This window comes from Sphingobium tyrosinilyticum (assembly GCF_042654265.1).
Lineage (GTDB): Bacteria > Pseudomonadota > Alphaproteobacteria > Sphingomonadales > Sphingomonadaceae > Sphingobium > Sphingobium tyrosinilyticum.
Genome location: NZ_JBHSFZ010000064.1, coordinates 1 through 453,170, shown reverse-complemented (window position 1 = coordinate 453,170; position 453,170 = coordinate 1). Strand labels below are relative to the sequence as shown.

The 453,170-nt window shown below is 62.1% G+C and carries 421 protein-coding genes, 9 tRNA genes, 1 other RNA gene and 1 pseudogene (1 of these 432 running past the window's edge); 233 read left to right on the top strand and 199 right to left on the bottom strand.

The window, feature by feature from the left end:
- From nuoI to ACFO3E_RS19635, 10 genes are all read left to right on the top strand, one after another.
- Window positions 1–298, top strand: partial view of an NADH-quinone oxidoreductase subunit NuoI gene (gene nuoI / locus ACFO3E_RS19680; protein WP_004211738.1) — the 3' portion only. 188 nt of this gene lie to the left of the window's left edge; only the last 298 of its 486 coding nucleotides appear in the window; its start codon lies off the left edge, out of view; its stop codon occupies window positions 296–298.
- Window positions 299–485: 187 nt separating this feature from the next.
- Complete coding sequence (locus ACFO3E_RS19675) at window positions 486–1,097, top strand: NADH-quinone oxidoreductase subunit J (protein ID WP_066527777.1); 612 nt, start codon at window positions 486–488, stop codon at window positions 1,095–1,097.
- Window positions 1,094–1,399 carry an NADH-quinone oxidoreductase subunit NuoK gene (nuoK, locus tag ACFO3E_RS19670; RefSeq protein WP_037463269.1) on the top strand — a complete coding sequence of 102 codons (306 nt, stop codon included), beginning with the start codon at window positions 1,094–1,096 and terminating at the stop codon, window positions 1,397–1,399. Before ACFO3E_RS19675 ends, nuoK begins: the two co-directional genes overlap by 4 nt.
- A gap of 7 nt (window positions 1,400–1,406) precedes the next feature.
- Complete coding sequence (gene nuoL / locus ACFO3E_RS19665; protein WP_066527779.1) at window positions 1,407–3,452, top strand: NADH-quinone oxidoreductase subunit L; 2,046 nt, start codon at window positions 1,407–1,409, stop codon at window positions 3,450–3,452.
- Window positions 3,452–5,008 (top strand): NADH-quinone oxidoreductase subunit M, encoded by a 1,557-nt coding sequence (locus ACFO3E_RS19660; protein ID WP_066527782.1) that lies wholly within the window; start codon window positions 3,452–3,454, stop codon window positions 5,006–5,008. Before nuoL ends, ACFO3E_RS19660 begins: the two co-directional genes overlap by 1 nt.
- Window positions 5,008–6,444: an NADH-quinone oxidoreductase subunit NuoN gene (gene nuoN / locus ACFO3E_RS19655; RefSeq protein WP_066527784.1), complete on the top strand. Its 1,437-nt coding sequence runs from the start codon at window positions 5,008–5,010 to the stop codon at window positions 6,442–6,444. Before ACFO3E_RS19660 ends, nuoN begins: the two co-directional genes overlap by 1 nt.
- Window positions 6,445–6,449: 5 nt before the next feature.
- Window positions 6,450–7,148 carry a biotin--[acetyl-CoA-carboxylase] ligase gene (locus ACFO3E_RS19650; RefSeq protein WP_225870602.1) on the top strand — a complete coding sequence of 233 codons (699 nt, stop codon included), beginning with the start codon at window positions 6,450–6,452 and terminating at the stop codon, window positions 7,146–7,148.
- 17 nt (window positions 7,149–7,165) lie between these two features.
- Entirely contained in the window at window positions 7,166–7,945 is a 780-nt protein-coding gene (locus ACFO3E_RS19645; protein ID WP_066527786.1) for a type III pantothenate kinase, read from the top strand.
- The gene (locus tag ACFO3E_RS19640; protein ID WP_066527788.1) at window positions 7,945–9,582 is read left to right on the top strand and encodes a ribonuclease J; all 1,638 of its coding nucleotides are present in this window, start codon (window positions 7,945–7,947) and stop codon (window positions 9,580–9,582) included. Before ACFO3E_RS19645 ends, ACFO3E_RS19640 begins: the two co-directional genes overlap by 1 nt.
- Window positions 9,583–9,593: 11 nt before the next feature.
- Entirely contained in the window at window positions 9,594–9,854 is a 261-nt protein-coding gene (locus ACFO3E_RS19635) for a DUF1467 family protein (protein WP_066527790.1), read from the top strand.
- A gap of 82 nt (window positions 9,855–9,936) precedes the next feature.
- Here ACFO3E_RS19635 and ACFO3E_RS19630 read toward each other — a convergent pair whose 3' ends face one another.
- On the bottom strand, window positions 9,937–10,590 hold the full coding sequence (locus ACFO3E_RS19630) for a response regulator (protein ID WP_380807197.1): 654 nt from the start codon (window positions 10,588–10,590) through the stop codon (window positions 9,937–9,939).
- Entirely contained in the window at window positions 10,590–12,299 is a 1,710-nt protein-coding gene (locus ACFO3E_RS19625) for a histidine kinase (protein WP_066527794.1), read from the bottom strand. Before ACFO3E_RS19625 ends, ACFO3E_RS19630 begins: the two co-directional genes overlap by 1 nt.
- Before the next feature lie 131 nt (window positions 12,300–12,430).
- Here ACFO3E_RS19625 and recO point away from each other — a divergent pair, with 131 nt between their 5' ends.
- The 12 genes from recO (at window position 12,431) to ACFO3E_RS19565 (ending at window position 33,274) form a co-directional block, all read left to right on the top strand.
- Entirely contained in the window at window positions 12,431–13,165 is a 735-nt protein-coding gene (gene recO / locus ACFO3E_RS19620) for a DNA repair protein RecO (protein ID WP_066527797.1), read from the top strand.
- Window positions 13,166–13,215: 50 nt separating this feature from the next.
- Window positions 13,216–14,262, top strand: a complete 1,047-nt coding sequence (gene leuB, locus ACFO3E_RS19615) for a 3-isopropylmalate dehydrogenase (RefSeq protein WP_066527803.1) — start codon at window positions 13,216–13,218, stop codon at window positions 14,260–14,262.
- A gap of 10 nt (window positions 14,263–14,272) precedes the next feature.
- Window positions 14,273–15,481 carry an O-succinylhomoserine sulfhydrylase gene (gene metZ / locus ACFO3E_RS19610; RefSeq protein ID WP_066527806.1) on the top strand — a complete coding sequence of 403 codons (1,209 nt, stop codon included), beginning with the start codon at window positions 14,273–14,275 and terminating at the stop codon, window positions 15,479–15,481.
- Between the two features lie 32 nt (window positions 15,482–15,513).
- Window positions 15,514–15,912 carry a Co2+/Mg2+ efflux protein ApaG gene (gene apaG, locus ACFO3E_RS19605; protein WP_066529336.1) on the top strand — a complete coding sequence of 133 codons (399 nt, stop codon included), beginning with the start codon at window positions 15,514–15,516 and terminating at the stop codon, window positions 15,910–15,912.
- Window positions 15,909–16,700 carry a LysR family transcriptional regulator gene (locus tag ACFO3E_RS19600; protein WP_066527808.1) on the top strand — a complete coding sequence of 264 codons (792 nt, stop codon included), beginning with the start codon at window positions 15,909–15,911 and terminating at the stop codon, window positions 16,698–16,700. The genes apaG and ACFO3E_RS19600 overlap by 4 nt, the downstream gene beginning before the upstream one ends.
- Window positions 16,701–16,737: 37 nt before the next feature.
- Window positions 16,738–17,301 carry a tetratricopeptide repeat protein gene (locus ACFO3E_RS19595; protein ID WP_082919624.1) on the top strand — a complete coding sequence of 188 codons (564 nt, stop codon included), beginning with the start codon at window positions 16,738–16,740 and terminating at the stop codon, window positions 17,299–17,301.
- A 679-nt stretch (window positions 17,302–17,980) separates the two neighbouring features.
- Window positions 17,981–26,635, top strand: coding sequence for a beta strand repeat-containing protein (locus ACFO3E_RS19590; RefSeq protein ID WP_082919674.1), 8,655 nt, complete (start codon window positions 17,981–17,983; stop codon window positions 26,633–26,635).
- 55 nt (window positions 26,636–26,690) lie between these two features.
- Entirely contained in the window at window positions 26,691–27,398 is a 708-nt protein-coding gene (locus ACFO3E_RS19585; RefSeq protein WP_082919625.1) for an OmpA family protein, read from the top strand.
- Between the two features lie 14 nt (window positions 27,399–27,412).
- Entirely contained in the window at window positions 27,413–28,807 is a 1,395-nt protein-coding gene (locus ACFO3E_RS19580; RefSeq protein ID WP_380807065.1) for a TolC family protein, read from the top strand.
- 53 nt (window positions 28,808–28,860) lie between these two features.
- Entirely contained in the window at window positions 28,861–31,020 is a 2,160-nt protein-coding gene (locus ACFO3E_RS19575) for a type I secretion system permease/ATPase (RefSeq protein WP_066527815.1), read from the top strand.
- Window positions 31,017–32,003 carry a cell wall hydrolase gene (locus tag ACFO3E_RS19570; protein ID WP_380807063.1) on the top strand — a complete coding sequence of 329 codons (987 nt, stop codon included), beginning with the start codon at window positions 31,017–31,019 and terminating at the stop codon, window positions 32,001–32,003. Before ACFO3E_RS19575 ends, ACFO3E_RS19570 begins: the two co-directional genes overlap by 4 nt.
- Window positions 32,000–33,274, top strand: a complete 1,275-nt coding sequence (locus tag ACFO3E_RS19565; RefSeq protein ID WP_066527817.1) for an HlyD family type I secretion periplasmic adaptor subunit — start codon at window positions 32,000–32,002, stop codon at window positions 33,272–33,274. Before ACFO3E_RS19570 ends, ACFO3E_RS19565 begins: the two co-directional genes overlap by 4 nt.
- Window positions 33,275–33,337: 63 nt before the next feature.
- Here the strand turns inward: ACFO3E_RS19565 and ACFO3E_RS19560 are convergent, their stop codons facing one another.
- The 3 genes from ACFO3E_RS19560 to ACFO3E_RS19550 all read right to left on the bottom strand — a co-directional run bounded on the left by ACFO3E_RS19560 (window position 33,338) and on the right by ACFO3E_RS19550 (window position 37,232).
- Window positions 33,338–34,381 carry a transglutaminase-like cysteine peptidase gene (locus ACFO3E_RS19560; RefSeq protein WP_066527818.1) on the bottom strand — a complete coding sequence of 348 codons (1,044 nt, stop codon included), beginning with the start codon at window positions 34,379–34,381 and terminating at the stop codon, window positions 33,338–33,340.
- A gap of 79 nt (window positions 34,382–34,460) precedes the next feature.
- On the bottom strand, window positions 34,461–36,434 hold the full coding sequence (gene parE / locus ACFO3E_RS19555; protein ID WP_380807059.1) for a DNA topoisomerase IV subunit B: 1,974 nt from the start codon (window positions 36,432–36,434) through the stop codon (window positions 34,461–34,463).
- Window positions 36,435–36,551: 117 nt separating this feature from the next.
- A complete protein-coding gene (locus tag ACFO3E_RS19550) occupies window positions 36,552–37,232 on the bottom strand; it encodes a GcrA family cell cycle regulator (protein WP_066527822.1) in 681 nt (226 codons plus the stop codon).
- 116 nt (window positions 37,233–37,348) lie between these two features.
- Here ACFO3E_RS19550 and ACFO3E_RS19545 point away from each other — a divergent pair, with 116 nt between their 5' ends.
- Window positions 37,349–38,197, top strand: coding sequence for an ABC transporter permease (locus tag ACFO3E_RS19545; RefSeq protein ID WP_380807056.1), 849 nt, complete (start codon window positions 37,349–37,351; stop codon window positions 38,195–38,197).
- Window positions 38,198–38,235: 38 nt separating this feature from the next.
- Here the strand turns inward: ACFO3E_RS19545 and ACFO3E_RS19540 are convergent, their stop codons facing one another.
- Window positions 38,236–38,361, bottom strand: a complete 126-nt coding sequence (locus tag ACFO3E_RS19540; RefSeq protein ID WP_257784357.1) for a hypothetical protein — start codon at window positions 38,359–38,361, stop codon at window positions 38,236–38,238.
- A complete protein-coding gene (locus ACFO3E_RS19535; RefSeq protein ID WP_066527824.1) occupies window positions 38,361–39,677 on the bottom strand; it encodes a UDP-glucose dehydrogenase family protein in 1,317 nt (438 codons plus the stop codon). Before ACFO3E_RS19535 ends, ACFO3E_RS19540 begins: the two co-directional genes overlap by 1 nt.
- 161 nt (window positions 39,678–39,838) lie before the next feature.
- Here ACFO3E_RS19535 and wecB point away from each other — a divergent pair, with 161 nt between their 5' ends.
- From wecB to ACFO3E_RS19515, 4 genes are all read left to right on the top strand, one after another.
- A complete protein-coding gene (wecB, locus tag ACFO3E_RS19530) occupies window positions 39,839–40,984 on the top strand; it encodes a non-hydrolyzing UDP-N-acetylglucosamine 2-epimerase (protein WP_066527826.1) in 1,146 nt (381 codons plus the stop codon).
- Between the two features lie 152 nt (window positions 40,985–41,136).
- Window positions 41,137–42,432, top strand: a complete 1,296-nt coding sequence (gene wecC, locus ACFO3E_RS19525; RefSeq protein ID WP_066527828.1) for a UDP-N-acetyl-D-mannosamine dehydrogenase — start codon at window positions 41,137–41,139, stop codon at window positions 42,430–42,432.
- A 125-nt stretch (window positions 42,433–42,557) separates the two neighbouring features.
- Window positions 42,558–43,268, top strand: a complete 711-nt coding sequence (locus ACFO3E_RS19520) for a polysaccharide biosynthesis/export family protein (RefSeq protein ID WP_066527830.1) — start codon at window positions 42,558–42,560, stop codon at window positions 43,266–43,268.
- A gap of 77 nt (window positions 43,269–43,345) precedes the next feature.
- A complete protein-coding gene (locus ACFO3E_RS19515; protein ID WP_156518559.1) occupies window positions 43,346–45,382 on the top strand; it encodes a GumC family protein in 2,037 nt (678 codons plus the stop codon).
- Window positions 45,383–45,765: 383 nt separating this feature from the next.
- On the opposite strand, the gene ACFO3E_RS19510 is transcribed toward ACFO3E_RS19515, so the two are convergent.
- Window positions 45,766–48,438: a coiled-coil domain-containing protein gene (locus tag ACFO3E_RS19510; protein WP_066527839.1), complete on the bottom strand. Its 2,673-nt coding sequence runs from the start codon at window positions 48,436–48,438 to the stop codon at window positions 45,766–45,768.
- A gap of 79 nt (window positions 48,439–48,517) precedes the next feature.
- Here ACFO3E_RS19510 and ACFO3E_RS19505 point away from each other — a divergent pair, with 79 nt between their 5' ends.
- The 4 genes from ACFO3E_RS19505 to ACFO3E_RS19490 all read left to right on the top strand — a co-directional run bounded on the left by ACFO3E_RS19505 (window position 48,518) and on the right by ACFO3E_RS19490 (window position 52,588).
- Window positions 48,518–48,820 carry an Hpt domain-containing protein gene (locus tag ACFO3E_RS19505; protein ID WP_066527841.1) on the top strand — a complete coding sequence of 101 codons (303 nt, stop codon included), beginning with the start codon at window positions 48,518–48,520 and terminating at the stop codon, window positions 48,818–48,820.
- Between the two features lie 78 nt (window positions 48,821–48,898).
- Window positions 48,899–50,065, top strand: coding sequence for a hypothetical protein (locus ACFO3E_RS19500; RefSeq protein ID WP_066527842.1), 1,167 nt, complete (start codon window positions 48,899–48,901; stop codon window positions 50,063–50,065).
- 46 nt (window positions 50,066–50,111) lie between these two features.
- Window positions 50,112–51,206, top strand: coding sequence for a DUF2336 domain-containing protein (locus ACFO3E_RS19495; RefSeq protein WP_197486275.1), 1,095 nt, complete (start codon window positions 50,112–50,114; stop codon window positions 51,204–51,206).
- Window positions 51,206–52,588 (top strand): sensor histidine kinase, encoded by a 1,383-nt coding sequence (locus ACFO3E_RS19490; protein ID WP_066527844.1) that lies wholly within the window; start codon window positions 51,206–51,208, stop codon window positions 52,586–52,588. The genes ACFO3E_RS19495 and ACFO3E_RS19490 overlap by 1 nt, the downstream gene beginning before the upstream one ends.
- Before the next feature lie 64 nt (window positions 52,589–52,652).
- On the opposite strand, the gene ACFO3E_RS19485 is transcribed toward ACFO3E_RS19490, so the two are convergent.
- Both ACFO3E_RS19485 and gltX read right to left on the bottom strand, forming a co-directional pair.
- Window positions 52,653–53,939, bottom strand: coding sequence for a citrate synthase (locus ACFO3E_RS19485; RefSeq protein WP_066529348.1), 1,287 nt, complete (start codon window positions 53,937–53,939; stop codon window positions 52,653–52,655).
- 10 nt (window positions 53,940–53,949) lie between these two features.
- Complete coding sequence (gltX, locus tag ACFO3E_RS19480) at window positions 53,950–55,413, bottom strand: glutamate--tRNA ligase (RefSeq protein ID WP_197486276.1); 1,464 nt, start codon at window positions 55,411–55,413, stop codon at window positions 53,950–53,952.
- 36 nt (window positions 55,414–55,449) lie between these two features.
- Here gltX and ACFO3E_RS19475 point away from each other — a divergent pair, with 36 nt between their 5' ends.
- Window positions 55,450–57,594 carry a ComEC/Rec2 family competence protein gene (locus tag ACFO3E_RS19475; protein ID WP_380807049.1) on the top strand — a complete coding sequence of 715 codons (2,145 nt, stop codon included), beginning with the start codon at window positions 55,450–55,452 and terminating at the stop codon, window positions 57,592–57,594.
- Here the strand turns inward: ACFO3E_RS19475 and lexA are convergent.
- Entirely contained in the window at window positions 57,585–58,256 is a 672-nt protein-coding gene (gene lexA / locus ACFO3E_RS19470; RefSeq protein WP_066527846.1) for a transcriptional repressor LexA, read from the bottom strand. The genes ACFO3E_RS19475 and lexA overlap by 10 nt on opposite strands.
- A 152-nt stretch (window positions 58,257–58,408) precedes the next feature.
- Between lexA and ACFO3E_RS19465 the strand changes: the two genes are divergently transcribed.
- The gene (locus tag ACFO3E_RS19465; protein ID WP_197486277.1) at window positions 58,409–58,564 is read left to right on the top strand and encodes a hypothetical protein; all 156 of its coding nucleotides are present in this window, start codon (window positions 58,409–58,411) and stop codon (window positions 58,562–58,564) included.
- A gap of 49 nt (window positions 58,565–58,613) precedes the next feature.
- On the opposite strand, the gene ACFO3E_RS19460 is transcribed toward ACFO3E_RS19465, so the two are convergent.
- From ACFO3E_RS19460 to ACFO3E_RS19440, 5 genes are all read right to left on the bottom strand, one after another.
- Window positions 58,614–59,798 (bottom strand): molybdopterin molybdotransferase MoeA, encoded by a 1,185-nt coding sequence (locus ACFO3E_RS19460; RefSeq protein WP_066527849.1) that lies wholly within the window; start codon window positions 59,796–59,798, stop codon window positions 58,614–58,616.
- Entirely contained in the window at window positions 59,795–60,265 is a 471-nt protein-coding gene (gene moaC / locus ACFO3E_RS19455; RefSeq protein WP_066527850.1) for a cyclic pyranopterin monophosphate synthase MoaC, read from the bottom strand. The genes ACFO3E_RS19460 and moaC overlap by 4 nt, the downstream gene beginning before the upstream one ends.
- Window positions 60,262–61,053 (bottom strand): indole-3-glycerol phosphate synthase TrpC, encoded by a 792-nt coding sequence (trpC, locus tag ACFO3E_RS19450; RefSeq protein ID WP_066527851.1) that lies wholly within the window; start codon window positions 61,051–61,053, stop codon window positions 60,262–60,264. The genes moaC and trpC overlap by 4 nt, the downstream gene beginning before the upstream one ends.
- A complete protein-coding gene (gene trpD, locus ACFO3E_RS19445) occupies window positions 61,050–62,042 on the bottom strand; it encodes an anthranilate phosphoribosyltransferase (protein ID WP_066529354.1) in 993 nt (330 codons plus the stop codon). Before trpD ends, trpC begins: the two co-directional genes overlap by 4 nt.
- 96 nt (window positions 62,043–62,138) lie before the next feature.
- On the bottom strand, window positions 62,139–62,729 hold the full coding sequence (locus ACFO3E_RS19440; protein WP_066527853.1) for an anthranilate synthase component II: 591 nt from the start codon (window positions 62,727–62,729) through the stop codon (window positions 62,139–62,141).
- Between the two features lie 116 nt (window positions 62,730–62,845).
- On the opposite strand from ACFO3E_RS19440, the gene ACFO3E_RS19435 reads away from it, so the two are divergent.
- The 4 genes from ACFO3E_RS19435 (at window position 62,846) to ACFO3E_RS19420 (ending at window position 66,222) form a co-directional block, all read left to right on the top strand.
- The gene (locus ACFO3E_RS19435) at window positions 62,846–63,247 is read left to right on the top strand and encodes a DUF6766 family protein (RefSeq protein ID WP_066527855.1); all 402 of its coding nucleotides are present in this window, start codon (window positions 62,846–62,848) and stop codon (window positions 63,245–63,247) included.
- 68 nt (window positions 63,248–63,315) lie between these two features.
- On the top strand, window positions 63,316–63,828 hold the full coding sequence (locus tag ACFO3E_RS19430; RefSeq protein ID WP_066527859.1) for a hemerythrin domain-containing protein: 513 nt from the start codon (window positions 63,316–63,318) through the stop codon (window positions 63,826–63,828).
- Window positions 63,829–63,833: 5 nt separating this feature from the next.
- Window positions 63,834–64,178: a transfer-messenger RNA gene (gene ssrA, locus ACFO3E_RS19425) on the top strand.
- 487 nt (window positions 64,179–64,665) lie between these two features.
- Entirely contained in the window at window positions 64,666–66,222 is a 1,557-nt protein-coding gene (locus ACFO3E_RS19420; protein ID WP_380807042.1) for a CYTH and CHAD domain-containing protein, read from the top strand.
- 3 nt (window positions 66,223–66,225) lie between these two features.
- On the opposite strand, the gene ACFO3E_RS19415 is transcribed toward ACFO3E_RS19420, so the two are convergent.
- On the bottom strand, window positions 66,226–66,873 hold the full coding sequence (locus ACFO3E_RS19415; RefSeq protein ID WP_380807039.1) for a prolyl hydroxylase family protein: 648 nt from the start codon (window positions 66,871–66,873) through the stop codon (window positions 66,226–66,228).
- Between the two features lie 166 nt (window positions 66,874–67,039).
- Here ACFO3E_RS19415 and ACFO3E_RS19410 point away from each other — a divergent pair, with 166 nt between their 5' ends.
- From ACFO3E_RS19410 to ACFO3E_RS19350, 13 genes are all read left to right on the top strand, one after another.
- A complete protein-coding gene (locus ACFO3E_RS19410) occupies window positions 67,040–67,864 on the top strand; it encodes a type II secretion system protein N (protein WP_066527864.1) in 825 nt (274 codons plus the stop codon).
- Complete coding sequence (gene gspD / locus ACFO3E_RS19405; protein ID WP_066527867.1) at window positions 67,861–70,038, top strand: type II secretion system secretin GspD; 2,178 nt, start codon at window positions 67,861–67,863, stop codon at window positions 70,036–70,038. The genes ACFO3E_RS19410 and gspD overlap by 4 nt, the downstream gene beginning before the upstream one ends.
- A gap of 69 nt (window positions 70,039–70,107) precedes the next feature.
- Window positions 70,108–71,652, top strand: coding sequence for a type II secretion system ATPase GspE (gene gspE / locus ACFO3E_RS19400; RefSeq protein WP_269465830.1), 1,545 nt, complete (start codon window positions 70,108–70,110; stop codon window positions 71,650–71,652).
- Entirely contained in the window at window positions 71,645–72,862 is a 1,218-nt protein-coding gene (gene gspF, locus ACFO3E_RS19395) for a type II secretion system inner membrane protein GspF (RefSeq protein WP_066527873.1), read from the top strand. The genes gspE and gspF overlap by 8 nt, the downstream gene beginning before the upstream one ends.
- A gap of 9 nt (window positions 72,863–72,871) precedes the next feature.
- Entirely contained in the window at window positions 72,872–73,450 is a 579-nt protein-coding gene (gene gspG, locus ACFO3E_RS19390; RefSeq protein ID WP_335675690.1) for a type II secretion system major pseudopilin GspG, read from the top strand.
- A gap of 25 nt (window positions 73,451–73,475) precedes the next feature.
- A complete protein-coding gene (locus tag ACFO3E_RS19385) occupies window positions 73,476–73,931 on the top strand; it encodes a GspH/FimT family pseudopilin (protein WP_257784375.1) in 456 nt (151 codons plus the stop codon).
- Complete coding sequence (gspI, locus tag ACFO3E_RS19380) at window positions 73,924–74,313, top strand: type II secretion system minor pseudopilin GspI (protein WP_156518489.1); 390 nt, start codon at window positions 73,924–73,926, stop codon at window positions 74,311–74,313. The genes ACFO3E_RS19385 and gspI overlap by 8 nt, the downstream gene beginning before the upstream one ends.
- Before the next feature lie 68 nt (window positions 74,314–74,381).
- Window positions 74,382–75,053, top strand: a complete 672-nt coding sequence (gspJ, locus tag ACFO3E_RS19375; RefSeq protein ID WP_066529364.1) for a type II secretion system minor pseudopilin GspJ — start codon at window positions 74,382–74,384, stop codon at window positions 75,051–75,053.
- A complete protein-coding gene (gene gspK, locus ACFO3E_RS19370) occupies window positions 75,046–76,035 on the top strand; it encodes a type II secretion system minor pseudopilin GspK (RefSeq protein ID WP_066527879.1) in 990 nt (329 codons plus the stop codon). The genes gspJ and gspK overlap by 8 nt, the downstream gene beginning before the upstream one ends.
- On the top strand, window positions 76,032–77,141 hold the full coding sequence (gene gspL / locus ACFO3E_RS19365; protein WP_066527881.1) for a type II secretion system protein GspL: 1,110 nt from the start codon (window positions 76,032–76,034) through the stop codon (window positions 77,139–77,141). Before gspK ends, gspL begins: the two co-directional genes overlap by 4 nt.
- The gene (gene gspM, locus ACFO3E_RS19360) at window positions 77,141–77,626 is read left to right on the top strand and encodes a type II secretion system protein GspM (protein ID WP_380807033.1); all 486 of its coding nucleotides are present in this window, start codon (window positions 77,141–77,143) and stop codon (window positions 77,624–77,626) included. The genes gspL and gspM overlap by 1 nt, the downstream gene beginning before the upstream one ends.
- The gene (gspN, locus tag ACFO3E_RS19355) at window positions 77,623–78,345 is read left to right on the top strand and encodes a type II secretion system protein N (RefSeq protein WP_066527899.1); all 723 of its coding nucleotides are present in this window, start codon (window positions 77,623–77,625) and stop codon (window positions 78,343–78,345) included. Before gspM ends, gspN begins: the two co-directional genes overlap by 4 nt.
- Complete coding sequence (locus ACFO3E_RS19350) at window positions 78,342–79,091, top strand: prepilin peptidase (protein WP_066527900.1); 750 nt, start codon at window positions 78,342–78,344, stop codon at window positions 79,089–79,091. Before gspN ends, ACFO3E_RS19350 begins: the two co-directional genes overlap by 4 nt.
- Window positions 79,092–79,112: 21 nt before the next feature.
- Here ACFO3E_RS19350 and ACFO3E_RS19345 read toward each other — a convergent pair.
- The 3 genes from ACFO3E_RS19345 to ACFO3E_RS19335 form a co-directional block, all read right to left on the bottom strand.
- Window positions 79,113–79,187, bottom strand: a tRNA-Glu gene (locus ACFO3E_RS19345).
- A gap of 286 nt (window positions 79,188–79,473) precedes the next feature.
- On the bottom strand, window positions 79,474–80,262 hold the full coding sequence (locus ACFO3E_RS19340) for a SapC family protein (RefSeq protein WP_066529366.1): 789 nt from the start codon (window positions 80,260–80,262) through the stop codon (window positions 79,474–79,476).
- A gap of 132 nt (window positions 80,263–80,394) precedes the next feature.
- Complete coding sequence (locus ACFO3E_RS19335; protein WP_380807028.1) at window positions 80,395–81,834, bottom strand: FAD-binding oxidoreductase; 1,440 nt, start codon at window positions 81,832–81,834, stop codon at window positions 80,395–80,397.
- A 77-nt stretch (window positions 81,835–81,911) separates the two neighbouring features.
- On the opposite strand from ACFO3E_RS19335, the gene ACFO3E_RS19330 reads away from it, so the two are divergent.
- The gene (locus ACFO3E_RS19330; RefSeq protein ID WP_066529367.1) at window positions 81,912–82,346 is read left to right on the top strand and encodes a hypothetical protein; all 435 of its coding nucleotides are present in this window, start codon (window positions 81,912–81,914) and stop codon (window positions 82,344–82,346) included.
- Between the two features lie 124 nt (window positions 82,347–82,470).
- On the top strand, window positions 82,471–83,817 hold the full coding sequence (locus tag ACFO3E_RS19325; RefSeq protein WP_066527906.1) for a DEAD/DEAH box helicase: 1,347 nt from the start codon (window positions 82,471–82,473) through the stop codon (window positions 83,815–83,817).
- 48 nt (window positions 83,818–83,865) lie between these two features.
- On the opposite strand, the gene radC is transcribed toward ACFO3E_RS19325, so the two are convergent.
- A complete protein-coding gene (gene radC / locus ACFO3E_RS19320; RefSeq protein WP_066527909.1) occupies window positions 83,866–84,561 on the bottom strand; it encodes a RadC family protein in 696 nt (231 codons plus the stop codon).
- 131 nt (window positions 84,562–84,692) lie between these two features.
- Between radC and ACFO3E_RS19315 the strand changes: the two genes are divergently transcribed.
- The 26 genes from ACFO3E_RS19315 (at window position 84,693) to ACFO3E_RS19190 (ending at window position 109,853) form a co-directional block, all read left to right on the top strand.
- Window positions 84,693–87,914: an intermembrane phospholipid transport protein YdbH family protein gene (locus ACFO3E_RS19315; RefSeq protein ID WP_380807025.1), complete on the top strand. Its 3,222-nt coding sequence runs from the start codon at window positions 84,693–84,695 to the stop codon at window positions 87,912–87,914.
- Window positions 87,911–88,099: a YnbE family lipoprotein gene (locus ACFO3E_RS19310; protein ID WP_066527914.1), complete on the top strand. Its 189-nt coding sequence runs from the start codon at window positions 87,911–87,913 to the stop codon at window positions 88,097–88,099. The genes ACFO3E_RS19315 and ACFO3E_RS19310 overlap by 4 nt, the downstream gene beginning before the upstream one ends.
- A complete protein-coding gene (locus tag ACFO3E_RS19305; RefSeq protein ID WP_066527918.1) occupies window positions 88,096–88,497 on the top strand; it encodes a YdbL family probable chaperone protein in 402 nt (133 codons plus the stop codon). The genes ACFO3E_RS19310 and ACFO3E_RS19305 overlap by 4 nt, the downstream gene beginning before the upstream one ends.
- Before the next feature lie 175 nt (window positions 88,498–88,672).
- On the top strand, window positions 88,673–88,996 hold the full coding sequence (locus ACFO3E_RS19300) for an AtpZ/AtpI family protein (RefSeq protein WP_066529369.1): 324 nt from the start codon (window positions 88,673–88,675) through the stop codon (window positions 88,994–88,996).
- Between the two features lie 46 nt (window positions 88,997–89,042).
- Window positions 89,043–89,828, top strand: coding sequence for a F0F1 ATP synthase subunit A (locus ACFO3E_RS19295; protein WP_066527920.1), 786 nt, complete (start codon window positions 89,043–89,045; stop codon window positions 89,826–89,828).
- Window positions 89,829–89,880: 52 nt separating this feature from the next.
- Complete coding sequence (locus tag ACFO3E_RS19290; protein ID WP_021240110.1) at window positions 89,881–90,108, top strand: F0F1 ATP synthase subunit C; 228 nt, start codon at window positions 89,881–89,883, stop codon at window positions 90,106–90,108.
- Between the two features lie 85 nt (window positions 90,109–90,193).
- Window positions 90,194–90,688 (top strand): F0F1 ATP synthase subunit B family protein, encoded by a 495-nt coding sequence (locus tag ACFO3E_RS19285; protein ID WP_066527921.1) that lies wholly within the window; start codon window positions 90,194–90,196, stop codon window positions 90,686–90,688.
- Entirely contained in the window at window positions 90,681–91,295 is a 615-nt protein-coding gene (locus tag ACFO3E_RS19280) for a F0F1 ATP synthase subunit B family protein (protein WP_066527922.1), read from the top strand. The genes ACFO3E_RS19285 and ACFO3E_RS19280 overlap by 8 nt, the downstream gene beginning before the upstream one ends.
- 187 nt (window positions 91,296–91,482) lie before the next feature.
- Entirely contained in the window at window positions 91,483–93,399 is a 1,917-nt protein-coding gene (gene uvrC, locus ACFO3E_RS19275; protein ID WP_066527927.1) for an excinuclease ABC subunit UvrC, read from the top strand.
- 387 nt (window positions 93,400–93,786) lie between these two features.
- A complete protein-coding gene (locus ACFO3E_RS19270; protein WP_380807020.1) occupies window positions 93,787–95,466 on the top strand; it encodes a sensor histidine kinase in 1,680 nt (559 codons plus the stop codon).
- 251 nt (window positions 95,467–95,717) lie between these two features.
- Window positions 95,718–96,500, top strand: a complete 783-nt coding sequence (locus ACFO3E_RS19265; protein ID WP_066527929.1) for a DUF2569 domain-containing protein — start codon at window positions 95,718–95,720, stop codon at window positions 96,498–96,500.
- A gap of 665 nt (window positions 96,501–97,165) precedes the next feature.
- Complete coding sequence (locus tag ACFO3E_RS19260; RefSeq protein ID WP_066527930.1) at window positions 97,166–97,363, top strand: Flp family type IVb pilin; 198 nt, start codon at window positions 97,166–97,168, stop codon at window positions 97,361–97,363.
- Window positions 97,364–97,384: 21 nt separating this feature from the next.
- Window positions 97,385–97,582 (top strand): Flp family type IVb pilin, encoded by a 198-nt coding sequence (locus tag ACFO3E_RS19255; protein WP_066527933.1) that lies wholly within the window; start codon window positions 97,385–97,387, stop codon window positions 97,580–97,582.
- Between the two features lie 63 nt (window positions 97,583–97,645).
- Window positions 97,646–98,569 carry a Flp pilus assembly protein CpaB gene (gene cpaB, locus ACFO3E_RS19250; protein ID WP_082919630.1) on the top strand — a complete coding sequence of 308 codons (924 nt, stop codon included), beginning with the start codon at window positions 97,646–97,648 and terminating at the stop codon, window positions 98,567–98,569.
- The gene (locus ACFO3E_RS19245) at window positions 98,556–100,049 is read left to right on the top strand and encodes a type II and III secretion system protein family protein (RefSeq protein WP_066527936.1); all 1,494 of its coding nucleotides are present in this window, start codon (window positions 98,556–98,558) and stop codon (window positions 100,047–100,049) included. The genes cpaB and ACFO3E_RS19245 overlap by 14 nt, the downstream gene beginning before the upstream one ends.
- 14 nt (window positions 100,050–100,063) lie before the next feature.
- Complete coding sequence (locus ACFO3E_RS19240) at window positions 100,064–100,339, top strand: hypothetical protein (RefSeq protein ID WP_066527938.1); 276 nt, start codon at window positions 100,064–100,066, stop codon at window positions 100,337–100,339.
- 19 nt (window positions 100,340–100,358) lie between these two features.
- On the top strand, window positions 100,359–101,915 hold the full coding sequence (locus tag ACFO3E_RS19235; protein ID WP_380807195.1) for a pilus assembly protein TadG-related protein: 1,557 nt from the start codon (window positions 100,359–100,361) through the stop codon (window positions 101,913–101,915).
- Entirely contained in the window at window positions 101,915–102,430 is a 516-nt protein-coding gene (locus ACFO3E_RS19230) for a TadE family protein (protein WP_225870551.1), read from the top strand. The genes ACFO3E_RS19235 and ACFO3E_RS19230 overlap by 1 nt, the downstream gene beginning before the upstream one ends.
- Window positions 102,427–103,062, top strand: coding sequence for a TadE/TadG family type IV pilus assembly protein (locus tag ACFO3E_RS19225; RefSeq protein WP_066527942.1), 636 nt, complete (start codon window positions 102,427–102,429; stop codon window positions 103,060–103,062). Before ACFO3E_RS19230 ends, ACFO3E_RS19225 begins: the two co-directional genes overlap by 4 nt.
- A complete protein-coding gene (locus ACFO3E_RS19220) occupies window positions 103,059–104,294 on the top strand; it encodes a CpaE/TadZ family protein (protein ID WP_066527943.1) in 1,236 nt (411 codons plus the stop codon). The genes ACFO3E_RS19225 and ACFO3E_RS19220 overlap by 4 nt, the downstream gene beginning before the upstream one ends.
- Entirely contained in the window at window positions 104,294–105,655 is a 1,362-nt protein-coding gene (locus ACFO3E_RS19215; protein WP_066529382.1) for a CpaF family protein, read from the top strand. The genes ACFO3E_RS19220 and ACFO3E_RS19215 overlap by 1 nt, the downstream gene beginning before the upstream one ends.
- On the top strand, window positions 105,652–106,656 hold the full coding sequence (locus ACFO3E_RS19210; RefSeq protein ID WP_225870552.1) for a type II secretion system F family protein: 1,005 nt from the start codon (window positions 105,652–105,654) through the stop codon (window positions 106,654–106,656). The genes ACFO3E_RS19215 and ACFO3E_RS19210 overlap by 4 nt, the downstream gene beginning before the upstream one ends.
- Window positions 106,657–106,660: 4 nt before the next feature.
- The gene (locus ACFO3E_RS19205) at window positions 106,661–107,632 is read left to right on the top strand and encodes a type II secretion system F family protein (RefSeq protein WP_066527944.1); all 972 of its coding nucleotides are present in this window, start codon (window positions 106,661–106,663) and stop codon (window positions 107,630–107,632) included.
- A gap of 21 nt (window positions 107,633–107,653) precedes the next feature.
- A complete protein-coding gene (locus tag ACFO3E_RS19200; protein WP_156518491.1) occupies window positions 107,654–108,511 on the top strand; it encodes a tetratricopeptide repeat protein in 858 nt (285 codons plus the stop codon).
- The gene (locus ACFO3E_RS19195; protein WP_066527949.1) at window positions 108,508–109,335 is read left to right on the top strand and encodes a tetratricopeptide repeat protein; all 828 of its coding nucleotides are present in this window, start codon (window positions 108,508–108,510) and stop codon (window positions 109,333–109,335) included. The genes ACFO3E_RS19200 and ACFO3E_RS19195 overlap by 4 nt, the downstream gene beginning before the upstream one ends.
- Window positions 109,332–109,853, top strand: coding sequence for an A24 family peptidase (locus tag ACFO3E_RS19190; RefSeq protein ID WP_066527952.1), 522 nt, complete (start codon window positions 109,332–109,334; stop codon window positions 109,851–109,853). The genes ACFO3E_RS19195 and ACFO3E_RS19190 overlap by 4 nt, the downstream gene beginning before the upstream one ends.
- 62 nt (window positions 109,854–109,915) lie before the next feature.
- Here ACFO3E_RS19190 and ACFO3E_RS19185 read toward each other — a convergent pair whose 3' ends face one another.
- The 4 genes from ACFO3E_RS19185 to purS all read right to left on the bottom strand — a co-directional run bounded on the left by ACFO3E_RS19185 (window position 109,916) and on the right by purS (window position 113,400).
- Window positions 109,916–111,067, bottom strand: coding sequence for a TonB-dependent receptor (locus ACFO3E_RS19185; RefSeq protein WP_380807194.1), 1,152 nt, complete (start codon window positions 111,065–111,067; stop codon window positions 109,916–109,918).
- A 93-nt stretch (window positions 111,068–111,160) separates the two neighbouring features.
- The gene (locus ACFO3E_RS19180) at window positions 111,161–112,267 is read right to left on the bottom strand and encodes a TonB-dependent receptor (protein ID WP_225870553.1); all 1,107 of its coding nucleotides are present in this window, start codon (window positions 112,265–112,267) and stop codon (window positions 111,161–111,163) included.
- Between the two features lie 221 nt (window positions 112,268–112,488).
- Window positions 112,489–113,163 carry a phosphoribosylformylglycinamidine synthase subunit PurQ gene (gene purQ, locus ACFO3E_RS19175; protein ID WP_066527956.1) on the bottom strand — a complete coding sequence of 225 codons (675 nt, stop codon included), beginning with the start codon at window positions 113,161–113,163 and terminating at the stop codon, window positions 112,489–112,491.
- Window positions 113,164–113,166: 3 nt separating this feature from the next.
- On the bottom strand, window positions 113,167–113,400 hold the full coding sequence (gene purS, locus ACFO3E_RS19170) for a phosphoribosylformylglycinamidine synthase subunit PurS (RefSeq protein ID WP_022683267.1): 234 nt from the start codon (window positions 113,398–113,400) through the stop codon (window positions 113,167–113,169).
- Between the two features lie 127 nt (window positions 113,401–113,527).
- On the opposite strand from purS, the gene ACFO3E_RS19165 reads away from it, so the two are divergent.
- Together ACFO3E_RS19165 and ACFO3E_RS19160 are read left to right on the top strand one after the other, a co-directional pair.
- Window positions 113,528–113,677, top strand: coding sequence for a hypothetical protein (locus tag ACFO3E_RS19165; protein ID WP_197486278.1), 150 nt, complete (start codon window positions 113,528–113,530; stop codon window positions 113,675–113,677).
- Window positions 113,678–113,728: 51 nt separating this feature from the next.
- Window positions 113,729–114,481: a sulfite exporter TauE/SafE family protein gene (locus ACFO3E_RS19160; RefSeq protein WP_066527957.1), complete on the top strand. Its 753-nt coding sequence runs from the start codon at window positions 113,729–113,731 to the stop codon at window positions 114,479–114,481.
- Window positions 114,482–114,547: 66 nt separating this feature from the next.
- On the opposite strand, the gene purC is transcribed toward ACFO3E_RS19160, so the two are convergent.
- The 5 genes from purC to otsB all read right to left on the bottom strand — a co-directional run bounded on the left by purC (window position 114,548) and on the right by otsB (window position 119,694).
- Window positions 114,548–115,330: a phosphoribosylaminoimidazolesuccinocarboxamide synthase gene (gene purC, locus ACFO3E_RS19155; RefSeq protein ID WP_066527959.1), complete on the bottom strand. Its 783-nt coding sequence runs from the start codon at window positions 115,328–115,330 to the stop codon at window positions 114,548–114,550.
- A 137-nt stretch (window positions 115,331–115,467) separates the two neighbouring features.
- Window positions 115,468–115,608 (bottom strand): hypothetical protein, encoded by a 141-nt coding sequence (locus ACFO3E_RS19150; RefSeq protein ID WP_197486279.1) that lies wholly within the window; start codon window positions 115,606–115,608, stop codon window positions 115,468–115,470.
- A gap of 37 nt (window positions 115,609–115,645) precedes the next feature.
- Window positions 115,646–117,055 (bottom strand): alpha,alpha-trehalose-phosphate synthase (UDP-forming), encoded by a 1,410-nt coding sequence (gene otsA, locus ACFO3E_RS19145; RefSeq protein ID WP_380807009.1) that lies wholly within the window; start codon window positions 117,053–117,055, stop codon window positions 115,646–115,648.
- Window positions 117,052–118,902, bottom strand: coding sequence for a glycoside hydrolase family 15 protein (locus ACFO3E_RS19140; RefSeq protein WP_225870554.1), 1,851 nt, complete (start codon window positions 118,900–118,902; stop codon window positions 117,052–117,054). The genes otsA and ACFO3E_RS19140 overlap by 4 nt, the downstream gene beginning before the upstream one ends.
- A gap of 27 nt (window positions 118,903–118,929) precedes the next feature.
- The gene (gene otsB / locus ACFO3E_RS19135; RefSeq protein ID WP_066527961.1) at window positions 118,930–119,694 is read right to left on the bottom strand and encodes a trehalose-phosphatase; all 765 of its coding nucleotides are present in this window, start codon (window positions 119,692–119,694) and stop codon (window positions 118,930–118,932) included.
- Between the two features lie 127 nt (window positions 119,695–119,821).
- Here otsB and parC point away from each other — a divergent pair, with 127 nt between their 5' ends.
- Entirely contained in the window at window positions 119,822–122,110 is a 2,289-nt protein-coding gene (parC, locus tag ACFO3E_RS19130) for a DNA topoisomerase IV subunit A (RefSeq protein ID WP_066527963.1), read from the top strand.
- 180 nt (window positions 122,111–122,290) lie between these two features.
- Complete coding sequence (locus ACFO3E_RS19125; RefSeq protein ID WP_380807192.1) at window positions 122,291–123,946, top strand: putative bifunctional diguanylate cyclase/phosphodiesterase; 1,656 nt, start codon at window positions 122,291–122,293, stop codon at window positions 123,944–123,946.
- Here the strand turns inward: ACFO3E_RS19125 and ACFO3E_RS19120 are convergent.
- From ACFO3E_RS19120 to ACFO3E_RS19105, 4 genes are read right to left on the bottom strand one after another with little or no spacing between them, the layout of a single operon-like run.
- On the bottom strand, window positions 123,910–125,121 hold the full coding sequence (locus ACFO3E_RS19120) for a CCA tRNA nucleotidyltransferase (protein ID WP_066527970.1): 1,212 nt from the start codon (window positions 125,119–125,121) through the stop codon (window positions 123,910–123,912). The two genes, ACFO3E_RS19125 and ACFO3E_RS19120, sit on opposite strands and share 37 nt — an antisense overlap.
- Window positions 125,102–125,713, bottom strand: coding sequence for a CoA pyrophosphatase (locus ACFO3E_RS19115; RefSeq protein WP_066527972.1), 612 nt, complete (start codon window positions 125,711–125,713; stop codon window positions 125,102–125,104). The genes ACFO3E_RS19120 and ACFO3E_RS19115 overlap by 20 nt, the downstream gene beginning before the upstream one ends.
- Window positions 125,710–126,276 (bottom strand): DUF1285 domain-containing protein, encoded by a 567-nt coding sequence (locus ACFO3E_RS19110; protein ID WP_066527974.1) that lies wholly within the window; start codon window positions 126,274–126,276, stop codon window positions 125,710–125,712. Before ACFO3E_RS19110 ends, ACFO3E_RS19115 begins: the two co-directional genes overlap by 4 nt.
- A gap of 43 nt (window positions 126,277–126,319) precedes the next feature.
- Window positions 126,320–126,838 carry a GNAT family N-acetyltransferase gene (locus tag ACFO3E_RS19105; RefSeq protein WP_066527977.1) on the bottom strand — a complete coding sequence of 173 codons (519 nt, stop codon included), beginning with the start codon at window positions 126,836–126,838 and terminating at the stop codon, window positions 126,320–126,322.
- A 111-nt stretch (window positions 126,839–126,949) separates the two neighbouring features.
- Between ACFO3E_RS19105 and ACFO3E_RS19100 the strand changes: the two genes are divergently transcribed.
- On the top strand, window positions 126,950–127,333 hold the full coding sequence (locus ACFO3E_RS19100) for a dihydroneopterin aldolase (RefSeq protein ID WP_066527982.1): 384 nt from the start codon (window positions 126,950–126,952) through the stop codon (window positions 127,331–127,333).
- Window positions 127,334–127,343: 10 nt separating this feature from the next.
- Here the strand turns inward: ACFO3E_RS19100 and ACFO3E_RS19095 are convergent, their stop codons facing one another.
- Window positions 127,344–128,327 (bottom strand): isopenicillin N synthase family dioxygenase, encoded by a 984-nt coding sequence (locus tag ACFO3E_RS19095; RefSeq protein WP_197486281.1) that lies wholly within the window; start codon window positions 128,325–128,327, stop codon window positions 127,344–127,346.
- A 38-nt stretch (window positions 128,328–128,365) separates the two neighbouring features.
- On the opposite strand from ACFO3E_RS19095, the gene ACFO3E_RS19090 reads away from it, so the two are divergent.
- Together ACFO3E_RS19090 and ACFO3E_RS19085 are read left to right on the top strand one after the other, a co-directional pair.
- Window positions 128,366–128,773, top strand: a complete 408-nt coding sequence (locus ACFO3E_RS19090; protein WP_066527988.1) for an EVE domain-containing protein — start codon at window positions 128,366–128,368, stop codon at window positions 128,771–128,773.
- Window positions 128,774–128,909: 136 nt separating this feature from the next.
- Window positions 128,910–129,194, top strand: a complete 285-nt coding sequence (locus tag ACFO3E_RS19085) for a hypothetical protein (RefSeq protein ID WP_380807001.1) — start codon at window positions 128,910–128,912, stop codon at window positions 129,192–129,194.
- A 63-nt stretch (window positions 129,195–129,257) separates the two neighbouring features.
- Here the strand turns inward: ACFO3E_RS19085 and ACFO3E_RS19080 are convergent, their stop codons facing one another.
- The gene (locus ACFO3E_RS19080; RefSeq protein WP_066527998.1) at window positions 129,258–129,560 is read right to left on the bottom strand and encodes a glycine zipper 2TM domain-containing protein; all 303 of its coding nucleotides are present in this window, start codon (window positions 129,558–129,560) and stop codon (window positions 129,258–129,260) included.
- Window positions 129,561–129,680: 120 nt separating this feature from the next.
- Here ACFO3E_RS19080 and ACFO3E_RS19075 point away from each other — a divergent pair, with 120 nt between their 5' ends.
- The 4 genes from ACFO3E_RS19075 to ACFO3E_RS19060 all read left to right on the top strand — a co-directional run bounded on the left by ACFO3E_RS19075 (window position 129,681) and on the right by ACFO3E_RS19060 (window position 132,636).
- The gene (locus ACFO3E_RS19075; RefSeq protein ID WP_066528004.1) at window positions 129,681–130,142 is read left to right on the top strand and encodes a cupin domain-containing protein; all 462 of its coding nucleotides are present in this window, start codon (window positions 129,681–129,683) and stop codon (window positions 130,140–130,142) included.
- Between the two features lie 98 nt (window positions 130,143–130,240).
- Window positions 130,241–130,870, top strand: a complete 630-nt coding sequence (locus tag ACFO3E_RS19070) for a class I SAM-dependent methyltransferase (protein WP_066528006.1) — start codon at window positions 130,241–130,243, stop codon at window positions 130,868–130,870.
- Between the two features lie 63 nt (window positions 130,871–130,933).
- Window positions 130,934–131,866: an ABC transporter ATP-binding protein gene (locus ACFO3E_RS19065; protein ID WP_066528007.1), complete on the top strand. Its 933-nt coding sequence runs from the start codon at window positions 130,934–130,936 to the stop codon at window positions 131,864–131,866.
- A complete protein-coding gene (locus ACFO3E_RS19060; protein WP_066528018.1) occupies window positions 131,863–132,636 on the top strand; it encodes an ABC transporter permease in 774 nt (257 codons plus the stop codon). The genes ACFO3E_RS19065 and ACFO3E_RS19060 overlap by 4 nt, the downstream gene beginning before the upstream one ends.
- A 36-nt stretch (window positions 132,637–132,672) precedes the next feature.
- Here the strand turns inward: ACFO3E_RS19060 and ACFO3E_RS19055 are convergent, their stop codons facing one another.
- From ACFO3E_RS19055 to ACFO3E_RS19035, 5 genes are all read right to left on the bottom strand, one after another.
- Window positions 132,673–132,993, bottom strand: a complete 321-nt coding sequence (locus tag ACFO3E_RS19055) for a hypothetical protein (RefSeq protein ID WP_066528019.1) — start codon at window positions 132,991–132,993, stop codon at window positions 132,673–132,675.
- An 85-nt stretch (window positions 132,994–133,078) separates the two neighbouring features.
- Window positions 133,079–134,455, bottom strand: coding sequence for an MATE family efflux transporter (locus ACFO3E_RS19050; protein ID WP_066528021.1), 1,377 nt, complete (start codon window positions 134,453–134,455; stop codon window positions 133,079–133,081).
- Between the two features lie 62 nt (window positions 134,456–134,517).
- On the bottom strand, window positions 134,518–135,447 hold the full coding sequence (locus tag ACFO3E_RS19045; protein ID WP_066528022.1) for a DUF808 domain-containing protein: 930 nt from the start codon (window positions 135,445–135,447) through the stop codon (window positions 134,518–134,520).
- Window positions 135,448–135,549: 102 nt separating this feature from the next.
- Entirely contained in the window at window positions 135,550–135,795 is a 246-nt protein-coding gene (locus tag ACFO3E_RS19040; RefSeq protein WP_066528026.1) for a hypothetical protein, read from the bottom strand.
- Window positions 135,792–136,124 (bottom strand): hypothetical protein, encoded by a 333-nt coding sequence (locus ACFO3E_RS19035; protein WP_066528027.1) that lies wholly within the window; start codon window positions 136,122–136,124, stop codon window positions 135,792–135,794. Before ACFO3E_RS19035 ends, ACFO3E_RS19040 begins: the two co-directional genes overlap by 4 nt.
- Window positions 136,125–136,247: 123 nt before the next feature.
- Here ACFO3E_RS19035 and ACFO3E_RS19030 point away from each other — a divergent pair, with 123 nt between their 5' ends.
- Entirely contained in the window at window positions 136,248–136,553 is a 306-nt protein-coding gene (locus ACFO3E_RS19030; protein WP_066528028.1) for a plasmid stabilization protein, read from the top strand.
- A 5-nt stretch (window positions 136,554–136,558) separates the two neighbouring features.
- On the opposite strand, the gene ACFO3E_RS19025 is transcribed toward ACFO3E_RS19030, so the two are convergent.
- Together ACFO3E_RS19025 and ygfZ are read right to left on the bottom strand one after the other, a co-directional pair.
- The gene (locus tag ACFO3E_RS19025) at window positions 136,559–137,317 is read right to left on the bottom strand and encodes a glutaminyl-peptide cyclotransferase (RefSeq protein WP_066529388.1); all 759 of its coding nucleotides are present in this window, start codon (window positions 137,315–137,317) and stop codon (window positions 136,559–136,561) included.
- Between the two features lie 95 nt (window positions 137,318–137,412).
- Entirely contained in the window at window positions 137,413–138,150 is a 738-nt protein-coding gene (ygfZ, locus tag ACFO3E_RS19020) for a CAF17-like 4Fe-4S cluster assembly/insertion protein YgfZ (protein ID WP_066528031.1), read from the bottom strand.
- Window positions 138,151–138,285: 135 nt separating this feature from the next.
- On the opposite strand from ygfZ, the gene ACFO3E_RS19015 reads away from it, so the two are divergent.
- Window positions 138,286–139,617 carry a dihydroorotase gene (locus ACFO3E_RS19015; RefSeq protein ID WP_380806994.1) on the top strand — a complete coding sequence of 444 codons (1,332 nt, stop codon included), beginning with the start codon at window positions 138,286–138,288 and terminating at the stop codon, window positions 139,615–139,617.
- An 88-nt stretch (window positions 139,618–139,705) separates the two neighbouring features.
- Here ACFO3E_RS19015 and rarD read toward each other — a convergent pair whose 3' ends face one another.
- Complete coding sequence (gene rarD / locus ACFO3E_RS19010) at window positions 139,706–140,587, bottom strand: EamA family transporter RarD (RefSeq protein WP_380807190.1); 882 nt, start codon at window positions 140,585–140,587, stop codon at window positions 139,706–139,708.
- A 17-nt stretch (window positions 140,588–140,604) separates the two neighbouring features.
- Window positions 140,605–140,826, bottom strand: coding sequence for a hypothetical protein (locus ACFO3E_RS19005; RefSeq protein ID WP_066529389.1), 222 nt, complete (start codon window positions 140,824–140,826; stop codon window positions 140,605–140,607).
- A 155-nt stretch (window positions 140,827–140,981) separates the two neighbouring features.
- Between ACFO3E_RS19005 and ACFO3E_RS19000 the strand changes: the two genes are divergently transcribed.
- The 6 genes from ACFO3E_RS19000 to ACFO3E_RS18975 all read left to right on the top strand — a co-directional run bounded on the left by ACFO3E_RS19000 (window position 140,982) and on the right by ACFO3E_RS18975 (window position 145,079).
- A complete protein-coding gene (locus ACFO3E_RS19000; protein ID WP_066528034.1) occupies window positions 140,982–141,710 on the top strand; it encodes a hypothetical protein in 729 nt (242 codons plus the stop codon).
- A gap of 61 nt (window positions 141,711–141,771) precedes the next feature.
- A complete protein-coding gene (crcB, locus tag ACFO3E_RS18995) occupies window positions 141,772–142,155 on the top strand; it encodes a fluoride efflux transporter CrcB (RefSeq protein WP_066528037.1) in 384 nt (127 codons plus the stop codon).
- Window positions 142,152–143,480 (top strand): RluA family pseudouridine synthase, encoded by a 1,329-nt coding sequence (locus tag ACFO3E_RS18990; protein WP_066528040.1) that lies wholly within the window; start codon window positions 142,152–142,154, stop codon window positions 143,478–143,480. The genes crcB and ACFO3E_RS18990 overlap by 4 nt, the downstream gene beginning before the upstream one ends.
- The gene (locus ACFO3E_RS18985) at window positions 143,477–144,136 is read left to right on the top strand and encodes an HAD-IA family hydrolase (protein WP_066528041.1); all 660 of its coding nucleotides are present in this window, start codon (window positions 143,477–143,479) and stop codon (window positions 144,134–144,136) included. Before ACFO3E_RS18990 ends, ACFO3E_RS18985 begins: the two co-directional genes overlap by 4 nt.
- Window positions 144,133–144,387 (top strand): hypothetical protein, encoded by a 255-nt coding sequence (locus ACFO3E_RS18980; protein WP_066528043.1) that lies wholly within the window; start codon window positions 144,133–144,135, stop codon window positions 144,385–144,387. Before ACFO3E_RS18985 ends, ACFO3E_RS18980 begins: the two co-directional genes overlap by 4 nt.
- Window positions 144,384–145,079: an ATP12 family chaperone protein gene (locus ACFO3E_RS18975; protein ID WP_066528047.1), complete on the top strand. Its 696-nt coding sequence runs from the start codon at window positions 144,384–144,386 to the stop codon at window positions 145,077–145,079. The genes ACFO3E_RS18980 and ACFO3E_RS18975 overlap by 4 nt, the downstream gene beginning before the upstream one ends.
- A gap of 37 nt (window positions 145,080–145,116) precedes the next feature.
- On the opposite strand, the gene ACFO3E_RS18970 is transcribed toward ACFO3E_RS18975, so the two are convergent.
- From ACFO3E_RS18970 to ACFO3E_RS18960, 3 genes are all read right to left on the bottom strand, one after another.
- Window positions 145,117–145,797, bottom strand: coding sequence for a murein L,D-transpeptidase catalytic domain family protein (locus ACFO3E_RS18970; protein ID WP_066528054.1), 681 nt, complete (start codon window positions 145,795–145,797; stop codon window positions 145,117–145,119).
- A 90-nt stretch (window positions 145,798–145,887) separates the two neighbouring features.
- Entirely contained in the window at window positions 145,888–146,181 is a 294-nt protein-coding gene (locus tag ACFO3E_RS18965) for a hypothetical protein (protein ID WP_066528056.1), read from the bottom strand.
- Between the two features lie 7 nt (window positions 146,182–146,188).
- Window positions 146,189–147,643: a L,D-transpeptidase family protein gene (locus ACFO3E_RS18960; protein WP_380806988.1), complete on the bottom strand. Its 1,455-nt coding sequence runs from the start codon at window positions 147,641–147,643 to the stop codon at window positions 146,189–146,191.
- A 57-nt stretch (window positions 147,644–147,700) separates the two neighbouring features.
- Here ACFO3E_RS18960 and ACFO3E_RS18955 point away from each other — a divergent pair, with 57 nt between their 5' ends.
- Window positions 147,701–148,606, top strand: coding sequence for a histone deacetylase family protein (locus ACFO3E_RS18955; protein WP_066529395.1), 906 nt, complete (start codon window positions 147,701–147,703; stop codon window positions 148,604–148,606).
- On the opposite strand, the gene ACFO3E_RS18950 is transcribed toward ACFO3E_RS18955, so the two are convergent.
- The 6 genes from ACFO3E_RS18950 to hisB form a co-directional block, all read right to left on the bottom strand.
- Window positions 148,603–149,175 carry a hypothetical protein gene (locus tag ACFO3E_RS18950; RefSeq protein ID WP_066528060.1) on the bottom strand — a complete coding sequence of 191 codons (573 nt, stop codon included), beginning with the start codon at window positions 149,173–149,175 and terminating at the stop codon, window positions 148,603–148,605. The two genes, ACFO3E_RS18955 and ACFO3E_RS18950, sit on opposite strands and share 4 nt — an antisense overlap.
- Window positions 149,176–149,242: 67 nt before the next feature.
- Window positions 149,243–149,563: a phosphoribosyl-ATP diphosphatase gene (locus tag ACFO3E_RS18945; RefSeq protein ID WP_066529399.1), complete on the bottom strand. Its 321-nt coding sequence runs from the start codon at window positions 149,561–149,563 to the stop codon at window positions 149,243–149,245.
- A 35-nt stretch (window positions 149,564–149,598) separates the two neighbouring features.
- Window positions 149,599–150,363, bottom strand: a complete 765-nt coding sequence (hisF, locus tag ACFO3E_RS18940) for an imidazole glycerol phosphate synthase subunit HisF (protein ID WP_066528062.1) — start codon at window positions 150,361–150,363, stop codon at window positions 149,599–149,601.
- A 103-nt stretch (window positions 150,364–150,466) separates the two neighbouring features.
- On the bottom strand, window positions 150,467–151,204 hold the full coding sequence (gene hisA, locus ACFO3E_RS18935; RefSeq protein WP_066528064.1) for a 1-(5-phosphoribosyl)-5-[(5-phosphoribosylamino)methylideneamino]imidazole-4-carboxamide isomerase: 738 nt from the start codon (window positions 151,202–151,204) through the stop codon (window positions 150,467–150,469).
- A gap of 25 nt (window positions 151,205–151,229) precedes the next feature.
- Window positions 151,230–151,847, bottom strand: coding sequence for an imidazole glycerol phosphate synthase subunit HisH (hisH, locus tag ACFO3E_RS18930; protein ID WP_066528067.1), 618 nt, complete (start codon window positions 151,845–151,847; stop codon window positions 151,230–151,232).
- On the bottom strand, window positions 151,844–152,431 hold the full coding sequence (gene hisB, locus ACFO3E_RS18925; RefSeq protein ID WP_066528070.1) for an imidazoleglycerol-phosphate dehydratase HisB: 588 nt from the start codon (window positions 152,429–152,431) through the stop codon (window positions 151,844–151,846). The genes hisH and hisB overlap by 4 nt, the downstream gene beginning before the upstream one ends.
- A gap of 97 nt (window positions 152,432–152,528) precedes the next feature.
- On the opposite strand from hisB, the gene ACFO3E_RS18920 reads away from it, so the two are divergent.
- From ACFO3E_RS18920 to ACFO3E_RS18910, 3 genes are all read left to right on the top strand, one after another.
- Window positions 152,529–153,005: an SspB family protein gene (locus tag ACFO3E_RS18920; RefSeq protein WP_066529401.1), complete on the top strand. Its 477-nt coding sequence runs from the start codon at window positions 152,529–152,531 to the stop codon at window positions 153,003–153,005.
- Between the two features lie 66 nt (window positions 153,006–153,071).
- Window positions 153,072–154,454: a class II fumarate hydratase gene (gene fumC / locus ACFO3E_RS18915; RefSeq protein ID WP_066528072.1), complete on the top strand. Its 1,383-nt coding sequence runs from the start codon at window positions 153,072–153,074 to the stop codon at window positions 154,452–154,454.
- A 40-nt stretch (window positions 154,455–154,494) separates the two neighbouring features.
- Window positions 154,495–154,842, top strand: a complete 348-nt coding sequence (locus tag ACFO3E_RS18910) for a hypothetical protein (RefSeq protein ID WP_066528073.1) — start codon at window positions 154,495–154,497, stop codon at window positions 154,840–154,842.
- Here ACFO3E_RS18910 and ACFO3E_RS18905 read toward each other — a convergent pair.
- Window positions 154,839–155,393, bottom strand: a complete 555-nt coding sequence (locus ACFO3E_RS18905; protein WP_380807188.1) for a DUF2585 domain-containing protein — start codon at window positions 155,391–155,393, stop codon at window positions 154,839–154,841. The genes ACFO3E_RS18910 and ACFO3E_RS18905 overlap by 4 nt on opposite strands.
- A 73-nt stretch (window positions 155,394–155,466) precedes the next feature.
- On the opposite strand from ACFO3E_RS18905, the gene gmk reads away from it, so the two are divergent.
- On the top strand, window positions 155,467–156,132 hold the full coding sequence (gene gmk, locus ACFO3E_RS18900) for a guanylate kinase (protein ID WP_066528077.1): 666 nt from the start codon (window positions 155,467–155,469) through the stop codon (window positions 156,130–156,132).
- Window positions 156,133–156,310: 178 nt separating this feature from the next.
- Here the strand turns inward: gmk and ACFO3E_RS18895 are convergent, their stop codons facing one another.
- Window positions 156,311–157,375 (bottom strand): class I SAM-dependent methyltransferase, encoded by a 1,065-nt coding sequence (locus ACFO3E_RS18895; RefSeq protein WP_066528079.1) that lies wholly within the window; start codon window positions 157,373–157,375, stop codon window positions 156,311–156,313.
- Window positions 157,365–158,267: a prolipoprotein diacylglyceryl transferase gene (lgt, locus tag ACFO3E_RS18890; protein WP_380806980.1), complete on the bottom strand. Its 903-nt coding sequence runs from the start codon at window positions 158,265–158,267 to the stop codon at window positions 157,365–157,367. Before lgt ends, ACFO3E_RS18895 begins: the two co-directional genes overlap by 11 nt.
- Before the next feature lie 167 nt (window positions 158,268–158,434).
- On the opposite strand from lgt, the gene ACFO3E_RS18885 reads away from it, so the two are divergent.
- Window positions 158,435–159,145, top strand: a complete 711-nt coding sequence (locus ACFO3E_RS18885; RefSeq protein ID WP_066528080.1) for a helix-turn-helix domain-containing protein — start codon at window positions 158,435–158,437, stop codon at window positions 159,143–159,145.
- A gap of 346 nt (window positions 159,146–159,491) precedes the next feature.
- Here ACFO3E_RS18885 and rplI read toward each other — a convergent pair whose 3' ends face one another.
- The 9 genes from rplI to ACFO3E_RS18840 all read right to left on the bottom strand — a co-directional run bounded on the left by rplI (window position 159,492) and on the right by ACFO3E_RS18840 (window position 166,887).
- Window positions 159,492–160,088: a 50S ribosomal protein L9 gene (gene rplI, locus ACFO3E_RS18880; protein WP_066528082.1), complete on the bottom strand. Its 597-nt coding sequence runs from the start codon at window positions 160,086–160,088 to the stop codon at window positions 159,492–159,494.
- 13 nt (window positions 160,089–160,101) lie between these two features.
- Window positions 160,102–160,326, bottom strand: a complete 225-nt coding sequence (gene rpsR, locus ACFO3E_RS18875) for a 30S ribosomal protein S18 (RefSeq protein ID WP_004212076.1) — start codon at window positions 160,324–160,326, stop codon at window positions 160,102–160,104.
- Window positions 160,327–160,339: 13 nt separating this feature from the next.
- A complete protein-coding gene (rpsF, locus tag ACFO3E_RS18870) occupies window positions 160,340–160,771 on the bottom strand; it encodes a 30S ribosomal protein S6 (RefSeq protein WP_066528084.1) in 432 nt (143 codons plus the stop codon).
- 176 nt (window positions 160,772–160,947) lie between these two features.
- On the bottom strand, window positions 160,948–161,349 hold the full coding sequence (locus tag ACFO3E_RS18865) for a BLUF domain-containing protein (RefSeq protein ID WP_225870555.1): 402 nt from the start codon (window positions 161,347–161,349) through the stop codon (window positions 160,948–160,950).
- Window positions 161,350–161,487: 138 nt separating this feature from the next.
- Window positions 161,488–161,850: an RcnB family protein gene (locus ACFO3E_RS18860; RefSeq protein ID WP_066528087.1), complete on the bottom strand. Its 363-nt coding sequence runs from the start codon at window positions 161,848–161,850 to the stop codon at window positions 161,488–161,490.
- A 123-nt stretch (window positions 161,851–161,973) separates the two neighbouring features.
- On the bottom strand, window positions 161,974–163,179 hold the full coding sequence (locus ACFO3E_RS18855; protein WP_066528092.1) for an ABC transporter permease: 1,206 nt from the start codon (window positions 163,177–163,179) through the stop codon (window positions 161,974–161,976).
- Window positions 163,180–163,291: 112 nt separating this feature from the next.
- On the bottom strand, window positions 163,292–163,990 hold the full coding sequence (locus ACFO3E_RS18850) for an ABC transporter ATP-binding protein (protein ID WP_066529410.1): 699 nt from the start codon (window positions 163,988–163,990) through the stop codon (window positions 163,292–163,294).
- Window positions 163,991–163,994: 4 nt separating this feature from the next.
- Complete coding sequence (locus tag ACFO3E_RS18845) at window positions 163,995–165,425, bottom strand: efflux RND transporter periplasmic adaptor subunit (RefSeq protein WP_066528094.1); 1,431 nt, start codon at window positions 165,423–165,425, stop codon at window positions 163,995–163,997.
- Entirely contained in the window at window positions 165,415–166,887 is a 1,473-nt protein-coding gene (locus tag ACFO3E_RS18840; protein WP_197486282.1) for an efflux transporter outer membrane subunit, read from the bottom strand. The genes ACFO3E_RS18845 and ACFO3E_RS18840 overlap by 11 nt, the downstream gene beginning before the upstream one ends.
- A gap of 147 nt (window positions 166,888–167,034) precedes the next feature.
- On the opposite strand from ACFO3E_RS18840, the gene fabD reads away from it, so the two are divergent.
- From fabD to mltG, 5 genes are all read left to right on the top strand, one after another.
- Complete coding sequence (gene fabD / locus ACFO3E_RS18835) at window positions 167,035–167,970, top strand: ACP S-malonyltransferase (protein WP_380807187.1); 936 nt, start codon at window positions 167,035–167,037, stop codon at window positions 167,968–167,970.
- 20 nt (window positions 167,971–167,990) lie between these two features.
- Window positions 167,991–168,731, top strand: a complete 741-nt coding sequence (gene fabG, locus ACFO3E_RS18830) for a 3-oxoacyl-[acyl-carrier-protein] reductase (protein WP_066528097.1) — start codon at window positions 167,991–167,993, stop codon at window positions 168,729–168,731.
- Window positions 168,732–168,928: 197 nt separating this feature from the next.
- Window positions 168,929–169,162, top strand: a complete 234-nt coding sequence (locus tag ACFO3E_RS18825; RefSeq protein WP_007689016.1) for an acyl carrier protein — start codon at window positions 168,929–168,931, stop codon at window positions 169,160–169,162.
- A gap of 179 nt (window positions 169,163–169,341) precedes the next feature.
- Window positions 169,342–170,601, top strand: coding sequence for a beta-ketoacyl-ACP synthase II (fabF, locus tag ACFO3E_RS18820; RefSeq protein WP_066528099.1), 1,260 nt, complete (start codon window positions 169,342–169,344; stop codon window positions 170,599–170,601).
- A gap of 11 nt (window positions 170,602–170,612) precedes the next feature.
- Window positions 170,613–171,584, top strand: coding sequence for an endolytic transglycosylase MltG (gene mltG / locus ACFO3E_RS18815; protein WP_066528101.1), 972 nt, complete (start codon window positions 170,613–170,615; stop codon window positions 171,582–171,584).
- A 311-nt stretch (window positions 171,585–171,895) separates the two neighbouring features.
- Here mltG and ACFO3E_RS18810 read toward each other — a convergent pair whose 3' ends face one another.
- Entirely contained in the window at window positions 171,896–172,315 is a 420-nt protein-coding gene (locus tag ACFO3E_RS18810) for a sugar transporter (protein WP_066528103.1), read from the bottom strand.
- A 102-nt stretch (window positions 172,316–172,417) separates the two neighbouring features.
- Between ACFO3E_RS18810 and ACFO3E_RS18805 the strand changes: the two genes are divergently transcribed.
- Both ACFO3E_RS18805 and ACFO3E_RS18800 read left to right on the top strand, forming a co-directional pair.
- Window positions 172,418–172,957, top strand: a complete 540-nt coding sequence (locus ACFO3E_RS18805; protein ID WP_380806971.1) for a peroxiredoxin — start codon at window positions 172,418–172,420, stop codon at window positions 172,955–172,957.
- A 40-nt stretch (window positions 172,958–172,997) separates the two neighbouring features.
- Window positions 172,998–173,489 carry a 2'-5' RNA ligase family protein gene (locus ACFO3E_RS18800; RefSeq protein WP_380806969.1) on the top strand — a complete coding sequence of 164 codons (492 nt, stop codon included), beginning with the start codon at window positions 172,998–173,000 and terminating at the stop codon, window positions 173,487–173,489.
- Here ACFO3E_RS18800 and gloA2 read toward each other — a convergent pair.
- Window positions 173,469–173,852 (bottom strand): SMU1112c/YaeR family gloxylase I-like metalloprotein, encoded by a 384-nt coding sequence (gloA2, locus tag ACFO3E_RS18795; RefSeq protein ID WP_066528106.1) that lies wholly within the window; start codon window positions 173,850–173,852, stop codon window positions 173,469–173,471. The genes ACFO3E_RS18800 and gloA2 overlap by 21 nt on opposite strands.
- A 74-nt stretch (window positions 173,853–173,926) precedes the next feature.
- On the opposite strand from gloA2, the gene hemB reads away from it, so the two are divergent.
- Together hemB and ACFO3E_RS18785 are read left to right on the top strand one after the other, a co-directional pair.
- Window positions 173,927–174,922 carry a porphobilinogen synthase gene (gene hemB / locus ACFO3E_RS18790; RefSeq protein WP_066528108.1) on the top strand — a complete coding sequence of 332 codons (996 nt, stop codon included), beginning with the start codon at window positions 173,927–173,929 and terminating at the stop codon, window positions 174,920–174,922.
- 4 nt (window positions 174,923–174,926) lie between these two features.
- Window positions 174,927–175,514 carry a gamma carbonic anhydrase family protein gene (locus ACFO3E_RS18785; protein ID WP_066528114.1) on the top strand — a complete coding sequence of 196 codons (588 nt, stop codon included), beginning with the start codon at window positions 174,927–174,929 and terminating at the stop codon, window positions 175,512–175,514.
- 97 nt (window positions 175,515–175,611) lie between these two features.
- Here the strand turns inward: ACFO3E_RS18785 and ACFO3E_RS18780 are convergent, their stop codons facing one another.
- The 5 genes from ACFO3E_RS18780 to zwf all read right to left on the bottom strand — a co-directional run bounded on the left by ACFO3E_RS18780 (window position 175,612) and on the right by zwf (window position 181,132).
- Window positions 175,612–176,124 carry a hypothetical protein gene (locus tag ACFO3E_RS18780; RefSeq protein WP_066528116.1) on the bottom strand — a complete coding sequence of 171 codons (513 nt, stop codon included), beginning with the start codon at window positions 176,122–176,124 and terminating at the stop codon, window positions 175,612–175,614.
- Between the two features lie 40 nt (window positions 176,125–176,164).
- The gene (eda, locus tag ACFO3E_RS18775) at window positions 176,165–176,782 is read right to left on the bottom strand and encodes a bifunctional 4-hydroxy-2-oxoglutarate aldolase/2-dehydro-3-deoxy-phosphogluconate aldolase (protein WP_066528118.1); all 618 of its coding nucleotides are present in this window, start codon (window positions 176,780–176,782) and stop codon (window positions 176,165–176,167) included.
- Window positions 176,782–177,747: a glucokinase gene (gene glk, locus ACFO3E_RS18770; protein WP_066528120.1), complete on the bottom strand. Its 966-nt coding sequence runs from the start codon at window positions 177,745–177,747 to the stop codon at window positions 176,782–176,784. The genes eda and glk overlap by 1 nt, the downstream gene beginning before the upstream one ends.
- Window positions 177,748–177,858: 111 nt before the next feature.
- Window positions 177,859–179,685 carry a phosphogluconate dehydratase gene (edd, locus tag ACFO3E_RS18765; RefSeq protein ID WP_066528123.1) on the bottom strand — a complete coding sequence of 609 codons (1,827 nt, stop codon included), beginning with the start codon at window positions 179,683–179,685 and terminating at the stop codon, window positions 177,859–177,861.
- On the bottom strand, window positions 179,678–181,132 hold the full coding sequence (gene zwf, locus ACFO3E_RS18760) for a glucose-6-phosphate dehydrogenase (protein ID WP_066528127.1): 1,455 nt from the start codon (window positions 181,130–181,132) through the stop codon (window positions 179,678–179,680). The genes edd and zwf overlap by 8 nt, the downstream gene beginning before the upstream one ends.
- A 194-nt stretch (window positions 181,133–181,326) precedes the next feature.
- Here zwf and ACFO3E_RS18755 point away from each other — a divergent pair.
- Window positions 181,327–181,411, top strand: a tRNA-Leu gene (locus ACFO3E_RS18755).
- 235 nt (window positions 181,412–181,646) lie between these two features.
- Here the strand turns inward: ACFO3E_RS18755 and ACFO3E_RS18750 are convergent.
- Window positions 181,647–182,789 carry an aminotransferase class I/II-fold pyridoxal phosphate-dependent enzyme gene (locus ACFO3E_RS18750; RefSeq protein ID WP_066528130.1) on the bottom strand — a complete coding sequence of 381 codons (1,143 nt, stop codon included), beginning with the start codon at window positions 182,787–182,789 and terminating at the stop codon, window positions 181,647–181,649.
- Between the two features lie 56 nt (window positions 182,790–182,845).
- On the opposite strand from ACFO3E_RS18750, the gene ACFO3E_RS18745 reads away from it, so the two are divergent.
- Entirely contained in the window at window positions 182,846–183,109 is a 264-nt protein-coding gene (locus ACFO3E_RS18745; protein WP_066529424.1) for a hypothetical protein, read from the top strand.
- Between the two features lie 6 nt (window positions 183,110–183,115).
- Here ACFO3E_RS18745 and pgl read toward each other — a convergent pair whose 3' ends face one another.
- The 5 genes from pgl to ACFO3E_RS18720 form a co-directional block, all read right to left on the bottom strand.
- Window positions 183,116–183,805, bottom strand: a complete 690-nt coding sequence (pgl, locus tag ACFO3E_RS18740; RefSeq protein ID WP_066528137.1) for a 6-phosphogluconolactonase — start codon at window positions 183,803–183,805, stop codon at window positions 183,116–183,118.
- Window positions 183,806–183,810: 5 nt separating this feature from the next.
- On the bottom strand, window positions 183,811–184,284 hold the full coding sequence (locus tag ACFO3E_RS18735) for a YbaK/EbsC family protein (protein ID WP_066528143.1): 474 nt from the start codon (window positions 184,282–184,284) through the stop codon (window positions 183,811–183,813).
- Complete coding sequence (gene galE / locus ACFO3E_RS18730; RefSeq protein WP_066528146.1) at window positions 184,281–185,285, bottom strand: UDP-glucose 4-epimerase GalE; 1,005 nt, start codon at window positions 185,283–185,285, stop codon at window positions 184,281–184,283. Before galE ends, ACFO3E_RS18735 begins: the two co-directional genes overlap by 4 nt.
- 341 nt (window positions 185,286–185,626) lie before the next feature.
- Entirely contained in the window at window positions 185,627–187,804 is a 2,178-nt protein-coding gene (locus ACFO3E_RS18725) for a 3-hydroxyacyl-CoA dehydrogenase NAD-binding domain-containing protein (RefSeq protein WP_066528150.1), read from the bottom strand.
- Between the two features lie 139 nt (window positions 187,805–187,943).
- Window positions 187,944–189,152: an acetyl-CoA C-acetyltransferase gene (locus ACFO3E_RS18720; protein ID WP_066528153.1), complete on the bottom strand. Its 1,209-nt coding sequence runs from the start codon at window positions 189,150–189,152 to the stop codon at window positions 187,944–187,946.
- Between the two features lie 174 nt (window positions 189,153–189,326).
- Here ACFO3E_RS18720 and ACFO3E_RS18715 point away from each other — a divergent pair, with 174 nt between their 5' ends.
- Window positions 189,327–190,988, top strand: a complete 1,662-nt coding sequence (locus tag ACFO3E_RS18715; RefSeq protein ID WP_066528156.1) for an MFS transporter — start codon at window positions 189,327–189,329, stop codon at window positions 190,986–190,988.
- 4 nt (window positions 190,989–190,992) lie between these two features.
- Here the strand turns inward: ACFO3E_RS18715 and ACFO3E_RS18710 are convergent, their stop codons facing one another.
- Window positions 190,993–191,574, bottom strand: coding sequence for a nucleotidyltransferase family protein (locus ACFO3E_RS18710; RefSeq protein ID WP_066528158.1), 582 nt, complete (start codon window positions 191,572–191,574; stop codon window positions 190,993–190,995).
- Window positions 191,575–191,767: 193 nt separating this feature from the next.
- Here ACFO3E_RS18710 and folE point away from each other — a divergent pair, with 193 nt between their 5' ends.
- The 3 genes from folE to ACFO3E_RS18695 all read left to right on the top strand — a co-directional run bounded on the left by folE (window position 191,768) and on the right by ACFO3E_RS18695 (window position 194,047).
- Entirely contained in the window at window positions 191,768–192,376 is a 609-nt protein-coding gene (folE, locus tag ACFO3E_RS18705; protein WP_066529427.1) for a GTP cyclohydrolase I FolE, read from the top strand.
- Window positions 192,373–193,209: an SDR family oxidoreductase gene (locus ACFO3E_RS18700; protein ID WP_380806959.1), complete on the top strand. Its 837-nt coding sequence runs from the start codon at window positions 192,373–192,375 to the stop codon at window positions 193,207–193,209. The genes folE and ACFO3E_RS18700 overlap by 4 nt, the downstream gene beginning before the upstream one ends.
- 61 nt (window positions 193,210–193,270) lie before the next feature.
- Entirely contained in the window at window positions 193,271–194,047 is a 777-nt protein-coding gene (locus ACFO3E_RS18695) for an enoyl-CoA hydratase-related protein (protein WP_066528172.1), read from the top strand.
- Between the two features lie 496 nt (window positions 194,048–194,543).
- Here the strand turns inward: ACFO3E_RS18695 and ACFO3E_RS18690 are convergent, their stop codons facing one another.
- The 5 genes from ACFO3E_RS18690 to ACFO3E_RS18670 form a co-directional block, all read right to left on the bottom strand.
- Window positions 194,544–194,921 carry a YkvA family protein gene (locus tag ACFO3E_RS18690; RefSeq protein ID WP_380807186.1) on the bottom strand — a complete coding sequence of 126 codons (378 nt, stop codon included), beginning with the start codon at window positions 194,919–194,921 and terminating at the stop codon, window positions 194,544–194,546.
- A 45-nt stretch (window positions 194,922–194,966) separates the two neighbouring features.
- A tRNA-Thr gene (locus tag ACFO3E_RS18685) sits at window positions 194,967–195,041 on the bottom strand.
- 31 nt (window positions 195,042–195,072) lie between these two features.
- On the bottom strand, window positions 195,073–195,933 hold the full coding sequence (locus ACFO3E_RS18680) for a hypothetical protein (protein WP_380806956.1): 861 nt from the start codon (window positions 195,931–195,933) through the stop codon (window positions 195,073–195,075).
- Window positions 195,934–195,951: 18 nt separating this feature from the next.
- Window positions 195,952–197,268 carry a replication-associated recombination protein A gene (locus ACFO3E_RS18675; RefSeq protein WP_380806954.1) on the bottom strand — a complete coding sequence of 439 codons (1,317 nt, stop codon included), beginning with the start codon at window positions 197,266–197,268 and terminating at the stop codon, window positions 195,952–195,954.
- Window positions 197,269–197,295: 27 nt separating this feature from the next.
- A complete protein-coding gene (locus ACFO3E_RS18670; protein ID WP_380806953.1) occupies window positions 197,296–198,474 on the bottom strand; it encodes a glycosyltransferase family 4 protein in 1,179 nt (392 codons plus the stop codon).
- Window positions 198,475–198,592: 118 nt separating this feature from the next.
- Here ACFO3E_RS18670 and ACFO3E_RS18665 point away from each other — a divergent pair, with 118 nt between their 5' ends.
- The 3 genes from ACFO3E_RS18665 (at window position 198,593) to rnr (ending at window position 201,913) form a co-directional block, all read left to right on the top strand.
- Window positions 198,593–198,811 carry a hypervirulence associated TUDOR domain-containing protein gene (locus ACFO3E_RS18665; RefSeq protein WP_380806950.1) on the top strand — a complete coding sequence of 73 codons (219 nt, stop codon included), beginning with the start codon at window positions 198,593–198,595 and terminating at the stop codon, window positions 198,809–198,811.
- A 44-nt stretch (window positions 198,812–198,855) separates the two neighbouring features.
- Window positions 198,856–199,506: an MOSC domain-containing protein gene (locus ACFO3E_RS18660; protein ID WP_066528187.1), complete on the top strand. Its 651-nt coding sequence runs from the start codon at window positions 198,856–198,858 to the stop codon at window positions 199,504–199,506.
- Window positions 199,507–199,573: 67 nt separating this feature from the next.
- The gene (gene rnr / locus ACFO3E_RS18655; protein ID WP_380806947.1) at window positions 199,574–201,913 is read left to right on the top strand and encodes a ribonuclease R; all 2,340 of its coding nucleotides are present in this window, start codon (window positions 199,574–199,576) and stop codon (window positions 201,911–201,913) included.
- 75 nt (window positions 201,914–201,988) lie between these two features.
- On the opposite strand, the gene ACFO3E_RS18650 is transcribed toward rnr, so the two are convergent.
- Window positions 201,989–202,444: a universal stress protein gene (locus ACFO3E_RS18650; protein ID WP_066528202.1), complete on the bottom strand. Its 456-nt coding sequence runs from the start codon at window positions 202,442–202,444 to the stop codon at window positions 201,989–201,991.
- Window positions 202,445–202,651: 207 nt separating this feature from the next.
- On the opposite strand from ACFO3E_RS18650, the gene ACFO3E_RS18645 reads away from it, so the two are divergent.
- Genes ACFO3E_RS18645 through ACFO3E_RS18630 form a run of 4 tightly spaced genes read left to right on the top strand, consistent with a single transcriptional unit; the run spans window position 202,652 to window position 206,370 of the window.
- Entirely contained in the window at window positions 202,652–203,932 is a 1,281-nt protein-coding gene (locus ACFO3E_RS18645) for a pyruvate dehydrogenase complex dihydrolipoamide acetyltransferase (protein WP_066528204.1), read from the top strand.
- Window positions 203,932–204,348 (top strand): acyl-CoA thioesterase, encoded by a 417-nt coding sequence (locus ACFO3E_RS18640; RefSeq protein WP_066528205.1) that lies wholly within the window; start codon window positions 203,932–203,934, stop codon window positions 204,346–204,348. Before ACFO3E_RS18645 ends, ACFO3E_RS18640 begins: the two co-directional genes overlap by 1 nt.
- Window positions 204,349–204,350: 2 nt before the next feature.
- Window positions 204,351–205,748, top strand: a complete 1,398-nt coding sequence (gene lpdA, locus ACFO3E_RS18635) for a dihydrolipoyl dehydrogenase (protein WP_066528211.1) — start codon at window positions 204,351–204,353, stop codon at window positions 205,746–205,748.
- Window positions 205,726–206,370 (top strand): phosphatase PAP2 family protein, encoded by a 645-nt coding sequence (locus tag ACFO3E_RS18630; RefSeq protein WP_066528213.1) that lies wholly within the window; start codon window positions 205,726–205,728, stop codon window positions 206,368–206,370. The genes lpdA and ACFO3E_RS18630 overlap by 23 nt, the downstream gene beginning before the upstream one ends.
- Here the strand turns inward: ACFO3E_RS18630 and ACFO3E_RS18625 are convergent.
- Window positions 206,332–207,819: a DUF2142 domain-containing protein gene (locus ACFO3E_RS18625; protein ID WP_066528221.1), complete on the bottom strand. Its 1,488-nt coding sequence runs from the start codon at window positions 207,817–207,819 to the stop codon at window positions 206,332–206,334. The genes ACFO3E_RS18630 and ACFO3E_RS18625 overlap by 39 nt on opposite strands.
- A gap of 169 nt (window positions 207,820–207,988) precedes the next feature.
- On the opposite strand from ACFO3E_RS18625, the gene ACFO3E_RS18620 reads away from it, so the two are divergent.
- Window positions 207,989–208,528, top strand: a complete 540-nt coding sequence (locus ACFO3E_RS18620) for a hypothetical protein (RefSeq protein ID WP_066528222.1) — start codon at window positions 207,989–207,991, stop codon at window positions 208,526–208,528.
- Between the two features lie 237 nt (window positions 208,529–208,765).
- On the opposite strand, the gene ACFO3E_RS18615 is transcribed toward ACFO3E_RS18620, so the two are convergent.
- From ACFO3E_RS18615 to ACFO3E_RS18570, 10 genes are all read right to left on the bottom strand, one after another.
- Window positions 208,766–209,713: a hemolysin family protein gene (locus tag ACFO3E_RS18615; RefSeq protein ID WP_066528225.1), complete on the bottom strand. Its 948-nt coding sequence runs from the start codon at window positions 209,711–209,713 to the stop codon at window positions 208,766–208,768.
- 8 nt (window positions 209,714–209,721) lie between these two features.
- Window positions 209,722–210,234, bottom strand: a complete 513-nt coding sequence (ybeY, locus tag ACFO3E_RS18610) for an rRNA maturation RNase YbeY (protein ID WP_066528228.1) — start codon at window positions 210,232–210,234, stop codon at window positions 209,722–209,724.
- Between the two features lie 14 nt (window positions 210,235–210,248).
- Window positions 210,249–211,253 (bottom strand): PhoH family protein, encoded by a 1,005-nt coding sequence (locus tag ACFO3E_RS18605; RefSeq protein ID WP_066528230.1) that lies wholly within the window; start codon window positions 211,251–211,253, stop codon window positions 210,249–210,251.
- Window positions 211,254–211,375: 122 nt separating this feature from the next.
- Window positions 211,376–212,725: a tRNA (N6-isopentenyl adenosine(37)-C2)-methylthiotransferase MiaB gene (gene miaB / locus ACFO3E_RS18600; protein ID WP_380806939.1), complete on the bottom strand. Its 1,350-nt coding sequence runs from the start codon at window positions 212,723–212,725 to the stop codon at window positions 211,376–211,378.
- A gap of 9 nt (window positions 212,726–212,734) precedes the next feature.
- The gene (locus ACFO3E_RS18595; RefSeq protein ID WP_066528239.1) at window positions 212,735–213,493 is read right to left on the bottom strand and encodes a lysophospholipid acyltransferase family protein; all 759 of its coding nucleotides are present in this window, start codon (window positions 213,491–213,493) and stop codon (window positions 212,735–212,737) included.
- Window positions 213,494–213,497: 4 nt separating this feature from the next.
- Window positions 213,498–213,920, bottom strand: coding sequence for a Fur family transcriptional regulator (locus tag ACFO3E_RS18590; protein ID WP_066529439.1), 423 nt, complete (start codon window positions 213,918–213,920; stop codon window positions 213,498–213,500).
- A 120-nt stretch (window positions 213,921–214,040) separates the two neighbouring features.
- Complete coding sequence (locus ACFO3E_RS18585) at window positions 214,041–214,463, bottom strand: Ros/MucR family transcriptional regulator (protein ID WP_066528242.1); 423 nt, start codon at window positions 214,461–214,463, stop codon at window positions 214,041–214,043.
- 112 nt (window positions 214,464–214,575) lie between these two features.
- Window positions 214,576–215,055 (bottom strand): ribosomal protein S18-alanine N-acetyltransferase, encoded by a 480-nt coding sequence (rimI, locus tag ACFO3E_RS18580; RefSeq protein ID WP_066528243.1) that lies wholly within the window; start codon window positions 215,053–215,055, stop codon window positions 214,576–214,578.
- Window positions 215,052–215,672, bottom strand: coding sequence for a tRNA (adenosine(37)-N6)-threonylcarbamoyltransferase complex dimerization subunit type 1 TsaB (tsaB, locus tag ACFO3E_RS18575; RefSeq protein ID WP_066528244.1), 621 nt, complete (start codon window positions 215,670–215,672; stop codon window positions 215,052–215,054). The genes rimI and tsaB overlap by 4 nt, the downstream gene beginning before the upstream one ends.
- 90 nt (window positions 215,673–215,762) lie before the next feature.
- A complete protein-coding gene (locus ACFO3E_RS18570) occupies window positions 215,763–216,335 on the bottom strand; it encodes a NifU family protein (protein WP_066528251.1) in 573 nt (190 codons plus the stop codon).
- Window positions 216,336–216,447: 112 nt separating this feature from the next.
- Here ACFO3E_RS18570 and ACFO3E_RS18565 point away from each other — a divergent pair, with 112 nt between their 5' ends.
- The 4 genes and pseudogenes from ACFO3E_RS18565 to ACFO3E_RS18550 all read left to right on the top strand — a co-directional run.
- A complete protein-coding gene (locus ACFO3E_RS18565; protein ID WP_066528253.1) occupies window positions 216,448–216,918 on the top strand; it encodes a pyridoxamine 5'-phosphate oxidase family protein in 471 nt (156 codons plus the stop codon).
- Window positions 216,919–217,193: 275 nt separating this feature from the next.
- Entirely contained in the window at window positions 217,194–218,570 is a 1,377-nt protein-coding gene (locus ACFO3E_RS18560) for a DEAD/DEAH box helicase (RefSeq protein WP_066528255.1), read from the top strand.
- A 178-nt stretch (window positions 218,571–218,748) separates the two neighbouring features.
- Window positions 218,749–221,646, top strand: a complete 2,898-nt coding sequence (locus ACFO3E_RS18555) for a M16 family metallopeptidase (RefSeq protein ID WP_066528257.1) — start codon at window positions 218,749–218,751, stop codon at window positions 221,644–221,646.
- Window positions 221,647–221,735: 89 nt separating this feature from the next.
- A pseudogene (locus tag ACFO3E_RS18550) lies at window positions 221,736–222,209 on the top strand (methylated-DNA--[protein]-cysteine S-methyltransferase); the annotation flags it as partial.
- Window positions 222,210–222,233: 24 nt separating this feature from the next.
- On the opposite strand, the gene ACFO3E_RS18545 reads toward ACFO3E_RS18550, so the two are convergent.
- From ACFO3E_RS18545 to dapB, 4 genes are all read right to left on the bottom strand, one after another.
- Window positions 222,234–222,310 (bottom strand) — tRNA-Arg (locus ACFO3E_RS18545).
- Between the two features lie 74 nt (window positions 222,311–222,384).
- Entirely contained in the window at window positions 222,385–222,771 is a 387-nt protein-coding gene (locus tag ACFO3E_RS18540) for a hypothetical protein (protein ID WP_066523529.1), read from the bottom strand.
- 105 nt (window positions 222,772–222,876) lie between these two features.
- On the bottom strand, window positions 222,877–223,536 hold the full coding sequence (gene nth, locus ACFO3E_RS18535; protein WP_066523530.1) for an endonuclease III: 660 nt from the start codon (window positions 223,534–223,536) through the stop codon (window positions 222,877–222,879).
- Window positions 223,537–223,543: 7 nt separating this feature from the next.
- The gene (gene dapB / locus ACFO3E_RS18530) at window positions 223,544–224,308 is read right to left on the bottom strand and encodes a 4-hydroxy-tetrahydrodipicolinate reductase (RefSeq protein ID WP_066528375.1); all 765 of its coding nucleotides are present in this window, start codon (window positions 224,306–224,308) and stop codon (window positions 223,544–223,546) included.
- 120 nt (window positions 224,309–224,428) lie between these two features.
- Here dapB and ACFO3E_RS18525 point away from each other — a divergent pair, with 120 nt between their 5' ends.
- Window positions 224,429–225,127 carry an NAD-dependent deacylase gene (locus ACFO3E_RS18525; RefSeq protein ID WP_066523531.1) on the top strand — a complete coding sequence of 233 codons (699 nt, stop codon included), beginning with the start codon at window positions 224,429–224,431 and terminating at the stop codon, window positions 225,125–225,127.
- On the opposite strand, the gene ACFO3E_RS18520 is transcribed toward ACFO3E_RS18525, so the two are convergent.
- The 3 genes from ACFO3E_RS18520 to ACFO3E_RS18510 form a co-directional block, all read right to left on the bottom strand.
- A complete protein-coding gene (locus ACFO3E_RS18520) occupies window positions 225,124–226,137 on the bottom strand; it encodes a FecR family protein (protein WP_066523538.1) in 1,014 nt (337 codons plus the stop codon). The genes ACFO3E_RS18525 and ACFO3E_RS18520 overlap by 4 nt on opposite strands.
- Window positions 226,061–226,660, bottom strand: a complete 600-nt coding sequence (locus tag ACFO3E_RS18515) for an RNA polymerase sigma factor (protein WP_066523540.1) — start codon at window positions 226,658–226,660, stop codon at window positions 226,061–226,063. Before ACFO3E_RS18515 ends, ACFO3E_RS18520 begins: the two co-directional genes overlap by 77 nt.
- A 156-nt stretch (window positions 226,661–226,816) precedes the next feature.
- Complete coding sequence (locus tag ACFO3E_RS18510) at window positions 226,817–227,008, bottom strand: hypothetical protein (protein ID WP_082919509.1); 192 nt, start codon at window positions 227,006–227,008, stop codon at window positions 226,817–226,819.
- 118 nt (window positions 227,009–227,126) lie between these two features.
- Here ACFO3E_RS18510 and ACFO3E_RS18505 point away from each other — a divergent pair.
- The 5 genes from ACFO3E_RS18505 (at window position 227,127) to clpX (ending at window position 232,123) form a co-directional block, all read left to right on the top strand.
- Window positions 227,127–227,211: transfer RNA gene (locus ACFO3E_RS18505), tRNA-Leu, on the top strand.
- A 67-nt stretch (window positions 227,212–227,278) separates the two neighbouring features.
- A complete protein-coding gene (gene tig, locus ACFO3E_RS18500; protein WP_066523542.1) occupies window positions 227,279–228,886 on the top strand; it encodes a trigger factor in 1,608 nt (535 codons plus the stop codon).
- 133 nt (window positions 228,887–229,019) lie between these two features.
- Window positions 229,020–229,997 (top strand): glycosyltransferase family 2 protein, encoded by a 978-nt coding sequence (locus ACFO3E_RS18495; RefSeq protein WP_066523544.1) that lies wholly within the window; start codon window positions 229,020–229,022, stop codon window positions 229,995–229,997.
- Window positions 229,998–230,086: 89 nt separating this feature from the next.
- A complete protein-coding gene (clpP, locus tag ACFO3E_RS18490) occupies window positions 230,087–230,722 on the top strand; it encodes an ATP-dependent Clp endopeptidase proteolytic subunit ClpP (RefSeq protein WP_066523546.1) in 636 nt (211 codons plus the stop codon).
- Between the two features lie 132 nt (window positions 230,723–230,854).
- Window positions 230,855–232,123: an ATP-dependent Clp protease ATP-binding subunit ClpX gene (gene clpX, locus ACFO3E_RS18485; RefSeq protein ID WP_066523548.1), complete on the top strand. Its 1,269-nt coding sequence runs from the start codon at window positions 230,855–230,857 to the stop codon at window positions 232,121–232,123.
- A 116-nt stretch (window positions 232,124–232,239) separates the two neighbouring features.
- Here clpX and mtgA read toward each other — a convergent pair whose 3' ends face one another.
- Window positions 232,240–232,935: a monofunctional biosynthetic peptidoglycan transglycosylase gene (mtgA, locus tag ACFO3E_RS18480; RefSeq protein WP_066523550.1), complete on the bottom strand. Its 696-nt coding sequence runs from the start codon at window positions 232,933–232,935 to the stop codon at window positions 232,240–232,242.
- A gap of 155 nt (window positions 232,936–233,090) precedes the next feature.
- Here mtgA and ACFO3E_RS18475 point away from each other — a divergent pair, with 155 nt between their 5' ends.
- Window positions 233,091–234,116: a methyltransferase gene (locus tag ACFO3E_RS18475; RefSeq protein WP_066523552.1), complete on the top strand. Its 1,026-nt coding sequence runs from the start codon at window positions 233,091–233,093 to the stop codon at window positions 234,114–234,116.
- 57 nt (window positions 234,117–234,173) lie between these two features.
- Here ACFO3E_RS18475 and rpoH read toward each other — a convergent pair whose 3' ends face one another.
- The gene (gene rpoH, locus ACFO3E_RS18470; RefSeq protein ID WP_066523553.1) at window positions 234,174–235,085 is read right to left on the bottom strand and encodes an RNA polymerase sigma factor RpoH; all 912 of its coding nucleotides are present in this window, start codon (window positions 235,083–235,085) and stop codon (window positions 234,174–234,176) included.
- Window positions 235,086–235,161: 76 nt separating this feature from the next.
- Window positions 235,162–236,112, bottom strand: a complete 951-nt coding sequence (locus tag ACFO3E_RS18465) for an RluA family pseudouridine synthase (RefSeq protein ID WP_066523554.1) — start codon at window positions 236,110–236,112, stop codon at window positions 235,162–235,164.
- Between the two features lie 17 nt (window positions 236,113–236,129).
- Here ACFO3E_RS18465 and ACFO3E_RS18460 point away from each other — a divergent pair, with 17 nt between their 5' ends.
- Both ACFO3E_RS18460 and ACFO3E_RS18455 read left to right on the top strand, forming a co-directional pair.
- Window positions 236,130–236,531 (top strand): M67 family metallopeptidase, encoded by a 402-nt coding sequence (locus ACFO3E_RS18460; protein ID WP_066523555.1) that lies wholly within the window; start codon window positions 236,130–236,132, stop codon window positions 236,529–236,531.
- Between the two features lie 91 nt (window positions 236,532–236,622).
- A complete protein-coding gene (locus tag ACFO3E_RS18455; protein WP_066523556.1) occupies window positions 236,623–237,276 on the top strand; it encodes a histidine phosphotransferase family protein in 654 nt (217 codons plus the stop codon).
- Here the strand turns inward: ACFO3E_RS18455 and ACFO3E_RS18450 are convergent.
- The 4 genes from ACFO3E_RS18450 to map form a co-directional block, all read right to left on the bottom strand.
- Window positions 237,273–238,325: an NAD(P)H-dependent flavin oxidoreductase gene (locus tag ACFO3E_RS18450; protein ID WP_066523557.1), complete on the bottom strand. Its 1,053-nt coding sequence runs from the start codon at window positions 238,323–238,325 to the stop codon at window positions 237,273–237,275. The genes ACFO3E_RS18455 and ACFO3E_RS18450 overlap by 4 nt on opposite strands.
- A 554-nt stretch (window positions 238,326–238,879) precedes the next feature.
- The gene (glnA, locus tag ACFO3E_RS18445) at window positions 238,880–240,292 is read right to left on the bottom strand and encodes a type I glutamate--ammonia ligase (protein ID WP_066523559.1); all 1,413 of its coding nucleotides are present in this window, start codon (window positions 240,290–240,292) and stop codon (window positions 238,880–238,882) included.
- A 101-nt stretch (window positions 240,293–240,393) separates the two neighbouring features.
- Window positions 240,394–240,732 (bottom strand): P-II family nitrogen regulator, encoded by a 339-nt coding sequence (locus ACFO3E_RS18440; RefSeq protein ID WP_037466688.1) that lies wholly within the window; start codon window positions 240,730–240,732, stop codon window positions 240,394–240,396.
- A 241-nt stretch (window positions 240,733–240,973) separates the two neighbouring features.
- The gene (gene map / locus ACFO3E_RS18435) at window positions 240,974–241,798 is read right to left on the bottom strand and encodes a type I methionyl aminopeptidase (protein WP_066523561.1); all 825 of its coding nucleotides are present in this window, start codon (window positions 241,796–241,798) and stop codon (window positions 240,974–240,976) included.
- A 91-nt stretch (window positions 241,799–241,889) separates the two neighbouring features.
- Between map and ACFO3E_RS18430 the strand changes: the two genes are divergently transcribed.
- Window positions 241,890–242,651 (top strand): competence/damage-inducible protein A, encoded by a 762-nt coding sequence (locus tag ACFO3E_RS18430; RefSeq protein ID WP_066528377.1) that lies wholly within the window; start codon window positions 241,890–241,892, stop codon window positions 242,649–242,651.
- Window positions 242,652–242,755: 104 nt separating this feature from the next.
- Here ACFO3E_RS18430 and ACFO3E_RS18425 read toward each other — a convergent pair whose 3' ends face one another.
- From ACFO3E_RS18425 to ACFO3E_RS18380, 10 genes are all read right to left on the bottom strand, one after another.
- The gene (locus ACFO3E_RS18425) at window positions 242,756–244,438 is read right to left on the bottom strand and encodes an acyl-CoA dehydrogenase family protein (protein WP_066523569.1); all 1,683 of its coding nucleotides are present in this window, start codon (window positions 244,436–244,438) and stop codon (window positions 242,756–242,758) included.
- Window positions 244,435–245,301, bottom strand: a complete 867-nt coding sequence (locus ACFO3E_RS18420) for an enoyl-CoA hydratase (protein WP_066523571.1) — start codon at window positions 245,299–245,301, stop codon at window positions 244,435–244,437. The genes ACFO3E_RS18425 and ACFO3E_RS18420 overlap by 4 nt, the downstream gene beginning before the upstream one ends.
- Before the next feature lie 11 nt (window positions 245,302–245,312).
- Complete coding sequence (locus tag ACFO3E_RS18415; protein ID WP_066523573.1) at window positions 245,313–246,095, bottom strand: SDR family NAD(P)-dependent oxidoreductase; 783 nt, start codon at window positions 246,093–246,095, stop codon at window positions 245,313–245,315.
- Window positions 246,092–247,345, bottom strand: a complete 1,254-nt coding sequence (locus ACFO3E_RS18410; protein WP_066523574.1) for a CaiB/BaiF CoA transferase family protein — start codon at window positions 247,343–247,345, stop codon at window positions 246,092–246,094. The genes ACFO3E_RS18415 and ACFO3E_RS18410 overlap by 4 nt, the downstream gene beginning before the upstream one ends.
- Window positions 247,346–247,485: 140 nt before the next feature.
- Window positions 247,486–247,860, bottom strand: coding sequence for a c-type cytochrome (locus ACFO3E_RS18405; protein WP_066523575.1), 375 nt, complete (start codon window positions 247,858–247,860; stop codon window positions 247,486–247,488).
- Window positions 247,861–247,954: 94 nt separating this feature from the next.
- On the bottom strand, window positions 247,955–249,151 hold the full coding sequence (locus ACFO3E_RS18400; RefSeq protein WP_066523577.1) for an acetyl-CoA C-acetyltransferase: 1,197 nt from the start codon (window positions 249,149–249,151) through the stop codon (window positions 247,955–247,957).
- A 119-nt stretch (window positions 249,152–249,270) separates the two neighbouring features.
- Entirely contained in the window at window positions 249,271–250,422 is a 1,152-nt protein-coding gene (locus tag ACFO3E_RS18395; protein WP_066523580.1) for an acyl-CoA dehydrogenase family protein, read from the bottom strand.
- Between the two features lie 32 nt (window positions 250,423–250,454).
- Window positions 250,455–251,468, bottom strand: coding sequence for an NADP-dependent oxidoreductase (locus tag ACFO3E_RS18390; protein ID WP_066528380.1), 1,014 nt, complete (start codon window positions 251,466–251,468; stop codon window positions 250,455–250,457).
- Between the two features lie 11 nt (window positions 251,469–251,479).
- Window positions 251,480–252,607, bottom strand: a complete 1,128-nt coding sequence (locus ACFO3E_RS18385; protein ID WP_066523581.1) for an acyl-CoA dehydrogenase family protein — start codon at window positions 252,605–252,607, stop codon at window positions 251,480–251,482.
- A gap of 26 nt (window positions 252,608–252,633) precedes the next feature.
- A complete protein-coding gene (locus ACFO3E_RS18380) occupies window positions 252,634–253,818 on the bottom strand; it encodes an acyl-CoA dehydrogenase family protein (RefSeq protein ID WP_066523582.1) in 1,185 nt (394 codons plus the stop codon).
- A gap of 182 nt (window positions 253,819–254,000) precedes the next feature.
- On the opposite strand from ACFO3E_RS18380, the gene ACFO3E_RS18375 reads away from it, so the two are divergent.
- The 3 genes from ACFO3E_RS18375 to ACFO3E_RS18365 are packed head-to-tail and all read left to right on the top strand — an operon-like array spanning window position 254,001 to window position 256,822.
- Complete coding sequence (locus ACFO3E_RS18375; protein WP_066523583.1) at window positions 254,001–255,227, top strand: cytochrome P450; 1,227 nt, start codon at window positions 254,001–254,003, stop codon at window positions 255,225–255,227.
- A gap of 12 nt (window positions 255,228–255,239) precedes the next feature.
- On the top strand, window positions 255,240–255,431 hold the full coding sequence (locus ACFO3E_RS18370; protein ID WP_066523586.1) for a ferredoxin: 192 nt from the start codon (window positions 255,240–255,242) through the stop codon (window positions 255,429–255,431).
- Window positions 255,428–256,822 (top strand): M20/M25/M40 family metallo-hydrolase, encoded by a 1,395-nt coding sequence (locus ACFO3E_RS18365; protein ID WP_066523588.1) that lies wholly within the window; start codon window positions 255,428–255,430, stop codon window positions 256,820–256,822. The genes ACFO3E_RS18370 and ACFO3E_RS18365 overlap by 4 nt, the downstream gene beginning before the upstream one ends.
- Before the next feature lie 9 nt (window positions 256,823–256,831).
- On the opposite strand, the gene ACFO3E_RS18360 is transcribed toward ACFO3E_RS18365, so the two are convergent.
- Window positions 256,832–258,307 (bottom strand): aldehyde dehydrogenase family protein, encoded by a 1,476-nt coding sequence (locus ACFO3E_RS18360; protein WP_066523589.1) that lies wholly within the window; start codon window positions 258,305–258,307, stop codon window positions 256,832–256,834.
- Between the two features lie 12 nt (window positions 258,308–258,319).
- Window positions 258,320–259,594, bottom strand: coding sequence for an MFS transporter (locus ACFO3E_RS18355; protein WP_066523590.1), 1,275 nt, complete (start codon window positions 259,592–259,594; stop codon window positions 258,320–258,322).
- 43 nt (window positions 259,595–259,637) lie between these two features.
- Between ACFO3E_RS18355 and ACFO3E_RS18350 the strand changes: the two genes are divergently transcribed.
- The 4 genes from ACFO3E_RS18350 (at window position 259,638) to ACFO3E_RS18335 (ending at window position 266,214) form a co-directional block, all read left to right on the top strand.
- Entirely contained in the window at window positions 259,638–259,856 is a 219-nt protein-coding gene (locus ACFO3E_RS18350) for a hypothetical protein (protein ID WP_156518334.1), read from the top strand.
- Between the two features lie 189 nt (window positions 259,857–260,045).
- A complete protein-coding gene (locus ACFO3E_RS18345; RefSeq protein WP_066523591.1) occupies window positions 260,046–263,051 on the top strand; it encodes a TonB-dependent receptor domain-containing protein in 3,006 nt (1,001 codons plus the stop codon).
- A gap of 310 nt (window positions 263,052–263,361) precedes the next feature.
- Window positions 263,362–264,705 (top strand): UDP-glucose dehydrogenase family protein, encoded by a 1,344-nt coding sequence (locus ACFO3E_RS18340; protein ID WP_066523592.1) that lies wholly within the window; start codon window positions 263,362–263,364, stop codon window positions 264,703–264,705.
- A gap of 117 nt (window positions 264,706–264,822) precedes the next feature.
- Entirely contained in the window at window positions 264,823–266,214 is a 1,392-nt protein-coding gene (locus ACFO3E_RS18335) for a glycoside hydrolase family 16 protein (RefSeq protein WP_197486288.1), read from the top strand.
- Here ACFO3E_RS18335 and ACFO3E_RS18330 read toward each other — a convergent pair.
- The 17 genes from ACFO3E_RS18330 to ACFO3E_RS18250 all read right to left on the bottom strand — a co-directional run bounded on the left by ACFO3E_RS18330 (window position 266,199) and on the right by ACFO3E_RS18250 (window position 283,893).
- Window positions 266,199–267,128 (bottom strand): glycosyltransferase family 2 protein, encoded by a 930-nt coding sequence (locus tag ACFO3E_RS18330; RefSeq protein ID WP_380806913.1) that lies wholly within the window; start codon window positions 267,126–267,128, stop codon window positions 266,199–266,201. The genes ACFO3E_RS18335 and ACFO3E_RS18330 overlap by 16 nt on opposite strands.
- Window positions 267,125–268,210 (bottom strand): acyltransferase family protein, encoded by a 1,086-nt coding sequence (locus ACFO3E_RS18325; protein ID WP_380806910.1) that lies wholly within the window; start codon window positions 268,208–268,210, stop codon window positions 267,125–267,127. The genes ACFO3E_RS18330 and ACFO3E_RS18325 overlap by 4 nt, the downstream gene beginning before the upstream one ends.
- The gene (locus tag ACFO3E_RS18320) at window positions 268,207–269,334 is read right to left on the bottom strand and encodes an endo-1,4-beta-xylanase (RefSeq protein WP_066523597.1); all 1,128 of its coding nucleotides are present in this window, start codon (window positions 269,332–269,334) and stop codon (window positions 268,207–268,209) included. Before ACFO3E_RS18320 ends, ACFO3E_RS18325 begins: the two co-directional genes overlap by 4 nt.
- Window positions 269,331–270,299 (bottom strand): glycosyltransferase family 2 protein, encoded by a 969-nt coding sequence (locus ACFO3E_RS18315; RefSeq protein WP_066523599.1) that lies wholly within the window; start codon window positions 270,297–270,299, stop codon window positions 269,331–269,333. Before ACFO3E_RS18315 ends, ACFO3E_RS18320 begins: the two co-directional genes overlap by 4 nt.
- Window positions 270,299–271,243, bottom strand: a complete 945-nt coding sequence (locus tag ACFO3E_RS18310; RefSeq protein ID WP_066523601.1) for a glycosyltransferase family 2 protein — start codon at window positions 271,241–271,243, stop codon at window positions 270,299–270,301. Before ACFO3E_RS18310 ends, ACFO3E_RS18315 begins: the two co-directional genes overlap by 1 nt.
- Entirely contained in the window at window positions 271,240–272,169 is a 930-nt protein-coding gene (locus ACFO3E_RS18305; protein ID WP_066523603.1) for a glycosyltransferase family 2 protein, read from the bottom strand. Before ACFO3E_RS18305 ends, ACFO3E_RS18310 begins: the two co-directional genes overlap by 4 nt.
- Entirely contained in the window at window positions 272,162–273,574 is a 1,413-nt protein-coding gene (locus tag ACFO3E_RS18300; protein ID WP_380807184.1) for an O-antigen ligase family protein, read from the bottom strand. The genes ACFO3E_RS18305 and ACFO3E_RS18300 overlap by 8 nt, the downstream gene beginning before the upstream one ends.
- Window positions 273,526–274,803 (bottom strand): polysaccharide biosynthesis protein, encoded by a 1,278-nt coding sequence (locus ACFO3E_RS18295; protein ID WP_066523611.1) that lies wholly within the window; start codon window positions 274,801–274,803, stop codon window positions 273,526–273,528. The genes ACFO3E_RS18300 and ACFO3E_RS18295 overlap by 49 nt, the downstream gene beginning before the upstream one ends.
- Window positions 274,796–275,596 carry a WecB/TagA/CpsF family glycosyltransferase gene (locus ACFO3E_RS18290; protein WP_066523612.1) on the bottom strand — a complete coding sequence of 267 codons (801 nt, stop codon included), beginning with the start codon at window positions 275,594–275,596 and terminating at the stop codon, window positions 274,796–274,798. Before ACFO3E_RS18290 ends, ACFO3E_RS18295 begins: the two co-directional genes overlap by 8 nt.
- The gene (locus tag ACFO3E_RS18285) at window positions 275,593–276,504 is read right to left on the bottom strand and encodes a P-loop NTPase (protein ID WP_066523613.1); all 912 of its coding nucleotides are present in this window, start codon (window positions 276,502–276,504) and stop codon (window positions 275,593–275,595) included. Before ACFO3E_RS18285 ends, ACFO3E_RS18290 begins: the two co-directional genes overlap by 4 nt.
- Window positions 276,501–277,859 (bottom strand): GNVR domain-containing protein, encoded by a 1,359-nt coding sequence (locus ACFO3E_RS18280; RefSeq protein WP_066523615.1) that lies wholly within the window; start codon window positions 277,857–277,859, stop codon window positions 276,501–276,503. Before ACFO3E_RS18280 ends, ACFO3E_RS18285 begins: the two co-directional genes overlap by 4 nt.
- On the bottom strand, window positions 277,856–279,274 hold the full coding sequence (locus ACFO3E_RS18275) for an ATP-binding protein (RefSeq protein ID WP_066528386.1): 1,419 nt from the start codon (window positions 279,272–279,274) through the stop codon (window positions 277,856–277,858). The genes ACFO3E_RS18280 and ACFO3E_RS18275 overlap by 4 nt, the downstream gene beginning before the upstream one ends.
- A 5-nt stretch (window positions 279,275–279,279) precedes the next feature.
- The gene (locus ACFO3E_RS18270; RefSeq protein WP_066523617.1) at window positions 279,280–280,101 is read right to left on the bottom strand and encodes a polysaccharide biosynthesis/export family protein; all 822 of its coding nucleotides are present in this window, start codon (window positions 280,099–280,101) and stop codon (window positions 279,280–279,282) included.
- A 26-nt stretch (window positions 280,102–280,127) separates the two neighbouring features.
- On the bottom strand, window positions 280,128–281,201 hold the full coding sequence (locus ACFO3E_RS18265) for a porin (protein WP_156518336.1): 1,074 nt from the start codon (window positions 281,199–281,201) through the stop codon (window positions 280,128–280,130).
- Between the two features lie 416 nt (window positions 281,202–281,617).
- Entirely contained in the window at window positions 281,618–281,821 is a 204-nt protein-coding gene (locus ACFO3E_RS18260; RefSeq protein ID WP_380806904.1) for a hypothetical protein, read from the bottom strand.
- 152 nt (window positions 281,822–281,973) lie between these two features.
- Window positions 281,974–283,365 carry an exopolysaccharide biosynthesis polyprenyl glycosylphosphotransferase gene (locus ACFO3E_RS18255; RefSeq protein ID WP_066523624.1) on the bottom strand — a complete coding sequence of 464 codons (1,392 nt, stop codon included), beginning with the start codon at window positions 283,363–283,365 and terminating at the stop codon, window positions 281,974–281,976.
- 294 nt (window positions 283,366–283,659) lie between these two features.
- On the bottom strand, window positions 283,660–283,893 hold the full coding sequence (locus ACFO3E_RS18250) for a hypothetical protein (RefSeq protein WP_380806902.1): 234 nt from the start codon (window positions 283,891–283,893) through the stop codon (window positions 283,660–283,662).
- Window positions 283,894–284,317: 424 nt separating this feature from the next.
- Between ACFO3E_RS18250 and ACFO3E_RS18245 the strand changes: the two genes are divergently transcribed.
- The 7 genes from ACFO3E_RS18245 (at window position 284,318) to ACFO3E_RS18215 (ending at window position 291,367) form a co-directional block, all read left to right on the top strand.
- Window positions 284,318–284,692, top strand: a complete 375-nt coding sequence (locus ACFO3E_RS18245) for a response regulator transcription factor (RefSeq protein WP_066523628.1) — start codon at window positions 284,318–284,320, stop codon at window positions 284,690–284,692.
- Window positions 284,689–285,813: a YaiO family outer membrane beta-barrel protein gene (locus ACFO3E_RS18240; protein WP_066523630.1), complete on the top strand. Its 1,125-nt coding sequence runs from the start codon at window positions 284,689–284,691 to the stop codon at window positions 285,811–285,813. Before ACFO3E_RS18245 ends, ACFO3E_RS18240 begins: the two co-directional genes overlap by 4 nt.
- 2 nt (window positions 285,814–285,815) lie before the next feature.
- The gene (locus ACFO3E_RS18235; RefSeq protein WP_380806899.1) at window positions 285,816–286,709 is read left to right on the top strand and encodes a HEAT repeat domain-containing protein; all 894 of its coding nucleotides are present in this window, start codon (window positions 285,816–285,818) and stop codon (window positions 286,707–286,709) included.
- 76 nt (window positions 286,710–286,785) lie between these two features.
- The gene (locus tag ACFO3E_RS18230; protein WP_380806896.1) at window positions 286,786–288,225 is read left to right on the top strand and encodes a glycosyltransferase family 2 protein; all 1,440 of its coding nucleotides are present in this window, start codon (window positions 286,786–286,788) and stop codon (window positions 288,223–288,225) included.
- A 47-nt stretch (window positions 288,226–288,272) separates the two neighbouring features.
- Window positions 288,273–289,703 carry a hypothetical protein gene (locus ACFO3E_RS18225; RefSeq protein WP_380806894.1) on the top strand — a complete coding sequence of 477 codons (1,431 nt, stop codon included), beginning with the start codon at window positions 288,273–288,275 and terminating at the stop codon, window positions 289,701–289,703.
- A 376-nt stretch (window positions 289,704–290,079) separates the two neighbouring features.
- Complete coding sequence (locus ACFO3E_RS18220; protein WP_066523645.1) at window positions 290,080–291,117, top strand: rod shape-determining protein; 1,038 nt, start codon at window positions 290,080–290,082, stop codon at window positions 291,115–291,117.
- Between the two features lie 31 nt (window positions 291,118–291,148).
- Window positions 291,149–291,367, top strand: a complete 219-nt coding sequence (locus ACFO3E_RS18215) for an NAD-dependent epimerase/dehydratase family protein (RefSeq protein ID WP_066523647.1) — start codon at window positions 291,149–291,151, stop codon at window positions 291,365–291,367.
- Window positions 291,368–291,652: 285 nt separating this feature from the next.
- On the opposite strand, the gene ACFO3E_RS18210 is transcribed toward ACFO3E_RS18215, so the two are convergent.
- The 6 genes from ACFO3E_RS18210 to ACFO3E_RS18185 all read right to left on the bottom strand — a co-directional run bounded on the left by ACFO3E_RS18210 (window position 291,653) and on the right by ACFO3E_RS18185 (window position 297,532).
- Window positions 291,653–291,728, bottom strand: a tRNA-Lys gene (locus ACFO3E_RS18210).
- 123 nt (window positions 291,729–291,851) lie between these two features.
- Window positions 291,852–292,967: a rod shape-determining protein RodA gene (gene rodA, locus ACFO3E_RS18205; RefSeq protein WP_066523649.1), complete on the bottom strand. Its 1,116-nt coding sequence runs from the start codon at window positions 292,965–292,967 to the stop codon at window positions 291,852–291,854.
- Window positions 292,964–295,033 (bottom strand): penicillin-binding protein 2, encoded by a 2,070-nt coding sequence (gene mrdA, locus ACFO3E_RS18200; RefSeq protein ID WP_066528392.1) that lies wholly within the window; start codon window positions 295,031–295,033, stop codon window positions 292,964–292,966. Before mrdA ends, rodA begins: the two co-directional genes overlap by 4 nt.
- Window positions 295,030–295,557, bottom strand: coding sequence for a rod shape-determining protein MreD (gene mreD, locus ACFO3E_RS18195; RefSeq protein ID WP_066523651.1), 528 nt, complete (start codon window positions 295,555–295,557; stop codon window positions 295,030–295,032). Before mreD ends, mrdA begins: the two co-directional genes overlap by 4 nt.
- Window positions 295,554–296,468 (bottom strand): rod shape-determining protein MreC, encoded by a 915-nt coding sequence (gene mreC, locus ACFO3E_RS18190; protein ID WP_066523653.1) that lies wholly within the window; start codon window positions 296,466–296,468, stop codon window positions 295,554–295,556. Before mreC ends, mreD begins: the two co-directional genes overlap by 4 nt.
- A 17-nt stretch (window positions 296,469–296,485) precedes the next feature.
- Window positions 296,486–297,532 carry a rod shape-determining protein gene (locus ACFO3E_RS18185; RefSeq protein WP_007685698.1) on the bottom strand — a complete coding sequence of 349 codons (1,047 nt, stop codon included), beginning with the start codon at window positions 297,530–297,532 and terminating at the stop codon, window positions 296,486–296,488.
- A gap of 160 nt (window positions 297,533–297,692) precedes the next feature.
- Between ACFO3E_RS18185 and mutL the strand changes: the two genes are divergently transcribed.
- Together mutL and ACFO3E_RS18175 are read left to right on the top strand one after the other, a co-directional pair.
- Entirely contained in the window at window positions 297,693–299,477 is a 1,785-nt protein-coding gene (gene mutL / locus ACFO3E_RS18180; protein WP_066523655.1) for a DNA mismatch repair endonuclease MutL, read from the top strand.
- 2 nt (window positions 299,478–299,479) lie between these two features.
- Window positions 299,480–300,022, top strand: coding sequence for a hypothetical protein (locus tag ACFO3E_RS18175; RefSeq protein ID WP_066523657.1), 543 nt, complete (start codon window positions 299,480–299,482; stop codon window positions 300,020–300,022).
- 3 nt (window positions 300,023–300,025) lie between these two features.
- Here the strand turns inward: ACFO3E_RS18175 and ACFO3E_RS18170 are convergent, their stop codons facing one another.
- The 9 genes from ACFO3E_RS18170 to ACFO3E_RS18130 all read right to left on the bottom strand — a co-directional run bounded on the left by ACFO3E_RS18170 (window position 300,026) and on the right by ACFO3E_RS18130 (window position 308,222).
- A complete protein-coding gene (locus tag ACFO3E_RS18170) occupies window positions 300,026–300,490 on the bottom strand; it encodes a MaoC family dehydratase (protein ID WP_066528395.1) in 465 nt (154 codons plus the stop codon).
- A gap of 47 nt (window positions 300,491–300,537) precedes the next feature.
- Complete coding sequence (locus tag ACFO3E_RS18165; protein ID WP_380806889.1) at window positions 300,538–301,068, bottom strand: DNA-deoxyinosine glycosylase; 531 nt, start codon at window positions 301,066–301,068, stop codon at window positions 300,538–300,540.
- 3 nt (window positions 301,069–301,071) lie between these two features.
- Entirely contained in the window at window positions 301,072–302,172 is a 1,101-nt protein-coding gene (gene ychF, locus ACFO3E_RS18160) for a redox-regulated ATPase YchF (RefSeq protein ID WP_066523661.1), read from the bottom strand.
- Window positions 302,173–302,241: 69 nt separating this feature from the next.
- The gene (locus tag ACFO3E_RS18155; RefSeq protein ID WP_066523663.1) at window positions 302,242–302,898 is read right to left on the bottom strand and encodes a DUF2490 domain-containing protein; all 657 of its coding nucleotides are present in this window, start codon (window positions 302,896–302,898) and stop codon (window positions 302,242–302,244) included.
- Between the two features lie 110 nt (window positions 302,899–303,008).
- The gene (locus ACFO3E_RS18150; protein ID WP_380806885.1) at window positions 303,009–304,637 is read right to left on the bottom strand and encodes an alpha-D-glucose phosphate-specific phosphoglucomutase; all 1,629 of its coding nucleotides are present in this window, start codon (window positions 304,635–304,637) and stop codon (window positions 303,009–303,011) included.
- Between the two features lie 263 nt (window positions 304,638–304,900).
- The gene (pth, locus tag ACFO3E_RS18145) at window positions 304,901–305,470 is read right to left on the bottom strand and encodes an aminoacyl-tRNA hydrolase (protein WP_066523668.1); all 570 of its coding nucleotides are present in this window, start codon (window positions 305,468–305,470) and stop codon (window positions 304,901–304,903) included.
- A gap of 171 nt (window positions 305,471–305,641) precedes the next feature.
- Window positions 305,642–306,256 carry a 50S ribosomal protein L25/general stress protein Ctc gene (locus tag ACFO3E_RS18140; protein ID WP_066523669.1) on the bottom strand — a complete coding sequence of 205 codons (615 nt, stop codon included), beginning with the start codon at window positions 306,254–306,256 and terminating at the stop codon, window positions 305,642–305,644.
- A gap of 176 nt (window positions 306,257–306,432) precedes the next feature.
- The gene (locus ACFO3E_RS18135; protein WP_380806882.1) at window positions 306,433–307,311 is read right to left on the bottom strand and encodes a TraB/GumN family protein; all 879 of its coding nucleotides are present in this window, start codon (window positions 307,309–307,311) and stop codon (window positions 306,433–306,435) included.
- On the bottom strand, window positions 307,308–308,222 hold the full coding sequence (locus ACFO3E_RS18130) for a TraB/GumN family protein (RefSeq protein WP_156518345.1): 915 nt from the start codon (window positions 308,220–308,222) through the stop codon (window positions 307,308–307,310). The genes ACFO3E_RS18135 and ACFO3E_RS18130 overlap by 4 nt, the downstream gene beginning before the upstream one ends.
- 162 nt (window positions 308,223–308,384) lie before the next feature.
- Between ACFO3E_RS18130 and ACFO3E_RS18125 the strand changes: the two genes are divergently transcribed.
- From ACFO3E_RS18125 to ppdK, 3 genes are all read left to right on the top strand, one after another.
- Window positions 308,385–309,257, top strand: coding sequence for a glycine--tRNA ligase subunit alpha (locus ACFO3E_RS18125; protein ID WP_066523671.1), 873 nt, complete (start codon window positions 308,385–308,387; stop codon window positions 309,255–309,257).
- On the top strand, window positions 309,257–311,455 hold the full coding sequence (gene glyS, locus ACFO3E_RS18120; RefSeq protein WP_380807182.1) for a glycine--tRNA ligase subunit beta: 2,199 nt from the start codon (window positions 309,257–309,259) through the stop codon (window positions 311,453–311,455). Before ACFO3E_RS18125 ends, glyS begins: the two co-directional genes overlap by 1 nt.
- Before the next feature lie 145 nt (window positions 311,456–311,600).
- Window positions 311,601–314,300: a pyruvate, phosphate dikinase gene (gene ppdK / locus ACFO3E_RS18115; protein WP_066523673.1), complete on the top strand. Its 2,700-nt coding sequence runs from the start codon at window positions 311,601–311,603 to the stop codon at window positions 314,298–314,300.
- 56 nt (window positions 314,301–314,356) lie between these two features.
- On the opposite strand, the gene ACFO3E_RS18110 is transcribed toward ppdK, so the two are convergent.
- Window positions 314,357–314,797, bottom strand: coding sequence for a hypothetical protein (locus tag ACFO3E_RS18110; protein WP_066523675.1), 441 nt, complete (start codon window positions 314,795–314,797; stop codon window positions 314,357–314,359).
- Between the two features lie 140 nt (window positions 314,798–314,937).
- On the opposite strand from ACFO3E_RS18110, the gene ACFO3E_RS18105 reads away from it, so the two are divergent.
- A tRNA-Arg gene (locus ACFO3E_RS18105) sits at window positions 314,938–315,014 on the top strand.
- A 53-nt stretch (window positions 315,015–315,067) separates the two neighbouring features.
- Here the strand turns inward: ACFO3E_RS18105 and ACFO3E_RS18100 are convergent.
- Window positions 315,068–315,994: an endo alpha-1,4 polygalactosaminidase gene (locus ACFO3E_RS18100; protein ID WP_225870557.1), complete on the bottom strand. Its 927-nt coding sequence runs from the start codon at window positions 315,992–315,994 to the stop codon at window positions 315,068–315,070.
- A gap of 603 nt (window positions 315,995–316,597) precedes the next feature.
- Here ACFO3E_RS18100 and ACFO3E_RS18095 point away from each other — a divergent pair.
- From ACFO3E_RS18095 to pelF, 8 genes are all read left to right on the top strand, one after another.
- The gene (locus ACFO3E_RS18095; protein WP_380806878.1) at window positions 316,598–320,551 is read left to right on the top strand and encodes a cadherin domain-containing protein; all 3,954 of its coding nucleotides are present in this window, start codon (window positions 316,598–316,600) and stop codon (window positions 320,549–320,551) included.
- Between the two features lie 19 nt (window positions 320,552–320,570).
- Window positions 320,571–321,968, top strand: coding sequence for an exopolysaccharide Pel transporter PelG (pelG, locus tag ACFO3E_RS18090; RefSeq protein WP_380806876.1), 1,398 nt, complete (start codon window positions 320,571–320,573; stop codon window positions 321,966–321,968).
- A 44-nt stretch (window positions 321,969–322,012) separates the two neighbouring features.
- Window positions 322,013–322,813, top strand: coding sequence for a glycoside hydrolase family 191 protein (locus tag ACFO3E_RS18085; protein ID WP_380806874.1), 801 nt, complete (start codon window positions 322,013–322,015; stop codon window positions 322,811–322,813).
- The gene (locus ACFO3E_RS18080; protein WP_066523693.1) at window positions 322,810–324,552 is read left to right on the top strand and encodes a tetratricopeptide repeat protein; all 1,743 of its coding nucleotides are present in this window, start codon (window positions 322,810–322,812) and stop codon (window positions 324,550–324,552) included. Before ACFO3E_RS18085 ends, ACFO3E_RS18080 begins: the two co-directional genes overlap by 4 nt.
- The gene (locus tag ACFO3E_RS18075) at window positions 324,549–326,087 is read left to right on the top strand and encodes a hypothetical protein (protein WP_380806871.1); all 1,539 of its coding nucleotides are present in this window, start codon (window positions 324,549–324,551) and stop codon (window positions 326,085–326,087) included. Before ACFO3E_RS18080 ends, ACFO3E_RS18075 begins: the two co-directional genes overlap by 4 nt.
- Entirely contained in the window at window positions 326,087–327,037 is a 951-nt protein-coding gene (locus ACFO3E_RS18070; RefSeq protein ID WP_066523697.1) for a hypothetical protein, read from the top strand. The genes ACFO3E_RS18075 and ACFO3E_RS18070 overlap by 1 nt, the downstream gene beginning before the upstream one ends.
- A gap of 203 nt (window positions 327,038–327,240) precedes the next feature.
- On the top strand, window positions 327,241–327,897 hold the full coding sequence (locus ACFO3E_RS18065) for a hypothetical protein (RefSeq protein WP_380806869.1): 657 nt from the start codon (window positions 327,241–327,243) through the stop codon (window positions 327,895–327,897).
- On the top strand, window positions 327,894–329,387 hold the full coding sequence (pelF, locus tag ACFO3E_RS18060) for a GT4 family glycosyltransferase PelF (protein ID WP_066523699.1): 1,494 nt from the start codon (window positions 327,894–327,896) through the stop codon (window positions 329,385–329,387). The genes ACFO3E_RS18065 and pelF overlap by 4 nt, the downstream gene beginning before the upstream one ends.
- Window positions 329,388–329,399: 12 nt before the next feature.
- Here pelF and ACFO3E_RS18055 read toward each other — a convergent pair whose 3' ends face one another.
- The 8 genes from ACFO3E_RS18055 to ACFO3E_RS18020 all read right to left on the bottom strand — a co-directional run bounded on the left by ACFO3E_RS18055 (window position 329,400) and on the right by ACFO3E_RS18020 (window position 338,448).
- Window positions 329,400–330,716 (bottom strand): HlyD family type I secretion periplasmic adaptor subunit, encoded by a 1,317-nt coding sequence (locus ACFO3E_RS18055; protein ID WP_066523700.1) that lies wholly within the window; start codon window positions 330,714–330,716, stop codon window positions 329,400–329,402.
- A gap of 76 nt (window positions 330,717–330,792) precedes the next feature.
- Window positions 330,793–332,538, bottom strand: a complete 1,746-nt coding sequence (locus ACFO3E_RS18050; RefSeq protein ID WP_082919512.1) for a type I secretion system permease/ATPase — start codon at window positions 332,536–332,538, stop codon at window positions 330,793–330,795.
- Between the two features lie 112 nt (window positions 332,539–332,650).
- Window positions 332,651–334,105 carry a cobyric acid synthase gene (locus ACFO3E_RS18045; RefSeq protein ID WP_066528415.1) on the bottom strand — a complete coding sequence of 485 codons (1,455 nt, stop codon included), beginning with the start codon at window positions 334,103–334,105 and terminating at the stop codon, window positions 332,651–332,653.
- A gap of 62 nt (window positions 334,106–334,167) precedes the next feature.
- On the bottom strand, window positions 334,168–334,389 hold the full coding sequence (locus tag ACFO3E_RS18040) for a hypothetical protein (protein WP_066523702.1): 222 nt from the start codon (window positions 334,387–334,389) through the stop codon (window positions 334,168–334,170).
- Window positions 334,390–334,415: 26 nt separating this feature from the next.
- On the bottom strand, window positions 334,416–335,675 hold the full coding sequence (locus ACFO3E_RS18035; protein WP_066523704.1) for an N-succinylarginine dihydrolase: 1,260 nt from the start codon (window positions 335,673–335,675) through the stop codon (window positions 334,416–334,418).
- Complete coding sequence (locus ACFO3E_RS18030; protein ID WP_066523706.1) at window positions 335,672–336,691, bottom strand: arginine N-succinyltransferase; 1,020 nt, start codon at window positions 336,689–336,691, stop codon at window positions 335,672–335,674. The genes ACFO3E_RS18035 and ACFO3E_RS18030 overlap by 4 nt, the downstream gene beginning before the upstream one ends.
- 13 nt (window positions 336,692–336,704) lie before the next feature.
- Entirely contained in the window at window positions 336,705–337,910 is a 1,206-nt protein-coding gene (locus ACFO3E_RS18025) for a hydrolase (RefSeq protein ID WP_066528416.1), read from the bottom strand.
- 52 nt (window positions 337,911–337,962) lie between these two features.
- Complete coding sequence (locus ACFO3E_RS18020) at window positions 337,963–338,448, bottom strand: RNA pyrophosphohydrolase (RefSeq protein WP_066523708.1); 486 nt, start codon at window positions 338,446–338,448, stop codon at window positions 337,963–337,965.
- Between the two features lie 183 nt (window positions 338,449–338,631).
- Here ACFO3E_RS18020 and ACFO3E_RS18015 point away from each other — a divergent pair, with 183 nt between their 5' ends.
- Together ACFO3E_RS18015 and ACFO3E_RS18010 are read left to right on the top strand one after the other, a co-directional pair.
- The gene (locus tag ACFO3E_RS18015) at window positions 338,632–340,008 is read left to right on the top strand and encodes a cryptochrome/photolyase family protein (RefSeq protein ID WP_066523710.1); all 1,377 of its coding nucleotides are present in this window, start codon (window positions 338,632–338,634) and stop codon (window positions 340,006–340,008) included.
- Between the two features lie 33 nt (window positions 340,009–340,041).
- Window positions 340,042–341,307, top strand: coding sequence for an SAM-dependent methyltransferase (locus ACFO3E_RS18010; RefSeq protein ID WP_066523712.1), 1,266 nt, complete (start codon window positions 340,042–340,044; stop codon window positions 341,305–341,307).
- Window positions 341,308–341,310: 3 nt separating this feature from the next.
- Here the strand turns inward: ACFO3E_RS18010 and ACFO3E_RS18005 are convergent, their stop codons facing one another.
- Window positions 341,311–342,021 carry an SDR family NAD(P)-dependent oxidoreductase gene (locus ACFO3E_RS18005; RefSeq protein WP_066523714.1) on the bottom strand — a complete coding sequence of 237 codons (711 nt, stop codon included), beginning with the start codon at window positions 342,019–342,021 and terminating at the stop codon, window positions 341,311–341,313.
- 98 nt (window positions 342,022–342,119) lie between these two features.
- Window positions 342,120–343,598 (bottom strand): amidophosphoribosyltransferase, encoded by a 1,479-nt coding sequence (gene purF / locus ACFO3E_RS18000; RefSeq protein ID WP_066523716.1) that lies wholly within the window; start codon window positions 343,596–343,598, stop codon window positions 342,120–342,122.
- A gap of 183 nt (window positions 343,599–343,781) precedes the next feature.
- On the opposite strand from purF, the gene ccmC reads away from it, so the two are divergent.
- The 8 genes from ccmC (at window position 343,782) to ACFO3E_RS17960 (ending at window position 350,694) form a co-directional block, all read left to right on the top strand.
- The gene (ccmC, locus tag ACFO3E_RS17995; protein WP_066523718.1) at window positions 343,782–344,504 is read left to right on the top strand and encodes a heme ABC transporter permease CcmC; all 723 of its coding nucleotides are present in this window, start codon (window positions 343,782–343,784) and stop codon (window positions 344,502–344,504) included.
- Window positions 344,505–344,508: 4 nt separating this feature from the next.
- Complete coding sequence (locus ACFO3E_RS17990) at window positions 344,509–344,640, top strand: hypothetical protein (RefSeq protein WP_257784360.1); 132 nt, start codon at window positions 344,509–344,511, stop codon at window positions 344,638–344,640.
- Window positions 344,637–345,083, top strand: coding sequence for a cytochrome c maturation protein CcmE (gene ccmE / locus ACFO3E_RS17985; protein ID WP_066523720.1), 447 nt, complete (start codon window positions 344,637–344,639; stop codon window positions 345,081–345,083). Before ACFO3E_RS17990 ends, ccmE begins: the two co-directional genes overlap by 4 nt.
- Window positions 345,084–345,129: 46 nt before the next feature.
- The gene (locus tag ACFO3E_RS17980; protein WP_066523722.1) at window positions 345,130–347,061 is read left to right on the top strand and encodes a heme lyase CcmF/NrfE family subunit; all 1,932 of its coding nucleotides are present in this window, start codon (window positions 345,130–345,132) and stop codon (window positions 347,059–347,061) included.
- Window positions 347,058–347,585: a redoxin family protein gene (locus ACFO3E_RS17975; protein ID WP_066528417.1), complete on the top strand. Its 528-nt coding sequence runs from the start codon at window positions 347,058–347,060 to the stop codon at window positions 347,583–347,585. The genes ACFO3E_RS17980 and ACFO3E_RS17975 overlap by 4 nt, the downstream gene beginning before the upstream one ends.
- Entirely contained in the window at window positions 347,582–347,992 is a 411-nt protein-coding gene (locus ACFO3E_RS17970) for a cytochrome c-type biogenesis protein (protein ID WP_066523723.1), read from the top strand. The genes ACFO3E_RS17975 and ACFO3E_RS17970 overlap by 4 nt, the downstream gene beginning before the upstream one ends.
- Window positions 347,989–348,624, top strand: a complete 636-nt coding sequence (locus ACFO3E_RS17965; RefSeq protein ID WP_066523726.1) for a tetratricopeptide repeat protein — start codon at window positions 347,989–347,991, stop codon at window positions 348,622–348,624. The genes ACFO3E_RS17970 and ACFO3E_RS17965 overlap by 4 nt, the downstream gene beginning before the upstream one ends.
- Before the next feature lie 141 nt (window positions 348,625–348,765).
- On the top strand, window positions 348,766–350,694 hold the full coding sequence (locus tag ACFO3E_RS17960) for a potassium transporter Kup (protein ID WP_066523728.1): 1,929 nt from the start codon (window positions 348,766–348,768) through the stop codon (window positions 350,692–350,694).
- A 61-nt stretch (window positions 350,695–350,755) separates the two neighbouring features.
- On the opposite strand, the gene ACFO3E_RS17955 is transcribed toward ACFO3E_RS17960, so the two are convergent.
- Entirely contained in the window at window positions 350,756–351,220 is a 465-nt protein-coding gene (locus ACFO3E_RS17955; protein ID WP_066528420.1) for an Hsp20 family protein, read from the bottom strand.
- A 455-nt stretch (window positions 351,221–351,675) separates the two neighbouring features.
- Between ACFO3E_RS17955 and ACFO3E_RS17950 the strand changes: the two genes are divergently transcribed.
- Both ACFO3E_RS17950 and ACFO3E_RS17945 read left to right on the top strand, forming a co-directional pair.
- A complete protein-coding gene (locus ACFO3E_RS17950; RefSeq protein ID WP_066523733.1) occupies window positions 351,676–352,926 on the top strand; it encodes a lipoprotein-releasing ABC transporter permease subunit in 1,251 nt (416 codons plus the stop codon).
- Complete coding sequence (locus tag ACFO3E_RS17945) at window positions 352,919–353,608, top strand: ABC transporter ATP-binding protein (protein WP_066523735.1); 690 nt, start codon at window positions 352,919–352,921, stop codon at window positions 353,606–353,608. The genes ACFO3E_RS17950 and ACFO3E_RS17945 overlap by 8 nt, the downstream gene beginning before the upstream one ends.
- On the opposite strand, the gene ACFO3E_RS17940 is transcribed toward ACFO3E_RS17945, so the two are convergent.
- Complete coding sequence (locus ACFO3E_RS17940; RefSeq protein ID WP_066523736.1) at window positions 353,594–355,402, bottom strand: diguanylate cyclase; 1,809 nt, start codon at window positions 355,400–355,402, stop codon at window positions 353,594–353,596. The genes ACFO3E_RS17945 and ACFO3E_RS17940 overlap by 15 nt on opposite strands.
- 190 nt (window positions 355,403–355,592) lie before the next feature.
- On the opposite strand from ACFO3E_RS17940, the gene dnaE reads away from it, so the two are divergent.
- Window positions 355,593–359,135: a DNA polymerase III subunit alpha gene (gene dnaE / locus ACFO3E_RS17935; RefSeq protein WP_066523737.1), complete on the top strand. Its 3,543-nt coding sequence runs from the start codon at window positions 355,593–355,595 to the stop codon at window positions 359,133–359,135.
- A gap of 1 nt (window position 359,136) precedes the next feature.
- Here dnaE and ACFO3E_RS17930 read toward each other — a convergent pair whose 3' ends face one another.
- The 4 genes from ACFO3E_RS17930 to ACFO3E_RS17915 are packed head-to-tail and all read right to left on the bottom strand — an operon-like array spanning window position 359,137 to window position 363,282.
- Window positions 359,137–360,204: a PA0069 family radical SAM protein gene (locus ACFO3E_RS17930; RefSeq protein ID WP_066523739.1), complete on the bottom strand. Its 1,068-nt coding sequence runs from the start codon at window positions 360,202–360,204 to the stop codon at window positions 359,137–359,139.
- Window positions 360,205–360,248: 44 nt separating this feature from the next.
- A complete protein-coding gene (gene moaB, locus ACFO3E_RS17925) occupies window positions 360,249–360,776 on the bottom strand; it encodes a molybdenum cofactor biosynthesis protein B (protein ID WP_066523741.1) in 528 nt (175 codons plus the stop codon).
- Window positions 360,776–362,563 carry a lytic transglycosylase domain-containing protein gene (locus ACFO3E_RS17920; RefSeq protein WP_066523743.1) on the bottom strand — a complete coding sequence of 596 codons (1,788 nt, stop codon included), beginning with the start codon at window positions 362,561–362,563 and terminating at the stop codon, window positions 360,776–360,778. Before ACFO3E_RS17920 ends, moaB begins: the two co-directional genes overlap by 1 nt.
- Window positions 362,560–363,282: a uracil-DNA glycosylase family protein gene (locus tag ACFO3E_RS17915; RefSeq protein WP_380806856.1), complete on the bottom strand. Its 723-nt coding sequence runs from the start codon at window positions 363,280–363,282 to the stop codon at window positions 362,560–362,562. Before ACFO3E_RS17915 ends, ACFO3E_RS17920 begins: the two co-directional genes overlap by 4 nt.
- A gap of 129 nt (window positions 363,283–363,411) precedes the next feature.
- Between ACFO3E_RS17915 and ACFO3E_RS17910 the strand changes: the two genes are divergently transcribed.
- Genes ACFO3E_RS17910 through ACFO3E_RS17875 form a run of 8 tightly spaced genes read left to right on the top strand, consistent with a single transcriptional unit; the run spans window position 363,412 to window position 372,997 of the window.
- Window positions 363,412–365,064: an electron transfer flavoprotein-ubiquinone oxidoreductase gene (locus ACFO3E_RS17910; RefSeq protein WP_066523747.1), complete on the top strand. Its 1,653-nt coding sequence runs from the start codon at window positions 363,412–363,414 to the stop codon at window positions 365,062–365,064.
- A gap of 16 nt (window positions 365,065–365,080) precedes the next feature.
- Window positions 365,081–366,712, top strand: coding sequence for a tetratricopeptide repeat protein (locus ACFO3E_RS17905; RefSeq protein WP_225870559.1), 1,632 nt, complete (start codon window positions 365,081–365,083; stop codon window positions 366,710–366,712).
- Window positions 366,699–367,568, top strand: a complete 870-nt coding sequence (locus ACFO3E_RS17900) for a 4-(cytidine 5'-diphospho)-2-C-methyl-D-erythritol kinase (RefSeq protein WP_066523749.1) — start codon at window positions 366,699–366,701, stop codon at window positions 367,566–367,568. Before ACFO3E_RS17905 ends, ACFO3E_RS17900 begins: the two co-directional genes overlap by 14 nt.
- Complete coding sequence (locus ACFO3E_RS17895; RefSeq protein WP_066523751.1) at window positions 367,565–368,281, top strand: N-formylglutamate amidohydrolase; 717 nt, start codon at window positions 367,565–367,567, stop codon at window positions 368,279–368,281. Before ACFO3E_RS17900 ends, ACFO3E_RS17895 begins: the two co-directional genes overlap by 4 nt.
- A gap of 46 nt (window positions 368,282–368,327) precedes the next feature.
- Window positions 368,328–370,049 (top strand): dihydroxy-acid dehydratase, encoded by a 1,722-nt coding sequence (gene ilvD / locus ACFO3E_RS17890; RefSeq protein ID WP_066523753.1) that lies wholly within the window; start codon window positions 368,328–368,330, stop codon window positions 370,047–370,049.
- Window positions 370,030–370,404, top strand: a complete 375-nt coding sequence (locus ACFO3E_RS17885; RefSeq protein WP_066523755.1) for a hypothetical protein — start codon at window positions 370,030–370,032, stop codon at window positions 370,402–370,404. Before ilvD ends, ACFO3E_RS17885 begins: the two co-directional genes overlap by 20 nt.
- Window positions 370,401–371,792 (top strand): NAD(P)H-hydrate dehydratase, encoded by a 1,392-nt coding sequence (locus ACFO3E_RS17880; RefSeq protein ID WP_082919514.1) that lies wholly within the window; start codon window positions 370,401–370,403, stop codon window positions 371,790–371,792. Before ACFO3E_RS17885 ends, ACFO3E_RS17880 begins: the two co-directional genes overlap by 4 nt.
- Window positions 371,789–372,997, top strand: coding sequence for a class I SAM-dependent RNA methyltransferase (locus ACFO3E_RS17875; protein WP_066523761.1), 1,209 nt, complete (start codon window positions 371,789–371,791; stop codon window positions 372,995–372,997). Before ACFO3E_RS17880 ends, ACFO3E_RS17875 begins: the two co-directional genes overlap by 4 nt.
- A 68-nt stretch (window positions 372,998–373,065) precedes the next feature.
- Here ACFO3E_RS17875 and ACFO3E_RS17870 read toward each other — a convergent pair whose 3' ends face one another.
- From ACFO3E_RS17870 to ACFO3E_RS17860, 3 genes are all read right to left on the bottom strand, one after another.
- Complete coding sequence (locus ACFO3E_RS17870) at window positions 373,066–374,256, bottom strand: type III PLP-dependent enzyme (protein ID WP_066523763.1); 1,191 nt, start codon at window positions 374,254–374,256, stop codon at window positions 373,066–373,068.
- Window positions 374,257–374,404: 148 nt separating this feature from the next.
- A complete protein-coding gene (locus ACFO3E_RS17865; protein WP_066523765.1) occupies window positions 374,405–375,577 on the bottom strand; it encodes a carboxynorspermidine decarboxylase in 1,173 nt (390 codons plus the stop codon).
- 130 nt (window positions 375,578–375,707) lie between these two features.
- Window positions 375,708–376,913: a saccharopine dehydrogenase family protein gene (locus ACFO3E_RS17860; RefSeq protein ID WP_066523767.1), complete on the bottom strand. Its 1,206-nt coding sequence runs from the start codon at window positions 376,911–376,913 to the stop codon at window positions 375,708–375,710.
- Between the two features lie 277 nt (window positions 376,914–377,190).
- Between ACFO3E_RS17860 and ACFO3E_RS17855 the strand changes: the two genes are divergently transcribed.
- Window positions 377,191–377,976, top strand: coding sequence for a hypothetical protein (locus ACFO3E_RS17855; RefSeq protein WP_082919515.1), 786 nt, complete (start codon window positions 377,191–377,193; stop codon window positions 377,974–377,976).
- A gap of 38 nt (window positions 377,977–378,014) precedes the next feature.
- Here the strand turns inward: ACFO3E_RS17855 and ACFO3E_RS17850 are convergent, their stop codons facing one another.
- Window positions 378,015–378,365, bottom strand: coding sequence for a GFA family protein (locus tag ACFO3E_RS17850; protein WP_066523770.1), 351 nt, complete (start codon window positions 378,363–378,365; stop codon window positions 378,015–378,017).
- An 81-nt stretch (window positions 378,366–378,446) separates the two neighbouring features.
- On the opposite strand from ACFO3E_RS17850, the gene ACFO3E_RS17845 reads away from it, so the two are divergent.
- Together ACFO3E_RS17845 and ACFO3E_RS17840 are read left to right on the top strand one after the other, a co-directional pair.
- Window positions 378,447–378,662, top strand: a complete 216-nt coding sequence (locus ACFO3E_RS17845; protein WP_066523771.1) for a hypothetical protein — start codon at window positions 378,447–378,449, stop codon at window positions 378,660–378,662.
- Window positions 378,663–378,677: 15 nt separating this feature from the next.
- Window positions 378,678–379,124, top strand: coding sequence for a hypothetical protein (locus tag ACFO3E_RS17840; RefSeq protein WP_156518350.1), 447 nt, complete (start codon window positions 378,678–378,680; stop codon window positions 379,122–379,124).
- A gap of 3 nt (window positions 379,125–379,127) precedes the next feature.
- On the opposite strand, the gene ACFO3E_RS17835 is transcribed toward ACFO3E_RS17840, so the two are convergent.
- The 4 genes from ACFO3E_RS17835 to murI form a co-directional block, all read right to left on the bottom strand.
- Window positions 379,128–380,711: a cisplatin damage response ATP-dependent DNA ligase gene (locus ACFO3E_RS17835; RefSeq protein ID WP_380806847.1), complete on the bottom strand. Its 1,584-nt coding sequence runs from the start codon at window positions 380,709–380,711 to the stop codon at window positions 379,128–379,130.
- A gap of 103 nt (window positions 380,712–380,814) precedes the next feature.
- Complete coding sequence (locus ACFO3E_RS17830) at window positions 380,815–381,807, bottom strand: ligase-associated DNA damage response exonuclease (RefSeq protein ID WP_066523775.1); 993 nt, start codon at window positions 381,805–381,807, stop codon at window positions 380,815–380,817.
- Between the two features lie 320 nt (window positions 381,808–382,127).
- Window positions 382,128–383,348, bottom strand: coding sequence for a 5-aminolevulinate synthase (gene hemA, locus ACFO3E_RS17825; protein WP_066523777.1), 1,221 nt, complete (start codon window positions 383,346–383,348; stop codon window positions 382,128–382,130).
- Between the two features lie 152 nt (window positions 383,349–383,500).
- The gene (gene murI / locus ACFO3E_RS17820) at window positions 383,501–384,304 is read right to left on the bottom strand and encodes a glutamate racemase (protein WP_066523779.1); all 804 of its coding nucleotides are present in this window, start codon (window positions 384,302–384,304) and stop codon (window positions 383,501–383,503) included.
- A 300-nt stretch (window positions 384,305–384,604) separates the two neighbouring features.
- Between murI and ACFO3E_RS17815 the strand changes: the two genes are divergently transcribed.
- The 4 genes from ACFO3E_RS17815 to topA all read left to right on the top strand — a co-directional run bounded on the left by ACFO3E_RS17815 (window position 384,605) and on the right by topA (window position 389,236).
- A complete protein-coding gene (locus ACFO3E_RS17815; protein ID WP_225870611.1) occupies window positions 384,605–384,766 on the top strand; it encodes a hypothetical protein in 162 nt (53 codons plus the stop codon).
- A gap of 167 nt (window positions 384,767–384,933) precedes the next feature.
- Window positions 384,934–385,533 (top strand): glycerol-3-phosphate 1-O-acyltransferase PlsY, encoded by a 600-nt coding sequence (gene plsY / locus ACFO3E_RS17810; protein ID WP_066523781.1) that lies wholly within the window; start codon window positions 384,934–384,936, stop codon window positions 385,531–385,533.
- Window positions 385,530–386,612: a DNA-processing protein DprA gene (gene dprA / locus ACFO3E_RS17805; RefSeq protein WP_380806842.1), complete on the top strand. Its 1,083-nt coding sequence runs from the start codon at window positions 385,530–385,532 to the stop codon at window positions 386,610–386,612. The genes plsY and dprA overlap by 4 nt, the downstream gene beginning before the upstream one ends.
- A 74-nt stretch (window positions 386,613–386,686) precedes the next feature.
- Window positions 386,687–389,236, top strand: a complete 2,550-nt coding sequence (gene topA / locus ACFO3E_RS17800; protein WP_380806840.1) for a type I DNA topoisomerase — start codon at window positions 386,687–386,689, stop codon at window positions 389,234–389,236.
- A gap of 143 nt (window positions 389,237–389,379) precedes the next feature.
- On the opposite strand, the gene era is transcribed toward topA, so the two are convergent.
- The 3 genes from era to lepB form a co-directional block, all read right to left on the bottom strand.
- Window positions 389,380–390,288 carry a GTPase Era gene (era, locus tag ACFO3E_RS17795; protein WP_066523787.1) on the bottom strand — a complete coding sequence of 303 codons (909 nt, stop codon included), beginning with the start codon at window positions 390,286–390,288 and terminating at the stop codon, window positions 389,380–389,382.
- Between the two features lie 73 nt (window positions 390,289–390,361).
- Window positions 390,362–391,033, bottom strand: a complete 672-nt coding sequence (gene rnc, locus ACFO3E_RS17790) for a ribonuclease III (RefSeq protein ID WP_082919517.1) — start codon at window positions 391,031–391,033, stop codon at window positions 390,362–390,364.
- Window positions 391,030–391,854, bottom strand: coding sequence for a signal peptidase I (lepB, locus tag ACFO3E_RS17785; protein ID WP_066523789.1), 825 nt, complete (start codon window positions 391,852–391,854; stop codon window positions 391,030–391,032). Before lepB ends, rnc begins: the two co-directional genes overlap by 4 nt.
- 179 nt (window positions 391,855–392,033) lie before the next feature.
- Here lepB and pgi point away from each other — a divergent pair, with 179 nt between their 5' ends.
- Both pgi and gor read left to right on the top strand, forming a co-directional pair.
- On the top strand, window positions 392,034–393,539 hold the full coding sequence (pgi, locus tag ACFO3E_RS17780; RefSeq protein ID WP_066523790.1) for a glucose-6-phosphate isomerase: 1,506 nt from the start codon (window positions 392,034–392,036) through the stop codon (window positions 393,537–393,539).
- A gap of 94 nt (window positions 393,540–393,633) precedes the next feature.
- Window positions 393,634–394,980 carry a glutathione-disulfide reductase gene (gene gor / locus ACFO3E_RS17775; protein WP_380806837.1) on the top strand — a complete coding sequence of 449 codons (1,347 nt, stop codon included), beginning with the start codon at window positions 393,634–393,636 and terminating at the stop codon, window positions 394,978–394,980.
- Window positions 394,981–395,017: 37 nt separating this feature from the next.
- On the opposite strand, the gene ACFO3E_RS17770 is transcribed toward gor, so the two are convergent.
- Both ACFO3E_RS17770 and ACFO3E_RS17765 read right to left on the bottom strand, forming a co-directional pair.
- Entirely contained in the window at window positions 395,018–395,734 is a 717-nt protein-coding gene (locus ACFO3E_RS17770; protein ID WP_066523792.1) for a 2OG-Fe dioxygenase family protein, read from the bottom strand.
- A 73-nt stretch (window positions 395,735–395,807) separates the two neighbouring features.
- Window positions 395,808–397,223 carry a helix-turn-helix domain-containing protein gene (locus ACFO3E_RS17765; protein WP_066528432.1) on the bottom strand — a complete coding sequence of 472 codons (1,416 nt, stop codon included), beginning with the start codon at window positions 397,221–397,223 and terminating at the stop codon, window positions 395,808–395,810.
- 123 nt (window positions 397,224–397,346) lie between these two features.
- Between ACFO3E_RS17765 and ACFO3E_RS17760 the strand changes: the two genes are divergently transcribed.
- The 5 genes from ACFO3E_RS17760 to ACFO3E_RS17740 all read left to right on the top strand — a co-directional run bounded on the left by ACFO3E_RS17760 (window position 397,347) and on the right by ACFO3E_RS17740 (window position 404,831).
- A complete protein-coding gene (locus ACFO3E_RS17760) occupies window positions 397,347–398,879 on the top strand; it encodes an acyl-CoA carboxylase subunit beta (protein ID WP_066523793.1) in 1,533 nt (510 codons plus the stop codon).
- A 61-nt stretch (window positions 398,880–398,940) separates the two neighbouring features.
- A complete protein-coding gene (gene mce, locus ACFO3E_RS17755; protein ID WP_066523794.1) occupies window positions 398,941–399,378 on the top strand; it encodes a methylmalonyl-CoA epimerase in 438 nt (145 codons plus the stop codon).
- A gap of 165 nt (window positions 399,379–399,543) precedes the next feature.
- Window positions 399,544–401,697 carry a methylmalonyl-CoA mutase gene (gene scpA, locus ACFO3E_RS17750; RefSeq protein WP_066523795.1) on the top strand — a complete coding sequence of 718 codons (2,154 nt, stop codon included), beginning with the start codon at window positions 399,544–399,546 and terminating at the stop codon, window positions 401,695–401,697.
- Window positions 401,694–402,695, top strand: a complete 1,002-nt coding sequence (bioB, locus tag ACFO3E_RS17745; protein ID WP_066523796.1) for a biotin synthase BioB — start codon at window positions 401,694–401,696, stop codon at window positions 402,693–402,695. Before scpA ends, bioB begins: the two co-directional genes overlap by 4 nt.
- A 150-nt stretch (window positions 402,696–402,845) precedes the next feature.
- Window positions 402,846–404,831, top strand: coding sequence for an acetyl-CoA carboxylase biotin carboxylase subunit (locus ACFO3E_RS17740; protein ID WP_380806833.1), 1,986 nt, complete (start codon window positions 402,846–402,848; stop codon window positions 404,829–404,831).
- Between the two features lie 108 nt (window positions 404,832–404,939).
- Here the strand turns inward: ACFO3E_RS17740 and ACFO3E_RS17735 are convergent, their stop codons facing one another.
- Complete coding sequence (locus ACFO3E_RS17735; RefSeq protein WP_082919518.1) at window positions 404,940–406,025, bottom strand: alpha/beta hydrolase; 1,086 nt, start codon at window positions 406,023–406,025, stop codon at window positions 404,940–404,942.
- Between the two features lie 138 nt (window positions 406,026–406,163).
- Here ACFO3E_RS17735 and ACFO3E_RS17730 point away from each other — a divergent pair, with 138 nt between their 5' ends.
- Both ACFO3E_RS17730 and alr read left to right on the top strand, forming a co-directional pair.
- Complete coding sequence (locus tag ACFO3E_RS17730) at window positions 406,164–407,756, top strand: MFS transporter (protein WP_380806830.1); 1,593 nt, start codon at window positions 406,164–406,166, stop codon at window positions 407,754–407,756.
- Window positions 407,757–407,796: 40 nt separating this feature from the next.
- Window positions 407,797–408,843, top strand: a complete 1,047-nt coding sequence (gene alr, locus ACFO3E_RS17725) for an alanine racemase (protein WP_066523799.1) — start codon at window positions 407,797–407,799, stop codon at window positions 408,841–408,843.
- Between the two features lie 60 nt (window positions 408,844–408,903).
- Here the strand turns inward: alr and ACFO3E_RS17720 are convergent, their stop codons facing one another.
- Together ACFO3E_RS17720 and ACFO3E_RS17715 are read right to left on the bottom strand one after the other, a co-directional pair.
- Window positions 408,904–410,076 (bottom strand): acetyl-CoA C-acetyltransferase, encoded by a 1,173-nt coding sequence (locus ACFO3E_RS17720; protein WP_066523800.1) that lies wholly within the window; start codon window positions 410,074–410,076, stop codon window positions 408,904–408,906.
- A gap of 45 nt (window positions 410,077–410,121) precedes the next feature.
- Entirely contained in the window at window positions 410,122–411,210 is a 1,089-nt protein-coding gene (locus ACFO3E_RS17715; RefSeq protein WP_082919519.1) for an alpha/beta fold hydrolase, read from the bottom strand.
- Here ACFO3E_RS17715 and phaR point away from each other — a divergent pair.
- Together phaR and proS are read left to right on the top strand one after the other, a co-directional pair.
- Complete coding sequence (phaR, locus tag ACFO3E_RS17710; protein ID WP_066523801.1) at window positions 411,209–411,811, top strand: polyhydroxyalkanoate synthesis repressor PhaR; 603 nt, start codon at window positions 411,209–411,211, stop codon at window positions 411,809–411,811. The genes ACFO3E_RS17715 and phaR overlap by 2 nt on opposite strands.
- Window positions 411,812–411,892: 81 nt before the next feature.
- Window positions 411,893–413,419: a proline--tRNA ligase gene (gene proS / locus ACFO3E_RS17705; protein WP_066523802.1), complete on the top strand. Its 1,527-nt coding sequence runs from the start codon at window positions 411,893–411,895 to the stop codon at window positions 413,417–413,419.
- A gap of 93 nt (window positions 413,420–413,512) precedes the next feature.
- Here the strand turns inward: proS and hslU are convergent, their stop codons facing one another.
- Window positions 413,513–414,814 carry an ATP-dependent protease ATPase subunit HslU gene (gene hslU, locus ACFO3E_RS17700; RefSeq protein ID WP_066523803.1) on the bottom strand — a complete coding sequence of 434 codons (1,302 nt, stop codon included), beginning with the start codon at window positions 414,812–414,814 and terminating at the stop codon, window positions 413,513–413,515.
- A gap of 94 nt (window positions 414,815–414,908) precedes the next feature.
- A complete protein-coding gene (gene hslV / locus ACFO3E_RS17695) occupies window positions 414,909–415,475 on the bottom strand; it encodes an ATP-dependent protease subunit HslV (RefSeq protein ID WP_066523804.1) in 567 nt (188 codons plus the stop codon).
- 172 nt (window positions 415,476–415,647) lie between these two features.
- On the opposite strand from hslV, the gene ACFO3E_RS17690 reads away from it, so the two are divergent.
- Entirely contained in the window at window positions 415,648–415,836 is a 189-nt protein-coding gene (locus ACFO3E_RS17690) for a hypothetical protein (RefSeq protein ID WP_066523805.1), read from the top strand.
- Between the two features lie 21 nt (window positions 415,837–415,857).
- Here the strand turns inward: ACFO3E_RS17690 and ACFO3E_RS17685 are convergent, their stop codons facing one another.
- On the bottom strand, window positions 415,858–415,983 hold the full coding sequence (locus ACFO3E_RS17685; protein WP_066523806.1) for an entericidin A/B family lipoprotein: 126 nt from the start codon (window positions 415,981–415,983) through the stop codon (window positions 415,858–415,860).
- Between the two features lie 135 nt (window positions 415,984–416,118).
- Here ACFO3E_RS17685 and ACFO3E_RS17680 point away from each other — a divergent pair.
- The 5 genes from ACFO3E_RS17680 to ACFO3E_RS17660 all read left to right on the top strand — a co-directional run bounded on the left by ACFO3E_RS17680 (window position 416,119) and on the right by ACFO3E_RS17660 (window position 421,090).
- Window positions 416,119–416,193 (top strand) — tRNA-Val (locus ACFO3E_RS17680).
- Window positions 416,194–416,270: 77 nt separating this feature from the next.
- Window positions 416,271–418,505, top strand: coding sequence for a S9 family peptidase (locus ACFO3E_RS17675; RefSeq protein WP_197486291.1), 2,235 nt, complete (start codon window positions 416,271–416,273; stop codon window positions 418,503–418,505).
- Window positions 418,506–418,604: 99 nt separating this feature from the next.
- Window positions 418,605–419,630: an aspartate-semialdehyde dehydrogenase gene (locus ACFO3E_RS17670; protein WP_066523807.1), complete on the top strand. Its 1,026-nt coding sequence runs from the start codon at window positions 418,605–418,607 to the stop codon at window positions 419,628–419,630.
- Window positions 419,631–419,639: 9 nt separating this feature from the next.
- The gene (locus tag ACFO3E_RS17665; protein WP_066523808.1) at window positions 419,640–420,332 is read left to right on the top strand and encodes a DUF2238 domain-containing protein; all 693 of its coding nucleotides are present in this window, start codon (window positions 419,640–419,642) and stop codon (window positions 420,330–420,332) included.
- Window positions 420,329–421,090: an alpha/beta fold hydrolase gene (locus tag ACFO3E_RS17660; RefSeq protein WP_066523809.1), complete on the top strand. Its 762-nt coding sequence runs from the start codon at window positions 420,329–420,331 to the stop codon at window positions 421,088–421,090. The genes ACFO3E_RS17665 and ACFO3E_RS17660 overlap by 4 nt, the downstream gene beginning before the upstream one ends.
- 38 nt (window positions 421,091–421,128) lie before the next feature.
- Here the strand turns inward: ACFO3E_RS17660 and ACFO3E_RS17655 are convergent, their stop codons facing one another.
- Together ACFO3E_RS17655 and ACFO3E_RS17650 are read right to left on the bottom strand one after the other, a co-directional pair.
- Window positions 421,129–422,583 (bottom strand): AMP nucleosidase, encoded by a 1,455-nt coding sequence (locus tag ACFO3E_RS17655; RefSeq protein ID WP_066523810.1) that lies wholly within the window; start codon window positions 422,581–422,583, stop codon window positions 421,129–421,131.
- Window positions 422,584–422,663: 80 nt separating this feature from the next.
- Window positions 422,664–423,146 (bottom strand): peroxiredoxin, encoded by a 483-nt coding sequence (locus ACFO3E_RS17650; RefSeq protein ID WP_066528444.1) that lies wholly within the window; start codon window positions 423,144–423,146, stop codon window positions 422,664–422,666.
- Window positions 423,147–423,281: 135 nt separating this feature from the next.
- On the opposite strand from ACFO3E_RS17650, the gene ACFO3E_RS17645 reads away from it, so the two are divergent.
- The 10 genes from ACFO3E_RS17645 (at window position 423,282) to trxA (ending at window position 437,511) form a co-directional block, all read left to right on the top strand.
- Window positions 423,282–423,842: a YqgE/AlgH family protein gene (locus tag ACFO3E_RS17645; RefSeq protein WP_066523811.1), complete on the top strand. Its 561-nt coding sequence runs from the start codon at window positions 423,282–423,284 to the stop codon at window positions 423,840–423,842.
- A gap of 184 nt (window positions 423,843–424,026) precedes the next feature.
- Window positions 424,027–424,563 (top strand): hypothetical protein, encoded by a 537-nt coding sequence (locus ACFO3E_RS17640; protein WP_066523812.1) that lies wholly within the window; start codon window positions 424,027–424,029, stop codon window positions 424,561–424,563.
- 120 nt (window positions 424,564–424,683) lie between these two features.
- Window positions 424,684–426,093 carry an adenosylhomocysteinase gene (gene ahcY, locus ACFO3E_RS17635; protein ID WP_066523813.1) on the top strand — a complete coding sequence of 470 codons (1,410 nt, stop codon included), beginning with the start codon at window positions 424,684–424,686 and terminating at the stop codon, window positions 426,091–426,093.
- A gap of 188 nt (window positions 426,094–426,281) precedes the next feature.
- The gene (locus tag ACFO3E_RS17630; RefSeq protein WP_066523814.1) at window positions 426,282–428,630 is read left to right on the top strand and encodes a sensor histidine kinase; all 2,349 of its coding nucleotides are present in this window, start codon (window positions 426,282–426,284) and stop codon (window positions 428,628–428,630) included.
- Window positions 428,623–429,081 (top strand): tRNA (adenosine(37)-N6)-threonylcarbamoyltransferase complex ATPase subunit type 1 TsaE, encoded by a 459-nt coding sequence (gene tsaE / locus ACFO3E_RS17625; protein ID WP_066523815.1) that lies wholly within the window; start codon window positions 428,623–428,625, stop codon window positions 429,079–429,081. The genes ACFO3E_RS17630 and tsaE overlap by 8 nt, the downstream gene beginning before the upstream one ends.
- A complete protein-coding gene (locus ACFO3E_RS17620) occupies window positions 429,078–430,064 on the top strand; it encodes an aminoglycoside phosphotransferase family protein (protein WP_066528447.1) in 987 nt (328 codons plus the stop codon). The genes tsaE and ACFO3E_RS17620 overlap by 4 nt, the downstream gene beginning before the upstream one ends.
- Entirely contained in the window at window positions 430,061–430,771 is a 711-nt protein-coding gene (locus ACFO3E_RS17615) for a nucleotidyltransferase family protein (protein WP_066523816.1), read from the top strand. Before ACFO3E_RS17620 ends, ACFO3E_RS17615 begins: the two co-directional genes overlap by 4 nt.
- On the top strand, window positions 430,764–433,739 hold the full coding sequence (gene addB, locus ACFO3E_RS17610; RefSeq protein WP_380806823.1) for a double-strand break repair protein AddB: 2,976 nt from the start codon (window positions 430,764–430,766) through the stop codon (window positions 433,737–433,739). Before ACFO3E_RS17615 ends, addB begins: the two co-directional genes overlap by 8 nt.
- Window positions 433,720–437,160 carry a double-strand break repair helicase AddA gene (addA, locus tag ACFO3E_RS17605; protein ID WP_380806821.1) on the top strand — a complete coding sequence of 1,147 codons (3,441 nt, stop codon included), beginning with the start codon at window positions 433,720–433,722 and terminating at the stop codon, window positions 437,158–437,160. The genes addB and addA overlap by 20 nt, the downstream gene beginning before the upstream one ends.
- 30 nt (window positions 437,161–437,190) lie before the next feature.
- Window positions 437,191–437,511, top strand: coding sequence for a thioredoxin TrxA (trxA, locus tag ACFO3E_RS17600; RefSeq protein WP_066523819.1), 321 nt, complete (start codon window positions 437,191–437,193; stop codon window positions 437,509–437,511).
- Between the two features lie 78 nt (window positions 437,512–437,589).
- Here trxA and ACFO3E_RS17595 read toward each other — a convergent pair whose 3' ends face one another.
- Complete coding sequence (locus ACFO3E_RS17595; protein WP_066523820.1) at window positions 437,590–438,402, bottom strand: inositol monophosphatase family protein; 813 nt, start codon at window positions 438,400–438,402, stop codon at window positions 437,590–437,592.
- Window positions 438,402–439,628 carry a bifunctional glutamate N-acetyltransferase/amino-acid acetyltransferase ArgJ gene (argJ, locus tag ACFO3E_RS17590; protein WP_066523821.1) on the bottom strand — a complete coding sequence of 409 codons (1,227 nt, stop codon included), beginning with the start codon at window positions 439,626–439,628 and terminating at the stop codon, window positions 438,402–438,404. The genes ACFO3E_RS17595 and argJ overlap by 1 nt, the downstream gene beginning before the upstream one ends.
- A 153-nt stretch (window positions 439,629–439,781) precedes the next feature.
- On the opposite strand from argJ, the gene secA reads away from it, so the two are divergent.
- Window positions 439,782–442,514: a preprotein translocase subunit SecA gene (gene secA / locus ACFO3E_RS17585; protein WP_066523822.1), complete on the top strand. Its 2,733-nt coding sequence runs from the start codon at window positions 439,782–439,784 to the stop codon at window positions 442,512–442,514.
- A 132-nt stretch (window positions 442,515–442,646) separates the two neighbouring features.
- Here the strand turns inward: secA and ACFO3E_RS17580 are convergent, their stop codons facing one another.
- The 3 genes from ACFO3E_RS17580 to ACFO3E_RS17570 all read right to left on the bottom strand — a co-directional run bounded on the left by ACFO3E_RS17580 (window position 442,647) and on the right by ACFO3E_RS17570 (window position 443,769).
- Window positions 442,647–443,063: a DUF983 domain-containing protein gene (locus ACFO3E_RS17580; RefSeq protein ID WP_156518352.1), complete on the bottom strand. Its 417-nt coding sequence runs from the start codon at window positions 443,061–443,063 to the stop codon at window positions 442,647–442,649.
- Between the two features lie 278 nt (window positions 443,064–443,341).
- Window positions 443,342–443,578 (bottom strand): hypothetical protein, encoded by a 237-nt coding sequence (locus tag ACFO3E_RS17575; RefSeq protein WP_066523823.1) that lies wholly within the window; start codon window positions 443,576–443,578, stop codon window positions 443,342–443,344.
- A gap of 101 nt (window positions 443,579–443,679) precedes the next feature.
- Window positions 443,680–443,769 (bottom strand) — tRNA-Ser (locus ACFO3E_RS17570).
- A 148-nt stretch (window positions 443,770–443,917) separates the two neighbouring features.
- On the opposite strand from ACFO3E_RS17570, the gene ACFO3E_RS17565 reads away from it, so the two are divergent.
- From ACFO3E_RS17565 to ACFO3E_RS17525, 9 genes are all read left to right on the top strand, one after another.
- Window positions 443,918–444,964: a lytic murein transglycosylase gene (locus tag ACFO3E_RS17565; RefSeq protein WP_066523824.1), complete on the top strand. Its 1,047-nt coding sequence runs from the start codon at window positions 443,918–443,920 to the stop codon at window positions 444,962–444,964.
- Between the two features lie 113 nt (window positions 444,965–445,077).
- On the top strand, window positions 445,078–446,241 hold the full coding sequence (locus ACFO3E_RS17560; protein ID WP_066523825.1) for a D-alanyl-D-alanine carboxypeptidase family protein: 1,164 nt from the start codon (window positions 445,078–445,080) through the stop codon (window positions 446,239–446,241).
- Window positions 446,238–446,864 (top strand): dTMP kinase, encoded by a 627-nt coding sequence (gene tmk / locus ACFO3E_RS17555; RefSeq protein ID WP_066523826.1) that lies wholly within the window; start codon window positions 446,238–446,240, stop codon window positions 446,862–446,864. The genes ACFO3E_RS17560 and tmk overlap by 4 nt, the downstream gene beginning before the upstream one ends.
- Window positions 446,861–447,832 (top strand): AAA family ATPase, encoded by a 972-nt coding sequence (locus tag ACFO3E_RS17550; protein WP_066523827.1) that lies wholly within the window; start codon window positions 446,861–446,863, stop codon window positions 447,830–447,832. The genes tmk and ACFO3E_RS17550 overlap by 4 nt, the downstream gene beginning before the upstream one ends.
- Before the next feature lie 43 nt (window positions 447,833–447,875).
- Window positions 447,876–449,438, top strand: a complete 1,563-nt coding sequence (gene metG, locus ACFO3E_RS17545; RefSeq protein ID WP_066523828.1) for a methionine--tRNA ligase — start codon at window positions 447,876–447,878, stop codon at window positions 449,436–449,438.
- A gap of 4 nt (window positions 449,439–449,442) precedes the next feature.
- A complete protein-coding gene (locus ACFO3E_RS17540) occupies window positions 449,443–450,231 on the top strand; it encodes a TatD family hydrolase (protein WP_066523829.1) in 789 nt (262 codons plus the stop codon).
- Window positions 450,228–451,013 carry an MBL fold metallo-hydrolase gene (locus tag ACFO3E_RS17535; RefSeq protein WP_066523830.1) on the top strand — a complete coding sequence of 262 codons (786 nt, stop codon included), beginning with the start codon at window positions 450,228–450,230 and terminating at the stop codon, window positions 451,011–451,013. The genes ACFO3E_RS17540 and ACFO3E_RS17535 overlap by 4 nt, the downstream gene beginning before the upstream one ends.
- A gap of 4 nt (window positions 451,014–451,017) precedes the next feature.
- Window positions 451,018–451,647, top strand: a complete 630-nt coding sequence (locus tag ACFO3E_RS17530) for a retropepsin-like aspartic protease family protein (RefSeq protein WP_066523831.1) — start codon at window positions 451,018–451,020, stop codon at window positions 451,645–451,647.
- Window positions 451,644–452,945: an MFS transporter gene (locus ACFO3E_RS17525; protein ID WP_066523832.1), complete on the top strand. Its 1,302-nt coding sequence runs from the start codon at window positions 451,644–451,646 to the stop codon at window positions 452,943–452,945. Before ACFO3E_RS17530 ends, ACFO3E_RS17525 begins: the two co-directional genes overlap by 4 nt.
- The last annotated feature ends 225 nt before the right edge of the window (window positions 452,946–453,170 follow it).

The window sequence follows — 453,170 nt, the reverse complement described above, 5'->3', positions numbered from 1 at the left end:
CGCTTGCAAGCTATGCGAGGCAATTTGTCCAGCGCAGGCGATCACTATCGAAGCGCAACCGCGCGACGATGGTAGCCGCCGCACGACGCGCTACGACATCGACATGACCAAGTGCATCTATTGCGGCTTCTGTCAGGAAGCTTGTCCCGTAGATGCGATTGTCGAAGGGCCGAACTTCGAGTTCGCCACCGAAACCCGTGAGGAGCTGATCTACGACAAGGCCAAGCTCCTTGAAAATGGTGACAAGTGGGAGCGCGCAATCGCCGCGAACCTTGCCGCCGATGCACCCTATCGGTAATGGGCATGCAAAATCTCAATCAGCCGTTCGGCCTGAGTAAGGTTGAAGCGAGGCACGTGACTCGCTTCAAAGCTTGTCGAGGGCCTGTATCGAAGGCTTCGCGTAGCTCCTTCGATACACCGCTTCGACAAGCTCAGCGGCTACTCAGGACGAACGGGGCAGGGCGTCAAGGGGCAATGGAAATCCAATGATTCACGTCTTCGCCTTTTACCTGTTCGCCACCTTGGTGGTGTGCAGCGGCGCGCTGACGATCCTGTCGCGCAACCCGGTTCATTCGGTGCTGTGGCTGATCATGGCGTTCTTCAGCGCGGCGGGGCTAATGGTCCTGCTGGGCGCCGAGTTCATCGCGATGCTGCTCATCATCGTCTATGTCGGCGCGGTCGCCGTGCTGTTCCTGTTCGTCGTCATGATGCTCGACATCGACTTCGCCGAGTTGCGCGCTGGTTTCGTCGATTATCTGCCGTTCGGCATGCTGATCGCGCTGTTGCTGCTGGCCGAAATTGTGCTGGGCGTCGGGATCTGGAGCGCGGGTCCGATCGAACTTGCGCAGAGAGCGGCGCCGGCTAATCCGGAACTGAGCAATATACAGGCGATCGGCGGGCTGCTTTACACACGCTATATCTTCCTGTTCGAAGCGGCGGGCATCGTCCTGCTGGTCGCTATGATCGGCGCCATCGTGCTGACGCATCGGGCGCGTGGCGGCGTGCGGGGCCAGAATATCTCCCGCCAGAACCGCCGTCGTCCCCAGGACGCCGTGCGCAACGTCAATCAGCCCGCGGGGCAGGGGGTGGAGCTGTGATCGGCCTTCAGCATTATCTGGTGGTGAGCGCGATCCTGTTCGTGATGGGCGTGCTGGGCATCTTCATCAACCGCAAGAATGTCATCATCATCCTGATGGCGATCGAGCTGATCTTGCTTAGCGTCAACATCAACCTTGTCGCCTTCAGCGCCTTCCTGGGCGATCTGGTGGGGCAGGTCTTCTCGATGTTCGTGCTGACCGTCGCGGCGGGTGAGGCGGCCATCGGCCTCGCCATCCTCGTCATCTATTTCCGTGGTCGCGGCACGATTGCCGTCGATGATGTCAACCGGATGAAGGGCTAAGCCTGACATGATCCAGCTTATCGTCCTTCTCCCGCTCATCGCGGCTGTCATCGCCGGTCTTGGCAACAAAGCGTTGGGCAAGCTGCCGGCGAAGATACTGACCACGGGCGCGCTGTTCATTTCCTGCGCGCTTAGCTGGCCGATCTTCATTGCCTTCCTGACCGGCCATGCCGAGCCTTATGTCGCTCCGGCCTTCACCTGGATTCAGTCGGGCAGCTTTGACGCCCAATGGGCGCTGCGCGTCGATGCGATGACGGCGGTCATGCTGGTGGTCATCACAAGCGTGTCGAGCCTCGTTCACCTGTATTCGTGGGGTTATATGGAGGAGGAGCCGGATCAGCCGCGCTTCTTCGCTTACCTTTCACTCTTCACCTTCGCTATGCTGATGCTCGTGACGGCGAACAATCTGCTGCAGATGTTCTTCGGTTGGGAAGGCGTGGGTCTGGCGTCCTATCTGCTGATCGGCTTCTGGTTCCGGAAGCCGAGCGCAAACGCTGCCGCGATCAAGGCGTTCGTCGTCAACCGCGTCGGCGACCTTGGCTTCATGCTCGGTATTTTCGGCACCTATCTGGTGTTCAACACCATCTCGATCCCCGAAATCCTGGCCGCCGCGCCTTCGATGGCGGGTTCGACAATCGGCTTCCTTGGCCACCGTTTCGACACGATGACCGTACTCTGCCTGCTGCTGTTCATCGGCGCGATGGGCAAGTCGGCGCAGCTTGGTCTGCACACTTGGTTGCCGGACGCGATGGAAGGCCCGACCCCGGTGTCGGCGCTGATCCATGCGGCGACGATGGTGACCGCTGGCGTGTTCATGGTGTGCCGCCTGTCGCCGATGTTCGAGACCTCGCCGACAGCATTGGGCTTCGTCACCTTCATCGGTGCCGCGACGTGCTTGTTCGCGGCGACCGTGGGCACGGTGCAGAACGATATAAAGCGCGTTATCGCCTATTCGACCTGCTCGCAGCTCGGCTACATGTTCTTTGCGGCAGGCGTCGGCGCCTATGGCGCTGCGATGTTCCACCTCTTCACCCATGCCTTCTTCAAGGCGCTGCTGTTCCTCGGCGCAGGTTCGGTGATCCATGCGATGCACCATGAACAGGACATGCGTTACTATGGCGCGTTGCGGAAGGAGATCCCGATCACCTTCTGGACGATGACGCTGGGCACGCTGGCGATCACTGGTGTTGGCCTGCCGCTCGCGGGGATCGGTTTTGCGGGCTTCTATTCCAAGGACGGCATTCTCGAAGCGGCCTATGCTTCGGGTGGAGCGGGCGTGGGCGCGTTTCTTGTGGGCGTGTTCGCGGCGCTGCTCACCAGCTTCTACAGCTGGCGGCTCGTCTTCCTGACCTTCTTCGGCAAGCCGCGCTGGGCCGCTTCGGAGCATATCCAGCACGCGATCCATGGCCATCATGAATCGCCCGAGGAAGAGACCGAGCATGATGGTCATGGGGCTCATGACGATCATGGCCATGTCGCGACCGGCACCGGCGGCTATCATCCGCATGAGAGCCCCTGGGTAATGCTAATCCCGCTGGTGGTGCTGAGCCTGGGCGCGGTATTCGCTGGCTTCATCTTCCATGACCAGTTCATCGGGGCCGAGGGCGGGGTCGAGTTTTGGAAGGGGGCTCTGTCGTTCGACAGCCACCTGATGCATGCGGCGCATGAAGTGCCGACTTGGGTCAAGTTCGCGCCGTTCATGGTGATGCTGATTGGCCTCGTCATTGCGTGGCTGAGCTACATCAAGAACACCGATTGGCCGCGACGTTTCGTCGCCGAGTTCGGCGTGCTGTACCAGTTCCTGCTCAACAAATGGTATTTCGACGAGATTTACCACTTCCTGTTCGTCAAGCCCGCCTTTGCCATCGGGCGCTTCTTCTGGAAGTTTGGGGACGTCGGCTTCATCGACCGCTTCGGGCCCAACGGCCTTGCCGCGCTAGTCGTGCAGGGCAACAAAGTCACCCGCCGGCTTCAATCCGGCTATCTCTACACATACGCGCTGGTGATGCTGATCGGCCTCGCCGCGGCCGCAACCTGGGCGATGACACGATAATGGACGGCTTCCCCATCCTTTCCCTGATGATGGCAGTGCCGATGGCGGGGGCCATCGCCTGTCTCTATGCAGGTGCCAATCAGGCGCGCTGGATCGCTCTGCTGGCGACGCTGGTGGATATGGCGCTCGGCGTGCTGCTTTGGGCGAATTTCGACCAGTCGGGCACGGCCGCACAGTGGCAGTTCCAGGAATATGCGCCGATCTTCGGCCGCTTTGCCTGGGCGCTGGGGATCGACGGCATCGCGCTGGTGCTGATCATGCTGACCGTGTTCCTGATGCCGATCTGCATCGGCGCGAGCTGGCAGGCGATCGAGAAGCGCGTCGGCGAATATATGGCGGCCTTCCTGTTCATGGAGGTGCTGATGATCGGCGTCTTCACGGCGCAGGATCTCTACCTCTTCTATGTGATGTTCGAGGCGGGCCTGATCCCGATGTACCTCATCATCGGCATCTGGGGTGGTGCGGACCGTATCTACGCTTCGTACAAATTCTTCCTGTACACGCTGCTCGGATCGGTGCTGATGCTGATCGCGATGATGTGGATGGTGCATGAAGCAGGCACCACCGACATCCCGACGCTGATGGCGTATAATTTCGATCCACATGTCCAGGTCTGGCTGTTCCTCGCCTTCTTCGCGAGCTTCGCGGTGAAGATGCCGATGTGGCCGGTCCACACTTGGCTGCCTGACGCGCACGTGCAGGCCCCGACCGCCGGTTCGGTCATTCTGGCGGGTGTGTTGCTGAAGATGGGCGGATATGGTTTCATCCGCTTCTCTTTGCCGATGTTCCCGGAAGCTTCGGCGCAACTCGCCTGGCTGATCTGGGGCCTGTCGATGGTCGCGGTGGTTTATACCAGCCTTGTCGCGCTCGTGCAGACTGACATGAAGAAGTTGATTGCCTATTCGTCGGTCGCGCATATGGCGATCGTGACAGTCGGGCTATTCGCTTTCAACCAGGCGGGCATCGAGGGCGCGATGATGGTGATGCTGGGCCATGGCCTGGTATCGGGCGCGCTCTTCCTCTGCGTTGGCATCATCTACGATCGGCTGCATACGCGTGAGATTTCACGCTATGGTGGCCTCAGCATCAACATGCCCAAATATGCGGTGCTGTTCCTGCTGTTCACCATGGCTTCGGTCGGCCTGCCGGGCACCAGCAACTTCGTCGGTGAATTTCTGGCGCTGATGGGCATTTACCAGGCGTCGAGCTGGGTAGCGCTGGTCTGCACCACGGGCATCATCCTGGGCGCGGCCTATATGCTGTATCTCTATCGCCGCATCGCCTATGGCGAGCAGAAGAATGCGGACGCTGCCGCCATGCCAGACCTGTCGATGCGGGAAATGTGGCTGCTCGCGCCGATAGCGGCGGCCGTGCTGTGGATGGGCATTTATCCTGAGAGCTTCCTGGCTCCCATGCGCTCAGACATCCGCGCGCTCGAAGCTCGCATTGCCTCCGCCGCTCCGGTGGGGGATTCCAAGATCAAGATGGGGCCTGCCATCCCGGCGGCCGAGGCGCATCACCATGAAGAAGTTCCCGCGCATGGGGAGGCGCACTGATGATTGATTCCGCTTCCCTTCTGGCCGTTCTGCCGGAACTGGTCCTGACCGCTGGCGGTCTGGTGCTGATGCTGATCGCGGCCTATGGTGGTGATGGCACGGCGCGGGTCGTGAACTGGCTTTCCGTTTTGACACTGGCTGTAGCCGGGCTGACCCTATCGACGTCGATGGCCCATGGTCCGCTCGCTTTTGATGGCCTGGTTAGGGCGGACGCCTTTTCCGTTTTTGCAAAGACGATAATTTACGCGGCCGCTGCGGCCGCAATCCTGCTCGCTCCGCGCTATTTCCTCGTGGGGGGAGCGCTGCGACCGGAATATCCGGTGCTGATCCTGTTCAGCAGCATCGGTATGGGCATGATGGTGTCGGCAGGCGATCTGCTGACGCTTTATGTCGGGCTGGAGATGCAGAGCCTCGCCGCCTATGTGCTGGCAAGCTTCATGCAGCAGGACGAGCGGTCGTCCGAAGCGGGCCTCAAATATTTCGTTTTGGGTTCGCTGGCGAGCGGTATCCTGCTTTATGGCACAGCGCTCCTTTACGGCTTTACTGGCGGCACGACCTTTGACGGCATTGCGGTCGCGCTGGGTAATGGCGTCGGCAAAGGCGAACTGTTTGGGCTGGTGTTCCTATTGGCGGGCCTTGCTTTCAAGATGAGCGCGGTGCCGTTCCACATGTGGACGCCCGATGTCTATGAAGGCGCGCCGACGCCGGTTACGACCTTCTTCGGCAGCGCGCCCAAGGTTGCGGCGATGGCGCTGACCGTGCGGGTCGCGATCGAGGCGCTGGGTCCGGCGGGACTTGATTGGCAGCAGATCGTGATTTTCGTCGCGCTCGCCTCGATCATCTTCGGCGCTGTTGCGGCGATCGGGCAAACCAACATCAAGCGCCTGATGGCTTATTCGTCGATAAACAATGTCGGCTTTGCGCTGATCGGCCTGGCTGCGGCGACGCCTGCTGGTGTGGCGGCGACGATGAGCTACATGGCGATCTATGTGGTGATGACGATTGGCGCCTTCGCCTGCATCCTGCAGATGCGGGATGCGGAAGGACGGCCGGTCGAAAGCATTGCGAGCCTCGCTGGACTGTCGCAGTCGCGTAAAGGTCTCGCTGCGGCGCTGGCGATCTTCATGTTCTCCATGGCCGGTATCCCGCCGCTGTTCGGTTTCTGGGCGAAGTTTCTGGTATTCGACGCGGCGGTTGCCGCGGGGCTAACGGCGCTTGCCGCGTTCGGCATTGCAGCTTCGGTGATCGGCGCCTTTTATTATCTGAAGATCATCAAGACGATGTATTTCGATGAGCCCGCCGCGGCCTATGAGGCGCGGGGCGGAGCAGTCGAGAATGTGATCCTGACCACCTGCGCGGTGGTGATCGTTGTCGGTTATTTGCTGAACCCGATGCTCGACAAGGCGAGCGCGGCGGCTGCGGCGTCGCTTTTCTGAGCGACATCCGCTTCGTCGAGGAGACCGGCTCCACCAATGCCGACATGCTGGTGTTAGCGGAGCAAGGCTTGGCCGAAGGTACTTGGCTGAGAGCCGGACGGCAAAGCGGCGGTCGGGGGCGCATGGGTCGCTCCTGGGAAAGTCCCGAAGGCAATCTTTATTGCTCGACGCTGGTGCGGCTGCGGCCGGGCGATCCTCCGCCACATATGCTCGCTCTGGTTGCGGCCAATGCGGTGCATGCGTTAGTCGCGCCGCTCTGTGCGGGGCAGGCGCGGATCAAATGGCCCAATGATGTCCTGGTGGATGGCGCAAAAATTGCCGGTATCCTGCTGGAGCGGGCCGGGGACGCCGTGGTCGTGGGCATCGGCATCAACGTGACGGGCCATCCGACGGGGCTAGACCGGCCGGTGACGAGTTTAGCGGCGCAATCTGTTGGCGATACGGACGCGAGCGTACTGATCGAGCGGCTTGTCGAGCTGTTCGCGCATTGGTTGGCGGTCTGGCGGGCTCAGGGGCTGGACCCGGTGCGCGCGCACTGGCTGCTAAATGCCCATCCCAAAGGCACGGCTATGCGGGTCGTCCAGCCTGATGGCGAAGTGGTCGAGGGCTCCTTTGATACGCTCGACCAGCAAGGGATGTTGATCCTGCGCTTGGCGAATGGCGACGCGCGTGCCATTCATGCGGGCGACATCCTTCTCATCTGATATCCGGGGGACCGGCCATGCTTCTCGCGATCGACGCGGGCAATACCAATGTGGTTTTCGCGCTGTTGGACGGGCGGGAAATTCGCGCGCGCTGGCGCATCGCAACCGATCCGCGGCGCACGGCCGATGAATATGCGGTGTGGCTCAATCAGTTGCTGATGCTGGAGGGCTACAACATCGCCGATGTGGACGCCGTGATCATCGCGACCGTGGTGCCCCGCGCGCTTCATAATCTACAGGTGCTTGCCGAGAAATATTTCAAGACGAGTCCGCTGGTTGCGGGCCAAGCGCCGGTAGAATGGGGCATTGAGTTGGACGTCGCGGAGCCTGCATCGGTGGGCGCGGACCGGGTTGTCAACGCGATCGGCGCGCACCATCTATATGAAGGCGACCTGATCGTCATCGATTTCGGCACGGCGACGACCTTCGATGTCATCGATTATCACGGCACCTATAAGGGCGGCATTATCGCACCCGGCATCAACCTGTCGCTCGATGCCTTGGTGGCGGCTGCGGCGAAGCTGCCCAAGATTGCGATCGCGCCGCCAGAGAACCGATCGGTTATTGGTCGCACTACCGAAGCACAGATGCATATCGGCGTGTTCTGGGGCTATGTGGCGATGATGGAAGGACTTGTCGCCCGCATGCGGGCGGAGATCGGCCGGCCTACCAAAGTGATTTCGACGGGCGGACTCGCCGTCCTGTTCGACGAGAATAGCGATATATTCGATGCGATCGCGCCCGACCTCACCATCTTGGGGTTGGCGCTGTTGCACGAGAGGAGTTTGAATAACTAATGACACCTGGAAATGAGCTGCTCTTCCTGGCCCTCGGTGGGTCGGGCGAGATCGGCATGAATGTCAATCTCTACGGCTGCCAAGGCAAATGGGTGATGGTCGATCTGGGCCTCACCTTTGCTGACCCGGCCTATCCCGGTGTCGAACTGATATTGCCGGACCTTGCCTTTATCGAGGAGCGAAAGAACGACCTGCTCGGCATCGTGCTGACCCACGGGCATGAGGATCATATCGGGGCGATCCCTTATTTGGCCGCCGATCTCGGCGTCCCGCTCTATGCGACGCCGTTTACCGCGGGGTTGATCCGGCTCAAGCTGGAGGAAGAGGGGCTGACCCAAGAGGTCGAGCTGAACGTGATCGAGAATGAGGGCAGCTTTGCGCTCGGTCCGTTCGGCTTCCGCTATGTGCCGCTAGCGCATTCGATTCCCGAGGGTAATGCCGTGCTGATCGAGACCCCTTATGGGCGGATTTTTCACACTGGCGACTGGAAGCTGGATGAACAGCCGCTGCTTGGTCAGCCATCGACGCCCGAGGAACTGTCGGCGATCGGCGATGAGGGCGTGCTGGCGCTGGTGTGTGACAGCACCAATGTCTTCAATGCCGAGGCGAGCGGGTCGGAAGGCGACGTCCGCGAAGGGCTGATGCAGGCGGTCGCAGGTGCGAAGGGGCGGGTGCTGGTCACCACCTTCGCTTCCAATGCTGCGCGGCTGCAGACGCTGGGCGAGGTTGCAAACGCCATGGGACGCAAGCTCTGCGTGGCGGGACGGTCGCTAGACCGGATCATCGCGACTGCGCGCACCGCGGGCTATCTCAAGGATTTTCCACCGACGATCGATTGGGACGACGTCATGGCGCTGCCGCATAATGAGGTGATGATCATTGCCACGGGTGGGCAGGGAGAAGCGCGTGCGGCTTTGTCGCGGATCGCCTTCGACAGCCATCCCATCAAGTTGGACGAAGGCGATATGGTCGTGTTTTCGTCCAAGCAGATCCCGGGCAATGAGATCGCGATCGGGCGCATTCAAAATGCGCTGGCGGCCAAGGGCGTGCTGATGGTGACGGACCGCCAGGCCGAAGTGCATGTCTCGGGCCATCCGGGCCGTCCGGAGTTGGAGGCCATGTATCGCTGGGTACGGCCGCAGATACTGCTCCCCGTGCATGGTGAGCGGCGGCATATGGCTGAACAGGCGCGGCTGGGCCTGGCGACGGGCGTGCCGCATGCGGTGGTCCAGTCCAATGGCGACCTGCTGCGATTGGCGCCCAATGGCCCGGAGATTATTGGCCATGAGACGACCGGCAGGCTGGTGCTGGACGGCGACGTGATCCTGCCTGCGGACGGTTCCACCATGAACGAGCGGCGCAAGGTGGCGCTGCATGGTCAGATCAGCGTGGCTGTTGCGTTGGATCGGAAGGGTAAGCTGATCGGTGACCCCGCTTTGCGCACCCAGGGAGTGCCGGTGGAAGAGGATAAGGACGCGTTCCTGGCCGAGGCGGCTGATGAAGCGGCGAAGGCTGTTCCCAAGGGCTCGCAGGACGAAGAAGCGCTGCGCGAGCGGGTGCGGCTGGCGGTGCGCCGCACGGCGACCCGTTGGACCGGCAAAAAGCCGGTGGTGGACGTTCTGCTCATTCGCGCTTAAGGCTGCGGCCCATGAATTGGTACGCGATCTTCGCCATTTATGTGCTCTTCTGGGTGATCAGCGCGTTCATCGTCTTGCCGTTCGGCATCCGCACGCCCGATGAGACGGGCGAGGTGATGCTGAAAGGGCAGGCGGACAGCGCGCCCAGCAACTTTCGTCCAGGGATGGTCGCAATACGTGCGACCATCCTGTCCGCGGTGCTGTTCGGGCTATATTATGCCAATTATGTGGAAGGCTGGGTGACGTTGGAGCGGCTGACTCATACATATTGAGTTTCGGACGAAAAGGGATCCGACGAACTCAGCCTCAGCGGCGTGAAAAATCAGGGATGAGAAGCGCGCTGGCCTGAGCCCTTTAGTGGAGCCCCACGGCCGGAATTTCGCTGTCGATCGACATCATCATGATGATGAGTTCGGAGCGCGACTTGATGCCCAGCTTCTGGAAGATGCTGTGCAGATGTACCTTGACGGTGCCTTCGGTCAGTCCGCAGCGCGCGGCAATTTCGCGGTTGCGCAGGCCCGCGCGAATAAGGCCCGCGATTTCGAGTTCGCGTTCGGTCAGGGTGGAAAGCGCGTTGCTGTCGTTCGCGGGAGCGGAGATGCTGTGGACCAGCGCCTGCTCCATAACGAAGGGCGAAATGCTTTTATTGCCGCTGAGCACCTGACCGATGCAGGTCAGCAATTCGTTGGGATCGCTATCCTTCAGCACGACGCCATCGACGCCCAGCTTGATCGCTTCCAGCGTCTGATCGGGGCGGATATGAACGGTCATGAAGATGACCGGAACCGTGCTGCCGCTGTTGCGAATGGCCGAAAGGATCGCGAGGCCGCCGCCGTCCTTCATACTGACATCGAGGATCAGCAAATCCGGTTGGTCCGCCTGCAGGCGGGAAATGGCCTCATCCACCGATCGCGCGCAGAATATGACGTCATGGCCATGCGAGCTGAGGAACTGGGCCATGCCGTCCAGGAAGATTGGGTGATCGTCAACAATTGCAATTTGGGCCATCATGTTGGGGACCTCGGTAAGGATGAAGGCAGTCTAATCGAGATTAGTGAATTCATGCTTAAGTTGTGGAAATAGGCGGTGCCGCCGATCTTTCCCAACCGCTTCATGATCGACTGCGACTGAAGCTCAAAGTCGCCGGTGTAGCTTTCCCGCTTCACGGGCTGAGCGCCCGGATTGTCCTTGAGCGCGATCAATATCTCGTCATCCGCCTGGGCGAGAGAGACGGTAATATGCTGAGCAGCCGCATGCTTGACCGCGTTGGCGGCGGCTTCCCTGATCAAAAATTCAACCTCGGCAGCGGTTTCCGGCAGCACGGTCATGGGGTGATCGATTGGGTTCAACCGACACTCTATGCCCCATTGTAAGGCTATGAAGCGGCAGCAGCGCTCGACCTCCCGGCCAAGTTCCACATTGCCCGCGATGCTTTCGGTCGTGTTGAGCAGGCGGCGCAGATGCGCCTGTTCGGAGGTGACAAGCTCTTCCATAGCGCGCAGTTCGCTAAGCTGATGCGGGGCGTCGATCGTTGCGAGGCCGTGGATCGCGGTCACGAGCCTTACGCGGAGTGCGGCGAGCGTCTGGAGGACGCTGTCGTGCAGGTCGCGGCTGAGCGCGAGGCGCGCTTCAGCAAAGGTGCGCTCACGCCAAGCAAGAAAGAAGAAATGCCGTTCGAGGAAAAGCTCCAGACCTTCCTGTATGCGCAGCGCGCGCAGCAGCACGGCAGGCGACCAGCCGTGGCGCGTGCCGACGAAGATGCGGCCCCGCAATTCGCCGGTCTGGACATGGAAGCTGACGCCCTGGCCGGGCCCCATGATGTCCAGCACAGCTTCGGTGAGGTGTGACGCCTTTTCATTGCGCAATATGCCGAGACGGCTACGCAGCAAGATGCGGCTGGTTTGGCTGGAATAGAGGAAGGGCGCCTCGCGCGGGGTAATGCCAAGCAGGCTGTCATTCTGCCGGTCGGGCAGGCTGATGGTGCGGGGGCCTTCGGCGTCTATGATCTCGCAATGAACGGCACCTTCATCCATCTGCCAGACCAAGGCGCAGTAGCGGGCGGCCATGAGATCGGAAATTTGCTCGACGACAAAGCGGGGCAGCGATTTCTGGAAAGAGAGGCCGACGGCCTGCAATCGTTCCGACCAGCTGATCAGTCGCTTTTCCAGGATCGACATGCTGAGCATCGCCGCCGCGATGGTGCAGCCGATGAGGACGGTGAGGCCATCTATTGCCCGATCAACTTCTGCGACATGGCGAGAGGATGCCCAGGACTCATAATAGCCGCGAGCCAGGAAGGCGAGAACAAGGCAAAGCGCAAGGACGATGATGGAGCCCCGACCAAAGCGGTCCGATGCCGACCAGGCCACGAAAAAGAGACAGGCCAGTGCTGCGATCTGTAAGGGTTCGCACAGCACGATCACCGTCAGGAAGATGATGATGTCGATGAAGAGCGACATTGGACGCAGCAGCAGGGCGAGCGGCGGCGTCAGCATCTGATGAGCGATGCTGATAAGGGTCCAGAACCAGATGCCGGCCTGCACCAGCGACAGGGTCCGCGCGAAATCGGGGTCGTTGCTGAACATCGCCGACGCCTGCCAGGTGGCAGCCGCAGCAAAGGCGACGCGGGATACGGCAAAACCCAGCGTCGGCGATCGACCCAGCCAAAGCACCAGGCGATCCATCGCGGTCGATGACGCCTTCGGCATATTCAACATGGTGGCATGTCCCCCGACTCCCACATAATTATCTGACCACAGTCCGGACGGAGAAACAACTTATATCGGCCGGGATAAGAAGTCGTACCTGTCCCATGGCGTGACATCGGCGGCGCGGCTAAGGAAGGGAAATGGCGGTGCTGATCACTCCTGCCCTGGTTTGCGGGGTGCGATCCCATGGCGAACATGGCGCGATCGCGCGGTTGCTGACACCGGATCAGGGGCTGCTGGCGGGCTATGTGCGGGGCGGAAGGTCGCGGGCGTCGCGACCGGTGCTGTTGCCCGGAAACAGCGTGAAGGCCGAATTTCGCGCGCGGACCGAAGAGCAGTTGGCCGGGCTGACGGTGGAGTTGGAGCATAGCCGCGCGCCGCTTTTGTCCGAGCCCCTGCCTGCGGCGGCGATCGATTGGGTCTGTGCGCTGACGGCGGCGGCACTGCCTGAGGGCACGCCGTATCCAGCGCTGTATCAGGCGCTGGATGGCGTGCTGGGGGCGGTTGATGCGGCTCCCGCAGCCCGAGGTTGGGCGGTTGCGCTGGTGCGCTATGAGCTGCTGCTGCTGGCGGAGCTGGGCTTTGGGTTGGATCTTGGCCGTTGCGCGGCGACTGGGGCTGCTGGGGATTTGGCCTATGTCAGTCCCCGCAGCGCTGCTGCGGTCAGCCGTGACGCGGCCGTGGGATATGAGAGCCGACTGCTGCCGCTGCCGCGCTTCCTGTTGGAAGGCGGAGCGGCGGAATGGAGCGAGATATTGGATGGGCTAAGGCTAACCGGCTTCTTTCTGGAGCGGTCCGTGCTGACCGAATGGAAGGCCGATGTGCTTGCCGCGCGTGAGAGGCTCGTCGATCGCCTGAAAAGAGCGGTTGCGTGAGGCGCGGCGGCTTCATAAGGGGCGGCCATCAGTTCTAAGGAGTTGCAGCCATGTTGATCGCCCTTTTTCCCGGAGATGGTATCGGTCCCGAGATCATCGCGCAGGCGCGGCGCGTGCTGGATGCGCTGGCGATCGATGGCCTGATCTATGAGGAAGGGCTGGTGGGCGGCGCGGCATACAAGGCTGTGGGCCATCCGCTGCCCCCCGAAACGCTGGAGCTGGCGAAGCGTGCGGACGCTATCCTGTTCGGCGCGGTAGGCGATCCGGACTGCGACTCGCTGGAGCGGCATCTGCGGCCTGAGCAGGCGATCCTGGGGCTGCGCAAGGCGCTGGGCCTTTTCTCCAACCTGCGCCCGGCCAAGGTGTTCCCCGAACTGGCCGATGCGTCGGCGCTGAAGAAGGAGGTGGCGAGCGCCATCGACCTGCTCATTGTGCGCGAGACCAATGGTGACGTCTATTTTGGTGAGAAGGGCATGCGCAAGACGGCCGATGGCTTGCGCGAGGGCTATGACATCATGTCCTATAATGAAGAGCAGGTGCGTAAGATCGCGCATCAGGGCTTTCAGGCGGCGCGCGCGCGGCGCGGCAAGCTGTGTTCGGTGGACAAGGCCAATGTGCTGGAGACGAGCCAGCTGTGGCGCGATGTGGTGATCGAGGTGTCGGCCGAATATCCCGATGTCGCCCTTTCCCACATGTATGTCGATAATGCCGCGATGCAGTTGGTGCGCGATCCGGGCCAGTTCGACGTGATCGTCACCGGCAACATGTTCGGGGATATTCTTTCGGATCAGGCGAGCATGTGCGTCGGATCGATCGGCATGCTGGCGTCGGCGACGCTTAACGACAGCAATCAGGGGCTTTATGAGCCGATCCATGGCTCCGCGCCTGACATTGCGGGCCAGGGCAAGGCCAATCCGCTGGCAACGGTTCTGTCGGCCGGGATGATGCTGCGCTACTCGCTGGGTCTGCCGGAACAGGCCGACCGGATTGAGGCCGCCGTCGGCAAGGCTCTTGCCAATGGCGCGCGCAGCTTTGACCTAGGCGGAAGCATGAACACGGTCGAGATGGGCGACGCCGTGCTGGCGGCGCTGGTGTAAGGAACAGGCGATGAAGCGCAGGAGCGGGCAGGACCCGGAAATTACCAAGAACTGGCGTCCGGCTACCCTCGCGGTGCGGGGCGGCAGCGCGCGTAGTGAGTGGGGCGAAACCTCCGAAGCGCTGTTCCTGACCAGCGGCTATAGCTACGACCGGGCGGAAGACGCAGCGATGCGCTTTGCGGGCGAGCAGCAGGGCATGACCTACAGCCGCTTGCAGAATCCGACCGTCGAGATGCTGGAAAAGCGCATCGCCCTGCTGGAAGGCGCCGAGGCATGCCGCGCGACCGCAACCGGCATGGCGGCGATGACGGCGGCGCTGCTGTGCCAGCTGTCGGCGGGCGACCATGTGGTGGCGGGCAAGGCGCTATTTGGTTCCTGCCGCTGGCTGACCGATACGCTGCTGCCCAAATTCGGGATCGAGACGACCACGGTCGATGCGACCGATAATGCTGCTTGGGAAGCCGCGGTGCGGCCGAACACGAAGGTCTTCTTCTTCGAGACGCCTGCCAATCCAACCATGGATGTTGTCGATCTGGCTGCAGTTTGCGGCATCGCCAAGGCCCATGGCATCGTGAGCGTCGTCGATAATGCCTTTGCTACGCCCGCGCTGCAGCGGCCGATGGATTTCGGGGCCGACGTCGTCGCCTATAGCGCGACGAAGATGATGGATGGGCAGGGTCGCGTGCTGGCGGGCGCAATCTGCGGCACGGAAGATTTCATCATCAACACGCTGCTGCCCTTCCATCGCAATACCGGGCCGACGCTCAGCGCATTCAATGCCTGGGTGGTGCTGAAGGGGCTGGAGACGCTGGATCTACGTATCCGCCGTCAGAGCGAAAACGCACTAAAGGTGGCAAGATTCCTGGAAGGTCGCGTGGCGAAGGTCCTCTATCCGGGGCTCGAAAGCCATCCGCAGCATGATCTGGCCATGAAGCAGATGGAAATGGCCGGGCCGATCTTCTCGCTTTATGTTGGGGGCGGGCGCAAGGAGGCGCACGGGCTGCTCAATGGGCTGGAGCTGGTGGATATCAGCAACAATATCGGGGATTCCCGATCGCTGATGACGCATCCCGCTTCGACCACCCATTATGGTATGGCGGAAGAAGCGCGGCTGGAGGTCGGGATTACGGAAGACATGCTGCGCCTGAATGTTGGCTTGGAAGACGCGGACGATGTGATCGAGGATCTCGATCGCGCGCTCAAGTCGATAGGCCGTTGACGGACGCGGGGCGAAAGGCGCATCCTTTTCTCGTGAATGCGCTTTTCCCCTTCCACGCGACCACGCGCGACATCAACGTGCATGTGGCCGTCACCTTCCTGCCCGAACAATCGGAACCGGACAGGGGGCGTTGGTTCTGGGCCTATCATATCCGGATCGAGAATGATGGCGACCAGCCGGTGCAGTTGCTGACTCGTCACTGGGTCATCACCGATGGCCGTGGAACGCAGCATCGTGTCGATGGCGATGGTGTCGTGGGAGAGCAGCCGGTGGTGCAGCCGGGCAGAAGCTATGACTATGTATCGGGCTGTCCGCTCAACACGCCCACAGGATCGATGCGCGGCCATTACCACATGATCGGCGCCAGCGGGGAGACGTTCGACATTGCCATTCCCCACTTCGCGCTCATAGCGCCGGCGGTTGCTGAATGAAGCGTACCCACTTGCCGCTTAATGGCCTGCGCGTGCTGGATGCGGCGGCGCGGCACCTGTCCTTCACCCGCGCGGCGGACGAGCTGGCGGTTACGCCTGCGGCCGTCGGACAGCAGATACGCGCGTTGGAGGATCTGCTGGGCGTCGTTCTGTTCCGCCGCACGCCCAAGGGGCTGGAACTGACGCCGGAGACCGAGGCGGGGCTGGAGGCTTTGCGGGCGGGTTTCCTGGAATTTGAAGAAGCGGTGCGGGCTATGCAGGCGGGGCAGTCCAGTTCCTCGCTGACGATCGCAGCGCCGCGCGACATTACCGCGAAATGGCTGCAGCCGCGCCTTGCAAGCTATGCTGCGGGTCAGCCTGACCTGAAATTCGCTCTCGTCGCGGCAGATGAAACGCTGGACTTCACCGAGGCCAATCTGGACCTGGCGTTGCGGCTGGCAGAAGGGCCTGGCGAGCATGAAGGCGTGAAGCTGGGGGAAGCGAGCTTCGTGACCGTCGAGGGTGCGGAGGGAGGCCCTGAACACCGCATCGACTGGCCAGGCTGCCCGGCGGCAAGCGAGCCGGCGACGATCCGCGTCGCCGATGCCGGGCTTGCCATCGAAGCGGCTATCAACGGCTTTGGACGGGCCACGGTGCCACTACTGCTGGCGCAAGCCGATATCAATGCGGGCCGGGTGCGTGCTGTCGGCGACGCGGTGGAGACGCCGCTTGCCTATTGGCTGATCGCGCCCTTGCCGCAATGGCGGCAGAAAAAGGTGAAAGCGTTGATAGAGGCGCTGACTTCCTGATTATCCGGCGGTCTGCGGCTGTGGGGGAGGGGGTGGAATGGCCCATCATGTCTTCAGCAAAAAGCTAGGCTTGGGCGTTCTTCTACTGATTTTTCTGTCACCGCCACTTTGGGCCCAGGCACCCTATGTCGCTGGCGTGACAGAGACACGGGAGAAGGAGTGGCGCACCCTGGTGGCTGCGGCGCAGTCGGCTTATGCGCAAGGGTATGCGGCGGAGGCGGTCGAGGCGGCGCGCAAAGCTCTCGCTTTGGGCGAAGAGCTATTCGGCCCTGATGATCCGCGCACGCTGATCTCGGCCAATGATCTGGCGCTGCCGCTGGAGTCCGCAGGGCAATATCGAGAGGCGGAGCAGTTGTTGCGCCGCGTTTTCGACTCTTATCTGCGCACGCGGGGTGAGGATGATCCGAACAGCCAGACGGCGCTGGAGAACCTGATCGACTTCTATTTGGCGCGCAAACGCCCCGACGCAGCGAGACCACTGGCGAAATATGCGTGGGACACATTTCGCCGCACCACCGGCTCGGCCAGCGAACGCAGCCAGCGGATGGAGAAGATACTGGCGGAAATACCGGGTCTTAGTCTGAGCGCAGGGCGCGAGTGAAGTGTTTCCCGATACGCTAGCACCTTGCTTATATCATTAGCCATAGTTCTTCGGGTGAATTGCTAAACAATCCGCGATTGCTATCCAAGGCCATCCATCGGACGGGGGCGTTTGATTTCCCATATTTGGGGAATTGACCACTACACCGGAAAAGAATCCTATGGGTCGCGAAAGGGCGGGCGATCGGCGGAAGCGCTGGTCGCCCGCTTTGTTTTTAGCGCCTGTGACCAGCGAGACTAAGGCCCGGATGCATTTTCTGAAGCCGGGGCAAGCTCCCCGAGTCGCGTTCCCGGCAACAGATTTGTTAACCTTGATTAAGTTCAGGCTATAGGCTGAACGATATAGATGCGTAAAAACAAATATATCCAAAGCAATAGAGGATAAGTCATTTTTAGGGGACTACTGCGTTATATTGGTTAACAAAAGTTGATTTTAGATGACTCCAATTACTACTGCCTAATAAGATAGCTCATCGGGTCAGAAGCATAAGACAATAGGGTTAATCCGGGGCGGTAAGGACTGGTGGTCCAACCGGCGGGAGATTGCAGACAGGGGGCAATAGCTGATCCGCTAATGCCGTATGTCGGTGAAGATATAATTCCGATGCAAGGCTGCGTTCGGAAATGGTCTTCTGCGCGCTTCTTCGGTCCGTCCCATGGCGACAGGTTGGGATGGAAAGATGGATTTCGAGCGCGAATGGAATGTCGATGCTGCCGCTGACCGCCAGCAGGCGCCTGAGCCGGAACTTGCCGCACTCGCCGCGCGGGTAAAAGGCCATCCCATCCAGCCCGGAACGATGCGCACCGTGACGCCTGGTCCGGACGGCACCGTCGTGCTGCCTGCCGGAACCGACATCAACCACATCGAGGTGGACGGCCGCAACCTGGTCGTCACGCTGCCCGATGGCACGCAGATGGTGATCCTGGATGGCGCGGTGGTCGTGCCGCGGATCGTCGTGGGTGACGTTGAAATCCCCTCCGTCAACCTGGCCGCCCTGTTGATTGGCGAAGAGCCTCAGCCTGCTGCCGGTCCGGCGCGCAGTTCTGGCGGCAACTTCCTGGCCGCCGATGGCGAGGTTGGCGATCCCCATGGGTTGGGCGACCTGCTGCCGCCAACGGAATTGTCATTCAATCAAACCGAAGAGCGCGAGATCCTGCCGATCGCTCCGCTCGAAGATGACGGGCCCGATGGGGAGATCATCACGCCCAATCAGCCGGCCGGCGCTACCAACGCCACCGCGACGGTGAGCGAGGCTGGCCTGGCCGCGCGGGGCGCGGAGCCAGCTGGGTCTGCCGCAGCCGGTGACAGCGAGCGGACAAGCGGCACCATTGTCTTTTCCGCCAATGACGGGCCGTCCGTCGTCACCATTGGCGGCGTGGCCGTCACGAGTGTCGGGCAGACCTTCACCACGTCTTTGGGTGTGCTGACCATCACCTCCATCGAAGATGGCTCGATCGGTTATAGTTATACGCTGAGCGACAATGTCGTAGGTGGGCCGCCAACCGACGTCTTCACCGTGGTCGTCACGGATGCGGATGGGGATCAGGCGACAGCAACCCTGAGCATTTCCATCACCGACGATGGCCCGCAAGCTGTCAACGACGCGGACAGCGTGACCGAAGACGGCCCGCTGGTTGCAGACGGCAATGTGCTGACAGGCACGGGCGGCAGCGATGCAAACAGCTCGGATGGCGTTGCCGATGTGCAGGGCGCAGATGGCGTCACCAGCATCACCACCGGCACTTTCCAGGGTGCCTACGGTACGCTGGTCCTGTCGGCTGGTGGCGGCTACCGCTATGAGCTGGCGAACGGCAATCCGGCAGTGCAGTTCCTGACGCCGGGCCAGACACTGACCGACAGCTTCAGCTATACCATCACCGATGCAGACGGCAGCGCCTCTTCGGCGACGCTGACCATCACCATAAATGGGGCGGACGACGGGGTCACCATAACCGGCTTGACCGATGGACCGGGCGCCAATGGCGCAGAGCTGGTCGTACTGGAAAATGATCTGGCGGACGGCAGCTCGCCCGATGCGGCGGCGCTGACTCAGAGCGGCTCCTTCGCTGTCAGCGGCCCTGATGGCCTGACCAGCGTGACCATGGGTGGCGTGACTGTGCTGGCCAACGGTGCCTTCGTCGCCGGTCAGGTGGTGACGACGCCGCTTGGCACGCTGACCATCACTGGCTTTACTGCGACCAGCCAGCAGGGCGGTGTGCCGACTGCGGGAAGCTTCAGCTATACTTTCCTGCTCACCGATAACAGCCTGGGTCATGGCGCTGCTGGTGCGGATAATGTCTTCCAGAGCTTTGACGTGGTTGCCACCGATCGCAACGGATCGACCGCAGCGGGGTCGATCGATGTGCAGATCGTCGATGACTTGCCGACGGCGCGTGCGGATGTGGATGGCGTCGCTGCGGGCAGCTATGGTCCGGAAGGCGGCAACGTCATCAGCGGCGCTGGCACTGTGTCGGGCGCGGCAGGCGCGGACACGCGCGGCGCGGATGATGCCACGGTTGCAGGTGTCGCCGCAGGGGTGAGTGAAGCCGCGCTGGTGAGCACCTCAACCGTCGGTCAGGGCATCCATGGCCTCTATGGCACGCTGACGCTGAATGGCGACGGCAGCTACAGCTATGTCCGCGACGCGGGCACGCCGGGCGGCGTCAGCGACAGCTTCACCTACACGCTGCGCGACGGCGATGGCGATCTGAGCGTTGCGACGTTGCGCATCGACATCGCCGACAGCGACGTCATGATTATCTCCATCCCTCGCATGGGCGAGGGCACGGTTGTGGACGAGGCCGGTTTGGACGCGGGCGTGGGCGCTGCGCCCGGGTCGAATGCAGGAGCCGATGTCGAGACGACGGCCGGCGTCATCACCTATACCGCGCCGGACGCGCCATCAACGGTCACGATAAACGGCATTCCGGTCGTTCAGGCTGGCCAGCAGATTCAGACCGACAAGGGCTATCTGGAGATCATCTCCGTCAGCGAAGGCCGGATTGAATATAGCTATACGCTGACAACCAACACTAACAATAGCGGCAGCGAGCCCGTCACCGACAGTTTCGAGGTAACGGTGACCGATGTCGATGGCGACAGCGCCACCGACACGCTGGTCATCACTATCCTGGACGATCATCCGACCGCTTTTGCGGACGTGGACTTCGTCAAGGAGGACGGGCCGCTGGTGGCTGACGGCAATGTGCTGACCGGATCGGGCGGCGACGATGCGAACGCGACCGACGGCGTGGCGGACGTTCAGGGCGCCGATGGCGCGAGCGTCACCGGCATTTCTTTCGGCGGTGTCGCAGGCGTGGTGGGTCAGGAGGTCAAGGGTGTTTATGGAACGCTGACGATCCTGGAAGATGGGCGCTATTTCTACACGCTCGATAATCAGAATGGGGTGGTCCAAGGGCTGGATTCCACCGAGACGCTGACAGAGACCTTCACCTACAGCATCACCGATGGTGATAATGACAGCGCCCAAGCGACGCTGACCATCACGATCGAGGGTAGCGATGATGGCGTCACCATCGAAGGGCTGAGCGGCAAGGGTGCCGAACTGACTGTTCGTGAAGACGATCTTCTGAACGGCAGCTCGCCCAATGCGGGCGAACTGACCCAAAGCAACAGCTTCACGCTTACCGCGCCTGATGGGGTAGCCACTGTTACGGTCGGCGGACAGACGATCTTCGCCAATGGTTCGTTCATCGCGGGCGTCGTCATTTCCAACGCCTATGGCACGCTGAAGATCGACAGCTTCATGCCCACGACCGGGGCCGATGGGGATGTGGTCGGCGGCACCATCAACTACAGCTATGTGCTGAACGACAACACGCTGCTGCATGCGGGCGCTAACGATGTGAGCCTCACGGACAGCTTCCTGGTGGAGGTGCTGGACACTGACGGATCGCAGGCAAGCGCCAGCCTGGATGTAGCGGTATTCGATGACGCGCCGGAAGCGCGTGATGACGTCGCGGTGCAGCAGGCGGAAAATGCGGCGGTGCTGATCAATGTCGTGACTGGCGAAGGCACTTTGACCGGTGCTGCCGGCGCCGACACGCTTGGCGCGGACGAGGTGAATCTTGCGGTCGGAGGGCAGTTGGTTCTGACTAGCGGGCCTTCGCAGGGCTCCGCGGTCTATCAGGGCAACGGCGTATTTCTTTATACCCCGGCCGCCGGAGCGATCGGAGAGGACAGCTTCACCTACACCATCACCGACGGTGACGGCGACAGTTCCACCGCAACCGTGACCATAACGCTCGCGGGCGATTCGACGCCCGTGGTGCTGGTGGGCGACCTGACGGTTTCCGAAGCGGGCCTTCCCAACGGTACGCAGTCGGGCGGCAATAGCGAGACCGCCGGTGGCGCGATGACAATCACGACCGGCGGCGATACTTTGACCAAGGTCGAGGTGCAGGACAAGAATGGCGTCTGGCAGGATGTGACCGGCGCCACGGTGGGAACGCCGGTGGTAGTGCAGGGCGCGGCTGGCGCTTTGACTGTCACGTCGGACGGTTTGGGTCATTACAGCTACAGCTACACGCTGGCCGTCAACAATCCCGCGCATCCTGACAACAATGCTTTCGACGGTGACGGCATCAGCGGCGCAGCTGACACGCTGCCCGGCGATAGCTTTGCCGTCCGCGTGACTGATAGCGACGGTGATGTGTCGCCATCCGCCAGCATCGATGTGACGGTGCAGGATGATGCGCCGATCGCGGCGGTTGATGGCGACACGACGGTCATTGAGGGCGCGACGGCGACCGGCACCTGGTCGCAGACGATCGGTGCAGATCAACCGGGCGCTTCGACGGTGGTTGTCGTCGGCGCGAACAGCTATGCGATTGGTACGCCCATCAATACTGGCCTGGGCACGCTGACAGTCAACTCCAACGGCACCTGGGCCTTGGTATCCAACAATAATCTGAACAACGCGTCTGATCCGTCGCTGAGCTTCACCGTCAAGGTGACGGACGCCGACAATGACGTGGCGCAGGATACGCAGACGATCTCCATTACTGATGGCGCAGGGCCGACCGCTGGCGCTCCGCTGAGCCTGCAAATGGACGACCAGAATCTGGCGAATGGCAGCACGCCTGCCGGAGATGATTTCGCTTCGGGCAAGATCAGCTTCACCGCGGGATCGGATGCGCTGACGGGCTTTGCCTTCTCGCAGAACCTCAATTCACTCGGTGGTGGACTGACCTGGAACCGGGTGAGCGCCACGCTGATCGAAGGCTGGGATGGCGGCATTAACACCGGCACCAAGATCATTACGCTGACTCTGACCGCACCCGCGTCGATCGGTGCCGGGTCGAGCGGCGACGTGACGGTCACCGCAACATTGATCGACAATTATGATAGCCATCCCGTGATCAATCAGGATGATCTGGCCGCACTGGGTAGCGTCGGCGTGACTGCCTCCGACCAAGATGGCAGCTCGGCTACCGCGACCGTCAATCTTTCGGTTTCGGATGATATTCCGACCGCGGGTAACGATGGCCAGTTGGCGGTGCTGGATGACAATGCCACGGCCGTCCTGATTGGGACGGTCGCGGGGTTGACGGGCAATGACAGCTATGGCGCGGACGGGCAGGGCTCTCCGGCGATCGTCATCGGCACCGGCAGCTTGGGCGGCACTATCTCCATCGTGAACGGAAACCTGCTCTATAGCTCGCACCATAATGTCGCAGCGCCTTATGCGCCGGTCACCGAGATCTTCACTTACACGATCAAGGATGGCGACGGGGATACGGCGAGCGCTACCTTCTCGGTCCAGCTGACCGATACTGGGCCGTCAATCAACGCGGCGGCAGCGTCGTTCACGGTGGACGAGGACGGCCTGGCGAACGGTATCAGCCTGTCTCAGCCGGGCGATGCCCCGGGCGCGGATGTCGTGAAAACCGGGACTTTGGCGAGCTTCAGCTTCGGCCAGGATGGCCCGGGCGATATCGTGCTCGCATCAGCGAATGATACTGGCCTGCGAACGCTGTCGGGCAATGTCGTGCGCACGGTCTGGGATCCTTCGACGCATGTCCTTACCGGTGAGGACGCCGTAACGGGCGTTGATGTCTTCACCTTGAAGATCACCGACGTTGAGACAGGCGCCTATCGCTTCGAACTGCTCGCGCCGATTCAGCACAGCGATCCGGCGAGTGAAGACGACAAGTCGCTGACCATTGCCGTCCAAATCACCGATGCGGAAAATGAAACCGCAAATGGATCGATCAGCATCGCCATTGATGACGACCGGCCGATCGTAGCGGATGACAATATCGGAACGAGTGAATCGGCTTCGGCGTCCACCGGAAATGTCCTTTCCAATGATCTCATCGGTGCGGATCAGCCAGGCAGCGTGGCCAGCGTCAATAACGTAGCCATTGCGGCAGGGGGCAGCCAGATCATCAATGGCAGCTTCGGCACGCTGACCATCTATTCCAACGGTCAGTATAGCTACACGCCCAAGGCGTCGGTCCCAGCAGGCTCGTTCGACAGCTTCACTTATGTGATGAAGGATGCCGATGGCGATACAGGCAACGCCGTGCTCAAGTTCACTTTCGCCGGTGACCCCAACCTCCCGACTGCTGGCACGACCGCTGCGACCGTGGACGATGATGGCCTGACCGGAGGCAATCCGCTCAGTATCCTGGGCGACGTCAACGCCAATGCTGGCGACGCCGACCCTGCTGCCAATGAGGCCAGCTTCAGCGGAACGCTACCCTTCGCCTTCGGTCCGGATGGTGCGGGCAGCGTGACCTTCGCCAACTTAAATGGACAGACCGGCGTAGTGGGTGCGGACACAGTTCTCTACAGCTGGAATGGCACTACGAATACGCTCACAGCGACAATCGTCGGCGGCCGGGGCACCGACTTGTTCAAGGTCGCCGTCAATCCCGGGACCGGAGCCTATACGGTCACGCTTCTGGACAACGTCCTCCACAGCACGGGAGGAAACGAAAATAATGCGTCTGTGACCTTGAATTATCAGGTGACGGACAGCGACTATAACGCCAGCACCAATGCAGGTTCGCGGGCGATCGGTCAGCTCGGCATCTCGTTCAACGATGACATGCCGAGCGCCTTCACCCCGGCTGCGGGATCGGTGCAGAACAACGATAGCCCGGCTACCCTGTTCAACCTGAACTTCGCCAATGTGGCAGGCGCAGATGGCGTGGGTAATGTGCTCTTCAACATTACGGATGGCGCCCCCGCCAAAGATACAGGCGGCGCGACGCTGCGGTTGAATGGCGAGGATCTGTTCATCTACGGGAACGGCACCAATGTACTCACAGCCAAGACCGCAGATGGGGACATCGGCTATACCATCACGCTGCAGCCGGGGACGGACAAATATCTGTTCGACCTGCACGGGACGATCACCAACGGCAGCGAAATCTCGATCAGCAGCTTCAGCGCAGCGAAGGCAGGCAACACCGATTATCGCGGACTGGGCGTGGATACGACCGACGCCATCGACGTGCTGTTTTCCGGCCGGGGATCTTCGGGTGCGCGGGGCTCCGTCAACACCGACAGCGATTCGATCGGCATCAACAATCAGTCGGTCAATCCCGATGAGGCGGTGCGCATCGATCTGGTCAAGACGCTGACCAGCAGCGGGGGGGGCACCACCGGCTTCGCCTATGCCGATCACCAGAGCGTCATCAGTTTCGAACAGAAGATTGCGCAGGTTGGCGGCAATCCCAACAACATGGTGTCGATCAAGGTCACGGCCATCGATGCCGATAACGATCAGGATCTAGGCTTCTCATCGACGACCAATGAGGCCGGCGAGTCTTTCGTCGGGATCATCAAGGTGGTCGTGACCGACGTAAGCACCAATAGCGTCTATACGTTCACACCGGGCGGCCTGAGCACGCAAGGCGCGATCGGCGTCACCTTCTCGTCAACAAGCGTGACCATTACCGGCCTTCAGGTGAACGACACATATGAGATTGTCGGCGCCAAAGGCTTCGACGCGGTGCTCGTGGAATCGCCTCATTCCAATAATGATTTCGATCTTGGCGTATTTTCCGTCGAGACGCTGAACAGCGGCGCGCCAATCAACATCAATCATGCGATCGTCGCGTCGGATGCGGACAACGACAGCGTCAACGCTTCGGTGAGCGTCACGCTGACGCCAGTCGCGCCGCCTGCGCCGCCTGTCGCGATCGACCTGGACGGGGATGGGTTGGAGTTTGTCGGCCTGTCGGCGGGCGTGCAGCATGATTATGGCAGCGGCCTCGTCAACACGGCGTGGATGGCGTCCGACGATGGGCTGCTCGCCCATGCGGTCGGCGGGTCCTATGACATCGTCTTCGCCGACGACGCACAGGGTGCGGCCAGCGATCTGGAAGGGTTGCGCCTTGCTTATGACAGCAATGGCGACGGCGTTTTCGATGCCAAGGATGCGGCCTTCGCCGAGTTTGGCGTGTGGCAGGATGCAAATGGCAACGGACAGGTCGATGCTGGCGAGTTCAAGTCGCTGACCGACGCCGGGGTCGCCGCCATCGAGCTGACCTCCAACGGTGTGAGCTATCAGGCCGCAGGCGGCGATGTCACGGTGCTGGGTGAGGCGAGCTTTGTCCGGACTGACGGCAGCAAAGGCACGATTGGCGACGTCATGTTCGCGACGGCTAAGGCGACCGACGCAAGCAAGACGGCGGATAGCAGCAGCAGTGGCTTCAACCAGGCGCTGGTCGCGGCCAGCCTGGTTGCCGTCGCAGGTGCCGTCGAAGTGATCGAGCAGGAGCAGGCTCCGGTCATCGACGCAAAGGATGCGCCGCTGACTGAAACGGCTCCGGCGAGCACGACGTCTGTCGAGGCCGAGACGACGCCGCAGGATAGCGCGCCAACGTCGGTGACTGTGGAGGATCAGCCTTCCCATACGGTCGAACAACCGGTGGAGCAGGGTCACCATGGCGGCGACGAGGCCGCAACGGACCATGTCACGCTGGCCGATGCAGACGTTGGTCCGGCCCCAATGATGGACAGCGCGGATGCGGCGCAGCCCGATCTTGGCGATCATCAGGGGCTGCTGGCCCAGTCGATCGATTTGCCCGCCTTCGATGGCAACGCAGCGCTGCTTGCGGTGTCGCATGAGGCGGCTCCGACGGCACTGGCGGAGGTCGTGAGTGAAGCGCTCGGTGCGGCTGATGCGCCGCATATCGACACGCTGCTCGCGGCGCTGCCGGGCGGCGATCATGCGCCGGTCATGCTCAATCCTGTCGCGGCCGAACCGATCGACAGCGGCCATATGGCGGCGGCTGCAGCGGCGATCTTCGAGGCGGCGATCGCTGCGCACGAAGCGATGGCCGTGGCCCATGGCTGATGAGCGAACAAAACAATTCAGGGACTCTCGCGGGGACAAAATGGGGAGATTGACGATGACGAACGGGGTGGGAAGGATTGCCTCCTTCGGCCTGCTGGTAGGGATGATGTCGAGCGCCGCCTGGGCTGCGCCTGCCTCGCCCCTGCTGCAACTGAGCAAGCCGGAACTGAGGGATGCGCTGCGGAGCCGTTACGACACGGCGGTCGCGGCGGTGGGGGACGCCAGCGTGCGCACTTCGCAGGACAGCCGCTGGACTTGGGCGGTCGAAGCCAAGAACCAGTGCGGCATCGCCATCGGTTTCATCAAATCCGGCACTAGGGATGCGGACAGCATCAACAAGTGCGACGACTTTGTGGCACGCCTTTCGGCGCCGCCACCGCCGCCGGTGTCGGCCGCAGGTTCAGCCCCACCCGCGCTGGACTGCACGGCACCGGCGGTGTCCATCTTCTTCGACTGGAATATGGACACGCCCCTGCCGGAGGGCGCCGCTACGGTAGGTCAGTTGACGCAATCGGCCGCTCAGTGCGGCTGGAAGCGCTTTGGCGTCACCGGTTACACCGATACGTCGGGCAGCAATCGCTATAATGACGGGCTGTCGCTTCGCCGTGCTCAGAATGTCGCGGGACTGCTGGGCCAGGGCGGCATCGCGGCGGATGCCATCACCGCCCGCGGCTTGGGCGAAACCCAGCTGAAGATCGAAACCGCCGATGGCGTGCGCGAGCCGATGAATCGCCGCGTCGAAATCACAGCCAGCGCGAATTAAGGGGGGAGGCGAACATGACATTGATGCGCAAGACATGCGGCAGCCTGATCGCCCTTTGTGTGGCGACGATGGCGGGGACGAGTTGGGCCCAGACCACGGACCTGAAAAGCGCAATCGCTGCGGCGATCGACAGCCATCCGGAAATCAACCAGGCGATCCAGAATAAGGAAGCCATCGAATTTGAGCGCGAGCAGGCCAAGGGGCTCTATCTGCCGCGCGTCAGCATCGAAGGGTCGGCGGGCGTTCGGCGGCTGGAAAACGCCACGCGCCGCGCAATCGGCATTGAGGACCAGACGCTCTGGCCGCTTGAGGCGGGGCTGGTAGCGGAAGAGACCCTTTTTGACTCGGGCTATCGCAGCGCGGAGAAGCGGCGCCAGGCGGCCCGGATCGACGGCGCCGCACTGCGGGTGGGCGAGCGATCGCAGTTCGTGGCGCTGAACGTTACACGGCAATATCTGGACTATATGCTCCAGCAGCGGGTGGTCGCGGCCGCAGAGGACAATATCGCCTTCCACCGCAAATTGCTGGGCGATCTGGGCGAAGGCGTCAGCAAGGGTTCGATCAGCATTGCTGACCAGCAGCAGGCCGAGGAGCGGCTTCAGGCAGCCTTGGTCCGCAAGAGCGAGGCAGAGCAGGACCTGACCAATGCGGCAATCAGCTTTCGGACGCTGACTGGCCTGTCGATCGATCAGGTGAGCATGCCCGATCCGGTCACGAGCGCTGTGCCGCCGACTTTGGACGAGGCCATCGCGGCTGCGCGCACCCATAATCCACTCATCCGGGAAGCCGAGGCCGATATTCAGGCCGCCCATGCGGTGGTGGATGAAGCCAAGTCAGAGCTTGGGCCGACGGTGACGCTGGAAGGGCGTGGCCGAGTGGGTGAAGATGTCGATGGCTTCAAGGGCAGCACCAACGACGTGCAGGGCCGGGTGGTCATGCGCTGGCAGCTGTTCAACGGCGGCATCAACCGGGCGAAGGTGCAGGAAATGACCCGCCGGGCGAGCGAAGCACGATTTCGCCTGAGCCAGCGTCAACGCGAGGCGGAAGATGATGTCCGCACTGCGTGGAATCGCTGGGACACGGAAAAGAAGCGCCTGACCGACCTGTCGCGTCAGGGCACCGTGTCGGACTCGCTGCTGGTCTCCTATCGCGAGCAGTTCAATGTCGGACGGCGTTCGCTGCTGGACGTGCTGGACAGCCAGAACACACGGTTCAACACGCAGGTTCGCGGCGAAACGGCGCGCTTCTCCGAAATCTTCGCGCAATATCAGATCCTCGCCGCGACCAATCAGTTGCTCGACACGCTGGGGATCGCGCAGCCTTCGGGCGCAAATCCTTATGCGCGTAAGAAATATGATGTTCCGGACCTGCCGCCTGCCGAATTGCAACGTCGGCGCTATCCGGGCTGAGTATCCATCTTTGGGGTCATTCCGGCGCAAGCCGGGATGGCGCGGGGTAAACAATGTTGGAACGAAGCACGCTTAGCTTGGCCGAATGGCTGAGCCATCAAGGCACGCCCGGCGATGAGCTGGTCGATTGCATCGCCCATGTGGCGCGGCATTTCGACCGATCGCCGGGGGTCGTGGGGCTCCGCGCGGGGCTGGCGGTCGATGAATCGGGGCGCTTGCCCTTTCATCAGGCGGAATCGGCTCTCGATCAGATCGGGTTGCTGACGGACCATGTTCGGGGCCGGTTGGACAAGTGGCGGCCGGGCAATCTGCCTGCCATCCTGCCGCTGCGGAATGACCGTTTTCTGCTGCTGCTGGACGTGCGCCAGGGGGATGCACTGGTGCAGCTGCCCCATGCGCCCGAGCCCGTTTGGGCGGCGATCAGCGACCTCGACGGCCATTTTACCGGCGAAGCGCTGGTGGTCATGGCCGACCATGGCCGAGAGCGGGCTGAAGAACGTCCTTGGGACGAGCGGGCGCGGCAGCATTGGTTCTGGCGCGAGGTGTGGCGGGCGAGGGGCTCCTTCGGATATGTGATGCTCGCAGCCGCGATCATCAACCTGCTCGCCTTTGCGCTGCCCCTGTTCACGATGAACGTCTATGACCGGATAATCCCGAACAAGGCGGCGTCCAGCCTTTGGGTGTTGGGCGTTGGCGTGATGCTGGCCTTCAGCCTCGACTTCGCCCTGCGACTGGCGCGTGCAAGGCTTGTCGATGAGGCAGGGCGCGAAATTGACGAACGCCTGTCGCAACGCCTGTTCGAAAAGGTGATGAATGTGCCGCTGGCGAGTCGTGCGGGCAGCACGGGGGCGTTGGCGCGGCGCGTGTCCGAATTTGAATCGGTACGGGAATTCTTCACGTCCACCACCGTCGTTTTGGCGATCGACGTGCTGTTCCTGTTCTTCTTCGTCGGGATCATTGCGCTGCTGGGCGGCTGGCTGGCCGTCGTACCAGTCGTGATGATGGGGATCATGGCGGCCGCTGGGTTCTTTCTGCAGCGGTCGATGGCCCGGCTGTCGCGCGACGCCCAAGCCGACGCCAGCCTGCAGAATGCGGCCCTGGTCGAAGCGATCGGGGGCATCGAGACGCTGAAGGCTTGCCGCGCTGAAGGGCGCGTACTCGAGCGCTGGCGGCGTTATGCGCGGATGAGCGCGGCGACGCAGGAGAAGCTGCGGCGGTTGAGTTCGACGAGCGTCACTCTGGCCGCGCTGTGCCAGCAGGTGACGAGCATCGCACTGGTGATCGGCGGCTTCTACATGTTTGCGGCGGGCAGTATTTCGATGGGCGCAATCATCGCCATCGTCATGCTGGCTGGTCGGTCGCTCTCGCCAGTGGGGCAGCTTGCCTTCGTGATCGTCCGGGCGCGGCAGGCCATGACCACGCTTGGTAGCCTGCAGACGCTGATTGATCAGCCGGACGAGCGGCTCGACGGCGCACGCGGCATCATCCCCAAGATCCGGAAGGGAGCGATCGTTGCCAAGGATCTGGAGTTCGCCTATCCGGGAGCAAGCCAGCCGAGCCTTCGCGGCATCAACCTGAAGGTCGAACCCGGGGAGCGGATCGGGATTATCGGCCGGGTAGCGTCTGGAAAATCGACGCTGGGCCGAGTGATCTGTGGCCTTTACCCGCCAGCGGGCGGCGTGCTGACCATCGATGACATCGACAGCCGCCAATATCATCCGCACGAGTTGCGCTCCGCCTTCCGGTATGTGGGACAGGATGCCGAGTTGTTCAGCGGATCGGTGCGGGAGAACCTGCTGCTCGGCGCACGCGAGGCTGATGATGCGAAGCTGCTTGAAGCACTGGAACGTTCCGGCGCGTCCCGCTTCTTTGGTCGCGACGCCGCCGGTTTCGACCTGCATATCGGCGAGCGCGGCAACCGCCTTTCAGGTGGGCAGCGCAGCTTCCTCGTACTGGCGCGAGCCTTGGTCGAACCGGCCAAGCTGCTGTTTCTGGACGAGCCGACGGGGGCGATGGACAATCAGACCGAAAATCTGTTCATCGATCATCTGGAAAAGGCGCTGGAGCCCCAACAGACGCTGATCGTCTCCACGCATCGTCACGCATTGCTGCGGATCGTCGATCGGTTGATCGTGATCGATCAGGGTGTCGTGCTGGCAGACGGGCCGCGTGACGAGATCATCGGCCATCTTCAGCGCGGAGCCGGGCAATGAGCGCGCTCGTTCGCAGCGTGGGTATGGCAGCGCCGGTAGCGCTTGCGGTCACGATGGCGGCATATTGGCACGGAGGTCAGCCGCGTCCGGCGGTACAGGCAAAGATCATGGAGGCCGCTCCAGCGATTCCCGGTAAATATCTGGCGCTGGTTGCCATGACCGAGAAGGTTGATTCGGCAGCGGAAGGTGAGAAGGCGCGGGAGGAAAATCAGCGTCTTGGTTTTGCTGGGGGCGATATCGCTGCGGCCAAGCCATTCCGCGCTCTGGGGGGAGCGGGTGAGGATCATGATCGCGCGCTGCAATGTCTTACGCAGGCCATTTATTATGAAGCTGCGCATGAGCCCGAAAGTGGCCAGCGGGCCGTCGCCCAAGTTGTGCTGAACCGCGTGCGCCACCCCGCCTTCGCCAAGACGGTGTGCGGCGTGGTGTATCAGCGGTTCGACGCTGCCGTTTGCCAGTTTAGCTTCGTGTGCGACGGCTCGCTCGCGCGGCGGCCGTCGCCGGCCCTCTGGGACCGGGCGAAGCGGATCGCCACGGATGCGCTGGGAGGGCGGGTAGAGAAAGACGTCGGCACCGCGACCCACTATCATGCCGATTATGTTTTTCCGCGCTGGGCGCCCCATCTGGCGAAGCTGATTCAGATCGGCGCGCATATCTTCTACCGCTGGCCGGGCGGGTGGGGCCAGCCGAGCGCCTTTTCGGGGCGGTATGCGGGGGGCGAAAACATTCCGGCATTTGATCCGTCGCGGTACGCCGCTGCGCCTGCGCCCGTGATCGATTATCCCCCGGTCGCTGCCCTTACGGAGCGGCGCGCGGTCAATGATGTCGGGGGGCGAATGGACCCGACCAAAGGGTGGAAGCTATCGATTGCCGATCCTTCGCCGAGCGGCGGCGCATTGGGCGATATGCTCGCCCGCCAGGAAAAGGTCGCGCCGATCACGCTGGCCGCTGACGACCATAATATCCAAGGGGTGCAACCATGATTTCGCGCTGGATCAACTGGCTGCGAGGGCAACCGGGCAACAAGCAGGTCATTCTTTACAGCGGCGGCGGCATGCTGGTCTTCTTGATGTGGGCCAGCCTGGCACCCGTCGATGAGGTGACGCATGGGCAGGGGCGGGTGATCCCGTCCAGCAAGGCGCAGGTCATCCAGTCCGCTGAACCGACGACGATCGAGGAAATCCTTGTCCGATCGGGCCAGAAGGTGAGCAAGGGACAGCTTCTGGTGCGCCTGGACGACGCCATGCTGGCATCGGAACTGGGGCAGCTTCAGGCCGAAACCCGCTCGTTGACGGCGCGGGCGGGTCGGCTGGAGAAGGAGGGCACCGGCGCGGGTGCGGCTTGCATGACAGGCGGACCTGAATGCCAGCAGGAACAGGCGCTGGCCGACGTGCGGCAGTCGGCATTGCGGAGCAAGCAGGACGCCATGTCGGCGCAGGTTGAGCAGCGCCGACGTGAGCTGGGCGAAGCGCAGGCGACGATCGCGAGTCTTTCCGGCAGCGTACAATTAGCGCGGCAACGCGTGTCGATGCTGGAGCCTCTGGCAGCGAAATCGATTATCCCGCAGACAGAATTGCTCGACGCCCGGCGAGAGCTGGTGGATGCGCAGGGACGGTTGAACGCGGCGCAGCAACAGGCTTCGCGTGCCTCCGCGGCCATCCGCGAGGCGCAGGCGCAACTATCCGAAGCCAATTTCCAGTTTCGCCAGGATGCACTTAACGAACGCAGCCAGTTGGAAGCAAAGATCGCGGTGAACAGTGAATCGCTGCGGGGCGCCAAGGGGCGGGCGCAGCGGGCGGAAATTCGCTCTCCGGTCGATGGTGTCGTGAATGACGTTCAGGTGACGACCATTGGCGGCTTCGTCAGTCCGGGGCAGAAGATCATGCAGATCGTGCCGGTGGGCGACAAGTTGCTGGTCGAAGCGCGGGTAAAGCCCAATGACATCGCCTTCATCAAGACCGGCGACCGCGCCGTGGTGAAAGTCACCGCCTACGACTTTTCCATCTATGGTGGGCTGACCGGCACGGTGCAGCAGGTGTCGGCCGACAGCGTCTATGATGAAGCGACGCGTGAAGCCTATTTCACCGTGGTCGTAGAAACGGATCGGGCCTGGTTGGGCTCGGGCGCGCACAAGCTGCCGATCACGCCGGGCATGGTGTGCGACGTGGAGATACTGACCGGCCGGAAGTCGGTGCTGGCCTATCTGCTCAAGCCGATTATGAAGGCGCGGTCGGAGGCATTGCGGGAAAGGTGATCACCCCGCCCTTCGCCGTGCGCTTGCCATTCGACAGGCTCAGGGCACTAAGGCGGCGAACAGTCAGCGTGCGGCGAACTGCACCGGCTGCGGCTTGGTCACGCGGTAACCGTGTGTCCAACGGCCATAGGCGTTAAAGCTCAGGATTGGCCGGTAATCGCTGACCTGCGACGAAGGGAGCACCTTGTCAGTCATATTGTCCAGGATCATGAGTTCATTGCCGATCCGCACTGCCAGCACCGCATGATCAGCCTGGCGCGCTAAATCGCGGGCAATGACGAGGAACATGGCGCGGCGATCGAAGCCAACCGCTTCGAGCAGCTTCATCTTGGCGATGGCATAATCTTCGCAATCGCCCGCGCCGCGGAGCAGTGACTGGTTGGCCGGTGCCCAGCTGTCACCACCCTGTCGATCATCAATGAAGCGCAGCCGCTGGTTGACCCAGCGGTTGATCATCTCGATCTGCTGTTGCCCGCCCGCGGCCTGCGCGGTGTGGAGGATGTTGCCCCACAGGCCCTTGCGGGTCAGAGGCTGCGATATCGAAGCCCATTTGCCGTCGAGCACCGTATGTCCGATCGGCAGCGCGACCGATCCGAATATATCGGGCTGACCCATGCGCGGCGCAGGCTGGTCGGAGAGCGGAGTCGGCCGTATTGATGTCAGGAAAGCAGTGGGACGCGGCCCCGGTGTCGGCACGAGGCCGCGCATGAAGGCTGGCGTCAGATCGCGCTGGCGGTAGTCGAGACCGGCGACGGCTATTGAGAGTTGTACGCCCTCCAATCGCCAGCCGGGCAGCTTGCCGAGGAAGTCGCTAATTCGCCGGTCATTCATGACCGCCGCCGGGGTGGGCGACACGCGGATGAATGTGGCGGGCACCGCACCACCCTGCTGCGCGCTGATCGCCGCAAGGCGGCTCATGCCTCCAGCCAAAAGATTTGCCGAGTTGCGGTCGGAGGGGGAGTAGTTAGCCTGGCTCTGGCCTGCATAAGGCGTAGCCGGCAGGGTCAGAGGAGCCTGGGCGCTGGCATGACCGCTCGCGCCCGCCAGCAGCAGCGCCGGGGCAACCAGCAGGGCGGAGGTGCGAAGGAATGGGACGAAGCCTGACATGCTTCGCACCATCCCGCAGAAAATTGAACATAGGGTGCGCCGCCCTGGTTAACGAGGCGATAGGCATTAATGTAGGAAATCAGGCGTCTATCGCCTCTTCATCGACCGTCGCAGCATTTTCCTGGATGAAGGCGAAGCGGTGTGCGGGATTGGTGCCCATCAGCCGTTCGACAAGTTCGCGCACCTGTTGCCGATCCTCGACATCGTCGGGAAGGGTAATGCGGATCAGGCCGCGCGTCTTGGGATCCATAGTGGTTTCGCGCAGCTGCATTGGATTCATCTCACCCAAGCCCTTGAAGCGGCTGATTTCGACCTTCTTCCCCTTGAACTCCTTGGCGAGCAGTTGCTCGCGATGGGCGTCGTCCTTGGCATAGAGGCTCTTGCCTCCGGCGACGAGGCGGTAGAGCGGCGGCTGCGCGAGGTAGAGATGGCCGCGCCGCACCAATTCCGTCATTTCCTGAAAGAAGAAGGTCATGAGCAGCGTTGCGATATGCGCCCCATCCACGTCGGCGTCGGTCATGATGACAATGCGTTCGTAGCGGAGATTGTCAGGATTGCAGTCCTTGCGCGTGCCGCAGCCGAGCGCGAGGATCATGTCCGCAATTTCCTGATTGGCGAGGATCTTTGCGTTATTTGCCGACGCGACGTTCAATATCTTGCCGCGCAGGGGCAGGATCGCTTGCGTCTTGCGGTCGCGCGCCTGCTTGGCCGAGCCCCCGGCCGAATCGCCTTCGACCAGGAAGATTTCAGTGCCTTCAGGATCGTCGGTCGAACAGTCGGTCAGCTTTCCAGGCAAACGGAGCTTGCGCGCGCTGGTCGCGGTCTTGCGCTTGACCTCTTTTTCCGCCTTCCGCTTGACGCGTTCATCCATGCGGTCGATCACATAGGCGAGCAGCGCCTTGCCGCGTTCCATATGATCGGACAGGAAATGATCGAAATGGTCGCGCACCGCATTTTCGACCAGCCTTGCAGCCTCGGGACTGGTGAGTCGGTCTTTGGTCTGGCTCTGGAACTGCGGGTCGCGGATGAAGACCGACAGCATGATCTCTGACGAGGTCACGATGTCGTCGGCGGTAATGTCCTTCGCCTTCTTGTTGCCGACCAGTTCGGCGAACGCCCGAATGCCCTTCACGAGTGCGGCGCGCAGGCCAGTTTCATGGGTGCCGCCGTCCGGCGTCGGGATGGTGTTGCAATACCAGCTGTAACTGCCGTCGGACCAGAGCGGCCAAGCGATCGCCCATTCGACGCGGCCGGCGGTGTCGGGAAAATCCTGGCTGCCGGAGAAGAAGGCGCTGGTCGCACATTCGCGCGTGCCGACCTGTTCCTTAAGATGATCGGCAAGACCGCCGGGGAATTGGAAGACGGCGTCGGCTGGCGTGTCGTCGCTGATAAGTTCGGGCGCGCATTTCCAACGGATTTCGACGCCTGCGAACAGATAGGCTTTGGAGCGTGCGAGGCGGTAAAGCCGGGCGGGTTTGAACTTCTGCTCGCCGAAAATCTCATGATCCGGGATGAAGCTGACCGATGTGCCACGCCGGTTGGGAGCGGCTCCGACCTTTTCCAGCCCGCTGGTGGGTAGCCCTTGGGCGAAGCTCTGGCGGAACAATTCCTTGTTGATGGCGACTTCGACGACGGTGACGACCGACAGGGCGTTGACGACACTGATGCCGACGCCATGGAGACCCCCCGAGGTTGCATAAGCCTTGTCGGTGAACTTGCCGCCGGAATGGAGCGTGGTGAGAATGACCTCCAGCGCCGACTTGCCGGGGAATTTGGGATGGAGACCAACGGGGATCCCGCGACCGTTGTCCGTGATGGTCAGTTTGTTGCCGGGTTCCAGCGTGACCTCAATCCGGGTTGCATGGCCCGCGACCGCTTCGTCCATGCTGTTGTCGAGCACTTCGCTGGCAAGGTGATGCAGCGCTCGCTCGTCCGTGCCGCCGATATACATGCCGGGACGGCGGCGCACCGGCTCCAGTCCTTCGAGAACTTCGATGGAGGATGCATCATAACCGGAAGAGGAGAGCGGCTGGCTCGCGAACAGATCGGACATGCGCACAAGCTATAAGGGGGTACGCCGTCTGTGCAAGCGGGAGGGGCCGGTTCAACGGTGAACCGGCCCCAATTTAATCTGGTTAAACCTTCGCTCGAAGCGAACAGATAGGGAAGTTTACCGCACCCTCGGGCCGCCGAATGGCAGCGGCGGGGGCGGACGGCGGGTGCCGCGGGGCAGTTGGGCCTGATAGGCCCGGCCACAATGTTCGACGCAATAGGGGAAGCCGGGGTTCACCGCTTCGCCGCAGAAGTGGAAATCGGGTTCGCCCGGGTGGCCCATCGGCCATTTACAAATGCGTTCTGTCAGGTCGAGCAGCGTCGTCTTCCCCGCGATTTCGGGGCTCGGCTTAGCAGGCACCAAGCGGCGCGGCGGAGCAGGCGGGATGGGAGCCTGCTGGTCGCCCGGGCCCTGACGCAGGAAGCCGCCGGGGCCGACTGAAATGATGCGCGGCTGCGGCGCGGCAGGCGGAGCGTCCGCGGCGGGCGCAGCGAATGAAGGCGCAGGGGCAGCAGCCGGGGGCGCAGCGCGAACTGGCGCGGGCGCACTATGCTGCACAGGCGCGGGCTTGGGCGCTTCGGCCTCAGGCGACGGCGTGGCTTTGCGCACTGGAGCGGCCTTCTTCGGCGCCTCGTTGGCTTTCACGGGCGAAGGACGCGACTGAAGGCCAAGGCGGTGCGCCTTGCCGATCACGGCGTTGCGGCTGACTCCACCCAGTTCGTCCGCGATCTGGCTGGCGGTCAGGCCCTTTTCCCACATTGCCTTGAGCTGGTCGATACGCTCGTCGGTCCAGGACAATGAATGACTCCTCGAATTCTTAAATTTCGCGCCCTATATGGGGCGCGCCTGCACAGGTTCAAACCCGTGCACAACGCCCTTGCGGCACATCCGACCAGCCGATAGTCGATCCAAGCATGAACGACCAGTCCCAATTTGCAGCTTCTTCCCGGACCAGCCCCGCTTTTCACAAGCCGGGCGAGCTTGTCATCCGCAATGTGAACTGGGCGGGGACGCGCGCCCTGTACCGGAAGGAAGTGCGGCGCTTCATGAAGGTGCAGCTCCAAACCATATGGGCGCCTGCCGTCACGACGCTGATGTTCCTGGTCATCTTTTCCGTCGCGCTCGGCGGGGCCGACCGGCGAGTGCTGGGCGTGCCCTTTGCCGATTTCATCGCGCCCGGCCTGATGATCATGGGCATGATGAACAATGCTTTTGCCAACAGCAGTTTTTCGCTGCTCGCGGGCAAGATGCAGGGGACGTTGATCGATTATCTCATGCCGCCCTTGTCCAACAGCGAATTGCTGCTGGCGCTGGTGGGGGCTGCGGTGACGCGCGCTTTCTGCGTGGGGCTGGCGCTTTGGGGAGCGATGGCGCTGTGGCCGGGCGTGCATGTGACGCCTGCACATCCCTGGGCGATTGCCTGGTTCGGCCTGATGGGCGCGGCGCTGACAGCCTTCATCGGCGTGATGACATCGATCTGGGCGGAGAAGTTCGACCATGCCGCTGCGATCACCAATTTCGTGATCGGGCCAATGACCCTGCTGTCCGGAACCTTCTATTCAATTGATAGGCTTGCGCCGGTATTCCAGGCGATCAGCCATGCCAACCCGTTTTTCTATGCGATTTCCGGTTTCCGCTATGGCTTTGTCGCGGCGGCGGATGGGGATGTGGTGGTGGGAAGTGTGGTGCTGCTGGGGCTCAACATGGCGCTGGGCGTGCTATGTTATGTGCTGCTGAAGCGCGGGTGGAAGTTGAAGGCTTGATCCACACAGTTTTTTGGTGACCGCACTTGGTTGGCTGATCAAGTCAATCCTGCCATCACAGGCACCACTTGCGTGATCAGGAACAGCAGTCCTGCCGCGATCACCCAATGTTGGAGGCGGGGAAAGGCGGGCCCGTCCCGCCTTTCCTCCGGCAATGTAGCCATCAGGCGATGCCCTTGCCGCCTACACGTGTGAGGGCGAAGCCTGCCGTTTCCGCTTCGCTCCGCGGGTAGATATTGCGTAGGTCGATCAGCAGCGGCTTGTTCATCGAGGCTGCCAGGCGCTTCAAATCGAGTGCCCGGAAAATATCCCATTCAGTGACCAGCACTAGCGCGTCCGCTTCCCTAGCGGCTTCATAAGCGTCCTTCACCATCGTCACGCTGGGCATCATCGGCTTGGCGACTTCCATGCCTTCGGGATCATAAGCGACGATCCGGGCGCCTGCATCTTCCAGCGCTTGCACGATGGCGAGGCTGGGTGCATCGCGCATGTCATCGGTGTTGGGCTTGAAGGTGAGGCCCAGCAGCGCGACGGTTTTGCCCCGCGCTTCGCCGCCAAGAGCTTTCACGATCTTGCGGCCCATGGCGCGCTTGCGCAGGTCGTTCACCTGCACGACCGTTTCGACTATGCGGATTGGCGTGTCATAATCCTGGCCCGTCTTGACCAGTGCAAGCGTATCCTTAGGAAAGCAGGATCCGCCATAGCCGGGGCCGGCATGCAGGAATTTGCTGCCGATGCGGTTGTCGAGGCCGATGCCGCGCGAAACGTCCTGCACCTCAGCGCCGACCGCTTCGCACAGGTCGGCCATCTCATTGATGAAGGTGATTTTGGTGGCAAGGAAAGCGTTGGCGGCATATTTGATCAGCTCTGCCGTCCGCCGGCCGGTGAACATGACCGGCGCCTGATTGAGGTTCAGCGGACGGTAGATCTGCGCCATGACAGCGGTTGCCCGCTCATCGCCGGTGGTGCCGACGACAACGCGGTCGGGCCGTTTGAAATCGCTGATTGCCGCGCCCTCGCGCAAAAATTCAGGATTGGAGACGACCTGGATGTCGAGGTCGGGGCGGGCTTCGCGCACGATTCGTTCGACTTCATCACCAGTGCCGACTGGAACGGTGGATTTGGTGACGATGACAGTTGGACCATCAACGGTTTCTGCGATCTCGCGTGCGGCGGCATAGACATAGCTGAGGTCTGCGTGACCGTCGCCCCGACGCGAGGGCGTGCCCACCGCAATGAAGATGGCGTCTGCGCCCTTCACCCCGGCGGCGAGATCCGTGGTGAAGGTCAGGCGGCCGGCCGCGGCGTTGTTGGCGACAAGCTGATCCAGGCCAGGCTCAAAGATCGGCATGCGACCGGATTCGATCGCATCAATCTTGCGGGCGTCCTTATCCACGCAGCAGACGTCATGGCCGAAATCGGCGAAACAGGCGCCCGAAACCAGGCCTACATATCCCGTGCCGATCATCGTGATCTTCATAAAACTACCCGCAGCCTCGCTGGAAAAATGAAAGGTTGACGCGGCCCTAGCATAGGTCATTGCGCGTGCGAAAGCGCGCGTCGGAATTACCCCTATGTTCAGGGGATGGTTACGATTTGCTGGCAGGGGGTAGCCTTAAAGGCTCGCATCAGGGGGCAAAGATGAAAGTTGCGGTGGTATTCGGGACTCGTCCCGAAGCGATCAAGTTGTTTCCGGTCATTCATGCGTTACGTGCGCGCGATAATGTGGACGTACGCGTCATCGTGACGGCGCAGCATCGTGGACTGTTGGACCAGGTGCTGGAAATTGCGGGTATCAAGCCGGACATCGACTTGAACGCGATGATGCCCAATCAGACGCTCGATGGGCTAACCGCCAAACTCATTGTGGAGCTGGGCAAGGCGTTCGATCTGGAAAAGCCCGATCGGGTGCTAGTGCATGGCGACACGCTGACCACCATGGTTGCCAGCCTCGCCGCCTATTATCGCCAAATTCCCGTTGGCCACGTCGAAGCCGGGCTACGGAGCGGAGATATCTATCATCCCTGGCCTGAAGAGGTGAACCGCCGCGTCGTCGCGTGCATTGCGGACATGAATTTCGCGCCGACAGATGCAGCCGCGGCGGCGCTCTTAAGTGAAAACCGCGATGCCCGGGGTATCCATGTTACCGGCAATACGGTGATCGACGCGCTGTTGGCTACGCGCGAGCGGATTGGCGCGATGCCCTCACTTGCGCAGGGACTGGACGATCTAGCTGCGCGATTTGCCGGGAAGCGGATCGTTGCAGTGACCAGCCACAGGCGTGAGAATTTCGGCGGAGGCATGGAAGCGATCGCCCGTTCCATTGCGGACATAGCGGCGCGACCTGATGTGGCGGTGATCTTCCCCGTCCATCCCAACCCCAATGTGCGGCCTGTGATGGAGGCGGTGTTGGGCGGACTGCCCAATGTGGCGATGATCGAACCGCTGGATTATCCGCATTTCGTCCGGCTGCTGGATATGTGCCATCTGGTCCTCACCGACAGCGGCGGGGTTCAGGAGGAAGCGCCCTCGCTGGGTAAGCCGGTGCTGGTGATGCGCGAGACGACCGAGCGGCCGGAAGGCGTCGCCGCCGGGACGGCGAAGCTCGTCGGTACGGATCGGGTGCAGATCGTGAGAGAGGTGCTGGCGCTGCTGGACGACGAGGCTGCATATGCGGCGATGGCGCGGGCGCATAATCCGTTCGGCGATGGCCACGCGGCGCAGCGGATCGCGGCAGTCATCGCTGCTGATGGAGCACGGGCCGAGGGGCTGGATCAAGCCGCCTGAACCGAAGCCCTCGCTTGTAAGCGGGATTGCTCCGCACCTGCATTTTGCACTGCCGCCTTCGCGTCCATCCGAAGAATGGAAAGCCGTTACCAAAATCTTCAGCATTTCCTTGCAGAAACTGGCGGCAAATCATCGGCTTCCAGGATCATTGCATGCCCATCGACAAGCAGCAGACGGTTTCGGTCATCGGGCTCGGCTATATCGGCTTGCCGACCGCCGCTCTGATCGCGCGGGGCGGGGCGCAGGTCGTCGGCGTGGACGTCAGTGCTCATGTGGTCGAGACCGTCAATTCCGGCCGTGTCCATATTGAGGAAGTCGATCTCGACGGTTTGGTGCAGGGCGTCGTTGCGCGAGGCAATCTGCGCGCCAGCCTGACCGTCGAGCCTAGCGATGTCTTTATCATAGCGGTGCCCACTCCTGTTTCAGAGGACCGCGCGCCCGACATTTCCCATGTGCTGAAAGCCGCACGCACCGTCGCTGACGTGTTGAAGGCTGGCGATACGGTGATCCTTGAATCCACCTCGCCGGTGGGCACGACCGAAGCGATGCGCGACCTGTTTTCTCAGCTGCGCCCGGACCTCAAGATGCCGGGGCAGGGCGGAGCGGGCGACGTCGCTATCGCCTATTGTCCCGAACGCGTTCTGCCCGGCCGCATCCTGGTCGAACTGATAGACAATGATCGCTGCATCGGCGGCATTACCCCACGCTGCGCGCGCCGGGCGCTAGCCTTTTACCGCCAGTTCGTCCGGGGTGCGTGCATCACCACCAATGCGCGTGCGGCAGAGATGGTGAAGCTGGTCGAAAACAGCTTCCGCGACGTCAACATCGCGTTTGCCAACGAGCTTTCCGTCATCGCCGAAGGCATGAATATCGATGTGTGGGAAGTTATCCGGCTCGCTAACCGTCATCCGCGGGTCAACATCCTGTCTCCGGGCCCCGGCGTCGGGGGCCATTGCATTGCCGTCGATCCGTGGTTCATTGTCCATGGCGATCCCGAAAACAGCCGCCTGATCCGTACAGCGCGTGAGGTGAATGACGCCAAGACCGACCATGTGGTTGCAAAGGCTTCCGACCTGATCGATGACTTTCCAGGCGAAGAAATCGCCTGCCTCGGCCTAGCGTTCAAGGCGAATATCGACGACTTCCGCGAAAGCCCAGCAGTGAAGGTCGCCGCCCGGCTTGCTCGTCGCTATGGCCGGCGCGTCAAGTTGGTCGAACCCTATGCTCATGATCTGCCGATGGAATTTGCAGGCACTGGCGCGGAGTTGATCGATCTCGATACGGCTCTGGAACAATGCGGCGTTTTCGTCATTCTAGTGGATCATGACATGTTCGCATCAGTCCCGGTGGACGAGCGCGTCGGCAAGGCCGTCTATGACACGCGCGGGGTTTGGCCCGACCAGCCTCGCCGGGTTGCGCACGATCAGCCGGGGCGTATCGCGGTTTGACAGAGTAGGGCCCCGTCCAAACTGGTTTGCCCGTAGTTGCCATGACCTTTCTGCCTCGTTAACCCCGCGCAAGGTGTCCGCCGCTTGGCGGACAGCCTGAAAAGCGTGGGGAATTTAGAGCGGACATGGACAGGCCGAGCGACAGGATGAACCGGGCTCTGGCCGTCGCGACGGTCTGCGCCCTGCTCAGCGCTTGTTCAACGGCGGCCACTGTCCCAAGGGGAGATGCGGCCTATGTGGTGATCCCGCCAGCCCAGGCCTTGGGGGCCGATTACCGCATTTCTTCCGATGATGTGCTGCGGATACAGGTTTTTCATGAGCCCGGCTTGTCGCTTGAGGATGCGCAGGTCACCGCTGCGGGAGTGGTGCGCATGCCCCTGATCGGCGATGTGCCGGTCGCTGGGCTGTCTGCGGGCGAAGCGTCCGATGTTATAGCGGGCAGGCTTGGTGAGCGTTATCTGGTCTCGCCTCAGGTCACGATCTTCGTGAAGAAAGCGGTAGGCCGGCGCATCACCGTCGATGGCGAGGTGCGCGAACCGGGACTGTTCCCGGTCGATGGCCGCATGAGCCTGCTGCAGGCAGTCGCGCTGGCGAAGGGACCGACCCGCCTCGCTCGTATCAAGCAGATCATTGTTGTCCGGCAAACGGATGGTGATCGGAAGGCGGCGCTGTTCGATCTTTCGGCCATTCGGAAGGGTGAGGCGCCTGACCCGGAAATCCTGCCCGGCGACACCGTTATCGTCGGATTATCGCGTGCGAAGGCTATACTTGGCGGCACCTTGTTGGCGCTGCCCGCAATCGGCGCAGGCTTTGTTGCGCTCGATGGGGGGCGCTGATGGCAAGGCGCAGCATCCGCATCGATAGCGATTCTCCATCGGGCCGGATAGAGAGCCGAGCGGCGCGGATAGCCCCGATGGCGCGCGCGGGTTGGACGGCGGTGTGGCGGAACCGCATCATCCTGTTCGTCACCATGGCGCTGTGCGTACTGGCGGGAATCGTCTTCATCCTGCTTTCCACGCCCGATTATCGTGCGACAGCATCGGTCGAGGTGGAGGATGTTCCCGCGGGCGCTGCTGGGGCTGGCGCGACTCAGAGGCAGTTGACGGCCGCGGACAATGAATCGCTGATGCAGACCGAGTTGGAAGTGCTCCGCAGTCGTGCCCTGGCAGAAGATGTGGCCCGCGAGCTGGCGTTAGTAGGCAGCCGCACCTTTTTCGATGGAATGGATGAACGCCGCCCCGACCGGGGATCGACCATGCTCAATCAACGGCAAGTGGAGACAGAAGCAGTCATCCGGCTGCTTCGGGACAATCTCGACGTTGAGCTTCCAGGCAAAAGCCGAGTCATCCGCATCAGCTTCACCAGTGCCGACCCGGTCCTGTCCGCCCGTGTTGCCAACAGCTATGCCGACAGCCTGATCAGGGCGGACTTGAAGCGAGGGTTTGAATCGGGCGTTCAGGCACGACGCTTCCTGCTGGGCGAGTTGGATGGCGCTCGCCGCGATTTGGAGCATGCGGAGCGAGATCTTGCAGCTTATGCCACGCAGACCGGCGCCTCGGCGGGCGCTGCCTTGGCTGCAAGAGGCGATGGTACGGCTGGTGCGGAAGGGACCACCACCACGCGCCTGGCGCAGTTGAACGCCTTCCGCGCGCAGGCGATCGCCGACCGGATTGCCGTTCAGAAACGCTGGGAAAGCGCGCGCCTTTCCAGTGTGGAGACACTGCCTGAAGTGTTGAACAATGGCGGCATGCAACAGCTGATGGCGCAGCGGGCCCAGGCCCGCGCTGAGGTCGTCGAGGAACGGCAATTCCGCAAGGATGCGCACCCCGAAATGCGCGAGGCGCGGGCCCGGCTCGCCGCGCTGGATGACCAGGCCGAAGCTATGGCGAACACGATCCGCGCATCGCTCCGGGAGCAATATGAAGTCGCTGTTCATGGCGAAAAGCAGATCGAGGCGGAGATTGCCGGGGTCGAGAGGCAGGCGCAGGCCGAGCGTGGACGAGGGGTGCAGATGAGCATCCTGGAGCGCTCGGTCGATACTTATCGCTTGTTGCACGATAGTCTGCTGCAGCGCTATCGGGACATGGCTTCCCAAGCAGGTTTCCAAGCCGGACGGATACAGCCGCTGGATCGCGCGGCCGTTCCTACGCGGCCGTCTTCACCCCGCATTGGCGTCACGATGCTGCTGGCATCGCTGGGTGGGTTGGTGCTGGGCCTGCTGATGGTGGCGGGGCGGCATGTGTTCGATGATGCGGTCACGTCGGCGGACACGCTGGCGGAGCGCGCCAATCTGCCTTTGCTCGGCACTGTGCCGGTGACGGACAAGCCTGCAGCGGAAACCTTTGTGCCGATCGCTTCTTCGCTGCTGCTTGCTTCTTCGGAGGGTCTGCCCGCATCGATCCTCGTGACAAGCGCTCAGGAAGGCGAAGGGAAGTCCTCGACAGTACACGCGCTGGCGCTTGCCCTGGCGAAGCTCGACCGGCGCGTGCTGGTGATTGATGCCGACATGCGCCGCCCGCGGCAGCATGGGCTGTTCCATGTCACACCCGAACGCGGGATCAGTGAAGTGATGACGGGACAAGCCAAGGCGGAAGATGTCATCGTCGATAGCGGCGCGCCTGGCGTTTCCCTGCTCCCCAGCGGCGCGATTCCGCCCAACCCGGCGGAACTGCTTTCGACACCCGCTTTGGATGTCTTGCTCGCCAGCGTGCAGGGGCATTACGATACTGTCCTCATCGATGCGCCGCCCATTCTTGGCGTGCCTGATACGTCACTGCTCGCAGCCAAGGTGCAGGCGGCTGTCTTGGTAGTCGAATGGGGCCGCAACCACCACGGCGGGCTCCGTGTGGCCGTCGATCGCCTGCGCCGCGCAGGTGGCGCAATCATCGGCGCGGTATTGACGAAGCAGCAGGGGCGGGCGTTCGAATATGATTATCGCCGCGGTGGGTAACGAAGTTTGATGACCGGCTGACCCGCGGTGACGGTCGGGGTATTGAGGCTTCGTCCCGGCGCGGCGCTGGCATTTCTACGCCGCTGCATGACATGGTGATCGATCAGTCCGGGCATATTAGAGGCCATATCGCCTTAGACCTTCGATGCGGTGGGACAGACGGTGATATGGCGATCAGATAGGTCATCAACCTGCAAGATCGAAAGCGCGATCTCCTCCTACTTGTGCCGCATTAGGAGGACGACCGCGACCAATCACCCGAGAGGCGCATAAGTGTCACTTCATCCGGGCCTTCACTGCGCCAGGCCGCCAGAGCAATGGCGAACAATGAGCGTTTTCGTCCGCTCGTGGGCTGGAGCTGACAGCCACAGCCCACCTGGGACCTATTGACGCAGCCTTTCGATTGCCTGCGCGAGCGCGACGTAAAGTTTACCCATGTCGGACGACAGAACTGCAACGCCAAGCGCATTGCCATCTCGCGCCGAGAGGATGATCCGCAACATCGATTCGAAATCGTGGATGTAGCGGTTCACATGTTCCTGGAAGTCGGAATCATTGTCGTAATGCAGGGCGATCTCGCGGGACTCGCCTGCGTCCAGCAGCTTGACCGCTCGCCGGGTGAAGACGCCGCGATCGCCTTTCAGATAAGAAGCCCAGGCAGAATCGGTGACATCATTCGACAGAATCTTCGTCACGTCGATCGCGGTGCTGTTGAGCGATTCGATCAGCAGAGCCGAGCGGCGCGCGAAATGGTCGCGGTCGCGGTCTTCAGCGGCGCGTTCGGCTTCCTCGATCCGCGATTGTACGGTGGCGCTGGTGTCGGCGATCGTCAGCAGCTGGCGCGTGAGTCGATCGGATGCCTGATGCGCCGCCCGGACGGCTTCTTCGGCGACTTCGGCGAGTTTCTGAATCTGGGCCGTTACCTTGTCATCAACCGCCTGCTGAAGCGCTTGCTCGCTAGCCTCAGCCAGTGATTGGGCCGCATCCGGGATAGCGCGACCAAGGGCTTGGCGGGCGCGTTCGGCTGCCTGGTCAGCGGTATCCTTGACGCGGAGCAGGGCGGTGACGAGTAAGGGCCCAGCGCCTTCGGTGATCCGCGTTGCGTCCTGGTGCGCGTTGTCCAGCGCGGTGCGTAGTTTCTCCACCAGTTCACGATTGGCTTCGACGCCGCTTTGCGTGCTTTCGAGCCATTCGGTCAGACGCCGGCCCTGACCGCGCAGTAGCTCTTCCGCCTCCTGCGTTCGGCCAACCAACGCCTCGGAAATGGCTTCAAGCCGCTCCATTTCGGGGGCGGCGCTGTCCAGCAAGGCTCGGCTGGTGGTAATGCGCGTGTCGAAGCGCTGCAGCGCGGCCGGGAAAGTTTCGTCCAGTTCGCGGACGCTTGAATCCAGCGCCACGAGCAGCGTTTCGGCACAGCTGATAAGCTTTTCCGCCGTGACTCCGCCCGCTGCCAGGGCGTCGTCGATCCGCTGGGTCTCGGAGGTGAGGCGCGACAGGGCATCGGTAAGCCGCTCATTGCGAGACAAAGCGCTTTCTTCCATCGCGGCAAAACGCGACTGCGCCGCATCGATCGCGTCCCCAAGCGTTGCATGCAGCCCGGATACGAGCGTTCGCTGCCCTTCAATCAGGTCGTTGATCTGGTGAAGACGGCTTTCAACCTCGCTCATATGGTCAGAAACCGCCGTTACTGTTTCGTCGCCGATATTTTCGATATTGCCGCGCGAGCGCGCAACAAGTGCGTCCAGCGCCTCCGCCTGACGAGCAAGCCCTTCCTCGGTCAGCGCCACGCCGTCACGCGCACGGGCGAAGGCAGAATCGGTTCGTTCGCGCAGCTGAGCGTCGATTTCGTCAGCATCACGTGAAAGCGCGGCAAGTGCGCTCTGGCTGGTCGCAGCGATACCGGCTTGAGCGGTTTCAACCAGTGCACGAAGCGATTCGGCTTGGGCGGTCAGATCCCGATCTGCCGCAGCCATGCTCTGTTGAGCATAGGCAACCGTCGCCTCAAGGCGCTGACGCACATCACCCTCTACGCGGTTCAGGTCCTGCGTCAGCAGTTCGATCGTTGCTTCGGCACTATTGGTGATGCCTGCGCGCGCACGTCCCAGCAGATTGGCGAGAGTGCCCGCCTGGCGGTCCAGTTCGGCCGCGCCGTCCTGCATGGCCTGGCGAGCGCTTTGCGCCGTGGCGTCGATCCGGCCGGCGGCGATGTCCGCCATGCCGTTTACTTCCTCGGTCGCGGAGCGCGTGGCTTCCTGCAACTGCGTGAGCTGGCTCGACAGGCTCTTGGTTGCCGAGAGCGTGCGGGCGCGCGCGTCGTCGGACAGTTCGCCCAATGAATGGAGCCGGGCTTCAAGCGTATCGATCCGCTCGGCCAGCGCGTGGCCGTTGTCGATAATCTGCGCAGCCATGCGAGCGGCGCGATCCTCGAGCTCCGGCATGGAGGCGATGAGGGCGTCCATGCGGGCGACGAGAGCCGTCCCTGCACGCTCGGCAGCTTCCGCTTTTTCGGTCGTGCTGTGCGCTCTGCTGGCGATCAGTTCGGCCGACGCTTCCATATTGCTGCTGGCGGCCGCACCGTAGCTGTCGAGCAGTTCGGCCTGGTCGTGCATCGCCTGCCGTGCGCTCTCAAGTTGCCGATTGATGCGACCAAGCCGCAGTTCGAGCAGTTCCGCTTCGGTGCGCAAAGCGCGCGCGGTGTCCAGATAGCGGCGGGATTCTGCGCGACTGTTGCGGGCGATCAGCAGGTAGCAGACGCCCAGCAGCACGATGGGGACAAGCAGGGTGGCGACAAGGCCCGGCCAAGCGGCAGGTCCGCCACGCCATTGGCCCGCGCTGATTGTCGCCCAACCGGCAAAGCCCAGCCAGGACAGCGCGGCGAAGGCGAACAGCCCTTGGGTTTGCCGCGCCGCGCGCTCGCCATGTTCGGCGGCCTCGCTTTCCGCATCAAGATCCTGGACGGCCTGCTTCAACAGCAGTGCGTCATCCTCTTGCGACTCATCTGTAGTCGCAATGCTTTTGTCTCGCCAGAATTCGACGATGGTGCTGCCCCCGGTCATGACCCCATCCTATCATCTTTTCCGCTCAACAAAATGCCCTGTTACCAAAACTTAACGCAAGCCCGATAGCGTTGACCCCATGTCCTACGATCCAGGCGCCCTGAATGCCGCTCTTGCCGCCGCTGTCGGCGAAGATATCGCACTGATCGCAGACCTGCGCATCGCTTTCATGGAAAGCGCCGAACGTCAGCTGGACCTGCTTCGCAACGCGCAGGCCGACGCAAGCTGGGAACTGGCCTCTTGGCGTCTGAAGGGACTGGCGGCAAGTTTCGGCCTGACGCATCTTATGGCGCTGGCTGATGAGGCTGCGGACTGCGTGCGCGGCGATCCGAGGATCCTGCGTCAATTGCGAATGGCGATCGATCGTCTTCAGCAGGGCTGACGCGCAGCACGCTTGCGCGATGGCGGTAGCCTTGCGAAAAGGCGAGGCTCAACAAGAACGGGTCGGTTCCATAGCAGCATGACATTTGCGGCCATTCTCAGCGCCAGCCGGGCGTCCAGCGATTCCTCTGCGGCATTGCGCGCCAGCTTGCATTTCGCGGGGCAGACGCTGGTCGAATATCAGGCGCGTCAGGCCGCCCGGGCGGGCGCGGATCGCATCATGATCCTGGTGAGCGTCATCACGCCCGCGCTATCCCAGGCCGTCGATCGGCTGAGCACTGACGGAATTGCCGTCGCCCTGGTCCGAGACATGGTCTCCATGGTTCGGGACGCACCGCGCGACAGCGACGTGCTGCTGGTAGCAGACGGCATCATCGTTGCGCAGGCGCATTTTGATGCGATAGCCGAGCGAGAGGGCAACGCTCTGCTGGTGACGGACGATAGCCGTGCGAGCGCCCCGCTGGAGCGAATCGACGCAGGTCAGCGCTGGGCGGGACTGGCGCGGATCAGTCCGGACCTGCTGTTCGGCACGCTGGACATGATCGGCGACTGGGATCTTTCGCTGACCCTGGTGCGCGCTGCCGTCCAGAATGGCGCGCGACGGGTCACTGTGCCGCAGGATGATCTGCTGACCGGCCGCGTCGCGCTGGTCGATGGCCAATCGCAGGCGGACTTGGTCGCCCAGGCGATGATGTCCACGGGATCGACCGCGAAGCGGACGCGGGGGCTGGCTGAACATGTCCTTCTATGTCCGGTCGCCCGGATGCTGAGCCCCGCGCTGATGCGTACGCAGGTTCCCGCGACACAGGTGCGCATCGCGGCGATGGCCCTGAGCGCGATTGGACTGGTGCCCATTGAACTGCTTTGGCCTGCCGCCGGCTTCCTCATGTTGTTTTTGGCATTGGGGCTGGCGGAAATAGCGGATCGGCTGGATGAACTGGCCTTGCGGTCTCCGCCCACCGGATGGGCAGCCTTCGTCGTGCCCTTGTTCGCAATTGGCGGGATATCGCTGGCAGGTGAGAGCGTCCTGGCGACCTGTCTGGCGCTGCTGTTGGCGATCGTGCAGTTCGCCGACCGCTGGCGCAAGACGGGTGGGGCGAGGCATTGGATGATCTTCACGCCCGCCAGCGCGGTTTTCCTGCTGCTGCTGACGGCGTTGTTCGGCGCGACCATGCTGGGTTACACGCTGGCGATGCTGGCCGTTATCGCGTCGGTTGGCGCAATCATCCTGCTCAAGCGTGCCTGAAATATTTTCGCCCTTAGGGTTTAGTGCATTTTAAGGACGTGCGGCTATGCTGGCCCGCATGAGCGCCTTTTCGTTCCTTACTGGACCGGCATCGGCGGATAGTTGGCCCACGGCTCCCGTCCTGGCCGGCATGTCCGCCGTTCCCATCGGCCATGCCATTGATCTGGCGTTTTTCTTCCCTAATGAAGGGCGCGAGCGTCACGACGCACTGATGGCGGAGACGCGCCGGCATCTGGGGGCATGCGTCACTGGGGTCGAGCGAGCATTGCGATTCGCACTGGACCAACAGCCAGAGATCATGGCTTTGCTGGGGTTACGGACGGAGGCTGTTTGCTGGCCCACCATTTGCGCTCAGCCGACGCTGCTGGGACCGGCGTTGCTCGCCCATATGCAGATGCGCGCCGGGGTGACGTTGCTGCTGCGTCAGTTTGGGCAACCTGATGACCGGCTCGACGAGGCGGAAGCGGAGATCATCCTGCCCACCAATGATGCCGCGGTAACAGAAGCGCTGGCTGCGCTCGCGGTGGCCGAGGGCCGCTGGCTGGCGGCGGGTGCGGAGGACGAGCCGATGCAGCCGGATCTTCCTGCCGAACATTTTGCCGAACTGATGTGGACGGCTGCTGCGTGCATGATGGCAGTGGTGCAGCGGTCCGCTCTGGTCGAGGGGGACGTGATCCTGCCCGTCTTTGAGAAAGCGGGTTGGGCCCTCCTGGCTGAGCATGATGAGACGCGCGGGCCGATTGCGGCCGCCGATCGGCTGGTGCGTCGGCTCGGCGAGCGCGCGGATGTGCCAGAGCTGCTGGGTGCGGCGCTCGGCCAGAGACGTTTCCTGCTGTTCGCAGCGCTCACAGCGCGGCGGCTGCGTATGGACAGTGCGCATGTCGCTGACATCTTGGTGATGGGGCCGGTGACGGAGCTTGCCGCTTTGTGCCGCTCTCTTGGCGGATCGGATGCGGATTACCGGCACCTGCTGCTGGCGCTGCGCCCAGTACGGCCATCGCTCACTGACGCAGCGATCATCCTGGAGGCCGAGCGTTATCAGGCGTTGACAGAGGCTCAAGCGGACGGTTTGGTAAATGCGTTGCGCGCACCCCGCGCGCTCCGCGCCAAACTCGATCATCTGCGGCAGGTCACCATCTGATGAATATGCCCGCGCATCCGACGGTCATTCGCGCCACGGTGGCGGCCAACGGGCTGCTGCTGAGCGCGGATGCGCCTTTGCTGGCCTTGCAGCGGGAGGCGGGCTCCGACGTTGGGGCAGTGCTGGCTGTGCCACAACTGGCAGCGATAGCGCGGCTGGCATCGCGGCTGAGCGTCACCGTTTCGCGGCCGGTCACCGCCGCTACCGAACGGGGCGACGTCGAAATGTGGGTGCGCGCGCGGCCGGAGGCTGATGGCGTGCAGCTTTCCGTCATTGAGTGGAATGAGCGGCCGGCAGCGGTCCTTCCGGTGGACGGGGTAAGGCGGGAAGCGGATATCGCTGCAATTGCGGAAGGCTGGAGCTGGCAAATCGACACGCAGCTTCGGTTTCAGATGGTCCTGGAAGGCGCGGGGCCAGAGAGCGCTCTGCCTGAAGTCCCGCCGGTGCCGGGGAGCCGTTTCACCAGTTATTTCGAACTTCGTCCTGACGAAGAGGGGGACTTGGCGATTCTGCGGGGCTTTGCGCAACGGCGTGCCTTTCGCGATCAGATCGCTACGCTGACGGCCTCATCCGAGCAATGCTTTCGCTTGTCCGGCTTTCCGATGTTCGATCTTGCCGGGCAGTTGCTAGGCTATCGGGGCAAGGCATTTCCGCTGGATCGTGCGATCCTCGCGCCACATGTTCCGGCAGCGCCTGCGGTCGTCATCTATCCAGCGGAATTTGGACGGCGGCTCGATCGTTCGCTACGCCAGCCATTGGGGCGCATCATTGCCAACGCCGATTCGATCAATGCCCAATTTGATGGGCCGCTGCGCCCCGACTATGCAGGCTATGCGTCCGATATCGCCGCGGCGGGACGGCATCTGATGGCGCTGATTGATGATCTGGCGGATTTGCAGGCTATCGATCGACTGGACTTCACCGTTGCCACCGAAGATGTGGACCTGGCCGACATCGGACGCCGCGCAGCCGGGCTCTTCGTGGTGAAGGCGATGGACCGCAACATTCGCATTCATGCGCCAGACCCAGGGCAATCGACCGTCGCGACCGGGGAGTTCAGGCGCGCGCTTCAGATTCTCATGAACCTGGTCGGCAACGCTGTTCGTTACGGGCCCGAGGACAGTGACGTGCGTATCGAGACGGGTAGGGGAGATGGGGCGGCTTGGATCGCCGTGATGGACCAAGGCGCAGGCGTTCCTGCAGACAGCCGAGAGCGCATCTTTCACAAATTCGAGCGATTGGGGCGCAGCGATCCGGGGGGAAGCGGCCTCGGCCTCTACATCTCGCGGCGATTGGCTTTGGCGATGGGCGGTGACATCCGGGTGGATGAAGCGCATGGCGGAGGGGCGCGGTTCACGCTTTCGCTTCCCACCAGCACCTAATTCCCCCCCAAAAAAACGGCGCCCGATTAGGCGCCGTTTTTCTTTATATAACCAGCGCTGTGAGTTAGCGCTTTTCGACCGGGATGAAGTCGCGCTGCGCGGGGCCGGTGTAGAGCTGGCGGGGACGGCCGATCTTCTGCGCTGGGTCCGAAATCATTTCGTTCCACTGCGCTACCCAGCCAACAGTCCGGGCGAGCGCGAAGAGCACGGTGAACATCTCGGTCGGGAAGCCGATGGCCGAAAGGATCACGCCCGAATAGAAATCGACATTCGGGTAGAGCTTCTTCTCGATGAAGTAAGGGTCGTTGAGGGCGATCTGCTCAAGTTCCTTGGCGACGTCGAACACCGGATCATTGACGCCCAACTTTTCGAGAACGTCTTTCGCGGTCTTCTGCATCACCGTCGCGCGCGGATCGTAATTTTTGTAAACGCGATGGCCAAAGCCCATCAGGCGGAACGGATCATCCTTGTTTTTAGCGCGGGCGATATATTCGGGAATGCGATCAACGGTGCCGATCTCGCGCAGCATGTTTAGCGCGGCTTCATTGGCGCCGCCATGAGCGGGCCCCCAGAGACAGGCGATGCCCGCTGCGATGCAAGCGAAGGGGTTCGCACCCGACGAACCAGCAAGGCGCACGGTCGAGGTCGAGGCGTTCTGCTCATGATCGGCGTGAAGGGTGAAAATCTTGTCCATCGCGTCCACGACGACTGGATCGATCACATATTCTTCCGCCGGGACCGAGAAGGTCATGTTCAGGAAGTTGGCGGTGTAGCTAAGGTCGTTGCGCGGATAGACGAAGGGCTGACCCACGGAATATTTATACGCCATTGCCGCAATCGTCGGCATCTTGGCGATCAACCGATGGCTGGCAATCTTGCGCTGTTCGGGATCGTTGATGTCGGTCGAGTCGTGATAGAAGGCCGACAGAGCACCGACGACGCCGCACATGATGGCCATCGGATGTGCGTCACGACGGAAACCGCGGTAGAAGGTGGTCAGTTGCTCATGCACCATGGTGTGGCGCGTGATCGTGTTGCTGAAATCCTCGAGTTCCTTTTTCGACGGCAGTTCGCCGTTGAGCAGGAGATAGCTGACTTCCATAAAGCTCGACTGCTCAGCGAGCTGATCGATGGGATAGCCGCGGTGCAGCAGGATGCCGGCGTCGCCATCGATATAAGTCAGGCCCGAATCGCAGCTTGCTGTGGAAGTAAAGCCGGGGTCGTAGGTGAACATGCCGGTGTTGGCATAGAGCTTACGAACGTCGATGACCTTGGGGCCGACTGAGCCGCTAAGGATGCCGTAATCCTTGGCATCGCCGCCCACCGTCAAAGTCGCATTATTGTCCGACATCTCGTTCTCCTCAATTGCCATCAGCCGGCGACACCTGTCTGGCATCGGCAAGCCGCTCCAAGCTCCTGCCTTTTCCAAGAAGGAAAAGGACATCAAAAATCCCCGGCGAAACCGTGCGACCGGTCAGCGCCGCGCGCAGCGGCTGGGCCACTTTGCCCAACCCCAGGCCGGCTTCCTCTGCCACGCGGCGGATCGCTTCCTCGATCGCTTCGACTGTCCAGGACTGGACGGAATCAAGAGCGTCGGCTGTCTTGCCCAGCAGCTCGCGCGCCGAGTCGTCTAGCAGAGCAAGGGCCTTCTCGTCAAAATCCAGCGGGCAATTTTTGAATAGAAACTCCGCGCCCTCCGCAATTTCGTTAAGGGTTTTCGCGCGGGGCTTCAGAGAGGGAATGGCTTTAATTAGAAGCGTTTCAGAGCCTTCTGGCAACGCTACGTCCAGGCGCTGCGCGACGCGCGGCATTACCAGTGCAGCTAGGCGGGCATCATCCGCTTCACGCAAATAATAGGCGTTGAGATTTTCCAGCTTCTTGATGTCGAAACGGGAAGGCGACCGACCGACCCCGGAAATGTCAAACAGCTCTATCGCGCGATCGCGAGAGATAGTCTCTTCGTCGCCATAACCCCAACCAAGGCGTAGCAGATAATTCAGCACCGCTTCGGGCAGCATGCCCATTTCGTCGCGATAGGCATCGACCCCAAGCGCGCCATGCCGCTTGGACAGCTTCGCGCCATCCGATCCGTGGATAAGAGGGATGTGAGCGTAAACCGGCTCTTCCCAACCCATGGCCTTAATGATGCCAAGCTGGCGGAAGGCATTGTTGAGATGATCATCGCCGCGGATCACATGAGTGACACCCATGTCCTGGTCATCGACTACAACGGCCAGCATGTAGGTAGGCGTACCGTCGGAACGGAGCAGGATCATGTCATCCAACTCCGCATTCTGGACGACAACGCGGCCCTGCACCGCATCTTCGATCACCGTTTCGCCGTCGCGCGGTGCCTTCAACCGGATAACGAAGGGCGCGCCTGCCGGTGCTTCGGAAGGGTCACGATCGCGCCAACGGCCATCATAGCGCATCGGCTGCTTGGCCGCGCGTTGCTGCTCGCGCAATTCGGCAAGCTCTTCGGGCGTCGCGTAGCAGCGATAGGCATGGCCACCCGCAAGCAGTTGGTTGGCGACTTCGGCATGGCGCTGCGACCGCTCAAATTGGAACACCGCAGGCTCGTCGCCGGCAAGGCCGAGCCATTCGAGACCGTCGAAGATTGCTGCCACGGCTTCGTCGGTAGAGCGCGCGCGATCGGTATCTTCGATCCGCAACAGGAACTTGCCGCCGTGATGTCGGGCGAATAACCAGTTGAACAAAGCGGTGCGTGCGCCGCCGATGTGAAGGAAGCCCGTGGGCGATGGCGCAAAACGGGTCACGATTTGCTTGTTCAAACCCGTTGCACTCACCGTCTTATTCCCCGACATCCGCCTTGCTCATTCATGAACGCGACGCCCCCTAGCATGGCTTTTGAGCCACGACAAACCTCCGTTGGCCGGAATATCGGGCAGGCGGTGCAGGCCCTTTTTGCGCGACTGGAACAGGGGCTGGAGGCAGAGCGCGAACAGTTGGGATTGTGGGTTCCGGTGGCGCTGGGGATAGGCATAGCCGCCTGGATTTCTCTGCCTAACAAGCTGGAATGGCTTGCTTTCTGCTGTAGCGCGGTTGCGATCACGAGTGCGGGTTGTCTCCTTCCTCTGGGAGCGCGGCTGCGCCAAATGGTAGTGCTGGGCGGGTTGCTCGCTTGCGGGGGCTGTCTGCTGATATGGGGAAAAGCGGCCATTTTCGGTACAGCCCCATTGCCCCGGCCCATCTTCATGGAGGTGACGGGGGAGGTCATATCTGCCGATGTGGTGCCAGCGCAGCAAATGAGTCGCGTGGCGGTTAGGCCGATCGATCCGTCCGGGCTGCCGGCGCTGATCCGCGTGAATATTGCGGCAACCGACATTCCTGCGGAGCTTGGACGGGGAGCCGTCATCCGATTCCGGGCGCGCCTAATGCCGCCCGCGCCGGCAAGTCTGCCGGGGGGCTATGATTTCGCTCGCCGCGCCTATTTCCAAGGCATTGGAGCCACCGGACGTGCATTGAAGCCGATTGTTGTTCTGCAGCCATCGGTAGAAGCGCCCCCGCTTCGCAATCGCCTGTTTGCGCATATATTGCAGAATGGCGAGGGCGAGGGGGCGGGAATCGCGGCTGCTTTGGCGACCGGAGACCAAGGTGCGATCACCGAAGCGGACGCGGAGGCTATGCGCCGCAGCGGCCTAGCGCATTTACTGTCTATCAGCGGCTTGCATGTCACTGCCCTGATTGGGGCAGTCGTTTTCCTGCTGATGCGGATCATGGCGCTTAATCGGCGGGCGGCGCTCGATTGGCCGTTGATGCTGATCGCTGCGGGCGGCGGCGCGCTGGCGGGCATTGGATACACGCTGCTAACCGGGGGAGAAGTGCCGACGGTCCGGTCCTGTGTGGCGGCGCTGCTGGTATTGGGAGGGCTCGCGCTTGGCCGCGAAGCGATAACGCTGCGGCTGATCGCTGCCGGCGCGCTATTGGTTCTATTGCTCTGGCCCGAGGCACTGGCCGGGCCGAGTTTTCAGATGAGCTTCGCCGCCGTGATCGCGATTGTTGCATTGAGCGAGCATCCGCGGTTTCGCGCCTTCGCAGCCCAGCGGGATGAAGGGACGGTCAAGCGCCTCGCGCGCTCCCTAGCCGTTTTGCTGCTGTCCGGGTTCGCCGTGGAGCTCGTGCTGGCCCCGATCGCGCTTTTTCACTTTCACAAGGCGGGAATGATGGGCGCTTTTGCTAATCTGATCGCCATTCCCCTGACCACTTTTGTCGTCATGCCATTCGAGGCGCTGGCCTTATTACTTGACCTTGTGGGATTTGGAGCGCCCGCATGGTGGCTAACTGGTCGGGCTATCGATCTACTGCTGTGGCTAGCGCACAGCGTCGCAGCGAGTCCGTGGGCGGTGGCGACTGCCCCTGTGGTGCCGAACGTCGTGTTCGGCATGATGGTTCTGGGGGGGCTCTGCTGCCTGTTGGGGCGGAGTCGCTGGCGATGGATCGGACTGGCGCCGGTTGCTGCAGGGATCCTGGTCATAGTGACGACTTCGCCGCCCGAGATATTGGTGACTGCCGATGGCCGTCATGTCGCGGTGCGAAGCGCAGAGGGCGGCATGGCCATCCTGCGCGAACGAGCGGGTGATTATGTCCGCGACATGATGGCGGAAAGCGCGGGGCATGAAGGGCCTCTGGCTGCCATGGCCGATTTGCCGGAGGCAAGTTGTTCGAAAGATCTATGCATGGTGGCTCTAACGGGCGGCGGCCGCATGTGGCGACTGCTGGTGACTCGAACCGGCGATTTGGTGCCACGAGAGACGCTCGCGCACGATTGCGCGCGTGCTGACATCGTGATCGCGGATCGCCGCCTTCCGCCTTGGTGCCGACCGCGCTGGTTGAAGGCGGACCGGCGGCTGCTGGCGCGGACAGGCGGGCTTGCCATTGACCTGGATGACGGGGAGGTGCGGACCGGAAAAGTCCCCGGCGACACACATCCCTGGATCATTCAGCCCTCCAGGCGACCGGCACGTCGCCCGTCAAATCAATTATAGCGGCGCAGCAGTCCTGCCAGCTTTCCCTGAATGCGCACTTGCCGCGTATCATAGATCTGCGGTTCGTAGGCGCTGTTGGCAGGGTCGAGCCGAACCTTGGGTCCTTGGCGATGGAAATATTTCAGCGTCGCATCGCTATCTTCAATAAGGGCGACGACGATCTGCCCCTCGCGCGCAACTTCGGTCCGTTGAATGAGAGCGAAATCACCATCAAGGATGCCAGCCTCGATCATGGAGTCACCAGACACCTCCAGCGCATAATGATCGCCTGCGCCGAGTAAAGCGGCAGGAACGGATAGCATATTCTGACCCTCTAGCGCCTCGATCGGAACACCCGCGGCGATCCTGCCATGGAGCGGTATGTCGATCACATCATTTGCAGCGAGGGGCGGCTTGGCGGCAAGCTGTGGCTTCGGCGGGGCGATCCCCTTCGGCGCGCGATGCATCGCTTCTGGAAGCTTGAGCACTTCGAGCGCGCGAGCGCGGTTAGGCAAGCGCCGAATAAAGCCGCGTTCTTCCAGTGCGTTGATTAACCGGTGGATGCCGGATTTAGACCGCAGGTCAAGCGCCTCCTTCATCTCTTCGAAGGAGGGCGATACGCCGCCTTCCTCCAGCCTGTTTTGAATGAAGCTGAGCAATTCCTGTTGCTTGGGCGTCAGCATGCCTGCTTGTCCTCCATGGAACGGATGGAGAACGCATAGGAAACGGAAGGGGGCGAGTCAAGCAACTTGCACGAACCGTAACGAAAGGAACGGACCTGCCGTCTGGCCGTTATCTGGCAGCCTTCCCAAAAGAGGGTGAATAGGAGAGTAAGATGGCGAACCAAAACGACCAGGACAGCAACCAGCGCCGCCAACAGGGTGGTGACCGCTCAAGTCAAGGCGGCCGTCAGCAACAGCAAGAAAACCGCCAAGGCCAGATGGGCGAAGGCAAGAAGGACAAGGGCGGTCACGACAAGCAGCAGCGTTGATCAGCGTCCGGTTTGTATCCGGGGGAGGGGCCGCTTTGCGGCCCCTTTCTCATGAGTTGAGCGGGAGAACGGTTACCTGGTCGCCAGCGGCTGCTGGCGGTGAGCCCGCAGGCCGAAGGATGAGACTGTCGGCCTGAGCCATGGCGGCGGTTGCTGCGCTGTCTTGCGAGGTGACTGCAATCATACCATCGTCGGTGTGAAAGGCGCGAAGATAATCGTCCCGTTCGCCACTGGCGGGCAAGGGGGCGGCCAGCGTCGCGCTGGCGATGCGGGGCAACGGATCGGCTGCTCCGGCCATATGCCGGACGAGCGGTAGAAGGAACAGGGTTGCGGTGACGAACGCCGAGACCGGATTGCCAGGCAAGCCAAGGAAAATGGCGTCGCGCAGTCTTCCCGCCATCAGCGGTTTTCCTGGCCGCATCCGGATTTTCCAGAACTCAAGATCGCCGCCCGCTGCTGCGAACGCGGGACGGACAAGATCATGGTCCCCGACGGATGCTCCGCCGGTTGAAACCATGATGTCGGCTTGGCTGGCATCCTCCAGCGCCCGTGTCATGGCATCGAGATCGTCGGGGATAATCCCGATGTCGAGGATGCTGCAACTCAGAGCGCCGAGCATCGCGGCAAGCATGGGAGCGTTGGAGCAGGGCAGGTGGCCCGGCGGCGTAGGCGCTCCTGGCGGGACCAGTTCATTGCCGGTGGATAGGAGAGCGATCCGAGGGCGAGTGCCGACCGGGAGCGCGCCGTGGCCCGCCAGGACGGCCAGGGCGATCTGCGCCGGGCCGAGAGCTGCACCTGAGTTTAGCAGCAATTGGTTATTGCGGAAATCCGAGGCGGCAGGCCGGACATTACGGCCTCTGGGGAGGGCTGGGCCGCGGGGGTGGACGAGGCCGTTCGAGAGGTCAGCATCTTCCTGAATGAGGATGGTGTCGGCGCCTGGCGGCAATGGTGCGCCGGTAAAGATGCGGCAGCTTTCGCCGGGCGCCAGGGACGGCGGAAGGGCACCGCCAGCCGTGCTTTCGGCTGTGACGCGCCAGGGGCCGGGCCATTCGGCGGCGCGGATCGCGTAGCCGTCCATCGCGGAGAGGTCTGCCCAAGGCTGATCCCGCAAGGAAAGGATATTTCGAGCGAGCCAGCGACCAGCACAGGCTGAGACGGGTAGCTCCTCGGCGGGGAGGCGGGGACCGAGGGCAAGCAGCCGGGCCTGGGCCTCCGCGACCGGCAGCAGGCTCATGCCGCGCGCCAGTCGCCCGACTTGCCGCCGGATTTGGCGAGAAGGCGCACGTCGCCGATGACCATGCCTTTATCCAGCGCCTTGGCCATGTCGTAGATGGTGAGCAGCGCTACCGAAGTGGCGGTGAGCGCTTCCATTTCTACACCCGTCTGTCCGGCCGTTCGGGCAGTCGCGGATACAGTGACCCCGGCGGCTTCAAGTGTGAAGTCGATGCTGACGGAGGTCAGCGCGATGGGGTGGCAGAGCGGAATGAGGTCGGCGGTCCGCTTAGCCGCCATGATCCCGGCAACGCGCGCAACGGCGAGGACGTCCCCTTTCTTGACCAACCCCTGGGCAATCGCGGCGGCGGCGTCCTCGGTCATTCGGATATGGCCAGTAGCAACGGCTTCGCGGGCTGTCACAGCCTTGGCCGAGACATCGACCATCCGGGCCGAGCCATCTTCGTCGAGATGGGTAAGGTTGCTCATGCGCCGGTAAGGAGAGCGCGCGTCGCGGCTTCGACGTCGGGCTGACGCATCAGGCTTTCGCCGACGAGGAAGCAGCGGACGCCATGTTCGGACATGGCGACCAGATCGGCATGGCTGCCAAGGCCGCTTTCGGCGACAAAAGTGCAGCCTTCGGGTGCTTGGCCGACCAACTCATAGGTGCGGGCGAAATCTACGCTGAAGTCGCGCAGGTCACGATTGTTGACGCCGATGAGGCGGGAACGAAGATTGAGCGCGCGCTCCAATTCATGGGCGTCGTGCACTTCGATGAGGGCGTCCATGCCAAGGCCCAACGCGGCGTCCTCGATTTCGGCCATCTGTCCGTCGTCAAGCCCGGCAACGATGATGAGGATGGCGTCTGCGCCGAGCGACCGGCTTTCCAGCACCTGCCAGGGATCGACCATGAAATCCTTGCGCAACACCGGCAGCGAGCAGGCGGACCGGGCCGCCATGAGATAATCATCATGGCCCTGGAAATAAGGTTCGTCGGTGAGGACCGAAAGGCAAGCTGCGCCAGCGGCGGCATAAGCTTGAGCATGGGCCGGAGGATCGAAATTTTCCCGGATCAGGCCCTTAGAAGGGCTCGCCTTCTTGACCTCCGCGATAAGGCCGAAGCCCGAGCGGGCGGCGCTGTCCAGCGCATGACGAAAGCCGCGCGGGGGCGTTTGTTCGGCGGCGCGGGCGTGCAGGGTCGAGACGGTGATCGCAGCTTTGCGTCGGGCCACGTCCTTGCGCTTCGTGTCGCAAATTTCGATGAGCTTGTTGGTCATTTATAGGCAATCCAGCAATTGAGCAGCGCGTTGGCAAGCCCGCGATCGATGGTTTCGGCCGCTTCTTCGACGCCTTCACGCAGATCGGTCACGGCGTCAGCCACCATGAGGGCGGCGGCTGCGTTCATCAGTACCGCGTCGCGATAGGGGCCTTCTTCTCCTTGAAGCATTGCGCGAAGGGCGGCGGCATTGTGAATGGGATCGCCGCCTCGGATGGCTTCGACGGGGTGAGTGGGGAGGCCAGCGTCGGCGGAAACTAGACGGCGCATCGCGATGATACCTTGGGCCGTCACTTCGGCAACGTCATTTCCACCGGCGAGAGACAGTTCGTCCAGTCCTTCGTCGCCCGATACGATCATCGCCCGATCGACGCCCAGATCGGCGAGCGCTTCGGCATAGATGGGCACATATGCGGGCCGGGCGATGCCGACCAGTTGGCGACGTACGCCTGCAGGATTGGCGAGCGGACCCATGAGGTTGAAGATAGTGCGCTGACCGATAGCCTTGCGGATCGGCCCGAAACGCTTGAGCGCCGGATGATGCTTTTGAGCGAATAAGAAGCAGATGCCGAGGTCTGCGAGGGTTTCTTCTGCGGTCTCGGCGGCGCGGTCGAGGTTGAGGCCGAGCGCTTCCAGCGTGTCGGCTGCGCCCGCCTTCGAGGAAGCCGCGCGGTTGCCATGCTTGGCTACGGGGATGCCCGCGGCTGCAACAACCAGCGATACGGCTGTGGAGACATTGAGCGTGTGGTGGCCGTCTCCGCCTGTTCCGCACACGTCGATCGCGCCAGCGGGGGCGGAGACCGGGATCATCCGAGCGCGCATGGCTCGGGCGGCGGCGGCTATCTCGATTGCGCTTTCGCCTCGCTGCGCCATTGCCACCAAGAAGTCGGCGATCTCCGCTTCTGGCAGGTCAGCGTCGAACAGCAGGTCGAAGGCGTGGGCGGCTTCGGCTGCGCTCAGCGGCGTCGTCGGATCGGGCAGGCGGGTCATCGCTTGTGCCTTAATCATTCTGCCGGGCTTGAGTCGAGGGATTCGACAGCTTCAGCCCCACCGAAGGAAAGCGCCTGGCTGCAAAGCTGCGGAGAGTCAGGCGGCGGCGCGCTGGCGGACGGGAATGCCGGCGATGCGCATGAAGTTGGCCAGCATCTCATGTCCATATTCCGTGGCGATGCTTTCCGGGTGGAACTGAACCGAGTGGATGGGCAGGCTTTGGTGACGAAAGGCCATGACCGATCCATCCTCACTGCTGGCGTTAACCACCAGGCTTTGCGGGATGTCCTCAACGATGAGTGAGTGGTAGCGGGTTGCGGTGAAGGGTGAGGGGATATCTTTGAACAGGCCCGTACCATCATGAGTGACGGGGGAGGTTTTCCCGTGCATGAGACCGCCGCGTACGACCTGGCCGCCGAAATGCTGGCCGATGGCTTGGTGACCTAGGCATACGCCCAGCAAAGGCGCGCCGGCGTCGGCGCAGGCTGCGACGAGATCGAGGCTGACGCCCGCCTCATTCGGCGTACAAGGACCGGGCGAGAGCAGGAAAGCGCTCGCCCCGCTGGAAAGCGCCTGGCCTGCGGAGATGGCGTCGTTGCGGACCACTTCGACTTCTGCCCCCAACTCCATCAGATAATGGACGAGGTTCCAGGTGAAGCTGTCGTAATTGTCGATGACGAGGATCATGGGAGGAAGGCTATAGTGCGCCAAGTGCGCTCGGCCAATGGGAATCGGCGCGCAGCTTCCTTGAACCTGCGCGATGCTGTTGCGTTGTCCACCCGTAATGAACGGAGACAGATGCGATGAAGCGCTATGCCTATGGCTGGATCACGGCCCTGTTTTTCCTGGTGTCGATTGGATTGCATTGGCTGTTTGGCTGGTGGGCCTATGTCGATGAAGCACAGACGCATAGACAGGTGCCGGAGCTGGCTTCCTACTTGGTTGAGATGGGGCGCGACACGTTCGAGAATTGGCAGTCCGAATTTCTGCAACTCATCTGGCAGGTCGTGGGCCTCGCCTATTTTCTTTACGTCGGATCGCCAGCTTCAAAGGAAAATGACGATCGGATGGAAGCCAAGATCGACGAGCTGTTGAAGATGGCTGGAGGAGACGATGCCGAGCGGCTGATCCGGAAAATCGACGATCGCTATCTGCGCGCAGGCGGCCATGCCAAGCCTCATGGTCATGACCTGGGCTATGAATGATGGAGCCTGGGGAACCGACACGCTCGTCAGCCGCTTCTTGATCATAGTTGTTCGTGAGGAGGACGGAAATGGCCAAAGCCGAGTTTACTGACGCGATCGCCTTGCTGAAAGCCGACCATCGTAAGGTGGAAGATCTGTTCGAGCAGTTCGAGAAAGCCAAGGCGGCAAACCGCAAGCGGGATATTGCGCATCAAATCTGCGTTGAACTTAAGATCCATACGATGATCGAGGAAGAGATTTTCTACCCAGCCTTCCGCGGCAAAATAGAGGATGATACGCTGGATGAAGCTTATGTCGAACATGATGGCGCCAAGGTACTGGTGAACGACATCGAGGGTGGATCGCCTGAGGATGATTTTTACGATGCCAAGGTCAGGGTCCTGTCCGAAGAGATCAAGCACCATGTGAAGGAAGAAGAACGTCAGTCCGACGGCATGTTCGCGCAGTGCCGTAAGACCGATGTCGATCTAGTGGCACTAAGGGACCGAATGTTGGCCCGCAAACAGGAGTTGATGGCGCAAGCCGCGGCTGGCGGACTACCGGTTGCGAAGCCCAAGGCGGTTCATCTGGTGGCTGCTTGACCCGAGAGGTTGAAAAAGCCGGCGCATTATCCCATATGCGTCGGTGCCGGGTTCGCCCGGCTATGGTGATAAATCGTATCGTGCAATAGGCGCAGCGGACCCGGGGGCAGTACCCGGCGGCTCCACCACATGTCCCGCTAGGCGGGGCGTCTGACGGGGCCGAACTAGGATCGACGTGTGTTGAAAAGCGATTGCTTTCACTCGGCCTGAGTACGCCGTAAAAAGGTTCAAAACTCACAAGTGCCAACGATAACGAGGCTCTTGCTCTTGCTGCGTAATTGATGGCCTCGCGGCCGGACATTACTCAAAAAGAACGCGGTTGAACCCACCGGGCAACAGAAGGGAATTCAGCGGCTTCCGGAGGAGCCGGGCAACAGAATCCTCCGGACCTTTTTGTATAAAAATTTGTTCGAAGCTTCTTCTGAAGCTGGCCGGTTTGCTCGCTCATGCTGCCTGCTAAAGAACGCCGTGAGGCTGTGACAGCTCGAGCAAGGAAAACGGTCTAAGATATTCAATTTGCAGCTTATGGCTTGGCATTGGCTATGGGAGCGCCGGGGACGGGGACGTAGTGGTTATGGCGCCTAGTCTTCATCTGCCGTCTAGTCATTGTGCGTTCATCAAATCCAAACGTCCCAGTCATATGGCGTGCCTAGCTGCGGCATTCGATGGCGACAGGGAGCGTTGTCCGATTAAAGAATCCCCTTCGCTCAGTATCCTATCACAAACGGGCAGCAGCCTGAGGCAGAGACGAAATGGCTAAGATAAACCGTTTCACTGCCGGTTTCATGGCGGGCTGCTGCGTCTTTGACCGTCGCATTATGATCGGCTTGGCTGTTGATGAAGTTTCGGTCTGCACGTGCAGGGCTTCTGCGTGGGGATTCGCTCACCCGTCTGCCCTGTGGTAAAGCGTCGGGCCGGCAGGCGGAGATGGCCAACGTGAAGCAGGAAGTTGAGCTGAAACTGGAACTGCCGTCAAAGGCGATCGAGGCGTTCGAGCGATCCGGGCTCTTGCCTGACGAGGGAGCCCGGGCCGAACTGCAGGCCGTCTATTTTGATACGCCTGACCGGCAACTTAAGGCCAAGGGCTATACGTTGCGTATCCGCCGGTCGGGGAATGAGCGCATTCAGACCGTGAAGGCTGATGATGGGCAGGGCGGGGGTGGGCTGTTTGCGCGAGCTGAGTGGGAAATGCCGGTCGCGCAGGATGAGCCGGTCATAGACACGCGAACGCCGATAGCGGCAGCGCTGGGCGAAGCGGCGGACATGATCGCGCCTGCGTTCCATGTGGACGTCGAGCGGCGGACTTGGTTGATTGCTGAAGGTCAAACGGAAATCGAATTGGTGCTTGACATAGGCATGGTAAGCGCTGGCGAACGGCAAGCGCCGATTTGCGAGATCGAGTTGGAAAGCAAGGCGGGCGGGCCTGCCGCGCTCTTCTCGCTGGCGCGGCAGATAGAGGCGCTGGTGCCGGTTCGGCTAGGCGTCGCCGCCAAGTCCGAACGCGGCTATCGGCTGTTGGCGGACGCGACTTCATCTTTCAAGGCGGAGCCGGTTAGCCTGAAGACGGGCAACCGGGCGGAAGAGGCTTTCCAAACTATCGTCCGCGCCTGTGTGCGGCATTATCGGTTGAACGAAGGATTGTTGCTCGACCATTATGAGCCGCTGGCGCTGCATCAAGCGAGGGTCGCTGTGCGGCGGCTGCGATCGGCGCTAACGCTGTTCAAGCCGATGCTGGCCGAGGCGGACGTTTCACGGTTCCAAGCTGAGTTGCGCTGGCTTGCGAAGCTGCTGGGCGAGGCGCGGGACCTGGATGTGCTGGTGGATCGAACGGAGCCAGGAGAACTGCAGGACCGTATCGATGCGGCGCGGAGGGTGGCACATGCCAAGGTGATCGATGCACTGGAATCGCAGCGTGTGTGCGGCATGATGATCGATATTGTCGAGTGGCTGACACTAGGCGCCGGAAAGGTGGCTCCCGACGCCGAGCGGCTGCGCGATGAGCCGGCGGAGCTGTTTGCGGCTCGCCAGTTGCAGCGTTTCCATCGCTGGGTAGTGAGACATGGCCGCAGGATGACGAAGCTGGACGATGAGCGGCGTCACGAAGTCCGCAAGAAGGCAAAGAAGCTACGTTATGCCTCGGAGTTTTTCGCCGGTCTTTTCATCGGCACGAAAAAAGAGCGGCGGTGGCATGGCCGCTATATCGAGGCGTTGGAAGTGCTGCAGGATGATTTGGGCGCACTTAACGATCTGGTCAGCACAGCCGGTCTCTTGTCGAAACACGGCCTGTCGGGCGATCCTGGCGCGGTGAAAGGCGGCGGGAGCAAAAAGAAGCTGATTGCCGTTGCGGCAGGCGCTCATGAGGAACTGGCGGACGCCAAGCCTTTTTGGTGCTGACCATCAGGCCCAGCGGCGCTCGCGATACCATTTGGTGATGATGTGCTTGACGCCGCTGCGCACCTTCATGCCGTGATGCAGACTGGCTCCATTATATTTGCCGGGCTCCAGGCGATTATTCCAGGCGAGCAGCTTGCCGGTTTCAGGCTGAACCGTCTTGCCGATTTTGACGAAGCGCGTGGCACCGCCGGCCGCAGGTTGGTTGAGATAGATCATCAGCGTCCAAGTGCGGTTGCCCGCCACCGCGCAATAGCGTTCGAAGTCGATGCCGCAGGGCTCGAAATAGTCTGTATGAGCTTTGAATTCCTGACCAACGGCATAACATTGCCCCTGGATCGGCTCTCCATAAACAGGATCGATACCGGCGAAAGCTGCGAGCTTTTCGTCGATGGCGGCGATGAAGGGGTCGGCGCGATCCAGATCACAGGTTTCGCTGGTGCGAAATCCCGTGTCGCCATTGGTGTCTGCGATGGTCGAGGGGCGACGGCTCGCTTCAATGCGATCGATCAAGCCCGCGCATTCTTCCGGGCTGAGGAAGTTGCGCCGGATGAACAGCGTCAGATCACGGCTAGGCACGCGTTGAATTTGGGGATGGGCAGCGATCCAGGCGGGGTCGGCATCGGCCCCCTGAGGGATGGGTCGGTGTGACATAATGGGCCCCGAGGCGAAAAGTCGTCCTCTTGCTATCGCTCGACGCTCGAATTGCAAGCGTCGTCGCTTGCGAATTGCCGCTGTCATGGATAGGCCACATATCTGTCATCCAGCAGTAAAAACAGTTTCCTAGCAGGCGCCGGTATTAAGGGGGACTACCAGGTTCATGCGCGTGCCGTTTCGCGACAATATTCAGAGCTTTGGCAACCGGCTGGCGCCCATCGATTGGCTGCGTGTTGTCGAGAAGCTGCTGCTCGGCCTGCTTGCCCTGCAGTGCGCGCGATTGCTGTGGGCGGTGCTCACACCGGTAGGCAGCTTTGGGCCTTGGGAAGGGCGGCAGGCGCAGTTTCCCTCCATGGCCACGCGGCAAAGCTTATTCTCCGGCTTCGATCCTTTTTACCGGGCCGGTACGCAGCAGGCGGCAGGCGGCGGCGTCGTTACTTCGCTCGCGCTGACGGTCTATGGCATCCGGTTAAATGAGGGATCAGGGCTAGGATCGGCGATTGTGGCGGGCCCGGATGGTGTGCAGAACAGCTTCGCCGTGGGTGAGGAGATAATGCCTGGCGTCGTGCTGAAGGCAGTGGCGTTCGACCATATCACGATAGACCGAGGCGGCGCGGAGGAGCAGGTCTTCCTCGATCAGTCCCAGCCCGCATCCGCCTCGGCCGCTCCGGGCGACGGCGGAGCGCCGCTTGCCATTCCCGGCATGGACAATCCCACCGCCGATGCCCTTAAGCGCGACATCGGCTTTGCGCCGCGGATGCAGAATGGTCGCATCACGGGACTTATCTTGACCGCCCGCGGACCGGCATTTCAGAACGCAGGCTTTCAGTCTGGGGATATCATTACCCAGGTCGATGGCCAACCGGTGGGATCGCCAAGCGATCTCCAGGCGCTGCAAGGGAAGATCATGCCGGGCGCACGAATTTCCCTGACGGTCGAGCGTGGTGCAAATCTTTCGACGATCAATCTTACCCTGCAAGGCCAATGACCAGAAAATTGCTCCTTTCCGCTTCCATGGCCCTTGCTCTAGCGGCGCCGATCGCTTCGCCGCTATTGGCGCAGCAGACGCTGAACGTGCGGGACGCGGATATTCGCGCCTTCATTCAGGATGCTGCGCGAGTGACGGGGCGGACCTTCATCATCGACAATCGCGTGCAGGGAAAGGTATCGGTTGTGACAGACCGGCCGCTATCTCGATCCGAATATTTCGAAATTTTCCTGTCCACGCTGCGCGCGAACGGCCTTGTCGCCGTGCCAGCGCCGGGCGGAGCCTATCGTATTCAGCCCGCTGATGGCGCCGCGGGACAACCCAGCGTGGTGGGACGAGCGACCAACCGCAATCAATTTGTGACCGAGGTGTTCCGCCTGCGCTCCATCGACGCGGCGAGCGCACTCGAGACGCTACGGCCGTTGGTGAGTAAGGACGGATCAGTAACCGCCAACCGCGCCGGGAACAGCGTGGTGGTGGCTGACTATGCCGACAATATCGGGCGTATCCGGCAGGTTCTCGCCAGGATCGACCGCGACACAGCGGCGACCCAGACGGTAATGCTGCGTAATGCTGGGGCGCGTGAGATTGCGACATCGCTCCAGGCTTTGGTGCAAAGCGGCGGAGAAGGCGCGCAGCGTGCCGCGACGATCGTGCCGATCGACAGCAGCAACTCTGTCGCGATCCGGGGCGATGCCGGAACGGTGGCGCGGCTGGCGCAGATGGCGCGCGACCTGGACAGGCAGGCGGCAAGCGGGACTGAGATCCGCGTCTATTGGCTGGAACATGCCGATGCAGAAAAGCTGCTTCCTGTGCTGCAACAACTGGTCGGGCAATCCAGCAATTCAACGGTGGCCTCGTCAATCCCGGCCGCGGGAAACGGAGCGGCTCCCCCTCCTGCGGCGCCTGCTGCTATGGTGTCGAATGGGCCGTCGGGCAGTGGCATTTCGACGCGGGGGCCAGCGATCGTCACTCGCTATGAAGGCGCGAATGCGATCATCGTGGCGGCAAACAGCGACGTGCAGCGCATGTTGGGCGAAACAATCCGCCAGCTCGATACGCGGCGCGAGCAGGTTCTAGTCGAGGCGATCATCGTGGAAATCAGCGATGCCGCTGCCAAGAAGCTGGGCGTCCAGTTCCTGATCGGCAGCACCAAGACGGGGTTTGCCGCCACCAACTATTCCAACGCCTCGCCCAATCTGTTGACGCTGGCGGGGGCGATTGGGGCGAACGAACTTGGCAAGACTACGACGACGGTCGTCAACGGCGGGGTGACCACGACCACGACCACGACTGAAAATAGCAATTTGGCCAGCACATTGCAGCAGGCAGCTGTCGATAGCCTTATGAACGCGACCGGCGGTTTCGGCGGAGTTGCGACGCAGATCGGCCGCAACGGGATTTTCGGCGCGATTATCAACGCGGTGAGGTCCGACACCGACAGCAATATTCTGTCCACCCCTTCGGTGATGACGTTGGATAATCAAAAGGCGTCGATCCTGGTGGGGCAGCAGGTGCCGATCACAACTGGCGAAGCGCTGAGCCAGAATTTCGATAATCAGTTCCGCACCGTTCAGCGGCAGGATGTGGGCATCAAGCTAGAGGTGAAGCCGCAAATCAATACCGGCGGCGCGATCAAGCTGTTCCTCAGGCAGGAAGTATCCAGCGTTGCGGGGCCTGTCAGCAACAACAACAGCGACCTCATCATAAACAAGCGCGAGATCGAGACGACCGTGACGGTCGATGATGGCGAGATATTGGCGCTGGGCGGTCTGCTGGATGACAATGAGCGCAAGACGATCGAGCGCATTCCGCTGCTGTCCGACATCCCGGGTCTTGGCGAACTGTTCAAATCGCGTTCGAAGAGCCGGACCAAGACGAATTTGATGGTCTTCATCCGGCCGACCATCCTGCGGTCCAAGGAGGATGCGCAGCGTCTGACGCAGCAGCGCTATGGCTATGTTCGCGGTATGCAGTTGCGGCGCAATCCGGATGTAGAGCCGAGCATCGACGAGTTGGTGCGCGACTATATGGGGGCAGAGCCGCCTGCCGCTGCGCCACAGCCGGGCGACGCGGTGGTGCAGCCTGCGGCAGAGGTGATCGAGCCCACCTCACGCCAGTCAAGCAGCGTGGCGCGGCCGGTGGGTGCGCCGATTAGTGGGAGGGAGCGGTGATCCTTTCTCGACCTCCGTTTGCCCTGGGCTTCTCTGGTTTCAACAAGTCCCGTCCGAGTGGAGGATAGGGTGAGCCAACCCGCGTCCGATCATTCCGAGATCACGCCGCACTATGCCCCGCGCGCCGTGGATATTCCCTATGTCTTCGCGCGCAGGCATGGCGTCGTCATGCTGCCGCTGGACGGCGAGCGGTTGACTATCGCTGTGCGCGAGGGGAGTGATCCGCGTGTGTTGCTGGAGGTGCGGAGGCATCTTGCGCGCAGTTTTGACGTCCGGTTTGTCGATGGCGTGCAGTTCGACAGGCATCTGTCCGATCATTATGCGATGGAGGGTAGCGCGGCGGCCATGGCGGGGTCGCTTGATGTGGGTGCGGACGAGCTGGACATTCTGGCTGCCGACATTCCGACGGCGGATGACCTGCTCGACAGCGCGGACGATGCTCCAGCGATCCGGCTGATCAACGGCATCATTGCGGAGGCGGCCCGGCAGGGGGTCTCGGACATTCATATCGAGCCTTATGAGACCGGATTGGTCGTGCGGATGCGGATTGACGGCGTGCTGCGGGAGACGCTGCGCATGCCGCCGTATGTCGCGCCGGTGGTCGTCAGCCGCATCAAGGTGATGGCGCGGCTCGACATTGCCGAGCGGCGCGTGCCGCAGGACGGGCGTATCGGCCTGACGCTGGGCGGCAAGCTGCTCGACGTGCGCGTATCGACCTTGCCGAGCAGGGCCGGGGAGCGGGTAGTGCTGCGTATTCTCGACAAGGAGAATGCGGGCATGAACCTGGACCTGCTGGGCATGGCGGGGGCAGCGGATCGAATTTTCCGTGAAGGATTGCAAGAACCGAACGGGATTATTCTGGTCACCGGGCCGACCGGGTCGGGGAAGACGACGACGCTCTATGCGGGCCTGAGGCAGTTGAATGATGGGACCCGGAACATCCTGACCGTTGAGGACCCGGTCGAATATGCGGTGGAGGGTGTCGGGCAGACGCAGGTCAATGCCAAGGTGGGCCTTACCTTCGGGGCGGGGTTGCGGGCGATCTTGCGGCAGGACCCCGATGTGGTGATGGTCGGTGAAATCCGTGACCGTGAGACGGCGGAGATCGCGGTGCAGGCGTCGCTGACGGGGCATCTGGTGCTGTCCACTGTGCATACCAATGACGCGGTGGGTGCGATCACGCGGATGCGGGACATGCGGGTGGAGCCATTTCTACTGGCATCGACGCTGCGCGCGGTAATCGCCCAGCGGCTGGTGAGGCGGCTGTGCCAGCATTGCCGGGAGCCGGTGCAGGCGGACAAGTCGGCGAGTGCGTTACTTGGTTTCGATCCCGGAACGATCATCTATCGCGCGCGCGGCTGCGAGGAGTGCAACGGGACGGGTTATAAGGGCCGGATCGGCGTGTTCGAGGCGATCCGGGTGGACGATACGATCCGTCGCCTGATCAACGATGGCGGTGACGAATCGCTGATCGCGCGCCACGCCTTCCTGAACGCGCCCAATCTGGGGTCGGCGGCGCGCGCGCTGGTGCGCGATGGGCAGACCACGGCGGAAGAAGCCATTCGCGTGTCGCGGCGCGACGCGGCGGAGGTGGAAACCATCGCCGATGGCTGAGTTCGATTATATCGCCATCGATCCCGCAGGGAAGGAGCGGTCAGGCAAGGTCAAGGCCGACACGATCGATGACGCCCGCGCCAGGCTGGACGGGCGCAAGCTGTTTATCGTGCGGATCGAGCCGGGCGCTGCCGAAAAAGCTGCGGAGCGGGCGGGCCTGTCGCTGCGCGCACCGCGCTTGTCGGCCAAGGAACTGACGCTGTTCACTCGTCAGCTGTCCACGCTGATCCAGGTCAGCCCGCTGGAGGAATCCCTGCGCACGATCGGGCGGCAGAGTGAGCAGGCGCATGTGCGCGCCATCGTCAGTAAGGTCCATTCGGGCGTGCTGGAAGGACGGCGGTTAGCGGACGCACTGGGCGCGGAACCGAAAAGTTTTCCTCCACTTTACCGCGCGATGATTTCCGCGGGTGAAAGCTCGGGGAGCCTGCCGACGATCATGGAGCGCCTGTCCGATCTGATGGAGCGGCAGGCTATCATCCGGTCAAAGGTGCTGACGGCGATCGCCTATCCCAGCGTGCTTGCCGCTTTTGCGGTGTGCGTGGTCGCGGCGCTGATGATCTTCGTGGTGCCCAAAGTGGTCGAGCAGTTCGATACGGTGGGACAGGATCTGCCGTTGCTGACACGGATGGTGATGGGAATTTCAGCCTTTCTGGCGGGCTATTGGTGGCTGCTGGCGATGCTGATCGGGGTCGCGGCGCTTGGCTTCTGGAGGGCGCTGCAGGTCGAAAGTTTCCGCTATCGCTTTGACGCCGGGTTGCTGCGGCTACCGTTGTTGGGACGATTGATCCGCGATTTGCATGCGGCGCGGATGGCGCGGACCTTGTCCACCATGGTGGCGAGCCGCCTGCCGTTGATGGAGGGGCTGTCGCTTACCACACAGACCGTCCACAATCGGGTGCTGCGGCAAGCTTCGGAAGAGATTGTCGAGGCTATTCGCGGCGGCGGGAGTCTATCGGCGGCCTTGCGGCGGGCGGGCGTGTTTCCGCCGCTGCTCGTCTATCTAGCGGCGAGCGGCGAGAGCGCGGGGCGACTGGACACGATGCTGGAGCGGGCGGCCGAATATCTCGAGCGGGAGTTTGACAGCTTCACCTCAGCGGCTCTTGCGATGCTGGAGCCGGTCATCATCATCCTGATGGGCGGAATCGTCGCCGTGATCATCCTGTCCATCCTGCTGCCGATCCTGCAATTGCAGAGTCTTACGGGGGCTTGAGGAGTGTTTATGGTTTTTCGACTTCAGCGTGACTCAAATACGTCCCTCCCTCTCAAGGAAAAGGCAGCGGGTGGGTACGCCACGCAGCGCCTGCGTCAGTTTGGACAGGCGCTAAGCTCGCTCCGCTCGCTACCCACCCCCAACCCCTCCCTTGGAAGGGAGGGGAGGATTCATGAAGGCGGCTTCACGCTCGTCGAACTGATGGTCGTCATCGTCATCATCGGCCTGCTGGCGACGATCGTGGCGATCAACGTCATTCCGGCGACGGACACGGCGCGTGTGGAGAAGGCGAAGGCGGACATCGCCACCATCGAGCAGGCGCTGGAGCAATATCGGCTCGACAATCTCACCTATCCGTCTGCGACCGATGGACTGCAGGCGCTGATCAGCCCGCCTGCTTCCTTGCCTCAGCCGCAACGCTACAGGCGGGGCGGTTACATCAAGAAGCTGCCCAATGATCCGTGGGGCAGGTCCTACAGCTATGCGATGCCCGGACGGAAGGGAGCGTTCGACATCAGCTCTCTAGGCGCGGACGGTCAGCCGGGCGGCGACAATGAAAATGCCGATATCTACTCAAGCGAGCTTTGAGCTGCGCTCCTCTTTCCCGGCTTCGTTGAATAGGGACGGAAGCGGGGATGCAGGGTTTACCTTGATCGAGCTGATGGTCGTGCTGACGATCATCGGCTTCATTTCCGCTACGGTGATCCTGGCGATGCCGGACCCGCGCGGGCGCGTGATCGAAGACGCCGACCGCTTTGCCGCGCGCGTTGCCGCCGCGCGCGACGAAGCGGTCGTGACGGCCCGTCCGATGGGCGTGTGGGTTTCGGCCTCAGGCTATGGGTTTCAGCGCCGTGAAGGCGCGCAATGGGTTCCTTTGGAAGACAAGCCATTCGTCACGGCCAATTGGAAGACGGGCACGCGCGCGCTGGTCGGAAAGGACGGACGGCAGCAGATCGGATTTGATGGCACGGGCCTGCCGACGGACGCCATGACGGTGACGCTGGCGCGCGAGGCGGAGCGGGTGGCCGTGACCGTCGATATGGCTGGAAAGGTCATGGTCGGTGGCTGAAGGCGTTCGTCCGCAATGTCGTCGCGCTGCGGAGAGCGGCTTTACCTTGCTGGAGATGCTGGTCGCGTTGGCCGTGTTCAGCCTGGCGGCATTGGCTCTCGTCCGGTTGCAGGGCGTGACGCTGCGGACGGCGGCCGACCTCGACAGCAAGGCGCTGGGACAGATTGTCGCACGAAACCTGATGGTCGAGACGCAGACCGATCCCGCTCCGCCCGCGGTTGGGAGCGAGCAGGGGGAGGTCGATAATGGCGGCCGGCGCTGGCGCTGGAACCGCGAAGTCCGAGCTATGGACGACAAGCGGCTGTTGCAGGTCAATCTGACCGTCGATGGGCAGGGCGGCGCTTCGCCTGTTGTGCTGAGCTTTGTGCGAGTGGTGCAGTGATTGGGCAGCCGCTCCCCTGGTTCGTTTCGAGCAGAGGTGATGAAGGTGGTGCATGCACTATCCGTTTCTTGGCCCTTCGGCGATGCTCAGGACGGGCTTCGCGCGAAACGAACGGGGGTGGGCAGCAGGGTTTCACCCTGATCGAGCTGCTTGTCGCGCTGATGATCTTCGCGATGATAGCGGCGGCGGGGGTATTGTTGTTGGGCAACAGCGTGTCGGCGCAGGCGCAGATCAAGACGCGGCTGGACGATATGGCGGCGGTGCAGCGTGCGGGCGGCGCTCTGGCCGCCGATCTGGGCCAAGCGGTTCCGCGGATCAGCCGCACCGAAGCCGGCACGCTGGCCCCTGCTTTCTGGTCGCACCGAGAGGGAGAGGCGGCGCCAGTCCTGCAGTTCGTCAGGGGCGGGTGGGACAATCTGGGCGAGTTGCCGCGGCCATCGCTCCAAAAGGTCGAATATTGGGTGCGACAGGGAAGGCTGGAGCGGCGGACCTATGCGCAGGTTGATGGCGCGGCGGGGGACGAACCTGCTGCGTTGCTGGAGAATGTCGATGATGTCGCGCTGCGCTTCCGCGACGGGCAAGGCGAATGGCGGGACGAATGGACGCCAACGCAGCCTGACCTGATGCCGCGCGCCTTGGAGATGACGGTGACACGCACAGGCGAGCCGCCGGTCACCCTGCGCTTTCTGGTGGGGCCGGGCCCTGCGGAAAAGCTGCAGGAGGAGGCTGCCAATGGCTGATCCTGGCAAATCGGGGGAGCGGGGTGCGGCCCTGCTGACGGTGCTGCTGCTGGTGGCGGTGATGGCTGTCGTTGCGTCCACGGCGTTGGAGCGGCTGGCGCTGGCGACACGAATGACGGGCAATGGCGGTGCTGTCGACCAGGCGCGCGCCTTCGCGGATGCAGGGGCAGAGATTGCGCGTCTGCGGATAGGCGATCTCGTCTCCGCCAATCCCGGCAAGACGACGCTCGCAGGCAATTGGATGGGAACGCCCCAGCCGGTTGCCGTGCCGGGTGGCGTCGCGGCGGCGCGGGTGACCGATGCAGGCAACTGCTTCAACCTCAACAGCGTGGTGGCCGGTGAGAATGAGGCCAATCTGAAGGTCCGCCCGGTCGGTGTCTCGCAATTCCAGGCCCTCTTGCAGACCCTGGGCGTCGATGCGCGGCAGGCGCAGGTGGCGGCGGCGTCGCTGGGCGACTGGATCGACAGTGACAACGTGCCGCAGCCGGGCGGAGCGGAGGATGAGACCTATGTGCAGGCGGCGCGGCCCTACCGCACCGCCAACCGCTTTATGATCGACGCCAGCGAATTGCGGGCGGTCCATGGCGTGACGCCCGCCATTTACGATCTGGCGCGCCCGTGGGTCTGCGCGCTGCCGACAGCGGATCTATCGCCGATCAACATCAATACGTTGCTGCCCGATCAGGCGGTGTTGTTCGCCATGCTGCTGCAGGGGCAGGTGAGCGTGGCGCAGGCGCGGCAATTGCTGGCGCAGCGGCCAGCCGATGGGTACGGCAGCACGGTGCAATTCTGGGCGCCGCTCGCCAGCCAAGGTATCAATCCGCTTGAGGAAGCGGCCAATCAGGTCAAGTTGACGACAGGATTTTTCGGGGTGGAAGTAACGGTGGACGTTGGGGGAACGCAGGTTGTGGAACGGGCGCTGATCGATGCCCGGCAGAGCCCGGCAATGTTGATCCGCCGCAGCTGGGGAAGCGGCGCGTGAGCGTGCGCGATGGCTTGATCCTGGCGCTGCCCGAACAGGGTGAGCCGTTCTGGATACGCGTCGCCGATGGCGCCGTGGCGCAGAGTGGGACGGGCACCAATTGGCTCGCCGCCTGCGGATTTACGGCTTTGCCCGCTGACGCTGTGGTGATGCTGGTCCCGCCAGCGGGCCTGGTGACACTGCATTGGGCAGTTTATCCCGAGCTTGCCCCACGGCAGGGGCGGGCGGCCGCGCGGCTGGCGGCGCTGGGGGGAGCCATTGTTCCTGCCGACCAGCTCTTTGCCGCGGCGAATGAAAATGATGACCCGGCTCTTCCCCATATCCTCGCGGTAGCGGCGCGGAGCGACATGCAGCATTGGCTGCTTTGGGCGCAGCATCACGGACTGGACCCGGATATCATCGTGCCCGCGCCATTGTTGCTGCCAGAGCCGGTCGAGGGCGTGGCGCACGGCGAGTTGGCCGGCGAACGGCTGCTGAGAGGGAAGGACGTCGCCCTTGCGGGAGATCTGGCGTTGATCCTGCCTGCTGATGCGGTGATGGAGCAGGTTTTGCCGGATCAGCTGGTCGAACGGGCCGTTGCGGCGCTGGCCCGGCCGCCGCTGGACATGCGGCAGTGCGATTTCGCCAAAAGGGTGCGCCGGACTGTCGACAAACGGACGATCGCACGCATTCTTTTGTGGAGCGCGCTGATCCTGCTAGCGAGCCTGCTGATCACGTTGATCGGCGTAGTGCGACAGCATGTGGCGGCGAGCAACATTGATGCGCAGAGCCTGGCGTTGGCGCGGCAGGTGGCGCCGGGTGCGGGCGATCTGGATCAGGCGGAGGCGGAGATTGAGCGCCAACTGGCAGCGCGGGGCGCGGGGGCTTATGCCTTTACGGCGCCCGTCGCCGCTCTGCTCAGCGCCTTGCAGGATGCGCCTGCGGTCTCGCTGACCGCGCTTTCGCGAGAGCCGGACGGGATGATCCGCGCGACACTGGCTGCGGCCAAGGTGGAGGAGATCAACGCGGTGTTGCTGGGGCTTCAGGGGGCGGGCTTCACCATCACGGCGACGCCTTCGCAAGATCCGGGTGGGCGGGCGCTGGCCGACGTTACGGTGCGATCATAATGGATGCTGTGCTGAAACTTTGGGGTGAGCGGTCGCCGCGCGAGCAATGGATGCTGGGCGTGATGTTTGCCCTGCTGGCCGTGGTTTTCCTCTGGCTGGGCGTCATGCGGCCGCTGTCGTCGGCGCAGCGCGCGGCGCATGACGCGCTGATCGAGGCGACGGATCGCAACGCGGCGCTGCGGACGAAGGTCGAGCTGCTCAAGACGCTGCCGCGCGGGGCCTATGCCGGGGGTGCGGGAACGACGATCGATCAGCTTGTTGGGCAGAGCGCGGGCGAGGCGGGGCTCACGCTGGAGCGGGCGCAGGCGCAAGGGGCGGGGCGGATCGAGATAGCGATGGCGTCGGTCAGGCCGGTCGCGCTCTTTTCCTGGCTCGCGGCCCTGGAGGCGCAGGGCGTGCGCGTGGAAACGATGAGTGCGCGGCCTGCGGCGACCGCGGGCAGCGTTTCGGTGCAGGCGGTGCTGGTGCAAGGGGCAGGGCGATGATGGGCCTGCAATTGTCGCCGAGGACGCGCATCGTCCTCATCCTGCTATTCTTCTTCGGACTGATCCTGTTCATGCCGATGCGGATCGCGCTTGGGCTGACGGGGTTGGAGCGGGTCGGCGTGGCGGCGCGGGATGTGCGAGGATCGATCTGGAACGGTCGCATCGATCAGCTGATGCTAGGCACAATGCCGGTCGGGCCGGTGCGAGCGGCGCTTTCGCCCATCTCCTTGCTGATGGGGCGCGCGCGGATCGATATTTGGCGGCAGGAGGGGGCAGCGGATGACCTGAGCGGTGCTTTGACCGCAGGCATTGGACGTATCGGCATCGATGATGTGACGGGCGCAGTGCCGCTGGGTAGAAGCTTCGCTCCGCTGCCGATCGGCAGCCTGATCATGGAGGATGTCACTGCTTATTTCTCCGGCGATCGCTGCGGCCATGCCGAAGGGCGGGTCCGCGCGCAGATAGCCGGACAGTTCCCCGGCCTTAACCTGTCCCAAGGGCTGTCAGGCATAGTCAGTTGTGACGGCGACGCCTTGCTGCTGCCGCTGGTCAGCCAGTCGGGTTTGGAGAAGGTTAACCTTCGTATCTGGCGCTCGGGCCGTTACGTCGCAGAGATGCGGGTCGAGACGGCTGACGCGGGGCTGACAGACGCGTTGGGGAAGGCGGGTTTCGCCGGTGTGGGCGGCGCGCGGCTGCTGAAGGTTGAAGGGACATTGTGATCGATCCGCTGTGGGCCGTGCTGGGTAGCGTGGCGGGCGCGATTGCGGGCAGCTTTCTCGGGACACTGGTGCTGCGCTGGCCCGAGGGACGCGGGGTGGCGCGCGGGCGATCGGCTTGCGATGGCTGCGGCCGGGTGCTGGGCGTCCTTGACCTGATCCCGATGCTGAGCACTCTAATGCTTCGTGGGCGCTGCCGAAGCTGCGGCGCGGCGATCGATCCGCTCCATGGGCGGATGGAGGCGGGGTGTGCGATCGTGGGCGCTCTTGCATGCGGGGTGGCGCCAGGTCTGGCTGGTGCTGGGTGGGCACTGCTTGGCTGGTTGCTGCTGACGCTGGCGGTGCTGGATTGGCGGCACTTCTGGTTGCCCGACGCGCTGACGCTGCCGCTGATTTTTCTTGGGCTGACCCTTGGCCTTTGGGTCACCGATGTAACCCTGACCAGTCGACTGATCGGCGCTGCGGGCGGCTATGCCGCTCTGCTGGCGGTGGCGCTCGTCTATCGCACGACTCGGGGGCGGGATGGCCTGGGATTGGGTGACGCCAAGCTGATGGGCGCGCTGGGCGCGTGGTTTGGCTGGCAAGCCCTGCCGTTCATCCTGCTGATGGCAGCGAGTCTTGGGCTCACGGCCGTGGTGGCGAGCATCGCGGCGGGGCGATCAATCGATCGAACGACGCGCGTGCCGCTGGGCACCTGCCTTGCCCTGGCGGCGCTGCCGGGCTGGTGGGTGTCGGTGATGATCAGATAGAGGCAGTTCGTCCCGAACCGCTGGTGACCCCTACGGGAATCGAACCCGTGTTTCAGCCGTGAGAGGGCCGCGTCCTAACCGCTAGACGAAGGGGCCGAGGCCGCATTGGCGGCTGGCAGGCGGTGGCATCTAAGATCGCAGACGTCCGCCGTCAAGCGAAACTGCGGAGCGCATCGACCCAATAAAAAACCACCCCATGTATTACATGGGGTGGCCAAGGTTCAGGGAGGAGACGCCTCCAAAGGGGGAGGCGCCCATACGACACACCCGAAAGGGGGGCAGGTGCGCCGTATTTTTGGAAGATAAAGAAGGTCTCCGCCACTTTCAAGTGGCAAGCGGAAACCTTTTCCATAGCATGTTGATATGGATTAGCTTTATCCGCTCAGGCCTCGGCAGGCTGGGGTGTGGCCGGGACGGAAATCGGCCCCTTGCCCTGCGCGACCTGAGACTCGAACACTTCGCGCATCAACTGCAGCGAGAAGAGATGCGCGTAGATCAGCGGCAGCATGCCGTTCTGGCTGATTTTCCGGAGCTGATCGCCGCGCATGTCACGCAGCTTTTCTTCGTTCACCATCCGGAAACCGCGATAGACGAAAGGCTGATCGTTTCCGGGAACCTGAATGGCGACTTCGCCATCCATGAGCAGGTCGAGTTCCTTGAGGTCCTTCATGAACTGACCGGTACGGGCAGCAGCCTGTTCGAAATCCTCGCAGAATTTGAGTACGCCCTGGGTCAACTCGGTGGGCTTGCCGTCTTCGAACAGCGGCTGACCTTCCTCGAACTCGCCAACGGCCTCGCTAGTGGGATCGAAGCAGAGCGAAAGTTCATCGCTGTCGGGACGCAGCTTCGCCAGCATCCAGGGATAACGGCGGACATAGGCGGGCACATAGGCGGGGCCGCGCAGCTTGCCTTCATCGTCAAGGAAGGTGTTGACGCCTTCGTTAAGGCCCATCAGCGCCAGCGGTACGGCCTCTTCGCCAGCGGAAAAGATGATCGGCACGAAGCGCTGCGCGGCGACAAATTCATCGACCGTCAGCGGGACGGCATGCTGGTTGGTGAGAAAGGGCGCAGATTCCACCGTCCGGCTGCGGTAGCTCGCATGATCGACGCTGTTGAGCGGCAGCAGGTCATTATAAAAGACGGGGAGATTGTTCGCGGGCGCGCTAGCCATGATGCTGTTCCATTCTGTCAAAAACAGCGCATGCGTAGGCGCTGCTTTTCCTAAAAACTGGATGAGGGCGATAAAGACCTTGGGCAGGCGAGGCAATCGCTTTGTCGGCTCGCTATGCGGCGGTTTCCTGCCTCAACCTTCGTCGGGGCGAGGGATCAGCTTACCCGGGTTCATGAGCCCCTGCGGATCGAGCGCGGCCTTGATCGCGCGCAGGGCGTGCAGCCGCGCGGGGCTGGCGAGCCGTCCAAGCTCCGCTCGCTTCATTTCGCCGATGCCATGTTCAGCCGAAATAGAGCCGCCCGCCGCGACGACCGCGTCATGGACGAAGGCGTTGATGACCTGACCTTCTGCAGCGATCCAGGCGGGGCCATCCACTGTGCCCTTGGGCGCGCGAACGTGGAAGTGGACGTTGCCGTCCCCCAGATGCCCGAAGGACGAAGCGGTGGTGCCTGGAAAGCTGCGCTCGGCTGCCGCGGCGGCATCGATCATGAAGGCAGGCATGCGCGCAATCGGAACGCTGATGTCATATTGCAGCGCCGGCCCCTGCGCACGTTCTGCCTCCGACAGCGATTCGCGGATGCGCCAGAAAGCGGCGGCCTGGGCTTCGTTGGCGGCGATCGCCGCATCCATGGCGAGCCCGTCCTCCAGCGCCTCGGCCAGGGCCTGCTCGAGCCGCTCGGCCGGGCCGGGATCGGACAGGTCAGCATGATCAACCTCAATGAGGACATGCCAGGGCGTGCGCGTTTCGATCGGGCAGCGGGCGCCGGGAATGTGAGAAAGTACATGGCCCAGGCCATCATCTGCAATGATCTCAAAAGCCTCGACGCTGTCGCCAAGCCGCGCTTCGGCGAGGCGGAGCAGGGCAAGCGCATCGGCGGGGGAACGAACGCCCACCCAGCCCACCGCGCGGGCTGCAATGGCGGGGACAAGCCGCAGCGACGCGGCGGTGATGATGCCCAGCGTCCCTTCCGCTCCGATTAGCAATTGTTTGATGTCGTAGCCGCGATTGTCCTTTTTGAGGGCGTCCAGACCATGGAAAACGCTGCCGTCGGGAAGAACAGCCTCAAGCCCCTCCACGAGCGCGCGCATGGTACCATGACGTAAGACCTGCGTGCCACCCGCATTGGTCGATATCAGCCCGCCGATCGTTGCAGAGCCCTTAGCGCCAACGCTTAGCGGAAAGCGGCGTTCGGCGGCATCGGCCGCGTCGTGCAGGGTGGCAAGAATGACGCCTGCTTCGCACACCGCGAGATTGTCATCAGCTGAAAGGGCGCGAATACGATTCATCCGGCGCAGTGAGAGGATCAGCGCCGATCCGTCTGGGGGAGGCGTGGCGCCGCCCACCATAGACGTATTCCCGCCCTGCGGCACCAAGGGAACGCCAAGTTCGCCAGCAAGGGTGATGGTTGCTGCGACTTCCTCCGCGCTGATCGGCTGCAGGATGGCGACCGCATTTCCATGAAAGCGCCCGCGCCAGTCGGTAAGCCAGGGGGCGACGTCGTCCGGATCGGTGATAACACCTTTAGGGCCGAGCAGCGCCTTAAACCGGTCGATGATCTCTTGTCCTATCATGGGACGATGTTATGCCCCGGAATTCATCGACGGTTCAACCACCGGCCCATAGCGTGCCGCCCCAAAAGGGGTTCGATTTGCTTCATTCCGTTCTGCTGCTTCTCGTCGCGCCGCTCGGAGAGCCCGTGCAATTGGCGCAGATGACGATCGAGCAGCGGGTCATCATCCGTGTTCCGATGGCGAAGAAGGGCAGGGCGCCTGCGCGTCTTGCGCCTCAAGCAGGCCGTGCCTGGAAGGAGAAGAAAGGGCCGCGCTGCATTGCCCTGCGCTCGATTCGTTCAGCTAGCGTGGTTGTGGAGAATGGCGTTGATCTGCTGCTGGCGGACAATCACCGCTATCGCGCACGATTGGAGCGTGGTTGCAGTTCGATGGGATTCTATTCCGGCTTCTATGTCGAGCCAGACGATGATGGATCATTATGTTCGGGACGGGATGAGTTGCAGGCGCGTAGCGGGCTCAGCTGCGTGATAGGCAGTTTCAAGCGGCTGGAAGAGGCTGAACCCGAGGATTAAGGCGGTGGGAAAACGCGTCTGATGCGCGATTTTCTTGACAAGATGGCGATATTTCAGCAAGGCGCGCGCGATTTCCGACGCGTTTCGATATGCTGCGGATAGCCTCTGTGTCCCGGACAACTGAATGACTTTTGCCGATCTCGGCCTTTCCGATGAATTATTGAAGGCCGTCAACGAGGCCGGATATGACACGCCCACGCCGATTCAGGCGCAGGCTATCCCACCCGTGCTGATGATGAAGGACATTATCGGCATCGCCCAGACGGGGACGGGCAAGACCGCCAGCTTCGTGCTGCCGATGATCGACATTCTGGCCCATGGCCGCGCGCGCGCATTGATGCCGCGCTCGCTCATTCTGGAGCCGACGCGTGAGTTGGCAGCGCAGGTTGCCGAGAATTTCGAGAAATACGGGAAGTATCACAAGCTCAACATGGCGCTGCTGATCGGTGGCGTGCAGATGGGCGATCAGCTCAAAGCGCTGGAAAAGGGCGTCGATGTGCTGATTGCGACGCCCGGCCGCCTGATGGACCTGTTCCAGCGCGGCAAGATATTGCTAAACGGCTGTTCGATGCTGGTCATCGACGAAGCCGACCGCATGCTCGACATGGGTTTCATCCCGGATATCGAGGAAATCTGCACCAAGCTGCCCGCGCAGCGGCAGACTTTATTGTTCTCCGCGACAATGCCGGCGCCGATCAAGAAGCTGGCCGACCGCTTCCTGGTCAATCCCAAGTCGATCGAGGTGGCCCGACCGGCAACCGCATCGATCAACATCACCCAGCGGCTGGTGAAGGTCGATTCGCGCAAGAAGCGCGACGCACTGCGAGCGATGCTGGAAGCCGAGGATGTGCTGAGCGCGGTGATCTTCTGCAACCGCAAGACCACTGTGCGCGACCTGAACAAGAGTCTGCAACGCCACGGCTTCAAGTCCGGCGAGATTCACGGCGATATTGACCAGTCCGCGCGCATTGCCGAGTTGGAGCGGTTCCGGGCCGGGACGGTCAACATCCTGGTTGCATCAGACGTCGCCGCTCGCGGGCTGGACATCAAGGGCGTCAGCCATGTGTTCAACTTCGACGCGCCATGGCATCCCGATGATTATGTCCATCGCATCGGCCGCACCGGCCGCGCGGGGGCGAAGGGTGTCGCCTATACTTTCGTAACCTCCGAGGACGCGGAGGCGATCGACAATATTCAGAAGCTGATCGGTCAGAAGATCGAGGTGATCAATGCTCCTGAGGCCACGGCACCAGAGGCCAAGGCCGAAGAGCCGCGGCGGGCAGAAGGCGATCGGAGCGCGGAGCGCAAGTCCGGCAAGCGCCGCGATGACCGGCGTCGGGAAGAACCACGCTCGGCTCGGCAGGACGGCAATGGCGCGCGGCCGCGTCGTGCAGAACCAGTGGAAGAAAGCCCGGATGAGGGCTGGAATGGCCCAGTGCCGGAGTTCTTGTCAGTGGGTTTCGTGGGCTGAACGCAACCTTCCTCACCCGACGGCAGTGAACAGTCCGGAGTTTTGGGCCTACAGCAACCCCATCGCTCGCAAGCTGCTATGCCCCTGCGATCCGATAATGATATGATCGTGCACGGCAATGCTGAGCCGCTTGCCCGCTTCGGCGATCTGGCGGGTGATCTCTATATCCTGACGGCTGGGTTCAGGGGAGCCGCTCGGGTGATTGTGAACCAGGATAAGGGCTGAGGAGCCAAGGTCGATGGCGCGGCGGATGACCTCACGGGTGTAGATGGCCGCTTGGTCGATCGATCCGTCACCCATATGTTCGTCACGGATCAACATGTTGCGGCTGTTGAGGTGCAGGACCCGGACTCGCTCCACAGGCAGATAGGCCATGTCGGCGCGCAGATAATCAAGCAGGGCCTGCCAACTTGCCAATACCGGCCGTTGCGCCACTTCGTTTCGCAGCATCCGCAACAGCGTAGCGTGCACAATCTTGACTGCTGCGATGCTGGTATCGCCCATCCCCGGCACTCGCGCGATAGCCTGCCAATCGGCGGTCATGAGGCCGCCGATGCCGCCAAATTCGCGCAGCAGCGCCTTGGCCAACGGCTTGGTGTCGCGCCGGGGAATGGCGAGTGCGAGCAGATATTCGATCAATTCATGGTCGTGCAGCGCGTCGCCGCCGCTGTCCGCCAGTTTGTGCCGCAGCCGGGCGCGGTGGCCCGCGTCGTCATGACTGACTGCAACATCCCTATCCGCCAAAGCCTTCTCATCCCCCGTTCAGAGAGATCGACCTATGCGTTGCGCAAATATCGGGCAAGGATATTTAAAGGGTGTTGGACGTTATGCAGGCGTTACGGAATAATGGTTGAAAGCCGGGGTTGGCCATAAGCATGGAAGTTGAGGACGGCGAAGAGGAATTTCGCCGGGGCTGGCTGCGCTGGCTGGGCGTGGGGACGGGGTCCTTGGCGCTCATCCTTGTGGCGCTATGGACTCAGCGTGCCCCGATCGCCGAGAATTTCCTTGGTAGAGAGATGAACCGCCGGGGCGTGCAGGCCAGCTATGACCTTAAGGACATTGGCCTCCGCACGCAGCGGATCGAAAATATCGTCCTTGGTGACCCGGCCAATCCTGATCTGACGGCGCGGTGGGTTGAAGTGGACCTCGCCTTCACCGGCCTTTCTCCGCATGTCGCGGCGGTCAGGGCTGGAGGTGTTCGTCTGCACGGGTCTTATCGGAACGGCATGCTTCGTCTTGGCGAACTCGACAAGTTCCGCGATCCTGCGTCCAAAGCGCCGTTCAGCCTGCCTGATATCAGGATGGCGTTGAACGACGCGCGGATAAGGCTCGACACGGATGCCGGCGTGGTTGGCATGCAGGTCGATGGCAAGGGCAATCTGCGGTCGGGGTTCAGCGGGCGTCTCGCCGCCGCCATGCCACGCGCTGCCTTCGCGGGGTGCAGCATGGCAGGCATGACCGCGTTGCTTGACGTCGCGATCCGCAATGAGCGGCCGCATCTTTCCGGCCCAGCGCGAGCGACGGCGCTTGGTTGCCCCGACAGCGCAACTGCCATCGCCAAGCCGCAGGCGGACTTGGACCTATGGCTTGGAAAGGCGCTCGACCGGTGGAACGGTCATGTCATGCTGGCCGGCGAAGCGCTGAAGTCCAGCGGCGCTGTGCTGGCCAAGCCTTCGGGGAGAATAGATTTTGACGGCAGCGCCGCCGGCACGGCCGGGCGCGCGAGGATCAATGCGTCCGCGCTGTCGATTGCAGGCGTTTTGGCGGGAAATTCGGAGATTATCGGCGGTTGGAAGATCGGCAAGGGTGAAGCAGAGGCTCAGGGGCGGCTTTCCGCGCATCAGGTGCGTCTTGCTGGCCGTGATCCGCTGGCCGGGTTGAGGCGGTCGGCCGCAGGCTCGCCAGTGGCGCCTCTTGCAACACGACTAGCCGATGCGGTGCGGCGGTCCGGTGAGGAAAATGTTCTGCAGACGAGCCTCGCTTTTTCGCGACGCGGGAAGGGCGGCAGCGTGGTGATCACCGGGACACGCTTTGAGGCGCGGAGCGGGGCGCGGGTGATGATCCCAGGCGACGGACGGGTGACTATCGCCTGGCCGGGCAAAGCTGGGGCCCGGATCGATTGGGCGCTGGACGGCGCAGTCACCACCGGGGGTGGCGGTCTGCCGAGCGGCGCGCTTCGGCTGGCACGGCGGCCCGGCGGAGGGTTTGGCGGGCAGTTGTTCCTTGATCCCTATACCGCGGGAAATGCGAGGTTGGCGTTGGAACCGGTGCGGTTTGTCGCTGGCCCTCAAGGCAATACGCGTTTTTCGACGAGCGTCAGGCTGGATGGACCGTTGCCCGGTGGGCGGCTGCGTGGATTGGTTGCGCCGATAGAGGGGCAGGTGAGCGCCAATGGTGCGATTGCGATCAATCGCCGCTGCGTGCCGCTGGCTCTGGAGGAGGCGCGCTACGGCAGCTTCTCCATCGGGCGGACGAGGCAGACCTTATGTCCCATCGGCAGTGGCGCGCTGTTCGCAACTGGCCCAGCAGGGATGCAAGCGGGCGCGGAGATTCGCGGCCTCGATCTGCGTGGCCGCAGCGGCCAAAGCCCAATGCACCTATCCGCCGACCGTGCAAGGATTGACTTGGGGCAGGGTGGCTTTGCCTTGTCGCGCGCCGAATTGGCGATCGGAACCGAAGATTCGCCAGGTCGGTTCACGGCGGAAACGCTGGTGGGCAAGAGCCTGGCGCAGGGCTTGAATGGCAAGGTGACCGGTGCGGGCGCCAGGATCGGCAGCGTTCCCCTGATCGTGGAAGATAGCGCGGGAGAGTGGAGCTTTGCTCGGGGAACGCTGAAGCTGGCGGCTGCGATCATGGTACGCGACGCGCAGTCTCCAGCGCGGTTCGAGCGCTTGAGGGTGCCCGACTTTGCGCTCAGCCTGCGTGACGGCAAGGTTGCGGCTACGGGCACGTTGCGGGCGCCGCGCAATGACGCGGTCGTGGCACGCGCCGACATCGCTCATGATCTCGGCTCCGGAAGGGGCAAGGCCGACCTGATCGTGCCGGGGCTGGTATTTGGCCCCACGCTGCAGCCTGAGGACGTGACCCGCCTCGCGTTGGGCGTTGTGGCCAATGTCAATGGCACCGTCACGGGGCAAGGGCATATCCGGTGGAACGGAACAACGGTCACCAGCGACGGCCTGTTCCGGACGGACAATGCCAATCTGGCGGCTGCGTTCGGCCCGGTCGAGGGACTTTCGGGCGAATTGCGCTTCACCGATTTGCTGGGGCTGGTCAGCGCGCCCGGACAGCAAGTGCGGATCAAAATGGTCAACCCGGGTGTGGAAGTGCGGGACGGCGTCGTGCGTTATCGCATCGAAACGGGTCAAAAAGTGCATATCGAAGGCGGAGGCTGGCCCTTCTCTGGCGGGCAGCTGGTCCTCCTTCCCACCACCATGGATTTCAGCGATGATGTCGATCGCTACCTCACCTTCCGGGTCATCGGGCTAGACGCGGGCGCCTTCATCCAGACGATGGAGCTTGAAAACATCTCCGCCACCGGCACGTTCGACGGCATCATGCCGCTGATCTTCAATGCTCAGGGCGGTCGCGTCGCAGGCGGCGTTCTGGTCGCAAGGCAGCAGGGGATGCCGCCGCTGATCATGCCTGAAGGGGTGTTGCCGACGATCCCCTGCGATCCAGCCCGCCAGTCGGGCACGCTGTCCTATGTCGGCCCCGTGTCGAACGAACAATTGGGTGTGATGGGGCGGCTCGCCTTCGATGCGCTCAAGAATCTGCAGTATAAATGCCTTACCATCCTGATGGACGGCGCTCTGGATGGTGAGATGGTGACCAATGTCGTCTTCAATGGCGTCAATCGCGGCCAGCTGGGCAATGTTCCGGCGGGCATGGCGCGGAATCTGACGGGCTTGCCCTTCATCTTCAACGTTCGCATTGCCGCGCCCTTCCGGGGGCTGCTGGGTACGGCGAAGTCCTTTATCGATCCCACGACACTTATCCAGAACAGCATAGGAGACCAGATGCAGGAGAAGATTCGCGAGGGGATTGCAGTTAAGCCTGCGGAAAGCGACACTGTGGGAAACAGGGAGCAGAAATGAAGAGAGAAGCGATCTTGGCGGCGGGTTTCGCCGGTTTAGCCCTGTCGGGCTGCATCCAGGTGAAGGCACCGGACAAGCCGATCGAAATCAACCTCAATGTGAAGGTTCAGCAGGAAGTGGTGGTCCGCCTTCAACGTGACGCGAAGGACCTTATTCAGAATAACCCGGAGTTGTTCCCGCAATGACACGCAAGTTTTTGATAATCGCCGCTGGTGCGGTTTTCGCCTTGGCTACGGGGCTGGTCGTGAGCGCGCCTGCCCGCGCGCAGTCGGGCGCCGTGGCATCGGCCCTGGCTGAAGGCGCGGTCGGCGAACAGGCGGATGGCTATCTTGGCATCGCAGGTTCGGTCAGCGCCGCTGTGCGATCGGAAGTCGAATCGATCAACATCAAACGCCGGGCCGCCTATACCGATCTTGCCAGCAAGCGCGGCGTCACGGTTCAGGACGTTGCCGCCGCGACCGGATGCCAAACTCTCAGCAGCCGGGTCAAGCAGGGGCAGGTCTATCGTGTGGGCGCAGGGCCCTGGCAAACCAAGGGCGCAGCGCCGATTTCACTTCCTACCTATTGCGCGACCGCGGGATAGATTCCCGATCATTGACGAAGTTTTTCCGTTGCTTCGTCCGGCAGGGTGATTCTGGTGCCAACTACGGTTGACTATCCCGAAAGCCCTTTCTAAACGGGCCGCGCCTTGACGGGTGCAGTCGCACGCGCCATGCCGCCTGACGTTGGCTTATCTGCCTGAACGGAAAGGAATGGCCATGGTAGCGGATGTACCCGGGCAAGACCCGGCGGATGAGGACGCGCGGATCACTTCTCTTGAGGAGAGGATCGCAAAGGCCGAACGAGCCGAAAAGGTCAGACAGGGGACCACCAAGCAGCAGGCCGATGATGGATCGCGCCTGGGCAACAGGGTTCTCGCCGAACTGATCGGTGGTCTTGTTGGCGGTGCCGTGGTTGGTGGGACTTTGGACTACTTTCTGCGGACATCCCCATGGCTCCTGCTCATTTTCCTCGGTCTTGGGATCGTGGTGGCGTTCAGGAACATCATCAGATTGACGACGACGAAGCGTCCCGGCGAATAGGGGCGCTTTTGTCTTAGTCCGAATACCAGACGTTACAGGGGTCAACGTGGCAGAATCCGGCAAAATCGATCCGATGCACCAGTTTGCGATCGAACCGCTGTTCGGTACGGATCACTTGTCGCTCGGCGGCTACAATATCGCCTTCACCAACAGTGCGCTCTATATGGTGGCTGCTGCTGTGGTGCTGTGGATCTTCGTAATCGGCGGTCTGAAGCGCGAACTGGTTCCCGGTCGTTGGCAGATGGCGGTCGAATATATGACCGGCTTCATCAAGAGCCTGCTGATCGCCAATGTGGGCGAGGGCGGCAAGAAGTATATTCCTTATGTCTTCTCGCTGTTCATGTTCATCCTGTTGGCTAACCTGCTGGGCCTGCTGCCGCTCGGCCTGATCGGCCTGCATCCCTTCACCTTTACCAGCCACTTCACTGCGACGGGCGTGCTGGCGATCTTGAGCTTCTCGATCGTGCTGATCGTCGGCTTCTGGAAGCATGGGCTGCATTTCTTCTCGCTGTTCGTGCCGCACGGCACGCCGCTCCCCATGATCCCGGTGATCTTCCCGATCGAACTGGTGTCCTTCATGGTGCGGCCGTTTAGCCTTGGGTTGCGACTGTTCGTTGCGATGACCGCCGGACACGTTCTGCTGAAGGTGCTGGCCGGGTTCGTCATCAACAGCTCGAATGCTGGCGTCGGCTACGGCCTGACGGTCGGTTCGGCGAGCTTCATCCTGATGATCGGAATCAGCGCGCTGGAAGTGCTGGTCGCTGTCATCCAGGCCTATGTGTTCGCTCTGCTGACCTCAGTTTACCTGAACGACGCTGAGAACCTGCACTAAGTTTTCCTGAATTTTCCACACTATCTGAAGTTTAGAAAAGGGAGTTTACGACATGGACGCAGAAGCCGCAAAGCTGCTCGGTGCTGGCCTGGCTGCCATCGGTGCGGGTCTCGCATCGCTCGGTGTGGGCAACGTGTTCGCATCGTTCCTGGAAGGCGCGCTGCGTAATCCGGGCGCCGCTGACGGCCAGCAGGGCCGCCTGTTCATCGGTTTCGCCGCGGCCGAACTTCTGGGTCTGCTGGCGTTCGTTATCGCCATGATCCTGGTGTTCGTGGCCTGACAACCGCTTGGCGGGCGGGCAGGACGGTTTGAGCCGATCCGCCCGCCCGCATAAATTGACGGCGCCCTGATCGGACGGACCCAAAATGCCTCAAATCGCGCAAATCGCCGAAACTTATGCGTCGCAGATCTTCTGGATGCTGCTGACGTTCGGCTTTGTCTTCTTCGTCATCGGCCGGGGTATGGTCCCCAAGGTTCAGGCGACGGCCGACGCGCGCGACGCGAAGATCACTGGTGATCTGGACGCAGCCAAGGCTGCCTTCGCCCGCGCCGACGAGGCAGAGGCGGACTATCGCGCTCGCGACGCCGAAAGCCGCGCTGCGGCTCAGGCGACGCTCGCTCGCGCCAAGTCGGAAGCTGCCAAGGCATCTGAAGGACAGCTCGCCGCTGCCGACACAGAAATTGCCACCCGGATCGGCGCTGCCGAAGCGCGTATCCAGGCTGCCAGTCAGGCAGCGTTGGCAGAGATTGAAACCGTCGCCGCCGACGCGGCGCGCGACATGGTGGCCCGCATTTCTGGCGTTCAGGCGTCGGAGGAATCGGCCCGAAACGCAGTAAAGGCGGCACTGGTCCATGGCTGAGGCAGCAGCACAGCATAGCGAAGGTACGCCTCCGCATATCGACGACGCGATCCACGCTGAAGGGATGGAGCCGGTCGGCACCGTCGCTCATGAGGGCGTTGTTCCGCACACGGACCCCAAGGCGGTCGGCATGGATGCAACCGCTTGGGTGAGCTTGGCGATGGCGGTGTTCATCGTCATCCTGCTCATCAAGAAGGTGCCCGCGCTGATCGGCAATGTGCTCGATGGCCGGATCGCCCAGATCAAGAACCAATTGGCCGAAGCCGCCAAGCTGCGTGCTGAAGCCGAAGCGCTGAAGTCGGAATATGAAGCCAAGCTGGCGGCTGCCGCTGGTGAGGCTGATGCCATGCGCAAGTCGGCTGAGAGCGAAGCGGCGACGCTGCTCGAAGACGCCAAGACCAACGCTGTCGCGTTGGTCGCCCGGCGTCAGAAGATGGCGGAAGACAAGATCGGCGCAGCGGAGCGCGCGGCGATCGCTGGTATCCGTACCAAGGCAGTTAACGCGGCTACAAGCGCTGCTGCGGCACTGATCGTGGAGAAACACGATGCCGGTGCGGATAAGCAACTAGTCGATAGCGCCATCAAGGGACTCGGGCCGACAGTCTGACGGTCTGACAACATAGCTTAAAAGGGCCGGTGCGGCATTGCACCGGCCCCTTTTTGATGGTCACGCCTGAAGGATGGTGTTGCGGGCAATATAGGGTGATCTTGTTAGGGTGAGTCCATGGCCTTCTGTTGGGGAGCAGGGGCGCACAGCCATTGCGCTTGTCTCTGTCGCCGCTATCTCTGCAACCATGTCGCATCCCCAATCTCCGGACCGTTTTCACGAAGACAAGGCCAGTTTCACCGTGCGTGGAGCGGGGGCGCCTGATATCGAAGCGGGCGTGGAGGCGATCCGCACGACGCTGAAAACTTTGCCGACGCGGCCGGGTGTCTATCGCATGCAGGATGCGCGGGGCGACGTTCTCTACGTCGGGAAAGCGCGGGCGCTGCGGAACCGGGTTGCCAATTATACGCAGGTTGATCGGCTGCCGAAGCGGTTGCAGCGCATGGTGTCGCAAACGCGGTCCATGACGATCGTCACCACCAATAGCGAGGCCGAGGCGCTGTTGCTGGAGGCGCAGCTGATCAAACGCTTCCGCCCGCCATATAATGTTCTGCTGCGTGACGACAAAAGCTTCCCCTTCATTCTGCTGCGCGAGGACCATGACTTTCCTCGCGTACAAAAGCATCGGGGCGCGCGGAAATATAAGGGGCGCTATTATGGCCCCTTCGCCAGCGCGGGGTCTGTGACGCGGACGATCAATGCGCTGCAGAAGCTGTTCCTGCTGAGAAGTTGCACGGACAGTTTCTTCGCCAACCGGTCGCGGCCTTGCCTGCTGTTCCAGATCAAGCGCTGTTCGGCCCCCTGTGTCGGGCGGATCGACGAGGCGGCCTATGCCGAGTTGGTGATCGACGCTCAGGACTTTCTGGGCGGAAAATCGACGGCCGTGCAGAAGAAGCTGGGAGAGGCGATGCAGTCGGCTTCGGAGGCGTTGGACTTCGAGCAAGCGGCGGTGCTGCGCGACCGGCTGAAGGCGCTGACGTTCATCCAGGGTAGCCAGGCGATCAACGCGGAAGGGCTGGGCGACGCTGATATCTTTGCGCTGGCGACCAAGGGTGGGGCGATGTGTATCCAGGCCTTCTTCATCCGTGGGGGGCAAAATTGGGGGCATCGCAGCTTCTTCCCGGTTCATACCGCCGAGGTGGCGGAGGATGAGGTGCTGGCGAGCTTCATGGCGCAATTTTACGAAGAGGTGCCGCCGCCCAAGCTGATCCTGTCCGATCGTGCGCCGATGGAGTGCGAGTTGATAACGCAGGCGCTGAGTGAGCGGATTGGGGCAAAAGTTCGGATTGAGGTGCCCCAGCGCGGCGACCGGACCCGGTTGATCAAGCAGGCCCAGCGCAATGCGGTAGAGGCGCTCGACCGGCGGCTGGCGGAGACGACGACGCAGGCGAAGGTCCTGGACGAGATGGTCGAGACTTTCGGGCTGGACGGCGTGCCGGATCGGATCGAGATTTACGACAACAGCCATATCCAGGGGAGTCATGCGCTGGGCGCGATGGTGGTGGCGGGGCCGGAGGGCTTCCGCAAGAATGCCTATCGCAAGTTCAACATGAAGAACCCCGAAACATCGAACGACGATTTCGCGATGATGCGCGAGATGTTCGAGCGGCGCTTTGGCCGGGCAGCGCGGGAGGACCCGGATCGGGACAGCGGGGAATGGCCAGACCTGGTGTTGATCGATGGCGGCAAGGGGCAGCTGTCGGCGGCGCGCGCGATCCTGGAGGATATGGGGATCGAGGATATCTGCATGATCGGCATCGCCAAGGGGCCGCACCATGGGCGCGAGGGGCGGGAGGTGTTCCATATGCCCGATGGGCGGGAGATCAGCTTTCCGATCAACCACCCGGTGCTCTTCTATCTCCAGAGGCTGCGGGACGAGGCGCATCGCTTTGCGATCGGGGCGCACCGGCAGAAAAGGAGCAAGGCGATTTCGACCAGTTCGCTGGATGAAGTGCCTGGCATCGGGCCGTCGCGAAAGAGGGCGCTGCTGATGCACTTCGGGACGGCGAAGGCGGTGAGGAGCGCGGCTTTGGAGGATTTGTTAAAGGCGCCCGGGGTTTCGAAGGCAGTGGCGCAGCAGGTTTATGACTATTTCCATGGGTGAATTAGTGAGTTGCGAGCGTTTCTAAGATATTGTTTCGATACCGTTATTAAATGACCGGCGACGAGGACCGGCGGACCGGGCGATGACCAGCGACTAGCGACGCGGCCGCCCACCACCTACCGCCCAAGGACGACTGCTACCGGGGCGGTGACCTATTGCTGAGATTTTATCGTTGGTCTTGCGCAATGACTGTTGGCCTGCGATGGTCTGCGCAGACGCTGAAAAAATCATGGCGCGGGGATAAGGTATGAGGGTCGCAACTCTCGGCAAGTTTGGATTGGTGGTAACTACCGTTAATAGTGGCTTCTTAGAAGGTTCACTTTGCTGTTATTATTTTCCCGGGCTTAATACTTAGCCAAAGTCATATAACTAATAATATAGACTTTAGTGCCGGGAGATTATGTCACCGTGATCCATGGGCATGCCGAACTATCGCGGACGTTGAACAGGCGGCGATCCTTCGCCCTGTCTGCGCTTCGCCCGTGGCAAATGCTGGATGTTACGCGCTTGGTGCTGGCAAGCGTATATACGATCGTCAGCTTTGCCTTTGCGACCCCACGGTCATGGGCCGAGGGGGCGGAAAATGGCATCATCCTGGCCATGCTTGCGCTCGCCCTGGCGGCGCTGACGCTGTCGGCCCGATCCTGGGTTACGGAGATGCGGCTGCGCAAGCCGGTGGTCTGCCTGGACGCGCTGCTGTTCCTGTCGCTGCTGGTGGTGACGAACCCCGGCACCAGCCCTTATTTTTCCGGCAGCCTGTTCGTGGCGGTCGAGATTGCGCTGATCGTGCGGCGGCGCTTTCACCTGCTGGTCGGCGCATTCGCGGTCATCACGGCGCTGATGACCCTGTGGGTGGACGAATTGATGGTTTTGCCGTCCGAACCGGATGCGGAGCGGGCCGCGCTGCGCGTGCTATATCTTGCGGTGGTGATCGCGATAACGGGCATGCTGTTGGGGCCTCGCCGTGAAACGCTGCTGGAGCAGGAGCGGATGCGGCGGCTGGCCGACAGCGCCTTTCCGCCGGCCAAGGGCAGTCCCGGACCTTTTCTGTTGCAAGCGCTGAAGATTGCGACGGGCGGCGAGAATGGAGCGGTGTTGTTTCGCGCGGCCAGTGCAGAGCCCTATCGCTTTGCATCGAGCCGCTTTGGCGAAGAGATGCCGGAGGGCAATGGCGGGCTGCTGGCGGTGGAAACGGGTTGGCATGACTGCCGCCGGGGCGCTTCGATCAGCCTGTCATCGGACGGCGTCAGTCAGATTTTTCCGCTGACCCCTGGCGGCCGGGCGTGGGCGGCCCTGCTCGAGGCTGAAACGCTGATGTCGGTCCGCGTGTCGCTGGGCACATTCGACGCGGTGGGCGCGGTGCAGCTCGACGATCCCAGCCATGAGGATGTCGTCGCCATCGCCCAGCGGGTGTTCGAAAGCGCGTGCGAAGAATTGATGGTGCGCAACAGTATGGACCTGGCCCATGTCATAGCGGGAGCGCGGGAGCGCGAACGGTTGCAGCGGGAACTGCATGACAGTGTGCTGCAAGCTCTGGCGAGTATCCGCTTTCAGGTCGCGCCAGTGCTGAACGGCACGATCGGCGATCCCATGCCGGTGGTGCAGAATGTCGATCGGATCGCCAAGGACCAGATCGCCACCATCCGTTGGATCATCAATCCGGAGGTGGACGAGGAGGATTTCGCCTATCTGCCCGAAACGCTGTCGATGGTCGTGCGATCGCTGGCGGATCAGTGGGGCATCCAGTGCGAGTTGAAAGTGGAGGATGGCAATTGCGCGACGAGCGCGACGATCGGCCGGGAGCTGAGCTTTGCCGTGCGGGAGATCGTTGCCAATGCGGTGCGGCACGCGCGGGCGCGGGCCGTGGAATTTTCCCTGCAGCCTGCCGGCAACCGCATTGCGCTGCATGTGACGGATGACGGCGTGCCCAACTTGGCGCGTTTGGGATCGACGGGCGCGGTGCCTTCGCGGTCATTGATGCGGCGGGTGCAGGCTTTGGGGGGTGAGGTGTTCCTGCGCAATATTGGCGGGCGCACGATGATTCAGATTACCGTGCCTCGGAAGTGAGGGCAGGAAGCGCGCGGTTTTTCGACTTCGCTCGAAACGAACGGAGGGAGGAGCGCAGGGGGCTGGCTGCTCTCAGCGTTGAAGGGTTTGTCCCGTTCGTTTCGAGCGAAGTCGAGAAACAATGGCTTGCACGCCGCCATCCCCGCCGTTCGGCAGAACTTTCCCCTCACCCGCGCATTTTACCCAGCATTAACCAGAAGTGCGGATAGTCGGCGCTTCTAGTGGCTGTCCGGGTGGAGGTTCCCGTTTCCATGGTGCGAGTGGTTAAGGATCATCTCTATCGCCGGAGCGTCGCGCTGGTGCTGTCGATGCAAGTCAATTTGCAACGTATTGTCGCCGCGTGGGTCCTCGTCGCCGCCTTCGCTTGTGGCGTGCGGATCGCTTTTCCGGCGACGCCTTATGATGGCGTGCCTTGGATGAGCGGGACGGGGTTGCTGCCCTATCTGCTGGTTGTGGGAGCGCCAGTGGGTTCGCTGCTGATGGGGCTGAAGCTGTTTCCAGCGGGACGGGTGCTTGCGCAGCCCAGTTTCCGCCTGGCGCAGGTCGGTCGCTGGCGGAAGATCGACTGCCTGAAGGCGCGGGAAATGTCGCAGTTCGGGCTTTATGGCGTGATGGCGTCGCTGTTGCTGGGCATTGCGCTCAACGTGCCGGTGCGGACGTTGGAGTTTCTGAGCGCCATCCCTGCGCTCGGGAGCTATTCGCCGGGCTGGTATGTGAGCCTTTATGCGGTGATGCTGGCCGACGTCGTGCTGCTATCCAGCCTTTATATGTTCGCCTTTGCCATGGCGCTGCGAATGGCGCCCCTATTCCCCCGCTTCCTGGTAATGGTGTGGGGTGTGGACCTGATGGCGCAAATGGGCATTGCCGAGCTGGTCACGCGGATTGGGGATGTGCCGCATGCCGTCGAACTGTCGCTGGCTGGCCTCCTGGAGGGCAACGTGAAGAAGGTACTGATCAGCGCTGCCCTCTGGTTGCCTTATCTGCTGCTGTCAGAGCGGGTGAATATCACCTTCCGTAATCGAATTAGCGCCTGACCTTAGGTCCCGGTTCGGCGAACCGAATCGGCGGAGTCCGGCGCGCAAGCGGCAAAAATGGGGGATATTTGGTAGCGGCAGGCTGCACATGATTCGCGACGAGTCGATGGGGACATCGTTCGCTTTACTCATCTCGAGGGTCTGAGGACGGCATGGTCCAGCCTCCTGACATTGGTGGTATTTCCATCGATTATACGCATGTGGAAGCGACTATTTGATCAGGACATATATCTTTGATGCTGTTCGTATTCCTCAGCATTCGCCAAATCACTCCCGATCGGTAACCTCGTTGATGTTCGTTATTCTTAATGGCCATCAAAGTTACTCGTAGAAGTAATCAAATAATGATTGAGATCAACTTTAAAAACCTGCAGGTATATAACCAAAGGTATACTCATCAAAAGTGCTCGGATACTATCGAGCGCAAAATAGGTAGCGAAAATGGTTAATAAAATTTGACCATAAGCTTCTGAAAAATATGGATATTTTTTACCCTGTTGACTTGATCTTGCTTTGGGTCATTTTGGCGACAAGTTCTACGGGAACTGCCCAACTGCCTGGCGAGTGGAGCAATCACTGCTGGGGTCGCCAGGTGGCAAAGGCCCCTCCGCAGAGCTGTGCAAGAGCAGCCGGAACGCTTTCGGCGCAATAGGGGTGAAAGAGACATGACTTTCTTCAAGACTCTCTGGCGCGACCAGAGCGGTGCTTCGGCGGCCGAATATGCGCTGATCCTGGCAATTGTCGGCACTGGCATTGCGTTGGCCGCTTGGAACTTGGGCACGGCGATCAAAAATTCGATGGGCAGCGCCACCAACTGCATCAAGAATGTCGGCACGGGTTCTGCGCCGAGCGCTAATTGCTGAGCCTAAAAGAGGGGTAAGTACATGACTTATTTTAAAAAGCTTTGGGCAGATGAAAGCGGTGCTTCGGCGGCCGAATATGCCTTGATCCTGGCAATTGTGGGTACCGGCATTGCGTTGGCTGCCTGGAACTTGGGTGCGGCGATTAAGAATTCAATGGGTCTTTCCACGAACTGCATTAGCAATGTTGGCACGGGCTCTGCACCTCCGGCCAATTGCTGAGTATAAATAGGAAGGCCAGCCTGAGGCTGGCCTTCCTAACTTTCAGTTCGGGGGGGAGTTGTTGTGGGGCAGCGCAGATCTTTAATCATCCTTGGTCTCGCGATCTTGCTGGGCTTGGCGGCGGTGTTCATCGCCAACAGCTATTTGAGCAAGGCTGAGCAGGCTCAGGCCACGCCGCAGGGTGGCATGGCCAAGGTGGTCGTCGCATCCATGCCGCTGGCTTTTGGTGCGGCTATTACGCCGGAAAAGATCAAGGTCGTCGATTGGCCCTTGGCTTCGGTGCCGCCCGGCGCCTTCCGGGACCCGATGCAACTCACCTCCCTCGGCAAGCAGCGCGTGGTTCTGCGCCAGATCGAGCCGGGCGAGCCGATCCTCACTTCCAAGCTGTCAGGCGAAGGCGGCCGCGCCACCATGTCCGGTGTGCTGCGGCCCGAAATGCGTGCGGTGGCGGTACGGGTGAATGATGTTGCGGCGGCGGGCGGCTTCGTGCTGCCGGGCGATATGGTCGATGTCTTCGTGACCCGCACGATGCAGGACGGCGTTGGAAGCCAGCAGATCACCGATGTGCTGCTGCAGAATACGCGCGTCATCGCGATCGACCAGAATGCGAACGACAGCTCCAAGGACCCCGCGATTGGCAAGACCGCGACGCTGGAGGTCAACCAGGTCGATGCGCAGAAGCTGGTGCTGGGCCAGCAGGTCGGCCAGCTAACGCTGGTGCTGCGCAACGTGACGGATGAGCCCAACCCGGCGGTGCAGACCGTGGGGACGGAGGATCTGCGCGATGGCGCCTATGTGGGCGGCTTTGCCGGACCGCGCGCCCGGATCGCGGAGGCCGCCTATGTGCCTGCTCGGCTTCCGGTGATGCGCGCTCCGCGCCGTGCCGTGCCGAAGAATGTTTCCGCTCTGCCCGCGACCGCATCGGTCGAAATCGTGCGCGGCACGACTGGCACCAGCTATGAGGTGAAGCGCTATGGTTCCCGCTAAGTCCTTGTCGATGCTGGCGCTGGGGGCAGCGCTGGCTGCGACGGCGATGCCCGCTCAAGCCCAGGTCGCATCGCTGACCGCCAGCAACATCGATCATGCAGGGCAGCTCGACGTGCCGCTCAACAAGAGCCAGGTGCTGACTGTCGATCGGCCTTTTTCAAAGGCGCTGGTGGGCAATCAGGAAGTCGCCGACGTCCTGCCCTTGACCAACCGATCGCTCTATGTGCTGGGCAAGAAGGTGGGGACGACAAGCCTCACGCTTTATGACAGCCGCAACATGCTGATCGCGGTGGTCGATGTGGCGGTGGGGCCGGATGTGGTGACGCTGAAGCGTCAGCTGGCCGAACTGATCCCCGGCGAGCAGATCGGCGCGCGCGTTTCTAATGACGCGGTGGTGCTGACCGGCACAGTGTCGAGCGCTTCGGCGGTCGATCGGGCGATGCAGATCGCCAAGACCTATGCCGGGGGCGACGAGAAGGTCGTCAACATGCTGTCGGTAGGCGCGTCGCAGCAGGTGATGCTGGAAGTGCGCTTTTCGGAAGTGAACCGGCAGGCGGCGAAGCAGATTGGGCTGAACCACAGCTTCAACGGTAACCGCACTGCGGGCAGCATCGGCAACCTGTCGGCTGACTCGATCGTGCCGACCAACAATAATGGCGTGCCGACCATTCTGCTTGACGGGCTGTCCGATGCTTTTGGCGTCGGGACATGGGCGTACAAGATTGGGAGCGTCAACATATTCTCGGCCCTTGATGCGCTGGAGCGCAAGGGGCTGGTGAAGACGCTGGCCGAGCCGACGCTGGTGGCGCTGTCGGGTGAGACCGCGTCCTTCCTGGCGGGCGGCGAATTTCCGATCCCGGTAACGCAGAGCAGCGGCGGGGGGGGCAATAACGGCAACGGCATCACTGTCGAGTTCAAGCCGTTCGGTGTCAGCCTGGGCTTCACGCCTACTGTCCTGAGCGACGGCATCATCAACCTGGTGGTTGAACCGGAGGTTAGCTCGATCGATCCTTCGGCGTCGGTATCGATCAACGGATTGGTCGTTCCGGGCCTGCTGACGCGGCGGGCGAAGACTGTGGTGGAACTGCGGGATGGGCAGTCCTTTGCGATTGCGGGGCTGCTGCGTAACGACTTCCAGGATACGGTGCGGCAACTGCCGGTGCTGGGTTCGCTGCCGATCATCGGAGCGCTGTTCCGCTCGACCGGCTTCCAGAAGCAGCAGACCGAACTGGTCATGATCGTGACGCCTCGGTTGGTGAAGCCGATGCGGGCGGAGGATGTGAGCCTCCCGACCGATCGGGTGGGCAATCCGCATGAGCTGGACCTGTTCCTGATGGGGCGGACGGACAAAGCGGTGGGGATCAACCCGCTCAATCCCGATGCGATGCCACCGGAAAGCCGCCGGACGGCTCCCGCGCCTACGCCTGCCGCCCCGGCGCCGGCTCCGGCGGGCGCGACGCAGAGCGGATATGAACTATGAGCGGGAGTGAGACCATGCGCACACTGTCCCTGGCCGTCCTGCTGGTCGCCCCGGCGCTGGCGGGCTGCACTACAAACGACCCGACCTTCGGCGGCGCGGTGCGCAGCAACTATGCGCAGCAGGTGATCAACCCGGACCCACGCTATGAGGGCACGCTCGTCGAAGGCGGCGAAGGCACGCGCAGCGCCGCCGCGGTGGAACGCTACCGCACCGACAAGGTGAAGGAGCCGAAGTCGATCCGCACCACGTCCGGTAGCGGTGGCTCCGGCGGCGGCTCAGGCGGCCGGTGATCGGGGAGGGTTTCAATCCATGTCTGCCCGTCGGAATAGCCTCCTAAGGTCAACCAGCGGTGCGGTAGCGCCGACGGTCGCCCTGTCGCTGTTCGGGCTGATTGCGGCGGGCGGCATCGCTTTTGATTATGCGCGGATGGCGAGCCTCGACAGCGAATTGCAGACTGCTGCGGACCAAGCTGCTTTGGCAGCGGCGACGCAGTTGGATGGGAAGAGCAATGCCCGGACAAGGGCGACTAACGCCGTCAATAATCTTATCCAGAACGATGCCCGATTTGCAAATGACAAGTGTGGTGCGGCAATTAAGGTCGGCGGCACGGTTCCTACGGGCTGTGACAGCAGCGGAGCCCTGACCTTCTATCAAGACAAGGCCAAGACAACTTTGGCTACCACTGATCAGGATGCCAATTTTGTTGAGGTGAAGGTCAATTCGCGCACGGCTTATTTCGCGCTGACTCCGATCGTGAGGACATTTTCGTCGGGAGCCTTGTCGGCGAAGGCCTTTGCCGGGGTTGGATCGGCGATCTGTAAGGTGCCGCCGGTGATGATCTGCAATCCGAGCGAGCCGGACACCAACGCCGATGAGAATTTGGCTTTCAATGTATCGCGAGGCGTAGGCCTGAAGCTCATCACCGGCAATGCTGACGCGGCAGGCAACTTCGGATGGCTGGAGGCGACGTTCAAAAATGGTGCGAACGGCCTAGCCGCCGCATTGGGTTATGACACCATTCAGACCGATTGCCAGGCAATGGATGGCATCACTACCAAGACCGGCATGAGCACTTCGGTGCTGGATTCACTCAATACCCGATTTGACGTCTATGCGAACGGCAGCATCTGCCCGTCGCAATATGGCGGCACATGTTCGCCCTCCACCAATACGCGCAAAGACCTGACCTGTAGTTCCGACAACGGGAGCACCTGCAAAAACGGATTTGATGTTTCGGACAACCCATACCGGCCGACGACCGCTGCGGTGATGACCGGTAGTTATCCTGATATCATGGGTTATCCCCGTGATCTGTGCCATGCCGTTCCGCAAGGATCGCAAACATGTGGTATCGTTGGCAGCGGCACATGGGATCGTGACGCTTATTTCAAGGTAAATTACGGTTGGGACGCGGCCACATGGCCGGGCGCAACCAGCCTTGGGGCAACGCCGAGCCGCTATGATGTGTATAATTGGGAAGTCGCCCATCCCAGCGTCGTGGTTGGAGGGGTTGCCAAGGGGATCGGTGTGGCGCAGCCCGCTGGCAGCAAATATGCCTTCGGTTCTCCAGCCAATGGTGTAGCGGGCATTACGCCCAGTTCTGCGGGTGTGGATCGCCGGCGCATCTCAGTCGCTGTTCTTAACTGTCACGCCCTTAAGCTGCATGGCAAGACTTCGGGTATTGACCCGGTGAAATGGCTTGATGTTTTTCTGGTTGAGCCATCCATCGATCGTAAGATTGGGGGAACCAAATGGACCGAGAAGAAGGAAGTCTATGTCGAAGTGATTGCCGACACAGGGAGCGGCCTAAACGGAGCGAGTAATCCACAGGTGATCGAGCGATCGGTCCCGTACCTGATTGAGTGATGACGATGGCCTCTTCTTTCCTCTTTCGTCCCATCGGTTGTAACCGGGCAGCAGCTGCTGCGGAAATGGCTCTCGTAACACCCCTTCTCATCACTTTGATGTTCGGTGCGTTTGAGCTGGGCAACTATTTCCTTAGCGAGCACGTTGTGGCGAAGGCAGTTCGCGATGGCGCGCGCTATGCTTCGCGGCGGGCTTTCACAGAGTTCACCTGCCCTAACACCGTATCAAGCGACGTAGTGGACAAGACTCGCAATATCACCCGCACCGGGCAGATCGCAAATGGAGGGACAGCACGGTTAACCAGCTGGACTACAGCGACGACAGTTTCGGTGACACTCAGTTGCACCGCAATTTCTGGAGGAAATTACTCTGGGATATATAATGGCATGTCGAACGTCCCTCGGATCAAGGTTTCCGCCACCGTTCCTTATACGTCCCTGTTCAATAATCTTGGCTTCACCAGCACTTCGTTGTCGCTGATTTCGTCATCCGAAGCGACGGTGCAGGGGATATGATCCGGCGGCTTGCCCTCCTTGCTCAAGACCAGCGCGCTTCTTCGGCGGCGGAATTCGCGATCGTATTGCCGTTGCTCATCATATTTTTATTCGGCATCATCGATGTTGGCCGTCTGATGTGGACTTGGAATCGCGCGGAAAAGGCGACCCAGATGGGTGTGCGCTATGCCGTCGCTACCGACATGATTCCCAACGGTCTGGCTGCATATAGTTTCGTCGTTAGTGGCTCGCTCTCACAGGGTGATCCAATCCCTGAGGCTTCCTTCGGCGGAGCGTCTTGCAACTTCAATGCGGGCGCTGTCAGTTGTTCATGCAAGACAGGGGCGACCTGTCCGAGTCCTCTGGTCAGTAACAGTGCGACGGCACTGACTGCGTTTAACAACGTCGTTGCCCGTATGAAATTGTTCATGCCTGAGATCACGGCGAGTAAGGTCACCATCGACTATGACTATTCGGGCCTGGGTTATGCAGGAGATCCCAACGGGCCGGACGTTGCTCCGCTGGTCAAGGTATCCCTGAAGCAAATGACCTTTACACCGGTGGCTTTGACACCTTTTAGAACTAGCATCTCTCTCCCCAGCTTCAGCGCCGCCCTCACCATGGAAGACGGCCAGGGCACGGTATCAAATTGAGGAACAAGATCTTGGGCATCGTGACGAACACAGCGGAAGCCGCCGAGAGCTGGACCCTCGATGTTGGGGATGAGGGTATTCACCTGATCCTGTCGGAGCAGGAGGTTGCGGCTTCCGATATATTGGGGGATCGGCTGAGCGGGCAGTCGCTGACGCTTTCGATGTTGGCGCCCAGTGCTTCTCTGCCGTCGCAGCTGGTGAGCGAGGCCAAGGCGATCATATTGGAGGTGATGCCGGACGACGAAGCTTCCATGCGGCGGCTGGCGGCGTTGCGGGCGGCTCATCCGGCTCTGCTGGTAGTGGCGGCGGTGCGCAATGCGGAGATTCCGCTGGTGCGCGCGCTGTTGCGGAGCGGGATCAATGATGTGTTGCCGCTGCCTTTGCAGGCGAGCGAACTGACGGCCATCCTGGACCATTTGCGGGCGGAGATCACGGCTAAGGGCGGGCAGAACGTCAAGACGGGGCAGCTGGTCTCCATCATCAAGAGTGTTGGCGGCGTGGGGGCTACCACGATCGCGACCCAGGCGGCGAGCCTGCATGCCCGGTCGGTCCGTCAGGCGGGCGAGCGGGTTTGCCTGTTCGACTTCGATATTCAGTTCGGCAATGCGGGCACCTTCCTGAGCATAACGTCTCCGCTGACGCTGGCGGACCTGTTGCAGGGCGGCAATCGGGTGGATCGGGAGCTGCTGGGATCGGTTACGCTCGAAACGCCGACGGGGCTTCACGTCGTGACCGCGCCGACGGAGATCATGCCGCTGGAGGCGGTGAACGCCGAGCAGGTGTTCCGCGTGGTCGAACTGGCGCAGCGCAATTTCGATACCATCTATCTCGACCTGCCGGGCAATTGGACGAACTGGTCCATGTCGCTGGTGGCGCGGTCGGAAGTCATCTTCCTGGTGTGCGAACTGACCATCGCCAGCCTGCGTCAGGCGCGGAGGCAGATTGCGCTGCTGCGCGACCAGGGCATCGATCCGGCGCGGATCCATGTGATCGCGAACCGGGTGGAGAAGAAGCTGTTCCGCGCGATCGGGCTGGCAGATGCGGCAGCGGCGCTGGATCATCCGGTGAACCTCAGCATTGCAAACGACTTCCCGCTGGTGAGCTCGGCGCTGGACCAGGGGGTGCTGATCCAGGAACTCAAGGCACGCAGCCGCATCTGCAAGGACATGGCCGACATAGTCGATTGCGCCATGCAGGCGGTCGAGGCGCGGCGCCAGGCGGAGAAGGGCTGATGTGGCAGATCCGGAAAGGCGATAGCCGGTTTGGCGATACTCGGGATGAGGTGGGGCCGACCGATACCGAGCTGGTCCACTGGGAAGAGGACCGGCATACCGAACTGAAGGTCGCTCTGCACCAGAAGCTGATCGACCTGATCAACCTGTCCGCGCTGGAAAATATGTCGCGCGCGCAGGTGGAAGCGGAAGTGGGCGAGATCGTCCATGAACAGCTGGCGCTGCAGAAGCATGCGCTGAACTTGGAAGAGCGCAAGCGGCTGGTTTCGGACATATTGGACGAGCTGCTGGGGCTGGGGCCGCTAGAGCCGCTGCTGAAGGACCAGAGCGTCACTGACATTTTGGTGAACGGCCACAAGATCGTCTTCGTCGAGCGCGGCGGACGGCTGGTGGAGACGGCGACGCGGTTCAAGGATGAGAAGCATCTGCTGCGTATCATCCAGAAGATCGTCGCGGCTGTCGGGCGGCGCGTAGACGAGGCTTCACCCTTTGTCGATGCGCGTTTGGCGGACGGTTCGCGCGTCAATGCGGTAGTGCCGCCGCTGGCCGTGGATGGGTCGCTGCTGTCGATCCGTAAATTCGCCAAGGTGCCGATCAGCATGGGGCGGCTGTCCGAGCTGGGCAGCGTGCCCGCGCCGATGGCGCAGGTGCTGGGGGCGGTGGTGGCGGCGCGGCGCAATGTGCTGATTTCCGGCGGGACGGGTTCGGGCAAGACGACGCTGCTCAACGCCATGTCGGCAAGCATCGACGAGGCGGAGCGGATCGTCACGATCGAGGATTCGGCCGAATTGCAATTGCAGCAGCGTCATGTGGTGCGGCTGGAAACGCGGCCCCCGAATATCGAAGGGCGGGGCGAAGTCACCCAGCGCGACCTGGTGAAGAATGCACTGCGTATGCGGCCGGACCGCATCATCGTGGGCGAAGTGCGCGCCGGTGAAGCGTTCGACATGCTGCAGGCGATGAACACCGGCCATGATGGATCGATGACCACGGTCCACGCCAATACGCCGCGCGATGCTCTTTCGCGTGTCGAGCAGATGATCGGCATGAGCGGCATCGACATTTCGCCGCGATCGGCGCGGGCGCAGATTGCTTCGGCGCTGAACGTGATCGTGCAGGTCGGGCGCCTATCGGACGGCCGCCGCCGCCTGATGAGCATTTCCGAGATTACCGGCATGGAAGGTGAGGTCATCACCATGCAGGAAATCTTCCGGTTCAAGATGACCGGGCGTGAGGAGAATGGGATGGTGCGCGGCCATTTCGAGGCGACGGGCATCCGGCCCAAATTCATGAGCGAACTGTCCGATCGGGGCATCAATCTGCCCGCGGACCTCTTCCGGCCTGATGCGGTGGTGCAATGATCAATCCGATCTACATCCGCGCCTTCGTTCTGGTCCTGCTGTTCGCGGCGGTGATCCTGACGATTGAGGGCGTCCACAGCTGGTTCCGGGCACGCGCGGGTACGGAGCGCGTCGTCAACAAGCGGCTGAAGATGATCGCGGCGGGGTTCGAGCGCAGCACGGTCCTTTCAAAGCTTCGCCGTGATGACGAGACGCTGAACTTCAATCATGACAGCGTCTTCGGCCGCATGGGGCTGAGCGTCATCCGGGCGCTGCATGGCGCGGGCCTGAGCGTGCCTGCGCGCACGGTGCTGACGCTGATGACGATCGCGACGGGGCTGCTGTTCCTGATCGTGATTATCGGCGCGCTGCTGTCAGGATATGGCATGACGGCGGGGATGATCATGATGGCGGCGGCCTTTGCCGCGTCGCTGGGCGTGCTGCTGCCGATCATGGTGCTGAGCCGGTTGAGCCAGCGCCGGCGCAAGAAGATGGAAGAGCAGTTTCCCGTGGCGCTGGACACTTTCGTCCGAGGCCTGCGCGCGGGGCATCCGATTGCGGCGGCATTGGACCTGCTGACCAAGGAGATGCGGGACCCGATCGGCAGCGAGTTCGGCATCGTCGTCGATGAAGTCACCTATGGTTCCGACCTGCGCGACGCCTTGCAGCGCATGGCCGAGCGGTGGGACATGAACGAGATGCATATGTTCGTGACGTCCCTGTCCGTGCAGGCGGAGACGGGCGGCAACTTGGCCGAGATATTGGAAAATCTGTCGCTGGTGATCCGCGAGCGGGCGAGCCTGTTCCTGAAGGTGCGGGCGCTGAGTTCCGAAGGGCGGATGACCGCGGTCATGCTGACCGCGCTGCCGATCCTGGCCTTCGTCGCGTTGTTCCTGCTCAATCCGGCCTTTTACCTGGATATCGCGCAGGACCCCATGTTCATCTTCGGATTTTCCGGGCTCATCATCCTCTACATCATCGGCTTCGTCACGATACGCCGCATGGTTGACCTGAAAGTGTGACCTGATGCTGGACCTCGCCCTTATCTCGCAGCTTCGGCCGATATTGCTGATCCTGCTGTTCGTCGCGATCGTGGCGATCGTCTATGGCGTTTCGGAAGCGGTAGCGCGCACCTCGAGGGTGCGCAGCCGCCTCGATGTGGTCAGCGAAGCGGGGAGCGTGGTGCAGGGCGGTGGGCAAAGCCTGCGCAACGAGCGGAACAACAGCGAATGGAAAAAGCTGGTCGAGCGGATCGAGAGGCTGGGCATTTCCCTGGCGGATACGCAGAATGACAGCCTGCGCAAGCGGCTGATCGCGGCGGGCTACCCTTCGCCCGAAGCGCCCAAGGTGTTCACATTCATCCGGCTGGTGCTGACGTTGGTGCTGCCTGCGATATTGGTGCTGATGTCGCTGAACAAGCCGGAGCCGCCGAGCCCGGTGAAGCTCTACTTGATGGCGACTGCTATCGCTGTGCTGGGGCTGTATCTGCCTAACCTGTTCATTTCGGCCAAGGCGGCGCGGCGGCAAGAGGCGATCGTTCACGGCTTTCCCGACGCGCTGGACCTGATGCTGGTGTGCGTTGAGGCGGGGCTTGGGCTGGAAGCGGCGATGGATCGGGTGGGGCGCGAACTTGCCATATCGCATCCACTGGTGTCGCAGGCGCTGGGCAAGGTGGTTCTGGAACTGCGCGCGGGGCGCAGCCGGGCCGATGCGCTGCGGCGTATGGCGGACGATGTGGATGTGGACGAAATCCGCTCCTTCGCGACGCTGCTGATCCAGTCGGACCAGCTGGGGTCGAGCGTGGGGCAAACGCTGCGCGTCTATGCGGCGGAAATGCGCGAGAAGCGGCGGATGCGGGCCGAAGAAAAGGCGCACAGGTTGCCGGTGCTGCTGTCGGTTCCGCTGGTCGCCTGCATGCTGCCGGTGATGATCGGGGTGCTGATGCTGCCTGCGGTGGTGCGGGTAGTGCGTGATATTCTGCCGGCGATGGCGCGGTAGAGGACATAAAGGGGACGGGGCATGAAGAGACGGGCAATGGCGGTCGCGCTCATCTTCGCGAGCGCGGCATGCAGTTCAGCGAACCGGGACGTCGCGATCCGATCCGTCAACAGCGAGGCCGTAGGCACGGCCGGGCAGGACTCTCTGGCGCGCGGCGACGTGCTGTTTTCGCGCGGGGAGCATGCGCTGGCGCTGGACGCCTACCGGCGAGCCATGCGGCAGAACCCGGCCGATCCGCACGCGCTAAACGGCGTAGCGATCAGCTATGCGGCGATAGGGCGGCATGACCTAGCGCGCGAATATTTCGAATTGGCTCTGGCGCGCGCGCCGCAGGATGAGCGCATTCATCGGAACTTCGCGCGCAGCCTGATGGCGCAGGGTTTGCAGGCCGAAGCGAACGCGCTGCTGGCGCAGATCGGGCAGGGGGCCGTGCCGGGGACGGCGCGCCGCCCGACGCTGGCGCAACTGGCGGCGAGCGGGGGAGGGACGCCCGCCGGATTGCCTGCGCGAACCGCTGGGCTGGATCTGGAACGGGTTTCGATGGGTGAAGTGCGGTTGCGTACGCTGGCGGTCAGCGGCGCGCGGCCGACGCTGCCTGGCCGCAGGACGTCGCAGTTGAACACGGCGATCGTGACTGTCGCCAACGCGAGCAAATCAGCGCCTGCCATTTCGCTGACGCGCGAGTTGAAAGCGCCGATCGTCCAGCTTTCCGCCACGTCCGATGCGACGCTGGACAAGCCGGTCGCGTCGCTGGGATGTAACGTGTCTCCGGTTGGGGCTAACGCCAAGGCGTCACCAGCTTGCGCGACGATGGCGGGCGCGGTCGAGCATGATGGTCTGTTCGAACAGTTGTGGAAGTGGAGCGGAGGCCGGGGATGAGCGTCCTCCTGCTTCTGGCGGCTGCGACGGCTTTACCTGCACCGCTGCCGCCGAGCGCGACGACAGCTCCCGCGTTGGATTATGGCCGCCTGATCGATGATGCGATCGATGGTGGGCGGATCATCCAGGCTGAAAGCATGCTCGGCCAATGGCGGGCCAATGCGCGAGCGCAGGAGGGCGCGGCGGTCGATATCGCGGTCGCGCGTATGACGCTTGCCAAGGGACAGAATGGAGAGGCCGAAACGCGCTTTGCCGCGATCAGCCAGGCCGGATCGAAGGACTGCCGCGTCGATGAGGGGCTGGGCATCGCGCGTCTGCGGCTTGGCCGCGCTGAACAGGCGACAGACGCGCTGCGCCGCGCCGTCGATCATTGCGCCGGGCGCTGGCGGGCATGGAATGCGCTGGGCGTCGCCTATGATGCTGAAAAGGCGTGGGCACTTAGCGCGGCGGCCTATGAAAAGGCATTTCAACTGACCGACAAGCCGGTGCAGATACTCAATAATTATGGCCTTTCGCTGATGGCGCAGGGGCAGGCGGAGAGAGCCGTGGCCATATATGGCAAGGCTTTGGAGCTGGCGCCCGATGACGCGCGCATCATCGCCAATAGCGACGCCGCGCAGATCATGGCTGGACGCGACATAGAGCGCCGCCCGGCCGACGACGCCAATAGCTGGGCGAAGCGGCTGGGCGAGGCAGGGAAGGTGGCGCTGCGCATGGGCGACGCGGGCAAAGCGCGGGCATATTTGAGCCGCGCAGTGACAGAGTCGGAAAGCTTTCAGCCAGAAGCTGCCGCCACGCTTGCAACGATGGGAGCCAAGCCGTGACGAAGGACCTGATATTGCTGGCGGTTTGCCTGGTTCTGATGGCAGCGGCGATCGAGGATATCGCGAAGCTGCGGATTTCGAACATATTGCCGCTGCTCGTCATGGGCCTGTTCGTGCCTTGGGTGGTGGTGGCCGGTTGGCAAAATGACATCTGGCAGAACGGAACGCTTTTCCTGGTGGTTTTTGCCCTGGGGTCGGCGCTGTTCGCGATGGGCTGGATGGGCGGGGGAGACGTCAAGCTGATGGCGGCTTGCGCGCTCTGGTTCGATTGGTCGGCGGCACTGCCCTGGTTTGTCTATGTGACGGTGGGCGGCGGCGTGCTGGCGCTGCTGCTGATGGCCGGGCGGCGCATGGTTCCGCGTACGGTGCGGGACGGTTCCTCGCTGGCGATCTTCGCGGCGAACGGCCCCATTCCCTATGGCGTGGCGATCGCGCTGGGGACCATCATGACGCTCTATATGGCTGGACCCAATCCGAGCGGCGTTGCGCATCTGCCGTCCTTCGTGAAGGGGTTGTAACGGAATAGGAAGCGGCCAATCGTCCTTCTTTTGGCGAAAGGCGATTGGCGACCCCCATGGTTTCACGACCCCAGGCGCGTCCGCAGCGTTACGCCGATTGTTCTTGGCTCGCTCGGCGTTCCCACGATGAGGCCGCTATTGCCTGCCTGCACGGTAAGATTCTGCATATAATCCCGGTCGAACAAGTTTCGGGCGAACAGCGCCAGCTCCCATTGTCCGGCGCGGTAACCCACGCTGCCGTTGACCAGCGTATAGCCTTTGATCACCGTATAGGCGGAGCCGGTTGCCTCACCCCGGACCCGTGTGCGGGTAACGGCGTCGGCGCGGAGGAACAGTTCTCCGCCTTTCAAAGGCGCGCGATATTCTCCGCCTGCCGATCCGGTCCATTTGGGTAGGCCGGGGAGAGCGTTGCCGGTGAGATCGCATCGCGCCGTGCTGCTTCCCGTCCGCTCGATGGGGCAAGGCCCGTTGGGATAGCTGGCATATTCGCCGTCCGCATAAGCGCCCGACGCCCTCAGCGTCAGGTGGGACCCTAATGCAGCCGATGCGTCGAATTCGATGCCCTTCACCCTGACCTTGGGGATATTGGCAAGATAGCTGCGCGGCGCGACGGTGGCCGAATTATCGACGATATTGGCCTGAAAATCCTTCACATCCACATGATAGCCATTGATGTTGAAGACCAGCGCGCCTTCCAGCAGCCGCGTCTTGAGCCCGGCTTCCCAGGTAGAATTGGTTTCCGGGCGCACGACGGCGGTGGCCAGCACGGCCTGATTGGCGCTGTTGACCGGCAGGCCGGACATGTTGATGCCGCCCGACTTTTGCCCCTTGGCGAAGCTGGCATAGGCCATGATCTGATTGGTCAGGTCGTAGGCGATGTTGATCCGTCCCGACGCGCTGCCGTCGCCGTCATGCGCGCTGTAGCTTTGCGCGCGCAGGATCGATTGCTGGTCGTTGTAGAGCGTCGAAACGGGCACCGTCGCCTGCCCGCCGAAGGTACGCACGTCATAGATGCCGTCTTTCTCCTCATAGGTGTAGCGCAGGCCGCCTGTGATCGAGAGCCGCGCTGCCGGATGCCAGCTCACCTCGCCGAAGACGCCGAAGCTTTCGCTGCGGAAGTCGGTATGGCCGTCGGTCTGATAGCCGTTCAGCAGGGCCGATGTGCGGGTGGGGCTGGCGGGGAGCAGCCAATAGGTCGCCAGCGGGCCATAGATGCTGATCGGGCGGCCCGTAATCTTCTGGTGGAAATAGTAGAGGCCGGCGACATAGTCGATCGGTCCGGGGCTGGTGGAGCCTATCCGTAGTTCCTAGCTGAACTGCTCCTGCCGGGACGGGATATGCTGCGTGGTCTGGATGTGCAGTCCGGTATAGTCGCGATCGTTGGCCGCGTCCCAGTCCCAGAAGCGCCAGGCGCTGATCGACGTCAATATGGTCCCGCCGAGCTTCCAGTCGGCGGTAGCCGAAACGCCGCCTTCATCCGTATCGACGCCAAGCGGCGCGTCATTGTCGGTTACGCGATCATAGGGATTGAGGCTGGGCGGGGCATAGGGGGCACCCGGGGCATTGGCGGCCAAAGTCACATAGCGTTGCGCGGCAGGCTTGAGCGTTGGCGCCACCCGCACGAAAAGCTGGGCGCAGCAATTGTTGCTGAAGTTCGCCCAATCTCCGATGACCCGCAGGGTGAAATCCGGCGATGGCTGGAACAGCAGTTGCCCGCGGATCGCATCATTGTGAATATTATTCTGCCGCTCGTCGCGCCGGACGTTGCGGATATAACCGTCCTGCCGCGTCACCAGACCCGACAGGCGGAAGGCGAGCACGCCATCCTCGATGGGGCCGGTCACCGCAGCCTTGGCCTGCAGGAAGTTTCGGCTGCCGTAGGAGATTTCCGCTTCTCCGCCGAAGTCGAAGCTGGGCTTCTTCGTGATGATGCTGATCGCGCCTGCCGTAGTGTTCTTGCCGAACAATGTGCCTTGCGGTCCGCGCAGCAGCTCTACTCGTTCGATATCGGCGAAGTCGAACGCCGCGGTTGCGGGGCGGGCATGATAGACGCCATCGACATAGAAGCCCACGCCCCCTTCCAACCCGTCATTGGCCTGGCTGACGGCGACGACGCTCGATCCCAGGCCGCGTGTCGTGAAGGCGGTGTTGCGCGGATTGGCGGAGGAATAGTTGAGCGCGGGCGCCAATTGGCTGAGCTGGTTGATGTTGACTGTGTAGGTTCGTTCGAGGTCCTTGCCGCTGACGATGCTGAGCGATGCGGGAACGCGCTGTGCATCCTCTTCACGTAGGCGGGCGGTGACGATGATCGGCCCTTGAGGTGCGCTTTCCGCTTTGGGCGTCTGCGCCAACACTGGCTTCGGAGAAATGCCCGCCAATAATGCCGCTATTACGGCACAAGATGTCTTGTTCATGTCTGCCCCCTTCTTCGTTGGGGCAGCCGGTACAAGCTACTCGCGTGATTGGCTATATTCAATTGTATATAGGTTTGACTGGCGAGGATGGAGTGGAAAGACGCTGAAAATAGTGGATTTCAGTCGTTCTCCCTCTTCCATCATCGGAAGAAGATTGAGAAACGCCGCGCATCGTCGCGATCAGCTATACAGCCGTCCCATGCCGGAACGGCGCGCCCTCGTCAGGCGCGCGCCAGCAGACCTTCGAGCAAGCCTTCGAACAGGCGGCGGCCGTCGGTCTTACCGTGGGCGGGTTCGATCACGCGTTCGGGGTGGGGCATCATGCCCAGCACATTGCCCGCCTCGTTGAGGATGCCTGCGATGTTGCGGGCCGAGCCGTTGACACTTTCGCCATAGCGCAGCGCCACGCGGCCTTCGCCTTCGAGGCGGTCGAGCGTTTCGGGGTCGGCGAAATAATTGCCGTCATGATGGGCAACCGGGAAAATCACCGACTCGCCAGCGTCGTAGCGGCTGGTGAAGGCGCTCTGCGCATTTTCCACCGTCAGGGAAACGTCGCGGCAGACGAAATGGCCGCCGGCATTGCGCAGCAGCGCGCCGGGCAGCAGGCCGCTTTCGGTCAGCACCTGGAAGCCGTTGCAGATGCCCAGTACATAGGCGCCGCGATCGGCCGCCTTTGCGACGGCCTGCATGACAGGAGAGCGGGCTGCCATCGCGCCGGATCGCAGATAGTCGCCATAGGAAAAGCCGCCCGGAACGCCGATCAGGTCGATGTCATCCGGCAGTTCGGTGTCGCGGTGCCAGATCATGGCCGGCTTCGAACCGCTCACCGCCTCGAACGCCGTGGCGAGGTCGCGGTCGCAATTGCTGCCGGGGAAGACGATGACAGCGCTCTTCATGGCTCAGGCCACCTTTTCGATGCGGTAGTTTTCGATCACCGTGTTGGCGAGCAGCTTGCGGCACATGGCGTCGATATCTTCGTCGCTGGTGCCGTCCGCCAGGTCCAGCTCGATGAGCTTGCCCGCGCGCACGTCGTTCACGCCCGAAAAGCCCAGGCCGTCGAGTGCGTGGTGGATCGCCTTGCCCTGCGGGTCGAGAACCCCGCCCTTGAGGGTGACGAAGATGCGGGCTTTCATGAGGCCAAAAACTCCGTGGATTGCTATGGCGCACCCCCTAGTCGCCTGCGCCGCGCCAAGCAAGGCATTATCCCTTTATTAGCCACTGTAAGGCTATAGCTCATGCACGGCATGAGGGGTTTTCAGGATGGCTGGTCTTGCGCTGGCGATGTTTGTCGGGCTTTTCGCCTTCGGGCAGCAGATCGTCGGCTATGACGATCCGCATGGCCGCGTCCAGTTGGCGCTGCTGGCGACCTTCACCTTCGGCGTACTGATCGGATACCGGGCCAACAGCTGAGCGGGCGATAAAGTCGTTCGCTTGAGCCGCCTTCTATTCTAGGGCGGCGGCATGAGTGGCGAATATCTCTATTATACATGCGCGATCCTGGCGGTGATCCTTTCGGGGCTCGCCAAGGGTGGTTTCGCAGGCGTGGGCGCGCTGGCGATGCCGATCATGGCGTTGGGCATCGATCCTGTCCGGGCTGCGGCGATCATGCTGCCCATATTGATATTGCAGGATGCGGTCAGCGTCTGGTCGTTCCGGCATAGTTGGGACGCGCATATCTTGAAGGTGATGCTGCCCGGCATGGCGGCGGGCGTGGGGCTCGGCTATCTCTTTGCCGCGCAGGTGCCTGAGACGGCTGTGCTGGGCGCACTGGGCTTTATTTCCACGCTGTTCGGTGCGCAGAGGCTTTGGGTGGAGCGGGGCGGGGCGATCGTCCTGCCGTCCACATCGCCCAACTGGATCGGGACGCTGCTCGGCGTGGCGAGCGGCTTTACCAGCCAGATCGCCCATGCGGGTGCGCCGCCCTTTCAGATGTGGGTTCTGCCCAAGCGGCTGGCGCGCGATGTGCTGATCGGAACCAGCGCCATCGCCTTTGCCGTCATGAACTGGATCAAGGTGCCCGCTTATGCCGCGTTGGGGCAGTTCACCCGCGCCAATCTGATGGCGACAGCGATGCTGGCGCCGATCGCGATCGCGGCGACCTTTGCCGGGGTGGTGCTGGTGCGGCGGGTTGATCCGGCGCGTTTCTACACGCTGATCTACGTGCTGATGGTGCTGCTGGGGATCAAGCTGATGGTGGACGCAGCGATGGGGTAATTCCCCTCCACCGCCTATGGCGGTCCCCCTCCCCATCACGGATGGGGAGGATTTGGGAGGTGCCGATCAGTCCTTGCTGCGCTTCTTGCGGTGAGTGTCGAGGTCCAGCACGGTCGTATCTGCGCCCTCGGGCATGAGGCCGAGGCGGCGCGCGACTTCCTGATAGGCTTCGACTTCGCCGCCCAGATCGCGGCGGAAGCGGTCCTTGTCGAGCTTTTCGCCGGTGTTCATGTCCCACAGGCGGCAGCCGTCCGGGCTGATCTCGTCGGCCAGGATGACACGGCTATAGTCGCCATCCCACAGGCGGCCGAACTCCAGCTTGAAGTCCACCAGGCGGATGCCGATGGCCGCGAAGAGGCCGCACATGAAGTCGTTGATGCGGATCGCCATGTCGGCGATGTCGTGCATCTCTTCCTGCGTGGCCCAGCCGAAGCAGGCGATATGCTCTTCGGACACGAGCGGATCGCCCAGCGCATCGTCCTTGTAGCAATATTCGATGAGGGTGCGGGGCAGCTGCGTGCCTTCCTCGATCCCCAGCTTCTTGCTGAGCGAGCCGGCGGCGACGTTGCGCACGACGACTTCGATGGGGACGATTTCCACCTGGCGCACCAACTGCTCGCGCATGTTGAGGCGGCGGATGAAGTGGGTGGGCACGCCGATCTGGCCAAGCAGGGTGAAGATATGCTCGGAAATGCGGTTGTTGAGCACGCCCTTGCCGGAGATCGTGCCCTTCTTCTGCGCGTTGAAGGCGGTGGCGTCATCCTTGAAATATTGAATGATCGTGCCGGGCTCCGGGCCTTCGTAAAGGATCTTTGCCTTGCCTTCGTAAATCTGGCGGCGACGAGCCATGCGCGTTCCTGTCTTCCAAGAAAGAATGTGCCCCGGCAAACGCGAATCGAAAAAGGATCAGCGGGTGCCGGGGCTGCTAGGGCTCGGCCCATAGACCAAAGCAGGCGGGGGTGCAATTAGGGTGCTGAATTCGCGCGCTACAGGACGTCGCCGAACATGAACCAGACCAGCGCGATCCAAGCCGCAAGACCGACAACGCCCAAGATAACGCCGGAGCGCGCCCGGATCGCATGCGCCAAGCCGCCGCCTTCGGTCCATTCGTCTCCGTCATCCGTCATTGGTTCAGTGTAGCCAACCAGGACAGGGAGGAAAGCGCTATTCGGCCGCCTCTATCTGGGGCTTTTTCTCTTCAACCTCGCGCTGGACCGCCATCAGGCGTTCGGTGAAGCATTGCCGCCACCAGCTTATGTCCTGCTCCTCAACGCATTTCATCATCGACTGCCAGCGGCGCTTCCGTTCCTCCAGGGGCATCGCGAGCGCGCGAGTGATGGAATCGGACACCTCCTCGGGACTATAGGGGTTGATGAGCAGCGCGTCCTTGAGCTGGGTGGCCGCTCCTGCGAAGCGCGAGAGGATGAGGACGCCGGGGTCCTCCGGGTCCTGCGCCGCGACATATTCCTTGGCAACGAGGTTCATGCCGTCGCGCAGCGGGGTGACGAGCCCAATCTGGGCAGCGCGATATATGCCCGCCAGCTTGTCGCGGGGATAGCCTTGGTTGACGTAGCGCACGGGGCTCCAGTCCACATCGCTATATTCGCCGTTTATGCGGCCCGCGAGCGCGTCCAGCGTGGCGCGGATATGCTGGTAGCTTTCCACTTCGCCCCGGGACGGGGGCGCTATCTGGGTCAGCACGACATTACGATGATGTTCGGGGTGGTCCTTCAGGAAGCGGGCATAGCCGTTGAAGCGTTCCTCCAGCCCCTTGCTGTAATCCAGCCGATCAACGCCCACGATCAGGGCACGGTGCTGCAGCGAACGGCGGACCTGTTCGAACATGGAGCTGGCCGCGTCGCTGACGGCGGCCCTGGAGAATTCCTGGGCATTGATGCCGATCGGGCAGGCAATCGCCTGGATCGTGCGGCCATTGAGCGTGACGAAGTCGCCGTTGACCGTTCCGCCCATTTCCCGTTCGATATAATGGCGGAAGGATTCCAGCCATTCTTCGGTGTGGAAACCCACAACATCATAAGCGAAGAGCGTCTGCACCAGCTTGGTATGATGCGGCAGCGACACGAGCAGGCGCGTCGGCGGCCAGGGGATGTGCAGGAAAAAGCCCATCCGGTTGTTAAGGCCCTTGTCCCTTAACATCTGGCCGAGCGGGATCATGTGATAATCATGAACCCATATGATGTCCTCTGGTTCGATCAGGGGGCTCGCCGTGTCGGCGAAGCGCTGATTGACGCGATTATAGCCGCCTTCGAAATCGCGGGCATATTCCGCCAGATCGATCCGGAAGTGGAAGAGCGGCCACAGCGTCTTGTTGGCGTAGCCGTTATAATATTCATCGACGTCCTGCTCTTCCAGATCGATCGTTGCAGTCTTGACGCCTTCGTCTTCCGAAAAACCGATATGGCCGGTGAAATTTTCCGTGATCTCACCCGACCAGCCGACCCAGATGCCCCGGCTTTCCCGCAGCGCCTGGGCGAGAGCTACGGCAAGACCGCCCTGATTACCGGACTTGTTGGGCCTGCTTACCCGGTTGGAAATGACAATCAGGCGGCTCATCGCATCACGCTCCAGGGTTTGCTCAGCAGAACGGCGCAATTGATGATGCCGACCAATGAGTAGGTTTGGGGATAGTTCCCCCATAATTCTCCGGTCACTGGATCGATATCCTCGGACAGCAGCCCGGCGGCAGTGCGGCGCGACAGCATCTCTTCGAACAGCAGCCGCGCCTCTTCCGTGCGGCCAGTTCGGTGCAGGGCTTCGATCAGCCAGAAGGTGCAAACATTGAAGGCGGTGACCGGCTCGCCGAAATCGTCGGGCGTGCTATAGCGGAGCATATTGTTGCCCCGGCGCAGATCCTGCTCCAGCGCCTTGAGCGTGCCGACGAACATGGGATTGTCGGCGGTCAGGAAACGCAGGTCGAGTAGTTGCAGCAGTGAGGCGTCGCGGGCGTCATCTTCGAAATTGGCCGAGATGGCGTTGCTGTGGGTGCGCCAGGCCGACTGAAGAATACGCGCCTTCATGATTTCTGCCCGTTCGCGCCAATGCACTTCCCGCTCGGGCAGGGCCAACGCGGAGGCGGCGTGGGCCAGGCGGTCGCAGGCGGCCCAGCACATCACCGCGCTATAGCTGTGCACGTGGGCGCGCGTGCGCAGTTCCCACAGGCCAGCGTCTGGCTGGTCATAGACGGCCCAGGCGCGTTCGCCGACAGCCTCCAGCGCTTCGAAATCGGACATGCCGGCCATGCGGAGCAGGCGTTGGTCGATGAAGCCCTGAACCGAGGACAGGACGATCTGGCCGTAAGCGTCATGCTGGATTTGCGAATAAGCGGCGTTGCCGACGCGGACCGGGCCCATGCCGCGATAGCCGGGCAGATTTTCCGCCTCCCGCTCCTCCAATGTCGCGTTGCCGCGCACATCGTAGAGCGGTTGGATATGGCCGCCCTTGGCCCCATCGACGATGTTGCGCAGATAGACGAGGTAGCTTTCCAAGACGTCCAGCGCACCAAGGCGGTTGAGCGCTTCGACCGTGTAATAGGCGTCGCGTATCCAGCAGTAGCGATAATCCCAGTTACGCCCTGAATCTGCATGTTCGGGGATGCTGGTCGTCAGTGCGGCGACGATCGCGCCGGTTTCCTCATGCTGACAGAGCTTAAGCGTGATGGCGGAGCGAATGACGGCTTCTTGCCACTCCGCAGGAATGGCGAGCCCGCGCACCCAGACCTGCCATTCATGAATGGTGTCGTCCAGCATCCGTTCGACGGCGGGCCGCAGGGCGTCGGAAAAGCTCTCATCCGGCCCCAGGAAGAAATGCATGTCATGTTCCAGACGGAACCAGCTTTCCTGGCTGATGAGGCCGATAGGCGCATTGGTGGACATGCGCATCGCCATGTAGGACAGGACGAGGCGGATATGGTTCGAGCCATAGCTGATCGGCACATTTTCCGAATGCCACGACGTCGTCGGGCGGAGCCGGACACGGATTCGCGGGCTGCCCGCAACGGGACGGACGATGCGGCAAAAGGCGACCGGGCGGTACATGCGTCCCAAATGCCGGTGACGGGGGCAAAAGTCGTAAAGCTCGATCGCGTTGCCGTGATCGTCGGTCTGCCGTGTCACGAGGATCGGCGTGTTGCGGATATAATGCTGCTCTATGCTGACGCAGTTTTCCAGCTCGATCGCCCAGAAACCATGTGCGTCCGGGCCATCCCATGCCTTGTCATCCAGTAGGGCGGAAAAGACGGGATCGCCGTCCACGCGGGGCACGCAGGCCCATATCATCCGGCCGGCGCGGTCGATCAGCGCGGATGCCTGGCAGTTGCCGATAGGCCAAAGATCGAGATTGCGCTCGTTCCCGGCGTAGCTTGTTTGACTGTGCCTGACTATCGGTCTGCCCCCTTGGTTCATTCAAACGAAGGGGGCGCAGGCCGTCGTTCAGCCCGGCCTGGCGACCCCCTCCAGGAGATAATGCCTGACGGCGGCAACCTGTTCCAAAGAGAATGCGGCCAGCGTCGCCCTGGGCGGGCCGACCAGAATGCCAGCGCCGCCCAATGCGGCGGCGGCGGCGAAGCCTTCCTCATCCGTGACGTCGTCGCCGATGAAGACCGGCCGCCCGCCTGCCATGGGTGCGCGGGCCATCAAAACATGCACCGCGCTGCCCTTGTCCGCGCCGCCGGGGCGTAACTCAAAGAGCATCTTGCCCGGTTGAAGGGCGAGGCCCAGCTTGTCCGCAAGGTCGCTCGCCAGTTCGCCCGCCTGTGCACCCCATTGGGGAGCGCCGCGGAAATGGAGACCCACGCTGATCGACTTGCGTTCGACGAGCAGGCCGGGCTTGCCGTCTGCGAAGGCGTGAAAGGCGGCTTCCGCATCGTCCACGGCGGGGCGGCGGGGGGGCGCTTCGACGCCTTCGCCCGGATGAGCGAATTCCAGGCCGTGGGTGCCAGCCAACAGGAAGTTCGCGAAACCCAGGTCGCGCAGGGTTGCGATCGATCGGCCGCTGACGATCGCCAGCCGCCCGCCCAAGGCGTCGCGCAGTTCGCCGAGCAGGGTGAGCAAGTCTGTATCCACCACAACGCCGTCCGGCGTGTCGGCGATCGGCGCCAAGGTGCCGTCGAAGTCGAGGAATAGGGAAGCCCCCGTCAGCAGCGAAGCAGGCGGAGGGGGCAGGTGGGGCAGGGGAGCGAGGCGGGATTCGGACACGCGCGCAAAGTGGCGCGGTTCGCCGAATGTGCAAGCCCTGGAAAATAGCCTGGACGATTTTTTCCGCCCTCACCCATCCCCGTAAACTCCGTTTCCGTTTTTCGGCGGCGCTGCTATTCCGATCGCGATGACCGATTTTCGCGACCCGTTCGACGCTATCAAGGATCACCCGTTCGACGATGCGCTGTCTCAGCGCTATCTCGTCTATGCCCTTTCCACCATCACCGCGCGATCGCTCCCCGACCTGCGGGATGGGTTGAAGCCGGTGCACCGGCGGCTGCTATGGGCGATGCGGCTTCTGCGGATGGAGCCGGGGGGCGCATCACCTGATGTGCTGGTCGCCAATCCGGCGCGCAACACCACCAGCTACAAGAAGTGCGCGCGCGTCGTCGGCGACGTCATCGGTAAATATCACCCGCATGGCGACACATCAGTATATGACGCGATGGTGCGCCTGGCGCAGGATTTTTCGCTGCGCACGCCGCTGGTCGATGGGCAGGGCAATTTCGGCAATATCGATGGCGATAACGCTGCGGCCATGCGCTATACCGAGGCGAGGCTGACGCAGGCTGCTGCCGACCTGATGGCGGGGCTGGACGAGGGCACCGTCGATTTCCGCCCGACCTATAATGGCGAGGACGAGGAGCCGGAGGTTTTCCCCGGCCTCTTCCCCAATCTGCTGGCCAATGGCGCGAGCGGCATTGCAGTCGGCATGGCGACCAGCATCCCGCCGCATAATGTAGCCGAATTGATTGATGCGGCGGGTCTGCTGATCGACAATCCGGAAGCAGAGCATGCCGAGCTGATGCAGATCGTGCGCGGACCGGACTTTCCCACGGGCGGCGTGCTGGTGGACAGCGCTTCCATCATTTCAGAGGCTTATGCGACGGGGCGCGGATCTTTTCGCACCCGCGCACGCTGGCACAAGGAAGATGGCGGGCGGGGCACCTGGGTCGCGGTGGTCACGCAAATCCCGTTCCAGGTCCAGAAGTCGAAGCTGATCGAACAGATCGCGGTGCTCATCAATGACAAGAAGTTGCCGATCCTAGCCGATGTGCGGGACGAGAGCGACGCGGAGATCCGCATCGTTATCGAGCCGCGCGCGAGGACGGTCGATCCTGATGTGTTGATGGACAGTCTTTTCCGGCTGACGGACCTGGAAAACCGCTTTCCGCTGAACCTCAACGTGCTGGACGCTGCGCGGACGCCGCGCGTGCTGGGGCTGAAACCGGTGCTGGTCGAGTGGCTGAAGCATCAGATCGATGTGCTGGTGCGGCGCGCACGGCACCGGCTGGACAAGATCGCGGCGCGAATGGAGCTGCTGGACGGCTATATCATCGCCTATCTCAACCTCGACCGGGTGATCGAGATCATCCGCACGGAGGATGAGCCCAAGGCGCTGATGATGGAGGAGTTTCAGCTCAACGACCGGCAGGCCGAAGCCATCCTGAACATGCGGCTGCGATCCTTGCGCAAGCTGGAGGAGATGGAGTTGCGGCGCGAGCATGGCGAGCTGCTGAAAGAGCGCGACGAACTGACCAAGCTGGTCGAAAGTCCAACGCGGCAGCGCACGCGCCTGAAGAAAGACCTGGCCGAGCTGCGCAAGCGCTATTCGCCTGAAAGCGAGATCGGCAGGCGGCGCACGCTGGTCGAGGAGGCTGCGCCCGCGCGCGAAATTCCGCTGGAGGCGATGATTGAGCGTGAACCCATCACGGTGATTCTGTCGGAACGCGGCTGGATCCGCGCGATGAGCGGACACCGCGACCTGGCAGCGGCCGACACGCTGAAGTTCAAGGAAGGCGATGGGCCGAAGATCGCTTTCCATGCGCAGACGACGGACAAGCTGCTGCTTGCCACGTCGAGTGGCCGCATCTTCACGCTCGGCGCGGACAGGCTACCGGGCGGACGGGGTTTTGGCGATCCGGTTCGGTCGCTGGTCGATATGGATGACCAAGGCGATATCGTAACCTTGTTCCCGGCCAAGACTGGCGGCGAACTGCTGCTGGCGGCGTCGGACGGGCGGGGCTTCGTCGCGGCGGTGGCCGATGTGATCGCCGAAACGCGCAAGGGCAAGCAGGTGGTGAATGTGCGGCCGGGCGCTCGCCTGACGGTGGTGCACAAGATTGCGACGGAGGCAGACAGCGTCGCCGTGGTGGGCGAAAACCGCAAGTTGCTGGTCTTCCCGCTTGTCGAGATGCCGCGCATGGCGCGCGGCCAGGGCATCCAGATGCAACGCTATCGTGATGGCGGACTGTCGGATGCCGTGGCGTTCCGCATGAGCGATGGTCTAAGCTGGGCGATGGGCGGCGACCGCGGACGAACGCGAACCGAGGCGGACATGTCGCCTTGGCGCGTGGCTCGTGGGGCAGCCGGGCGGATGCCGCCGGTCGGCTTCCCGCGAGACAATCGTTTTTGAACGATCGCGTAACAATCCGCATATCCGGTTGAAAACAGGGACGTCGTTTCCTGAAAATTTACCACTGGTGCCTAGTGCGGGGGTATGAAGTCCGCTCCCGTGCGTATTCGGCCAGGTCAAAAGCCGAAAGAAGACCTCCTCGCGAGGTTCACACGCACGCATCTGCGCTGCCTGGCGGAGATGGAACATTGGCTGGAGGCCATGCCTCAAGCTGCGGCAATGTTATGCTATAAAGACAGCAACTTGTCTCTCGTTGCTGTGAACCAGCCTTTCTATAAAACCTTCCTTGCGGCCTTCGATCCGGAGGATGAGCCGCCCTATTATGATGATTGGCGCAAGCGGATCATCGACATGGCGCTGTCGGGAAACAACTCTTCCCTTTTTGAGTTGCGCCGCGACGGACCGCTGGGGCCTGAATATTTCTGCTGCACAGCGGGGTTGCTGCCATCCATGGACGATGGAGCGAACCTGATCCTTTTCACGGCGCTCGATCGAACCAGCGACCGGGTAACTGAAAAGAATCTGCGGCGTGAATTGTTGTCTGACGGGTTGACTGCCTTGCCCAATCGGACGGGTTTTGGCGAAGAGATTGATGACCGGCTGCAGAATGCGCCTTGGCCGGAAAATGCGCAGTTTGGGATTATTGCCATCGATCTCAGCCGGTTCAGCCGCGTCAACGAATCGCTCGGTCCTTTGGCGGGCGACGAACTGCTCATCACCGTCGCCAAGCGTTTGAAGTCGAATTTGCGTCAGGGCGATGTGCTGGCACGCATCGGCGGAAATGATTTTGCGATTTTTGCTAGACTGAACAATGGACTATCTGACTGTCTTCATATTGTTCAGAGGGTCAGGGATTCGCTGAGTTCGCCCATTCGGTTGAGCGATCTGCAAATCCGCGTGGATTGTGCGGTCGGCTGCGCCCTATCAACGAGCCTTGGGGACGATCCCGACGATGTCGTGCGCAAGGCGCAGGCCGCGGTGAAGATCGCCAAGCGCAGTGGCAAGGTTGAAATCTATCGCAACGGCGTCCTTAAGGAGGCGCAGCGGCGCTTTTCCATCGAAAGCCGGCTGCGAACGGCGCTGTCCCAAGGCGAATTGACGCTCGCTTATCAGCCGCTGATTCATCTGCAGACCGGCGAGATTACTGGTTTTGAAGCGCTAGCCCGCTGGAATGATCCGGACCTTGGGCATGTATCGCCGGTGGAGTTCATCGCCGTGGCCGAGGAAAGTGGGCTCATCACGCCGCTCGGCCGCTGGGCTGCTTATGAGGCGGCGCAGGCGCTCAGCCGCTGGGATGGGAAATTCGGCCAGCCTGTTCCCGTGGGCGTCAACGTCAACCTGTCGCCCATTCAGATGGCACGGGATGATGTGGCTTCGATGTTTGAGGAAGCGCTGCGCTATTCGGGCATTTCGGGTAACCGGCTGACCGCCGAATTGACCGAGAGCGCCATCATCGTCGATCCGGACAAGGCGCGGAAACTGCTGGTTGCGCTCAAGGATTTGCAGATGCCGATCGCGATGGACGATTTCGGCACCGGCTATTCCAACCTAGCGAGCCTGCACAGCCTGCCGATCGATATATTGAAGATCGACCGCAGCTTCGTATCGGGCATGCTGGAGGACAAGGACAAGCAGGCGATCGTGCGCACGATCCTGTCGCTGGCGGACTCGCTGAACCTGCACGTTACGGCCGAAGGGGTAGAGACGCAGGAGTTGGCCCACGCGCTGCAATCCATGGGCTGCGGCAATGGCCAGGGCTTCTATTTCGCGCGGCCGATGCCGGAAAATGACGCGTTCGACTATTGGCGGGCGCGTTGGAATTTCGAAACGGTCTGATCTGCGATCTGGCTAACCCGATCCGCATCGGGAAAGCCTTCCTCCACCCACAGACGCTGCACTTCGCCTAAGGCTTTGGCCACATCCGGTCCCGGGGGCAACCCGCGAGCGATCAGCGCGCCCCCGCCTATCGGAAGCTGCGGAGGGGCCCAGCCCTGCAGTGGTTGGATATGTTCCAGTGGAGCAGCCGGGTCGAGCAGGATGCGGTCGATTGCGCTTTCCACACCTATGTCGAAAGCCAACGCCTGAGGCGAACTGGTGGCACCGCTGGTGTCGAGCGCCAGGACCAGGCGTTTGCGGGCCTTGTTCGACAATTTGAGCCGCGCACCGACGAGATCGGCGGTGCGAGGGTCTGGCGGCAGCAAGGCGGCAAGGCGGCGGAGGGGCGCAGATTGCACCCCGGCGGCGGCTTCGCGGGCGATCAATTGCTCGACACGGGAGAGGCCCTCTGCATCGATCTCGGGCACCACGGGGACAAGTATCCCGCCGTCGATCATCAGGCGAAGGGACATGATCGGCGAGGGCAGGGCGAGCAGCTTGAGCAATTCGTCGGCAATGCGCTCGCGCGACAGGGCCATCAGGCTGTTGGCGGCGGCACGGCAAGCGGCGAGGGCTTCGTCATCTGGCAAGTCCCGGCCGAAGCGCGCGAGAAAACGGAAATAGCGCAAGATACGCAGATGATCTTCGGCGATGCGCGCGGCGGCGCTGCCGATGAAGCGCACGTGGCCTGCTTCCAGGTCCGCTACGCCCCCGAAAAAATCCGTCACCTCATGGCTTATCGGGTCGGCATAGAGGGCGTTGATCGTGAAGTCGCGACGGGCGGCATCCTCGCGCCAATCCGCGGTATAGGCAATCGTGGCGCGGCGGCCGTCCGTGCTGACATCGCGGCGCAGGGTGGTGATTTCTACAGGCCATCCGGCAATGACGGCGGTAATGGTTCCGTGGTCGATGCCAGTCGGAACTGCCTTGATACCGCCGGCCTTCAAGCGGTCGACAACAGCCTGAGGCTCCAGCACTGTAGCGATGTCGAGATCACTGACGGGCAGGCCAAGCAGTCCGTCGCGCACCGCGCCGCCAACATAGCGGGCACAACCTTTTTCCGCCTCCAGCGCGGCGAGCAGGCCGTCCAGCCCCGGCCGGTGACGCCAGTCGGCATCAGGCAATAAGGCGGTCATAGCTGAGTCTCCGGGAAAGGTTGGCGAGGATCGCGGCGGTGATGCCCCAAATCCGGCGGCCGTTCCACATTATCTCATAATAGTGCCGTTCAAGACCCTGAAATTCAACGGCATGCTTGACGCGATTGGCCGGGTCCAGCGCATAGGAAAGCGGTACTTCGAACCAGTCCGCGACCTCGTCTGCCTGGGCGGTAAGCGGCAGGTCGGGCGGAATGACGCCGAGCACCGGCACCACGTCGAAGCCAGTGAAGGTGTGGTAGCGGTCGGACGTGCCGATGATATCGACCAGGTGCGGGGGCAGGCCGATTTCCTCCTGCGCTTCCCGCAACGCCCCGGCGATCTCGTCAGCGTCGCTGTCATCGACGCGGCCGCCCGGGAAGGCGATCTGTCCTGCATGCTTCCGTAAGGAAGCTGCGCGTTCGGTGAGGATGAGCCCTGGTTCCGGCCGGTCGGTGATTGCGACGAGCACCGCTGCGGGAGCGAGAACGATCTCCCCATCTATGCGTGGATCGCGTGTGTCCGACAGCATCAGGCCGACTTCGCGGCCATGACCTTCCGTCAACGCGATGCGCAGCCTGTCCGCCAGTGTCATGCCGATCCATCCAGCGCGAAAAACGCGCCGTTGCTCCACAGGCCGATCGGGTCGCTGCCTTCATCAAGGGCGAGGTTCATCAGCTCATAATAGACGCTACGGTTGACGAGCGCATCAAGCCCGCCCCGAACATGCAGATAGGGATGCGGACCATCGGGCGTTTCGCGGATCGAAAGCGGATGATCCGGGTCCGCCGATACTAGGTCGCCGCTGTTGAGACGGAATGCGAGCGCGCGGTCACGCCCCTTGCCCTCGCTTTTCAGTTCGACGGCGATGAAGGGGGCGTCCTCCACTTCGATCGAAAGCTTTTCTACCGGTGTTACAAGCACATATGAACCGTCATTCTCACGCCGCAAGATCGTAGAGAAGAGGCGCACCATGGCTTCGCGGCCGATCGGCGAGCCTTGATGATACCAAGTGCCGTCGCGGGCGATGCGCATCTCGCTGTCGCCGCAATGATCGGGGTTCCACTGCTCGACCGGTGGCAGCCGCTTTTCCGCCACCAGGCGAGCGACGTCGGTCAGAGATAGGCTGGAAAGATCAGGCGGCGGATCCATAGGCATGGCGTCGAGATAGGGTCGCCAGCGGCCGATGGCAAAAGGGAATTTAGGCGGGCGCAGTGATTCGGGGGCTGAGTATCCCTTCGCCGCCAATGGCGCGGCCATCGACTGACAATGCCAGGAGGCGGCGAGCCTCGAACGGGCCAGGACAGGTCCAGCCTGCGGTGGCTTCCGCCGAAAAGCCCCAAAAGCGGCCATAATATTCGGGATCGCCGATCATCATCAGCGGCTCGCTGCCAAGAGCGCGGGCCGTGGTGACGACAGTGTCCATCAGCGCGCGGCCATGGCCGGTGCCCTGCATGGCGGGGGACACTGCGACGGGACCAACCATGATGAGGGGCGTCTGCGACCCGTCCAAATGGGTGATAGCGACGGGCCAGCTCTGCAGCGAGCCGACAAGCTCGCCATGTTCATCGACTATGCCAAAGGATAGTTCGGGCAGCCATGGCATGCCGTCCCGTATCAGATAAGCGGTTCGGCCGTGGCGGTCAGGGCCGAAAGCGGCGTCGAGCAGCCGTTCGATCGCCTCTTCCGCCACGATGTTGAGGGGCACGATATGAGACACGTCTTGCCGATCCGCCGTCAATGGCGCATGGACCGCGCCGGGAGCGGCGGGCTTAGCGCCTGCTTCGCAAAATAAAAGTCTATTCTGGCGATCGCCAGCAGCAGGAAAGCCATGAAAAGCGGATTTGACGATTTTCTGACGCTGGAGGTCAATCATCTGGACGTCGATGTCCTGACCGGCATCTATTCGGAAGAAACGCACTTGCCGCAACCGCTGCGCATTTCCATTCGCGCGCGGTTGAAGGTTGCGGATCATTATGCGCTCGACACGCCGCTGTCGCGGTCGAAAAATTACATGGACCTGAAGCATGCCGCGACGGCAGCGCTGCCCGAGGGCCAGCATTTCACCCTGATCGAAGCGGTGGCCGACCATATCATCGAGACGATCTTCCTGCAGGACGACAAGGTGCTGCATGTCGAGGTGAAGATCATCAAATTGGCGCTGAGCGAGAAGGGCGAGGAGATCGGGATAACGCTGGGGCGCTGGCGGCGCTAAGGCTGCGGCCTCACGCCTTGATCAGGCCGATCTCCCGAAGCCGCTCCGTCAGATAATCATGTGCAGTGATCGGCGGGTCGCGGCGCGGATGCGCGGCGTCCACGCATTGCGGCAGCGGTTCGATGAGGAAATCCGGGCGCAAGTGCAGGAAGAAGGGCATGGAATAGCGCGCCACCCCGCGACGTTCAGGCGGGGGATTGACGACCCGGTGGCTGGTCGAGTGCAGGCGGTGGTTGGTGAGCCGCTGGAGCATGTCGCCGACATTGATGACAAGCGCGCCGGGTGGCGGCACGACCGGGAGCCAGTTGCCCTGCCGATCCTTCAGTTCAAGACCGCCTTCTTCCGCGCCGAGCAGCAGGGTGATGAGGTTGATATCCTCATGCGCGCCCGCACGAATTCCGGGCGCGTTCGGAGATACGGGTGGATAGTGGAGCAGCCGGAGGATCGAGTTGCCATTCTCTACGGCATCATCGAACCAGTTTTCCTCTAGTCCAAGATAGAGAGCGATGGCTGACAGGATGCGGGCGCCGAACCGATCGAACTCTGCGTAAAGTCGTCTGAAAACAGATTGAAATTGTTGTATTTCTCTGGGCCAGATATTGGCTGGCATGGTTGCGGTCAAAGGATCATCGGCAGGCAGGTCGCGGCCAACATGCCAAAATTCCTTGAGATCATTTTCGCTCGCGCCCTTCGCGATTTCCCGGCCAAAGGCCGTATAGCCGCGCTGCCCACCATTAGCCGCGGCGTCATAGCGCCGCTTCTGGTCGTCAGGCAGAGCGAAGAAAGTGCGGGCGAGCACCCAGCCTTCATCGACCAGGGCGGCGTCCATGCCATGATCCTTGACCATGGCGAAGCCGAATTGTCGGAAAGACTCGCCGATCGCCGATGCGAAATCCTCCTTCGCCATGCTGGTCAGCGATAGCAGGGGGACCTGTTCCAATGAAGCTTCCGGCACGTTTGCAGCATTCCTTCGGGGAAATGGCGTTCCGCGCATCCTTGATCGGCCCACGCGGCTGATGCAAGGAGGCGCGCATGAACTATTGGCTGATGAAATCGGAACCCGACGTCTTTTCTTATGACGATCTGGTCGAGAAGGGGAAGGCGGAGTGGGATGGCGTGCGCAACCATGCCGCGCAGCTGAATATGAAGGCGATGCGGAAGGGCGACTTGTCCCTCTTCTACCACAGCAATATCGGTATTGAGGCCGTGGGGGTCATGGAGATCGTCGAGGAAGCGGCGCCCGACAGTACCGATGAAACCGGCAAGTGGATCGCGGTGCATGTCGCGCCGAAGGAAAAGCTGGCCAAGCCCGTCACGCTGAAGGCGATGAAGGCTGATCCGGCGCTGGCGGACATGGTGATGCTGCGTCAGTCGCGCCTGTCGGTCTCTCCGCTGACGGAGGCGCAGTTCAAGCACATCATCGCGATGTCCAAAGTATGACAAGCCATTGATTGCGCGGAGCGCAACTGGCCAGCCGCTTTTTGCGATTGTCGGGCTGATGCACCCCTGCAAAGCTGCGATCAACAGAACAAGAAGACCCAGAGGTGTTTGATCGGCATTCACAAGGAGCACACCCATGCGAATGCTGTCTAAGATTGTACTCACCGGCGCCTTCGGCGCTGCTATCGCCGCCGTTGCGCCCGCCCATGCGGAAGAAGCCAAGCAGCGCTTCACCCATGAAGGTTATACCTATGTTTACGAGGTCAAGGACACGAAGACCGGCAAGCTGATCTCCGGCCGCCGCTATCCCGACGCCGTGGCGTTCAACCTGGCCGTAAAGAATGGCAAGGTCTCGGGGATCTCCGGTGGTCAACAGGTCACCTTCAAGGTGGAAGACGCGCGCGGCGCTTCGGCGAAGTAAGAGTTTAGTTCTTCTGGACAATGAAAAGGGCGGCTCCCAGCCGCCCTTTTTTATGACGAAAGATTAGCGGCAGCGGCGCTTGCTATCGATCGACTTGCCCAGAAGCGCGCCGCCTGCAGCACCCAGGATCGTGCCGGTCGCACGGTCGCCGCGGGTGTCGATTGCGCGGCCTACAAGCGCGCCGCCCACGCCACCGATGATGAGGCCGGTGGTCCCATCCGACTTGCGGCAATAGGTTCTCCCGTCACGGCCGCGCCATTCGCGATAGCGATAATGCTCGCGAGCGCTTACCCCATCGGTAGGGATCGCCATGGAAACCGGAATGGCCATCGAAAGGGCCGACAGAGCGATAATGGCTTTACGCATAAAATTCTCCTCCGAAACAATGATTTGGCTGTTGAACCCGTTAATAGTGGACGAGGTTGCATGAACCTACGGCAACGGGCTAATCGATTGAAAAATGAGGATTAAAAATGAAGTTAGGCAATGAGTGACCGGGGCGAGGACAGTGCAGGAGCATTGATCAAGGCGCTCGATCTCGCGCCGCATCCTGAGGGCGGCTGGTATCGCGAGACTTGGCGCGCAGAGGCTCATGCGGGTGAGCGTGCTGCAGGTACGGCGATCTATTTCCTGCTGGAGGCGCACCAGCGATCGCACTGGCACAAGGTCGATGCCGATGAACATTGGTTCTGGCATGGCGGCGCGCCGCTCCTATTGTCCGTTGCCGGTGATGACTGCGCGGTCGGACGGGTGACGCTGGGCTTCGACCTTATGGCGGGGCAATGCCCGCAGGGGATCGTCCCGGCGGGACATTGGCAAGCGGCGGAGCCCTTGGGCGGATGGGTGCTGGTCAGCTGCACGGTCGTTCCCGCTTTCGAATTTTCCGGCTTCACCTTGGCGCCCCCCGGATGGACGCCCGACGAATCGCCCAACCCGTCGGGAAAGTGAAAAATTTGCCATCTATGGACATGTTAAAGCCAATCGACGTCGCGCGCCGGGCTCGCTAAGGGGAGTCGCAATGACGTGTTTCTGGTCGCCTTTCGCTCATGCATGACAAGCCCAAGCGCAGCCGGGCGATGGCTTTGCCCCATGGCGAATTCCGCACGCGCGCGACGGAATATCTGGATTTCCTGGCTGCCTGGGTGAAGAAGCCGCGCCAGACCGCTTCGGTCGTGCCGAGCAGCCGCTACCTCGCGCGCCTGATGGTGGGGCATATAGATCCGCTTGACGGCCGCGTCATGGAATTGGGCGGTGGCACGGGCGTGTTCACTCGCGCGATCCTGCAGACCGGACTGCCAGCCGAAAAGCTGGAAGTGGTCGAGATCAATCCTGCCTTTGCACGTGGGCTGCGAAGGCATTTCCCCCATGTGTCGGTGCTGGAAACCCCGGCGCAGATCGTCTCGACCGTCGCCGCTGGCGAGCCAGGCCAATATCAAGCGGTGGTGAGCGGCCTGCCGCTGCTGGCGATGGATCGCCATGTGCATGCGGATATCCTGTCCGAAGCCTTTCGCATGTTGCGGCCGGGGGGTAGCTTCATCCAGTTCACCTATTCGACGCGGCCGCCGGTCAGTCGAGATGTGCTGCACGCGTTGGACCTGGAAGTCGCGCGCGTCGGGCAGACGGTGCGCAATTTCCCGCCAGCCACTGTCTTCCGCTTTCACCGCCTTGGTGAATAGCCCGGTTGCGCCACGGCGGCGCAACCCTATCTTGGCGTTCAGATAAGAGGGGCTTTCGCGCGCATGGCGTCCATCATTACCGTATCGGGCCTGACCAAAAGTTATGCATCGGGCTTTCAGGCGCTGAAAGGCGTCGATCTGGAGATTGAGGAAGGCGAGATTTTCGCGCTGCTGGGGCCGAACGGCGCTGGCAAGACGACCATGATCTCCATCATTTGCGGGAATGTGCGGCCGACCGGCGGCAAGGTAACCGTCGCCGGGCACGATATCGTGCGTGACTATCGCGGGTCGCGCTCCGCGATCGGGCTGGTGCCGCAGGAACTGCACACCGACGCGTTCGAGCGGGTGATAGACACGGTGCGCTTTTCCCGTGGCCTGTTCGGCAAGCCGCGCAATGACGCGCATATCGAAAAGGTGCTGCGTGACCTTTCGCTATGGGACAAGCGCAACAGCAAGATGCTGGAACTGTCCGGCGGCATGAAGCGGCGCGTCATGATCGCCAAGGCGCTCAGCCATGAGCCGCGCGTGCTGTTCCTGGACGAGCCGACCGCTGGCGTCGATGTCGAGCTGCGCCGCGACATGTGGAAGCTGATCGGCGAATTGCGGCAGACCGGCGTGACCATCATCCTGACCACCCATTATATCGAGGAAGCCGAGGAGATGGCTGACCGGGTGGGCGTGATCAACAATGGCGAGCTGATCCTGGTCGAGGAAAAAACTGCCCTGATGAAGAAGCTGGGCAAGAAGACGCTCACCGTGACGCTGGGCGAGCGGCTGGAGCGTCTTCCGGTCGAGCTTGGCGACTGGGATGTGGCGTTGAATGCCGATGGGTGCGAAATCGAATATGTTTTCGATACGCGAGCGGAGCGTACCGGCGTGTCGTCGCTTCTGCGCAAGCTCGGTGACCTTGGCATCGGTTATAAGGACCTCAACACGCAGCAGAGCAGCCTGGAGGATATTTTCGTGAGCCTGGTCCATCAGGAGAAGGCGGCATGAGCGGCGGTTTCAACCATCGGGCGATCTGGTCGATCTACAAGTTCGAGCTGCACCGGTTCAGCCGCACGCTGCTGACGGGGCTGCTGGTGCCGGTGATCACGACATCGCTCTATTTCGTGGTGTTCGGCGGTGCGATCGGATCGCGGATGACGCAGATCGACGGGGTTCCCTATGCGGCGTTCATCGTGCCGGGGCTCATCATGATGTCGATGTTCACGGAAAGCATCTTCAACGCGAGTTTCGGCATCTACATGCCCAAATTTGCAGGGACCATCTACGAACTGCTGTCAGCCCCGGTTTCAGCGACGGAGACGGTGATCGCCTATGTCGGCGCGGCGGCGACCAAGTCGCTGATCGTCGGCATCATCATTTTCGTGACCGCGCATTTGTTCGTGGATATTCATGTCGCGCATCCGTTCGCCATGGCGGGGTTCATGTTGCTGATAGCGGTCAGTTTCTGCCTGTTCGGCTTTATCCTGGGCATATGGGCGCAGAGTTTCGAGCAGCTGCAGGTGATCCCACTGCTGCTGATCATGCCCATGACCTTCCTTGGCGGGGCGTTCTATTCCGTGCACATGCTGGCCGAACCGTGGCGGACGGTGACGCTGTTCAACCCGATCGTCTATCTGGTGTCGGGTTTCCGATGGACCTTTTTCGGGCGCGGAGATGTGGGGATAGAGTTCAGCCTGCTGTTCGTCAGCGCGATGCTGCTGGTTTGCCTGGCCATCATCGGATGGATGTTCCGGACCGGCTACCGACTGAAGAAATGAAAGGGGCGGTCAGTTGCCGACCGCCCGCTGGGCTGTTCAGGCCGCGGCGCTTTCGGGAGCGACGGCAAAGAGGGTGACGCCCTTATATTTGTCGTCATTTTCATTGTAGAGGCCGTACATCGCCTCGAACGTCTCATCCAGCACGCTGACGTCATTGAGGCCAGCCAGCTTGAACGTGCCGAGCTTCAGTTCGCGGGGCGGGCCGCCTTCGCGCTCCACGGTCACGGCGTCGATAAACATCTCGTCGTGACGGGTATAGAGGATGTGCGGCGCCAGCTTGACGACCATCTTATTGTAGGTCGCCTTGAGGCATTTCTGAAGCGCGATCGCTTCGAAAATGGTCGTCGGGGCAGTCATAATGTCCCGTCCTTTAGCAATTTGGCGCTGGGGTTCAATTGCTTTGTGCATCGCACCATGGCCGCATAGTGCATCCGGGCCTTTTTCAGGATGAGCCGACAAGTCCCAGGCGGTCACGCATCATCCAGCGGACAAGCAGCAACACCGCCACCGCTCCCAGCCCGCTTGCCAGGCCAAACCAGATGCCCAGGCCCTTCATGCCCAAGGGGAAGGCGAGGAGGGTGCCGACACCGACGCCGATAATCCAATAGCCAATGAGAGCGAAGATCATCGGCACCTTCGTATCGTGCAGGCCGCGCAGGACCCCCGCGCCCACCGCCTGCGTCGCATCGACCAGTTGGAACAGGGCGGCAACGGCCAGGAAGCTGACCGTGAGCGCTGCGGTGCCCGCATTTGCGGTATCGGTCAGGTCGAGGAACGCGCCGATCAGCAGGCGTGGAACCGTGATCAGCAGGATCGCCGCTGCAAAGGCGAAGCCGAAGCCCAGAATGAGGGCGAGCCAGCCCGCCCGGCCTACGCCCGCCCTGTCGCCGCGTCCGTAGGCCAGGCCCACGCGCACGGTTGCGGCTTGGCCGATGCCCATCGGCACCATGAAGAGAAGCGCGGCGATCTGAATGGCGACGGCGTGCGCGGCGAGCGAGTCGCGGCCGATGAGGCCCATGAGCAAGGCCGACGCGTTGAAAACCGTGGTTTCGAAGCCGACCGTGATCGCGATCGGCAGGCCGAGCGCCCACACGGCGCGATGCCGTTCCCGATCGCGGGTCCAAAAGCGACCGAACAGCCGGTAGCGCCGGAAGCGCCGGTCTATCAGGATTACGGCGAGCAATCCCAGGAACAGGAAGAGCGAGGACAAACTGCTCGCCAGCCCCGCGCCGAACAGGCCGAGCGCAGGCAGGCCGGCGTGGCCGAAGATCAACAGCCAGCCCGCAAGCAGGTTGAAGGGCATCGCCAGCAGCATGATGACCACCGCCCAGACAGGCCGCTCGAGCGCCGAGATGAAGTTGCGCAAGGTGGTGAAGCCCAGAAATGGCAGCAGCGCCCATTGCAGGCCATGCATCATCCGCCCGGCTTGATGCGCCAGGTCAGGCTGCTGTCCCATGCCGAGCAGTATCGCTTCGCTCTGGGAAAGCAGGAGCCAGGCGGGCAGGACGAAGAGGAAGGCGGCGCGCAGCGTCTGCTGTACGGTGCGGCGTACGTCGCGGACCGAATGGCGGCGGCGGCCGCGTTCATTGGCGATGAGCGGGGCTGCGGCCGTTACAAGTCCCATGCCGAAGATGAGCAGGGCGTGGAACAGATTGATGGCGAGAGCGCCTGCGGCAACCCCTTGCGCGCCGAGCCGGCCGATCAGCAACAAGTCCGTCGCAGCAATCCCCGCCCAGGCGATATTGCCCGCGATCATGGGGAGGGCCAGCGCCAGCAGCGCTCCTGCCTCTATGCGCCAGGGGGAGGGGTGCCAATTCATGTCAAACCTGACCCACGCCGTTCGCTCGACACGAACGTCCGAAGAGTTGCTCGAATAATCCTTCAGTGCTTCTTGAACAGGTGCAGCGCTGCGACGATTATGCCGCCGATCACCAGGCCAACTATTGCGCCCCCAATTGCATTCACGACCCAATCGATAGCCGCGCTCAAGGCGGGCAACGCGTGAGCAGCGCCCTCGGCGACATGATGAATTGCGCCTGGGATGAGGTCCCAGTGGAATTCATGCAGGCCATGGACGATGAGCCCGCCGCCGACCCATAGCATGGCCGCAGTACCGACGACGGATAGGATCTGCATCAATACCGGCATTGCCTTCACCAGGCCCCGGCCCACTGCGCGGGTGGCGGCAGCGGAGCGGTCCGCGAGGTGAAGGCCGATATCGTCCATCTTCACGATAAAGCCGACAACGCCATAGACGCCTGCGGTGATGAGGACGGCGACGACCACCAGGATCAGTGCCTGTTCCCACAGAGGTTCGGTAGCGACGGTGCCGAGTGCAATAGCCATGATTTCGCCGGACAGAATGAAATCGGTGCGGATCGCGCCCGAAACCTTCTGGTCTTCCAATTCCTTCGAACTGTGCGTGGTCATCGCTTCCTCGGCGACGTCATGGCCGCCTTGCACTGCTTCAAGCAGCTTTTCGACCGCTTCGAAGCATAGGAAGGCGCCGCCCAGCATCAGCAGCGGCGGCAGCAGCCAGGGCGCAAAGGCGCTCAACAGCAGCGCGGCGGGAAGGAGGAAGAAGAGCTTGTTACGCAGCGATCCGCGCGCGATCTTCCAGATGATGGGCAGTTCCCGGTCGGGGGTAAGGCCCATGACATAGCGCGGCGTCACCGCCGTATCATCGATGACCACGCCTGCCGCCTTCGTTCCTGCCCTGCCCGCCGCCGCCGCGACGTCATCGAGAGAGGTTGCAGTGAGCTTTACGATGCCCGCGACATCGTCGAGCAACGCGATCAGACCCGAAGGCATTGATATATTTCCCCTGTTGCAGGGCCGATGCGCAGCCCTCTACGGCTTGGTCTCATAGGGGCGCGGCCAAGCGGGAGCAATAACAGCGCGGATCAGGATGGATCAGGCGATGCCGCGATAGTTGCCGGGCGGGTCGCTGGCGGGGAAGGATTCGTCCATCTGCTCATCGACCATGTCCCAATCTTCGGCGGCTATATGCTGCTCTTCCGGTCCTGCATCGCGCACGATGCCATATGAGCCGACCGGCGCGCGATGGTCCAGGTCATGCCTAGCTTGCCGCTCTTGCCAGGCGCGCCACGCAACTGCACTCAAGCCGCCCAGAAAAGCGAGCTTCAACAACCCCTTCATGACGATTTCTCCTGCGAGTCGTGAACATGTATCCAGTCGGCCCGGTTGCCGCTCACTCCGTGAGGATGGAGCGAAAATTCGCCTTCTTCGTCTGTGCCGGGTTCGGCCTCATCCCCACCCGGATGCGTCGCGACGGCCCAGCGTTCCCGCAGCGCCGCGTTGATCATGGCCCGCCACTGGCTCTCATCGCCCGCTTCGCGCATCGCTGCGTCAGGGTCTTTCATGATGGCGAGGATGCTGGCGGCGTCGGCCACCCGTTCCTCCCACTGATCGGGTTCGCCGGCGGCAAGATGACGGGCCAGCCGTTCGATAAGGGTGCGCTGTTCCATGGCCGGGGAACGCGTGCCGATCAGCTTCCGTTCCGCCTATTTCGTGACGCAAGCGAAGCGGCTTGAACGGTACGGGCGGATGCTCGTTGAAAAGGCGTGAAGCGTGCTGAAAGGAGACCAACCATGCCTCGCGGCGACAAGAGCAGCTATACCGACAAGCAGAAGCGCAAGGCCGAGCATATCGAGGAGAGCTATGAGGACCGTGGCGTTTCGCGCGATGAAGCAGAACGGCGAGCCTGGGCTACGGTGAACAAGGAATCCGGCGGCGGGAACAAGTCCGGGTCCGGCCGGGGTAAAGCCGACACCCATGTGTCTTCGCGCAAAGGTGGACGGAAAGGCGGCGCAGCTTCGGCCCGCCGGTCTGCGGCCGATCGTTCGGCTGCGGCCAAAAAGGGTTGGGAGACGCGGCGGAAGAGGGCCGCTGGTTAGTCTTCCTAGCGGGAACTCTTCGCCATAGGCTGCAGCCTGATTTCGAACAATTTGGGCCAATATTTGCCGGTGATGAAGAGCCGGTCCGCTTGTGCGTCATACGCTATGCCGTTTGGAACAGCCTCGTCATCGGTCGCGCCGCTGGCCTTCGCGAGCGGCGCAATGTCGATCCAATCGATGACTTTGCCTGTCGCCGGGTCGATGCGCGCGATGTGGTTGTCATACCAGATATTGGCCCAAATCTCGCCTTTTACATATTCCAGCTCGTTTAGCCGATCGACGAGGCGTCCGTTGAAGCTGACCGTTATGCGGCGCGTTTCCGCGAGTGTTTCCGGGTCTAGAAAACGGAGCTGGGCGGTGCCGTCGCTCATGATGAGATTGCGGCCGTCCTGCGTCAGGCCCCATCCTTCGCCTTCATAGCGGAAGCGAGAGACGGGTGAAAAGTCGGCAAGCTTCCACACGAAGCCCTGACGATGACGCCAGGTGACGCTGATCAGCCGGTCTTTCCAGTTGACGATCCCTTCGCCGAAATAGGGCTGGGGGATGATGCGCCGCTCGATGACCTTGCCGTCTTTCAACGAGACCTTGCGGATTGCGGAGCGGCCCTCAAGGCCCGTGCTTTCGTAGAGGGCGCCATCGTGGAAGAAGAGCCCCTCTGTGAATGCCGCGGGATCGTGGGGGTAGGTTTTGACCAGCTTCCAAGGCGTGTCTGCTAGCGCGGGTGCGGACAGGAGTGTGAGCAGACAGAGCAGAGGGAAAAGCAGAGCCGCCCACCTCCGTTGGTTTCGAGAGAGGTTGAAAAAGACCGGCGGGGGGTATCCGTTTCTAGACTTCGCTCGAAACGAACGGTTGGTGGACATCATTCGGCGGCTTGCCCTGCGATGGCGGCGGCAAGCCATGCCGGCAGAATGGCAGGATCAATATCCTCCACACGGCGCAATTCGATCGATAGGCCCATGTCGGTCAAGGCAAGGCGCTGGCGCTTCTCATCGGCCTCGGCCAGCGGCACTGCGACGAGGCGGCGATTAACCTTGCTGCGGTAATGCATGCGTGCGGTGTTTTCCTGGCCGACATAGCAGCCTTTGTCGAAATCGACGCCGCGCAGTTCCCCGGCATTGGTTTCCAGCCAGAGCGTCTGATCCTGACCCAACTCGGCCGCGCCCTCGAACACCGCGAGGGACAGGCGATGCGCGCGGAAGGCGGGGGACGCGTCGCCGGTTGTGGCCGGGGCGAGCCAGCGATGCCCAAGCGCGGGCAAGCGCGGGTCGAGCGGCTTGTCCGCAGCATCGAGTGACCAATGAACGGCGAGGCTGTCTTCACGTCCGACCACTACTTTGCGGCGTAAGCGATACAAGGTGAGGCGCTTCGCGAGCGCATCGGCCTGCGCCGCTTCGCAGTCTATCAGCACATCGTCGCCATCAGCCCATAGGATGAAGTCGAACAGCGCCTTGCCCTGCGGCGTCAGCAGCCCTGTCCAGCGGGGCTCGTCTGCCTTCAGCGTCAGTACATCGCGGGTCAGTAGGCCCTGGAGGAACGGCCTTGCTTCTTCGCCTGAAATTCTGATGAGCGCTCGGTCGCTGAGTGTGGTGGGGGTCATCCGTGCAACTTAGGCGCAGCCCTTGATTTTTCTACCCCGTTCGTGTCGAGCGAAGTCGAGATATGTTGCGCACGGCTTCTCGACCCTTCGGCGATGCTCAGGACAGGCTTCGCTCGAAGCGAACGGAGAATTTAGATGACCCAGACTTATGACCTCATCCTGAAGAATGGCACCGTTCATACGCCCGGCGGCGCAGACAAGGCCGATGTGGGGGTTCGCGGCGGCAAGATCGTGGCAATCGGCAGCGCGCTGGGCGATGCGGGCGAGGTGATCGACTGTGCGGGGCTCGATGTGCTGCCGGGCTGCATCGACAGCCAAGTCCATTTCCGCGAGCCGGGGCTGGAGCATAAGGAAGACCTCGAATCGGGCAGCCGCGCGGCGGTGCTGGGCGGTATCACCGCCGTATTCGAGATGCCCAACACCAATCCCAATACCGACAGCGATGAACGGGTCCGCGACAAGCTGACCCGCGCGCATCACCGCATGTGGTGCGACCATGCTTTCTATGTCGGGGCGACGGCGGATAATGCCGAGCAACTGAAAGAACTGGAGCGGATTCCCGGCACGGCGGGGGTGAAGATCTTCATGGGCGCATCGACTGGCAGCCTTTTGGTCGATGATGATGCGGCCCTGTCCCGCGTGCTGGCGAGCGGCACGCGCCGCGTCGCCATCCATGCCGAGGACGAAGCGCGGATGAATGCACGCAAGGACCTGCGGGTGGAAGGCGATCCGTCTTCTCATCCGGTCTGGCGGGATGATGAAAGCGCGATGATCGCGACGAAACGGATCATCGGCCTTGCCCGCAAGGCGCGCCGCCGCATCCATATCCTGCATGTGACGACGCCTGCGGAGCTAGAGTATATAGCGGGGCACAAGGACATCGCGACCTGCGAGGTGACGCCGCAGCATCTGACGCTGGCGGCCGAGGACGCCTATCCACGCCTTGGCACCTATGCGCAGATGAATCCGCCGATCCGTTCGGGCGCGCATCGCGATGGCCTCTGGCGCTGGCTTAACCAGGGTGTGCCGGATGTGCTGGGTAGCGACCATGCGCCGCATACTGTCGAGGAAAAGGCCAAGGCTTATCCCGCTTCCCCTAGCGGGATGCCGGGCGTGCAGACGCTTGTTCCCCTGCTGCTCAACCATGTGGCGGAGGGGCGCTTGTCGCTGCGGCGGTTCATCGAATTGACCTCCTCCGGACCGCAGCGGGTGTTCGGCCTAGTGGGCAAGGGGCGTATCGCTCTCGGCTATGACGCTGACTTCACCGTGGTGGATATCAAGAAGCGGTGGACGGTGGGCAGCGAATGGCTGGCCTCACGCTGCAACTGGTCGCCCTTCGAAGGGATGGACCTTACCGGCAAGGCGGTGGGCACCATCGTTCGCGGCCATCGCGTGATGTGGGAAGACACGCTCGCCAATGAGGCCGTGGGCGAGGCTGTGCGGTTCGAGGCGACGGAGTTCGCCTGACCTGCAAACCGTTCGTTTCGAGCAGAGTTGAGAAATGAGGGGCAAACCTTCCGGGGCTCGACTGCGCTCGAAACGAGGGGAGGCTAGTCTAAGCCGCTGCCAACCTGCTGCGCCTCGCCGCCGCGAAGCTGTCCGTCGCAAAGAGGATGAGGCCGAGCCAGATGAGCGCGAAGCTTAGGATCTGACCGTGCGTCAGCTTTTCGCCGTAGAGAAATACGCCGCAGAAAAATTGAAGCGTCGGCGCGACATATTGCGTCAGCCCGAGCGTCGCCATCGGCAGCCGCTGCGCCGCCATGGCGAAGAGGATGAGGGGTACGGTCGTGAGCGCCCCCGAGATCAAAAGCAGCGTCGTCAGATAGGTATCCTTGCCAAGGCTAATGCCGCCATGGGCCGACAGCCAGAACAGATAGGCAAGCGCCAGTGGAGCCAGGATCAGGGTCTCAGCGCCCAGCCCGACCATTGGAGCGACGGGCGTCAGCTTGCGGATGAGGCCATAGAAGGCGAAGCTGATTGCCAGGGCCACGCTGATCCACAAGGTGGTAAGCGCCGCAGCCGCCATGATGGCGACGCCCAGCGCGGCGATGCCGATGGCGATGGCCTGTCCCCGACGCAGCCTTTCCTTCAGTACGAGGACGCCCAGCGCCACATTCACTAGCGGGTTCAAGAAATAGCCCAGGCTCGCGGCGATGACATGGCCGTCGTTGACCGCCCAGACATAGACCAGCCAGTTAATCGCTATGAAGAATGCCGATCCGGTCAGAGGCAGCAATAAACGCCGGTCACGCAGGGTGGCGAGCAGCATGCCGATGCTGCCGCGTGCGGCCAGCAGGCCCAGGATCAAGGTGAGGGACCAGATGATGCGTTGCGTCACCACTTCGACCGGGGTGACGGCATTCAGCAGCTTGAAGAAGATGGGCAGCAGACCCCACAGCCCATAAGCGCCCAGCGCGGCGAGCAGCCCCGTGCGCAGGTCCTGTCGATGCTGATTCAGAAGATGCCTCCGCCCAGGAAGAGGCGCAGCGCCCCAAAGGCGGCGACGAGCAGACAGAAATTGCGGCCGCTGTTTCGCGTCGACAGCATGCCGATCAACGCGCCGAACAGCGCGACGGGCACAAGCAGCCAATTGGCGATGCCAAGAAACGGCAGAAATGCCGGGATCATAAACAGCAGCGCGAAAAGGCCGATGAGAACGGAAAGGACGTTAAGCATGATAGGCAAAATGGCCCTTAGGCTGCCCGGGCACAAGATGGTCCGCAATGCCAATGCAAAGCGAATGGCATCGCGAAATTTTTAGCGATTTACCAAAATCCCTAACGGAAAATTAACCTCCGCTCTTCATCCCTTATTTACGAAGGAGTGAAGCCATGCTGCGTTTCCGTTCTGCCTGTGCCCTTGCAGTGTTGCTGGCATTGCCGCTGGCGAGTTGCGGAAAACGCGATCAGGAGGCGGACCTGAACGCACTCGACGCGCAACTCACCAATAACGCGGTCGATCCGGCGCTGAATGAGGCGCTTGCGGGGAAGATCGTGGTCGATCCCAATCTGGCGAAGCGCTCCGGTGGCAAGGCAGATCGTGCCGCGACTCTGCCCATGCTGAAGGGCGATGCGGCAAAGGCGCTCGCCGAATCGGTGAAGATCGCGGGAGGGAAGCTGCTGGCGACGCCCGCCCCTGGGCAGGGCGACGCAGCGGAATCGACGGCGGCGCTCACGTCCGTCGCGCAGGAGCAGCATAAGCCCGGCGGCAACGTCTTCTGCCGCAAGCAGCTCGCTTATGGAATGCAGTGGGCGAGCCGGATGCCCGACCCGTTCACCGTCTTTCCCGGCGGCCAGCTGAAGGAAGCGGCGGGCGCGGATAAGAATGGCTGCACATTACGGGCGGCCACCTTCGTGACGCCCGTGCCCCGCCAGAGCGTGATGGATTTCTATTATACTCAAGCGCGACGAGCGGGTTTTGACGCTGAACACAAGATCATGGACGGCGATCATGTGCTGGGCGGCACGCGCAACGATGATGGGGCGGCCTTCCTCTTGCTCTTCACCGACGCGCCGGGTGGACGGACAAACGTCGATATCATCGCCGATCAGGGGCAGTAGCCAAGCAGAAAGGCGCGCGCGCCCATTTTCTTTGCCGCATTTTGCCTCTAGGGCGGGCGGCATGAACAATATCCTCCTCGTCATGAGCGGTGGCGCAGTCGGCGCGCTGGCCCGCTATCAGCTTGGCCGCTTCGCCGGCCAAATGCTGCCGGGTGCGCTGTGGCCGTGGGGGACCTTTGCCGCCAATGTCCTGGGCGGCTTTGCAATGGGCCTGCTCGCCGGATGGCTCGCGCGGTTCAATGCCGGTTCGGGTGAGGCGGTGCGGCTGCTCCTCGGTGTCGGCGTACTGGGCGGCTTTACGACCTTTTCTTCCTTTAGCCTTGAGACGGTGCTGATGATCGAGCGTGGCCAAATGGGCATGGCGCTGGGCTATGCGGTCTTTTCCGTCGTGGCGGCAGTCGCTGCCTTGGTTGGCGGCCTTAGCGTCGTGCGGAGCGTCGCATGAAGGGCCGTCCTCCGGGCAAGCCGTCGGGTCCCCCACGTGGCGGCCGTAAGCCGGCTAGCGGTGCTGGCGCGCCGGGCCGTGCACGCGGGGCCGCCAAGGCGGCGCGTGCGCGCAAGCCTGATGGGGCGAAGCCCACCGCTAAGCCATCGGCTAAGCCCGCACAGGCAAAAACTGCTCCGGCAAAGGCGGTTCCGGCGAAGGCCGCTCCGGCCAAGGGCGTCTCGCTCGATGTTCGGCAGTTCCGGGTGGGGCCGGATGATGACGGCATCAGGCTCGACCGTTGGTTCCAGCGGCATCTGCCCGACATCGGCTTCAACAGCGTGTCGCGCTGGGCGCGCACGGGGCAGTTGCGCGTGGATGGCGCGCGTGCAGCTCCCGGCGACCGGCTGACCGAAGGCCAGATGATCCGCGTTCCGCCCGCCGAACCCAAGGCTCCCGAAGCAGCCAAGCCCCGCCGCGTCCGCCCGCAATTGAGCGACGATCAGGAGGCCTTTGCGCAGAGCCTTGTCATCCATCGGGATGCGCAGGCGATCGTCATCAACAAGCCGCCCGGCCTTGCCACGCAGGGCGGGACCAAAACCGACGACCATGTCGATGGCCTGCTCGATGCGCTGGAATTCGAACTGGATCAGCGGCCAAAGCTGGTTCACCGGCTGGACAAGGACACATCCGGCGCGCTGCTGATTGCCCGGACGTCGCGATCTGCGGCTTATTTCGCAAAAGCCTTCTCCAGCCGCACCGCGCGCAAGGTCTATTGGGCGATCGTCATGGGCGTGCCGTCGATCGACGATGGCATGATCGAACTGCCGATCGCCAAACAGCCCGGCACCGGCGGCGAGAAGATGCATGTCGATGAGGAGGAGGGGCTGCCTGCTCGCTCGCGCTATCGCGTGATCGAGCGCGCGGGCAACCGCGCCGCCTGGGTGGAACTGCAGCCGCATACCGGCCGCACCCACCAGCTGCGCGTGCATATGGCGGCGATCGGTCACCCGATCATCGGTGACGGCAAATATGGCGGCAAGGAAGCCTTCCTGTCGGGCTCGATCAGCCGGAAGATGCATCTGCATGCTCGCCGCATCCGGGTGGATCATCCCGATGGCGGCCGCGTCGATGTGCGCGCAGAACTGCCGGAGCATTTCGCCGCCAGCCTGACGTCGCTGGGCTTCGACATTAGCGCTGGCGACCTGCCGTTGGACGAGGAAATCGCTCGCGCACCTACGCGGGAGGATGAGAAGAAGGCGGCGCGCGCGCATGCCAAGCAGGTTCGCAAGGGCCGGCGGGGTGAACGGCGTTCGCGGGGAGCGGGCGCGCCGCGCAAGAAATGAGCAACCGGCTCGCAGTGTTCGACTGCGATGGCACATTGGTGGATAGCCAGCACAGCATCTGCACGGCGATGACTCGCGCCTTTGAGGCGGAAAAGCTCGCGCCGCCTGATCGGGCGAGCATCCTGTCTGTCGTAGGACTTTCGCTGCCGCTGGCGATTGCTCGGCTCCTGCCGGACGCGCAGACCGATTTCCACGATCATCTCTCCGAAAGCTACAAGCGCGCCTTTCACCGCTTGCGGCAGGACAATGCCGTGTCCGAACCGCTTTATCCCGGCATTGCGGAACTGATCCGCGGCCTCGATGCGGACGGCTGGCTGTTGGGCGTGGCGACCGGAAAGTCCGATCGCGGCCTTAACCTCTGCCTCGGCCATCATGGCATCCAAGCCCATTTCGTGACGCTCCAGACCGCCGACCGGCATCCGTCGAAGCCGCACCCGTCCATGCTGCTGACCGCCATGGCCGAAGCGGGCGCGGCGCCTGAAACCACGGTGATGATCGGTGACACGAGCTACGACATCGACATGGCGCTCGCCGCAGGTACGCGCGCGCTGGGGGTGAGCTGGGGCTATCACGCGCCGTCAGACCTGATAGCCGCGGGCGCGCATGGCATAGCGATGGACAGCAGCGAACTCAGCAACCATATCCGGGCAAAATGACCGACTTCCCTCCTCCGCCTCCCGTCGATCCCGAAAAGGCCGCGCGTCAGCGTCATTTTGCGCTGGGCCTATTCCGCCTGTCCGGCGCTCTGCTGGTGATGTTCGGCTTTCTCATCCTGATGCAGCGGTTCAGCTGGGTGCAGGGGGGCAAGGCCAAGGCGATGGGCGCAATCTTCGTGATGGTCGGCCTGTTCCAGTTCATGATCGTGCCCCGCCTGCTGCTAGCGCTGTTCCGGAGGCCGCCGCAATGAGGCGCTTCTACAAGGATGTGGCGGTTATCTCCGGCGATGCAGGCCATGAGATCCAGTTGGATGGGCGGCCGGTGCGCACCCCTGCGCGGGCGTCCTTGGCCTTGCCGACGTTGCGGCTGGCAGCGGCAGTGGCGGACGAATGGCGTGCGCAGGGCGAGAGCGTCGATCCGCGAACCATGCCCTTCACCGGCCTTGCAAATGGAGCGATCGATCAGATTGCGCCTAATCGCGAAAGCTTTGCCGCTGGCATCGCCCGATATGGGGAAAGCGACCTGCTCTGCTACCGCGCCGATGGGCCTGCGGAACTGATCGCGCGCGAGGCTGCGGCATGGGACCCGCTGATCGATTGGGCGCGGCACCGCTATGACGTCACTTTCCGCGTGACTCATGGGGTCATCCCGGTCGATCAGCCGCCCGAGACGCTCGAAAGGCTGGAGGCGGCTGTGATGGCCTATGATCCGTTCATGCTGGCAGGGCTATCCACGCTGGTCACCTTATCAGGGTCGCTGGTGTGCGGATTGGCGATCGTTGAGGGCGGGCATGATGCCGACACGATCTGGACGGCGTCGGAAATCGATGAAGCCTGGGAAATCGAGCAATGGGGCGAGGATGCCGAAGCTGCCGCTCGCTCGGCCAAGCGGCGGGACGAGTTTGCGATGGCCCGGCGATTTTGCGCGTTGGTGAGCGAGTAGCCGCGAGCTTGGCGTCTCGCCACGGGCAAGCTCGGTCTTAAGCCTCAGCCGACCTCAGCTTGTTCGCATAGACCATCCGCCCTGGCCCAAGCAGCCCCAGCAACTGGGGGAGCATGTGGCGCGCCACCGCGAAACAACCTTCGCTACGGCCGATCTTGCCCCAGGTGGCGATATGATCCTCGCTCACATAGTCCGCGCCGTGCACCACGATCGCCCGCATTTCCGCATTGTTGTTCTGAGGATCGAGCCCCGTGAGGCGCATCGCTCGGCCATGCTGCCCTTCGTAGATTTCGCCCGTCTTGTAGGCGCCTGCCGAACTGGCGAGCGAATTGGGCTCGTTCGAGAAGGTCTGGAGCCAACCCGAATGGGCCGGATCCGAGCCGCGGCCATGGGCGACCAGATAGGAGCTGGAATGGCCACCGACCAGATCGACGATGTGAAAGCGCAACTCCCGCGAGGGAGCGTCAAAATCGGCCAAGGCAACGCGGTCCCGTAGCGCGAACATGTGGGAATGTTGATCCATTGCGGCCTTTGCCCGGTCGAGCAGATTGGCATAGGGCTGCTTTGCCAGCGGCGTTACCGGATGGGGCGTGGGAGGAGGCGGTAGCGGCGCAGAGGGCTGCGGCACACCCGTCAGGGCAGCCCGCCCAGCGCTATCGGCCAAAAATGAAAAGGCGAGCCCGCTCAAAGCGAGCTTCGTAAAACTGCGGCGATCCATGGTGCCCAATATAGCAAAGACGCCCGGGCAGTCCAAGACCGGGGCGGGGAGAGGCGGCCGCCATTCGTCCGAAGGCGGCCAGCCTTTGGCTCAATTGGTCGAGTTGCTGCTTTCGGACGGCTGATTGTCGAGCCGCGCCGTCATGCCGGTCGCCTCCGCATCGTCTTGAATCTGCTGCTGTTCCGAAATGCTCGGCGGCGGCGCGGGTTCCGCGGCGGCGGCATTGTTCGAGGGCGGCGGCAGCGGCGCTTCGGGTTCCTCGATAATCACATTTTCTACCGGCGGCTCGACCAGATTGTTGGTCGTGGGCGCTTCCTCTTCCTTTTTTCCGCAGGCGGAAAGGGCGAGCGAGCCAGCCAGAATGGCGAGGGCAATCTTGCGCATTTGGGTCTTAATCCTTCGAAGCGATGGTGGCCGCAGGGGCAGCCATGGGGTCCAGTCGGCGGCTCGACGCCTCGATCTTCTGGGCGAGCAGCTTGTCCCAGCCATAGGGGTCGGAACGGAAATTCATCGTGCCGTTGCTGCTGGAAAAAGCGGTCCAGTAAAGCAGATAGACTGCCACTTCCTTGGGCAACTGCACACGCTGCGTCTTGCCGGTATCGATCAGCGACTGCACTTGGCCCGACAGCTTCGGGTCGTCCTGCAGCATCAGTTCGGCCAACGGCACCGGCTTTTCGAGACGGATGCAGCCATGGCTGGCGAGCCGGTCGTAGCTCGAAAATTTCGCGCGGGCAGGCGTGTCGTGCAGATAGACGGCGAAGGGATTGTTGAAGTCGAACTTCAACCGCCCGAGCGCGCTGCTTGGCCCGGCGGGTTGCACGATCCGCTCGCCGGTTTCCGGGGTGCCGACGATCTTGTATCCCTGCCGCAGCAGGGCGGTCCGGCCCTTGGGCCACAGTTCCTTCTTCGCGATGGAGGAGGGGACGTTCCACGGCGGATTGACGACGATCGAATGGATGCTGGATGTCAGCATCGGCGTCGCATTGTCGGGGGCCCCCGTTACCGCCCGCATCGACGTAACCGGCTGGTCGCCTTCGAACACGGTGAGGACGGCGGCGGCGATGTTCACCTGCACGCGATTGACCGGCAACTGACGCGGCATCCAGCGCCACCGCTCCATATTCGCCATGATCGCGCCGATGCGATCCTCAACCGGAACATTCAGCTCCTTCAGCGTCCGCGCGTCGAGCAGGCCGGTAGGATTGAGCCCGTAGCGGCGCTGCGCCCGCTGCAGGGCATCCACCAGCTTCTCGCCGGGCTGGACGGTCTTATCCTCGATGGCGAGCCGCTTGCGGACCGCGTCGGGCGCCGACTTCGCCGTCAGCACGGGCCAGCCGCCAGCATCGCGTATCCGCTCATAATTGGAGAGGCCACGGCGCAGACCGTCATAGCCCGAATAGGGCGGCGTCAGACCAGCGGCCCATTGCGGCAGGCGATCTTCGGCGATCGCGCGGGCAAGGCCGGGGCGGGGATCGAAGGCAGCGGGTCGCAGCGCCCAGATGTTGAGGAAGTCGGCGGTATCGACCCGCCCGGTGCTGAGCGCCTTGGCCCTGTCCAGCACGGCGGAGATCAGCGCGTCGCTGGCAAGTGAGCTCGTCGCCTTGCTGCGCGCCATCAGCCCCTGTTCCGCGCCGCCCTTCAGCCAATTGTTGAGCCAGACCTGCTGTGCAGCCGATGGCGTTGGGATCGGCACCGGCGGCGGCGTAACCAAGGCCGGGGGCGCGATCACCGGCGGCGCGGGCGCGGGCAAGGTCGGCGCGACGGCGGGTGGCTGTGCGAAAGCTGGCGCGGCGGCAAGGCCGAGCAGGGGAGCGACGCAGAAACGGATCAAATCGGGACGGTTCATGCTGGACCAGATAGCGCAAAGCCCCCATCGTTCAAACTTCCATAGCGGAAAAAGATGATGCTCCATGTCGTTCACCATCCTGCCTATGTCTCTCCCGCCACAGCGGGGAGCCGCTTTCGCTTCGATAAATATGGGCTTGTTATGGAAGCGCTTAAGGTAAGCGGAGCCCCCTTTACCGTACATGAACCCGTAACGATCCCGCGCCACTGGATCGAGGCGGTACACGATCCCGCCTATGTGGAGGAGGTCGCGGCGCTGAGCGTCCCGGTTGAAAAGGAGCGGCGGATCGGCTTTCCCGTAACCGACCGGATCATGCGGCGGTCGATGCTGTCGCCCGGAGGCACCTGGACAGCGGCGAAACTGGCGATGGCCCATGGCTATGCGGCCAACGCAGCGGGCGGCAGTCACCATGCGCTATATGACAGCGGGGCAGGCTATTGTGTGTTCAATGACTTGGCCATCGCGGCGAATCGATTGATCGCGGAAGGAGACGCGCGCCGCATCCTGATCCTGGACTTGGACGTCCATCAGGGCGACGGCACCGCCCGGTTGATGGCTGGCCGGGAGGATGTGTTCACCTTGTCGATCCATGCGGAAAAGAATTTCCCGGCTCGCAAGGCGCGATCGTCGCTGGACGTCGAATTGGCTGATGGTGCTGGCGATCAGGATTATATGGCGGCCTTGATGGAGGTGCTGCCCCATACGCTCGACGCCTTCGAGCCCGACCTTGTCCTCTATCAGGCAGGCGTTGATCCCCATGCGGAAGATAAGCTCGGCCGTCTCGCGCTGAGCGATGCCGGCTTGGCGGCGCGGGATCGCGCCGTGATGCGGGAAGCGCGGCGGCGCGGCATCCCGCTCGCCAGTACCATGGGTGGCGGCTATGGCGAGGATCGGATGGCAGTGGCGCGGCGCCACGCCGCCTGCATGATCCGGCTGGCGGCGGAGGCAATGCGCCGCGATTAGTGCAGCGTCCCAGCGTCGGTGGTCGCGACCACCCCGCTCTCCATGAGCTTCGCCGCGATCACGCCCGCTGCGGCCAGCGCGATGAAATCGCTGAAGGCAAGGTAAAGGATATAGCCCCAAGGCGCGTGGCTGAGCACCGCCTGGGCCACGTCCAGCCACAAGACTGCCGCCAAGGCGAAGAGGATCGCAATCCGCGAGCGGTCACCAAAATCCGTGGCCGTAAACCGCAGGGCGAAGGCGATCACCATGCCGACCACCAGCGCCAAGATCAGACCGCCGATAAGCGCAGCGCTATCGGTGACGGGAAATCCACTGACATTGTAGAAGATCGTCGCAACCGGACCCTTGCCATAGAGGATTGTACCCTGCGCGCTGGCAGGATCGGGCACCACATAGACGCCGGTGCCCGTCTGTGTCAGCGCTTGCGCCATTGCGGCCTGTAAATTGGCGCTTGGCGCCTCGCCCGCGCGGTGGAATGCAAGGGCGCTGAGCGGCGTTCCCCAGAAAATAAAGCGGACCACAAACAGCGCAAAGCCGCCCAAAAGCCCGCCGCCGACCGTCCTTATCATACGCCCTCCTGTCCCTGTTTGCGCTGGGTGCGAACAGGAAACGCGGGCGGGCTTTCCGGTGGCGGAACTAATCCGGCGGACGCGATGCTTTCTCGGCGATGCCGGACACGCCTTCGCGGCGGTCGAGTTCGTCCAGCACAGCGTCGAGCGGGATGCCCATGTCGCCTAGCAGGATGAGCAGGTGGAAGAGCAGATCGGCGCTTTCGCCGATTGCGCCATCTTTGTCTGACGTCATGGCGGCAATGACGGTCTCCACCGCTTCTTCGCCAACCTTCTGTGCGATCTTGCCACGTCCGCGCGCGGTGAGCTTCGCCACATAGGATTGGGCGGGGTCAGCGGTCCGCCGCTGGCAGATGGTCTTTTCCAGGTCGAAGAGGGTCGATCGCATGGGCCTCATCAAGCGCCCGGCGCGGGGCGCGTCAATCAAAAGTTGCGGACGGGCACGCCTGCAGCGGCGAGCGCTTGATGCGCTTCGGCGACGGTATGCTGCCCGAAGTGGAAGATGGAGGCCGCCAGCACGGCACTCGCATGGCCTTCGATCACGCCTTCGACCAGATGCTGGAGCGTGCCTACGCCCCCACTGGCGATGACCGGGACCGAGACTGCATCGGCGATGGTGCGAGTAAGGGCGAGGTCATAGCCCTGCTTGGTGCCGTCCCCATCCATGGAGGTGACGAGCAACTCTCCCGCACCCAGTCGCGCGAGCCTCACCGCATGTTCCACAGCGTCTATGCCGGTCGGCTTGCGGCCGCCATGGGTGAATATCTCCCAGCGATCTTCGCCCACGCGGCGTGCATCCACGGAGCCGACAACGCACTGACTGCCGAAGCGGTCCGCGATGTCGGCCACCACTTCGGGTCGCGCGACAGCGGCGCTGTTGACCGCCACCTTGTCCGCCCCTGCAAGCAGCAGCGCCCGCGCGTCCTCCGGGCTGCGTACGCCGCCGCCCACGGTCACCGGCATGAAGCATACCTCGGCGGTCCGGCGCACCACATCCAATATGGTGCCGCGCTGCTCATGGCTGGCGGTGATATCGAGGAAGCAAAGCTCGTCCGCGCCCGCCGCGTCATAGACGCGCGCCTGTTCGACCGGATCGCCCGCATCGCGCAGATCGACGAAATTGACGCCCTTCACCACGCGGCCATTGGCGACGTCCAGACAAGGGATGACGCGGGTGCAAACCGTCATGCTTCGATCTTCCAACGTCCATTCGGTTCGAGCGAAGTCGGGGACCGCTGAGCGAGAGCTTCTCGACTTCGCTCGCAGCGGACGGAATAGCGGAGAGCTTTTGTCATGCTGCGGCCTTCGCCACCGCCAGCGCTGCCTTCAGATCAAGCCGCCCATCATACAGCGCGCGACCAGTGATGACGCCTTCGATCCCTTCGTCGGCGTGGAGGCTGAGGATGCGGATATCGGCGATCCCCGCAACCCCCCCGCTGGCGATCACCGGAATGTTGGTCGAGCGGGCGAGGTCCACCGTCGCTTCGATATTGCAGCCCTTGAGCAGCCCGTCGCGGCCAACGTCAGTGAAGAGCAGGCTTGCGACGCCCGCATCTTCGAAACGGCGGGCAAGATCGGCAACCGGCATGTCGGACTTTTCGGCCCAGCCGTTCGTCGCGACGAAGCCGTCGCGCGCATCGACCGCCACGACGATGCCGCCAGGGAAATCGCGCGCGGCGGCCTTCACGAACTCGGGGTCCTTGAGCGCGGCAGTGCCGATCACGATCCGCGACACGCCCAGGTCGAACCAGCGCTCGACCGCTTCACGATTGCGGATGCCGCCGCCCAACTGGACATGGCCGGGGAAGGCCTCGACGATCCGCTCGACCGCCTCGGCATTGACCGCGTGGCCCGCAAAGCTGCCGTCAAGATCAACGACATGGAGATGCTCGGCTCCTGCCTCGGCAAAGATCAGCGCCTGAGCGGCGGGATCGTCGCCATAAACGGTGGCGCGATTCATGTCGCCTTCGGCCAAGCGGACGACTTGGCCGCCTTTCAGGTCGATGGCGGGGAAGACGATCAGGGACATCAGATATACCTAGCGGGGAGCGGGCTCACGGACGCCACTCCAGAAAACGGGACAGGAAGGAAAGGCCATAGGTCTGGCTCTTTTCCGGGTGAAACTGGCAGCCGATGATGGTGTCGCGCGCAACCGCGGCGACCAGCGGCCCGCCATGATCGGTGACCGCCGCGATATGGGCGGGATCGGCAGCTTCGAAATGATAGCTGTGCAAGAAATAGGCCTCGCCTGTCTCCAGCAAAGGGGGCGTTCCGTTCAGGCTTACCTTGTTCCAGCCCATATGCGGCACCTTGATCGCCGGATCGGTGGGCTCGATCAGCCGCACGGTGCCCGGGATCCAGCCAAGTCCCGCATGCCGCCCGAACTCCTCACCCGCATCGGCGAGCAGCTGCATCCCCACGCAGACGCCAAGGAAAGGTGTGCCACGCTGGCCCACCGCTTCATTCATCGCATCGATCATGCCGGGAATGGCGGAAAGCGCATCCATGCAGGCGCGAAAAGCGCCCACGCCAGGCAGCACGATGCGGTCCGCCCTCGCTACCACGGCAGGGTCGGCGGTAATGACGGCATCGCTCGCCCCAGCCTTGCGCAGGGCATTGTGGACCGAATGGAGGTTGCCTGCGCCGTAATCGATGAGGGTGAGAGCGGTCACAGCATCCCCTTGGTGGATGGGATCGCGTCCGCCTTGCGCGGATCGATCTCCACCGCCTGGCGCAGCGCGCGGGCAAGGCCCTTGAAGCAGCTTTCGACAATATGGTGATTGTTGCTGCCGTAGAGATTTTCGACATGCAGCGTGATCCCGGCAGCCTGCGCGAAGCTGTGGAACCAATGCTCGATCATCTCGGTATCCCACTCGCCGAGGCGCTGGACCGTGAAGTCCGCCTTGAACACCAGCCAGGGCCGTCCCGAAATGTCGAGCGACACCCGGCTCAGCGTCTCATCCATCGGCGAATAGACGCTGCCGTACCGGGTGATGCCGCGCTTGTCGCCCAGCGCCTTGGCCACCGCCTCGCCGATCGCGATCGCCGTGTCCTCGGTCGTATGATGTTGATCCACGTGCAGGTCGCCGACCGTCTTCACATCCATGTCGATCAGCGAGTGACGCGAAAGCTGCTCGATCATGTGATCGAGAAAGCCTATGCCGGTAGAAACGGTATAGACGCCAGTGCCGTCCAGGTTGACGGTCACGTCGATCTGCGTTTCCGCAGTGTTGCGGTGAATTTCGGCCGTGCGCATGGCTGCGCCCTATACCGAAGTGGGTGCGGCATGCAATGTGGCGTTGCATGTGTGGGGCGCACTTGACCCGCCGCGCGGCGCCGTTAGGACATTGGGCATGAGCGACGACTTGCCCGACAGCCTGATTCCCTACGACGAAATCGTGCAGGAGGCCCTGCGCGCCGTGGTCGGCCGCGTGCTGGGCGAAGTTGAGCGTTCCGGCGGTCTTCCGGGCACGCATCATTTCTATATCACCTTCAAGACTCAGGCGCCGGGAGTCGCGATCCCCAAGCAGTTGGTGGAACGATTCCCGGACGAAATGACCATCGTGCTCCAGAATAAATTCTGGGACCTGAAGGTTGGCGGCGACGGGTTCGAGGTCAGCCTGACCTTCAATCAGGTAGCGGCGCACCTCGTCATCCCCTTCGCCGCGATCACGGCCTTCGTCGATCCCGCGGTGAATTTCGCGCTTCAGTTTCAGGTGCAGTCCGACGGATCGCCCGAACCGCACGAAGAAGCGGAAAATGACGCGCCGCAGGTCAAAAGCGAGGACGGCTCGAACGTCGTCACCGTGGATTTCGGCAAGAAGAAATAAAGGCTGGCGAATAGCCGGATCACCTCCCAAATTGGCTTCCAACCTCACCGCGCTGGGAGCCGTTGCATGGATAGCCGCACCGAAACCGACAGCATCGGCGCCGTAGAGGTGCCCGCCAGCGCCTATTGGGGCGCACAGACCCAGCGCAGCATCGAAAATTTCCCCTTTGGCATGACGGAGCGCATGCCGATCGGCATCGTCCACGCCCTCGCCATCGTCAAACAGGCCGCCGCGCGGGTCAATCGCACCGAAGGTCTCGCGGCCGAATTGGCCGAAGCAATAGAAGCGGCGGCGGCGCAAGTAGTGGCGGGCGGTCATGACGATCAATTTCCGCTCGTCATCTGGCAGACCGGCAGCGGCACGCAGTCGAACATGAACGTCAATGAGGTGATCGCGGGCCTCGCCAACGAAGCACTGACGGGCAAGCGCGGCGGAAAGTCGCCCGTGCATCCCAACGACCATGTGAACATGGGCCAGTCTTCCAACGACAGCTTCCCCACCGCACTCCATATCGCCGCCGCCCGCGCCGCAACGGATCAGCTTTTCCCGGCGCTCGACCGTCTTCATAAGGCGCTGGATGCCAAGGCGCAGGCATGGGGCGATATCGTCAAGATCGGTCGCACCCATCTACAGGACGCGACCCCGCTGACGCTGGGCCAGGAATTTTCCGGCTACGCGCACCAACTCTACCGCTGCCGCAAGCGGATCGAGCCGGCTGTGATGCACGGCATGATGGCGCTCGCGCAGGGGGGCACGGCGGTTGGCACCGGCCTCAACGCGCCCGAAGGTTTCGGCATCGCTATGGCGCGGGAAATCGCCGCGATCACCGGCCTGTCGTTCCGCACCGCCGACAATAAGTTTGAGGCGCTGGCATCGAACGATCCCTTGGTCCACCTTTCTTCGACGCTTTCCACGCTGGCTGTGGCTCTGACGAAGATCGCCAATGACATTCGCCTGCTTGGCAGCGGCCCGCGCTCGGGGCTTGGCGAACTGGATCTGCCCGCCAACGAACCGGGCAGTTCGATCATGCCGGGCAAGGTCAATCCGACCCAATGTGAAATGCTGACCATGGTCGCGGCGCAGGTCATCGGCAATCACCAGGCGGTGACGGTCGGGGGGCTTCAGGGGCATCTGGAACTCAACGTGTTCAAGCCGCTGATCGGCGCGGCAGTTTTGCGCTCCATCCATCTGTTGAGCGTCGGCATGGAAAGCTTTGCTGAACGCTGCGTCGATGGGCTGGAAGCCAATGAGAAGCGGATTGCCGAGCTGGTCGATCGTTCCCTCATGCTGGTGACGGCGCTCGCGCCTGAGATCGGTTATGACAATGCGGCCAAGATCGCGAAACATGCTCATGGGGAAGGGCTGACGCTCAAGCAGGCGGGACTTGCGCTCGGGCTCATCGACGAGGACAGCTTCGACCGGCTGGTCAGGCCGGAAAATATGGTGTGAACTGGCGGAACCGCCGCTTCTGCAATACATTGAGGGCAGTATGAAGAAGATCGCTTCCAAACAGCCGCTTGTCACCATCCGCCCGCCGCGCAAGGCTGGCCTGCTGCGAAAGACGGCGCGTCTGGGCGCGGCGGTGGTCGCGGCACGCGTGGCGGCGGCGACGGGCAAGAAGGGCGTCGTCGGCCTGGTCGCCGGTATCGGCGCAAAGCGTCTGATCATGCGACACCCGCTGGGCGCACTGTTCGTGACGGGAGCCTATCTCGCGGGCAAGGCGTATGAAACCAAGCGGGATCTGGACAGCAAGCGGGGCACCAAGGCGCTGCCTGACCTCAGCGGCGAGCCGGTGCCGATCGGACAGGCGCGAAAGACCCGCGCGTCCAAGCCCTAAAGCGCCGACTGCCAAAGCTTCACCGCATCAATCGGCCAGGCGAGCATCAGCACATTAAGCGTCAGGTTGTCGCGGATCACGGCGAGCGCGATCAGTTCCAGCGCGATCCCCGCGCAGACCGTCACCCATACCGGCGCACGGGCGGCAAACAGGAAGCCCAGCGTCATCATGCCAATGTCGCTCATCGAATTCAGGATGCTGTCGCCGCTATAGCCCAGTGCAATGGTCGCCGCGCGATAGCGATCGATAATGATTGGCGAATTTTCCAATATCTCCCACACGCATTCGACGAGAACGGCGAGGGCCAGGCGCGGGCCGATCGGTTGCCGCCGCATCACCGCCCGCGCTGCCGCGTAGAAGAGGAAGCCGTGGATCACATGGCTCAGGCTGTACCAGTCCGCGATATGCTGGCTGTTGCCGCTGTCGAGCGCACCATGCCACATTTCGACATAGCCGCAGGTGCAGATGGGCGGCCGCGCCATCAGGAACAGCAGCGCGCAGGTTAGCAGGGCGATGACCCCAGCCGTTAGAAAACCCCGCCGGTTGCGGATAGCCTTGCGTCTCAAAAGATCGTCCCCCTGCGCGGCCTCTTGCCAAATGCTTTCCACGGCGTCACTAGCGGCCATGGCCGACAGCATCCCTATCGAGGCGCCCGATTTCAAGCGGCGTGGCGTGCTCTTCGTTCTTTCCTCGCCATCTGGCGCGGGCAAATCCACCATTGCGCGAAAGCTTCTGGCCGCAGAGCCGGACCTTGCCATGTCCGTGTCCGCGACGACGCGGCCGATGCGGCCGGGCGAGGTTGAGGGCAAGGATTATCATTTCGTCGATCTGGAAGAGTTTCGCCGGATGACGGCGGATCATGAATTCCTCGAATGGGCGCATGTGTTCGGCCAACGCTATGGCACCCCCCGTGCGCCCGTCGAAGCGATGCTGAAGAGCGGCCGCGACGTACTGTTCGACATCGATTGGCAGGGCGCGCAGCAACTGCATCAGATCGCCGGTGGCGACGTTGTGCGGGTGTTCATCCTGCCGCCCTCAATGGAGGAATTGGAACGACGCCTGCGCGGCCGCGCCACGGACAGCGAGGAAGTGATCGAAGGCCGCATGTCGCGGGCCGCCAATGAAATCGCGCACTGGGACGGCTATGACTATGTGCTGTGCAATGTCGATGCGGAGGATTGTTTCCAGCGCGTGCAGACGATCCTGCACGCCGAACGCATGAAGCGCAGCCGTCAGACCGGCCTTATCGGCTTCATCCGCAGGCTAAGCCGCTATCATCAGGAAGATTGAGGCCGCCTGATTTCCTTCCGTCCCCCGTTCGTTTCGAGCGCAGTCGAGAAACGGATAACGCTGGATCGACAAGCCGTTCGCCCTGAGCGTATCGAAGGATTCCACTTCTTCGGAATTACGGGACGGCTCCAACACGCTCAGCCGGAGCGGATTGGATGGTCTTGAACGAGGTCAAGCGCTATTCAAATCCCGCAGGGTCCGCCCATTCCGGGTGCACCCAGGCCATCGCCTTGAACAGCGTGCCCATTGCGTCATCCGCAGTCAGCCGGACGCGCGCGGCCTCTACCTCCGCCGCCCGCGCGGGCGCCGTACGCGCCAGCTGATCGGCCCGGGCGTCGATGCCCAGCTGGCGCAGGAATGCGCCTTGGCCTACGGGGCCAAGCACTCTTAGCCCCGCCTGCCGCGCCATATTGCCGATCATGGTGAAATCGACATGGGTCGTCAGGTCGCTCTCGCCGGGGTCTTGAAACGGATCGGCGAACTGATGTCCTCGCACCGCCTGCAGCGTATCGCCGACCGCCGGGCCTTCATAGCCATAGTCGATGATGATCGCGGCGCCCCCCTGCCGGGCGATGCGCTGGGCAAGGTCGAGCGCGATGGCGGTTCCGGCCAGGGGCATCTCCAAAATCGCTCCGTCCGGCGCATCGGCCGCTATGGCGGGAATACCCGATTCGACGCGGCGGTAGCCCGGCATCGCTTCGAATCGGCCGGGCTGAGCCTCATCGGTCCGCACTACCCGTTCCCGCCATTCGGCATCGCTGCGCACGATCTGGCGCACGGGCAGCGCGTCGAAAAACTCATTGGCTACGACCAGCAGCGGGGCATTTTCCGGCAGGGTCCCGACCGCCTCATGGTGAGAAACCATCGGCAGCGCCAACCGCTGCCGCTCGCGCAGAGTAGGGCTGGTCTCGACGAAATGGGGCGGAGGGGTGAAGCCTATGTTTCCCATCGCGCGCAACGCATCGGATGCGAGCGTGCCGCGTCCCGGTCCCAGCTCGACATAAAGCGCATGCGGCCGGCCGCCCGACCGCATCCAAACATCGGCAAGGCACAGGCCGATCAGTTCGCCGAACATCTGGCTGATTTCAGGCGCGGTGGTGAAATCGCCCGCGGTCCCCAGCGGGTCGCGGGTGCCATAATAATGCTGGTTCGCCTCGGCCATATAGTGGGCGACCGAAATGGGCCCGCCCGCGTCAATCTGGCGGGCGAGGCGCTCCGCCAGCGTCAGCGGTTCAGCTGACACTCGCGCTGCCGGCGATCGGTTCGACGCGGACACGGCGGCCCTTCGCCGTCACGATGAGGTAGAGGCCGCCCAGGATCATCGGCACGCACAGCCACTGGCCCATATGAAGGCCGGTGCGCGCCGCGAACTCCATCAACTGCGCGTCGGCCTCCCGATAATATTCGATGCCGAAACGGAACAGCCCGTAGAAAAACAGGAACAGGCCGACCAGCAGGCCCGGCTTGTACCGCGCTCGCGTCTTCCAAAAGGCGAAGGCCAGGATAAGGAGCAGGACGATGCCTTCGAAAAAGGCTTCGTAAAGCTGGCTCGGATGGCGAGGGAAGGGGCCGCCGGTGGGGAAGATCACCGCCCAGGGAACGTCTGTCTCCTTGCCCCACAGCTCGCCATTCACGAAGTTGGCGAGGCGGCCGAAGAACAAGCCGAAAGGCACGCAGCAGGCGACATAGTCATGGATGCGAAGCCAGGACAGATTTTCCTTTCGCGCCATGTAAAGCACGCCAAGCGACACGCCGATCACCCCGCCATGGAAAGACATGCCGCCATTCCACAGTTTGAAGACATCGAGCGGATTGCGCAGGATTTCCGGCTGGTAAAAAAAGACATAGGCGAGCCGTCCGCCGATGATGATGCCTAGCGTCGCGTAAAAGATCATGTCGTCGGCATGCCGCCGCGCCATGGGGGATCCGGGCTGGGCGACTAGCTTCAGCAGATACCAGTAGCCGACCAATATGCCCGCCAGATAGGCGAGGCTGTACCATTTGAGCGTGAAGAAACCGAGGTCCAGCGCAACCGGGCTGAGCCCCAGCTGATCGAAATGGATGGCGCCCGAAGCGGCGGCGGCGAGGTCAAGGATCAAGTTGTGGTTCCCCTTGGGAATTATGGCCTTCGCCATAGAGCAGGTTGGGGCGGCGAGGGAAGGGGGCTGTCAATTTCCTCGGAGATTCGGGCGACACCGGAGTGCAGTGGATTAAGCAGAGATAGCTTTCGCGTCTCATATCGGACCAAGATTTAGGCAGCTGTTAACCTGCTGGAAACCTTCGCCGTGGCACTCATGGCGGCATGTCTATCGACCCCGTTATAGAGCAATCGCCGGCAACCGGCGAAAAGCGCGAGACCGCGCGCTGGCCTATCCGTCTGGAAGTGCCGGGGGCGCTGGGCAACGAGCCTGCGGACGTCACGGTCCACGACATCTCGACGGCGGGCATGCTGATCGAAACCCGGTCGAAGTTGAAGCTTGGCCAGGTCGTGCTGGTGTCTCTACCCGAAGCCGGGACGGTCGCCACTCGCGTGGTGTGGCAGGATGATCCGCTGTTCGGTTGCCGCTTCGATGAAGCGCTGCCGCAAGCGGCCGTAAGCGCCACGCGGCTGCGTAGCAGCAAGCGCAGCAACGGAAGTCCGGTCGATCATGTCGTGCAGGGCAATGGCCCGGAAATGCTCCCGGAACGCCTGCGCCGCCTGCGCCGCGAACGCGGCCTTAGCCGGGCGGCGTTGTCGGAGCGGACGGGGTTCAGCAAGCCCTCGCTCTGGGCATGGGAATCGGGCAAGACGATGCCCCGGCGCAAGAGCCTCATCATCCTGGCGGAGGTGTTCGGCCTGACGGAACAGCAGTTGCTGCTCGGCGAAACGGCCGCTGCGCCGCGCGAGTCTCGTCCTGCTGAGGGTGCGCATGGGGGGCAGCAGCTTCATGAGGTCATCGACGCGGCAAAGCGCCAGATTGCGCAGCACGCCGGTGTCGATAAATCGCAGGTGCACGTCCGTATCGATTATTGATGAGCCTGCATCAGCCAGCCCGCTCAAGCTGATAGAACGAGCCACTTGCCTCGTTCGAATGTCGGAGCCTCTGGTTTTCTGAAGAGGCAGGACGCCACTCGATCCCGGCATGAAGGAAACATGCCATCCGCTATGGGCAGCCTGTAAACCTCCAAAGCAGGCACATGATCGCTTTTGATGCTTGGACAGGCATCAAAAGCTCAGGTCGAGCGAAGGCATCTCGAGGCTCTGAAAAGTCATCTCCTCTAAAGACTGGCGATTGTTCGGTCGTTCCTTCGGCCATTCGGCCGCAGCCATAAAAAAGCCGCCCGGTGAGGGGCGGCTTTCTTTCAATCCGTTGGGAAACTCAGGCTTCTTCAGCCGGAGCTTCTTCGGCCTCCACGGCGATCTCGCCGGGCTCCGCATTCGGATCATAATCTTCGGTGAAGCCGGCCTCGTCCTTTTCGAACAGGTCAGCCATCACGTCCACGCCCTGCGCCTGCAGATCGGCCTCTTCGGGCGAGCGGGCGACGTTCACCTGGATGGTAGTGACGACTTCCGGGTGCAGCGCGACTTTGACGTCGAAAAGGCCCAGGGTCTTGATCGGGCGTTCCAGCACGATCATCGCTTTGGTCACGTTGGTTACGCCATCGGCATGCAGCGCTTCGACGACGTCACGGACGGCGACCGAACCATAGAGGTGGCCGGCGTTCGACGACTGGCGGATCAGGATGATCTGCTTGCCGTTGACGCCTTCGGCAGACTTTTCGGCGTCCGAGCGGCGAGCGGCGTTGTCGGCCTCGATCTTCGCGCGATTGGCTTCGAAGACCTTCTTGTTGGCATTGTTGGAGCGCAGCGCCTTCTTGTTGGGCAGCAGGAAGTTACGGGCGTAACCGTCCTTTACGGTGACGACGTCACCGATGGCGCCCAGCTTCTCGATCCGTTCGAGGAGAATGATTTCCATGAGTCTTACTCCCTCACTTCACGATGTAGGGCAGCAGGCCCAGGTGACGGGCGCGCTTGATGGCCTGGGCCAACTCACGCTGCTTCTTGGCGGACACCGCGGTGATGCGGCTGGGGACGATCTTGCCGCGTTCGGACACAAAGCCCTGCAGCAGACGGACGTCCTTATAATCGATCTTCGGCGCATCCTTGGCGGCGAAGGGGCAGCTCTTGCGGCGGCGGAAAAACGGGCGTGCCATGTTTCAGATCTCCTTATTCGCCAGCCGGGGCTTCTTCGCGATCGCGGCGCGGGCCACGGTCGCCACGATCTTCGCGCGGACCGCGATCGCCACGGGGGCCGCGATCACCACGCTCGGAGCGCTCCTGCTTGCGCATCATGACCGACGGGCCGGCCTCCAGCTCATCGACCTTCACGGTCATGTAGCGGATGATGTCTTCGTTGATCTGGGTCTGACGCTCCAGTTCCGCGACGACGCCGGCGGGGGCGTCGATGTTCAGCATCACATAGTGCGCCTTGCGGTTCTTGGCGATCTTGTAGGCGAGGCTGCGCAGGCCCCAGGTCTCGACCTTGGTAACCTTGCCTTCATTATCCTCGACGATCTTGGTGGCGGTTTCCGCCAGTGCGTCCACCTGCGCCTGTGCCAGATCCTGGCGCGCAAGGAACACATGCTCGTAAAGAGCCATGGGTATTGCCTCATCTGTTGGCCGATCGCTGACGCCCACCCCATGTGGAACGCCCCTCCGGCTGTCGTCTCAAAACAGTCTGTCGCATGCCCGCGAGTCACCCTCGTGGCGTGCGAAGCGGCGCCTATGACGGAAACATAGGTGAAAGGCAAGCGGATGCTGGCTGCGATCGAACCTCAGCCGCGGTGCATCTCTGCCGAACCCATGAAATGGGCGCGGGTCGATGCGCCGGCCCGATCCAGCAGGACGGCGACCTTGTCCTTCAGATTGGCGGAAGGCTGCGCAGGATCATCATAGGCCATGCCCCAATCGCCAAATTCACGTGAGTCAATTGCGGCTTCCCGAAGCTTCACGACGCCCCGATGGCGGTCGTCCTGGCGGATGCGTTCATAGACGCTCTCCACAGCCGCCCGCGGACCTTCGAGCACCTGGATGAAGCGCTTGCTGTTGAACAGCAGCAGCCCCGTTACATCCGCCAGACGGTTCCGGACTGCCGCGGCGCGGGCGATTGCCGCACACTGGTCAGCCGTCACGCTCCCTTGAGCGCTGCTGATATACATGATCTGGTATAAGGACATGATGTTTCCTGATAACGCCGCCCACAGCGGCCATATCGCCCGGAAACGCTTTAGATTTCGTGTTTAACCTTGATCATGCAAAGCGCCCCGGAGGGAGAGATGTCTCCGGGGCGCTGCTTCACCATATTGGCGGACGGCTTAGCGAATGGCGCTGCCGATCACCGCGCCGATGATGCCGCTGGTGATCGCCACCAACACCGCGTCATTGCCCGAGCGGACCCAGTGATAACCGCGCGGCGGGGCGTTCAGGCGATAGTCGCGATAATTGTTGATCACGCGGTAATCGCGGGCATAGCGGCGGTCGAAGCGTTGACCCTTGTTCCAGCGGCGATAGTCATTCTTGCGCACGACGGTCTTGTGCTTCACCACCGTGTGGCCATGGGGGCCATGCTTTACCACGCGGGTCACTTCGCGATGCGGCGCGGCCTGTGCCTGCGCGGCGACCATCGGGCTTGCCACCATGGTCGTTGCGGCCAGGCTCATCAGTAGTTTCTTGATCATCTCACTTGCTCCTTGCTTTTTTGTCTGTCGCGCCGTTGCTCCGGCGTTGAAGACAGATTTAGGCAAGACTTGTCGCAAGCTTGTGCCAAAGCGGCGGCTTAACTGTCTGAAATTGTAACAGCCTCATTCGTGCCGCAGCGCGTCGATGGGGTTGAGCGCCGCCGCGCGTCGCGCCGGAAAATAGCCAAACACGACGCCGATCGCCGCCGAAAAGAGGAAGGCGATCAGGTTGACCTTCACATCGAAGATGAAAGGCACCTGCATCAGCGGCGCGATGGCGACCGATGCGATGAGGGCGAGGAACAGGCCGATCATCCCGCCCAGGCACGACAGCACGATCGCCTCGACCAGGAACTGCATCAGCACCTCGCGCGCAACGGCGCCGATGGCGAGCCGGATGCCGATCTCGCGGGTGCGCTCCGTCACGGACACCAGCATGATGTTCATGATGCCGATCCCGCCGACCAGCAGGGAGATGGCAGCAACCGCCGCGACGATCTGAGTCAGGATCGTGGTCGTGCCGGTCAGCGTGTCGCTGATCTGCTTGGTGTCGAAGACGTTGAAATTATCCTCCGCGCCCGGCTTCACCTTGCGCCGCTCGCGCACCAGTTCTTCCAGGCTCGCCTGCACGGTGGAGGTGTCATAGGCATCATCCACCGCGATCATGATCTGGCTGATGTCGCGGTCGCCGGTGAAGCGGCGCTGCACGAATTTGATCGGCATGACGACCACATCATCCTGGTCACCAAAGCCGCCTTGCCCGCGTGTCGCCAGCGCGCCGATCACCTGGCAGGAAACACCCTTGATGCGCAGCCGCTTTCCGACGGGGTCGCTGCCCTGGAACAGGTTGGTGCGCACCGTATTGCCGATGATGCAGACGGGTTTGCCTGCTTCCTCCTCCTCCGGCATGAACAGGCGTCCCGCGTCCGCCTTCCAGCTTTGCACCTCGAAATAGGCGGCGGTGGTGCCATAGACGGTGGTGGACCAGTTGGATCCTTCATAGATGGCGGTGCCGCTCGACTGGACCAGCGGGGCAACGGCGCGCACGCCGGTCAGCTGATTTTCGATCGCGGCAAGGTCGGCGGGCTTGAAGTCCGGCGGGCGCGGGCCGCCTCCGCCACGGCCGAAGCCCTGACCGGGGCGAAGCTGCAGCACGTTCGCGCCCAGCGAGCTGATCTGCTGGCGCACCGCGGCGGTCGCCCCATTGCCCAGCGTCACCATAGTGACGACCGCCGCCACCCCGATGATGATGCCCAGCGTCGTCAGAAAGCTGCGCAACTTGTGCCGGTTGATCGCGCGAAAGGCGAGGATGACGGTCGTGCCTAGCATCGGCAAGAAGCCCCCTGAGCCGTTCGGGCTGAACCTGTCGAAGCCCCATTTTTGTCGGAAGCGGAGTTGAGCCCTTCGACAAGCTCAGGGCGAACGGAGGTCTTGGGCGAAATCACACCCTCACCCCATTCTCAATCCCGTCCACATGCCCATCCTTGAAATGCACGATCGTCCGGGCATAGGCCGCCATGTCGGGCTCATGCGTCACCATCAGCACCGTGATGCCACTATTCTTGTTGAGGTCGGTCAGCAGTTCCATGATCTCCACCGACCTTTCCGAATCCAGATTGCCGGTCGGCTCGTCGGCGAGCAGCACGGCGGGGTGGGTCACGATGGCGCGGGCGATCGCCACGCGTTGTTGCTGGCCGCCGGACAGCTCGGCCGGCGTGTGATCCCACCAATCCTTCAGGCCCACCTTATCCAGCGCCGCCATGCCTGCGTCATAGCGCGTCTTCTTGTCCTCACCCCGATAGAGCAGGGGCAATTCGACATTCTCCAGCGCGGTCGTGCGGGACAGCAGGTTGAAGCCCTGGAACACGAAGCCCAGATAGCGTCGCCGCAGCAAGGCGCGCTGATCGCGATCGAGCGTTTCCACATGACGGCCCTTGAACAGGAACTCGCCAGCAGTCGGCACATCGAGGCAGCCTAGAATGTTCATCGTCGTCGATTTGCCGGAGCCCGACGGACCCATGACGGCGACAAAGTCTCCCTCCGCAATGTCGAGGTCGATGCCCTTCAGAGCCTGAAAGGCTGTCGGCCCCGATCCATAGACCTTGGTTACGCCGCGCAAGGAGATGATGGGATCATCCATCGCCTCAGCTTCCGTTTCGCCGCCCGGTGCCGCGCGCTTCGCTACTCTGGCCGCCCCGATTGCGCTGCTGTCCGCCGCCGTTCGCACTATCCTCGGCGGGCTGTTCCTGCCCCGCCGCAAGCTGGCCGGTGATGACGCGCATGCCGGGCTTCAGGTCGCCGCCGGTGATCACCGTGCGCGCGCCGTCGCTGGCGCCGACGACCACCGACACGGCCTTGGGCTTGCCGTCCGCGCCCACGACATACACGGTCTGGCTGCTGCCGATGCCGAAGCTGACCTGTCGCGCATTGCCACGGCGGAAGCGGCGCGGGCCGGGAACGATCTGGCTGGTAATGCCGCCGCCCTTATCCCCAGCGCTCGGCTTGAAGCGCAGCGCGGCGTTGGGGACCAGCAGGACGTTGTTCAACTCCTGCGTCACGATATCGGCCGTGGCCGTCATGCCAGGGCGCAGCGTCTCATCCTTGTTATCCACCGCCAGCACGGCGGTATAGGCGACCACCGTGCCGCTGGTGCTGGCCGTGCTGCTACTGCCCGATGAGGTGGTGGAAGAGGAACTGCTCGAGGCATTGGAGCCGACATTCACCCGCGTCACGCGCGCGGGGAAGCTGCGGCCGGGGAAGGCATCGACGGCGAAGGTCGCCGCCTGGCCTTCCTTCACCTGACCGACGTCCGCCTCATCGACGGAAACCTCGACCTCCATCTGCGTCAGGTCCTCTGCGATGGTGAAGAGGACAGGCGCGTTGAGCGATGCCGCCACCGTCTGGCCCGGCTCGATGTCGCGCGACAGCACGACGCCGGTCACAGGCGATACGATCTGAGCGATGGACAAATTGGTCTGCGCTGTCGAAAGCTGAGCGCGCGCCACGCTTACCTGTGCCTGTTGCGCGCGCAGATTGCCGACGGCTGACTGATAATCTGCCCGCGCCGCATCCAGTTCCGTCTTGGCAGGGACGCGGCCACCCGACAGGCGGAAGACGTTGAGCTGCCGGTCCAGCGTCGCCTTCGCCAGCGCCACCTGCGCCTGCGCCTGTGCGACGCTCGCCTGGGACGCCGAAACCTGCGCCCGATTCTGGTTCACTGTATCCACCAGGCGGCGCGTATCGAGTTCGGCGAGCCGTTGTCCCTTCGTCACCCGGTCGTTCACATCCACATAGACCTGCGTGATCTTGCCCGACTGTTCGGAACCCACATCGACCTGATTGATGGGCTTCAGGTTCCCGGTCGCCGACACGGTGACGGTCAGGTCGCCGCGCCGCACTTCGCGCGTGGCGTAATTTGGGCTGTCATCGCCTGAAAAGCAGCGGGCGAGCAGGAGAATGAGGATCAGCAGCGCAACGCCGATCGCGCCGCGCATCACCCATTTGCGCCACGGCTTTTCCGGCCGCGCCCCCAGAAAATCGTCCAGGTCCTGATCCTTGCTCACATCATTGCTCATTCGGGCGGTTTTCCATGTTCTGCCAGCCGCCGCCCAACGCGTTGTAAAGTTGGGCGATGGCCAGGACTTCGTCAGCCTGCGCGGCGGCAAGACTGTTGCGCGCGTTCAGCAGGGTGGTTTCGCTGGTGGAAAGCGTCTGAAAATCGATCAGGCCCGCCTGATACTGGCTGCGCGCCAGAATAGCGGCGTTGTTGGAAGCTTCGAAGGCGATGCGAAACTCCGCGGCGCGCTGGCGGGCGCTGGTGAGTGACGCCATGGCGTTTTCCACATCCTCAAGCGCGGTCAGGACGCTTTGCTTATAGGCCGCAAAAGCTGCGTCGGTCGCGGCTCTTTGCGAACGCACCTGCGACGCGAGCCTCCCGCCATCGAAGATCAGCTGCGCGACATTGGCGAAGACGCTGCCAGTGATCAGGTCGAACAGGTTGCTGAACGATGTGGCGTTGGTGCCGATATTCCCGCTGATCCCCAGCGAGGGGTAAAGCTGCGCCTGCGCGATGCCGATCCTGGCGGTGGCGGCGGCCAGCGCCCTTTCCGCGCTGCGAACGTCAGGCCGCTGGCGCAGCGTATCGGCGGGAATGCCGGTGGCGATGTTGGCCGAAGCAACGGGAATGGGCGCTGGCGTCTCCAGCATCCGCGTGGCCTCTCCCGGTGCCTGACCGGTCAGCACGGCAATGCGGTTCAGGCTGCCGCGCAGGCTTGCTTCCAACTGTGGGATGGTGGCGTTGGTCTGCGCCAATTGCGCCCGAGCCTGCTGCTCGTCCAGAGAGGACACCAGCCCCGCCTGCAGCCGCCAGTTGGCGATATTATAATTATCCCGCTGAATCGCCTGCGTTTCGCGCGCTATGCGAAGCTGCGCCTGCGCCTGCCGAGCCTGCACATAGTTGGTGACGAGTTCGGCGATGATCGTCATCCGGACATTGGCGAGGTCATAGCCCGACGCGACAAGGTCCGCCCGCGCGGCCTCGGCGGAGCGCGAAAGCTCGCCAAACAGGTCGATCTGCCAGCTGGCATTGGCGCCAAGCGAATAGCTGCTGCTCCATTTGCCTGAGCCGCTGGACACCACATTGCCATCGACCACGCGGGTGCCACCGCCAGCGCTGCTATAGTTGCGACCGCCCGAACCGGACGCATTCACCTGGGGCAGGAAGGCCGCGTTCGCCTGCCTCAAGGATTCGCGCGCCTGACGTAGCCGCGCCTGCGCTTGGACGATGTCCAGATTGCCGGCGATCGCCTCATCGATCAGGCCGCTCAGCGCCGGATCGTTGAGGCGCGTCCACCAGGTCGCAAGTTCCGCCTGATCGACGGGCGTGCTGCCGCCTTGGCCGTAATAGGTGGCGGGCACCCCCAATGCGGCAGGCTGCGGCGCCTTGTAATCGGGACCTGCCGCACAAGCAGATAGGGTCAGGCCGGTCCCGATGATCCAGGCAATGCGATATCGCACCTTTTCCTTGCACTCCGTCATCGTTAAAGGGACGCCACCTGGGGGGTGGCGGCGGTCCGATTGGGGAAACTGCCGAAACGGGCCGGGTGCCTCAACGGCATTTGTGTCTCAAAGTGTAACGATTAGGAAATGGCGCTTTTGCGGGCGCCTGGCGGCAAGGGGTGAATGATGAGGGCATTTCTTTTTCCGGGGCAGGGCAGCCAGTCGGTGGGCATGGGCAAGGCGCTGGCCGATGCGAGCCCGGCAGCGAGGGAACTGTTTCAGGAGGTCGATGACGCCCTGTCGCAGCATTTGTTCCGCATCATGGTGGAAGGTCCGGAAAGCGACCTCACCCTCACCGAAAATGCACAGCCGGCGATCATGGCCAATGCGCTGGCGACGCTGCGCGTGATGCAGCGCGAGGGCGGCTTCTCGCTGGCGGAGAAGGGCGATTTTGTCGCTGGGCACAGCCTGGGCGAATATAGCGCGCTCTGCGCTGCGGAAGCCTTTGACATCACCACCACCTCGCGCCTGCTGAAGCTTCGCGGACAGGCGATGCAGGCGGCCGTGCCGGTGGGAGAGGGGGCCATGGCCGCTCTGCTCGGCGCGGACATTGAAAAGGCGCAGGCGCTGGCCGACGCCGCGGCTAAGGGCGAAGTGTGCACCGTCGCAAATGACAATGATCCGACGCAGGTCGTCATCTCCGGCCACCGCGGCGCGATCGAGCGGGCGGTCGCTCTGGTCAAGGACCATGGCATCAAACGCGGCGTACTGCTGCCCGTCTCCGCTCCCTTCCACTGCCCGCTGATGCAGCCGGCCGCCGATGCGATGGGCGAAGCGCTGGGCAATGCCGCCGTCGCTACCCCGCTGCTGCCCGTTTACGCCAACGTCCTCGCCGCACCGATCGCCGATCCCGAAGAGATCAAGGCGCGCCTCGTTGAACAAGTGACCGGCCGCGTCCGCTGGCGCGAATCCATCGCAGCGATGTGGGAAGCAGGCGTCACCGACTTCGTGGAACTCGGCGGCAAGGTCGTCGGCCCCATGGTCAAGCGCATCGCCCCCGACGCCACCGTCCGCAGCGTCGTGACCATGGATGATATCGAGGCGGCGCTCGGCGCATTCTGAAAAGATAAGGATAAGAGACTATGTTTGATCTGACAGGCATGACCGCGCTGGTGACGGGCGCTTCGGGCGGTATCGGTTCCGCCATCGCGAAGGCGCTCGCCGCGCAGGGTGCGACGCTCGCGCTTTCAGGCAGCAATGAGGAAAAGCTCAAGGCGTTCGCCGTCGAACTGGGCGGTAACCACAAGACGCTGGTCTGCAACCTCAGCGATCCCGCTTCCGTCGATGCTCTCGTGCCGCAGGCGGTTGAGGCGCTGGGCGGGAAGATCGACATTCTCGTCAACAATGCCGGCATCACGCGCGACAATCTGGTGTTGCGCATGAAGGATGATGAATGGTCGGACGTCATTTCCGTTAACCTAGAAGCCGCTTTCCGCCTCGCCCGCGCGGCCGCCAAGCCGATGATGAAGGCGCGCTTCGGCCGCATCATCTCGATCACCTCGGTTGTGGGCGTCACCGGCAATCCCGGCCAGAGCAACTATGCCGCTTCGAAGGCTGGCATCATCGGCATGTCCAAGTCGCTGGGTCAGGAACTGGCGAGCCGCGGCATCACCGTGAACTGCGTCGCTCCTGGCTTCATCCGCTCCGCCATGACCGACGCGCTCAATGACGCGCAAAAGGGTGCGATCCTGCAGAAGATTCCGGCCGGGGATCTCGGCGCAGGCGAGGATATTGGCGCGGCCGTCGTCTATCTCGCCAGCCGGGAAGCGGGCTATGTCACCGGCCAGACGTTGCATGTAAATGGTGGCATGGCGATGATTTAAGAGGGAGGCGATTCGGACGACTTCCCATGCTCTCCCATTTGCAACGGGGCGGCCTTGTGCCATCCAAGCACATGGGATGGGGGGAAATCATGCTTTTCGATCGTTTCTTGCCTCTTGCCTCTGTCGGGCCTTGCCTCTAGGGCATGCCTTAACAAATATTCACAACCATCAACGATACCCAGTAAGAAGGACCACTCATGAGTGAGACCGCGGATCGCGTTAAGAAAATCGTCGTCGAACATCTGGGCGTCGAAGCCGAAAAGGTGACCGAGGACGCAAGCTTCATCGACGATCTGGGCGCAGACAGCCTGGATATCGTTGAGTTGGTGATGGCTTTCGAAGAAGAATTCGGCGTCGAGATCCCCGACGATGCGGCCGAGAAGATCGCCACCGTCAAGGATGCGATCGACTACATCGACAGCAAGCAGTAAAAGCGTCTCGCGGCCCGCCTCCAATGGCCGGGCCGCCTGCGTTTTTGCAAGGGAATGGCTCCTCCTGTCCCGCGAAAGCAGGTCTTGGGGAGCTTTTTCGTATCTGGACCGCCGTTCACAACCGCTGTCGAAGCGGCTAAGGAGCGGCGCAAGCCTATGAAGATTTTCGGAGCAGATATATGCGTCGCGTCGTCGTAACCGGCCTCGGCATGGTAAGCCCCCTGGGCGGAGATGTCGAAACCACGTGGAAGAATATCCTCGCGTCCAAGTCCGGCGCGGCCACGATCGCGCGCTTCGACGCCAGCGAGTATAAGTGCCGCATCGCCTGTGAAGTGAAGCCCGCGGATCATGAATATGGCTATGATCCGGGCCTGGACGTCGATCACAAGATTCAGCGGCAGGTCGATCCCTTCATCGTCTATGGCATTTCCGCCGCCAGTCAGGCGCTCCGCGACGCGGGCCTCGACAATATGAGCGAGGAAGAAAGGCTGCGCGCTGGCTGCTCCATCGGTTCGGGCATCGGCGGCCTGCCGGGCATCGAAAGCGAATCGCTGGTGCTAGCAAACAAGGGGCCGAGCCGCGTTTCCCCGCACTTCGTCCATGGTCGCCTCATCAACCTGATTTCGGGCCAAGTCTCGATCAAATATGGCCTGATGGGCCCCAACCATGCAGTCGTCACGGCCTGCTCGACTGGCGCCCACTCGATTGGCGATGCCGCCCGCATGATCGCGATGGACGATGCCGACGTCATGCTGGCGGGTGGCGCGGAAAGCGCGATCTGCCCGATCGGCATCGCCGGTTTCGCCCAGGCGCGCGCATTGTCGACCGCGTTCAACGACACGCCGGAAAAGGCTTCGCGGCCTTATGACGTCAACCGCGACGGCTTCGTCATGGGCGAGGGCGCAGGCGTGGTCGTGCTGGAAGAATATGAGCATGCCAAGAAGCGCGGTGCGCATATCTATGCCGAAGTTATCGGCTACGGCCTCTCGGGCGATGCCTATCACGTCACCGCTCCCCATCCGGAGGGCAATGGCGGCTACCGTTCGATGGAAATGGCGCTCAAGAAGTCGGGTCTGTCGCTCGCCGACATCGACTATGTGAACGCGCACGGCACCTCGACCCCGCTTGGCGACGAACTGGAACTGGGCGCGGTCAAGCGTTTGTTCGGCGACAATATCTCGACCATGTCGATGAGCAGCACCAAGTCCGCCATCGGTCACCTTCTGGGCGGCGCGGGCGCTGTGGAAAGCATCTTCTGCATCCTCGCCATCCGCGACCAGATCGTGCCGCCGACGCTCAACCTTGACGAGCCCAGCGAAAGCTGCGCGGGCGTGGACCTGGTCCCGCACGTCGCCAAGGAACGCAAGGTGCGCGCGGTGCTGAACAACAGCTTCGGCTTCGGCGGCACCAACGCCTCGCTCATCATGAAGGCGATCTGAGGATAAAAATCGTGCGGCGGTTCGGGCTTGGCATCCTCGCGATCGGCCTGGCCGTCGCCGCCTTCGTGGCGTTTCGTTTCGTCTATGGCTGGACCGAAGCGGGTCCTGCGCCGCGGGATATCAGTGTCATCGTGCCGGAAGGCGCCACCGTGGCCGACGCTGCGGTTCTGCTGAAGCAGGCAGGCGTCGTGCGCTCCGCCGACGCCTTCCTCACGCGAACCAAGGTCTTCGGCCGAGGCAGGTCGATCAAGGCGGGCGAGTTCCTGATCCCCAAGGGCGCGAGCAACTCCGCCATCTTTTCCATCCTGCAGGGCGGCAAGACGCTGACCCGGCTCGTAACGATCCCCGAAGGCATGCCCTCCATCCTCGTCCACGAGCGGTTGATGGCAAATGACCAACTGACCGGCGATGTCGCGGTCCCGCCAGAGGGCAGCGTGCTTCCCGACAGCTACGCCTTCGACAAGGGCGAAAGCCGCGCCGTCGTGCTGAAGCGCATGCAGGACGCAATGACGCGCGCGCTCGATAAATTATGGGCCGAACGCGCGCCTAACACGGTCGCCAAGTCGCCCAAGGAAGCCATCATCCTCGCCAGCATCGTCGAAAAGGAAACAGGCGTGCCGGGCGAACGGCCGATGGTCGCTGGCGTCTATGGCAACCGCCTGAAAAGCGGCATGATGCTTCAGGCGGATCCGACGATCATCTATCCCATCACCAAGGGCAAGCCCCTCGGCCGCCGCATCAAGAAGTCGGAGATCGCGGCCGTCAACGGCTATAACACCTATGCCATGACGGGCCTGCCCAAGGGGCCGATCGCCAACCCCGGCCGGCTGTCCATCCTCGCGGTACTGCATCCCGCTGACACCAACGCGCTCTATTTCGTCGCGGACGGGAAGGGCGGCCACATCTTCGCCGACACGCTGGAACAGCACAACCAGAATGTCCGCAAATGGTTCGAAATCCGCCGCGCGCGCGGGGAGATTTGAGCGCCGTTCGGACAATCGCCGGCGGCCTCTGAATGCGTCCACACCACCACCGTTCGTCCTGAGTCAGGATGCCTTCGCAGTTGCACGCCCGCTTCGATCGCTTGGCGCGAACGGAGCAGGAAAGCGGACCGATTACTATCGACCATAAGCGGACCCATTAATTTCCGTTCGTTTCGAGCCTGTCGAGAAGCGAAGGCGAGAAAATGGCGTTACGCACCCCGTTTTCGATAACGGCTTCTCAACAAGCTTGAAGCCTATTCGAACCGAACGGTTCCAGGAGAGATGGTAGCAAACCACCCATAACGCCCCACCTACCGCAACACCCCCTTCGCCTGCAGCCCTTGCGCATAAAGCAACTGCCCCACCGCGATCACCAAAATCACCGCCGGAAACGCCGCGGCGCCAGCCCCTTTCACCGCTAGCAAATCCGTACCCAAGAAGCTGTACCCGAACTGCACGACAACGCCGATCACGGACAGCGCGAACAAAGGCACCGCCACTCGCTTCCGCATCAGCAGCATCGTAGCGCCCAGCGTCCCTGCGCCGACCGCCACGGCATATGCCGCCCAGGCCCAACCCGGCATCCCTGCAAATATCCGTGCCGTATAGGGATCGCTTTTCGCCAGTGCCGCCAGATCCGCCGTATATTGAAGGATGAAGGCCGCCACGCCGATCAAATTCCAGATCAGCAGACCAAGCGCGAATATCGCGAAGGATCGTGATGCGGACATGCGTGTTTCCCCCTGCAGATGCCCTTTGCGCCATCTCGGCGTGGCGAGCATATAGAGATCGGCGCGCGCAGGGAAGCGTGCGCCCGAAAGGGAGAAGTGACGATGCTGGGACGTTCCGTGCCTGATGTGACGCTGAAAACGCGCGTACGCGACGAAAGCGTCGGAGGACCCAATCCCTTCCGCTGGGAAGATGTTCAGACCGGCGATCTGTTCAAGGGAAAGCGGGTAGTCGTCTTCTCCCTGCCGGGCGCTTTCACCCCCACCTGCTCGACGGAGCAATGCCCTGCCTTCGAACGCTTCTATGATGATTTCAAGGCGCTGGGCGTTGACGATGTTTATTGCGTTTCCGTCAACGACGCCTTCGTCATGTACCAGTGGGGCAAGCATCTGGGCGTCGGGAATGTGAAGCTGCTTCCCGACGGATCGGGCGACTTCACCCGCCGCATGGGCATGCTGGTGAAGAAGGATCATCTGGGCTTTGGCGATCGCAGCTGGCGCTATGCGATGGTGGTGGATGACGGCAGGGTCGTCGCCTGGTTCGAGGAGCCCGGCATCAACGACATAGGCGAGGATGACGATCCCTATGGCGAAACCCGCCCAGAGCCTGTGCTGGAATGGTTGAAGGAGCATCCCGCTGGCTGATCGCGGCGGGGACGGAGCGCCGATCATCCTGACGGCGCTGATGGGTGCGGAGGATTTCGCCTGGGCGGACTCGCTTCGCCGCGCCCATTTTCCGCCCGATCGCAATCTGGTGCCCGCGCATATGACGCTGTTCCACCATCTGCCTCCATCGCTGCTGCCGGAACTAGCCGCGCGGATGGAGCAGATATGCGCCGCTCCGCCGCCTCTGGCGATCGTCAACGGCGTTCTGCTGCTAGGTCGCGGGGTGGCGTTCGATGTCCGCAGCGACGGTCTGCTGGCGATATGGGATGATTTGGCTGATGCTTTCACCGGCCTGCTGACGCCGCAGGATCAGGCGCGCCCGCGCTTCCACATCACCGTGCAGAACAAGGTGGAGCCTTCCACCGCCCGCGCGCTGGCCGATCTGCTGAAGGTGGACTTTCGCCCCCGTCCGCTGAAAATCGCAGGATTGGCCGCCTGGCATTATCGGGAAGGCGGCTCCTGGGACTTGGCGAAAAAGGCCAGCTTCCGCTCAGCGCGCATCCTCATATAGCTCGAGCGGCAGTCCGTCCGGATCGGCGAAGAAGGTGAAACGCTGCCCCGTATAGGAATCGCTTCGGACAGCTTCACATGCGATCTCCGCTGCCCCCAGCCGGGCGATCTCCCGATCCAGATCCTCGACGCAAAAGGCAAGGTGCCGCAGGCCGCAAGCCTCGGGCTGCGACGGACGCGGCGGCGGCGAAGGAAAGGAGAAAAGCTCGATCTGGGCATTGCCCGCGTCCAGATCACATTTCCATGATTGCCGCTCTTCCCGCCACACTTCGCGGATGACCGGCAAACCCAATATCTCCGCGTAAAAGCGCCGGGACCGCGGGTAGTCGGAACATATGATCGCGATATGGTGGATGCAGCGCATGGCAGTCGCCCCTAGCATGCGCGACCGGCCGCCGGAACCTTGATCCCCCTCGCGCGGCGGCCTACACCCCCTCCATGAGCTATGCCCCCTATCCGGCGCTCCGCCTGCGCCGCACTCGCGCCGCCGCGTGGAGCCGCGCAATGCACGCCGAAATCCGCCTTCACCCCAGCGACCTTATCTGGCCGCTTTTCGTCACCGAAGGGCAGGGGGTAGAGGAGCCGATCGCCTCGCTTCCCGGCGTGTCGCGCTGGTCGGTGGACGGCATCGCGGCCCGTGCAAAGGAAGCCCGCGACGCAGGTATCCCGTGCCTCGCGCTTTTCCCCAACACGCAGCCTGAACGGCGCAGCGACGATGGAGCTGAAGCGCTCAACCCCGACAATCTCATGTGCCGCGCCATCCGCGCGATCAAGGATGCGGTGCCCGATATCGGCGTCCTGACCGACGTAGCGCTCGACCCCTATACCGCCCACGGCCAGGACGGCTTGCTTGATGAGGCAGGCTATGTCGTCAACGACGCCACGATCGACGTTCTCATCGGCCAGTCGCTCAACCAGGCGACGGCGGGCGCGGACATTATCGCGCCCAGCGACATGATGGACGGCCGCGTCGGCGCGATCCGCGAAGCGCTGGAGGAAGAAGGTCATGCCAATGTCCAGATCATGGCCTATGCCGCCAAATATGCGAGCGCCTTCTACGGTCCCTTCCGCGATGCGGTCGGTTCCAGCGGCCTGCTAAAGGGCGACAAGAAAAGCTACCAGATGGACCCCGCCAACAGCGAGGAAGCGCTGCGCGAGGTCGCGCTCGACCTGGCGGAGGGCGCGGACAGCGTCATGGTGAAGCCGGGCCTGCCCTATCTCGACATCATCGCGCGCGTGAAGGACCGGTTCGAAGTGCCCGTCTTCGCCTATCAGGTGTCGGGCGAATATGCGATGATCGAAGCTGCCGTCGCCGCCGGGGCAGGGGACCGTGATGCGCTGGTGCTGGAAACGCTTCTTGCGTTCAAGCGCGCCGGCTGCTCGGGCGTCCTGACCTATCACGCGCTCCACGCCGCGCGGCTGCTGGGAGCCTGACGCCATGCCTGATCATCCGCACGCCGCCCATCCCGATCATCCCGGCGCCACCATCCTGACCTTCGCAGGCAAGATGCCGGTCATCCACCCCAGCGCCTTCATCGCGCCCGGCTGTCGCATCATCGGCGATGTGGAAATCGGGCCTGACGCCAGCATCTGGTATAATTGCGTGGTTCGCGGCGACGTGAACAAGATCCGCATTGGCGCACGCACCAATATTCAGGACGGCAGCGTCATCCATTGCGACGGCCCCGACGCCGCCCGGCCTCAGGGCTGGCCGACGATCATCGGCGACGATGTCCTCATCGGCCATATGGCGATGATCCACGGCTGCGATTTGAAAGACCGCGCCTTTGTCGGTCTCGGCGCGGTGGTGATGAACGGCTGCACCGTTGAAAGCGACGCCATGCTGGCGGCAGGCGCTTTGCTATCGCCCGGCAAGACCATCCCGCACCGCCAGCTCTGGACTGGCCGCCCCGCCAAATATGTGCGCGACCTGACCGACGAAACAATTATCGGCATGCGCGAGGGCGTCGATCGCTATGTGCACAATGCGAAGGCGCATAAAGGCGCACTGAAGGCCGCTGGTTAGCGCCTCTCCTCCGTTCATTTCGAGCTAAGTCGAGAACTGAGATGAATGGCCTATTCGTTGCTCGGCTACTCGAAAAGAATGGTTCTAGAACCGATTTCTAAGGCTGAGCCAAGCGCCCCTTGATCGCATCGATCCGGTCATTCTGCGAATCGACAACGGCCAGCGCTGCCTTCCGCGCCGCATCAATCTGTTCCGCGCCGCCGCGAGCCTTGCCCTCGGCCACCGCGTTGCTGCGCTCTACATATAGCGTATCCAGGCTCGCCAGCGCTGACACGCTGTCGTTTTGGGCCGCCTCCAGCTCACTTATCGCCAGTTGCGCCGCTACCCAGCGCTCGCTCGACACGGCCGCGCCGGCCGCCGCCCGCGCAGCCCGATCCGCCGCTGGCCACGCCTTGTCGAAAGCCGCGCTTCCCGCCTGCGCCTGCCCCGCAAGCCGATCGACCTGCGCCTGCAGCGCCGGATCAGCCTCTACCGGGGCGGGAGCAGCCGGAGCTTCGCCCATTGGCGCATTCTCCACCGCCCGTTTGGCGAGCGAAGGGTAGCCTGTCAGCGTCCCCGCGCAGCCGGAAAGGAACAGGGCGATGGTGGTCAATAAGCGGCGGAATATCATCCCGCTGATCTAGGGCGGGAAATGCCGCCGCGCAATGGCGTCAGCGCGGCAGCGCCGCCGCCTCCCGCGCCAGCGCCTCGATCTTTGCGGCGTCCACCGGGCCTTTGGGCACCACCCAGCTTCCGCCAACGCATTTCACGAAGGGCTCGGCCAGCCATTTGGGCGCGCTCTCCGCCGTGATCCCGCCCGTTGGGCAGAAGCGGGCGGCATGCAACGGCGCTGCCAGCGCCTTCAGCGCAGGAAGCCCGCCCGACGTTTCCGCCGGGAAGAATTTGAAATGCGTTAGTCCCAAATCCAGCCCGCGCATGATGTCGCCCGCCGTCGCGGTCCCGGGCAGGAACGGCACGCCCGCCGCCACCGCCGCTTTGCCCAGCGGCTCGGTAAGTCCCGGGCTCACGATGAAGCGCGCGCCCGCCTCCATCGCGGCATCCAGTTGCGAAGGGTTGAGTACCGTGCCCGCACCCACCACCGCGCCTTCGACCTTTGCCATCTCCCGGATCACATCCAGCGCGGCTGGCGTACGCAGCGTGACTTCCAGCGCGGGCAGGCCGCCCTTCACCAGCGCCTGCGCGATCGGCAGCGCATCTTCCACCCGATCGACCACCAGCACCGGAATGACCGGCGCCAGTTCCATCACCTGTTCAACGCTGAGCGACATTATTTCTTCTCCCGAAAGGCCGCGGCCGCACCGTACAGCCCAATCTCTTCATGCAAGGCGAGCCGGATCGGCACCGCCGCCATCAGACTTTCAAAGCGTCCCTTGGCGGTGAAGCGCCGGTGGAACCCACTTTGCGGCAGCAGGTCGCGCATCCGCTGGGTCAGCCCGCCCGCCAGCACCACGCCATGCGGGCCATGCGCCAGCGCTAGATCGCCCGCTACAGACCCATAGCACAGGCACAGACGGTCGAACGCCGCGCGGGCAAATTCGTCCGTCCCGTCGATCGCCGCCTGCCACAATTCGGCATCTTCCATCAGCACGACGCGATCGTGGCCGATCGTCGCCATCGCCTTGTAGATATTGTTGAGCCCCGGTCCGGACACGACCCGTTCCGTCGATACCCGCAGAAACTTGTCGCGCAGATAGGCGAGGATCTTCTCCTCCAGCGGATCGAGCGGGGCGAAATCCAAATGCCCGCCCTCGGTCGCGATCACATGCGGTTCGTCATCATCGAAAGCGATCATCGCGACGCCAAGGCCGGTGCCCGGACCCACCACCGTGACCCCGCCATCGCGCGGAAAGGGACGGTCCTCCCCGAACAGCAGCGGCAGATTGTCCTTGGGCAGACGGGCGACAGCATGCGCCACAGCCTCGAAATCATTGACCAGCCGCATCTGCTTCAGGCCCAGTTCCTCGTCCAGCGTATCGGGCCGGATCATCCAGCTGCTGTTGGTCAGCTTGATGACGTCCCGCCCGATCGCCGTCGCGAAGGCGATCGACGCCGCCTTGGGCAAATCGCCGCCCTCATCATGCGCGAACGCCGCCCAACAGGCTTGCAGGTTCGGAAAGTCCGCCACCTTATATTTGCGCGCCTTGCCCAGCGTCGGCACATTTCGCGCGTCCAGCTTGGCTCGTGCGAAGCGGGCGTTGGTGCCGCCAATGTCGGCAGCGATGATGTCGGTCATAAGACCTCTCCAGTCATGATCGTCATCCCAGCGAAAGCCGGGATCTCGTGAGGCTGGGCCGCGCCCTCTCGCCAGAGACGCCAGCGTTCGCTGGCATGACGGGTGGGGGGATTATAATTCAGCTTCCATCGCCGCCAGAATCGGCGAAGCGCCCTGTTCCGCCAGGTCGCTATGATGCCGGAACAGCGCAAACAGCTCACGCCCCGTGTCATAGGGGGCAGGCGGCGGCGCGGGCGTCTCGCGCGCGTCCCATTCGGCCGCATCGACCAGCGCCTCGACAACGCCACTCTCCGCGCACACCCGCACCATGTCGCCGTCGCGTAGCTTCGCGATCGGCCCACCGCCCAGAGCTTCGGGCGACAGGTGGATCGCGGCGGGCACCTTGCCCGAAGCGCCCGACATGCGCCCGTCGGTCAGCAACGCCACGCGGAAACCGCGATCCTGCAGCACGCCCAGCGCCGGGGTCAGCTTGTGTAGTTCCGGCATGCCATTGGCGCGCGGCCCCTGGAATCGCATAACGACAACCACATCGCGCTCCAGCTCGCCCGCCTTGAACGCGCGCAGCACATCATCCTGATCGTGGAAGATCGCGGCAGGCGCCTCGACCGTCCAGCGTTCCTTGTCCACGGCGCTCACCTTCATGACGCAGCGGCCAAGATTGCCCGCCAGCAGCCGCATGCCGCCATCCGGGCTGAACGCATTGGACACCGGCCGAAGGATCGATTCATCACGCGACGCCGGGACATCGCGCCATTGCAGCGCCTCATTCTCCAGCACCGGCTCCTTGCCATAGTCGGTCAGGTCTTCACGCGCGACGGTCATGACGTCCCGGTGCAGCAGGCCATTGTCCAGCAATTCGCGGATCACCACCGACATGCCGCCCGCCATGTGGAAGTTGTTCACATCGCCTGCGCCATTGGGATAGACCCGCGCCAGCAGAGGCACGACGTCCGAAATCTCGGCAAAGTCGGTCCAATCGACATGGATGCCCGCCGCCCGCGCCATTGCGGGAATATGGATCGCATGGTTGGTCGATCCGCCCGTCGCCATCAGGCCGATGATGGCGTTGACGATCGCCTTTTCATCGACGCAATGGCCAAGCGGCCGGTAGTCGTCGCCATCCCAGCCGATCGCCGCCAGCCGGTGCACTGCCGCCCGCGTGAGTTCGCTGCGCAGCTTAGTGCCCGGATTGACGAAGGACGCGCAGGGCATGTGCAGCCCCATCACTTCCATCATCATCTGGTTCGAATTGGCGGTGCCGTAGAAGGTGCAGGTGCCCGCGCCATGATAGCTGGCGCTTTCCGATTCCAGCAGTTCTTCCTTGCCGACCTTGCCCTCGGCGTAAAGCTGCCTGATCCGCACCTTTTCCTTGTTCGCCAGTCCCGAAGGCATCGGTCCCGCGGGGACAAAGATGGTCGGCAGGTGCCCGAAACGCAACGCACCGATCAGCAGCCCTGGCACGATCTTGTCGCAAATGCCCAGCAGCAGCGCGCCTTCGAACATGGCATGCGACAGCGCGATTGCCGTCGAAAGCGCGATCGTGTCACGGGAAAAAAGCGACAGATCCATGCCCGCCTGACCCTGCGTCACGCCGTCGCACATGGCAGGCACGCCGCCTGCGACCTGCGCCGTCGCGCCGACTTCGCGCGCATAGACTTTGATGGCGGGCGGGTAGGCGCCATAAGGCTGATGCGCGGACAGCATGTCGTTATAGGCGGTGACGATGCCCATGTTCATCGCGTTGCCCGACCGAATCACCGGCTTGTCCTCGCCGGTCGCGGCAAATCCATGCGCCAGATTGCCGCAGCTTAGTTGCGAGCGGTTGGTTCCCGCGTCGCGCCCGCGCTCGATCAGGTCGAGATATTGGCGGCGGCGCGGCGCGCTCCGTTCGATGATGCGATCGGTGACCTTGGCGATCACCGGATGAAGGTCAGTCATGCCAGCTGGCTCCGTCTCGTTCAGTCAAGGCAATGGCCGAAGACGGCCCCCAGTTCCCAGACGCATAGGGTGAAGGCTTCATGCCGGCTTCTTTCCACCCGTCGATGATCGAATCGATCCAGGTCCATTGCGCCTCCACCTCGTCGCGGCGGACGAACAGCGTCTGGTCGCCCGCCAGCAGGTCCAGGATCAGCCGTTCATAGGCGATGCGGCGGCGCTGTCCGGCAAAGGCGGCGGTCAGCGATACGTCCAGCGTGACCTCCTCCAGATGGACGTCACGCTCCAGTCCCGGCCTTTTGCTCATGATCAGCAGGCGGATATATTCCTCCGGCTGCAGGCGGATGATCATGGCGTTGGGTTCCAACCCGCCATTGCGGCCAAAGATCGAATGACGCACCGGCTTGAACTGGATCTGGATTTCCGACTGGCGGGCCGGCATCCGCTTGCCTGTCCGCAGGTAGAAAGGCACGCCCTGCCAGCGCCAATTGTCGATATGGGCTTTCAGCGCCACGAAGGTTTCCGTGTCGGACGGCTTGCCCAGCTCGTCGGCATAGCCGGTGACGATTTCGCCGCCGACCGCGCCTGGCGTATATTGTCCGCGCACGCTGTTGGTCTTGACCGTCTCCGCCGTCATCGGACGCAACGATCGCAACACCTTCACCTTCTCGTCACGCACGGCCGTTGGGTCCATGCGGGCAGGGGGTTCCATCGCGATGATCGACAAGATCTGCAGCACATGGTTCTGCACCATGTCGCGCAGCGCGCCCACGCCGTCATAATAGGAAACCCGGCCCTCCAGGCCCACCGTCTCGCCAACGGTAATCTGCACATGATCGATCGCCGTGGCGTTCCACAGCGGTTCGAACATCACATTGCCAAAGCGCAAGGCGAGCAGGTTCTGCACCGTCTCCTTGCCCAGATAGTGATCGACGCGGAAAATCTGGCTCTCATCGAACAGTGCGCCGATGCCGTCATTGACTTGCTTGGAGGAGGCAAGGTCCTTGCCGATCGGCTTTTCCATGGCGATGCGCGTCGTCGGCGTGATCAGCCCCGCCTCCGCCAGCCCCTGCGCGGTTGGCGCGAAGAGGGAAGGAGGCGTCGATAGATAGACCGACAATCCCCGATCCTCACGTCCTTCCAGCCGCTTGGCCAGCTTCTTGAACTGCGCGGCATTGCCCGCCTCGACCGGCTGATAGCCAATCAGCGCCTTCAGCTGCCCGGCGACCTCCGGATCATAGCGGTCCGCGCCCACGAACTTTTGCAGCGCCTTGTCGATGTCGGCGCGAAAGGTCTCGTCATCCATTTCGGTACGGCCCGACGCGACGATCATGAAATCGTCGGGCAACAGGCCGTCCGCCAGCAGATTGTAGAGCGATGGAAAGATCATGCGGTGCGCCAGGTCTCCCGTGGCGCCGAACAGCAGGAATGTGGCAGACGGATCGGTCAAAGGATGCCCTTTTCCGTTTGGGGTTTTTCAAGTCTGCACGAAACGGCCATATAGCGGGTGAGTTTCGTTACGCAAGCAGGCTACCGGGGGCAGGAGGCTCTCGCAACCGCTTGAGATCGATCTGCTGCTATCTCGCTGATTTTTGTCTGGACGCTGGCGGCCGATTTTGCCATTTGGCGCGAGCAGCCATGCACGCGGGCGTGGTGAAACTGGTAGACGCGCCGGACTCAAAATCCGGTTCCGAAAGGAGTGTCGGTTCGATTCCGACCGCCCGCACCATCTCCTCCGATCGCTAGGACGAAAATGGCCCGGCCGCATGAGCAGCCGGGCCAGGGGGCTTTTACACGGGTAAAAGCCTCGGGTCGCGGGACACTCCCTAGCGCTTAATCATGACAATTCCAGTTAATGCGCACCGATCCATCCGTTATGGATCAGATGCTTCAGGTGAGCCGTTAGCGGATCATCCACCTCCGTTCGGGCTGAACCTGTCGAAGCCCGCGCCCTGCCTCAAAGTTCAGCAGGCGCTGGACGCCTGTGCCTTGAACCAGGGGATGAGCCGCGAAATCGCTTCCTCCACCCGGTCGGTCGATACCGCAAAGCTGATTCGGATATGGCGATGCCCGTCCACCGGATCGAAATCGATCCCCGGCGCCGTCGCCACGCCGGTTTCCTCCAGCAGCTTCTGACAAAAAGACAGGCTGTCGTCCGTCAGATGCCCCACATCCGCATAGATGTAGAAAGCCCCATCGGGCGGCGCGATCTCCTTGAGGCCCAATGCGGGCAGGACGGCGAGGAGCAGCTCCCTGTTCCGCCGGTAGTTGGCGACATGCCCCTCCAACTCATCGATGCAGTCGAACGCCTTCAGCCCCGCATGCTGCGCCAGGGAAGGCGGCGTCAGGAACAAATTCCCCATCCGCGCCCGGGCCGCATCGATCAGCGCCGGCGGAAAAACCACCCAGCCCAGCCGCCACCCCGCCATGGAGAAATATTTGGAAAAGCTGTTCACGATCACGGCATTGGGCGCGAACTCCAGCATGGAATGTGCCGCTTCGCCGTAAGACAGGCCGTGATAAATCTCGTCCGACACGATCCGGATGCCGCGCCGCGCGCAAACCTCCGCGATCCGCGCCATTTCCTCGGCCGGGATGATCGTGCCGGTGGGATTGGCGGGGCTCGCGATGATGACCCCGTCCGGCGCAGGCTCCATCGCCTCCAACGCCGCCGCGCTGATCTGGTAGCGCTCGGCAGGCCCGCAATCGACCTCCACCGGCTCCAGATACAGCGCCTTCAGCGTATTGCGATAGGCCACATAGCCCGGCCGCGCCGTCGCGACCCGCGCGCCCGGCGCGAACAGGCAACTGAGCGCCAGCACCAGTCCCGGCGAAGCCCCGCAGGTCAGCAATATCTGCCCCGCGTCCACCGAAACCCCATAACGCTCTCGATAGAGCAGCGCGATCCGTTCCTTGAGCGCCGGGCTCTCCCAATAACCCATCGGATCGCTATCTAATATCCGATGCGCCTCGGCGATCGAGGCGCTCGGCGCGCCGGTAGAAGGCTGCCCGAATTCCATATGCAGGATGGAACGCCCCTGCGCCTCCAGCCGGTGCGCTTCAACTCCGATGGCGATAGCGTGAAAAGGATCAATGTCGGCAATCATGGCCCGCCTCTTACGCGCGCTGCAACCTTGTCACAATCGCCGCGTTGAGCATCCTCGTGAACGAAACCATCCTCGACGCCCTCCAATATTATGGCGCCGGAGTCGCGACACTCGCCGCTCTCATCGTCTCCCTCAACCTGGGCCGCCGCATTACCGGCTGGGCGTTCGTCCTGTTCGTGACGTCGTCCATCGCCCTGATCGGCTGGGGCTTCCTGTCGGAAGACAGCGAGGGCATAGGCTTTCAGAATATCGCGCTGCTGCTCATCAACGTCGTCGGCGTCTGGCGCTACCTCATTTCCAAGCACAAGCCGCGCAACTGACGCGGCTCACTCGGAAATCCAGACCTCCACCGAGACGGCATGCTGGCAGAGCGCCACCCGGATAGGCAGCTCCTCGACGGGCCCGCCAGCGAGCGCCCTGTCATACACCGCCTTCTTCGCCGCCCCGCCAATCTGCAGGAAGATATGGCGGCTCTTCAGGATCGCACTGGCGCTCAGCGACATGCGCTGATGCGGCGCGGCAGGCGGCGTCACCGCCAGCGTCAGCGCGCTTGTCGATAGCCCATCCGCCAGTTCCTTTGCCTCCGGAAAGAGCGACGCCGTATGACCATCCTCGCCCATCCCCAGCAGCACGATATCGAGCGGCCAGGGCAGTCCTGCAAAAGCCGCCTCGCACGCGGCCTGCCCGGCATAGGCGTCCGCCGCCCCATTCTTCATTCCTACGAAGCGCGCCTTGGCCGCCTCGCCCTGAAGCAAGGTCTCGCGCACCAATCGCTCATTGCTGTCCGCATGGTCCGGCTTCACCCAGCGCTCATCGACAAGCGTGACGACCACCTTCTCCCAATCCAGCGCCGCGGCCGACAGAGCCTCCAGCACCGGCCGGGGCGAACGCCCGCCCGAAAGCGCGATCGACGCCAAGCCCCGCGCCGCAATGGCATCGCCCAGGACGACGCCGATCCGCCGCGCCATGTCCGCCGCTGCCAGCGCGCCATCGACGAAAAGATGTTCTGTGGGCATGTCAGTCAATTCTCTTCAGGAAGTGTGCAAATGTCGATCCAGCGCGCGCCAGTGAGATCGGCCAGCCGCGCAGGCGTCAACTCCACCGATGCCGTCCGTGATCCCGCAGCCGGGAAAACCGTCTCGAAATCCTGCAATGAAATATCACAATAGACGGGCAGGGGAGATGCCAGTCCAAAAGGACAGACGCCGCCCACCGGATGGCCGGTCAGCCCCTCGACCTCCTCCAGTCCCAGCATGCGCGGCTTGGCGCCCAGCGCTGCCTTCGCCTTGCCATTGTGAAGCCGCGCGTCACCCCGCACAACCACCAGCGCCACCTCGCCGCCGACCCGCAGCGACAATGTCTTGGCGATGCGCGCCGGAACCACGCCCAACGCCTCTGCCGCTTCGCTGACCGTGGCGGTACTCACGCCCTGATCGATGATCGCGACATCGGGCGCGAGCGTGGAAAAGAAGGCGCGAACCGACTCCTCGCTCATTTGCCACGAATCTCGGTCAGCTTGCGCTCCCACGCCAGAGCATGGGTGACGATTTGGTCCAGATCGGCATAGCGCGGCTCCCACGGAAACTCCGCCATGATCGCCCGATTGTCGGAAATCAGGGAGTCCGGATCGCCCGCGCGCCGTCCTTCCATCCGCCGGTCGATCTTCAGGTTCGTCACCCGATCCACCGCGTCCAGCACCTCCAACACGGAAAAGCCGCGCCCATAGCCGCAATTGAGCAGGTAATTCTGCTCCGGCTTGGCCATCAAAGCCTCCAGCGCCAGCACATGCGCGGCGGCAAGATCGGTGACATGGATATAGTCCCGCACGCCGGTGCCATCGGGCGTGTCGAAATCCGTCCCGAATACCGATACAGCTTCCCGCTTGCCCAGCGCCGCCTCGACCGCCACCTTGATCAGATGCGTCGCGCCAGCGGTCGATTGTCCCGTCCGCCCAGAAGGATCGGCGCCCGCCACATTGAAATAACGCAGCGCGCAGAAATTCATCGCATGCGCCGCGCTCACATCGCGCAGCATATATTCGGTCATCAGCTTCGACATGCCATAGGGATTGATCGGCCGCTGCGGCGTCGTTTCCTTGACCGGGCTTTCCTCCGGGATGCCATAGGTCGCCGCGGTCGAGGAAAAGATGAAATGCGGCACGCCGACCGTCACGACGCTCTCGATCAGGTCGCGGGTCTTGGCGCTGTTATTATGATAATATTTGAGCGGGTTCTCGACCGATTCCGGCACCACGACAGACCCGGCGAAGTGCATCACCGCCTTTACGCCATGGTCGCGCAGCGTCTTCTGCACCAGCGGCTGGTCGGAAATATCCCCTTCGACGAAAGCCACATCGTCCGGCACGGCCCAACGGAACCCCGTCACCAGATTGTCGATCACCACAACGCCATAACCCGCGTCGCGCAGCGCCAGAACCGCATGGCTGCCAATATAACCGGCTCCGCCTGTTACCAGAACCGTCGGCTTGTCGCTCATAGAAAGAAGGTCTCCAGATAGATAAGCGGCCGCCGTCACCCGTCCGGCATGCCGATAGCCTCTGCTGAACGACTAACCCACTGAAGCCATTATGCCCACCCCATTCATGCTGCACCGCGAGACGAAAAGGGGTTAGGGAGAGCTGTGCTGGCAGGATTCATTGCAATCCCTTCCAAGCCAGAGCGCGATGGCATGGTGCGGAATCTCGTTCTTCCGTTCGTTTTGAGCGAAGTCGAGAAACATGGCGCTAACCGTTTCTCGACTTCGCTCGGAGCAAACGGGTCAGCTAAAGTTATCGCAGTCCAAGCGCTCCTGGGATGACCGTAGAGCCATTCCCGCCTTTAAGCCGCCTCCCGCACCGGCCCGCTTTCATAAAACACCGCCCCACTAGCCGCCATGTCCTGCAACTGCACCGTCGGCGCAAAGCGGTCGCCATGCCGCGCCGCCAGCCGCTCCAGCACCGCGACTACATGCCCGATTCCAACCGTATCCATATGGCTGAACGGCCCCCCGGTCCAAGGCGCAAAACCCCAACCGAAGATCGCGCCCAGATCGCCATCCTCCACCGTCTCCAACACGCCTTCCTCATAGCAGCGCGCGCATTCCACCAGTTGCCGGTAAAGCAGTCGCTCCTTCACTTCCTCGACATCGGGCTGCACCGCTGCACGCGGGAACATCTCCTCCAATCCCGGCCAGAGATGCTTCTTGCCGCCCTCAGGATAGTCATACCATCCCTTGCCATTCTTGCGCCCCAGTCGCCCCAGCTCCACCATCCGCGCCATCACCGCATCGGATGGCTGCGCTATATAGGCGTCGCCCAACTCCTTTTTTGCCGCGAGCATGATCTTGTGCCCCAGTTCAATGGACACCTCGTCGCCCACGGCTAGGGGCCCGACCGGCATGCCCAATTGCCGCCCTGCATTTTCGATGAGGGCGGGGTTGATGCCCTCGGCCACCATCTCGACGCCCTCCTGCACATAGGTGGCGAAGCAGCGAGAGGTGTAGAAACCGCGCGAGTCATTGACGACGATCGGCGTCTTCTTGATCTGGCTGACGAAATCCAACGCCTTGGCGATCGCTGCCGGGCCGGTTTCCTTGCCCAGGATGATCTCAACCAGCGGCATCTTCTCGACGGGAGAGAAGAAATGAATGCCGATGAAATTCTCGGGCTTGCTCCACGCCTTGGCCAACTTGGTGATGGGCAGCGTCGATGTGTTGGACCCGAATATCACATCGGGACCCAGCACCTCTTCGACCTTTTTGGTCACTTCAGCCTTGATCGCCATGTCCTCGAACACGGCCTCGATCACGAAGTCAGCCCCGGCCAGCGCCGCAAAATCGGTAGTCGGCTTCACCCGGCCAAGCGTCTCCGCCATCTTTTCAGGCGTCATGCCCTTGCCCAGCCGCTTCTTCAGCTGCTCTTCGACATGCGCCTTGCCCTTTTCCGCATAGGCCAGATCACGGTCGAACAGCAGCACCTCCATGCCCGCCTGCGCCGCCACCGTCGCAATGCCCGCGCCCATCATGCCCGCGCCCAGCATGGCGAGCTTTTTCGTAGGAACCTTGGGCTGATCCTTCGGCCGCCGCGCACCTCGCTCGGCGGCGTTCTTGTTGACGAACAGGCTCCGTATCATGTTCGCCGCCTGCGGTTCGGCCGCGACCTTCGCAAAATATTTGCTCTCGACCTGGATCGCCCGGTCGAACTGCAACATCGCCCCTTCATAGACCGCCGACAGCAGCGCTACCGGCGCATTCATGTTTCGCTGCGCCTGCTTCAACGTCATCGGCAGAGCGCCGACCATCGTCTGCACAAAGCCGGGGTTGAACTGGCCCGCGCCGCCGGGGAATTTGAACCCCTTCACATCCCATGGCTGGCTGCTGGCGGAAGGATTGGCCTTCACCCATTCCTTCGCCTTCTGGACGGCAGTCCCCTGGGGGACCACCTCATCTACTACCTTCAGCATCGCCGCCTCGGGGGGGCGGAACAGCTTGCCCTGCAACATATACATCAGCGCGGCCTGCACGCCCATCAGGCGCGGCAAGCGCTGCGACCCGCCACCGCCGGGAAACAGGCCAATCAATATCTCGGGCAGGCCCAGCTGCGTCTTGGCACTGTCACCCACCACGCGGCGATGACAGGCCAGCGCCAATTCAAACCCGCCGCCGACGCAGGTGCCCTCGATCGCGCATGCCACCGGCTTGCCGCATGTCTCCAGCCGCCGGAACAGCTGGTTCAACACGAAGACCTTGTCATAAATCTCGGCCGGGGCAGGACGCTTGCTCCCCGCGCTCGCCAGCATCGATCCGAAATATTTCAGGTCCATGCCCGCCATGAACCCGCTGTCCTTGCCCGAAGCAATGACCGCGCCCTTGATCTCTTCCTCCGACGAGATGCGCGTGATCGCGGCGTCCAGATCGGCCAGGAACTCCGGCCCGATGACGTTCATCGACTGACCCGGCACGTCGATGGTGAGGGTGGCGACGCCGTCGGCGTCGATGTCAAATGCAATAGTCATCATGGTGACTGGACCTTTCTCTCCGCCGTTCGTGCTGAGTAGGGGCTGAGCTTGTCGAAGACCCGTATCGAAGCATCATTCCTTCGATACGCCATTTCGACTTCGCTCAATGGCTACTCAGGACGAACGGCCAAATCCCTGCTCAAACCCGCTCGATAATAATCCCGGTCCCCATGCCCGCACCCACGCACAGGTTCACCAGCGCCGTGCCCTTGCCGGACCGTTCCAGTTCATCCAGCGCCGTCCCCAGCACCATAGCGCCCGTCGCGCCCAGCGGATGGCCCATCGCAATCGCGCCGCCATTCACATTGATCTTGTCATGGTCCAGGTCCATCGCCTGCATGTAGCGCAGCACCACGCTGGCAAAGGCTTCGTTCAGTTCCCACAGGTCGATGTCATGGCTGCTCATGCCCGCTCGGTTGAGCAACTTGCCCGCGACGAATTCCGGCCCGGTCAGCATGATCAGCGGTTCCGATCCGATCGACGCCATCGCCTTGATGCGGGCGCGGGGCTTCATCCCATATTTCTCGCCCATCTCCTTGTTGCCGACCAGCACCACCGCGGCGCCATCGACGATGCCGGAACTGTTCCCGGCATGATGGACATGGTTGATCCGCTCCAACTCGGGATATTTCAGCAGCGCGACCGTATCGAAGCCCGGCATTTCCTCGCCCAACGCCGCAAAGCTGGGCTTTAGGGCGGCGAGCGACTGCATCGTCGCATCGGGTCGCATATGCTCGTCATGGTCCAGCATTACCTGGCCGATAATGTCCCTGACCGGCAGGATCGACTTGGAAAACCGCCCTTCGTCCCATGCCTTCTTCGCCCGCCGCTGGCTTTCCACTGCATAGGCGTCCGCATCGTCGCGGCTGATCCCGAATTTGGTCGCAATGACGTCCGCGCCTATGCCTTGAGGCGCGAAATAGGTCTTGTAGGCGACGGCCGGGTCCATCGCGATCGCGCCGCCGTCCGATGACATGGGCACCCGGCTCATCGACTCGACCCCGCCGCCGATCGCGAGACCCGCTTCGCCTGAATAGACTTTCGCCGCGGCCATGTTCACCGCTTCCAGTCCCGACGCGCAGAAACGGTTGATCTGCACGCCCGGCACCGTCTGGGCATAGTCCGCGTTCAGCACGGCGGCTCGCGCAATGTCGCCGCCTTGTTCGCCGATCGGGGTAACGCAGCCGAGGATTACGTCATCAATGTCCGCCGTGTCGATGTCGCTCCGGTCCCGCACCGCCTCCAGCACCTGTGTCGCCAGCTGGACCGGCGTAATCTCGTGCAGCGACCCGTCAGGCTTGCCCCGGCCGCGCGGCGTCCGTACGGCGTCGTAGATAAAGGCTTCCATCGCTTCGTCATTCCTCTCCGCTGGCGCAGCAAATGTATTTACGTTTACGTAAAGTGCAAGCCTTTCCGAAAACGCGTTCTTCTCGCTATTTCCTTCATCAATTCCGCTCTCTCGGAGCCATTGCCCCTCCGCCGGGTTTGACGCTCCAGTCCAATTCGGGTTCAAGCATCATCAGTGTCAGAGGCTGATTCCCCTCCAGCGCCATCGCCTTTCGCCATCCCCATTTTCCGCGCGGTATGGTTCGCCAGCCTCGCGTCCAACTTCGGCGGCCTGATCCAGTCCGTCGGCGCGGCCTGGATGATGACGTCGCTTTCCGGTTCGCCTCAACTGGTCGCGCTGGTCCCTGCCTCCACGACCCTCCCGATCATGCTGCTCTCGCTCTGGGCGGGTGCGGTCGCCGACAATCTCGATCGGCGGCTGGTCATGCTCGGCTGTCAAATCTTCATGCTGATGGTGTCCGCGCTTCTCGCCCTGTTCGCCTGGGCAGGACTGCTGACGCCCTGGTCGCTCCTTGCCTTCACCTTCCTCGTCGGCTGCGCCACCGCCATCAACGGCCCGGCCTGGCAAGCGTCCGTCGGCGACATGGTCCCGCGCTCTCAATTGCCCAGCGCCGTCGCGCTCAACAGCATGGGCTTCAACCTCGCCCGCAGCGTCGGCCCGGCCCTCGGCGGCGTCATCGTCGCAGCCGCAGGCGCCGCCGCCGCCTTCCTGACCAATGCGCTGAGCTATATCGGCCTTTCTCTGGTTCTGCTCCGCTGGAAACCGGACCGGCCCCCCCAACTTCTGCCCCGCGAGCGGCTTGGCGTCGCGATGCGGGCGGGGGTGCGCTACGTCGCCATGTCGCCCAAGATCCAGCTGGTCCTGCTCCGCAGCGCGGCCTTCGGCATCGGTGCGAGCGCGGTCTCCGCCCTCATGCCTCTTATCGCCCGCGACATATTGGGCGGCGGCGCGCTCACCTTCGGCCTGCTCAGCGGCGCGTTCGGGATCGGGGCGGTGTTGGGCGCACTGTCCTCCGGCAGGCTCCGCCGGCGCTTCGCGATCGAACCCATTGTCCGCTCCGCCGCCCTTGCGTTGGCTGCAGGCACCGCGATCGCCGCCTCCACTGGGTGGCTTGCCGTGGCGATAGCGGGCTTCCTGCTATGCGGCGCAGGTTGGGTCATCGCGCTTTCGACCTTCAACGTGTCGGTCCAGATGTCCGCCCCCCGATGGGTCCTCGCGCGCGCGGTCGCCCTTTATCAGATGACGGCGTTCGGCGGCATGGCGCTGGGCGCATGGCTGTTCGGCTGGCTGGCCGAACATCTCGGCGTCGTCACCTCACTTCACGTCGCCGCTGGGGTGCAGCTTGCAGCCGCGATGATCGGCTTGTTCCGTCCATTGTCTCAGACCGGCGATGAAAATCTCGACCTGCTGAACCGCTGGCAGGAACCGCAGACCGCCGTGCCGATCGAACCCCGCAGTGGCCCGGTGGTCGTCACGATCGAATATCGCATCCCCGCTGGCTCGATCGTCCCGTTCCTCGCGGCGATGAGCGAGAGGCGGCGCATCCGGCGGCGCGACGGCGCGCATGGCTGGTCGCTGCTGCGCGATCTCGCTGACCCGGAATTGTGGATCGAGCGCTATCATGTTTCGACATGGCTAGATTATGTTCGCCATAACAGCCGCCGCACCATGGCCGACACCGCTAATTCAGACGCCCTCGCAGCCTTGCATAGCGGACCGAATCCGCCGGTAGTTCATCGTATGCTGGAGCGGCAAACGGGCTCGCTTCCGATCGGCCGCATGCCGGATGTACGCGAAATGGACGACCCCATGACCGATCCCACCCGGTCAAGCTGATAGCTCAAGCTTCGGGCAGATCATCCGGCGTATCGATATCCAGTAGGGCGCTTCCCATCGCCTCTATCTGCACGCCCCGGCTCAGCAGCGCCCGCGCGCCTTGGTCTCCACGCAGCGTCAGCAGCTCCGGAAAATGCTTGCGTCCGACGAAGGCAGGTGGGGAGGAGGAGAAGCCATCCGTGCTCGCCACCACCGACCGCACATCCTCCGCCGCCAGGCATATGCGGTTATAATGCGACTGCGGCACATAAGGCATGTCGCCAAGGCAGATGAGGATGCCCCGGCACCGCTTGATCGGCATGACATGCTCCACCGCCCGGACGATGCTGCTCGCCAGCCCTTCTTCGGGATGATCATTGACCACTATGCTGTAGCCGCGCCGCTCCAGCCTACGGTGAATGTCCGGCGCCTGACCGATCGGCCGCGCCACCGCGACCAGTTCCGCAAAGGCGAGTGAGGCGACGGCTTCCAGCGTGTGGGCGATCACGGGTTTGCCGCGCAGGTCGGCCATCAGCTTGTCTTCCTCGCCAAAGCGCGAAGACATGCCTGCGGCCAACAGCACGGCGGCGATCTGCTCGGTCCGCATGCGTCAGAGTGCGCGCGGCTGAGGCGAAAAAGGCAACGGAAAGATCATGGATAGCGAACCGATTTCTTATTGTTGTCGATGATCTGCCAGCCATCCGGAATTCTGTCCATAACATGAGCAAAGGAGACTGGCGTTCCGCTTGTAGAGCCGCCATATGCGCGCTGAACAAAAACAGACAGGAGTAGTGCCTGCCATGGACTATGATCCCGATGCCGAGGCTGTAGGCGAAGCTATCAAGGAAGCCGTGCCCGCAAATGTGTCAGAGGCCATCCGGACGTTGATCCGCTGGTCGGGTGACAATCCGGAACGCGAAGGTCTGCTGGAAACTCCCGAACGTGTCGCGCGCGCCTGGCGCGAATATTGTCGCGGCTATAATGCCGACCCGGCCTATCACCTGTCTCGAATCTTCCATGAAGTCGGCGGCTATGACGATATCGTGCTGTTGAAGGACATACCGTTCCAATCGCATTGCGAACATCACATGGCGCCGATCATTGGCCGGGGTCACATCGCCTATCTGCCGGGCAAATATGTGGTCGGCATATCGAAGCTGGCCCGCGTGCTGCATGCCTTCGCCAACCGGCTGCAGGTGCAGGAGAGGCTGACCGCCGAAGTCGCCAACTGCATCTGGGAAAATCTGAAGCCGCAGGGTGTCGCCGTCGTCATCGAAGCCACCCATGGCTGCATGACAGGACGCGGCGTGCGAACGCCCAATGTTCTCATGAAGACCAGCCGGATGCTCGGCGTGTTCCGCGATGATGAAAAAAGTCGCGAGGAAGTGCTGAAGCTCATCGACTCGTGAGTGAGGAGGAAGCACCTGCTTACCGTCCTCTGGGCGGAGCACGCGGGCGGACGGAAGGATCTCTGCCGCTGGCGAACAAGCGGCTTGCGCTCGTGACGGGCGGACACAGGCGGCTTGGCGGCGTGATCGCGGCGGGCTTCGCACGCGCCGGTTATTCCCTCGCGATCCACGGCAGTCACGATACGCGTCTCGACTCCGCACTTGCCCTCGCCCTCGATGAAAGCGGGACCGAGTGGGACGGCTTCACTGCCGATTTTACCGACCCGGAAAGCGCGGAAGAATTGGTCGCCAAGGTGGCGGAGCGATTTGGCCGCCCGCCCGACATATTGGTGAACAGCGCCGCTATCTTCGGCCAGGATCGGCTGGACAACGTCACAGCCGATGATCTGATGCGCCATTATGCCGTCAATTGCGCAGCGCCCGCACTCCTTACAAAGTCGTTCGCGACGATCCCAGCGGGCGTTGCGGATCGCTGCATCATCAACATCCTGGATCAGCGAATCGATCACCCTCATGCTGACCAGCTGGCCTATACGCTGTCCAAGGCGGCGTTGGCGGGGCTGACCCGGCTATCTGCCTCCAGCCTTGCGCCCCATATCCGTGTCAACGCGGTAGCGCCCGGCCTCACCATCGCGACGCCCGATTACGACGAGGAGCAGATGGAAAAGCTGCAATCCGCGATGCCGCTGGGCCGCTTGCCGCTGGCGGAACAGATCGCCGAAGCCGCCCTCTATCTCGCGCAGGCGAGCGCTGTTACAGGGCAGACGCTTTATGTCGACGGCGGCGCGCATCTGCGCAGCTATGATCGCGACTTCATGCATATGGGGCGGTGAGCGGCCGGGAAGGCTGCGCTCCCACCGCACATGCGGTCGCAAGATATTGGGGAGATTGACGATGAGCTTTGAAACGATCCTGGTCGAACAGCGCGATGCGGTAACGTTGGTCACGCTCAACCGGCCGCAAGCGCTGAACGCGCTGAATACACAGGTGCTGGCGGATTTGAGTGCGGCCTTCGCCGCCTATGATGCCGATCCCTCGCAACTCTGTCTTGTGCTGACGGGCAGCGAAAAGGCTTTCGCCGCGGGTGCCGACATCAAGGAGATGGCGACCAAGGAAGCAGCGGACTTCTTCCTGGAGGACTTCTTCTCCGGCTGGCAGCGTGATGTGGTCGCAACCCGCAAACCATGGATCGCGGCCGTGGCAGGCTTTGCGCTCGGGGGCGGCTGTGAACTGGCAATGATGGCGGACTTCATCATCGCCGCCGACACCGCCAAATTCGGGCAGCCCGAAATCAAGCTGGGTGTCGCGCCCGGCATGGGTGGGTCGCAGCGCCTCACCAAGGCAGTGGGCAAGGCGAAGGCGATGGAAATGTGCCTGACGGGCCGCATGATGGGCGCTGAAGAAGCGGAACGCTCGGGCCTCGTCTCGCGCGTGGTTCCTGCGGCCGAGCTGGTGGATGATGCGCTCAAGACTGCGGCCGCGATCGCTGCCATGCCTCCCATGGCGACGATGGTGAACAAGGAGATGGTGAACCTCGCCTTCGAAACCGGTCTGGCTCAGGGCCTCCTGAACGAACGCCGCCTGTTCCAGCTGCTGACCGCCACTGAGGATCGGGTCGAAGGGATGGCTGCTTTCGTGGAAAAGCGTCCCGGCGTTTGGAAGGGGCGCTGAAAAAAGGGACTTTTGCGGCTCTCAGGCAGCAGCAAAAAAATATCCACAATTATCCACAGCTTTAGATGCATGCTGTCTTCGCCGAGTAAGATTCCGCTTTGAGCGACTCGCTTTTGGTGAGACCATCAATTCATCGAAACGAACGACGAAACGGAGAAATCCGGATCTTCAAATCAAAGAGAAATCAATGATTTGACGGACGTTTCGGTCATCAAGCGGATGTTGGAGCCGAAAGGATCGAACAAAAGCCGGATGGTCTTCAAATGACGATGCCATGCACGCGCGAAAGCGAACGTCGGGCATTGGAATTGAAGGCAGGCTGCGGGATATGGCTGAAAATGCCGGATGACTGGAGCCAACACGATGCAGAGCCTTTCAGGTAAAGCATCGCGCGCCGAGTCCGATGATCGCATCCTGAACGGGAAGCGGATCCTGAGACACGACGGAAGTGGGGACCGGCAGAAATGCCGGCCCCCATTTTGCACTGGGGCACCGTTTACGTCTTAGGCTCAAACCACAGCCACATCGCCGCTGCAGCAGCCAGCCATAGCAAGACCAGAAACGCGGCGCCTGCACGGCTGGACGGACGCGCCGACCGGCGCTGAGCCTCCGCCCGATACTCCTCCATCAACGGCGGGGGAATGAGCCGAACGGCCAGGACTATGCCAAGCGGTACGATCAGAAGATCGTCAAGATAGCCGATCACAGGGATAAAGTCCGGGATCAGATCGATCGGACTAAGTGCATAGGCCGCGACGATGGCTGCGATCAGCTTCGCAACAGCCGGGGTCCGGCTATCGCGCGCCGCTATCCAGAGGGCGAGGATGTCGGCCTTCATGCCTTTCGCCCACGCCCGCAGCCTCTGCCAGATCATCGACATGATCTCAGCCTTAAGGTGGCGCAGGCTATTTAGGAAGGCTGGTGCCGGATGCAGGATTCGAACCCGCGACCTTCGGTTTACAAAACCGCTGCACTACCACTGTGCTAATCCGGCATGTCCGTTTGGACGGTGAAGCGCCTTACTATCAGATGACGCCGAACGTCCAGCCCTCCGTTGCGGCAATATGTCGATTGAGCGGCCTCGGCGTCCACAGGCTCGGCCGGGGAGCGACATTGCGAAGCCAGGCCGCGGTGACGATCGCATCGGCTCCATGATCGTCGGGCGGCAATCCCTTATACGGCGCAGAGCCGAGCGCGAAGAGCGCATCATTGAGAGCGGCCAAGTCGCGCATCTTCGTCCGCCCCTTGGGACGTCCGGCCGCCTTTGCGGCGATGCTGGTATAGATTTCGACGACCAGCGAGCCAAATCGCGGCGGCGGATCAAAGGGCCAGACGGGCACATGGCGGCGCACATGATGGAGCAGCCGCATCCCCGCGAAGCTCGCCTTCGCCACCTGTGCTGCGCCGATGGCGTCATAGACGGTGGACGGTTTGCCGCCGCCGCCCGCATTATAATGCGCTTCGCACACCCGATTGTGCATATAATCGGCCTTCATCCCATCAGCCTTGCCGAAGTAGAAGTGCCGCCGATGCGTGACGTGGAGCAAGCTGGCCGCCCCAAGGTCGGGATCGTCGCATATGTGATCGACATAGGCCCAGAAGTCTGGCCCGGTCACGGGCACTTCGTCACCTGGCAGATAGGCTTGCCGTGCAACGAAGGGCGGGGCGAAGCTGAAATCGAACCCAAACAATGTGGGCGCTTCCGCCGCAGCCGCGACCAGCCATTCGCCGACGGCTGATCTGGACCAGAACCCGCCTTCGGGCGGGTGGATCAGCCGCGGCACGGCGTCCCCACGCTCGCACAGGGCAACCGCGATCCCCTTGTGCCGCACGCCCTTCGCGCCCGACCAATCGATCGCCGCATAGCGAGCGAAGCGCGGGGTCATGGACGCAGCTACCCTCTCTCAGCTCTCGGGGCGCTCTGCCCGCAGGCGGTCCCAATAAGCCATGCGTTCGGCTACCCGCGCCTCAAAGCCGCGATCGGTGGGCGCGTAATAGGTCTGCGGGTCCATCTCCTCAGGCCAGTAATTGTCCCCTGAAAAGCCCTCCGCGCTATCATGATCATATTGATAGCCCTTGCCATAGCCGATCGCCTTCATGAGCCGGGTGGGCGCGTTCAGGATATTCTTGGGCGGCATCAACGATCCGGTGTCGCGCGCCGACTTCCAGGCCGTCTTCATCGCCCCATAAGCGGCATTGGATTTAGGGGCAGTGGCGCAATAAAGGCATGCCTGAACGATCGCCAGCTCACCCTCCGGGCTGCCGAGAAAGTCATAGGCATCCTTGGCCGCGAGGCATTGCACCAGCGCCTGCGGATCGGCGAGGCCGATATCCTCGCTGGCGAAGCGAACCAGCCGCCGCAGCACATAGAGCGGCTGCTCCCCCGCCGTAAGTATTCGCGCCAGATAGTAGAGCGCTGCCTGCGGATCGGACCCGCGCAGCGATTTGTGCAGCGCGGAGATGAGGTTGTAATGTCCCTCCCGATCCTTGTCATAGACCGCCATCCGCCGGTGGAGCAGGGCGGAAAGGCCCGCCGCATCCAGCGGCTCGCCAATATCGATCGAATAGAGCGTTTCGACCTGGTTCAGCAGGAAACGCCCGTCGCCATCTGCGCTCGCCAGCAAGGCGTCCCGCGCCGCCGCCGTCAGCGGTAACGGCCGCCCGGTCAGCGCTTCCGCCCGGTCCAGCAGCAGTTCCAGCGCCGCAGCGTCCAGCCGGTGCAGGATCAACACCTGCGCGCGGGACAGCAGCGCCGCGTTCAGTTCAAAGCTCGGATTTTCCGTCGTCGCCCCGACCAGCGTGACCGTTCCATCCTCTACAAAGGGCAGGAAACTGTCCTGCTGCGCGCGATTGAACCGATGGATCTCATCCACGAACAGCAGCGTCTTTTCGCCGCGCCGGGCATGATCCTTGGCTGCGGCGAAGACCTTCTTCAGGTCGGCCACGCCTGAAAAAACGGCCGAGATCGGTTCGAAGCGCATGTCCACCGCATCGGCCAGCAGGCGGGCGATGGTCGTCTTGCCCGTGCCCGGCGGTCCCCACAAGATGATGGAGGAAAGCCGCCCCGCCGCCACCATTCGCCCGATCGCGCCTTCCGGCCCGGTCAGGTGGTCCTGGCCCACAACATCGGACAGGGTGCGGGGGCGCAGCCGATCGGCCAGCGGGGCATTCTCCGCTGGCTCCCCGGTTATTTCTGCGTCGGAAGCGAAAAGGTCAGCCATCGACCCGATATAGGGAAAGCGCGGCCGTTAAGGAACCGGGCTGGAGCGCAGCAGAGCGCCTTGGGACCGCTGGCGGATGACGCGGATATAGGTATCGACCAGCGCCTGGTTCACTTGGTCCCAGCCATAACGCTCCGCCTCCGCCCTGGCGGCTGCTCCTGCATCGGCGCGCGCGTGCGGATTGGTGCAATAGGCCGCGAGCGCATCGGCAAAGGCGCCGATTGCTCCGGGGCGGATCAGGCGTCCCGTCACGCCTTCGGTCACTAGGCTTTCGCTGCCCGTTGCCCGGGCGGCAACGGTGGGTAGCGCGCAGGCCATCGCCTCCAACGTCACATTGCCGAAAGTTTCGGTGATGGACGGGTTGAACAGCATATCCATGCTGGCGACGGCACGACCCAGGTCCGCGCCCTTCTGAAAGCCGGTGAAGATCGCGTTGGGCAAGCGATTCTGGAACCATTCGCGCGCGGGTCCTTCGCCCACGATCATTACCTTGTGCCGCACATGCCGCAGCGCCAGCTGGTCGATCGTGTCGGAAAAGACGTCCAGCCCCTTTTCCATCACCAATCGGCCGATGAAGCCGATCACCGCCTCATCATCCTCTATGCCCAGCGACCGCCGCCACGCCAGGTCGCGCTGGCCCGGATTGAAAATCCGCCGGTCGATCCCGCGCGTCCAGATGCCGACATCATAGCTCATCCGCTGTTCGCGCAGCAGCTGCGCCATCGATTCGGACGGGGCGACGATCGCATCGCACCGGCGATAGAAGCGGCGCAGCAGGGATTCGATGACGGGCTCCAGAAAGGCCAGTCCATAATAGCGCGGATAGGTTTCGAAACGCGTATGAACCGACGCGACCGCAGGCAGTCCACCGCTCCGTGCCCAGCTCACCGCCCTGTGCCCCAGTGGATCGGGGCTTGAGACATGGACGAGGTTGGGGCGAAATCGCTTGAGGTCGCGACGAACGGCGCCCGACATGCGATAGGGGACGCGATATTCCCGACGCCCCGGAACCGCGAAGGATGGCGCGCTGACAAGGTCGCCGGTTGGTTCAAAAGCGGGCGTCGCGATGGTCGGCGAATAGACGCGCACGGCCGCGCCCTGACTCAGCAGATAACCCACGAAACGGTTGAGCGCCTGGTTGGCGCCGTCACGCACATAATTGTAATTGCCGCTGAAGAGCGCGACGCGAAGGCCAGTGACATCCATCCGCCGCCCCTTAACCCAGGCGAACGAAAAACCCAAGGGAACCGCATGCGGGACGGGGATTTTTGTCACTGCAATCATGTGGAAAGTCCGCAATGCCGCTGCGGCAGGAGAGGATGGAATGACCGACAGTTTCCGCAAAGGAATGCGGGTGAAGTGGAACTGGGGCCAGGGCGTTGGCCGTGGCCGGGTCGCCGAAAGGTTCGACCGGCATGTCGAACGGACGATTGAAGGCGCGCTGATCCGCCGCAATGGATCGGCCAGGAACCCCGCCTATCTCGTCCAGACCGACAATGGCAGCGAAGTCCTGAAACTGGGTTCGGAACTCAGCCGCGCCTGACCCTAGCTACTCGCCAAGAGCCTGCGCCCCTGCCATAGGACCGCATGGCTGATCATCTTGTCGTCGAAGCATTGCTGACTGGCACGCCGGTTCCTTTCCGGGACGGAGACTATAGCGCCATCGCCAAGCGCCCTGTGGACGGCACGGTTCGCATCGGCTGGCTCGGGCTGGAAGGGGACGCGGTCGCCGATCCCATCCATCATGGCGGCTGGGACAAGGCGATCCATCTCTACCCGCAGGACCATTATGCCTGGTGGCGCGAGCGCAAACCGGATCATCGGTTGCTGGCTGCGCCGGGTGCTTTCGGGGAGAATGTCGCGTCCCACGGCATGACCGAGGAGCAGATTTGCCTCGGCGATCGCTTTTCCCTCGGCAGCGCGATTGTCGAAGTCAGCCACGGTCGTCAGCCCTGCTGGAAACTCGACCACCGCTTCGGCGCGCGCGATGTGCTGGCGACGATCGTCAAGACTGGCCGCTCGGGCCTCTATTTCCGCGTGCTGCGGGAAGGGGAGGCGGAGCCGCAAGGCCGCATGGACCTGCTCGACCGTCCTCTGCCCCAATGGCCGATCGCGCGCGTCTTCAGGCTGTTGATCGGCGGCGGGCACAAGGCAGAACCCGACGCTGTGCGAGCGCTCGCGGGCATGCCGGTGCTGGCCGAGGCTTGGCGCGACCGGGCGCGAAAATTGGCGGAGTAGGTGGACGAAGCCAAATCTTGCGCCTTCGCATCTGGTGTGGCGGCGGAGCGGTGCCTATAGCTAACCCATGGTATCGACCCAAAAGCAGAAAAAATCCGATAAGGTCCGGCCCGCCGGCTTTCCCACCCGCGATCAGGTGATGGACTTCATCACCTCCTCCGATCAGCCCGCAGGCAAGCGGGAGATCGCCAGGGCGTTCGGCCTCAAGGGGCAGGAAAAGATCGCGCTGAAGGCGCTGCTGAAGGACATGGCGGATGAGGGGCTGATCGATCTCGGCCCGGCCCGTGCGTTCCACAAGATGGGCGGCGTGCCGAAGGTCACCGTGCTGCGGATCGTGGATGTCGATGACACGACCCTGATCGCCACGCCCGAGCGGTGGGAGGCTGAAGGCCAGCCCGCGCCACGCCTGCGCGTAGTCGAACGCGGCAAAAGGGGCGCGCTGACGATCGGCGATCGCATCCTCGCCAGGACGGAAGAGGCGGGGCGCGGCTGGGTAGCGCACCCGATGAAGAAGCTCGCCAAGGCGAGCGAAGAACTGCTCGGCGTGGTGGAAGCGGGCGAGGGGGGCAAGCTCTGGCTGCGGCCCGTCGATAAGCGCATTCGCAAGGACACACCGATCAGCGACGCGGGCAACGCCAATCCTGGCGACCTCGTGCTGGCTGAGCCTGTGGGCCGGCCTCCTCGGATCAGCGCCCGCATCACCGACATATTGGGTGATCCCTTCGCCCCGCGCAGCTTCAGCCTGATCGCGATACACAAGCACGGCATACCGCACGTCTTCCCCGAAAAGGTGGAGGATGAGGCGTTGGCAGCCGCGAAAATCGCCCTGCATGAGGACAAGCGCGAGGATCTGCGCCACCTGCCCATCGTGGCGATCGACCCCGTCGATGCGCGGGATCATGACGATGCTGTATGGGCCGCGCCGGACGAGGACCCCGCCAATCCCGGCGGCTATCGCGCCATCGTCGCCATCGCCGACGTCAGCTATTATGTCCGCCCCGGCAGTGCGCTCGACAAGGAAGCCCGCAAGCGCGGCAACAGCGTCTATTTCCCAGACCTCGTCGTCCCGATGCTGCCGCACCAGCTTTCGTCCGATATGTGCTCCCTGCGCGCAGGGCAGGACCGCGCGGCCATGGCCTGCCATCTCGTGGTCGATGCCTCAGGCAAGGTCACATCCTGGCGCTTCACCCGAGCAATCATCCGCGTCGCCGCCGTCCTCGCCTATGAAGACGCCCAAGCTGCTATCGACGGAGAAAAGCCCCTCTCCTTCAGGGGAGGAGTTGGGGTGGGGGAAAGCCCCGCAGCCGACCTTCTCGAATCCGCCCTGAAACCCCTTTGGGCCTGCTGGAAACTTCTCCGCAAAGCCCGCGACAAGCGTGACCCTCTGGCGCTCGACCTGCCCGAACGCCGCGTCGTCCTGGACGACAATGGCAAGATCGTCAGCGTCGCTGTCCGCGAGCGCCTGGACGCGCACATGCTGATCGAGGATTATATGATCGCCGCGAACGTCGCCGCCGCCAAGGCGCTGGAGGCGAAGAAGGCGCCCGTCATGTATCGCGTCCACGAGCCGCCAAGCCGCGAAAAGCTGGTCGCTCTCAAGGACTATCTCGCGACCTTCGACATCGAATTTGCGCTGGGGCAGGTGATCAAACCCTCAACTTTCAACCGCCTGATCGATCGCATCGGCGAGGCGGAGGAAAAGCCGCAGATCATGGAGCAGATCCTGCGCAGCCAGACACAGGCTTATTACGCGCCGCAAAATATGGGGCATTTCGGCCTGGCGCTTGGCTCCTACGCCCACTTCACCTCGCCCATCCGCCGCTATGCCGACCTTCTCGTTCACCGCGCGCTTGTCGGCGCCTATGGCCTTGAACTGCCCGCGCCCAAGGGCGGCGTCCTGCCCGACCGCACATCGCTCAGCGGCGATGACTATGAGAATATGGGCCGCGTCGGCGAAATGATCAGCCAGCATGAACGTCGCGCCATGGAAGCGGAGCGGGAGACGATCGATCGCTATGTCGCTGCCTATCTCGCCGCGCATGTGGGCGAGTTGGTCAATGCGCGGATCACCGGCGTCCAGAATTTCGGGTTTTTTGCCACGGTGGAAGGGCTCGGCGGCGACGGCCTCGTTCCTGTCTCCACCATGGGCGATGAACGCTTCTTCTTCGATGAGGCGGGCCGCGCGCTCGAAGGGGTGCAGAGCGGCGACCGCTACACGGTCGGTCAGCACCTCCAACTGCGTCTGGCCGAAGCCGACCCGATCAACGGCAGCTTGCGCTTCGAACTCCCCGATGCGCCCCCGCAACGGCCGAGCTTCAAAAAGGATCGGATGCGCCCCGGCGCCAAACGCGGCCGTCCCGCCAACATCCGCCACATTGGCTCAAAGCGGGGGCGACACGGGCGATAGGGGGGGGGCTGTACCTCTCGCGCCCCACCTCCCTTCGCCCTGAGCTTGTCGAAGGGCGCTTCTTTGTCTTCACCGCTAACTTAGCCGATCAATAGCCTCGACACTGAGCCCGCCCGGAATGACCATGATAGGGCAGGGAAGCTTGCCCGCATCGGCCCCCGCAAAGTGCGAAACCAGCGCGCCCGGATGGCCGCTGGCAGCCGCGCCCAGCACCAGCGCAGCCACATCGGGCATTTCGTCTAGCGTCTCGCGAACGAGGGCGACCGGGTCCCCCTGCCGCACCGTGATGCTGGGTCGAATGCCTGACTCTTCTGTCAGCGTGCCCGCGGCGTTGGTCACCAGCGCCTCCGCGCGTTGCCGGGCTTCATCCTCCATGGTCGCCTGGACACCGCCCCACTGGACGAACTCCGCAGGCGGAACGAGGGCAAGGATGCGGATCGACCCCGACGTCTTGGCGGCACGCCGCGCCGCGAAACGGAGCGCCGTTTCCGCCTCGGGCGATTCGTCCACTACAACCAGATAAGTGCGCATGGCTGTCGCATCCCTTGTCGCATTGGCGGGCGAACCGGCTCTTGCCCTGCATCCTTGAACCGATTTGGTGAATTGTGAACCAGTCTGGTGAAATGTGGCTGATTATCGACCCGGGCGCAAGCCGCGGCCTTGACCCTCCGGTCCAAAGGGTGAAAACGGCTGTCAACGCTGCCCGCCCGCTCGGGAAAAGAAGAGAGGCCTTCACGCATGAGCAAGAACATTCAGATGCCTGCTTTGTCCCCCACGATGGAAGAAGGGACGCTGGCGAAATGGCTGGTGAAGGAAGGTGACACGGTCTCCTCTGGCGACCTGCTCGCGGAGATCGAAACCGACAAGGCGACGATGGAGTTCGAGGCCGTGGATGAGGGCAAGATCGCGAAGATCCTGGTCGCCGAAGGCTCTGAAGGCGTCAAGGTCGGCACGGTCATCGCCATCATCGCCGAAGAGGGCGAGGACCTTGCCGAGGCGGCCGCAGGTGGCGGAGCGCCCGCACCGAAGCCTGCCGCAACGCCCAAGGCGGACCCCGTCCCCGCGAAGGCTGAAGCGCCGGCCCCCAAAGCCGATGCGCCGGCCGCAAAATCCGACGATCGCGTGAAGGCCAGCCCGCTCGCGCGCCGCCTCGCGCAGGCCAAGGGCGTCGACCTCGCCAGCGTCACCGGTTCCGGCCCCAACGGCCGCGTCGTCAAGGCAGACCTGGAGGGCGCCGCTCCCACAGCCGCCGCGCCCGCCGCCGCTGCAACCCAGGCTCCCGCTGCCGCACCCGCGCCGGCCGCGGTCCACGCCGCACAGGACTTCGGCATCCCGCATGAAGTCATCAAGCTCAGCGGGATGCGCAAGACGATCGCGCGCCGCCTCACCGAATCCAAGCAGCAGGTGCCGCACATCTACCTCACCGTCGATGTGCAGCTCGACAAGCTGCTGAAACTGCGCGGAGAACTCAACGCCGGCCTCGCCAGCCGCAACGTCAAGCTGTCGGTCAACGACCTGCTGATCAAGGCGCTCGGCGTTGCCCTCATCCAGGTGCCCGCATGCAATGTGCAGTTCGCGGGCGATCAGATGCTGCAATTCAAGCGCGCCGATATCGCCGTCGCCGTCTCGATCCCCGGGGGCCTCATCACCCCGATCGTCGCCGGTGCGGACAGCAAGGGCGTCGCCGCCATCTCCACCGAGATGAAGGACCTCGCCGCCCGCGCCAAGGACGGCAAGCTTAAGCCTGAGGAATATCAGGGGGGCACCGCGTCCCTTTCCAACATGGGCATGTTCGGCATCAAGCAGTTCGAAGCCGTCATCAATCCGCCCCAGGCCATGATCATGGCCATCGGCGCGGGCGAAAAGCGGCCCTTCGTCGTGGATGACTCGCTCCAGATCGCGACCGTCATGTCCGCCACCGGCAGCTTCGACCATCGTGCCATTGACGGCGCGGACGGCGCGCGCCTGATGCAGGTCTTCCGCGAATTGGTCGAAAACCCGCTCGGCATGCTCGCCTGATGGCTTTCATCGACGAACAGCCGCCGGAGGCAAGCCCGGCGGTCCGCGTCATCGCGATGCCCGCTGATACCAATCCCTATGGGGATATTTTCGGCGGCTGGCTGATGAGCCTGATGGACTCCGCCGCTGGTTCCGTGGCGGCGCGGCACAGCCATGGCCGCGCCGTGACCATTGCGGTCGAAGGCATGACCTTCCTGCGCCCGGTCGTCGTCGGCGATGAAGTGTCGGTGTTCGCGACGCTCAAGTCGGTCGGCCGTACGTCGATGAAGATCGCGGTCGAAGCTTGGCGGCGGACCCGCCATGACGACCGCTCCTACCGCGTGACTCAGGCCACCTTCACCTTCGTGGCGATCGGTGAAGATCGCCAGCCCCGTTCCGTGCCGCCCCTCCCGGCGGAATCAGACAAGAAAGACTGATCATGGCTGACAATTACGATGTCATCGTTCTGGGTTCTGGGCCCGGCGGCTATGTGGCCGCGATCCGCGCCGCGCAGCTGGGGCTCAAGACCGCCATCGTCGAACGCGAAAATCTCGGCGGCATCTGCCTCAACTGGGGCTGCATCCCCACCAAAGCGCTGCTGCGTTCGGCCGAAATCTATCATTATATGCAGCATGCCAAGGATTATGGCCTGGCCGCTGAAAAGATCAGCGCTGATATCGACGCGGTGGTGAAGCGCTCGCGGGGCGTTGCAAAGCAGCTCAATCAGGGCGTCACGCACCTGATGAAGAAGAACAAGATCACCGTCCACATGGGCGAGGGCAAGCTGACCGGCAAGGGCAAGCTCAGCGTCACCAAGGACGGAAAGACCGAGGAGCTGACGGCGAAGAACATCATCGTCGCCACCGGCGCGCGCGCCCGCGACCTGCCCTTCGCTAAGGCGGACGGCAAGCGCGTCTGGACCTACCGTCACGCTATGACCCCGCCCGAAATGCCGACCAAGCTGCTGGTGATCGGGTCGGGCGCCATCGGCATAGAATTTGCCAGCTTCTACAATGACATGGGCGCGGACGTCACGGTCGTCGAAATGCTCGACCGCGTCGTTCCGGTCGAGGATGCCGACGTTTCCGCCTTCCTCGAAAAGGCGCTGAAGAAGCAGGGCATGACCATCATGACCGGCGCGGGCCTGGAAAAGTTGGAAATCGGCGCGAATGGCGTAAAGGCCGCGATCAAGGGCAAGGACGGCAAGATCGTCAATGGCGACTATAGCCATGTCATCGTCGCCATCGGCATCGTTCCCAACACGGAAAATATCGGCCTCAAGGAACTGGGCGTCGCGATGGACGACCGTGGGTTCCTCAAGACCGACGAAATGTGCCGCACCAATGTCGATGGGCTATGGGCGATCGGCGACATCACCGCGCCGCCATGGCTGGCGCACAAGGCCAGCCATGAAGGCGTGATCGCGGCCGAAGCGATCGCGGGCAAGCATCCGCATGCCATGGACCCGCGCAACATTCCGGGCTGCACCTATTGCCACCCGCAGATCGCCAGCGTCGGCCTCACCGAAGCCAAGGCGAAGGAAGCAGGCTATGAGGTGAAGGTCGGCATGTTCCCCTTCATCGGCAACGGCAAAGCGATCGCGCTGGGCGAGGCGGAAGGCTTCACCAAGACCGTGTTCGACGCTAAGACCGGCGAACTGCTGGGCGCGCACATGGTCGGCGCCGAAGTCACCGAAATGATCCAGGGCTTCACCGTCGGCAAGACGCTGGAAACGACCGAGGCGGAATTGATGCACACGGTCTTCCCGCATCCGACCATTTCGGAATCGATGCACGAAAGCGTGCTCGCCGCCTATGGGCGCGCGCTTCATATCTGATCGCCGATCCTGGCTAAGCGGCGCGGGGGCTTTCGCCTTCGCGCTCCTTTGCGTGCTGGCCATCGCCCTGCTGCAGCGGTCGGGGTTCTTCGATGGCCTGAACATCGGCGCGATGAGCGCGGCGGGGCAAGCGCGCGACAGCAGCCCCGCCATCACATCACTGATGGTAGCCGCGTCGATCCTTGGCGACACCGGCGGCCGCTTTGCCATCCTCGCCGCGGCTCTCGCCATTTTGCTGTGGAAGGGCAAGCGGCCGGACGCCGCTTGGCTGGCGCTGACCATGGCGGCCGGGACCCTTCTCAATCTTGGCCTCAAGCAGATCTTCGCCGCGCCGCGTCCCGATCTGCTGCCCCATCTCGACATCGTCCATAGCTACAGCTTCCCCAGCGGCCATGCGGCGGGCAACATGATGCTGTTCGGCGCTCTTGCCATGCTGGCCGGACGCCGGAGCTTTTATGCCGCCGCCGGGCTGATCATAGCCCTGATCGGCATCAGCCGCGTTTGGCTCGGAGTTCATTGGCCGAGCGACGTCATGGCAGGCTGGGTCGAAGGGCTAGGCTGGCTATTCCTCTGCCGCCACTGGCTACCAGCGCGGCGAGGGGAGCAGCAGCGCACCGCTTAACCGCTGATGCGGCGGCATCCCGTCGGTCGTGACGAAGCCGTGAACCCAGAAACTGTCATAGGCGCTGGCGACTGCCACCAGCAGCAACAGCAGCGCCGCACCTACGAAGATCGGTCGCGCCATCCTCAAGCCAGCTCCCGGCATGATCGCCAGCAAGGCGAGCGGCAGCAGCGGAAGGAAATAGCGCCCTTGCGTACCCTGGATAAAATCGGCCCCCAGCGGCGTGCCCGTCAGATACATGGCCGTTTCGATCAGCAGCGCAGTGCCAGCCGCTACCGCCAGCCACCACAGCCGACGGCCCATGCCGATCCGCACTCCCGACCCGCTCAGCACCGCTGCGGCCAGCATCCCGCCCGCTAACGGATAGGCAGCAAGCGGCAGCAGGATCGCGTTCCATCCGAACCGCCCGACGATTTGCAGCACATAGACCGGCGCACGCTCGATGACGCTGGAAACAAGCGTTTGGCCGAACGCAATCGGATCGGCCATTATGACCGCAAGCTGCGCGCCCAGCGGCGCGGTCATGACGGTCTCGCCGGTCTTGCGCGACATGATGTGATAGAGCGCCTGGCTCCCGCCCGACATCTTCATCCACGCGACGAAGGCCACTGCGCCTAACGCCATCGCGCCAAGCAGCAGCCACGGCCTTGCGTCCCGCCGATGCTGCGGCCATTGCAGCCCCGCAGCCATCAGCGGCAGATAAACCCCCTTGGCCAGCGCCAGTAGCGGTCCGGCAATCAGCAGTCCGGCAGATCGCGCGGGATTGCTCCCCATTGCGGCCATGCGCAGCGAAAGCGCCAGTCCAACAAATCCAATCCCGTTGATGACAGCATCCGGGGAAAGCGACCCCGTCTGATAACAAAATGTCGGCAGCAGCGCCGTCGCCAGCAAGCCATTGCGGCCGAATGGCATAAGGCTCAGCGCCACACCCAGCAGCACCAGACCCGCGAGCGCATTGATCAGCCTCCCGATGTAGAAGCTCCCCAAGCGGGGGAGGCCAAGCATATCGCCCAGCAGCAGCCCGGCAGCGCCCGGCGCATATAAGCTCGGCGCATAATTGGCGACATTAGGAAAGTCGGCAAAGCTCGTTCCCGGCCGTCCTGCGTCGGCCACCCACGCCTTCGCCAACATCGCGTGGTCGAACCGGCGTAATTCAGGTGGCACATCGGTCGGAAAGCTCACCCCATGCAGGTCAACAGCCGATCGCGGCAACTCAGCACCAATCAAATCGCCCCGCTGCTCCACCAACACACGCCAGTCCGACAAAAGCAGCGCCTTCATATAATGCTGATTTTCGTCCGGCGCCTGAAAAGGCGGAGTGAGAACTGCAAACGCCAAAGTCACGACGCAAATAAATGCCAGCAGCCATGCCTGCATGGCGCTTGCCGGAATGGCAAAGGGCAGGGGAAACGCCGCGCCACGCCTTATCGATATTTTGTCCTGCCGCATGGCCCCTGTTTCATCCCATCATTCCACCTCCCGAAGGGGGAGAGGCTAGCTGATAGCCGCCAATTGGTAACGCAGTGTCAACGTCGGTTTTGGGTGGGTTGCCGACTGGCTGCAATCGGATACAAAACGTCAATAACAGTCATGCGTAAACGGGATTTTTGCACCTGTGATGTCGGATCAACAGCAACAACATCAAAGAGCCATTTATCGGGGACTGCTGCGCGTCGCTCTCGTTTGGGGTGTCGATCTTGATAACGCCAAGACCAATCCCGTTTTCTGGCATAACGGGGCATTGAACTATGTCTCGCCCATGTCGCATGATGAAGCAGTGTTCGATTTTCTTCGAAGCAGAAGATTGATGAGCGAGGGGCATAATCATGCTCATCGGCTTGAATTTTCATTCGATAAACTCGATGATGTGGCCGATGCCGACTTCGCAAAAGGTTTGGATTTCGAAGAAATCTTAGGTTTTCTGGTGATGCAACTAGCGTATCGGTTTAATTACTTGAGCCTATCTCCGCATGGAGAATCGCACTTGCGGACTGGAAACGACGAGAGAGACAATGAGGCAAATACACTTCTGCGGCACATTTCCGCGCTGGGCTATCTAGAGGAATTATCACAGCAATCTGCCCCGAGCAGTTACAGATGGACGAAGAAGGCCGCCCCCATGCTCAAAACATATTTGTTCTGCGAGTTAGAGGAATAACGTCCGCTATGAGCGGCGAAATCTCGACCGCCAAACGTCTCGTAGTGGTCGTTAGCCGACAACTCTACCGTCATGCCGGCCTTGAGCCGGCATCCCGCTTCTTCTGATTGGCAATGTTAAGCGGGACCCCAGATCAAGTCCGGGGTGACGAAGGACTGGCGACCGTCCTCAGTCGAAAGCGGGAACACCCTCAACGCCCCGGATCAACTCATCAGGCCACCCGCGCCCGCCCAGTCGTCACTCCTCCTCGTCCGTCTTCCGTCGCGCCGGAGGATGAAGCCGTAGCCGTGTCACCCTGCGCCCATCGCTGCTCACCACTTCCAGTTTCCAGCCGCTCTGCTCATGGTCAAGTATCTCGCCAGCCTCGGGCACACGGCCTGCGATGACGAAGGCCAGCCCGCCCAGCGTATCGACATCTTCCTCGATTTCGGCCAGCCGCTCATCGATTTCCTTGGCGACATCGTCCAGTTCGGCACGCGCATCGGCTTCCCACATCCCGCCTTCCAAGGGCACAAGCAGTGCTTCGGGAGCGTCGTCATGCTCATCCTCGACATCGCCCACGATTTCCTCGACCAGATCCTCGAAGGTCAGCAATCCTTCGGTCCCGGAATATTCGTCCAGCACGATGGCAAGGTGGGTGCGCTTGGCGCGCATTTCGGCCAGCAGGTCCAGCGCGCCCATGCTCTCGGGCACATAGAGCGGCTGTCTGATCAGCGGCTCCAGCGTTTCCGGAACCGGCGCCTTGCCCGCCAGGATGGCGAAGGCGTCGCGGATGTGAACCATGCCGACGATGGTATCCAGCGTTTCGCGATACACCGGAATGCGGCTGTGTCCGGCTTCCGCGAACAATGCCGCCAGTTCCGTAAAGCTCGCCTTTTCCTCGATCGCTATGATATCGGCGCGCGGCACCGCGACGTCATCGACCGTATGCTCGGAAAAATGCAGCAGGTTGCGCACCATCTGGCGCTCGATCGCCGACAGGTCGCCATTGGCAGGGGAGGGCGTGCCCTCATCCTGCTCTTCCTCATCATATTCGTCCAGCGCCTCCTCCAGCTCGCGCCGGAGGCTGGGGCTTTCGTCTTCACCGAAGAGCAGCGACTTCAGGCCGCTCCATAAACCGCCCTCGTGACTACTACTGTCCGATTCCTTTGAACCGTTGCCGTCCTTCGGACTGCCTTCAGCCATTGCTCTTCCTATTGTCCTGTCTGGCGATCCCCATAGGGATCGGTAATGCCAAGGCTGTGTAGCGACTGGGTCTCCAACGCTTCCATCGCCTCTGCCTCGGCGTCTTCCATATGATCATATCCCAGCAAATGAAAAGTCCCATGGACGATCAGATGCGTGGCGTGATCCGCGATGGAGATGCCCTTTTCCGCCGCCTCGCTGGCGCAGACGCCCTCTGCCAGCACGATATCGCCCAGCAGAACCTCGCCATCGTCGGTGTTGGCGGTCGCTTCCAGCAGGTCCGATTGCACCATGGGGAAGGACAGGACGTTCGTCGGCCTGTCCTTGGCCCGATAGGCGCGGTTGAGGCCATGGACCTCTTCATCATTCGTCAGCTTGACCGCGACTTCATAGAGCGCCTCGTCCGTTGCGAAAGCGGCGTAAGGGCTATGAATGATCGCTGCGGCCACGGCTCGCTGGGCAAGCATCTCCCAATCCTCGCCCGGCCAGCCTTCCTCGTGAAGAACCGCAACTTCAATCATTTATACAGGCTCCGTTACGCATCCGGCCCCTCATAAGCCTGAACGATCCGTCCCACGACAGGGTGACGGACGACGTCCGCGATATTGAAGGGCACGACCGAGATGCCGTCCACCCCTTCCAGCCGCGCCACCGCGTCGGCCAGTCCCGAAACCCCCGGTTGCGGCAAGTCCACCTGCCGCGGGTCGCCGCAGATCACCATGCGGCTCCCTTCGCCGAAGCGGGTCAGGAACATCTTCATCTGCGCCACGGTCGTATTCTGCGCCTCGTCCAGCACGATGAAGGCGTTGGCCAGCGTTCGCCCGCGCATGAAGGCCAGCGGCGCGATCTCGATTTCCCCGCTCGCGATCCGCCGCTCCACCTGTTCGGCGGGCAATGTGTCGTAGAGCGCGTCATAGATCGGCCGCAGATAGGGATCGACCTTCTCCTTCATATCGCCGGGCAAAAAGCCCAGCCGCTCGCCCGCCTCGACTGCGGGGCGGGACAGGATCAGCCGATCGACGCTGCCGGTGATGAGCTGGCTCACCGCCTGCGCGACGGCCAGATAAGTCTTCCCCGTGCCCGCCGGCCCCAGCGCGAAGATGATGTCGTTCCGCGACAGCGCCTCCATATAGGTGACCTGCGTGGCGGAGCGTGGCACGATCGTCTTCTTGCGCGTGCGGATCATCACCTTGGGCGGTTCGGCGACGTCATGGCGGATGATGCCGTCCAGCGTCGGTTCGGCCGACATGGCGATCACGGCCTCCACAGCGCCGCTGTCGATTTCCTGCCCCGCCGCGATCCTGTTGTAGAGCCCGGTCATCACATCCCGCGCCCGCGCCGCAGCTTCGGCTTCGCCCTCGATCTGCAGCTTGTTGCCGCGTGCCGCGATATAGACGCCCAGGCGATTTTCGATCGCCACCAGATTCTGGTCATATTGCCCGAACAATGCACCCAGCAGGTGAGGGCGGTCAAAGGTCACTTCCAATCGCGCGCGTTCCGTGGTGTCGCTGCGCTGGCTCTGGCTCGGTTTTTTGGACATTCAGCAGCCTCCCTTTCCGTCAGTCATATCCGCAAGGGCGGATATCCATCTCCTGCCGATCGATCCTGGCGGACAGGTCCGGAGATGGGCTCCCGTAGCGACGGGAACGACTTGGAATGGGTTCAAGCGGCTTCCCTCCTGCTAGGTTCGCCGGCCAGGCTATTCGGGCCGGCGCTGATGATATCGACTTCGACCATGTCGCCGATGGAAAGTTCCGGCGCGGTGACATGGACGGACTGGAGCCAGGGCGTTTTTCCGATCAACTGCCCCGGATGACGGCCCTTGCGCTCCAGCAGAATGTCCGTGCGGCGGCCCACCGTGGCGGCGTTGAACTCCACCTGATGCCGGTTGATCAGCGCCTGCAGCCGCGCAAGCCGCTCATCCATGACCTGCGCCGGGATCTGGCCGTCCATATCCGCGGCGGGCGTGCCGGGACGCGGGCTATATTTGAACGAATAGCATTGCGCATAGCGCACTTGCTCGACGATCTTCAGAGTATCTTCGAACTCAGCGTCGGTTTCGCCCGGAAAGCCCACGATGAAGTCGCCAGACAAGGCGATGTCCGGCCGTGCTTCCCGCACACGTTCGATGATCCGCAGATAGCTGCCCACGCTATGGCTGCGATTCATGGCTTTCAGGATACGGTCATTGCCCGACTGAACCGGCAGGTGCAGGAACGGCATCAGCTTGGGTTCTTCGCCATGCGCGGCGATCAGCCCGTCGCTCATGTCATTGGGATGGCTCGTGGTGTAGCGGATGCGCTTAAGCCCGCTCATCTTCGCCAGCTCGCGAGCCAGCCCGTCCATACCTTGGACGCGGCCCTTATCATCCTCTCCGGTCCAGGCGTTCACATTCTGCCCCAGCAGCGTGATTTCCCGCACGCTGCCATCGACCAGCGCCTTGGCTTCATCCAGGATCGCGCCCCAACTGCGGCTGATCTCCGCCCCGCGCGTATATGGAACGACGCAATAGGTGCAGAATTTGTCGCAGCCTTCCATGATGGTCAGGAAGGCGGTGGGCCGCGCCTGCTTCGTCCGGGCGGGCAGCGCGCCGAATTTGGACGCCAGCGGCATGTCGGTATCAACCGCTTCTTCGCCACGCCCGGCCTTCTCGATCAAATCGGGCAGCCGGTGATAGGCTTGCGGCCCCACCACGATATCGACATTCCGCGCCCGGCGGCTTATCTCGCCGCCCTCGGCTTGCGCCACGCAGCCCGCGACCGCGATCATCGGCCGTGTGCCATCCTCGCGATTCAGACGGCCGATGTCTGAATAGACCTTGTCCACCGCCTTTTCGCGAATGTGGCAGGTGTTCAGGATGACCAGATCCGCGTCCGCCCCATCGGTCGCAGCGGTCATGCCTCGTTCGCCCAGCATCTCGGCCATGCGCTCGCCATCATAGACGTTCATCTGGCAGCCGAAGGATTTGACGTGGAATGTCGCTGGAGTTTTTTGGGCGTCGTTACGATTCATGCCTTCCAGCTATACAGGCGCAGTGGCCGGAGCGAAAGGCGGCAGGTGCATGGCGATGCTCGCCGCAATCTTCTCCCTGGTAACCCCCGCCAGCTGCTTGCGATCTGGGTAAAGCGACGGGTCGAAAGGCTCCAGAAAACGCAACGTCACGTCCAGCCTGCCGGGCCGTTCCAGCAGCCGCCTCACATTATGGTCCGCAGGCTCATTGCTGTGCCAGGCGATATCGGCCGTCGCTGCGCCATAGTCGATATGCACCGCCTGTATCATCACCTCGCGCGGCGGGGGCAGCAGCACCGCGAGCAGTGATGGCTTGAACGGCAACAGGCTCAGCCCATCGCTGGTCGTCCCCTCCGGAAACAGAGCGACCGGCTGATGCCCCGCCAGTGCCGCGCGAAGCGCCTCTATCTGGTCGGTAAGCGCGCCGCGCCGGTTACGCGCGACAAACAGCGTGTTGTTCTGCGCCGCCAGCCAGCCGATCAGCGGCCAACCCGCAATGCCGTCATGCGCGACGAAGGCAGCCCCGGTCGCACCGCCAAGTGCCAATATGTCGATCCAGCTTACATGATTGGCGATGATGAAACTGTCGCCATGGAAGGGATGACCTTCGATCCGCACGCGCGCCCCGACCGCTCGCGCCGCCAATCCTAGAAAGCGGCGCGGCCAATGGGATCGCCGTCCCACCGCCCGCCAGAGCAAATGCGGAATAAGGCAAAGCAGCAGACTGCCCGCCAATGCGCCTATGCGTGAATAATAGCGTATCCGCCGCAAGCGTTCAGTTCTTGCGGTCGAGCGATACGCCGTACAATTCCATGCGGTGATCGACCAGGCGGAAGCCCAGTTTCTCGGCGATCTGCTTTTGCAATTGCTCCAGCTCCGGATCGACGAACTCGATCACATTGCCGGTCTCGACATCGATCAGATGGTCATGATGCGCTTCAGGGGCCGCTTCGTAGCGCGCGCGCCCGTCGCCGAAATCATGCCGCTCCAATATGCCTGCCTCTTCGAACAGCCGCACCGTGCGATAGACGGTGGCGATCGAAATGCCGGGGTCGATGGCCGAAGAGCGCTTGTGCAGTTCCTCGACATCCGGATGGTCGGACGCGTCACTCAGCACCTGAGCGATTACCCGGCGCTGCTCAGTGATGCGCAGACCCTTTTCATGGCAAAGGGCTTCTACGTCGATCTTGCGGTTCATGCGGGCTCGCTCATTCCAATTTGTCAGATATTCCGCCGAAATTAGCGGCATTTCCATCATCATTAAAGGGGCGCACGGCAAATGCGCCCCTTCCTATGACAGATTGTCCGCAGACCGTGCTTATTTTGCGCGGGTGCGGCGGCGCTTTGTGCCGAGGCCGATCTTCTTGGCCAGCGAGCGGCGCTGTTCTGCATAATTGGGCGCGACCATCGGATAATCGGCCGGCAGGCCCCACTTGGCGCGGTAATCTTCCGGCGTCATCTGATAATGGGTCATCAGATGCCGCTTCAGCATCTTCAGTTTCTTGCCGTCTTCCAGGCAGATAATATAGTCGGGCTTGATTGAAGAACGGACCGACACTGCGGGTTCCGGCTTTACTTCCGGAACAGCAGCGGGGGTCGCCAGCCCTGAAAGAGCGGCGTGTACATTCTGGATAAGTGTCGCCACGTCGGACACGGCAACGCTGTTATTCGATACATGCGCTGCAACAATATCCGAAGTCAAAGTAATGAGCAGCTCGCTCTGCGCCGATTCGATTTCCATTTCTGTTATCCTGCGAAGGCTAAATTTAATGCGACCCGCCCAGGCGATTTCGTTTCACGAGCGGTACATCAGCGTTATACCCTCATTTGGCGATTAGCAAGGGCGATCCAGACTATCCGAGCATTTCTATACGGAAGCTGAGGGCATCGTGAAGTTGTCCGTCGCTTCCCCGGTAGTAACCGGGACGGCGATGTACATATTCAAAGCCAGTTTTTTCATACAACTTGATCGCTGTATTTGACGAACGCACTTCGAGATTCATCGACCTTATGCCGCGGCGTCGCGCCGTCTTGAGACTGTCGATCAACAGTTCCTTGCCGATCCCGCGTCCGCGCCACGAGGGATGGACCGCCAGCAGCAACAATTCGCACTCGTCCAGCACCGATCGCACCAGCGCAAAGCCGAGCGCGGCGGCATCCACGCGCGCGATCGTCAGCCAGGTTCCCGGCATCATCATGACCCCGGCCAGTTGGGGCAATGTCCACGCCTCGCCATAGGCCGGGTCGAACGCCTGGGTCATGACCTCCATGGCGTCGGCCAGCGCGTTGCGCTCGCCCTCCTCATAGGTGTCCAGGATCATTCCCGGAATCATGGCCGGCTCGGCATGGGCTGCGCGTCGGCGTCCCGGCAGTAAATGGGCGAGGGGGGCAGCGGGGGCAGCCCCGCGATCAACGGATAATCCGCCGAATTGGGATAAAGCGTGACGGCAGCGCCATGCCCTCGCGCGGTCACCAGCGCCTCTGCGCCGGTGCCGTAGAGAACCGGCTCATCCAGCATCGCCGCCAATGTCGGAATGGGCGTGGATGCGGGCTGCGTAATAGGGGTCAGGCCGTCGGGCTCGAAACATTGCCAGAACAGTTCGCCATGCCCTCCGGTAATGGTGGCCGCGATCGGGCCGCCGCTATGCTGCTTCGCCGCCTTCGCGGCGATCAGCGAGAGCGCGCCATAACCCTTTAAGGGTAGCGACCAGGCAAGCGCAAGTGCCCGCGCCGCCGCAATGCCGATCCGCACGCCAGTAAAGCTGCCCGGCCCCAGATCTACCGCGATCGCGTCGGCGCGCCCGCCTTCGGGCAGCGCGGCGATGGCAGGCATCAGGGCTTCGGCATGGCCCCGCCCGACAATCTCATGAAAAAGCCCCGCGGGTACGCCATCGTCGAGCAGCGCCACGGACAGCGCTTGCGTCGCGGTGTCGATGACGAGAATGCGCAAGAAAATCCCCCGTAGAACCGGCCTGGATGAATGGTCCGTTGATGCGGTTAGTCGATCCGGTCCGATTTGCCAAATGCCGCCGCGATCATCTCAGACGGCGCGGACTTCCGTCACTTCGGGGACATAATGTTTCAGCAGCTGTTCGATGCCGTTTTTCAGCGTGGCGGTGGAGGAAGGACATCCAGAGCAAGCACCCTGCATGCGCAGATACACCGTGCCGCGTTCGAAGCCGCGATAGATGATGTCGCCCCCATCATTGGCGACGGCGGGCCGGACGCGCGTATCGATCAATTCGCGAATTTGCGCGACGATTTCCGCATCGGCCGGGTCGTCGGCAAATTCTTCCTCAGCCGGGACGACGATCTCTCCCGCCGAACCCGGCGTGAAGAGTGGCATGTTGGCGGAAAAGTGGTCCAGCAGGATGGACAGGATCTCCGGCTTGACGTCGCTCCACTGCGCGCCGGGCGCGATGGTGACCGAAATAAAATCTCCGCCGAAGAAAACGCCGGTCACGTCTCCCAGCCCGAATAGCGCAGCGGCGAGGGGAGAGGCTTCCGCCTCTTCGGGCGTCGCGAAATCGCGCGTGCCCATGCCCATCACGACGCGGCCCGGGATGAACTTGACGGTTGCCGGATTTGGCGTGGATTCTGTCTCGATCAGCATGGCTGCTATGTGGAGAGAAGCCTGCTTAAGATCAAGCTTTCGTGATAGGATGATCGGAACTTCACCTGTTGCCGACAATTGAGTCCATGTTTGCACGAGCAGGAGAATGAGGATGAGCAACGAGGCCGATATCCGCCACCGTTTCTGGACCGAATTGTCGCAGAGCCCTTTCGTGATGATCGGATTGCAGGGTTCTCATGAACATAGCTTGCCGATGACGGCTCAACTGGACCCGGGCGCCAATCATTGCTTCTGGTTCTATACGACGAAGGACAACCGGCTGGCACCGGGTGGCGCGGCAATGGCGCAGTTTGCCGGCAAAGGCCATTATCTCTTCGCCTGCATCGACGGTACGCTGGTCCCGGAAACCGATCCTGCCGTGATCGACCGCTACTGGACCCATGAAGTCGCTGCCTGGTATCCCGGCGGGCGGCAGGACCCCAACCTCCTGATGCTGCGGTTCGATCTCGGCCATGCCGAAATCTGGCGCGCGGACATGTCGCTTGGCGGCGTGTTCAAGCAGATGTTTGGCGGCGATGTGCGTGACGAAATGCGCGGCAAGCACGTGGAAGTGTCGCTCTGATGTTGCATGGGGCTCCCTAAAAGGCGGAGCCCCTTGCTTTTTTGCATGAATGAACGCATATGGCCCGCAACGCAGCGGGCGGCCTTCATGGCCCATCAGCGATTGGCAGCGTGATCGTTCCGGCCCTTTCATGGGGTAACGGGGCCGGCCAATGAAAGTCTGCGCCAAGCTTTGAGGCTTCCCTTTTCACGCGGGTCGTTTCGTAACCCGCCTTGCACCCGGTTGCGATTTGCAACTCGTTGGCGCCTGAGCCTTTTCAATTCGAGAGTTAATTCATGCATTTCACAGACCTTGGTCTCGCCGAGCCCATTCTAAAGGCGCTCGCCGCCAAGAAATACGCCACCCCCACCCCGATCCAGACGCAGGCGATTCCCGTCCTGCTTCAGGGCAAGGACCTGTGCGGCATCGCGCAGACCGGCACTGGCAAGACAGCCGCCTTCGCGCTGCCCAGCCTTGACCATTTCGCCCGTAATCCCAAGCCGACCCCGCTTCAGGGTTGCCGGATGCTCGTCCTGTCACCAACCCGCGAACTGGCCGCCCAGATTGCTCAGAGCTTCCGTGACTATGGCCGCTTCCTCAAGCTCTCGGTCGAAGTCGTCTTCGGCGGCGTGCCCATCAACCGCCAGATCCGCGCCCTCGGCCGCGGCGTCGATATTGTGGTTGCAACTCCGGGCCGTCTCCTCGACCTGATCGATCAGCGCGCCTTCACCATCAAGGACACGGAAATCTTCGTTCTCGACGAGGCCGACCAGATGATGGACATGGGCTTCATCCATCCGCTGAAGCGCATCGCCAAGCTGCTCCCGAAGGAGCGGCAGAACCTCTTCTTCTCCGCTACCATGCCGGGCGAGATCGAGTCTTTGGCCGCGCAATTCCTGCACAATCCGGTGAAGGTCAGCGTCGCGCCTCAGTCCACCACTGCCGAGCGTGTCCGCCAGCAGGCGACCTTCGTCAACCAGGCCGAAAAGCAGGCGCTGCTGACGCTCACCGTCAAGAATGAGGCGATCGACCGCGCCCTCATCTTCACTCGCACCAAGCATGGCGCGGACCGTGTCGTCCGCTTCCTGGAAGGCGCGGGTATTCAGGCCGCCGCGATCCACGGCAACAAGAGCCAGGCGCAGCGCACCACGGCGCTTCAGGCTTTCCGCCACGGTCATGTAAAGCTGCTGGTGGCGACTGACATCGCCGCGCGCGGCATCGACGTGTCGGGCGTCAGCCATGTCATCAACTTTGAACTGCCCAATGTCCCCGAACAATATGTTCACCGCATCGGCCGCACCGCACGCGCAGGGGCGGAAGGCGTCGCGATCAGCTTCGTGGCTGACGATGAGAAGCCCTATCTGAAGGCGATCGAACGGACCACGCGCATCAAGCTCGACATCGTGCCGCTGCCTGAGAATTTCGTAGAGGCCGTCCGCAATCTTCCCAAGGCGGCGCCGCCCCGCAAGGGCCGCGAGCAGACGCCGGAGCAGAAGGCGAAGCGGGCCGACGGCCAGCGCCGCTATCAGGACGATCAGCGGCAACAGCGCGGGACCGCTGAACGCGCTCACCGGCCCGATGGCGAAGCCAAGCCCGCGAAGAAGAACTTCCGCCGGCGTCGTGGAGGCGTTGGTGCTCACAAGGCCGCCGTGCAGAAGACTGGCGCACGCTAAAGACCGTTCTGTCTTAATAGCTGCGCTCGCGTCGAGCGAAGTCGAGAAGCCGCGAAATGGCGGCGTCTCGACCGCGCTCGACGCGAGCGGGCGTCGGGCGCAGCCATCAGGCGTCGCTAAGTAGCGACCCGGCTCTTTGTCAGTAGCCATTCAGAATTTTGGCTCTAGGCTGTCGCGCATGAGCTTTTCTCCTCGGCGCTCCGCCGTTTCGCTGTCCGTCCTCGCGCTGCTGCTTTCGGGATCGCCCGTCCCGCTGTCCGCGCGGACGGAGCCTGTCACCGCCAAATCACCCGTCGCCACCAGCGACACGCTCGCGCAAGTTCGCCCATGGCTGTACGAAAATAGCGATGTGCCGATCGATCCGGCGTGGCGGTTTGGCATTCTGCCCAATGGCCTGCGCTACGCGGTCCGGCGCAACGGAGTGCCGCCGGGCCAAGTTTCGATACGTCTGCGCATGGACGTCGGCTCGCTGATGGAGCAGCCCGACGAGCTGGGCTACGCACATTTCATGGAGCACCTGACCTTCCGGGGGTCGCGCCATGTGCCCGATGGAGAATCGAAGCGGATCTGGCAGCGGCTGGGCGTGACCTTCGGCAGCGATAGCAACGCCCAGACCACGCCTACCGGCACGACCTATGCGCTCGACTTGCCGCAAGCGACGCAGACGAGCTTGGGAGAAAGCCTAAAGATACTGGCCGGCATGATGGCCGACCCCAATATCGTGGACAACGCCGTCGCTGCCGAGCGTGCGGTCGTGCTGGCCGAGCGGCGCGAGGGCGACGGCCCGCAGATGCGCATTTCCGATGCGAGCCGCCGCCACTTTTTCGCGGGGCAACCGCTGGCCGATCGCAGTCCGATCGGCACTGTCGCCACACTCAACGCTGTCACGGCCGCCCGGATGGAGGCGTTCCATCAGCGCTGGTATCGGCCTGAAAATGCTGTCCTGTCCATCGCTGGGGACATCGATCCGGCCGTCGCCGAGCAGATCATCAAGGACAATTTCGCAAACTGGTCGGTGCCGGGGAAGGGGGCCTCCTTGCCCGACTTTGGCGAGCCCGATCCAAAAACGCCTGCGACCCGCGTCACGGTCGAGCCGGGCTCACCGACCGGTCTCACCATGGCGTGGCTTCGTCCATGGAAGCCGCACGCCGACACGATCGTCTATAATCAGGACAAGCTGACCGACATGCTGGCGCTGCAGATCATCAGCCGCCGACTGGAGCAGGCAGCGCGCAGTGGGGGCAGCTTCATCCAGGCGAGCGTCGATCAGCAGGACGTCAGCCGTTCGGCCGACGGCACCTTTGTCACCATCGTGCCCACTGGGGAAAGTTGGGAAAAGGCGCTGGGTGATGTGCGCGCGATCATAGAAGACGCCAAGGCCAGTGCGCCCAGCCAACTCGAAATCGATCGTGAATATGCCCAGCTGGACACGGCGCTGGCGATCCAGGTGGAAAATGCCGACACCGAAGCGGGCGCCAAACAGGCGAGCGATCTCGTGAGCGCCGTCGATATTCGCGAGACGACCGTCAGCCCGCAAGCCGCACTCGATATTTTCCGCACAGGCAAACCGGCGATGACGCCGCAGAAGATACTCGATTCGACCCGCCGCCTGTTTTCCGCAGGCGTGTTCCGCGCGCTGCTCATCACCGGAAAGACAGTGCCCGGCATGGAAGCCAAGCTGGCCGCCGCCGTCGCCGCGCCGGTGAAGGCCGCCACCAATGCCCGGCTGGCGGACAAGGCCATCACGATGGCGGATCTGCCCAAGATCGGACCGGCAGGCCAAGTCGTTTCGCGCACCCCTGTCGGACTGCCCGGCATGGAAAGCATCGTCTTCGCCAATGGGGTAAAGCTGACCCTCTTCGCCAACGATGCGGAAACGGAAAAGGTTCGCATCAACGTGCGCTTCGGTCATGGCCAGCAGGCATTTTCGCCTACTAAGGCCGCGCCTGGATGGGCGGCCAACTATGCGCTGGTGGCAAGCGGCATTGGTAAGCTGGGTCAGCGTGAGTTGGACGACCTTACCAATGGCCGCCGCATGGGCATGGACTTTTCGATCGACGACGACGCCTTTGAGCTGCAAGCGGTGACGCGCCCGGCCGACTACAAGGATCAGCTCCAGCTGTTCGCTACCAAGCTCGCCGCGCCGGGTTGGGACCCTGCGCCGATCGCCCGCGTGAAGACAGGTGCGGCTGTCGCTTATGATGCAATGGCGCGAGCGCCGGATTCGATGCTGGCCCGCGACCTTAACTGGCTGCTGCATGACAAGGATGTCCGTTTCCGCACGCCTTCGCGGCCCGAGATCGAGGCGCTGACGCCGCAGGCATTCCGCGCCACGTGGGAGCCGCTGCTCTCCTCAGGCCCCATTGAAGTGCAGATCTTCGGACAGGTGAAAGCGGACGACGCAATCGCCGCAGTCGCCGCGACTTTTGGTGCGATGCCGCCGCGTCAGGATATCCCGGTTCCGGCCATCAATAAGCAGATGCGCTTTCCGGCCCCGGTCGCTAATCCCGTCATCCTGCGGCACAAGGGCGACAAGGAGCAGGCGGCGGCTGTCATGGCCTGGCCTACGGCAGGCGGCTTCGCGCTCACCAAGGAAGCCCGTCAGCTGGAAATCCTCACCCAGATCTTCAACGACCGGCTGTTCGACAAGCTGCGATCGACAGAAGGCGCCGCCTATTCGCCCAGCGTGCAGAATAACTGGCCATTCTCCTATGAGAGTGGCGGCTACATCCTGGTCACCAGCCAGGTGCGGCCTGACCGCGTCAAATATTTCTACGGTGTAGTGAAGGACACCGCCGCCGACCTCGCCAAGAATCCGGTCACGGACGACGAATTGCAGCGCGCCGTCGCTCCCATGCGCCAGCTGCTCATGCGCGCGAGCACGGGCAATGCGTTCTGGATGAACCAGATGGAGGGCGCGACGCACGACCCTCGCTATGTTCAGGCGATGCAGACGATGGCCCAGGATATGTTGACCGTGACGCCCGCCCAGCTTCAGGCGCTCGCGGCCAAATATCTCGCGGCGGGCAAAAGCTGGTCCGCCGTTGTCCTGCCTGAGGGGGTGGAGGCTCGCTGAAGCAGCCACTCCTTTGAACGTAAGAGACGGGAAGCCGCCGCCGTGACTTTGCCCTATCGTCGGAGCATGTCAGGAGGAAAGGATCGGTCATGACCTTCGCGTTCGGTATATTCGCTTCGCCCGTTGGCGACCTCACCATGGTCGCGAGCGAACATGGACTGGCTGCGCTGCTGTGGGAGAATGACGATCCCACCCGCGTCCGCTTGTCCCGAGGGAAAGAAGCGCCAACCCATCCTCTGCTCCAGGAAGCCGCCAGACAATTGCGGGAATATTTCTCCGGCCGTCTGACCAGCTTCGATCTTCCCCTCGATTTTCACGGTACGGAATTTCAGCAGAGCGTCTGGGCTGCACTGCTCCGCATCCCCTTCGGCGAGACGCGCAGCTATGGCGAGATCGCGCGGAATATCGGCCGTCCTTCGGCATCACGTGCGGTGGGCGCTGCCAATGGACGCAACCCGCTTTCCATCATTGCGCCCTGTCACCGCGTTGTAGGATCAACCGGCGCACTAACTGGATTTGCCGGGGGCCTCGAGGTCAAGCGTCATCTGCTCGACCATGAACGGGCGGTGCTGCGGCAGGGGAGGGAGTGGCGCACCCAAGAGGATTCGAACCTCTGGCCTTTGCCTTCGGAGGGCAACGCTCTATCCAGCTGAGCTATGGGTGCGTGTCGCTTGGTGCGAAGCGCCGCTTAGCAAAGCGCAACTGCCGACGCCAGCACCAAAATCGCGACGCTCCAATCTATTTGGTCTTCACCATCGGCTGGAACTTGCCAAGCCCGCAGCTTGCACCGCGCATCAGGTCGGGCGAACTGTAGAGGACCGTGATGATGTCCACCGAGCAAAGCTGGGACAGGCTGGTCTTGTACATAAAGCGCCGTTCGAACCCCAGGCTGGGGCAGCTGTTGGGCAAGATGTTGCGATAAACCTTGTTGCCATTCAGGATGAAGTCGATCGTGCGATCGTCGCGAACATCGGTTTGACGGATGTTGTTGATCTGAACGCAATCAACCGGCTTTCCCGCAGCAACCAGATTGTCGGGCCGCGTCTTCGCTGCGGCTGGCGCGACCAGCGACATAAGCGCCACGGCCACGCCCAGGCGAACGGCCGGGGAAGCAGGGACGAACATGCTTGTCTCTCCTCATTATCGTCACGAGTAACACGTCACCAAATGGCGCGTTCCGTCCCTGCGTTTAGCACAGCTTGGCTGAACCGCTCGATAATGGCGTAGGCGTCAGGCAGCGGCGCGGACTTCCTTCGGAGCGGGCGTTTTTGGCTTGTAGCGGCAAAGGTCGGCAACAATGCAGCGCCAGCATTCCGGCCGCCGTGCCTTGCACACATAGCGGCCGTGGAGGATCAGCCAATGATGCGCGTCGCGGCGGAATGGCCCTGGGACGCGCTTCTCCAACTTCTGTTCCACCGCCAGGGGTGTCTTGCCGGGGGCAAGACCAGTGCGGTTGCCGACGCGGAAGATATGGGTATCCACGGCGAAAGTTTCATGACCGAACGCGGTGTTCATGACGACGTTGGCGGTCTTCCGGCCGACGCCGGGCAGGGTGGTCAATATGTCGCGATCTTGCGGAACTTCGCCGGCAAAGTCGCGCACCAATATCTCCGACAGGGCGATGACATTCTTCGCCTTGGCATTGAAGAGGCCGATGGTCTTGATATGCGCCTTCAAGCCCTCCTCACCAAGTTCCACCATCTGCGCGGGGGTTTCCACGTCCCGGAACAGCGCACGCGTCGCCTTGTTGACGCCGACGTCCGTCGCCTGGGCGGAAAGCACGACAGCGACCAGCAGCTGATAATCATTGCCATATTCCAGCTCCGTGCGCGGAGCTGGATTGGCCTCGGCCAAGCGGCTGAAGAAGTCGAAAATCTGATCCCTTGTCATGGTCGGATCAAAGGCCGAGCACGGCCTTCATGTCGTAGCGTCCCGGGGCCTGACCCAAAAGCCAGCTTGCGCCCTTCACCGCCCCGCGTGCGAAGATGATGCGGCTTTCGGCACGATGGCCTAGTTCGATCCGTTCTCCATCGGCCGCAAAGATGACCTGATGGTCGCCTGCCACCGATCCGCCGCGTAGCGCTGCAAAGCCGATTGCGCCCTGTGCCCGCGCGCCCGTGATGCCATCCCGCCCGCGCTCGCTGTGGTCGGACAAGTTGATGGCCCGCCCGCGCGCCGCCGCCTCGCCAAGCAGCAGTGCGGTGCCGGAGGGAGCATCGACCTTGTGCCGATGGTGCATCTCGACGATCTCTATGTCCCAATCGTCGCCCAGCCGGGAGGCCGCTTGCTCGACCAGCGCCGCCAGCAGGTTGACGCCGAGCGACGTATTGCCCGTCTGCAGCACCGGGATCAGCCGGGCGGCCTCGTCGATCAAGCCGTGATGAACAGGCTCAAGTCCCGTCGTGCCGATCAGGATGGGCTTCTTCGCTGCGATGCAGGCGTCCAGATGGTTCGAAAGTGCGCCCGGCACGGAAAAGTCGATCAGCACGTCGCTTTGCTCAGCCAGCGCCAGTGGGTCGGAAGTGATAGCAAGGCCGGGGAGAATCTCGCCGCTGCTCGCCCGATCCGTTCCGCCGCTGATTTTCAGCCCTGCTTCGGTCGCGACCTGGGCGATCGCGCGCCCCATCCGGCCCGCTGCTCCGAAAAGTCCAATCTTCGTCATCTCGCTGATCCCCAATTCTCGGCTTGCCCGATGCCAGAACGTCCCGCCCTTGTCATCTGGAACAAGCATGGGGAGGAGCCGTGCTTGCAGAGGACGGACGCTGCGGGATAGGGTCGGATCATGGACGACATCGCCAATATCGTGATCCTGACGGGTGCAGGCATTTCCGCCGAAAGCGGCCTCGCCACCTTCCGCGGGCCTGATGGCCTGTGGGAAGGGCATCATGTGGAAGATGTCTGCACGCCAGAGGCGCTCGCACGCAACCCTGCTCTAGTGCATCGATTCTATGATGAGCGGCGGGCCAAGCTGCATGAGGTCGAGCCCAACCCCGCGCATCAGGCGCTTGCCGCGCTCGATGCGCAGTGGCCGGGCGAGTTGCTGATCGTCACGCAGAATGTCGATGACCTGCATGAAAGAGCCGGAGCGAGGCGCCTGATCCACATGCACGGGGAATTGCGGTCGGCGCTGTGCGCAGCTTGCGGCAGGGCAGCGCCTTGGCCCGATCCGTTGCCCCCCAGCACGAAATGCACCGGTTGCGGCCAACCGAGCCTGCGTCCCGACATCGTCTTCTTCGGCGAGATGCCGTATGAGATGGAAGCGATAGATCATGCGCTCCGGCGCGCCGATCTGTTCGTGTCGATTGGCACCTCCGGCGCCGTCTATCCTGCTGCGGGCTTTGTCCAGACCGCACGCCACGCGGGCGCCCGGACGTTGGAACTCAATCTGGAGCCGTCCGCTGGAAGCTTCTATTTCGAGGAAAGCCGGATCGGACCGGCGAGCCAACTTGTGCCCGCCCTCGTCCGAGATTTGCTGAGCTAGTTGCCGCTATTCGCCCGAGCCGGGAGGTCACGGTAGAGCAGCATGACCGATCCGTCCTCGCCGTCCACAATCCTGACCGGCAGGCGGGATTGGAGAGCCGACAGGAATTTGCCGCTGTCGGCGATATGGAACTGGCCGCCGATGCGTAGTGATGACACCCGCGGATCGCCGATCAGGATGGGCGCGGCGCGGTAGCGGTTGAATTCGCCCGCCGCCTGTTCGATCGTCTCGCCTTCCAGATGGACCAGTTTGCGGCGCCAGGCGGTGCGTTGGCGTATCACTCTTGGGTCCAGGTGAGTCAGGACCAGGCTGCGCGGTTGCAGCACTGCGCCGTTACCAGCGGAAACACGACGGGGTGAGTGATTGCCGCAGCGGACTGTGACAGCACCCTGAGTCACGGTCAGCTCAATAAGCGCAGGGCGCAGGCGCAGGTTAAAGCTGGTGCCGATCGTGCGGACCAAGGCTGACCGCGCTTCAACCTCGAAAGCGCGCTGCGGGTCATGTGTCACATCGAACGACGCCTCGCCTTTCAGCAGGCGGACCTTGCGGCCATTTTTCGTGAAGCGCACCTCTGCGGCGCTGTCACTGTTGAGATGAAGGCGCGATCCGTCCGCCAAGGCGATTGTGCGGATCTCACCGATTCGCGTTTCATACCGATCGACGTCGTTGAACGTCTGCACCGTGACGATGGCCGCGAGAATGAACAGGACAAGCGCCACCGCAGCGGCGATCATGATGTTGCGCGACAGGCGGCGCTGCTGTTCTTCGCTGACGATTTCCGCCATCGGCGGCAACGTGACCTCGGCGGCCGCGCTTTTCAGCCGCTCGGCGGCTTCCCATGCAGCTTCGGCACGGGCGAAGGCGACGGCATGGCGCGGGTCAGCTTCGACCCAGGCGCAAAGCGCTGCTTCGTCTTCTGGCGAGGGGTCGCTGTTAAGCCTGGCCAGCAGGCGCGCGGCTTCCGCCTCGATCTCGTCCCTGCTGCTTGATCCTGGCCCCGACGCTTGCACGTTCGAAATCCGTTTCCTCACGTTCTGCCCAAGCCCGCATAACTATAGCGATGGCTTTGGCCAGATGTTTTTCAACTGTAGAAACGGACAGGGACATCTCCGCCGCTATTTCCAGCATCGATCTTTCGTGAATGCGGCGAAGAATGAAAACCCTGCGGCACTGGGTGGGCAGCGATTCGACGATGGCCTCGACCTGACGCAGCGCTTCGCGGGCATGCAACTGCGCCTCGACATTATTGTCGCCCTGCAGCAGTTCCAGATCGGCGATGGTCTCAAAGCTCACCACCTTGTTTCGCCGCGCCGTGTCGATGACGAGGTTACGGGCGATGGTGAACAGATAGGCCCGGCCAGTTGTCACATTTTCCCAGTTTTCCGTGGCATAGGCCCTGGCCATGACCTCGGCGACCATGTCGTCCAGTTCATGGGTGGAGGGAAGTATCCTGCGAAGGCGCCCGCGCAGTGCGGCTTCCTGTGGCAAGATGACAGTCTTGAACCAATCCAGTTTGGCGCGAACTCGATGCACGTTGACCCCCTTGATGTCAGCCGCGCCTCTCCCGCTTTCTTTTATTTGTCATAGTTCAATCATGCTTGCAGGGGGCTGTCCAGCGCGCGCCACGCGATCTCGATCAACCAGCGAAAAAAACTTTTCGCTGTTGCAGAAAAACTGTGGGGCATAGCGTCAGTCTGGCGGCAGTTCGGGGATCGAACGGTCCGGCTGATCATAATCAGGCTGGTTCGGAACGAATCCGGGAGGTTCTCCGCCTGGCGTTTCGTCGGGCGTGCTAGGGGGAGGGGATTCCGGCGGCGATTGCGGTTGGATCGTGTCCGGAGGCGGAACGCCGATAGGTTCTGGATCGGGCTGCGTGGCCATGCGTCTCTCCTTTATGACAGGGCTACGCGCGGCCCTTGCATGGGTTCCCGCAACACTTATCCACAATTGCTTGCCTCCCCGGATGCTTTTCTCTATGCCGCGCCGACCGGCGGCCGATGCGGGCGTGGCGAAACTGGTAGACGCGCCAGATTTAGGTTCTGGTATCGCAAGATGTGGGGGTTCGAGTCCCTTCGCCCGCACCAGTGCGCCAGGCCCAAATCATGTCAGGCGCCACCTGAATTCAGCTGAAGAAAGCGTTTGAGAGAAGAGATGCAGACTGTCGAGACGTTGAACGAGGGCCTGAAGCGCGCCTACACCGTGACCATCACGTCGAAGGACATCGACGCCCGCGTCGAAAAGGAAGTGGCATCGATCGCGCCGCAGGTGCGCATGCCCGGCTTCCGCCCTGGCAAGGTTCCCGCCAACCTCGTCAAGAAGATGCACGGTGAGTCGCTGCAGCGCGATGCGCTCAACAACTCGATCCAGGAAAGCATCCAGAAGCTGATCGCCGATAACAAGCTGCGTCCGGCGATGCAGCCTTCCGTCGAGCTCGACGAAGGTTTCGAATTTGGCAAGGACGCCGAAGTGAAGGTCGCATTGGAAGTGCTGCCCGAAATCGCGGCTCCCAGCATTGAAGGTCTGAAGCTGGAACGCCTGACCGTAGAGGTCGCCGAATCGCAGGTTGATGAAGCTGCGGGCCGTATCGCGACCCAACAGGGCGCTCTGGAAGAGCATCCCGCCAGCCACAAGGCCAAGGACGGCGATACCCTGACCATCGATTTCGTCGGCAAGATCGACGGCGAAGCCTTTGAAGGTGGTTCGGCCGAAGATGTGAAGCTGAAGATCGGTTCGGGCCAGTTCATCCCCGGCTTTGAAGAGCAGCTGACCGGCGTCAGGAAGGGCGAAGAGAAGACGATCACCGTCACCTTCCCCGAGGATTATGGCGCCGCGCACCTCGCTGGCAAGGCTGCGACCTTCGACGTCACCGTCAAGTCGATCCTGAACGCCGACAAGCCCAAGCTGGACGATGATTTCGCCAAGTCGCTGGGCCTGGAAGGTCTCGACAAGCTCAAGGAGCTGCTGAAGGGCCAGATTGAGCAGGAACATAACGGCCTGACCCGCACCTATATGAAGCGCAAGCTGCTCGACCAGCTCGCCGCTGCCCATGATTTCGACGTGCCGCCGAGCATGGTGGACGCTGAATTCAACCAGATTTGGGCGCAGCTTCAGCACGAAGCGGGCCATGAGGAAGATCCGGCCGCTGCCCTCGCCGAGATGGAAGCCGAGAAGGAAGACTATCGCGCCATTGCCGTGCGTCGCGTCCGCCTCGGCCTGCTGCTTTCGGAAATCGGTCAGGCTAACGGCGTCGTCATTTCCGATCAGGAAATGAGCCGCCTCATCATGCAGGCCGCTCAGCAGTACAGCCCGCAGGATCGTGAGCGTTTCGTTCAATATGTCCGCCAGGACCCGATGGCCGCTGCCCAACTGCGCGCTCCGCTTTATGAGGACAAGGTCGTCGATTTCCTGTTCGACAAGGCCGAAGTCACCGACCGCGCCGTCAGCCGGGAAGAGCTGGAAGCCGCGATCGAGGCGGAAGATGGCGACCTGAAGCCGCACGTCCATGGTCCGGGTTGCGGCCATGATCATCACGATCATGGTGACAAGCCCAAGGCGAAGAAGGCTGCTCCAAAGAAGAAGGCGGCTGAGGCTGAAGAGGCGCCTGCTGCTGAAGCTGCCGACGAAGCGCCCGCCAAAAAGGCTCCGGCAAAGAAGGCCGCCGCCAAGAAGGAAGAGGCCGTGGCTGTTGAACCTGCCGCCGAGGAAAAGCCCAAGGCGAAGAAGGCTCCTGCCAAGAAGGCTGCTGCCAAGGCTGAATAAGGTCGTCACGGCCTGAACGGACGAGCGCCCGGCTTCGATGGAAGCGCGGGCGCTTTTCCTTTGGTGAGTGACAGACGAAATATTAATCTCGGCCGTCCATGCGAAAGGACGTTCGGCGGAAGGTGTGGGGCTGATGAAGGAATTTCCGGCAGTGGCAAGCGGGCAGGGGGTTGAAGGCCCGCGCATCGCCATCATCCTTCCCTGCTATAATGAAGCGGGAGCGATCGTGCGGACGGTGGAGGAGTTCCGCGGCGCGCTGCCAACAGCCGACATCTATGTCTTCGACAACAACAGCACGGACGGTAGCCGCGAACTCGCCGCAAACGCGGGCGCGATCGTCCGTCGCGTGGCTCAGCAGGGGAAGGGCCATGTCGTCCGCCGCATGTTCGCCGACGTGGATGCCGACATCTATGTCATGGCGGACGGAGACGCGACCTATGAGGCTGCGGCGGCGCCCCGGCTCGTCGCCGCTATGCTGGACGACAATCTGGATATGGTCGTCGGCGCGCGCAGGAGCGAGGTCGAGGAAGCCTATCGCCGTGGACACCGCTTCGGCAATTGGGCGCTCACCACCCTGCTCAAACAGCTTTTCGGCCGCAGCTTCACCGATATTTTGTCCGGCTATCGCGTCTTTTCGCGCCGCTTCGTCAAAAGCTTCCCGGTCCTCTCCGCCGGGTTCGAGATCGAAACCGAGATCAGCGTTCATGCCCTTGAACTCGCCATGCCGGTGGCCGAGGTCATGACTGCCTATGGCGCGCGGCCGGAAGGATCGGTCAGCAAGCTTTCCACCTATCGCGATGGGTGGCGTATCTTGCGGACCATCTTCACGCTCTTCCGGATCGAAAAGCCCATCCTCTTCTTTGGCATCATCGCCGTGCTGCTCGCCGCGACCGGGCTGGCCTTGGCTGTCCCTCTCATCGTCACCTATCTCGATACTGGCCTCGTTCCCCGCTTTCCCACCGCCATCCTGGTCACCGGCCTCATGATCCTGGCAACGCTGTCGGGCATGTGCGGCCTGATCCTCGACACGGTCGTGCGTGGGCGCCGGGAAGTGCGGCGGCTCGCCTATCTGACCTTCCGCGCACCGTCCGATTTTGGACCGCGTGGTTGAAGCTGCGTCTGGTCTTCACAGGACCCCTTGAACCGGTTCGCTTTTGTGCCGATGTAGAGACCGGGCAAAAATCACCCTGAAAGAGCAAAATGACCGATATCATGTCTGATCCTATGGCCGCGCTGGTTCCTATCGTTATCGAACAGTCGAACCGCGGCGAGCGCAGTTTCGATATTTTCTCCCGCCTGCTGCGCGAACGGATCATTTTCGTGACCGGCCAGGTTGAAGATCATATGGCGTCACTGATCGTCGCCCAGCTGCTGTTCCTCGAGTCGGAAAATCCGAAGAAGGACATCTGGATGTACATCAATTCGCCCGGCGGCGTGGTGACGGCCGGCATGGCGATCCACGACACGATGAAATATATTCGTCCGCAGGTCGGCACGGTATGTATCGGCCAGGCCGCCTCCATGGGCAGCTTCCTTCTGGCCGCCGGTGAACCGGGCAAGCGCATCGCGCTCAGCAACGCGCGCATCATGGTGCATCAGCCGTCCGGCGGCGCGCAGGGCATGGCGTCCGACATCGAGATCCAGGCCAAGGAAATCCTTAGGATTCGCCGTCGCCTGAACGACCTCTATGTCAAATATACCGGCAGGTCTCTGGAAGAGGTCGAGAAGGCAATGGATCGCGACACTTTCCTGGAAGCGGACGAAGCAAAGACGTTCGGCCTGGTGGATGAGGTGTTTGATCGTCGTCCGGCCGCCCCCGAGACGGCAGAAAGTTAACATGGATCTTAATCGCGCGCGCCGTTTTCTCCCCTTGTGAAACCGGCGTGACGCGGTCTAGGATGATCCTAGGACCAGAACATCCCTCGCCAGCGGCGGTTATCGCGAAGGGCAGGGAGGAAAGATTGGCGAATGACTAAGCTTACAGGCTCCGATTCAAAAAGCACGCTTTACTGCTCCTTCTGCGGCAAGTCGCAGCATGAGGTGCGGAAGCTGATTGCGGGGCCGACCGTGTTCATCTGCGACGAGTGCGTGGAGCTGTGCAACGACATCATCCGCGAAGAGACCAAGGGCGGTCTCGTCGGTAAGAAGGATGGCGGCGTACCGACCCCGCAGGAAATTTGCGATGTGCTGGACGATTATGTGATCGGCCAAAACCGGGCGAAGCGTGTCCTGTCGGTCGCTGTTCACAACCATTACAAGCGCCTCAACCATGGCACCAAGCCGGGTGAGGTGGAACTGGCCAAGTCCAACATCCTGCTCGTCGGGCCGACCGGCTGCGGCAAGACTCTGTTGGCGCAGACGCTGGCCAAGACGTTCGACGTGCCCTTCACCATGGCCGACGCCACGACGCTGACCGAGGCGGGCTATGTCGGTGAGGATGTCGAGAATATCATCCTCAAGCTGCTTCAGGCTTCCGACTATAATGTCGAAAAGGCGCAGCGCGGGATCGTCTATATCGACGAAATCGACAAGATCAGCCGCAAAGCGGAAAACCCGTCGATCACGCGTGACGTGTCGGGCGAAGGTGTGCAGCAGGCGCTGCTCAAGCTGATGGAAGGCACAACCGCCAGCGTGCCACCGCAGGGTGGGCGCAAGCATCCGCAGCAGGAATTCCTGCAGGTCGATACCACGAACATCCTGTTCATCTGCGGCGGCGCGTTCGCGGGTCTGGAACGGATCATCGGCGACCGTCTGGAAGCCAAGTCGATCGGCTTTGGCGCGCATGTCGCTGCGCCCGAAGAGCGCAAGACCGGCGAACTTCTGCGTCAGAGCGAACCGGAAGATCTGCTGAAGTTCGGCCTTATTCCGGAATTTGTCGGCCGTCTGCCTGTCATCGCGACGCTGGAAGACCTGGATGTGACCGCCCTGGTCAAGATCCTGGTCGAACCGAAGAACGCGCTGGTCAAGCAATATGGCAAGCTGTTCGACATGGAGAATGTCGAACTCAGCTTTACCGACGACGCGCTGACCGCGATTGCGAAGAAGGCCATTGAACGTAAGACGGGCGCGCGCGGCCTGCGCTCGATCCTGGAATCGATCCTGCTCGACACCATGTTCGATCTGCCTTCCATGGAAGGCGTTGGCGAGGTGGTCGTCGATAAGGATGTCGTCGCCGGCACCAAGGAGCCGATCCGCGTCTTCAGCGAAAAGGACAAGCGCGCCGAAGACGCCGCTTGATCGCAACTTCGCTATATCTGCAAAAAAGCCCCGCCTGATGAAATCCGGCGGGGCTTTTTATATTCCGTGCTCCCGGTCGCCGCGGACCCGCGCGGCCTAGCGCGCAGTTAGCCACCTCACCGCACGCACTCGTCCAACCCATCCCGCTGTACAATGCCGATCCGGCTCGTGATGCTGTTTCCATAGCGTCGGGTGAACCCCTTTGGCGCGATCGCAGCCCGCTTCTTGGGCAATGGCAGCACCGCAGCGATCCTTGCGGCTTCCGCGCGGCTCAGTCGCCCCGCGCCATGATGGAAATAGCGCATCGCGCCCGCCTGCACACCATAGGTGCCGATGCCCGTCTCGGCGACGTTCAGATATACTTCCATAATCCGCCGCTTGCCCCAAATCGCCTCGATCAACATCGTGAACCAGGCTTCAAACCCTTTGCGGACGAAGCCTCCACCTTGGAACAGGAAGACATTTTTCGCCGTCTGCTGGCTGATGGTCGATCCGCCGCGGATGCGTCCACCGCTCGCATTGTGGCGCATGGCCTGGGCGATCGCGACCGCGTCAAAGCCGTGATGGCTGCAAAAGCGGCTGTCCTCGCCCGCGATCGCTGCCCGCGCCATGTCCGGATCAATCTCGTCCAGGCTTACCCAGTCCTTGGTGATACCATGCGGGTCGAACAACATCGTCAGCGTCACAGGCGGCGGCACAAAGCGATAAACCAGCACCAACAGAAGAGACAGCGCGATGAAGCCGCCGATGATCTTGAAAATGATGCGAATCCAGCCGGAACGGCGGCGGGGCGTAGCGGAGGAGGGGCTCATGCGCCCGTCGTAACGCGATCGCGCGTGGGTTCAAGCTACAGGATGCAGCTAAAGCTCACCCGTGATTGACGTACGCGTCAGGCGCAATCCATGCTATACTCCGGGAAAAGGGTCGCTGCCGCCTCGCCAAGCCTGCATCACGCAGAGGAGAGTCTATGCGCTCCGATATTTCACCCGACCATATCCTGCAAATTGGCATGGGTTTCTGGGCATCGAGGACGTTGCTCAGCGCGGTCGAACTTGGCCTTTTCACGGAACTCGCCAACGGGCCGAAGACCGGCCCTCAGCTGGAGCAGGCATTAGGCCTCCATCCGCGGGCCACCTATGATTTCCTCGATGCGCTGGTCTCTCTTGGACTGCTGGAACGGCAGGGCGACGGCCCCGATGGGCTCTATGCCAATACGGCGGCGACCGGGGCTTTCCTGGATCGGGGAAGCCCTGACTATATTGGCGGCATCCTCGAGATGGCTGCGGCCCGGCTGTTCCGTTTCTGGGCGGACCTCACCACCGCGCTGAAGACCGGCAGGCCGCAGAACGAGATCAAGCTGTCCGGCCGGTCCATGTTCGCTTCCCTTTATGCCGATCCCGCGCGGCTCGAGCAGTTCATGGATGCCATGAGCGGGGTGTCGATGGCGAACTTCGAGACCTTCGCCCAAAAATTCGACTTCAGCCCTTATCATATGCTGGTCGATATCGGAGGGGCGACGGCGCAGCTTTCCTGCTTCGTGGCCGGGCATCATCCTCATATGCGTTGCGCCTCTTACGACCTGCCCGTGGTTCAGCCGATTGCCGAGCGGCGCATCAGCGAGGCGGGGTTGGGCGACCGGGTAAAGGCTGGCTCCATAGACTTTTTCGACGATGAGTTTCCCGCATCAGACATCATCACCATGGGCATGATCCTGCACGACTGGAATCTCGACGCGAAGAAGATGCTCATCGCCAAGGCTTATCGCGCTCTGCCGGACGGCGGCGCCTTCGTGGCGATCGAGAATATCATAGACGACGAGCGGCGGCGGAACGTCTTCGGCCTTTTGATGTCACTCAACATGCTGATCGAATTTGGCGAGGCGTTCGACTTCACTGGAGCCGATTTCCGCCAATGGTGTCTTGAGGCGGGCTTTTCCCGGTGCGAGATCATGCCGCTCGTCGGTCCGGCCAGTGCCGCCATTGCCTATAAATAGCACCAAGAAAAAAGCCCCGGATCGCTCCGGGGCCTCTCTCATTCCATTGTGCGCCTGTCAGGCCAAGGCCAGCCGCATCTTGCCGATCCGGTCGCCAGCAATCCGCATCATCGCCTTCTGCAGCTTTTCAAAGGCGCGGACCTCGATCTGGCGCACGCGCTCGCGCGACACGCCATAGACTTGGCTCAGTTCCTCCAGCGTCTTGGGCTCTTCGGCGAGACGTCGCTCGGCCAGGATATGCTTCTCCCGGTCGTTAAGGTCATCCATCGCTTCGACCAGCATATCGTGACGCAGCGTCTTTTCCTGCTCGTCCGCGACGCGCTCATCCTGCAGCGGATCGGTGTCGGCCAGCCAATCCTGCCACTGGCCCTCGCCATCCTCGCGCATGGGCACGTTGAGCGACGTGTCGCCGCCCATCGCCATGCGGCGATTCATGGAGATCACGTCCTCCTCGGAAACGCCCAGATCGGTCGCGATCTTCTTGACATCATCGGGATGCAGGTCGCCATCCTCGAACGCTTCGATGTTATTCTTCATCCGGCGAAGGTTGAAGAACAGCTTCTTCTGCGCCGCGGTGGTGCCCATCTTGACGAGCGACCAGCTGCGGAGAATGAATTCCTGGATGGACGCGCGGATCCACCACATGGCGTAGGTCGCCAGGCGGAAGCCGCGATCGGGCTCGAACTTCTTCACGCCCTGCATCAGGCCAATATTGCCCTCGCTGATCAGCTCGCTGACCGGCAGGCCATAGCCGCGATAACCCATGGCGATCTTGGCGACGAGCCGCAGGTGCGACGTCACCAGCTGCGCCGCCGCCTCAGGGTCCTGATGTTCGGCATAACGCTTGGCGAGCATATATTCCTGCTCGGGCGTCAGAATCGGAAACTTGCGGATTTCCGACAGATAGCGGTTGAGGCTGGCTTCACCGCCCAGCGTCGGAACCGCGGGGACATTGCTTTTATCAGCCATGTCGCTTCACCCTTCCTTTCATGCGCGGCGGGACCCTGAGTAGGCGTCCGATGCACCGTCGCAAACTTGTCAAAACCTATACGAGAAGCTCGCTTAACAGTTCCTGCATGTCGATAGGCAGTGCACTGTCAAAGCTGAGATTTTGCCCCGTCACCGGATGTATGAACCCCAGCCGTTTCGCGTGCAATGCCTGCCTTTTGAAACCTATCGTTTCCAGTATTGATTTGAAACCTTTTCTGTCTCTACCGTAAACCGGGTCGCCGATCAAGGGGTGGCCCAGATGCGCCATATGCACGCGAACCTGATGCGTCCGCCCGGTTTCCAGCCTGCATTCGACCAGCGCTGCGCCGCGAAGCCGGTCCAGGACGCGATAATGGGTGATGGCGTGCTTGCCCCGTCCTTCTCGATGTACCGCCATCTTCTTGCGGTCGGAGTCCGATCGGCCGATCCAGGTATCAATCGTGCCAGCGCCGGGCTGCGGTATACCATAGACGATCGCGGCATAAAGGCGATCGATGCTATGCGCTTTGAATTGCTGAGCGAGGCCCTCATGAGCCTTGTCCGATTTAGCAACGACCAGAAGCCCGGAAGTATCCTTGTCGATGCGATGGACGATGCCGGGACGCGCCACGCCGCCGATGCCCGACAGCTGTCCCCGGCAATGATGCAGCAGGGCGTTGACCAGCGTTCCATCCAGATTGCCTGCGGCAGGATGCACGACCAGCCCGGCAGGCTTATCGATGACAATCAGGTCCGCATCTTCATGTACGATGTTGAGTGGAATATCCTGTGCCACTGCTTCGGCTTCCACAGGAGGGGGCAGGGTAATGGCGAAGGCTTGTCCGGCCATGACCTTCATCGAAGGATTAAGCGCGCGACCCTGCGCGGTCACCTGACCCTCGACGATCAGGCTCTTCAACCGCTCGCGCGAAAGCTCAGGCAGCAGGTCGGCCAGCGCCTTGTCGAGCCGAAGCCCATGCTGCGCTTCGCCAATCGTCGTTTCGATGATGGAATCCCCCGAACCCATTGGTTAAGCATGTAGGAATGAAGGTCGGAATATCAAGATCGCTGCTGGAACAAATCATGTCCCTCGCCGCCGCTGATCCTCGGGAAGTCTGCGGACTCTTGCTCGGTGAGCCAGGCCGGATCACGGAAATGCGTCCCGCTACCAATGTCGCCGCCGAACCGGCGCGGCAGTTCGAGATAGACCCTGCAACGCTCTTCGCCGCGCATAAGGCTGCGCGTGGCGGCGGACCTGCAATCCTTGGCCATTATCATTCCCACCCTAGCGGCCATCCAGAGCCTTCGGGAACGGACGTGGCCAGCGCCGTGCCCGATGGCAGACTGTGGCTGATCCTGGGCGGAGGCGAGGCGCGGCTCTGGACTGCGGGCGCTGCCGAAGGCGGCGGCGTGAGCTTTACAGGCGCGATGCTCGATATCATGTGAGGCAAAGGCGGCAGGCCGGGGTTGCATCCTCCAGCCTGGCAGCGCATTAGCCTGTCATCCTTCCAGTCCATTTCCGGCGGCAGCATCCTTCATGACCAATCCGACCGACAGCATCGAATTTGCCAGTCTGCTCTGTTCGCGCCTCTGCCACGACCTGTTGAGCCCGGTGGGCGCGCTCAACAACGGCCTTGAGTTGATGGCGGACGAAACCGACCCGGAAATGCGTCAGCGTTGCCTCGACCTGTTGGGGGACAGCGCCAAGACGTCCGCCAACAAGCTTAAATTCTTCCGCCTGGCCTTCGGTTCGGCAGGCGGCTTTGGCGACGCCGTGCCCACGCATGAAGCCCGCGTCGCGATTGAGGGCATGTTTGCGCAGTCGGGCCGGGTCAAGATCGGCTGGCTTGTCGAGGATGACATGCTCGACAAGCTGCCCGTCAAGGTGCTGCTGAACCTCGCCTTGATCGCCGGCGATGCGCTGGTGCGTGGCGGTCAGTTGGACATAGGCGCGGAAAAGCGCCCCGGCGTTACGGAGATCGTCGTGCGAGCCGAAGGTCCCAAGCTGGTGCTGGACCCCGACCTGCGCGCTGCCCTGGCAGGGACGCTGCCTGCCGAAAGCCTGGCGTCCAGAACGGCCGCCGCATGGATGGTTCGCAGCCTGGTGACCAGCGGCGGCGGCGAAATCGCCCTCTCGCCCGCGGGTGAGGCGGTGTTGCTGTTTGGCGCCTCTATCCCCGATCGGGGCTAAGGCGCATCTTTCATTTCTGCTGCGATGATGGCTATCAGCTCGGCCGCAGGAAGGCTGCGGGCGAGTGGAGCGCCTTGCCCGGCCCATTGTGCGCCGTAGCCGCCTTCGCCGTTCGTCTTGGCCACGGCGTTCAATGCTTTTCCGGCATCATAGGCAATCGAATAGGCTGGCGGCAGGCGGCTGCCTTCTTCACCCCAGCGAGTGAAGTGATTTTCCAGGCAGCGTGCGGACCGGCCTGATATCACGCTGGTCATACGCGTATGTTGGGCTGAAGGGCCGCTTAGCGCTGCCCTGTAGAATGTGTCGGCGCTGCTTTCCGGGCAAGCGATGAACGCCGTGCCAAGTTGTGCCGCCGCTGCGCCCAAGCTGAGCGCCGCACGCACAGCTTGCCCATCCATGATGCCGCCCGCTGCGATGACTGGCAGTCCGCACTTTGCGACCAGTAGCCGGGTGAGCGCGAAGGTGCCAAGTTGGTCATCCGGCGCATCTGGATCGAAGACGCCGCGATGGCCGCCCGCCTCATAACCTTGTGCCACGACGGCATCTATGCCCGCCTGCTCAGCTGCGATCGCTTCGGACAAGTTGGTAACCGTAGCGAGCAACATGCAGCCAGCCTGCTTGAGAGCGGCGACGCGAGCCGCATCGGGCAGTCCAAAATGGAAGCTCACGACGGCGGGCGTCAGTTCCAGCAGCATGGCGAGCATGTCATCATCCTCGACAAAGCTGCGGTAGATTTCCCGTAATTCGGTTGGAGCTTGCGATCCCTGTTCTAAAAAGAGCGGCGCCAGCTCTGCCAGCCACGCATTTTCCCGCGCCACATCGCGGGTTGCGGGGGCATGAACGAATAGATTGACGTTGAAAGGCCGGGCAGTGTGATTCTGCACGTCCGCGATCATTGCGCGTGCAGCAGTTGCATCGCTCGCTCCCACCGCGATCGATCCAAGCGCACCAGCCTCGCAAACGGCAACAGCCATCTCTGGCGTCGAAACTCCCGCCATCGGCGCCTGAATGATGGGGTGGGCGAGTCCCAATGTCTCAGTCAGCAGCATGACTTGTTTGTCGGTCTTTCACCGCTAACGCGCAATAGCTGGCGCTTCAGCCCTTCTCATGAACTTGGTGCGGCGAGGGCCTTTTGCAAAGTTCTGGGGCCGTTGCCGTATTCAACACCCGCAGCCACCCAATTGCTACGCCTACTGACCAGGCCGTTGCAAATTCGTCGATCGCCTTTGGGCAATTCAATGGAGGTGGACAGATAGCCCGCCGACGAAATGACTGCCGAAGCTAAGGTAGGGATGTTGCCATCTCCAGCACCGACCAGCAAGCACAAGCAGCTGCGACAGGTGAACAGCCCCTACGACGCGTCTTCCGGCATAAAGAGGCGTCCCGCGTCCAGCCCAAATTCAGGGACAGATGAAGCGAACAGCCTTGCTAAAGCGGCGATATGATCCAGGAGCGTCGTTATAGGACATCACTCAACCGACGCCTTGCCAATTTGGGCCTTGTCCAGTCGGAGGGACAGGTCCACGCCACTGCAGCCGAACCAAGAAAAAGGCCCGGCCGCTTTCGCGACCAGGCCCTTGTCCTTTGCAACTCCTGACAGAGATCAGGAGCTGTAATACATGTCGAATTCGACCGGCGAGGGAGCCATTTCCCAGCGATACACTTCGGGCCACTTCAGTTCGATATAGGCTTCGATCTGGTCCTTGGTGAACACATCGCCCTTCAGCAGGAAGTCGTAGTCCGCGGCCAGCGAGTCCAGCGCTTCGCGCAGCGACGCGCAGACGGTCGGAACCTGGCTCAGTTCTTCCGGCGGCAGGTCGTACAGGTTCTTGTCCATCGCGGCGCCCGGATGGATCTTATTCTCGATGCCGTCGAGACCCGCCATCAGCAGAGCCGAATAGCAGAGATAGGGGTTCGCCATCGCGTCGGGGAAGCGGAATTCCACGCGCTTCGCCTTGGCGCCCGCGCCGTAAGGAATACGGCAGGAAGCCGAACGGTTACGCGCCGAATAGGCCAGCAGAACCGGGGCTTCGAAGCCCGGCACCAGACGCTTGTAGCTGTTGGTGGTCGGGTTGGTGAAGGCGTTCAGGGCCTTGGCATGCTTGATGACGCCGCCGATGAAGTAGAGGCAAGTGTCCGACAGACCGGCATAGCCTTCGCCCGCGAAGAGCGGCTTGCCGCCTTCCCAGATCGACATGTGGGTGTGCATGCCCGAACCATTGTCCTGCGCGATCGGCTTGGGCATGAAAGTCGCGGTCTTGCCATAGGCCTGGGCGACGTTCCACACGACATACTTATAGATCTGCATGCGGTCGGCTGTCTGGACCAGCGTACCGAAGGTCAGGCCGAGTTCGTGCTGGGCTGCGGCCACTTCATGGTGGTGCTTGTCGCAGGGCAGGCCCATTTCGAGCATGGTCGAAACCATCTCCGCGCGGATGTCGGTGGCCGGATCGACCGGAGCGACCGGGAAATAGCCGCCCTTGGCGCGCGGACGGTGGCCCAGGTTGCCGCCTTCATATTCCTTGCCGGTGTTGGTCGGCAGTTCGATGTCGTCGATCTTGAAATAGCTCTGCGAGTAATCATTCTCGAAGCGCACATCGTCGAACATGAAGAATTCGGCTTCGGGGCCGACATAGACGGTGTCGCCGAAACCGGCCGACTTCACGAACGCCTCGGCGCGCTTGGCGGTCGAGCGCGGGTCGCGGCTGTAGAGTTCGCCCGTGTCCGGCTCCACGATGTCGCAGAACAGGATCAGCATCGGCGTGGCGCTGAACGGATCGACATAGACGGCGTCCAGGTCGGGCTTCAGGATCATGTCCGATTCATTGATCGTCTTCCAGCCTTCGATCGACGAACCGTCGAACATCAGGCCTTGGGTCAGTTCATCTTCGCCCAGCACCGAAGCGACCATGGTCAGGTGCTGCCACTTGCCCTTGGGATCGGTGAAACGGACATCGACCCATTCGATCTCCTTTTCTTCGATCATCTTCAGGATGTCTTTTGGCGTGTTAGCCATGTGAACTTGCCCTTCTTTCAAAAATACCCCCCCGAAGGGGTAGTGGATGTTGCAGTTCGCCGGCCCCTTGCGAAGCCGCCGGGAAACGGAATGTCGAGTTTTTAGATGGCGTCGCTGTCGCGTTCGCCGGTGCGAATGCGAACCGCGCCTTCGATCGAGGTGATGAAGATCTTGCCGTCGCCGATCCGGCCCGTCTGCGCGGCTGCGGAGATCGCTTCCACGACCCGTTCGGCCAGCGAATCATCGACGACAACCTCCAGCTTCACCTTGGGCAGGAAATCGACGACATATTCAGCGCCCCGATAGAGTTCGGTGTGGCCCTTTTGACGGCCGAAACCCTTCGCTTCGGTGACCGTGATGCCGGACACGCCCACTTCGTGCAGCGCTTCCTTCACTTCGTCGAGCTTGAACGGCTTGATGATCGCTTCGATCTTTTTCATCACTCTAATCCCAACCACAGGCGCGCTTGATGACGGGATATCCCGCCGCCCAGTCCTTCATTCCAGCGACGATCATCATGCCCCCCGAGACATGCGCCGTCCCTTGCGACAATCAATTACCGTGCCAATTGGCGAATCGCTACATCCCGCTTTCGGCGATGCGACAATCTTTGTCCATATTGCCTGAATTCAGGGCAAGCTGCTCACATGCTGCCTGTTTTTTGGGCAGCTGCACGTCCGTTCAATAAGGCGGCGCGTCCAGCCCCGCCGGGCTCTTTGTGAAGATCTCGCAGCCGGTTTCGGTGATGCCGATGCTATGTTCGAACTGCGCCGACAGCGTGCGGTCACGGGTGACGGCAGTCCAGCCGTCCTCCATCATCTTCACGCCCGGCTTGCCGATGTTGATCATCGGTTCGATGGTGAAGAACATGCCCGGGCGCAGTTCGGGGCCAGTGCCCGGACGGCCGACATGGACCACCTCGGGGCTGTCATGGAACACGCGGCCGAGCCCATGGCCGCAAAAGTCCCGAACCACCCCATAGCGATACTTTTCCGCATGCTTCTGAATGGCATAGCCTATGTCGCCCAGATGATTGCCGGGCTTGGCCTGCTCGATCCCCAGCATCAGGCATTCGTAAGTCACCTCGACCAGCCGCCGCGCCTTGATGCTCGTTTCGCCGACGATATACATCCGGCTCGTGTCGCCATGCCAGCCATCGACCAGCGGCGTCACGTCGATGTTCAATATGTCGCCATCCTTCAGCTTCTGCTCGCCCGGGATGCCATGGCAGATGACATTGTTGAGCGAGATGCAGCAGCTATGTGTATAGCCGCGATAGCCCAGCGTAGCAGGCACCCCGCCACCGTCCAGCGTCATGCGGCGCACGATATCGTCCAGCTCGCCAGTAGTGACGCCCGGCACGACATGCGGAACCAGCGCGTCCAATATTTCAGCCGCCAGTCGCCCGGCCTTGCGCATGCCGTCGAAACCGGCAGCGTCATAGAGTTTGATCGCCGTCGATCGGGAAATCGGCGCGTCCGCCGTCATCGTCATATATTCGGTCATGCAACTGATTATAGGCGGACGGGCTTAATATTGCGAGGCCCCCGTTCGCACCCGCTAGGCAGCAGCGCATGCACAGGCTATGGCCTGCCTCATGCCAGCACCTGAACGCATCTGGACAGCCGCGCTGATCGTGATCGGAGACGAAATCCTGTCCGGCCGAACCCAGGACAAGAATGTCGCCCAGATTGCCTCCTGGCTCAATGTGCAAGGGATCAGGCTGCGCGAAGTCCGGGTGGTCGCCGATGAAAGCGATGCCATCGTCGAAGCGGTCAACAGCTTACGCACCGGCAACGACTATCTTTTCACCACCGGCGGCATCGGCCCGACGCATGACGACATAACCGTCGATGCCATCGCGCGCGCCTTGGAGGTGGAGGTGGAAATCCATCCCGAAGCCCGCGCGATGCTGTCGGGCTATTATGAAACGCGTGGCGGGTTGACCGAAGCAAGGCTGCGCATGGCCCGCGTCCCGGCAGGGTCCAGCCTGATCGAAAACCGCATGTCAGGCGCGCCGGGCATCCGGCATGGCAATATCTTCATCATGGCCGGCGTGCCGCACATCACCGCTGGCATGCTCGACAGCCTGACCGGCACGTTGGAAGGCGGCCTGCCTGTCCTGTCCGCGCAGATCGGCTGCTGGGTTGCCGAGAGCGAGATCGCCGACCTTCTCGGCGCGACGGAGCGGGCGCATGCACAATGCCAGATCGGCAGCTATCCCTTTTTCCGCGAAGGGAAGACCGGCGCGAATTTCGTGATCCGCTCCACTGACGCAGCCGCTCTCGACCGTTGCGTCGCCGCCCTCAGCGCCGCGCTGGAGCAGGGCGGTTGGCCGGTCGTGGCCGGAGGGATTTAAGCGCTCGCCACGTTCGTCATGCCAGCGAAAGCTGGCATTTATTGAAGCACCGTGCAGCCCTACGAGATCCGAAGCTTTCGCTGGGATGACGATAATCGTTGGTATCAATTCCCCCCATCCAACAATCGCCGCGCAATAACCTGCGCCTGAATTTCCCCCGCACCCTCAAAGATATTCAAAATCCGGGCATCCGCCAGCAAACGGCTAACCTGATATTCCGTGGCAAAGCCGTTCCCGCCATGGATCTGCAAAGCATTGTCCGCCGCCGCCCAGGCGACCCGCGCGCCGATCAGCTTCGCCATGCCCGCTTCAAGGTCACAGCGCTTCCCCTCATCCTTCCGCCGCGCCGCGAAATAGGTGAGCTGCCGTGCGCCCATAATCTCCGCCGCCATCATGGCGAGCTTGTTGGCGACGCGCGGAAAGTCGAAGATCGACCGCCCGAACTGCTTGCGATCCAGCGCATAGGACAGCCCGATGTCCAGCGCCGCCTGCGCCACGCCAATCGCCCGCGCGGCAGTCTGGATGCGCGCACTTTCGAATGTCGCCATCAATTGCTTGAAGCCCTGACCCTCGACCCCGCCGAGCAGGTTCACCGCAGGCACCCGGAAATCGTCAAAGCCGATCTCATATTCCTTCATGCCGCGGTAGCCGATCACCTCGATCTCCCCGCCGCTCATGCCCGGCGTGGGGAAGGGCTCTTCGACGGTCCCGCGCTGCTTGGGCGCGATCAGCATGGAAAGGCCGCTATAATTTTTGGTCTCGCCATCAGTCCGCACCAGCAGCGTCATGACGTCAGCTCGCGCCGCGTGGGTGATCCAGGTCTTGTTCCCATTCACCCGATATTCCCCATCCGCCAAGGTCGCGCGCGTCCGCAGCGATCCCAGGTCGGACCCCGTATCAGGCTCGGTAAAAACGGCCGTTGGCAGGATGGAGGCATTGGCGATCTGCGGCAGCCAGTGGCCCTTCTGCTCATCGGTCCCGCCGGTCAGGATCAGTTCCGCCGCAATCTCCGACCGCGTGGCGAGCGACCCGACGCCGATCCACCCCCGCGACAGTTCTTCGGACACCACGCACATGGCGGTCTTGCCCATGCCAAGGCCGCCAAATTCCTCCGGGATGGTCATGCCGAACACGCCCATCTCGCCCAGTTCCTCGACGAGGGGGAGGGGGATCAGTTCATCCTTCAGATGCCACTCATGCGCGAAAGGCGCGACCTTCTCATTGGAAAAGCCAAAAAATTGCTCGCGCACCATGTTGAACATGTCATCCAGGCCGCAATTTTCCAGCGTCGCATGTCCGCGCTGATGGGCCAGATGACGCGCAATGGCGCTCTTCACCGCCTGAGTACCGCCTTTGCGGACCAGCGTACGGAAGGCAGGGGCGTCCAATGCCGAAAGGTCATCGGTCAGGTCCGTCGCCCGGATGACCTCGCCCTGGTTCATCGGAATGCCGCCCAGCATTTGCGCGCCATATTCAGCGAACAGCAGCTGCGCGAGCAGCGCCTCGATTTCCCCGAACGCGCCCTGCGTGGTCAGATTGGCAGCCCAGCCGGCCACCTCGCGCATCATTTCCGCATAGGAAGCGAACCAGCCAAAGCCGTGCACCACATGCTGCTCCACATCGGCCAGCACACGGTCCACCTTGCCGCTGTCATCAGTGATCCGCGCCTTCACATGCGGCCGGGCTGCGGCGACAAAGGATTGCGCCGCATCCGCCGCGCCTGAAAGCATGGCTGGCAAGTCGGGAAGGATCAGCACCGTCTTGTCCAGTTCCACAGCTACGCTCATTCTTCCCCCGCCTGTTTCTTGTTCGCTGCCGCCATGGCCTTTGCATCCAGCCCGCCGACAAGGTTGCCGGTCATTAACTGGTTATGCGCATGGGCGAGGTGGTGCATGTGAAAAACGCCGTCCATCGCCTGCCGCTTGCCACGCAGATCCTCCACAAAGTTAAACGCCTGCTTGGTAATCGCAAGGCCAAACCGGTCATGCTGGGCGATCTCGGCAGCTATCTTGGCCACTTCCTCCCTCAGCGTCTCGCGCGGGAAGATCTCGTTGACCATGCCGAACTGATAAGCCCGCTGCGCCGGCATGCGCCTTCCGAGTAACAGCAGCTCCCGTGCGACCCGAGGCGGCAATTCGAACGCATGGGCGAAATATTCCACTCCCGGTTGAGCCATGCGCTGCACCGGGTCCTGGAAAAAGGCATCGTCCGACGCGACGATCAGGTCGCACACCCACGCGAGCATCAATCCGCCCGCGATGCAGGCGCCCTGCACCATGGCGATCATCGGCTTGGGGATTTCCTGCCAGCGGCGGCAGAGGCCCAGATAGCCATCCTGCTCCAGCACATATTGCCGCTCTGCACCACCCTTGTTCAGATGATCCCACCACATGCTGGTGCGGATGCGCGGCATGTGGCTGTCCTTCTCAGGCGTGCCGATGTCATGCCCGGCGGAAAAATGCTTGCCTTCACCGCCCAGCACGATGACCTTGACCTCGTCATCCTCGACGGCGCGCTTGAACGCGTCGTCCAACTGGCCCAGCAGCCGGTAATTCTGCGCGTTGCTATATTGCGGGCGATTGAGCATCACCCATGCCACGCCGTCCTTGACGTCATAGGTCACATATTCAGGCTGCGCCTCTTCGCTCATCGAAACTCTCCTCAGCGCGGAGCCATGCGGATGGCCCCGTCGAGCCGCACATCTTCGCCATTCCAATAGTCATTCTCGATCATCGCTACCGCCATCGCGGCAAATTCGGCAGGCTGGCCGAACCGCTTGGGGAAGGGCACCGTTGCTGCGAGCGAGGCGCGCACCGTGTCCGACGCCCGGGCCATCAGCGGCGTGTCGAAAATGCCCGGCAGGATGCAATTGACGCGGATACCGTCATTCATCAGGTCGCGCGCCATTGGCAGCGTCAGGCTGACGACGCCGCCCTTGGACGCGGCATAGGCGGTCTGCCCGATCTGCCCATCCTCGGCCGCCGCGCTGGCGGTATTGATGATGACGCCGCGCGCCCCATCGGCCAGCGGTTCCAGGTCCAGCATGCCCTGCGCCGACTTGGCGCAGCAGCGGAAGGTGCCGATCAGGTTGATCTGGATGATCTTTTCAAAGGAATGGAGGGGGAAGTGCCTGGTCTCGCCGGTGGTCTTGTCGCGGCTTGCGGTCTTGACCGCGTTGCCGGTGCCCGCGCAGTTGACGATGATCCGTTCCTGCCCATGCGCCGCGCGGGCCTTCTCGAAACCCGCATCGACCGACGTCTCGTCCGTCACGTCCACCTTGCAGAAGGCGCCGCCGATCTCCGCCGCGACTTTGTTTCCGGTCTCTTCATTGAAGTCGAACAGGGCGACCTTCACGCCCCTGGCCGCCAGCGCTCGCGCGGTGGCTTCGCCCAGCCCCGATGCGCCGCCTGTCACGACGGCGGCCACGCTTTGATCCAGCTTCATGCTTTTGTCCTCTCCGTTGCAGGCCGCTGCGCGATTGCGCCCTGGTCTGCCAGCGCGTCCAGCGCGGCGTCGTTCAGGCCCAGCCACTCACCCAATATCTCACGGCTATGTTCGCCCACGCGTGGCGGGCAGTAGCGGTAGTCGGCAGGTGTCGCCGACAGCTTGCCCGGATAGGCTACTGTGGGAATCTCGACTCCGTCATCCTCGCGCCGGAAACGGTGGACGGTATCGCGCGCCTCGACAAAGGGGTCTTCGAACACATCCTTGATCGTGTTGACCGGTCCAGCGGGCACGCCCTTGGCAACGAAACGCTCCATCAGCTCGTCCCGCTCGAACGGGCGGACAAGCTCCTGCACCTTCGCCTCGATCGCGTCCCGGTTGATCAGGCGCTGGGCGCTGGTTGCGAAGCGGGGATCGCTGCTCAGTTCCGGATGCCCCATCTCCTCGCACAGCGCGCGGAATTGCCGGTCATTGCCCACCGCGATGATCATTACGCCGTCTGCAACCTCGAACGTCTTGTAGGGCACGACCGTCGGATGCCGGTTGCCCAGCCGCCCAGGCACGACACCGCCCACCAGCCAGTTCATCCCCTGATTGGCCAGCATCGCGATCTGCGTATCCAGCAGCGACACGTCGATCTGCTGCCCTTCGCCCGTCCGCTCGGCATGGCGCAGCGCCATCATGATCGACACCGTCGCGAACATGCCGGTCGAAAGGTCCGCCATGGCGACGCCCGCGCGCAGCGGCCCGCCATCCTCCTGTCCGGTGATGCTCATGAAGCCGCCCATGCCCTGCGCGACAAAGTCATATCCACCCCGGTCCGTATAGGGGCCGGTCTGGCCAAAGCCGGTGATGGAGCAATAGACGAGGCGCGGGTTGATCGCGCTCAGACTGTCATAATCGAGGCCATATTTCTTGAGGCCGCCAACCTTGAAATTCTCGACGACAATATCCGCTTCCGCCGCCAGCTTGCGGATCAGCTCCGCGCCCTCCGGCGTCGCGAGGTTGATCGCAGCCGACCGCTTGTTGCGGTTGCAGGACAGGTAATAGGCGCTGGTGCCGATCTCCGGCTCGCCATCCGCGCCGGTCAGATAAGGCGGTCCCCAGGCGCGCGTATCGTCGCCATGGCCCGGCAGCTCGATCTTGATCACATCGGCGCCGAAGTCCGCCAGGATCTGCGTCGACCATGGTCCGGCGAGGACGCGGGACAGGTCCAGCACCTTGATGCCTTCCAGCGCGCGCGCGTTCATCGGCGCGCTCCCGCCAGCATCCCGCGTTCAGATTTTCGCATCCTCTCCAGTCCCTGCATATTGCTGCACTCTATGCTGCAACAAATAGCGGGACCGGAGCCGTAGCACAAGAATTATTGCACTATAGGATACTTTTCATCTCATTTCTTGGTCGCGCCCGCCAGATAGGCGATCACATTCGCGCGGTCGGCGGGATTGGCGAGCCCGGCGAACACCATCTTGTTGCCCGGCACCTTGGCGGCAGGCTTTGCAAGGAAGGCGTCGAGCGATTTCGCGTCCCAACGGATCTTCGCATTCTTCATCGCCGTCGAATAGGTAAAGCCCGGCGCGGTGCCAGACGTGCGGCCGAACAGCCCCGACAGCGAAGGCCCGATCTTCTTCGGCCCAGCCTCGACCGAATGGCAGATCGCGCAGCGGGCGAACACGCCCTTGCCCTTCACGGCATCGCCGCTCTGGGCGAGCGCGGGGGTCGCGATCAGCAAGGTGGCAGCGAGTGCGGCGGCTCGAACAAGCATCTGTTATCCTTTTCCCTTCATTGCCGGCAAGAACCTGTACCAGCGTGCATAAATAGCCAATAGCAATCCGAGTCTGAACAGCAATTGAAGCCGCTTAAGCCCGTTCGAAGACCGCCGCCAGACCCTGCCCGCCGCCGATGCACATCGTCTCCAGCCCATAGCGCCCCTCGCGCCGCTGCAATTCCCGCAGCAGGTTTGCCAGGATGCGCCCGCCCGTCGCCCCAATCGGATGCCCAAGCGAAATGCCCGAGCCATTCACGTTGAGCTTGTCTCGATCATCCCAGCCCCACCCTTTAAGGCACGCCAGTACCTGCGGCGCGAAAGCCTCATTCAGCTCGACCAGATCCATATCCTTCCAGCCCAGCCCCGTCCGCGCAAACAGCCGCTCGACAGCAGGCACCGGGCCGATCCCCATCCGCGAAGGGTCGCACCCCGCCGCCGCCCAGCTGTGCAGAAAACCCATGGGTTCCAGCCCCAGTTCGCTGAGCTTGTCCTCCGCCACGACCAGGCAAGCCGCCGCCGCATCATTCTGCTGGCTGGCATTGCCCGCAGTCACCACGCCGTCCTTCTCGATCGGCTTCAGCAGCGCGAGTGATTCCGGCGTCGCATCCGCGCGAAACCCCTCATCCTTGGCGAACATCACGGGCTCGCCCTTCCGCTGTGGCACGGGCACCGGCACCAGTTCATCATCGAACTTCCCCGCGTCCCAGGCGGCCGCGGCCCGCTGATGGCTCATCGCCGCATATTCGTCACACGCCTCGCGTGAGATGTCATAGTCCCGCGCCAGATTATTCGCCGTTTCGATCATCCCGCTGATGATCCCGTAGCGAGCAATCGGCTGCGACATGACGCGCCCCCGCGTCAGCCGGTCATGAAATTGCGTCGATCCCGACCGCGCGCCCCAGCGATGGTCGATCGAATAATATTCCACGTTGGACATGCTCTCCACGCCGCCCGCAACGACGATATCGGCAGCGCCCGTTTGAATGCGCATCGCCGCATCAATCACCGCCTGCAATCCGGACCCGCAACGGCGGTCCAACTGCACACCCGGAATGGACTCCGGCAATCCCGCAGCCAGAGCCGACCAGCGCCCGATGCACGGTGCCTCGCCATTGCCATAGCCCTGCGAGAAGACGACATCGTCGATGCGCTCGGGATCGATCTTCGTGCGCTCCACCAGCGCCTTGATGATGATCGCACCCAGATCGCCCGCCGTCATGGACTTCAGGGAACCGCCATATTTGCCGACAGCAGTGCGGATAGGGGCGACGATAGCGGCTCTGCGCATGGGAATTACCTTTGTGCAAATATCAGTTTCTAGTCTCCGTTCGGTTCGAGCAGCATCGAGCTTGTCGAGATGCGTCTCGACAGGCTCGAACCGAACCGATGGAAAGGTTCACGATCGCCTCACCGGGCCTCAGCCTGCCGGATCATCTGCCGTGCGATGATAGTCTGCTGGATCTGGCTGGTGCCCTCATAAATGCGCAGCAGCCGCACATCGCGATAGAAGCGTTCGACCTTATACTCGGCCATATAACCCGCACCGCCATAGATCTGCACCGCCCTGTCGGCGATCCTCCCCACAGCCTCCGACGCGTGATATTTGAGCGCCGCGCACTCCATGCTCACCGGCTCGCCAGCATCGAATTTCGCCGCGACCGACTGCATCAGCGCCTCGGTGGTCAGCATATCGACCTTCATGTCCGCCAGCATCGCCTGCACAAGCTGAAAGTCCGCGATACGCTGCCCGAACTGTTTGCGCTCCATCGCATAGCCCAGCGCCATGTCGATCAGCCGCTGGCACATGCCCAGCGCCACGGCGGCGATGTGGATACGCCCGCGATCCAGCACCTTCATCGCCGTCTTGAAACCGCGCCCCGGCACTCCGCCGATTATGTTCGCGGCAGGCACCACTACGTCCTCCAGGATCACATCAGTCGTGACGGCACCCTTTTGCCCCATCTTCTTGTCCGGCTTGCCCAGCGTAATGCCCGGCGTGTCGGCAGGCAGGATGAAGGCGGAAATGCCGCCCGCGCCCTTGATGTCCGGCTCGGTCCGCGCCATCAGCGTGAAGACGCTCGCGCGCGGTGCATTGGTGATGTAGCGCTTCGTCCCGCTGATGCGGTAGGTGTCGCCTTCCTTCACCGCCACCGTCCGCAACGAAGCCGCATCCGACCCGGCCTCAGGCTCGGTCAGCCCAAAGCTCGCAATCGCCTCGCCCGTCGCAAATTTAGGTAGCCACTCCCGCTTCTGCGCCTCGGTTCCGTCCATGACGATGCCCTGGCTACCGATCCCAACGGTCGTGCCGATGACCGACCGGAACACGACGGAAGCCCGTGTGATCTCGCGGATGATCGCCGCTTCCTCGGCCATGGTGCAGCCAAGGCCGCCATATTCTTCCGGCACGGAAATGCCGAACAGGCCCATTTCACGCATCTGCTGGATGATGCGCTCGGGCACGGCATCCGCTTCCTCCACCTCGTCCTCGGCGGGGATCAGCTTTTCCGCCACGAAGCGCTGCACGGTAGTGCGGAACATGTCGAACGTCTCGGCGTCCATTTATGAAATCTCCTCTCCGGAATTCGTGCAGGTCAGCTCAGCTTCACCATGGTGCGGCCGATATTGGCCCCGCTGAACAGGCCCCAAAAGGCGTCCAGCGCCTTGTCGATGCCTTCATAAATCGTCTCGGCCGACGCCATCTGCCCGGCCGCGCTCCAGGCGGTCATCTGCTCGACCATCTCCGCCTCCAGATCCATATGGTCGAGCGCGATATAGCCCTCCATGCGGATGCGCTTGGTCATGATCATGGTCAGGTTCCGGGGCACGCTCGGCGCATCGGTCACATTATATTGGGAGATCATCCCGCACACCGCGAAGCGTGCGAAATTGTTCGCCAGCGACAGCGCCGCCTGCAGATGATCCCCGCCCACATTCTCGAAATAAACGTCGATACCGCTCGCGCCGATCGCCTTCACCTCGCGCGCCAGCGCCTTGGTCAGGCTGGGCTCGGCCTTGTAATCGATCGCCGCATCGACCTTCAGCACCTCGCGCAGGAACGCCACCTTGTCCGGCCCGCCCGCAGAGCCGATGACCGGGCACCCCATATTGCGCGCAATCTGGCAGGCGATCGATCCCACGGCTCCGGAAGCCGCGGACACGAACACCACGTCGCCCGCCTTCAGCTGCGCGATCCGCAGCAGCCCGGCATAGGCGGTCAGCCCCGGCATCCCCGCAAAACAGAGCCATGCCTGAGACGGCAGGGCATGCTTGTCCCGCTTCTGCAAGGCGCTTGCCGGTGCGTTGAAAGCCTCCCGCCAGCCCAGCCGGGAAAAGACAAGGTCGCCCGGCGCAAAGTCCGGATCATGCGACGCGATCACCTCGCCGATCGCCGGTCCTTCCATCGCGGCGTCGAGCGCGAAAGGCGGCACATAGCTTTTCGCATCGTCCATCCGGCCTCGCATGGCCGGATCGACCGCCATCCACAGGTTGCGCACCTGCACCTCGCCTTCGGCAGGCGGCGGCACGTCCCTGCTGGCGCAGGTGAAATCCTCGGCGACGGGTTTGCCGACCGGGCGGCGCTTCAACTGTATTTCACGCGATTGCATGGCCGCCTCTTTCAATAGCCGTTCAGACGCGCCCAGCGTTCGCGATGCCATGCGGTCGATCCATAGCATTGCTCCGCCACCCGGGCGCGCTTCAGATAAAGCCCCGCATCATGCTCATGCGTCATGCCGATGCCGCCATGCAGCTGCACCATCTGCGAGGAGATTTGATGCACCGTCTCGCCCGCAATCGCCTTGGCAAGAGACGCCAGGCCGGGCAGGGCGGGGCTGTCCTCGTCGATCGCCGTCAGCGCTTCTTCCACGGCTGACCGGGCCAATTGCAACTCGCCGAACAGCTCCGCCGCACGATGCTGCAATGCCTGGAAGGACCCGATGACCGCGCCGAACTGCACGCGGGTCTTCAGATAATCCAATGTCGTCTCAAACGCCTGCGTTGCGCTGCCCAGCATTTCGGCGGCAATCCCAACCGCAGCCCGATCTCGAATGGCGTCGAGCAACTCCGCCCCCTTGTCGACTTGGCCCAGCACCGCCTCCGGTTCCACCGCAACATCGGCAAAACTCCAGGCCGCAGGCACTCGCGCATCGACCTGATCGAGCGGTTCCCGCGTCAGCCCCGGCGCATCGGCTTCGACAAGGAACAGCGTGACGCCATCGCCGGTGCGCGCCGCGACGATGGCGAACTGCGCCACCATTCCGTCCTGCACCGGCCGTTTGACCCCATTCAGCTTCCAGCCTGAACCGGAAGCCTCCGCCGTCAGCCTGATCTTCTCCGGCGCATGATGTGCGCCTTCGTCCATCGCCAGCGTCCCGATCACCGATCCATCCGCTATTCCCGGCAACCAGCGCGCCTTCTGCTCATCCGTGCCGCCCAACCGCAGCGCCGACGCCGCGACCAGCCCGGAACTCAGCAGCGGAGACGCCGCCAGGGTCCGCCCCAGCTCCTCCAGCACCAGCCCCATGCTGCGATAGCCAAAGTCCGATCCGCCCTGCTTCTCCGGCACGACAATGCCGCACCAGCCCATCTGCGCCATTTCCGCCCAGGCTGCGGCATCATGTCCGATTGAGCCTTCCACGCCGCCACCGCCATGGCCGTAGAGCGAACGCAGCGCCGTTACCGGCACGCGGTCGCGCACCCATTCCGACGCCATGTCCTTCAGCATCTGCTGTTCTTCGTTCAGCATCCTCCCGATCCCATTCCCGTCCGCGTTCAGGCCGGAAGGCCCAATGTTCTTTTCGCGGTGATATTATTCTGCACTTCGTAGCTGCCGCCGTAGATGGAAAAGGCTTTGCTATGCAGCAGCGCGCGCGTTGCCTCCCGCTCTGCCTCACCATAGGCGGAGCCCGCCCAGCCCAGGCCGTTCGCTCCCATCAATTCGGTCAGCAGTTCCGCCCGTTCCTGGATGATGCCGGACCACAAATTCTTGAGCGCGGACACGCCGCTGCTGATGCCTCCGCCGGCCTTGGCTTCCTCGGCAAAGCGGCGGACGGTCGCCATATAGGCTTCGTGCCGCATGGCGTTGCGCACCATGCGCGCGCGCAGGTCGGGGCAATCCACCCGGCCCAGCACGTCCGTGCCCAGATATTGATGCGCCAGCGGGGCGAGCGGCGTGATTTCCGCCTTCACCTCCGACAGGCTGTTGCGCTCGAACTGCAGCAGCCGTTTGGCGATGGTCCAGCCCTGGTTCACCTCTCCGACCAGATTGCCCTTGGGCACCTTCACATCGTTGAAGAAGACTTCGCAGAAGTGGGTCGATCCGCTGATCAGCACGATTGGCCGCGCCTCGATCCCTTCGGATTTCATGTCGATCAGCAGGAAACTGATGCCGCCCTGCTTCTTGCTCGTATCGGTCCGCACCAGCGCGAAGCACCAGTCGGCCTGATCCGCGCCGGACGTCCATATCTTCTGCCCGCTGACCAGCCAATGGTCACCCATGTCGTTGCATTTGGTCTGCAGCGACGCCAGGTCCGATCCCGCGCCGGGCTCGGAAAAACCCTGGCACCAGCGCCGCTCATGGCTGGCAATCCAGGGCAAATGCGCCAGCTTCTGCTCCTCATTGCCGAATTCCAGCAGGGTAGGGCCCAGCATCATCGTGCCATAGCTGCGGATCGGGTTAAAACCGCCGATCGCCGTCAGTTCCTCGCCGATGATCTTGCCATGGGCCGCCGTGAGGCCCGCGCCGCCATAGCGTGGCTCCCAATTGGGCACGCCCCATCCCTTGTCCGCCATGCGCTGGCGCCACAGTTGATAATCCGCATTGGACTCCGCCGCATGCCGATCGCCCTGGAACAGAAGGCCGGGCACGCCGGTCATCGAAGGCGGGAAATTCGCCTTCAGCCAGGCCCGGACTTCCGCCCGGAACGCCTGGGCTTCATCTGCCATGAGGTCGGCCATCAGCCTTTTGTCCCTGTGCTGCTCATGGACTGATCCTTATGCCAATTCTGCACTCATGGCTAGGATTAAATTGCACGGGCGGACAAAAATCACCCGGTTGGCAGCGCTCATAAACTATACCATAATGCAGAATTTATAAGAGCGCACGCCTCCCGAGTCGCGTTTAATTGGAGAGTTCATTCATGGAAACGCTGGCAACCCGCCCGATTCCGGCCCATGTCCCGCCCGAAATGGTCGGCGATTTCAGCCTTTTCTCCTCCCCCGGCATGCAACCAACGCCCAATGGCGATCCCCAGGCGGCATCCGCTGTCGTCCATCAAGGTCCGCGCATCTTCTACTCGCCCGTAAACACCCGCGACGGCCGCGGCACCTGGGTCGTGACCCGCGCACAGGACCAGCGCCGCGTTCTGCAGGACCCCGAAACCTTCTCCAGCCACCGCAGCATCTTCGCCTCTGCCCTTGGCGAAAGCTGGCCGATGATCCCGCTGGAACTGGACCCGCCAGACCATGGCAAGTTCCGCTCCCTCCTGAACCCGCTACTCTCCCCCCGCCGCGTCATGGCGTTGGAAACCGCCGTTCGCGAACGCGCCGTATCGCTAATCGACGGCATCGCCGCATCGGGCACCAGCTGCGATGTCATGCAAGACTTCGCCTTTCCCTTCGCGGTCAATATCTTCCTGCGCTTCCTCGGCCTGTCCGACGATCGCCTGCAGGAGTTTGTCCGCTGGGCCAACGATCTGCTCCACGGAGATAACGTCCAGCGCCCCGCCGCTGCCCGAACCATCATCGCCTTCATCGACGACCTCGCTGCCGAACGGCGCAAGCGGCCGGTCGATGACTTCGTCTCCTTCCTCGTCCAGGCGAAGATCGACGACCGTCCGCTGACCGATGCAGAGATACGCGGCACAGGCGTCCTTCTGTTCGTCGCCGGGCTTGACACCGTGGCCGCCGCGATCGGCTTCGACCTCAACTATCTCGCCCGTCACCCCAGCGACCAACAATGGCTCCGAGACGACCCCTCCCGCATCGTTCTCGCCGCCGAAGAATTGCTCCGCGCCTATCCCACGGTCCAGATGATCCGGGTCGCCACGAAGGACATAGATTTCGAAGGCGCTCCGATCCGCAAAGGCGATTATGTGTCCTGCGCCACCATGATCGCCAACCGCGACCCCAATGAGTTCCCCGAGCCCGAAAAGATTGATTTGACCCGCGAGGACAATCGCCACACCGCCTTCGCCTATGGCCCGCATCGCTGCCTCGGCTCGCATCTTGCGCGCCGCGAGATCGTTGTAGGGCTGGAGGAATGGCTGAAGCGCATCCCGACCTTCCGCATCAAGGAAGGGACCGCGCCGATCACCTATGGCGGCCATGTCTTCGGCATCGAGAAACTGATCCTCGACTGGTCCTGAGGAGAGAGTGTCATGAAAATCATCGTGCATAACGACAAGTGCCAAGGGCACGCCCGCTGCTGGGCGATGGCGCCCAACATCTTCCAGCTGGACGACGAAGGTTATATCAAACCTGGCGACATCGAAGTAGCCGAAACGGATGAAAAGCTCGCCTGGAAGGGCGCCAAGTCCTGCCCCGAACGCGCGCTCGAAATTGGCAAATGAGGGTCCTAGCCATCGCGGCGGCACTGACCGCAAGTCAAGCCGAAGCTCAGACGCGTCCGGATCAAGCCGCTTTCCGTGAAATCTTCCGCGAACTGGTGGAAATCGACACCAGCTCGCCCAACGGCAATTGCACCACCGCGGCGGAAAGGATGCTCGCCCGTCTCCGATCGGCAGGGTTCGGCGAGGCGCAGGCTGAAGTCTTCGTTCCTCCAAGCCGTCCTCGCGACGGGGGCCTCATCGCCCGCATCGACGGCAGCGATCCCAAGGCCCGGCCAATGCTGCTCGTCGATCATATCGACGTGGTCGCCGCCAAGCGCGAAGACTGGCCGCGCGATCCGTTCATCCTCGGGGAGGAGGGGGGCTATTTCATCGGTCGCGGGGTCATCGACGACAAAGCGCTGTCCGCGATCTGGATCGACAGCCTCGTCCGCATGAAGCTCGAAGGCTTCCAGCCGCGCCGCACCATCAAGGTCGCGCTGACCTGCGGCGAGGAAAGCGGGGAGGCGGTGAACGGCGTCGATTGGCTGCTCAAATATCGCCGTGAGGCGGTGGACGCAGGCTTCGCCCTCAACGAAGGTGGCCATGGCATGACGGATGGGCAGGGGAAACCCATTGCGCTCTATCTCGCCGTCGGGGAAAAACATTCGCAGAGCTTCACCATTGAGGCCCGCAACTCCGGTGGCCACAGCAGCCGCCCTCGTCCCGACAACGCCATCTATGATCTGGCTGACGCCCTGACGGCGATCCGAAGCCTCAGCTTTCCGATCCGGCTAAACGCAACCAATAGTGGCTATTTCACGCGCATGGCGTCGATCATCGGCGGTGACATGGGGGCGGCGATGGCGTCGTTTAGCGCGGGCTCGACCGACCCCGCTGTCATCGCCAAGGTGACCAGCGACATCACCTACAATGCGATGCTGCGCACCACCTGTGTTCCCACCATGGTAGAGGCCGGCCACGCCATCAATGCCCTCCCGCAGCGCGCTCGCGCGACTATCCAGTGCCGGCTTCTCCCCGCCGACAAGGTGCAAGATGTAGAAGCGCAACTCCGCGCTGCCATCAAACCCGCCATCAACCTGACCCGCGACGACAATAAGGGCGATGCTATAGCCGTCCCCCCACCGCTTGATCCCGCCATTCTCGGCCCGGCGGAGGATGTCGCGCGTGCTAAATTCCCCGGTATCCCTGTCATTCCGACGCTGCTGACTGCAGGCACGGACGGCCGTTATCTCAGCGCAGCGGGCATCGCGACTTATGGCGTACCTGGCATTTTTCTAGATCCCGACGGCAACGGCGCCCACGGCGTTAACGAACGGGTGCGAGTGCGGAGTGTCTATGAAGGGCGCGACTATCTCTACGCCCTGATCAAGCGATATGCAGGCGGGCGATGATGTGGCCGTTCAGGTCCTGATCCAGACGCCCTTCGTCTGCAGATAGGCGTCGATATGCTCTGATCCGCCTTCGCGCCCGAAGCCGCTCATCTTGTAGCCGCCAAAGGGAACGGAGGGGTCCATCGCGAAATAGTGATTGACCCAGATGGACCCGGCGCGGATCCGTTTTACCGCTGTCATCGCCTTGTTGATGTCGCGCGTCCACACGCCCCCGGCTAGCCCGAAACGCGTTGCATTGGCGCGGCCGATAACTTCGTCGAAATCATCAAAGGGCATGACGCAGGAAACCGGCCCGAAAATCTCCTCCCGCGCGATGCGCATCTCGTCCTTCACGTCCGCGAAGATGGTCGGTGCGACCCAATGACCCTTATCGAAATCGCCGCCAGTGACCCGCCGGCCGCCCGTCACCAGTCGAGCGCCTTCCTCCGGGCCAAGGTCGAGATAGGAGGAAACGCGCGCATATTGCTTTGCCGAAACCAGCGGCCCGATTTGCGTGTCCGGATCGAGGCTTGGGCCGACCTTCAGACCCTTTGCAAAAGTCGCGATCCGTTCGACCATTTCTTCATAGACTGGCCGTTCGACGAACAGCCGCGTGCCAGCAGCGCAGACTTGCCCTGAATTGTTGAACACACCCATCGCTGCTGCTGGAGTGGCGAGGTCCAGATCCGCGTCGGCGAAGATGATGTTCGGCGACTTGCCTCCCAGCTCCATCGTCACTTTCTTCACGGTGCCTGCGGATGCCGCTATGATCCGCTGACCCGTCTCGCAGGACCCTGTAAAGGCGATCTTGTCCACGTCCGGATGCGCCGACAGCGCTCGGCCTGTATCCCCCGCGCCGGTAACGATGTTGACCACCCCCGGTGGCACGCCCGCTTCCAGGCAAAGCTCTCCAAAGCGCAGCGGGCTGAGCGAGGCATCCTCTGCAGGCTTCAATACCACGGTGCAGCCAGTCGCCAGCACAGGTCCGACTTTCCAGGCAGCACTAAACAGCGGCCCGTTCCACGGAATGATTGCGCCTACGACCCCCACGGGTTCACGCAGGGTGAAGGACAGGAGGTCGACGGGAAAGCTGTTCGACAACGTCTCGCCATGGATCGCCGTCGCGGCTCCCGCAAAATGCCGGAGAGACCGCTGCAGCATGCCCCTTAGTCCGCGTGCCGCTGTGATTGGCCGTCCCATCTCGATAGAATCGAGCAGCGCGAGGTCTTCAAATTCCGCATCCACCAGGTCGGCCAGCTTCAGCAGCACCGCCTGTCGGTCGGCGGGCTTGAAGCGGCTCCAAGACCCTTCGAAGGCAGCCCGCGCGGCACGGACCGCGCGGTCCACATCCTCCCCTCCCGCCAGAGACAGTTCGGCCACAAGTTCCCCCGTCGATGGACTGAAGCTCTGGAATGTCTCGCCTGACAGCGCCTCGACATGCTTGCCGTCAATCAGCAGCTGCTTGCGCTTGCCATCTATAAAGGAAGGGCGACGGGTCTCGATCATGAGGTTATCCTTTTACGCAACAGCGCCATGGGCGCGCCGCATCGACGCGCGGCCAAAGGCAAAGAGAAGCGCTGCGGGCAGCAGCACGCAAAAAATGCTGATGACGAGCGACAAGCCGACCTTCATCTCATCGCCCAGCACCTTGTCAGTGACCAGCCCGATGAAGGCAGGCCCACCTGCCATGGCGATCAGTCCGGACGCCAGCACATAGAGGGCCGACACTCGCCCGCGCAGATATTGCGGCGTGACTACCTGAACCGTCGCAGGCCCCATGCTGGACGTTGATAATATCAGCGCCATAAAGGCCCAGTAGCATCCCACGGTCGCCCATGGGCTACTCACGAGAAAGGCGGCGATACCAAAAGGCGCGGCGCACAGCACCGTCAACAGGCACCAGAACAGATGTGCGTCTAATCGGCCACTGCGGTAGAGCCGATCGACGATCCAGCCATGAAGCGGAATACAGGCTGCTGCTGCGATCTGTGCGATGCCGATGACGGGCCCGATCCGGCCCGGTTGCCAGCCATGAACGCGCGCCAGATAGACCGGCGTCCAGAGCTGAAAGCCGATAGTCGCGGCGTAAGCCAGGCCAAAGCCGACAAAGGTCGCCAAGTATAGCGGCTTATATACCTTCATGAACGCCCAAGCTTCCCCATAGCCCGCGCCCGCACTGGCCGACGCACTCTTGCGTCGTGGCGGCTCGCGAAAGACGAAAACGAGCAAGGCGAGCAGCAGGCCCGGGGCGCCCGTCATGATGAAAACCTGCTGCCAAGGCTGCAGCAGCCCGAACACTGGCCAGACTGCGGGTCCCGCCTTCATCGCGGCGGCGACGATGGGGCCGCCGAACAAGAAGACGATGCCTGCGCCCATTACCCCGCCCATGATGAAAACGGACATAGCGAGCGAAACTTTGTGCGGCGGGAAGCTGTCGCCGACCACCGAATAGCTGCCAGTGCCAAAGCCGGACTCCCCCGCGCCCACCCCTGCGCGTGCCGCCGCCAGGGCGGCGAAGCTACCCGCAAGGCCACAGCAGGCCGCAGCGATGCTCCACACAGTAATCGACAGATAAAGTACGACTCGGCGGCTGAAACGGTCGAGCGCCATACCCAAGGGGATAGCGCACAGGCAAAATAGGATAGCAAATGCCGGTCCTTGCAAGAGGCTGATTTGCAAGTCGGAAAGCCCCAGATCTGCTTTGATGGGCCCCACCATAAGAGCCATGATGTTTCGATCGGTTAATGATAAAATATAAAGCAGGAACAGGATCGCGACCGTCAACCAGCCCATGAGTGGCGAGGGGTAGGAAGCCTGATCAGAGGGAGGAGAGGGGATGTCGCTCAAGGCCTCTGCAGGTTCGTTCGCCACCGCCGGCGGTGAGATTATCGCCGAGGTCATGACCGTCCACGCTGATCGAAACAGTCGGTTGCTGATTGGCTATCGGGCGACAATTTCACTCTCCATTTTCACGGCAGTGGCGCTTTGCGCAAACCTGGCCAACGCCGGGCATATGCCGATATTAGGGTCAGTAACGCACATTTCTGCACCATAGGTCAATATATGTTCCGCTGGGAAGTCAAGCTGGCGGGGTGGAGGAAGTTTGGTTGAACATTTCCCCACAGTGCAAAATTTGTTGACATGCATCGCCGCTGCGGTATCTATAAAAATGCACACCGGGATAATAATGATCAGAGCAGAGGACTCGGCCGGATCAGATTGTGCAGGGAGAGGAAAGAGAGAGATGAAGAACCAGTTGTTCGCATCGACGCTGGCGCTTGGTGTCAGCATGTTCGCACTGGCCGTACCCGCCATGGCGCAAGACCCGGCGACGGCCCCCGCAGCTCAGCAGGAGGCGCCCGAGCAGCAGGCTGCTCCGGTCAACGTTTCGGACATTGTCGTGACGGGATCGCGCATTGTCCGCGATGGATATACTGCGCCGACGCCGGTGACTGTCGCCACGACCGAGGAGCTCGCCAGGACTACGCCCTCGAGCATACCAGACGCCCTTAACAAGCTGCCGCAGTTCAATAACTCGCTCAGCCCGTCCAAGTCGGCGCTCAACTTTTCCAACGCGCCGATCCACGGCAACGTCCTGAACCTGCGTGGCCTCGGCACGCCGAGCGCCAATCCAAAAGGGCCGCTTCGCACGTTGATCCTGTTCGACGGTATGCGCGTGTCGCCGACTGAATATGTCGGCACGATCGACACCAATGTTCTTCCGCAGTTGCTGATGCAGCGCGTCGATGTGGTCACAGGTGGCGCATCCGCTCAATGGGGCTCGGATGCGGTCGCAGGCGTGGTCAACTTCATCCTCGACAAGAAGTTCACCGGTATCAAGGGTGTCGCGCAGGCCGGTATTTCTGCGCGCGGGGACAATGGCAATCAGCGCCTTGGCCTCGCTTATGGACGCGACTTTGCGGGTGACCGGGGGCATATCATTGTCAGCGGCGAATATTCGAACAGCGATGGGATGCTGCGGTCTCAGCGCGACTTTGCCAATGTCGGTTATAACTTTGTTGGCAGCGTGGTGGGCTGCACGCCCCCCGCGGGTCAGCCCACGACACTTTGTTCGCCCGGCGGCCCGCTCAATCCCTATACAATCGGAACCGATATACGCATTTCCGCGCTGGCTCCCAGCGGCAGGATTACCGCATCGAGCGTTACCGGCAATCCTTTCGTAGGTCAGGTGATCAATCCAGATGGAACGACGCGGCCGTTCAATACGGGCACGCCTGTAGGTACGACCGGATTTCAATCAGGCGGAGACGGCTACAAAATTCCCACGACGGGGAATGCCATCGCGCCGCTGGAAACCTACACCTTCTTTGGCCGTCTGAGCTACGATCTTACAGACGATATCAGCGCCTTCGTACAGGGTAGTTGGTCCCGCACCAATTTGATCTACTCCACGCAGGTAAACGCGCTGGTGCCTCCATCCCAGGCGGTCAGCATCTTCAAGGGTAATCCTTACCTCACTCCAGCGCTGGACGCTTCGCTACCGACCGCGAACGACTATATCACGATCGGCAAATATGATGCGGGTCAGCCAGCGCCGATCGCAAAGGAGCGGACCGACTATTGGATGGTCAATGCGGGCCTGAACGGCAAGCTTGCGGGTCTCAACTGGACCGTGACTTATAGCCACGGCGACTCGGTCCATACGCTCGCCAACTCGGGATTGTACGAGAATCAGAAGCTCTACGCGGCCGCTGATGCCGTGATTAATCCCGCCAATGGTCAGATCACTTGCCGCGTCTTGCTGGATCCGACGCTCGCAAGTCGGTTTGCGGGTTGCCAGCCGATCGATCTGCTTCACGGCGATCCTTCAGCTTCCACCCCGGCGGGCTACGCTTATGCCACCGGAACATCCCGTTATCGGGCGACGATTAGGCAGGATGGCATAGCAGCCAACCTCAGCGGCAGCCTGTTTGACTTGCCCGCCGGCCCGATCGACTTCGCCGTGGGCGTGGAATATCGCAAGCAGAAACTGCGCTTGACCACCAATGCGGACCCGGCGCTGCTGGATACCGCAGCTGAACGAAGCGCATTCTACGCTGGTCTGCGTGGCGTTCCGGCCGTGAATGGTTTCGCTGGGACAGCGCCGCCGCTCTTCTATTGGCTGACCAATGTGGGGTCGGCAGAGGGCAGCCTTAACGTGAAGGAAGCCTATGCCGAGTTGGCGGTGCCGATCCTCAAGGATACGGCATTCTTCCGCGAGCTCAGCGTCAATGGCGCAGCGCGCATCACTGACTATTCCACATCCGGCACAGTAAAAACATGGAAGGTCGGCGCGACGTGGAAGCCTGTTGATGACCTGCTGCTGCGCGCCACGCTGTCTCGCGACATTCGTGCACCTAACCTGTTCGAACTCTATGCCGGCGCACAGAGCGGCATCGGCATCGTGGATGATCGCCCGACCAGCGGGCTTAACCAAAATGTTCCCACCGTCACCAGCGGCAATCCCAATCTCACACCAGAGAAGGCGAAGACGCTGACAATCGGCGGTGTGTTCACGCCATCCTTCCTGCGCGGCTTCTCCCTGTCGCTCGATTATTATCGTATCAAGGTCACCGATCTCATCGACACCTTGTCCGCACAGCAGATTGTGACGAACTGCACCAACGCTGGCGGATCGGGAGTTCCTGAATGTTCGCTCATTACGCGCGCCACGCCTACCTCCTTGCCGTCGCTGGTCAGCATCGTACCTGCGAACATCGCCTTCCTGAAAACGTCGGGCATCGACATCGACGCCAGCTATCGCACGGCGTTGGGCAATGGCGCGTTGGGCCTGCGGCTATACCTCAACTATTTGCAGAAGTTTGATGCGCAACAATATGCGGCGGCCCCGATCGCCCATTATGCCGGTGTGAACGTAGTGAGCAGCAACCCGGCGGGCTTCCCCCGCTGGCGCGGCAATCTGTCGATTGATTATACCAATGGGCCGTTCGGCGTGACAATTGCCGAGCAATATATTCACAAGATGCGGCTCGACATTCCTGGCGGTCCCCTCCCGATCCAGTTCATCGATGATCATGTGAAGGCCGTCTGGTACACCGACCTCGCAGTACGCTTCACCATTCCGCATGGCGACGGTAACTTCGAGCTGTTCGGCAACGTCAACAACCTGTTCGACAAGAAACCGCCCCTCATTCCGGGCACCGTTCCGGGGGTAAACTTGCCAACGAACATCGCTGTTTACGATTTCATCGGCCGTGCTTTCACCGCGGGGGTCCGCTTCCGCTTCTGATAGCGCGACAGGCGGCCGAAAAGGGGCGGGGGCCTTGCGCCCTCGCCCTTTGTCGTGGCTTAAGTCCCTGATCCGCGTCCATATGTGGCTATCGAGCGGCGGGCTGCGTTGCATCGCTGGGCAGCGGAGCTATGCTGCATTGCATCAATGGCTGGATAGTTCCAGCTGTTGGATGTTGGGCTTTAGCGCCTGTGCGTCCGATCCATGGAGAAAGGCAAAGCCAATCCTTCCTGCATTTGCGGGAGTGGCTTTGTGCGCCCTTTCCTCCCGATCGGTCACAGCCGCGGGCCGCTTGAAAGGGAGAACGGTGATGCGGATCGTGATGACCGGGTCGGGCTATGTCGGGCTGGTTTCTGGCGCTTGCCTCGCAGATTTTGGCCATGATGTCATTTGCGTGGACAAGGACGCGTCGAAGATTGCGGTTCTGCATGATGGCGGCGTGCCTATCTATGAGCCTGGCCTTGCTGACCTTATTGCGCGCAATGTGAAGGGAGGGCGGCTGACCTTCACCACCGATCTGGCTGCGTCGGTCGCGCAGGCGGACGTCGTCTTCATCGCGGTCGGCACGCCCGCCCGCCGTGGCGACGGCCATGCCGACTTGAGCTATGTCTATGACGCGGCGCAGGAGATCGCCTCGGCCCTCACCGGCTTTACTGTCGTCGTGACGAAATCCACCGTCCCTGTTGGCACCGGCGACGAGGTTGACAGGATCATCCGGGAAACTAATCCAGCTGCGCAGTTCGCTGTCGCCTCCAATCCCGAATTTTTGCGAGAGGGCGCCGCGATACAGGATTTCAAACGCCCCGACCGGATCGTCATCGGCATAGAGGATGACCGCGCTCGTCCCGTGATGGAGGAAGTCTATCGCCCGCTATATCTGAATCAAGCGCCAATCCAGTTTACTGGTCGCCGCACAAGCGAGTTGATAAAATATGCCGCCAACGCCTTCTTGGCCATGAAGATCACCTACATTAACGAGATCGCCGAATTGTGCGAGCATGTGGGTGCCGACGTCCAGCAGGTTGCGCGCGGCATCGGGCTCGACAATCGCATCGGCAGCAAGTTCCTGCACGCCGGACCAGGCTATGGCGGCTCCTGCTTCCCCAAGGACACCTTGGCCTTGGTCAAGACTGCGGAAGACGCAGGCGCACCGATCCGGCTTATCGAGACTACCGTCGCGATCAACGAAAGCCGCAAGCGCGCGATGGCGCGCAAGGTCGTTGCCGTGTGCAACGGCTCCGTCAGGGGCAAGAACATTGCGGTGCTGGGCCTTACCTTCAAACCCAACACGGACGACATGCGCGACGCGCCGTCGCTTTCAATTATCCAGGCTCTGCAGGATAGCGGCGCACAGGTGCGCGCCTATGACCCGGAAGGGATGGATGCCGCGCGAGCGATGCTGCGCGACGTCGATTTCTGCGCCAGTCCCTATGAAGCAGCACAGGGCGCGGCAGCGGTCGTGATCGTTACTGAATGGGATGCGCTGCGGGCTCTCGACCTGCCGCGTCTGCGCTCAGTGATGAGCGGTGAGGGGTTAGTCGATCTTCGCAACATCTATCGTCCCGAAGACGCCGAAGCGGCCGGCTTTGCTTATGTGAGCGTTGGACGCGGCGCGACACCAGAGCCTGAACCCTTGGTCCAGGCGGCGGAGTGAGTTCTAATAGCGGCTCGTCGCAAAAGCTCCGGCTTTGCGATGAGCCGTGCTTGACCAGAAGTTTATGTTAACCTTCCTATAGGACCCTAAGGGGGCTTAATAGCGGGGGTTGCAAAAATGAATATCAGGCTGACCGGCTCCATGGTTGGAGCCGGATTATCTCTTCTTTTCGTCATGGCGGCGGGAGCCGCGACAATTCTGTCGAGCGGATCGACATCAACAGGAACATCGACCGGCTCGGCAAAGACTCTGCTGAGTGGCAGCAATGCAGCAGCGACTTTGTCCACAACTACGTCGCTAACCAGCACGACTTCAACGATCACATCGAGCTTTTCGACATTTGATTTCGAAGGCGGTACGAAGCTGCCGGAAAAGGCGACGCTGTCACTCGGTAACGCCACTTTCCGTCCCGGCAGCGGTACAGCTTATGTCCCGGTGACGCTTGACCGTCCGACGCCCAACACAGTGATCGCGCGGATCATCACCGTGAACGGATCGGGCACCTTGCGGGCGCTGTCCGGCTATAATTACCAGACGGTCGATACCGTCGTAATCTTCCGCCCGGGCGATCCGCTCGTTCAGACGGTTGAGGTGCCGATCATCAGCGCCGCCGAAGGTCAACAGTTCCAGCTCAAGCTACGCGAAGCGCCATGGGGTGGTCTGCAAGGGCAATCGCTTGCGACCATCACTGCAACGGGCAGCGTTGCGCCGACGGCCAAGGCCACCGGCACGTTCCGTCAGCCACGCAGCTTTGCCGCCACTGGCACGCTCCAGTTCGAGTTGAACAAGGAGACGCACAAGCGTTCGCCCGATGGCGGTTGGGACCGTTGGGCGACCTCCTTGTCGCACGGCCGAACTCAGACCGCCAATGGCGAAACCGGCCTATATCTAGACTCCACACTTTTCGCGGGCGTCGAGGGGCCAGTTTATTGGGGCACACAGGGGCTGGTTCTGCACAGCCAAAAGCTGAAGACGCCCATCTATTATGAAGGGCAAAGCTGGTATTATGGCGCGTCGGTGCTGGACGGCCGCAATTTCCTGGCCGCGCAGATCGGCTATGGCCAATATGAGTGGGAGGCCAAGATGCCTAACCGCAGGGGGTCATGGCCTGCTTTCTGGCTGATCTCGACAAGCGGCTGGCCGCCCGAAATCGATATCTACGAAGGCTTTGGCTATCAAAGCTATTGGGACTTCGACCGTCATATCGGGCAAACGATCCACGGCGGCTCAGGCGGCGTGCGCAGCTTCCAGCGCGGCGTGACGATTCAAACAGAGCAGGCCTATGGCCTCAAGGGCTATTCCCAGGACTTCCACCGTTTTGCCGTGGATATTCAGCGGGACTATATCACCTGGTTCGTCGATGGAGTGGAGACCTATCAGTCGGTCAACCCGTTCCAGGGGCATCGCTGGTATCCCATCATGGACGTGGCGGTGAAAACCAGCAGCGCCTATGATGATGGTTCAGGCGATATGATCATCAAGAGCTTCCGTATCTACAACGCGCCATAATGGCTGTAGGCGCCGCCTGACAGGGCATAGAGGCGCCCCCAGCATTTGATCCACTGCCCGGCTATGTCCACGTGGCGTGCGCCGGGCAGAAGGAGCGCTGGAAGCCCTGCGGTCCGGATCGTCAGAACGCCTAAAGTCCGGCCCAGCAATATCATTTGCCCCACGCGTCCGGGCCGCTCCTTACGCCGCGCGAGAGTCTCGGTGAAGCCGATCCGCCACATGCGCTTCAACACCCATGAAAGCTTCGCCCGCTCGGCCGACACCCATTCGCTCACCTGTGCGTGAGGAGCCCAAGCGAAACGCGCGCCAGCTTCCTGGAGACGCGCCAAGAAGTCCAGATCCTCGCCTCCACTCCGGTTGAAACGCATGTCGAACCAAGGCTCCTTGATTAGCCCTAGCGCTCTACGGCTCACCAGCAGGTTGTTGCTCGCCCACAGCATGCCGGTCGCACCCCAGGCGCGCTGCTCCGGCCGGAATACCAGCGACTGGCGTGCCCAGCGCGGCGGCTTGCCGGTGAAATGAAAATCGACCGGCCCCGCGACTACGTCCGCGGCAACCTGAGCCTGACAGGTGAGCAGCGCGTCCAGCCATCCAGGCTGCGGCCATTCATCATCGTCGATCATCGCGATAAAGCGCATCATCGGGTCGGCCATGGCTGCCGCGCAAATAGCGTTGCGCACGGCGCAGAGGCCCGGCTCCGGCACGAGGAGCAGCGTGATGGGAAGGGGATAGCCTTCCTGCTTTAGCGCTTCTACCACAACCGCGCCCTGCTGCGCCTCGCCGTCATTGTCGGCCACCAGCAGCATGACGTCCCGCCTGTCCACTACGGTCGCCAGTGTCTCCAGCAGGTGGCGCAGTTCGACAGGCCGTCTGAAAGTCGGGATCGCGATCCAGATCGCTTTGCCAGCGGTCATGGGGCGGCCGCCTCGATGGGGCGGGGGCGCTCTGGCCTGCCGCGCTGCAGCCATTTGATCAACCGATGTCCGCGCACCTCGATCAGCAGATAGCTGACCCAGCAGATCAGCCAGGTCGCTGCCACCATCCCGCCGACGAACAGCCAATCGAAGCCGATTATCCCATGCCGCTGCGCCACATTCATGGTCCGTGCGGCGACATCGCGAACCAACGGATGCCAAAGATAAATGGAATAGCTGATCAGCCCGAGATGGAAGCTTAGCGGATTAGCCATTACCGACCGCGCCGCCGGGCCGTCATAATAGCAGCTCAATACCAAGGCAGGCATCAGGCAAACCACCAGGACGTCGGCGCGGGGCAACAGCAGCGCCAGCGCAATGAGGCCGCAGACCAGAGCGAAGCCGCTGGGCCTATCGATCAGCGCTTTGCACCACGGCTTCTCGGCGACGCGGAAGGTCAGCACGCCAAGGGAAAAGCCCGCAAGGCAGCGCAGCAGCGTCAACACGCTATCGCTGTCATTTACGTCGAGTGGACCGCTGGAACCCATTCCTGACGAAGCCACCAGTACCAGCAATCCGACACACAGGGCTGCCTGCGCCCAGGCCCAGCGTGAGAAAGCAATAATCGCAATTAACGGGTATATAAGGTAAGCTGCGACTTCCGTACTTACCGACCAACTGTTGCCTGCGATGGGCTGCGTGCCCCACCCCCAGCTCTGCACCATAAAGAGGTTGGCGAAGATATTGGCAGGCGTCAGATCAATCGACTGGCTGCCAGATATATTGAGCAGGATGCGCAGCCCGAAGACCAGTGTCACGATCAGGTGCAGCGGCCACACTCGGGCCATGCGGTTGATGAGGAAGTCGATATAACTCGACGCGCCCAAATGATTCAGCACTCGATCGTGATAGCCATAGGAAATCACGAAGCCGCTGAGAATGAAGAAGAGGTCCACCGCCAGATAAGCCCGGGAGAATAGCGGGATGGCGAACCCGGCAAAGGCTGGCTGATGCGGGATATGATAGAGGAGCACTGAAACGGCCGCGACCCCGCGCAGTCCGGTGAGTGAGGCAACCCTCATACGCTGCGCCTCCCCACGGCAGGCGCTGCATCGAAGGCGGCGGCGATCGCATCCCATAGCGGTTTGCGGCCCATCCTGGCGTCCAGCGGCAGGCCACGCGACAGCTGCCCGTCAGGCCATTTATATTCCGGGAAATTGGACAGCCAGGAATAACGGTCGGACAGGCCCCAGCAGAGGACCGATCCCATCGCGGGATTGTCCAGCGAAACATCCAGGAACGCCTTGGCGATGGACGCGACTTCCCGATCGCGTTTTTCCGGGCTCGGCGGACCACCCCGGTCAGCAATGTCGAATTCGGTGATAGATAGTTTTAGCCCATAGCCGCTCAACGTGCGCAGGAAGTCGGCGAACTGCCGCTCGCTGAACCGCTCCTTATAGGGCTTCAGATGCCCCTGAATGCCGACGGCATCGATCGGCACTCCCCGCCCGAGAAGCCGGTCTAGCAGCTTTAGCAATGCCGTCCGCCGCCGCTCGCAACGCGGTGAGTCATGTTCCAGTCCGAAGTCGGTCAGGAATAAAGTCGCCCGCCCGTCTGTCTCTCGTGCTGTGTGAAATGCCGTGTCGATATAATGTTCGCCCAGCGCCTTCATCCACATGCTATCCATCCGCATGCCGTCTGCACGCCCTTGATTGGGCTCGATGGCCTCATTGACCACGTCCCACTCGCTTATCCGCCCGGCGTAGCGGCGCATCGCCACGTCGATGTAGCTGGTCATCAACCGCTGCCGTTCCCGGCCGCTCGCGCTTTTCAGTGCGGGCTCCAGCCAAGGGGGATTTGCAGCGTACCAGACGAGCGCATGGCCCCGCGCGCGCATGCCATGGTCTTGCGCGAAATCGATGATCTGGTCTGCGCCGCTGAAATCATATTTGCCCTGCTTCGGCTCGGTCGTGCCGCGCTTCAGTTCATACTCCTGCACGACCACATCGCATTCGCGCGCAACCGCCGCTCGAAAGCCTGTATCTTCGCGTAGGAGGCGCGACTTGACCGCTGCGCCGAAATGGCGGCCGGACCGGCGTGCATGCTGGGCCAGGCCGTAGCGCGAAACGCTGCGCGCGACGCCCGGGGGGAGGGGGGAACAGGCGGCCAGCGCGGCAGCGCCTGCAAGAAAGTCGCGCCGCTTCACAGCCTTTGCCTCCGTCCGACGAACATCCGGGTAAAATCGATCCACCGATCGCAGATGCGGCGGTACACAGCGTCTGGGAGGATGATCTGCATCAGAACCGCGCCCGCCAGCCTCGGCCCATAGGCCCCGCGAAGCAACGCCCCCAAATAGTAGCGGATCGCCCGGCTGCGGCTGGTAGGCCAGATGCTCTTTGCCGCGTGCCAACCCATGTATCCGGAAAAGGCGCGGGGCGAGATATGGGGTCGCAGGTCAGCGAGCCACGTCAAGCTCCCAATATTGCCCCGGACTTGTGACAGCCGGTCTTGCGCCTGCCTGTCCGCCCAGATCGTGCCGGGCCGGTCTGCCATGATGAAACGCGCGCCTGCCAAGGACAGGCGCAGCGCGAAGTCGGTATCGTCGCCGAACTTCACATCTTCCCGATAACGCACCTTTTCCGCGAGCGAGCGGCGAAGCGCTACGCTGCTCGTCTGGATGAATCCGCGATCACACATCAGATAACGATCGACCCTTTCATGTCGGGCGATCGCGCGCGGAGGCTTTAGGAAATTGCGCCCACCGCCCCGATCTGCCAGCACCTGGCCATAGGCTACCACCTCATCGCCCTCCTCCAGCAACGGCAACAGGTCGGCGAGGTGGTGTGGCAGGAAACGATCGTCGCAATCTAGAAAGGCTATATAGCGGCCCCGTGCGTGATCGATCCCTGCGTTTCGTGCTGCAGAGGCGCCCCTGTTCTGCTGGACGATGATGGTGAGACGCGGGTCCTTGATCGCCCGCAGCGCTATCTCCGTGCCGTCTGTCGATCCATCAATGACGACGATGACCTCAATGACTGCGATGCTTTGCTCCAAGGCGGAAAGCACGGCGGCGACTACAGCATCTCGCCGTTGGTAGGTTGGTATGACGATGGAAAAGATCGGTTGGGCGACGGCAGCTTGCAACTGCGATGGGGGTTGCCATGCGCTCATCACGACCGCGCCCCGCCATGGGCCGCTTCGCCCTTTCCAAAGCGCAATACGAAGCCGTTTACCAGTGAGCGATAGAGGGGCTTGGGCAGATAGGATCGCAGTACCTGCCGCGCGACCACCCTTGGCGGCACTCCACCTGCGAACAGCCCCACGATCAGGTCGCGCAACGCCATCACCGGCCGGATCGGCGCCATATGATAGGCCAGGACCGTGGCGCGATAGCCCCGCCGCGCCCGGTCTGTCAGCATATGGCCGCAGCGGTCGAGCCAGTCGAGCGAGGTTTCATAACCCCGAACATAGGAAGTGCGGCCCGCTTCGGTCGCGTCCAACCAGACCGTCAGCGGCTGTTCGATCATCCGAAATCGCGCGCCTGCGCCTTGCAATCGCACGCAAAAGTCCAGGTCCTGTCCCTTCTTCAGCGCCGGGTCGAACAGCACCTTGCGCGCCAGTCCGGCGGGCACGACCATGGTCGATGTTTGCATGAACTGGTTCGCGCAAAACAGATATTCACCGACGTCCTCGCCGTCGCGAATACCGCGATCCGGCCTGATCCAATATCGATCGACGCCTCGATCCACCTTCATCCGCGAATACAATACTGTCCGGCCATCATCATCGGCCAGCGCCTTGGCCATGATGGACAGCTTGCCCGGCAGGAACAGATCATCGGAATCTAGGAATGCAATGTATCGCCCCCGTGCCTCCTCGATCCCATGATTGCGGGCAGCGCCGCCGCCCGCATTGTCCTGTCGGATATAGCGCACACGGGGGTCGCCGATGGCATCGATCACCGGCGCGGGATTGTCCCGCGATCCATCATCGATGACGACGATTTCGAAGTCCTGCCAGTCCTGCGTCTGTACCGACCGGATCGTGTCGCCCACTATATCGGCTCGGTTGTACAGGGGAATGACGACGGAAAAGAAGGGGGCTGCATCTGTCATGCGCCATGCACCTTTCGATATTCTTCATATTGAAATCCTGCGATCCCGGCGATCTTGCCCGCCGCGCGATAGAGCTTGCCGAGCCTCACGACCCGCTTCCCCCGGTCCAGCGTCGCCGCCGCGCCGACCGTGCCGACAACGAACCCCGCCGCTATACGCGGTGCTTCGCCCACCAAGGTCCGCAGCCGCCCCTTGTGGAACCGCTCCACCATCATATCGGTCATGCCCAGTCGATAGCCGCGCATCAGCAGCCATTTGGCCGTCACGCGGCTCGCCGGGATCAACTCGGTTACCAGCGCGTCCTCGGCCCATGCGAAGCGGAAACCCTTGCGCACCATCCGGCTGAACAATTGCTTGTCCGACCCGCCGGTAAGCGCCATGCGCTCGTCAAAGGGCCGCTCGCCCATTTGGCGCAATGCGCTGGCGGAGATCAGCACATTGGCCGTGCTGTCCACCAACTTGACCGGCCCCGACTTGCCGCGCTTTTTTGCCTGCAGCAGCGGATGCCGCGCTGCCCACGGCGCCAAATGACTGTCCATCTCCCGCGCCACTGCGCCACCAACGACATCGGCATTCCACCGCTCCGCCGCTTCAACCATGGCGTCAATCCAGTTGCGCGAAGCAGCCTCATCATCGTCGAGCATCGCGATATGGCTGATCCCCGGCCGTGCCAAGGCCTCCGCCACCAGCGCATTACGCACCAGCGGTATGCCTCGCTCCGCCACAAGCATGGCCTTCACCGGCCAGCGATAACCTTGCGACGCCAGGCGTTCCACTACGCCCATACCCTCCTGCCGGGCTGCGTCGTTGTCGGCCACCAGCACCTCAAGGCTGTGCCGCGTATCCAGCGTCGCGATCGACTCCAGCGTACGCCGCAGCCCTTGAGGCCGGTTGCACGTAGCGATGCAGATGGTGATCCTAGCCATGGGCCGTCTCCGATGAGGCAAGCTGCCGCCGCTGCCACTGCGGGCGCGGCTTGGCCTTGAAGGTTGCATGGGCGGTCGCAATCGCCGCGAGGAAGATTACCCAGACCTGCCGGTCCTTGTCGAAGAAGGAGGTTTCCAGCAGATTCTGATACATAACGAACACCCAGACGGCGAAGGCCGGCACCATCAGATGCTGGTTTTCCTTCGACGATCCCGTGAGGAACCAATAGGCAGGTAGCGCCAGGAAGCTTACCAGCAACATGACCAGACCCAGCGGGCCGGTCGTCACTAAAATCTCCAGGTAGCCGTCATGCGAATGTGCGGTCAGCATCTGGAATTGCTGATTGAGATAATCATGCGCGGGCGAGTTCGCCCCCACCTGCCAAAAGCCGCCAAAGCCCGCCCCCAGATAAGGGTGATCCGCTAAATAATCGAACACCACTCGCCAGATCGAAACGCGCCCGGTGAAGCTGGTGGGATCGGCGAACAGCCGCTCGATAGTGGGCTGATAGGCGATGTAGAGTGCCAGAAACCCGACCATGCCAAAGCCCAGCATCAGCAGCAGGATCGCCCGTTTCTGCGTATTGTCGCTGAGCGCGCGATAAATGTTGCTGATCGCCAGCATGCCCACGCACAGCGCGAGCGACGTCTTGCTCTTCGTCCCGATCACGAAGACGAATGCCATGATCGCGAACAGCGCATAATACCATTTGCGTCGGTCGATCCACGCATTGCCGCAAACAATGAAGGTCAGCGCCATCACCGCGCCTGCAATATTCTTGTGGAAGAAGAAGCCGCGCCACGCCCCGATCAGCGCCTTGTCGCTCTCTGTCGATGGATGCACCGCTGCCGGGGTCAGGGGCAGGGAGACCCAGCAAATTATCAGCGATGCGATCAGCGCCCATCGCAGCGCCGTGAACAGTCGCTCCGGACCCATCAGAGCCAGCGCGCAAAAGGTGATGTAGATCACGATGAACTGCTGCATCACCCGCTTGAACGACACGAAGGGATCGACGCCCCAGCTGCAGGTGATCAGGAACCAGACCAGCATGATCGCCAGCGGCCAGAAGGTGAAACGATATTTCAGCGGATGCTTGCGCAGCATCTGCACCGCCGTCAGCAGCAGCGCGAAGCCGATGAACAGGGCCTGTTTAAAAAGGTCGGACCCGTCATTATCCGCCGCCATCGCCACCAGTTCATCCTGCGTGCGCGACGCGAAAGGCTGCTGGCCGATGAAGACCATCATCAGGAAAACGAAGTAGAAGACCTGTGTGACGACGACCATCCGGCTCTCCTTCGAGGCCGGAGCGGAGACGATAGAGGGCGCATGGCCGATACGGTGCCATGTGGACGCCATCAGCGCGCGGCTCCTTGCTCTGCACGCCATTTCCGGTCGAGCTGCCAGATGCCGAGCATCATCACCAACTGCGACAGGACCACGCCGGCGATGGAGAAGATCGGCGCTGCTGCCAAGGTCAGAAGTGTCACCGCGACGATCCCGAGGCCGCAACTGCGTAGGCTCTGGTTCGCCAGCGGCCGGAAGGCTTTGCGTGCCTGCGTCATCACGCTCATCGGCGTCTGCACGCACTGGACGAGCGAGAGCAGCGCGCAGAGGCCCACCGCAGTGGCGACCAGTTCATGATCGAGCGTCGGCTTCAGGATCAACTGTGGAAAGCCGAACAGCACCAGCGCAGCAACGATGCAGGTCGCCGCCCATAGGAAGACCAATGCGCCCATAAAGATGCGCTCCGACTTGATCGCTCCATCATGATCGCCGCTGGCCACCGCACGCGTCATACGCGGCCGCTCCAACTGGGTTAGGGCTGTGATGCACACATTCACCGGGCGGAAGAACAGCATACCCACGGCTACCGGAGCAAAGGCGGCGGGCCCGGCGAGCAAGGTCACTATGTAGCTGTGCGCGTTGGAGGTTGCCTCGGTCGAGAGCACGCCAACCAGCGTCCAGGCGGATTGCTCGCGCCACACTGGCTGGTAGTTGTTTAAGGCCCTGACTGGCCCGATCGCGACATGCCGCCGCACATAGGCAAAACCAAAGGGCAGCAGCCCGATGATGCTCGCTGCGACCAAAATTCCGCCGATGCTCGCCAGATCGGCGCCCGTTCGGCTCGCGATCAGTAGCGCGACCAGGATTGTCGCCGCATAGGCGAGGTCCGAACGTGCGGCGCTAGCAGGTTTGTGATGCGCATAGGCATTGGACCGCCCGAACCAGCGCACCAGCGACAGCGTCCCCGCCAACCCAAACATCGCGGCCGCTGCTGGCGATGCCGTTGCCCAGGCTATTCCCGCACAGATTACCCCCTGGCTCAGCGCCAGCAGCAGGTTCACCGGGAAGAAGAAGTCAAACGACTTGCCGTCCGCCTCGTCGCCTTGATTGACCGCGATCGTATAAGGCGTTGAAACCAGCGCGTTGGACAGGCTGTAGCCGAACTGGATGATCACCAGGAGAAAGGCCAGCGTCCCGATTGCGGCCGTGCCCAGATGATGGATCGAAAACAATTGCACGCCCAGATGGCTGACCGACACGATCGCTGATGACAGGCTGGCCAGGCCGAAGCGCCCGAACAGGCTGCCAAGGCTTTTGATGCGCCCTGCCAACGCCGCACCATCAGCCATGGCGATGTTTCCAAATCAGCCACAAGGCGTGCGGATTGGTGGTGATGTAGCGCCAGGCAAGCTGCTTGGGCCGTGTGACCATCCGATGCAGCCACTCCAACCCAGCCTTCTGCATCCACAGCGGTGCGCGCGGATAATCACCCGTCACATAGTTGAAGAGCCCGCCGCATGTAACGATCCACCCGGCTTTGATCCGGTCGCGATGGCGCACGCAAAAGGCTTGTTCGCGCGGTTTGCCCGTACCTACCCAAAGCACATCGGGCGAAGTTGCGTTTATCTCCGCGATCAGTGCCTCTTCCTCTTCACGGGACCAGAAGCCATTGCGTCGCCCAGCCAGTTCCAGTCCCGGCGTTGCCTCGATGATCCGGCGCGCGCATTCGGCGTTCACCTTCTCCTCGCCGCCCAGCAGAAAGTAGCGGACACCATGCTCAGCCGCCCGGCCGAGGCTGTCTATGAACATGTCGGTAGTGCTCGACCGGTCCGCGATCGGCGTGGTGCTGAACCACCGGGACGCCAGCACGATAATCTGGCCATCAGCATGGATGAGATCCGCCTGCGCCAGATCCGCCCGGAACGCTGCGTCGCTGGCGTTCATGGACAGCCCTTGGCCGTTGCAATCGAACACCAGCAAAGCCGGTTCCTGCTGCATCCGTCGCAGCGGCGCATCCCGCACCATCTTGTTGATCAACGCGTCGAGAGAGAGGGTGGAAACCGGCACCCCTCCCACCATCACGCTTTTCTCTTGCCCTTCCGACGAAGGAAAGGGCTGGCGCAGCGCCTGCTCGGTATTCATGCAATCACCGTCCCGGCGATCGGCACGCCCTGACGATCCAGATCGTCGATGATGCGCCGCATGTCGGCGATCACTGTGCCACCCCGTCGCGCAACGATAGCGACTGCATCAAACCCCGCGAGGATGCTGCCGAAAGGGGTTTGTTCGCCCTTGCGCTCGGCAAGGTAGAACAGCATCGACGTTTCCTTCAGGCCCCAGCCATTGGCCGTTTCCGCCAGCGGCCCGCGCGTGATCATGCTCGACGCGCTGCCCGAGGCCCGGCCTGCTGTCATCAACCACAGCCCTTCGATCGCGGTCTTGGCGGCGGGAAGCAGGGCAGCGCTGCCCATCAACTGTTCGGCCAGGCCCGACTTGTTGGCAACGCGGAACAGGCGGTCGAGCGATGGATTGCCCATATCGACATCGATCAGCATCGTCGGACCGTCCATCTGCGCCAGCACTACTGCCAGGTTGGCGGCCATGGTCGCCGCCTCATCCCCCCCATCGACCGACAATACCGCCAGCCGTAGAGAGGAAGGATCGCCAGCCTTGGACGCAGCCTTCAGCTTCGCCCGGACTGTCCGTATTTTGGCCGCATAGGGGCTCGTAGGGTCAAAGGCGGCGACAACCAGCGGGTCGATCCGCTGATCCCCGGCGGGTAGCAGTGAGAAGCCACCTGCCAGCGCCGCCAACAGTCCAGCGGCCTCGCTGTCCAGCATCCCCAGTTCGACCGCCGCTTCATGGAAGGGAAGGCCCTGCGTCCGCGAATGTACATCGACCCGATTCACATCGGATTCCGCCAGGAACCCATGATCGACAGCCAGCTTGGCAAAGCTGTGATTGTCCCGCACGCGGGGGCGCAGGGCGGCGGTCCCGCCGCCGCCCGGCATCATATGAGGTGGGGCGCCTGCCGTGGAACGCAGTCTCATGCGGCCTCCTGCTGTTTGAAGAACCAGCCGCCCGCAACCGGGACCGGCACCAACTCGGTAATCACTTCGACTTCCGTCGCGCGCGCCACGCCAGCAGCGGAGCGAACGCGCGGCTTTAGTATCTCGGCGATGATGACAGCCGCCACTCCGCCGACCAGGCCCAGCGCAACGCCCGCGATCAACCACAGCATCAGGTTGGGCTTGGCAGGCAGAAGGGGCACGCTCGCCTCATCCAGCGGGCTGGCATTGGGCTGGGAGATTTGGCTTTTCAGGGTCGCTTCGTTGAAACGCTGGCGGACCGTGTCATAGGTTTGCCGCGCCGCATCGACATCCCGCTGGAGCACCATCAGTTGATCCTGCACTTCGGACATGCGGATCATTCGGTCTTCCTGGCCGGCCATGTTCGATTTGAGGTCGCCTTCGCGGCGGTTGGCGGCGACGCTGTTCGCGCTGACGGCGCCCGCTTGGCTCGAACGGGCGGAAGCCAGCTTGGACTGAAGCTCCGACAGCAGTGCATTTGCGGCGGTCATGGAAGGGTGATTGGGGCCCAATGTCTTCGACAGTTCGGAAACCTTGGCTGACTGGGTCGCCACCTGCTCTTGCAGGTTCTGCACGATCAGCGAACCTTCAATGTCGGATACCGCGCCCGCACCAGCCTTGCCCCGCGCTGCGGCGGCTTCCGCCTGCGCCTGCGTCAGCTGATAGGACATGTTCTTCAGCTTCTCGGCCTCAAGGTCCATGCGGTTGATGCCGATGATGTCATGCGCCCGCTGGAAGTCGGACAGACGCCTCTGCGCCAGTTCGTAGCGGCGACGCACTTCCTGCGTCTGCTCGTCGAACCATTTCGCCGATCCGCGGGCAGGGGAGGCGCGCAGTTCCACCTGTTCGCGCATGTAAGTGGTGGCGATCAGATTGGCGACTTTCGCGGCCACCTGGGGATTGGGATCCAAATATTGAATCTGCAACACGTTGCTCTGTCGCCCGGTGGTGATCGTCGTATTCTTGGCGACCTGTGAGGCTGCGGATTGCAATCGCGCTTCGGCGGGCATGTCGGCAGGCTGCGCGTTAACGAACCCCGCCTGCTTGGCGACCGCGTTCATCACCTTTCCGCTGCGGATGATGTCGGTCTGTGTCCCCAATATGGATTCTGTGTCGGGCTTTGCCCCCTGCGCCGTGTTGGTGTCGGTCGGATCGGTTTGCGACAGATCGAGTAGCAGCGATGCCGTGCCCATATATTGTCGTGGCTGAAGGAAGGCGGTGATGGCGATCGCCAGGAACAATATGCCCCCGATAATCGCGGCCATCCGCCAGCGCGCCTGCACTGCGGACAACAGGTCGATAGGGTTCATGGTCATAGCCCGTCCACTCCCTTCAGCATGGCCCGCATCTCTTCGGCAGGCGTGGGGGCAGGGGGTGCGCTCGGCACCGGCTGCTTCGCCATCAGCAGCAGGAATTGCGGCGCAAGCGTGTCCTCAAACATGAACAACTCGCCGCCCGGCATGGACGTGAGAGCGGGCTCCAGCCGCCGCATCGCCTCAGCCGCCTGACCTTCGTTGATCGATCCGCCGCCCAGCACTTCATGACCAAGCCGCACCAGCCGGTCATAGGAAATCAGCGACATTTGCGATGCAGCCACGCCCGCCAGCGCAATCATGCGCCGGCTCGCATGGGCTTCCCACAGCACGCGCTGAAACAGCGCATGCGTGGCGCCGCTCATTTCGGCCCAATCCTCTAGCGCGGACGCGAGCCCCTGCTCTACATCGGCCAACGTCATGCGGTCCCGTCCGCCTGCCTCGGTCACCAGTGCCGCCTGCATCCCGAACAGCCGGGCATGATAGGGCGACCCCATGGCAGCGCCCGCCAGCGCATCAAGCGCATCGGGATCCAGCCGCAGCTGCGCATTGTCTGCGCAGCTCATCAGCAGTCTTTCCAACTCGGGCTTCGGGATTGGCGCCACCCGTTGAGGTGCGATGTGCCGCCGCAGCGAGGGATGAGCAGCAATCAGTCCATCGACATCTCCCGCAATGCCTACGAGCACCACCTGCACCGGCGAATGAATGTCGGTCAGCAGCTTCAGCAGTGTCGCGACGTCCGACTTCGCCTCGTCGGATCGTACCCGGTCATATTCGTCCAGGATCAGGATAGAACGCTGACGCACGTCTTCCACTAGCAACGCGGCCAAGCGCGTCACGTCCAGAGGCTCATTCATCAGCTTTCGCGCTTTTTCCTGTCCGGCCGCACTCATCGGCAGTTCGGAAAGGAAAGGCCGGAACAGCGAGTCGAAGTCGGCGTCGCCGCTCGCGGATCCGTAAAGCGCAACGCAGCCAGCTTCGTCCGCCAAGTCGCCAAACACCCGCGCGAGCGATGTCTTGCCCGATCCCCGTGTGCCAAAGATGACCGCATGTTTCCGCTGGACGACGATTGCCTCGACCAGCTTTTCCAGTTCGCTGTTGCGCCCGGCCAAGCCGTGGCGATCCGTTACGGGCATCGCCGTGCTGAAAGCGTTGTAGATGGAATCCCGCCGCAGACTGATTGGCTTCAGCGGTGCGGCGATAGCGCCCATCGACAGAGGCCGGGGGCCTTCATCGGCATTCTCTTCTTTCTGGATTGGCCGAAAGCCGGGCGACACGGGCGTGTCGAGCAACAGGGGCTCGGCTGCTGCCATGCGCGGCCCCCCGGCAGAGGCGTCGGAACGGGCGATGTTGCGGCGAAAGGACATGAGCCAGTCCAGCATTCCGCTGGGCCGGTCATTCACGAAGCCATGATCGATTGCGGTCAAAACAGCTTCTCCCGGATGATGAGGACGTCTTCAGGCTGAACCGGATCATCCAGGTTCGCCTGTATTTCCTTCCCCCCCCGGCGTACTTTTATGCGTTTGGTGGAACCGGCCAGCGTCGGGCCGCCCGCCAGCGCGAGCGCCTGACGGAAGCTTTGACCCGGCACGAAAGAAAAGGCGCCCGGCTGCTGCACCTGGCCGTAAACATAGACTTTCTCTGCAGGCGGCACGAACAATATGTCCCCCGCCTTTAACTGCCTGCTGCCGCCCACCGCCATGTCGGCCAGCGATATGCGCACCGGCCCGCTGCCATCGGCTGGCGTCAGGATGACCGCATTGGCCCCGTCCTTGGTCGATCCGCCAGCCTTTGCTAACATCGACGCGACAGTATAGCCGCGATCCAGTGGATAATTGCCCGCTTGCGGCACATTTCCCAGCACCGTTACGAAGCGGCTCACATAATTGCTCACCTCCACATTGACGGAGGGATTGGTAAGGAATCCGCCGCTCGCATAGCTGGATGAGATTGCCTGGGCGAGCTGCGAACTGGTCTTGCCGCGGGCAGAGACTGGGCCGATCAGAGCGAGGGTGATCGTTCCATCTTCCTTGATCCGCGTCGTGGTCGATAGGTCCGGTTGACCGAAAATGGCGATCTTCACCTCATCATCCGGGCCCAGCTGATAACCGGCGTCGGCAATGGGCTGCGCTGGCGCAGCTGCCGTGGCGGTGGCCGCCGCGCCAGCCGTTTGGGCAGACGCAGCCATTGGACCGGCCGAGGCCAGGAAGATCGAAAGGCTGGTCAGGAGAGTCTCTGTTTTCACAGCTCATGCTCCATCATGTTCGAGGGTCAAAATCGGAACGCCGCGCCCAGTGTCACCTGAGTGCCGCTGAATTCGGCGACATCCGTGTCAGTGCGCCGCTTGTAGTGCTGCGCATCCAGCGTGATGTCCGCGCGATCGGTCAGTTTCCGCTTCAGCAGAGCGCCAAAGCGCTGGTTCCGGTCCGCCGTGATCGAAAAGGGGCGGAGCGCCGCGTCTTGCCGGAACTTGCGCCGTTCCCACTCTCCATAAAGGCCCACCGAAGTCAGCTCGGAAATCGCGAACTCGCCTTGCAGGCGATACCTCGTGCGGATGGCGAAGCCGCTGGCGATCAGGCTGTCATTGACGATGCTGCGCTCCGTTGTCGCGGTCAGTTTCAACCGCGGCACGATGCTGCTCGACAGGCTCAGATCCCAGCCCAGACCGTCATAACTACCCACCGCAGCGGAATCGCTATCGACGTTCAGCCATCGGACCTCGGCATCGATCTGCGTGATCGGTGACACTGCGCGCTTGAACCGCACGCCATAGCTGTTGGTCCGGTTCTCGATGCCCAGCTTGCCCCGGTCGCTATTCACCCGCTCGTAAAAGGCGGTGACCGTCCCCAGACTGGGCATATTATAGCCAACACCTGCCAAATAGGTGTCGCTGGTCTGGTCGGCATAGTCGAACGCGTCATCATTGCGCGTCAGGTCGCGGCGGTAGCTGGCCACCGGGAACAATCCCGGCCGCTCGCATCCCAATTCCGCGCCGAACGCCGTGAAGCGCTGGAGATTTTCGGTTTGCTGGTTGAGGTCGCCATAGTCGGCGCGCTGCTGGCGATAGGATGCCATTGGCGTGATTGAGCATGTCGCGCCAAAGCGGATGACTGCCTTCGCTTCCGTATCCAGCCGCAATTTGCTCCGCTGCCCTTCGGAGATAAAGCGGTCATAGCCGATCTGTCCTCGAAACAGCAGGTCATGCCGGCCGATCGGCTTGCCATAGGTGAGTTCCACCCAAGGCGTGACGATAAGATCCTTTGTCGGATCCTCGATCCGATCATCGACGCGATAGACATTGTCATCATACAGCAGGTCGAGCCCTGCCGTGGCTTGCAGCCCCATCGTTTTGATGCGGGCTTCATCACTGACTGATGAACTTTGTGCGTTAGCGGTTTGCGCATTTGCAGATGTGAAAGCAGCAGCCGTGACGGCGCAGCCCAGGACCGCAGCTACCGCGCAGCAAGACCAGGAGAATTTATGTTTTGCAGGCGCACAAAAGCGCCTCCGAAAGCGGGGAGTATAAGTAATAACCAAAAGTGCGACCCTTTATTGCATTGCAGCAATAAGGGCATGCTAGTCGCGTTTGCACGCAAAACGAACCACCGCGGAAGCGGTTTGTCGCGACTAAGCAACGGTTCGGTTGGTCGCAAAATTGGCCAAAGCGAACAACTTAGTTGCAGTCCAAAGCTGTTCATCTGGGAGCAATGTCAGCGCCTGCTACCTGTTCATCCTGTAGCAAGGTTACGCGGCGAGTCTGGTCAGAAGATGAGCGAACCTATCGCCGCCACCGCAGCTGCGAAGGTACCAATGCCGGCCCAGCGCGACAGGATTTCCACGCCACGATCCGCTCGGTCGGCAAAAGCGCGCGGGGCCGTCTCGAACGCCACTCCCCTCCGTTGGTCGGTCGTGCTGTTCAAGGAAGAAGGTTGCGCAACGGCAACCGTCGCAAAATCGTCTGCCACGTCTTTGGTCCGCCCTGTTCGTGATGACGGACATATCCGATTTTACGCTTAACAAATAGTTTTCACGCGGGCGAAAACGTCATCATTTCGTCGCAAAATCAATGAGGTGGTGCAAAATGCCCACGCGTTAGCGGAGATCGCGGTGACTGGGATCAGTAGGCGTTGCGGTGAACCAGTACGTTGAAGGTCCCGAACAGGATCGCGATGTCGCGCATCAGGCTCCAGCCATGGAGATATTCCAGGTCCGCCTCGACTCGATTGAGGATATCGCGACGCGTTTCAGTCGCCCCGCGGAAGCCCCGGATTTGCGCCAGGCCGGTGATGCCGGGCTTCAGGGCATGGCGGTGCCAATATTGGCGATCGACCTGCCAGAAAAGTTGTTCTTCCGCCGTCGATCCCAACGCATGCGGGCGGGGGCCGACCAGGCTCATTTCGCCGAGCAGCACATTGATCAGCTGAGGCAGTTCATCAATGCTGGTCTTGCGGATGAAAGCGCCAACACGGGTAATGCGGTTATCATCTCTCAGCGTCGAGGCCGCACCTGCCGCATCGCACTGTTCAACGCGCATGCTCCGGAATTTCAGGATATGGAACAGGCGGTTTCCGCGACCTATCCGCTCCTGCTTGAAGAAGATTGGGCCGGGCGAGTCGAGGCGGATCGCTATGGCGATCACGACAATCAACGGCGCCAGTGCGATAAGTAGCGGCACCGTGATGGCAATATCCAGCAGGCGTTTCTTGGCCCGATTGGCGAGGTTGAGCGGACCACGAGCCACGACCAGGGTGGAAACGCCGCGATAGGTCTGGACCGCCAATGGAGCCATATGATCCAGCTCCGGCACGATAATCTCGCCCAGAATATTGCCGCCCTTTAGCATCTGCGCCCAGTCGGCCTTCCGATCGGAAGGGCAGGATATGACGACGCGATCGAAATCGCGGAGCAAAGTGCCCAGGCGGTGAAGCATGTAGGGATCGTCAAGGTCAGCTTTGATCCCTGCCGCTTCGGCATCGACAATCACCATGCCGCTCACATCATGCGGGATCGTTCCCCCGTCTATGATCAGCAATTGTGCGAACAGATCATCGCTGAAATTTCGCCGCACTGCCCGTACGATCAGCAGTCGCTGCACGACGAGCAACGTGCTGCTACATAAAATACCTGCGGAAATGCCCAGCCGCGACAATTGCCCCGTCGCTTTGAGGGAAAAGACAACGAGCAGGAAGATCAGCAGGGTTCCCGCCAAGGCAAAGCAGGCATTACGCAAGCTCGGTGTCACGCGGGTGAGGCAGATGGGGTTATAGGCTTGGTTGTGGAATGCCACGACGCCATAGACAATCATGCCGCCAGCAAGCGGCTGCCAGAATTCGCTCGATAGCAATGGAATGCCAGCCGTGCGGAGGCCCAAAGCAAAACCCGTTGCTAGCGCGGCCATATCAGCCACCAGCAGCAACAAGCACAGCCAAAGCCTCACATTCCGCTGAACGGCGGCCCCTACGGGCTGGCGACTAGGAGACCCTTCGATCGCCAGATCAATTTTCGACATCTGCAACCCTTTTTATGTCCTGACGTCAAACGGCTAACCGGTCCGAAGATCGGCTTGCGTGCATCAGACATCCGCTGCCTTTTGATTTATGTTGCGGAGCAGCAGGGCATAAATGTTTTGGAGTAGCAATCATCGCTGGGACGCCCGGACGGTCTTTTCCGACGATCCGTTGGTCTCAAGGGACGCAATGCCCCGCTCGTGCGACGACCCGAAATTTGACCGCGGGAATTTGCAAGCAAAAATTTATGGTTCAATCGAAGCCCTTGCTCGAATCAACTGCAGTGCGAACGCGACTCAGTCGATGAACCACCAACTGATCAGTGCGAGCACGATGAGCAGCACGGCAGGTCCAGCCCACCGCGATAGCAACTCTATCCCGTTCTCCGCCTCGTCATGCGTTAATGGCCACCAGCCCCGGCTTTGAGACGTCTTTACGGGCGCAATGATGGCCGGATCATGGCGCGGCTGCAGCTCGGTCGGCCCGGAGCTTTTATCTTGAGGTTGAGGTGACAGGTCGATCATCTTCAAATGCCCCGGAGCGCGCCATTTCGCTCATGTGAGTAAAATAGTGGCTTTGGCCAAAAAGAGAAGGGAATTTGCGACCGCTCACACCATTGCAGAGGAGTAAAATCGAGCGTTTCGCGAATGTCGATATCTTAAGGCGACGGGGGTCACCCCGGCGCGGTTACAATCGCTTGTCGTGAAAGGCGAAATTTTCTGTTTGCTCTCGCGTCGGTATTGCGCTGGTTGGTCGGGGCACTGCAGAGCAGCACGTCGGCTCGTTACCAAGGCGAGTTCAGCCTGAGGGCGACGCGTCTCCGTTGAACCGTTTCCCCGCTACGGCGAACTGCACCGAAATGGCGGTTTATCCATTGTTAACAAAGAAAATTTTTCGCACTCAGCATCTCGCGCTGCTATTCAGGGATTAGCAGCATAAAAGGGGACGGGTCGGGTGGCGCATATCCTGGTTGCAGATGATGATGACTTGCTCGGCGAATTAGTCCGCTTCAAATTGGAGGCGGCTGGTCATCATGTGACGATCAAACAAGACGGCGCTTCGGCCCTGAGGGAAGCGCGCGGCGGCGACTATGACCTAATGGTGCTAGACGCCATGATGCCGGTTATGTCCGGCCCCGACGTGCTGAGGGCGCTGGCCGCCGAACAGCCTGAGATGCCGATCGTGATGCTGACATCGCGCAAGGCGCAGGCGGACGTTCTGGCTGCTCTGACTGCGGGTGCGCGTGACTATCTTACCAAGCCGTTCATCCCCGATGAACTTGTTGTCCGCGTCAACGCCATATTGAAAACCGTCGGGCGGGTGCAGTGATCCTGCTTGTGTCGACCGCTGCAGCGGTGCCCCTGGCGCAAGACACTGCACCTAATGCGAGCCGCAGGGAACAGATTGCTCAGGCCCGTGCGGCTGCGGCCCGGCAGGACTTTGCCCGGGCGATCCGTCTGTTGGAACAGGCAGACGCGGTTCATCCTCAGGATCCCGAGATTTTGCGTCTGCTGGGAAGCGCATATGCGTTCGACCAACGCTATCCTCAAGCGATAGCGACGCTTCGCCGCGCGTCCTTGCTCGCTCCCGACGATCTGGATATTCGCGCCGCGCTTGCGCGCGCCTATCTTTGGTCCGGTGATCGCGCCGCCGCACGGGGCGAAGCGGCCGCTATCGAGGCGCGATCGCCCGGTAACGCTGACGCCGCCGCCATACGCCAGCAATTGCTCACATCGCAGACGTCGGCCAGGGAGAGTGAAAGGAAATGGGGCTTGGCGGCCGCGCAAAGCTTTTCCCATGTCACCTTTGCGAACAGGCCGAGCCAGACCTGGGCAGACACAAGCTTCGCGGTCTTCGGGAATATAGGCCCCACGACCGCCCTTTCGGTCGGAGTGGAGCGCGAGGACCGGCGAACGGCCACTGACACCCGTTTTGAAGTCCGGATCGATCAACAACTCAGGCGAAGTTTGCGCATCTATATCGCCGTTGCCGCCACGCCCAATGCCAACTTCCGGGAAAAATGGGGCGTGACAGGAGGTGTAGAAGCGGATGTGGCGTCCTTCGCGACATTGCTCGCCGACCTGAGGCATGCGGAATATCAGGACGCGTCAGTGACTGTGTTTCAGCCAGGCGTTCGCATTGCCATGCGCAAGCTGGGACTGAATGCGACCGTTCGCATGATCAATCTGTGGGATGAAGACGGAACCCATCGTTCGGGCCTGTCCGGCCGTCTCGATCGGCCTTTTTCCAGCAGCGCCACGCTTTTCGCCGGAGCCGCTACATATCCTGACACTGAGGCAGGCATCACAAGGCAGGTGCACTCCCTGTTCGCGGGCGGCACCATGCCGCTGACGCAGAAAGTGCTGCTACGCGCGGGCATCGACTATGATCGGCGGCGCGCGACCTACACGCGCAAGGGTGCGTCGCTGGGCATCCAGGTCAGGTTCTGATCGTGCCGGGTATAGCCGTTGCGGATGATGTAGCCCGGATCGCCATCCTGATCTCCGTCTATGGCGCCCTTGCGATGGCGGGCCTTTTACTCTTCCTGGTGATGCGCCGTGACCGAAAGGAGCGCGCCGCCACGGTCACTGCGGAATTGACGCGCGCCTTGACGCGGGAAATCATGGGAGCAGGCGAGAATGTCGCTGCGTCGCCCGCCTTTCGTCAGGCGCGCCCAGCCGAACGGCTCGCGGCAATCAGCCATCTGGTACAATTGTTACGCGGCGAAGACCGGGATCGGCTCGTCGCGCTGACCGAAGAGCAGGGATTGCTCAAGGACGCGCTACGGCGCGCTAGGCGCTCCCAACAACGGCAGCAGATTGATGCGCTGCGCCTGTTGGGTGGCATCGGTGGAGATCAAGCGGTTACCACCCTTGATGCGGTTCTGCGTGAAGACCCGCGTCTCGACACGCGATTGGAAGCGGCGTCACTGCTTGCCCGGCTCGACGCCTTGCCGCAGCCAGACGAACTGATCGAGCATCTCGCCCTGCGCAGCGCCCGGATAACGCCTCTGCATCGCACTCTGTTCAGGTTGATCGCGTCTCGCCATCCAGCAGAACTGTTCGCTCTTGCTCGCTCTGAAGACCTGCCCCCTGCAGTGAGGGCGCTGGTGATCGACGCGCTTGGCTGGACGGAGGATTTTTCGGCTCTGCCCCTTTTGGCTGCTGCCGCCAGTGATCCGCATGCCCCCGTGCGGCTGGCGGCGCTGGATTCCGCGACCAAGCTTGGTCATCCGGGCAGCGCGGGTTGGATCATGCCGCTGCTGAGAGATCCGGTGCCCCGGTCCGCGCCCGCGCGATCCGCGCCTGCCAAATCATGCGCCTCAGCGATGGCCTACCCGCCATAGCTGAGTTGCGCCACGATCCCTCGCCCTGGGTCAGGCTGCGCGCCCAGCAGGCGCAGCAGGTGTTGGGAACAGCCTGATGCTCGTTGAAAACATCCTTGCAGCCGCTCAAAGCATAGGCGTGGCGACGCTGGTGGCGATCAGCATCGTCTGCTTTCTGGTCGTGACGATCCGCAATCTTGTCTCGACAATCCAGTTGCTGCTTGCCGCACGGGTCTTTGCGACCCGGATCAAACCGGCGCAGCGATCCTATGATCTCTGGTCGCGCTATGCCGACCTCGCCTTGCCGATCTCCGTCATCGCGCCATGCTTCAACGAGGAACTGTCGATAGCGGACAGCGCCCGCGCCTTGTTGGCCTTAGAATATCCGGACCACGAAGTCATCTTGGTCAATGATGGATCGAGCGATGGCACCCTTTCGGTACTGATCGAGCAATTCGATCTGCGCCCTATCGAGCGCGAACAACTGGCGGTGCTGCAAAAGACGCGCATCCGCGGCATATATGGCTCGGCGCGCTATCCCAACTTGATCCTCATCGACAAGGACAACGGGCGTAAAGCCGATGCGGTCAACGCGGGCCTGGGGTTTGCCGCTGCGCCGCTGGTGTGCGTCATAGATGCGGATTCCATCATCGAGCCGGACGGCCTGCTGCGCGCCGCTGAGCCTTTCATGACGGACGACGGTTCGCTGATGGCGGTGGGCGGGGCAATTCGCATCGCCAATGGCTCCATCGTCGAAGGAGGGCATGTACGCCAAATCCGCCTGCCGGGCCGCTGGTTGCCGCGCTATCAGATCCTCGAATATCTCCGCGCCTTCCTGACTGCGCGCATCGCTAATGCTCGGTTGGATATGCTGATGCTGATTTCGGGGGCCTTCGGCATGTTCCGCCGGGCGCCTCTGGTGGAAATTGGCGGCTACCGGCACGATACCGTCGGAGAGGATCTAGAGGTCGTCACCCGCATCCATCGCCGCATGAGGGAGGATAAGCGTCCGTATCGCGTCGCCTTCGTACCCGAAGTGGTCTGCTGGACCGATGCGCCGGAAAGCTGGCGGGGCCTGCGCAATCAACGGGCGCGTTGGGAACAGGGCGCGTTGGAAACCATCCTCGAACATCGCCGCATGCTGTTCAACCCGCGCTATGGCCGCGTAGGGATGATCGGCATGCCGTTAATCGTCATAGAAGATGTGCTGGGTCCGCCATGCGAACTGTTCGGCTATCTTTTGATCCCGCTCCTCTATCTCATGGGTATTGAATCCGGAACGATCGTCCTGGCCTTCTTCTCGATCACCGTCCTTTTTGGAACCGCGATCAGTCTTGGCACCTTGGCGCTCGAGGAGATGCAACTTCGACGGACGCCGAGTGCGAGGGATCTCTTCATGATCGGCATCGCCGCTGTCGTGGAAAATCTCGGCTATCGTCAGGCCAATCTGGCATTCCGCATCTATGGCATGTGGCGTTTCTATAGGAAGGACAACCGCTGGGCCGCAGCGGGGCGGGCCGGATTTTCGCGCGGGTGAGGCTAGCGCATCTTTGCTTGCTTATCGCGGCGCTCGGAAGCGGCAGCATGGCGGAGGCGCAAGCGATATGGGAGGCCCCGGTGGTGAAGGGCTGGCGTGAAGCAGAAAGTATCGACGTTCACGGCACGATGAACGATGGCATTTTCCGCCCGGACGCCATCGCGATCACAGAATTCCATGGCGTTACCGCACCAGCGCTGGTGCCCTTGGGCGAGAACATCCTTGGCTTGGCTCAGCCTCGCCCCTTTGGTGTCGAGGAGCGGGTGGTGATCCGCAAGGACGGCGGCCAGGTGGTAATGGACTGTAAGCCCGGCCGTTCTCCGGCTGGCCTCATCTTGCGCTGGCCCGATTTTCGCCTTCCAACGAGTTACCAAGGTCAGTGGCTATTGAAGGGCCACAACGATGGAAAGATCGCGGTTACCCCGGTTAAAGCAGGGCAAGACGCCCCAGCGGTGCCTGCCGGCTACTGGAAGGGCGAAGCACTCAGCCTTGCATTCACCGAGCATGAAGATCAGGCGCTTGTCCTCGCCTGTCCGGTAGAAGGCGCGTCCGCGCTACTCCAATCTGTAACGCTCGCCCCTGCGGAGAGTAGCACCTCTGTGCTTGCGCGGGGTACGTGGATATGGAGGGAGGAGGATTGGCGCCCTGACCCGGAGGACTTTGCCGGAGCTGCTGCTGCCGCTGGTTTCACTGAACTCGCCGTGCAGGTGCCCGCCAAGGCCGATGCAGCCTTCGCGCGATTGATCGGAGCGCTGGAGCAGCGCGGCGTCGAGCTGAGGTTGTTGGACGGAGACCCATCCATGGCCACGCCTGATGGACTGAAAAGGGCGGTCGCAAGAATCAGCCATTTGCGGAGTTGGAAAGTGAGACATGGGGCTCCTCAAGGTCTCATGCTCGAACTGGATATCGAACCCTATGGCCTGTCCGGGTTCGCCGCTGATCCAGAAAGGGGATGGCGCGGTTGGGCGGTGGCGGTGCAGGCGCTGGCGGCCGCATGGGGCGGTCCTGTTGCGGTCGATGTGCCATGGTGGATGCAAAAGTCGCCAGCCGGGGCGGCGGCCGTCCGGGCCGCCAGTTCCGCCATCAGAGAATTTGTCGTGATGGCATATCGGACCGACCCCCATTTGATTCTGGATGCCGCCGAGCCATGGTTTGGTCACGGCAAGGCGGTCCAGGTAGCGGTAGAAACCGGGTCAGTCGCGCCGGAGGTCACACAAACCTATCGGCGCGCCAGCCGGGGAACCCTGCGCCTGAATGACAGCTCTGTTGCATTATTCCCGGCAGCGCAGGACGTGGAACCCGGAGAGGCCGTTTACGCACTGCAGGCCCAGACCATTACTGACCCGGCGCGGGTTAGCTTTCATGGGGTGGAGGATCGCGCTGCCGAAGTAGAGCGACAACTATCTCCCATATTACGTGGCTGGTCGAACTTTCGTGGTTTTCGTCTGCACGGATGGCAGCTGAAGGTTGCGGGATGAAAAAATCTGCTTAAACTGCATCAATGTAGCGTTGTGCTCTGTGGCCTATCTTATTGGACGCGTGCCACTATTCCTCTTAAGGGCCGCTGGTCTAATCCAGATCAACCCCTAACGGCCTTGTAATAAATCTCCGTCCGTGTCCTACTGATCGGCGCAGGCATTTGCCCGCATTGCGACCCGAACTGGCCCCGCCTCCCATCCATGCGAGGCGGGGGTTTTCTCCCGCTCTTGATCGCTGTCTAAGCGCGGTCCGTCGCGCCTCTCATCACTTGAACCCGCTAACCAGACGGGTCGTCGCACGGCTCTTCTGCTGATGTGGAGGGATGGGCAGGGGCAGGCTTCCCGCCGCCTCCTTAGAAAAGATTGCTTCGCTTCGATGAAATTGCCTCGGTTCCTTTCGTCCTCTGCCTTTGACATGGCCATCGACCTTGGCACTGTTAACACCGTCATCCATGTTCGCGACCGCGGCATCGTGTTGAACGAGCCGTCCGTGATCGCCATCGAAACCCGCCAGGGTTTTCGTAAGGTGAAGGTCGTGGGCAATGAAGCCAAACTGATGATGGGGAAGACTCCCTCGAACATTCAGGCGATCAGGCCGCTGCGCGACGGTGTTATCGCCGACATCGATGTTGCGGAGCAGATGATCAAGCATTTCATCGACAAGGCGTTGAACGGCAGCCGCTTTGGACGGCGTCACGAAGTCGTGATCTGCGTACCTTCGGGCTCTACCATGGTCGAACGGCGTGCGCTTCGGGACGCTGCCGCCAACGCTGGCGCGGCCCATGTGCAGTTGATCGAGGAGCCGATGGCCGCCGCAATTGGGGCAGGTCTGCCCGTTACTGAACCGCGTGGGGCGATGGTGGTCGATATAGGCGGTGGTACGACCGAAGTCGCCGTGCTGTCGCTACGCGGCATCGCCTATAGCAATTCCGCGCGCGTGGGTGGTGACAGGATGGATGATGCGATCGCCTCCCATATCCGGCGCAACCATAATCTTATGATTGGCGAAGCGACTTCCGAACGAGTGAAGTGCGAAATCGGCGCTGCTACGGCACCTGATGGCGAGGGACGGCGGATCATCGTCAAGGGACGGGACCTGGTGAATGGCCGCCCTGCCGAGATGACCATCAGCGAGGCAGAGATCGTCGAGGCCCTCTCTGAACCCGTTGGGCAGATCAAGATGGCCGTCAGAACCGCGCTGGAGCAGACCGCGCCGGAACTTGCCGCTGACATTATCGAAGAGGGTATCACCCTGACCGGAGGCGGGGCGTTGCTCCGGCGACTGGACGAAGCTCTGATGGACGAAACCGGACTGCCGGTTAAAATCGCCGACATGCCGCTGATGTGCGTGGCGATGGGCGCAGGTAAAGCCCTGGAGGACTCCGCCTATCAGGGCGTCCTCACCATCTCCTAATCCTTAAAGGAACCAACTGCCGACCAGGGCTGTGCAAAGCTCCAAGCTCGATTGCCATGTGCTGTCCGGCAACGACATCACCCTCTATGGCGACGGCTCGCCGATCCGCAGCTTTTGCTATGTTTCGGACGTGGTCGACGGGCTGCTAGAGTTGCGCATAACCGACCTACACCCGGTCATCTCGGCAACCGGAAAAAAGCATCCTCTATTGGAGTTAGCGCAGTTGCGGCCGGCACCGCGTTCTGCGTGATCCACAAGCCCTTGCCCATTGACGATCATCGCCTCCGCAGTCCGGATACAAGCGCGCACGCATGTCTCCGCTGGGAAGGGGTGGCGAGCCTTTTTCGAAGGAACTGTTCGCCCAAAGGTCGAGCTATGTAATCAGAATGACAATGAGCAGCCCTGGGCCGGTGTCGAGCGCGGGACTTGCCACCAAATAAAGCGGCGTTGGCGCAGTGCAAATAACAACGCGCGAATATAAGTCGTAGCTACCGATGGGGGCGCAATCGACAATATCCGGTGATATGTAGGAAAATGGTGGACGCACTAGGGCTCGAACCTAGGACCCGCTGATTAAGAGTCAGCTGCTCTACCAACTGAGCTATGCGTCCACACTCGCTTCGGGATGATGCCGCTTGGGGCCTCACCGTGGCGTGGGCGGGCAGTTAGCATTGTCATCCAGCTTTGCAAACAGTAAATCGCCTTGCGGTAGAAATTTTTGGCCGTGCGGGACTTTAGCCCCAATTTCCGCTGCGCTGACGTCCACGCCGCGTCGATCGGTCGATCGCCATGATGATGCCGATGCAAAGCATCACGGTCAGCATCGACGATCCGCCATAGGACATGAAGGGGAGGGGAATGCCGACCACCGGCGCGAGGCCCATCACCATCATCAGGTTGATCGCCACATAAAAGAAGATGGTGGTGGTAAGGCCCGCTGCCACCAGCCGCGCATATTTATCCTGCGCCCGCAGCGACACGCCGATACCCCATCGGAACAGCAGGAGGAATGCACCGATCAGGAATATGCCGCCGACCAATCCCCATTCTTCCGCCATGGTCGCAAAGACGAAGTCTGTATGCCCCTCCGGCAGATAATCGAGATGGCTTTGCGTGCCCTTCAGGAATCCCTTGCCCCAAATGCCGCCCGATCCGATCGCGATCTTGGATTGGCTGATATGGTAGCCGGCCCCCAGTGGATCGCTTTCCGGGTCCATGAAGATCAGCACGCGCTTTTGCTGATAGTCATGCAGGAAGCTGAAGGCGATCGGGACGATGGCGGCCAAGGTGAGGCCCGACCCGACAAAGAGGCGCAGCGGCAATCCGGCAAGGAACATGACCGTGACGCCGCCCGCTGCGATCATCGTCGCCGTTCCAAGGTCCGGCTGCACCAGCACCAGCGCCCAAGGCACGCCAATCAACACCAGTGCCGGCCATATGGCGGTCCAACGCCGTATCTCGCCGACCGGCAGCAGGGCGTAGAAGCGCGCGACCGCCAGCACGATGATCGGCTTCATGAATTCGGAGGGCTGCAACTGCATGAAGCCCAGGTTGATCCACCTCTGACTGCCGCCCGCCACGCCGCCGATCAGTTCGACCAGCACCAGCGATAGTAGGACCGCGCCGTAGGCGGGAAAGGCTGAGCGGGCGAACAGCTCCAGCGGCACGCGGCTCAGCCCGAACGCCATCCCGGAAAAGAGGACGAAGCGCACGCTCTGATTGACCGCCCAGGGAGTGATGCTGCCCCCCGCCGCGCTGTAAAGGACCAGCGTTCCGAACCCTGCGATCGCCAGCAAGATGCCCAGCACGCGCCAGGGAAATTCGGTGAGGGGTTGCGGGACGATGCTCATTGTGCAGCCGCCGGGTTAGGGCCGGGCGGGGGTGGGGCATCGTCGTCGCCGGGTGCGGCAGTCGTAGCATTGGCCGCATTGCCTGCAGCGTTGGCGGCTTCGCTCGCGTTGCCAGCTGCGGGCGGAGCCTCTCCCTTCTCGATCGCCTTGGCAAGGCGATACGCCCCCATCTGCCGCGCCAGCCGTTCCGCAGGCGGGCCGCCCCAGCCTTTTTCCAACGTCTCCAGCTTCTCCATCGCCTTGGCCTGATCGAACAGAAAAGACATGGTGTCGCTCGCGATCATGGGTGCGTCCTCCACGCGGTTGGTATGGCCGCCATGTTCGATGATGCAGGCGATCGCATAGCGCGGATTGTCGAAGGGAGCGAAACCCTGGAACAAGGCGTGGTCGCGTAGTTTGAAGGGCAGGGACGCGTTGCCGCGAACGCCGCCTGCGCGCTCAGCCATGGTGATGCGCCGCACTTGCGCCGTGCCCGTCTTGCCCGCGATCATGACACCCGGGATGCCCATCCGCGCAGCGCCTCCGGTACCCCCGCCATTGACCACCGCGCTCATGGCGTCGCGGATCGTCACCAGATGCTCTTCGGGCACGCCGACAGGCTCCGGGTCCGGCCTGTGTGCGCCCAGAAGGAAGTTGGGCATCAACTGCCGCCCGGTGGCCAGCCGCGCCGCCATCACCGCCATCTGCAGCGGGTTGATGAGCATATAACCCTGACCGATGGTCGCGTTCACCGTGTCATAGACCTGCCATTTCTGCCCATATTTCTTGAGCTTCCATGCAGGATCGGGAACCGTGCCGTAGCTTTGGCTGGCGAAGGGCAGGGGAAATTTCTGCCCCATGCCCACGCGGCGGGCCATGCTGGCGATACGGTCCATGCCGATGCGCTGCGCCATCTGGTAGAAATAGATGTCGCAGCTCTGGGCGATGGCTCCGCGCATGTCGAGCGATCCGTGCCCTCGCTTCTTATGGCAGTGGAACAGCGTATTGCCGACGCGAATGGCGCCCGGACAATTGATCCGGTCCTTGGAGGAAATTCCGGCCTCCAGCAGTGCCAGCGCCACCATGGGCTTCACTGTCGATCCGGGCGGATACAGCCCCTGCAAGGTCTTGTTGCGCAGCGGGACATGGTCGTCCTTCGACAGCATTTCCCATTCCAGATGGCTGATGCCGTCGGAAAAGCTGTTGGGATCAAAGCTTGGCATCGACGCCATCGCCAATACGTCGCCATTGCGGCAGTCGAGGACGACAACCGACCCGCTCTGGGTCGCCAGCCGCCGGCCGGCATATTCCTGCAGGCCCGCATCGATCGTCAGCTTGATGGCATTGCCCGGCGTGTCGGGCCGGGTGGTCAGTTCCCGCACGATCTTGCCACGCGCGGTCACCTCCACCCGCTTCGCGCCGGGCTTGCCCGTCAATTCGCGGTCGAAGGATTTCTCCAGCCCGTCTTTGCCGACCTTGAAGCCGGGTGTGATCAGCAAGGGGTCCTTGCGCTCTTCAAAATCCTTGGCCGATGCCGCGCCGACATAGCCCAGCAGGTGGCCGACCGTGGCGCCTGCGGGATAGTAGCGGGAAAAGCCCTGGCTGGGGGCTACGCCAGGCAGGTCCGGCAACCGGACGCTGACGGCCGCGAACTGGTCATAGGTCAGTTTTTCGGCAACCTGCACGGGCCGGAAGCCCGGCGACTTCTCCATTTCGGTCCGGATGCGTTCCACATCCTCAGGCGCAAGGGCAAGCAGGTGCGTCAGGCTGCGGATCGTCCCCTCTGGATCCGTGACCCGCTCGGGAATCAGATCGACGCGAAAGTCGGTGCGGTTGTTGGCAAGAGGCTTGCCGGTCCGGTCCAGAATCCACCCGCGCCTGGGCGGGATCAACGTCAGGTTAACGCGATTGCTCTCCGCCAGGACGTTATATTTCTCATTCTCCGCAACGCTGATCCACCCCATCCGGCCGATCAGCAGCGCGCCGATGCCAGCTTGCAATCCACCCACCACCATCGCGCGGCGGGTGAAGGTAAAGGACAGCGATGCTTCGGTAACGGTCTTCCGCTTGAGCTTGGGCAGCTTCATGCCATCACGCGCCAGCGATCGATCCGGGCGCATTGACGCACCACGAAGGGGAAGAGCAGGACCGTCCAGAGCATTTGCGGCGCAACCAGTTGCAGCTTGATGTTTCCTCCACCGGTGATCCGCGCGAAGAACACTCCACCAGCGATGCAGAAGATAATCCCGGCCGACGCGATTAGCCAGTCCTGCCGGTAGCTGCGCCACACCATGCGATGTTCGATGGCGTCGATTCCGATCAGCATCACCGTCCACAGGAACATGGCCGAACCGATCGGCTGGCCACTCATGATGTCATCGAACAGGCCGAGCGGCAGGCCGATCCAGGCGCGCCACAATTCCGGCCGCAACAGTCGCCAGGATAGGAGCAGCAGCAGGCCGAAGGGCGGCATGACTGGCGCCTGGGCAATGACCGGCAGAACGGTTATCGCCGATCCCAGCATGACCGCGATGACCGGCGTACCTGTCAGCCGGAAGCGCGACGGATGCCGCCCCAGCCGCGGAACATGCTGGAGATGTGGGTCGATCATGGCGCGGTGGCGTTCGCCGCCACCTCCGGCAAGGCGCCGTCCGTTGCGGCCGGGTCCGTCCGCGTCACCGCTTCCTCGAAAGAGCGCTCGACCACGACCGCATCGACCTTGGACGGGTTGGCGAGCGGCACGCCATAGGCGATCTCTCCCGCGATCCGCACAACTACCGCCACGGGAATATTGGGCTGGTAAACGCCGCCGACGCCGGAAGTGACGAGAATATCGCCCGGACTGAAAGGATTACGGCCAGCCGCCAAGGAACGGATTTCGACCGTCCCGTCGCCAAGCCCGGTCGAGATGGCGGGCACGCTGTCGGTCGCGCGGCGGATCGGCACGATGTTGCTGCTGTCGGTTAGCAGCAGGACTTCGGCGGTATTGGGCGTCACGCTGTGGATACGGCCGATCAGCCCTTCTGGCGCGCGCACCGGCATGCCGGGCCGCACGCCCTGCCAACGCCCGGCGTTCAACCGCGCAAAGCGGCGAGGGCTGGATGAAGAGGAGGAAATGAGCCGCGCCGTCAGTAGGTCGGTCTGATCCTCATCGACCAGCTTCAGCAGCTTCTTGAGCCGCAGATTTTCCTGCGCGATCGCCTTGGCCTCGATGATTCGGTTGCGGTCTGCCTCGACCTGGTGGCGGAGCGCAATATTCTGCGACCCCGCGCGCCAATAAGCGGTCAGCACCTCGTCAAGCGAGCTGGCGCCGCTCACCATATTGCGCAGCCCGAGCGAGGCCGGACGCGAAATCTCCGATGTGGCTGTTCTTATCGCTGCAAAGCCGGTCGGATCGAAGATCGCGACGGCGATCAGCAGCAGGCCGACAACCGCGCCCGTTACCGCCACCACATAGCTGGCGAACAGGCTATACTGCGCCTTGCGGTTGTGGCCGGGACGCCGGCTGGGTGGCCGCGCCATTTGATGGTCCCCCGGCCTTAAGCGGTCTGCAGCACGCCTCGGAAGATCGGATCTTCCATCGCCCGGCCGGTTCCGATCGCGACACAGGTCAGCGGATCTTCGGCGATCGTGACCGGCAGGCCGGTCTCGTCGCGCAACTCATCGTCCAGGCCCTTCAGCAACGCGCCGCCGCCGGTCAGGACGATTCCCTGATCGACGATGTCTGCCGCCAGTTCGGGAGCGGTGTTTTCCAGCGCGATGCGTACGCCCTCGACGATGGTGCTGATCGGCTCAGCCAGCGCGTCGGCGATCTGACCCTGGTTGATCGAGATTTCCTTGGGCACGCCGTTCACCAGGTCGCGGCCCTTGATGTGGATCGTCTCTCCCACGCCGTCTTCGGGCGGCTGGGCGACGCCGAACTGCTTCTTGATGCGCTCGGCGGTCGCTTCGCCGATCAGCAGATTGTGATGACGGCGGACGAAGGACACGATGGCTTCGTCCATCTTGTCGCCGCCCACGCGCACCGAAGTGGTATAGGCGAGGCCGCGGAGCGACAGCACCGCGACTTCGGTCGTGCCGCCGCCGATGTCGACGACCATGGAGCCGATGGGCTCGGTCACCGGCATGTCAGCGCCAATGGCAGCGGCCATGGGTTCCTCGATCAGGAACACCTGAGAGGCGCCCGCATTGCTCGCCGCGTCGCGAATCGCACGGCGCTCGACGCTGGTCGAACCCGACGGCACGCAGATCACGATTTCCGGGAAGCGCCAGGGACGCGACTTGCCGCCATGCACCTTGGTGATGAAATGCTTGATCATCTGTTCGGCGACGTCGATGTCCGCGATGACGCCGTCGCGTAGGGGACGGATAGCCTCGATCGAATCGGGGGTCTTGCCCATCATCAGCTTGGCGTCGTCGCCGACGGCCTTGACCCGCTTCACGCCGTTCAGCGTCTCCACCGCCACAACCGACGGTTCATTCAGCACGATCCCGCGGCCACGCACATAGACCACGGTGTTAGCCGTGCCGAGATCGATAGCCATATCCTGGGAGGAAAGTTTGAAAAGTCGCGAAAAGATCGACATGCCTGTTCCTGTTCAGCCCGCCCTTCCCGGCGACGCGAACCGGGGCGTTCGGAGGTCCCTGCCACGTTCCGGCGTCCCTGTCATCCTCCTCTGTCGGGAGGCAAAATTTTCGGGGGGCAACGGCTCGCGGAAAGCGCTCGCTTGGGCTAGTCACTAATCAATGTCAATACGCCGCCTGCCCGAACATCTGGTCAACCGTATCGCTGCCGGTGAAGTGGTTGAAAGACCCGCCAGCGCGCTCAAGGAAATCGTTGAAAATGCGCTGGATGCCGGAGCAGCCCGCATTTCCATAAGGTTAAGCAATGGCGGCCTCGACCGGATCGAGGTCAGCGATGACGGCTGCGGCATGGCTCCGGCTGAAATCGCCCTTGCGCTTGAGCGGCATGCCACCTCGAAATTGCCGGACGATGCGATCGAAAATGTATCGACGCTCGGCTTTCGCGGCGAAGCGCTCCCTTCCATCGCCAGCGTCGCTCATCTTTCGATTGATAGCCGTCCGATGGGCCAGGATGGATGGAACCGGACGATCGACAATGGCGCCCTGGTATCGGAAGGTCCTGCGGCCCTTCCGCCCGGCACCCGCGTCACCGTCGAGCAACTCTTCGCCCGCGTGCCTGCCCGCCGCAAATTCCTGCGCTCGCCCAAGGCGGAATATGCCGCCTGCCTGGATGTCGTGCGTCGCCTAGCCATGGCGCATCCCTTGGTAGCTTTCACCCTCGAACATGACGGCCGCCGCGCGATCGGCGTGCAAGGCGGAGAAGCGCGGGAGGACCGCGTAGCCGCCCTGACCGACCGGGCGCTCGCGGAAAATCACGTCATCGTCTCCTTGGAGCGTGAGGGGGTCCGCTTGTCCGGCGTCGCCTCGCTGCCCACCTATAATCGGGGCGTCGGTGATCATCAGTTTCTCTTCGTGAACGGCCGTCCTGTGCGCGACCGCCTGCTTGTGGGCGCGGTGCGCGGCGCTTACGCAGACATGCTGGCGCGGGATCGCCATCCCGTGGTCGCCCTGTTCCTGGACGTCCCGCCGCTAGAGGTGGATGTCAATGTCCATCCCGCCAAGACGGAGGTGCGTTTCCGCGATCCTGCGCTGATTCGCGGCATGATCGTGTCCGGCCTGCGCCGTGCCTTGGATGCGGAAGGCTTCCGTTCGGTGCAGCAGGCGGACCCGGCCGGACTGGCGGCGTGGAAGGCGGAGCCTGTCTCGCCCACGCCGATCAGCGCCCTGCCGATATTCGAAAGCGCATTTCCATCATCCTACGCCCTAGCGCCCTCATCATCCTTCGCCGACCGCCGCCCCAGCTTTTCGGCTCCGCCACCGCAGGCCCGGGCCGAGCCTGCCGCCGCGCCCGCACCAGAAAGTGCCAGCTTTCCCTTGGGAGTCGCGCGGGGCCAGGTCGCACGCACCTATATCGTCGCTGAGGCCGAGGATGGGCTGGTGATCGTCGATCAGCATGCCGCGCATGAGCGGCTCACCCTCGAACGCATGCGTCGCGCCATGGACGGGCAGGGCGTCGCCGCGCAGGCACTGTTGCTGCCCGAAGTGGTCGAGTTGGATGAACCCGCCTGCGACCGCCTGGAAGCGCGGATCGACGAACTGCGCGACTTCGGCCTGGAACTGGAGCGGTTTGGACCCGCCGCCATGCTGGTCCGCGCGACGCCTGCGATGTTGGGGCAGGGCGATGTGCAGGGGCTTGTTTCCGACCTTGCCGACGACCTCGCCGCCTATGACAGCGCATTATCGCTGAAGGAGAGATTGGACCTGGTCGCCGCCACCATGGCCTGCCACGGCTCCGTTCGCGCCGGTCGGGTGCTGAGCGTGACCGAGATGAACGCACTGTTGCGCGAAATGGAAATCACCCCCCGCAGCGGCCAGTGCAATCATGGGCGGCCTACCTGGGTTAAGCTTGGCCATGGCGACATAGAAAAGCTGTTCGGAAGGAAGTGACGATGCGCGTGACCGCCTGCCTGCTCGCCTTATGCTTCGTGCCCGCACTGGCCAATGCCCAACCCGCGACAGTCTGCAAAGACGCCCCGCCGCCGCCCGAGCCCTGGACCAGTTGGATGCAGAGCGGAAGCGCAATAGCGGGCGCTGAGCCCATATCCGCTCCCCGGCTGATTCTGGGGAAGCCGGTCGTGGCAACGCTTCGTCCCGTCGCACAAATCCAGTTCGCCGCGGCCCCTGCCAAGATTGACGCCAAAAGCCATGGCGGCCTCTTCACCCTGGCGGTTAAAGCGCCTGCCCGCATTGGCGTCGCGCTCTCTGGTCCGGCCTGGGCGGACGTGGTGATCGGCAGCACATCTCAGCCAGTCGTCGATCATGGCTACGGCCTAGAATGTTCGGGCATCCGCAAGATCGTCTGGTTCGATCTTGAGCCAGGATTGCACATCGTCCAGATCGCCAACGCACCCACGCGCGAAATGCGCATCATGGCCGCCGACGCTATCGCCAATCGCCCGCTTCCCCGTGCAGACGGGAACGAAGCCTTCTGAATGTCAGGCGGGCCGCGTTCGAAAGAGCGCGATTGGCTTCATCGTCATCACCGGCTCGTCATTCTGGTTGATCATTGTCACCCGGGTCCGCACCACGCCCATCTCGGGCCGGTTGCGTGACGCCTTGGTCTCGATCACCTCGGACATGCCGCGCAGCGTGTCGCCCGGCCGCACGGGCCTTAGCCAGCGCAGTTCATCCACGCCGATCGCACCCAGGCTTGCTTCCTGCCGCCCCTGGACCTTCTGCATTTCGGCGACGAACATCTTCATGAACAGGGCAGTGCTTTGCCAGCCGCTCGCGGACAGGCTGCCGAAATGCGTGGCCGCTGCTTCCTCGTCGGACAGGTGGAAGGGCTGGGGGTCATATTCCGCGGCGAAGGCGATTATCTCCTCCCGACTTACGCTGAGCGGGCCGAAATGAATCGTGTCGCCTACAGACACATCTTCGAAATAGACGACTTCGCTCATGACCGGCTCCTTGGTTGGCTGCAACCTAGGAGTGCCTTACGTTAACGTCAATCTTGCGGATCGATCCACTTGCGCAAGCCTTGCCAGACTTGCGCCTTTTTCTCGCGTGAAAGCATCGCATAGGCGCCGCTGGAGGATGGGAGATCGATGAGCGTCAGTCCTTGCGCAGATCCGATCTGCCGCCGCCCATGTAGCGCTGCAGTTTTACCGTTGAAAGCGACCGCTTCCAGCTTCGGCAAGCGAGCCACAAAAGCCGACAGGTCCCGCAACTCCGCACCGCGTATCGCACTGTCCAGGCTGCCCTCCCGGTCGGCGCTTTCGATCACGTCCCAGAGGCCAACCCCGCGCGCCCGCAACTTCTTCAGCCGCATGGCATAAGGCAGGGCGCGCAGATCCTCGTCCAGCACGCCACCCATCAGCGTCCAAAAGGCGTTGCCGCGATGGGCATAATATTCGCCCTGCCGTATCGATGCGTCTCCCGGCAGGCTGCCCAGTATCAACAGCCGCGTAGCTTCATCGACGCTCGGCGGGAAGGCGGCCTTGCGCTGCGCAGGCATTTGGCCGGGGCGCAGCGTCATGGCTCAGACGTTGAACCGGAACAGCATGATGTCGCCATCCTGGGTCACATATTCCTTGCCTTCCGACCGCCACTTGCCCGCTTCCTTGGCGCCCGCTTCGCCGTTGAACTGGACATAGTCGGCATAGGCCATAGTCTCGGCGCGGATGAAGCCCTTCTCGAAATCGGTATGGATCGCGCCCGCTGCCTGCGGAGCCTTGGAGCCCCTTGCAACCGTCCAAGCCCGCGCTTCCTTGGGGCCGACGGTGAAAAAGGTGATGAGGCCCAGCAGTTCGTATCCCGCCCGGATGATGCGCGCCAGACCCGCTTCCTCAAGGCCGAGCGCCTCCAGATATTCCGCCCGTTCCTCGACCGGCATGGTGATGAGTTCCGCCTCGATCGCAGCGGACACGATTACTGCCTTGGCACCTTCCGCCGCAGCCTTTTCAAACACGCGCGCGGAATGAGCATTGCCTTCCGCCGCCGCATCTTCCTCGACATTGCAGACATAGAGGACAGGCTTGGCCGTCAGCAGTTGCGCCTGCCGGAAGATCCGTTCCTCCTCATCATCGCCCGGCTGCGTCAGGCGAGCGGGCTTGCCGTCGCGCAGCAGGTCCAGCGCCTTGCCCAGGACGGACGCAGCAGCCTTGGCTTCCTTGTCCCCTTGCGCCGCCTTCTTGGCGAAGTTCGGCACACGCTTTTCCAGACTTTCCAGGTCCGCTAGCATCAGCTCGGTCTCAACCGTCTCGGCGTCGGCGATGGGGTCAACCTTGCCCTCGACATGGGTGATGTCGTCATCCTCAAAGCATCGTAGCACATGGACGATCGCGTCCACTTCGCGGATATTCGCCAGGAACTGGTTGCCCAACCCTTCGCCCTTGGACGCGCCGCGCACCAGCCCTGCGATATCCACAAAGGCCAGTTGCGTTTCGATGATCTTGGCCGACCCGCCGATCTTCGCGATCGTCTGCAGTCGCTCGTCGGGCACCGCGACCTGGCCGACATTGGGCTCGATCGTGCAGAAGGGATAGTTCGCCGCCTGCGCCGCCTGCGTTTCGGTCAACGCGTTGAACAGGGTGGACTTGCCCACATTGGGAAGCCCGACGATACCGCAACGAAAACCCATGGATATGCCTTCACGTCAAAATGATGGCCGCGCCGATAGCCTGTTCCGCGCGCGAAGGCCAGCCTGCGCTCAGTGCCGGAAGAAGAGGGTGATCGACGCCACATGGTTCATCCGCTTGGCGCTCCCTTGGTCGATATATTGGTTGAGATAGCCGATCTCCGTCGTGGACTTGCCCATCAGCTTGATCTCAGCGCCCACGAAGCTGCGCAACTGGTCAAATCCCGCCTTCTGTCCCCAGCCCGTATTGTTGAGCGCGGCAAATCCCTCCGCATAGGCAAGCGCGTTGATCGCCTCGCCTGCGGGCTTCAGCGGCTTTTCGTAGCGCAGCATCTCCCGCAGCCGCCATCCAATGCCGCCGCCATCCGATCGCCACCGCTGCTCCAGCCGGGTTCTTGATGATAGTTCGCCCTGCCAAGGCTTGCCGATCGTCCAGTTGACCTGCTGGAAACTCCGCTCCTCATTGACGTCACGACCAGCCTGTGTGGGAAGCACGACATGAGCATAGCCCTGATAGACCGATAGGCTTCGCGAAAATTTCCAGCCTACCGCGCCTCGCAGGATCGTCTGATCAATCCGCGAAACGCCATTGCCGATACGCGGTTGGACTTCGGTGAAATAGATCAGGTCGCCCGTCACTGCGCCCATGGCGGTCAGGTTCATCCAGACCTGCTCATCCTCCGCCGTAGCAGCTTTCACCGACCCTGGAGCCAGCAAGAATCCTATCATGATGCCAACAGCTGGCGTGAGGGCGCGGCGAACTCGAAATCTGGGCATGCTGCGTCGTTAGGTGTTTGGCCTTGCCTAGCCATGTCCCGAACGTAACTTTTCGTGACCGATCAGGTGATGACGCTCGGCCGCTCCATCCCGGTGAAGCCAGCAATGTCCGCCACTTCCTGGGCCGCGCGGACCAGCGGGGCCAGCGCGTCAGCGGTTTCCAATCCCAACTCGTTGTCCTCACCGACATAACGCTCGATATAGACCCGCAAGGTTGCTCCTTCCGTGCCGGTGCCGGACAGGCGAAAGACGATCCGCGATCCATCTTCGAACAACAGCCGCACGCCTTGGCTGCGGCTGACGGATTGATCGGTGGGATCAGTATAGGCGAAGTCGTCCGCGCTCTTCACTGTGCCGCCGCTGTTCACCGTTGCGGGCAGTGTCGCCAGCTTATCCCGCAATGCCGCCATCAGTCCATCGGCCCGATCCTTGGCGATCGCCTCATAATCGTGCCGCGCATAATAGTTTCGGCCATAGGTCGCCCAATGTTCGGCCATGATCTCCGCCACGCTCTGCCGCCGCACGGCCAAGATGTTTAGCCACAGCAGCACGGCCCAGATGCCGTCCTTCTCGCGCACATGGTCCGATCCGGTGCCGGCGCTCTCTTCGCCGCAGATCGTCGCCATTCCCGCATCCAGCAGGTTGCCGAAGAATTTCCATCCTGTGGGCGTTTCATAAAGAGGGATGCCGAGCTTCTCCGCCACCCGGTCCGCCGCGCCGCTGGTCGGCATGGACCGGGCGATGCCTTTCAGCCCGCTCGCATAGCCCGGCGCCAGATGTGCGTTCGCCGCCAGCACCGCGAGTGAGTCCGACGGCGTCACATAGCAATGCCGCCCGATGATCAGGTTACGATCGCCGTCGCCGTCCGAAGCCGCGCCGAAATCCGGCGCGTCCGCCGCCATCATCCGGTCATATAGCTCCTTGGCGTGGACCAGATTGGGGTCCGGATGATGATGGCCGAAGTCGGGCAGGGGGGTCGCGTTCTGCACTGTACCAGCAGGCGCGCCGAGCCGCTTTTCGAATATCTCGACCGCATAGGGGCCGGTAACCGCGCTCATTGAATCGAAGGAGAAGGTGAAGCCCTCGGCGATCATTGTCCGGATGGCGGCAAAGTCGAATAATTGCTCCATCAGATCGGCGTAGGCGGCGACAGGATCGACCACTTCGACCGCCATGCCGCCTAGCTTACTCGTGCCAAGCCTGTCGATATCAACGTCCTCCGCCTGGAGAATGCGATAACTATCGATCGCCAACGTCCGGGCATGGATGGCGTCCGTCACCTTTTCGGGCGCAGGGCCGCCGTTCGACACATTATATTTGATCCCGAAATCCTCGTCCGGCCCGCCCGGATTATGGCTGGCCGACAGCACCAGCCCGCCAAAGGCGCTCGAAGCACGGATCAGATGCGAAGCTGCCGGAGTGGACAGGATGCCGCCCTTGCCCACCAGCACGCGGCCAAAGCCGTTGGCGGCGGCCATCTTCAGGACGATCTGGATGACTTCCCGATTGAGGTAGCGTCCGTCGCCTCCCACCACCAGCGTCTGGCCTTCGAAACCCTCCAGACTGTCGAACACCGACTGGACAAAATTTTCGGCATAATGGGGCTGTTGGAAAATGCGGACCTTCTTGCGCAGGCCGGAAGTGCCCGGCTTCTGATCGGAAAAAGGCGTCGTCGCAACGGTCTGAATCACCCGCATCCCCTTGGGAAAATGGAAAGTCAGTCCCCTCTATGGCCCGCCAATGCGACAAGGGGCAATCCGTCCACCGCGCTTTATCGCGAAGGAACGGCGCTCAGCCGCCAAACTGAGTAAGATCTATGGGCCCCAGTCGAAACGTCATGCCGAACCCAGTTCAGCACCAAAGGTGCCATTGCACCAGGTTCGCGGGCGGAGCGCATATATGGGATTCGGTATGACGACTCCTCTGCATGTGCAGGACCGCGCATCAGCGCTTCCTACTCCGCCAGCCGCAGCGCAACCTCATTCATGAACCGCGCATCATCGCCCTTGGCAAGCCATTCGGCCTCGGCTCCGATCGCTCCCAGCATATCGGACAGCGCGTCCATCTCGCTCTTGTGGTAATTGCCCAGCACATAGCCATGCACCCGGTCCTTATGCCCCGGATGGCCGATGCCGATCCGCACGCGTCGAAAATCCGGGCCGATATGCGCGTCCGTCGATCGCAGGCCATTATGTCCCGCATTGCCGCCGCCGCGCTTAACCTTCACCTTCATCGGCGCCAGGTCCAGTTCATCGTGGAAGACTGTCACATCCTCTGGCGTCAGCTTGTAGAAACGCATGGCCTCGCCCACCGACCGGCCGCTTTCGTTCATGAAAGTTGCGGGCTTCAGCAGGATGATCTTCTCAGGGCCGATCCGGCCTTCCTGGACCCAGCCCTGAAACTGCTTTTTCGCGGGTGAGAAGCAATGCAGGTCGGCGATCACGTCAGCCGCCATGAACCCGACATTATGCCGGTGCATGGCATATTGGGTGCCAGGATTACCTAGGCCGACCCAGATCTGCATTTGTCAGCCCCAAAAGGACGAAACTCCGTCTGTCCTGAGCGGGCATCGAGCGAAGTCGAAATAGCATATCGAAGGACCGATCTGGTGGACCGATGCTTCGATACGGGTCTTCGACAAGCTCAACCCCTACTCAGCACAAACGGAGTTTCTTCAGATATAGTGGTGAAAGGCTTACGCGCCTTCCGCCGGGGTCTCATTGTCGCCCTCGGCACTCTTCAGCGCGGAAGGAGCGACCACGGTTGCCACGGTGAAGTCCTGCTCGTCATGGGCAGCCTTTGCGCCCTTGGGCAGCTTGACCGCGCCGATGTGGATCGATTCACCAACGTCCAGACCGGTCAGATCGACGACGACATCGTCGGGGATCTCGGCCGCATCGACGATCAGTTCGATCTCATGCGCCACGATGTTCAGCACGCCGCCCTTCTTGAGGCCCGGCGAAGCGTCTTCATTCTCGAAGCGCACCGGAACGTTGACGTGCACGGTGGCATGTTCCGAAACGCGCAGGAAGTCAGCGTGCAGCGGACGATCGGTCACGGGATGGAAAGCGACGTCCTTCGCCAGGGTGCGAACCTGTGCGCCGCCAACCTCGACCATGACGACCGAGTTGAAGAAGTGGCCGGTGCCGAGCAGCTTGTTGAGGAGCTTTTCCTCGACGTGGATCGACTGCGGTTCTTCATTGTTACCATAGATGACGGCGGGTACGCGGCCCTCACGGCGGAGAGCGCGGGAGGCTCCCTTGCCTGCCCGATCGCGTGCCTCGGCCGACAGCGTAAGCTGCTCGCTCATTGCGTGTCTCCAAAAGCAAATTGATGTAAGCGCCCGCCACGCCTCCAGGGATGACCATGTCGGGACCGCGGCCCAATAGCAGAAAAGCGAGAGAAGGCAAGGGCACGCCGCTCTCAACCAACCCGATCCGTCCCCACATCCGTTCGTTTCGAGCGAAGTCGGCAAACGGCTGGCGTTCACTGCACCCGCGTAACTTTGTAGCCCTTCGCTTCCAGCAACTGGATCAGGTTATCCCGCCCGGTCAAATGCCCAGTGCCCACCGCGATGAAGGGCCGCCCTCTCAGCTTCCCTACAACATCGCTCCAGTCCCGATTGCGCGCAATCAGCACCGCTTGCTCCACGACCGGGTCTGGCTTTTCCCCCGCCTCATCCTCCCGCGCGATTGCCGCCATGTCGCCCTCGAGCCAGGCCCGCATGATGCGTTCATAAAGCGCCTTCATTCGCCGCGCTTCCTCCACCGTCTGCGCCAGCAACCGCCGCTGTGCGGCTTCGGGCAGCGTATCGAATGCGCCGAACTGCCGCGCCACGGTTTCCAGTCCACCGATAGGCTTGTCCTCCTCCCGGAAGTCCTTGATCAGCGCGGGCTCGACGCCTTCGTCCCCACTCACATGTAACGACTGCTGGGCCGCGGCCGACAACAGCATCGCCGCCGCCCAGCTTTCATAACCGGACAAAAGCTGCGTGCTGGTCCCGCCTTCACCGGCGATCCGCTGAAGTTCATCCCGCTCGTTGACCGGCACTCGCGCTTCCAAAGGGGGCAGGCCAGGACTACGCCCCATCTTCTCGAACAGCGCCATCGTTCGCGCGCGATCCTGTATCTCAGCCGACTCCAGCACCAGCCGGTCAGACCCGTCGATGGCCGCCCGCACCTTCTCTGTTCGCCAGGCCACGCCCTTCGGCAGCACATGGACGGTCCCGAATAGCCACCCGTCCAGCCCATGGCCCTGCACGCGCCAAAGCGCCGGGCCTCTACCTTCCGCAGGGGCTGGGCCGTCGCGTCCACAGGCCGCCACCAGCAGCAGCGCACACAGTCCCAGCCATCGCAGCAAGCTCACTCGGCGACCCTGGCCGACGCGACGCCGAGCGCCTTCAACTGATCCTGCACGCTGCCTTTGCCCGCCAGGTGCCCGGCTCCGACTGCGATGAAGACCGTTCCGGGTTGTGCGAGCCGTCCCTTTACCCACTTCGCCCAATTGGCGTTCCGCTGGATCAGCAGCACCTGCGCCAGTTCCGGCGTTGCCTCCAGCGACTCGTTCATCTCCGCTGCCAGCTTGTCCGGATCGCCTTCCTTCCAGTGCGCGATGAGGCGAGCGAACTCGCTGTCCATGTCCGGCAAGCCCTCAACCGTCGCGTTCAGGAACTTGACCTGGCTTTCCATCGGCAGACCCGCGAAATAGCCAAGCTGCTGCTCCACAGTCTCCAGCGCGCCGACCTTCTTCCCCGCAGCCTTCGCCGCAGCCGTCAGCGTCTTCTCCGCGCCCAGATCCGCCTGATAGCCCAGCTTCTCCAGCGGCTGCACCGACAGCGCCATCCCCGCCATCCAGGGATTGAACGGCTCGAACATCTGCCAGTGGAGGCCGTTCGCGGTCATCGCCGCCTGATATTTCCCGCGCATGTCCGCACTTAGACGGTCGGACAGCTTCACCCCATCCCGCGCCAAAGCCGTATGCGCCATGGACGCCGCCATGGCTTGCGGGTCCTCGGGCTCGACGATCTCCAGCATCAGCTCGTCCGATCCGTCAAACGCCTGCTTGATCCCGCCCTTGAACCACTCCGTCCCTGGCTTCAGCACATGAACCGTGCCGAACAGATAGATGGTCGTATCCGCATCCTTCACCCGCCACAGCGCAGGCGTCACATAGGCCGTCTTCGCCGCAGGCGGCCTGGCGGAAGCAGTCTGCTCCTGCGCGCAGCCGGTCAGCAACAGAAGGCCAGCAGCCAGCACACGCGAAAGGGGCCATTTCATATCGGGCATCGATCCATTGCGAAGAGTTTCGCCGCCATCCATGCGGGGCAGGGGGCATTTGGGCAAGCGGATTAACCGCCTCCACGCCCTCTTTTCCTTGACCCTTTCGCCCTCCTGCGCCAAGGCGCGCGCGATCAAACTATCATTTCCAAGGGACCGTCCGTGGCGACAGGCAAAGTGCTCTCTTTTCAGGACCTGATCCTGACCCTGCACGCCTATTGGGGAAAGCAGGGGTGCGTTATCCTGCAACCCTATGACATGGAAGTGGGCGCGGGCACCTTCCACCCCGCCACCACGCTGCGCAGCCTTGGCCCGGACGCGTGGAACGCCGCCTATGTGCAGCCCAGCCGCCGCCCGACCGACGGCCGCTATGGCGAAAACCCCAATCGCCTCCAGCATTATTACCAGTACCAGGTCATAATGAAGCCGTCCCCGGCGAACCTCCAGGAACTCTATCTGGGGTCGCTGGCCGAAATCGGCATCGACCCACTGGTCCACGACATCCGCTTTGTCGAGGATGATTGGGAAAGCCCGACGCTGGGCGCCTGGGGGCTGGGCTGGGAAGTCTGGTGCGACGGCATGGAAGTCACCCAGTTCACCTATTTCCAGCAGATGGGGGGCTTCGACTGCAAGCCCGTCGCGGGCGAACTGACCTACGGCCTCGAACGCCTCGCCATGTATATCCAGGGCGTGGACAGCGTCTATGACCTTAAGTTCAATGACGCGGGCGTCACCTATGGCGACGTCTTCCTCGCCAATGAGCAGCAGATGTCGAAATGGAATTTCGAGATCGCCGACACCGAAAAGCTGTTCCGCTGGTTCAAAGATGCGGAAACCGAATGCAAGGCGAGCCTTGAGGCGGGCGTTCCGCTCGCCGCCTATGATCAGGCGATCAAGGCGAGCCATGTCTTCAACCTGCTCCAGGCCCGCGGCGTCATCTCGGTGCAGGAACGCGCCAGCTACATCGGCCGCGTCCGCGATTTGGCTAAGGGCGCTTGCGAAAAATGGATGGAAGTGAACGGGTGGGCCGCGTGATGACCGACTTCCTCCTCGAACTGCGCTGCGAAGAAATCCCCGCGCGCATGCAGATCAAAGCATCGGAAGACCTCGCCCGCCTCTTCACCGAGGAACTGGCGAAGGCTGGCCTGAAGCCCGAAAGCATCGACAGCTTCGTCACGCCCCGCCGCCTCGCCCTGATCGCGCGCAATCTGCCGCTGGAAACCGCCGCCGTCAGTGAGGAATTCAAAGGCCCCCGCACCTCCGCCCCCGCGCAGGCGCTGGAAGGCTTCCTCCGCAAGACCGGCCTGACCCAGGACCAGCTCGAAGACCGCGACGGCGTGTGGTTCGCCACGGTCAACAAGCCCGGCCGCGCCACGGCGCAAGTGCTGGCCGAAGCGGTCCCCGCGGTCGTCCGCACCTTCCCCTGGCCGAAATCCATGCGCTGGGGCACCGCTTCGCAAACCACCGAAAGCCTGCGCTGGGTCCGCCCGCTGCAAGGCATCGTCGCCATCTTGGGCGAAGACCTGGTCGATATCGAGATCGAAGGTATCCGCAGCAGCTACGCCACGCTCGGCCACCGCTTCCATCATCCCGGTGAAATCACTATCGGCAGCGCCCACGATTATGTCGAAAAGCTGCGCGCCTGCCATGTGATCGTCAGCCACCAGGAACGCCAATCGATCATCGAGGCTCGGGCCACCGAAGCCGCCGCGGCAAAGGGCTACACCCTGATCGAGGACAAGGGCCTCGTCGCGGAAAATGCGGGCCTGACCGAATGGCCAGTCCCGCTGCTCGGCGATTTCGATCCTACTTTCCTTGAGGTTCCGCCTGAAGTCATCCAGCTAACCCTCCGTATAAACCAGAAATATTTCGTTCTGCGCGACAGCGCGGGCAAGCTCGCTCCCGCTTTCATCTGCACCGCCAATATCGAGGCGAAGGATGGCGGCGAAGCGATCATCGCCGGCAATCGCAAAGTCCTCGCCGCGCGCCTGTCCGACGCCCGTCATTTCTGGGAAGAGGATCAGTGGCACCATGAGGGCACCGGGGCTTCGCGCCACCGCTCGACCCGCAAGGCGCTGGCCGAACATGCGAAGAAGCTGGAGCGCATCACCTTCCACGAAAAGCTCGGCACGGTTCACGATAAGGTGGAGCGCGTCGCCAAGCTGGCCCGCTGGCTGGTGGAAGAGGGCATCGTGAAGGCTGCGGACGCCGATCAGGTCGAACAAGCCGCGCGCCTCGCTAAGGCTGATCTCGTCACCGAAATGGTTGGAGAGTTCCCCGAACTTCAAGGTGTTATGGGTGGCTATTACGCGCGCGCGGAAGGTCTGCCCGATGCCGTGGCCGATGCTATCCGCGATCATTATAAGCCGGTTGGGCAGGGGGATGATGTTCCGACTGCCCCACTGACCGTTGCAGTATCGCTCGCGGACAAAATCGACACGCTGGTCAGCTTCTTCGCTGCAGAGATGCTTCCGACCGGATCAAAAGACCCCTTCGCTCTTCGACGAGCCATGCTGGCCGCGCAAGCGCTGACCGAGACCTCTGGTCTTCGCTTTGCCTTCAAATCCGTTGCTCCTAAGGCGCTCGATTTGCTTTGCCCAGTTAAGGATGGCGAGCGTTGGATATGGGGGCGGAAAGCATTTACCGAGGACGAAAAGCAGAAATTCGGTGAGGGTCTGGATTGGTCTCCGCAATCGCGCGTGGACGAACCCAAGGCGATTAGCGCTTTGCTCGATTTCTTCGCCGACCGCCTCAAAGTCCAACAAAAGGAAGCAGGCGTCCGCCACGACCTGATCGACGCTGTGTTCGCGCTTGGCGGCGAGGATGATCTTGTGCGTTTGCTCGCCCGCGTGAAGGCGCTTCAGTCCTTCATCGTTACCGAAGACGGCACCAATCTGCTCGCCGGTTACAAGCGCGCCGCCAATATCCTGAAGAAGGAAGGCGTCGAAACCGCCGAAAAGGTCGAACTGACCTATACCCCTGAACCCACTGAAGCCGATCTCATAACAGCCCTCGACGCCGCGGAGCCCCGCGCGACCGCCGCTGTCCAGGCAGAGGATTTCGAGGGCGCCATGGCCGCGCTCGCAACCCTTCGCGCCCCGATCGACGCCTTCTTCGACAGGGTAACCGTCAACGACGCCGATCCGGCAAAGCGCGCCGCTCGCCTAGCTCTGCTGGCACGGGTGCGCGAAGCCGTCCACGCAGTGGCCGATTTCTCGAAAATTACGGCCTAAAACCGAAAGATACCCGGCCAACCGGGAAAATCGATGAAGTGAGAGAGCAATTATCGTAAAAGCGGGTGCGTCTGTCGCCCGCCTGTTGTTTTGGAATTGTTGCATCGCACAAATACACGGCAATCAGTGCAGGAGAGCCGCGACTATGTTGACAAGGGAAGAGGCCAGCATGAGCACCACCGCGACACGTTATGTCTATCGTTTCGGCGGCGGCGTTGATGACGGCGGCAAGGGGGACAAGAATCTCCTGGGCGGCAAGGGCGCCAATCTGGATGGTATGGCGGCCATCGGCTTGCCGGTGCCTCCGGGTTTCACCATCACGACCGAAATGTGCACCCGCTATTATGAGGATGGCGGGGTCTTTCCCGAAAGCCTGAAGGCACAGGTCGCCAGCGGCATTGCCCATATCGAGGGTGTCACGGGCAAGAAGTTCGGCGATGCAGCCGATCCGCTTCTCGTCTCTGTCCGCTCTGGCGCGCGCATTTCGATGCCCGGTATGATGGACACCGTGCTGAACCTTGGCCTCAACGACGAAACTGTTGTCGGCCTCGCTGTTGCGTCCGGCGATGAGCGTTTCGCCTGGGACAGCTATCGCCGCTTCATCCAGATGTATTCGGACGTTGTCCTGGAACTCGACCATGGCGCCTTTGAGGAAGCCCTTGAGATTGCCAAGGAAGATCAGGGCTACACGCTCGACACGGAAATGACCGCTGACGACTGGAAGGCGCTGGTTGCCGAATATAAGGGCCTTGTTTCAAAGCTTTGGAACAAGCCTTTCCCTCAGGATGTGAACGATCAACTATGGGGCGCAATCAGCGCGGTGTTCGGTTCCTGGCAGGCCGACCGCGCCAAGGTCTATCGCCGCCTGAACTCGATCCCGCATGATTGGGGCACCGCCGTCAATGTGCAGGCGATGGTGTTCGGCAATATGGGCGACACCTCGGCCACTGGCGTTGCCTTCACCCGCGACCCCGCGACCGGCGAGAACGCCTATTATGGCGAATATCTGATCAACGCGCAGGGCGAGGACGTCGTCGCCGGCATCCGCACGCCGCAATATCTCACCCTCGCAGCGCGCGAGCGGGCAGGGGCCAAGCCGCTGTCGATGGAAGAGGCGATGCCCGAAACCTATGCCGAACTGGCGCGGGTCTTCCAGATCCTCGAAACCCATTATCGCGACATGCAGGACATCGAATTCACGGTGCAGCAGGGCAAGCTCTGGATGCTCCAGACCCGCTCGGGTAAGCGCACTGCCAAGGCCGCGCTCAAGATCGCCGTCGATATGGCGACCGAGGGTCTGATCACGGAGCAGGAGGCCGTCGCCCGCGTCGATCCCGCCGCGCTCGATCAGCTTCTCCACCCGACGCTTGATCCCAAGGCGCCGCGCGATGTGCTGACCAAGGGTCTGCCCGCTTCGCCGGGCGCGGCTTCGGGCGCGATCGTGTTCGACGCGGATACGGCCGAGCGCCGCAATGAAATGGGCGAGGCGGTCATCCTCGTCCGCGTCGAAACCAGCCCCGAGGACATTCATGGCATGCACGCGGCCAAGGGCATCCTGACTGCGCGCGGCGGCATGACGTCACATGCGGCCGTGGTCGCGCGCGGCATGGGCCGCCCCTGCGTTTCCGGCGCGGGCAGTCTGTCCATCGACAACGCCGCCAAGACGCTGCGCATCGAGGGCCGCACGCTCAAGGAAGGCGACATCCTCACCATCGATGGATCGACCGGCGAAGTGATGGCGGGCGAAGTCCCGACCGTGCAGCCCGAACTGGCGGGCGACTTCGGCGTGCTGATGGCCTGGGCCGACAAGGTTCGCCGCCTCAAGGTCCGCGCCAATGCCGAAACCCCGCTGGATTGCCAGACCGCGCGCGATTTCGGCGCGGAAGGCGTGGGCCTGTGCCGTACCGAGCATATGTTCTTCGACGCCGCCCGCATCACCGCCGTCCGCGAGATGATCCTCGCCGACACGGAAAAGGGCCGCCGCGCCGCGCTCGACAAGCTGCTGCCTGAGCAGCGCGACGATTTCGCGCAGATATTCATGGTGATGGCGGGACTGCCCGTCACCATCCGCCTGCTCGATCCGCCGCTGCACGAATTCCTGCCCCATGGCGAAGCGGAGTTCGAGGAAGTCGCAAAGGGCGCGGGCGTCAGTGTCGATACGCTCAAGCGTCGCGCTGCCGAACTGCATGAATTCAACCCGATGCTCGGCCATCGCGGCTGCCGTCTCGGTGTAACCTATCCTGAAATCTACGAGATGCAGGCCCGCGCCATCTTCGAAGCCGCGCTGATCATCAAGCAGCGCAGCGGCGAAGCACCGATCCCCGAAATCATGATCCCGCTCGTTGCGACGAAGAAGGAGCTGGAACTGATGAAGGCGATCGTCGATCGCGTCGCCAGCGAAGTCTTCGCCGAGCAGGGCGCCTCGGTCGAATATCTGGTCGGCACCATGATCGAACTGCCGCGCGCCGCTCTGAAGGCGGGTGAGATTGCCGAGGTCGGCGAATTCTTCTCATTCGGCACCAACGACCTGACGCAGACCACGATCGGCATCAGCCGTGACGACGCGGGCCGCTTCCTGACGCAATATGTCGATAAGGGCATCTTCGCCCGCGACCCGTTCGTCAGTATCGATGTGGAGGGAGTGGGCGAACTGATCCAGCTCGCCGTCGAGCGGGGCCGCGCAGCGCGTCCGGGCATCAAGCTCGGCATCTGCGGCGAACATGGCGGCGATCCCGCCTCGATCGCCTTCTGCGAGGCTACCGGCCTCGATTATGTCTCGGCCTCGCCCTACCGCGTGCCCATCGCCCGCCTCGCCGCCGCCCAGGCCGCCTTGGCGAAGAAGTAAGGCGTTCACACCCCATCACCCCCTCCCGTTAGCGGGAGGGGCCAGGGGAGGGCCTGTCAGTTCGTCTCGATATACCGCCGCTCATGCTCGCGGACCTTCCCGGTCTCGAGCAGCCGGGCCTGTGCGCGCCATTCCTCCCGCGCGATCGTCCCCGGCTCGCGCCCCAGCCGAGCCTCCAGCGCCGCCTGTTGCTCGTCGCTCATCGCGCCGATCTGATCATAGCGGTGATAACCGGCCTCATGCAGCGCCGCCGCATCCTTTGCTGAAATCCCCCTGATCCGGGTCAACTCGTCCCGGCCGGTCCCATCGTCCCTTGCCGTCGCCGCCGGAGCAGCGGCCAAGCGCGCATCGCGGTCCCTGATCGTCTGCCGGTGCGCCATCTGCTCGTCGCGCCACAGCCGCTTATACTTGCCGCGGCCGCTCAACATCAGGCCGATCAGCAGCCCTGCGATCAACGCGATGACCAGCAGCGAAATCTCGTTCAAAGTGAAAGCCATGCCTCTCCTCCTTCCCCCAATCCGCAACGAGCAGGAGCGGCCAAAAGTTGCGTTTGCGAAACTGCGTCCGGGTTGCGGCAAAAAAAGTTAAAAAGGGGCTTGCCCAATCATCCGCCCCCCTCTATCTGCCGCTCCACAACGCGCCCGTAGCTCAGCTGGATAGAGCATCAGACTACGAATCTGAGGGTCGGACGTTCGAATCGTTCCGGGCGCGCCACTTTTCTTTTCCAAGAGAATTAGCAGCTTATCTGATGATCTGCAAAGATCGTCTCAGTTGCATCGATCTGCCGCAGGCCGGTCGAGATCCACCACAGCGATGATCGTCGAAACCTTCGCGGCGGCTGACACGCTGCACACTTTCGCCCTATCGAAGCTGCCTGGCCAATTCTCCGGATATTCAGCATTGAACGCCGGTTTGCCTGCATTGACATAAGGCGCGGCGTCCCCGCAAAAATCGCCCTCCACGCAATCTTCGAACAGCACCGCGTCGAACAGCGTCAACAGCTTGGCAGCCGACCCGCTCGCATTCTTTTGCACGGGCTTCAGCCCATAGCCGCGCGCCCGTGCCGACAGCGCCGTCACATAATCAATCATGTCCCGCTCGCTTAGGGAAAAGCCGGTCACCGCCGCGCCATCCTCGAAAGCGTCCATGACGTCGAACTCGACATAATCGAAGTCTTTGTCCCTGCACATGCGCAGTCGATCGTCCATGATCTGGATAAACTCGGGATAGCGGCGAATGTCGATGTAGCGCTCCGACGGGAAGCCCGGATAAGCATTGCCCAGCAGGCCCGATATGGCTGACAATCGGGAATAGTCCGGCCGGTTGCTTTCGGCCGATCCCACGTCGAGATAGCAGATCGTCCTGGTCCCCCGCGACTTGGCGAGCGCCACATAGCTGGCCGCCGAGTCAAATCCATCGACATCGAGAAAATCGACGCCGGGCGGCGTCGCGGGCAGGCCCTGGCTTTGCAGTATCCAGTCCCAGCTTGGGAGGGCGGAAGGCGAAGGAGCGGGGGGAGGAGACGGAGCGGGAGAAGGCGACGGAGAAGGCGAGGGCGAGGGGCTAGGCGCAGGCGTCCCCGACGCATTGCTGCCCGCACCGCCTCCACCACATGCGCCCACCGCCAGCAACGCCGCCGCCAATGCGGGAAAACCCACGTCCCTCAGACGCGTCGCATGCCGCTTTGCCGCCATTGAACGCGCTCCCGCCAGCAAGCAGCCACTTTCCTAGAAAAGGGACTTGCCGCGCCGCTGCGAGCCGCCAAGCACCGCAGAGAATATAGAAGCGGTCGCCCAATATTGGCAAGCTAAGCAAATGGAATTATTGAACTCGGCATATACCCATTGGTATATCTATGGTGGCCCTGCAGTAGCGACCGCCCGCTCCTTGGCATTTTCTCAGACTTTCCATGATGAAAGAACATTGGCGTTGACTCATCACTGGGCTTGTTATGAATTAACCATAAGCGGGAAAGTCCGGACACGAGTCGCTCCGCTGGCACGGGATATATTCCCGAATAGCGTCGCAACGGTATCCCACCAAGGGCCCCGCGCGAAATAACAGGTCACCAGGGGGCAATAACCATCTGCGTTGAAGCAGAGCAATAATGCTATCCCTTTGATCTTCATTTATCATCGGAAATAAAGGGTTATTTCGAAGATTATCTTTATTGATCTGGTCGGTAAATGGCCTGAAATGCTACCAGATAAGCCTGAGAAAATCAGAGAATCGCAAAGAAAAAATAGGGGTCGCTATCCTGAACATGGACCATTGGTCCATATTGATGGGGAGCAGCCATGCCTACCGGCCACAGCGTCACTATTGATGGATCGTTGAGCGACTGGTTCGCTGCAGACAGGATCGACGGCAATAACGCCGCCGGTTACGAAATCTACGCGACCGTTGATAATGGCGATTTCATATTGGCGTTCAAGGCGCCCACGGCAATCGGCACGAACACGACAGCATGGCTCAATACCGATCGTGATAGCTCTACTGGCTATCAAATATTCGGATTTGCCGGAGGGGCCGAATTCAACGTCAATTTCGCCGCCGATGGTACGGTCAATCTTTACAGTGGAGCGGCGGGACAGACGCTGATCCTGTCGGGACTGACTGCCGCCTGGTCCGCAGACCGCACGATAGTTGAATTCCGCTTGCCCAGCTCGGCTATAGGCAATCCGGCGGCTATCGATACCCTATACGACATCAATGACGCTACCTTCCTTCCCAGTAATTACAGCCTCGCGCCCTTCACCATCTTCAACGATACGGGGGTAACCCGGTCTGCGGACACCCGGATCGGCATCGTTTATTCGGAAACGACTGCCCACGCATATTTCAGCGAGACCGCCTATTCGCAACTGTTCATGTCGGTCCAGTCGCAAGCGATGCAGGCCGGCATCCCCTTCGACATCCTGACCGAAGCTGACCTGACGGACCTCGCCAAGCTCGCCCAGTATGACACGCTGGTTTTCCCATCCTTCCGCAACGTCCCGCAGTCGCAGGTCGCGGCGATCTCCCACACGCTCGAACAGGCGAGCAAGCAACTTGGCATCGGGCTCGTGACCGCTGGCGAGTTCATGACGAACGATGTCAATAATGATCCGTTGGCGGGTGATCCCTATGCCCAGATGAAGCTGCTGTTCGACGTCACGCGCGTCACGGGCGGCACGGGGAATGTGACGGTCACAGCTACCGATCCTACCGGCCTTGTGCTCGACGGCTACAGCAATGGCCAACTCGTCAACAGCTATACCGGCGTGGGTTGGAATGCCTTCGCCAGCGTCAGCGGCACCGGGCAGACCATCGCGACAGAAACGATCAACGGCGGCGCCTCCTATGCCGCCGCGCTCGCCACGCAGACGGGTGGCCGCAACGTTATCTTTTCCAGCGAAGGCGTCATGGCCGATGCTAATATGCTGCAGAAAGCGATCAGCTATTCGGTGAACGGCACAGGTCCATCGGTTGGCCTACAACTCACGCGGCAGGCGGGCGTCGTCGCTGCCCGCATCGACATGGACCAAAGCCAGGAAACGGAGGATGTCGATCCCGCAGGCAGCACACCGGGCATCTATGACAAGCTGTTGCCGATCCTCTCGCAATGGAAGGCTGCCTATAATTTCGTCGGCAGCTTCTACGTGAATATCGGCAATGATCCGACCCAGGGGCAAACCACCAACTGGTCCAAGTCATTGCCCTATTACAAAGCCATTCTCGACCTCGGGAACGAAATCGGCAACCACAGCTATACCCATCCTGAAGACACGAACCTGCTGAACGCGTCGCAGATTCAATTTGAATTCGGCACCAGCACCAACACGCTCAACAGCCAGCTGAGCGCCTATTTGGGGCGCGCGTTCCAGATCGCGGGCATTGCTTTGCCCGGCATGCCGGAATCGCTGGTGACGGCTGAAAAGATACTACCCTATGTTCAGCATTATCTGACCGGCGGCTATGCGGCGCAGGGGGCGGGCTACCCCAATGCGTTCGGCTATATCGCGCCCGATCAGCAGAATGCGATCTATTTCGCCCCCAACACCTCGTTCGACTTCACCCTGATCGAATTTCAGCACAAGACGATCGCCGAAGCGAGCGCCGCCTGGGCTGCGGAATTCAACAAGCTTATCGCGGGCGGGGAAACGCCAGTCATTGTCTGGCCATGGCATGATTATGGTGCGGCGGATTGGACCTCGGGCAGTCCCGGCGTCGATAGCCCCTATTCGACGCAGATGTTCACGGACTGGATCGCCAGGGCCGCCAACGCGAACATGGAATTTGTGACGCTGGATGACCTTGCCCTGCGCATGTCCGCGCTAAAGGCGGCGACCGTGACCACCGCCGTCAACGGCAACACCATCACGGCCAGCGTGACCGGCTCGAATGTCGGCAATATGGCGCTGGACGTCGATCGTCTGGGTTCGCTGGTGATCCAGAATGTCGCGGGCTGGTATGCCTATGACAATGACAGCGTCTTCTTGCCGCAAAGCGGAGGCTCCTTCACGATCAACCTTGGGGCGGCGCAGGATGATGTGACCCACATCACCAGCCTGCCCATGCGCGCGGTGCTGCTGTCGGCGGCGGGCGATGGACGCAATCTGTCATTTTCCATCCAGGGCGAGGGCAGGGTAATCGTCGATATCGCGGCCCTGGGCAGTTCCAAGATGGTCGTGTCGGGCGCGACCATCGTCAGCCAGGTGGGCGAGATCGTCACGCTCGATATAGGGGCGAACGGCCTGCACAATGTCGCCCTGTCATTCAGCGGCGCGCCGCTCATCACCTCGAACGGCGGCGGCGCGACGGCGGCCATCGCGCTCGCGGAAAATCAGACGGCGGTCACCACGGTCATCGCGGTCGATCCCGATCCGGGGACGACGCTGGTCTATTCGATCGTGGGCGGAGCCGACCGGACGAAGTTCTCCATCAATCCTTCAACGGGCGCGCTCGCCTTCCTGACGGCGCCCAATTACGAGGTGCGCACCGATGTAGGCGGCAACAACGTCTATGATGTGATCGTCCGCGCCTCTGACGGATCGCTGTTCGACGATCAGGCGATTGCCGTCGCCATCACCAATGTGAACGAAGCGCCGGTCATCACGTCCAATGGAGGGGGCGCGACAGCTGCGATCTCCCTCGCCGAAGGGGTGCGGCCGGTCACATCGGTGAAGGCCACCGATCCCGACGCAAGCACGATCCTGACCTACTCCATCGTCGGCGGCGTCGATCAATCCAAATTCTCGATCAACAGCACCAATGGTGCGCTGACCTTCATCACCGCTCCCAATTTCGAAGCGCCTACCGATGTCGGCGCGAATAACATCTATGATGTGATAGTGCGTGCCTCCGACGGCACGATGTTCGATGATCAGGCCATCGCCGTCACGGTCACCAACGTCAACGAAGCGCCGGTCATCACATCCAATGGCGGCGGCGCGACCGCCACGATCCAGGTGCGGGAAAATACGACAGCGGTGACCACCGTGGTCGCGATTGATCCCGACGCTCCGGCGGGCAGCTTGACCTATTCCATCGTGGCGTCCGGCGACGGGGCGCACTTCACCATCAACCCGACGACTGGCGCGCTCAGCTTCATTTCCGCACCCGACTATGAAGCGCCGACCGACGCCAATGTGAACAATGTCTATCAACTGCGGATACTCGCCACCGACCCGCAAGGTCTGCAGGATTTCCAGGATCTATCCGTCGCCGTCACCAACGCGGTCGGCATCTCTCAAACTGCGCTCTCCACCGGATCGACGCTGAACGGCACGGGAGAGGAAGATACGTTGAACGGGGCCGGCGGCATCGATTTTCTCAACGGTCTGGGGGGCAATGACAAGCTGGTCGGCAATGGTGGCAATGATTTTCTGGATGGCGGGACTGGGAATGACCAGCTCACCGGCGGTGTCGGCGCCGACAATCTGACCGGCGGGGCCGGTGTGGACCGGTTCATCTACACGGCAACAAATCACAGCACCAACGCAGCGCCAGACATCATCACAGACTTCCTGGAAGGCACGGATCGCATCGACCTGTCGGCCATTGACGCCAGCAGCCTCTTTCTGGGGAACCAGGCTTTTGCTTTCGTCGGCTCTGGGCCGTTTCTGCTGCCGGGCCAGCTACGCTATTTCACCGATGGCGCAGGCGACACGATCATTCAGGGCAATGTGGATGCCAACCCCGCTACGGCCGAATTTTCCATCAAGCTGCTGGGGAGTCATACACTGACGGCCGCCGACTTCGTCCTCTAGCGCCGGGGAGGGGCGAAAAATGGCCGGCATCGGTTTCAAACTCGATCGACTTGCCAGGGAAGACGGGCTGCGGGGCATCGCTGGCGCAGCCTGTCACGGGGCGGTCATCAGTTCAGGCCCCTGGCTGATGACCGCCTCGGCCGTGCTCATCCTCAATGGATGGACGCGGTCTGCCATGGCTCCGGCCGACCACATGCTGCTTCAAACCAGCCTCGTCTACGCGTTCAGCATATCGGCGGTCGTTACCGCGCCGATCGCGACGGTCGCGACGCGCCTGGCGTCGGACCGCCTCTACATGGGCGATCGGGACGCGGTCCCTTCGATCCTGCTGACTGCGCTGCTTTGGACCACGGCCGCATCGCTGATCGCTGGCACGCTTCTGTTCGGCCTCGCGGCGGGGATGCGCCCGGACCTGTTTCTGCTGGCGACCGCCATGATGACGCTTTTCTCGCAAATCTGGATCGCTGGGCCCTTCCTCCATGCAACCCATCGCTATGCACCGATCTTCGTTGCTTATCTGACCGGGGTCGGGCTTGTCACATCGGCCTTGTTTCTTGTTGCGCCCCGCGGTCCCGCTGCTGTGCTGGCGACTATCTGCGGTGGCCTGCTCGCGACATTGGGGTTGCTGCTCGCGGCTGTAAGGGAGGATTTTCCTTCGGTCCCGATATGGCGGCCGGATTGGCTCACGCAGAACCGTGGCGCGCTTGCGCTTGGCCTTGCTGGTCTCACCAACGCCGTGGCCGTGTGGATCGACAAATGGATGCTTTGGTGGGCGCCGGACAGCATGGCCGCCCTTGGCGCGCTCCGCGTCAATCCGGTGAATGACCAGGCGAGTTTCCTCGGCCTGCTGACGATGATCCCTGGGCTGACGCTGATCCTGGTGACGACGGAGACGCGCTTCGACCGCGCCTTTGGTGCGCTTATGGACCATTGCACCGGCACCGCGAACCGCCGCCGTATCGAAAATGCGCGGCGCAAGGTCGCCTTCGTCATCCGGCGGGATCTGCGGCTGCTGATGGTGCAACAGGCGATCATCGCCGCCTTCTGCTGGGTTCTCGCCCCGGAGATCATCCGGTTCCTCAACCTCGATGCGCGCGGTATCTTCGGCCTTCGTCTCACCGCTCTGGGCGTCGTCTTCCACCTCGTCGCGATCCAGATGAGCATCATCCTGTCCTATTACGACCTTTTCGGCCGCATTGTCGCGATATGGAGCGTGTTCATCATCGTCAGCGCCGCAACAACCTCCTTTTATAGCAGCGCGGGCATTGCGGGCTTCGGCTTTGGCTATCTGACCGGCGCAGTCGCTGCCGCCTCCGTCGCGGTCGCCCTCGTCGTAGAAGCGACAGTAAAGCTGACCTACCTTGTCTTCGTCGGCAACAACCCCGCCGTCGTCGGCCAAGCGAGGCTATGGCCATGACCCTCCTCCCTTTCCACAGACGCGATCTTTTCGCTATTTCCTTGATGGTTTTCGGTTTTTCGGCCGGCGCCTCCCCAGACGCTGGCCCGCAACTATGGGGCATCGACTATGGCGGCTCCACCGATCCCGCGCTCGCCCGCCGCTACAATCTCCTGGTCCTCGAACCCGGCTTCAACCGCCCGCTCGCACCTCTCCGCGGCAAAGGAGCGAAGCTCCTGGGTTATATCAGCCTCGGCGAAGTCCATATGGACCGCCCCTTCGCGCCCGCCCTCGCAAAGGCCGGCGCGTTGGGTGATCCCAACCCCAACTGGCGGGACGCCCGCTACGCCGACCTGCGCCATCCCGCCTGGCAAACCATGGTGCTGGACGAACTCGTCCCCACCATCCTGCGCAAAGGGTATGACGGCATTTTCATGGACACGCTCGACAACGCCGAAGCGCTTGAGCGCCAGAAGCCCGGTATGCTGGCAAGCGCAGCAGAACTGGTCCGGGCCATCAGGAAGCGCTTCCCCGGCACGACCATCATGATGAACCGCGGCTACGCCATTTTGCCGAAAGTCGTCTCCCATATCGACATCATCCTCGCCGAAGCCATGGCATCCCGCTGGAACTTTGCGGGAAAACATTATGAGATGACTTCCGCCGACGATTGGGAATGGCAGGCCGTGAAGCTCAACGCAGCTCGCGCTGCTAATCCCCGGCTGAACCTTATGACGCTGGATTATTGGGACCCGGCCGACCAGGCGACGATAGCGGCCCTCTATGCGCGCGAACGTGCCGCCGGGTTTCAACCCTATGTTTCAACGCTGGCGCTCGACCGGCTCATTCCGGAGCCAAGATCATGAACATCACGATGATACGCGGTCAGAAGATGGCCTATATGGGCCCTCTCCTTGGGGGCGGTCTGCTGCTGGCGGGCACGGCGCTCCTTCTTCCCAATCGAGGACAGATCGCAGACGCGATCCGCCGCGCTACATTCGTCGCCCCAGCACCTGCGGCGGTGTTGCCGCCCGCTACAACGGCTGAACTGATGCAGCGCTTCACCCAAGGCAAACCGCTGACAGAGCCCGACCTGCGCCATCTGCTTGCCGCTTCAACCTCTACCGCAAGCGGTCCGCTTCTCTCGCGCATGGCTAACCAACTGGAAAGGTCTGGCGGCCAGGCCGCAACTGACCGCATCACCTATGACATTCTCGCCAGCGGCCGTAGCGACGCTGCGCTAGCCTTTCTCGATGGCCGGCCCGATGGACGTTCATCGCCGCTCTGGCGGCTCCGCTTCGAACTGTATCGCAAGCTTGGGGACGATCAGGGGGCGATCGATCTGCTGCGTGCCGCAGTCGTGACTAAGGGAAGCGCGCCTTCGCGCGATATCGCGGAGGCTGCCTATGCGCTCGCCCGGCCGGATATGCTGATTACGGCGGCCGAACATGGCATCGTCCCTCCGCTCACCCGCACCCAATCGCTGGACCTCGCCTCATGGGCGAATGGTGAGAAGCGATATGAGTTGATCGGGCGGATCGATCGCGCGGGGACCCGTGCTTGGCGAGGGGATAATCCCTGGCTCGCCATGACCTTGGCGCAGCGGGCAGGGGATACCGCTTCGGCATTGCGCTACGCCGCCCTGTTGCCTTCTGGCAGCGACGCGGCACGGGAAAGCATCCTGATCGCCTCGGGTGACAGAGGTGCCATGCGCCGCCTCCTGCTTGAGCGCGCCGCCACAGGCCGGGAAGATCGCGCAGCTGTCGCGCAACAATTGTTGGAAAAAGGGTTCCGTCCGGACGCCATTGCCCTGCTGCGGCAGCAGTCGGCAGGACGGGCAACCGGCGATCCTGCCGCTAACCGCATGCTCTACCTGATGGGACCGCGACCGAGTGCTCAGGACCTCGCCTGGCTTCGCGCGCGCGCCGTGGGCGATCCCAGATGGATTCCCGCCTATCTGGATCGCGAGCAGCCCGCACGCGCGCTGGCATTCCTGGAGGGGCGGTCCAATGCCACCGACACAGCAATTTTGCTCGACCGCATCAGGTTCGCCAGTGCCGCTCATGACGAGGACGCGGCCCGGAGGGCACTTGATCTCCTTCTCGACGGCCGCAGCCTTGATGCACCTGCGATCAAGTCCGCAGCCTCTGCACCTATGTCCGCCGCCATGGCGAGCCGCTATGCTCCCCGCCTTGCCCAAGCGCGCATCAGGGCAGGGCAAGCCCGACCCGATGATCACATGACCATCGCATGGAGTGCTTGGGACAGAGGAGATGCTGCTGGAGCAGCGGAGCAATTGAGCGCCTATCTGCGCGAGAGACCCGATGATCGAGCGGCGCTGCGGCTGATGGCAACGGCGAAGGCCAAGCTCGGCGGTCCTTCGAGCGAAAAACCGTGGCTCGCCCGCTTGCTGCCCCTTACTCCGGCCATATCGCGTGAGCGCGCGGAGTTACTCGCCAAGCTCGGCCGGACGTCAGAAGCGATCGCGCTGTTCGAGGCCCTGCGGCAACAATCGCCCGGTGATCGGCAGCTTGATATCCAATATGCCCGGCTGCTGATCGCTGCTGGCGATCCGGGCAAGGCTCGCAAGGTCCTGCGGCCATGATGGTGGCGGCTGCTCTGCTGCTCTCGGCGCCATCGCTGCCCGTTCTCAGCATGGCGATGCTGAGTGACGATGACGTCACCGCTCCGCAACCTGCGTCCGAGGAGTTGCAGGTCAGTTTGAGTTGGCCAGCGCCAGTCCACCTGCAATTGGAGCGCAACCCCTATGAACTGGTTGTCCGGTTCGACCGTCCCATTGGCGATGTGGCGATCAAGCATTTCGCTCAAGAGGCTGGCGCCCAGCTGGCAGACCTGCGCTGGAACGATAACAGCCTGGTGATGCGCGCGGCGTCGGGCCGCCGGATCGAGGGGGTGGTTGAGGGCAGCAGGCTGACGGTTCGCTTCCTGCCGGACAGCGCCACATCTGCGGCAATAGCGCCCCGTTCGCCTGAGCCTGCAGAAACTGCAGATCCTGAGCTCGAACTAGCCATTGCCCGCGCAGAAGCTGACGCCGCTTCAGGCTTTCCCGATATGGCCCGCCGCCGCCTGGCCCCTTTCGCGCAAAGATATCCCGCCGATAAACGTATCCAGCGGCTGATTGCAGACCTGGATGTTGCCGAAGGCGCTCTGATCCTTGGCGCTGCGCGTTATCGCGAAATTGCGGCCGACGATCCCTTTGCCCGCCGAACCTTGGCGGAGGCTGGCGGCAATATCACAGCAGCGGTGACGTTACGCGGCGGGAAGGTTTTTTCGCAAGCAGAAGGAGCGGTGAGCGGGCTGATCCCGCTGGGGCGGCGGGTCTCGGTCGGAGCAGGCTACCGCCATACACGAAGCAAGGCCGATGTCGTTTATGGCCCCACGGGCATCCTGACCGATGTGGTATCACATACCAGCATCGCCGACCTGCTGGCGAACGTGCAACTGGCGCGCACCGTCCGGCTTGAATTGCAAGGAAGCGCGCAACTGGATGAGAGGGTGGTTGGCGGTGGCGCACGCCTCTATGCGGGCCCGCCCGAACGGCAAGGGCGTTTGCTGCTCGCCTACCGCCTGCCTGATGTGGCGACGCCTGAGCAATCGACCTTCGGCGGCTATGTCAGCCGGGCGGGCATTGGCGGCACGTTGAGGCTTACCCCGGAACTGTCGGTGCAGGCCGATGGCAACTGGAACGGCTATGGACTGCGGGGAACCGGCGATCGGACCCGCAGCATTTCGGTGTCAGGCGGGATCGATTATCTACTCCGCCGTCAGTCGCCTTCGCTCGCGCTCACTTATCGGCTCGATGCCGAATATATCGGCCGGATGCGCGCCCGGCCCAATGGACTTGCCTATATTCCGCTCAGCGATCGTGAGAATCATAGTTTCCAACTGGTGGCGGGAAAGTCCTGGACCAAATGGCAGGTCACGGGCGCAGCCGGTTGGACCTTTGACCGGCTAGGGAACACTGACGGGCCCACCGCCAACGTCAGCGCCACCGGGCGGCTCAGCGATGGATGGCGGCTTCAAGCGAGCGGCGGTGTCAGTTCGATCAGCCGCCCGGGCATATCGGGCCGCCAACTGTATCTGCGCCTGGCACTTACACGTTATCTCGGGAGGCTTTGATGTTGAAACAAAGGCCTATCTTCCTGCAGTGCGCCGAGATGCTGGTGATGTTCGCGGTGCTGATGGCGATCGATCATATGCTGCTCGACGCAGACGCGTTTCAGCAACTCAATCCCAACCCCTATTGGCTGCCCGTGCTGGCCATGGCGATCAGTTACGGCACCGGTATAGGTCTGCTGGCGGGACTGGTCGCCTCGGCAATATGGCTCTCGACCCCGCATGCCGGACTGGACATGCCTGATCAGCTGGAAATGCAGTTGCGCCTATCCATCATGCCGCTGCTCTGGATGGTCACGGCGCTCGTCGCAGGCGAGGTAACGGCGGTTCGCATGGCCCGGCTCGCGGCGCAGGATGAGCGCCATCAGGCGATGGACAATAATTGGCAGCGCCTGGCCGAGGTTATCGCCCGTCTTACTAGCATCAATCGCAAGCTACAGGTGCGAATCGCGATCGAGCAGCGGACGGTGAACCAGGCGGTCGCGGCCGCGGTGGGGCTGGCCGAACCCGACCCAGCGCTCCAGATCGATGCAATCGCCCGGCTGATCGCGCTGGCTGCCCAGACCGAGGACTTCACCTTCTACGATATCAGGGCAGGGCAAGTCGTCGCCCGTTTCGCGGGGCGGGATGCGGCAGGGCGGCCGGCTGACCTATCCCGGACGGCACTTGCCCACGCCATGATGGAAAATCCCCGGCCTCTGCATGAGGGCCATTCCACCGAGCAGGGGATATTGGCGCATTTTGGGCTGATCGCGCTGCCTGTGTTTCGGGACGAAGATGAGTTGGGCGGGATGATCATCATCCACAGCGCGCCCAACCTGCGCATCACTGAAGCACGTGTGGCTGAACTGGCGCATATGGCCGAGTTGTTTGGCAACTGCTCGGCACTGTTCGGTGGTGAGCATATGTTCGCGCAAGGGAAGTGGCTGGTTCCAGGAGGCAAAGTGGCGTGATCCGAACGCTCAGCCTCTGCGCATTGGGCGACATGGCGCTGCTACCCGCGTCTGCGTGGCTACCTGGAGGGGTGGTTGGGTTTGCTTTCGCGCATCTTGCCCTGACACTGACCGCGTTAGCGGTCTGCCTCGCGCGGCCGCCCGGTACGGCAACGGCACGAATGCTCGTCTTGCCAGTTGGTGCTGCCTTTGGGCCATGTGGTATGTTGTCACTAACCCTGCTGTCTCCGCATCTGTGGGTTCTCCGACGAAGGCGGCAGCTCACCTATCGGCCTCCGCGCACGCGCCGCTATCATGGCGCGAGAAGCATCAACCCGATCGAACGGCTCTCCCGCATCCTGGATGAGCGGATACGCTATCCCGAAGTGGACGAAGTAGGATCCCTGGCAGGAATGCTGCGCCATGGCAGCCTTCAGTCCCGCTACAATGCCCTCGAAACGGTGGTCACCTCCTTTGAGCCGAGACTATCACCACTGATCATCATAGCCCTTTCGGACGAAGATCAGACCATCCGCGCTCTTGCTGCCGCAGCAGCAGCCCAGATCAGCTACAATCTGACGCAGCAACGCCAGGAACTGGAGGCGAAGATCGCTCCCAGCCAGAATATGGATGATCGCTACGCGCTGGCGATCTTGCTGGCGGATCATGGATGCCATAACCAGTTGCTACCACAAGCGCAGCGCATGCGTCTTTGTCAGGAAGCGGCCGCTCAGGTGCGCGAGATTGGCAAGATGCTCCCCGAGGATGATGTGCGGCAGCGCCCGTTGCGCACGATCAGTTCGCAGGTCGCGCTGGAAATGATCCATCACAAGGATGCGTCACCCAGGGCGCGCGCTCAGCCTCTGGAGGTCGCCACATGATGGACGACGGCGACGAGTGCGATGTGTGCCTGATCGTCGAGGGAGCCTATCCATTCGTTGTCGGCGGCGTTTCAAACTGGTTGCAGGACCTGATCCTCAGCATGCCGGACGTCCGCTTTTCCGTGATCGCGATCAAGGCTGGCGCTACGATTCAGCCCTGGCGCATGGTCCCGCCGCCCAATGTGGCGCAGATCATTGAAGTTCCGCTGATCGTAGAGCCATCGCCGCCGCGGCGCTTTCCGCCCAGGCAAATGCGGCTGATCGGCCGTTTATTGCTCGCATTTCTCTCCACTGGCGGCAAGGACGACCTGGTGCGGTTGACCGAGGCGCTGGCGAACCTGAAACCCACCCCAACGGCCGGTGACCTGCTCTCCAACGGTGAAATGTTCGCGGTGTTCACCCGTTATTATGACACGGCGTTCCGCTCCGCCTCATTCCATCATTTTTTCTGGGCGATGCGCGTGTTGCTGGGCGGCTTGATCAAGATGCTGCTGACGCCGTTGCCAAGGGCGCGAGTCTATCACACCATATCGACTGGGTTCGCCGGGCTTCTCGCTGCCCGCGCAGCCTATGAAACGGGACGTCCGGCCTTCATCACGGAACATGGCATTTATCTGCTCGAAAGGCAGATAGAGATCATGATGGCGGACTGGATCGGCGATCAGATCGATACCGGCCTTGCGCTGGATCGCGGGGGACATGACCTGCGCGATCTTTGGCTTGCCGTGTTCGAGACCTATACGCGCGCCTGTTACGATGCCTGCAACCCGATAGTAGCGCTCTACACCGCGAATAATGAAACGCAGCGGCGTCACGGCGCGCGTCCTGACCGTCTGAGAGTCATTCCTAATGGGATCGACCCGGGGAACTTCGCGCATATTGACCGTCTCTGCGATCCGGTGCGGCCGCTCGTCGCATTGATCGGCCGAGTGGTGCCGATCAAGGATATCAAGACCTTCATTCGAGCGGCGGCTATTGTTCTAGGCGATATGCCGCAGACCCGCTTCGTCATTCTTGGGCCGCTAGATGAAGACCCGGATTATGCTGATGATTGTGAGACGCTGGTGAAGGAACTCGGCATCGATGGCGCCGTCCGCTTTGAAGGACGCGTGAATGTGACGGACTGGATGCCGCGCATCGACTTATTGGTCCTGACCAGCCTGTCGGAAGCCCAGCCGCTCGTCATATTGGAGGGCGGGGCGTGCGGAATCCCTGCCATTGCGCCCGATGTCGGCAGCTGCCGCGAACTGATCGAAGGCCGCCGCCGGGGCGCCGAGCCGCGTGGCGGGATCGTCACTGAGTTGGTCAATCCAGATGATACAGCCCAGGCGATCCTGAGCTTGTTGCGGGATCCTTCGACGCGGCGAGCGATGGGCGAGGCGCTGCGTGATCGCGTCTTTAGTGACTATGATCGCAGCGCCATTATCGCGGAATATCGCAAGATCTATGAGGAATTGGGCGCGGCCCCGCGCTTTCCCGAACTCCAATAGCTTTCAAACCGATCAATGCTCGCGGAAAGACAGCCAGAGCAGCTGCGTGAGCGGCTCGAACACATATTGCAGGGCGGTGCGCTTGCGCAGAGGTATCAGCGCTTGGACCGGCATCCCCGCGCGAAGCGCGAAATCGCGGCCCCGCACCTTCCGGATCGCTTCCAGTTCCTTGGGCAGGACGGTGATCTCGGCAGTATAATAAGACAGTCCCGTCTTCTCATCCTGGAAGCTGTCGGCGGATAGGCGTGTAACCTGTCCAGTCATGATAGGCAGGTCGCGCTCATGCAGACTGGCGAAGCGAATCTGCGCGTTCTGGCCCGTCCGAAGATCGTCGATGTCATCCGGCGCGATCCGCGCCTCGATCACCAGCCCGGCGCGATCGGGGACCACGTCCATCAGCTTTTGTCCGGCGCCGATCACCCCGCCCACTGTGAAGACATTCAGACCCACCACCGTCCCGGTTGCAGGCGCCCTAATCTGAAGGCGGGCAAGCTGGTCCTTGGCCGCCCGATATTTTGGAAAAATTTCGTTCAGAGAAAATTCCACATCCCGCAGTTCCGATGCGGCCCGTTCCTTATAGGCCTTGACCGCCTCGAGCGACTTCAGGCGGTTTTCACCCCCCTCCGCCGCGGACCGGGCGATGCTTGCCGAGTATTGGCCGGACTGCCCCATCAGATCTGCGCGCGCCCTTTCCAAGGCCCGTATGCGCGATTTCGAGACGAAACCTTTCTCGGCAACGCCGCGCAGACTTTCCAGTTCGTCATTAATGAGCCGCGCCTGCTCGGCTGACGCGTCCAGTTGTGAACGATAGCCGCGTGAGGTTTGCCGGACCTGATTTGCCTGTTCACGCAGTGCCCCTGTCTGTGCTGACAGGACTGCCGCGCGGGCTTGAAACTGTTGCATTTGAAGCGTCATGGCCTCCTGCGCGTCGGCCTTGTCTTGTCCGGTGAAACCAGCGAATTCCGCTGGCCAGTTAATTGTCCCGGTTCCCAGCTGCTCGGCGATCAACCGCGCCCGCTGCGCCTTGAGTTCAATCAATTGAGCGCCATACATGCGCGCCTGTGCTCGCACCTCGGCGGCGGCCAGCTCCATGAGAGGCTGTCCCTGCGTGACATGCTGTCCTTCCTTCACGAAGATTGCACCGACGACGCCGCCGTCCCGGTGCTGCACCGTCTGCCGCTGACCAGCCACCGTGAGCTTGGCTGGAGCATATGCGGCGGCGTCGAGGCGGGCAAATGTTGCCCAACCGAGCAGCAGAACGAAAAAAAGCACGGCGACGATGATGCCAGTGCGCATGTCGGGATCGGCCCGGTCATCAATGTCCGTCATTGTGCCGCTAGGACCAAGGGCAAGAGGCCGGACAGGCCCGGTGACATTGTTCACGGGCAATCTCCTTTGATCATCTTCATGCTTCCGCGACCTTGACCGGATTTTGATCATTGGATCGGATGGCCTTGAGACGGCCGAGCACCTCGTCCCGTGGTCCAAAGGTTTCGATCCGGCCGTCGCGCATCACCATGATCTTATCGACCACGCCCAATATCCCCATTCGGTGCGCCACAACGATGACAGACGCGTTCTTCTTCTTGAGATCCGCCAGCGTGGCGACCAACTGCACTTCGCCCTCCGCGTCCAGATGTGCATTCGGCTCGTCGAGGAAGATGATGTGCGGGTTCCCATATAGGGCGCGGGCGAGCCCGACCCGTTGCGCTTGCCCAGCGGACAAACCGCGTCCGCCCCAGCCCAGCATCTGGTTATATCCGCCGGATAGCCGGAGGATCATGTCATGCACGCCGCTTGCCCGGGCCGCTTCCACCACTGCGGCATCGATCGCGCTTTCGTCGTTGCTGAGGCAGTTCTGGAAACGAGCGATATTGTCCCTGATGGATCCCGGGAATAGCGACGTATCCTGCGGCAGATAGCCGACATAGGGAGCAAGGCGTTCAGTGTCCCAGTCGCGGATGTCCGCTCCGTCGAACCTGATCGTGCCCCGATGTGGCCGACTTGCCCCCGACAACATGCGCAGCAATGTCGATTTGCCCGCGCCGCTCGGGCCCACGATCGCGATGACTTCGCCCGGCTCGACGGCGAAACTGATGTCGGCAAGGATCGCCGCCTCTTGGTTCGCGCTCAGCAATGTCACATGTTCCGCGACAATCCGGCCGGCAGGCGCCGGCAACTGTGTGAGCGCGATATCCGCTTCGCGTGCTGCGAGAAGGTCGTTGAGCGTCTCATAGCTGCCACGCGCCTTCACGAAGCTGCGCCATGTATTCAGTAACTGATCGATGGGCGCCAATGCACGGCCGACAAGGAAAGACGCCGCGAAGATCGCTCCTGCTGAAATGGCGTTGTTAACGGCCAGCCAAGCGCCCAAGCCCAGTGCAAGTGACTGTAGCGAAAGCCGGATGAACTTGCTAAGCGCCACATGACGCCCGCCCGCAAAGCTCGCTTCGGTCTGGAGACGCAGCATCGTCTGGCGCTCGGCCAGATGGCGGTGAACCAACGCCTGCCGCATTCCCAGCGCACGGATGATCTCCGCTCCGGCGAGCGTTTGCTCCTGGCTCACATAAGCCTTGCTTGCTGCTTCATTGGCGCGGGTCAGCGGCTGGCTGGTCTGCCGCTCATTCCTGAATGTGATAAAAAGCAGCACCGCGCCGCCCGCCACCGCCAACGCGGCTATTGCCGGATGAATGATGAAGCAAATGATCACGTAGATCGGGCTCCAGGGGATGTCGAAGATCGTCAGGATCGTCGGCCCGGTCAACGCTTGGCGAAGCGTGTCGAATTCGCGCAAGACCTGCTTGTTCATTGTGTCCGCGGTAGGGCCGCGCCGCATCAGGGTGGTGTCCAACAGAACTCCGGACAGCTGCCTGTCGAGCCGCACGCTGGCCCGGACCAGCAGTCGCGATCGCACAAACTCCAGCAGAGACAGCGCCGCAAGGGAGATGAGGAGGATCAGCGTCAGGAATAAGAGCGTCGTCGTCCCATGCTCCGACACGACCCGATCATAGACCTGCAACATGTAAAGAACTGGCGCGATATAGAGTAGGTTGAGCAACGCGCTGAAAATCAGAGATGACAGGAAATGCCGGCGGCAGGACGAAAGCGCCTGGGCCATGATATCCGATGGATGACCAAGGTCCAGCATCATGCCCGGCCCCCTACTATGGAAATTGCCCCGAGAACAGGAATCATAATGAAAAGGGAAGGGCGGCAAAATATGCCTAAAAGGATAGTCGCTGGGCCAAATGGGTCAGAATGGGTCACTGGCCCGTGGCGATCGCGATCATAGCGCGAATATCGGTATGTTCTTCCAGTTGCGCTGCTATCTCGTCGAGTGCCTGATTAACGGAGGAGTCATAATTCTCTCGCGCAGACTGCCCGCCTATGGTCCCCATCATCGCCCTGCGGAGATCGGTACTGGCGAACAACCCGTGGACATAAGTGCCGGATATTCGTCCGTCAGCGCTGATTGCGCCATCGGATCGACCGCTGTCCAGTTCTGCGAATGGTCGTGCGCAGTCAGGTCCGGTGGTGATGCCGACATGCATTTCATATCCGCTGAAGCTCTGCTCAACGGCACGCCCGCTCACACGTTCCAGGGATTTGGAAGCGGCTAACCGCGTCTCGACATCGAGTAACCCGAGACCTTGGATCGTCTCAGGCGTGCCCTCGATACCCTCCGGATCAGTGATCGTTCGGCCAAGCATTTGATAACCGCCGCAGATGCCCAAGATGGGTTTTCCCCGACGATGATGAGCTAGGATATCGATGTCCCACCCTTCCGATCGAAGCGCTCGAAGATCGGCGATCGTCGCCTTCGATCCCGGCACGACAATCAGGCTAGCCTCCGCCGGTATGGGCTGGCCGGGTGGTACCATGACAAGATCGACTGCCGGTTCCAGCTTGAACGGATCAAGATCGTCGAAATTGGCGATGCGCGGCAGGATGGGGCACGCGATCACCAACCGCTCACCGCTCTTTTCATTTGCTCGCTCCAGCACGACCGCATCTTCGCTCGGTAGTCTAGCCGTCGCTTTCAACCAGGGAATTACACCCAATCCCCGCCATCCTGACAGTTCCTCGATCTGGCGATAACCGTCCTCGAATAAGGCAGGATCGCCGCGAAACTTGTTGATCAGGAATCCACGGATCATCGCGGCATCGGCGGGATCGATGACAGCCTTTGTCCCTGCAATCGCCGCAATCACGCCGCCCCGGTCTATGTCGCCGACGAGGACCACCGGCACATCGGCAGCGCGAGCGAAGCCCATATTGGCGATGTCCCCCGCCCGCAGATTGATTTCTGCAGGCGACCCGGCGCCCTCGACCACAACGATATCGCACTGCTGGCGGAGCCGGTGATAGCTCTCCATTACCGCCTCGAGCAATTCGCCACGCGCTGTCCGGAAGTTCCCTGCGCCTAGAGAACCGCGAACCTTTCCATGCACGACCAGTTGCGAAGTTCGGTCGGCCTGTGGCTTCAGCAGTACCGGGTTCATGTCGCTGTGCGGCTCCACGCCCGCCGCCAGCGCCTGCAAAGCTTGTGCCCGTCCGATTTCCCCACCGTCGATGGTGACGGCGGCATTGTTCGACATATTCTGGGGCTTGAACGGACGCACCCGAAAGCCGCGATGGACGAGGGCTCTGCACAGCCCTGCGACCAACACTGATTTGCCGACGTCGGACCCTGTCCCCTGAAGCATGAGCGCAGCCATGACGGGCTCCTGCATGTGCTTGTGCCGCAGGTCAACTGCCGCGCTATTTGGAAAGAAGCCCTTCAGCCAAGCAAATGGCGCTGCAAGTCCACCGCGTCCAGGATCTTGCCGCCCGCCATGAACACGGAGCCCGTGCACGCCAAGGCGAGAAGGTGCCCGCCGGTGCCGGGATATTGCTGCATATAGACGATACCGCGCTCGGTAGCGCCGAGCGCAAGCGCGTAGATGACCAGGAACGCCTCAAACTTCGTCTTGATCGTGAAGAGGCGCTTAATCCGTTCCATCGGTCCCACTCGAGCGACGATTGGCTCTAGGGAATTAAGTCGCCCGAAAGCTGCAAATGGTCAACAAGCATTAACCACGATTGTTCGATCTGGGCAATGAGGCGTGTGTCCGCCAGCTCATCCGGAGCGATCTCTTCCGGCCAGTAGCGCGCGACAATAGCCGCGATTTCGTCAAGCTTCCCTTCGTGCACCAGAAAGCGCGGATCGACATTGGCGGGGTCCGCTACCACCCGCAGTCTCAGGCAGGCAGGGCCGCCGCCATTCGCCATTGATTGCCGCACATCGACGGGGACCAACTGCCGGATCGGACCATTGCCAGCGACCATCTGCTCCAGCCACGTCCAAACATTTCCAACACTCTTCGCCTCCGTCGGCAGGATCAGTGCCATGCCTCCATCGGGCAGTGTGACCAGTTGGGCGTTGAAAAGGTAGCTTTGAATAGCGTCAGCAAGACTTATCGCATGGTCGGGCACTTCGATAATCTGAGCAGCTGGCAGCAGGCTTCGTAAATCAGCATAGAGACGTTCCTTGTCGGCAAAGGCCCGTTCATGTGCGAAAAGCACATGTTCATTGGCGACAGCGACCACGTCATTGTGGAAAGCGCCCGCTGCAATTGCGTCTGGCGACTGCATCGCAAAAATCGTGCGGGCCGGATCGAGCCGGTGTAGCCTCGCCACTGCCTTGCTCGCTTCGATATGCTGACGCGACGGATATGGCCCGCCGGATTGTCCATAGACAAATATCTCAACACCGCGCTCCGCGTGGCGTTCGCATAACCGCATGTGGTTAGCGGCGCCCTCATCGCCAAAAGGGGCAGGAATGGGGGGATGAACGGCAAAAGCCTGCCGATCGGAAAAGGCTATCCGCAGTTGTGCCAGAGTCTGCGGCCACTCGTGGCTGCGGTGGGGCATGGTGACAAGGTTGGCGGCGGTCAAATGCGTGCGGCCATCGTCCGTGTCGGCAGCGGGTGAAACCGTCGCGGCGTTGGCCGCCCACATCGAGGATGCAGATAATGCTGCCGCCCGGATAGCCGGTTCCGCGTCGCTGATGTTCGTGCCGAGAGAGTCCAGCCATCGGCCATCGGGCCTCCACTGCGGTAGAAATATACCTTGAGATAAGCCAAGCTGCAGGTTCGCGCGCATTTTTTCGATGCCCTGCAGGGCGGCCGCACGGGGATGTGATACGGCTTTTGCATTGCGGGTCGATGCTAGGTTGCCAAGGCTCAGTCCGGCATAATTATGGCTGGGGCCGATCAGACCGTCGAAGTTGATTTCGCGAACCGTCATGCGCGCGCCACCATCGTGAACCGTTGTCCAATTTCCAGTCCCAGTCGCGCGGCACTCTCCTTGTCGATTGATATTGCCTCGCCATCGTTTCGGCGGACAAAGCCATAGGTACAGCGAAAGTTGGCAAGCTGTCCGGCGGCAACAAGCTGTTTTTCTCCGCCGCTGTCGTGGACAGCTGCCAATGCGACGTCCTGTGCGTGAATGATGGTCTGAAGCGAGTTGATCTGACCAACCATGGTGGGACCACCGTCAAAAATATCGACATAGCCGGGATCGCTGAACCCTTCCGTCTCCAGCATCCGCATCGCAGCGCGGCCGTTGGGATGAGGCATGCCAATCACGGACCGAGCGCTGTCGTTGAGCATGGCGGTGTAGATCGGCGTCTTGGGCATCAGATCGGCGATGAATTGGTTCCCATGGATAGCGTTGAACTCGTCCGCCTCCTGAAAGCTCATGCCGAAGAAGCGCCCAGCAAGCCCATCCCAGAAGGGCGAGCCGCCTGCTTCATCAATGACGCCGCGCAATTCCGCAATCACTCGATCTCCGAAACGTGAACGATGGTTCCGAATATAGAGATATCGGCTGCGGGCGAGCAGCAAGCCTAGACCTTCGGCTCGCTCGCGCGGGTGCAGGAACAGGCCCCCGACTTCGGTAGAGCCCTCAAGGTCCGTGACCAGCGAGAGCATCTGCGCGCGGAACGTGCGCGACAGCTCCCGGCTATGTTGCGTCATGACGCCCAGGCGATAGGAATAGAAGGGCGAGCTTTGACCTACCTTGCTGAAGATCTGACAGGTGCCGCGAACTTGACCCGTCGCGCTGTTCTCCAGCACCAGCACGATCAAATCGTCTTCGACCTCGTCGGTGTCCCGGTCCAGAGCGATTTCTGTTCTTTTCAGCTTTTGCTCGAGTGCATGTCGATCCGCTGGCAGGTTGGTGAACCCGCCTCCCGTTATTTTCGCTAGTTCATACAGGGTTTGAAGATCATCCAAACGCGCCGTTCGCATAACGAAGCTCAAGCTGGTGTCCTCCCTACAATCTGCCCTGTGCGATACGCAGCAGGGTCAGCGCAGAAAGCTGTGCCCGTTCGGCCAAGCTTTCGACGATCAGATATTCGCCGTCGCTGTGAATAGCGCCGCCGCGCACTCCCATCGTATCTACGACCGGTACACCGCACGCAGCGATATTGTTTCCATCGCATACGCCCCCAGTATCGCGCCATTCGATTTGCAAGCCAAGGTCGGCGCCACATTGCTTGACGAGCTTGAAGAGGCTCATCGCCTTACCGTCCATTGGTTTGGGTGGCCGGCCGAAGCCGCCATGTACGCTCATGCTCACGTCATGTTCTTGGGACACATCGGCGATAGAGCGTCTGATAAGCTGCTGCGCCGCCTCTTCAGCGTCCGCTGTTCGCGGGCGGAAGTTGACGCGCAGGATGGCCTTGTCGGGAACGACATTATTAGGTCCGCCGCCGTCTATCCGCGCCGGATTGCAAGTGAGGCCGGAGCCGCTGCCCGCTTTCAAGCGCAAGGCGAGATCTGCCGCGGCTAGCAACGCGTTGCGGCCTTCCTCAGGATTGCGCCCTGCATGAGCGCTGTGGCCTGTGACTATTATAGAGAAATTGCCGCTGCCCGCCCGCGCTCCAGCCAATGTGCCATCGGGAAGCGCAGGCTCATAAGTAAGGGCGGCAACCTTGCCGCGCGCTGTGTCGCGGAGGAGCCTTGCTGAAGAGCCGCTGCCCAATTCCTCGTCACTGTTGATGACGACGTCATAGCCGATTTTCGTGAAATCTGCAGAACCTTCCAGCGCCCGTAATGCCGCCAGCATGACGGCGAGACCACCCTTCATGTCCGCGACGCCGGGGCCATTAAGCGTATCCGTATCAGCCCATTGAACCGTCTGAAAAGCGTGATCGGCTGCGAACACCGTATCCATGTGGCCCGTAAGAAGCAGCCGGAAGGGTACATCCGGTCGTACCGAAATCAGCAGATGCCGCCCGGGGTGCGAACGCTCCAAGTGACCAGCCGGGCTGATCGTTTCGACCTCATCTGGGTCGATCAACCGGGTTTCCCCCGGCAAAATCGAGAAGGCATCCGTCAGCAGACCGGCGACGGTCGCTAATCCCGCCAGATTGCGCGATCCACTATTGACCGCAGCCCATTCCTGCACCTGGTTAAGCATCGGCGCAGCCGAGGCGCGTTCCATTAGCTCGCATTCGGACGACGATAGGCCGTTCATCCGCGCGAGCTTATCAGACACAGTGCCTGCTCTCCAGCGCAGTGAGCCTTCTTCAAATCAATGCTTTAAATTCCTGCAGGATATCCCGGTAAAGCTTGCGCTTGAACGGCACGATAACGTCCGGCAACGCCTCTGGATTGATCCACTTCCACTCGGAAAATTCCGGTTCGTGGGTAGCGATATTGATATCATGATCGCCGCCCAGAAAACGGGCGAGGAACCAGATTTGCCGCTGGCCGCGGAATTTTCCACCCCAGAGCTTTCCGACAAGCTCAGATGGCAGGTCGTAGAAATGCTCGTCGCGCGCTTTCGCGATGATCTCGACATGGTCACGCCCGATGCCAGTTTCCTCGCCCAGTTCGCGCAAAGCGGCTGCCTTCTCATCCTCGCCATCGTCGATGCCGCCTTGCGGCATCTGCCAAGCCTCGACTTCGCTGTCGATCCGCTGTCCGACGAAGACCTTCCCATCCATGTTGACGAGCATCACACCGACGCAAGGCCGGTATCCAAGCTCCGAATCATTTGGCACTGACGCCATGATGTCCCCTGACGATTATCTCTGCCGCCCGCTTTCAACCGACGGCGTTGTGCAGTGCAATGATAATCCTTGAAATGACGCCAGTCCATTAGCGAAAAGTTGCACCGCTTTGTTCGGACAGCTTTTTGCGCTGAATTGGGGCGGGGGATTGGAACAGTGCTCAACCAGTGGCAAAGCTGATACATGCCCGGCCCCGTCATCCTCTGGCTCCGTCAAGATCTCCGCCTCTCTGACCAAGCTGCCCTCGTCGCAGCGGTGAAAGAGGGACCGGTGATCCCCGTATATATCCTTGACGATGCCGCCCCAAAGCAGTGGACAATAGGGGCGGCGCAGCGATGGTGGCTGCACTATAGCTTGAAATCATTGGATGAAGGTCTTCGCCAGAAGAGCTCTCGGCTCATTCTGCGGCGTGGCGATTGCGCAGCGGAATTGCAGCGGCTGGCTGAGGAAACGGGCAGCCGACGCGTGCATGCGCTATCCCATTATGAGCCGTGGTGGCGAAACATCGAAAGAACTGTAGCGCAAGAGCTTGACCTGCAACTTCACGAAGGGATGCTGCTATTGCCGCCCGGCTGCGTCCGGACATCGACTGGGGGGCTTTATCAAATCTACACCCCGTTTGCGCGCGCCACGATGCTCCACATGCCTCCTCCCGAACCTCAGCCTGCGCCATCGCGCATTGATCCGCCTTCTGAGTGGCCAGCCAGTGATTCGCTTGATGATTGGGACCTCCGTCCCACCCATCCTGATTGGGCGGCAGCTTTCGCTAAAGACTGGGAGCCTGGAGAAGCAGGAGCCCGTCGAAACGTCGCGTCCTTTCTCGACGAAGTGAAAGACTATGATGTGGCACGCAATCTGCCGTCGGTAGAAGGGACTTCGCGGTTATCGCCTTATTTGCATTTCGGGGAAGTGTCTCCGGCCTACGTCTGGCATCGGGTCAGCGCCGCGCCGGGCGACGCGACGACCTTCCTCAAGGAGGTGATTTGGCGTGATTATGCGCACACCCAGATATGGGCACTGCCCGCTTATGGCTCACAAAATGCCAGACCGGACTTCAACAGGATACCGTGGCGCGACCTGCGCGAGGCCAAAGGCGATTTCGTCGCCTGGAAGAAGGGGCGAACCGGTTATCCGATCGTCGATGCGGGCATGCGGCAACTTTGGGCCACTGGCTGGATGCACAATCGCGTTCGCATGATCGCGGCGAGTTTTCTCATTAAACATCTGCTCATTGATTGGCGTCATGGCGCACGCTGGTTCTGGAACACATTGGTGGATGCGAACTACGCCAACAATAGCGTCAACTGGCAATGGGTCGCGGGAAGCGGCGTCGATGCCAACCTCTTTTCACGCATCATGGCGCCGTTGACCCAGTCTCCAAAATTCGATGCTGCAGATTATATAAGGCATTGGGTGCCCGAACTGGCGCACCTCGATGACAAGGTGATCCACGATCCCGACTCCCATGACGTACGCCCGCCCGCTTATCCGTCCAAACTCATCGGTCACCGAGAAGCGCGTGAACGAGCATTGGCCGCCTACCGGCAGAGCAGGAGGTGACAGAATGAAAGATCAAGGGGCAGAGGTGAGGGCATGAATGCGATAGACCCTCGGCGTGGACGGCGCGCGCTATCCGTACGGCATTCTCCGGTCGAACGTTCGGAGGGATGGACCTCACGTCTGGTCGCTCCACATCTTCATCGCCTGCTGGACCGGATAGACGCGGGACTTGAGAAGGGCAGTTTGGAAGCGGTGCTGCCCGACGGGAGCATCCGGATACTGGGTGGACGTGCGGACGGCCCGGTCTGCCAGGTCCGCCTTGTTCGTTGGCGCGCTTTGCTGCGCTTGATAGCTGGTGGTTCGGCTGGCTGGTACCGGGCATGGGCAGCCGGCGAGTGGACGAGTCCGGATCCAGTTCCCCTGTTTGCATTGTTCATGGCAAATGCCGTGACCCTCGGCAATGTGGCGCGTCGGAATGGGCCGGGACGATGGATTGGCCGATTTTTGCACTGGGCGCGGCGAAATGATCGCAAGGGATCGCGCCGGAACATCGCCTATCATTATGATCTGGGGAATGATTTCTACAGCCTCTGGCTTGACCGGCAAATGCATTACTCAAGCGCTCTCTTCCGCGATCCGGATGACCCGACCGAAAGCCTGGAAAGGGCGCAGCAGCGGAAGGTCGATGCGATACTGGACCGGCTCGGCCTGAAGGACGGCGGCAGCTTATTGGAAATCGGTTGTGGCTGGGGCGGTCTAGCTGAGCAAGCGATGGCACGTTGCCGCATAAGCTATGACGGGCTGACGCTTTCGGCGGAGCAGGCTGCTTATGCGCGCGAACGGCTGGGGCCAAGCGCCAATATCCTGCTGACCGATTATCGTGACGCGCAAGGGCAATTTGATGCGATCGCCAGCGTTGAGATGGTGGAAGCCGTGGGCCAGGAATATTGGCCAGCTTACCTTGCCGCTATATCAAGGCTACTGAAGCCGGGGGGTAGGGCTGCTGTCCAATATATTTTGATCGATGACGCTATTTTCAGAAAATATGCCCGCAGCGCAGATTTCATCCAAACCTATATCTTCCCAGGCGGCATGCTGATTTCCGAGAGCCGCTTCCGTGCACTCGCGGCCGCTAATGGGCTCGCCTGGCACGAGGTGACCCATTTTGGCCTGCACTATGCCGAAACGCTGCGGCGTTGGAGGGAGCGATTCGATCTGATTGTCGATCGTGGCCTGCTCCCCCCTAGCTTTGACCAGCATTTTGTCGCGCTCTGGCGCTATTATCTCATGTATTGTGAAGGCGGCTTCCGGGGCGGCATGATCGACGTCGCGCAAGTGACGCTAGTAAAACCGAACTAAGCGTCAATCCACGCGGTGGTGGTAGCCGTTGGGCCGGTCGGTCAGGACAAGATCGACAATGGCTTGGCCGACCACTTCGGGTCCTTTGAGCGTCGCCGGATCTTCGCCCGGGAATGCGCGCGCGCGCATCGCGGTCCGCGTGGCGCCCGGATCGACGATATGCGTGCGAATCGCGGAGATATTTTTCACCTCCTCGCCATAGGCGCTGACCAGCGTTTCTAATGCGGCTTTGGACGCGCCATATCCGCCCCAATAGGCGCGCGGTGCGGTCGCGACGGATGATGTGACGGCGATCACGCGCGCATTGGCACTGGCGCGTAGCATCGGATCGAATGCGGCGATCAGCGCCTGTGGCGCAGCTATGTTGAGTGTCAGCAGCCGTGCAAATTCCTTCGCATCAATTGCGGGCACCGCAGCCAGACTACCCAGCGTCGCGGCATTGAGCACGAGAACGTCCAGCGCCTGCCAGCGGCCCGACACTGCCTGCGCAAGCCGCCCGATGCTTTCGCCATCGATCAGGTCGAGAGGCGCTATGGTGGCATTGCCGCCTGCGCTATGGATGTGTTCTTCAACTTCTTCCAGACCAGCGACCGTCCTGGCGGTCAGGATGACATGCGCACCCGCCGCACCCAAGGCTTCGGCGGTTGCCGCACCAATGCCCCGACTAGCGCCAGTTACCAGGGCAAGCTTACCGGAAAGAGGAAGAGTGGACATGAAGCATCCTGTTCGCCCGTCTCCACCGAGAGGGCCGGTTCGTTAGGTGAAATTGGTGGCTACTCAGAGCGAGCAGCCAACCCGAGTCGGATGAAGGATCAGACGACCCGCTCTGCCAGCAGTTCGAGCTGGTTCTGAACGACGACTTCGTCCTGATCGGTGAGCGTGGTCGGGTAGTCGCCCGTGAAGCAGGCGTCGCAATATTGCGGCCGAATGTCAGCCCGCTTCGCTTCTCCAAGCGCCTTGTAAAGCCCGTCGATCGAGATGAAAGACAGGCTGTCGGCATGGATAAAATCCTGCATCCCGCCGATGTCCAAGCGATGCGCCAGCAGCTTGGTGCGCTCCGGGGTATCGACGCCATAGAAGCAGCTGTGCCGGGTTGGCGGGCTAGCGATGCGCATATGCACTTCCTTTGCCCCAGCCTCGCGCATCATCTGAACGATTTTGAGACTCGTGGTCCCACGCACGATCGAATCGTCTATAAGGACAACCCGCTTGCCATCGATAAGCGCACGGTTGGCATTATGCTTGAGCTTCACCCCGAGGTGGCGGACCTTGTCGCCCGGCTGGATGAAGGTGCGGCCGATATAGTGCGACCGGATTATCCCCAATTCAAATGGGATACCGGACTGTTGGGCATAGCCGATCGCCGCGGGCACGCCGCTGTCGGGGACTGGAATGACCAAATCGGCATCCACAGGGTTTTCGACCGCCAACTGTGCACCGATTGCTTTGCGAACCGAATAGACGCTCGACCCATCGACTATTGAATCAGGGCGGCTGAAATAGACATGTTCAAAGATGCAGGGGCGGGGGTGCACTTCGCCGAATGGCCGGTGGCTACGAACCTGGCCATCATGAGTCACAATGACCAGTTCGCCGGGCTCGATCGAACGCAAATGCTCTGCGCCTACGACATCGAAAGCCACCGTTTCGGAAGCGAAGATGATGGAGTCTCCGAGTTTACCCATGACCAGCGGCCGAATGCCTAGCGGATCGCGGCATGCAATCATGCCTTCAGGCGTCGTGACAATAAGAGAATAGGCGCCTTCGACCTGCTTTAGGGCATCGATGAATTTGTCCAGCAGCGTCCGGTATGTGGAGGTTGCCACCAGATGGATGATGACCTCCGTATCGGACGTCGATTGGAAGATGGACCCGCGGCGAATAAGCTCGCGGCGCAGCTTCATCGCATTGGAAATATTGCCATTATGCGCGATGGCGAAGCCACCCGAATTGAGTTCGGCATAAAGCGGCTGCACGTTACGAAGCGAGGTTTCGCCGGTGGTGGAATAGCGGACATGGCCGACCGCTGTATCGCCGGGGAGCCCGCGAATCACTTCGTCGCGGTCGAAATTGCCTGCCACATGACCCATCGCTCGATGGGTATGGAAATCATGGCCGTCCCAGCTGGTAATACCCGCGGCTTCCTGTCCGCGATGTTGGAGCGCATGAAGGCCAAGCGCCACGATCGCCGAAGCGGTTTCGGCTTGAATGACCCCGAAAATGCCGCATTCTTCACGCAGCTTGTCGTCGTCGAACGGATTTGTCGTAAACATGGGTGCGAGCGGATCCATAGCCGATGCTGTACGCCTCAATTGGGCTGCTGCGCGCGCATATAGTGGTTCGATTGCGATTTGTCGCCTGCTAGTAACAAAAAAGCCTGCTCAGCTGTGTAAAGGGCGGGATTTTTCTGCGTCGGCAGGAGCAAAAAGGGCTACTGGCTTTGCGAGCGAGGCGCGGCTAAAGAGCCTGTCCAAATGCACCGCTTCGCCAATCCTGCCCGCTTCCTCAAGATCGCTCGGCCGCTCACTGTCTGGCTTTTCTGGCCCGGCCTCGCGCTGCTTGTGGCGGGAGCGACCTGTGGCCTGTTCATGACGCCCGCCGATTACCTTCAAGGCGAGACGGTCCGGATATTGTATATCCATGTGCCTGCGGCATGGCTGGGCATGGCCGGGTGGGCGGGCATCGCTATCGCGGCACTTATGCAGTTGGTCTGGCGGCACCCGCTTGCAGCCGTCGCGGGACGGGCGATTGCGGCGCCAGGAGCATTGTTCACTGCAATCTGCCTTGCCACAGGATCAATCTGGGGGCGCCCTACGTGGGGAACGTGGTGGGAATGGGATGGCCGTATGACGTCCATGCTTGTGCTCTTGTTCCTGTATCTTGGATATATTGCGCTCGGCAATGCGAGCGCTCGTCAGGGGCAGGGTGGGGTGAGTCCCGTTACGGCCATTTTTGGGCTCGTCGGAGCGGTGAACATACCGATTATCAATCGTTCCGTCGTGTGGTGGAACAGCCTGCATCAGGGACCCAGCATCACTTTAAGCGGTTCGAGTATCGATGTGTCGCTGCTTTGGCCGCTTGGCTTCACGCTTACAGGATTTTCGCTGCTGTTCGGCGCCATCGTCCTGATGCGGATGCGAACGATATTGGCCCGTAACAAGGTGGAAGCGCGCATGCAGCGGCTGGCGCGAGGATAGCGGCATGAACCAATGGGCCTTTGTGATCGGCGCCTATGCACTCACCTTTCTGGGCACGGCCGCGCTGTGCCTGTTTTGCTGGCGGTCCATGCGGAGCGCGGAAATGGCCGCGCAAAAATTGTCGGATAAGTCATGAAGGCCAAGCATCAACGTCTGATACTGGCCTTGGTCGCTTTGCTCGCCCTGATTGGTGCAGGTCTGCTCGCGGCATCCGCGCTGCGCGACGAAGCAGCCTATTTCTACGCGCCCGCCGATGTCCGCACCAAGGGTGTGGAGCCTGGTAAGGCCATTCGCCTGGGGGGCATGGTGGTTAGAGGCAGTTTAAAGCGCGCGGCAGACGGTGTGACTATCCATTTTGATGTAACCGATGGCCAAGCGACGGTTCCAGCGATCTTCAAGGGTATAGCGCCCGACCTCTTTCGCGAAGGATCGGGCGTGGTCGCAGAAGGCTCGTTCGACACCTCAGGCACTTTTGTCGCCACCAACCTGCTGGCCAAGCATGATGAGCGCTACATGCCCCGTGAACTGGAAGGCATGCGCTATAATGAGAAGACACATGAAATGAAGGCCGATCGGTGAACATGATCCATTCGGTAACCAATCGGGAAATATTCGGGGAGGGCGCATGATCGCGGAAGCCGGCTTAGCCGCGCTATGGTTGGCCGCCGCGCTGGCGCTGCTTCAATTGATGTTGTCGGGTCTTGGCCTTGCTGGAGACAAGCCGGAGCTATTAGGGGCCGTCCGTCCCATAGCTGTCGCGCAGGGTTTGCTGACCGCAATCGCATTTGTGTCGTTGATTACGCTCTTCATGCGGTCCGACATGTCGGTGTTGCTGGTTGCCACCAACAGCCATTCGATGAAGCCTTGGCTCTATAAGTTCGCGGGAACCTGGGGCAACCACGAAGGGTCGATGCTGCTCTGGGTGACCGTCATGGGGGTCGCTGGTGCGGCTGTGGCCTTATTTGAGCGGGCGCTGCGACGCGAGACGCATATGGCGACGCTCGGCGGACAGGCCGCTATCAGCCTCGGCTTCTATGCTTTCCTGCTATTCGCCTCCAATCCGTTCGCCCGGATCAATCCGCCGGCGGCGGACGGTCAGGGGCTCAATCCACTCCTGCAAGACCCCGGTCTTGCCTTCCACCCGCCCACTCTATATCTTGGCTATGTCGGCCTCTCCGTCGCGTTCTCTTTTGCCATTGGGGCTTTGCTCACGCGGCAGGTAGATGCGGCTTTCGCGCGCGCCATGCGGCCTTGGGTGCTGGCTGCCTGGATACTCCTGACGTTAGGGATCACTGCGGGGAGCTACTGGGCTTATTATGAGCTAGGCTGGGGCGGCTGGTGGTTCTGGGACCCTGTGGAAAACGCCTCGCTAATGCCTTGGCTTGCCGCCACGGCGCTGCTGCATAGTGTGACGGTTCTCGCGACCCGCGACGCGCTCAGGGCCTGGACCGTGATGCTGGCTGTGATCGCCTTCTCCATGTCGATGGTCGGGACCTTCCTCGTCAGGTCGGGCATATTGACCAGCGTTCATGCATTCGCCGTCGATCCGGAGCGTGGCACCTTCATTCTTGTGCTGCTTGGTGTCTATATCGGTGGGGCGCTCGCGCTGTTCGGTTGGCGCGTCGGTGCCGTTCGAGAAGGTGCGCCTTTTGAGCTCGTCAGCCGCGAGACGATGTTGGTTGTCAATAATTTGCTGCTTTCGGTCATTCTCGGCCTTGTCCTCATCGGCACTCTCTATCCGCTGTTGACCGAAGCTTTCGGGCATAAAGTGTCTGTGGGCGCCCCCTATTTCGATCGGATCGCCGGGCCGGTTGCCCTCATCCTGATGATCGTCATGGCGGCGGGGCCTCTTACGCGCTGGCGCCGGGACCGGTTCGGAGAGGTGTCCCGCCGCCTGATCGCCCCTGCAGTGATCGCCTTGCTCGTTGTTGCCGGCCTAGCGATGCTCGTCTGGGGAAGGATTGGCGTCCTGCCTTTCCTTGGGCTGGTCATCGCCTTGGCGGTAGGCGCAGCAAGTGTCGCGCCCCTGTGGAAGCGAAATCTGCGTCGCACCCCCATTTTTACCTGGGGCATGGTGATCGCACATTTAGGATGTGCCGTCAGCCTTGCTGGCATGGCGAGTGATTCCGCCTTCACGGTAGAGAAGCTTGCGGCCGTGCGACCCGGTGACATCGTCGAAGCGGCCGATTGGAAGCTGCGCCTCCTTCAGATTTCGCCGATAGCTGGGGATAATTGGACAGCCTTGCAGGCGGACATGGAGGTCAGCCGCAATGGCGGACCGCCCGTGATATTGCATCCTCAATCGCGCTTCTTCGCATCGCCGCCGACCACCACGACTGAAGCGGCCCTCCTCACGCGCTGGAATGGCCAACTCTATGTCGTTCTGGGTCAGGAGGCGGATCAGGGCCGCTGGCAGCTTCGTATATGGTGGAAACCCTTCGTGACGCTCATTTGGCTGGGTGGAGGATTGATCGCCCTGGGCGGTGCATTGGCATTGCTGGGCCGTGAGCGGCGGGGCTGGCTTATCAAGTGGCGGGGAAGGGCCGCCACGGCATGAGGAAGCTGCTGATCTGGCTACCCCTCGCGCTCTTTGCGGGTTTTTTCATATTGTTCGCGAGTGGCCTCCTCAAACCCGACGATAGGGTCATCACGTCGAAACTAGTCGGCAAGACGCTTCCGGTTTTCACTTTGCCAGCGGCAGCAAGTGATCGGCCCCCACTGGCGAGTACGCAGTTGGCGACAGGAAGGCCCCGCCTCCTGAACATATTCGCCAGTTGGTGCGTCCCCTGCGCCGCCGAGGCGCCGCAGCTCATGGCGCTGAAAGAGGCGGGAGTGGAAATCGACGCCATCGCGATCCGCGACGCACGACCGGATGTCGATCGTTTTCTGCAGCGTTACGGCAATCCCTATTCGCGCATCGGACTGGATGCGCGCAGCAGTGTCCAGATCGCGATCGGCTCGTCCGGCGTTCCGGAGAGTTTCATCATCGATGGCAGGGGGCGAATTGCTTATCAGCATATAGGCGACATACGCGCCGACGACCTGCCGATGATCTTGCAGCGCCTGAGGGATACACGATGAAGACGTTGCTGGCCTTGTTCGCGTTGCTATTCAGCACGGCGGTATCGGCGCAGTCGGCGCTTCCACCTGCCCCTTATGCCGATCGGCAGATCAGCGATCCCGCGCTTGAGCGCAAGGCGAAAGCTTTGATGGAGACCATTCGCTGCCTCACCTGTCAGAGTCAGTCGATCGCTGACAGCAATGCGAGCCTTGCAGGAGATATGCGTTCCCAGATCAGGGAGCGGATAATGGCTGGCGAAGAACCCGAACATATTCGGACATGGCTGATCGAGCGCTACGGCGATTGGGTAAGCTATGAGCCCACCGCTGATCCCGTCCTGTGGCCTTTGTGGGGCGCACCATTGCTGCTGATCGGCCTTGGCCTGCTGTTGCTGCGTGGCCGTATCAAGCGAGGAAAGCGGTCATGACGGGATGGATCATCGCGGTAGGACTGTCGATCGTCCTGATGGCGGCGTTGGTTGCCGTTGGCCGGATTCCTCGCTCGGCATGGGAAATCACGGCAGCTGCGTTGCTGCTGGGCCTTGCCGGCTATGCTTGGCAAGGGAATCCCGGATTGGCTGGGGCACCGAAAGAAGCCGGCGCCGCCAAGGCCTTACAGTTCGACGAGCAACTTGCCGAGCAGCGTCGCGGCATGGCGGAACGCTACGGCCAAGCGGGCCAGTGGCTCATGCTTTCAGACGGACTTGGCAGACAGGGCAAGACTAAAGAAGCGGCGAATGTACTACGCGCCGGATTGAAGCAGTCGCCGAATGACGCGAACCTCTGGTTAGGGCTAGGGAACGCGCTTGTGGCCCATGCTGATGGAGTTGTGTCGCCCGGTGCGGACTTTGCATATCGCCGGGCTATGGCGATCGATCCCGAGGCGCCTGCGCCCCGCTACTTCTACGGACTGGCCCTCGTTCGGGCAGGCCAGCTGCAAGCGGCCAAAGAGCTTTGGGCGCCTTTGGCTGCGAGCGCGCCGGAAGGATCGAAGATCAAGGCGGAACTGGACCTCAATATCGCGCGTATCGACGCGATGTTGGCTGCGGGTCCGCAGTAAGCGCCTTGAAACAGTGCTCCATCATTTGCGCTGCTCAATCAGGCGTGATAGGGCGCGGCGTTTTTCGGGGGCGAGCGAGACAATCTCGCAGGCTGCCTTGGCTCGGGTGTCGGACGATCATGACCATTCGGCGTTTCCTTCATGGCTGATCAATTGGTGAGCGGTGCAACGCATGCTGATGAGGAAGACGGCCAAGGACACAGCCATGCGGGACAGAAGGCGACCCTGAAGCTCGTCGTCGGCGCAATCGGGATTGTGTTCGGCGACATCGGCACCAGCCCGCTCTACGCTTTCCGCGAAACCTTCGCTGGGCATCATCACCTCGCGCTAGACCCGGACCATATTCTGGGCGTGATCAGCCTGATGTTCTGGTCGATGATGTTGGTAGTGACACTGAAATATGTCACCATCATCATGCGTGCCGATAACAAGGGAGAGGGAGGCAGCCTTGCTCTCCTCGCGCTGATCAACGGTCAGACGAAGACGCAGCGTTGGTCTCGTGGCATCGTCCTACTCGGCGTTTTTGCAACATCGCTCTTCTACGGCGATTCCATGATCACCCCGGCAGTGTCGGTTTTGTCGGCTGTCGAAGGGCTAGCCGTTTATAATTCAGCGCTCGCCCCCGCCATCCTTCCTGCAGCAGTCATAATTCTTGTGGGCCTGTTCTGGATACAGGGTCTGGGCACCACCCGCGTGGCGTCGCTTTTCGGCCCGATCATGCTGATCTATTTCGTCACGATCGCGACGCTCGGCGTTATCAGCATCATTAAGACGCCTGGGATTCTCTACGCCTTCAACCCTTATTGGGCCGTCATGTTTTTTGTGACTGACCCTTTGCCCGCTTTCCTAGCGCTAGGCGCAGTCGTGCTTGCTGTTACGGGCGCCGAAGCGCTTTATGCGGATATGGGGCATTTCGGCCGCAGCCCCATACGCGTGTCCTGGCTTTCCTTCGTGCTGCCAGCCCTAATGATGAACTATATGGGGCAGGGGGCCTTGCTGTTCCGTGAGGGCGCCGCAGCGCTACACAGTCCCTTCTATCATCTGGCTCCACAATGGGCGCAACTGCCGCTTATCGCTCTTGCCACCTTGGCAGCGATCATCGCCAGCCAAGCGGTGATATCAGGCGCATTTTCGGTCACTCAGCAGGCGATCCAACTGGGCTTCATGCCGCGCCTGCGCATCGCTCATACCAGCGCTTCGACGGCAGGCCAGATTTACATTCCCCTGATAAACTGGGGACTGATGGTGATGGTAATCCTGCTCGTTCTGGTGTTCCAGACATCGTCAAACCTGACCGCTGCCTACGGCATCGCGGTGACCGGCGCCATGTTCATCGACAATTTGCTCCTGACGGTGCTGCTCTATCGGCTGTGGAAATGGCGCTGGTATTATTCCGCGCCATTGCTGGCCGTCTTCTTCCTTGTCGATGGAGCTTACCTCGCCGCGAATTTTACGAAGGTTCCGGACGGTGGCTGGTTCCCGCTCTTGATCGGCTTTGTGGTTTTCACCTTGCTGACGACATGGTCACGCGGGCGCCGGTTGGTTCAGGATCGGCTTCGCGAGGCTGCCATGCCGATCCCGGTGTTCGTCGCTTCGGCCGCCAATAGTGCGGTGCGCGTACCCGGCACTGCGGTGTTCATGACGTCAACCTCGAACGGTGTGCCCCATGCGCTGCTCCATAACCTGAAGCACAACAAGGTGCTGCATGAGCGCGTGATTCTGTTGACCGTAAAAATCCGGGATGTGCCGGTCGTCGAAGAGGACGGCCGCTGCAAGCTGGAGGACCTAGGCAGAGGATTCTTCCGTCTGATCCTGCAATATGGCTTCATGCAGGAGCCAGATGTGCCCGCTGCGCTCAAGAATGTTACCGGCTGCGGTCAAGCATTCAGGATGATGGAAACCAGCTTCTTCCTGGCGCGCCAGACTCTGCTGCCTTCTGCCAAGCCTGGCATGCCGCTGTGGCGGGAAAAGATCTTCGCCTGGATGCTGCGTAACGCGGAAAGCGCGATGGAATTTTTCCGCTTGCCGACGAATCGCGTGGTGGAGTTGGGGAGCCAAGTCGAAATTTGACTTGCAAAAAAGGGCGCGGCCCACTGACCGCGCCCCGATTTCGTCTTTCAATATCAAGCAATCAGGCGGCGTCGCGATCGCTGCTGATCTCCACAAGCTGACCGCCATTGATCGCGATCTTCTTGGGTTTCATGGCTTCCGGGATTTCGCGGACCAGATCAACTATCAGCAAGCCATCCGCAAGATCGGCCTTTTCCACCCGCACAAAGTCAGCCAACTCAAAGCGCCGTTCAAAGCTGCGATTGGCGATACCCACATGCAGGAATTTGGAACGGTCCGAGCTAGCGCTGTCGTCTTTGCGTCCAACAACTTGGAGCAAGTTCTGCTGAGCGGTAATGTCGATTTCGTCAGGACGGAAACCGGCCACTGCCAGCGTTACACGGTAGCGATCCTCCGAAAGGCGCTCGATATTGAAAGGAGGATAGTTGTCGCCCTGCTGCAACCGAGCGTTATTTTCGATCAGGTCGAAAAGACGGTCAAAGCCGACGGTTGAGCGACGATAGGGGGTAAGATCAAAACCACGCATGTCATAATCTCCATCAGAGCAAAATGAACGTGCCGAACCCGAAAAGGCATCCGGCGATACGGTGCTTGGCCCCATAAGGCGGCCGAGCGTCGTTGATATGGTTGGAATGAAGACGGATTCAAGTGGACGAGAGCGGAATCAAAAGTGCCCGGACCGCGTTCCCACGATCCGGGCACTAATGGACGATTGCTCGTCTCCCCCTTGGCCTGCCTCGACCGCTTCTTAGCCCCCTAAGCTCGAAGCGGGATGCAGTATCCCTGAACCACGGCCATTAACCTGTGCTTCGCTGACTTTGCTATGGCTCCAGCAGGCTGCTGTCACGGCCTATTTCCGCAGCGGAAACTTTTCCCTCCGACCCTGTGGCTGAGGTGCAACAATCCGCAACGCTTGCCGTTGGATGAGACCCTGCTAGACGGGCAGGACTTAGTCCCACGTAAAAGGCCGTCTGCGCCATCATGATCTTATCTCGATACGAACGTATGATCGCCAAGCGCTATCTGCTGCCTGGCAAAGGCGAAGGATTCATCTTCCTGGTAGCAGGGATCAGCTTGGCAGCCGTGATGCTGGGGGTTGCGGCTCTCATCATCGTGATGAGCGTCATGAATGGATTTCGGGCGGAATTGTTCGACAAGATTGTTGGCCTGAACGGCCATGCCGTCGTCCAGGGCTATGGCGGGAGGCTGCCGGACTGGCGGTCCATCCTAAAGGAAGCGCAGGCGACGCCGGGTGTGACAAGCGCAACACCGTTGATCGAACAGCCGCTTCTCGGCAGCTTCCAGGGCCGTGTGGAGGCTGTGCTGGTCCGCGGCATGACGGTGAAGGACATCCGCAACAATTCAACGCTGAAAGCCAAGGTGCTTGCCGGAAGCTTGGATGACCTGACAGCTAATGGCGGCAAGGTTGGCATTGGATCGCGATTGGCTGAAAATCTCGGGCTCCGGCTTGGCGATAGTATCACGATCATCAACCCGGCTGGCAGATCGACGCCGTTCGGCACGGTCCCCCGGCAGGTTTCTTACCAAGTGGCGGCGATCTTCGAAGTCGGCGTTTATGATTATGACAAGGCCTTCGTCGTTATGCCAATGGAGGACGCGCAGACCTTGTTGTTGCTGGGCGATGTTGTTGGCATGATCGAGGTGGAAACGGTCGATGCAGATCAGGTGGGCGCAATATTGCAGCCTTTGGCAGGCAAAGTAGCTGGTCGCGCCGTCGTGACGGACTGGCGCCAGATGAACGCTTCCTTGTTCGAGGCGTTAGCCGTCGAGCGTGTCGCCATGTTCGTGGTGCTTTCGATCATCGTCCTTGTCGCGGTTTTCAACATCCTGTCCTCACTTATCATGCTGGTGCGGGCGAAGACACGGGACATTGCGATCCTGCGAACAATGGGCGCTAGCCGCGCCGGACTGGTCAAAATCTTCATGACCGTTGGTGTAACTATTGGTTCGCTTGGGATGGCGGCGGGAATGGTGCTGGGCTTCACATTCCTCTTCTTCCGCCAGAGCGTCGTGAACGCGATCCAGTTCCTTACTGGGCAGAATCTGTGGGATCCCTCGATCCGTTTCTTGACCGAATTGCCCGCCAAGCCTGACCCGATCGAAATCTCGATCATATGCCTTATGGCTTTGATCTTCAGTTTCCTGGCAACGCTTTATCCTGCCTTCAAGGCTGCCAATACTGATCCCGTCCAGGTGCTGCGTTATGAATGATATTCTGAAGGTCGCGGGCCTTAAACGTAGCTTCACCCAGGGTGGGGTGACAATCGAGGTTTTGCGCGGCGTCGATCTGACGGTGGGTGAAGGGGAGATCGTCGCGCTCCTCGGCCCATCAGGTTCGGGAAAATCGACGCTTCTACAGGCTGTCGGGCTGCTTGAAGGCGGCTTTGACGGATCGATACGCATCGATGGTCAGGAGGCGGCGCGCCTCGACAATGACGGCCGAACCCGGTTGCGCAGGGACGCGCTGGGGTTCGTCTATCAATTTCATCACCTGCTGCCAGACTTCAATGCTGCGGAGAACGTCATTCTGCCGCAGGTCATCCGCGACACGGACATGAATAAGGCGCGCTTGAGGGCGGAGTCGCTTCTTACGTCACTTGGCCTTGGCCACCGCCTTGATCATCGGCCAAGCCAGCTTTCCGGTGGCGAGCAGCAGCGCGTCGCTGTCGCCAGAGCCTTGGCCAACAGGCCAGCTCTTATTCTGGCCGATGAGCCTACAGGCAATCTGGACGAGCGGACCGCCGACATCGTTCTTGCAGAGTTTCTGCGGCTTGTGCGGGAGGAAGGATCGGCGGCCTTGGTCGCCACCCATAACGAACGGCTTGCGGAAAAAATGGACCGCGTGGTGCGGCTGCATGAGGGCTTCCTGGAAGAGGCGTCAGACCCGCGCTGACATTTCATCGCGAACTGTAGCTACCACAATCTGATCGCGTCCCTGCGCCTTCGCTCGAAGGAGAGCCGCGTCGGCGGTCTGAACCAACGTTTTAGGCTGGCCATGGTCCGGATATACCGCGAGACCGAAGGATGCGGTTATTGGGCCAAGCTCTTGGTGCCCATATTCCACGCGTAATTTCTGAATGCGATTTTGAACCTGCTGCGCACGGGCGAAAGCCTGATCTAGGGAGAAGCCCGGCATTAGCAGCACGAATTCTTCGCCTCCCAAGCGAAAGGCATAGCCGTCTTCACGGAGTGCTTCATCCAGCACTCCGCCTACAGCCTTCAGCACCGCATCTCCTGCGTCATGCCCATGTGCGTCATTGAAGCGTTTGAAATGATCGATATCCGCCATGAGACATGCGAGGGGAGAATGGTTACGGCTGCTGAGCGAAACCTCTTCCTCGATCGTCATGTCGAAGCGCCGCCGGTTCGCCAGACCCGTGAGCACGTCCACCATGGCCATCTCGCGCAATGCATCACGAAGCCGCAGGTTGGCAAGCGCCAAGCCGATATTTTCGGCCAGCATCTCCAGATATTTTTCGGTTCTCTCAATCTGATCGGCAATGATGTTTTCGGGCTTTTCGAAATAGAGCAGGCCGATGGTTTCGCCCTGCGCCGACAAGGGGATGCATATGGTCCCGACGCCAGACGGTTCCCCCAGATGATCACAGGGGATGTCGATCATGTTGCCGGCAGGGCGATGGATTTGACCGCGACGCAACGCCCAACAGGCGGAAGGGGGAAATTCTTCTTTCGATTGGACGGGCGATAGCCAGTCACATGCCTGGCGCATGGCATTGCGGCGGGCATCATGAATATAGAGCCGTCCGGCGAAACCCGGTGCGATTTCAGGAGCGAACCACCGGACCACATCGACAAGATCGGAACTACTGTCACACCCCTGAAGCCGCTGCGTCATTCGCGACAGAAGGTCCCGCATGATCCGATCCGCGTCCCGCTCCTTTTCCAGCCTCTGCCGTTCCAATCCATTCTCGCGGAAAATACGGATGGCCTGAGCCATGTCGCCAATCTCATCGACATGGGAAAATTCGGGTGGAATGGCGGCGAAGTCCTGGGCGGCCAAGCGCGTCACCACATCGCTCAGGCGAACCACCGGGTGCAAAATGCGCTGTTTGAGAATGAAATAGAGAACACAGAGAAAGAGCAGTGCAGTAGCGCCCAGCATGATTTCAGACATAGTTCGCCACTGACGGGCGGTTGCAGTAGCGCGGGCGATCGCGGCCTCGGTACGTTGATCGAGCATATACTGGAATTTGCCGATCTGAGCCGCAATACGGTCCAGTTCCCGGCCATACTCATCACCGAACAAGATGGTCCGCGCGGCGTCTCGATTGCCATCCGTGACGGCGCGTATCGCGGCTTCCTGTTCGTCGGTGAGTGCGTCTGCCCAATGCAGAGCATCGCGGAGCGCGGCAAGTTCGCCTTCCGTTGCGCCGGCATCCTGCAACAGTCTGATGCGATGCTCGATGGAACGAAGCGCCGCTTTCTCGCGGCGGTAGGCGATCACATGAGTCGGATCGGCCGTTATAGAAAAGGTCCTCGCCTGTTCGGTCTGCCGATAACTATCTTCGAGGAGAGTGGCGGTCAGCTGATCGAAACGCGCCCTTTGCTCAACGGCTGCGCGTTCAACCCTCTCCGCGCCCGACGCCATCAGCATTGTCGTGCCGGAGGCAAGTGTCAGCAGTACGGTTGCCCCATAAGCCCAGTTGGTGATCGTCGATAAACGCATACGCCGTCACCTAGGCGTGAGAAGTTGGAGATTGTTTAATGGCATGAAAAGCCAATCCAAAACGGCGATCGAACCACACCGGCCGAAAGGCCCGGAGCGCTGAGATTAGCGGCAGCGTCACCAGCGCTTATCCACAGCATTCCGCAGGAAGGGCTGGCGTCGAATCGCCTGTGCGGCCTATCACTGCGCCATGCCTCATGCCGGTTTCGTCCCTCTCCGCATTTTTTCCTCTTTCACCATGTTGGAAGGTGCGATCGAGCCCAAGAAGATCGCGAAACAGGCGCGGGCCCTGGGCTTTCCTGCGGCGGCGATCACTGACCGTAACGGGCTCTATGGCTCGATGGCCTTTTCGGACGCCTGCAAGAGCGAAGGGGTTCAGCCGATCATCGGTGCGATGGTCGGCATCTTGCGGCCGGGACGCCCCGCTAATGCGGCTCCGGTGCATGATTGGATCGCGCTCTACGCTCAGGACCAGATTGGATATGACAATCTTTGCGAGCTGGTCTCGCTTGCTCACCTCGATCGCCCGGTTGAAGAAGTTCCGCATGTCTCGCTCGACGCGCTGGAAGGCCGGACGGATGGCCTGATTGCCCTTACGGCAGGTGCCGAAGGGGCGCTCGCTCGCTTGTTCGCGGAGGATCAGCCCGCCGCGGCGCTGGATTATGCCACTGGGCTGGAGGCGCTTTTCCCCGACCGGCTGTATGTTGAGATTTGCCGCAGGCTGGACCCCATTGAAGGGAAAGCAGAGGCCGAACTGCTGGACCTTGCCTACAGCCGTGAATTGCCGCTGGTCGCCACCAATCCAACCTGCTTTGCCGAGCCCCACTTCCACCAGGCGCATGACGTCATGCTCTGCATTGCAGACGGCGCTTATGTCGAAACGCCCGACCGCCGGACCAGTTCGCCCGATGCATGGATGAAGCCGGCGGCGGAAATGAAGCGGCTGTTCGAGGATCTTCCCGAGGCCCTCGCAAACACGCTTCTGGTTGCGCAACGATGCGCCGTGGCCGCGCCAAAACGTAAGCCCATCCTGCCAAGCCTAGCTGGTGACATCGAAGGCGAAGCAAAGATGTTGCGTGAACAGGCGGTGGAAGGACTTGAGGCGCGTTTGGCAAAGGCGGCTATTGTCGATGACGAAGCCCGCAAACCCTATTTCGATCGGCTCCAATTCGAGACCGATATTATCATACAGATGGGCTTCCCCGGCTACTTCCTGATCGTTGCCGATTTCATTAAATGGGCCAAGGAACAAGACATACCCGTGGGACCCGGCCGCGGTTCTGGCGCAGGTTCTGTCGTCGCCTGGGCGCTGACGATCACCGATCTCGATCCGCTGCAACTGGGGCTTCTGTTTGAGCGCTTTCTCAATCCCGAGCGCGTCTCCATGCCCGACTTCGACATCGACTTCTGCGAAACGCGGCGGGGCGAGGTGATCCGCTATGTTCAGCAGAAATATGGCGTGGATCATGTCGCTCAGATCATCACCTTCGGTAAGCTGAAGGCGCGAGCGGTGCTGAAGGACACAGGTCGCGTGCTACAAATGAGCTATGGCCAAGTCGATCGCCTCGCCAAGCTGGTGCCAAACCATCCGACGGATCCCTGGACGCTGGAACGATCGCTGAACGGCGTTGTCGAGTTCAAGGCCGAATATGACAATGACGCTCAGGTGAAGCGCCTGATCGATTATGCCATGAAGCTGGAGGGCTTCCCCCGCCATAGCTCGACACACGCCGCGGGTGTGGTGATTGGCGATCGTCCGCTGTCGCAGCTCGTGCCTCTCTATCGCGACCCGCGCTCGGACATGCCCGTGACGCAATTCGACATGAAATATGTCGAGGGCGCTGGCCTCGTAAAATTTGACTTTCTCGGCCTTAAAACCTTGTCAGTCCTGCAGAAAGCGGTCCAACTGCTCGCGGGGCGCGGCGTTGAGGTTGATCTCAGCAGCCTGGGTTGGGACGACCCGGCGGTTTATGAATTGCTCCAGCGTGGCGACACGGTTGGCGTGTTTCAGTTGGAATCGGAAGGCATGCGCAAGACGCTTGCCGCCGTTCGTCCGACCAATTTCGGCGACATCATTGCGCTCGTTTCGCTGTACCGGCCCGGTCCGATGGACAATATTCCTATGTTCGGCCGTCGTAAAAACGGGCAGGAAGAGATTGAATATCCCCATATTCTGCTGAAGCCGATCCTCGAAGAAACCTACGGCATCTTCGTCTATCAGGAACAGGTGATGCAGGCAGCGCAGATCCTGGCGGGCTATTCGCTGGGGGACGCCGACCTTCTCCGCCGCGCGATGGGCAAGAAGATCAAGGCGGAAATGGACGCGCAGAGGGCGCGGTTTGTCGATGGCTGCGCAAAGAGCGACATTCCGGCCGCCAAAGCCAACGAACTGTTCGACTTGATCGATAAATTTGCAGGCTACGGCTTCAACAAGTCGCACGCGGCAGCCTATGCACTACTCGCCTACCAGACGGCATGGCTTAAGGCGCATTATCCGGCTGAATTTTATGCCGCCTCGATGGCCTTTGACATACATTTGACGGACAAGCTGACCGTCTTCGTTGACGACATGCGGCGTATGGGTCTTAGCTGTCTTGCGCCTGACATCAATCGCAGCCTTGCCGATTTTTCCGTAGAGCCGGTCGAGCATGACGGAGAGGATAACCGGTTGGGTTTCGCGGTGCGCTATGCCTTGGGTGGGCTCAAGGGCGTGGGCGAAAAGGCGATGGAGCAGCTCGTTGCTGAACGAGACGCTGGAGGACCATTCAAGTCGCTCGACGATTTTGCGGACAGGATCGAACCACGCCTGCTCAACCGCCGACAGCTTGAAAGCTTGGCTGCGGCAGGAGCATTTGACGGCATTCACGCCGACAGGGCAGGCGTTCATGCTGCAGCAGATATGATCCTGAGCGTCGCCGCCAGCGCCGCCGAGGCGCGGGAGAGCGGACAGGGCGGTTTGTTTGGCGATGTGGAAACGCCGCATGCCGATGTCCGCATTCCGCCGCACCAGACCTGGTCAACAGCTGACCGCATGGCGCAGGAGAAGGATGCGTTCGGCTTCTATTTCTCGGCCCACCCGGTTGATCGTTATCGGCATCTGGCTGAAGCGCGGGGGGCAAAAAGCTATGGAGCCATCTGTTCCGAGCCGGTCGCAGAGGGTGGGCGCGCCAATGCGGTCATGGCCGCAATGGTCGAGGAAGTACGTTGGCGGGAAACTCGGCGCGGTGCGCGCTACGCTGCGGCGACCTTCTCGGATAGCAGCGGTCAGTTTCAGGCTAGCTGCTTTGAGGAAGACGCTTGCAAGGCGATCGAGGCGATGGCGCGCGAAGGTGACTGCGCATTGCTGATGGTGGAACTGGATCGCATGCCAGGCGAGGAAAACCCCCGGGTTACGATACGAAGCGTTGAGCAGTTTCACCAGCTTGCCAGTGCCTCGCGCATGGAACTAGTCGTTGACGCTCAGGACACTGCCGCCGTCGAGGCGTTGGCCGAATTGCTGCTGAACGCCAAGGGCGGGCGGAGCGAGGTATTTTTGCGCGCGCCGATCGCCGGAGGCAAGGCGGCGCGGTTGTTTGTGGGGGATGATTATCTGATTGGCGCCGACCAGGTGGACGCCATCGCACTGATCCCTGGCATCGTTATCCATCGCTTCGAGCGGATGGAACCGAAAGCAGACGGCTATCGCGCGCGCAGCCGGCGGTCCGGGTTCAGGCTTGTTGCGGCTACCGCTTAAATCAAAAAAGTTGAAGCTGTCGCCCTTGCGGGCGGCGGAACAGGTCGGTTCGGAGAGTTAGTCGCTCGCCGGAGAAACCTGCTCGCTTCCGTGCTTTGATGAAGCGCGTTCGGATCAGGTCGGCCCAGACTCCTTGACCGCGCATTCGGGTGCCGAAATTCGGATCATTATCGCGACCACCCCTGATTTCATGAAGGATATGCATGATACGCGCGGATCTGTCGGGGTAATGTTCCTGTAGCCAGGCGCGGAAGAGGGGGGCGACTTCGTGGGGGAGGCGGATAGGAATGAACGTGGCGTCGCGGGCGCCGGCTGAGGCGACCGTTTCGATAATGGATTCGATCTCGTGATCAGTGATCGCTGGAATGATCGGCGATATGCTGGCGACAACGGGAACGCCTGCGGATGCCAACTGGCGGATGGCCTCGACGCGCCGGAGGGGATGGGCGGCGCGTGGTTCCAAGGTGCGCGCAACTTTCGGGTCCAATGTGGTGACCGACACCATGACCGCGACAAGGCGATCGCGGGCCAATCGGGTAAGCAGGTCGATGTCGCGCAGGACCCGGTCTGACTTCGTCGTTATGAAGAGAGGGTGGCCACATTCTACAAGTATTTCAATGCATTGTCGCGTAATCTTCCAATCTTTTTCTATCGGCTGATAGGGATCGGTGTTCGTTCCCATGGCGATGGGAGAGACATTATATGATGGCTTTGACAGTTCTGCTCTCAGCAGAGCCGGCGCATCGGGCTTCGCGAACAATCGTGTTTCAAAATCCAACCCAGGCGACAGGTCGTGATAGGCGTGGGTGGGCCGAGCAAAGCAGTAGATGCAGCCATGCTCGCAGCCCCGATAGGCGTTGATAGATTGTGTGAAGGAGAGGTCGGGGGACTTGTTGCGGCTGATGATGGTCCGCGGACGCTCTACGGTTACTTCTGTTCGGCGGCGCGGCTTTGCGCCATCGACCAGTTCCAGTGCATCGAGCCAGTCGCCGTCCGCGATATGTTCGGCAAGATTGAACCGGCGGCTTTCGCCGTTCAGCGTTGCGCCTCGTCCCTTCTCCGTAGCCATGAGGGATTAGAACATAAAGAGAACGCACGTGCAAGTGCGCTGTATCAACGCTCCATCAGACGGGGCATCAGTTCGACGAAATTACAGGGACGAAAGCGGCTGTCGAGCTGGCTGGAGAGGATGCCGTCCCACGCATCCTTGACTGCGCCGGTCGATCCGGGAAGCGCGAATATATAGGTGCCGCGCGCAACGCAGGCGGTGGCGCGGGACTGGATGGTGGAGGTGCCGATGGTCTGATAGCTGAGCCAGCGGAACAGCTCGCCGAAGCCGGGGATTTCTTTGTCCTGTACCTGTGCAAGCGCTTCTGGCGTCACGTCCCGCCCTGTGACCCCGGTGCCTCCGGTTGTGATGACGCAGTCGATCTGCGGGTCGTCGATCCAGCTGTGAAGGCGCGCAACGATCGCCGAGCAGTCATCCCGTTCGATGTGGCGCGTAGCCAATATGTGACCGGCGCTTTTTATCCGTTCAGCGAGTATGTCGCCCGATCGGTCTTCCGCCAGGCCGCGGGTGTCTGACACAGTGAGAAGCGCGATGCGTACCGGCAAAAATGGCCGGCCTTCATCAATCGGCATCAGTCGGAGCCGCCAGCAATGCTAGGCGCCGCCAAATTCCCCTTTTGCGTCAGGCGGACCATGCGCACGCCCTTGGCGGTGGGGAAGGCGGGCCACATGCCCTGCGCCATGCCGGTAAGGCATTCGGCGCTGCCCTTCGCCTGGATCTGATACATCCAGTAGTTGCGCATCACGGTGTTCACATAGGCCCGAGTTTCATAATAGGGCAGCGATTCGATGAAGAGCAGCGGGTCGCCATTGTCCTTCACTTCGCTGTTCCACCGTTCGACCGGAAGCGGCCCAGCATTATAGGCGGCCATGACCTTGGGCAGCAGCCCGCCGGTCGCGCTCATGTTGCGGAGATTTTCCAGATAGCGCTGGCCATATTCCATGTTGGTCGAGGGCACGAAAAGCTGTGCGGGGGACGCAAGTCCCATGTCGCTACCGGTGCCGGGTAGAACCTGCATCAGCCCGCGTGCGCCTGCGCTGCTAACCACATCGCTGCGAAAACCCGATTCCTGAAGCGTATGGGCGTAGATCAGCGCCGGATCGACGCGCCAGCCACCGTCCGGACGCCAATCAGGTGCAGGAAAGCGAGCGAAGCTGCCGGGTTGCTTGCCTGCAGGGCCATTATGGGCGAGCCAAAGCTGGGTTGCGGGCATGTTCAGCGCGTTCGCCAGCTTGAGCAGTGCATCATATTGACCTGCCCCACCGATGCGGGCCTGATGCCTTATAAACTGATCGGCCTTTGCTGTCTGGCCGATGGCGGCCATAGCGACGGCGGCGCGAACATTGGGGCTGTCCTTCAACTGCTGCCAGTCAGCCGAGCCGAAGCGCGACGTGACCTTGACGCCACCGACCGGCATCCCGAGCGTCTCGCGGGCGAGCAGACCATAGAAAGTTTCGTCTGAACGGGCTGCGGTCTTCAGCAGAGCTTCGACCTTTTCGGCCTGTCCGCAAACCATATAGGCGCGGGCGGCCCAATAGGCGCCTGCGGCGCGCATGTCGGCATTTCCGGCCATGGCGGCGACATTGGCGAAAGCAGGCGCAGCGGCGGTGCAATCATTCTGACGCCATGCGGCGAGGCCGGTCGTCCAGTGCGCCTGTACCGACCAATCGCCGCCCGCGCGCGTTTCGAGCGCCTTGGCGGCCATGCGGCGGGCGTTCGCGTCATCGCTTTCGATATAATAGGTCCAGGCGACACGCTGGCGCACCTCGGTCAGGCCCTCAGGAGTCAGGCCCATCTCACCTGTCGCAAGAAGCATTTCGGCGCCGGCAGGATCATCATTTTTGATGAAGGGGGTCATCTGCCCAACCAGCGCCTGAGCAGCCAGATCGGTCTTGGTAGTGGAGACATATTCGCGGCGGGGCGCGGAGCCGAGCCAGACCATCTTCTGCACCTGGGGCAGGATAGGCAGGATGGTCGCACCGCGCTTTTGCGCCATACGCGAAAGCTGATCGGCGCTGGGCAGCCAGGCCGACTTGTTGATGAGTTCCAGAAGGTCGAACAGCTCTACGCGCGGGGAATCCTTCGCAACATAAAGGTCCGAGAGGGCGACGGACCGGACAGGGTCCTGCGGATCGAGCGCCAGGATCATCGCCTTGGCTTCCGGCCATTGCTGACCCGACAGGGCGGCGAAAATGGCATTATACCGCGCCTTGTCTGCGTCATCGATCTGGAGTGGCGATCGTGCGCCGGGGGTCAAGGCGGCGGGAAAGGTGGTCGTATCCGCTTGGACGGGCAGGGCGGCGGCTGCGCCAACGGCGGCGAGGGCGAGGATGGATGATCGTGTAAGGGCGCGAATCACTTATGCATTTCCTCGACCAGGCGTTGCAAAGTCCTCCAACTTTCCACCTTCGCCGCAGGTTGTCCCAGCAACAGCCGCGGATGGAAAGTGGCAAGGGCAGGCACAATGCCGCCATCATGGTTAAAAAAGTGTAAATTATCCATTCCAGCCTTGTCTTGGACAGGAAGGAAGGTGCGGATCGTCCTGTCGCCCATAATCAACAGTCGATCGGGCGTAGCGAGCGAAACAAGGGTGCGCATGCGGTCCGCCGCGATGCTGAGGTCCGCCGCCTCCACCATGCCGCCTGGCGGGCGGGAGGAGAAGAGCGACGCGAGACAGATATTGTCGCGTGAAAGGCCGATCGCGGCCAGCATCGCGTCGAACAGGCGGCCAGCGCGATCCGCGAGCAATGATCCCGCTTCCATATCCGCAGGGTCCGGCATGTCGGTGATCACCATCAGCGGCGATTTGGTTTGCCCTTCCGGCAGGATCGGCACGCCGGGCCAGCGGCGTTCAGGCTGGTCGGGGGACTGGGCGAGCCATATTCTAAATTCTTCGAGTGTGGCGGGTCTTGCCTCTGCAGGCACTGCCGTAGGAGGCGAAGGCGAGAGACTGATTGCCGCCGGGCGCAGCCAGTTCACGGCTGCCTCATCGATCGCACAATCGACGCCTGCCATATCCCACCACGCCAGATAGGCGTTGGCGGCGGCCGCCATGTCTTCCTGCATTAATCCCCGCATCGATCTTCTAGGGCCAGAGGTTGACGCCGAGGTCAAGAATCTTCATCGGCAGCGAGTGGTAAATCGTTTGAGTAATGCGGCAGCCGGACAGGAGAGGGAAACCATCCGGTGCGCCGCGATGGAGGGACTATGAGCGAACGGGAATCGATGCCCTATGACATCGTCATCGTCGGCGGGGGACCGGCGGGGCTGTCCGCGGCGATCAGGCTGAAGCAACTGGCCAATGACGCAGGGCAGGAATTGGCCGTGTGCGTTCTGGAGAAGGGCTCGGAAATCGGCGCCCATATCCTGTCGGGCGCGGTCATCGATCCCAAGGCGCTGGACGAACTGTTGCCTGACTGGCGCGACATGGGCTGTTCGCTGGCAGATGTTCCGGTCCGCGACAATCAGCACTGGTTCCTGACGAAGCGCGGAAAGCTGCCCGTGCCGCATATTTCGACGCCGCGCTGGATGCATAACAAGGGCACCTACACCGGGTCGCTCGGCAATCTCTGCCGCTGGCTGGCCGAGCAGGCCGAAGGACTGGGGGTCGAGATCTTCCCGGGCTTTGCCGCCGCCGAAATCCTCTACAATGAGGATGGGTCGGTGAAGGGTGTCGCGACCGGGGACATGGGCATCGATCGCGAAGGCAATCGCAAGCCGGACTATCAGCCGGGCCTGGAACTGCACGCCAAATACACCTTCTTCGCCGAAGGTGCGCGCGGGCACCTGACCAAGATCCTGAAGCGCCAGTTCGATCTGGACAAGGATTGCGAGCCTCAGGTGTACGGTCTGGGCATGAAGGAATTGTGGGACATCGATCCCGCCAAGCACAAGCCGGGCCTCGTTATCCACACGCAGGGCTGGCCGCTGACGGATGCCTATGGCGGCGGGTTTCTTTACCACCAGGCCAATGGGCAAGTGGCCTTGGGCTTCGTCGTGGGCCTTGGCTACCGCAATCCCTATCTTTACCCGTTCGAGGAATTCCAGCGCTGGAAGCAGCACCCGGCGATCCGTGAATATCTGGAAGGCGGCCGCCGCGTGTCCTACGGCGCACGCGCGATCAACGAGGGTGGCTGGCAATCAGTCCCGAAGCTGGTTTTCCCCGGCGGCGCGCTGATCGGCTGCTCGGCGGGCTTCGTCAATGTGCCGCGCATCAAGGGCACGCATACCGCTATGAAGTCGGGCATGCTTGCCGCCGAGGCAGCGTTTGAGGCCATCCAGAATGAGCGCGCGCGCGATGTGCTGGACGATTACGACGCACGCCTGCGTTCCAGTTGGGTCGCTGACGAACTGACGCTGGTCAAGAATGCCGAGCCGTTGCTCGCCAAGTTCGGCAACACGATCGGCACGCTGCTCGCGGGCGTCGATATGTGGATGCGCACGCTGAAAATCGGCCTGCCCTTCACGATGAAACACAAGCCGGATTGCGAGAAGATCTGGCCCAAGGAAATCGGCCACAAGATCGATTATCCCAAGCCCGATGGAGTCGTCAGCTTCGACAGGCTGTCGTCGGTCTTCCTGTCGAACACCAATCATGAGGAGGATCAGCCGGTTCACCTGCAGCTGAAGGATCCGTCGATTCCGATCAGCTACAACCTGCCCCTTTATGACGAACCGGCGCAGCGCTATTGTCCTGCGGGCGTTTATGAAGTGGTTGGGCTGGAGGAAGGCAATCCTCGTTTCCAGATTAACGCGCAGAATTGCGTCCACTGCAAGACGTGCGACATCAAGGATCCGACGCAGAACATCAACTGGGTCGTGCCCGAAGGCGGTGGAGGCCCGAACTATCCCAACATGTAGGCGCCTGCTGCTGATCATGCTGCTGCCGATGCTGCCGGTCTTTCCGGCTGGCGCATCGGTGGACCGAACGAGCGCGCTGCATTCCTATGCGCGAGGAAGGCTGGCCGATAGCGATGGGGCGACGGCGATTGCGCTGCGCAACTATCGCGATGCGCAGGCTGCAGCACCGGCTAGCCTTGAAGTCGCCCGGCGCTCTTATCTACATAGCCTGATCAGCGGTGACATGCCGCTGGCGATTCGGTCGGCAAGGTTGCTCGACAGCAATGGCGTGCTGCCCAGGGACGGGACGCTGCTATTCCTGTGCGATGCGCTGATCCGCAAGGATTGGGGCGCGGCGCGGCAAGTGACCGACCGGATGGCGGCCGAGGGGAATTTCGGGTTCCTCGCACCGATCGTGCGCAGCTGGATTGCGCTGGGCGAGGGAAGGGTCGCGCCGCCTGCGATTGATCCGGCCAACCGTTATGCGTCCTTGGCCCGACGCTATATCGATGAACATGTGGCGCTGCAGGCGCTAGGGCGCGGAAAGTTGGTGGAGGCTGGTCCCGCGATCAATCGCGCGCTCGCGTTACGAACCGTGGACTTGCCAGAGCTCCGACTGACTTTCGCCGGACAGTTGGCTGCGCGAGGCGCGAGGGCGGAGGCGATCGCGCTGCTGATAGAGGGCCAAGCTGCTTATGCGCGGGCGCGCGCCGATGTGGCGCGTGGCCGCAGCGGTGGGACGGCAAGCGGCCCGCTAGCGCCCCGGCAGGGCTTTGCGCGACTGCTGGTGCGGCTGGCGGTGGACATTTCCTCCGACGATAGCACGCGTCTGCTAGGGATCAGGCTGGCCAGGATCGCGAGCTTCGCCAACCCGGAAGGGGCGGATGGCGCGTTGGCGCTGGCGCAGTTGCTGACCGACGCGGGCTATGCCGACCGTGGCGTGGCCGAAGCGCGGAAAGTTGCGACGGATGACTGGTTTGGTTCGCTAGGCCAGGCAGCGCTGGTCGATGCATTGGCCGCGTCGGGGAACCGAGCAGCGGCGATAGTGCTCGCTCGCTCGCTGGCGGAAGCGCCGGGCGCGGACTCCGAAAGGTTGGTACGGTTTGGGCAGTTGCTTGCGCAGGCGAAGGATTTTGGTGGTGCCGCCGACGCGTTCCGAAAGGCGGAAGGACGGTTCCCGGCAGACGCCGTGCCTTGGGCATTGCTGCTGTTTCAAGGGAGCGCGCTGGAGCAGGCGGGACGTTGGGATGAAGCGCGGGCAGTGCTGGAGCGCGCTGCGAAAATCGCGCCAGAAGAGCCCGCGGTGCTCAATTATTTGGGCTATGCTCAGGTCGAGCGGCGGAAAAATGTCGCCGCCGCGCTGGAGTTGTTGAAGAAGGCGAGCGCTCTCAAACCCGAAGACGCGTCAATCACGGATTCGCTTGGATGGGCGCAATTTATCACCGGCGATGTCGCAGCCGCTCTTCCAGTCTTGGAGCGTGCGGCAGAGGGTGCGCCTGCTGACGCTACGATCAACGAGCATCTGGGCGACGCGCTGTGGGCAGCAGGCCGCCGTTATGAGGCGCGCTATGCCTGGCGGGCGGCTGCGGTCTCCGCCGAGGGGCCCGCCGCCACGCGCCTGAACGCGAAGGCGAGAGAAGGGATGAAGCCTGAACATGCCGCTCCTTGACGCCGACATGCTGGTGGAAACGGCCTATGCGAAGGTGAACCTTGCCCTGCATGTCCGGGAGCGGCGGGCTGATGGTTATCACGCGCTGGAAAGCCTTTTCGTTTTCGCGCGTGATGGCGATTTGCTGACTGGCGAGGCGAGGGAGGACGGAAGCATCAGCTTGATGCTGGACGGACGCTTCGGGGCTGCGCTTGAGGCAGGCGAGGGCAATCTGGTGATGAAGGCGGCTCGCCTGCTGCAGGAGCGATTAGGCGAAAAGCGAGGCGCCGCGATCAGGTTGACGAAGAGCTTGCCGGTTGCCTCCGGCATCGGCGGAGGATCAGCGGATGCGGCAGCCGCGTTGCGGCTGCTCAACCGGCTGTGGGATGCGCAGCTGTCCACTCCCGAGTTGGAACGGCTCGGCTTGGCGCTCGGCTCTGACGTTCCCGCTTGCGTCAGCAGCGTCCCGCAGATGGTGCGCGGCCGGGGTGAGTTGCTGGAGCAGCGGGATGTGCAAGGATTGGCAGGGATGCCGATGCTGTTGGTCAATCCGGGCGTGGCACTATCGACGGCGCAGGTCTTCCAGGGTTGGGATCAGCAGGATCGAGGTCCGCTGGATGCTCATGGGCTGGAAGATATCATCGCCAAAGGGCGCAACGATCTGGAGCCTGCCGCGATCGAAGCGGCCCCGATAATAGCGGAAGTATTGGCGCTGCTGAGAGAACAAACAGGAGTCCGGTTCGCGCGCATGTCGGGATCTGGCGCGACTTGCTTTGCGCTGTTTGATGGGGTGGCCAGCAGGGGCGCGGCGGCTATGGCCCTCTGCGCGCTGAGGCCGGATTGGTGGATCATGGAAACGGAGATAGGCGGAGCGTGAGCGAGGCTTTCACTCAGATCAACTGCGGAGCGCTCGATCTGCTGATCATCGCCGACCATGCTTCGGCCCATGTGCCTGCCGATATCGACCTGGCTATCGATGCCGCATTGCTGACCAATCATATCGCCGTGGATATCGGGGTGGCGGAGGTCAGCCGCCTACTAGCTGAACAACTGGGATGTACGGCGATTTTGGGCGGCGTGTCCCGCCTGGTCATTGATTTGAACCGCGAGGATGACGCACCTGGCCTGCTTCCGGTGATGAGCGATGGCCATGTGATCCCCGGCAATCGCCAAGCGGACCTGGCAGAGCGGATGATCCGCTTCCACCATCCCTATCATCATCAGATCGGCCGGCTGTTGGACGGTATGACATCGCCCTTCATCCTGTCGGTGCATAGCTTTACGCCCAGCCTAGCAAGCGATCCTCATGCCGAGCGCCCGTGGGATATCGGCGTCCTGTATAATGGGGATGATCGCGCAGCCCGCATCGCCATTCCGTTGCTGTCGGAAGCGGGGCTGCTGGTCGGCGATCAATTGCCCTATTCGGGTAAGCTGCTCAATGCGACGATGAACCGCCATGCCGAAGCCAACGGTATCCCCTATCTCGGCATCGAGATGCGGCAGGATCTGGTGGCGGACGCCGACGGGCAGCGCCGCTTCGCCAGTATAATAGGCCCGATCGTGCTACAATGCCGCAATAGCCTTGCGTGACTCGTCCCTTTTTGGAAAGGAGACGCGCGCAAGAAGGGTAGGTTTTATGTCTCACACATTCGACAAGTCGAAACTGCCGAGCCGTCATGTCTCGGTTGGTCCGGAGCGGGCCCCGCATCGCAGCTATTATTACGCGATGGGCTTGACCGAGGAAGAGATTGGCCGCCCCTTCGTAGGTATCGCCTCCGCTGGTAACGACAGCGCGCCGTGCAACACGACGCTCGACATGCAGGCAGATTGGTGCCGCCAAGGCGTGAACGAGGCGGGCGGGATGCCGCGCCGTTTCAATACCATCACCGTGACCGATGGCATTGCCATGGGACATCAGGGCATGAAAAGCTCGCTCGCGAGCCGCGAAGTGATCGCGGATTCTGTCGAGCTATCGGTGCGCGGTCACTGTTATGACGCGCTCGTCACCTTCGCCGGGTGCGACAAGTCGCTGCCTGGCATGATGATGGCGATGCTGCGCCTCAACGTCCCGTCGATCTTCGTCTATGGCGGATCGATCCTGCCAGGCCGCTTCGAAAACCGCGACGTCACCGTCGTCGATGTGTTCGAGGTGGTCGGTAAATATGCCGCCGGCGCCTGCCCCCTGAAGGATGTGATCGCGCTCGAAAAGGTGGCGTGCCCTGGTCACGGCGCCTGCGGCGGGCAATATACCGCCAACACCATGGCCTGTGTCGGTGAAGCGATCGGCCTGTCGTTGCCCAACAGCAATATGGCGCCCGCGCCCTATAAGAGCCGCGAAGAGGTCGCGGTTGCCGCAGGACGCCAGGTCATGGAGTTGCTGGCGAAGAATATCCGCCCCCGCGACATCTGTACCCGCGAGGCGTTCGAAAATGCCGCGCGGATCGTCGCCGCGACTGGCGGATCGACCAATGGCGCGCTTCACCTGCCCGCCATGGCGAATGAGTGCGGCATCGACTTCGACCTGTTCGATGTGGCCGAAATCTTCAAATCCACGCCATATATCGCGGACCTGAAGCCGGGCGGAAAATATGTTGCCAAGGATATGTATGATGCGGGTGGCATCTACATGCTGATGAAGACATTGCACGACAACGGCCTTCTGCACGGCGACTGCATGACGGTGACGGGTAAGACCCTTGCCGAGAATATTGAGGAAGTGACCTGGAACCCGGACCAGAAGGTCATCTATGACGTCAAGTCGCCGATCACCCCGACGGGCGGCGTTGTCGGCCTTAAAGGTTCGCTGGCGCCCAACGGCGCGATCGTGAAGGTCGCCGGCATGCACCGGCTGCAATTCGAAGGGCCCGCCAGGGTCTTCGATTGCGAGGAAGATGCTTTCGCCGCCGTTGAGGCGCGCGACATCGCCGAGGGTTCGGTGATCATCATCCGTTATGAAGGCCCGAAGGGCGGCCCCGGAATGCGCGAGATGCTATCCACCACTGCGGCGCTCTACGGCCAGGGCATGGGCGAGAAGGTGGCGCTGATCACCGATGGCCGCTTCTCGGGCGCTACGCGCGGCTTTTGTATTGGCCATGTCGGGCCTGAAGCAGCCGAAGGCGGCCCGATCGCGCTAGTAGAAAATGGCGATATCATTGCCATCGACGCAGAGGCGGGAACGATCGACCTGAAGGTCGCCGAGTCCGTACTGGCGGAGCGCCAGAAGAATTGGAGACCCCGCCAGAATGATTATCAGGCGGGTGCGCTGTGGCGCTATGCGCAGAATGTGGGTCCGGCTTACAAGGGAGCGGTGACGCATCCCGGAGCGAAGGCCGAAACCCATGTCTATGCGGATATCTGACAAGATTGCCGGGGCGGGGCTTCTGTGCCTCGCCCTGGCAGCTTGTGACTCCCAGTCGGCAGCTTTGCCCGACGCCACGCTCGGGCGCGCCGCCGTGGCGGAATGCGCCATTGGGCCGCGGGCGGAGTGGACACGGAATTGCTTGGTGGAGCAGAGCGGAAAGCTCCTCACCGTGCGCCATGGGGATGGCGGCTTTCGACGCTTCACCATATTGGAAGATGGGCGCGGGCTGGCTGCGGCGGATGGAGCCGAACCGGCAAATGTCGCCATCGTGGGTAAGGGTCAAATCGAAGTCAGCGCAGGCGAGGAGCGCTACCGACTGCCTGCCACCATTGCCGGAGCGACCAAGCCTTGAGCGGACTGGCCATATTGACTGCCGCTCAGATGCGGGCGGCTGAGCAGGCGGCGATCGCCAGCGGCATTCCAGAATATGAACTGATGGAACGAGCAGGCGCGGCGGCGGCGGAGATCATCTGGCGCGCAGGCGCCAAGCGCGACCTTCTAGTGCTTTGCGGTCCTGGCAATAATGGTGGAGACGGCTTCGTCATCGCTCGATTGCTGCGAGCGCGCGGCGTCCCTGTTCGCGTCGCTGCCTTGGGTGAAAGCAGAACCGAATCCAGCCTAAAAGCGCGAGCAGCTTGGAATGGGCCTGTGGAGCCGTTTGACCAGGCAGCTCCTGCCACGCAGATCGTTGACGCGCTGTTCGGCACCGGACTGTCCCGAGGATTGGAGGACGCTGTCGCAGATCGACTCTCCTCCCTGACGGCGCAGGCGAGCTTCAGCTATGCGGTTGATTTGCCGAGTGGGGTTGATACCGACAGCGGGGCATTGCTGTCACACGCTCCGCTTTTTGGCGTCTGCATCGCCCTGGGATCGCTGAAGCCGGCCCATGTGCTGCATCCAGCCGCGGGGCTCTTTCGCAGGCTGGTTTGCGCGGACATCGGCATCGTCGCCTCGGATCAGGTGCACCGTCTGTCAACGCCGCATTTGACGCGGCCGCTCACATCGGATCACAAATATAGCCGAGGATTGGTGGCCGTCGTTGGCGGCAGCATGGCGGGCGCCGGGCGGCTTGCGGCTCGGGCCGCTGCACGATCGGGTGCAGGCATGGTGCGTTATCTGGCTGCTGCCGAAGCCGCCGCCGGACTGGATGCGATCGTCACGGTACAGGCTAAGACAATAAGCGAACTGGAGAGCAGTTTGGTCGATGGCAGATTGGCGGCCGTGGTCGCAGGGCCTGGGCTGGGCAGCGACGAGCGAGCGAAAGAGCGGCTGGCAGCGGTGCTGGCTTGTGGGCATCCGTTGGTGCTGGATGCGGATGCGCTGACGCTCTTGGGGAGTGGGGCGGCAGAGGGCATCCCGCCCGGCTCGATCCTAACGCCGCATGAAGGAGAATTTGCTCGCCTTGGCTTCAACCTGCGGGGAGATAAGATCAGCCGCGCTACGGAGGCAGCCCGGCGTACCGACGCTGTCATCGTCCTCAAAGGGGCAGATAGCGTCGTGGCTGCGCCAGACGGGCGCGTAGCGGTTTCAAGTGGCGCTTCGCCTTGGCTGTCCACCGCTGGAACGGGTGATGTGCTGGCGGGACTGGCAGCGGGAAGATTGGCGGTAAGTGGCGATCCGTTTAGCGCAGCGTGTGAGGCGGTTTGGCTGCATGGGGAGGCGGCCAGGCGCGCTGGGGAGGCCTTCGCAGCGGACGATTTGATTGCAGAGCTACCAGCGGCTATCGCCTCCCGCTTGTGACTGAGATCGACACAGATATTATCGTCCGTATCGCCGCCAAAGGCGACGGCGTGACCTCCGACGGCCGGCATGTGCAGTTGGCAGCACCGGGTGACCGGCTGACGGGGGATGGTCGGCTCTTGCCCGGCCCGCATCATATCACGCCGCCTTGCATGCACTTTCCGGCATGTGGTGGATGCGAACTTCAGCATGTCGATGAGGAGAGCTTTGCTGCCTTCGCAACGGCGCGTGTTACCGGCCCGTTGGCGGGCCAGGGCATTACGGCTGAGACGGTGCTACCCGCACATGTCTCGCCACCCAGAACCCGCCGCCGGGCTTCGTTGCGGGCTGCGCGCGAGGGGCGGCGGATCGTCATCGGCTTCGCTGAGTCGGGCAGCCACAAGCTGATCGATATCGCCATGTGCGAGATATTGGACCCGCGGCTTTTTGCGCTGGTGCAGCCGCTTCGCGAGGTGCTGCCCCTGATCCTGCCGGACAGGCGTGCGGCGCATGTCCGCATGTCCCTGGTTGATCAGGGTGTCGATCTGCTGCTCGAGAGGGTCCGCGTCGAAGGGCTTGCGGCGGACGAGGCGCTGCGGGACTTTGCGGACACCTGGAAGCTGGCGCGGCTGACCATAGATGAGGGCGATGGGCAGCAGGTGCGCTGGGAGCCTGAGCCTGTGACGGTAAGTTTCGGGGGCGTGGCCGTGGGCTTCCCCTCCTTCGCGTTCCTTCAGGCGACGCCGGATGGGGAGGCGGCGCTGGTGGAGTTTGTCCGTGAAGCTTTGCCTGGGCGGGGAGCGGTGGCCGATCTCTTCTGTGGTCTTGGCACCTTTGCGCTGGCGATCGGTGAGGGGCGGCCCGTCTATGCTGCCGAAGGTGCGCGCGATTTGGTCCTGTCGCTGAAGCTCGCGGCTAACCGTGCACAGCGGCGGATGGTGGTGGATCATCGAGACCTGTTCAGGAAGCCGCTGACGCCCGAGGAGCTAAATAGATTTGCTGCCGTGGTGATCGACCCGCCCCGGGCGGGTGCGCGGGAGCAGGTCATGCAGTTGGCGGCGTCGGCTGTGCCCCTGATCGCCTATGTATCGTGCAATCCGGCGAGCTTTGCGCGGGATGCGGCGCATCTGGTCGCTGGCGGCTATGTGCTGGAGAGCGTCAAGCCGGTGGGGCAGTTCCGATGGTCAACGCATGTCGAACTGGCTGCGACTTTCCGGCGGAGATGAAAATTGTCCCTCGCCGCATATTTGCGGCGAGGGACAGGCACCCTCTCCAAAGGGGAGCTTGAGCCTTTTTAGCCCAGCTTGATGACAGTTGCGCGACGGCGCGCAGGGACGGGTTCGGCATAGAGGCTGGCCATAGGCTCATCCTCTACCTCAATGATCGCTTCCGATGTGAAACCGTTGAAACCCGTACGCATCGCCGCGCCATAGGCCCCGAGCATTCCAATTTCGATATAGTCGCCCGCAGCCACATCGTCCGGCAGCATGAAGGGGCCGACCATATGGTCCATGTCGTCGCAGGTCGGGCCGTAGAAGGAAAAGCCGGTCAGTTCCGCCTCGCTCTCTTCTTCACGTAGGAGCGCCACGGGGAAACGCCAGCCGATATGTGCAGCGTCGAACAGCGCGCCATAAGCGCCATCATTGATGTAGAGCTCGGTGCCGCGGCGGCGCTCTACTCGCACGATGATGGAGCTATATTCTGCCGATAGCGCGCGGCCAGGCTCGCACCATAGTTCCGACGAATAGCTGACCGGCAGGCTCTCGAAGCCGCGATGGATAGCGTCGAAATAGGCTTCCAGCGCCGGGGGTTCCATGCCGGGATAGACTGACGGGAAACCGCCGCCGACGTCGATGATATCGACCGTTACGGCCGCATCGACGATCGCGGCGCGGACGCGTTCGATGGCGTCGCTATAAGCCTGCGGACTCATCGCCTGGCTACCGACATGGAAGCATATGCCGAGGGCATCGGCCGCCTGACGCGTGGCCATCAGCAATTCGCGGGTCTCGCCCAGTTCGGCGCCGAATTTGGACGCCAGGCTCAGTTCCGAATGTTCGGACGAGACGCGCAGGCGCACGCACAGTTCGAGGTCGCTGGCGTCATCGGTGGCGCGCAGGATCTTTTCCAGCTCGTCGATCGTGTCGAGCGAGAAGGTGCGCACGCCATGGACGTTGTAAGCCTCCGCAATGGCTTCCTCAGCCTTGACCGGGTGCATGAAGCACAGCTTGGCTTGGGGCAGCGTCTGCGCGACGAGGCGAACCTCCGCGATCGACGCAACGTCATAATGCGTGATTCCGCTGTCCCACAAAGTCCGGAGCAAGTCCGGCGAGGGATTCGCCTTGACCGCATAGAGGGAACGCCCCGGAAACTTCTCAGTGAAGAATCGGGCGGCCCGGGCTGCAGCCTGGGGACGAATCAGCGTTACCGGTGCTGCCGGTGTGAGGGCGGTCGCTACCCCCAGCGCGCTATGGTGCTTGTGCAACTCAAGGGACCTCCAGTGTAGTTCAGGGCATTCAAGCTGCCTTGCGGTGGAAGTCCCATGGGGCAGCGGAAGGGCGATATATGCGGCAGGTGCCCCCCTGTAAAGCGCGCGTGTAAATTTTGTTGCGCGGGCGGCTATGAAACGTGCGTCAGGAGAGGCGGGACTTGAAGTCCTCATAGGAGAACTGGCGGATTTGCTTGAGTTCGTCGGTCTCCGAATTCCACAGCCAGATGGCAGGCAGGGGCACGCCATTGAATGTGTTGGTCTTTACCATCGAGTAGTGAGCCTGATCGAGGAAGGCGATCCGCCGCCCCGGAGTCGCGCCGCTGGGGACTCGATAGTCGCCGATGATGTCGCCCGCGAGGCAGGATGGGCCGCCGAGTCGAGTGACGGGACCATCGGCTTCCTCATGCAGCATTGCTGGGCGGTAGGGCGCTTCGATCACGTCGGGCATGTGGCAAGTGGCCGAGATGTCGGTGATGGCGACGGGCATGCCGTTGTCGATGACGTCTAGGATTTCGCCGATCAGGATGCCCGCGTCGAGCGCCATGGCTTCACCGGGTTCGATGTAAAGTTCGAGGCCGGTTTCAGCCTTGAGGCGATGCAGGAACGCAATCAGGTCATCGATCTGGTAATCGGCGCGGGTGACATGGTGGCCGCCGCCGAAGTTCAGCCATTTGAGGCCGCGGACATGCGGCATGACGCGCGATTCGATCGCCGCCCAGGTGCGTTGGAGCGGCAGGAAATCCTGTTCGCAGAGATTGTGGATGTGGAGGCCATCTACGCCGTCCAGATGTTCGGGGCGAAGCTGGTCGATGGGGAAGCCCAGGCGGCTGTGCGGTTGCGAGGGGTCATATTTGGGTACTTCGCCCTCTGCGTGGAGGGGGTTGATGCGCAGGCCGATGTCGAAGTTCACACCGTTCACGCGCGCTTCGTCGATGACGGGCTTCAGGCGTGCGATCTGGCCGGGGCTGTTGAAGATGACATGGTCGGAGATTTTGAGGATTTCGGCCAGATCTTCGGGTTTGTAGGCGGCGCAGTAGGTCGCGATCTCACCGCCATATTCTTCGCGACCGAGGCGGGCTTCGTAAATGCCTGAAGCGCAGACGCCGTCGAGATATTCCGCGACGACGGCGCCGAGGGACCACATGGAAAAGGCTTTGAGGGCGCCGAGGACCTTGATGCCTGCGCGGTCGCGGATGTCAGCCAGGATTGACAGGTTGCGGCGCACCGCGGCCTCGTCCACCACGAAGGCAGGCGAAGGGACGCGGTTCAGGTCGAAATGCGCGAAGGCGGCGGGATCACCGGCTTTGGTTTCCATGGGTCGTTCCACTCCAGGCTACTCCACCGTCACCCCGGGCTGGACCCGGGGTCCCGCTGCCTGAAACAACGGTGGAGAAGAAGCGGGACCCCGGCTCAAGGCCGGGGTGACGGTCCGTCTAACGGGACCGTCAGAAATCCAGCGGCTTATCCAGCTCCTTCACCTGCCAGGGTAAGCCGTGCTTGTTCAGCATGTCCATGAAGGGATCGGGATCGAACTGTTCGATGTTGAACACGCCTTCACCCTTCCAGGCACCGGTCAGCATCAACGCCGCGCCGATCATCGCGGGCACGCCGGTGGTGTAGCTCACCGCTTGATTGCCGGTTTCGGCATAGGCGTCCTCATGGTCGCAGACGTTATAGACATAGACGGTCTTCTTCTGCCCGTCCTTCTCCCCGGTCGCGATGTCGCCTATGTTGGTCTTGCCCTTGGTGGTTGAACCCAGGCTCGACGGTTCGGGCAGCACGGCCTTGAGGAACTGGAGCGGGATGATTTCCTGCCCGTTGTAGATGACCGGATCGATGCGGGTCATGCCGACATTCTGGAGCACTTCGAGATGCTTCAAATAAGCGTCGCCGAAGGTCATCCAGAAACGGATACGCTTAATTTCCGGGTAGAATTTGGCGAGCGATTCCAGTTCCTCATGATACATGAGGTACATGTTCTTTTCGCCGACCTGATCGAAGTTGAAGGCCTGTTTATGTTTCAGAGCCGGGCCTTCCACCCACTTGCCGCCTTCCCAGTGGCGCGAGGGCGCGGTGACTTCGCGGATGTTGATTTCCGGGTTGAAGTTGGTGGCGAAATGCTGGCCATGGTCGCCGCCATTGCAATCGAGAATGTCGAGCGTGTCGATCCGATCGAGCAGATGCTTCTTGATGTAGCTGGCGAACACGCTGGTCACGCCGGGGTCGAAGCCCGAGCCCAGCAACGCCATGATGCCAGCTTCCTTGAAGCGGTCCTGATAGGCCCATTGCCAGCCATATTCGAACTTGGGCGTATCGCGCGGTTCGTAATTGGCGGTGTCGAGATAGTCGGTCTTGGTCGCAAGGCACGCGTCCATGATCGCCAAGTCCTGATAGGGGAGGGCGAGGTTGACTACCAGCTTGGGCTGGACCTTCTCGATGAGAGCGATGGTTTCCGCGACATTGTCGGCATCGACCTGCGCCACATCGATGGTGACGCCGGTGCGCGCCTTGACCGATTCGGCGACCTTTTCACAGCTGATGATGCGTCGGCTGGCGAGCGTGATGTGGCTGAAAATGTCCGGGTTCATCGCCATCTTGTGAACCGCGACAGACCCGACGCCGCCCGCGCCGATGACCAGAACCTTGCTCAATTCAACTGCTCCATCACTTTAAGCGCGCGTGAGGCGCGAAAGCGTCCATATAGGGAGTTGGCGTTACAGCGCAAAGTCAGACTATCAGAGGCCTGCGCAGGCATTAAACCCGAGCCGTGGAACGCCCTAGCATAACCCCAAATATCGTTTCGGGTAACGATTGCGTTCTTTTCCTCGGAAGCCGCTCAAGTTAGTTTGAAGGCGGCGCATGCTACCGGATGGCGACAGCTGGAAGGTGCATCGCTCAGCAGCCGGAATCTCATGGGGGAGATAATGGATGGCAACGCTTAGCGGCAGTGTTTCGCCGGACCACGGCTTTCAGAATAGCGAGCGGCATTTTTTCCGGGTCATGGCGACCATAATGGCGGCGATCGTGGTCGCTGGATTTGCGGTCAACCTAGCCATGGGGCGATCGACCTTCGCGGTGCCGGTGGTCTATCATGTCCATGCCTTCGTCTTTTTCGGCTGGGTCGCGCTGTATGTCGCGCAGAATTGGTTGATCGCAGGCAATCATGTCAGCTTGCACCGGAGGCTGGGGCTGGTGGCCTATGGCTGGGTGCCGCTGATGGTCGTGATGGGCTTTGTCATCATGATCACGTCGCTGCGGCGCACCGGCGGACCGTTCTTCTTCGACCAGAATGAGTTTCTGTTCAGCAATTCGATGCTGCTGATCTTGTTCGGCGCGATGGTGATGGTGGCGCTGCGGCGACGCCGTCACAGCGGATGGCACAGGCGGTTGATGCTGACGGCCATGTCGATCCTGACCGGGCCGGGATTGGGACGGCTGCTCCCGATGCCGCTGTTCATCCCCAATGCCTGGCGCATCATGATGGTGGTCACCCTGATCTTCCCCGTCGTGGGCATGATTGCCGATAAGCGGCGTCACGGCAAAGTCCATGCGGCATGGTGGTGGGGCGTGGGCGCGATCGTGGCGACACAGATCATTGCGGACGTCATAGCCTACAGCAGTTGGGGTGCAGCCGTCACGCGGGCCGTGGTCGAGGGAACCGCTGGAAGCGCGAGGCCGATGGCGGCATTTCTGCCGCCGGACCTTGGGTCCTGATCCTTTTAAACGGACGCTCGGGAGCGGCTGCTTAGCTGTCAGAAGCTCGCGCCGTCCATCTTGTTGATCTTGAGGGCGTCGAGGTCGATGTCCGGCACGCAGCGAAGGTTGACGGCCCGCGTGGGTGATCCGTCCGGGCCGGTTCCTTGCGCAAATGCCTGCGTGCCACAGGTATCGCAGAACTGATGCGTGATCCTGTGCTTGTAGAATTGATAGTCGGTCAGCTTGTCCGCACCGCTGTCGAGCGTGAACTGGTTGGCGGGTACGAAGGTCAGCAGGAACCCCTTGCGGCGGCAATGGGAGCAGTTGCAGGACATGGCTTCTGTGGGTGCGTCGGCGGCTACGGTGAAGGTAACCGCGCCGCAGTGGCAGCTTCCAGTGTAGGGCATGGGGCTCTCCTGTGAGACACTTACGGTTTTCATAATGCAAACAGACCAGTATCAGTCGAAAAACTTCATCTGGGCGGGGCAATGAACAAGTCTGTGATCCTATCCATCATGCTGATTTACTCTTCATCTGCCATCAGTCGGACGGGAACGATACTGCCCGAAAAAGCAGCGGTCATACCTTCTGACCAACGGATCAGGTCAGATGATAGTCGCAAGATCCTGAATGATTATGCCGCCTGTACAATTGATGAGTCGCGCAAGCGGGTCGAGGATTTTTTGGCTATGGCGCCGGGGTAGGCCGACGCAGAAAAGTTGCTGCTCAAGGTCGCGATCAACTCATGCCTGTTAAACGGGAGCATGACCCTCAATAGCTCCGCATATCGCGCTGCAGCTTACGACGTGTTGTATCATCTGGACTTCAAAAAAGAAGCGCCTCTAGATTTTTCTTCCATAACGCCAATTGAATATGTCCAGCGTGGTAAGGGGATGACAGCGGAGGATGCCGCGGGACAATCCGTGCTTCGCAAACTAGCCGATTGCGCGGTTCGACATGGGCCATCGGACGCACGTCAACTCGTTTTAGCGCCTATCGGTAGCGTAGCCGAGACAAGCGCATTCGGGGCCCTCACCCCTCACTTGTCCGCATGCATGACCAATGACGTCACGCTTAAATTTTCGAAGTTCACCCTGAAGGGTTATATAGGAGAGGCGCTTTATCGCTTGTCGATCGCCGCGCGTTCGGCCGTGAAGAGTCGCTGACTTTCAACTCACCAACCGCCGCAACCCCGCCACCGTATCCGCCTCCTGCGCAGGCTTGTCCCTGCGTATCCGCGCGATGCGGGGAAAGCGCATCGCAAGCCCCGACTTATGCCGCTTGCTTTCATGGATGCTGTCGAAGGCGACCTCCAGCACCAGCGACTTTTCGACCTCGCGCACCGGGCCGAAGCGGTTGATCGTATTCCCTCGCACGAAGCGGTCGAGCCATTTCAGTTCCTCATCGGTGAAGCCCGAATAGGCTTTGCCGACGGGCAGCAATTCGCCTTCCTCCGTCCAGCAGCCGAAGGTGTAGTCCGAGTAGAAGGATGAGCGTTTGCCGTGGCCGCGCTGGGCATACATCATGACGCAGTCGGCGGTCAGGGGATCGCGTTTCCATTTGTACCAGAGCGCGGCCTTGCGCCCGGCGACATAGGGGCTGTCCCGGCGCTTGAGCATCACGCCTTCGATGGCAGCGTCGCGGGCGCCTGCGCGGATGTCGGCGAGGGTTTCGAAGTCGGGGGCTTCGATCAGGGCGGAGATGTCGAAGCGGTGGGGATCGAGTTTGGGGATGGTTGTTTCGAGGGCGCCGCGACGCTGTTCCCATGGGAGGGTGCGAAGATCTTCGTCGGCGTCGAGCAATATGTCGTAGAGGCGGACGAAGGCGGGATATTCGTCCATCATCTTCGCCGTCACCGCCTTGCGGCCGAGGCGTTGCTGGAGGGCGTTGAAGCTCGCCGCTTCCCCGCCCTGAAACTCGCCTTTGACGAGCAGTTCGCCGTCGAGGACTGCATGCGCGGTGAAGGCTTGCGCGATCTCTGGAAAGCTGCCGGTGATGTCGTCTCCGGCGCGGCTGTAGAGGCGGGTTTCCGTGCCGGTGCCGACGATTTGGATGCGGATGCCGTCCCATTTCCATTCGGCGGCATAGTCGGTGAGATCGACGCGCTCAGCTTCCAGCGGGTGGGCGAGCATGAAGGGGCGGAAGAAGGGCGTGCCTGCTGGGTCGGGCCGGTCTGCTTTCCCTTCGGCCCATGCGAAGAGTGCCGCATAGGGAGGGGCGAGCGCGTGCCAACATTCCTCCACATCATCGACGTCGAGCTTGAAGGCTTGCGCGAAGCCGGTCTTGGCAAGTCGGGCGGAGATGCCGACGCGCAGGCCGCCGGTGGCGAGCTTCAGCAGGGCGAAGCGGCCGGAGGCGTCGAGATGATCCATCATTTGCGCCAGGGTCGCAGGCGCGGCGGCTCGGCTGACGGCATGGAGGCGGTCTATGATGCTGGATAGGGTGAGGGAGCCGTCGTCTATTTCCTGCGGCTGATCTTCCGACTTTGGCCAGAGGAGGGCGACGGTTTCGGCGAGGTCGCCGACATAGTCGAGGCTCATTTCGAACAGGACCGGATCGACGCGGGAACGGGTCATTTCTGCAATGGTGGAGGCTTTGACAGCCTTTATGTCGAGATTGCCGGTAAGGGCGGCAAGGGCCCAGCCGCGATCTGGGTCGGGGGCCTGACGCATGTAGGACGCGATGAGGTCCAGCTTGCCGTTGCGGGATCGGGTATAGACGAGGCCGTCCAGGAGTTGGGAGAATTGCCTCATCCTTCCTTCTCCTCCCCCGTTCGGTTCGAACTTGTCGAGAATAGTTGCGCACAAATTATCGACATGCTCGAACCGAACGGAGGCAGGGGGATCGGCTTGGGCATTACCCTTCATCCTCATCTTCGCGGCCCACCAGTTCCAGCGCTCTCGCGCGCATCTGGTGGGTCATGCACCAGTGGAGCAGGGCTTCCTCGCGGCCGTGGGTGATCCAGGTTTCGGAGGGAGCGACTTCGCGGATGGTGCTGGTCAGTTCGTCCCAGTCCGCATGGTCGGAAATGATCAAGGGCAGTTCGACATTGCGCTGGCGGGCCCGCTGGCGGACGCGCATCCAGCCTGACGCCATGGCGGTTATCGGGTCGGGCAAGCGGCGGCTCCAGCGGTCGTTGAGGGCGGAAGGCGGCGAAACGATGATGCGGCCGCGCATCTCTTTTGCCGGGAGGCCCGTGGCCGGACGCAGGTCTCCCATGGCGACGCCGAACTGCTCGTAGAGGGCGCACATCCGTTCGAGGGCTCCATGGATGTAGATCGGGTCGTGGTGCCCCCTGGCGCGCAGTTCGCAGATGAGGCGCTGAGCCTTGCCGAGCGCATAGGCGCCGACGAGGACGCAGCGATCGGGATTGGCATGAAGCGCTGTGAGGAGGCGATCGACTTCGCTGCCGGTGTCCGGGTGGCGAAAGACGGGAAGGCCGAAGGTCGCTTCAGTGACGAAGATGTCGCAGGGGACGGGTTCGAAGGGCTTGCAAGTCGGATCGGGGCGGCGTTTGTAATCGCCGGTTACGACCACGCGTTCGCCAGCGTGGGTGAGGAGGATTTGGGCAGAACCCAGGACATGGCCCGCCGGTATGTAGCTGATCGTGACGCCGTTCATGCGGATATCTTCGCCATAAGGGACGGCTGTGCCGGACGCCGTGCCGTAGCGAAGGGCCATGATGGCGAGGGTTTCCTCCGTCGCCCAGACATGACCGTGGCCGCCCCGCGCGTGGTCGGCGTGGCCATGGGTCACCAGCGCCCGTTCGCGCGGAACGGAAGGATCGATCCACGCATCGGCGGGGCGGACATAGATGCCGGTCGGGTGCGGTTCGATCCAGTGGGCCATGGTACAAAAAGATGGGATGGCCCGTAACGGTTCCGCAAGGGCTGCGGCGGGAAGGGCTTCACACTTGCATCGCTGCTTGCCCGGCAACGGACTTGCGCCCCTCGGGCAGCAGGAGGTGCGCTATGACTTTGGCGGATGATCAGAATTTAATGCGCGCGCTGCTGCGGCACTTGGCGAAACGGGAAATTGCCGGAGCTTATCGCAGCTACGGGGCGAGGAGGCCGGTGATCAGGGCGAGCGTGGCCTTCTTAAGGCAAGCTGGAATCTCAGGCGCCTTAACCTGTTGTCAGAAAATCCCAGCTTGCGCTGGGATCACGACATCAAGCCGCCTTCTTGATTTCCAGTTCCAGGCGATCCCAAATTTCGACCAGCGCGGAAACGAGGTCCTGCATCATCTCGGCGCTGTGCGCCGGGCCGGGCGTGAAGCGCAGACGCTCCGTACCGCGAGGGACGGTGGGATAATTGATCGGCTGCACATAAGCGCCATATTCAGCGAGCAGAATATCGCTGATCCGCTTCGCCTTGACCGGGTCGCCGACCATCAGCGGGACGATGTGCGTGACGGATGGCATGACGGGCAGGCCCGCTTCGGTCATCAAGCGCTTAAGGGTTGCGGCGGCGGCTTGCTGACCTTCGCGTTCCTCGTTCGACTGTTTGAGATGGCGGACGCTGGCGAGGACGCCTGCGACGAGCACGGGCGAGAGCGAAGTCGTGAAGATAAAGCCGGGCGCATAGCTGCGGATGACATCCACGATCATCTGGTCGGCTGCGATGTAGCCGCCCATCACGCCGAATGCCTTGCCCAGCGTACCTTCGATGATTGTGAGGCGGTCTGCGACTTCATCCCGTTCGGAAATGCCGCCGCCATGGGCGCCATACATGCCGACCGCATGAACCTCGTCGAGATAGGTCAGCGCGTTGAATTCGTCGGCGAGGTCGCAGATCGCGGCGATGGGAGCGACGTCGCCATCCATCGAATAAACGCTTTCGAAAGCGATCAGCTTGGGCGCGTCGGGATCTTCGGCGGCGAGCAGTTCGCGCAGATGTTCAACGTCATTGTGGCGGAAGACACGCTTTTCGCAGCCCGAATTGCGGATGCCCGCGATCATCGAGGCATGGTTGAGCTCGTCGGAAAAGACGATGCAGCCAGGCAGCAGTTTGGCGAGGGTGGCGAGCGTCGCTTCGTTCGAGACGTAGCCCGAGGTGAAGAGCAGCGCCGCTTCCTTGCCATGGAGGCTGGCCAATTCGGATTCCAGATCGACGTGATAATGGGTGTTGCCGCCGATATTCCGGGTGCCGCCCGAGCCTGCGCCGACATCGTGCAGCGCCTCTTCCATAGCCGCCACCACCTTGGGATGCTGGCCCATGGCAAGATAGTCGTTGGAGCACCAGACGGTGATCGGCTTTGGACCATTATGGCCGTGGAAGCAGCGCGCATTGGGAAAGGCGCCCTTGTTCCGAAGGATATCGATGAACACGCGATAGCGACCTTCGCTGTGAAGCCGGTCGATCGCTTGCGCGAAGATATGCTTGTAGTTCACGTAACGCCCAGTCCCTTGTGGCCCGCATCCTTCCGGCGGTGCGTTTACCTGCTGCGGCCCGCTATTACCAGCGATAACCGTTCGCAGCGCCAGGGAGATATACCTATCACAATGATAGATGAAATTGGGAGTGGACTAAAGGTCCTACCCTGTCACAGCGGCTCCATCTGGGTGAGGCCAAGTTCGGCGAGGGCCGGGGCAAGCGACGCTACGCTGTTGTCCAAACGCGTGAAAACGGCTTTGCCGGACGGACGTGACGCAGGCCATTCCTGCCCCTGAGTCAAATAGGCGATGCGCCGGGCGATGCCTTCGCCACCATGCACGAAAGTGAGCGGCTGCGGCGCGGCTGCGGCCAATTCGGCTTCCACCAGCGGGAAATGGGTGCAGGCAAGCACGACCGTATCCATGCGCTTGCCGCCGGGCTGGTCTATTAGACCGGCAAGGGCGTCTCGGGCAATATTTGGGTCTAGCGGTTCGCCGCGCAGCTTGGCTTCGGCCAGTTGAACCAAGGCGGCGGAACCGTGGCGTAGAACAGTGCAGTCCGCGCCAAATTCGGCGGTGAGGCGGTCCACATAGGGCTGCCGGACGGTCGCATCGGTGCCCAGGACGCCGAAGACGCGGCTTTTGGACAGAAGAGCCGCAGGCTTGATCGCAGGAACGGTGCCGACGACCGGGATGTCGAGCGCGGCTCGCACGGCGGACAGCGCGATGGTGGAGGCCGTGTTGCAGGCAATGACGGCAAGCCGCGGGCGATAGCGCTCGACCAGGCGGCCGAGCAGCGCTGGGACGCGGGCGGCGATCTCCGCCTCGCTCTTGGTACCGTATGGGAAACCCGCGCTGTCAGCCGCATAGATGATAGGGGCGTTCGGCAGCGCTGCCCGGGTCGGGGCGAGGATGGAGAGCCCGCCTACGCCGGAATCAAAGAAGAGCAGGGGAGCGGTTGGAGCGACTTTCATTATGGGGCACACATGTCGCGATAGGAGGGAAGGCTGTCAACAGGGCCTTGGCCGCACGTGGTCGGGTTAGCTCCTCCTGTTCCGCCCGAACCCGGGGCGCTTAAAATCGCCCGCAGGCTGAGCGCGTTCTGGGGCCTGATAAGGTTGATTCGCGGACTCGGATGAACTGCGGACCACGACAGGATCGATGCGATCGTCCAACCGGACGCCGAACGCGCGCCTCGCACACCATGCGACCTGGCCTGGGACCGGGGCATGGGCGGGTAGGCAAATGGTGACGGCCTCACCTGCGATAAGACCGTGATCGCATTTGCCGCCGATTCCCTGAACGGAAACGTCGCGGATGACGATATCGATTTTGCCGTGACGGGGATGAATCATGTGCGCTTTGAGCAGGCGGCGCTGGCGTTCATCCGCGCGCTTATGCTCAACAGCGGAATCCTTATTGTCTCTCATTCTTGAGCACTTTTGAGCGGGCGACCATTTCTATCCTTGGGTTATACCGGGGTGAGGGCGCACGGCAACAGGCAAGACTTTGGGTGTCGCGGACGTAACGAGGCTTTCGCCTTTGGCATTGCCCCTGACCGCCGGAACGCTATGGTCGCGCCGCAATTCATTTCGGCGAGATCATGAACCCTCCCTGGCTACTCCCCGCTTTCGTCCTGCTGATTTCCTATCTGCTGGGCTCGATCCCCTTCGGGCTGCTGCTGACGCGCTTCACCGGTGCGGGCGACCTGCGCCAGATCGGATCAGGGAATATCGGCGCGACCAATGTGCTGCGGACGGGGCGGAAGGGGTTGGCGGCGGCGACGCTCCTGCTCGACCTGCTGAAGGGCGTGGCGGCGGTGCTGATCGGCGCGGCGCTGGTCGATGGCGCCGGGCCGATGGCGGGCGCGATGGCCTTTATTGGCCATTGCTATCCTATCTGGCTGCGCTTTGCAGGGGGCAAGGGCGTGGCGACGATGATGGGCGTCGTTACGGCGCTGCATTGGCCTGCCGGGATTGTCTATGCCGTGGTTTGGCTAGGGGCGCTGTTCGGGACGAAATGGTCATCGGTCGGCGGCATGGCGGCGGGGATCAGTGCGCCAGTCGCCTTATGGTTCATGGGCCGGATCGACCTGGTGCCCGTGACGCTGGGGCTGGCGTTGATCCTGCTGTGGCGGCACCGGGCGAATATCTCGCGGCTCGCCAAGGGAACAGAACCCAAGATCGGAGCGGCGAAAGGGTGAGTGAGCAGGAGCGGTTCGATCGCCTGCGCCTGATCCGTTCGCCTCGCATCGGTCCGGTCACATTCCGGCAGTTGATGGCGCGTTTCGGCAAGGCGGGCGATGCGTTGCAGGCAGTGCCGCAGCTGGCCGCGCGCGGCGGGGGCAAAGCGAAAGTGGCTGATGCTGGTGCCGTGGAGCAGGAGATTGCGCGCAGCAAGGCTCTGGGCGCCCGCTATCTGCTGATGGGCGATAAAGACTATCCCTTTCTGCTGGAACAGATGGATGGGGCACCTCCAGCGCTGATCGTGCGGGGGGACGCGACGTTGGCGGCGCGGCAATGCGTCGCGATGGTAGGCGCGCGCAATGCATCTGCCGCCGCTTGCCGATTTGCCCGCAGCCTGGCGCAGGAATTGGGTCAGCAAGGCGCGGTCGTGGTGTCCGGGTTGGCGCGGGGGATCGATACGGCTGCGCATCAGGGATCAGTCGTGACCGGAACCATCGCGGTCATCGCCTGCGGTTTGGACGTGGTGTTTCCGCCGGAAAATGGCGATCTGCAGGAACAGGTGGCGACCGAAGGCCTGCTGGTGACGGAGCATCCTCCAGGCACACAGCCGCTCGCCCGGCACTTTCCGGCGCGTAACCGGATCATTGCGGGGCTGGCTGCAGGAACCGGGGTGGTGGAGGCCGCGCCGCGATCCGGATCATTGATTACTGCGCGGTTGGCGGTGGAAGCGGGGCGCGAGGTGATGGCCGTGCCCGGATCGCCCGCCGATCCGCGCGCGCAGGGATGCAACCAGCTCATTCGCGAAGGCGCCACTTTGGTGCAAAATGGCAATGATGTGATCGAGGCGATCGGTGGGATCGACAGCCGGATGGTGCGGCAGGGGTCACTGGATTTTGCTGGCGAACCGGTTTCGTCCGATGTGGCGGGGCGTGAGCGGGAGGCTGTGCTGGGCCTGCTGGGTCATGCGCCGGTGCCCGTGGACGAGATTATTCGCCTGTCCGCCTTCAGCCCCGCTATCGTGCAGACGGTGTTGCTGGAGCTGGAACTTGCAGGCCGTCTCGAACGCCATGCAGGCGGAAGGGTGAGCCTGTCGTGATGGTCTTGACGCGGGGCGTCGCCGCCTTCCAGACTCGCGCGTGTACGTGAGAGAACTCAAAAACCGGGGCTTGAATGCAGCTTGTCATCGTTGAGTCGCCTGCCAAGGCGAAGACAATCGAGAAATATCTGGGCGGGGATTTCCACGTTCTGGCCAGCTATGGTCATATCCGCGATCTGCCTGCCAAGGACGGATCGGTGGACCCGGATCATGGTTTCGCCATGAGTTGGGAAAATTATGGCGACAAGGGCAAGCAGCTCAAGGCCATTACCGATGAGGCCAAGAAGGCGACGCGCCTGATCCTGGCGACTGACCCTGATCGCGAAGGAGAAGCGATCAGCTGGCATGTGCAGGAAGTGCTGCGCGCCAAGAAGGCTTTGCCGCAGACCGTGGATCGGGTGACGTTCAATGCGATCACCAAGGCCGCGGTCCTGGACGCCATGGCCAAGCCGCGTGCACTGGACGAGGATTTGATCGACGCCTATCGGGCGCGGCGAGCGCTGGACTATCTGGTGGGCTTCACGCTGTCGCCGGTTCTGTGGCGCAAGCTGCCAGGCGCCAAGTCGGCGGGGCGCGTGCAGTCGGTTGCGCTGCGGCTGGTGGTCGAGCGGGAGCGCGAGATCGAGAGTTTCGTCGCCCAGGAATATTGGTCGGTCGCGGCCGAGATGGAGCAGGGGGGGCAGGGCTTCACCGCGCGGCTGGTGCGCTGGAAGGGCGAGAAGATCGACCGGCTGACCATCGGCAAGGAAGGCGATGCCATGGCCGCGAAGGCGGATGTGGAGGCCGGGCGTTTTACCGTCGAGAAGGTCGAGACGAAGCCGGTTTCGCGCAACCCTCCGCCGCCGTTCACGACCTCGACCCTGCAGCAGGAGGCTGCGCGCAAACTCGGCTTCTCGGCCAGCCATACGATGCGGATCGCGCAGCAGCTCTACGAGGACGGCGCGATCACCTATATGCGTACAGACGGCGTGCAGATGGACGGGAGCGCCATTTCTGCCGCGCGCAAGGCGATCGCCGAGCGCTATGACGGTGGTTATCTGCCGGAAAAGCCGCGTCAATATCAGACCAAGGCCAAGAATGCGCAGGAAGCGCATGAGGCCATTCGTCCGACCGAGTTCGGGCGGGACAAGGTTGGCAGCGGCGATCATGCGCGGCTTTACGACCTGATCTTCAAGCGGGCTCTGGCGAGCCAGATGGCCTCGGCACGGCTGGAGCGGACGACAATCGACCTGGTGGATGGCACAGGCCAGCATGCGTTGCGCGCGACCGGGCAGGTGGTGATCTTCCCAGGTTTCCTGGCGCTTTATGAAGAGGGGCGGGACGACAGCGAGGATGATGACTCCAAGCTGTTGCCGCGCATGGCGGAAGGCGATGCGCCGGCCAAGAAGAAGGTGACGGCCGAGCAGCATTTCACCCAGCCCCCGCCGCGTTATTCGGAAGCTTCACTGGTCAAGAAGCTGGAGGAATTGGGGATCGGGCGTCCGTCGACCTATGCCTCTACGCTGCAGGTGCTGAAGGACCGCGACTATGTGCGGATCGAGAAGAACCGCTTCTTCGCCGAGGAGAGCGGGCGGCTGGTGACGGCCTTCCTCGAACGCTTCTTCGAACGCTATGTGTCCTACGACTTCACTGCGGGGCTGGAGGATGAACTGGACGATATTTCCGGCGGTCGTGCCCAGTGGCAGGCGGTGCTGGAAGCCTTCTGGAAAGACTTCAAGCCCAAGACCGCCGAAGTGATGGAGCAGAAGCCTTCGGACATCACGGCTGAACTGGACAAGTTCCTTGAGCCGATGCTCTTCCCGCCCAAGGCGGATGGGTCCAATCCCCGCGCTTGTCCGATGTGCGGCGATGGGCAGCTGTCGCTGCGCGGCGGGCGTTTTGGGGCGTTCATCGCCTGCTCCAACTATCCGGAGTGCAAATATACGCGGAAGTTCGGCCAGCCGGGCGGCAAGGAAGGCGAAGATACGGGACCCGAGGTGCTGGGCCAGCATCCCGAGACGGGGCAGGATATCGTCAAGAAATCCGGGCGCTTTGGACCCTATATCGAGATGGGCGAGGGTAAGGAAGCGAAGCGCGGATCGATCCCCAAGGACCTGCCAGATGGCGAGATGACGCTGGATTGGGCGGTGAAGCTCTTAAGCCTGCCGCGCGAGGTCGGGCTTCATCCCGAGACGGGGAAGCCGATCGTCGCCAATATCGGGCGCTTTGGTCCCTACCTGCTGCATGACGGCAAATATGGGCGGCTGTCATCGACTGCCGAGATATTCGAAGTCGGCATGAACAGCGCCGTCGCCAAGCTGGCCGATGCGGCGAACAAGGGCGGCCGTGGCGGAGCGTCGCGGGAGCCGCTCAAGGTGCTCGGCAAGCACCCGCGCACCGAGGCCGAGATCAAGCTGATGGCGGGGCGCTATGGGCCTTATGTCACCGATGGCACGACCAATGCCACGCTGCCCAAGGCGGTTGAGCAGGATGCGTTGACATTGGAGGAAGCGGCGCAACTGATCGATGCGCGCGCTGCGGCGGCGCCTGCGAAGAAGGGGAAGAAGGCTCCGGCGAAAAAGGCGGCTGCGAAGAAGCCTGCTGCCAAGAAGGCGCCGGCCAAGAAGAAGGCGGCGGCGGAGTAGTTAACGACCTCCGTTCGTCCTGTTTGAGCGAGGCGCTTGCCTCGCTCAAATGTCGAAGGGCTTGCCTTATCTTCGAAGAGAAGCAGGGCTTCGACAGGCTCAGCCCGAACGGGGTCGGGTCGGCTTGAATGGCGACGGGTTCTTTACTCCACCCAATCCAGGCCGATGTCCCGGTAGATAAATCGGTCGTCTTCCCAATCTTCCTTCACCTTGACGTGGAGGTAGAGGTGGACCTTGACCCCGAGCAGGCTCGCCAACTCGGCACGGGCCTTTGAACCTATTTCCTTGAGGCGCTGGCCGCCCTTGCCGAGCACGATGGCGCGCTGGCTGGAACGGCCGACCAATATCTGCTGGTGGATTTCCACCGAGCCGTCCTCGCGCTCGCTATATTTTTCCGTGTCCACGGCTGCGGCATAGGGTAGCTCGGCGTGAAGCTGGTGATAGAGCTGTTCGCGAGTGATTTCGGCGGCCAGCATGCGGTCGGTGGCGTCGGAAACCTGATCTTCCGGGAAGTGCCACGGACCTTCGGGCATGGCCTTGGCGAAGGCGGTTTTGAGTTCCGCAAGGCCATCCCCGGTGGCGGCGGAAATGAAGAAGGTCTCCTCGAAACCGATCCGCTCGTACAGCCTTTGGGTATGAACCAGCAGCTTTTCCTTGATCGCAATGTCCACCTTGTTGAGGATCAGCCACTTGCGCTCCGGCCGATGTGCAAGCGCCTCGACGATCGGTTCGATCTTGGGGCCGAGGCCCGCCTTGCCGTCAACGATCAGCGCGATGAGGTCCGCGCCCTGCGCGCCGCCCCATGCGGCCTGCACCATGGCGCGGTCGAGGCGGCGCTTGGGCTGGAAGATGCCAGGGGTATCCACAAGGACGATCTGTGCGTCGCCTTCAATCGCGACGCCCATGACGCGGGTTCGGGTGGTCTGCGCCTTGGGACTGGTGATAGCGACCTTCTGGCCGACCAGCGCGTTCACCAGTGTGGATTTGCCCGCATTTGGCGCGCCGACGATGGCGACAACTCCGCAGCGTTGGGATTCAAGATCAATCGTCAAACAAAACTCCGTTCACCCCTGCCGCTGTCGGAGGGACTTCCTTCCTAATCCAAAATAAGTTCAGGCGACAGGCTCAGTTGGCCAACTTATCCAGCAGCGCCTTGGCCGCGGCCGTCTCCGCCTCTTGCTTGGACCCCCCGGTGGCGCTCGCTTCGCCAGCGCCCTTGATCGACACCGTCACCGTGAACTTCAGCGCATGGTGAGGACCGGAGCGATCGGTCATGGCATATTCGGGCGGTTTGCGGCGGTTGGCGGCGGCCCATTCCTGCAGTGCGGACTTGGGGTGCTTGGGCGCGCTTTCCTGCGTATCCACGCGGCTGCTCCAAAGGCGGCGGACGAGCGCGCGGGCGTCGTCCAGCCCGGCTTCAAGATACAGTGCGCCGATCAGCGCCTCCATCACGTCGCCAAGCACATTGTCGCTGTCAGCCGCGCCATCATCGCGTGCTTGTTTGCCAAGGACAAGATGCGCGGGAACGCCCACAGCCCTTGCGACATCGGCGCAGGTTTCGCCGGACACAAGCGCGTTGAAGCGTCGGGAAAGCTTGCCCTCCGGTTCCCCGGCGAAACGGTCATAGACCCACTCGGCCATCACCAGCCCGAGCACCCGGTCTCCTAGAAATTCCAACCGTTCATAATTGACGGCGTTCGCGCTGCCATGGGTCAGCGCCTGCAGAAAAGGCACGGCGTCCTTCGGCGCTCGCCCGATCAATGCGGCGAGCCAGCCAGCCGTGTCGGGCTTGCTCAAAAGCCTTCCCCAATGCGGTCCCAGCGTGCGGCGGTGAACCAGGTCCAGGGAAGCAGCCAATTGGCGCTGCCATCGGTGGAGAAGACTGATATCATGGCCTTGCCCACCAGATTTTCCTCCGGCACCAGGCCGATGCCGCCGCCTTCGACTGCGGGAAAGCGGCTGTCGGCGCTGCGGTCCCGATTGTCGCCCATCATGAAGAGATGGCCTTCGGGCACCAGTACCGTGTCGCGGTCGTCTGCGGCGCCATCCTGCACAAGATCAAGGACATTGTAGCTTTTGCCGCCAGGCAGGGTTTCGCGATATTGCGGATAGCGGCACTGACGACCGCCGGCTGGCGCATCCTCCTCGAATTTCGGGCGATAGCAGGGGGATGGGCTGCCCTCCTTGGCAGCGGCGTCCAGCATGTTAGGGGTCACCGGGATGACCAAATCGGCGACACGCTGCTTGGGAATCGCCTGACCGTTCAGATAGACGGTGCCACCGCGCACGGAGATCATGTCGCCGGGCAAGCCGATCACGCGCTTGATATAGTCATTCTTCTGGCTTGGCGGCGCCTTGAACACGACAACGTCCCCGCGCTGCGGCGTGGACGCGAGGATGCGGCCAGGAATGAGCGGCAGATTGAAGGGCAGGGAGTAGCGCGAGTAGCCATAGGGCCATTTCGCGACGAGCAGATAATCGCCGATCAGCAGGCGCGGCTGCATCGATTCGGACGGAATATTGAACGGAGAGACGATGAAGCTGCGCAGAATGAAGACGAAGACCGCCAGCTTTGCGAGGAACCAGATGAAGTCCCGCGTTTCGGATTTTGCGCACATGCCTGCTCGTCTAGTCCTTCAATTTGCCTTGAAAACAGGCCGCTGCGGCTTTTGCTGCGTTGGAAACCTGCCGTCAAGCGCGTGGCCCGGTGCATTGGCCGTTACGCTTGAGTAAGAGGAAGAAGAATCGACAGGTGCAGCGTCGGTATCGATCAACGGAAAAGAGGATTTACCCTTTCATGTCCAGCCCTGCACTGGAGGCAATCGCCGCCCTCCCGCAGCCCGAATTAAAGTCCGTCTTCGCGGCGGACCCCAATCGGCTGAGCAAGTTCACGCTTACGCAGGGGCCGCTTCGTTTTGATTGGTCCAAGACCCATCTGACGAGCGAAACGCTCGACGCGTTCCTCGAACTGGCGAAGGACATGGATTTCGCCAGGTGGCGCGACGCCTTTTTCGCGGGCGAGCCCATAAACGGCAGTGAAGGGCGCGCCGCTGAACATCCCGCCGAGCGCGGGGAGGGCAATGCGGAAAGCGTGTCGCGCGCCAAGATGCTGCACGCCCGGATGCGCGCGCTGATCGATGCTATTGAGGGCGAGGCGCTGGGGCCGATCCGGCATATATTGCATATCGGCATCGGCGGTTCGGCGCTTGGCCCGGACCTGATCGTCGATGCGCTGGAAGGCAACGGCGCGCGCTATGATGTCGCGATCGTGTCGAACGTTGATGGCACGGCGCTGGAGCGAGCTATTTCGCGCTTCGACCCTGAAGCCACGCTGATCGCGGTGGCGTCGAAAACATTCACCACGACCGAAACGATGCTGAACGCCGCGAGCGCGATCAATTGGCTGGTCGAGGCGGGCGTTGAAGACCCCTATGGCAAGGTCATCGCGCTGACAGCCAGCCCGGACAAGGCGATCGAATGGGGCGTCGATGAGACCCGCATCCTGCCGTTCGCCGAAAGCGTCGGCGGTCGCTATTCGCTTTGGTCCTCTATCGGTTTTCCGGCGGCGCTGGCGCTTGGCTGGGACGCGTTCGAAAGCCTGCTGGAGGGCGCGGCGGCGATGGATCGGCATTTCCGCCTGTCCGATCCGGCGCAGAATGCGCCGCTGATCGCGGCCTTTGTCGATCAATATTATACGCGAGTGCTTGGGTGCCAGACGCGGGCGCTGTTCGCCTATGACGAGCGGTTGAGGCTGCTCCCCTCCTACCTTCAACAACTGGAGATGGAGAGCAACGGCAAGAGCGTGACGCGGGACGGAAAGCCGGTGGACGGGCCTACCGCGCCGATCACCTGGGGTGGCGTCGGCACGGACGCGCAACATGCCGTGTTCCAGCTGCTGCACCAAGGCACGATCCTGACGCCGGTGGAGTTCGTCGCTTCGATCGAGCCGGGGCATGCGCTCGACCCGGCGCATCACCGGGCGCTGCTGGTGAATTGCTTTGCCCAGGGTGCGGCGCTGATGCGGGGCAAGGAGAATGAGGCTGATCCAGCGCGGGCCTATCCGGGTAATCGGCCTTCTACGACAATCCTGCTGAATGACGTGACGCCTGATGCCCTGGGGGCGCTCATTGCCTTTTACGAGCATCGGACCTTCGCCAATGCCGTGCTGATGGGGATCAACCCCTTCGACCAGTTCGGCGTCGAACTGGGCAAGGAGATTGCGAAGTCGATCGAGACGGAAGGCGCGAAGGGGTTCGATCCTTCGACGATGGCGTTGATCGATTTGGCGCTGGGTGTGGTTTGACTCAGAGCTAGTCCTCCTCTCCACGGAAGGGCCAAGGTGATTGTATCTCGGCCAGTCTCCCGCCATATCGCGCCACATCCACAGGGAGACCGGCATGAGCGACTATGATTTCGACCTTTTTGTCATCGGTGCGGGATCGGGAGGCGTTCGCGCCTCGCGTGTGGCGGCGGCGCATGGGGCGAAGGTTGCGGTCGCGGAGGAATATCGGGTCGGGGGCACCTGCGTCATTCGCGGATGCGTGCCCAAGAAGTTGCTCATCTATGGCGCGCATTTCGCGGAGGACCTGAAAGATGCGCGGCGGTTCGGCTGGAATGTGCCGGACTGCGATTTCGAATGGAAAGTGCTGCGCGACAATGTGCTGGCCGATGTCGATCGGCTGGAGGGGCTCTATAAGAACACGCTTTCCAGCCATAAGGTTGAGTTGATTTCTGAACGGGCGACCATCACCGGGCCGCATAGTGTGAAGCTGTCGAGCGGACGGGAGGTGAGCGCCAAATATATCCTCATCGCCACCGGCGCATGGCCGGCCCTTCCTGAGATCGAAGGGGCCGAGCATGGCATCACGTCCAACGAAGCCTTCCACCTCGAGGACGCGCCCAAGCGGATCATCATCGTCGGCGGCGGCTATATCGCCAATGAATTTGCGGGGATATTCAACGAATTCGGTAGCCATGTGACGATCGTAAACCGATCGGCCACTTTGCTACGCGGCTATGATGAGCAGATCCGCGACCGGCTGATGCAGATTTCGACGATGAAGGGCATCGTTTTCCGCTTCAACGCGAAGATGGAGCGGATCGAGAAGAATGAAGACGGGACGCTGTGCATGCATTTCAGCAATGGCGATCCTATCCCCTGCGACACGATCATGTTCGCGACCGGCCGCCAGCCTCATGTCGAGGGGCTGGGTCTGGAGAGTGCGGGCGTCGAGTTGGACGACAAGGGTGCGATCAAAGTTGATGACTATAGCCGGACCAGTTGCGAGAGCATCTATGCGGTGGGCGACGTCACCAATCGCTTGCAACTGACGCCTGTCGCCATCCGTGAGGGCCATGCTTTCGCCGACACGGTGTTTGGCGACAATCCGCGGACCGTGGATTATGACTGCGTGCCTTCCGCCGTGTTCAGCCACCCGCCGCTGGCTGGCGTTGGCCTGACCGAGGCGCAGGCGAAGAACAAGCTGGGTACCGTCAAGGTCTATACATCCGACTTCCGCCCGATGAAGAATGTGCTGGCCGGGCGAGAGGAGCGGGCGCTTTACAAGATGGTGGTGGATGCGACGACCAATCGGGTGGTGGGACTGCACATGATCGGGCCGGATGCGCCAGAGATTCTGCAGGCTGCAGCGATCGCGGTGAAGGCAGGGCTCACCAAGCAGCAGTTTGACGACACGGTTGCGCTGCATCCCAGCATGGCGGAAGAGCTGGTGTTGTTGAAGTGATGCCAAGGTCCGTTCGGTCGATACGAAGGACCGCAGTTTAGCTTTCCTCGGCGAACGTCACCACCAGCGCGTCCCGCCAAGCTGGAAGATTTGGTTCGACCGCGTGGATTTCGGTGACGCCGTGCAGGATGCGGTGGTCGTCGATCAGCACCGCGTCGCCGGGCGAAGCGAGCGTGAATTCGCCAAGCGCTGAACCGTCGGGCGCTCCGATGCGGGTCACGCCTTCGCGAACATTGCGGCGCTCGATCAGCATGACAAAGACCCAATCGACCCCGTCGCGGTGCAGGCCCTCCGGTGTTGGGCGGCCGACTTGGCCCTCCTGCGCTTCGATGCGGAACTGGTGCATTTCGACATGCCAAGGCTGCGCGCCGGTCGCACCGAAGCTGTCTGCGCAGAAAGCGAAAACGGCTTGCATCACAGGGTTGTCGATCGTCTCCTGATGCACGGCTTCGAACCAACGCTGCACGTCACCGTTCAAGGGATTATAGTCGCGGCTTTGGAAATGGGGCTGGTGGGGCTTGCGGATGAATTCACCCTGCTGGCAACGGAAGGCAGCATGACGCCGCCGCCGATAGCGGCCGCCATCGGCCATATAGAGGTCAGGGCCAAGATCATCCCAGCTACGCGCAAACTGCTGCCAGGCCGGTTCCTGGGCGCCCAGCGCAGCCAGCATTTCACGCCCGCCGGCACGTGCAAAGCCGCTGTTCGTCAGGTGCGTCCGGATATCGCCGCGCAAAGAAATATCGTCGATCATGTGTCCAGCCTAAGCGCTTGAGGAAACGAGCGACAGGGCCAGTTTCCGCAAGCTGGGACCGCTTGCCTGCCGTTCAGCCGATCCAATAGGGAACGATCTGCCGATTGTCCGGATCGACACGGATCGGGCGGTCTGCGGGAGGAAAGGCGCGCTGGTCGCATCCCTGGCGCGAACAAAGGCGGCATGTGATGCCGATCGGCGTCGCCGCGCCCTCCATCTCCAGCTGGAGGCCATCGGCATAGACGAAGTTCGCGGCATGGGCGATTTCGCAACCCAACACCACGGCATAGCGGCGCGGCGTGCGCGAATAGCTGCCTGACGGCTTTACCAGCCCCTTGGCCATGGAGACATAGCGCACCCCATCGGGCGTTTCGCCCAGCTGCACATTGATCCGGTCGGGAATGGCGACGGCTTCATGGACGTTCCACAAGGGACAGGCTCCGCCGAAGCGGGCGAACTGCAGGCGGGTGGCGCTGTGCCTTTTGGTGATGTTGCCCGCCATATCGACGCGGCAGAAGAAGAAGGGGATGCCGCGCAAGCCGGGTCTTTGAAGGGTGGAGAGCCGGTGGCACGCCTGTTCAAAACTGACTCCGAAGCGGCGAGCGAGGCGATCAATGTCGTGGCGCACCTCGCGGGCAGCTTCCCGGAAAGCCGCATAAGGCATCAACAGCGCGCCCGCGGCATAATTGCCCAGCCCGATCGTCAGCAGACGGTCGGCTCCCTCGACCGGCAAGGCGGCGCGATTGACGACATCGGCGATGACGGCCTGCCCTTCCAGCATCATGAGCTGGTGGGAGAGCATGAACTTGCGGCTTTCGGTGGGCAGAGCGGCGTTGATAAACAGTCTGCGATCACTTGATGAATAGGCGCGCAGCGCGGAATCCGGCGTGTCGGCAATCAGCGTTTCGATGCCATGCCGCCGCGCCAGCGCCTCGACCAGCATGCCCTCATCAAGCGCCTGTCCGGCGGTGAAGCTCTTCGCCATGTCCTCTGCCAGGCAATCGAGGGCATGGACATAGTTGCCCGCCTCGTGGAACCAGTCGCGAGCCGCTTCCCAGGGAAGACGGGCCTGAACTTCATGATCGTTGGCGATCGCCTCCTCGATCATGTTGATGCGCTCGTTGGCGCGCATATGGGCATTGTAGAGGTCGATATAGCGGGCGGCGAACTCAGGGAACTGGAGGTGCAGCTTTTCAACTCGCTCGGGTTCCATCAGAGGGCCCGGCAGTTCGGGGTGGGCAAGCGCATAGGTGAAGGCGCCCAGCAGTTGCTCCTCCTCCCGGCTGTCGAAACTCGCCCAATCGGTGGGAAAAGCGCTGGCCACCGCGGCCTTCACTTTAGCCGTCAGCGGCCGGTCGTCATTTTCCAACTGGCTGAGATAGGATACGGAAATACCGAGCGCCTGCGCCATGGTGGCCTGATCCATCCGGTGGTCCAAACGCAGTTGACGGAGCCGCGGACCTGCGAAAATGCGATTGCCTCTTGCCATGCGGCGTCCATAATTTGCGAAATGGTGATTTGCAAATTGGCAAATTTGCATTTGCGAAAATGTGGAAAGAAGGGAAAGGGGCAAATGTAGCCGTCCGTGTCGTTACCCGGAGAGATATTCTTTATGTCGAAGCTCGCCATTATCGAACAGCTGGAAGCCAAGCGCGAAGCCGCGCGCCTGGGTGGTGGCCAGCGCCGCATTGATGCCCAGCATGCCAAGGGCAAGCTGACGGCGCGGGAGCGGCTTGAAGTGCTGCTGGACGAAGACAGCTTCGAAGAAGTCGATATGTATGTCGAGCATAACTGCATCGACTTCGGCATGGATCAGCAGCATATTCCCGGCGACGGCGTCGTCACGGGTTCTGGCACGATCAACGGCCGCCTCGTCTTCGTCTTCAGCCAGGACTTCACCGTCTATGGCGGCGCGGTGTCCGAACGGCACGCCATGAAGATCTGCAAGATCATGGACATGGCGATGAAGGTCGGCGCGCCCGTGATCGGGCTCAACGACTCCGGCGGTGCGCGGATTCAGGAAGGCGTTGCTTCGCTCGCCGGTTACGCGGAAATCTTCCAGCGCAATGTGCTGGCGTCTGGCGTGGTGCCGCAGATCAGCGTGATCATGGGGCCGTGCGCGGGTGGCGCTGTTTACTCGCCCGCCATGACCGACTTCATCTTCATGGTGAAGGATTCGAGTTTCATGTTCGTGACCGGCCCGGACGTGGTCAAGACCGTCACGAACGAGATCGTCACGCAGGAAGAACTGGGTGGCGCGGTCACGCACACTACCAAGTCGGGCGTGGCCGACCTCGCCTTCGAGAATGACCTTGAAGCGCTGCTGTCGGTCCGCGACTTCGTCGATTTCCTCCCTGCCTCGAACAAGGAGCCGGTTCCGGAGCGTCCCAGCGCCGATCCCTGGGACCGCGCCGAAGAAAGCCTGGATACGCTGATCCCGGCGAACGCGAACCAGCCCTATGATATGCATGAGCTGATCCGCAAGGTCATCGACGAGGGAGACTTCTTTGAGGTGCAGCCGGCCCATGCGGGCAACATCATCTGTGGTTTCGGCCGGGTCGAAGGCAAGACGGTCGGCATCATCGCGAACCAGCCGATGGTTCTGGCGGGCGTTCTGGACATCAACTCGTCCAAGAAGGCGGGCCGCTTCGTCCGCTTCTGCGACGCGTTTGAAATTCCGATCGTCACCTTCGTCGATGTGCCGGGCTTCCTGCCGGGCACCGCGCAGGAGCATTCGGGCATCATCAAGCATGGCGCAAAGCTGCTGTTCGCCTATGCCGAAGCGACCGTTCCAAAAATCACCGTCATCACGCGCAAGGCCTATGGCGGTGCCTATGACGTTATGTCCTCCAAGCATCTGCGCGGGGACCTCAACTATGCCTGGCCGACCGCCGAGATCGCGGTGATGGGCGCAAAGGGGGCCGTCGAGATCATCTTCCGCGGCAAGACGCCCGAAGAGATTGCCGATCGCACGAAGGAATATGAAGACCGCTTCGCCAACCCCTTCGTGGCGGCGAGCAAGGGCTTCATCGACGAGGTGATCCAGCCGCATTCGACGCGCAAGCGGATTGCTCTGGGCCTGCGCAAGCTGCGCAACAAGGCGCTGGAGAATCCGTGGAAGAAGCACGACAATATTCCGCTCTAACGGGCATTGCGCCTCATGAGACCCCAGCTCTTCGCCGGGGTGACGAGCTAGGTGAAGTGAAATGAAACTCGGCCGCTTGAACCATATCGGCGTTGCAACGCCTTCGCTGGAATTCAGCATCGCTTATTATCGCGATGTCATGGGCGCGACGATCACGCATGAGCCTTTCGACCTGCCCGCGCAGGGGGTGAAGGTGTGCTTTGTCGATACGCCGGGCGAAAATGGCACCGACGGCACACAAATCGAATTGATCGAGCCGCTGGGCGAGAACAGCCCGATTCATGGCTTCATCGCCAAGAACCCGGCAGGCGGGCAGCATCATATGTGCTATGAAGTGCCCGATATTCATGAAGCCAAGGCTTGGTTTGAAGGGCTGGGCAAAAAGGTGCTCGGGGAACCGCGCATCGGGGCGCATGGCACGCTGATCTTCTTCGTCCATCCCAAGGATATGAACGGGGTGCTGACCGAGATCATGGAGACGCCGAAGGGCGACCACTAATTAGCCTCGCCCCTTTAGGGGAGAGGCAGCGAGATTGGGGTCTGCGAAGTAGGCCCTAGTCGCAGCGGAGAGGGGCTCTCCCCCTCTCCAACCTCGGCTAGTCAGACGAACTGGCAAGCCTGCGTATCCTCTCCCCCCGACGGAGAGAGGAAAGGAATGGGACGAATGACCGAGAAGCCGACGCTGGATCAGTGGGCCACCGCCGCCGCCAAGGAGGTGAAGGGCAAGGACCTGAACTGGGAGACCCCCGAGGGGATTACGGTGAAGCCGCTTTATACGGCCGAAGACGTAACCGTCGATCCGGGCCTTCCCGGCTTCGCGCCTTTCACCCGGGGCGTGAAGGCATCCATGTATGCGGGCCGCCCCTGGACCATCCGGCAATATGCGGGCTTTTCGACTGCGGAAGAATCCAACGCCTTTTATCGCCGCAATCTGGCTGCGGGCCAGAAGGGCCTCAGCGTCGCCTTCGATCTTGCCACCCACCGCGGTTATGACAGCGACCATCCCCGGGTTCTCGGGGACGTCGGCAAGGCGGGCGTGGCGATCGACAGCGTAGAGGATATGAAGATCCTCTTCGACGGCATCCCGCTCGACCAGATGTCGGTCTCCATGACCATGAACGGCGCGGTCATCCCGATCCTCGCCTTTTTCATCGTCGCGGGTGAGGAGCAGGGGGTCGAGCGCAAGCTGCTCGACGGGACCATTCAGAACGACATTCTGAAGGAGTTCATGGTCCGCAACACCTATATCTATCCGCCTGAACCCTCGATGCGGATCATCTCGGACATTTTCGGCTATACCAGCCGCGAGATGCCCAAGTTCAACAGCATCTCCATCTCCGGCTATCATATGCAAGAAGCCGGGGCGACGCAGGTGCAGGAACTGGCCTTCACCATCGCGGACGGCATCGAATATGTGAAATATGGCGTGGCTTCGGGCCTCGACATCGACAAGTTCGCTGGGCGTTTGAGCTTCTTTTTCGCCATCGGCATGAACTTCTTCATGGAGATCGCCAAGCTGCGCGCCGCGCGTGTGCTGTGGCATCGGGCCATGACGAAGCTTGGTGCGAGGGACGAGCGGTCCAAGATGCTGCGCACCCATTGCCAGACCTCGGGCGTCTCGCTGACCGAGCAGGACCCCTATAACAACGTCATGCGGACCACCATCGAAGCGATGGCGGCGATGCTGGGGGGCACGCAGTCGCTCCACACCAACGCGCTGGACGAAGCGATCGCGCTGCCGACGGACTTCTCCGCCCGCATCGCCCGCAACACGCAGATCGTCATCCAGGAAGAGACCGGCATGTGCAATGTCGTCGATCCGCTGGGTGGCAGCTACTATGTCGAGTCGCTGACCCAGCAACTGGTCGATGCCGCGCAGGAGATCATCGACCGCGTCGGGGCCGAAGGCGGCATGGCCAAGGCGGTCGGCGCAGGCTGGCCCAAGGCAATGATCGAGACGGCGGCCGCTGCGCGCCAAGCACGTGTCGATCGGGGCGAGGACGTCATCGTGGGCGTCAATAAATATCGCCTTGCGAATGAAGACCTGCTGGAAACGCTTGAGGTCGATAACAGCAAGGTTCGCGAGGCGCAGATCGCGCGTATCAACCGCGTCAAGGCAGAGCGTGACGAAGCACAGTGCCAGGCTGCGCTGGAATCGCTGCGTCAAGCTGCCGCTGGTCAGCAGTCGATCGAAAACAATCTTCTTGCCCACGCCGTCGAAGCGGCGCGCGCCCGTGCCACGTTGGGCGAAATTTCCTCCGCCATGGAGGATAGCTTCAACCGCTATGGCACTGTGCCAACGCCGGTGAAGGGCGTCTATTCCAAGCCCTATGGGCATGACAGCCGCTGGAAACAGGTTCTTGACGGTGTGCAGGCCGTCGAGCGGCGCCTCGGTCGCAAGCCGAAACTACTCATCGCCAAGATGGGGCAGGACGGCCACGACCGGGGCGCCAACGTGATCGCGTCGGCATTTGGAGACATGGGTTTCGATATCGTGTCGGGCCCGCTGTTCCAGACGCCTGAGGAAACGGTGGTGCTGGCGCTGGAAAGCGGCGTGGACGTGGTTGGGGCTTCCAGCCTCGCGGCGGGTCACAAGACGCTGATCCCCGAACTCATCAAGCAGCTTCGTGAAAAGGGCCGCAACGACATCAAGGTGATCGCCGGCGGCGTCATTCCGCCGCAGGATTACGACTTCCTTCGTGACGCGGGCGTGCAGGGCATTTATGGACCCGGCTCGAACGTCGTGGAATGTGCGGCCGATGTGCTGCGCCTCCTCGGCCACAACATGCCCCCTGCGGGGCTGGAGGAAGCCGCTTGAACACCCAGACGCCCCGCACAGATTGGACCCGCGACGAGATCGCTGCGCTGTTCGACCTGCCCTTCAACGATTTGATGTTTGAAGCGCAGTCGATCCATCGCGCGAATTTTCCGCGCAATGAAGTGCAGCTTTCGACCCTGCTGTCGATCAAGACTGGCGGCTGTCCGGAAGATTGCGGCTATTGCAGCCAATCGACCGAGGCGGAAAGCGGCCTGAAGGCCACCAAGCTGATGGACGTGCAGGCGGTGCTTCAGGCGGCAGCGCAGGCGAAGGATCACGGCTCAGGCCGTTTCTGCATGGGTGCGGCGTGGCGCAATCCCAAGGAACGGGACATGCCCAAGCTCATCGAGATGGTGAAGGGCGTGCGCCAGATGGGCATGGAAACCTGCATGACGCTGGGCATGCTGTCGGCAGATCAGGCCAAGCAACTCGCAGATGCGGGGCTCGACTACTACAATCACAATATCGACACCTCGCCGGAAAATTACGCCAACGTCATCACCACCCGGACCTTCGAGGACCGGATCGAGACGCTGGAGAATGTCCGTGATGCGGGCATCAATGTGTGCTGCGGCGGGATCGTCGGCATGGGCGAGACGCGGAGCGATCGCATCGGCTTCCTCCATGCGCTTGCCACCATGCCGCATCCCGAAAGCGTGCCGATCAACGCGCTGGTGCCGGTGGCCGGGACTGTGCTGGGCGACATGCTCAAGGACACGCCGCTCGCCAAGATCGACGAGGTGGAGTTCGTGCGCACCGTCGCTGTGGCGCGGATCGTTATGCCGCAGTCGATGGTGCGGCTTTCCGCCGGGCGTGAGAGCATGAGCGAAGCCTGTCAGGCGCTTTGCTTCATGGCGGGCGCGAACAGCATTTTCACCGGCGACAAGCTGCTGACGGCGGCCAATGCCGGCGACGACAAGGATAGCGCACTGCTTTCCAAGCTCGGGCTGACGCCGATGATGGCGCAGCCGCATGGGCATCTGGAGGCGGCGGAGTGATTTTTCCAAACCGTTCGTGCTGAGTAGGGACTGAGCTTGGCGAAGGCCCGTATCGAAGCATCCTTCGATACGCCATTTCGACTTCGCTCAATGGCTACTCAGGACGAACGGGGGTGAACAATTTTGATAGGACTGGGGCAAGGACAGAAGATGGCAATCACCAAGATCCTGATCGCGAACCGTGGCGAAATTGCGTGCCGCGTCATCCGCACGGCGCAGAAGATGGGCATCAAGACAGTCGCGGTCTATTCGGATGCCGACGCCCGCGCGCCGCATGTGCTGATGGCGGACGAAGCCGTCCATATCGGCCCGTCGCCCGCTGCTCAATCCTATCTGATTGCCGAGAAAATCATTCAGGCGTGCAAGGATACCGGCGCCAATGCCGTGCATCCGGGCTATGGCTTCCTGTCGGAGCGTGAGAGCTTCCGCAAGGCGCTGGACGCCGAGGGCATCATCTTCGTGGGCCCTCCGGCCAACGCCATCGCCGCCATGGGCGACAAGATCGAGTCCAAGAAACTCGCCAAGGCCGCGGGCGTCAATGTCGTCCCCGGCTATGTCGGCGTGATCGAGGACACCGAGCACGCCGTCCGCATCTCGAACGAGATCGGCTATCCGGTGATGATGAAGGCCTCGGCCGGCGGCGGCGGCAAAGGCATGCGCCTTGCCTACTCCGAGCAGGATATCCGCGAAGGCTTCGAGGCGACCAAGCGTGAGGGCCTGAACAGTTTCGGCGACGACCGCGTGTTCATCGAGAAGTTCATCGAAAGCCCGCGCCATATCGAAATCCAGATCCTGGGCGACCAGCACGGCAATATCGTCTATCTCAATGAACGCGAATGCTCGATCCAGCGCCGTCACCAGAAGGTGGTGGAGGAAGCGCCATCGCCCTTCGTATCCCCCGAAATGCGTAAGAAGATGGGCGAGCAGTGCGTCGCCCTGGCGCGCGCGGTCGGCTATTTCAGCGCGGGGACGGTCGAACTGATCGTGTCGGGCGCGGACAAGACCGGCGACGGCTTCTACTTCCTGGAAATGAACACCCGTTTGCAGGTGGAGCATCCGGTCACCGAAGAGATCACCGGCCTCGACCTAGTTGAACAGATGATCCGCGTCGCCAATGGCGAGGAACTGTCCTTCCGTCAGGAGGATGTGAAGATCAACGGCTGGTCGATCGAGAACCGCGTCTATGCCGAAGACCCCTATCGCGGCTTCCTGCCTTCGACGGGTCGCCTGATCCGTTACAATCCGCCGGCAACGGGCGACGGCGTGCGCGTCGATGACGGCGTGGTCGAAGGCGGCGAGGTCAGCATGTTCTACGACCCGATGATCGCCAAGCTGATCACCTGGGCGCCGACCCGTCTGGAAGCCATCGACAAGCAGATCGCTGCGCTCGACCAGTTCGAGATCGAGGGGCCGGGTCACAATATCGATTTCGTCTCCGCGCTGATGCAGCATGAGCGTTTCCGCTCGGGCAACATCACGACCGGCTTCATCGCCGAGGAATATCCCGAGGGCTTTGCTGGTGCTCCGGCCTCGGAGACGCTGCTCAAGAAGCTGTCGGCCATCGGCACCTTTGCCGCCATGGCACAGGCGGACCGGGCGCGTCGGATCGACGGTCAACTCGGCAAACGCCTCGCTCCGCCGACAGGCTGGCAGGTGAAGATCGGTGACGCTATCCATGACGTCGTGGTCGATGGCGACGACGTGACCGTCGATGGCGAGGCGATCGACATGGCGCTGGAATATACGCCCGGCGACCGGCTGATCGAGGCGGAGTTCGGTGAGGAGCAGTTGGCCGTGAGGATCGCGCCGGTTCGCGCTGGCTTTATCCTGACTGCTCATGGCGCGAGCCACAAGCTGCGCATCCTGCCCGCCCATGCCGCGCTGCTGGCCAAGCACATGATTGAAAAGATCCCGCCGGATCTCTCGCGCTTCCTGATCTGCCCCATGCCGGGCCTGCTGGTCGCGCTGCATGTAAAGGAAGGCGACAAGGTCGAGGCCGGTCAGCCGCTCGCCGTGATCGAAGCGATGAAGATGGAAAATATCCTGCGCGCGCAAAAGTCGGGCGTGGTGAAGAGCGTGTCGGCGGCGCAGGGCGAAAGCCTGCCTGTGGACGCCATCATCCTTGAAATGGAATAAGACTGTTGCGTGCTCCCGCCATGTTAGGCGGGGCACCGATTTTTGTCTTGGATGCTCGACCGGTGACGACAGCCCCGGGTCGGCCGAGCGAGGCTGTCATCACGTGGATCAGCTGGCGGGCCAGCGCCCTTTCAACCATTTGCGTGTGTCTGTCAGGACAGCGGCATCCTCCGGGGTCTGCTTGCCAAAGCCGCTGTGCGGCATGGCTTCGGCGACATAGAGATCAGCCTCCACGCCAGCAGCCCTGAGCGCAGCATGCATCCTGACCGTGTCGGACAGCAGACGGTCCCTCGTCCCGGTGACGAGATGGGTAGGCGGAAAGGCGCTCCCCAAATCGCCGAATAGCGGTGAAAGATATGGATGATGCGGGTCGTTGCCGTTCAGGTAAAGCTGGGTTGAACCAACGCCGTCCGCGTCCCGCAATATGGGATCGAGACCGTTCAGCACCTCCCAGCTATCGCCAGAATTTGTGAGGTCGGTGATGGGAGTTTCAAGAACAAGGGCGCCCGGCTTCTCCAATCCCGCGTCTCTCACCTTGTGCATTAATGCAGCAGCGAGATTGCCGCCTGCGGAGCCGCCCGAAACCAGGATGTTCTTTGCGCCGTATTCTGCGAGCAGAGCCTTATACACGGCGAAACAGTCATCAAGACCAGCGGGATAAGGATGATCGGGCGGCATGCGGTAATCCACGGCAAAGGTGACGCCGCCGAACTGCATCGCCGTGACCTTCGCCAACGCCATGGCGGCGCGGCCGCCGAACAATATCCAGCCGCCCCCATGAATGCTCAGATGCGCTTTGCGCCGTTCCGCGCCCGAAATGCCGCGGCGGGTGGCGACGTAGCAGGTTGCGCCACCGATTTGCTGCGCTTCGACATCCACTCCGGGCATCTTCAATATGGCGTCCGCCGGGAGCGATTGGTTCCCTTCGGCGATATATGCGTGCCAGCCTTCCCGGTCAGACGGCTGCGGAACAGGTCGGGGTGGCGGCTGCATCGCGCCTTTCCTCAGATAATCTTGCGCCGCCTTGCTGATCGAACTGGGAGGAGGGAAAGTTCGCGCCGCAGGGCAGTCTGAAGAGGCGGACGCAGGCGTTGTCGCCTCCGCCGTTCCAGCCACAGCAGCCGCCGACAAAGTGATCGAGGCAGCGCCGGACATGATCTCTCTGCGGCTGAAAGAGCCTGGCTCAACGCTCATATTCACCCCTCCCTTATATTAAAGAACGAATATGTTCGATTATCCTAATCATGATCCTCTGCAAAGGTCATCCCATCCTTGCCGAGGGGCGGCATTACTCTAAAAGAATTTGCCAACACACAGGGGGAATGAAGGGGGATGAGGGAGGGGGTGGCCGACAGCGGCTATGTCATGGACGCAAGGCGAGACCGGCTGGTCATTTCCGCCTCCGCGCTCGGCACTGTGTTCGAATGGTATGATTTCTACATCTATGGCGTGCTTGCGCCTATCATCGGCCGCACCTTCTTTCCCACCGATAATCCGACGGTTGAACTGCTCTATTCGCTGGCGGGCTTTGCAATAGGCTTCGGATTTCGGCCTTTGGGTGCAGCATTGTTCGGTTATCTCGGTGACCGCCTGGGCCGGAAATATACCTTTCTAGCGACGATCGTCCTGATGGGCGGAGCAACGGCGGGCGTGGGGCTGACCCCATCCGCAGCCAGCATCGGGGCTGCCGCTCCCATCATCCTCATCCTGCTGCGGATCATGCAAGGGCTTGCGCTGGGCGGGGAATATGGCGGGGCGGCCATCTATGTCGCGGAGCATGCCCCAGCGGGGAAGCGCGGCTTTTACACCAGCTTCATCCAGGCCGGGGTCATCGGGGGCTTCATCCTGTCGCTGGTCGTCGTCGCCGGAACGCAGATGATTGTGGGCAAGGCCGCGTGGGAAGCCTGGGGTTGGAGGCTGCCTTTCATCTTCTCGCTCGCACTGCTGGCCATTTCGCTCTGGATGCGCCTGATGCTGCGCGAAAGTCCGGTTTTTACCGCGATGAAGAAGGCGGGTGAGCAATCCCGCAACCCGCTCAAGGAAGCCTTCACCTATCCGGGCAACAAGCGGCGCATGCTGGTCGCGATGATCGGGATCGCGGCGGGCTTCACCGTCATCGCCTATACGGTCATGTTCCAGGCGCTCTATTTCCTGCAGAGCGGCCTGCATGTGTCGCCGGGCACAGCGCAGCTGCTGGTGGGCGGCAGTGCCTTCGTGGGCATGGGAGCGTTCATCTTTTTTGGCTGGTTGTCCGATCGGGTCGGCCGCAGAAAGCCCATCATTATCAGCTATGCGCTCGTCCTGCTGCTGCTCATGCCGCTTTACCATTTCATGGGGAGTGTCGCGAACCCAGCCCTCTATCAGGTGGCGGAGCGCGCGCCGGTGGTCGTGTCGGGACCGGATTGCAGCTTCGACCCATTTGCCAAGGTGCAGCCGAGCGCGTGCGGAAAGCTACTCGATCATTTTTCCAAGCGCGGCATTCCCTATGACAAGCTAGCTGGTGATCGGCCTGCGGTGACGATCGGCGGCACGACTGTGACCGACCTGAGCACAGACGGGCTGGATGTAGCCCTGACGGCGCGCGGTTATGACTTCGGCGTCGTCAAGCCCGACTGGCCGCGAGCCATGCTGCTGTTCCTCGCTCTCCTGCTGCTCTGGACATTGTCGGGTGCTACATACGGCCCGGTGGCTGCGCTGCTGTCAGAATATTTCCCTGCCCGCATCCGCTACAGTTCGCTGTCGATCCCCTATCATATCGGGACCGGCTATTTCGGCGGTTTCCTGCCGCTCGTCAGCCAATATATCGTGGCGCGGACGGGCGATCCTTATGCGGGCCTATGGTACACCATCGTCGTGGTGGCCGTCGCACTACTGACCTGCCTGATCGCACTGCCGGAAACGCGCGGCGCCAAGCTGAGCGCGTGACGGCTCGACGCTTGCGGAGGATGCCGCTATCGCGAGGCGGATGACCGTATTTTCCGCTCCCCTGCGTCTGCGCCTCGACAGCCGCGCCCTTGTGAATAATTGGCGCTGGCTACAACAGCGCAACGGCGCTGCAGCCTGTGGCGCTGCGATCAAGGCGGATGGCTATGGCGCCGGCGCTGTCGAGGTAATGCGACGCCTGCTGGATGCAGGATGCCGCGACTTTTTCGTGTCGAATTGGGCCGAAGCAAGGCCGCTTGAACCGTTGTTGGAAGAAGGGATTTCGCTCGCGGTGCTGCACGGCGTGCGAGCTGAGGACATGGAGGTCGCGCTGGCTTCACGCGCGCGCCCCGTTCTGTGCACGCCCGATCAGATCGTGCGCTGGAAGGCTGCCGGCGGCGGCATTTGCGACCTCATGGTGGATACGGGAATGAACCGGCTGGGGCTCGATTGGCGCGGCGATTCCTTGGCTGAGATCGAGGGTCTGACCGTCGATACATTGCTCAGTCACCTCGCTTCCGCTGACGAGGATACGCGGCTCAGCCAGCTTCAATTGGAGCGGTTTGGAGCGTTGAAAGCCAGTGTTCCGGCGCAGCGATACAGTCTGGCGAACAGCGCGGGCATTTGTCTTGGACCGGACTATGCTTTCGATCTGACACGGCCTGGGCTGGCGCTCTATGGCGGCGTGCCACGGGCGGAAGCGGCGGGAAAGATCGCGCAGGTGGTCTTCCCCCAGGCTCAATTGCTGCAAAGGCGGCATGTGCCAGCGGGCGACAGCATCGGTTATAATGCAACCCATGTAGTCGTGCGCGACATGGACATCGCTGTGCTGAACATCGGCTATGCCGACGGTTATCTGCGGGCGTTTTCCGGCCGGGGGATTGTGAAGGCCGGAGACATTGCCCTGGCAGTCGTCGGACGCGTTTCGATGGACCTGGTTGCTGTGGATGTTTCCGCCCAGCCTTCACTGGTCGAGGGCGATTGGCTGGATATCGACTATGCGCTGCCTGAAGCGGCGGCGCTCTCCGGCCTGTCTCAATATGAATTGCTGACGGGGCTTGGCGATCGCTTCGATCGGCTTTGGGAGTAATCGCAACGGAAAGGCCGCCGACTTATCCACCGGCGGCCTTGTTCATGGCCGAAGCCTAGCTCAGCGTTCTATGCACATGGCCACGCCCATGCCGCCCCCGACGCACAGGGTTGCGAGGCCCTTCTTCGCGTCCCGCTTCTGCATCTCATAGAGCAAGGTCGTCAGTACGCGCGAGCCCGATGCACCCACGGGATGACCGATCGCGATCGCGCCGCCATTCACATTGACCTTTTCCGGGTCCCAGCCCAGCTCCTGCCCGACGGCCAGCGCCTGAGCGGCGAAAGCTTCATTGGCTTCGATTAGGTCCAGGTCGGCGAGCGACCAGCCGGCCTTCGCCAGAGCGTTGCGGGACGCCGGTGCGGGGCCGATGCCCATGATTGCCGGATCGACACCGCAGGTCGCAAAGCTGGCGATGCGTCCCAGAACGGGCGCATTGCGTTGCGCAGCATCGGCTGCCGTCATGACCACAAGGGCGGCCGCGCCATCATTGATGCCGCTGGCGTTCCCCGCCGTCACTGTGCCATCCTTCTTGAACGCCGGGCGCAATCCTTGCATCGCCTCTAGCGTGGCGCCTGCGCGGATATATTCATCCGCATCGACGACCGTGTCGCCCTTGCGGCCCTTGATCGTCACAGGGACGATTTCATCCTTGAAGCGGCCCGATGCACGCGCAGCTTCCGCCTTGTTCTGGCTGGCGACGGCGAACTGGTCCTGCGCATCGCGGCTGATCTGGTACTTCTCCGCCAGATTTTCGGCGGTGACGCCCATATGATAATGGTTGAACGCGTCCGTCAGCCCGTCATGCGTCATCGTGTCGATGAACGAGATCGGGCCCATTTTCGCGCCGCCACGCAGATATTGGGCATGCGGAGCGAGTGACATGCTTTCCTGACCGCCTGCGACCATGATGCGCGCGTCTCCAGCCTTGATCGCCTGCGCGGCAAGGGCGACGGCGCGCAGGCCCGACCCGCACAGTTGGTTGAGGCCGATCGCCGTCCGCTCTACCGGGATGCCCGAGTTTACGGCTGCCTGGCGCGCAGGGTTTTGCCCTTGGGCCGCGGTCAGGATCTGGCCCAATATGACTTCATCGACTTCCTCGGGCGCAATCCCTGCTTGAGCCAGCGCCGCGACGATCGCGGTGCGGCCGAGTTCATGTGCCGGGGTCGATCCGAACGCGCCCATGAAGCTGCCGACAGCAGTGCGCTTGGCGGCGGTGATGACGATGTCTGACACTATCCTGATCCTCGCTGAAGAAACCGGCCTGTTGCCGCAATATCATCATCCCCCATGGCTTGAAAGCCAAAGGGAGAGCGGGTCCCACAGCAGTTCCTGGGCGCGGCTGCCCACTATCATCCCGACATGGCCGAGTTGCAGGGTGACGCCATCCGCAAGTTCGGGCGCGGCGCTGGCGGGCACGATCCGGTCGGTAGCGGAGCGCACCGACAAGGCCGGGCAGCGCAGCCGCGCCGGATCGACCTTGGCGCCATCAACCTGCCATTCGGCAAGGCCCGTGACGTTGCCGCCATAGAAGGTTTCGAACAGCTCGCGACCGGCGGCGAAGGTGAGGGGAGGGCCGCCATTGGCCCAATCCTCCACGGCGAGGAAGGCGCGCTCAGCCTCTGAACCCGGTTCCATGTTCATGAAGGCGGCATATTTGCGGATCGTCCGCGCGGGGTCCATCGCCCAGAAGCCAGACTGCAAGACCTCCATGGGGACATAGCCGAGCCTTTCGCTCGTCGCCTTTGCGCCTTGCCAAAGTGAGCCGATGAGGTTGCGATCTTCCGTGGGAAAGCCGTCAAACTGCCATGGTGCGGCGATAGTCGCGATGGCGGTCACATCGGTGACGGACGCCGCGCCTAGGGCCAGGGTTCCGCCCAAACAGTAGCCCACAAGGATGGGCGGCCGAGGCAGGGCCTCCAGCATCGGCAAGAGCCGTTGGGTTACATGATGATCAAGACCCAGGCTCGCATCCTTGGCTGACGGCTGGCCCCAATCCACTAGATAGGCGTCATGCCCTGCTGCAGCCATGTGGCGCAGCATGGAACGTCCCTCGGACAGGTCGAGAACTTGGGGCGGGTTGATGAGCGAGGGTATGAAAACAACCGGCGCCCGGCCATTTTCCCTGCCGTAGTGCAGCAATTTGGCGCTGCCAGAAGCCGCAAATGATGCAGGGCTGGGCGGAGGAGCGGGGCGCTCTGCGGTCTGATATTTACGTAAACCTTGGAAGGCGAGCCTTCGAAGATCAGGATCATTCTCCGTTTCGCGCCATAAAATGCTGAGAAAGAGGGGTAATGGCCGCGGTCCATGTTGCGGTGCGGCAACCCCCTGTGCTAATGCGGAATGTGCAGGTGTGGGAGAGGAATCCATGGCCAAAACCAAGACCGCCAATGAATCAGAGCCGGTCATCATAAAGAAATATGCGAACAGGCGTCTCTATAACACGGAAACGTCGAGTTACATCACGCTGGATCTGTTATCGCAAATGACTCGTGAGGGGCGCGAGTTTGTGGTCGTGGACGCCAAGACCGGAGAGGATATTACGCATAATGTCCTCACGCAAATCATCATGGAGGAGGAGCAACGGGGCAAGAATATGCTGCCGGTCAACTTCCTGCGCCAGCTGATCGCCATGTATGGCGATTCCATGCAGTCCATGGTGCCGCAATATCTGGAAGCGTCGATGGAAGCGTTCCGCAAGAACCAGATGCAGTTTCAGGAGGCGATGAAGGGCGCGTTTGGCGGGGGGCCGCTGGCCGAAATCGCCAAGCGCAACATGCAGATGTTCGAAGCCGCTGCCACCGCGTTCGGCGGCGTTCCTGGCATGCCGGGAATGCCTGGGATGCCCGGCATGCCTGGCGTGTCGCCGGCGCCAGCTACCGCAGCATCCGGCGACGACAAGGATGACGAGATTGCGGACCTGAAGGCGCAGCTTGCTGCACTGAATGCGAAGATCGACAAGCTGAGCTGAGCCCGAGCGTTCGGGCTCGACGGGACGGCGCGCTTGGCCTATGGCGCGCCTTCTTTAAGACATAAGAACAAGGCCCGATCCGTGAAGCACGCCCTTTCCGTTACCCGCGAACAGGATTTCGCCGCCTGGTACCAGGCTGTCGTTTCCGAAGCCGATATGGCTGAGGAAAGCGGCGTGCGCGGCTGCATGGTTATCCGGCCCTGGGGCTATGGCATCTGGGAACGGATGCAGAAGTTGCTGGACGATCGCATCAAGGCGACCGGCCACGAAAATTGCTATTTCCCGCTCTTCATTCCGCTTTCCTATTTTGAGAAGGAAGCTGAGCATGTGGACGGCTTCGCCAAGGAAATGGCGGTCGTCACGCACCATCGCCTGATCCAGAAGGACGGCAAGCTGGTGCCCGATCCGGAAGCGAAGCTGGAAGAACCGCTGGTCGTCCGTCCGACTTCCGAAACGGTGATCGGCGCAGCATTTTCCCGCTGGGTGCAGAGCTGGCGCGACCTGCCGGTGCTGATCAATCAGTGGGCCAATGTCGTCCGCTGGGAAATGCGCACCCGTATGTTCCTGCGCACGGCCGAGTTCCTCTGGCAGGAAGGCCACACGGCTCACGCCACCGTCGAAGAGGCGATGGAAGAGACGATGAAGATGCTGGAAGTCTATCGCAGCTTCGCGGAGGAGTGCGTCGCTCTCCCCGTCGTAGCTGGCGAAAAGCCGGAGAATGAGCGCTTTCCCGGCGCGGTCGCCACCTATTCGATCGAAGCGATGATGCAGGATGGCAAGGCGCTGCAGGCCGGGACGTCGCACTTCCTGGGCACTACCTTTTCCAAGGCGCAGAACATCAAGTTCCAGAACGCCGAAGGTAGCCAGGAACTGGCACAGACCACCAGCTGGGGCGTCTCCACCCGGATGATCGGGGGCCTCATCATGGTGCATGGTGACGACGACGGTCTCCGTGTGCCGCCGCGGCTTGCCCCCTATCAGATCGTCGTCGTGCCGATGCTGCGCGACAATGATGAGGATACGGCGATCCTGGATTATTGCGGCGATCTGGTCGCGGAGTTGAACAAGAAGGACGCGTTCCGCGAACCCGTTCGCGCGCTGCTCGACCGGCGCCCCGCGAAGGCCGCGAACAAGCGCTGGGGTTGGGTCAAGAAGGGCGCTCCGATCGTCATCGAAGTCGGTGGCCGCGATGTTGCGGGCGGCAATGTGTCCGTGCTACGCCGCGACCGCCTCTATCGCGAGGATGGCAAGCTCGATAGCCAGATCGTGGCGAAGGGTGATTTCCTGGGCGCGGCGACGACCATGCTGGAGGAGGTCCAGCAGGCCCTGTTCACCGACGCACAGGCGCGGCTGCAGGGCAATATCGACACATCAATCACCGCGCTTGATGCGCTGAAGGCTTATTTTGCTGCCAGCAAGAAACCTGGCTGGGCGCTGGTCCAGTGGGCCAAGCCAACCGGCGCGGCGCTGGACAAGGTGATCGAGTGGCTGAAGGGTGAGAAGCTGACGCTGCGCAATGTGCCGCTAAATGCGGATGCGGCGGATAGCAGTTGCATCTTTACCGGCGAGAAGGCGGTGGAACGGGTATTGGTGGGCCGGAGCTACTGAACGATTTCCCCTCCCGTATGTGGGACGGGATTAAGGGTGGAGCCGCGCCACGCACGCGCCCACCTCCCAGCCCCTCCGCATGCGGCAGGGGGGCTAGAGTACATATTTGCTAAGGTCGGTATTCCGCGCAACTTCGTTCAGTTGCTTGCCGACATAGGCTGCATCGATCACCAGCGTTTCACCCTGGCGGTCCTCTGCGTCGAAGCTCACATCTTCCAGCAGCTTTTCCATCACGGTCTGAAGGCGGCGTGCGCCTATATTCTCAACCTCGCTGTTGACCTCCGCTGCGATCTTCGCCACCGCGCGGATGCCGTCCGGCGTCAGATCGATGGTCACGCCCTCAGTCGCCAGCAATGCGCGATATTGCGCAACAAGGCTGGCTTTCGTGTCGGAGAGGATGGCGACGAAATCATCTTCGGTCAGCGCCTTGAGCTCCACGCGGATCGGCAAGCGGCCCTGAAGCTCAGGCAGCAGGTCGCTAGGCTTCGCCACATGGAACGCGCCCGACGCGATGAACAGGATATGGTCGGTCTTGAGCGGGCCATATTTGGTCGAAACCGTTGTGCCCTCGATCAGCGGTAGCAAATCGCGCTGCACACCTTCGCGGCTGACAGAGCCGCCGCGTACATCGCTGACCGCGATCTTGTCGATCTCGTCCAGGAAGACGATGCCGTTCTGCTCGGCGCTGGCGATAGCGACGCGGGCGACATCATCCTGGTCGAGCCGCTTGTCCTGCTCTTCCTCGACCAGCTTGTCCCAGGCTTCCGCAACCCGCAGCTTGCGACGCTTCTTCTGCGTCTGGCCGAAAGCCTTGGACATCATGTCGGACAGGTTGATCATGCCGATCTGGCCGCCCATGCCGGGAATTTCCATCGGCATGGAGGGGCTGTCGGCAACCTCTACCTCCACCTCGACGTCATTCATCTGGTCATTCTCGATCCGTTGACGGAAGGAGAGGCGTGTCGCCTCGCTCGCTTCCTTGCCTGTGAGCGCGTCAAGCAGGCGGCCCATGGCGGCCTCGGAGGCAGCCTCGCGCACGGCCTCGCGGCGGCGGTCCTTTTCCAGGCGAACGGCTTCTTCGACCAGGTCGCGGACGATCTGCTCGACGTCGCGGCCGACATAGCCGACCTCGGTGAACTTGGTGGCTTCGACCTTTACGAAGGGTGCGTCGGCCAGCTTCGCGAGGCGGCGGCTGATCTCCGTCTTGCCGCAACCCGTGGGGCCGATCATCAGGATGTTCTTGGGCGTCACTTCGTCGCGCAAATCGGGTGAGAGGCGTTGACGCCGCCAGCGGTTGCGCAATGCCACGGCGACGGCGCGCTTGGCATCGGCTTGCCCGATGATGTGCGCGTCCAGCGCGGAGACGATGGCTTTGGGGGTCAGGTTGTCGTTCATGTCTTTGGAAATCCGTTCGCCCTCAGCTTGTCGAAGGGCATTTCTTTAAGTTGAAGAGAAGGGAAGAGCTTCGACCAGATCGACCCGAACGGAGTTAAGTTACCGAGGGCAATTCCTCGATCACCAGTTGGTCGTTGGTATAGACGCAGATATCCGCCGCCACGGCCATCGCCTTGCGGGCGAGCGTTTCCGCATCCTCTTCATACTCCACCAGCGCGCGGGCGGCGGCGAGGGCGAAGTTGCCGCCTGACCCGATCGCCGCGACGCCGCCCAGCGGCTCCAGTACATCGCCATTGCCAGTCAGGATCAGCGTTACTTCCTTGTCGGCGACGATCATCATCGCTTCCAGGTTGCGCAGATATTTGTCGGTGCGCCAGTCCTTGGCCAACTCCACGGCGGCGCGCATCAACTGGCCGTTATGCCGTTCCAGCTTTGCTTCCAGCCGTTCAAACAGGGTGAAGGCGTCAGCCGTCGCGCCTGCAAAGCCGCCAATGACCGACCCGTCATGCAGGCGGCGGACCTTGCGGGCGTTCGGTTTCATGACGGTCTGGCCCATGGAAACCTGGCCGTCACCGGCCACGATCACCTTCCCGTTCTTACGTACCGACATGATGGTGGTGCCGTGCCAGACCGGCATGGCGCTGGAGCGTTGGTCGTTCATGGCGCGGCATATGGGAGCGAATGGGCTACCGCGCAAGCATAGTAGCCCGGGGCGCTGGATCGTGGCATTTTCTAGACGGAATTATGACAATTCGTTCAGGAACCAATTCCGGTTAATTGACTTTGTGCGGAGCAGCACGGATCATGAAGACTGGTGAACGGGAGGAAATCCAATGTCTCTGAAGGCCAGAGCGCGGGAAAAAGTCGAGCGCGCGGGGATCTCCAACTACACCTTCGACCATGATGTTCTGGTGATGTGCGGCGTCCGCTACACCCTCGCCGCGTGCAACTGCGGCGAACCGGATTGCGATGGCGTCCGGCTGGAAAGAAACGCGGCCATGGGCAGCCGCGTTCTTCAGTAATTCAAGCGATGATCGCTCAGCTTACATAGCGCGGTCGCCTGCGCGACCGACGGATTCAATATCGCGGCCCACACCCTGAACGGTGTTGCAGGCTGCCAGGCCGGAGAGAAGAAACCCGGCAATCACGAAGGCAATGGTTTGACGCATAGACAGTCACTCCCTTTCTGGTCTCGCAACTAAAGCGGCCCCACAAAAAGGCAATAAGCCCAATTTACGATTTCGGTTTCACCCCTGCTTGACAGGAGCGGTGACGGGTGCCAATGGCCGCATCCTCCTTTCAGGGGGCGCGTAGCTCAGCGGTAGAGCACACCCTTCACACGGGTGGGGTCACAGGTTCAATCCCTGTCGCGCCCACCATGACCTCCCTTGGTCGTGGTAGGAAAGATTATTTCCCTACATTGATCTTTTCAGCTCCCAGGCGCTAACTTCGCCGAATGACGATTTCCTCTTATGCGAAGGGTGGCGCGGCCATCGGCGCGCTGCTGGCGACCGCGACGGTTCCAGCCGCAGCCGAGCAAAAGCTGACGCTGGAGCGCGTCTTTGCCAATCCCGATCTATCTGGGCCTCAGCCGCGCGCGTTGAAATTGTCGCCGGACGGCAAGCTGGTCACATTGCTGAAACCGCGGACGGATGAAAAGGAGCGGCTCGATCTCTGGGCGATCGACAGTTCGACGGGGGTCGAACGGATGCTGGTCGATTCGAAGAAGGTGGGGAGCGGTGCGGAATTGTCCGAGGCCGAGAAGATGCAGCGCGAACGGGACCGCTCGATCGCTGGAAATACGGGCATCGTCAGCTACGACTGGGCGCCCGATGGCAAGAGCATCCTGGTCCCTGTCGATGGCGATCTCTTTTTGGCCGCGCTGGATGGTCGCGTCACACGGCTAACCAACACACCCGAAGGCGAGTTGAATGGGATCGTCAGCCCCAAGGGCGGCTTCGTTTCCTTTGTGCGCGAGGGTAATCTCTTCGTGCAGCCGATCGGTGGACGGGAACGCCAACTGACCCAAGGTGCGAGTGACACGGTAAGCTGGGGCGTCGCCGAGTTCGTCGCACAAGAGGAAATGGATCGCCGCACCGGCTATTGGTGGTCCCCGGATGATGCGATGATCGCTGTCGCTCGCGTCGATGAGGGGCCGGTAGGTATCGTCACGCGGACCGCCATCGGTGGCGAGGGAACGAAGGTTTATCAGCAGCGCTATCCCGCCGCCGGAACGCCTAACGCGCTGGTCGATCTCTATGTCATAAAGCCGGATGGATCGAGCCAGGTGAAGGTCGATCTGGGGCATGAACGCGACATTTATCTGGCGCGCGTTGATTGGTCGAAGGATGCCAGGACTCTCTATGTCCAGCGTCAGAGCCGCGACCAGAAGACGCTGGACCTGCTCGCGGTCGATCCCACCACGGGCAAGGCCAAGGTGCTGCTTGCTGAAAGAGCAAAGAGCTGGGTCAACCTCAGCAACAATTTCACGCCGCTTGGTGATGGCAGCTTCCTCTGGTGGTCTGAAAAGAGCGGTCATGGCCATCTCTATCATGTGCGCGACGGCTCCTGGACGCCGCTGACCAGCGGCCCGTGGGAGGTGCGCGATGTTGTCGCCGTCGATGAGAAGCAGGGCCTCGTTTATTTCACCGGCAATCGCGAAACGCCGCTGGAACAGCAACTTTATGCCGCGCCTCTGTCGGGCAAGGGCAAGCTGCGCCAGTTGACCAGCAATGGCTGGTGGAACGACGCCGTCATGGACGCCGCCGCCACCCGCGTCGTGATCGCCCGCAGTAACACGGATCAGCCGAAGCAGGTCTATCTGGCCGACACCGGCGGCAAGCGGCTGCAGTGGCTGTCAGAAAATGCAGTGGCGGACGGCCATCCCTATGCGCCTTATCTCGGCAGCCACGTGAAGACGCGCTTCGGCACGATCAAGGCAGCGGACGGATCGACGCTTTACACCCGCATCATGACTCCGCCGCTGGAAGCAGGGAAACGCTATCCGGTCTTCATGCTGCATTATGGCGGACCGGGTGCGGGCCGGATCGTGACCAATCAATGGAGTTCGCCGCTCTACCAATATCTGGTGGATAGAGGCTGGATCGTCTTCGCGGTGGATAATCGGGGCACGCCCGATCGTGGCAAGGCGTTCGAGGATCATCTTTACCGTGCGATGGGCACGGTCGAGGTCGAGGATCAATTAAAAGGCGTCGAATGGTTGAAGGCTCAGCCCTATGTCGATCCTCAGCGGATCGCGACCTATGGCTGGTCCTATGGCGGATACATGTCCGTGAAGCTGTTGGAGAAGGCGCCCGGCGTCTTTTCCGCTGCGATCGCTGGCGCTCCGGTCACGCGATGGGAATTGTATGACACCCATTATACCGAACGCTACCTCGGCAAGCCGCAGGACAAGCCTAGCGCCTATCCCCACTCGGGCGCGATCGATGACGCCGTGAAGATCAAGGACCCGCTGCTGCTGGTCCACGGCATGTCGGACGACAATGTCGTGTTCGACAATATGACGGCCCTTATGGCGAAGATGCAGGCGGCCGCCGTGCCGTTTGAATTGATGGTCTATCCCGGCCAGACTCATCGTGTGGGCGGTCCCGGCATCAGCGTCCATCTTTGGCGCACGATTGAGGATTTTCTGGCTCGCCACGGGACGGCGCCCGATGCTCCGTCGAAATAGGAGAGCTTTGCCGCGGTGTAGCCGCTTCATGCTGGACAATTACCGCAGCGGCGCTATGGCGCGCACTCCGCAATTTTGCATGGAGTGGAGTCTTTAGTCATGGGTTACAAGGTCGTCGTCGTTGGTGCCACGGGCAATGTGGGCCGCGAAATGCTGACCATTCTCGCCGAGCGCGAGTTTCCTATTGACGAGATCGCGGCGGTTGCATCGCCCCGGTCGCAGGGTTTGTCCGTCGATTTCGGCGACACCGGCAAGACCATCAAATGCCAGAATATCGAGCATTTCGACTTCAGCGGATGGGACATCGCCCTGTTCGCGGCGGGCTCCGGCCCGACGGCCGAATATGCGCCCAAAGCGGCGGCCGCCGGTTGCGTGGTGATCGACAATTCGTCGCTCTACCGCATGGACCCGGATGTACCGCTGATCGTGCCCGAAGTGAACCCAGACGCGATCGACGGCTACAAGAAGAAGAACATCATCGCGAACCCGAACTGCTCGACCGCGCAGATGGTGGTGGCGCTCAAGCCTTTGCATGACGCCGCCAAGATCAAGCGCGTCGTCGTCGCCACCTACCAGTCGGTGTCTGGCGCGGGCAAGGCGGGCATGGACGAGCTGTTCGAACAGTCGCGCAACATCTTCGTCGGCGATCCGGCGGAGGCGAAGAAGTTCACCAAGCAGATCGCCTTCAACGTGATACCGCACATCGACGTCTTCCTGGACGATGGTTCGACCAAGGAAGAATGGAAGATGGTTGCGGAGACCAAGAAGATCCTCGATCCCAAGGTGAAGGTCACGGCGACCTGCGTGCGCGTCCCCGTGTTCGTCGGCCATTCCGAGGCGCTGAACATCGAGTTCGAGAATGAGATTTCGGCCAAGGAAGCGCAGGACATCCTGCGCGAAGCGCCGGGCATCATGCTCGTCGATAAGCGCGAGGATGGCGGCTACGTCACCCCGGTCGAATGTGTCGGCGACTATGCGACCTTCGTCAGCCGCGTCCGTGAAGACTCGACCGTCGATAATGGCCTGTCGCTCTGGTGTGTCAGCGACAATCTGCGCAAGGGCGCGGCGCTCAACGCTGTGCAGATCGCCGAACTGCTGGGCCGTCGTCACCTCAAGAAGGGCTGAGCCCATCAGATGATATCCGGTGCTGCTGCCGTCTGGAAAAGCCTTCCGATAGCGCAGCGCCGGATGATCCTGCTTTTGCTCGCGGCCATCGCCGCCGCGCAGATCAACCAGCCTTATCCCGAACTGTCACCGCTGCAACATGGGCCAACGCTGGTTTTGGCGTTCGTTGCCCCCTGGCTTCTGAGCCGCTGGCCGCTGACGAACGGCGCTGTCGCCTGCATATTAGCCTTCCTGCTGCTGCACACCTTGGGTGGCCGCTACATCTATTCCTATGTGCCCTATGATAACTGGGCGCGCGCTATCACTGGTCATGATATTTCCGGCACATTCGGGTGGCGGCGCAACGGCTATGACCGCCTTGTGCATTTTGCTTTCGGCCTGCTGCTGACACCACCGCTCACGCAGTTCGCGCGGCGTTGGGGCGGAATGTCTCTGGGGTGGAGCCTGCTGTTTGGCTTCGTCGCAATCGGCTTCGTCGGCGCACTTTATGAAATGTTCGAATGGCTGCTGACGCTGATGGCCGAGGGAGAAACGGCCGATTGGTATAATGGCCAGCAGGGCGACGTGTGGGACCCGCAAAAGGACATGGCGGCGGCTCAGGCGGGCGCGCTAATCTCGATATTGTTTCTGTGCGTGCGCCCGTCTCGACAAGGCGGGGCTGACGCCATATCGCACCCGGCTACATCTACGGAGCGACCATGACGGACCTTGCAATGGAAAAGCTGGAGATCAAGGGGCTTGGTGGTTTGCCCATCGCCGTGCATGTCGCGGGCGAAGGGCGCGATTTGGTCCTGATCCATGGCTATTTCTCCAACGCTTACACGAATTGGGTACGCTATGGCCATGCCGCCCGTTTGGTGGAGGCTGGCTTCCGCCTAATCCTGCCTGACTTGCGTGGCCATGGTGAGAGCGGAAAGCCGCATGACGCCGCTGCCTATCCGCCCGACGCGCTGACCGATGACAATCTGGCTGTGATCGAACAGCTGGGGCTGACTGACTATGATCTGGGCGGTTATTCGCTAGGCGCGCGCACCACGGTGCGGATGCTCGCACGGGGCGCAACCCCGCGCCGCGTTGTCCTGGCGGGCATGGGCTTGCGCGGCCTCGTCCACACCCTCGACAAGGGCGGCTACTACAAGAAGGTCCTTACCAACCTTGGTACGTTTGAGCGCGGTACGTCCGAATGGATGACGGAGGCGTTTCTCAAGACCACCAAGGGCGATCCGGTGGCAATGCTCCACATCCTCAACACCTTCGTCGATACGCAAGCCGAGAAGATCGCGACTTTCACCCAGCCGGTGGAAGTCATCTGCGGCGCGGACGATCAGGACAATGGCGTCGCACAGGAACTTGCCGACGCGCTACCCAACGGCCGTTATGTGGAGATTCCCGGCAATCACATGAATGCCGTGACCCGGAAAGAGTTGGGGCAGGCTATACTGGATTTTCTCAGCGTCTAAGTGCCTGACCGCGAACGTGCAAAGTCGATGGGCTGTGCTTAGCGGAACGGGGGTTCGTTGAAGGCCCGCAGCTTGCGACTATGCAGCTTGGGCCCTTCCTGTCGCAGCAATTCGCAGGTCATCAACCCGACGCGCAAATGCCCAGAGATCGCTTCTTCATAAAATCGGTTTGCCTGTCCTGGCAATTTAAGTTCGCCATGGATCGGCTTGTCTGAAACGCAAAGCAGCGTCCCGTATGGCACCCGGAAACGATAGCCTTGTGCCGCAATGGTGGCCGACTCCATGTCAATCCCGACGGCGCGCGATAGGCTGAAGCGCAAGGCGGAACTGGAATAACGCAGCTCCCAATTGCGGTCGTCGGTGGTTACGACCGTGCCCGTGCGCAAGCGCCGTTTGAAATCCTCTTCGTCATTACCGCCCAACACCGCCTCGGCCGCTTTCGCTAGGGCGACCTGCACCTCAGCGATGGCTGGCACCGGAATCTCGGGCGGCAGCATGTCATCCAGCACCTTGTCATCGCGCAGATAGGCATGGGCCAGCACATAGTCCCCGATCCGCTGGCTGGGACGCAGGCCGCCGCAATGGCCAATCATCAGCCAAGCTTCCGGGCGCACTACCGCCAGATGGTCGCATATAGTCTTGGCGTTGGCCGGTCCAACACCGATATTCACAAGCGTTATCCCGCTGCGGTTCGGCGCGATCAGATGATAGGCGGGCATTTGGTGCTTGCGCCAGGCGCTGTCGGCGATCATCCGGGCCGGATCAGCCGTCTCGCGCGTCACATAGACGCCACCCGCGCCAGACAGCGCCGTGTAGGGCGCGCCTTCCCGCCGCAACTCCGCGCAGGCCCAGTCCACGAATTCGTCCACATAGCGGTGATAGTTGGTGAAGAGGATATAGCGCTGAACATGTTCCGCTGGCGTGCCGGTATAATGTTTCAGCCGGGCCAGAGAGAAATCGGTACGCAACCCGTCGAATAGCGCCAGCGGCCGGTGTCCTTCCGCATTCGCCATGAAGAGGCCGTCCGCAATCTCATCGCCGATCTCAGCCAACTCAGTCGCCGGGAAATGCCGCGCCAGTTCGGTCGGCGGCGTCCCATCCAGCGCGCTGATGTCGAGGCCATCGAGCACATAGGGAAAGGGAATTTGCTGGTCGCTGATCCCCGTTTCGACCGCGACGCCATAATCCCGGACCAGCAGGTCGATCTGTTCCGACAGATAGTCGGCAAACATGCCTGGCCGGGTAACGGTGGTCACATAGAGGCCCGGTTTCGACAGGCGCGCGAACGATCGGCCGGGCGGCGGCGCGTCGGTCTCCGCATTATGCGTGATGCGCAGTTCGGGATAACAATATCGGCGGTCGGATTTCGCCTCTGGCGGAGGCACGCTGCCATCGCGGCCATAAGCCTGCATCGCCTCGCGCAGATTTCCGATGGAGGCCTGATATATCCGGTCGAGTTGCGCAACCGCCGCGCTGCCGATGCTTTTGGTCATCGACCCTTGCTACCGCAGATATGTGACGGAAGAAAGCCGAGGCCGCGCGGCAAAGAGGATGCCGCGCGGTCTTTTTAAGTTCAGAGCTGGCCCAGAAGATGGTCCGCCGAAGAAACCTGGAAGCTGCCCGGTTCCTCGACATTCAGTTCGGCAACCACGCCGTCCTTGACGATCATCGAGAAACGCTGCCCCCGCGTGCCCATGCCGAACTTGCTGCCGTCCATGGTGAGCCCGAGCGCCTTCGCAAAGTCGCCATTGCCGTCCGCCAGCATGGTAACCTTCTCATCCGCGCCGGCAGACTTGCCCCAGGCGCCCATCACGAAAGCGTCATTGACGGCGGTGCAGGCGATTTCATCGATGCCCTTTTCCTTCAACACTTCGGCTTTTTCGACGAAGCCGGGCAGATGCTTGGCCGAGCAGGTCGGGGTGAAGGCGCCGGGAACGGAAAAGAGCGCAACAGTCCGGCCTGCGAAATACTCGTCGGAGGAGACCTGCTCCGGACCATTATCGGTCATCTTGGTGAAGGTGGTGGCGGGGATGCGATCCCCCTTGCTGATGGTCATGTTCTGTCTCCTGCCGTTGTAGCGCGGGAGGTCGGCGCTGCCGCGCGCTCTGTCAAGGGCACGAATGTGCCGCGTTGCCTCCTGCGAACGACAGCCCGCCATTGGCAAAGACGCTGGGCGGCGTATATTCGCACCATGAACCAGTCCCGCTCCTATGCCGGTCAGTTCCTGCTCGCGCTGCCGGGCATGGAAGATATGCGTTTCGATCATTCGGTCGTGGCCATTTGCGTCCATGATGAAAATGGCGCCCTGGGCATCTCGGTCAGTGACGAGATCGAAGGGGTGGGGCTGCACGACCTGCTCGACAGTTTCGACATCGACGCGCGTAATGTGCCCGACCTGCCGGTGCTGCGGGGAGGGCCAGTCGAACCCCGCCGTGGCTTCGTCCTCCACTCGCTCGATTGGAAAGGGCATGACATGGTGGAGGTCGGTCCTGATTGGGGCCTGTCCGGCTCGCTCGAAATCCTGAAAGCCATTGCAGAAGGCACCGGCCCCAGCCGGTATATCGTCGCGCTCGGCTATGCAGGGTGGGGTGCTGGTCAACTGGACCGGGAAATGAGCGGAGAAAGCTGGTTCCCGGTGGATTGCACCGCGGACATTCTATTCACCGTCCCGGCGGAAAAGAAATGGGCCGCCGCTTATGCCGCGGCCGGAGTCGATGCTTCTCATCTTGTGAGCGGCGCGGGTTCGGCCTGACGCGGCGCCAGATTTTTCTGTGGTCATTTCCGATGCCGCCGCGCAACGATGGCGGTTAGCATGGCTTGTTTCTGCATCGTAACTGAACCGAATGCGGTAAAATTCCGCTAACCCTGTCTGTTGACGATGCGGCAAGCGGACGGGCGCACCCTCTGGCACAGGATATTGCACGGGGGTTTACATTATGAAGAAGTTTGTGGCGGCAGTCATTGCCGCGGCGATGCCGCTTGCGCCAGCCAGCGCCTCAACTTGTTGGAAGCCGGTTGCTGTAGAAGCCGCGCAAATCCGCGATTTTGAGATGATGCTGATGGTATCCGCGTTGCGCTGCCGCTCCACCGGCAGCAATTTCCTCACAGCCTATAATCGCTTCATCCGCGAAAAGCGGGAGGCCCTGACACAGGTTAACGATGAACTGCGTGAACATTTCCGCTCGGTGGCTGGGCCTGTCGGTGCGCTGGGGGCCTATGACAATTATGTGACCCAGCTCGCGAACGTCTATGGGGCGGGAGCCGATGGGCTTGCTTGCCGGGATCTTCAGTCAATCACGGACGCCGCCAACGCGCTGCCTGCGACCCGCTCGGCTCTGCTGGAACTAGCCGACGCGGCCGGAGTCACCCCTCATTTGTCGGGCGCCCGCTGCGATGTGGTGATGGCGATCGCTGGTAAGGAAGTGGAGAGCAGGGCATCTGTCGCCGTCGCTGCGCGGGACCCGCAGGACTGACATAAAGAAAACTTTATATTGAGTTGCCATCAACGGCGGCGATTGGTAAAGCGCAGCCCATCGCCGCCGTTTCGCTCGTCGAGCGGCTCCGGCACATTCTAGACCAATGGAGACCCGCTCGTGGCCACCGCACCCGCCGCTCAGGCGCAGGATTATGTGATCGCCGACATCAGCCTTGCCGCTTTCGGCCGCAAGGAAATCGAGATCGCCGAAACCGAAATGCCCGGCCTGATGGCGCTTCGTCAGGAATTTGGCGCTGCCAAGCCGCTGAAGGGCGCGCGCATCACCGGATCGCTGCACATGACGATCCAGACCGCCGTGCTGATCGAAACGCTGGCCGAACTGGGCGCCGAGATCCGCTGGGCCTCGTGCAACATCTTCTCGACCCAGGACCATGCCGCCGCCGCCATCGCCGCGCGCGGCATCCCCGTCTTTGCCGTCAAGGGCGAGACGCTGGAAGAATATTGGGACTATGTCATCCGCATCTTCGAATGGGGTGACACGACCTGCAACATGATCCTGGATGACGGCGGCGACGCCACCATGTTCGCTCTGTGGGGCGCGCGTGTCGAAGCTGGGGAAGAGCTGTTCACCCCCGGCAATGAGGAAGAAGAAATCTTCGTCGCGACGCTGAAGCGTTACCTCGCCGAGCGTCCGGGCTACCTCACCAAGACCGTCGCCGCGATCAAGGGCGTCTCGGAAGAGACCACCACCGGCGTTCACCGCCTCTATGAACTGGCGAAGAAGGGCAAGCTTCCCTTCCCGGCGATCAACGTCAACGACAGCGTCACCAAGTCGAAGTTCGACAACCTCTACGGCTGCAAGGAATCGCTGGTCGACGCCATCCGTCGCGCCACCGACGTCATGCTGGCTGGCAAGGTCGCCGTGGTCGCTGGCTTCGGTGACGTGGGCAAGGGTTCGGCCGCCTCGCTCCGCAACGGCGGCGCCCGCGTGCTGGTGACCGAAGTCGATCCGATCTGCGCGCTGCAGGCGGCGATGGAGGGCTATGAAGTCGTGACGATGGAAGAAGCGGCGACCCGCGCCGACATTTTCGTCACCGCGACCGGCAATGAAGACGTCATCACCGTCGATCACATGCGCGCGATGAAGAACATGGCGATCGTCTGCAACATCGGCCACTTCGACAGCGAGATCCAGATCGCTGGGCTCAGCAACATGAAGTGGACGGAAATCAAGCCACAGGTCGATGAAGTCGAATTCGCTGACGGCAAGAAGATCATCGTCCTCGCCAAGGGCCGCCTTGTGAACCTGGGCTGCGCCACCGGCCACCCGAGCTTCGTCATGTCGTCCAGTTTCACCAATCAGGTGCTGGCGCAGATCGAACTGTGGACCAAGTCGGACACCTATAAGAACGACGTCTATGTGCTGCCCAAGCATCTGGACGAGAAGGTCGCCGCGCTTCACCTTGAAAAGCTGGGCGTGAAGCTGTCCAAGCTGACCCCCAAGCAGGCCGCCTATATCGGCGTGACCCAGGAAGGGCCATTCAAGCCGGACCATTACCGCTACTGAGCGAACAGGGAAGGGGAGGCCAACGCCTCCCCTTTTTGTTGGTGGCCGCCAGGAGTTGTGGCCGCGCCTCAAGCGTATCAATGATAATTCTTTCCCTCTGACCGCTTCACGCTGCCTGCGAGTTGGGTTAGTCCCCTGATAATCATGCAAAGGGGCTGGCAGGTCGTGACGAGGGGTAAGCAGACGCAATGACGTCATTGACCCCTCTTGCCGCCACCATATTGGGAATCGTGCTCGCCGGATGGCTCGCCGCCGGCGTCTGGGCCTTATCGACGGGCCAACGCATGCGGCGAGAAGGGACGCAGGCGCAGGGCAAATTCGACCGCTTGTCGAGCCTTCTGGCATCCGCGCCCGCTGCGCCCGTCATTATCCATGCCGACGGCCGGATCGAAGCCGCAGATCGCCTGGCCAAATGGCTGGGCAAGGACCGTGTTCCCACTTTTGTCTCTGAACTGACCGCTTCCGATGGGGGCCTGGAACCAGAGGATGCCGCCGCCCTTGCGCAGGAAATCGCCGCCGCTCAGCGTGCCGGGCGCAGTTTCGCGCTGCCGGTCCGCGGCGAAGGTTCTTCGCGCCTGCTCCTTGTTCGTGGCGCGCCTGCGGGGCCGGTCCTGGCGGAGAGCGGCGGCGTGGTCCTCTGGATTTTCGACGCGACCGACAGCCAGTCCGAAATCCAGGCGTTGACGAGCAAGGTTGAGCAATTGCGTGACGCGCTGGAGGCGCTGGCTGGCCTAGTCGAAGCCGCACCCTTCCCGATGTGGCATCGCACCCCGGACATGCGTCTCAGCCTCGTCAACGCCGCTTATGTCCGTGCGGTGGACGGGGACAATGCGGCCGACGTTATCGCCCACGGCACGGAACTGGTAGAGGCGGTTGGCGGATTGAGCCCCGAAGCGGCGGCCGAACAGGCGCTTGCAGAAAGCCGCGCTGTAGAACGGATGGTGCCCGCCACCATCGATGGTGAGAGGCGCACGATGCGCGTCGTGGATGTGCCCCTGGGCGATGCTGGTGTCGCAGGTTTCGCGATGGACCAGAATGAACTGGAGCAGGCCCGCGTCGAGCATCGCCGCCTGGAAGACGCGCAGCGCGACTTGCTTGATCGTCTTTCCGCCGGCGTGGCGCGCTTCGGCCCGGACCGGACGCTGCGCTTCTGGAACCAGCCGTTCATGAGCCTGTTCGGCCTTGATCAGGACCATCTTGCCGACCAGCCGGTGTTCGAGCGCGTGCTGGACCGCATGCGGGAAGCGCGCCGCCTGCCGGAACATCGCGACTTTCCCGCTTGGCGCGCGGAACGCCGCGAATGGTTCCTTTCGCCCGATCCCCGCGAGGAAAACTGGCTGCTTGCCGACGGCACCCATTTACGCGTCTATGCCCAGCCGCTGCCGGACGGCGGCTTGCTCCTCATCTTCGAGGATCGCACCGAGCAGGTGCAGCTTTCCAGCGCGCGCGACACATTGCTGCGGGTCCGTACCGCGACCTTCGACAATCTGTTCGAGTCGATCGGCGTCTTTTCCTCCGACGGCCGCTTGTCTCTCTGGAACAGCCGGTTCCGCACGATCTGGGACATTTCCGAAGACCTGCTGGCCCAGCATCCGCGCATCGACGAACTGCTGCGCGCCGTTCAGTCGCGCCTAGCCAAGCCGCAACAGGCCAACCTCGTTCGCGAACTGGTTCGTGCGGCCACGGTTGAGCGTAAGCAGCGCGTCGGCCATGTCGGTTTTGCGGACGGCCGCATCTTCGAATTCGCCGCTATCCCGTTGCCTGATGGGAACGCGCTTTTCACCATGCTCGATGTCACCGACAGCCGCCGCGTCGAACAGGTGCTGCGCGACCGCAACGAAGCACTGGAGCAGGCCGATCGGGTGAAGACGGCCTTCGTCACCAATATGAGCTACGAATTACGCACGCCCCTCACCACCATCGCGGGCTTCGCCGAGATGATGAGCGCAGGTTATGCGGGCGAGATCAGCGAGTCGGCGAAGGAATATGTCGATGGTATCTTGCAGAGCACCAACCGGCTCTCGATGCTGATCGACAATGTTCTGGACCTGACCCAGGGCGAAGCGGGAACACTGCCGATTGATCGCAGTCCGGTCGATCTTGCCGAATTGGCGAAGGAAAGCGTCGCGCGCATCAAGGGCGAAGCCACGGCTAAGGGGATAGACCTGGCCCTATCGCTTCATGAAACGCTGGGCCAAGTCGAAGGTGACCGCCGCAGGATCGGCCAGGCGCTCGACCACCTGCTGGAAAATGCCGTCTGCTACAGCGGGCGTGGCGCGCGCGTGCTGCTGCATGGCGATGGCAGCGAAGACAGCGCTCGGCTGGTCGTATCAGATAACGGTCCCGGCATCACGGTTCAGCGTCAGGCAAGCCTGTTCGATGCCGCTGCCCGTGCGGAGCAGGCGCGCAATGGAGAGAAGGCGGGTATCGGCCTGCCGCTGGCCAAGCAGTTGGCCGAAGCGCACGGCGGAAGCCTGCAACTTGTGTCCGAGCCGGGGCAGGGCACCATGGCCGTGATTGAGCTTCCCCGTGGCTGAACCGGCCGTCGCCTTGGCGAATGAAGCGGACATGCTGGCGCTCGGCCGCCGCCTCGCCGATCTGGCGCGCATTGGCGACGTCATCGCGCTGGAAGGCGGCCTCGGAGCGGGCAAGACGACGCTGGCGCGCGGAATATTGGAAGGGCTGGGCCTCGAAGGGGAAGCTCCGAGCCCCAGCTTCGCCATCGTCCAGCCCTATGACGTGCCCGAAGTGAAGCTGCCCGTCGCTCATGTCGATCTCTATCGTTTGGATCATGCGGAGGAAGCGGAGGAGCTGGCGCTCGATGACTATCTCATGGACAGTCTGCTGATCGTCGAATGGCCCGACCGTTTGGGTCCGGACACCTGGCCCGATGCGCTGCGGCTCCACATCGACATCGAACCCAACGGCGCTCGGCGCTTGACAGCGCGCGTGCCGGACGCTTGGACGGAGCGATGGTCGCAGATATGATCCCGCCCGCCGCCGCTCCCGCGTTCCTCTCAGCTGCAGGGTGGGAGCGTGCGGCGATCGTTCCGCTGGCGGGTGACGCCTCTTTTCGCCGCTATTTCCGCGTCGTCGATGGCGCCCGCCGCGCCGTGCTGATGGATGCGCCGCCGCCTCATGAGGATCCGCGTCCCTTCATCGCCATTGCCGAGCATCTGGTGGGGCAGGGTTTTGCAGCACCCGCCATCCTGGCGCGCGATCTTGATGAAGGCTTGGTGCTTATCGAGGATTTCGGCGACCTGCGGGTCAAGGAACATCTGGACGATCGTCCCGTCGATGAGGTCGAGGTTTATACGCGCGCCGTCGAACTGCTCGCCGACCTCCACCGCCTGCCCGCCGCAGACTTGCCGCCCTACGACCGCGAAGTGTATCAGCGGGAGGCTGGCCTGCTCACCGAATGGTATTGCCCGGCCATCGGTCTGCCCGTGAATGCGGACGCCTATGTTCGCGCATGGGACGCTGTGTTGCCGATCGTCGAACAGTCCGCCAGTTCCAGGGTCACCGTGCTGCGTGACTATCATGCCGAAAACATCATGCTGATCGATCGGCCTGAAGCACGCGGCCTGGGCCTTCTCGACTTCCAGGACGCGCTGGCGGGCCATCCAGCCTATGATCTTGTGTCGCTGCTCCAGGACGCCCGGCGCGATGTGCCGCCGGCCGTAGAAGCTGCGATGCTCGACCATTATCGCGTGATCGCCAATCCGCCAGCCGACTTCGACGCCGCCTATGCAGTCCTTGGCGCTCAGCGCAATGCGAAGATCATCGGTATCTTCACCCGCCTTTGGAAGCGTGACGGAAAGCCGCGCTATCTTTCCTTCCTGCCCCGCATGTGGGACTTGCTGGAGCGCGATCTCGCCCATCCCGCCCTTGCGCCGGTCGCAGAATGGTTTGCCGGGAATATCCCGGCAGACAAGCGCCATGCCGCTCTTCAGGATCAGGCCCCGGCATGATCGACACGGCAATGCTGATGGCGGCAGGGCTCGGCAAGCGGATGCGTCCGCTCACGGCGACCCGGCCAAAGCCGCTGGTCAAGGTTGCAGGCAAGCCCTTGATGGATCATGCGCTCGCCCGGCTTGCGGCGGGTGGGGTCCGCAAGGTCGTGGTGAACGTCCATTATCTCGCCGACACCGTGGAGGCGCATCTGCATGCGCAATGCAACGGCATGCAGGTGCTGATTTCCGACGAGCGGGCCAAGCTGCTGGAGACGGGCGGGGGGCTCATCCATGCCCGGCACCTGCTTGGGGACAAGCCCTTCTTTTGCGCCAATAGCGACAATCTGTGGATCGACGGCCCGCAGGAAACATTGGGCATGATGCAGCGCCTGTGGGACCCCGATCGGATGGATGCGCTGCTGTTGCTGGTGCCGCTGGCCAGAGCGCACTGTCATACGGGTCCTGGTGACTTCCACATGGACGCAACCGGCCATCTCAGCCGGCGCAAACCCGCCCATGTCGCGCCCTTCGTTTTTACAGGTGTGCAGATCCTCTCGCCCAGCCTGCTGGTCGATCCGCCATCGGACGTCTTCTCCACCAACATTTTCTGGAATCGGGCCATAGAGGCGGGCCGTCTCTATGGCGTATCGCACCAGGGCCTCTGGTTCGATGTCGGCACGCCGCGCGCCATTCCGATTGTAGAGTCTATGCTCGCTCATGGGTGATCGCACCCGGCCTGCGTTGTTTAACATCCCGGCGCACCGTGCCTTCTCCGACGCGCTGGCCGCAGGCATCATCGCCCAGCATGGGGGCGACGCCATGGCTTTGGCACAGGGCATGATCCTGCTGCCGACCAACCGCGCCATCCGCGCGGTCAGCGACGCCTTTGTCCGCCGGTCAGGCGGTGGATTGCTGCTGCCGCGACTGGTCGCGATCGGTGATCCGGACCTGGGAGAGCAGGCCGGCGGGGCGCTCGATCCGCTGGGCGAGGGGGAAGCGATCCCGCCCGCGATCGCGCGGATGCGGCGGCAAATGATCCTGGCCCGTATGGTGCAGCAGGCGTCCAGCCCGCCCATCGATGCGGCCCAGGCGATCAAGCTCGGACAGGCGCTCGGCGCCGTGCTCGACCAGATGCAGGTGGAGCGGGTGCCCGTCACGGCGCTCGGCGATCTGTCCCTTTCCGACGAGCTTTCCGGCCACTGGCAGCGATCGCTCGATCTCTTTTCCATCCTCATCCGTCGCTGGCCGGAGGAACTTGCCCGGCTCGGCCTCATCGACCTTGCCGATCGGCGCAATCGCTTATTTGATCGACTGGCTGCGCGCTGGGGCGAGGAGTCGCCGTCTGGCTTCGTCATCGCCGCAGGGATTGCGACAACAGCGCCCGCCGTCGCCAGCCTCCTCCGGCAGATCGCAATTCTGCCGCGCGGCAGTGTCGTGTTCGCCGGGCTGGATCAGGAAATGGACGATGTGGCCTGGGACGCGATCGGCCCATACCCAGCGGACCCGATCACAGGCCGTGCCCCGGCAGGGCATGAAAGCCACCCCCAATATGCCCTGAAGCGTCTGCTCGACCGGATGAGCGCGACGCGCGACGATGTGGCGCTGTGGCGCTGGGGCAGCGAGCATGACGCGCGGGCAGTCCGCAACCGCAACATCTCGAACGCGATGTTGCCTCCCCGCCTCACCAGCCGCTGGCGCGATCTCAAGACGGCCGACCGTTCGCTCGCTGGGGTGGAGGCGCTGGAAGTGGCGACACCCGGTGAGGAAGCGCAGGCAATCGCTATAGCGTTGCGCGAAGCCATCGAGACGCCGGGCCGCACCGCAGCCTTGGTCACCCCCGACCGTCAACTCGCGACTCGTGTCTCCGCCCACCTGGCGCGATGGGGCATCGCGGCCGATGATTCCGCTGGTCTGCCACTGTCGCGCCTGCCGCCCGGCACGTTGCTCATCGCTCTTGCCGAAGCGGTGGCGGAACGCTTCGCGCCCGTTGCCATGCTGACATTGCTGAAACATCCGCTGGTGATGCGCGGCGATCAGCGTTTGCCTTGGCTGGAGGGCGTGCGCGGGCTGGATTTATTGCTCCGCGGTCCGCGTCCTCCCGCTGGACTCCAAGGCATCGACATTTTGCTCGCCGCGCGGGAGGGAGAGGACCGCCAGCGCAACCTGCGCGCGCAAGTGCTGCAATGGTGGCAGACAGCCCGCGCGCTGCTCCTTCCCTTGGAGCAGGTCTTCACTACCGCTCCGTCCTTCTCGGCTCAACTCGCCGCGATCCGGGAGCAGGCCGGGATATTGACCGGCGACGCAGTCTGGTCGGGCGTCCAGGGCCGCGCCGCCGCCGATCTTTTCGCCGAAATGGAGCAGGCCGCCGCTGAAGGGCCGCAGCAGGCAGATGTCCGCTCGCTCCCGACCCTCCTCGACCATATGCTCGGCGGCCTGTCCATCCGTCCGGTGCAAGGCGGCCATCCCCGTATCGCCATCTTGGGTCTCATCGAGGCGCAGCTTGTGCAGGCTGACGTCATGATCCTGGGGGGCCTCAACGAAGGCACTTGGCCTGGCCTGCCATCGCCCGACCCCTGGCTCGCTCCCCGGATCAGGCGGGAGCTTGGCCTTCCGGGGCTTGAGAGCCGTATCGGGCGCGCTGCCCATGACTTTGCGAGCGCGCTCGGCGCTCCCCATGTCCTCATCACCCGCGCCAGAAGAGGTACGGGAGGACCTGCTGTCGCCTCCCGCTTCTGGCTGCGGCTAAAGGCCATGGCGGGGCCTCAGTGGAAGAGCGCGGACCGCTACGCCGCGCTCGCGCAGGCGCTCGACCGTCCAACCAGCCACAAGCCCAGCCGCCGTCCGGCGCCAGTTCCGCCCGGGTCCGTCCGCCCAAAGCTGATCGCCGTCACCGACGTCGATCGCCTGAAAGCGGATCCCTACGCCTTCTACGCCAAGCGCATCCTGCGGCTGAACCGCCTCGATCCGATCGATGCCGACGCGGGGCCGGCATGGCGGGGCACAGCCGTTCATGAAATTCTCCAGCGGTGGGCCGAGGCTGGGCGTCGCGACCCGGCTGATCTTGAAGCTCGTGCCCGCGCCATGTTCGACCGGCCCGATGTTCACCCGCTGCTCAAGGCCCTGTGGCAACCCCGTCTTATCGAAGCGATCCGATGGATCGCTGTGGAGGTCGCCGCCGATCAGGCCGCGGGCCGCACGATCCTAGCCGTGGAAACCGACGGCCGCGCCGATATCGCTGGCGTCACCCTGACAGGCAAGGCCGATCGGATCGATCGCATGCCGGGCGGCTCGCTCGCCATCGTCGATTACAAGACGGGCAAGCCCCCCAGCGCCAAACAGGTGAAGGCAGGCTATTCGCTGCAATTGGGCCTGCTCGGCTTGATTGCGGAGCAGGGCGGCTTCCCTGCAATCGATAGTGCGCAGACGGCAGGCTGTTTCGAATATTGGTCGCTCGCCAAGAAGAATGACGCATTCGGTTATCGGGACAGCCCGGTTGATCCGATGGGCAAGCGCGACAAGATCGTGACGGCCGACTTCACCTCCTTCGTCCATGCCCGGTTCGAGGAGGTGGCTGGCGCTTATCTCACCGGCCAGGCTCCCTTCGACGCGCAGGTAAATCCTGAAGTGGCCAGCTATGGCGATTATGACCAGTTGATGCGGCTGGAAGAATGGTATGGGCGCGACGATGGCTAGGAAATCAAGCGCTCTCCAGCCGCTCGCCGGCGCGCAGGCGCTGGCCGCCGCGCCTGACGCGCATGTCTGGCTTTCCGCCTCGGCCGGAACGGGCAAGACCCATGTGCTGACTGCTCGCGTCTTTCGCCTGCTGCTTCAGGGCGTGCGGCCGGAAAATATCCTCTGTCTCACCTTCACCAAGGCTGGTGCGGCCGAAATGGCCGACCGCATTCATGATCGCCTCGCCGCCTGGGTCCAGATGGAGGAGGGCGAACTTTTCGCGGATCTGGAGGCGCTTCACGAAGAATCCGGTCCGGAGGCGCGCGACCGCGCTCGTCGCCTCTTTGCCGAAGTGCTGGAATCCACCGGCGGCGGTCTTCGCATCCAGACCATCCATGGCTTCTGTCAGCAGTTGCTGACCGCCTTTCCGCTAGAGGCCGAACTATCCCCCGGTTTCCGTCCCCTTGACCAGCGCGAACAGGCGCATCTAGCCCGCCAGACGCTCGCGGACCTCGTCGTGCGCGCGCAGGAGCAAGGCGACGATGCACTGATGCAATCGCTGCAGGCGATCAGCTTGCGCTTGGGCGAGGGCGGGGCGGAGCAATTCCTCATCCGCTGCGCTGCGCACCTCCCGGCGCTTGAACAGTTGCCGGAAGGCATCGCCCCCTGGCTCTACCGCGAACTCGGCCTGCCCGAAGGCGATATTATCGCCCACATCGCCAGCGAATGCGACGACGCGCAGTTTGATATGCGTTCTCTCGCCTGGGTTGCGCAGGCCAATGCGGATTGGGGCACAGGTCGTGCGCTCGAACGTTGCGATCGCATCGCTCGCTGGCGCGCCCTCGACGCCCTTGGGCGAGCCGAGATGCTCGCTGATCTGCACGCGGCCTGGGCGAAGGCGGACGGCGACATCATCTCCGCCAAGGGCTGGGTGCCGCCAATCGATGGCTATGGCGAAGCAAGCGCGCGGCTCCATTCCCGCTGTGCCGAGCTGTTGAGCCTCAAGGCGCTGGCCACCTATGCCGACCTGCTCGCCCAGGGGCTGCACGCCGGACGCGCCTACGCCCGCGCCTATGGCGAAGCGAAGCAACTCGCCGGGGCCGTCGATTTCAACGACCTGATCGCCCGCACCGCGGGCCTTCTGTCGCAGCCCGGCATTGCCGACTGGATCCGCTACAAGCTCGATCAGCGCATCGATCACATCATGGTCGATGAAGCGCAGGACACCAATGTCAGCCAGTGGCAGATCGTCGGCGCCCTCGCCGCCGAGTTTTTTGCTGGCGAGGGCGCGAAGGGCGACAGGGTTCGAACCGTCTTCACCGTGGGCGATTTCAAGCAGGCGATCTTCGGATTCCAGGGCACCAGCCCGCAGGCATTCGCCGCCGCTCAGATCCTGTTTCAGCGTCATGCCGAGGATGCCGATCATCCCTTTCACGACCTGTCGCTGGAACGCAGCTTCCGTTCCACCCCCGCGGTGCTGGATGTCGTCGATCATACTATCGCCACCTTGAACGCCGAAAGACTGGGCCTCCCTCAAGGCGATGTCCGCCATATCAGCGCTAATCGCTTTCCCGGCGAGGTCCTGCTCTGGAAACCGGCCATCGCGGGCCTGTCTGATGACGCGGAGGGGGAGGAGGATTGGGTCGCCGATCAGGAACGCCTGCTCGCTCAGAATATCGCCCGCCAGATCCGCCAATGGATCCATGACCGCATGATGCTCGAAAGCCGCGGCCGACCTGTCACCGCCGGCGACATCATGATCCTCGTCCGCCGCCGCAGCGAACTCGCGCGCCTGATCGTCGCGCGACTTTATGAGGAGGGGGTCGCCGTTGCCGGTATCGACCGCCTGCGCCTCAACGCGCCGCTTGCCGTGCGCGACCTGCTGGCGGCGTTGCGCTTCGCCGTACAGCCCGAAGATGATCTGAACCTCGCCGCGCTCCTCGTCTCGCCGCTGCTCGGCTGGTCGCAGGACGATCTGATGATCCGCGCCATGGGACGCCGGATCGGCTTGTGGCAGCATCTTGCGCGCACGTTGGACGACGATTTGCTCGCGCCACTCCGCACCCTGCTGGGCCGCGCGGACCTCACCACGCCCTACCGTTACCTGGAAGCAATCCTGTCCGGCCTCATGGAGGGACGCCGCCGCCTGATCGAGCGGCTGGGCATCGAGGCCACCGACCCGATCGAGGAATTGCTGAACGCCGCGCTCGCTTTCGAGAGCGACGACCATCCCTCGCTCCAACGCTTCGTCGATTGGTTCGACCGGGGCGAGGTGGAGATCGTCCGCGATGCTGCGGCGCAGGGCGACTCGCTTCGTCTGTTGACGGTCCATGGGGCAAAGGGCCTCCAGGCGCCGGTCGTCATACTGGCTGACGCCTGCCTCGATCCGGATGCCGGAACGCGTAGCGACTCGCTGGCGTGGAATGGCCTGCCGATCCTCGCCCCGCGCAAATCGGAGCGGCTTGGCCCCATAGGCCAGGTGCTGGAGGACGCCCGCGCCGCCGAGCGGGAGGAGCATTGGCGGTTGCTCTACGTCGCGCTTACGCGTGCAGAGGAAAGGCTGATCGTTACCGGCTCGCTCGGCCCCCGCGCCAGGGGGCTGTCTCAGCCCGAAAGCTGGTTCAGCGCCGTTGAAAATGCGCTCATCGCTTTGGGCGCCGAGTGGGAGGATGACCCCCTATGGGGCGCCCGCCGCCGCTGGCAAGGTAGGGAAGTCCTGCCATCTCGCGCACCCGAAACCTCAACGGTCAGCGAAAGCGCAGTCCATGCCGAACCGGTCTGGCTGCGCCAACCTGCGCCGGAGGAAGCGCGTCCGCCCCGGCCCCTGGCGCCGTCCGCGCCGGTCGAGGATGACGTTCCCTATCCCCCGCCTACGCCCGCCATGCGTGCCGCCAGCGAACGCGGCCGATGGCTGCACGCGCTGTTCGAACGCTTGCCCGATGTGCCCCCAGGCCAGCGCAGGGAGCGCGCAGACCGGTGGCTTCAGCAGCAGGGTGCTTCGGACTCCGCGTTGCGTCATGACATCATCGCTCAGGCGTTGCGGGTGATCGAAGACAGCGATTTTGCGCCTCTCTTCAAACCCGGAGCCTTGGCCGAAGCCCCGGTCGCGGCGGTCGTCGGCGAGGTGGTCGTTGCAGGAACGGTGGACCGCCTTTGCGTCTCTCCGGATCTGGTGCAGGTCGTGGATTTCAAGACTGGCCGCATCGCCCCCCTGACGCCGGAGGAAGTGCCGTCCGCCCATGTGCGCCAGATGGCCGCCTATGCCGCCGCGCTTCAGGTGATTTTCCCCAACCGCCGCATTGAGGCGGGGCTCCTCTATACCAGCGCGCCGCGCCTGATCACGCTTCCCGATGATCTGCTGGCAGCGCACAAGCCCGGCTTCTACCCCGCGGAGGAGAATTTGCCGCTTTCACCCGTTGAGACGGGTGCGTCATCATCCTAGATATCCGCCCAACTGAAGGAGATATATAATATGGCTACCAAGGCAGTCACCGACCTTAGCTTTCAGGCGGACGTGATCGACGCCGACAAGCCCGTGCTCGTCGATTTCTGGGCAGAATGGTGCGGCCCCTGCAAGATGATCGGCCCAGCCTTGGAGGAAATCTCCGACGAACTGGCAGACAAGGTCACGATCGCGAAGATCAACATTGACGAGAATCCGGAGGCCCCCGGCAAATATGGCGTGCGCGGTATTCCGACGATGATCCTGTTCAAAAATGGCGAAGCCGCCGCGACCAAGGTCGGTGCGGCTCCCAAGAGCGCGCTCAAGGGCTGGATCGAAAGCGTCCTGTAAGCCATCTCGTCCGTTCGCCCTGAGCTTGTCGAAGGGCATCCGCTTCATTCGAAGAAGAAGGGCTGGGCTTCCACAAGCTCAGCCCGAACGGGCTTCACCGAACAGCGTCTCGGCCGCTGCGTCCCACAGGCGCGGCGACGATGCACCCAGCAGTCCCCGGCGCAAATCGCCTACCATGTAAGGCGACCCGTCCAGCCGCTGGCAACAGCCGCCTGCTTCATTGAGCAATAACGTCCCTGCCGCATGATCCCATGGCAAGGTGCGGGCAAATACTGACACGTCATTCTGCCCAAGGACCAGGCGCGGATATTGCTCGGCTGCGCAGCGCGGAATGTCCACCAGCGTGAAATTCCCGTCCGCACGCGCCTGAATGTCCGCGCGCTCCTCAGGCGTCATGAAATAGACCGCGAGCGCCGCGATCGGCAGCACGTCACCGCTTTCCCGCGCTTGCACCCGCTCGCCGTCGATATGGCTGCCAGCACCGAGAATGGCGTGGCACAGCCTTCCCGTCAGCGGGTCCAATATCCATCCCGCCAACGTGGTGCCTGCATCCGCCAATGCGATCATGATGCCGAAAGGCGGCCGCCCCGCCGCAAAATTCCCGGTGCCATCTATGGGGTCGATGATCCAGTTCAGCCCGTCACCGGCCCGTTCGAGGATCGCCGGGTCCGCTGCACAAGCTTCCTCGCCGATGATCCCGGCTTCCGGCAGGATGCTCGCCAGGCCCTCGGCCAGCCTGATCTCGCTTTCCTTGTCCGCGATGGTGACAAGGTCATCGACGGCTTTCTCGCTGATCTCCTCGGCCCGCAGATTCTGATAGCGCGGCATGATCACATCCCGCGCGACCTCGCGCATCAGAGCGACGACCGGATCATGCAGTTCGATCGGCATCAGCTGCGATAATCCGCGTTGATCGAGATATATCCGTGCGTCAGATCGCAGGTCCACACTGTCGCACGGCCTTCGCCCAGGCCCAGGTCGACGCCGATCTCAATATCCTGCCCCTTGAGGTGTGCCGCTACGGGTGCTTCGTCATAGCCTTCAACGGCGAGGCCAGCCGAAGCGACCTGCGTCACGCCGAAGCGGATGGACAGCTTGTCCCGATCAGCGGGCTCACCCGCCTTGCCCACGGCCATGACGACGCGGCCCCAGTTGGCGTCTTGGCCCGCAATCGCGGTCTTCACCAGGGGCGAGTTGGCGATCGATAGCGCGATGCGATGCGCGCTTGCGTCACTGTCCGCACCTTCGACATTGATTTCGATGAACTTGGAAGCGCCCTCGCCGTCACGCACCACCAGATGCGCCAGTTGCAGGCAAAGGTCGCCAAGCGCAGCCTGGAAGGCGTCCGCGCCCGCATCATCCATCGATGCAAGCGGGGCATTGCCCGCCTTGCCCGTCGCGAAGGCCAGAACCGTGTCGCTGGTCGAAGTATCGCTATCGACCGTGATGCAGGAGAAGGTCCGCTTGTTCGCGGCCGACAGCATCTGCTGCAGCAGCTTGGGCTCGATCGCGGCGTCCGTGAAGATATAGCCGAGCATCGTCGCCATATCCGGCGCGATCATGCCCGAACCCTTGATGATCCCCACCAACTCGACCCGCGTGCTGCCGATCATCGCACTTGCGCGTGCGCCCTTGGCATAGGTGTCGGTGGTGCCGATCGTGTTCGCAGCTTCTTCCCAGCCGCAAGCAGGTGCGGTGAAGGCTGCTTCCAGTCCGGCCTCCGCCTTGTCCACGGGCAGCGGCACTCCGATCACTCCGGTCGAGGAAATGAACACGTCCGAGGGCAGGCATCCCAGATGGTTCGCAACCTTCGCCGCGATCGCCTCGACGGCGGCCCGGCCGCGATGGCCAGTGAAGGCATTGGCATTGCCCGCATTCACCACCAGCGCGCGCGCTGAGCCCAGCGGGATGGCGTCACGGCACCATTCGACCTCGGGGGAAGGGCACTTGCTCTGCGTCGTGACACCCGCCACCACGGTGCCCTCGGCCAGCTCGGCATAGGTCAGATCACAGCGGTCCCAATTCTTATACCGGGCCCGCGCCACGCGCATGGTCACCCCAGCAATGGGAGGAAGATCGGGAAAAGCTTCGGGGGCAAGGGGAGAACGCTGTGTCATTGGGGCGGATTAGCGGATATGCGGCGGCGGTCAACATTCGCCCGCGTCAACTGCTCTCAATTGACTATCTTCCGCCCAAACCCTAAATCGCCGCGCATATCCGTGCGCGTCACCTTGAACAGGGTGCGCGACCCCCTTTTGTCAGGAACTTGCATGTTCGGCGCACTCGCCAAGTCAGTCTTCGGATCGTCCAACGACCGCTACGTCAAGTCGCTGGGCAAGATCGTCGATCGCATCGCTTCCTTCGAGCCGGCCATTTCCGCCATGAGCGACGAGGAACTGACGGCGCAGACCACCAAGTTCCGGGAACGCCTGGCTCAGGGCGAAACCCTGGACGACCTGCTTCCCGAAGCCTTCGCCACCGTCCGCGAAGCCGCCAAGCGCACGCTGGGCCAGCGCCATTATGATGTCCAGATGGTCGGCGGCATCGTGCTCCATCGCGGCGAGATCGCCGAAATGCGCACTGGCGAGGGTAAGACGCTGGTCGCGACGCTCGCCACCTACCTCAATGCGCTGGAAGGGAAAGGCGTCCACGTCGTCACGGTGAACGACTATCTCGCCAGCCGCGACTGCGACTGGATGGGCCAGGTCTATCGCTTCCTTGGCCTGACCACCGGCGTGATCGTCCCCAATTTGTCGGAGGATCAGCGCCGCGAAGCCTATAATGCCGACATCACCTACGCGACGAACAACGAACTCGGCTTCGACTACCTGCGCGACAATATGAAATATGACCGCGCGTCGATGGTGCAGCGGCCCTTCAACTTCGCCATCGTCGATGAGGTGGACTCGATCCTGATCGACGAAGCCCGTACGCCGCTGATTATCTCGGGCCCCACTGACGACAAGTCGGAACTCTACGTCGCTGTCGATGCGATCGTGAAGCGCCTCGACGAACCCGACTATGAGAAGGATGAAAAGCAGCGCACCGTCACCCTGACCGAGGATGGCACCGAAAAGATTGAGCGCATGCTGGAGGATGCGGGCCTGCTTGAGGGCGCGAACCTCTATGATTTCGAGAACACCGCCGTCGTCCACCACGTCAATCAGGCGTTGCGTGCGAATGTCATGTTCCGCCGGGACATCGATTACATCGTAAAGGATGGCAAGATCATCATCATCGACGAGTTCACTGGTCGAATGATGGAAGGTCGCCGGTGGTCGGACGGCCTGCATCAGGCTGTGGAGGCCAAGGAAGCCGTCCAGATCGAGCCGGAGAACCAGACACTCGCTTCGATCACTTTCCAGAATTTTTTCCGCATGTACCCGAAGCTCGGGGGCATGACCGGCACGGCCGCAACGGAAGCGACCGAATTCTACGAAATCTACAAGATGAACGTCGTTACCATCCCGACCAACCGGCCGGTGCAGCGTGTCGATGAGGAAGACAGCTTCTACAAGAATCTCGAAGACAAATTCCGCGGCATCGCAAAGACCATCAAGGTCCATGCGGAAAAGGGGCAGCCGGTCTTGGTCGGCACGGTGTCGATCGAAAAGTCTGAAATGCTGTCCGAGTTCCTGAACCAGGAAGGCGTCGAACACGCGGTCCTCAACGCGCGTTTCCACGAAAGCGAAGCCCACATTGTGGCGCAGGCGGGCCGCAAGGGCGCGGTGACCATCGCCACCAACATGGCCGGTCGCGGCACCGACATCAAATTGGGCGGCAACCTGGAAATGCGCGTCGAGGACGAGCTGCGCGATGTGCCGGAGGGCCCGGAGCGCGAGGCCGCCATCGCCCGGATCGAGGCGGAGATCGAGGCCGAGAAGGCCGAGGTGCTCGCTGCCGGTGGCCTGTTCGTGCTTGCGACCGAGCGCCACGAGAGCCGCCGCATCGACAACCAGTTGCGCGGCCGCTCGGGCCGTCAGGGCGATCCCGGCCTTTCGCGCTTCTATCTCAGCCTCGACGATGACCTGATGCGCATCTTTGGGCCGGACACGATGTTCGCGAAGATGATCCGCTCGAACCTGGAGGATGGCGAAGCGCTGCCCCCCTCCAAATGGCTCAGCAAGGCGATCGAAACCGCGCAAAAGAAGGTCGAGGCGCGCAACTACGATATCCGCAAGCAGGTCGTCGAATATGACGACGTCATGAACGACCAGCGCAAAGTCATCTACGAGCAGCGCGCCGATATCATGGACGCCGACACGGTGGATGATGTGGTCACTGACATGCGCCGTGAAACGGTCAATGACTTGGTCGGCGCATCCTGCCCGCCCGGCACCTATCCCGAACAATGGGATATCGACCGGCTCAAGGCGCGCACTGCCGAAATCCTTGGCCTGGAACCTGATTTCGACGCCTGGCTCTCCGAAGACGCCGTCGATCCGGAGATGATCGAGGAACGTCTGAATGCGCTGGCCGACGAGTCAGTGGCGGAGAAGGTGAAGGAGATCGATCCGGAAAACTGGCACATGATCGAAAAGTCGATCCTGCTCCAGAGCCTTGATCACCATTGGAAGGAGCATCTCTCCACCCTCGACGCCCTCCGCCAGGTCGTTCATCTGCGGGCCTATGCGCAAAAGACGCCGATCAACGAATATAAGCAGGAAGCTTTCGCCCTGTTCGAGCGCATGCTCAGCAATATTCGCGAGGACGTAACCGGCTCGATCGCCCGCGTTCAGTTCCGGATGGAAGAACCGCTCCCCGAGTTCGATTTGCCCGTGCTGCCCGACTTCATCACCACGCATATCGACCCCTTCTCGGGCGAGGATAATAGCAGCGACATTGATGCAGGCCAGCTCGGCGGCATTACAACCACCCTGCCGCGGCCACCTGTCGGGAATGCACAGCCAGGCGACTTCGCCAATCTCGATATCAGCCGCAATGCGCCATGCCCCTGCGGTTCCGGACAGAAATATAAGCACTGCCACGGCGCCTTGGCCTGATTACCAGCGGGTCCAAAATCATTCACTCGTCACCCCGGACTTGATCCGGGGTCCCGCTTTGTCCTGGGGTTCGCTAAGCGATACGAAGGCCCCGGATTACCTCCGGGGTAACGGATCAAAATCAGGAGACGCTCACCCCCCGCGATCATCCCCATGCAACTTCGCCCAAAGGTCGGCGGTCCCGGCCTCCTGCGCCTTCGTCACATATTGCGCCGCCACCAGCCAACCCTTGATCGGCCGCAACGGTAGCACGGTCGTCAAGATCAACACCGGAATGCCCACCGCGATGTGCACCCACAGCGGCGGGCGGGCCAATATCTCCAGCATCACGATGAAGATCACGCCCGGAACGCAGGCGAACAACTGCACGAACACCGCCGGGCCATCGGCAGGGTCCGCGAAGGAATAGTCCAGCCCGCACACCTCACACCGGTCCCGCAGCGTCAGGAAGCCTCGAAAAATATGCCCCTCGCCGCATCGCGGGCATCGCCCCAGTGCTCCGGTCTCGATCGGCGACCGGCGCGGCCAGTTCTTGGCGGGTTGAGCCATGTCTTGTTTTCCCTTGTCCATCATCTGGCCTTTGCTTTGCATGGCCCCATGTGAGGACAACGCGTTCGAATTCAATTGGCCTTTTTGTCCCACTCCCGCGCGAGGTCAGCTGAGCCAATCAGGCCGTGATTGTCTGACGCTACGGAATAAGGGATCTTCCGGATTGCCGCGCCCCATGTCCTCTGCTACACGGCGACGCGATTTGGATGCCCGACAGCATACAGGTCACGCCCCCGGCATCCCTTGCGCGGGGGCGTTTTCTTTAAAGATCTGCCGGCTTAATGCGCGGACTTACCGGCGCCTCGATCGCCCGGCATGTCGAAATTTTCCATGGCGTCGTGCAACACCTGATCCGGGCAAGAGGCCGCCAGCGCCCTTACCTTGTAGCGCAGCGCCAGTTCCCGATGTGCAGCGACCTCCTCGGCAGAAGCATGCCGGGCCAAGGCATTGTTTGCCTTGGCGGCTTCCTCCCGCGCACGCCGGAAAAGATAACGTGCGTCTGTATTGCCAGTCATCGCAAACCTCCCGATCGAGAAATTCGATGTTAGCATGATGATGACCGCTACTCCTTAACGCTGGTTAAGCAGCAGGCAGCCCCGTAACGATCGTCAAGATGTGGCGGACAGGGTGGGATTCGAACCCACGGTGAGCGTAAACCCACGGCGGTTTTCAAGACCGCTGCCTTAAACCACTCGGCCACCTGTCCGTGCGGAGCTTCCTAGCGAACCTTGTGGCCAAGCCAAGCGCAAAATGACCAAAATGGCGTTTCGGCGCGTTCTTGGCTGATGATGGCGATGACGGGGATTTCGCCTCCCCGCTTCACTGTGCCACAAAGGGGCGAGGGAGATTCTTCAATGCGTTCAACCATTCACTCGCTTCTGCTGCGTTTCGCCGTGATCACGGCGGGAAGCCTGATGGCGGGCGCTGGCATGACGCAAGACATGGGGCAGGACCCGGCTTTCCGTTCTTATCTGGAGTCCCTGCGGCCCAAGGCCACCGCCATGGGCATTCGTCCCGCGACATTGGATTCCGTGTTCCCGACGCTCACGCCCAACCCCCGCGTGGTCCAGCTGGATCAGAGCCAGCCGGGGGGAGGGGCCTATTCGCCTATCCCCAATTTCGAACCCTATCGCCGTCAACATGTCGATGCGGCCCGCATCAGCCGGGGGCGGACAGCCTATCTCGCCAACCGGGCGCGGCTTTCCAGGATCGAAGCGGAAACTGGCGTGCCTGAAGAAATCATGGTCGCGATTTACGGCCATGAAACCAATTACGGCTCCTATGTCGGCGATTTCGACCTGATCCGATCGCTCGCGACCTTGTCCTATGAGGGCCGGCGCCGCAGCCTGTTCGAACCTGAATTGCTCGCCACGCTCAAGATGCTCGACAATGGCGTATCTCGCAGCCGTTTGGTCGGCAGTTGGGCAGGCGCTACCGGCTATCCGCAGTTCCTTCCCAGCGTCTATTTGCGCCTTGGCAAGGATGGGGACGGGGATGGCCGCATCGATATCTGGAACAGCGAAGCCGATGCGCTCGCCTCGATCGCCAACTATTTCGTCAATGCCGGATGGCGGCGCGGTCAGCCTTGGGGCGTGGCCGTATCGGTGCCCGCAACCTTCGACCGCGCCAGCGTCGCTGCGCGTACCACTCCAGCACGATGCCCCCGCGTGTTCAATCGCCACAGCCGCTGGCTGAGCATGGCCGAATGGCGCAGCCGCGGCATCATGGCCTCCGGCGGGAGCTGGCCTGCGGATGGGGTGATGGCGACGCTGCTGGAGCCCGACGGCCCGGGCAAGACCGCCTATCTGCTCACCAGCAATTATCGGGCGATCCTCGACTATAACTGCTCGAACTTCTACGCCTTGTCGGTGGGCCTTCTGGCGGACGCCGTCAGGCAATAATTACGCCGGGATGTTCCGCCTGCGCCAGCCCTCTTGAGAATGTGCGTGTCATGGCTAATGACTGGCACAGGGCATTCTCATTACCCGAATCCACCAGTGCGAAGGCAGTCCTCATGAAAAAGTCCGTAGCCGCCATCCTCTTTGTCGGATTGCTGGCGCAGCCGCTCACGGCTGCAGCGCCGCCTTATACAAGCGAGGCGCCGATCGCTTATATGAAGGACTTGTCCTCGGGAGCGGTGCTTTACGACAAGGGCGGTGAAACGCGCATGCCACCTGCCTCGATGGCGAAGATGATGACGGCCCATGTCGCCTTCCGCCTTATCCAGAAGGGCGATCTGAAACTCGACACGAAATTCACCGTGCGGCCGGAAACCTGGAAGCAGTGGCACGGCCCCGCCGCCGGATCGACCATGTTCCTTTCGGTGGGGGAACAGGTGTCGGTGGAAAATCTCCTCCATGGCATCGTCACCCTGTCCGGCAATGACGCCTGCGTCGTTTTGGCTGAGGGAATCGCAGGGACGGAGCAGGCTTTCGTCGCGCTGATGAATGATGAAGCCAAGCGTCTTGGCCTTAAGAACAGCCATTTCGGCACCAGCAATGGCTGGCCCGATGAGGGCGTTACCTATGTGACTGCCGAGGATCTCGCCCGCCTCGCGGAAGCGACCATCGAGGAAACGCCGGACCTCTACAAGCGCTTCTACGCCACCCGCTCCTTCACTTGGGGCAAGACGATGGGCGGGTCCGACATCGCGCAGGCCAACCGCAACCCGATTCTGGGCAAGGTGGCTGGCGCCGATGGTCTCAAGACCGGCCATACGGAGGAGGCCGGTTACGGCTTCACGGGTTCCGCCGAACAGGATGGCCGCCGCCTGGTAATGGTCGTTGCCGGCCTTCCCACCTTCAACGGCCGCGTCGCCGAATCCGTCCGCTTCATGGATTGGGGTTTCAAGGCGTGGAAGGCGCAGCCGCTTTTCAAAAAGGGCCAGACGGTTGAGACCGCCGAAGTCCAACTCGGCAGCTCGACCAGCGTCCCGCTCGTCGCGCCGCAGGACATGGCGGTGACGCTGCCTCGCACCGCGTCGGGCAATGTTGCGGTGAAGGTCGCCTATACCGGCCCGATCAAGGCGCCGATCGCCAAGGGGCAGAAGATCGCCGAGTTGATCGTCTCCACGCCCGACACGCCGCCGCAGGTGCTGCCGCTCGTTGCAGGCGAGGACGTGTCTGAAGCAGGCGTGTTCGGCCGCCTGTGGAACGGCCTGAAGTCCTTCTTCGGGTGACGCGCGGCCGTTTCATCACCTTGGAAGGCGGGGAGGGCGCGGGCAAATCGACGCAGGTGCGGGATCTCGCCGCCGCCCTGCGCGCCCATGGCCTGGAAGTCGTCGAAACCCGGGAACCCGGCGGCAGCGACGGCGCAGAGGCAATCCGCGCGCTGCTCCTGACCGGCGCGGCCGACCGCTGGAGCCCGCGCGCCGAAGCCTTGCTCTTCGCCGCTGCCCGCGCCGACCATATCGAAAAGACCATTCGCCCCGCGCTCGATCGCGGCGCATGGGTGCTGTCCGACCGCTTTCTCGACAGCAGCCGCGCCTATCAGGGCATGGGCGAGTTGAGCGACGCCGACATATTGGCGCTCCATGATGTCGGCAGCGGCGGCTTCCTGCCCGACCGCACTTTCATTCTCACCCTCCCTGAAGCCGAGGCCGAAGCCCGCGCCAATGTCCGCGACGGCGGAGAGGCCGACCGCATCGGCGGCCGTGACCGTGCCTTCCACCAGCGCGTCGCCCAGGCTTTCACCCGCTTCGCCGCTGAGGACCCGGTGCGTATCCGCCCGATCGACGCGTCCGGAGACCCCGCCCAGGTCACCGCTCGCCTGCTCGAGGCGATCCGCGACCTTCTCGCATGACCACCATCGTCGGCCATGACGCGCAAGCCGCCATGCTGCTCGCCGCCGCCCGCAGCAGTCGCATGCATCATGGCTGGATCCTCGCCGGGCCGCGCGGTATCGGCAAGGCCAGCTTCGCCCGCGCCCTGGCCATCCGCCTGCTCGCCGAAGCCGCTGGACCAGCGCCCGACGCACCGGGGCTCTCCGTCCCGGCAGACCACCAGGTTCGCAAGCTCATCGAAGCCGACGCGCACCCTGACTATGCCGAACTTTATTGCCTCGAAAAGGAAAGCGGCACCGCCCGCAACATCAGCGTCGATCAGGTCCGCGGTCTTCAGCGGCTGATCCAGTCCGCGCCCTCGCTCTCTTCCCGCCGCATCGTCATGATCGACAGCGCCGATGATCTGGAACGTGGCGCGGCCAACGCCTTGCTCAAGACGCTGGAGGAGCCGCCCGCCGACATGCTCTTCCTGCTCGTCAGCCACGCGCCCGGCCGCCTGCTGCCGACGATCCGCTCCCGCTGCCGCACCTTGCGCTTTGACCCGCTGAACGATGAGACCATGCGCACCGTCCTGCGTCGCGAAAAGCCTGACCTACCTCCCGACGAAATCGAAACGCTCGCCGCGTTGGGCGAGGGCGCGCCCGGCAAGGCGCTGCGTTACGCCGGGCTCGACGTCGCGCAGATTGACGGCATCCTGCGCACCATCGCGCGGGAAGGGGACCCCGGCAATCGTCACCGCCTCGTCCTCGCCAAGGCGCTCTCCGGCAAAACCGCCCGCCCCCGGTACGAAGCCTTTCTCGAGCGCGTCCCGGCCTTCATCGCCGATGCCGCCCGTCAGCGCAGCGGTCCGGCGCTCGGCGTGGCGCTCGACCGCTGGGAAGCCTCGCGTCAACTCGCGGGCGGCGCGATCATTCTCTCACTCGATCCCGCTGCCGTCGCCTTCGAACTTGCCGGTCACGTTGCCGCACTTGCGCCTGATCCGCGCTGAAAAGCGGCTTTGCGCGCGCCTCAACAGCCGCTAGGGAAGGCCCATGTCGCAGCCCTATACGATCACCACCGCCATCTCCTATCCGAACGGCCGCCCCCATATCGGCCATGCCTATGAAGTGATCGCCACCGACGCGATTGCTCGGTTCCAGCGGATGATGGGCCGTGATGTCTTCTTTCAGACCGGCACCGACGAGCATGGCCTGAAAATGGCCCAGACGGCGCGCAATCGCGGCATCGAACCGCGCGCGCTTGCTGACGAAATGTCAGCCTATTTCAAGGATATGAACGATAGGCTGAACATCAGCTATGATCGTTTCATCCGCACCAGCGAGCCTGATCATCACCGCGCCTCCCAGGCCATCTGGCAGGCGATGGAGGCAAGCGGCGACCTGTATCTCGGCCGTTACGAAGGCTGGTATTCAGTCCGCGACGAAGCCTTTTACGACGAAAAGGAACTGGTCGAAGGGGAGGGCGGTGAGAAGCTATCGCCCCAGGGCACGCCGGTCGAATGGACAGTCGAGGAAAGCTGGTTCTTCCGCCTTTCAGCTTATCAGCAAAAGCTGCTTGACCTCTACGCCAGCCAGCCCGACTTCATCCAGCCCGACAGCCGCCGCAATGAGATCATGCGCTTCGTCGAGGGTGGCCTTTCGGACCTCAGCGTCTCGCGCACCAGCTTCGATTGGGGCGTGAAGGTGCCAGGCGCAGACGGCCATGTTATGTATGTCTGGGTGGACGCGCTCACCAATTATCTGACCGGCTGCGGCTATCCCGATGACGCCGAACGCATGGCCCGCTACTGGTCCGACGGTGGTGACATCACGCACATCATCGGTAAGGATATCGTGCGTTTTCATGCGGTTTACTGGCCAGCGTTCCTGATGAGTGCGAAGCTGGCACTGCCTAAACAGATATTCGGCCACGGCTTCCTCCTCAACCGCGGGGAGAAAATGTCGAAGTCGGTCGGCAATGTCGCCGACCCGATGGAATTGGCCGATCGCTTCGGCGTGGATCAACTGCGCTATTTCCTCCTGTCCGAAGTCACCTTCGGCAATGACGGCAGCTACAGCGCCGAAGCCATCGTCGCTCGCTCCAACAGCGATCTCGCCAACAGCTTCGGCAACCTTGCTCAGCGCACCTTGAGCTTCATCGCCAAGAATCTGGAGGGCCGCCTTCCGCAACCCGCAGCGCAGGATGTCGATAGCGAGCTCCTCAACACCATTGCAGAAGCCGCCCGGACCTTTCAGTCGGCGATGGCCGATCTTGCTCCTTCGGTCGCGATTGAGGCATGGATGCGCGCTGTTTTCGCCTGCAACGCCTATATCGACGCGCAGGCGCCATGGGCGCTTCGCAAGACTGACCCCGCCCGCATGGAGGCAGTTCTCGCGACGCTCTACGAAGCCATCGCGAGCCTCGCCATCATTATCCAGCCCATCATCCCGGCCAGCGCCACCGCGCTGCTCGACCAGATGGGCATCGGCGGAGAAGGGCGAACCTTTGCCGCCATCGGCACCGATTTCTATGCCGATCTGCGCGCCACCGGCTTTACCTTGAGCCCGCCGAAACCGCTTTTCCCGCGCCTTGAACTGACCGAAGCGGACGCCTGAACCAATGTTGATCGACAGCCATTGTCACTTGAATTACAAAGGCTTGATCGAAGATCAGCAGAATGTGCTTGAGCGCGCGCGCGGGGCGGGCGTGGACCTGATGCTCAACATCGCCACCCGCGAAAGCGAATGGGACGCTGTTCTCGCGACTGCGGAGCATGAGCCCGATGTCTGGGCGACGGTCGGCATCCACCCCCATGAAGCGGACGAGCATCCCCATGTCGATACCGCCAAGCTGGTCGAGCGCGCCGCCCATCCGCGCGTTGTCGGCATCGGTGAAACCGGCCTCGACTATTATTATGATCATAGTGACCGCGACCGGCAGCAGAACAGCTTCCGCGCCCATATCACCGCGTCGCGCCAGACCGGACTGCCGCTGATTGTCCACACGCGCGACGCTGAAGAGGATACGCTGGCCATTCTGCGCGACGAGATGGAGAAGGGGGCCTATCCCGGCGTCATCCACTGTTTCACCGCCAGCGGCGCCTTCGCCGACGCGGCGCTGGAGCTGGGCTTCTATATCAGCATCTCCGGCATCGTGACCTTCAAGAACGCGAAGGACCTTCAGGAAACCGCCGCGCGCTTGCCGCTCGACCGGCTGTTGATTGAAACGGACTCGCCCTTCCTTGCTCCCGTGCCCCATCGCGGCAGGCCTTGCGAGCCGGCCTTCGTCGCCGACACTGCCCGCTTCCTGGCCAATCTACGCCGTGAAAGCATCGAGCGGCTGGCCGAGGCTACGTCCAACAATTTCCATACCCTCTTCAGCAAGATCGGAGCCTCGGAGGCCGCATGAGCCTCAAGCTCACCATCCTGGGGTGCGGCACTTCGTCGGGCGTTCCGCGGATCGGCAATGATTGGGGTACATGTGATCCCAATGAGCCTAAAAACCGGCGCACCCGCGTCTCTATCCTGGTCGAAAGTCCGACTACGCGGCTGCTCGTCGATACCTCACCGGACATGCGCGCTCAGCTGCTGGCGGCCGATGTTATCCATATCGATGCGATCCTGTGGACCCACGATCACGCTGATCACAGCCACGGCATCGACGATGTGCGGCAACTTTACCATCATCGCCGCGCGCCGGTGCCGGGCTATGCTCGCCGCCAGACATTGAAGCTGCTGAACGAACGTTTCGCCTACGCCTTTGAAGGCCGTCAGGGCTATCACCCAACCATAGAACCGCATGTTCTTCCCGATGGCTTGCGCATCGGCGACATCGATATCACCTGTACGGACCAGCCCCATGGTGAGATTTTCTCGACCGGCTTTCGCTTTGCACATGGCGGCAGGTCCGTCGGATATGCAACTGATTTTCATGCACTTACCCCAGAGATGATCGCCCTTTATGATGGCCTGGATATCTGGGTCGTCGATGCGTTGCGGGAAAAGCCCCATCCAACCCATCCTCATCTCGCATTGACCCTGGACGGCATCGCTGCGGTTAGTCCTGGCCGCGCCATTCTGACCCATATGGACCAGAGCATGGATTATGCGACACTGCGGCAAAGCCTGCCCGACGGTATCGAACCGGGCTATGACGGCATGGTGATCGAATTGAGCGAGGCGGGGGATTGATGGCATGAATGGCGACCAGGCGATGTCCAGCCTCTGGTATGTCCTGGCGCTCGTCCTCGTCGGATCGGCTCTTCTCGCCCGACGCGCGCCCTTGGGCGGCATGCTCCGCATGGCGCTGCTTTGGGTTATCATCTTCGCTATCCTACTCGGCCTCTTCAAAATGGGTGAGCAGGCCGGCCTTTTTTCGAGCCGGATGAACGGGGTAGGGGACGGTGCTTCCTCCCCGTCGGCTCCAGAGGCGCCCCTGCCACCCGCGCGTGCAGAGGGGCAAGCGCTGCGGATATCCATCGCACCAGACGGCCATTATTGGGTGGAAGGAAGCGTCAACGGTACGCCGACACGCTTTCTCATAGACAGCGGCGCCAGCATCACCGCATTGTCGGTCGGTTCGGCGCGAGCCGCGGGGTTGAACTTCGATCTTGCCGCACCTGGCGTATCGATGATGACGGCCAATGGGAAGATAGACGCCAAGCGTTCTTCCATTTCCACCCTCGCCATCGGCCCGATCCGTGCGAGCGATCTGCCGATCGTCATTTCGCCGGCCTTTGGGGAGGTGAACGTCATTGGCATGAACCTGCTTTCGCGCCTGAAAAGCTGGGGCGTGCAGGATGGTGAGATGGTCCTGACGCCATGACCGCGCCGCTCCCTCATCGTCCGCCGACGCAGCGCGAGCGGCTGAAGGCGATCATCGGTGGGTCCACGGGCAATCTGGTCGAATGGTATGACTGGTATGCTTATGCCGCCTTTACGCTGTATTTCGCCCCGCATTTCTTCCCGAGCGAGGATCGCACCGCGCAACTGTTGAGCGCGGCCGGCATCTTTGCCGTTGGCTTCCTGATGCGGCCGATCGGTGCCTGGGCCATGGGTGTCTATGCCGATCGTCATGGCCGAAAAAGCGGCCTGACCCTGTCTGTCGCACTCATGTGCGCCGGGTCGCTGCTCATCGCTGTGACGCCCGGTTATGAGGTGATCGGCGTAGGCGCGCCCCTGCTCCTGGTCGTTGCCCGCCTCATTCAGGGCCTCTCGATCGGTGGTGAATATGGCGCCAGCGCGACCTATCTGTCCGAGATGGCTGGCCGCGATAGGCGCGGTTTCTACTCGAGTTTTCAATATGTTACATTGATAGCCGGACAGCTTGTTGCAATTTGCGTTCTGCTTGTACTTCAGGGCGTGCTTAGCGACCAACAACTCGACGAGTGGGGCTGGCGCATACCCTTTCTGATTGGCGGCGGTCTTGCTGTCATCGTCTTCTGGCTCCGCCGCGGTCTCAGCGAAACGCAAAGCTTTCATGTCGCCAAAGCCGAGTCCGCGCCCCGGTCAGGCTTCATCGAACTTGTGACGAACCACCCGCGCGAGACACTGACTGTTATGCTGCTCACTGCGGGCGGCACGATCGCATTCTATGCCTATTCCATCTACATGCAGAAATTCCTGGTCAACACCTCTGGTCTGAGCCGGGAAGCCGCATCGCAAATCAATGGCATAACATTGTTATTTTTCATGATGTTACAGCCTGTTGCTGGCGCCCTATCGGATCGCATCGGGCGCAAGCCGCTGATGATCGGCTTTGGCGTCCTGGGCGTGCTTTTCACCTATCCCATCTTCGCGACGCTGGCCGTGACCCGCGATCCGCTGATCGCCGGTCTGCTGGTGATGGCGGGGCTCATCATCGTTACCGGCTACACATCGATCAACGCTGTCGTAAAAGCCGAGCTTTTCCCGGCGCATATTCGGGCGCTTGGCGTGGCGCTTCCATATGCGCTGGCCAACACGCTGTTCGGCGGCACGGCGGAGTTTGTCGCGCTCTATTTCAAGCAGGCGGGGATCGAGCAGGCGTTCTACATTTATGTGACGGTGATGATCGGCATCTCGCTGATCATCTACATCCGCATGCGCGACACGCAGCGCCACAGCCAGATCCGCGAAGACTGAGTTGATGGTGTGGAATGCATCTAAGGACAGTTTGCCGATCTCGCCGGACCGACCGCCGCCAGATGCCTCCCACTTGCATGACCAGATATCAATTTAACATAATATATATTATCGGACATAAGGCCTGTAAGCGCCATTTAGAAATGTCACCCTCTGCAAATTAGAGATGTCACTGGTGGCATGGTGCTCCCTGGATGCAGGGAGTACGCGGATGACGGTGGTATC

Excerpts from the sequence above, each read along its gene's own strand:
- ACFO3E_RS19240 (WP_066527938.1), top strand. The coding sequence starts at position 100,064 with ATGCGCACACTGTCCCTGGCCGTCCTGCTGGTCGCCCCGGCGCTGGCG.
- ACFO3E_RS19215 (WP_066529382.1), top strand. The coding sequence starts at position 104,294 with ATGTGGCAGATCCGGAAAGGCGATAGCCGGTTTGGCGATACTCGGGAT.
- plsY (WP_066523781.1), top strand. The coding sequence starts at position 384,934 with ATGAACCCTCCCTGGCTACTCCCCGCTTTCGTCCTGCTGATTTCCTAT.
- ACFO3E_RS18990 (WP_066528040.1), top strand. The coding sequence starts at position 142,152 with ATGAAGGGCCGTCCTCCGGGCAAGCCGTCGGGTCCCCCACGTGGCGGC.
- ACFO3E_RS19230 (WP_225870551.1), top strand. The coding sequence starts at position 101,915 with ATGACGATGGCCTCTTCTTTCCTCTTTCGTCCCATCGGTTGTAACCGG.
- ACFO3E_RS17675 (WP_197486291.1), top strand. The coding sequence starts at position 416,271 with ATGACGATTTCCTCTTATGCGAAGGGTGGCGCGGCCATCGGCGCGCTG.
- ACFO3E_RS19120 (WP_066527970.1), bottom strand. The coding sequence starts at position 125,121 with ATGACCGCCTTATTGCCTGATGCCGACTGGCGTCACCGGCCGGGGCTG.
- ACFO3E_RS18495 (WP_066523544.1), top strand. The coding sequence starts at position 229,020 with ATGAAGGAATTTCCGGCAGTGGCAAGCGGGCAGGGGGTTGAAGGCCCG.
- ACFO3E_RS19440 (WP_066527853.1), bottom strand. The coding sequence starts at position 62,729 with ATGATCCTCGTCATCGACAATTACGACAGCTTCACCTGGAACCTCGTC.
- ACFO3E_RS17560 (WP_066523825.1), top strand. The coding sequence starts at position 445,078 with ATGAAAAAGTCCGTAGCCGCCATCCTCTTTGTCGGATTGCTGGCGCAG.
- gltX (WP_197486276.1), bottom strand. The coding sequence starts at position 55,413 with ATGTCGGGGAATAAGACGGTGAGTGCAACGGGTTTGAACAAGCAAATC.
- ACFO3E_RS19265 (WP_066527929.1), top strand. The coding sequence starts at position 95,718 with ATGGTGCGAGTGGTTAAGGATCATCTCTATCGCCGGAGCGTCGCGCTG.
- ACFO3E_RS19165 (WP_197486278.1), top strand. The coding sequence starts at position 113,528 with ATGGCTGGTCTTGCGCTGGCGATGTTTGTCGGGCTTTTCGCCTTCGGG.
- rpsF (WP_066528084.1), bottom strand. The coding sequence starts at position 160,771 with ATGGCTCTTTACGAGCATGTGTTCCTTGCGCGCCAGGATCTGGCACAG.
- ACFO3E_RS19590 (WP_082919674.1), top strand. The coding sequence starts at position 17,981 with ATGGATTTCGAGCGCGAATGGAATGTCGATGCTGCCGCTGACCGCCAG.
- parE (WP_380807059.1), bottom strand. The coding sequence starts at position 36,434 with ATGTCCGATCTGTTCGCGAGCCAGCCGCTCTCCTCTTCCGGTTATGAT.
- ACFO3E_RS19035 (WP_066528027.1), bottom strand. The coding sequence starts at position 136,124 with ATGGAACAGCGCACCCTTATCGAACGGCTGGCCCGTCATCTTGCCGCC.
- ACFO3E_RS18080 (WP_066523693.1), top strand. The coding sequence starts at position 322,810 with ATGAACATCACGATGATACGCGGTCAGAAGATGGCCTATATGGGCCCT.
- ACFO3E_RS17670 (WP_066523807.1), top strand. The coding sequence starts at position 418,605 with ATGGGTTACAAGGTCGTCGTCGTTGGTGCCACGGGCAATGTGGGCCGC.
- ACFO3E_RS19050 (WP_066528021.1), bottom strand. The coding sequence starts at position 134,455 with ATGAATTGGCACCCCTCCCCCTGGCGCATAGAGGCAGGAGCGCTGCTG.
- mreD (WP_066523651.1), bottom strand. The coding sequence starts at position 295,557 with ATGATCGACCCACATCTCCAGCATGTTCCGCGGCTGGGGCGGCATCCG.
- ACFO3E_RS18380 (WP_066523582.1), bottom strand. The coding sequence starts at position 253,818 with ATGGCCGACCTCATGGCAGATGAAGCCCAGGCGTTCCGGGCGGAAGTC.
- ACFO3E_RS17885 (WP_066523755.1), top strand. The coding sequence starts at position 370,030 with ATGTCTATGCGGATATCTGACAAGATTGCCGGGGCGGGGCTTCTGTGC.
- ACFO3E_RS17970 (WP_066523723.1), top strand. The coding sequence starts at position 347,582 with ATGAAGACGTTGCTGGCCTTGTTCGCGTTGCTATTCAGCACGGCGGTA.
- ACFO3E_RS19640 (WP_066527788.1), top strand. The coding sequence starts at position 7,945 with ATGACACCTGGAAATGAGCTGCTCTTCCTGGCCCTCGGTGGGTCGGGC.
- rplI (WP_066528082.1), bottom strand. The coding sequence starts at position 160,088 with ATGGAAATCATTCTCCTCGAACGGATCGAGAAGCTGGGCGCCATCGGT.
- ccmC (WP_066523718.1), top strand. The coding sequence starts at position 343,782 with ATGCACCGCTTCGCCAATCCTGCCCGCTTCCTCAAGATCGCTCGGCCG.
- ACFO3E_RS19235 (WP_380807195.1), top strand. The coding sequence starts at position 100,359 with ATGTCTGCCCGTCGGAATAGCCTCCTAAGGTCAACCAGCGGTGCGGTA.
- parC (WP_066527963.1), top strand. The coding sequence starts at position 119,822 with ATGACCGATTTTCGCGACCCGTTCGACGCTATCAAGGATCACCCGTTC.
- scpA (WP_066523795.1), top strand. The coding sequence starts at position 399,544 with ATGACCGAGAAGCCGACGCTGGATCAGTGGGCCACCGCCGCCGCCAAG.
- hisF (WP_066528062.1), bottom strand. The coding sequence starts at position 150,363 with ATGACGGTTTGCACCCGCGTCATCCCTTGTCTGGACGTCGCCAATGGC.
- murI (WP_066523779.1), bottom strand. The coding sequence starts at position 384,304 with ATGAAAGTCGCTCCAACCGCTCCCCTGCTCTTCTTTGATTCCGGCGTA.
- ACFO3E_RS17940 (WP_066523736.1), bottom strand. The coding sequence starts at position 355,402 with ATGCGTTTATCGACGATCACCAACTGGGCTTATGGGGCAACCGTACTG.
- ACFO3E_RS18345 (WP_066523591.1), top strand. The coding sequence starts at position 260,046 with ATGAAGAACCAGTTGTTCGCATCGACGCTGGCGCTTGGTGTCAGCATG.
- glyS (WP_380807182.1), top strand. The coding sequence starts at position 309,257 with ATGACCGACTTCCTCCTCGAACTGCGCTGCGAAGAAATCCCCGCGCGC.
- ACFO3E_RS18920 (WP_066529401.1), top strand. The coding sequence starts at position 152,529 with ATGAGCGACGACTTGCCCGACAGCCTGATTCCCTACGACGAAATCGTG.
- ACFO3E_RS19595 (WP_082919624.1), top strand. The coding sequence starts at position 16,738 with ATGGCCCATCATGTCTTCAGCAAAAAGCTAGGCTTGGGCGTTCTTCTA.
- gspK (WP_066527879.1), top strand. The coding sequence starts at position 75,046 with ATGGCTGATCCTGGCAAATCGGGGGAGCGGGGTGCGGCCCTGCTGACG.
- ACFO3E_RS18615 (WP_066528225.1), bottom strand. The coding sequence starts at position 209,713 with ATGGCTGAAGGCAGTCCGAAGGACGGCAACGGTTCAAAGGAATCGGAC.
- ACFO3E_RS19535 (WP_066527824.1), bottom strand. The coding sequence starts at position 39,677 with ATGAAGATCACGATGATCGGCACGGGATATGTAGGCCTGGTTTCGGGC.
- ACFO3E_RS18670 (WP_380806953.1), bottom strand. The coding sequence starts at position 198,474 with ATGGATGTCACTGGCCTTCGCGTCGCGCTCTTCAGCGGCAATTACAAT.
- ACFO3E_RS17645 (WP_066523811.1), top strand. The coding sequence starts at position 423,282 with ATGAACCAGTCCCGCTCCTATGCCGGTCAGTTCCTGCTCGCGCTGCCG.
- ACFO3E_RS18365 (WP_066523588.1), top strand. The coding sequence starts at position 255,428 with ATGAGGGTCCTAGCCATCGCGGCGGCACTGACCGCAAGTCAAGCCGAA.
- topA (WP_380806840.1), top strand. The coding sequence starts at position 386,687 with ATGCAGCTTGTCATCGTTGAGTCGCCTGCCAAGGCGAAGACAATCGAG.
- ACFO3E_RS18735 (WP_066528143.1), bottom strand. The coding sequence starts at position 184,284 with ATGAGCGAGGAGTCGGTTCGCGCCTTCTTTTCCACGCTCGCGCCCGAT.
- ACFO3E_RS19420 (WP_380807042.1), top strand. The coding sequence starts at position 64,666 with ATGAAGTTTCGGTCTGCACGTGCAGGGCTTCTGCGTGGGGATTCGCTC.
- eda (WP_066528118.1), bottom strand. The coding sequence starts at position 176,782 with ATGTCGCTCAGCGTTGAACAGGTGATGGAACTGGCGCCGGTCATTCCG.
- ACFO3E_RS18975 (WP_066528047.1), top strand. The coding sequence starts at position 144,384 with ATGAGGCGCTTCTACAAGGATGTGGCGGTTATCTCCGGCGATGCAGGC.
- leuB (WP_066527803.1), top strand. The coding sequence starts at position 13,216 with ATGTTGATCGCCCTTTTTCCCGGAGATGGTATCGGTCCCGAGATCATC.
- gspN (WP_066527899.1), top strand. The coding sequence starts at position 77,623 with ATGATGGGCCTGCAATTGTCGCCGAGGACGCGCATCGTCCTCATCCTG.
- ACFO3E_RS17760 (WP_066523793.1), top strand. The coding sequence starts at position 397,347 with ATGTCGAAGCTCGCCATTATCGAACAGCTGGAAGCCAAGCGCGAAGCC.
- ACFO3E_RS18785 (WP_066528114.1), top strand. The coding sequence starts at position 174,927 with ATGCCTGATCATCCGCACGCCGCCCATCCCGATCATCCCGGCGCCACC.
- ACFO3E_RS17945 (WP_066523735.1), top strand. The coding sequence starts at position 352,919 with ATGAATGATATTCTGAAGGTCGCGGGCCTTAAACGTAGCTTCACCCAG.
- ACFO3E_RS19300 (WP_066529369.1), top strand. The coding sequence starts at position 88,673 with ATGGTAGCGGATGTACCCGGGCAAGACCCGGCGGATGAGGACGCGCGG.
- ACFO3E_RS18475 (WP_066523552.1), top strand. The coding sequence starts at position 233,091 with ATGCGCTCCGATATTTCACCCGACCATATCCTGCAAATTGGCATGGGT.
- moaC (WP_066527850.1), bottom strand. The coding sequence starts at position 60,265 with ATGAGCAACCTTACCCATCTCGACGAAGATGGCTCGGCCCGGATGGTC.
- ACFO3E_RS19630 (WP_380807197.1), bottom strand. The coding sequence starts at position 10,590 with ATGGCCCAAATTGCAATTGTTGACGATCACCCAATCTTCCTGGACGGC.
- ACFO3E_RS17650 (WP_066528444.1), bottom strand. The coding sequence starts at position 423,146 with ATGACCATCAGCAAGGGGGATCGCATCCCCGCCACCACCTTCACCAAG.
- wecC (WP_066527828.1), top strand. The coding sequence starts at position 41,137 with ATGCCCATCGACAAGCAGCAGACGGTTTCGGTCATCGGGCTCGGCTAT.
- gspD (WP_066527867.1), top strand. The coding sequence starts at position 67,861 with ATGACCAGAAAATTGCTCCTTTCCGCTTCCATGGCCCTTGCTCTAGCG.
- ACFO3E_RS18100 (WP_225870557.1), bottom strand. The coding sequence starts at position 315,994 with ATGGCGGCAAAGCGGCATGCGACGCGTCTGAGGGACGTGGGTTTTCCC.
- ACFO3E_RS18020 (WP_066523708.1), bottom strand. The coding sequence starts at position 338,448 with ATGGCGTCAGTGCCAAATGATTCGGAGCTTGGATACCGGCCTTGCGTC.
- ACFO3E_RS17765 (WP_066528432.1), bottom strand. The coding sequence starts at position 397,223 with ATGGCAAGAGGCAATCGCATTTTCGCAGGTCCGCGGCTCCGTCAACTG.
- gspG (WP_335675690.1), top strand. The coding sequence starts at position 72,872 with ATGGTTTTTCGACTTCAGCGTGACTCAAATACGTCCCTCCCTCTCAAG.
- ACFO3E_RS18285 (WP_066523613.1), bottom strand. The coding sequence starts at position 276,504 with ATGAGACTGCGTTCCACGGCAGGCGCCCCACCTCATATGATGCCGGGC.
- ACFO3E_RS19585 (WP_082919625.1), top strand. The coding sequence starts at position 26,691 with ATGACGAACGGGGTGGGAAGGATTGCCTCCTTCGGCCTGCTGGTAGGG.
- ACFO3E_RS17910 (WP_066523747.1), top strand. The coding sequence starts at position 363,412 with ATGAGCGAACGGGAATCGATGCCCTATGACATCGTCATCGTCGGCGGG.
- ACFO3E_RS17615 (WP_066523816.1), top strand. The coding sequence starts at position 430,061 with ATGATCGACACGGCAATGCTGATGGCGGCAGGGCTCGGCAAGCGGATG.
- ACFO3E_RS19195 (WP_066527949.1), top strand. The coding sequence starts at position 108,508 with ATGAGCGTCCTCCTGCTTCTGGCGGCTGCGACGGCTTTACCTGCACCG.
- ACFO3E_RS17735 (WP_082919518.1), bottom strand. The coding sequence starts at position 406,025 with ATGAGCGTTGAGCCAGGCTCTTTCAGCCGCAGAGAGATCATGTCCGGC.
- ACFO3E_RS18860 (WP_066528087.1), bottom strand. The coding sequence starts at position 161,850 with ATGATCAAGAAACTACTGATGAGCCTGGCCGCAACGACCATGGTGGCA.
- ACFO3E_RS19005 (WP_066529389.1), bottom strand. The coding sequence starts at position 140,826 with ATGCTTAACGTCCTTTCCGTTCTCATCGGCCTTTTCGCGCTGCTGTTT.
- ACFO3E_RS18385 (WP_066523581.1), bottom strand. The coding sequence starts at position 252,607 with ATGCTGAACGAAGAACAGCAGATGCTGAAGGACATGGCGTCGGAATGG.
- ACFO3E_RS19310 (WP_066527914.1), top strand. The coding sequence starts at position 87,911 with ATGAAGAGAGAAGCGATCTTGGCGGCGGGTTTCGCCGGTTTAGCCCTG.
- ACFO3E_RS17620 (WP_066528447.1), top strand. The coding sequence starts at position 429,078 with ATGATCCCGCCCGCCGCCGCTCCCGCGTTCCTCTCAGCTGCAGGGTGG.
- dapB (WP_066528375.1), bottom strand. The coding sequence starts at position 224,308 with ATGACGAAGATTGGACTTTTCGGAGCAGCGGGCCGGATGGGGCGCGCG.
- alr (WP_066523799.1), top strand. The coding sequence starts at position 407,797 with ATGACCGTATTTTCCGCTCCCCTGCGTCTGCGCCTCGACAGCCGCGCC.
- ACFO3E_RS18350 (WP_156518334.1), top strand. The coding sequence starts at position 259,638 with ATGTCGCTCAAGGCCTCTGCAGGTTCGTTCGCCACCGCCGGCGGTGAG.
- ACFO3E_RS19315 (WP_380807025.1), top strand. The coding sequence starts at position 84,693 with ATGGAAGTTGAGGACGGCGAAGAGGAATTTCGCCGGGGCTGGCTGCGC.
- ACFO3E_RS18525 (WP_066523531.1), top strand. The coding sequence starts at position 224,429 with ATGGACGACATCGCCAATATCGTGATCCTGACGGGTGCAGGCATTTCC.
- ACFO3E_RS18625 (WP_066528221.1), bottom strand. The coding sequence starts at position 207,819 with ATGCGGCAGGACAAAATATCGATAAGGCGTGGCGCGGCGTTTCCCCTG.
- ACFO3E_RS19290 (WP_021240110.1), top strand. The coding sequence starts at position 89,881 with ATGGACGCAGAAGCCGCAAAGCTGCTCGGTGCTGGCCTGGCTGCCATC.
- ACFO3E_RS18455 (WP_066523556.1), top strand. The coding sequence starts at position 236,623 with ATGACCAATCCGACCGACAGCATCGAATTTGCCAGTCTGCTCTGTTCG.
- nuoL (WP_066527779.1), top strand. The coding sequence starts at position 1,407 with ATGATCCAGCTTATCGTCCTTCTCCCGCTCATCGCGGCTGTCATCGCC.
- ACFO3E_RS18130 (WP_156518345.1), bottom strand. The coding sequence starts at position 308,222 with ATGAAATGGCCCCTTTCGCGTGTGCTGGCTGCTGGCCTTCTGTTGCTG.
- gmk (WP_066528077.1), top strand. The coding sequence starts at position 155,467 with ATGGCCGACAGCATCCCTATCGAGGCGCCCGATTTCAAGCGGCGTGGC.
- ACFO3E_RS19000 (WP_066528034.1), top strand. The coding sequence starts at position 140,982 with ATGCTGCGTTTCCGTTCTGCCTGTGCCCTTGCAGTGTTGCTGGCATTG.
- ACFO3E_RS17540 (WP_066523829.1), top strand. The coding sequence starts at position 449,443 with ATGTTGATCGACAGCCATTGTCACTTGAATTACAAAGGCTTGATCGAA.
- ACFO3E_RS18395 (WP_066523580.1), bottom strand. The coding sequence starts at position 250,422 with ATGGACGCCGAGACGTTCGACATGTTCCGCACTACCGTGCAGCGCTTC.
- ACFO3E_RS19075 (WP_066528004.1), top strand. The coding sequence starts at position 129,681 with ATGAGTGACCGGGGCGAGGACAGTGCAGGAGCATTGATCAAGGCGCTC.
- ACFO3E_RS19100 (WP_066527982.1), top strand. The coding sequence starts at position 126,950 with ATGAAAAGCGGATTTGACGATTTTCTGACGCTGGAGGTCAATCATCTG.
- clpP (WP_066523546.1), top strand. The coding sequence starts at position 230,087 with ATGACCGATATCATGTCTGATCCTATGGCCGCGCTGGTTCCTATCGTT.
- ACFO3E_RS19210 (WP_225870552.1), top strand. The coding sequence starts at position 105,652 with ATGATCAATCCGATCTACATCCGCGCCTTCGTTCTGGTCCTGCTGTTC.
- ACFO3E_RS17990 (WP_257784360.1), top strand. The coding sequence starts at position 344,509 with ATGAACCAATGGGCCTTTGTGATCGGCGCCTATGCACTCACCTTTCTG.
- ACFO3E_RS19430 (WP_066527859.1), top strand. The coding sequence starts at position 63,316 with ATGGCCAAAGCCGAGTTTACTGACGCGATCGCCTTGCTGAAAGCCGAC.
- ACFO3E_RS19565 (WP_066527817.1), top strand. The coding sequence starts at position 32,000 with ATGATTTCGCGCTGGATCAACTGGCTGCGAGGGCAACCGGGCAACAAG.
- mtgA (WP_066523550.1), bottom strand. The coding sequence starts at position 232,935 with ATGAGCCCCTCCTCCGCTACGCCCCGCCGCCGTTCCGGCTGGATTCGC.
- ACFO3E_RS17950 (WP_066523733.1), top strand. The coding sequence starts at position 351,676 with ATGATCTTATCTCGATACGAACGTATGATCGCCAAGCGCTATCTGCTG.
- ACFO3E_RS17975 (WP_066528417.1), top strand. The coding sequence starts at position 347,058 with ATGAGGAAGCTGCTGATCTGGCTACCCCTCGCGCTCTTTGCGGGTTTT.
- miaB (WP_380806939.1), bottom strand. The coding sequence starts at position 212,725 with ATGAATCGTAACGACGCCCAAAAAACTCCAGCGACATTCCACGTCAAA.
- ACFO3E_RS18425 (WP_066523569.1), bottom strand. The coding sequence starts at position 244,438 with ATGAGCGTAGCTGTGGAACTGGACAAGACGGTGCTGATCCTTCCCGAC.
- ACFO3E_RS17730 (WP_380806830.1), top strand. The coding sequence starts at position 406,164 with ATGAGGGAGGGGGTGGCCGACAGCGGCTATGTCATGGACGCAAGGCGA.
- ACFO3E_RS19490 (WP_066527844.1), top strand. The coding sequence starts at position 51,206 with ATGAATATGCCCGCGCATCCGACGGTCATTCGCGCCACGGTGGCGGCC.
- pth (WP_066523668.1), bottom strand. The coding sequence starts at position 305,470 with ATGCAGATCTGGGTCGGCCTAGGTAATCCTGGCACCCAATATGCCATG.
- ACFO3E_RS17660 (WP_066523809.1), top strand. The coding sequence starts at position 420,329 with ATGACGGACCTTGCAATGGAAAAGCTGGAGATCAAGGGGCTTGGTGGT.
- ACFO3E_RS19335 (WP_380807028.1), bottom strand. The coding sequence starts at position 81,834 with ATGATAGGACAAGAGATCATCGACCGGTTTAAGGCGCTGCTCGGCCCT.
- ACFO3E_RS18175 (WP_066523657.1), top strand. The coding sequence starts at position 299,480 with ATGCGCGTGACCGCCTGCCTGCTCGCCTTATGCTTCGTGCCCGCACTG.
- ACFO3E_RS18355 (WP_066523590.1), bottom strand. The coding sequence starts at position 259,594 with ATGGGCTGGTTGACGGTCGCGATCCTGTTCCTGCTTTATATTTTATCA.
- ACFO3E_RS19575 (WP_066527815.1), top strand. The coding sequence starts at position 28,861 with ATGTTGGAACGAAGCACGCTTAGCTTGGCCGAATGGCTGAGCCATCAA.
- ACFO3E_RS19460 (WP_066527849.1), bottom strand. The coding sequence starts at position 59,798 with ATGAGCCTGCTGCCGGTCGCGGAGGCCCAGGCCCGGCTGCTTGCCCTC.
- ACFO3E_RS19140 (WP_225870554.1), bottom strand. The coding sequence starts at position 118,902 with ATGAACCAAGGGGGCAGACCGATAGTCAGGCACAGTCAAACAAGCTAC.
- ygfZ (WP_066528031.1), bottom strand. The coding sequence starts at position 138,150 with ATGACCCCCACCACACTCAGCGACCGAGCGCTCATCAGAATTTCAGGC.
- ACFO3E_RS17630 (WP_066523814.1), top strand. The coding sequence starts at position 426,282 with ATGACGTCATTGACCCCTCTTGCCGCCACCATATTGGGAATCGTGCTC.
- fabG (WP_066528097.1), top strand. The coding sequence starts at position 167,991 with ATGTTTGATCTGACAGGCATGACCGCGCTGGTGACGGGCGCTTCGGGC.
- gor (WP_380806837.1), top strand. The coding sequence starts at position 393,634 with ATGAGCGACTATGATTTCGACCTTTTTGTCATCGGTGCGGGATCGGGA.
- ACFO3E_RS18440 (WP_037466688.1), bottom strand. The coding sequence starts at position 240,732 with ATGAAAAAGATCGAAGCGATCATCAAGCCGTTCAAGCTCGACGAAGTG.
- ACFO3E_RS18850 (WP_066529410.1), bottom strand. The coding sequence starts at position 163,990 with ATGGATGATCCCATCATCTCCTTGCGCGGCGTAACCAAGGTCTATGGA.
- ACFO3E_RS18510 (WP_082919509.1), bottom strand. The coding sequence starts at position 227,008 with ATGGCCACGCAGCCCGATCCAGAACCTATCGGCGTTCCGCCTCCGGAC.
- ACFO3E_RS18955 (WP_066529395.1), top strand. The coding sequence starts at position 147,701 with ATGCTCCATGTCGTTCACCATCCTGCCTATGTCTCTCCCGCCACAGCG.
- ACFO3E_RS17865 (WP_066523765.1), bottom strand. The coding sequence starts at position 375,577 with ATGGAAACCAAAGCCGGTGATCCCGCCGCCTTCGCGCATTTCGACCTG.
- ACFO3E_RS17835 (WP_380806847.1), bottom strand. The coding sequence starts at position 380,711 with ATGAGGCAATTCTCCCAACTCCTGGACGGCCTCGTCTATACCCGATCC.
- ACFO3E_RS18420 (WP_066523571.1), bottom strand. The coding sequence starts at position 245,301 with ATGAGCGAAGAGGCGCAGCCTGAATATGTGACCTATGACGTCAAGGAC.
- rpsR (WP_004212076.1), bottom strand. The coding sequence starts at position 160,326 with ATGGCACGCCCGTTTTTCCGCCGCCGCAAGAGCTGCCCCTTCGCCGCC.
- ACFO3E_RS19520 (WP_066527830.1), top strand. The coding sequence starts at position 42,558 with ATGGACAGGCCGAGCGACAGGATGAACCGGGCTCTGGCCGTCGCGACG.
- ACFO3E_RS19545 (WP_380807056.1), top strand. The coding sequence starts at position 37,349 with ATGAACGACCAGTCCCAATTTGCAGCTTCTTCCCGGACCAGCCCCGCT.
- ACFO3E_RS17855 (WP_082919515.1), top strand. The coding sequence starts at position 377,191 with ATGGCAACGCTTAGCGGCAGTGTTTCGCCGGACCACGGCTTTCAGAAT.
- ACFO3E_RS19180 (WP_225870553.1), bottom strand. The coding sequence starts at position 112,267 with ATGAACAAGACATCTTGTGCCGTAATAGCGGCATTATTGGCGGGCATT.
- ACFO3E_RS17960 (WP_066523728.1), top strand. The coding sequence starts at position 348,766 with ATGGCTGATCAATTGGTGAGCGGTGCAACGCATGCTGATGAGGAAGAC.
- ACFO3E_RS19245 (WP_066527936.1), top strand. The coding sequence starts at position 98,556 with ATGGTTCCCGCTAAGTCCTTGTCGATGCTGGCGCTGGGGGCAGCGCTG.
- ACFO3E_RS18840 (WP_197486282.1), bottom strand. The coding sequence starts at position 166,887 with ATGACGGAGTGCAAGGAAAAGGTGCGATATCGCATTGCCTGGATCATC.
- ACFO3E_RS17955 (WP_066528420.1), bottom strand. The coding sequence starts at position 351,220 with ATGCGTGGTTTTGATCTTACCCCCTATCGTCGCTCAACCGTCGGCTTT.
- ACFO3E_RS19415 (WP_380807039.1), bottom strand. The coding sequence starts at position 66,873 with ATGTCACACCGACCCATCCCTCAGGGGGCCGATGCCGACCCCGCCTGG.
- crcB (WP_066528037.1), top strand. The coding sequence starts at position 141,772 with ATGAACAATATCCTCCTCGTCATGAGCGGTGGCGCAGTCGGCGCGCTG.
- gspM (WP_380807033.1), top strand. The coding sequence starts at position 77,141 with ATGGATGCTGTGCTGAAACTTTGGGGTGAGCGGTCGCCGCGCGAGCAA.
- hslU (WP_066523803.1), bottom strand. The coding sequence starts at position 414,814 with ATGAACGACAACCTGACCCCCAAAGCCATCGTCTCCGCGCTGGACGCG.
- ilvD (WP_066523753.1), top strand. The coding sequence starts at position 368,328 with ATGTCTCACACATTCGACAAGTCGAAACTGCCGAGCCGTCATGTCTCG.
- ACFO3E_RS18010 (WP_066523712.1), top strand. The coding sequence starts at position 340,042 with ATGAATGCGATAGACCCTCGGCGTGGACGGCGCGCGCTATCCGTACGG.
- ACFO3E_RS19495 (WP_197486275.1), top strand. The coding sequence starts at position 50,112 with ATGCTGGCCCGCATGAGCGCCTTTTCGTTCCTTACTGGACCGGCATCG.
- ACFO3E_RS18710 (WP_066528158.1), bottom strand. The coding sequence starts at position 191,574 with ATGCGGACCGAGCAGATCGCCGCCGTGCTGTTGGCCGCAGGCATGTCT.
- ACFO3E_RS18570 (WP_066528251.1), bottom strand. The coding sequence starts at position 216,335 with ATGCTGATCGAGACAGAATCCACGCCAAATCCGGCAACCGTCAAGTTC.
- ACFO3E_RS19675 (WP_066527777.1), top strand. The coding sequence starts at position 486 with ATGATTCACGTCTTCGCCTTTTACCTGTTCGCCACCTTGGTGGTGTGC.
- ACFO3E_RS17930 (WP_066523739.1), bottom strand. The coding sequence starts at position 360,204 with ATGGCTACGGAGAAGGGACGAGGCGCAACGCTGAACGGCGAAAGCCGC.
- ACFO3E_RS18805 (WP_380806971.1), top strand. The coding sequence starts at position 172,418 with ATGCTGGGACGTTCCGTGCCTGATGTGACGCTGAAAACGCGCGTACGC.
- ACFO3E_RS17685 (WP_066523806.1), bottom strand. The coding sequence starts at position 415,983 with ATGCGTCAAACCATTGCCTTCGTGATTGCCGGGTTTCTTCTCTCCGGC.
- ACFO3E_RS18390 (WP_066528380.1), bottom strand. The coding sequence starts at position 251,468 with ATGCAATCGCGTGAAATACAGTTGAAGCGCCGCCCGGTCGGCAAACCC.
- ACFO3E_RS17830 (WP_066523775.1), bottom strand. The coding sequence starts at position 381,807 with ATGGCCCACTGGATCGAACCGCACCCGACCGGCATCTATGTCCGCCCC.
- purF (WP_066523716.1), bottom strand. The coding sequence starts at position 343,598 with ATGGATCCGCTCGCACCCATGTTTACGACAAATCCGTTCGACGACGAC.
- ACFO3E_RS17715 (WP_082919519.1), bottom strand. The coding sequence starts at position 411,210 with ATGGATTCCTCTCCCACACCTGCACATTCCGCATTAGCACAGGGGGTT.
- ACFO3E_RS18050 (WP_082919512.1), bottom strand. The coding sequence starts at position 332,538 with ATGATGCTGGACCTTGGTCATCCATCGGATATCATGGCCCAGGCGCTT.
- ACFO3E_RS18845 (WP_066528094.1), bottom strand. The coding sequence starts at position 165,425 with ATGAGCAATGATGTGAGCAAGGATCAGGACCTGGACGATTTTCTGGGG.
- mrdA (WP_066528392.1), bottom strand. The coding sequence starts at position 295,033 with ATGAAGCTGCCCAAGCTCAAGCGGAAGACCGTTACCGAAGCATCGCTG.
- fabF (WP_066528099.1), top strand. The coding sequence starts at position 169,342 with ATGCGTCGCGTCGTCGTAACCGGCCTCGGCATGGTAAGCCCCCTGGGC.
- otsA (WP_380807009.1), bottom strand. The coding sequence starts at position 117,055 with ATGAGCCGCCTGATTGTCATTTCCAACCGGGTAAGCAGGCCCAACAAG.
- purC (WP_066527959.1), bottom strand. The coding sequence starts at position 115,330 with ATGGCTCGTCGCCGCCAGATTTACGAAGGCAAGGCAAAGATCCTTTAC.
- ACFO3E_RS18800 (WP_380806969.1), top strand. The coding sequence starts at position 172,998 with ATGGGTGCGGAGGATTTCGCCTGGGCGGACTCGCTTCGCCGCGCCCAT.
- ACFO3E_RS18140 (WP_066523669.1), bottom strand. The coding sequence starts at position 306,256 with ATGAGCGAGCAGCTTACGCTGTCGGCCGAGGCACGCGATCGGGCAGGC.
- ACFO3E_RS19065 (WP_066528007.1), top strand. The coding sequence starts at position 130,934 with ATGGCGTCCATCATTACCGTATCGGGCCTGACCAAAAGTTATGCATCG.
- ACFO3E_RS18070 (WP_066523697.1), top strand. The coding sequence starts at position 326,087 with ATGTTGAAACAAAGGCCTATCTTCCTGCAGTGCGCCGAGATGCTGGTG.
- ACFO3E_RS18230 (WP_380806896.1), top strand. The coding sequence starts at position 286,786 with ATGCTCGTTGAAAACATCCTTGCAGCCGCTCAAAGCATAGGCGTGGCG.
- ACFO3E_RS17580 (WP_156518352.1), bottom strand. The coding sequence starts at position 443,063 with ATGGCTCAACCCGCCAAGAACTGGCCGCGCCGGTCGCCGATCGAGACC.
- ACFO3E_RS19410 (WP_066527864.1), top strand. The coding sequence starts at position 67,040 with ATGCGCGTGCCGTTTCGCGACAATATTCAGAGCTTTGGCAACCGGCTG.
- ACFO3E_RS18675 (WP_380806954.1), bottom strand. The coding sequence starts at position 197,268 with ATGGCTGACCTTTTCGCTTCCGACGCAGAAATAACCGGGGAGCCAGCG.
- fabD (WP_380807187.1), top strand. The coding sequence starts at position 167,035 with ATGAGGGCATTTCTTTTTCCGGGGCAGGGCAGCCAGTCGGTGGGCATG.
- ACFO3E_RS19560 (WP_066527818.1), bottom strand. The coding sequence starts at position 34,381 with ATGTCAGGCTTCGTCCCATTCCTTCGCACCTCCGCCCTGCTGGTTGCC.
- ACFO3E_RS17850 (WP_066523770.1), bottom strand. The coding sequence starts at position 378,365 with ATGCCCTACACTGGAAGCTGCCACTGCGGCGCGGTTACCTTCACCGTA.
- ACFO3E_RS18970 (WP_066528054.1), bottom strand. The coding sequence starts at position 145,797 with ATGGATCGCCGCAGTTTTACGAAGCTCGCTTTGAGCGGGCTCGCCTTT.
- pelG (WP_380806876.1), top strand. The coding sequence starts at position 320,571 with ATGGCCGGCATCGGTTTCAAACTCGATCGACTTGCCAGGGAAGACGGG.
- nuoN (WP_066527784.1), top strand. The coding sequence starts at position 5,008 with ATGATTGATTCCGCTTCCCTTCTGGCCGTTCTGCCGGAACTGGTCCTG.
- ACFO3E_RS19045 (WP_066528022.1), bottom strand. The coding sequence starts at position 135,447 with ATGCCTTCGGGTCTGATCGCGTTGCTCGACGATGTCGCGGGCATCGTA.
- ACFO3E_RS17965 (WP_066523726.1), top strand. The coding sequence starts at position 347,989 with ATGACGGGATGGATCATCGCGGTAGGACTGTCGATCGTCCTGATGGCG.
- gspF (WP_066527873.1), top strand. The coding sequence starts at position 71,645 with ATGGCTGAGTTCGATTATATCGCCATCGATCCCGCAGGGAAGGAGCGG.
- rpoH (WP_066523553.1), bottom strand. The coding sequence starts at position 235,085 with ATGGCTGATAAAAGCAATGTCCCCGCGGTTCCGACGCTGGGCGGTGAA.
- lgt (WP_380806980.1), bottom strand. The coding sequence starts at position 158,267 with ATGGCGAAGGCCATAATTCCCAAGGGGAACCACAACTTGATCCTTGAC.
- ACFO3E_RS19600 (WP_066527808.1), top strand. The coding sequence starts at position 15,909 with ATGAAGCGTACCCACTTGCCGCTTAATGGCCTGCGCGTGCTGGATGCG.
- ychF (WP_066523661.1), bottom strand. The coding sequence starts at position 302,172 with ATGGGTTTTCGTTGCGGTATCGTCGGGCTTCCCAATGTGGGCAAGTCC.
- ACFO3E_RS19465 (WP_197486277.1), top strand. The coding sequence starts at position 58,409 with ATGGCGAACCAAAACGACCAGGACAGCAACCAGCGCCGCCAACAGGGT.
- ACFO3E_RS18950 (WP_066528060.1), bottom strand. The coding sequence starts at position 149,175 with ATGATAAGGACGGTCGGCGGCGGGCTTTTGGGCGGCTTTGCGCTGTTT.
- ACFO3E_RS19505 (WP_066527841.1), top strand. The coding sequence starts at position 48,518 with ATGTCCTACGATCCAGGCGCCCTGAATGCCGCTCTTGCCGCCGCTGTC.
- ACFO3E_RS18720 (WP_066528153.1), bottom strand. The coding sequence starts at position 189,152 with ATGGAAGCCTTTATCTACGACGCCGTACGGACGCCGCGCGGCCGGGGC.
- ACFO3E_RS19115 (WP_066527972.1), bottom strand. The coding sequence starts at position 125,713 with ATGACACTGGCGGACAGGCTGCGCATCGCGTTGACGGAAGGTCATGGC.
- ACFO3E_RS17655 (WP_066523810.1), bottom strand. The coding sequence starts at position 422,583 with ATGACCAAAAGCATCGGCAGCGCGGCGGTTGCGCAACTCGACCGGATA.
- ACFO3E_RS18410 (WP_066523574.1), bottom strand. The coding sequence starts at position 247,345 with ATGAACGCGCGCGCGCTGGAAGGCATCAAGGTGCTGGACCTGTCCCGC.
- ACFO3E_RS18290 (WP_066523612.1), bottom strand. The coding sequence starts at position 275,596 with ATGAATACCGAGCAGGCGCTGCGCCAGCCCTTTCCTTCGTCGGAAGGG.
- ACFO3E_RS18065 (WP_380806869.1), top strand. The coding sequence starts at position 327,241 with ATGTTGTCACTAACCCTGCTGTCTCCGCATCTGTGGGTTCTCCGACGA.
- ACFO3E_RS18310 (WP_066523601.1), bottom strand. The coding sequence starts at position 271,243 with ATGACAGATGCAGCCCCCTTCTTTTCCGTCGTCATTCCCCTGTACAAC.
- map (WP_066523561.1), bottom strand. The coding sequence starts at position 241,798 with ATGACCGAATATATGACGATGACGGCGGACGCGCCGATTTCCCGATCG.
- ACFO3E_RS17900 (WP_066523749.1), top strand. The coding sequence starts at position 366,699 with ATGCCGCTCCTTGACGCCGACATGCTGGTGGAAACGGCCTATGCGAAG.
- ACFO3E_RS18185 (WP_007685698.1), bottom strand. The coding sequence starts at position 297,532 with ATGTCGATCTTTTCGCGACTTTTCAAACTTTCCTCCCAGGATATGGCT.
- metZ (WP_066527806.1), top strand. The coding sequence starts at position 14,273 with ATGAAGCGCAGGAGCGGGCAGGACCCGGAAATTACCAAGAACTGGCGT.
- trpC (WP_066527851.1), bottom strand. The coding sequence starts at position 61,053 with ATGACCAACAAGCTCATCGAAATTTGCGACACGAAGCGCAAGGACGTG.
- phaR (WP_066523801.1), top strand. The coding sequence starts at position 411,209 with ATGGCCAAAACCAAGACCGCCAATGAATCAGAGCCGGTCATCATAAAG.
- ACFO3E_RS19225 (WP_066527942.1), top strand. The coding sequence starts at position 102,427 with ATGATCCGGCGGCTTGCCCTCCTTGCTCAAGACCAGCGCGCTTCTTCG.
- pgl (WP_066528137.1), bottom strand. The coding sequence starts at position 183,805 with ATGCCCACAGAACATCTTTTCGTCGATGGCGCGCTGGCAGCGGCGGAC.
- ACFO3E_RS18280 (WP_066523615.1), bottom strand. The coding sequence starts at position 277,859 with ATGACCATGAACCCTATCGACCTGTTGTCCGCAGTGCAGGCGCGCTGG.
- ppdK (WP_066523673.1), top strand. The coding sequence starts at position 311,601 with ATGTTGACAAGGGAAGAGGCCAGCATGAGCACCACCGCGACACGTTAT.
- ACFO3E_RS18680 (WP_380806956.1), bottom strand. The coding sequence starts at position 195,933 with ATGACCCCGCGCTTCGCTCGCTATGCGGCGATCGATTGGTCGGGCGCG.
- ACFO3E_RS18295 (WP_066523611.1), bottom strand. The coding sequence starts at position 274,803 with ATGGCTGATGGTGCGGCGTTGGCAGGGCGCATCAAAAGCCTTGGCAGC.
- ACFO3E_RS18015 (WP_066523710.1), top strand. The coding sequence starts at position 338,632 with ATGCCCGGCCCCGTCATCCTCTGGCTCCGTCAAGATCTCCGCCTCTCT.
- ACFO3E_RS19060 (WP_066528018.1), top strand. The coding sequence starts at position 131,863 with ATGAGCGGCGGTTTCAACCATCGGGCGATCTGGTCGATCTACAAGTTC.
- ACFO3E_RS18165 (WP_380806889.1), bottom strand. The coding sequence starts at position 301,068 with ATGACGCTGCGCCCCGGCCAAATGCCTGCGCAGCGCAAGGCCGCCTTC.
- galE (WP_066528146.1), bottom strand. The coding sequence starts at position 185,285 with ATGAGCGACAAGCCGACGGTTCTGGTAACAGGCGGAGCCGGTTATATT.
- ACFO3E_RS18910 (WP_066528073.1), top strand. The coding sequence starts at position 154,495 with ATGAAGAAGATCGCTTCCAAACAGCCGCTTGTCACCATCCGCCCGCCG.
- rnr (WP_380806947.1), top strand. The coding sequence starts at position 199,574 with ATGGTATCGACCCAAAAGCAGAAAAAATCCGATAAGGTCCGGCCCGCC.
- ACFO3E_RS18965 (WP_066528056.1), bottom strand. The coding sequence starts at position 146,181 with ATGCGCAAGATTGCCCTCGCCATTCTGGCTGGCTCGCTCGCCCTTTCC.
- ACFO3E_RS17525 (WP_066523832.1), top strand. The coding sequence starts at position 451,644 with ATGACCGCGCCGCTCCCTCATCGTCCGCCGACGCAGCGCGAGCGGCTG.
- addB (WP_380806823.1), top strand. The coding sequence starts at position 430,764 with ATGGGTGATCGCACCCGGCCTGCGTTGTTTAACATCCCGGCGCACCGT.
- ACFO3E_RS18620 (WP_066528222.1), top strand. The coding sequence starts at position 207,989 with ATGTCGGATCAACAGCAACAACATCAAAGAGCCATTTATCGGGGACTG.
- glk (WP_066528120.1), bottom strand. The coding sequence starts at position 177,747 with ATGACCGACATCATCGCTGCCGACATTGGCGGCACCAACGCCCGCTTC.
- gloA2 (WP_066528106.1), bottom strand. The coding sequence starts at position 173,852 with ATGCGCTGCATCCACCATATCGCGATCATATGTTCCGACTACCCGCGG.
- wecB (WP_066527826.1), top strand. The coding sequence starts at position 39,839 with ATGAAAGTTGCGGTGGTATTCGGGACTCGTCCCGAAGCGATCAAGTTG.
- ACFO3E_RS18405 (WP_066523575.1), bottom strand. The coding sequence starts at position 247,860 with ATGCTTGTTCGAGCCGCCGCACTCGCTGCCACCTTGCTGATCGCGACC.
- ACFO3E_RS18075 (WP_380806871.1), top strand. The coding sequence starts at position 324,549 with ATGATGGTGGCGGCTGCTCTGCTGCTCTCGGCGCCATCGCTGCCCGTT.
- rimI (WP_066528243.1), bottom strand. The coding sequence starts at position 215,055 with ATGATTCCGGGAATGATCCTGGACACCTATGAGGAGGGCGAGCGCAAC.
- ACFO3E_RS18155 (WP_066523663.1), bottom strand. The coding sequence starts at position 302,898 with ATGATAGGATTCTTGCTGGCTCCAGGGTCGGTGAAAGCTGCTACGGCG.
- ACFO3E_RS18885 (WP_066528080.1), top strand. The coding sequence starts at position 158,435 with ATGTCTATCGACCCCGTTATAGAGCAATCGCCGGCAACCGGCGAAAAG.
- mutL (WP_066523655.1), top strand. The coding sequence starts at position 297,693 with ATGTCAATACGCCGCCTGCCCGAACATCTGGTCAACCGTATCGCTGCC.
- addA (WP_380806821.1), top strand. The coding sequence starts at position 433,720 with ATGGGCGCGACGATGGCTAGGAAATCAAGCGCTCTCCAGCCGCTCGCC.
- glnA (WP_066523559.1), bottom strand. The coding sequence starts at position 240,292 with ATGGCTAACACGCCAAAAGACATCCTGAAGATGATCGAAGAAAAGGAG.
- argJ (WP_066523821.1), bottom strand. The coding sequence starts at position 439,628 with ATGACACAGCGTTCTCCCCTTGCCCCCGAAGCTTTTCCCGATCTTCCT.
- ACFO3E_RS18330 (WP_380806913.1), bottom strand. The coding sequence starts at position 267,128 with ATGACCGCTGGCAAAGCGATCTGGATCGCGATCCCGACTTTCAGACGG.
- ACFO3E_RS18725 (WP_066528150.1), bottom strand. The coding sequence starts at position 187,804 with ATGATGACTATTGCATTTGACATCGACGCCGACGGCGTCGCCACCCTC.
- ACFO3E_RS18025 (WP_066528416.1), bottom strand. The coding sequence starts at position 337,910 with ATGAACGGCCTATCGTCGTCCGAATGCGAGCTAATGGAACGCGCCTCG.
- ACFO3E_RS18035 (WP_066523704.1), bottom strand. The coding sequence starts at position 335,675 with ATGACGGTTCGCGAAATCAACTTCGACGGTCTGATCGGCCCCAGCCAT.
- ACFO3E_RS17690 (WP_066523805.1), top strand. The coding sequence starts at position 415,648 with ATGTCTCTGAAGGCCAGAGCGCGGGAAAAAGTCGAGCGCGCGGGGATC.
- ACFO3E_RS19660 (WP_066527782.1), top strand. The coding sequence starts at position 3,452 with ATGGACGGCTTCCCCATCCTTTCCCTGATGATGGCAGTGCCGATGGCG.
- ACFO3E_RS18865 (WP_225870555.1), bottom strand. The coding sequence starts at position 161,349 with ATGTCCTTATACCAGATCATGTATATCAGCAGCGCTCAAGGGAGCGTG.
- ACFO3E_RS18540 (WP_066523529.1), bottom strand. The coding sequence starts at position 222,771 with ATGTTCGTCCCTGCTTCCCCGGCCGTTCGCCTGGGCGTGGCCGTGGCG.
- ACFO3E_RS19070 (WP_066528006.1), top strand. The coding sequence starts at position 130,241 with ATGCATGACAAGCCCAAGCGCAGCCGGGCGATGGCTTTGCCCCATGGC.
- ACFO3E_RS18555 (WP_066528257.1), top strand. The coding sequence starts at position 218,749 with ATGAGCTTTTCTCCTCGGCGCTCCGCCGTTTCGCTGTCCGTCCTCGCG.
- ACFO3E_RS18375 (WP_066523583.1), top strand. The coding sequence starts at position 254,001 with ATGGAAACGCTGGCAACCCGCCCGATTCCGGCCCATGTCCCGCCCGAA.
- ACFO3E_RS19125 (WP_380807192.1), top strand. The coding sequence starts at position 122,291 with ATGGAACATTGGCTGGAGGCCATGCCTCAAGCTGCGGCAATGTTATGC.
- ACFO3E_RS17575 (WP_066523823.1), bottom strand. The coding sequence starts at position 443,578 with ATGACTGGCAATACAGACGCACGTTATCTTTTCCGGCGTGCGCGGGAG.
- ACFO3E_RS18945 (WP_066529399.1), bottom strand. The coding sequence starts at position 149,563 with ATGCGATCGACCCTCTTCGACCTGGAAAAGACCATCTGCCAGCGGCGG.
- trxA (WP_066523819.1), top strand. The coding sequence starts at position 437,191 with ATGGCTACCAAGGCAGTCACCGACCTTAGCTTTCAGGCGGACGTGATC.
- folE (WP_066529427.1), top strand. The coding sequence starts at position 191,768 with ATGGACTATGATCCCGATGCCGAGGCTGTAGGCGAAGCTATCAAGGAA.
- ACFO3E_RS17845 (WP_066523771.1), top strand. The coding sequence starts at position 378,447 with ATGAACAAGTCTGTGATCCTATCCATCATGCTGATTTACTCTTCATCT.
- lpdA (WP_066528211.1), top strand. The coding sequence starts at position 204,351 with ATGGCTGACAATTACGATGTCATCGTTCTGGGTTCTGGGCCCGGCGGC.
- ACFO3E_RS18315 (WP_066523599.1), bottom strand. The coding sequence starts at position 270,299 with ATGAGCGCATGGCAACCCCCATCGCAGTTGCAAGCTGCCGTCGCCCAA.
- ACFO3E_RS17665 (WP_066523808.1), top strand. The coding sequence starts at position 419,640 with ATGATATCCGGTGCTGCTGCCGTCTGGAAAAGCCTTCCGATAGCGCAG.
- ACFO3E_RS17565 (WP_066523824.1), top strand. The coding sequence starts at position 443,918 with ATGCGTTCAACCATTCACTCGCTTCTGCTGCGTTTCGCCGTGATCACG.
- ACFO3E_RS18360 (WP_066523589.1), bottom strand. The coding sequence starts at position 258,307 with ATGATCGAGACCCGTCGCCCTTCCTTTATAGATGGCAAGCGCAAGCAG.
- ACFO3E_RS18460 (WP_066523555.1), top strand. The coding sequence starts at position 236,130 with ATGAAGGTCGGAATATCAAGATCGCTGCTGGAACAAATCATGTCCCTC.
- ACFO3E_RS18750 (WP_066528130.1), bottom strand. The coding sequence starts at position 182,789 with ATGATTGCCGACATTGATCCTTTTCACGCTATCGCCATCGGAGTTGAA.
- ACFO3E_RS18640 (WP_066528205.1), top strand. The coding sequence starts at position 203,932 with ATGGCTTTCATCGACGAACAGCCGCCGGAGGCAAGCCCGGCGGTCCGC.
- ACFO3E_RS19080 (WP_066527998.1), bottom strand. The coding sequence starts at position 129,560 with ATGCGTAAAGCCATTATCGCTCTGTCGGCCCTTTCGATGGCCATTCCG.
- ACFO3E_RS19085 (WP_380807001.1), top strand. The coding sequence starts at position 128,910 with ATGCGAATGCTGTCTAAGATTGTACTCACCGGCGCCTTCGGCGCTGCT.
- ACFO3E_RS18055 (WP_066523700.1), bottom strand. The coding sequence starts at position 330,716 with ATGACGGACATTGATGACCGGGCCGATCCCGACATGCGCACTGGCATC.
- ACFO3E_RS19030 (WP_066528028.1), top strand. The coding sequence starts at position 136,248 with ATGCCTCGCGGCGACAAGAGCAGCTATACCGACAAGCAGAAGCGCAAG.
- ACFO3E_RS18040 (WP_066523702.1), bottom strand. The coding sequence starts at position 334,389 with ATGGAACGGATTAAGCGCCTCTTCACGATCAAGACGAAGTTTGAGGCG.
- ACFO3E_RS18340 (WP_066523592.1), top strand. The coding sequence starts at position 263,362 with ATGCGGATCGTGATGACCGGGTCGGGCTATGTCGGGCTGGTTTCTGGC.
- ACFO3E_RS17550 (WP_066523827.1), top strand. The coding sequence starts at position 446,861 with ATGACCACCATCGTCGGCCATGACGCGCAAGCCGCCATGCTGCTCGCC.
- secA (WP_066523822.1), top strand. The coding sequence starts at position 439,782 with ATGTTCGGCGCACTCGCCAAGTCAGTCTTCGGATCGTCCAACGACCGC.
- ACFO3E_RS17530 (WP_066523831.1), top strand. The coding sequence starts at position 451,018 with ATGAATGGCGACCAGGCGATGTCCAGCCTCTGGTATGTCCTGGCGCTC.
- ACFO3E_RS18960 (WP_380806988.1), bottom strand. The coding sequence starts at position 147,643 with ATGAACCGTCCCGATTTGATCCGTTTCTGCGTCGCTCCCCTGCTCGGC.
- ACFO3E_RS18305 (WP_066523603.1), bottom strand. The coding sequence starts at position 272,169 with ATGGCTAGGATCACCATCTGCATCGCTACGTGCAACCGGCCTCAAGGG.
- ACFO3E_RS18630 (WP_066528213.1), top strand. The coding sequence starts at position 205,726 with ATGGGCGCGCGCTTCATATCTGATCGCCGATCCTGGCTAAGCGGCGCG.
- clpX (WP_066523548.1), top strand. The coding sequence starts at position 230,855 with ATGACTAAGCTTACAGGCTCCGATTCAAAAAGCACGCTTTACTGCTCC.
- ACFO3E_RS18780 (WP_066528116.1), bottom strand. The coding sequence starts at position 176,124 with ATGATATTCCGCCGCTTATTGACCACCATCGCCCTGTTCCTTTCCGGC.
- ACFO3E_RS19635 (WP_066527790.1), top strand. The coding sequence starts at position 9,594 with ATGAATTGGTACGCGATCTTCGCCATTTATGTGCTCTTCTGGGTGATC.
- ACFO3E_RS18560 (WP_066528255.1), top strand. The coding sequence starts at position 217,194 with ATGCATTTCACAGACCTTGGTCTCGCCGAGCCCATTCTAAAGGCGCTC.
- pgi (WP_066523790.1), top strand. The coding sequence starts at position 392,034 with ATGTCCAGCCCTGCACTGGAGGCAATCGCCGCCCTCCCGCAGCCCGAA.
- dnaE (WP_066523737.1), top strand. The coding sequence starts at position 355,593 with ATGCCTCATGCCGGTTTCGTCCCTCTCCGCATTTTTTCCTCTTTCACC.
- ccmE (WP_066523720.1), top strand. The coding sequence starts at position 344,637 with ATGAAGGCCAAGCATCAACGTCTGATACTGGCCTTGGTCGCTTTGCTC.
- ACFO3E_RS17915 (WP_380806856.1), bottom strand. The coding sequence starts at position 363,282 with ATGCGGGGATTAATGCAGGAAGACATGGCGGCCGCCGCCAACGCCTAT.
- ACFO3E_RS19580 (WP_380807065.1), top strand. The coding sequence starts at position 27,413 with ATGACATTGATGCGCAAGACATGCGGCAGCCTGATCGCCCTTTGTGTG.
- hemB (WP_066528108.1), top strand. The coding sequence starts at position 173,927 with ATGAGCTATGCCCCCTATCCGGCGCTCCGCCTGCGCCGCACTCGCGCC.
- ACFO3E_RS19435 (WP_066527855.1), top strand. The coding sequence starts at position 62,846 with ATGAAGCGCTATGCCTATGGCTGGATCACGGCCCTGTTTTTCCTGGTG.
- ACFO3E_RS19095 (WP_197486281.1), bottom strand. The coding sequence starts at position 128,327 with ATGCGCGGAACGCCATTTCCCCGAAGGAATGCTGCAAACGTGCCGGAA.
- ACFO3E_RS19015 (WP_380806994.1), top strand. The coding sequence starts at position 138,286 with ATGACCCAGACTTATGACCTCATCCTGAAGAATGGCACCGTTCATACG.
- edd (WP_066528123.1), bottom strand. The coding sequence starts at position 179,685 with ATGACTGACCTTCATCCGGTGATCGCCAAGGTCACCGATCGCATCATC.
- ACFO3E_RS19340 (WP_066529366.1), bottom strand. The coding sequence starts at position 80,262 with ATGGCTAGCGCGCCCGCGAACAATCTCCCCGTCTTTTATAATGACCTG.
- ACFO3E_RS18825 (WP_007689016.1), top strand. The coding sequence starts at position 168,929 with ATGAGTGAGACCGCGGATCGCGTTAAGAAAATCGTCGTCGAACATCTG.
- ACFO3E_RS19500 (WP_066527842.1), top strand. The coding sequence starts at position 48,899 with ATGACATTTGCGGCCATTCTCAGCGCCAGCCGGGCGTCCAGCGATTCC.
- ACFO3E_RS19305 (WP_066527918.1), top strand. The coding sequence starts at position 88,096 with ATGACACGCAAGTTTTTGATAATCGCCGCTGGTGCGGTTTTCGCCTTG.
- uvrC (WP_066527927.1), top strand. The coding sequence starts at position 91,483 with ATGTCGCATCCCCAATCTCCGGACCGTTTTCACGAAGACAAGGCCAGT.
- rodA (WP_066523649.1), bottom strand. The coding sequence starts at position 292,967 with ATGAGCATCGTCCCGCAACCCCTCACCGAATTTCCCTGGCGCGTGCTG.
- ACFO3E_RS17640 (WP_066523812.1), top strand. The coding sequence starts at position 424,027 with ATGAAGAAGTTTGTGGCGGCAGTCATTGCCGCGGCGATGCCGCTTGCG.
- ACFO3E_RS18605 (WP_066528230.1), bottom strand. The coding sequence starts at position 211,253 with ATGTCCAAAAAACCGAGCCAGAGCCAGCGCAGCGACACCACGGAACGC.
- lepB (WP_066523789.1), bottom strand. The coding sequence starts at position 391,854 with ATGTGCGCAAAATCCGAAACGCGGGACTTCATCTGGTTCCTCGCAAAG.
- tig (WP_066523542.1), top strand. The coding sequence starts at position 227,279 with ATGCAGACTGTCGAGACGTTGAACGAGGGCCTGAAGCGCGCCTACACC.
- fumC (WP_066528072.1), top strand. The coding sequence starts at position 153,072 with ATGGATAGCCGCACCGAAACCGACAGCATCGGCGCCGTAGAGGTGCCC.
- hisA (WP_066528064.1), bottom strand. The coding sequence starts at position 151,204 with ATGTCCCTGATCGTCTTCCCCGCCATCGACCTGAAAGGCGGCCAAGTC.
- lexA (WP_066527846.1), bottom strand. The coding sequence starts at position 58,256 with ATGCTGACGCCCAAGCAACAGGAATTGCTCAGCTTCATTCAAAACAGG.
- ACFO3E_RS19515 (WP_156518559.1), top strand. The coding sequence starts at position 43,346 with ATGGCGCGCGCGGGTTGGACGGCGGTGTGGCGGAACCGCATCATCCTG.
- ACFO3E_RS18645 (WP_066528204.1), top strand. The coding sequence starts at position 202,652 with ATGAGCAAGAACATTCAGATGCCTGCTTTGTCCCCCACGATGGAAGAA.
- ACFO3E_RS18085 (WP_380806874.1), top strand. The coding sequence starts at position 322,013 with ATGGTTTTCGGTTTTTCGGCCGGCGCCTCCCCAGACGCTGGCCCGCAA.
- moaB (WP_066523741.1), bottom strand. The coding sequence starts at position 360,776 with ATGCCGATTGATGAAGGCCGGCCATTTTTGCCGGTACGCATCGCGCTT.
- ACFO3E_RS18255 (WP_066523624.1), bottom strand. The coding sequence starts at position 283,365 with ATGTCGAAAATTGATCTGGCGATCGAAGGGTCTCCTAGTCGCCAGCCC.
- ACFO3E_RS18265 (WP_156518336.1), bottom strand. The coding sequence starts at position 281,201 with ATGGGGCTGCAAGCCACGGCAGGGCTCGACCTGCTGTATGATGACAAT.
- ACFO3E_RS18465 (WP_066523554.1), bottom strand. The coding sequence starts at position 236,112 with ATGGGTTCGGGGGATTCCATCATCGAAACGACGATTGGCGAAGCGCAG.
- ACFO3E_RS19645 (WP_066527786.1), top strand. The coding sequence starts at position 7,166 with ATGCTTCTCGCGATCGACGCGGGCAATACCAATGTGGTTTTCGCGCTG.
- mce (WP_066523794.1), top strand. The coding sequence starts at position 398,941 with ATGAAACTCGGCCGCTTGAACCATATCGGCGTTGCAACGCCTTCGCTG.
- ACFO3E_RS17595 (WP_066523820.1), bottom strand. The coding sequence starts at position 438,402 with ATGCCGATCGAACTGCATGATCCGGTCGTCGCTCTGATGCGCGAGGTC.
- ACFO3E_RS18430 (WP_066528377.1), top strand. The coding sequence starts at position 241,890 with ATGCCAGCACCTGAACGCATCTGGACAGCCGCGCTGATCGTGATCGGA.
- ACFO3E_RS18590 (WP_066529439.1), bottom strand. The coding sequence starts at position 213,920 with ATGAACCGCAAGATCGACGTAGAAGCCCTTTGCCATGAAAAGGGTCTG.
- ACFO3E_RS18650 (WP_066528202.1), bottom strand. The coding sequence starts at position 202,444 with ATGCGCACTTATCTGGTTGTAGTGGACGAATCGCCCGAGGCGGAAACG.
- ACFO3E_RS19110 (WP_066527974.1), bottom strand. The coding sequence starts at position 126,276 with ATGCCTATGGATCCGCCGCCTGATCTTTCCAGCCTATCTCTGACCGAC.
- metG (WP_066523828.1), top strand. The coding sequence starts at position 447,876 with ATGTCGCAGCCCTATACGATCACCACCGCCATCTCCTATCCGAACGGC.
- ACFO3E_RS18660 (WP_066528187.1), top strand. The coding sequence starts at position 198,856 with ATGGCTGATCATCTTGTCGTCGAAGCATTGCTGACTGGCACGCCGGTT.
- ACFO3E_RS19090 (WP_066527988.1), top strand. The coding sequence starts at position 128,366 with ATGAACTATTGGCTGATGAAATCGGAACCCGACGTCTTTTCTTATGAC.
- ACFO3E_RS18110 (WP_066523675.1), bottom strand. The coding sequence starts at position 314,797 with ATGGCTTTCACTTTGAACGAGATTTCGCTGCTGGTCATCGCGTTGATC.
- ACFO3E_RS19150 (WP_197486279.1), bottom strand. The coding sequence starts at position 115,608 with ATGACGGATGACGGAGACGAATGGACCGAAGGCGGCGGCTTGGCGCAT.
- ACFO3E_RS18095 (WP_380806878.1), top strand. The coding sequence starts at position 316,598 with ATGCCTACCGGCCACAGCGTCACTATTGATGGATCGTTGAGCGACTGG.
- ybeY (WP_066528228.1), bottom strand. The coding sequence starts at position 210,234 with ATGATTGAAGTTGCGGTTCTTCACGAGGAAGGCTGGCCGGGCGAGGAT.
- ACFO3E_RS19625 (WP_066527794.1), bottom strand. The coding sequence starts at position 12,299 with ATGTTGAATATGCCGAAGGCGTCATCGACCGCGATGGATCGCCTGGTG.
- ACFO3E_RS18400 (WP_066523577.1), bottom strand. The coding sequence starts at position 249,151 with ATGCGCAGAGCCGCTATCGTCGCCCCTATCCGCACTGCTGTCGGCAAA.
- ACFO3E_RS18690 (WP_380807186.1), bottom strand. The coding sequence starts at position 194,921 with ATGATCTGGCAGAGGCTGCGGGCGTGGGCGAAAGGCATGAAGGCCGAC.
- ACFO3E_RS17740 (WP_380806833.1), top strand. The coding sequence starts at position 402,846 with ATGGCAATCACCAAGATCCTGATCGCGAACCGTGGCGAAATTGCGTGC.
- ACFO3E_RS18325 (WP_380806910.1), bottom strand. The coding sequence starts at position 268,210 with ATGAGGGTTGCCTCACTCACCGGACTGCGCGGGGTCGCGGCCGTTTCA.
- ACFO3E_RS19255 (WP_066527933.1), top strand. The coding sequence starts at position 97,385 with ATGACTTATTTTAAAAAGCTTTGGGCAGATGAAAGCGGTGCTTCGGCG.
- purS (WP_022683267.1), bottom strand. The coding sequence starts at position 113,400 with ATGAAAGCCCGCATCTTCGTCACCCTCAAGGGCGGGGTTCTCGACCCG.
- ACFO3E_RS19540 (WP_257784357.1), bottom strand. The coding sequence starts at position 38,361 with ATGGCTACATTGCCGGAGGAAAGGCGGGACGGGCCCGCCTTTCCCCGC.
- nth (WP_066523530.1), bottom strand. The coding sequence starts at position 223,536 with ATGACAAGGGATCAGATTTTCGACTTCTTCAGCCGCTTGGCCGAGGCC.
- ACFO3E_RS18980 (WP_066528043.1), top strand. The coding sequence starts at position 144,133 with ATGACCGACTTCCCTCCTCCGCCTCCCGTCGATCCCGAAAAGGCCGCG.
- ACFO3E_RS18855 (WP_066528092.1), bottom strand. The coding sequence starts at position 163,179 with ATGCTAGGCACGACCGTCATCCTCGCCTTTCGCGCGATCAACCGGCAC.
- ACFO3E_RS18585 (WP_066528242.1), bottom strand. The coding sequence starts at position 214,463 with ATGGAAATCGAATCGGCGCAGAGCGAGCTGCTCATTACTTTGACTTCG.
- ACFO3E_RS17905 (WP_225870559.1), top strand. The coding sequence starts at position 365,081 with ATGCTGCTGCCGATGCTGCCGGTCTTTCCGGCTGGCGCATCGGTGGAC.
- ACFO3E_RS17535 (WP_066523830.1), top strand. The coding sequence starts at position 450,228 with ATGAGCCTCAAGCTCACCATCCTGGGGTGCGGCACTTCGTCGGGCGTT.
- recO (WP_066527797.1), top strand. The coding sequence starts at position 12,431 with ATGGCGGTGCTGATCACTCCTGCCCTGGTTTGCGGGGTGCGATCCCAT.
- ACFO3E_RS18220 (WP_066523645.1), top strand. The coding sequence starts at position 290,080 with ATGAAATTGCCTCGGTTCCTTTCGTCCTCTGCCTTTGACATGGCCATC.
- ACFO3E_RS18415 (WP_066523573.1), bottom strand. The coding sequence starts at position 246,095 with ATGAAGCTGGATCAAAGCGTGGCCGCCGTCGTGACAGGCGGCGCATCG.
- ACFO3E_RS18695 (WP_066528172.1), top strand. The coding sequence starts at position 193,271 with ATGAGCTTTGAAACGATCCTGGTCGAACAGCGCGATGCGGTAACGTTG.
- ACFO3E_RS17770 (WP_066523792.1), bottom strand. The coding sequence starts at position 395,734 with ATGATCGACGATATTTCTTTGCGCGGCGATATCCGGACGCACCTGACG.
- ACFO3E_RS18810 (WP_066528103.1), bottom strand. The coding sequence starts at position 172,315 with ATGTCCGCATCACGATCCTTCGCGATATTCGCGCTTGGTCTGCTGATC.
- ACFO3E_RS18565 (WP_066528253.1), top strand. The coding sequence starts at position 216,448 with ATGAGCAACGAGGCCGATATCCGCCACCGTTTCTGGACCGAATTGTCG.
- ACFO3E_RS19040 (WP_066528026.1), bottom strand. The coding sequence starts at position 135,795 with ATGAAGGGGTTGTTGAAGCTCGCTTTTCTGGGCGGCTTGAGTGCAGTT.
- purQ (WP_066527956.1), bottom strand. The coding sequence starts at position 113,163 with ATGAAGAGCGCTGTCATCGTCTTCCCCGGCAGCAATTGCGACCGCGAC.
- pelF (WP_066523699.1), top strand. The coding sequence starts at position 327,894 with ATGATGGACGACGGCGACGAGTGCGATGTGTGCCTGATCGTCGAGGGA.
- ACFO3E_RS19200 (WP_156518491.1), top strand. The coding sequence starts at position 107,654 with ATGAAGAGACGGGCAATGGCGGTCGCGCTCATCTTCGCGAGCGCGGCA.
- ACFO3E_RS19280 (WP_066527922.1), top strand. The coding sequence starts at position 90,681 with ATGGCTGAGGCAGCAGCACAGCATAGCGAAGGTACGCCTCCGCATATC.
- ACFO3E_RS18985 (WP_066528041.1), top strand. The coding sequence starts at position 143,477 with ATGAGCAACCGGCTCGCAGTGTTCGACTGCGATGGCACATTGGTGGAT.
- ACFO3E_RS18370 (WP_066523586.1), top strand. The coding sequence starts at position 255,240 with ATGAAAATCATCGTGCATAACGACAAGTGCCAAGGGCACGCCCGCTGC.
- ACFO3E_RS19485 (WP_066529348.1), bottom strand. The coding sequence starts at position 53,939 with ATGTCGGACAATAATGCGACTTTGACGGTGGGCGGCGATGCCAAGGAT.
- hisB (WP_066528070.1), bottom strand. The coding sequence starts at position 152,431 with ATGCGCACGGCCGAAATTCACCGCAACACTGCGGAAACGCAGATCGAC.
- ACFO3E_RS19055 (WP_066528019.1), bottom strand. The coding sequence starts at position 132,993 with ATGACTGCCCCGACGACCATTTTCGAAGCGATCGCGCTTCAGAAATGC.
- ACFO3E_RS18450 (WP_066523557.1), bottom strand. The coding sequence starts at position 238,325 with ATGCTGCTGACTGAGACATTGGGACTCGCCCACCCCATCATTCAGGCG.
- ACFO3E_RS19205 (WP_066527944.1), top strand. The coding sequence starts at position 106,661 with ATGCTGGACCTCGCCCTTATCTCGCAGCTTCGGCCGATATTGCTGATC.
- ACFO3E_RS19160 (WP_066527957.1), top strand. The coding sequence starts at position 113,729 with ATGAGTGGCGAATATCTCTATTATACATGCGCGATCCTGGCGGTGATC.
- ACFO3E_RS18225 (WP_380806894.1), top strand. The coding sequence starts at position 288,273 with ATGGCGGAGGCGCAAGCGATATGGGAGGCCCCGGTGGTGAAGGGCTGG.
- ACFO3E_RS18045 (WP_066528415.1), bottom strand. The coding sequence starts at position 334,105 with ATGGCTGCGCTCATGCTTCAGGGGACAGGGTCCGACGTCGGCAAATCA.
- ACFO3E_RS18005 (WP_066523714.1), bottom strand. The coding sequence starts at position 342,021 with ATGTCCACTCTTCCTCTTTCCGGTAAGCTTGCCCTGGTAACTGGCGCT.
- ACFO3E_RS19325 (WP_066527906.1), top strand. The coding sequence starts at position 82,471 with ATGACTTTTGCCGATCTCGGCCTTTCCGATGAATTATTGAAGGCCGTC.
- mreC (WP_066523653.1), bottom strand. The coding sequence starts at position 296,468 with ATGGCGCGGCCACCCAGCCGGCGTCCCGGCCACAACCGCAAGGCGCAG.
- ACFO3E_RS18170 (WP_066528395.1), bottom strand. The coding sequence starts at position 300,490 with ATGAGCGAAGTCGTCTATTTCGAAGATGTGTCTGTAGGCGACACGATT.
- ACFO3E_RS19285 (WP_066527921.1), top strand. The coding sequence starts at position 90,194 with ATGCCTCAAATCGCGCAAATCGCCGAAACTTATGCGTCGCAGATCTTC.
- ACFO3E_RS17980 (WP_066523722.1), top strand. The coding sequence starts at position 345,130 with ATGATCGCGGAAGCCGGCTTAGCCGCGCTATGGTTGGCCGCCGCGCTG.
- ACFO3E_RS19475 (WP_380807049.1), top strand. The coding sequence starts at position 55,450 with ATGGCTTTTGAGCCACGACAAACCTCCGTTGGCCGGAATATCGGGCAG.
- ACFO3E_RS18335 (WP_197486288.1), top strand. The coding sequence starts at position 264,823 with ATGAATATCAGGCTGACCGGCTCCATGGTTGGAGCCGGATTATCTCTT.
- ACFO3E_RS19570 (WP_380807063.1), top strand. The coding sequence starts at position 31,017 with ATGAGCGCGCTCGTTCGCAGCGTGGGTATGGCAGCGCCGGTAGCGCTT.
- ACFO3E_RS19260 (WP_066527930.1), top strand. The coding sequence starts at position 97,166 with ATGACTTTCTTCAAGACTCTCTGGCGCGACCAGAGCGGTGCTTCGGCG.
- hslV (WP_066523804.1), bottom strand. The coding sequence starts at position 415,475 with ATGAACGACCAACGCTCCAGCGCCATGCCGGTCTGGCACGGCACCACC.
- ACFO3E_RS19510 (WP_066527839.1), bottom strand. The coding sequence starts at position 48,438 with ATGACCGGGGGCAGCACCATCGTCGAATTCTGGCGAGACAAAAGCATT.
- trpD (WP_066529354.1), bottom strand. The coding sequence starts at position 62,042 with ATGACCCGCCTGCCCGATCCGACGACGCCGCTGAGCGCAGCCGAAGCC.
- ACFO3E_RS18665 (WP_380806950.1), top strand. The coding sequence starts at position 198,593 with ATGACCGACAGTTTCCGCAAAGGAATGCGGGTGAAGTGGAACTGGGGC.